Raw genomic sequence first — 447982 nt, 5'->3', positions numbered from 1 at the left:
AGTGACTGCGCTGGAGCAGGGCGGCGTGGCGGTGCAACTGCTGTCGGGCGACCGCGTGGGCGCGGTGCAACGTGTGGCGGCGCAAGCGGGCATTGCCCAGGCGGCGGGCGAGTGCACGCCCCAGGGCAAGCTGGCTGCGTTGCAGGCCTTGCAGGCGGGTGGCCACCAGGTGGCCATGGTGGGCGATGGGCTGAACGATGGCCCGGTGCTGGCAGGGGCCCATGTGTCGTTTGCATTTGGCCGTGCGGTGCCGCTGGCGCAGTCGCAGGCCGATTTTGTGGTGCTGGGCGACAGCTTGGCACTGGTGCCCCAGACCGTGCTGCTGGCGCGCCGTACCTTGCGTGTGGTGCGCCAGAACCTGTGGTGGGCTGCCGGCTACAACGCGTTGTGTGTTCCGCTGGCGGTGGTGGGCTGGATGCCAGCCTGGCTGGCCGGGCTGGGCATGGCGCTCAGCTCGCTGCTGGTGGTGCTCAACGCCGCGCGCCTTGCGCGCGACCTGCCGGCTTTGCCTGCGCAAGGCGAAGACCTGCGGCCACAACAGGGCGCTGTGCCCATTGATATCTCAAAAACAAGCTGGCTGGAGGCTGCCTGATGGACATTCTTTATCTGCTGATTCCATTGTCCGTGGTACTGGTGCTGATGATTCTGGCGGGCCTTTGGTGGGCGGTCTACCACGGCCAGTTCGAGAGTGTCGAGCAAGAGGGAGAGCGGATTCTCCGAGACGGTTGACTTGTGTCAATGCCCAAAAAAGCTGACTGCAACAAACTCTTACTGCATTACAAAGAGGTGCCCGATGGATTCTCCAAAAACAAATGCTGCGCACTACAACGATACAGTGGTGCGGCAGTTTTCTATCCTGGCCGTGGTTGTGGGGGTGGTTGGCATGCTGGTGGGCGTCATCATCGCCGCCCAGCTTGCCTGGCCTGAACTCAACTTTGGCATTCCGTGGCTCAGTTATGGCCGCTTGCGACCCTTGCACACCAATGCGGTGATCTTTGGGTTTGGTGGCAGTGCGCTGTTCGCCACCAGTTACTACGTGGTGCAACGCACCTGCCAGGTTCGCCTGTTTGCCGGGCCCCTGGCGGCCTTCACCTTCTGGGGATGGGTGCTGGTCATTGCCGGGGCCGTCATCAGCCTGCCAATGGGCTACACCCAGGGCAAGGAATACGCTGAACTCGAGTGGCCGATTGACATCCTGATCACGCTGGTCTGGGTGTCCTATGCCATCGTGTTCTTTGGCACCATCGGTGTGCGCAAGGTCAAGCACATCTATGTGGCCAACTGGTTCTTTGGCGCGTTCATCCTGGCTGTGGCATTGCTGCACGTGGTCAACAGCGCTGCGATCCCGGCTGACCTCATGAAGAGCTACTCGGCCTACGCCGGTGTGCAGGATGCCATGGTGCAGTGGTGGTATGGCCACAACGCCGTGGGCTTCTTCCTGACCGCAGGCTTCCTGGGCATGATGTACTACTTCATCCCCAAGCAGGCGGGACGACCCGTGTATTCGTATCGCCTGTCGATCGTGCACTTCTGGGCCTTGATCTTCACCTACATGTGGGCCGGCCCTCACCACCTGCACTACACCGCGCTGCCTGACTGGACGCAATCGGTGGGCATGGTGTTCTCGCTGATCCTGCTGGCACCCAGCTGGGGCGGGATGATCAACGGCATCATGACCCTGTCGGGTGCCTGGCACAAGCTGCGTGACGACCCCATCCTGCGTTTCCTGATCGTGTCACTGTCGTTCTACGGCATGTCCACGTTCGAAGGTCCGATGATGTCCATCAAGACCGTCAACGCCCTGAGCCACTACACCGACTGGACCGTGGGCCACGTGCACTCGGGCGCGTTGGGCTGGGTGGGTCTGATCTCGATGGGCTCGCTGTACTACCTGGTGCCCCGACTGTTTGGCCGCGAAAAGATGCACTCCATCAAGGCCATTGAGCTGCACTTCTGGATGGCCACCATTGGCATCGTGCTGTACATCGCCGCGATGTGGATTGCCGGTGTGATGCAAGGCCTGATGTGGCGCGCCATCAACCCCGACGGCACGCTGACCTACACCTTTGTGGAAAGCGTGAAGGCGACCTATCCGTTCTATGTGATCCGCGTGGCCGGTGGCCTGCTGTATCTGGGTGGCATGTTGGTCATGGCCTGGAACGTGTGGATGACAGCGATCTCGGGCCGTTCGGTCAAGGTGGCGATTCCTGCCGTGAATGCGGCCCACGCCTGAGCCGAAGGAGATAACTCATGTCTAACAACAACCCATCGAATTCGACCGGCTTCTCCCATGAAAAGGTGGAAACCAACAACTTCCTGATGATCGTGCTGATCCTCCTGGTCATCGCCATCGGCGGCCTGGTAGAGATCGTGCCACTGTTCTTCCAGAAGTCCACAACCGAGGCGGTCAAGGGCGTGGAGCCTTACAACGCCATGCAACTGGTGGGCCGCGACGTCTACATCCGTGAAGGTTGCTACAACTGCCACTCGCAGATGATCCGCCCCTTCCGCGCTGAAACCCTGCGCTATGGGCACTATTCGGTGGCGGGTGAGTTTGTGTACGACCACCCCTTCCAGTGGGGCAGCAAGCGCACAGGCCCCGACCTGCACCGCGTGGGAGGCAAGTACAGCGACGAATGGCACCGCATCCACCTGAACAACCCGCGTGATGTGGTGCCCGAATCGAACATGCCTGCCTACCCTTGGCTGGAGAAGAACGCCGTGGACCCCGCCAGCGTGGCGCCGCGCATGAAGGCCCTGCGCACTGTGGGTGTGCCGTACACCGACGAACAGATCGCTGCGTCTGCCGCTGATGTCAAGGGCAAGACGGAGATGGAAGCGCTGATTGCGTACCTGCAAGTCATGGGCCGCGCGCTCAAGTAAAGGAGATATCCCCATGGACATCACCACCATGCGCATTGTGGCCACGCTGGCTTCAATGGCCTGTTTCATTGGCATCTGGGTCTGGGCCTATCGAGGCCGCAACAAGGCCCGGTTCGACGAGGCCGCCCAGCTGCCTTTCGAGCAAGATTGACCTTCACCAGAACGAGAACACCCCATGAGTGACTTCACCAGCAATTTCTGGTCGGTCTTTGTGACCACGCTGACCCTGGTCGGCATCATCGCCTGCGGCATTCTGCTTTGGATGGCAGGCCGCAAGAAGGTGATGGCCACGTCCGACAACACTACCGGCCACGTCTGGGACGAAGACCTGGTCGAGATGAACAACCCCCTGCCACGCTGGTGGGTGTGGCTGTTTGTCATCACCATCATCTTCGGCCTGGGCTACCTGGCCGCCTATCCAGGCCTGGGCAGCTTTTCCGGCAAGCTCAACTGGACACAGAAGGGCGAATACGAGGCTGAGATGGCCAAGGCCAAGGCCGAGCTGGAGCCGCTGTATGCCCGGTTTGCCTCGATGAAGCCGGAAGACATTGCCAAGGATCCTCAGGCCCAGGCCATTGGCGAGCGCCTGTTCATGAACAACTGCGCGCAGTGCCATGGCTCGGACGCCCGGGGTAGCAAGGGTTTCCCCAATCTGGCTGATGGCGATTGGTTGCATGGCGGTGCACCCGAGAAGATCCGTGAAACCATCGAGAAGGGCCGTATCGGCAACATGCCTCCCATGGCTGCCGCAGTGGGCTCCCCCGAAGATGTGCGCAATCTCTCGCACTATGTGCTGAGTCTTTCGGGCAGCCCGCATGACTCGCTGCGTGCTTCGTTGGGCAAGTCCAAGTTCACGGCGTGTGCAGCCTGCCACGGAATGGACGGCAAGGGTAATCAGGCACTGGGTGCCCCCAACCTGACCGACGACATCTGGCTGCATGGCTGGGGCGAGGCGGCCATCACTGCCATGGTCAACAACGGCAAGGTCAACCAGATGCCCGCCCAGGCGGACAAGCTGACAGAAGCGCAGATCGGTGTGCTGTCGGCCTATGTCTGGGGCTTGTCGAACGGCACCCAGGCCGCTGCACGCTGAGCCTTGGCCACTTGGAGCAGTGCCCAGGCACTGCTCCAGGGGGCAGCGCAAACTGAGAACCACGAAGCAAACGGACCGATACCATCATGAACCCACCCAGCGAGCCTGCTCGCAAGGTCATCCCGATAGCGCCGGTTGCGTCCGATGCCTCATCGCAGGGCGAGATTGTTTCCCTGTACGAAGCGCAAAAGAAGATCTACCCGCGTTCCATCAGTGGCCTGTTCGCGCGTTGGCGCTGGGGTATGGTGTTTCTCACGCAGATCGTTTTCTACGGGCTGCCCTGGTTTGAATGGGGGCAGCGCCAGATGGTGCTGTTTGACCTGGGGGCTCGGCGGTTCTACATCTTCGGCCTGGTTCTGTACCCCCAGGATTTCATCTATCTCACGGGCCTGCTCATTATCTCGGCGTTATCCCTGTTCCTCTTTACGGCGGTGGCAGGGCGACTTTGGTGTGGATTTGCGTGCCCGCAAACGGTCTACACCGAAATGTTCATGTGGATCGAGCACAAGATCGAAGGTGATCGCAGTGCACGGCTTCGGCTGGACAATGGGCCCTGGACCTTCGAGAAGGTTCGCAAGAAGTTTTTTAAGCAGGTCATCTGGATTGCCGTGGCGTTGTGGACGGGGTTCACGTTCGTGGGCTATTTCGTGCCCATCCGCGAACTCGGGGCAGAGCTGCTGGCGGTGCAGGGTGGCTGGCAGATTTTCTGGGTACTGTTCTATGGCTTTGCCACCTATGGCAATGCTGGCTATATGCGCGAACAGGTGTGCAAATACATGTGTCCCTATGCGCGCTTTCAGAGCGCCATGTTCGACAAGGACACGCTGATCGTTACCTACGACCCAGAACGCGGTGAGCAGCGTGGGCCGCGTAAGAAGAACATCGACTACAAGGCCCAGGGGTTGGGCGATTGCATTGACTGCTCGCTGTGTGTGCAGGTGTGCCCCGTGGGCATCGATATTCGCAAGGGCTTGCAGTACGAATGCATCGGCTGTGGCCTGTGCGTGGACGCCTGCAATACCGTGATGGACAAGATGCAGTATCCGCGCGGGCTCATCCGGTTTTCTACGCAGAACGGCGTGGCCAAACGGTGGAGTCAGTCGCAGATCCTGCGCCGTGTGCTGCGGCCACGAGTGCTGATATACAGCGCGGTTCTGGTGGCCCTGTGCGTAGGCATGATGGCCAGCCTTGTCACACGCACGCCTTTGAAGGTGGATGTGGTGCGTGATCGGGCGGCGCTGTCGCGCATCGTGGCGGGTGGAAAGCTGGAGAACATCTACCGCCTGCAGATCATGAACGCCACTGAAGGCCCCCAGCGCTATCGCATCAGTGTGCGTGGCCTTGAAGGGCTGGAAGTCGCTTCTGATGCCGAGGTGGACATCGGTGCGGCGGAGTCCCGGTGGGTGGCCGTCCGTCTGCAGATACCGTATGGATCAGCCCCTTCGGGATCACATGCCGTGCAGTTCGATGTGCAAGCCTTGGGCGCGGACGCCCATGTGAGCGAGAAATCCGTGTTTCTGGTGCCGCGATAACGCAGCGAGCGACCCGGTGCAAGACCTTCGCGGGTCTTGCTTTGAGCAAGATAATTTTTGAGGAGTAAGCACCATGCCATCCAGTTCCGCCCTCGGCACTGCCCCTTCTGCCGCTGCACCCTGGTGGAGGTTTGGCCATGTGTGGCTGATCATCGCCGGTCCCGTGATCGTGATCATTGCAGGGTTTGTGACCCTGTGGCTCGCGATATCGCGCCCCGACCCTGTGGTCGCGGAAGATTATTACCGCCAGGGCATCGAGATCAACAAGACACTGGCCACCCCAGAAAAAAGCCTGTTGCCAGCCATGAAGGGCCGCAACCACGCTGCCACCCCGGTCCAGGACCAGCCGCGCTGAACCCACCTGGCCGGGCAGTATGCCTGCACGGCCTTACCAGGAGACAAACCAATGTGGATGCAACGCGTGATGTGGATTGCCTGGCCGGCTTTTTTGATGGCCGGTGTGATGGAAATGCTGGTTTTTGCGATGGTGGATCCGCAAGACCTGCACTGGTTTGGGCAGCCGTTGGCATTGTCACGGCAGGGCGTGTACACGCTGGCCTTTTTTGCGTTCTGGATGATCACGATGGCATCCAGCGCGTTGACCACGCTGCTGGCCATGTCACCGTTTGAACTTAACCGTTGCCCGGTTCCCGAAGGCGAGCGTCCCGATGACTGCCGCAAGACATCATCGTGCCCTTGAGCGGTAGTGCCACCTATTGGCAAAGGTCAATGTGGTAAAGACTGCCAGGATGGCAGACGACAGCAGGTTCAGTGGCAGGCTTGCTGGTTGTTCACGATGCGCTTGAGGGCCTCGGTCTCCAGGATGCGCACATGGCGCTGCTTGACCTCGACAATGCCTTCTTCCACGAACTTGGAGAAGGTGCGGCTCACGGTTTCGAGCTTGAGGCCCAGGTAGCTACCGATCTCTTCGCGGGTCATGCGCAGCACGAGCTCGGACTGCGAGAACCCCCGGGCGTGCAGGCGCTGAACCAGGTTGAGCAGGAACGCGGCCAGGCGCTCCTCAGCGCGCATGCTGCCCAGGAGCAGCATCACGCCATGCTCGCGGACAATCTCGCGGCTCATGATCTTGTGCACATGGTGCTGCAAGGCGGTGACTTCGCGGGACAGCTCTTCGATGCGGTCAAACGGCATGACGCAGACTTCCGCGTCTTCCAGGGCCACTGCATCGCAGGTGTGGTGGTCATTCACGATGCCATCAAGGCCGATGATCTCGCCTGCCATCTGAAAACCCGTGACCTGGTCACGCCCGTCTTCGGTGGCTACACATGTTTTGAAGAAGCCGGTTCGAATGGCATAGAGCGAGGTGAAGGATTCGCCGTTGCGGAAAAGGGTTCCACCGCGTTTGATCTTGCGGCGAACGGCAACGACCTCGTCAATGCGTTGCAGCTGTTCCTCGCTCAGCCCCACCGGCATGCACAGCTCGCGCAGGTTGCAGTTGGAGCAGGCGACTTTGATGGTGAGCGGGTTCATAGGAACAGAGGCTGGGTAAGGTTTGAGCATATCGCCCCATATGCCTAACAGGCTGGGCCTTTGGGTGCGGGTGGGCGACTGATGTGCATCAAATTGTCGCTCTTCGTCCCGGCCCATCACTTGATGCAGGTCAAGGACATGGAGTGCAGCTTACGGCACAGTCGAAGTGTACGCAAGGAATTTGCCCATGACCGCTGTTTCGCCCGAGCTGCTGCGCCGTTTCGACGTGCCAGGGCCCCGTTATACCTCTTACCCAACAGCTGACCGTTTCGTCGAGGCCTTTGGGCAGGACGACTACGCGCTTGCCTTGGAGCAGCGCAGGCTGGGCTCCATGACGAAGGCCTTGCCGCTGTCTTTGTACGTGCACATCCCCTTTTGCGAGTCCCTTTGTTACTACTGCGCATGCAACAAGATCATCACCAAACACCATGATCGGGCAGAGGTGTATTTGCGGTATTTGAGCCGCGAGATTGACTTGCACACAGCACACTGCGGCACGGGGCAGGTGGTGAGTCAGCTTCACCTGGGTGGTGGCACGCCCACTTTTCTATCGGACGAGGGCTTGCGGGAGCTGATGGGCATGCTCAAACGCAGCTTTTCGTTGGCGCCGGGCGGGGAGTATTCGATTGAGGTGGACCCTCGCACCGTCAATGCGGACCGCCTTGCAGTTCTGGCGGAACTGGGGTTCAACCGACTGAGCTTTGGGGTGCAGGATTTCGATCCCGAGGTTCAAAAGGCCGTTCACCGCATACAGCCTGCCGAGCAGGTGTTTTCGCTGGTGGAGTCCGCACGTTCGCTGGGTTTTGAATCCATCAATGTGGATTTGATCTACGGCCTGCCTCGTCAGACGCCAGAGTCGTTTGACCGCACGCTGGCCCAGGTTACGCAGCTGCGGCCTGACCGTATCGCGTTGTACGCGTATGCCCATCTGCCAGAACGTTTCAAGCCTCAGCGCCGTATTGTTTCGGCCGAGTTGCCAGCGGCTGCAGGCAAGGTGTCGATGCTCTCCCGCTCGCTGGACGCCTTCATGGATGCAGGGTACGTGTATGTGGGCATGGACCACTTTGCATTGCCTGAGGATGCATTGGCAGTCGCCAAGCGCCAGGGGCGTCTGCACCGCAATTTCCAGGGCTACAGTACGCAACCTGATTGCGACCTGATCGGCCTGGGGGTGTCTGCGATTGGCCGGGTCGGAGCCACCTACAGCCAAAATGCCAAGACCCTGGATGAGTATTACGATTTTCTGAATCAGGGGCGCCTGCCCGTCGTTCGTGGGTTGGCCCTGACGCGCGACGATCTCGTGCGCCGCGCGGTCATCATGGCCCTGATGTGCCAAGGCGAGCTGTTGTTTGAGCCCATGGAGCAAGCGTGGTTGATCGACTTTCGCCACTACTTCTCTGCCGAGCTGGCGCAACTGGAAACCATGGCCGAGCAGGGGCTTGTGGTGGTGCGGCCCGATGGGGTCGAGGTCACTGCCATGGGCTGGTTCTTTGTGCGCGGCATTGCCATGGTCTTTGACCGTTACCTGCAGGCTGACCGCAACCGCGCCCGTTTTTCGCGCATCATCTGATTCTCATGATTGCTACGGTCGCCTCAACCGCCTTGCTGATGGGACTCGTGGGCGGGTCCCATTGTTTGGCCATGTGTTCTGCGCCTTGTGGGGCATTGATCGGGCAGGGCGGTGGGGGCATGGCGTCCACAGCCGGTGGCGATGTGCAGCCCCAGGCAACTCCCCAGACGGTGCAGGCAGTGCAGGCAGTGCAGTGGGTGCCCCGTGGCGGTGTCATTCGGCGCGCCGTCGCTTTTCATGCTGGCCGCTTGGCCGGGTACGCTGTGGCGGGTGGCTTGGCTGCATGGGCCATGGACAGCCTGGCATGGTTGACCCAGCAAACCGTGGCATTTCGCCCTGCGTGGACCCTGATGCATGTTGCGGTGATGGCGTGGGGTTTGATGATGGTGATCCAGGCGCGCCAGCCCCTGTGGGTAGAGCAGGCGGGCCGTACCGTATGGGCGCGTGTGCGGCCTCTGGTCAGTGCACCAGGCGGGGTTCTGGTTGCTGGTGGGCTTTGGGCCTTGATGCCCTGCGGCCTGCTCTACTCAGCGCTGCTCGTGGCTGCGCTGAGCGGAGGGCCTCTGGAAGGGGCGCTCAGCATGGCGCTTTTTGGCCTGGGCAGTGGTGTGTGGCTGGTGGGCGGGCCCTTGGTGTGGATTCGGCTGAAAGCAGGGGTCAATGCGAAACGTGCGGACTGGGGAACGCGCATCGCAGGAGGTTTGCTGTGCGCCGTGGCCAGCTGGGCACTCTGGATGGACCTGATCTACAAACCGTCGTTGTGGTGCCGCTAGCCAGCAGTTCCCCGATTTGCAAGCTGCGGTGCGACGGGGTTCGGGAGGCCTCGTAAATCCATGTCTATACAAGGGTGATCAACGCTTGCCCTTGGTGAGAAAGGCAAGTGTTGCCATGCCGCTGCGGCGCAGGCGCACTCCTTCGACAAGACCCTCGATCTGGCGATAATCTGTGTAACTATTGGTGGCATTGACGTCGCCATGTTTCACACGCCTTGAAGTGAACTCCTCCATCCTCATCGACATCAGCCAACTGCGTGTCGGCATGTACATCCAGCTCGACGTGGGTTGGTTGCACCATCCGTTCCCGGTGAGCAGCTTTCGTGTGACGGCAGCGGAGCAGATTGCCACCTTGCGTGAGCTGGGGCTCACCGAGGTGCGGTACTTTCCCAAAAAGAGCGATCCAGAACTGAGGGAACTCGTGCCTGCAGCCTGGAGCGTGCCGGAAATGAAGGCATCGTCTTCGAGTGCACCTGAGGCTGCGACAGCTACTGCCACGGTGGACCCAGAGGCGCAGCGCAGGCGTGAATTGCTGGAGGCCCAGAACCGGACGCTGGCGGCCTGCAATCAGCGGTTTGGGGAGGCCACGCGGCAATACCAGGCGCTGGAGCGTGTTGTCTCGGAGCACCCCGACCAGGCCCGTACCAAAGGCGAAACGCTGGTGTCAGGTTGCGTGGCCGAACTCCTGGAAAACGGTGATTCTGTCATCCGGCTGTTGTCGGAAGGGGTGGGCGAGCGCAATGCCCTGCACCCGATCAACGTGATGGTGATCTCTTTGCTGCTGGGCCGTGCGTTGGGCATGAAAAGTGCCGAGCTGCACGACCTTGGCATTGCCGCGCTGATTCATGATCTGGGCAAGCTCAAGCTGCCGCCGAATCTCAGGCAACCTACGCCCTCCATGATTCCGATGGAGCGTACGCGTTACGAGACCCATGTGGCTGAGTCCGTGACACTGGCCACGCGCATGGGGCTGCCCGAACCTGTGATTACCGCCGTTGCTCGGCACCATGAGATGGCCGATGGCAGTGGGTTTCCACTGCGGTTGTCGGGGTCCGATCTGGGGCGCGCGAGCCAGGTGCTCGCCCTCGTCAATCGCTACGATCGCATGTGCAATCCCGCCAATGGAGTGGATGCGCTCACGCCCCACGAGGCTTTGTCGGTCATCTTTGCACAGCTCAAGGCGCGCTTCGATTCCGTGGTGCTCGGGGCGTTCATCCGCATGATGGGTGTGTACCCGCCGGGCTCCATCGTCCAGCTGGTGAACGACCGCTATGCGATTGTTGCCTCGGTCAACTCTTCGCGCCCGCTGCGGCCCAAGGTCATCGTCCATGACTCCCGGGTGCCCAAGGATGAGGCTCCTATTCTGGACCTGGAAACTGTGCCCGAGCTGGGTATCCGGCGCAGCCTCAAGCCTGCGCAACTGCCGCGCGATGCGCTGGACTACCTCTCTCCGCGGCAGCGTATCTGTTACTTTTTCGAGCGTGCGGTCAGCCCCGGTCCCGAAGAGGCAGGGTCGTGACCGTTTCGCAGTCCCACGGCTGGCTCGACGGTTTACAGGAGGCCGTCTGGCTGGTCGATGAGACCAGCCTGCTCATCCTTCACGCGAATGCCGCCGCGCAGCGGCTGGTGGGCTTGCCTGTGGCCGAGATGGTGGGTACGCCCGTGTTGCGTCTGGCCTCCACACCGCAGGACATGGCGTTCTGGGGGGAGTCGGCCCAGGTGGTTGCGGATGGCATTCATTCCCACACCAGCCTTTTGCGCGCTGACGGCACCCTGGTTCCGGTCAATCGTCAGGTGACGCGCGTTCCTGCAGAGGTCGCTTCTGGCACGGTCTTCATGCTGACCATGCTGGATCGCAGTGTCCAGGAATCGACCGAGCGCGAGCTGGAAACTTTGCTGTCTGAGCTGCGCGCCACGCTGGATTCTGCCGCTGACGGCATGCTCGTGTGCAGCCTCGATGGCCGGGTGCGGGCTTTCAATCAGCGGCTTGCGCAACTGTGGAATATTCCGCGCGATTTGCTGGTGCGGCGCGACGATGCGGCTGTCTATGCGCACATGGAGGCCCAGGTTGAGAACGCACGTGCCTATGCGGAGCGTTTGGCTGCCATCGCCCGAGAGCCGATGCAGGAGAGCACCGACATTCTGGTGTTGCGAAATGGCTTGGTGCTGGAGTTGCGCACCGTGCCGCAGTTCAGCCAGGGGCGGCCCGTGGGGCGGGTGTATTCGTACAGGGACATCACCCGCCAGACCGAGATACAGGCCAGCCTGAGACTGGCCGCACGGGTGTTCGAGTCCAGCCTGGACGCCATCTTCATCGCCGACAGCCAGCACCGGGTCTTGCGCATGAACCCAGGCTGCGAGCGGCTGGTGGGGCCGTCTGCCAAATCGTTTGAAGGGTGCCTGGCGGCGTCGTTGTTCGGTGGCGGGTCGGATGCGGCTTTCATGGAGCAGGTGCTGCAGGGGTGGGCCAAGGAGGGTTTCTGGGAAGGCGAGCTGTGGCTGCCCCGTGACAACGGCACCTATTGCGCAGTGCAGTTGTCATGGGTGGCGCTGCGCGACGACGAAGAGCGTCTGGTGCAGAGCATCGGCTTCATGCGGGATCTGACGCTGCAGCACGCCGCCCAGAAGCGCATTGAGGAGCTGGCCTACAGCGACGTACTCACGGGCCTGCCCAACCGTCTGCTGTTGTCGCAGCGTGTGGACACTGCCATCCAGGGGGCGCGCCAGAGCGACACGGGCTTTGCCATCCTGTTTCTGGATCTCGACCGCTTCAAGATCATCAACGACTCCCTCGGCCACCCTTTCGGTGACCGCGTGCTGCAACTGGTGGCCGAGCGCCTGCAGGCCTGCCTGCGCCAGACGGACATGTTGTGTCGACTGGGTGGCGATGAATTTGTCATCTACCTGCATGGCGGTGATGCCCTGGTGGCTGAGAGCGTGGCGCGCCGCATCCTGGACGACATGCTCAAGCCCTTCATGCTTGACAGCATGGGCTTCTCCATCCAGTGCAGCATCGGCATGGCGCTGTACCCACAGGACGGTGCGACGCTGGACGATCTCATCAAGCAGGCTGACACGGCCATGTACCGTGTCAAAGAGCGCGGCCGGGGTAGCTATGGCTTTTACCAGCCGCAGATGAATGCCAATCTGCTGTCGCGCATGCAGATGGAGCATGCGATGCGCCAGGCGCTGGGGCTTGACCGCATGGCAGTGCACTACCAACCACAGGTCAACATGGCCACCGGGCGCATCACGGGGGCCGAAGCGCTGATACGCTGGACCGACCCGGAGTTCGGTGCAGTATCACCTGGGCAGTTCATCCCCCTGGCGGAGGAGTCTGGCTACATCGTGACGCTGGGCGCGTGGGTCATGGAGCAGGCCGTGCGTGAGGCGGCGGTGTGGATGCACAGTGGCATGCCGATCATGATTTCGGTGAACGTGTCGGCGCTGGAGTTCCGGCAGCCTGATTTCGTGGACCGCATCACCCGGCTACTGGCGGTGCACCAGTTGCCGCCCACGCTGCTGGAGCTGGAGCTGACGGAAACCATCCTGCTGCAGGATGCACAGGAAATGGAGCAGCGCCTGCGTGTGCTCGCCGGGCTTGGCATTGGACTCGCCATCGACGATTTCGGCACCGGGTATTCCAGCCTGGCGTACCTGAAGAAGCTGCCGATCCACAAGCTCAAGATCGACCAGTCCTTTGTGCGTGGCCTGCCCGACGATGATGGAGACCGGGCCATCGTGAGTGCCATCATCAGCATGGGGCGTGCCATGCACATTGAGGTGGTGGCAGAGGGGGTGGAAACAGAAACCCAGCAGGCGGTGTTGCTGCAGATGCAGTGCGACCACTACCAGGGATTTCTCTGCGCGCCAGGGCTTCCTGCCCAGGAGTTTCGCGCCATGCTTGCCAGGCCCTTGCCTTTGAAAGCGCGGGGGCGGCGCAGTTCGGTCCAGAACTAAGGCAACCTGGTGCTACGGCCCCCCGGTAGCATAGGGGGCGGTCCAGAGACGCTTAAAACGCCGCGATGCCCTTCCAGAGCATGTACGCCGCCAGTCCGAACAACAGCGATGCGAATACACGCTTGAGCTGCTTGACTGGCAGGCTGTGTGCTGCTTTGGCGCCCAGTGGCGCGGTGAGCACGCTGCAGGTCGCTATCACGGCCAGGGCGGGGAGCCAGATGTAGCCCAGCGAGGCGGTTGGCAATCCCTCCACGTTCTGCCCTCCGATCACATAGCCCACCACGTTGGCCAGTGCGATGGGAAAACCCAGCGCCGCACTGGTGGCTACCGCGTTGTGGATGGGCACGTTGCACCAGGTCATGAATGGCACGCTCACGAACCCGCCACCAGCACCCACCAGGCCCGACAGGAATCCGATCACGCCACCTGCCGCCACCTGGCCTGCACCACCGGGCATCTGGCGCGTGGGGGCGGGTTTTTTGTCCAGAAACATCTGTGTGGCCGAAAAACTCACGAACAACGCGAAGAAGATGGCTAGGAACGAACCCTTGAGCAGCGCAAACACGCCCAGGCTCGCAATGAAACCACCGAGCACGATGCCAGGCGCCAGCCGCTTGACGATGTCCCAGCGCACGGCGCCGCGCTGGTGGTGGGCCCGCACACTGGAGATCGACGTGAACATGATGGTGGCCATCGAGGTGGCAATCGCCATCTTCACCGCCAGATCGGGTGCGACCTTTTGCGCGCCCAGGATGTAGGTCAAGAACGGGACCAGCAGCATCCCGCCGCCAATGCCCAGTAGGCCCGCCAGAAAACCTGTGGCCAGGCCCAGGACACCGAGTTCAACAATCAGCAGGGGATCGAGCATGGCGCGACGTCAGACAAAGGGGTGGAAAGAGGAGAGGGAAGGCGGGGGGATGCCCTGTCGGAGATGCTGCAGCGTGGGGTTGCGTGGACAGAGGCATGGGGAAGAAGGTGTCTGCGAATGCCACCGGACTCTCATCCTGAACCGGGGGTTCAGGTGGGCGAGGGCAGCCAAGCGTTGGGTTCATCTGACGCGAGATGATCACGCTCACCGGGCAATGTACCAAGCCCGAGCTCGTTGAGCATTGGTTCAAGGAAATATAAAGCCCGGCGGCTTCGCAGACACCGCCATTGTAGGCGCTGCCTGCACGGGTTGAGTGTCTGGGGCCATGTAAAGCCCGTAAGCTTTGAGGGGTGCAGATCGGGGGCAATCCGGCGAGCTTGGCGATGTGCTGGGGGGCTGTCAAAGAAGGCGGCCGTCGTCGCCCAATGCCTGATCCAGGCGCTGCACCAGGGCATGAAGGCGCTGCTGGTCTTCGTCGGGTAGGAGGGTTTCCTGCGTACCCGTGCTGGCAGCGGTTGCGATGGTGGTGCTGGCCGTTTTGGCGGCGGCACCTGCTGCCAGGTCGGCAGCCTCGCGGTCGGCGATTTCGAAAGCCAGGTTCAAGGCCGCCAGCACCGCAATGCGTTCGCGGGCGCGGACCTTGCCCGCATCGCGGATGCGGATCATCGCGGTATCGACACGCTCCACAGCATCCAGCAGGCGGCTTTCGTGGCCCTCGGGGCAGGTCAGCAGGTAGCTTTGCTGCAGGATCTGCACCTCGATTTGCTTCATTCGGCTTCCTTGGTGACAGCGGCAGGGGCTGCGGCGGGCAGGCGCTCCAGCAGTGCATCCACGCGGGCGCGGGCGGCACTGAGGCGGGATTTGAGGGAGTCCCGTTCTTGCGTCAGCGCGGCCACCTGATCGGTCAGCAGCGCGTTGGTGCGTTGCAGTTCTGCGTGGCGCAGCAGCAGGCGGTCGACGCGCTCGGCGATCTGGTCAGTGGGGGACGGTGTTGCCATACAGCCCCCGATTGTAGGGTTGCAGGCTGTAAACAGCCGTAAAATCGCGCGGTTGGTGCTCGCGGTGTGGTTCACATGCCGCAGTTCAACGGGAAGCAGGGAGGCGCAGTACCACCGGTACACGCCCAGCCTGCGCTGCCCCCGCAACGGTCAGCGGACGAGTCTTTCGACTCTCTCTCCATCCATACGCCACTGAGCGCCTTGAACAAGCGCATGGGAAGGCATTGGGGGGGTGTTCCGCCAGCCCGGATACCGGCCAACACGGTGGCTGCGTGCGCCCGTTTTGGAGCTGCGCGGCTGTATCACCCACATGCTGGCGGGAGGCCGGCCCGGGTTGTTTGTTGACGATGATCCCCATGAAAATCCGTACCCTTCGTGCGCGCCCTGTGGCGCTGCTGCGCCTGCCTGCCCACCGTGTGGCCCTGTTGACCCTGGCGGTGGGCGGCGCCTGCAGTGCGCTGGCCCAGAGTGCCCCGGCAACCGGCGAACTGCTGGCCCAGAACCTGCGCGCGCCCTCGCTCGCCGAAACCGTGGTGGCCGCCACGCGCACGCCGCAGCCGCTGTCCGACCTGGTGGCCGACATCTCCATCGTGGACCGCGAAACCATCGAAAGCAGCGGCGCCACTGGCCTGGCCGACCTGCTGGCCCGTCTGCCGGGTGTGGAGTTCTCGCGCAATGGCGGCCCGGGTGCCACCACGGGTGTATTCCTGCGCGGTGCTGAATCGCGTTTCACAGCGGTGTACATCGACGGGGTGCGCATCGATTCGCAGTCCACCGGGGGGGCGCCGTGGGAGAGCATTCCGCTCGGCCTCATCGATCGCATCGAAGTACTGCGCGGCCCCGCAGGCGCCGTATACGGATCGGATGCCATGGGCGGCGTGGTGCAGATTTTCACCAAGCGCGGCGAGAACGGCACGGCGCCGTATGTGGGCGTGGGCATTGGCAACCACAACACCACCAAGGTGGAGGCCGGCATCAGCGGGGCCAGCGGCACCGTGGACTACGCGCTGGGCTTTGCGCGCGATGACAGCAAGGGCTTCAACGCCCGCACGGTGGCCACCCAGAACCCTGACCGCGACGGCTATCGCACCACGGCAGGCCATGCCCGAGTGGGCCTGCAGGTCGATGCGGCGCACCGGCTGGAGGGAACGCTCATGGTCAATGACTCCAACAGCGGCTACGACAGCGGGCTGGGCAAGGACGACCGCAACCTGCACACCATGCACGCCCTGGGCCTCAACTGGATTGCCCAGTGGAGCAGCGCCTACAAGACGCGCCTGTCCATCACCGACTCGCGCGATGAATACGAAACCCGCCCCTCGCCCTACCTAAGCGACACGCGCCTGCGTGGCTACTACTTCCAGAACGAATGGCGCCAGGGCGCGCACCTGGTCACGGCCGCGCTGGAGCGCCGTGAAGACCGCCTCGAAAACGCCCCCATCGATGCTAAGCGCTCGCAGGACGCGCTGGCCCTGGGCTACGGCTACAACGCTGCAGGCCACACGGTGCAGCTCAATCTGCGCCACGACTCGGACAGCGAATTCGGTGGCAAGAGCACTGGCAGCGTGGCCTACGGCTACGCCATCACCCCGCAGTGGCGCGCTACGGCGTCGGTGGGCACGGCCTTCCGTGCGCCCACGCTGTACCACCGCTTCAGCGAATATGGCGTGGCCACGCTGCGCCCCGAAAGCAGCCGCAATGCCGAAGTGGCGCTGCGCTACGCCCAGGGCAACAGCACGTTCTCGGCCACGCTGTTTCGCAACCGTGTGAGCAACCTGATTTCGTTCTCTGGCCCCGGCACCTGCCTGTCGGACTTTGGCTGCTACGCCAACACGGCCCGGGCCGAATACAAGGGCATGACGTTTGCTGGCTCGCACCGCCTGGGCGATGTGCAGCTGCACGGCTCCATCGACCTGCAGCGCCCGCGTGACCTGGACACCGGCAAGCAGCTGGCGCGCCGTGCCAAGCAGCACGCCACCTTCGGCGCCGACACCCGCCTGGCGGGCTGGACCGTGGGCGCCGAAGTGCAGGCATCCGGCCGCCGTTTCGACACCGTGGCCAACACCAATGTGCTGGGCGGTTATGCGCTGGTCAACCTGTACGCCAGCACCCGCATTGCCCGCGACTACACGCTGCTGGCGCGCATCGACAACCTGGCCGACAAGGACTACCAGCTGGCCCGCACCTACGCCACCGCAGGCCGCACGGTGTACGTTGGCGTCAAGTGGGCACCTCAATGAAGCCCCCCCTGAGTCGCTGCGCGCCTTCCCCCCGGAGGGGGGACGCCACCCGTGGCCTTGCGGAGCCAGTTCCACGGTGGCACTGGCTTGGGGCGCGCCAATTTCGTCGGCCGCTGGGTGAGTACCGCACTGGGGGTGGGGTGTGACACGCTGTCCCGCGCTGCTGATTGCAGCCCCGGCCTCGGGACAGGGCAAGACCACCGTCACCGCCGCCCTGGCGCGCCTGCACACACGCCAGGGGCGGCGCGTGCGGGTTTTCAAGTGCGGGCCGGATTTTCTGGACCCGCACTGGCACCTGCTGGCCAGCGGGGCGCCGGTGCACCAGCTCGATTTGTGGATGAACGGTGAGGCCGACTGCGCGCAGCGACTGCGCGACGCCGCCGTCGAGTCGGACCTGATCCTTATCGAAGGCGTGATGGGCCTGTTTGACGGCAGCCCCAGCGCGGCCGACCTGGCCCGGCACTTTGGTGTGCCGGTGCTGGCGGTGGTCGATGCCTCGGCCATGGCGGGCACGTTTGGCGCGCTGGCCTATGGCCTGCGCCACTACCGGCCGGGCCTGCCCTGGGCGGGGGTGCTGGCCAACCGCGTAGGCAGCGCGCGCCATGCCGACATGTTGCGTGACGGCTTGCAAGATGCCGACGACTGGATGGGCGCGCTGATGCGGGTGCAGCCAGGCAATGCGCCTTTAGCCGCCAAGGCCGGTGCGGCGCTGCTGCCCGAGCGCCACCTGGGCCTGGTGGCCGCGCACGAGCTGGACGACAGCCTGCAGCGGCTGGACGCAGCGGCCGATGCGCTGGCTGCTACGCCGCTGGGCCAGATGACGCTGGAGGACCTGCAGCGCTGGGCCGTGGACTTTCCGGCGCCTGCATCCACGGTTGCCGTGCCTGCTTTGCTCGCAGGCCGTACGGTGGCCGTGGGGCGTGATGCGGCGTTCTGCTTCATCTACGCTGCCAACGTGCAATGCCTGGAACAGATGGGTGCCCACGTGGCGTTCTTCTCGCCCCTGCAAGACACGGCGTTGCCGGACTGCGATGCCGTGTGGCTGCCCGGCGGTTACCCCGAGCTGCACACCGCGCAGATCGTGGCCAACACCGGGATGCAAGCCAGCCTGCGCGCCCATGTGGCCGCAGGTAAGCCGCTGTGGGCCGAGTGCGGCGGCATGATGGCGCTGTTTGAGTCCATCACCCTGGCCGATGGCAGCACGGCCACTTTGTGGGGCCTGCTGCTCGGTCACGTTACCATGCAAAAGCGCCTGGCAGCGCTGGGGCCGCAGCAACTGACCGTGGCAGGACACACGTTGCGCGGCCACACCTTCCACTATTCGACCAGCGACAGCAGCGCCCCCGTGGTGGCCCGCACGGCGCGCCCGAACGCGGCGGTTGCGCCGGATGCGGGCGAGGCGCTGTACCAGCAGGGCAGCATCCACGCGAGCTATTTCCACGCATGGTTTCCGTCCAGCCCCGAAGCCGTGGCGCAACTGCTGGGGGGCGCATCGGTATGACCATCACCACCGAACTGATTCTGGGCGGCCAGAAAAGCGGCAAGTCCCGCCGCGCCGAGCTGCTGGCGCGCGACTGGCTGGCGCAATCGACCGACCACCGCGCCGTACTGATCGCCACGGGGCAAGCCTGGGACGACGAGATGCGCGAGCGCATCGCCCGCCACCAGCGCGATCGTGCCGAGCGCGTGCCCGGCCTGCAGACGGTGGAAGAGCCGCACGACGTGGCCGCAGCCCTCACGCGGCTCAGCACGCCGCACACCCTGCTGGTGGTGGACTGCCTCACGCTGTGGCTCACCCGCTGGACCATGCCCGTGGGTGTGGAAGCTATGAGTTTTGAAGAAAAACAGGCTCTAGCGCTTGATTGGAAAGCGCAAGCAGCTATGTTTTTGATAGCGGTTCGGGAATCCCCTGGCCCCGTTGTTCTGGTGGGCAACGAAATTGGCCTGGGGGTTATCCCGATGGGGCGGGAGGTGCGCGCTTTTGTGGATGCACTCGGCACGCTCAACCAGCAGGTGGCGCAGGTGTGCCCCCGCGTGACGCTCATGGCGGCTGGCCTGCCGCTTACCTTGAAAGAACCTCGCTCATGAAACCCACCCCCGTGCGCCGCATCCTTTGGGTGATCGCTATCGTGATTGCGCTGGGCCTGCTCATGGCTGGCCTGGCGCGTGCACAGCCCGTGCACATCAAGGACGACAAGGGCCGCGAGGTCTCGCTGCCCCGTCCGCCGCAGCGCATCGTGAGCCTGCTGCCCTCGTTGACCGAAAGTGTGTGCGAGCTGGAGCAATGCCACCGGCTCGTGGGGGTGGACCGCTATTCCAACTGGCCGGAGGCCGTGATTGCCAAGCTGCCCAAGGTGGGCGGCGGGCTGGACCCGAGCATCGAGGCCATCGTAGCGCTCAAGCCGGACCTGGTGCTCATGTCCGTCAGCTCGCGTGCCAGCGACCGGCTGGAGGCACTGGGCCTCACCGTCGTGCAGCTGGAGCCCAAGACGCATGCCGACGTGCGACGCGTGCTGGGCACCGTGAGCGACCTGTTGGGCGTGCCTCGTGCGCAGGGGGCCGACCGCCTCTGGCGCGTGATCGACGCCGGCGTGGAAGCGGCAGCGCAATCTCTGCCGCCCAAGGCGCGGAATGCGCGGGTGTACTTTGAAGTGAGCCGGGGGCCGTACGGGGCGGGCGAAGCGTCTTTCATCGGCGAATCCCTCACCCGGCTGGGGGTGCGCAATGTGGTGCCCGCATCGCTGGGCCCGTTTCCGCGCCTGAACCCCGAGTTCGTCGTGCGCGCCAACCCCGACATCATCATGATCGGCAACCGCAGCATGCAGGCTATGGTGCCGTACCCCGGCTGGGCCACCATGCGCGCCATCCGCGAGAACCGGCTGTGCGTGTTTGGCCCCGGCGATTCCGATGTGGTGGTGCGTCCTGGGCCGCGCATGGCCGAGGCGGCCCGCATCATGGCGCGGTGTCTGGTGGACAAAGCGTCATGACCAGCATTCCGATCGACTTGCCCACGGGTTCCGCCAGCCGCCGCGCCGCATGGTGTGCCGCCTGGCTGTTGCTCGCCAGCGCGTTGCTGGCGGTGTGTGGCGCCAGCGTGGGCAGCACGGGCTTTGACAGCGTGCTGCGCATGCGCGGTGACCCTGTGGCCTGGCAGATCGTGTGGGACATCCGCCTGCCGCGCACGGCGGGTGCGTGGCTGGCGGGGGCGCTGCTGGGCCTGTCGGGCGCTGTGGCGCAGGGGCTGTTTCGCAACCCGCTGGCCGACCCGTACCTGCTGGGCAGCGCCTCGGGCGCAGCGCTGGGCGGGGCTGTCGCCATGGCGCTCTTCGGGGTGTCGCCGGTGGCGGCGCAGTGGATGGCCCGCATCGGCATCACGGGCATGGCATTTTTGGGCGCGGCGGGGGCGGTGGTGCTCACGCTGCTGCTCGCCAAGGGCGTGCAGCACACGCTGCGCTTGTTGCTGGCGGGGGTGATTGTGGGCGTGGTGCTGGGCGCGCTGCGTGACCTGGTGGAACTGGCCTCGCCCGACATCCTGCAGGCCATGCAGGCCTTCACGCTGGGCAGCACGGCTTTTGTGGGCTGGGCGGCCTGCTTGCTCATGGCCGTGGCCTGGGCGCTGTGCTCGGTGGTTGCCTGGATGCTGGCACGTGCGCTGGACGGCCTCACGCTGGGCGAGGCCACGGCCGCCAGCCTGGGCCTGCCACTCATGCCCATGCGCGTGGGGCTTGTGGCTGCCATGGCGCTGGCCACGGGCACGGCGGTGGCGCAGACGGGGCTCATCGCCTTTGTGGGGCTGGCGGCTCCGCACCTGGTGCGCTCCATTGTGCGCGTGACACATGAACGGCACATCGTGCTCTCCAGCCTGATGGGCGCGGTGCTGCTCATGGCGGCCGACATCCTGGCGCGCTGGCTGCTGGCGCCGCAGGAGCTGCCCGTGGGCGTCCTCACGGCGGCCCTGGGCGGCACCTATCTGCTCTGGCTCATGCACCGGCGCACCTCGCAAGGGGGTGCACTATGAAATCAATAGCTATCAGTGCAAATGGAATAAGCGCCAGCATCGGGAATCGCTCGATATTGCAGGGCATTGACCTGCAATTGCCCGCCGGGCGCTGGACCAGCATCGTCGGCCCCAACGGAGCGGGCAAGTCCACCCTGCTCAAGGTGCTGGCCGGCCTGTTGCCGCGCGCTGCGGTGCAGGGCGAAGTGTTGCTGCTGGGCCGCCCGCTGGCGCAAATCCCGGCGCGCGAACGCGCCCGCCAGCTCGCCTGGCTGGGGCAGAACGAAGGCTCGGCCGACGACCTGACCAGTTATGACGTGGCCATGCTGGGCCGCCTGCCGCACCAGGCCTGGCTGGCGCCGCCGGGCGCGGCCGACCACGCAGCGGTGGAGCAGGCGCTGCGCACCACGCAGGCCTGGGACTGGCGTCACCGCCCGCTGTCGCAGCTGTCGGGCGGCGAACGCCAGCGCGTGCTGCTGGCCCGCGCCCTGGCGGTGCAGGCGCAGGTGCTGCTGATGGACGAGCCCCTGGCCAACCTCGACCCGCCGCACCAGACCGACTGGCTGCACACCATGCGTGCACTGGTCGATGCGGGGGGCACGGTGGTCAGCGTGCTGCACGAGGTGTCGCTGGCACTGCAGTCCGACGACATGGTGGTGATGGCACAGGGCCGCGTGCTGCACCAGGGCGCCTGCGATGCACCCGCCACGCACGCGGCGCTGGAGAGCGTGTTTGACCACCGCATCCACGTGCGGCATCTGGATGGCATGTGGATGGCGCTGCCCTCCCTGCAACGCAAGAACAACGATCAAGGAATCAAGGGAGTGCAAGCATGAACATCGAATCGGGTTTTTCGCAGGTTGCGCAGTCGTTGCTGTGGCCGGTACTGGTGCTGGTGGGGCTGGCGTTTGTCTACGCGCTGTGGTCGGGCGGCGCCACGCTCATGGAGGCGTGGCAACGCTGGCGCCAGCCGCAGTACCGCTCGCTGCGCGTGGCCCCAGGCTTGTCGATAGAAGAGCTGGAGCTGCAACTGGTGCGCCAGGTGGAGCCCGTGCGCCTGCTCAGCCGCCTGTCGCCCATGCTGGGGCTGATCGCCACGATGATCCCGCTCGGCCCCGCGCTGCAGAGCGTGGCGGCGGGCAACGGCCAGCAGGCCCTCGCCGTATTCAGCGGTGCCTTTGCGGGCGTGGTGCTGGCGCTGGCTGCCGCGTCGGTGGGCCTGGTGGTGTATTCGGTGCGCCGCCGCTGGCTGCTGGCCGAACTGCTGGTGGTGCGCAAGGAGCGCGGGGTGGCGCAATGAGCTTGCGCCACTTGAACGTCCTGGCAGAGGACGACGACGACCCGATGCTGTCGGCCGTGAACCTGGTGGATGTGTTCCTGGTGCTGGTGGTGGCGCTGCTGACGGCCGTGGCCGTGCAGACCCAGACCAGCGCTCATGAGAGCGTCACCATCATCCGCAACGCGGGCCAGCCCGACATGGAAGTGGTCGTGCGCGAGCAGGGCAAGGAAGTGCGCTTCAAGGGCGCTGGCAGCGCAGCGCAAGGGCAGGGCGTGCGCGCGGGCGTGGCCTACAAGCTGGAAGACGGCAACATCGTCTACATCCCCGAAACGGGCGCTGCTCCAGCTGGCGCTTCGGCCGGTGGCGCGGGTGGCTCCGCCACGCCGGCACCCGCCAAGCCATGAAGGCGCTGATCTTGCGCGCGGCACTGTGGTGCCTGCTGCTGGCTGCGCCGCTGGTGCATGCCGTCCAGGCTGAGAAAGCCTTGGCAGCGGGCGGCGCCGATAAAACAGCGCCGGTGCTGCTCTGGCTCACGTCCGACATCACCACCGCCCCGCGCACGGCCATGGTGCAGCGCCTGGCCTCCGACGCGGGCCTGGGCTTTGTGCACATCGACTACCCGCTGGCCGGCGCGGCGGTACTGGACGCGGCCCAGGCCCAGAAGCTGGAGCGCGCACTGGCAGGCGCCGCCATGGTGTGGGTGGATGCACCGCATGTCAGCGTGGAGGCGCGTTTGCGCCGCATGGCGGGGGCGCAGCTCGATGCCCGTGCCACACGTTTCCCCGGCCGCGTGGTCTGGGTGCCTGCGGGCACCCCCGCCGCCGACTTGACCGCGCTCGATGCGCCCGCCCGCATGGTGGCCTACTTGCAGGCCGGTGGCCCGCGAAACCTGAAGAACGCCATCGCCCTGGCGCGTGCCACGGTGGCAGGTGTTGCGATGCCGACCTTGCCCGCGCCCGACGTCCTGCCCCCCCGGGGCATCTACCACCCCGACGCGCCCCGCCTGCTGCCCAACGCCGCCGCGCTGGAGGCCTGGCGTCAGGGCCAGCCCACGCTGCGCAGCCTGCCTGCCGTGGCCGTGCTGGTGCACCGCCACCATTTTGTCGATGGCAGCACCGAATGGCTCGATGCCTGGCTGCGCACCTTCCGCCAGGAGGGCCTGTTCGCCTATGCGGCCTTTGGCCAGCAGGTCACGGCGCAGACCCTGGCCGAGGTGCTGGAGTTGCCCGCTGAAGGAGGCTCTGGCCCCGGTCGGCTGCATGCCTCCGCCCTGGTGCTGCACCAGCTGGTGCCCCAGGCCGCTGCGCTGCAGCCGCTGTTGGCCCGCTGGGGCGTGCCGCTGCTCGGCACGCAGCCCTACCGCGCGGGTGATGCCGCCGCGTGGGAGGCCAGCGACACGGGCCTGTCGCTGTCCGATGTGCCGTTCTACCTAGCGCAGCCTGAGGCGGCAGGCGCCATCGACCCGGTCCTGGTCGCTGCCCACGGCGCCGAGGGGCAAGACTTCCGCCTCATCGAGCGCCAGGCCCAGGCCGCGGCCGCCAAGGCGCGGCGCCTGATCGCGCTGCAGACCAAACCCGCCGCCGACAAGCGCCTGGTGGCCATGGTCTACAACTACCCCCCGGGCGGCACCAACTTTGGCGCCTCGTTCCTGAACGTGCCGCGCAGCCTGGAGCAGGTCTCTGGCGGCCTGGCCCAGGCGGGCTACCGCACCGAACGTGTGCCCGAGCAGGGCTGGATCGATGGGCTCAAACCGCTGCTGGCCGCCTACTACCCCGGCGCCGATGTGCGCGCGCTGCTGCAAAACGACCAGGCCGCCGCGCTGCCGCTGGCGCGCTACGAGCAGCACCTGGCCACCTTGCCCAAGGCCGTGCGCGAGCGCATGAACGCGCACTGGGGCACGCCCGAAAAGAGCCGCTACGTGGTCGAGTGGCAGGGCGAAAAAGTGTTCGCCATCCCGCGCCTGCAGGTGGGCAAACTCTCGGTATTGCCCCAGCCCCCGCGCGAAGAAACACTGCGCCTGGGCCAGAACCCGTTCATGCACAAGAGCAAGGCGCCGCTGTCGCACCACTACCTGGCCGTGTACCTGTGGGCGCAGCTGGAGGCCGATGCCCTCATCCACTTTGGCACCCACGGCACGCAGGAGTGGGCCGGTGGCAAGGCGCGTGCGCTCGATGTGCACGACGACGCGCTGCTGCCGCTCGGTGACCTGCCTGTGGTCTATCCCTACATCGTGGACAACCTGGGCGAGGCCCTCACGGCCAAGCGCCGGGGCCGCGCCGTGCTGGTGAGCCACCGCACGCCGGTGTTTGCCCCCGCAGGCTTCGAGGCGCGCATGGCCCACATGCACGAGGTGATGCACGAATGGGAAACGGTGGACGAAGGCCCCACGCGCCGCGCGCTCGAAAAGCAGCTGGTCGCGCAGTTTGTGGAGCACCAGTTGCACCGCGACCTGGGATGGAGCGCCGAGCGCATCGCGGCCGACTTCAGCGGCTTTCTTGAAATCCTGCACCCCTACCTGGACCAGCTCGCGCAAAGCTCGCAGCCCAAGGGCCTGGCCGTGTTTGGCCGCGTACCCGCGCCCGAGCAGCGGCGCGAGACCATCCTGCAGGCGCTGCGCAAGCCGCTGATCGAGGCGCTGGGCGAAGACATCGACGAAGCCTTCCTGATCAAGCACGACGCGGTGCTGGCCGCGCGCCCCGCGCGCTGGCTGGAAGTGGCGCTGACCGACGCGCAGGCCGCCAGCGTGCTGGACCTGCGCCCCGTGCTGCCAGCGCAGGCTGCAACGCCGGGTGCAGCGGGTGCATCCGACGTGGTGCGCGCCGAAGACCATGTGCCCAACCGCGCAGCGCGCCAACCCATCGACACGCCCGCGCTGCTGCAGCTGGCCCAGCGCGCGCAAGAGCTGGAGCGCCTGCTGGCCACGGAAGGCGAGCTACCCGGCTTGCTGGCTGCGCTGGAAGGGCGCTACCTGCCCGCTGCGTACGGTGGCGACCCCATCCGAAACCCCGACAGCCTGCCCACAGGCCGCAACCTCACGGGGCTGGACCCGAGCCGCCTGCCCACGCGCCAAGCCTATGCCGTGGCGCAGACGCTGTTCAACGACTGGTTCAAGGACTACCAGGCGCGCCATGGCGGCCAGGCGCCAGAGCGCATGGCGCTGTCGCTGTGGGCGGGTGAAACATTGCGCCACCAGGGCATCATGGAAGCCCAGGCCCTGGTGGCGCTGGGCATACGCCCGGTGTGGGACGACTCGGGCCGTCCGGTGCACGTGAAGACCATTGCCGCCGATGAGCTGAAACGCCCGCGCGTTGATGTGCTCATGAGCATCACCGGCTCGTACCGTGACCAGTTCCCCGCACTGATGGCGCTGCTGGACCGTGCGGTAGCCCAGGCCGCCACGGCCGAGCCCGGCAACGTGATCGCGCGCAACACCGCGCAGATCGGCCAGGAGCTGCGCAAGCAGGGCGTGCCCCGCGCGCAGGCCGAGCAACTGGCGCGCGTGCGCTCGTTCGGCAATGCGGTGGGCGACTATGGCACCGGCCTGTCGGACGCGGTGCAAAGCGACGGCTTGCAAACCAACGATGCGCGCCTGGGCCAGATGTTCCTCGAACGCATGAGCCAGCCATATCTGGAGGGCGAGCCCGTGACCGGCGTGGCGGGCGGTGTGGCGGCCCAGGCATTGGGTGCCCACCTGCGCCGCACTGATGCCGCCATCCTGTCGCGCAGCTCGCACCTGTACGCCATGGTCAGCTCGGACGACCCTTTCCAGTACCTGGGCGGCCTGTCGGCCGCAGCCCGTGTGGCCGGCCGGCCGCAGGGGCTGGAGCTGCATGTGGCCCAGCTGCAGGATGTGAGTGAGCCCACCACCGAAACTGCACAGCGCGCCATTGCGCTGGAGATGCAGTCGCGCTACCTGCACCCGGGTTGGCTCCAGGCGCAGAAGGCCGAGGGCTATTCGGGCACGCTGCAGGTGCTCAAGGCCGTGCAGTTCGCCTGGGGCTGGCAGGCCGTGGCGCCCGACACGGTGCGCAGCGACCATTGGCAAAGCTTCTACGACGTGCTGGTGCGCGACAAGCACCAGCTGGGCCTGCCCGAGTGGCTGAAAGAACATCCACAGGCCTACGCCCAGTCGCTGGAGCGCCTGGTGCAGGCGCAGCGCCAGGGCTATTGGCAGGCCGATGCCGACACGCAAAAACAACTGGCGCAGATGTACCAGGAGCTGACGCGTGCCGCGCCTCTGGCGGCGGAGCTGCCCAGCGTGCGCCGCTGGGTGGAGCGAGCGGCGCGTGGTGAGTCCGTAGAGCTGACCCCGCCTGCTGGCATGGCCATTGCCGCGCCGCAGTCGCCAGCCCTGGCAGCGCCACAGCCTGCGTCCCCCGCCGCTGACCTGCCTGCGCCGCCCGCCCAGGCAGAAGCACCACCCTCCGCGCCCGCCGTGCCTACCATGGGCGTGTTGCTGGAGCGGCAGCCCGAGCCAGCCCCTTCTGACAGCGCCACCGAGCCCAGCCCCGTGGAACGCATGGCGGGCATCGTGGCCCTGCTGGTCATGGCCCTGGTGGCGATGGCGGGCGCCGCGTGGCAGGCGCGCCGTCCGTCCTCGCTGTCTTCCCCTTTGCAACCGGCCGGCGTGTGATGCCCGGCCTCTCTGAAAGAATCGACACCATGCAGATCGAAACCCCGCCGACCGAAAAACGCTACGAAAAGCCCGAGGGCGAACGCCGGGGCCTCATCATCGTCAACACCGGCGACGGCAAGGGCAAAAGCACGGCCGCCTTTGGCCTGGCGCTGCGCGCCCATGGCCGGGGCAAGGCCGTGAAGATTTACCAGTTTATGAAGGTACCCACGGCGCGTTTTGGCGAGCACCGCATGTTCGAGCAGATCGGCCTGCCCATCGAGGGGCTGGGCGACGGCTTCAGCTGGAAGAGCAAGGACCTGGAGCACTCGGCCCAGCTCGCGCGCGACGGCTGGGAAAAGGCGCGCGCCGCCATCCTGTCGGGCGAGCATTTTCTGGTGGTGCTGGACGAGATCACCTACCCGCTGATCTACGGCTGGCTGCCGCTCGACGGCGTGTTGCAGACCCTGCGCGATCGGCCCAAGGACGTGCACGTGTGCCTCACCGGCCGCCGCTGCCCCCCCGAGATCATCGAGCTGGCCGACACCGTGACCGAGATGCAGCTGATCAAGCACGCGTTCAAGGCGGGCATTCCCGCGCAGCGCGGCATCGAAGATTAGTGAGGCCGCCGTGTCCGACCACTGGCTTTTGTTGCTCACACCCGCCGGGGGCTGGCCGATGGTGGCGGTGTGGATCGGCGTGCCGCTGCTGGCGCTGGCGGTGGACTGGTGGCTGGGCGAGCCGCCCGCTGCCTGGCACCCGGTGGTCTGGATGGGGCGGGCGCTGCAGTGGTGGGGTGAGCGCTTGGCGCCCCGGATGCCAGTGGCCCGAGATTTCAAGCTATTTTGGCGCGCAGCGCTTGTCTGGTGTGCGCTGGCTGCTATTGTTTTTATACTCGGTTGGGCGGCGCAGAAGCTGGTGCTGATGCTGCACGGTTTTGTGGCGGCGGCGTTGCTGGCACTGCTGCTCAAGCCCCTGCTGGCCTGGCGCATGCTGCACGATGAAGTGCTGGCGGTGGAGGTGGCGCTAGGCCAATCGCTGCCCGCCGGGCGTGCGCAGCTGGCCCGGCTGGTGAGCCGGGATGTAAGCGCGCTCACCGCCGTACAAGTGCGCGAATCAGCCATCGAGTCGCTGGCCGAGAACCTCAACGACTCCGTGGTGGCGCCGTTGTTCTGGTTTGCGCTGCTGGGCCTGCCGGGCGCTGCGCTGTACCGCTTTGCCAATACGGCCGATGCCATGTGGGGTTACCCGGGCATGCGCGGCGGGCGGTACTGGCAATGGGCGGGCAAGTGGGCGGCGCGGGCGGACGACGTGCTGTCGTGGGTGCCTGCACGCATCACGGCCTTGTTGTTGGCGGTGGTCGCCAAGGGCCTGCCTTTTTCCACTCTGGCCCGCCAGGCGCGCAAGACGCCATCGCCCAACAGCGGCTGGCCCATGGCGGCCATGGCACTGGCGTTGAACGTGCGCCTGGCCAAGCCGGGTGTGTACACGCTGCACAGCAAGGGCCACCGGGCTGGGCCACTCGATACGCGGCGTGCCGCGCGCCTGGGCACTCAGGTGGTGCTGGCGATGGTGCCGGTGGCGGCCGCCCTTCAGCTGCTGGTCCTGGTTGCCTTTGCCTGGGTGCATGCATGACATTCCCAGGTCCTTTTTGCTTGCCTGTGCAATTGCATGGTGGGCCGGACGCTGCGGGCATCCCGGTGTTTGATTTTTCGACCAACAGCAACGCCTGCGGGCCCTGCCCGGAGGCGCTGCACGCCCTCCAGTCGGCCGATGCCACGCGCTACCCCGACCCGGCCTACACGGCCCTGCGCGAGGCCCTCGGCGCCTTCCATGGCGTGGTGCCGGGGCGCATCGTGCTGGCTGCGAGTGCCAGCGAGTTCATCCACCGCATCACCGCGCTGGCCGCACAGCAGGGCGCAGTGCAAGTAGCGGTGCCGCCGCACAGCTATGGGGACTACGCCCAGGCCGCGCAGGTGCGCGGGCTGGAGGTGCTGCGGGGCGGCGGTGCCGCGGCGGGTTTGCAATGGGCGTGCGAGCCGTCGAGCCCTTTGGGGCAAGAAGATCCCGCGCTGGGCGCTTGGCGGCCGGGCGATGCTGCTGCCTGGCGTGTGCTCGACTGCGCGTATGTCCCCCTGAGGTTGGACCCCGAGGGCGCATGGACCGGCGCACCGCAGCCGTACCTGCCATCGGCCTGCTGGCAGCTCTGGACCCCCAACAAGGCCCTGGGGCTGACGGGCGTGCGCGCGGCCTATGCGATTGCGCCGCCAGACTCTGAAGGGCAGGCGCTGGGCCTGACGGCCCTGGCGTCTTCCTGGCCTGTGGGCGCCCACGGCGTGGCACTGCTGCAGGCGTGGACGCAGGCCACCGTGCAGCAATGGCTGGTGCACAGCCTGCGCACCCTGCGCGACTGGAAGGCTCGCCAGCAGGCTCTGTGCACCGACCTGGGCTGGGCCTTGCACGCAGGCAGCCTGGCCAACTATTTCTGCGCGCAGCCCGCCACCAACACGTTGCAAAGCGATCTGGCCGCGCTGCGAGCCAGCGGCATCAAGCTGCGGGATGCGACGTCGTTCGGCCTCCACGGCACCGTGCGCCTGGGGGTGCTGGCGCCCGCGGCACAAGATTCGCTGCAGGCCGCATGGCAGGCGCTGCCGGGCCGTACCATCCCGCATTCCATCGGATCGAGGGAGACCTTGTGAGAACCATCACCGTCAATCGCTACGTCACGCCACTGCGTGAAGGTGGCTCCATGCCCGCCATCGTCGAAGGCGACGACCTGGGCACCTACGTGCTCAAGTTCCGTGGCGCAGGGCAGGGCGTGCGCGCCCTGCTGGCTGAAATGATCGCGGGTGGCATCGCCCGTGCGCTGGGCCTGCCCGTGCCCGACATCGTGCTGGCCCTGCTCGACCCCGCCCTGGCGCAGACCGAGCCCGACCCGGAGATCCAGGACCTGGTGCGCGCCAGCGGTGGCCTGAACGTGGGGCTGGATTACCTGTCGGGCGCGCTCAATTTCGACCCGGCGGTGGATGTCGTGTCGGATGATTTTGCCTCGCGCCTCGTGTGGTTCGATGCCTTGGTGGGCAATGTGGACCGCACCGCGCGCAACACCAATCTGCTGATGTGGCACCGCCAGCCCTGGCTCATCGACCACGGTGCGGCGCTGACCTTTCACCACGCCTGGAACGGCACGGCGGCCCTGCCCGCCAAACCTTTTGCGCCCATTGCCGACCATGTGCTGCTGGCCCGGGCCACGCTGCTCGCGCAGGTGGATGCCGAGCTGGCCGCGCGCCTCACACCCGAGGTGGTGGCCGGCATCTTGGCCGAGGTGCCCGACGAGTTTTTGGTACTGGCCGGTGCCAACCACGAAGAAGGCCTGCTGACCGCTGCCGCTACCCACCGCCAGGCCTATGTGGACTACTTCTGCGCCCGCCTGGCCGGGCGTGCCACCTGGGTGAATGCGCTGAAGGAGGCCGCCGATGCACGCGCCTGAGGTGTACGACTACGCCATCGTGCGCGTGGTACCGCGCGTGGAGCGCGAGGAGTTCATCAATGCAGGCGTGATCCTGTCGTGCCAGCGCAGCGGCTTCCTGCGGGCCTCCATCGCGCTCGACGAGGCACGCCTGCTGGCCATTGACCCGCACGCCGACGTCGACACCGTGCGCCGCCACCTGTCCGCCATCGTCGCCATCTGCGCGGGCGACGAAGGCTGTGGGCCGATTGCGCGCCTGCCGTACCGCCAGCGCTTTCACTGGCTCACCGCCAAACGCAGCGCCATCATCCAGACCTCTCCCGTGCACACGGGCCGCTGCACCGATGCGGCCGCAGCACTTGAACACATCATGGACCGCATGGTCCGCCCATTGCCTTGACTGAAAACTCTGCTCCCCAATTGGCCCGTTGCGTGATGGTGCTGGGCACTACCAGCGGCGCGGGTAAAAGCTGGCTCACCACGGCGCTGTGCCGTTACTACAGCAACCTGGGCCTCAAGGTCGCGCCGTTCAAGGCGCAGAACATGAGCAACAACGCGCGTGTGGTACCCGGCCCTGCGGGTGTGATGGGTGAAATCGGCAGTGCCCAGTATTTCCAGGCCCTCGCAGCCCGCACCGAACCCGAGGTGCGCATGAACCCGTTGCTGCTCAAGCCCGAGGCCGACACGCACAGCCAGGTCGTGCTGATGGGCCAGGTGAGCGCAGAGTTGACCGCCATGCCCTGGCGCGGCCGCAGCGAAAGGGTGTGGCCGCAGATCGCTGCTGCGCTGGATGCACTGCGTGCCGAGAACGACGTGGTGGTGATCGAGGGCGCCGGTTCGCCCGCAGAGATCAACCTGCACGCCAGCGACATCGTCAACATGCGCGTGGCCCGCCATGCCGATGCGCGCTGCCTGCTGGTGACGGACATCGACCGGGGCGGCGCGTTTGCCCATCTGTACGGCACCTGGGCACTGCTGCCCGAGGACGAGCGCGCGCTGATCCATGGCTTTGTGCTCAACAAGTTTCGCGGCGACGCCAGCCTGCTGGCGCCTGCGCCGCAGATGCTGCAAGACCTGACCGGTGTGCCTACGGTGGCCACCATCCCCATGCAGTGGCGCCACGGCCTGCCGGAGGAAGACGGCGTGTTTGACGACCGCACCTTGTCAGCGGGCGCGGTGCACACCACGGTGGCCGTGGTGGCCTACCCGCGCATCAGCAACCTCGACGAGTTCCAGCCGCTCAAGAACGTTCCCGGCGTGCGCCTGCTCTGGGCGCGCAGCCCGGCCGACCTGGGCGGGTTGAAGCCCACCGATTGGGTGGTGTTGCCCGGCTCCAAGGCCACCGCCGCCGACCTAGCCTGGCTGCGCGCGCAAGGGCTGGACCAGGCTGTTGCCCATCACGCGGAGCAGGGCGGCACGGTGCTGGGCGTGTGTGGCGGCCTGCAGATGCTGGGCGAGGCGCTGATTGACACCGCAGGCATCGACGGCAATGCGCCGGGCCTGGGCCTGCTGCCGCTGGTCACCACCTTCGAGGTTGCCAAGACCGTGCAACGCACCCAGGCGCATTTTGGTGCGGTGTTGGGGGCCTGGGCTGCGCTGGCGGGTGTGTCTGTCACGGGCTACGAAATCCACCACGGCCAGACGGCCCAACACCCTGCCATGGCCGCCAAGGGCGATGTGGCGCGCGAGGTTATCCCCGGCATCGCTTGGCAGAACCCCGCGGGCAACGTGCTGGGCGTGTACCTGCATGGCTTGCTAGAAGACCCTGCTGCGCTGCAGGCCCTGTTTGGCCGCGTGGGTGCGGCGCCCGTGCCCACGCTCGATGCGGTGTTTGAAGGGCTGGCCCGCATGGCGGACGCCAGCTTTGCGCCCGGTGCGCTGCGGGCGTTGATCGCCCCAGATCCGGCCACCGCCTGAGTGCTGTTGCCCACGGCCTTCAGCCCTTCCTGTTTCCTTTTTCATTCTGTTGTCTCACACACCATGCACTCCCTGGCCCAGTTCACCGTCCCCGCTATCGCCGATATTTCCGACGCTCCGTTGACCGCCCGTCTGCAGCACCTGCTCGACAACAAAACCAAACCACTCGGTTCACTGGGTCGGCTGGAGTCGCTGGCCCTGCGCATCGGCCAGGTGCTGGGCACCGAGGCACCCGCGCTGCTGCAGCCGCAAATGCTGGTGTGCGCGGGCGACCATGGCCTGGCGGCCAAGGGGGTGTCGGCCTTCCCCAGTGACGTGACTTGGCAGATGGTGGAGAACTTTCTAGCCGGTGGCGCTGCCGTGAGCGTGCTGGCTCGCCAACACGGTCTGGCCCTCACCGTGGTGGACTGCGGCGTGGCCAAGCCCATCGCGCCGCGCGATACCGCCCCGGGAGCGCCCCAGTTGCTGCTGCGCAAGGTGGCGCCCGGCACGGCCGACGCATCGGTCGGCCCAGCCATGACTGCGGAGCAATGCGCTCAAGCGATCACCAACGGTATAGAGGTGGTGCGCGCCTTGCCCGGCAATGCGCTGCTGCTCGGCGAGATGGGCATTGCCAACACCTCGGTCGCATCGCTGCTGCTGGCGCGCCTGGCGGGCCTGCCCCTGGCGGACGTCACGGGCGCTGGCACGGGCCTGGATGCTGCAGGCATCGAGCGCAAACGCGCCGTGTTGCAGCAGGCGCTGGACGCGAATGCCGAGGCCACCACGCCGCTGGCCACATTGGCCGCGCTGGGCGGCTATGAGGTGGCCACGCTGGTGGGCGCTGTGTTGCAGGCAGCGCTTGAGCGGCGCGTGATTGTGGTGGATGGCTTTATCACCAGCGCTGCCGTGCTGGTAGCCAGCCGTCTGCAGCCTGCGGTGCTGCAGCGCTGCGTGTTTGCGCACCGCTCGGGCGAGCGCGGCCACAGCCTCATGCTGGCGCAAATGCAGGCCGAACCGCTGCTGGACCTGGGCCTGCGCCTGGGCGAGGGTTCGGGCGCTGCGTTGGCGTGGCCGCTGTTGCAGTCGTCCTGCGCGGTGCTGGCAGAAATGGCGAGCTTTGAATCGGCCGGTGTGGCCACGCAGACGGCCTGACCCAGTGGACTTCCCTGCGTCGTATCAAGCGACGCAGGTCCGGTTGCGCCCCTCGTTCTTGGCGCGGTACAGCGCCGCATCGGCACGCGACAGCATGGCATCCAGCGTTTCGTGGGGGCCGGTCCAGCTGGTCAGCCCGATGCTGACCTCGCAGTCCAGGGGATGGCCAGCGGACAGCGTGGCGTGGATGCGCTGGGCCACGCCCTGGGCGGCGGCAGTGTCTGCGTCGGGTAGCAGTACCAGAAACTCCTCGCCGCCGTAGCGCCCCAGCCGGTCCGCGCGGCGCAGCACCTGGCGGGTGCATTCTGCAAAATGCACCAGCACCGCATCGCCATGCTGGTGGCCCCGGGTGTCGTTCACGGCCTTGAAGTTGTCCAGGTCCACCATCATGATGGACGGCCCGTTGCCGTAGCGCTGTGCGCGCTCCAGCTCTTCATCGCAGCGCTGCAGCAGCGCTCGGCGGTTCAGTGTGTTGGTAAGGGAGTCGTGGGTGGCCAGGTGTTCCAGCTCGGTACGCAGGCGGTCGGTGGCCATGAGCACCGCGCCGATGGACAGCATGAGCACAGTGATCACATAGGCCCCGATGTACAGCGTCTGGAACAGCGAAGGCTCCATCAGGTCGGCACCGGCATTCCCGGTCACGATCGAGATCAGCCGCACGGCCAGCACCGCCATGTGCAGGGCCAGCACCACCTCCACCAGCCGCACGGGGAAGTTGCGCCCTCCGTGGCGCAGCATGAAGCGCATCTGTGCGATGTAGATCACCTCCATGACCACCGTGAAAAAGCCCACCCGCAGTGCGTAGTGCGGCATCCAGTAAGTGAGCACGATGAACACCAGGGTGGTGCCCACCATCAGCCAGTTCCAGGGCCGCCAGACGGTTGGCTGCCCCATGAAGCTGCGCGTGCCCATGTAGTAGGTGACGGTGCCCAGCACCAGCAGTTGGTTGGCGAGCACCAGGCTGAGCCAGTCTGGGATGAGCCCGCGCGCGCCGAACAGCACGGTGGACACCAGCCACAGCAGCGGCGCTGCGGCCCAGGCGCCCACGCCACGGATGGAGGGCGGGTAGTAGCGCCGCATGAACAGCAGCACGATGGCCATGATGGCGGACATGAAGCCCGCCATGGCAATCATCGAGCGTGGGTCGAGGTTCATGCGGCGAGCGCGGAAGGGCTGTACGTAAGAAATTGTTTCTTGATGCCGAGGCCAGTATAGCCACGCACCTGCGTGCGGACGTAGGGTGATTTACTAAATCCCGCAGTGCACCGTGTGCACCATAACGAGCTGCGTCTGGGCCGACTGTGGTGCACAAGCGCTTTGGTGCAGGTGTGGCCGCGCACAGTGGTGGTGCATTTTGTATGCAAAACAAATAAAACATTGTGTACAAAGTTGGCACAGGCTTTGCGTACGGCAGGTTCATGCAAAGCCTCACCCCCGAGCCGACTCCGGCCGCCATCGAGATCGTCGCCCTCACCAAACGCTACGCCCAGGGCAAGCCGGCGGTGGATGCGATCAACCTGCGCATTGCCAGCGGGAGCTACTGCTGCCTGCTGGGCCCCTCGGGCTGCGGCAAGAGCACCACGCTGCGCATGATCGCAGGGCACGAGTCGGTGACCAGCGGCGACATCCTGCTGGAGAACCGCAACATCACTGACCTGCCCGCCGCCGCGCGCGGCACGGCCATGATGTTCCAGAGCTTTGCGCTGTTCCCGCACCTGTCTGCGCTGGACAACGTGGCTTTCAGCCTCAAGATGAAGGGCGTAGCCAAGGCCGAGCGCCAGGCCAAGGCGCGTGACCTGCTGGAGCGCGTCGCGATGGGCCACCTGGCCGAGCGAAAGCCCGCCGAACTCTCTGGCGGGCAGCAGCAGCGCGTAGCGCTGGCGCGGGCCCTCATCACCCAGCCGCGTGTCTTGCTGCTGGACGAACCTTTGTCGGCACTCGACCCCTTCCTGCGCATCCAGATGCGTGCCGAGCTTCGTCGCTGGCAGAAGGAACTGGGCCTGACGTTTATCCATGTGACCCACAGCCAGGAAGAAGCCATGGCCCTGGCCGACACCATGGTGGTGATGAACCACGGCGTGATCGAGCAAGTGGGCAGCCCGCATGAGGTCTACAACCGGCCCGCCAGCGAATTCGTGGCGCGCTTCATGGGGGGGCACAACGTGATCGACACGCCCGAAGGCAAGGTGGGCGTGCGCACCGACCACCTGCAGATTGCCCCCGCCAGTGCCGAATTGCCCGGGGGTGCCCAGCGCATGCAGGCCGTGGTGACCGACGTGGAGTACCAGGGCACCTATGTGCTGCTGGGCTTGCAAAAGCAGGGCGTGGCCCTGTCGGCCAACGCCACGGCGGCGTATTCGGTGATGGTGTCCGAGGCCGCCTTTGCCGCGCAGCCCTACCAGGTGGGGCAGGGCGTGCAACTGCACTGGACGCTTGACCAGGCGCACCCGCTGTCTGTGCCCGCTCCCGCAGTGGCCGTAGCCGCCTGACCGCGTCGCCACGCTCCTCTTTTTTCACCCGTCCCCTTCCGCAACCCAAGGAGTTTTCCCATGTCCGATGCTTCCCGTGCTGATTCCCCTGTTGTTGTCCCTGAAGCCACTGGTGTGGCGCGCCGCTCGCTGCTCAAGGGCACGGCGGGCATCCTGGCCGCTGGCATGTTCCCGGCCGTGCATGCGCAAGAGAAGATCGTGCTGCGCTACTTGGGCACGGCGGTGAACCAGGACAAGGCGATTGCCGAGAAGTTCAAGGCCGACACCGGCATCGAGATCCAGTACGTGGCCGTGACCACGGACGACGTGACCAAGCGCGCCGTCACCGCGCCCAACAGCTTTGACCTGATCGACACCGAGTACTTCTCGCTCAAGAAGATCGTGCCCACGGGCAACCTCAAGGGCATCGATACCAAGAAGATCAAGAACGCCGACAAGATCACCACGCTGTTCACCACCGGCATGGTGGCGGGCAAGGCCGTGGGCGACCAGGGCACCGCGCCCAAGAAAGTGATCTACCTGGAAGGCGAGAAGTCCAAGAAGTTCGCGACTGCGCCCACGCAGTTCATGAGCCTGATCCCCACCGTGTACAACGCCGACACCCTGGGCATCCGCCCCGACCTGATCAAGCGCCCCATCAACTCCTGGGCCGAGCTGCTCAACCCCGAGTTCAAGGGCAAGACCGCGATCCTGAACATTCCTTCGATCGGCATCATGGACGCCGCCATGGTGGTCGAGGCCATGGGCATCTACAAGTACCCCGACAAGGGCAACATGACCAAGAAGGAGATTGATCTCACGATCAAGACCCTGATCGAAGCCAAGAAGCAGGGCCAGTTCCGTGCGCTGTGGAAGGACTTCAACGAGTCGGTGAACCTGATGGCTTCGGGCGAAGTGGTGATCCAGTCGATGTGGAGCCCGGCCGTCACCGCCGTGCGCACCAAGGGCATCGCCTGCAACTTCCAGCCCCTGAAGGAAGGCTACCGCGCCTGGGCCGCAGGCTTTGGCCTGCCCGCCACGCTGAGTGGCCGCAAGCTCGATGGCGCGTACGAGTTCATCAACTGGTTCCTCGACGGCTGGGCCGGTGCCTACCTGAACCGCCAGGGCTACTACAGCGCCGTGCTGGAGACCGCCAAGTCCAAGATGGAAGCCTACGAGTGGGCCTACTGGATGGAAGGCAAGCCCGCCACGCAGGACATCAAGAGCCCCAATGGCGATGTGCTGGCCAAGGCCGGTGCAGTGCGCGACGGCGGCAGTTATGAGTCGCGCATGGGCGGCATCGCTTGCTGGAACGCGTTGATGGACGAGAACAACTACATGGTGCAGAAGTGGAATGAGTTCGTTGCAGCGTAAGGAGTGCACCCCCTGAGGCGCTGCGCGCCTTCACCCCTCTCCCGACCCGCTGCGCGGGTCGGGAGGGGGACGCCCCCGGTGCGGCGGGGCGGCCCTTGCACGGGGGCACTGGTCTTGGGCGGCGTCAGTCTCAAGAGCAAGCGCCGAACGGTAGACCTTTGAATTCATTGATTGCAAACACCATGAGCACGACCACACAGTCCTTACCTGCTGCAGCTGTCCCCGGCCGCAGCATTGCCGCCTGGTGGCAGGCTGCGCCGTTCACGCTGGTGTTCGCGCTGTTTTTCCTGATTCCGCTGGCGCTGATCGTGATGGTCAGCTTCTGGGACTTCAACGAGTACGAGCTGTTGCCGGGTTTCACGATCAAGAACTACGTGTCGATCTTTGCGGGTTGTGGCGATGCGTCAGAAGGCCTGTGTGTCACGCTCAAGACGTATTACTCCACACTCAAGTTCAGTTTTCTGGTGTGGCTGATCACGCTGGTGATCGGCTTCACCGTGGCCTATTTTTTGGCCTTCCATGTGCGCTCTTCGGGCATGCAGACGCTGCTGTTCGTGCTGTGCACCATTCCGTTCTGGACGTCGAATGTGATCCGCATGATCTCGTGGGTGCCGCTGCTGGGGCGCAACGGTTTGGTGAACCAAACCTTGATGGGCATGAACCTCATCGAGACACCTGTGGAGTGGCTGTTGTTCTCGGACTTCTCGGTGGTGCTGGCGTTCGTGCACCTGTACACCATGTTCATGATCGTGCCCATCTTCAACAGCATGATGCGCATCGACCGCAGCCTCATCGAGGCGGCCAGCGACAGTGGCGCGAGTGGCTGGCAGACGCTGTGGAACGTGATCGTGCCGCTCTCGCGCACCGGCATCATCATCGGCTCGATCTTTGTGATCACCATCGTCATGGGCGATTTCGTGACCATCGGCGTGATGGGCGGGCAGCAGATCGCATCGATTGGCAAGATCATCCAGGTGCAGACGTCCTACCTGCAGTTCCCGCTGGCGGCGGCCAATGCCGTGATCCTGCTGGCCGTGGTGCTGATGATCATCTGGGGCCTCACACGCCTCGTCGACATTCGCAAGGAGCTGTGAGATGAAAGTCCGTGAATCTCGTCCCGCCAGCTTCTGGCCCCTGGCCATCTTCTTTGCGCTGTTCGTGCTGTTCATGTACGGGCCCATGTTCGTCATCTTCATCCTGAGCTTCCAGGGCCCCGAGGGCGGGCTGACCTTCCCCATGCGCGGCGTGTCGCTGCACTGGTTCTCCAAGCTGGCCGAAGGGCTGGGAGTGGTGGACATCGGCGCGGCGCTGTGGCGCTCGCTGGGCCTGGGCGTTGCGGTGATGCTGTGCACGGTGCTGCTGTCGGTGCTGGCGGGCCTGGCCTTTCGCAAGCGGCTGGCGGGGGGCAACACGCTGTTCTTCATCGTGGTGGCCAGCCTCATCATGCCGTCCATCATCGTCTCGCTGGGCATCGGGCTGGAGTTCCGGCTCATCGACAACGGCATCAAGGCCGCGCTGGAGTCGATGGGCTTGGAGAGCGCGCTGGAGGGCTACGGTACCTCGCTGGGCCTGTTCACCTCAGCGCTGGGCGCGCACCTTACCTGGACGCTGCCGTTCGGCCTGCTCATCATGTTCGCGGTGTTCAACCGCTTCAACCCTGCGTACGAAGAAGCGGCACGCGACCTGGGTGCCACGCCCTGGCAGGGCTTCGCGCATGTGGTGTTGCCGCTGATCGCGCCCTCGGTCGTGGGCATTGGCATGTTCGGCTTTACGCTCAGCTGGGACGAGATCGCCCGTACCTCGCAGGCCATTGGCGACGTGAACACGCTGCCGCTGGAGCTGCAGGGCCTGACCAGTACGGTGACCACTCCCTCCATCTACGCACTGGGAACGCTGACCACCGTGGTCTCCTTCGTTGTCATGGGTATCACGCTGGCGCTGGTGTGGGCCTTGGGCCGCAGGCGCAAGGGCCGCACGGGTTAAAAACGGCACCCTTATGACGACCACTATTCCCAGGCCTCGGCGCGCACGCGCTGCAGCCCCTGAACCGACCGTTGCGCTCGAGGCCCCAGGCCAGCTCAGCGACAACGACATGTACGACCGCATGGTCTCGGCCATCCTCGACCACCGCCTGCCACCCGGCACCAAGCTGGTGGAGGACAAGCTGGCGGCGGCCTTTGGCGTGTCGCGCACACGCGTACGGCCTGTGCTGGTGCGGCTGGCCAATGAGCAGGTCGTCACGCTCACACCCAACCGGGGCGCATCGATAGCGCAGCCCACGCCGCAAGAGGCGCTGGAGGTGTTCGAGGCCCGCCGCCTGCTGGAACCGCGCCTGGTGGAGCTGTTCATTGCCAATGCCACCGATGCCGACATCGCCGCGCTGCGCACCTGCATCGACGACGAAGAGGCCGCCCGCGCGAGCGGTGACATGCGCCGCGCCATCCGTCTCTCGGGCGACTTTCACCTGCATATTGCGCAGGCTGCGGGGCACCAGACGTTAGGCCGCATCCTGCGAGAGCTGGTCTCGCGCACCTCGCTCATCCTCATGACCTACAGCCCCAGCCATGCGCGCGAACGCGAAGAGGCCACCGCCTGCGGCTGCCGCGAGCACCGGGCGTTGATTGATGCGATCCGCCTGCGCGATGCGCGCGAGGCCGCGCGCCTCATGCTCAAGCATTTGGCGCGCATTGAAACGCAGCTGGAGTTCACGCCACCGGCTGCCGACACGCCCGACCTGGCGCAACTGCTGGGCGCCTGAATCCTGCCACCTTGTTATGCGCCAACTGCTCGTCATCAACCCCAATACATCGGCCAGCGTCAGCAACTTGCTTCAGCGGCATGTGCAGGCTGCAGCGGGCTTGCATGTAGCGGTGCGCACGGCCACGGCGCGTTTCGGCGCCCCCTACATCGCCTGCGAGGCCAGCTATGCAGTGGCGGCCCACGCCGCGCTAGATGCCTGGGCGAATGAACTGTCACAACACCAGCCGCAGCCTGATGCCGTGCTGATAGGCTGTTTTGGCGACCCGGGCCTGATGGCGCTGCGCGAAAGCAGCCCCGTGCCTGTGACTGGGCTGGCCGAAGCGTCTTTCATCGAAGCCGCTCGCCACGGGCGCTATGCCATCGTTACGGGCGGCGAGCGCTGGGGACCCATGCTGCAGCGCCTGGCGCAGGCGCTGGGCCACGCGCACGCGCTGGCTGGAATCCACACCGTGGCACCCACCGGCGCTCAGCTGGCCGCCGACCCCGAAGCCGCCCGCACGCTGCTCGCCCAGGCCTGCCGCGACGTGGTGCGGCAAATGGGTGTGCAGGCCGTCATCCTGGGCGGGGCGGGGCTGGCCGGCATGGCTGCTCTGGTGCAGCCGCAGGTGACGGTACCGGTGATCGATAGTGTGGTGGCTGGTGCCACCTGGGCGCTGCGTGCGCACCCCGTGCCTCCAGAGCGAAAAGTGCCGGGATTCGATGTGGCGTGGGCGGGGGTGTCGGGGGAGATGACAGCGCTGGGAGTGGCCGGGGTGGTTTGACGCGGGGTGGTAGAAAGTCTAGTATTACGTTTGTAATTACTCGGAGGTTTCCCATGCACACTCTCAAACTCACCCAGGTGGGCAACTCTGTCGGCGCGATTTTCCCAAAGGAACTGCTGGCGCGGTTGCAGCTGGAAAAGGGAGACGAGCTGTATGTGACGGAATCGCCTGACGGTTTGCGGATCACCACCCACAACCCCGAATTTGAAGCGCAGATGCGCGTGGCGCGCGAGATCATGAAAGAGCGCCGGGCCGTACTGCACGAGCTGGCCAAATGAGCGAATGGGTCTGGCTGAACCGCGCCGTCATCATTGCCATCCACGAAGTGCAGCTGGCCGAACATGGGGGCGGGACAGGCGTCCGCGATGCGGGTTTGCTGGATTCGGCCCTGGGCAAGCCGCAGCAGCTGAACAACTATGGCGAGCCGCCGCCTGATGCAGCCGCGCTGGCAGCCTCGTATGGCTATGGAATTTCGCGCAACCATCCGTTTATTGATGGAAACAAGCGAACGGGCTATGTGGCGGCCGAATTGTTTCTGCGGCTCAATGGCTGGAGGCTTAACGCTGACGATGCATCGTGTGTGGTCACCATGCTCGCTGTTGCCGCTGGCGATATCACCGAAGAGGCCTTCGCCGCCTGGCTGCGGGCACATGCCGTCGCTTGCTAACGGAGGTTCCAAGCATTTTCCGTTCTAGCGCTTGACCAATAAGCGCTAGTTGCTATAAAAAAAGAAGCAATTTGCCTGGTTCGTTCAACTCAAGGCGCCAACGTCTTCGGCTGGTAGTCGCAATACCTGCTCACCGCACACTCCCAGCAGCGCGGCTTGCGTGCCTGGCACACGTAGCGGCCGTGCAGGATGAGCCAGTGGTGCGAATCCACCGCATACTCGGCGGGCACGCGCCTCATCAGCTGCAGCTCCACCGCCAGCGGGTTCTTGCCGGGCGCGAGGCCCGTGCGGTTGCTTACGCGAAAGATGTGCGTATCGACCGCCATGGTCGGCTCGCCGAAGGCCACGTTCAGCACCACATTGGCCGTTTTGCGGCCCACACCGGGCAGGGCTTCCAGGGCTTCGCGCGTGCGCGGTACCTGGCCCCCATGCTGCTCCACCAGGATGCGGCAGGTCTCCATCAGGTTCTTGGCCTTGGTGCGGTACAGGCCGATGGTCTTGACATAGCCCTCCAGTCGCTCAAGCCCCAGGTCCAGGATGGCCTGCGGAGTGCCCGCTACCGGGAACAGCTTGCGCGTGGCCTTGTTCACGCCCACGTCCGTGGCCTGGGCCGACAGCAGCACGGCAGCCAGCAGCTCGAACGGCGTCGTGTATTCGAGCTCCGTGTTGGGCATGGGGTTGGCGGCCTTCAAGGTGGCAAAGAAAGGCTCGATGTCAGACGTCTTCATGGGGGCGGGGTGTGTCGTTTATGTACTGCGGCATGCGGGGCTGCGCCCGCGCCTGCATCGGTTTCGCGAGGGTTAGAACGAACTGCCTCAGTGGGTGCGCTGCACCGCCAGGCACAGCCAGCAGGGGAACGCGCCGGTGGCGGGGTTGACGGCAAAGTCTTCGTCGTAGACCTCGATGGCGGGCCGAGGGGCAGCTTCCCAACCTGCGGGGATCTGGCCCGGGGCCATCATGCTGGCCCAGGCCGCGCCAATCTCCGGGCCGGTACCGACGAAACGCAGGCAGGCGTAATCGCCACCGGCAAAGTCCTGGATCATGGCCTCCGTGCCGGTGCGCAGCCCCACGCCCACCTGCACGCAGGCGTCATAGCGGCATTGCGCGGGCGGGGTGCATGCGGGGTTGTCCAGGCTGATGCCGTAGTACTTGGGGCGTGGCTCGCTCAAACGATTTGCTTCGCACCAGCGGCCGAACCGCTCCCAAAGTTGCGTGAGCGAAGGGCCATAAGGGCCTGTCTGGCGCATATAGGCAAGGCGCATGCGGGGCAACTGACGGATTTCGAGGGGCATAGTTGGTCTCGGTAGTTGTGCGGTGGGCCAGGTTTTTGCCCTCGCAGTCTAAGCCGCAGGAAACCTGCACGCCAATTGGCGACAATGCGGAATCCTTTGCCACCAACTCCTGCCCACGCCATGCAATTCGCCGACCGCCTGAACAACGTAGAAACCTCCGCCATCCGCGAACTCTTCAAGCTGCTGGGCAAGCCCGGCATCATCAGCTTTGCGGGCGGCTTCCCTGACAGCGCCATGTTCGACGTGGAGGGCATCCGCGCCGCCAGCAACGCCGCCCTGGCCGAAGAACCCGGCGCCGCGCTGCAATACGGTGCGACCGAAGGCTACAACCCATTGCGCGAGCAACTGGCCGCCTTCATGGCCAGCAAGGGCGCGAAGGACGTGGCAGCCGACAACCTCATCGTCACCACAGGCAGCCAGCAGGCGCTGGACCTGCTGGGCAAGACGCTCATCAGCCCCGGCGACAAGGTCATTGTGGAAGGCCCGACCTTCCTGGCCACCATTCAGTGCTTTCGCCTGTATGGCGCCGAACTCATCAGCGCGCCCATCGATGGCAACGGCGTGAAGACCGACGAGCTGGAAAAGCTCATCGCCGAGCACAAGCCGAAATTCGTTTACCTGATCCCCACCTTTGGCAACCCCAGCGGCGCCATGCTGAGCCTGGAGCGCCGCAAGGCCGTGCTGGAGATGGCCGTCAAGCACAACACCTTGATCGTCGAAGACGACCCCTATGGCGACCTGTACTTTGGCGACGCGCCGCCCCCCAGTCTGCTGAACCTGTCGGCCACCGTACCCGGCAGCCGCGAGCTGCTGGTGCACTGCGGCAGCTTGAGCAAGGTGCTGTCGCCCGGCCTGCGCGTGGGCTGGATGATTGCCCCGGCCGAGCTGCTGGGCAAAGCCACCATGTGCAAGCAGTTCAGCGACGCGCACACCAGCACCTTTGCCCAGGCCACGGCCGCGCAGTACCTCAAGGCCGGCCGCATGCCTGGCACGCTGGCCCATGTGCGCAAGGTGTACGCCGAGCGCGCACAGGCCATGGGCGATGCGCTGCGCAAGGAGCTGGGGGACGCCATCGAGTTTGTGCAGCCCCAGGGCGGCCTGTTTGTGTGGGCGCGCCTGACGGGTGCTGGCGGCAAGGTGGCTGACGGCAATGTGCTGGCCAAGCGCGCGATTGAAAATGGTGTGGCCTTTGTGCCCGGCACGCCGTTCTTCTGCGCCAACCCCGACCACGCCACCTTCCGCCTGTCGTTCGCCACGGCCGATGTGGACAAGATCCGCGAAGGCGTGGCGCGCCTGGGCCAGGCCATCTGAAGCGTCGATGTCTGACGCCAACGATCTCGCCAACGTTCTCCAGCGCCTGGAAAGCCTGGAGATCAAGGCCAGCTTTACCGAAGACCTGCTGGACCAGCTGAACATGACCATCTACCAGCAGCAGCAACTGATCGACCGGTTGACGCACGAGGTCATCCAGTTGCGCCAGCAGGCGCCCGAAGGTGGCTCGAACGGCCCGCGCAACCTGCGCGACGAGCTGCCGCCGCATTACTGATCGGATCGCTCGGTCTACGCCCTGACGGACCGCCACGCTGCGTCCGCCAGCTCTGCTCGGTACGTGGTGGGCGAGGGCAGGCCGCCCTGGCCTGCATTGCCTGACAGCCACGCCCTGCAATAGCTCTGCACCGGCCCCATCACCAGCGACGGCATCAGCTCGCACGGCAGGTTGCGCAGCGCGCCCGATTGGCGGTGGGGCTCGAACCAGGCCACCAGCGCCTGGTTGCGGCGCCGCGCGGCTTCGGCAAGGTCGGGCGTGCGCTGGCCAGCGGCCACGGCGCCCCGGGACTGGAACATGAACCGGGCCCGCTCTGGCTGCGCCACCACCCAGTCCAGATAGCCGGTGACCAGGGCGTGCACGCCCGCCTCTACGCCCTGGGCGGCATCGAGCTGCGCCTGCACGCTGCGAGACTGGTCGTGAAAGATGTCAAAGAACAGCGCCGCCACGATGCCGTCGCGGTTGCCAAAGTGGTGATAAATGCTGCCCACGCTGGCCCCGCAGCGCGCACGCACGCCGTCGATGGTCACCGCGTCCACGCCCCCTTCGGCCGCGCAGGCCAGGGCGGCGTTCAGGATGTCCTGGCGGCGGTCGGTGGTTGCGTCGGCAGGGGATGAGGTGGGGGTCGGGGAATTGCGGCTTGCCATGGAACGGGATTCTAGAATAAAGTTCTAGAAAATACTTCTAGTCCACGATCCTTCCATGCATTCCTCTCCTATTGCCGCCCCTGCAGCCGCTGCCTCCATGCCCGGCACTGCCTTGTACCCGCACCTGCTTGCCCCGCTCGATCTGGGCTTCACCATCCTCAAGAATCGCGTGCTCATGGGCTCCATGCACACCGGGCTGGAGGACGGGCGCGACCTCTCGCGCATGGCGGCGTACTTCCGTGAGCGGGCCGAGGGTGATGTGGGGCTGATCGTGACGGGCGGCTTTGCGCCCAACATCGCGGGCTGGGCCAAGCCGTTTGCGGGCACGCTGGCGACCTCGGGCGCCGCCAAACGCCACCGCGTGGTGACAGACGCCGTGCACGGTGCGGGCGGCAAGATCGCGCTGCAGATCCTGCACACGGGGCGCTACGCCTACCATCCGCTGGCGGTGGCGCCCTCGCGGCTGCAGTCGCCCATCTCTCCGTTCACACCGTTCGCGCTGTCGGCGCGCGGGGTGGAGCGGCAAATTCGTGCGTTTGTGAACTGTGCCGTGAAAGCGCGCGAGGCGGGCTACGACGGCGTGGAGGTGATGGGATCGGAGGGCTATTTCATCAACCAGTTCCTGTCGCAAACCACCAACCTGCGCACCGACGCCTGGGGCGGCGACTACAGCCACCGCATGCGCCTGCCGGTGGAGATCCTGGCCCGCATGCGCGAGGCCGTTGGCAAGGACTTCATCATCATCTACCGCCTGTCGATGATCGACCTGGTGCCCGGCGGCAGTGCGTGGGACGAGATCGTCACCCTGGGCAAGGCCGTCGCTACGGGCGGGGCCAACATCGTCAACACCGGCATCGGCTGGCACGAGGCGCGGGTGCCCACTATTGCCACCAGCGTGCCGCGCGCAGCGTTTGCCTGGGTCACGCAGAAGATGAAGGCCGAGTTTGCGGCGGCGGGCATTGCCACGCCGCTGGTCACCTCCAACCGCATCAACACGCCCGAGGTGGCCGAGCAGGTGCTGGCCGATGGCTGCGCCGACATGGTGTCGATGGCGCGGCCACTGCTGGCTGATGCGGCGTTTGTGAAAAAGGCTGCGCAAGGCCGGGCAGACCGCATCAACACCTGCATCGCCTGCAACCAAGCCTGCCTGGACCACGTGTTCCAGAACAAGACCAGCAGCTGTCTGGTGAACCCGCGTGCCTGTCATGAGACCGAACTGGTGTACCACCCGGTGTCGTCGCGCAAGCGTGTGGCGGTGGTGGGCGCAGGGCCAGCAGGCCTGACCGCCGCCACAGTGGCCGCCGAACGCGGGCACGAGGTGCATCTGTTCGACGCCGCGCCCGCCATCGGTGGTCAGCTCAACATGGCCAAGGTGATTCCTGGCAAGGAAGAGTTCCACGAAATGCTGCGCTACCTGGCCGCGCGGGTGGAGGACACAGGCGTGCAATTGCACCTGAACCAGCGCGTGTTGGCCACCGACCTGGCGGGCTATGACGAAGTGGTGATTGCCACGGGTGTGGAGCCACGCGACCCGCAGATCCCCGGCCAGGACCACCCCAAGGTGCTGAGCTACATCGACGTGCTGCGCCATGGCAAGCCGGTGGGTGAGCGCGTGGCCATCATCGGCGCGGGCGGCATCGGCTTTGACGTGGCGGAATTCTTGACACATGGCGACCACCCTTCCACCACGCTCGATCTGGCCGCGTGGAAGGCCGAGTGGGGCATCACCGACCCGGCCGAGGCGCGCGGTGGTCTGGCGCCCAGCGGCCCGCGCGTCACGCCCCCCGCACGGCAGGTCACGCTGCTGCAGCGCAAGAAGGGCAAGCTGGGCGGCGGCCTGGGCAAGACCACGGGCTGGATCCACCGCACCGCGCTCAAGATGAAAGAGGTGCAGATGGTGAGCGGCGTGAACTACGAGCGCATTGCCGACGAAGGGCTGCTGGTGTCATACGGCGACAAGCGCGAAGACCCCACCTGGATTGCGTGCGACACCGTGGTGCTGTGCGCGGGGCAGGTGCCCCTCTTCAGCCTGGCGCAGGAACTGGAGGCTGCCGGCCGCGAGCCGCACCGAATTGGTGGCGCGCTGGAAGCGGGCGAGCTCGATGCCAAGCGTGCTATCGATCAGGCGGCGAGGCTGGCGGCGCGTTTGTGAGGTGAGTGCGGCCTGAATCTAAGAAAAATTGGCTGCTAGCGCTTGATAGGTAAGCGCTAGAAGCTATTATTTTGATAGTAAATGGCTGCTGCCTGGCTATACGCCTTGATGCGTGGCAGAGCCCTCCAGCGCGTTGAACACCCGCAGCGCTGCCCACGCATCGTTGGCCGCGTAGATTAGCTGGGCTTCGGTCAACCGGGCGTTAGCCCAGTTGGAGGTGGCGGCCTTTTTGGACTTGATGAAGCGCTGGTTGAACAGCACGGCCACGGCGCCTTTCACTCCCATGTCTTTGCGGTAACCACGCTGGCGGAACACGGTGTTGAGCTCCAGCACATCGGCTGGTTGCACGCCTAGTTTGTGCTGGATGCGTTTGGTGTCATCCCCCAGCCCAAAGCCCGCCTTGGTCACGCCGCGCAGGGCCAGGAGCTCGGCCACGCGGGCACGGCAACCGGGGTCGTGCAGCTGGAACACCCAGGCGGTTTCCAGCGTGGCCAGCTGCACGATGTGGGGCCCGTCGGACTGTTCACCCTGCACAAAGGTGGGTTTGGATTCGGTGTCGAACCCCCAGGCGCTGGCCGCTGCCAGAGCATCACAGGCCTTGTCGGCCTGTTCTGGGGTGGCAACGAGGCTGATGCGGTCCGTGCCCAGGCGCTCGAAAGGTTCCAGCAGGGCGATCTGGTCTTTGTCGGGGGTGCTGCGGTGGGCGGTGCGCGAAGGCGGGTGGGGGCGCTGGGAAGGGGGAGATACCGTCATGGACCCATTGTGCCGTGCCAGCTTGGGAACCCCGCTGTGCCCCGCGATGGGGGTACGGCGCGTCTACTGCAGCCACCGCTCTCAGCGCTTGCCCGCCTTGCGCAGGCGGGGCATGTCGGCAAGGTGGGCCAAGGCCTTTTCGCAGTCAGCCACCGTCAACGCCTCCCGTGCAGTCAGCCAGCCCATGCCAAACCAGGCCCGCGGGTCCATGGCAGCGATGTCGCTGTACAGCGCGCGGGCCACCCGTTCATCGCCCAGCCGGCCCAGAGCCGTCAGCGCAGGCTGCAGGCTGGCGAGGAACGATTCCCCCTCGGCGTCCAGTGCAGGCGCGACAAATTCCGTCAGGTAGCGCAAACGCTTCAAGCGCTTGCGCAGGCGGTGTTGTTCCTCCACCGGCAGGGCGGCAAAGTCTTGGGAGCCTTGGCGCACCTTGGCGTGCAGGCGGCGCAATCGCTTCTGCAGCAGGCGGCGGGTGTCCTTCGCGTCCAGGGCTTCTTCTGCGGCCGCCGGCGGGGCGTCCTCGCCCTGGGCCGTGAACGCCATGAGGGCGATCAACGCTGCCTGAAACGCTGGCATGCGCACGATGGCGGCGGCGGCGGATGGGGCGGGGGCGTGCCCCGCCGCCACAATCACATCCAGGGCAGGCGCACCCGCATCGCGCAGATCGGCAACGATGGACTGCAGGGCTTGCCCCTGGTCGCGCAGTTGGCCCAGGCGCTGGAACACCTCCACCAGCGGCGGCTCCCAGGCGGGGTCGAATGCGCCGGGTGCCAACGGCGCCAACTCGCGCAAGGCGGTGCGTAAGCGGCGGATGCCGATGCGCAACTGGTGCACATGCTCTTCATCGCCCCCGCCTTCGACGATCTCGCTGGCGTTGGCCAGGATCTGGTGGAGGCAATGGGCCACTGCCGCGCGCTGCAACGCGCGCCCGTTCAGGAAGTGCTTTGGGAGGCCACTGGCCTTCATCGGGGTGGCCTTGGTGGCGGGCCGTGCCCATTGCGGGGCCAGCAGACGCTCGCCTCGCTCAGCCTTGGACACCGTGCTCAGAAACAGCCCATGCCGTGTGGCCCACCGGGTGGCGATGGCCACCAGGCCCGCCAGCGGGCCGGCCTTGAGTTCCAGCTCCAGCTCGCAGATGCGGGCCTCTTTCTGCTGCGGCGTGCCGCGATGGGCGATGACCCGGCCGATGTCCAGAGCCAACTCCACCACACCGCCCTTGAAGGCGATGTCCCGTGTCACGCGGTCCATCTCGGTGCCGTAGGTTTCGGTCAGAGGGCCGCTGGCGGCCTGCAGAGCACCCAGCAGCCGTGTGCCCGCCACGGTGCCTGCGTGCAACTCAGGCTGGGGCTCTGGGGCGGGGCCTGTGGCGTGGCCCCGGTCCACGTTGTGCTCCTCGCGGTCCAGCGGTCCGTTGCCCAGGGCCTTGACGGTTTGCACCCACTGGTCGCCCTCGCGGCGCAGCCGAAAAGCAATGCCACGCGACGACAGCGCTGCATCGGGCGTATCGAAGTAGCGGGCCTCCATGCGGATGTGCGCGTGTGTGCCCCTGCGCGCGGCGGCCTGCACCGCAGCCAGGCGCTCTGGGGGGATGCAGAACTTGAACTCGATTTCCATGAAGACGGCGCCTGGTGGTGGGGGCGGCAGAGCCTGCCGGTAAAAGATTAATAGAAATCCCAGTGAATGATTTTAAAGGCGAAAACCATGAGTGCCAGATTATTGCTGCAAGGGTGCGGACGATGAAATCAGGCTCATGCCCAGCGGAGTGCCATTTTTATCGCGGATGGAGGTAATTGCCTTGAAAGCCGATGCCTGAACCCGGTCTGGTAATCGAACAAAATTGTTTTCATGGACGAGGGTATCGCCATTGAGAAACGACCAGATAATGAATTTGAGGGCCAGGGTGGTTTGCTCTGGGTTTTGAGTGACTTTGGGGAACACCACAAACGTGCCCATGGTGATGGGCCACACGGCTTTGCCGGGTTTTTGTGTCAGCGTATTGTGGAAGGCCCCGGTGGCTGGCCACTCGCTGTTGGCCAGTGCGGATTTGAAAGCGTCGATGGAGGGTTTCACAAAAACACCCTCGGCATTTTTCATCTGCACCGATGCCAGGCCATATTCGGCCACATACCCAAAATCCACATAGCCGATGGCACCCGCCGTGTCGCGCACACCCTTGGCCACCCCATCGCTCCCCTTGAACGCCAGAAATCCTTCGGGCCATTGGATGCTGGTCTTGGCACCGTGGGAAGCCTTCCATTTCGGGCTGACCTTGCCCAGGTAATCGGCGAAGTTGTAGGTGGTGCCCGAGCCGTCGGCACGCACCACCACCTTGATGGGCAGGTCGGGCAGCGGAGTCTCGGGGTTCAGCGCGGTGATCTCGGGGGCATTCCAGCGGCTGATTTCACCCAGGAAGATGCGGCTGAGCACCTCGCCCGTCAGGCGCAGCTGTGCGTTTTGGACTTTGGGCAGGTTGACGATGGGGCTGATGCCGGTGATGGCCACGGGCAGTGCCAGCAAGCCGTGTTCGATGAGGTCCTTGTCAGGTGGGTAGACATCGGTGGCGCCGAAGCCCACGGCCTGTTGCTGGATCTTTTTCATGCCTGCGCTGGAGCCCACCGGGTCGTAGTCCACCCTGGAACCGGTGGCTCTGGCGTAGGCCTTGGCCCAGCTGCGGTAGATGGGGGCTGCGGCCGACGAGCCCGCGCCCGTTACGGCTTGTGCACTGGCCTGGTCCGCCTGTAGCAGTGCAAGTGCCAGCATGAATACGGCATAGATATATTTCATGGATTTTTGTATGTTGGTTTTAATTAATAAGGATGTGGCTGTGAAATTCTGACCATGAGCCTATGCCCGGGAGGGACATCGGAGTGATTTATGAAGTCTCAGCTTGTCAATGCGGCGCCGATTTTAACCACTGGAATGAATGGGGAATGTTTATCCCATCGTCATTATTTTGTCACTTGAAACAATTAGTATCAGCCGCGGCAGACGTGGGCCCTTGCTGGCAAGGCGTGCGCGCCAGCTGATGCGGTGGCAATGAACCCGGCTGCCCGCCCAGTGAACCTTCATGAGAGATTCAGATGCTTCAAAAAATCAAGATTGGCACCCGGCTGGCGCTGGCGTTTGCAGTGCTTTTGCTGCTGATTTCTGCACTGGCTGCGGGGGGCATCAGCGGTGCCAAGCGCCTGACCGAGCGCAGCGCGGCGCTGTATGGTGACCGCACGGTGCCCCTGGGCGTGCTGGCAGAGATCAGCCACCTGACGCAGCGCAACCGGGTGCTGGTGATGGACATGCTGATGGACCCGGGTACCAGCAACCTGCAGGCCAGCCACGCCGCGTTGACTGCCAACGTGGAGCGCATCCACACGCTGTGGACGGCGTATTCCGGCAAGGCGCTGGTTGCTGAGGAGCAAGGTCTGGCGCAGGCCTTTGCCGATGCCAATGCCACCTACCTGGACAAGGGTCTCATCCCGGCTGCCTCGGCATTGGTGGCAGGCAAGTACGACGATGGTTCCGAGCTTTATATCAACCAGATCCGCCCCAATGCGGCCAAGGTGCAGGACGCCATCGAGAAGCTGGTGGCCCTGCAGATCAACGTGGCGGCGGCAGAGTTTGCCGGCGCACGGGAGATGAGCAACACCATTCACTGGTGGATGCTGGCGGCCACCGGGCTGGCCCTGGTGGCGGGGGCTGCGATGGCGTGGGTCATCACCCGCTCCATCTCGCGCCCTTTGCGCCAGGCGGTGGTGCTGGCCCGCACGGTGGCGGGTGGCGATCTGAGCGCACAGATCGATGTGCGCGGCACGGATGAAACCGCAGAACTGCTGGGCGCCCTGCGGGAGATGAACCACCAGCTGGTGCGCGTGATCACCGAGGTGCGCTCCAGCACCGAAACGGTGGCACAGGAGGCCGTGCTGATTGCGGGCGGCACCGAAGACCTGGCGCGCCGTACCGAGGTGCAGGCGTCCAACCTGCAGGAGACGGCCGCCTCGATGGAGCAGCTCACCATCACCGTGCAACACAACACGGACAACGCCCACCGCGCCACCGAGCTGGCCCAAGAGGCCGCCAAGGTGGCCAACGAGGGCGGCAGTGTGATGCGCGACGTGATCACCACCATGCAGGAGATCAGCGTGCAGTCGCAAAAGGTCACCGACATCATCAAGGTGATTGATGACATCGCGTTCCAGACCAACCTGCTGGCCCTCAATGCGGCGGTGGAGGCGGCCCGCGCGGGTGAGCAGGGACGCGGCTTTGCCGTGGTGGCGGGCGAGGTGCGTGGACTGTCCCAGCGCAGCAGCACGGCCGCCCGCGAGATTCGGGGCCTGATTGCTGCCAGTGTGCGTGGTGTGGAGCGCGGGTCCACCCTGGTGGGCCAGGCGGGCGAGCGGGTGGCCAGCACCGTGCAGCGTGTGGACGAGGTGATGGAACTCATCAGCGAGATCAAGGATGCGGGGCAGGAGCAGGCCCGCGGCATTGCGCAGATCGGCGAAGCCGTGCGGCAGCTGGACGCCGCCACGCAGAAAAATGCCGCGCTGGTGGACGACAGTTCGTCGGCATCCACCGGCATGAAGAACCAGGTTAGGCGCCTGCTGGAGGTCGTTCACCAGTTCAGGCTGGCGCCTGACGGCGCTGGGGATGCCTTCGAAGGAGGCTACCGAGGTACGCAGCCACTGCCTGCCCTGCCAGCAAGGGCTTCATCCCCCAAGCAATTGTCCCTGGCACCCCGCTGACTGGACGCACAGGACCGGTGCGGTGCAGGTCATCAGATTCTTTTGCTATGGGGAAGATGCTCCATGAACCGCACAGACGTACTCATCGCCATTGCCGAGATTGCGCGGACGGGCGGTGCCTCTGCGCCCGAAGACGCCATCTCGCAGCTTGCCGTGATCATTGATGGCCTGGAGCTGTCGAGCAGCGGCTCTGAACAGGTGATGGAGATGCTGCTGCGGATTGCCGCCTGCCTGTGGAACCTGCAGCAGGAACGCATGCGTTGGTAAGGCGCAGCCGCAGATAGGTTATTCGGCTACTTGGCGATTCGGCTGTTCGCCCAAGGGTTCCAGCGAAGCGATCTGGTCGCGCCCCTGGTTTTTGGCCAGGTACAGAGCCTGGTCGGCGCGGTCGAGCATGTCGCGCAGGCTGCGGTCTGCCTGGCGGAAGGTGCTCAGGCCCAGGCTGGCTGTGATGCCGTAGGCGTGGCCTGCCTCGTCGCTCAGCTGCAGGGCGCGAACGCCATGCAGGATGCGTTTCGCCACTTCCAGGCCCTCGGCCATGCTGGTCAGCGGCAGCAGCACGCCAAACTCTTCGCCGCCCAGTCGGCCCACGGTGTCGCTGGCGCGCAGCTGGTTTTTGACGGCCTGCGCAAACGCCACCAGGGCGCGGTCGCCTTCAAGGTGGCCAAAACGGTCGTTGATGGATTTGAAATGGTCCAGGTCCAGCATCAGCAGCGTGAGCGGCTCGCCATTGCTGCGTGAATGGGCATACACCGACTCCGCACATTCCAGAAATGCGCGGCGGTTGGCCATGCCGGTGAGCATGTCGGTGGTGGCCAGGCGCTGCAGCTCGCGCTCCAGGTTCTTGCGCTGCGTCACGTCGCGGTAAATGCCCTCCACCCCTGCGAAATTGCCAGCATGGTCGTACAAGGCGTGGCTGCTGATGGAGATGTCGATCACGGTGCCGTCGCGCCTCACCATCTGGCCCGGAAAATCCGACACCTCGCCATGCTCCATGATGGCGGCCTTGAACGCGTCTCGGTCAGTGCTTTGCGGGTAGTACGACTCGGCCGTGCGGCCCTCGATTTCGTGGGGCTCGTAGCCCAGCACCCGGCGCACGCCAGGGCCCACATGTTGCACGATGCCCTGGGCATCGGTGCGGTAGTAGACGTCCTGCATGTTCTCAAAAAGGCGACGGAAGTTCTGCTCGCTCTCGCGCAGCTGGGCCTCGATCTCGCTCTGGTGGGTCATGTCCAGACCACACATCAGCACGGCGGGGGCTCCGTTCCACTCCACAGCCACGCTGCTGATGAGCACCATGCGCAGGTTGCCCTGCAGTGTGCGGATGCGAAATTCAGACGATTTGTTGGGCCGGCCGCCCTGTTCGGGCACAGCGACCTGCTGGATGCGGTTGGTAGAGCGCACCTGGTCCATGGGATGCACAAAATCGCCCGAGAGGCGGCCTATCAGGCTATCGGTGCTGGGCGCTTCCAGCAGCGCCATGCTGGCAGCGTTGGCAAAGCGGATGGCGCCCTCCTGCGTGACGAGCACGGCCGCTGGCAGTGTGTGCAGCAGACTGAGGTCGTGGAACATCGGGCTTGGCGGTAACCAAAAGTAATGCACCATTGTGGCACTGGGGTGCCCGGCTGGGAATCCATATCTGTCACAGGCGGTACCATCACCCATGAGAAAAACTTTCCAACTCCATGTTGAAGGCAAGAACCGGGACCGCGTTCTGGATGCCGTCAAGCACGAAATCCGCAAGTACATCAAGCGCGAACGGCGCCGCGACCTGCCCGAAGGCGCTGATTTTTGGGACTTTGACTGCCAGTTTGGTCGCACCAAGGAAGACGCCACCGTGGCGCACCTGTCGGCCTTGACCGGGCTGATCAACGGTGTGGCCGCTGAGGGCGGCGCGCAGTTCTATGTCGAGATCCTGGCGAAACCCGCCAAGCGCACGCCACGGGCGCCGGGCGAGCCGCAAGGCGCTGATGAGGATGGTATGGACGAGGGCGACGAAGAGGTCTGAAACTCAGGCTGCTTGGGCGGCCGCCCTTCACGGCGCTTCCAAAGGCTCCTTTCAGGAGCCTTTTTTGTGGGCGGCGGGGGGCGCTTCGGTAACTGCAGCCGCTGCTGCGCGCAGCTTGTCCTTTTTGCTGGGCCGCTTGCCCTTGATGCCGCCGGTGCCCTGGGGATCTGCGGATGACGCGGGCGCAGGGGCCTCGGTGGGTTCAAAACCCGCAATGTGTTCGCGCGGGATGGTGAGGTGCTGACGTTTTTCGATGAGGCGGAAATGTGCTTCGGCATCGGCCGTCACAAAGCTCACGGCCACACCGCTTTCGCCCGCGCGGCCCGTGCGGCCGATGCGGTGCACATAGTCCACGGCCGAGCGTGGCAGGTCGTAATTGACCACCGCAGGCAACTGCGCAATGTCGATGCCGCGTGCGGCCAGGTCGGTGGTCACCACCACCTGCCAGCGTTCATCCTTGAACTCCTGCAGCACCTGTTTGCGCGCGCCCTGGCTCAGGCCGCCGTGGAAGGGCGTGGCAAAGATACCCGCTTTGTAGAGCTTTTCGGCCACATGCTCGGCAGCGTATTGCGTGGCCACAAACACCAGCACGCGCGACCAGTTGTGTTCCTTGACCAGATGGCGCAGCAGTTGGGTGCGGCGCACGGCGTCCACCGCAATGGCCCGTTGCTCGATGGCCGGTTCGTTGCCCGGCGTGTGGGGCACCTCCACGCGCAACGGGTTGTTCAGCAGGCCATCGGCCAGCGCTTGCACGGCGGCAGGGAAGGTGGCCGAGAAGAACAGGTTCTGCCGCTGCGCAGGCAGCAGCGCCAGCACGCGCTGCAGTTCTTCGGCAAAGCCCAGGTCCAGCAGGCGGTCGGCCTCGTCCAGCACCAGGTGCGCCACGGCCGACAGGCGCAGCGCTTTGTGGTCTACCAGGTCCAGCAGGCGGCCCGGCGTGGCCACCACAATGTCTGCGCCGCCACGCAGGCCCAGCATTTGCGGGTTGATCGAGACGCCGCCGAACACAATGGCCACTTTCAGCGGCTGCTGCAGGTGCTGTGCCAGGCTGCGCAGCACCTCGCCCACCTGGGCGGCCAGCTCGCGCGTGGGCACCAGCACCAGGGCGCGCACCCGGCGTGGGCCGCCGGTGGCGCTCAGCTGCAGCTGCTGCAGCAAGGGCAGGGCAAAAGCGGCTGTCTTGCCCGAACCCGTCTGGGCGGCTCCCAGCAGATCAGCCCCCTGCAGGATGGCCGGGATGGCCCCCGCCTGGATGGGCGTGGGCGCTACAAAACCCGCTTTTTCTGCAGCGTGGACAAGGGCAGGGGACAAACCGAGGGAGGCAAAGGGCATGGAGGCAGCGCTGGGGCGGCGTTGAAAGGGGGACGCACAACAGCGCGATTGGGGGGAAAGGGATGGGGCGATTGTCGCCGCAGTTGCTGCCTAAGCCCCTGCACGCGCGTCAGGCAGTCAAGGCCGTGCGCCGCTGAGCCTGGCTGCGCGCGCCATCACCCTGATAATTGGGCCACCGGCGGTTCGCCGGTTTTTCCTTTATTTCCCAAGCACCATGGCCCTCACCCTTGACTCCTCTGCCATCACCCACGGCATCCAGCTGGCGGTGGCCCCCGTGTTTTTGCTCACGGCCGTGTCCGGCATGATTGGCGCTGTGGCGGGCCGGTTGGCCCGCATCATCGACCGGGCCCGCGTGGTGGAAGACCGCGCCCGCGCCAACACTGAGCCCGAGTTTCTGGCCCGCGCCTACAACGAACTGGCCGACCTGCGGCTGCGTGGGCGGCTGGCCAATGGCTGCATCGGGCTGCTCACGTTCTGTGCGTTCCTGATCGGCATCACCATCATCCTGCTGTTCCTCGGCGAGACCACCAACTTCCAGTCCAACCGCTTGGCCGTGGCGGGTTTTCTGGCGGGGGTGGCGTCGTTTTTGCTGGCGCTGGTGTGTTTTCTGACCGAGACCATGCTGGCCACCCGGCTGCTCAACTTTCACATGCTGCAGCAAGAGGTGGAAGGAAAAAAGCCATGAAGTCGTTGGCTGACCTGGGCGGCCTGGTGTATTCCACCGAGTCCGGCCGCATGTGCCCCGACTGCCGCCAGCCCGTGGCGCAGTGCACCTGCAAGCAGAACAAGCCTTTGCCCACCGGCGACGGCATCGTGCGCGTATCCCGTGAAACCAAAGGCCGGGGCGGCAAGGCTGTGACCCTGGTCAAGGGCGTGCTGGTGGACGCGGCCGCACTGGAACAGCTGGGCAAGCAGCTCAAAGCCGCTTGCGGCAGCGGTGGCACGGTGAAGGACGGCGTGATCGAAGTGCAGGGCGACCATGTGGAGCGCGTGATGGCCGCACTGCAAAAGCTGGGCCACAAGGTCAAGCGCTCCGGCGGCTGAGGAGGGCTGTCCGATGGACTCGGAAAAATTGCAGCGCCTGGTCACCACCGAGATGCCCTACGGCAAATACAAAGGCACGTTGCTGGCCGATCTGCCCGGCAACTACCTGAACTGGTTTGCGCGCGAGGGCTTCCCCAAAGGCGAGCTGGGGCAATTGCTGGCGCTGATGCACGAGATTGACCACAATGGGCTGTCGGATCTGCTCAAGCCGTTGCGAGGGGCCGGTGCTGCAGAGGCCTGATCCGCAAGTCACCTGCTATGCCCGGTTGATCCGGGTGCTTGTGCCTTGTCGGGCGTCGGCCACAGGCCACTGGAGCGCCACAGCATGGTGACGATCATCGCCAGCGCAATCAGCAGCGGGCGCACCACGCCGGCGTCCAGCTGCCCGTTGGTCGCGGCCTGCAAAGGGCCGACCACATAGCGCAGCATTTCGGGCAGGGCCGCGAGCAGCACTGCGCCCAACACCACGCCCGGGATATGGCCCATGCCCCCAAACACCACCATGGCCACGATGAGCACGGACTCGTTCAGGCTGAAGGCTTCGGGCGAAACAAAGCCCTGGAAAGCAGCAAACATGGCACCGGTGATTCCGCCAAAGCTGGCCCCCACGCCAAAAGCCAGCAGCTTGAGATTGCGGGTATTGATGCCCATGGACCGCGCGGCAGTCTCGTCGTCGCGGATGGCCATCCAAGCGCGGCCAATGCGTGAATCCTGAAGGCGCTTGCAAATCACGATGGTGATCAGCACCAGAGTCAGGAACAGGTAGTAGTAGAGGGTGACGGAGGCTACTTCGTGGCCTGCCACGACCAGGGGCTGGCCCAGGTCCACTCCCAGGATGCGGACCGGGTCAATCAGCCCCAGGCCCTGGGCGCCGTGGGTGATGTTGACCGGGTGGCCCAGGTTGATGACCAGCAGGCGCACGATCTCGCCAAAGCCCAGCGTGACCACCGCCAGGTAGTCACCGCGCAGCCTCAGCGTGGGCGCCCCCAGCAGTATGCCCAGGATGGCGGCCAGCGCCGCGCCCAGCGGGATGGTCACCCACCAGGGGGTGTGCAGCCCGTTCGGGAACAGCGCCGCGATCCAGGCAAAGTGGTCGGTCAGGTGCGGTGAGGTCAGCAACGCGAACAGGTAGGCGCCCAGGGCGTAGAAGGCGACGTAGCCCAGGTCCAGCAGGCCCGCATAGCCCACCACGACGTTCAGGCCCAGCGCCAGCATCACGTACAGCAGGCTGGTGTCTGCGACACGCACCCAGTGGTGTCCGAGGCTTTGCAGCACCAGGGGCAGCAGGAGCAGTATGGCTGCCAGGCCTGCGCGCCTGGCATGCCGTGCGGAGAGCGTTTTCATGGGCAAGGATGGGTGATGGCGCGGTGCATGAAGCGCCATTGGCCCTGCAGCGCGGCGGGCACCTCGGTGCCTTCGTAGGCCGCACAGTCGGTAAAGCCGTGGGCTTCGTACAGACAGTGCGCAGCCTGCATGAACAAGGCGGTGTCCAGGCAGATGCGGGTGTATCCCCAAAGACGGGCGTCGGCGAGCAGCCTGCGCAGTGCGGACGACCCGAGCTGCATGCCCCGGTAGGCAGGGCGGACATACAGGCGCTTGATCTCGGCGGTGTTGCCGCCCAGGCTACGTAGGCCACACATGCCGGCGGCTTCGCCATCGACCTCCATCAGATAGAAAACGCTGCCCGGTGTGCGCCCGGCGCAGAGCGCCTGAATCACGTCGGCGTTGCCTTCAGTGTGGGGCTGTCCCGCATCGCGGGTGGGAAGGGCGGAAAAGCTCCGCGCCATCTCGCCGTATACCCAGGCCAGGTATTCAGCTTGCAGGCCAAGCAGCGAATCGTGGACAGCACAGGGACTGCCGACTGCGGCGCGAATGAACAACGGAGTGGGCATGGTGCGGGTTTTGTGGACTTGGCAAAGGTTAAACTGGCCTGAATGGTGGAAAAAGTAACTCCCATTCCTTTCATTGCGGACCAAATCGCTTGAATTGACCGTATCAAGCAATCACGTGAGGGCAGATGGACAAGCTCAGCGGCATGTTGGCCTTTGTCAAAACGGCGGAACTTGGCAGCTTTGTGGCGGCAGGACGGGCGCTCGCGATATCCGCGTCTGCCGTGGGCAAGGGCGTGGCGCGGCTGGAGCAGGAGGTGGGTGTGCGACTCTTGCAGCGCAGTACCCGGCGCATCCAGCTCACGGCAGAGGGACATCTGTTTCACGAACGCTGTCGGCGCATCCTGGATGACCTGGACGATGCGCAGGCCATGCTGTCCTTGTCGCGCGAGGCCCCCCGTGGGCGGCTGCGGGTGAGCGCGCCCATCGTGGGGTACCACTTCCTGATCCCCCTGGTGCCGGAGTTTCTGACCCGCCACCCAGAGGTGGAACTGGACATCAATTTCAGCGACCGCGCGGTCGATCTGATCGACGAGGGCATTGACGTGGCCATCCGCAGCGGTGACCTGCGCGACTCCCGCCTTGTCTCGCGCCCGTTGCAGGCCTTCCGGCTGCTGTTATGCGCAGCCCCGGCCTACCTGACGCGCCATGGCACGCCTGCGGCCATGCGCGATCTGGAACAGCACGCCTGCGTGCGGTTTCGCCATCCGGACTCCGGCAAGCTGCTCGATTGGCCTTGGCGCGAGGGCGTGGCCAGCGCCGAGCCGCGCCTGCGCACCGTACTTGCCTGCAACAACATCGAGGCGGTTCTGGGCGCCACGTTGCGCGGGCTCGGGATTGCCTGTCTGCCCGACTTTCTGGTGCGTGATGCCCTGGCCGATGGCCGGTTGGTCAGTGTGCTGGAGCAGGACATGGGCCCCAGCCGCCAGTTCCGCGCGCTGTGGCCATCCAGCAGGCATTTGTCCCCCAAGGTGCGTGTGTTTGTGGACCACCTGGGGGCGCGGCTGTCCGGCCCGCCATAATCGCCCTCAGATACACAACTACTCCGAGGGAATGCACATGAAGGGCCATATCGCTGCCATTGTTCTGGTCGTGCTGGGCGTGTTTTTTCTGCTGACCAATCTGGGGCTGATCAGCATCAGTCTGCGCGAGCTGCTGCGGGTGTGGTGGCCGGTGGCGCTGATCGCGGTGGGCCTGGCGCTGTTCTTCACACCGGGCGACAAGAAGAAGTAGCCCTGGCGCAAAGACCCAGGCAAAGGCCTGGGCTCAGCGCTCGCCGTGCCCGCTGTGCGGCGTCACAAACGCCGGGTCGCTGCCAAAGAAACCCCGGAACAAATTGCGCGCAATGCCGTGTGCCGCTACCTGCAGGTCGTGCGCCACCTCGGGGGCAAACAGGCGGCTGGTGTGCTGCTGCCACAGCCCCACCCAGGCGGCAAAGTGGGCGGGAGTCACGCCCTCCAGCGCCATGTGTTTGCCAAACACGTCGCCCTTGAAGCTGCGCGTGCCCAGTGCCACCGTGCTCCAGAAGTCCACGAGCCGCTGCAGGTGGGCGTCCCACTGGCCGTGCAAGGCCTTTTCAAACACGGGCCCCAGCAGCGGGTCCTGGCGCACATCGCCGTAAAAGCCATGCACCAGCTGCGTGATGCTTTCCACGCTGGGTGGTGCGTGTGCCCCAAGACCCTCGGGTGAAGTGGTTTGCAGGTTCATGCCTGCAGTGTGCCCCCGCCGCTGCACGCGCAGCCTGACGGACCGCAACCTTGCGACGAGGGCGCTGCGCCGGCTTCGAACGCCGGGAACAGCACGTTGTTCTCCAGGTGGATGTGGTTGATGAGGTCATCGCCCAGCTGGGCAATGCCTGCATACAGCGCGCGCCAGGTGTTGCACGCGCCTTGTGGGGGCGTGGCGTCGTTGGTCAGGGCGTTGAGCTTGTCCAGCGCTTCGCCGTGGTCCACGTGTTCGGCGCGCATCATGCCGATGGGCTGGCCCACAAAGGGGTTGCCGCCGCTCTTGAGCATGGGGAACAGCACCTGCTCTTCCTTGAGCATGTGCGAGAGCAGCTCCTCGTGCATGGTTTCCAGGTGGTCGGCCAGTCCGGCGGGCACATGGGGGTTGTCGCGGTGCACGGCCTCCACGCGGCGGGCCATGCGGATCAGCTCGGGCAGCTGCTGGCGGTGCACCTCGTGGTAGCGCGCCAGGATGTGGTCGATCAGTGCGCTGGGCGATGCGGCTTCGGGCACGGCGTCGCTGCGTTGCAAGGCCGCCAGCTCGGCCAGCACGGCGTTGGCATCCAGCCCCTTGTCGGCAGCCGCCTTGGCCAGACTCACCTGGCCGCCGCAGCAAAAGTCGAGCTTGAGCCGCCGAAAAACCGCCGTGGCACCGGGCAGTTGCACCGCGATCTGGCCGATCTGCTGGTCGGCGCTGAGCGGGGCGGGGTGGGCGGAGGCAGCTTCCAGATGGTCAACACGGGCATTCATGGCAGGTCCTTTTAAAGATTCATTTGATGTGAATATTTTATTCAATAAAATTCGTCCTGCATACCTCTTTCAATTGACCTGCGGCAAAAACCATGCGCCTGACCCAATGGACCGACTACACGCTGCGCGTGCTCATGTACTGCGCAGCCACCGAAGGCCGCGAGCAACCTGTAACGATCATCGAGGTGGCCGAGGGCTACGGCATCTCGCGCAGCCACCTGATGAAGATCGTGCAGCAGCTGGCCGCCCAAGGGCTGCTGGAGACCACGCGCGGGCGGGGCGGTGGCATGCGGCTGATGGTGCCGGCGTCGGCCATCAACATCGGCGCCGTGGTGCGTGCCACCGAGACCGACTTCAACCTGGTGGAATGTTTTGATCCCGGCACCAACCAGTGCCGCCTGAGCAACCACTGTCGCCTCAAGGGCGTGCTGTGGCAGGCCATGCAGGCCTACCTGGCGGTGCTGGACAGCGTGACGCTGGCCGACCTGATGGCACCGGCCGCTGCGGGTGGGTCGGCTGCACGCGCCCTGCTGCCCACGGTGGCGCTGCCCCGGGGCGGCGGCGCCATGCGCAAGCGAGCACCCGTGGCCGGGTTGCCCTCCAAAGCCGAAAATATTGAATAAAAATGGCCCATTGCGCTCGATAGATATCGATTTTTTGCTATCAAATTGATAGTTAATCCGACCCTTGCATGCCTCTGACTGCAAATGCCTGCCGGTAGCGCGCCGGGGTCAGGCCCACATGGCGTGCAAATTCGCGTGTGAAGTGGGGCTGATCGGCAAAGCCGCACGCAAACCCGATTTCTGCGAGGCCATGCGGGCTCTCCAGCAGCCATTGCGCGGCCACCCGCGCGCGTGCCTCGGTCACGATGTGGCGGCAGCTCAGGCCGCGTTCGGTCAGCGCCCGCTGCAGGCTGCGGCGGGCCAGGCCGGTGTGCCGAGCCAGTGCATCCACCGTGTGTTGCGCGGCCGGGTCGTGCAGCACATGGCGCGCCAGCTGGTGCGCCAGCGGCGGCCAGGGCAAGGCGTCGCACAGGTGGGTGGCGGGCTGGGGCTGCGAGGTGGGGGTTGTGGGTGCCTTGCCGTCGTGAGGTTCCCAGTGCAAGGTCCAATGGCCTAGCAACCTTCGCGCGGCCAGCGGTGCCAGTTGCGCGTGCAGTTCCGTCGGGTTGGCGACAGGGGCTTCCATCCGCAGGTTCACGCGGTGGCCTGCGGCCTCGGGCGCGCCGATCTCCACCCGCAAGCCGCGCACGCTCAGGGCCTGGCTGGCACCCACCAGCACGCCCAGCACGGCCAGGCTTTCGGTGGGGTGAGGTTCTTCTCGCACACCGGGGCGCGCGTGGTGGCGCAGTGCCAGCGTGCCCGGGGCGCTGGCGGTGACGCTGACCTGGTGGCGCGAATGCACATACCGCTCCAGCCGCTGCCAGCGCGTCAGCAGCTCAGGCACGCTGGCCGCACCCAGCAGGGCGCGGTGTACCGGGTCGCCCGCCAGCAGGTCCACCCGTTGGGCCAGTTGCAGCAGTGTGCCCAGGCCGCCCTGGTGCAGCACGGCTTCGACCACGCTGCGTTTGTAGGCCAGGGGCACATGGCTGGCGGCCAGCCCGTCGGCACCCGGTTGGGGCGGTGGCGGCACCAGCCCGTGCGCAGCCATGGCGCGCACCAGCAGGCGGACCATGGCGGCGCTGGCAAAGTCTTGCATGGGCGGATTGTGCCGTTGGTGCTGCCTGATTCAGCTCCGCGTGCTCAAGGCCCGCAGCACATCCGCGCTGCGCACCGGCAGGCGGGCAAAACGCACGCCGGTGGCGTCGCGCAGCGCGTTGGTGATCGCTCCAGCCCCGGCCACCATGGCGGTTTCTCCGGCACCGGTGGGCGGCGCGCTGCTGTCGATCAGGTGCACATGCAGCGGCGGCACGTCGCCCATGCGTGGCAGCGGGTAGTCGGCAAAGCTGGCAGCGGCCACGCCCGAGCGGGCCACGGGCAGTTGCTCGTGCAGCACCATGCCCAGGCACCACACGAGGTTGCCCTCGGTCTGCGCGCGCACGCCGTCAGGCTGCAGCACCAGGCCGCAGTCGTGCGCGCACCACAGCGCCGTTACGCGCACCTGGCCGGTGGCGCGTTGCACCTCCACGTCGGCCACGGCGGCGGCGTAGCTCACGCCCTTATAGATACCGCCTGCGATGCCGCGCCCGCGCAAGGTGGTGGCGTCGCTGGCGGGGCGCTCTGACCATCTGGATTCTGCAGCGGCACTGCGCAGCACCTGCGCCAGGCGTGCATCGGTGGTGTGCTGCAGGCGCCAGTCCAGCGGGTCGGCCCCAACGTGGCGCGCGCATTCGTCCATGGTGCTCTCCACCACGAGGGTGTTGGGCCCCGCACCCAGGCCGCGCCAGGGGCCTGTGTGCACGGGCAGGCGCTGGGCGGTGAACTCGATGCGCTGCTGGGGCACGTCGTACGGCATTTGTGCGCCGCGCGCCACGCCGCTGTCGCCCGCCAGGTCGGCCAGGGTTTGCATCCACACCGGCATGGCGGCGGGTGTGAACAGGATGTGGCTGCTGGCCAGCGCATGCCACCAGTGGGTGATGCGCCCGCCTTGCACGCGGGCCCGCACACGGTGGCTGGAGGGCGGGCGCTGGAAGCCCTGGGCAAACTCCTGCGCGCGGCTCCATTGCACCTTGACGGGTGCCCCTGCAGCCTGGGCGAGCACGGCGGCCTCCAGCTCCACCGTGCACAGCGTGCGGCCGCCAAAGCCGCCGCCGATGCGGCAGGCCTGCACCTCGATACGTTCGGCATCCAGGCCCAGCTGGCGAGCGAGCACGTCGCGCATGTAGAACAGGTCTTGGGTGCCCGCCCATACCTTCAGGGCGATGCCTTGGTCTGCGGCGGCCAGCCAGTGCGCCGTTGCGCTGCGCGGCTCGATGGGCGCGTGGGCGGCCAGGGGCACGTCCATGCGCAGGTCCAGCGTCCATGCTGTGTCTGTGGGCAGGTCGTCCTTGCGCAGCCGGTGCTGCAGCGCGCCCCGGCGCAGGTGGGTGTCGATGTCGATGCGCGTGTCGATGGCCGCCTGCTCGAATGCGCTGCCATCTTCCACCTGCCATTGCACGGCCAGCGCGGCCTCGATGCGGTCGAGCGCCGAGGGCGTGCGCGCCACGATGCCCAGCCCCAGGCTGCCCATCTGCGCGAGGCGCGGGTGCTGCACCACGGCCACGCAGGCTGGGTCGGCGCGGGCGGCCGTCTCATCCCACGCTTGCGGGCGTGAGGTGATTTCGGCCGACACCGGTGCGCGCAGCACGCGGCCATAGAGCAGGCCGGGCAGGCGCGTGTCGCCCGCAAACAGCGGCTGGCCGGTGACGAGGGCGTGCAGCTGGCCCGGTGCCACCGCAGTTTCTTTGGTGGCCCCGGTGCGCGGCTGCAGGCTGCGCAGCGCGCTGGGCGCAATGTCACGCGCGGCCAGCGTGCCCGTGGTCTGGCCTTGCGCCAGGGCCTCGCGCAGCGTGGCGCAGGCGCGGGCCAGGGGCAGGGCAAAGTCCTGCACGCTGGCGCTGCCCACGGTGGCGCGCACGCGGGCGATGTGGCGGGTGCTGGGCAGTTGCAGGTGTACCTGCGCGGGCGGCACCCCCAGCTCGGCAGCGGCCAGGCCCTGCATGGCGGCGCTGATCTGCTGGCCCATTTCGGCGCTGGGCAGCCACAGGGTGTAGCGGCCGTTTTCGTGCCGTATCCAGCCCAGCGCGTCGTCGGCGGTGGAAGTGGGGCGCTTGGGGATCACCGGCACCAGGCTGCAGCCCGCCAGCGTGACGGTGAGTACCCCGGCGCCTGCCGCTGCCAAAAACTGGCGGCGCTTCATGGCTTCGCACCGTCAGCAGCCTGGTGGATGGCCGCGCGCACCCGGTGCTGGGTGCCGCAGCGGCACAGGTGGGCCGACATGGCGGCGTCGATCTGTGCATCGCTCGGGCGGGGCGTGGCGCGCAGCAAGGCCACGGCGCCCATGATCTGGCCGCTCTGGCAATAGCCGCACTGGGGCACGCGCAGGTCCAGCCAGGCCTGTTGCACGGGGTGCAGCGTGCCGGCGGGTGCCGCCAGGCCTTCGATGGTGGTAATGGAGCGCCCTTGCAGCCCGCGCGCCGTCTGCAGGCAGGCGCGTTGCGCTTGGCCGTCGATGAGGACGGTGCAGGCGCCACATTGGCCCATGCCGCAGCCAAAGCGGGTGCCCGTGAGGCCCAGGGGCTCGCGCAGCAGCCAGAGCAGGGGTTCGTCCTCCCAGCCGGGAGGCACCGGCTGGGCTTGTTGGTTCAGGGTGATGTGCATGGGGCCTCCGTGGGTGTGACGGGGCCAGTGTGCAAAGGCGGAGGCGGTTGGTCTTGAAGATCTGCGCCAAACAGATCAGAGCGGCAACTTTGGCGTCGGGCTGGGGATTTGAATGAAAATGGCCTCCAGCGCTTGTTCATCAAGCGCTAGAAGCTATCATTTTTGAAGCATTGCACTCCACTGCGGCATGGTCTGCGCCCACCACAGCCGCAGGCGCATGGCCCATTCGGGTGTGTAGCCCGAGGTGGCGAACCGCACTTGGCCGTGCGCGTCGATGACCACCAGCGCGGGCACGGCGCGCACGCCCCAGCTGCGTGACAGGGTGCCCTGCGGGTCCACCGCCGTCTGCCAGGGCATGCCGCGCTGGCGCTGCACCTGGGCCACCTTTTCGGCGTTGCCCGACTGCATGGCTACACCCAGCACGGGCCAGTCGGCGGACAGGCTGGCGATGCTGGGCTCTTCCAGCTTGCAGATGGAACACCATTCGGCCCAGAAGTGCACGGCCACGGCCTGGCCGGGGTGCTGCGCGCGCCACTGGGCCAGGGTGGTGGGGGCGGTGGCGCCAGCGCTGGGGGCCATCACCAGCGCCACATCGGGCGCAGGGCCCTGGGGCAGGTCGCGCGTGCGCCAGGTGTCTACCGCCACGATGGCGACCCAGGCGAGCGCGAGGGTGGCCAGGTGCTGCTTCCAGCTTTTGCGCAAGGACTGCGCGGCACGGGTGGCAAGGGCCTTCAGCATGGCGGGGCTGTGGTGTCGCGAATCAGCGCAGCACTTCCAGCAGCCGGTCGAGCCCGCCCTGGTTGATGGCCACCTTGGCCTGCGCGCGCACGGCGGGCTTGGCGTGGTAGGCCACCGACAGGCCCGCCGCGCCCATCATGGGCAGGTCATTGGCGCCATCGCCCACGGCAATCGCCTGCTGGGGCGAGATGCCCATGAGCGAAGCCACTTCCAGCAACGTGCGGCGCTTTTCGGCGCCATCACAGATGTCGCCCCAGGCCTGGTCCACCATGCGGCCGGTGAGTTGGCCATCTTGCACTTCGAGCATGTTGGAGCGGGCGAAATCAATGCCCAGCCCGGCCTTCACGCGGTCGGCAAAAAAGGTGAAACCGCCAGAGACCAGCAGCGTCGTCAGGCCTGCAGCCTTGGCGGCGGTGATCAGCTCCTTGGCGCCTGGGTTGAAGCGCAGGCGCTCGGTGAACACCTGTTCCATGTGCTGCACCGTCACGCCCTTGAGCAGGGCCACGCGCTGGCGCAGGCTTTCCTTGTAGTCGGTGATCACGCCTTGCATGGCCGCTTCGGTGATGGCGGCCACCTCGGCCTTGCGGCCTGCGGCGTCGGCGATTTCGTCCACGCACTCGATGTTGATGAGGGTGGAGTCCATGTCAAACGCGATGAGCTTGTAGCTCGACAGGGACAGGGGGGCTTCAATGCCCTGGACAACAAGGCCGGGCGCGAATTCGGTAGCGTGGGTCATGGCAGAACGTGGGAGTCGTTTTTTTTGGGGGAGCACAACCTGCAATGGTATCGCCCGCGCCTGCGTACTCGATAGCCCCAAACCGTATCGCCCCGCAGGGCATAAATTCCGCGGCTCGCGGCCGAGAGCGGTTGCTTCCAGCTCTTGGGTTTGCCTTGGATGCGGACGATGTGCAGTACGGGCCCATGGGCGCATATGATTTCTGCACAACATGCACTGAGGGTACTGACGATGGCCATGCACAGAGACGGCAACGCGGGAGAGAAAGTCTCCGCGACATGGATCAACCGCAGGCAGGCCACGGCCGTACTGCTGGCCAGCGCGGCGGTGCCTTTTACCCCAGCGGGAGCGCAGGATGCAGCGGCCCCCGCATCACCTGCCGCATCCCCCGCTGCATCGGCTGCCGAAGCCCCTCTCGCCGCTATCTGGCCTGCTGACGACTGGGCAGAAAGCACGCCCGAGGCGCAGGGCATGGACTCCGCAGCGCTGGCCAAGCTCGTCGACTTTGGCGCAGCGCAGGGCATGGACAGCCTGCTCGTCACCCGACACGGCAGCCTGGTGGCCGAGGCCTTCTATGCCCCGTACCGCGAGGGGCTCAAGCATGCCGTCAATTCCACCACCAAGGGTGTCGTCGCCACGCTCACCGGCATGGCCATCCAGGACGGGCTGATCGCCTCGCGCGATGCGCCTGTGCTCGATTTCTTTGCTGACCGCAAGGTCGCCAACGCCGATGCCTCCAAGAAGGCCATGACTGTGGGCCACCTGCTGGACATGACCTCGGGCCTGAACTGGATCGAGCCGCTCAGCGACGCCGTGCCCGAGACCATGCTGCAGCTGACCCGCACGCGCGACTGGCAGGGCTTTGTGCTCGACCGGCCCATGGCCCAGGCGCCCGGCACGGGCTTCAACTACAACAGTGGCAACACCCATCTGCTCTCGGCCATCCTGGTGCACAAGACCGGCGGCAGCACCCTGGCCTATGCGCAAAAACGCCTGTTCGGCCCCTTGGGCATCACCGACGTCCGCTGGCGCAAGGACCCGCAGGGCCTGGAGGTCGGCGGCTGGGGCCTGTACCTGCACCCGCGCGACATGGCGCGCATCGGCTACCTCTACCTGCGCATGGGCCAGTGGAACGGCCGCCAGCTGCTGCCCGCCGCCTGGGTGGAGCAGGTCTTCAATCCCGTGGTGGACATGGGTTTTGGCACCAGCAACGGGGCGCCCTCCTTCAAGTACGCCAACGGCTGGTGGAGCATCCCTTCCAGGCGCGCGTACTTCACGGCCGGCTTCAACCGCCAGCTCATCGTGGTGCTGCCCGACCTCGACGTGGTTGTCGCCGTGACCGGCCGGCGCCACTACCCGCTGCCCCTGTTCATCGACCAGATCACCGCCGCAGTGCGCTCGCGCGAGCCCCTGCCTGCCGACGCTGCCGGGCAGGACCATCTGGCCGCCCGTATCCGCGACGCCGGGGTGGAAAAGCCCAGCGCCATCCCCACCACCACGCCCGAACTGGCCGCCACCGTTTCGCGCAAGGCCTGGCTGCTGGAGCGCAACGGCATGGGCATCCAGCGCCTGGTGCTGGATCTCACGCCTGCCAACCCGCGCTATGAGGTCACCTTCGACAGCAGCCGCCCCGATTTGCCGCGCGAGCCGGTTGCCGGCCCGCTGGGCCTGGATGGGAAGTACCGCACCGCGCAGCAGGGACCCAATGCGGTCATCGCCATCAAGGGCCACTGGCTTGATGCGCAGACCTTTCAGCTCATCTCGCGCTCGGTGGCGGATGGCGAGGTCACCGTGGTCACGCTGAAATTCGAGGACGGCGGGAAGGCGGTGAATGTGGGGCTGGAGAACAACTGGGGGTTCAAGGCGCAGGTGCGGGGGCGCGGGGAGTAGCGCTTCGGCTTTGCATGACCATCGGCAATGAAGCTACCAGGTTCAGCGCCACGGCGACCAGCCCGGCTCTGGCCAGGTTCTTCCATGAGCAGCGCTGGATGGTCGCGTTTCCCGAGCGCCGGCGGCTCGCCGCGCCCCGGTTGATATTGGCGCTCTCAGCCGCATGTTGATGGTTGTCAGGTAGCCTTGGGCTTCCACTCCCCAGCGCCAGCGGGGCATTCGCCAGCTAGGAGGCTGTCGGACTTGGAGCGTCGAAAGCGAAAATCGGCCCCAGCGAGGACAGTTTTTGCCGGATTTGCAGCCCCATAGCCCGGCTATGGGGCAAAAAGACGGTAAAAAAATGGACCGCTGCGGTCGATTTGCAGCCGACGATTTCCAAGTCCGACAGCCTCCTAGACCCGCCACCGATAGACCACCGATGAAGACCATTGACGAAATGCTGCACCTGGACTTGCTCACCGCCGAGCAGCACGTTGACATCAGCGCATGGATTGCGCAGTCAGCCTCTCCCGAAGAAATACTGCAGATGCCTGCGCCCCTGTGGCAGGCCCTGGAGCGCGCCAGCAAAGTGATGGGCATCGACGAGGACCTTTTGCGACCACCGTCGTTCGATGCGGACAGTCTGGCGCTAGGCTAAGACGTTTGTGCCGCTGGCGGCAAGCTTGGCTTGGGTGTCCGGGTCGAAAAGGGCGGCATGCACTGCGCGCTGGAGTTTGTCGGCAACGGGCCGTGGACCATGGCAGAACGTGGGAGCCGTTTTTAGGGGCTACGGCCCGCAATAGCATCGCCTCCTCGGCTTCCCAGTGCCGGGCTACGGCGCTCAGACCGTGCGGGCCGGATCAGCGCGAAGGCGGCAGGCTCTTGCCGTTGCCCGCGCGCCCGGCGGTGGCGGGGTTGGGCGTAGGTGGTTCGTTCATCTTGACCAGGAACATGCGCAGGAAAAACGCGGCCATGCACAGCATGAACCCGATGCCAATGATGCTCATCAGCCCGTAGTCGGTAGAGAAAAGATCGTTCAGCAGCTTCATGGTGGGGCACTCCTTGTTGGTGTGATGTCCACTATCGCGCTGCAAAGGCGGATACCCCTTGCGCTGTGTCAACCATCGCTGCAGCAGCCGAGGCTCAGTCCGGCCGGGGCAAGTACAGCCGGTCCGACCATGTGGCCAGCCACTCGGGCTTGAAGGCTACAAAAATCGCCGCGAGCATGCCGGTGACAAACCCATCGCCCCAGGCCATGAGCCAGCGCGCCACCAGCGACAGCTCATCGCCCACGCCGGGCAGCAGGTGGCCGCTCCACTGCGACAGGACACCCGCCGCAAACACGCAGACCACCGTGCCCAGAAACGCACGGCCCAGCACATAGACAAACGGTTTGGTGCCGGTGTAGCGCCGCAGCAGCGCACCCAGGCCCAGCGCCAGCGTGGCAGGCACCACGCCCAGCCACACCGTGGCACCCAGCGCATCGGCCCAGGCCATCGCTGGGGAGATCAGGCAGGCCACGATGCCCACGCCCATCAGCACCGGGATCGCCAGCGGCCAGCCCAGCATCAGCACCACCAGGCAGGCGCCGGACCACTGCAGTTGCAGCGGCATGGCATGCAGCGTGGGCAGGGCCCACAGCCAGGGCAGGAAGACCAGCGTGGCGAGTAGTGGCGTCCACAGCGCAGACGGCGCGCCCTGCGTCTCGTGTGCCAGAGGCTTGCGGTTGGCCAGCATGCGCCAGGGACGGGCCGCCAGAGCGGCAACCAGAGCGACGAGGACGAGGGCGGCTTCCAGCCACATGGTTCTGTTTGCTATGCTATTAATAGCTGCTAGCGATTGCCAGATAAGCGCTAGAGGCCAATTTCATTAAAAATCAAGCAACCACCAGTGGCTGCCCCAGGCTGCGCAAGATGTCCCGCACCATCTGCGCCCGGTCCTTGGGTTCTTTCAGCTCGCGCTCGATGCGCAGCTTCTCGTTGCCCGCCAGCTTGATGTGCTTGTTTTTCTGGATCAGCTCGATGATGCGCATCGGGTCGATGGGCGGCTGGGGCTTGAAGGTGATGTTGATGACGCCAGGGGCCGCATCCACCTTGACCACTCCGTAGGGCTGGCTCAGCACGCGCAGGCGGTGCACGTCAATCAGGGTCTGGGCCTGCGGCGGCAGCTTGCCGAATCGGTCCACGATCTCTTCGAGCAGGCCGTCGATCTGGTCGGGGTTCTTGGCCGTGGCCAGCTTCTTGTAGAACGACAGGCGCAGGTGCACGTCGCCGCAGTAGTCGTCGGGCAGCAGGGCGGGGGCGTGCAGGTTGATGTCGGTGGTGACGGACAGGGGCGACAGCAGGTCCGGCTCCTTGCCGGCCTTAAGCGCCTTGACGGCTTCGTTGAGCATCTCGTTGTACAGCTGAAAGCCCACCTCCAGCATGTTGCCGCTCTGGTTCTCGCCCAGCACCTCGCCCGCGCCGCGAATCTCCAGGTCGTGCATGGCCAGGTAGAAGCCGCTGCCCAGTTCTTCCATCTGCTGGATGGCTTCGAGCCGCTGCTGCGCTTGCTTGGTCAGTCCTTCCACGTCGGGCACCATGAGATAGGCGTACGCCTGGTGGTGGCTTCGGCCCACGCGCCCGCGCAGCTGGTGCAGCTGCGCCAGGCCGAACTTGTCGGCGCGGCTCATGATGATGGTGTTGGCGGTGGGCACGTCGATCCCGGTCTCGATGATGGTCGAGCACAGGAGGATGTTGTAGCGCTGGGCCACGAAGTCGCGCATCACGCGTTCGAGCTCGCGCTCGGGCATCTGGCCGTGGGCCACGGCGATGCGGGCCTCGGGCAGTATCTCTTCGAGCTTCTGGCGGCGGTTCTCGATGGTCTCCACCTCGTTGTGCAGGAAGTACACCTGCCCGCCGCGCTTCAATTCGCGCAGCACCGCCTCGCGGATCACGCCCGTGCCCTCGTTGCGCACAAAGGTCTTGATCGCCAGGCGCCGCTGCGGCGCGGTGGCGATGACCGACAGGTCGCGCAGGCCTTCGAGTGCCATGCCCAGCGTGCGCGGGATGGGCGTGGCAGTGAGGGTGAGCACGTCCACCTCGGCGCGCAGGGCCTTCATCTGCTCCTTGTGGCGCACGCCAAAGCGGTGCTCCTCGTCGATGATCAAGAGGCCCAGGTTGTGGAACTTGGTGGATTCGCTCAATAGCTTGTGCGTGCCGACCACGATGTCCACCGTGCCGTCGCCGATGCCCTTGATGGCGGCGGTGATCTCCTTGCCCGAGCGAAAGCGCGAGACCTCGGCCACCTTCACCGGCCACTTGGAAAAGCGGTCCACCAGCGTCTGGTAGTGCTGCTCGGCCAGCAGCGTGGTGGGCGCCAGGAAGGCCACCTGCTTGCCGCCCGTGACGGCCACGAAGGCTGCGCGCAGCGCCACCTCGGTCTTGCCGAAGCCCACATCGCCGCAGACCAGGCGGTCCATGGGGCGGGGGCTGATCATGTCCTGGATCACCGCGTGGATGGCGGCGTTCTGGTCGGCCGTTTCTTCAAAGCCGAAGTCGTTGGCAAAGGTCTCGTAGTCTTGCGGGCTGTAGCGGAAGGCATGGCCTTGGCGTAGCGCGCGGCGGGCGTAGATGTTGAGCAGCTCGGCCGCGCTGTCGCGCACCTGTTCGGCGGCCTTGCGCTTGGCCTTTTCCCACTGGCCGCTGCCCAGCTTGTGCAGCGGCGCCTCGTCGGCGCTCACGCCGGTGTAGCGGCTGATGAGCTGCAGCTGACTCACGGGCACATACAGCACCGCCTTGTCGGCGTATTCGAGGTGCAAGAACTCCTGCATGGCGGGCGTGCCGTCGGGGTTCTTGTTGCCCACGTCCATGTTGACCAGGCCGCGGTAGCGCCCGATGCCGTGCTGGCTGTGCACCACCGGGTCGCCCACGTTCAGCTCGGCCAGGTCCTTGATCAGTGCCTCGACATCGCTCACTTGCTCCTGCTTCTTGCGCCGGCGCGTGGTGGGGCCTGCGGCAAACAGCTCGGTCTCGGTGACGAAGTCGATGCCGTCCTCGATCCAGCTGAAGCCCACGGTGAGGCCCGCGGTGGCGATGCCCACCTTTTCGTCGGCTGTGCCCTGGAACTCGGCCAGCGAGTCGAAGGCCGGTGGGTTCACGCCGCTGGCGCGCAGAAAGTCGAGCAGGCTCTCGCGCCGCCCATCGCTCTCGGCCAGCAGCAGCACCCGGTGCTGGGTGTTGCGGAGGTGGGCGTGCAGGCGCGCCAGCGGGTCCTCTGCCCCGCGCACCACCGAGAGGTCGCCGAGCTTCTGGAAGTGGGGGTTGTCGGCAATGTCCTCTACCCCGGGGCGGATGGACAGTTGCGCATGCTCCTTGGCGCGCGTGTAGAACTGGTCGGCCGAGAGGAACAGCGCCTCGGGTGGCAGAGCCGGCCGTTCGGGATCGCCCTGCACCAGGCGAAAGCGGTCCTTGGTGTCCTGCCAGAAGCGCTGGAACGCGGGCTCCAGGTCGCCATGCAGCACCACCGTGGCTTCGCCGCCCAGGTAGTCGAACACCGTGGCAGTTTCGTCGAAGAACAGCGGCAGGTAGTACTCGATGCCGGCCGTGGCCACGCCCGCGCCCATGTCCTTGTAGATGCGGCTCTTGGTCGGGTCGCCTTCGAGCATCTCGCGCCAGCGGCTGCGGAATTTCGCACGCGCGTCGTCGTCCATGGGGAACTCGCGGCCGGGCAGCAGGCGCACTTCGGGCACGGGGTACAGGCTGCGCTGGCTGTCGGGGTCGAAGGTGCGGATGCTGTCGATCTCGTTGTCGAACAGGTCCACGCGGTAGGGCACCAGCGAGCCCATGGGGAACAGGTCGATCAGCCCGCCGCGCACCGCGTATTCGCCAGGGCTGACCACCTGCGACACGTGGCTGTAGCCTGCCAGCGTGAGCTGGGCTTTGAACTTGGCTTCGTCGAGCTTTTGCTTGACCTTGAAGTGGAAGGTGTAGCCCGCCAGGAAGGAGGGCGGCGCGAGGCGGTACAGCGCCGTTGTGGCGGGCACCAGCACCACGTCGGCTTCACCCTGGGAGATGCGCCACAGCGTGGCCAGGCGCTCGCTGATCAGGTCCTGGTGCGGGCTGAAGGTGTCGTAGGGCAGCGTCTCCCAGTCCGGAAACAGCGCGCAGCGCAGGCCCGGCGCAAAAAAGGCCATCTCGTCGATGAGCCGCTGCGCATCGGTGGCGTCGGCCGTGACGATGGCGGTGGTGCGGCCCCCTGCCTTGTCACGTTCGGCCAGACGGGCCAGTAGAAGGGAATCGGCGCTGCCCATGGGGCGGGGCAGGGTGAAACGTTTTCCGGGGGAGAGTTTGGGCAGTTCCATGCGGACGGTGTCGTCTGGGCCCACCGCATCCCCAGGGGCGCGAAACACGCACGGGCTGGATCGGAGGGCAACGGAGGATTTTAGAATGAGCGCTTCATGATTGCTCCCTTGCTCCAACCCCCGCTCGCCCCTTTGTCTGCCCATGGGCGATTCTGGGCGCTGGTGCCCTGTGCCGGAATGGGCTTGCGGGCTGTTGCGGCGGGCGCTGCTGCCCCCGCGTCCGCCTCCGGCAATGCTGCGCCATCGACCTCGACCGTGGCTGCGTTTTCGGCTGTGGACGTTGCGGCGCCCCCGCCCACATCCCCTTTGCCCAAGCAGTACCACCTGGTGGCGGGCCAACCGATGGTGCTGCACACGCTGGCGGCCTTTGCCGGTGTGGGGCGGTTGCTGGGCACCCTGGTCGCGGTGGCCCCCGGGGACCGGTTTTTGGACACGCATGCGCACCCCACCTTTTTTGTGGTGGAGTGTGGCGGCCCTACGCGGGCCGATACGGTGCTGGGCGGCCTCAAGGCGCTGCTGGAACGGGGGGCGCAGGCGGATGACTGGGTGCTGGTGCACGATGCCGCGCGTTGCCTGGTCACGTCCGAGCAGATCGACTCCCTCATCGACCAGTGCGCTGGCGACAGTGTCGGGGGCCTGCTGGCGCACAAGCTGGCCGACACGCTCAAGACCTCCATCGACGGCCCCGGCGGCGTGCGTGTGGCCTCCACGGTGGATCGCAGCGACAAGTGGCTGGCCCAGACGCCGCAGATGTTCCGCATCGGCCCCCTCATGGATGCCATCGACAAGGTGGGTTCCAACGTGACCGACGAGGCCAGCGCCATGGAGGCCATGGGCCTGCACCCGCGCCTGGTGCCAGGTGGGGCGCAGAACTTCAAGGTCACCTACCCGGACGATTTTGCGCTGGCGGCGGCTGTACTGGCTGCGCGTGCGCACGGCACGACGCTGGAGCGTTTTGGGGGCGACCGTGGCCAGGTGACCACCGCACCGGGCAAAAAGAATCTGTTCTAGAACCGTTTCCTTCAGTGCTTTAACCCCGGCCTCACGGCGCCGTGGATGAGTGCGGCGGGGGCGCAAGGCAATACAACGCCGCAAGGCACGCAACAACAAAGGCAAGCGGATGAATTTCAGGATTGGTGAAGGTTGGGACGTGCACGCCCTGGTGCCCGGTCGTCGGCTGGTGATTGGTGGCGTGGACATTGCCCACCCCACGGGGCTGCTGGGCCACTCGGACGCCGATGTGCTGCTGCACGCCATCACCGATGCGCTGCTGGGCGCAGCTGCCCTGGGCGACATTGGCAGCCATTTCCCCGACACCGACGCTGCCTTTCGCGGTGCCGACTCCGGCGTGTTGCTGGCCGAAGCAGCGCGGCGCGTGCGTGCGGCGGGCTATGAGATCGGCAACATCGACAGCACCGTGATCGCGCAAGCTCCGCGACTGGCGGCGCACATTCCCGGCATGCGCGCCGCCATTGCACGGGCCGTGGGCATCGCTGAGGGGCAAGTCAATGTGAAAGCCAAGACGGCCGAGCGCCTGGGGCCCGTGGGGCAGGGACTGGCGATGGAGGCTCGGGCGGCGGCGCTGATCTATGCGTCCTGAATTTTTGCGCTGACCGGGCCGGGCGGCATTGTCTGTTCGCAGCCTGCGCGGCATCCCCCGTCCGGGGGGATGCCTGTCTTGCCCACGCTGCGAGGAGTGCGGGGCCTGAACCACCAGGAGAGGGCCACACACTTCGCAATCCGGTATCCAGAGCAAAAAAGAGCGTTGGGGGCCGCGCTGCGCCCCATGGTTCTGCCACGCTTGCCGCGCGAATTCACTCCATCGTGATCTGGGATGTCGTCACGATATCGCGGTACAGCTTCGCCTGCGGTTTGATGAATGTCTTGAATTCAGGTCCGTTCAAGGGGGCGACCGTAATGCCTGCTTCCTGCAGCTTCTGCCGCAGCTCGGACTGCGCAAGCGCTTCCTGCAGTGCCTTGTCGGCGGCGTTCACAGTCGCGGCGGGCGTGCCCGCCTTCATGAAGAGGCCTTGCCACAATGGCAGTGCCATGCCGGAGAACCCCTCCTCCTCTCCAATGCGCTTGACGTCAGGCAGCTGCTGCACCCGTGCGGTGTCGGAGACCGACAGCGCCCTGATCTTGCCGTCCTTGAGAAATGGCATGGCCGTGGATAGCACCAACATGGCGCTGTCCACCTGTCCGCCGACCAGGTCGTTGGTGATGTGGGTGCCACCTCGGTAGGGTACGTGCAGCATGGACACCTTCGCCTGCTTGTTGATCAGCGCGCCGTACAGGTGCTGCATCGTCCCGATGCCCGGCGTGGCGAAGTTGATGCTGTCCTTGCCACCCTTGCGCAGCGCGGCGACAAGATCTTGCAGGTTGGCGTAGGGAGACGCCTTGCGCACGGCAAAGATCATCGGGACGGTGGTCATGCGCCCCACCGGAATGAAGTCATTCTCCCAGTCGAGCTTGACCTTGGGGTTGACCATGGGCACGACCACTGTGTCGGTGCCTCCCATGTAGATCAGACTGCCATCGGCCGGTCCGTTGAGCACCCGCTGTGCGGCCAGCATACCGCTGGCGCCCGCCACGTTCTCGATGATGACGGTGCGGCCTAGCCGCTTGCCCAGCTCGGTCGCAACAATGCGCGCGACAAGATCTGCGCTTCCGCCAGCGGAATAGCCCACGATCAGTGAGATGGGTTTGGTATTGCCGCTGTCGCTCTGCGCCTGCGCGGTGTGCGTGATTAGAGTGCCCGTGCTCAGAACTGTCATCGCGGCGGCCTGACGGAGGAGTTGTCTGCGTTGCATATGGTGACTCCTGTTCAGAATGTGTGCTTCACGCCAAAGTCGATGGCTGTGGTGCGTGTGAGGCCGTCGCGCTTGGCTGTGCCGAGGTTGGTGTAGAGCAATGTGCGTTTGCTCAGGTCGTACTGAAGACCAGCGCCGATCATCTGCGAATCGAGTTGGGTGGCGGGTTTCAGGTGCCCAACCATGAGGTAGGTACGACCAAAACTCAGCGGCACCATGGCCGACACGCTGTAGGCCGTGGCATCGCCATTGACCCCGCCTTTGGCGCGGCTGTAGCTGGCCTTGGTGTGAACCATGCCGAAGTCGTACCCGCCTGCCACCAGAGCCAGGTGGGTGCTGGAGTCAAGCCGATCGAACGCAGCGCCCACCCATACAGGCCCGTTCTTGTACTGCAGGTTGCCCGAGGTGGCGTTGCTGCGCACTCCTTCGCCAAAAGCGCCTGCAATCTCCATGCTCACGCCAGAGATCACGGGCGATTTGTAGCCTACGGCGTTTGCCCAACGGATGTTGGATGATTCTGCGGGAGCCGCCACTGGCGTGTAGTTGGCATAGGTGTAGGCAGAGCCCAACTGGCTCACGTAGCTCCAATAGGTGGGGTCTGCATTGAGAGCCACTGTGTAGGCAGCCGAGTATTCGCGCCCCGCATACACCTCGCCCCACTGCTTGCTGCCTACTGCCACCACCGAGCGGCCCAGCCAGTAGATGCTGGGATTGCTTGGCGCGCCCGTGTCAGCGGCAAAGCGGTGCTCGATCTGAAAGCGCGAGTAGAGACCGCCGCCCATGTCCTCGCGGCCCATGAACCCCAGGCGCGACGTGTTGCCGGCCTTCATGGTCCAGACCCGTGGCGCCACGCCGCGCCCGGGTAGCAGGGCGCCGGGGGTTGTGCCCCCATTGGCACGGGCCAGGCCCTGGTCGACGATGCCATAGATGGTCAGCGAGGACTGGGCCTGTGCTGTGCCGCAGGCCCCCAGGCTGGCCAAGGCGACGCACACAAGTGCGGTGTAGGGCGCTGAAGAGGTTGGGCAAGCCGTGCTTGCCAGGAAATGCCGTGTCATGGATTTGTCTCCGTGGATTGTGGTTTGGCGGTTGCATGTGAATTGTATGTATTGAATTTTATTAATGCAATACAATGCAATCAATGGGTGTTCGCAAATTCACTGGCAATTGGCTTTTGAATGCGGCTTGCCCTCGATGGACAACGCAATACAACACAATCTACGGATATACCCGTAGTTGTATGGATGGAGCACATATGGCGATCGGTATGTTCGAATCTTTCATCACGGGTCACTGGTTCAGTGCACCTGCCAAGGCCATCTGGAGCGATTCGGCCACTCTGCAGGCCTGGCTGGACGTGGAGGCGGCCTTGGCCCACGCCCAGGCCGGGCTGGGGGTGATACCTGCCGAAGTGGCACCTGTGATCGCTGCCCATGCTCGGGCAGAACTGTTCGACCTGCGGCATTTGGCAAAGGCCATCGCTTTCGCACAACACCCGCTGGTGCCAGTGCTCCACCGGTTCGAGGAGCTGTGCGGTGAGCCTGCGGCTGGCTTCATCCACTGGGGCGCGACCACGCAGAACATCTTCGACACGGCCAGCGCACTGCAGATGGTGCGAACCCACAGGCTGCTGGCAGGGCACCTGGATGCCGCCATAGCAGCATTGGCCGCGCTGGCGTTGGAGCACCAGGCCACGCCCATGGCAGGCCGCACGCATGGCCAGCACGCGTTACCGATGACCCTGGGCTTCAAGCTCGCGGGCTGGGTCGATGAACTGGACCGTGGCCGCCGTCGCCTTGCCGAGCGGCTTGCCTCCTCGTTTCCAGCCAGCATGGGGGGCGCCATCGGCACCTTTGCTGCCACCGGGCCGCTCGGGCCCGCAGTGCAGGCGCTGATGGCGCAGCAACTGGGCCTGCTGCCGGCCGACATGCCGCTGCGGTCGTCCTATGACCGGGCCAGCGACTATCTGGCCGCACTGGGCCTCCTGGCGGGCACGGCACAGAAGATCGCGCAGGACGTGGTCTTCCTGCAGCGCACCGAAGTCGGTGAAGTGGCGGAAGCCTTTCACATCGGGAAGGTGGGCAGTTCCACCATGGCGCAAAAGCGCAACCCTTCCATGGCATTGCTGCTGGTCAGTCTGGCGCGCATGCTGCGTACGCGCACCCAGGCCGCGCTGGAGACCATGGTGCGCATGGACGAGGGTGACTCATCGGCCACCAACGTGGCCGATACGCTGCTGCCCGAGATCGCCATCATCGCCACCTCGGTGGCCGAGACGCTGGCACGGCTGGCGCAAGGCCTGGCGGTCAACCCGCAGGCAATGTCCCGCAACCTCGCAATGACGCGGGGGTTGATCGCCTCTGAGGCTGTGATGATGCGGCTCACCCGCCTTATGGGCCGGCATGAGGCGCATCGCCTGCTCTACGCGGCGGCGCAGCGCTCGCAGTCCGAGGGTGTGCCTTTCATCGACGCGATCCGCGCACAGCCGCCGTTCAATGGCGGTGCCCTGCCGGATGACTTGCTGCCGGCGATGGATGCAGAGGCCTATGTCGGCGAATCGGCGCGGCTCGCGGTGGACACCGTGGCGCGCGTGGCACCCGGCTGCGTGGAGCCATAGCTACTGCGCAGGGGCTGCTACCGATGTGCCCGCACGGTGCGTGACCGGCGTCAGGTGCACGCCGTAGGGTGTCCCTGCGTCAGCCCAACGCGCAGTGATGGCGCGGTGCAGGGCATCGACCTGGTCAGCCACGCTGCAACCGATCACCTCGAAAAAGTCCGCATGTTCGCTGGCCAGGTCCGTGCGGCCGAGCAATACCACGCTCAGCTGCGCGGGCACTGAAATCCCGCTGTGGGCCAGCAGGCGCTGAAAGAGGGCGCCATCCTCGATGCCCCAGGCCACCAGGGCTGTGAAGGGCAAAGCGCTCGCGCTGTCGGCGCCCTTCGCGCGGACTTGGATCTGTTCCACCAGTCGGGCGGCGTAGTCCTCGTGCGGCAGCATGTCCAGCGTGATTTCCTGCAGCACCACATCGGACAGCGTCGCTTGCAAATACTTAAAGCGCCGACGCCCGAGCTGGGTGGCCAGAAAGGGGTGCGAGGTGCATGCGTAGGCAATGCGCCGGTGGCCTTGCTCCATCAGCTGGGCAATGGCGGCTGCCAGCGGCTCGCCCCACTCGGTGCCCACGGCCTCGACGTCGGCACCCACCAGCGCCGCCCCGTCCACGGCCAGCACATCGCACTTGTCGCGCAGAGCCGCCAGAAGGGCGATGGGAATGGCCTTGAAGGTGGATTGCACCACGCAGGCCTCAAAGCGCGGCAGGCCCTTGAGCACCGTGAGCGCATGGTCCGGGTCGTTGTACGACAGCTCCAGCACCCGGTGCCCGTCGGCCGCCAGGCGGTGCTGCAGACTTTCGATCAGCACGCGCCCGCGCGCAATACTGATGGAGCGGCGCAGCAGTAGCACCGATTTCACATTGGAGGGGACTGCCGCAGGGGCTTTGGGATGCGGGCTTTTAATCGGTAAGGGACTCGTTTCAGTCGTCGTCACAGGTTGCGAACCTGCGCCCAGGAAGTAGGTACCCCGACCCACCTGGGCATCAATCAGCCCCTTTTCTTTGAGGCGTTGGAAAGCCCGCTGGACCAGCATTTGCGATGCGCCAAAGCGCTTCATCAATTCGCGGATGGTGGGGAGTCGGTCGCCCGGGCGGGCTTCGTGTGCGAGTTGTTCCAGGAATTGCTCGAGGTCTGGCGAGGGGCTGCTGCGCATGGTGTTCATACAATACACCACAAATTGAACGGTATTGGCCTGTAGAGACATGCCGATGCGTACGGCCTGGATCTCTGGAGGTGCCCGGCTACCCGCTATGCGCTCTCGCGCTCCATGATCGAAAAGCCGATATCCACCACCGGCTCTGCCACGGTCTTTCCCTCCGCGCGGTCGGCAATGAAGCCTGCCGCCGTCTGGCCCATGCGCGTGCCGTCGATGCGCACGGTCGTGAGGCTGGGGATCACGGTCTGGGCGAACTCGATGTCTCCGAAACCGACGACGGCCAACTGGTCGGGGACCGCCATGACGCGCGCCCGCGCCTCGGTGAGGACCCCCAAGGCCAGCATGTCGGAGCTGCAGAACACGGCATCGATGTCTGGCTGGGTGGCCAGCAAGGCCGCCAGACCCGCACGCCCTTCGGTGTGGGAGGTGGGTGATTTCTCCAGCTGCAGGGCGGGCTCGCGCAAGCCCAGTCGGCCCGCTTCGGCATAAAAGCCTTTTCGCCGCCGCGCGGCGCGCTCATCGTCGCCGCTGAGCAGCGCCAGCCGGCGCCGACCCTTGGCATGCAGGTGCTTGCACACGGCGGCGCCCAGTTGTTCGTGCGACAGCCCGACCAGCATGTCGATGGGGTTGGGGGTGAAGTCCCAAGTCTCCACCACAGGGATGCCAGAGGCCTGCAGCAGCCGCCGCCCTTCGGGCGAATGCATGATGCCAGTGAGCACAATGCCGTCGGGCCTGCGGCCCACGATGGCGCGCAGCAGTTCGTCTTCGCGCGAATGTGCATAGCCCACCTGGCCCAACATCACCTGGTAGCCGCGCAATTCCAGCGCGTCGGTCAGCGATTGGACCATCTCGCCGAACAGTTGCCCCGTGGTGGTGGGTACGAGGGCCGTGACCAGGTGGCTGCGTGCCGAGCGCAAGCCCCCCGCGATGAGGTTGGGCACATAGCCCAGGCTGGAGATGGCTGCCTGTACACGAATACGTGTGGGCTCGGACACCTGGCTGGGCGTGTTGATGGCGCGAGAGACGGTGATCATGGACACCCCCGCCTGCTCTGCCACTTCGCGCAAGGTCACCACCGGTCGGTTGCGAATAGGTTCCGGTGTCTCTGGCAGGGTACTTGGGGGAGGGCGCGGCATCCGCCGAGTCTATCCACGAAGCGATGATTCCTCAGGACGGGCGCCTCGCTGTTGGTCAGAAACCGCCCAGCAGTCCGTCGTGTGGGGCGCCCGCCGAACCAGTCCTGCTAGATGGCGTACACGTTGATAACGATAGCCCCGGCAGCATGTCCAATCATTGATTGAAATTTGACCGAAATATCGGGCGTGCCAGCGCCGTTGCTCAACTTGTAGATTTCTTCTGTGCTGAATACCGGGATGCCAGGAACGAGCGTCACGTTGGTGAGGCGGTACTGGCCAGGTTGCAGGGTGTCGTAGTTGTTGGGGCTGTTTGCCAAAATGCCTGTCTGGCCAAAGCCGGTTGAGAGAGTGCTGGGCATGGTGCTTCCTTGAAAGTGAATAAGTAATGCGGAGACAGCAGTCAAATGCAATTGCATTGACTCTTGTGTACTGCAGGGCCTTTGAAAAAGAGACCCTTGAGGATGACCTGCACAACTCCCTGCGGTCTGTGATGGCGCGGTCTCGGGCGGTCAACTGCATTGCTTTTCTTGTCAATAGCGCGGCTATTGGCAAGAAAAGACGCCTTGTGCCCCATCCCGATCCGCACGACCACCGCCTCGCGAGGGTTATGCAGGTCTTCCTTAACAGCACGACTTCAGAATATCGAGCGGGTTGGGTGTAAGCGATTACAGTCCATTACGTAGGCTGGAAATCCACGCGCGCGAGCGCAACCATCAGGACAGCGGCAAGCTGCGATGCCGTGCACACCCACCCGGGTGCGATGGGCCGCGAGCCTCTTTTTTTGCACAGTGGGCGCAGATGGCTTTGGCTGAGGGCCACAGGTTCAAATAAGCGCGGTCCGCTGATACCGCTGCTACCGGTTCCGCTTTTTCGCTGGCAAGCGAAGTAGGGTGTGCAGTTACCCAGCCTCAGGTAGATATGCCTTGAAAAGCTGCTCGTGCAAGGCTGTCGGGGAGGGCGTGACCTGCGGATTGCCGAGGTCATAGGGGTAGGCGGGCAGGGCGGTCAGACCCAGGCGCAGAAACCATTGGCGGGTCTCGTCGAACGTTCCGCCGTAGCAACACTGGGTCAGGATGGCACCCGCGATGTTCGCGGTTCCGCACACCGAGAACTGCGCTTCGTTGCTCAGTTGCACCACCACACTGTCGGCAATGGGTGTTGACGATGGCCCGCGCCAGTAGCCAAAGTAATTGCCTTCATCATCCGCCACCACAAAAGCAACGTGGCGACAGACCTCGGCGATGGCCCGAAGGTTCGCAGCAATCTCAGGGTCGGCCCGCTCGGCTTCGCTCAGGTCGCTGGTGTTCAACCAGGGGGCCCAGTCGGCCGCTGTGCCCATATAGACGCCGGTGCGGCGTTGCAGCTCTTCCTGGTGATGGAGAAGGACTGCAAGGTCCTGTGGCAGGGGCTCGCCCTGCAATCGGAGAAGAGAGAACTGTGTTTGGATGCTCATGGGCTGGTTAGGCGGGTGGATGCCTAGCGTAACGCAGACTGCAGGCCAAACGCTCCGGGGCTTCCAAGCGCTTTTCCCATCAATGGGCTAGTGGTCCTATGACTAAGGGTTTTCCATGGTCTTTGATGTGACTGTTAACGTTAACATTTGCCCGTCCAGGCATTCAGAATGCGCCTGTTAATAGGTGTTTGAGGCTTGAATCCGGGTTGATTGATTGAATGAATACTGCTTGTATGACCTCTTGCTTTTGGTGAGCGGATGTTCACGTTGGTGCCAGCTCGTCGTCAACCTGGGCACACACCGGTTCACTTTCCCCAACCAAGGCCTCGTAGAAGGCCCTTTCACAACTGTTCAGGAGACCTCCCCATGTTCAAGAAACTGCTGCTGATTGCCAGTACCTGCACCATCGCTCTGGCTGCATCGGCCCAGACCGCCGCCACCCCCTGGCCCGAAAAACCAGTCACCGTCGTCGTGCCTTTTCCGGCAGGGGGCTCCACCGACATGGTGGCCCGCGCCATGGCGCAGCACATGGGCGACAAGCTGGGCCAGAACTTCGTGGTGGACAACCGCCCCGGTGCCACGGGCACGCTGGGGGCTGGTGCGGTGAAGCGCGCCGCACCCGACGGCTACACGCTGCTGGTGTCGTCGCTCGGTGCGTTTGTGGTGGCGCCGCACTTGCTCAAAAGCGTGCCGTACGACGCCCTCAAGGACTTTGACTACATCACCGTGCCCGTGCAGGCACCCAACGTGCTGGTGGCTGCCCCCAATCAGAAGGCGCGCACCGTGCAAGAGGTGATTGCCCAGCTCAAGGCCAATCCTGGCAAGGTGAGCTTTGCAAGCTCGGGCAACGGCTCGTCGGACCACCTCTCTGCCGAGGTTTTTTGGCAGCAGAGCGGCACCGAAGGCCTGCACATCCCTTACAAGGGCGGCGCACCGGCCATCAACGACCTGCTGGGCGGGCAGGTGGAGTTCTCGTTCCAGAACGTGAACGCCGTGCTGCAGCACATCCGGGCGGGCAAGCTGCACGCGATTGCCGTCACCGGCGACAAGCGCAGCCCCGTGCTGCCCGACGTGCCCACCTTGGCCGAGGCTGGCGTGGCCGGTGCCGAGGTCTACTCGTGGCAAGGCATGGCCGCGCCCAAGGGCCTGCCCGCCGCCGTGAAGAAGAAGCTTTCGGACGCAGCCATCGCCGCCATGAACGACCCCGCCGTGAAGAAGCGAATGCTCGACCAGGGCCTGGAGATCGTGGCCAGCACGCCCGAAGCCTTCACCGCCTACCAGGCGCGCGAGTTCGCGCGCTGGAAGACCGTCATCGAAACCCGAAAAATCACTGCCGATTGAGCCTTGTCACGGGGCGCTTTTGCCCGCCCCATCTTCGTTTCCAGACCACCATGACCACCTCTTCCATCCCTTCTACCACCAGCACCCCCGTCGTCACCGAACTGCGCGTGGTGCCCGTGGCGGGCCACGACAGCATGCTCATGAACCTGAGCGGCGCGCACGGTCCCTTCTTCACGCGCAACCTGATCATCCTGCGCGACAGCGCGGGCAACACCGGCGTGGGCGAGGTGCCCGGCGGCGAGAAGATTCGCCAGACCATCGAGGATGCGCGATCGCTGATCATGGGCCGCCCCATCGGGCACCACAACGCCGTGCTCAACGCCATGCGCGCGCAGTTTGCCGACCGCGATGCAGGCGGACGCGGCCTGCAAACCTTTGATCTGCGCATCACCATCCACGCCGTCACGGCCGTGGAGTCCGCCTTCCTGGACCTGCTGGGCCAGCACCTGGATGTGCCCGTGGCCGCGCTGCTGGGCGACGGCGTGCAGCGCGAGGCGGTGCAGATGCTGGGCTACCTGTTCTACGTGGGCGACCGCGGAAAGACCGACCTGGCCTACCGCACCGAGCCCGGTGCCGACAACGACTGGTTCCGCCTGCGCAACGAAAAGGCCATGTCGGCCGACGGCATCGTGCGCCTGGCCGAGGCGGCGTACGAGCGCTATGGCTTTGCCGACTTCAAGCTCAAGGGCGGCGTGCTGCGCGGCGAGGAAGAGGTCGAGGCCATCCGCGCGCTGCATGAGCGCTTTCCCGAAGCGCGCGTCACGCTGGACCCCAATGGCGGCTGGTTGCTGAAAGATGCGATTCGCCTCACGCGTGATCTGCACGGCGTGATGGCCTATGCCGAAGACCCCTGCGGTGCCGAAGGCGTGTTTTCGGGCCGCGAGGTGATGGCGGAATTTCGCCGCGCCACGGGCTTGCCCACCGCCACCAACATGGTGGCCACCGACTGGCGCGAAATGGCGCACAGCCTGGCCCTGCAGTCGGTGGACATCCCGCTGGCCGACCCGCACTTCTGGACCATGGCCGGGTCGGTCCGCGTGGCGCAGATGTGCCAGGCCTTCGGCCTGACCTGGGGTTCGCATTCGAACAACCATTTCGACGTCTCGCTGGCCATGTTCACCCACGTGGGCGCCGCCGCCCCTGGCCGCGTGACGGCGATTGACACGCACTGGATCTGGCAGGACGGTGAGCGGCTGACGAAGGAACCGTTCCAGATCAAGGACGGCTTCATCCAGCTGCCCAAGAAGCCCGGCCTGGGCGTCGAGTTGGACATGGACGAGGTCGAGCGTGCCCACCGCCTGTACTTGCAGCATGGCCTGGGCGCACGCGACGACGCAGTTGCCATGCAGTTCCTGATCCCAGGCTGGAAGTTCAACAACAAGGCGCCCTGCATGGTGCGCTGAGGGCTCTTGCGGTCTGGTCGCCGCTACCTTCGGATGCCGAGAGGATGCGCCAAAAGCAAAGCCCTCCAGGTGAGGGCTTTGTACATGGGGCAGGGCGGGGCGATCACGCCATCCGGTCTTCGGCGCGACGCCGCGGCAGCTGGCGTTTGACAGACGGGCGCTGCAGCCGCTGCTTGGGGTCTGCACCCTCGGGCAGATCAGTGGCCCGCTGCAACTGCAGGTGGGCTACCAGGCCGCCGGTGCTGGAGTTGGCCAGTGCAAAGATGCCGCCCATGCGCTGCACGGTTTTGTCCACGATGGAGAGCCCCAGCCCCGCGCCTGCCGCTGCGGTGCGCGCAGAGTCACCGCGAAAGAAGGGCTTGGTCAGATTCGACAACTGCTCGGGTGGCACGCCGGGGCCATGGTCGCGCAGTTTGACCAGCACCCAGTTCTCACGGCCTTTGGCGGCAATGTCCACGTTGGTGATACCGGTGTCCTCGGCCTTGCCGTAGCGCCGCGCGTTTTCGAGCAGGTTGGAGATCACGCGGGCCAGTTCCACTTCGTCGGCCAGCACGTTGAGGTCTTCGGGCACGGACATCGTGATCTGCAGTTCGCGATGGTCTTGCACCGCATAGACGCAGGACGACACCACAGCATGCAGGTTGACCGGTGTCAGCGTGACATGGTCCGGCCGAGCGTAGTCGAGGAACTTGTCGATCGTGGCGTCGAGCTGCACGATGTCTGCCACCATGTGCTCGCGGGCCACTTCATCGGTCACGCTCATCTCTGTTTCCAGCCGCAGGCGCGCCAGCGGCGTGCGCAGGTCGTGCGAAATGCCTGCCAGCATCACGGCGCGGTCCTGCTCCAGCTTGGCCAATTTTTGCGCCATGCGGTTGAAGCCGATGTTCACTTCGCGGATTTCGCTGGTCACCACTTCCTCGTCGAGGTGGCTGGCTGCGAAGTCGCCGTCCTTGACGCGGTTGGCCGCGTAGGAGAGTTGCTTGAGAGGCCGGTTGATCAGCCGCGCAATGGCCGCCGCACCGGCCAAGGACAACGCCCCTGCCGTGATCAGCCAGATCAGCCAGGTACGGCCACCTGCCGGACTGAAGCGCGAGCGGTCCATCAGCAGCCAGTTGGGGTCGCCATTGATGTTGAAGCCGACCCACAGGCCGGTTTCCCCATTCACGTTCTGCGCCACGATGGTGTCGGGCCCCAGGCGCTGGGTGAGTTCGTCGGTCAGGCGGTTGCCCAGGGCCGTGCCCTCCAGAAGCTCGAACTTGTCGCGCGGCTCGCGCGGCAGGATGCGCACGCCTTCCTGGTCGGCCATGGTCTTGATGAGCGACACACGAGCAATGGCGTCGGAATGCACCAGCGCTGCGCGGCTCAGGTTGACCAGGGATGCGATCTGCTGCGCGGTGTGCAGGGTGCGCGGCTCGAACTCCAGCGCCCGCAGGGTCTGCAGCCACGCCAGAATGCTCCCCACCAACAGCAGCGCCAGCAGGAAGAAAGTGCGCCAGAAGAGATTGAGGCCCACACGCGCCCGCTGCTCCCGGGCCTGTCGCAAGGACTCCAGGGGGGCGGGGCTGGTGGCGTCGGGGGAAGCGGTCACGGACTGCCGGACCGATGATGAAGATCTCGACCTCGAATTGCCGTCGGAATTGTGCATACAGGCAAGGAAAGAGGGGTCAGCTGGTTCCGTCCGGCACGAACACGTAGCCTACCCCCCACACGGTCTGGATGTAGCGCGGGGCGGCGGCATCCACCTCCACCAGCTTGCGCAGGCGCGAGACCTGCACGTCCAGGCTGCGGTCAAACGGCTCAAACTCGCGGCCACGGGCCAGCAGGGCCAGCTTTTCGCGCGAAAGGGGCTGGCGTGGGTGGCGCACCAGCGCCTTGAGCATGGCAAATTCGCCGGTGGTCAGGGGCAGTTCTTCGCCATTGCGCTGCAGTGCGCGGGTGCCCAGGTCGAAGGTAAAGGGACCAAAGGTCACGACCTCGTTGTCGCCCGAGGGGGCGCCAGGCGCTTCCTGTGCGGGGCGGCGGCGCAGCACAGCGTGGATGCGGGCCAACAGTTCGCGGGGGTTGAAGGGCTTGCCCAGGTAGTCGTCGGCGCCCACTTCCAGGCCCACGATGCGGTCCACGTCCTCGCCTTTGGCGGTGAGCATGATGATGGGGGTGCGGTCATTGGCGGCACGCAGGCGGCGGCAGATGGAAAGCCCGTCTTCGCCCGGCATCATCAGGTCGAGCACGATGATGTCCACGGTTTCGCGCAGCAGAAGGCGGTTAAGCGCCTTGCCGTCTTCGGCGACCATGACTTCAAAGCCTTCCTGCGTGAGGTAGCGGCGCAGCAGATCACGGATTCGTGCATCGTCGTCCACCACCAGAACTTTGTCGGTGCGATTGGTTGTTGTGGCCATCTTGATCCCAAGTCCAATTTGTAACAGAGCCGATTCTGACCACTTGGAACGCCGAAGTTCGGGTTTTGGGGCTGGGTTTGACCAACTGTTACAAGTTTTGCCCAGCTTCGCACGCGCGGTGGAGGGGCTTCATCGCAACGCATGGGCAGTGCGGTTAAGGTGGTGCCCCGCATGGCCCGGCCCCGGGCCGTGCACCGATATCAAGGACACCTTTGTGATGAAAATTACTACTAAATTGATAGCTGCTGGCGTTTTGATTGCTTGCGCTGGTGCCTCTTTTGCTCAAAATTCTCCACCCCCCGAGCTGCGCAATGTCGTGCAGCTGTCGGCCACGGGCACGGTGGAGGTGCAGCAGGACCTGCTGGTGCTCAACCTTGCCACCAGCAAGGAGGCTGCCGACGCCGCCACGGTACAGACACAGCTCAAGCAGGCGCTGGACGCAGCCCTGGCCGAAGCCAAGCGCAACGCCCAGCCCGGACAGCTCGATGTGCGTACCGGCCCCTTCGGGCTGTACCCGCGTTATGGCAAGGACGGGAAGATCAACGGCTGGCAGGGTCGTGCCGAGCTGGTGCTGGAAGGCCGCGACTTCGCGCGCATCACGGCCACGGCCGGCAAGATCCAGACGCTGGCCATCAGCAATGTGGCTTTCGGCCTGTCGCGCGAGGCCCGGGCCAAGGTGGAGGGCGAAGCCCAGACCCAGGCCATCGAACAGTTCAAGGCACGCGCGGCCGAACTGGCCAAGGGTTTTGGCTTCAGCAACTACAGCCTGCGCGAGGTGGCGGTGAACAGCAATGAGATGGTGCCCGGGCCACGTCCGCGCATGATGGCCATGGAGGCCAAGGCGGGCTCGTTCTCTGATTCCGCCGTGCCGGTCGAAGCGGGCAAGGCCCAGGTCATCGTGAACGTGTCGGGTTCGGTGCAGATGCGCTGATTTTTTAGGAAATATTGGCCGCCAGCGCTTATCTGGTAAGCGCTGGCAGCTATCAATTTTGCAGTTTACCGGGCGCCTGTGCTGGCATGCCACCAGCGATCAGATGCTCGCGCGTGCTTTCTCACTGCGCTGCCCAGCCGCCATCCATGTTCCATGCCACGCCACGCACATTGTTGGCGGCGGGGGAGCAGAAGAACACAGCCAGCTCGCCCAGTTCTTCGGGCGTGGTGAACTGCATGGACGGCTCTTTTTCGCCCAGCAGCAGCTTCTTGGCGTCTTCGTTCGACAGGCCGTGTTCGGCCGCCTTGGCATCCACCTGTTTTTGCACCAGGGGCGTCAGCACCCAGCCAGGGCAGATGGCGTTGCAGGTCACGCCGCTGGTGGCGTTCTCCAGCGCCGTCACCTTAGTCAGACCCACGATGCCGTGTTTGGCCGCCACGTACGCAGCCTTCTGTGCCGAGCCCACCAGGCCGTGCACCGATGCCACGTTGATGATGCGGCCCCAGTTGGCACTCTTCATGGCCGGCAGCGCTAGGCGCGATGTGTGAAAGGCGCTTGTGAGGTTGATGGCGATCACTGCATCCCAGCGCTCCACGGGGAAGTCTTCCACATTGGCCACGTGCTGGATGCCTGCGTTGTTCACCAGGATGTCCACGCGCCCGAACTGCGCGGCGCTGTACTTCATCATGTCCTCGATGTCGGCCACCCGGCTCATGTCTGCACCGTGGTAACCCACTTTGGCGCCAGCGGCTTCGCCAGCTGCCAGCACTTCGGCGCGGGGGCCATCCACATCGCCAAAGCCATTGAGCACGATGTTGGCACCTTGGCGGGCCAGCGCCTTGGCGATGCCAAGACCAATGCCACTGGTGGAGCCGGTGACGAGGGCGGTTTTGCCTTTCAGCATGTGAGTCTCTCCGAATGAATTACGATGCAACGCAAGAAAAAGTCGGCACGCATGAACGAACAATGGGTGCCGACGGCTCCTGCATTATCGAGCGCTGCCCCCGGATTTCGCACCCATGATTGAACCTACGCTGAACTACGTACTGTGCCCTGGCCCGGGGGCGCCTGTGGTGTCTTCCGGTAACTCCTCCGCATCTGCGGCTACACACCATCGCATGGCTTACTGGGAGTGGAATGCCACGGGCAATCCGGCGCATCCCCATGTGGTGGTCTGTGTGCATGGCCTCTCGCGCCAGGGGCGCGACTTCGACACCCTGGCCCGTGCGTTGAGCCAGCATGCCCGCGTGATCTGCCCCGACGTGGTCGGGCGCGGCCAGAGCGACTGGCTGACTGACCCCATGGGCTACCAGATTGCCCAATACGCCGCGGACATGCTGGCCATGCTGGCCCAGGTGCACCAGCAGGCACCCATCACCACCCTCGACTGGGTGGGCACCAGCATGGGGGGGCTCATCGGCATGGGCATTGCGGGCCAGCCGGGGTTGCCTTTGCCGGTGCCTGTGCGCAGGCTGGTACTCAACGACGTGGGCCCCGTCATCCAGTGGGAGGCCCTGCAGCGCATCGGCTTGTACCTGGGGCAACAGGCGCGGTTCGAGTCGCTCCAGCAGGCGGCCGACGCCATGTGGGCGATTTCCACCAGCTTTGGCCCCCATACACCCGAGCAGTGGCTGGACTTGTCGCGTGCCATGGTGCGCGCGTTGCCGGAATCTGCGGGTGGTGGCATCACGCTGCACTATGACCCGGCCATCGCGGTGCCATTCAAAACATTGACGCAGGAGTCTGCTGTGGCCGGCGAGGCCATGCTGTGGCAGCTGTATGACCACATCACGGCCCGCACCTTGCTGTTGCGCGGTGCACAGTCTGACCTGCTCTCTCGCGAAACCGCGCAGGCCATGGCGCAGCGCGGGCCCCGGGCACACGTGGTCGAATTTGAAGGCGTGGGGCATGCTCCCACGCTGGTGGCGGGCGATCAGGTGGCTGCGGTCACCGGCTTTTTGCTTTCGGCGGAAGGTGTTGTGGCCGGATGAAAACCTACCCTCCCGCACAGGCGTCCCACACCCCCCAGGCCGACGCCGTCCCCCAGCTCATTGCCGCTACCGCACACACCCTGCCTGAGCAGGTGAACGCGCTGGCGCGTGCGCGCGCGTTTGCCGAGCCCTTGATGGCTGGCGAAACGCTGGATTCCGGCGAAAACACGCTGGCCCACGCCGATGCCGTGGCTGCCATCCTCAAGGGCATTGGCGGCTCGGAGGCCATGCAGGCCGCCAGTTACCTGGTGCATGCGTGCATTCATCTGAACAAGCCTGAGGAGGTGATCGCCAAGGCCTTTGGTGCCAACTTTGCCGCGCTGGCGGTAGAGACCACCAAGCTCATGCGCGTGCAGCAGCAGGCCCGCACCGCAGAGCACCTGGAAGACCCCGCCGTGCAGACCGAGAACGTGCGCAAGATGCTGCTTGCCTTCTCGCGCGACCTGCGTGTGGTGATGCTGCGCCTGGCCTCGCGCCTGCAGACGCTGCGCTTTCATGCGGCCAGCAAGCGCCCCGTATCGCCCAGCCTGGCGCGCGAGTCGCTGCAGGTGTTTGCACCGCTGGCCAACCGCCTTGGTATCTGGCAGGTCAAGTGGGAGCTGGAGGACCTGTCCTTTCGCTTTCTGGAGCCTGACACCTACAAGGAAGTGGCCCGCCTGCTCGACGAAAAGCGGGGCGAGCGCGAGGTGTACATGGAGCAGCTGCGCGCGCGGCTTGAATCCGACCTGCGCGCACGCAGCATCAGCGCCAGCGTGCAGGGGCGCCCCAAGCACATCTACAGCATCGTCAAGAAGATGCGCGGCAAGTCGCTCAACTTCGATCAGGTGTTTGACATCCGCGCGCTGCGCGTGGTGGTGCCCACGGTGAAGGACTGCTACGCGGCCCTGAGCTGGGTGCACGAGCAGTTCAAGCCCATCGTTGAGGAGTTTGACGACTACATCGCCAAGCCCAAGCCCAATGGCTACCAGTCGCTGCACACCATCGTGCGCGACGACAACGGCAAGCCCATCGAGATCCAGATCCGTACCCAGGCCATGCACGACCATGCGGAGCACGGAGTGGCGGCGCATTGGGCCTACAAAGAGGCAGGCAGCAAGGGCTATGCAGGGGTTTCGGCCACCGGTGAATACGACGCCAAGATTGCGGTGTTGCGCCAGTTGCTGGCCTGGGAGCGCGATCTGTCGGGTGCCTTGCCCAACCGGGGCCTGTTTGAAGACCGCATCTATGTGCTGACCCCAGATGCTGCTGTGGTGGAGCTGCCCCAGGGCGCCACACCGGTGGACTTTGCGTATGCCGTGCACACGAGTGTCGGGCACCGTTGCCGGGGCGCCCGGGTGGACGGCGCGATGGTGCCGCTCAACACACCGCTGCAAAACGGACAGACGGTGGAGATATCCACCGTCAAGGAAGGCCGCCCCTCACGCGACTGGCTCAATGCTGAGCTGGGCTACCTCACCAGCAACCGCGCCAAAGCCAAGGTGCGTGCCTGGTTCAACGCCCAGGCCACACACGAAACCGTGGCCCGTGGGCGCGAGGCGGTCGAAAAGCTGCTTCAGCGCGAGGGCAAGACTGCCATCAAGCTCGACGATCTGGCGGTGCAACTGGGCTTCAAGTCCGCCGATGCCTTGTTCGAAGTGGTGGGCAAGGATGAATTCTCGCTACGCAACATCGAAACGGTGCTGCGACCGCCCGAGCCGGTTTTGCAGTCCGACGACTATTTGTTGCTCAAGAAAACACGCACCAACGATGCCGCACCCAAGGGCGGCGTGCTGGTGGTGGGCATTGACTCGCTGATGACCCAGCTGGCCAAGTGCTGCAAGCCAGCTCCGCCGGACCTGATCCGTGGTTTTGTCACGCGGGGCAAGGGCGTGAGCGTGCACCGGGCCGACTGCAGCAACTTCCGCGAAATGGCCGCACGCAGCATTGAGCGGGTGATTGATGTGGAGTGGGGCTCCACCTCCAAATCGGCTGCACTGGCTGCCGTGTACCCCGTGGACGTCGCCGTGGAAGCCGCCGACCGCCAGGGCCTGCTGCGCGATATCTCCGAAGTCTTTGCGCGCGAGAAGACCAATGTGATCGGCGTGCAGACGCAGTCGGTGAAAGGCACGGCGTGGATGACCTTCACGGTGGAGGTTGCCGATTCGGGCCGCCTGAACAAGGTGCTGGGCATCGTGGCCGGCGTGCCGGGTGTGCGCTCCGCGCGCAGACGCTGAGTGGCGGGACGGTAGGCACGGAACAAGAGCCACGAACATCCCTTTGCCGTTTGCTGTGCTGTTTTGATCGAAGCACCCGATTTTTATGGCTATAATCGTGGTCTAAACAACGACAGGCGCGTAGCTCAGCTGGTTAGAGCACCACCTTGACATGGTGGGGGTCGTTGGTTCGAGTCCAATCGCGCCTACCAAGTTTTTCCCTGAAAGAAACCAGCTTTCAGGCCACTGAAAAACTTGTGGAAACCTTGACCAGGTTTCAAAAAGCACAAAGCCACCTTTTTACAGGTGGCTTTTTCTTTGGTCGCGCTCGAATCAGTCCTCTTTTTATGCGGTGTCGGGCGTCGCGGTCGTTCATCGCCCTGGGGATACCGACGAACTTCTTTGTTGGCTCCTTGCACCCATTGGGTTCACCGAGGGTGACGGCGCCTGCGTGCCTGGCGGCAAATCAATGAATTGGTTTTTGTCTGACACGAAGACGCACGGGGTCGCGATAACTTTGGTGGCTTCAAAGAGAAGGGATGCCACCATGAACACTCCATCCAATTCTTCAAGTGTCCACCAGGGTTTTGTGGACACTGATCCTGAACTGGGTCTGTACGACATCCGGATCTTCTGGCTTGCTGCTCTCGCCGCCATCGTCGCGGTGCTTGCGGTGGCGTACTTCAAGATGGGCTATTGAGGAAGAATGCCCATGCTCCGGCATGGTTGCTATCGTGGCGACATGTGGCGGGGCTTCTTGTGGGTGCATCGATAGCGCTGCCTTGGCTCAGGCCTTCAACAGGGGCTCTTGCTCGAGTGGTCTCGTCGGTGCTTCATCCCCCTGTGCAGGCACACGCACTTGTGGAAGGCAGTCCGGGTATTCGCGTTGAATGAACGTCACCAGCGCTTCGCGCACCCTGCACCGCAGGTCGAACGCCAGGCTGGATGATCGTGCGGAGACCAGCACGCGGATCTGGATGGTGCGCTCGGTCACATCGGTGAGCTGCAGCACGTTCACTCGCCTGTCCCACTCTGGTGCGGTTTCCAGCACCCGCTGCAATTCGGCCCGCAGCGGGTCCAGCGGCAGGCGGTAGTCGGCAAACAGGAAAACGGTTCCCAGGATTTCAGAGCTGGTGCGTGTCCAGTTTTGAAACGGGTTTTCTATAAACCACTGCAGCGGGATGATCAAGCGCCGCTCGTCCCAGATGCGCAGCACCACATAGGTGCTGGTGATTTCTTCTACCCGTCCCCATTCCCCTTCGACAATTAGCACATCGTCGATGCGGATGGGCTGGGCCAGTGCGATCTGCAGTCCGGCGATCATGTTGCTGAAGACCGGGCGCGCTGCAATGCCCGCCACAATCCCCACCACCCCGGCTGACGCGAGCAAACTGGCACCTACTTGCCGGGCCCCTGGAAAAGTCATGAGCATGAGCGCGAGGCCCGCCATCACCACGCCGGTCATCGCCGTGCGCGACAGCACGCGTGCCTGGGTGGCGATGCGTCGGGCGGTGAGGTTGTCTTCCACATCTGCGGGGTGTTGGGCAATGACGCCATTGGCCAGGCCGCCAATTGCGGCAATCAGCAGCCAGCAGGCCCCGCCAATCACCGCCAGGCCATTGAGATGGCGGATACCGCCGATGTAAGGCAGATCATCGCTGGCGGCTTGCCATACCAGTTGCAGCGCGATCAACGGCAGCAGAATCCGCATGACCGGTATGCATGCCAGCACCACGGTCTGCACCACAGGGAGGGGGGTTGTTGCGCGGCGCAGAACGATGGCGACCATCCGATGGGCGATGGCTGCCAAGGTCGTGGCAAACAAGGCCGCTACCGCCGTAGCGAGCCAGGGGGAGAGCTGCAAACTTTCGAGCATCGTGTGGAAAAGAGGGCAAACGCCCACTATCGCACCGGCAAACGTATTCAGCTGTCAGACGGTGCGCCGCACCGGTTGATGGGCTGGTGCAGGCCTGTGACGGCTGCGCCTAGCGGGGTGACGCTACCGGGCCTGGAAATTGTCACCCCGGCGACAGTGGCGCGCAGCTAGTCATCAGGGTATTCCTTTGCTGGTGCCGGGCTGCCCGTTCCCTAGAATGTGCTGCACTGCAATACATGGGCTTCCAGCCCGAGGAGTTCGTCGTGTCCGAACAGAAAAGTGCCGCGCCCAAGTCGGCGCAGCGTGTCATCAAAAAATACCCCAATCGCCGTCTGTACGACACAGACACCTCCACCTACATCACCCTGGCCGAGGTGCGCCAGCTGGTCATGGCCAACCAGCAGGTGGTAGTGCGCGACGCCAAGACGGGCGAAGACCTCACGCGCAGCATTCTGCTGCAGATCATTCTGGAAGAAGAGGCCGGTGGCGCACCCATGTTCACCGAGGCGGTGCTGGCCAACATCATCCGTTTTTATGGCCATGCCATGCAGGGTTTCATGGGCGCGTACCTGGAGAAGAACGTACAGGCGTTTACCGACGTTCAGGCCAAGCTGGCTGAGCAGTCGCAGAGCGTGACGCCAGAGATGTGGGCCCAGTTCATGAGCCTGCAATCGCCCATGCTCAAGGGCATGATGGGCAACTATGTGGAGCAGTCGCAGTCCATGCTCACGCAGATGCAGGAGCAGATGCAAAAGCAGACGGAGCAGATGCTGGGCGCGTTTGGACTCAAGCGGTAGCCTCCCTGAGCCGCTTCGCGGCTTCCCCCCAGGGAGACGCCACCAGCGCGGCGGGGCGGCCCTTGCGCGGTGGCCGCTGGCCTAGGATCGCGCCAGTTTCATAGGTCGCGGCGAGTCGCAGGCATTGCAGGCAATTGCCCGTCCCACCGGTCTGACGCCGGAACTGGGACAATACGGGGATATGAGCGAAGCAATTGCCCCCACCAAAACACCCAAAGTCGGATTCGTCAGCCTGGGCTGCCCCAAGGCACTGACCGATTCCGAGTTGATTCTCACGCAGCTGAGCGCGGAGGGTTACGAAACCTCCAAGACCTTCCAGGGCGCGGACCTGGTCATCGTCAACACCTGCGGCTTCATTGACGACGCCGTCAAGGAAAGCCTGGACACCATTGGCGAAGCCTTGGCCGAGAACGGCAAGGTCATCGTCACCGGCTGCCTGGGCGCCCGCACGGGCGACGACGGCGGCAACATGGTGCGCCAGATGCACCCCAGCGTGCTGGCCGTGACCGGTCCGCATGCCACACAAGAGGTGATGGATGCCGTCCACCTGAACCTGCCCAAGCCGCACGACCCGTTTGTGGACCTGGTGCCGGGCAGCTTTGGTATTGCGGGCATCAAGCTCACGCCCAAGCACTATGCGTACCTCAAGATCAGCGAAGGCTGCAACCACCGTTGCACCTTCTGCATCATCCCGTCCATGCGCGGCGACTTGGTGTCGCGGCCCATTGGCGATGTGCTCAGCGAGGCCAAGGCCCTGTTTGAAGGTGGCGTCAAGGAGTTGCTGGTCATCAGCCAGGACACGTCGGCCTACGGTGTGGATGTGAAGTACCGCACCGGCTTCTGGGACGGCAAGCCGGTCAAGACGCGCATGCTGGAGCTGGTGCAGACGCTGGGCGAGATCGCCGAGCCCTACGGCGCCTGGGTGCGGCTGCACTACGTGTACCCGTACCCCAGCGTGGACGAGGTGATCCCGCTCATGGCAACGGGCCGCGTGCTGCCCTACCTGGATGTGCCTTTCCAGCACAGCCACCCCGACGTGCTCAAGCGCATGAAGCGCCCGGCCAGCGGCGAGCGCAACCTGGAGCGCATCCAGCGCTGGCGCGAGGCCTGCCCCGAGATCGTGATCCGCAGCACCTTTATCGCCGGCTTCCCTGGCGAGACGGAAGAAGAGTTCCAGCACCTGCTCGATTTTGTGCGCGAGGCGCAGATCGACCGTGCGGGCTGCTTTGCCTACAGTGATGTGACGGGCGCCGCTGCCAATGAGCTGCCGGGCATGTTGCCTCTGGAAGTGCGCGAAGAGCGCCGTGCCCGCTTCATGGCTGTGGCCGAAGAGGTGTCGATTGCCAAGCTGCAGCGCCGCGTGGGCGCCACCATGCAGGTGCTGGTGGATTCGGCTCCCGGCCTGGGCCGCAAGGGCGGTGTGGGCCGCACCTATGCAGATGCGCCCGAGATCGACGGCACCGTGCAGCTGCTGCCGCCCGAGAAGATCAGCAAGACCATGAAGGTGGGCGAATTCACCAAGGCGCGCATTGTCGGCGTGCGCGGGCACGATCTGGTGGCGCAGCCCATCTGATAGCTATGTAATTGATAGCTATCTGCGCTTTTTAGATAAGCGCGGGTGGCTAAAAATACCATGAAAAAAGGCTTCCCGAGGGAAGCCTTTTTTTGTGGTCGTTCTCCCGCGAGGGAGAACTGCGCAGGGCAGCTTACACGCGCTTGCGGTATTCGCCGGTGCGGGTGTCGATTTCGATCTTGTCGCCTTGACTGACAAACAGGGGCACGGGCACTTCAAAGCCGGTGGCGATCTTGGCAGGCTTCATGACCTTGCCGGAGGTATCGCCCTTGACGGCGGGTTCCGTCCAGGTGATTTCACGCTCGACGCTGGTGGGCAGTTCGACCGAGATGGCCTTGCCGTCGTAGAACACCACTTCCACGGTCATGCCGTCTTCCAGGTAGTTCAGCGAGTCGCCCATGTTTTCGGCTTCCACTTCGTACTGGTTGTACTCGGTGTCCATGCACACGTACATGGGGTCGGCGAAGTAGGAGTAGGTGCACTCCTTCTTGTCCAGGATCACGTTGTCGATCTTGTCGTCGGCCTTGAACACGACTTCGGTGCCGAAGTTGCCGATCAGGCTCTTGAGCTTCATGCGCACGGTGGCTGCACCGCGGCCGCCGCGGGCGTATTCGGTCTTCAGGACCACCATGGGGTCCTTGCCGTGCATGATGACGTTGCCGGCGCGGATTTCTTGAGCGATTTTCATAGCAAGTTGCTTGGGTTGGGGCCGCTCAACGCGCGGGCTGGCAAACCGCCTGGTTTGCGCGCCGGTGCATGTTCTGCGGCGAAAGTGCGCGGGGTGGTGGCACTGCTGTGCCGTACCTGATTTGCGCAAAGCCTCGGATTTTACCGTTTTTCGGCGACAAAGCCCAAAAGTTGTGCAACGAGGTTGTCCTGTGTCAGCAGGCGCGCACGGGCGGCCCGGGTGCAGGCCGTCCACTCGGCCTGGGTGTCGTCGCCGGGCCATTGCAACGGCTCGGCGTCCAGTCCGTTCCAGGTCGCGTGGAACTGCCGCAGCGAGGCGGGGGCCTGCAGCCAGTCCAGAAACGCCCAGAGCTTGTCGTGGTGCGCGTTGTCATGCTGCGGGTAGATCTGCCACACAAACGCCTGGCCCGCCCACAGCGCCCGCACCAGCGAGTCCTCGCCGCGTACGGCGTTGAAGTCACAGGCCCAGAGCATCTCGTCAAACGCAGGCTGAGGGCGGTGGGGTAGATATGAAATTGATAGCTGCTCGCGCTTGTCAGATAAGCGCTGGAGACCCTTTTGGCCGATTTTTTGATCACAGCCCCCAGCCAATGCAGCCCGCACGGCGGCCGTGGGGCGGCCCGGAGTCACCAGCAACTGCGTGGGCCGTGTCTGGCCGTGCCGCAGCAGCTCCGGCAAGGCGGCGGGTTCATAGCAGAACAGCGAAACCCAGCGCTGCTCGGCGCAACCATCGCCCAGCCCGAAGGCGGCGGCGTGTTCTGCACGCCAGGCGCTGCGGTCAAACGCCTCGCGCCGTGCCATCAGGTCGGGTTCGCGCAGCAAGCCGCCCGTGCCGGGCGTGAAGCCAGGGTAGAAGAACCAGCGCGTCCACCCTGCCGCGGGGCCGGACAGGATGGGTGACGGCAGCCTGTGGTTGCGCTCCACGTAAGCTTCTGCCGACAGGTATTCCAGGTTGATCCAGACTGGTTTGGAGGATTTTTGGCCTCTAGCGCTTGATGGATAAGCGCTGTAAGCTATGAATTCAGGAGCAATGTCGCAGCCGAAGGCCTCCACCATCACATCGGGGGCGGGTTCATCAGGGCTCGGTGGTGGCGAACCCCAGGCGCGCAACTCCACGCCGGGGCAGCCTTGGGGCGCCATCCACTGCAGGGCCGAAGCGTCGTCCACCCACAGGCGCACGCGGTGGCCCAGCGCGGCCAGTTGCGCCACGAGGCGCCAGCACACGCCGATGTCGCCAAAGTTGTCGATCACGCGGCAAAACACATCCCACTGGAGCGGGGGCAGGGGGCGGCTCATGGTGATGGCCCCGTTGGCTGCGCGCGCAGGTGCTCCACCAGCAGCCGGGCAACGCTGGAGAGCGATTCTTCAGACCGCACACACAGTGCCAGCCGCCGCTGCGCCCAGGGCTCGTTCAGCGTGACGGTGCGGATGGCCAGCGTGCCCCGGTACAGCGCGGCGCTGCCACGGGGCATCACGCCCACACCCAGGCCCGCGTTGACCATGAGGCACAGCGCGTCGTAGCTCGTCACCTGCATGCGCAGGCGCAGTGGCAGGCCCGCCTCGGCGGCCGCGCGGGTCAGTTGGTTGTTGATGGCGCTGCCCGGGTGCGCGCCCACAAAGTCAAAAGGCAGGGCGTCTGCCAGGCGCACGGACTTGCGCCGCACCAGCGCGTGGCCGGTGGGTACCACCAGCACCAGTTCGTCGGTGCGGTAGGGCAGCAGCGTCACGCGTTCGCCGTAGCTGCCTTCGTTGAGGATGCCCACGTCGGCGGCGTTCTCGGCCACGGACTGGGCAATCGCGGTGCTGATCTGCTCCTGCAGCCGCACATCCACCTGAGGGTGTTGCTCCAAAAAGCTCTGCAACTCGGCGGGTAAAAACTGCGTGATGGCCGAAATATTGGCCACCACACGCACATGGCCGCGCACGCCCGTGCCGTAGTCGCGCATCTGCGTGGCGATGCCGTCCAGGTCGTTCAGCACACCGCGCGCCAGGTTCAGCAGCGCAAACGCGGCGGCGGTGGGCTCGGTGCCTTTGTTGCTGCGGGTGAACAAGGCCACCTGCAGCGCGTCTTCCAAGTCGGCCAGGCGGCGGCTGACGGCCGATGCGGCCAGGTGCTCGCGCGCGGCGGCAGCGGCGATGGTGTTTTCTTCCATCACGGCAACGAACAGGCGCAGGGAGACGGGGTCGAGTTTCATGGGGCACCGATGGTAGCAAGCAGCGTAGTCCACTGAATCACAGAAATCGGCGGTGCGTGAGGGTCTGGCAAGGCTGCAATCTAGACGCCGGGCGGAGCCGGGTTGCACACCCGGCGAGCACGGCAACGACGAGTGCGGCCTTGCCAGACACTCACCCTGCGGGCCGGGGTTGCAGCGAGCGCGCGCCGGCGTTGCCTGGCTTGCCAAGGCGGCCTGCCTTGGCTGCCCCAGGCGCCTTGCCGCGCATCCCGCTGCAACCCCGGCGCACCGCTGATTTCTGTGATTCAGTGGACTATTGCCATGCCGGATTGCGATGGTGGCTTGTTGCTTGAGCGTTTTGCAGGAGGGCCGCAGGTGCGCATCATTCCCGCCCAGCATCACCGCCCGCAGGAGACACACAGTTCCATGGATTCCATCGCTTCCCCCGCCGCACTGCAAGGCGTGCGCGTCATCGAAATGGGCCAGCTGATTGCCGGGCCGTTCTGCGGCAAGACGCTGGGCGAGTTTGGCGCCGACGTGATCAAGATCGAAGCGCCCGAGACCGGCGACCCGCTGCGCAACTGGCGCCTGATCAAGGAAGGCACCTCCGTCTGGTGGCAGGTGCAGTCGCGCAACAAGCGCTCGGTGGCGCTGGACCTGCGGCAAAAGGAGGGGCAGGACATCGCTCGCCAGCTGATCGCCGAGGCCGATGTGCTGGTCGAGAATTTCCGCCCCGGCACGCTCGAAGGCTGGGGCATGTCGCCCGAGGAACTGCACGCGATCAACCCCGGCCTGGTCATGCTGCGCATCTCTGGCTACGGCCAGACGGGGCCGTACCGCGACCTGCCAGGCTTTGGCGCCATCGGCGAGGCCATGGGCGGCCTGCGCCACCTGACGGGCGAGCCCGGCCGCGTGCCGGTGCGGGTGGGGGTGTCGATTGGCGACACGCTGGCGGCGCTGCACGGCACCATCGGCGTGCTCACGGCGCTGTACCACCGCAAGGTCAACGGCGGCAAAGGCCAGGTGATCGACGTTGCGCTGCACGAGGCGGTGTTCAACGTGATGGAAAGCCTGATCCCCGAATACAGCGCCTTTGGCGCCGTGCGCGAGGCCGCAGGCAGCGCGCTGCCGGGCATTGCGCCGAGCAACGCCTACCCTTGCACGGACGGCTGGGTGCTGGTGGCGGGCAATGGCGACAGCATTTTCAAGCGGCTGATGGATGCCATCGGCCGGCCCGACCTGGGCGCGGCGCCGGACCTGGCCAACAACACCGGCCGCGTGGCCCGCGTGGAAGAGATCGACGCTGCGATTGGCGCCTGGAGCGCGCAGCGCACCGTGCAGCAGGTGCTGGATGCGCTGGGCGCCGCCCGCGTGCCGGCGGGCAAGGTCTACACCGCCAAGGACATCGCCGAAGACCCGCACTACCGCGCCCGCGACATGCTGCTGACGCAGCAGACGCGCGACGGCTACAGCGTGGAAGTGCCGGGCATCGTGCCCAAGCTCTCGGGCACGCCCGGAACCATCCGCAGCAGTGCGCCGCATTTGGGCGATGACACCGATGCGGTGCTGGCCGAGGCAGGTTTGACGGCCGAACAGATCGCCCTGCTGCGCAACAAGGGGGTCATTCAATGAGTGCATCCAACACCGTGTGGCAAGGCGCGAACCGCCGCATCCACATGCAGGAGGTCGGCCTGCGCGACGGCCTGCAGATGGAGAAGGCCTTTGTGCCCACGGCCGACAAGATCGCTCTGTGCAATGCGCTGTCGGCAGCGGGCCTGTCCAAGATCGAGGTGACTTCGTTCACATCGCCCACCGCCATCCCCGCGCTGAAAGACGCCGAGGTCGTCATGCGCGAGATCACGCGCAGCCCTGGCACGGTCTACACCGCGTTGGTGCCCAACCTGCGCGGGGCAGAGCGCGCCATCGAGTCGCGCACGGACGAGGTGAACCTGGTCATGTCGGTCAGCGCCACGCACAACCTGGCCAACCTGCGCATGACGCCGGAACAGTCGTTTGCGGCGCTGGCGCAGGTGGTGGCCCTGGCGCAGGGCGCCAACGTGGCGGTGAATGTGTCGCTGTCCTGCGTGTTCGGCTGCCCCATGGAAGGCGATGTGCCCGAAGCCGACGTGTTCGGCTGGGTGCAGCGTTTTGTGGATATGGGCGTGCGTGGCATCACGCTGTGCGACACCACGGGCATGGCCTACCCCACGCAGGTGCACCAGATCACGGCGGCCGCCCGCGCGCGCTGGCCAGGCGTGGAGTTCACGCTGCACTTTCACAACACGCGCGGCATGGGCCTTGCCAACGTGCTGGCGGCCATCGATGCGGGCGCGGACCGGTTCGATGCCTCGCTGGGCGGCCTTGGCGGCTGCCCCTATGCGCCGGGCGCCAGCGGCAATGTGTGCAGCGAAGAGATCGTGCATGCGCTGGCGCTGATGGGCTACGACACCGGCGTGGACCTGGCCCGGCTGGTGGCAGCGGCGCAGCAGTTGCCTGTGCTCATCGGCCACGACATTCCGAGTCAGATCGCCAAGGCGGGTCCGCGCCTGGCGCTGCATTCGGTACCTGCGGATTTCGACGCCATCCGCGAAAGAGCGCTTTCGCGTTGAATGCGGGCGAGCCTGCATTCATTCACAACCACAGGAGACAAAAGCCATGACATTTCAAACGATGCTGTCCCGCCGACTCTTCACGGCTGCTATGTTGTGCTCTGCTGCCTTGGCAGCAGGCGCGCAGGACAAGTACCCGTCCAAGCCCATCACCGTGGTCGTGCCCCAGGCTGCGGGAGGCGCCAATGACGCCATTGCGCGCGTGGTGGCGCAAAAGCTCGGCGAGCAACTGGGCCAGAGCGTGATCGTGGAGAACCGCCCTGGTGCCGGCGGCACGCTGGCCACGGGCACCACCGCCCGCGCGCGCAACGATGGCTACACCCTGCTGCTGACGGCCGACAGCGCCCATGTGATTGGCCCCGCGCTGTACAAGAACCCCGGCTTTGACCCGGTGAAGGACTTTGCCCCCGTGGCCCCTGTCGCCACGGCCGGTTATGTGCTGGTGGCGCACCCGTCTTTTCCCGCCAACAACGTGGCCGAGCTGGTGAACTTGGCCAAGGCCAGCCCTGGCAAGTATTCGATTGCCTCGGCGGGCAACGGCACGCTGAACCACCTGATCGGCGAGATGCTGCAAAAGGCCGCTGGCATCCAGCTGCAGCACATCCCGTACAAGGGCTCTGCCGCAGCCGCCACCGACGTGGTGGGTGGGCAGGTGCCGCTGTCGGTGCAAAGCCTGCCGTCGGCCATCGCCTTCATCAAGACGGGCAAGCTCAAGGTGCTGGGCGTGGTCAATGAAAAGCGCGTGGCTGCGCTGCCCGATGCGCCCACCATTGGCGAGACGATCAAAGGCTTTGGCCAGGCGCCCTGGTACGCGTTGTTTGCCCCGGCCGGCACGCCTGCGCCCATCGTGGCCCAGCTGCAGGCCGAGGTGGCCCGGGCGCTGGAGCACAAGGACGTGGTGGACAAGCTGGCTACCGTGGGCTGTGAACCCTTCAAGGGCACGGCAGCCCAACTGGCGGCGCTTGTGCAGTCCGACCTGCCCAAGTGGAGCCGCGTGGTGAAGGACACCGGCGCCACCGTGGATTGAGCGCCTGAGATGGCTATGGCGGGTGCTGGCTGCCCAGCCGCCGCCCCGGAACGACATTCAACAACAGAGAAAGCGGAGACATCGCATGAACCTGCATCGCAAGCAATTCACGTCCCTGGCCCTGGCGGCCATCGCCACCGGCTTTTGGGGTTCTGCCCTGGCGCAAGGCGCCTACCCTACCAAGACAGTGACCATGGTGGTGCCCACCGCCGCAGGTGGCACCACCGACCTGTCGGCCCGGATGCTGGCCCAGGCCCTGGCGCCGGTGCTGGGCCAGTCGGTCATCGTGGACAACAAGGGCGGTGGCAACGGCAATATTGCCGCCAGCATCGTCAAACGCGCCGAGCCCGATGGTTACACCGTGTTCATGCAGTACTCGGGCTACCACGTCATCTCGCCCCACATCACCAAACAAAAGCAGTGGGACCAGGCCGACTTTCAGCCCGTGGCCAACGTGATCTCGGCCCCGCAGATCATCGTGGTGCGCAACGACCTGCCCGTGAAGACGCTGCCTGAGCTGATGGCCTATGCCAAGGCCAACCCCGGCAAGCTCAATTACGCCTCATCGGGCAATGGCTCGCTGCAGCATGTCACGGGCGCCATGCTGGAGCAGCAGGGCGGCATCAAGATGGTCCACGTGCCCTACAAAGGCACGGGCCCCGCGCTGCAGGACCTGCTGGGTGGGCAGGTGGACCTGACTTTTGGCACCGCGCCTCCGTTCATGCCCCACATCGCCAGCGGCAAGCTGCGCGTGCTGGCCGTGACGGGCAAGCAGCGGCTGCCCAGCCTGCCCGATGTGCCCACCACGGCCGAGGCGGGTTACCCCAAGGTCGATGCCACGTCGTGGTTCGCGTTGTTTGTACCCGCTGCAGTGCCCAAGCCGGTGGTGGACAAGCTCACTGCCGACATCCGCACCGTGGTGCAAAGCGCAGCCTTCCAGCAAAAGGCGCAAGAGCAAGGCGCCACGGCCGACTACCAGACCCCGGCGCAGCTGGGTGACAAGGTCAAGGCGGACCTTGCCAACTGGGCGCAGGTGGTGAAAAGCTCGAAGATCGAAGCAGAGTAGTGGTCAAATTGGCTGCTAGCGCTTGATGCGTAAGCGCTAGTAGCTATTTTTTTCATAGTACACAGGCCAGGCTGCGCGCGGGGCCACAATACGCGCCATGTCCCATTCCGAAGAACTGCTGGCGCAGGTGGCTGCGCTGCCCGCGCTGCCGGGCGTGTACCGCTATTTCGACGCCCAGGGCGCGCTGCTGTATGTAGGCAAGGCGCGCCACCTCAAGCGGCGCGTGTCGAGCTACTTCACCAAGAACCATGGCGGCACGCGCATCGGCCACATGGTCAGCAGGATCGTGCGCATGGAGACCACGGTGGTGCGCTCCGAGGCCGAGGCGCTGCTGCTGGAAAACAACCTCATCAAGACGCTGAACCCCAAGTTCAACATCCTGTTCAGGGACGACAAGAGCTATCCCTATCTCAAGATCACAGGCACGCCCACGGCCAGCGGCAATGCGCCCGCCCAAGTGTTTCCGCGCATGGCTTATTACCGGGGTGCGGTCGATAAGAAGCACCGCTATTTCGGTCCGTACCCCAGCGCCTGGGCGGTCAAGGAAACCATCCAACTGCTGCAAAAGGTGTTTCGCCTGCGTACCTGCGAAGACACGGTGTTTGCCAACCGCACGCGGCCCTGCCTGCTATTCCAGATCAAGCGCTGCACCGGGCCTTGTGTGGACTTGATCTCGCCTGAGGCCTATGCCGCCGACGTGCAGCATGCCGAGGCACTGCTGCGCGGCGAAACGCAGGAGGTGATTAAGGCCATGGAGGTGCGGATGATGGCGCATTCCGACAGGCTTGAATTTGAGCAGGCCGCCGATGTGCGCAACCAGATCCAGGCGCTGTCGCGGGTGCTGCACCAGCAGTCCATCGAGATTGCGGACGACAAGGATGTGGACATCTTGGCCGTACGCGTGCAAGGCGGCCGCGCCTGTGTGAACCTGGCCATGGTGCGCGGCGGGCGGCATCTGGGAGACCGGCCGTATTTCCCGGTGCATGTGGAAGACGCTGCCGCCGTGTTCGAGGAAGAGGGCGGTGACGGCACCGATGAGAATACTCCGGCCGTGCCCTTTCGCCGTGTCGAGGTGCTGGTGCTCGAAGCGTTCATCGCCCAACATTACATCGGCGTGCCGGTGCCGCCGGTGCTGGTCACCAGCGAACCAGTGGACAAGGCGTTGCTGGAGGCACTGGGCGACCAAAGTGGTGTGCGCGTGACCGCCATCCACCAGCCGCGCGAGCAGCGCCGCGCCTGGCTGGACATGGCGCAAAAGAATGCCGACCTGCAACTGGCCCGCCTGCTGGCCGAAGAGGGCTCGCAACAGGCGCGCACGCGTGCCCTGGCCGAGGCGCTGGATCTGCCGCCCGAAGATCTGGACCAGCTCACCATCGAGTGTTTTGACATCTCGCACACGGCGGGTGAATCCACCCAGGCATCGTGTGTGGTGTTCCATCACCACAAGATGCAGAGCAGCGAATACCGCCGCTACAAAATCGAAGGCATTACGGGCGGCGACGACTATGCCGCCATGCGCCAGGTGCTGACGCGCCGCTACAGCAAGGTGGCCGAGGCCGCGCGGGAAGCTGGGGGCATCGACTTTGCGGCCAACTCCGCGCCCGGGGGTGAAGAGCCCACCAAGCCCAAAGGTGTGGCACGCCTGCCCGATCTGGTGCTCATCGACGGTGGCAAGGGCCAGGTGGGCGTGGCGCGCGAGGTGTTCACCGCGCTGGGGCTGGATCTGACCCGCATCGTGGGCGTGGAAAAGGGCGAGGGCCGCAAGGTGGGTCTGGAAGAGCTGGTGTTTGCAGATGGCCGCGAGAAGGTCTACCTGGGCAAGGACTCGGCGGCGCTGATGCTGGTGGCGCAGATCCGCGACGAGGCCCACAGGTTTGCCATCACCGGCATGCGCGCTGCACGGGCCAAGGTGCGGGTGGGTGGTGGTCAGCTCGAAGAAATTGCGGGGGTGGGCCCCAAGAAGCGTGCACGGCTGCTGCAGCGTTTTGGCGGGGTGCGCGGTGTGGCTGCGGCCAGTGTGGAGGACCTGGTCACCGTGGACGGCATCTCGCGTGAGCTGGCCGAAGAGATCTATCGCGCCTTGCGTTGAGCCCCCGGCCGGACTGCTCGCCTGCCGTGACACAATCGACCCATGTTCTGGACTATCCCCACCTTGATGACCTGGACGCGCATCGTCGCGATACCTTTGATCGTGGGGGTGTTCTACGCGCCGCTGGACCCGGCCACGCGCAACCTCATTGCCACCGTGATGTTTGTGGTGTTCGCAGCCACCGACTGGCTGGACGGCTACCTGGCCCGCAAACTGAACCAGACCTCGTCGTTTGGCGCCTTTCTGGACCCGGTGGCCGACAAGTTTCTGGTGTGTGCATCGCTGCTGGTGCTGGTGCATCTGCAGCGTGCCGATGTGTTCGTTGCGCTCATCATCATCGGCCGCGAGATCGCCATATCAGCCCTGCGCGAATGGATGGCGCAGATCGGCGCGAGCAAGAGCGTTGCTGTGCACATGATCGGCAAGGTCAAGACTACGGTGCAGATGGTGGCCATCCCCTTCCTTCTTTATGACGGGCGCCTGTTCGGCGTCATCGATACCGGCGTGTGGGGCACCTGGCTCATCTGGGCCTCGGCTGTGCTCACGGTCTGGTCGATGGTGTACTACCTGCAAAAGGCATTGCCAGAAATCCGGGCGCGTGTGAAGTAGCAGGAGTGTGGCGCGCGCATCCCGTCGGTGGTTTTGCGGATGAATGCGGGGGACTGTGGCCTGCGCTGCATTGTCGGAACTGGGGTGTCAATACGGAGTGCTGCCCATACGGCGTGTTTGAGACAAAAACGCCCCACAAGCCCTGTCGCAGCGTGAAATACGACTAGAATTCACCCCAACGCTGCGCCAAACCAGCGTGTTGTATTGACACCCGGAAACTCGATGGCTTTAATCTGATGCAGCAGCCACTGCTGTGTATGCCAGTCATTCCCCCGTCTGTTTTCAACCAGCCTCCGGCTGCGCTTTCGGACGTGTGAAGACCAGATATCCGCGAGACATTCCATCAACTCTTTTCCGAGAGGCTTCTTGTGAACAAAACCGAACTGATTGAGCACATCGCTACCAACGCCGACATCTCCAAGGCCGCCGCTGCTCGTGCCCTGGAATCCACGATCGAGGCCGTCAAGAAGACCCTGAAGAAGGGCGGCACCGTTTCGCTCGTCGGTTTCGGTACCTTTGCGGTCGGCAAACGCGCTGCTCGCACGGGCCGCAATCCCCGTACCGGCGCTACGATTAAAATCAAAGCTGCTAAAGTTCCAAAGTTCCGTCCTGGCAAGGCATTGAAAGATGCCTTGAACTGAGGATCAGTTTAGGTGGGGTCCTTAGCTCAGTTGGTAGAGCGGCTCCTTTACACGGAGTAGGTCGGCGGTTCGAGACCGTCAGGACCCACCACCACCGAACAAAGGCGAACGCAAGTTCGCCTTTTGTTTTTTGCCTTCTGAAAGATCGACCATGTTTGAATCCATCCGCAAGCACTCCAAGATCGTGATGATCTTATTGTTCTTGCTGATCATTCCATCGTTTGTGCTGGTAGGCATTGACAGCAACTACTTCTCTGAAAAGAGCCCAGTGGTGGCGCGCGTCGATGGCGACAAGATCAACCAGACTGACTGGGACAATGCCCATCGCATGGAGACCGACCGCATGCGTGCGCAGTCTCCCTCGGTCGATCCCAAGCTTCTTGACTCTCCCCAGGCCCGCTACGCCACGCTCGAGCGCCTGGTGCGCGACCGCGTGCTGGCAGCTGCCGCCAAGGAAATGCACCTGGTGACGAGTGATTCGCGGCTGGCACGCAGCCTGCAGGAGATTCCCGCCATTGCAGGGCTCAAGCGCGCTGACGGTACGCTGGACGCAGAAGCCTATCGGGCCCTGGTGGGTACGCAAGGTTTGACGCCGGAAGGCTTCGAGGCCAATGTCCGCCGCGATCTGTCGATCAACCAGGTCATCGGTGGTGTGATGGGTACCGCCTTCAGTACCAATGCCCAGGTCAAGCTCGCGCTGGACCCGCTCTATGAGCAGCGAGAAATCCAGGTGGTGCGCTTCAAGTCTGCAGATTTCTCTGCCAAGGTTGCGCCCACGGATGCAGATCTGGAGTCCTACTACAAGGCAAATCCCGCAAAGTTCCTTCAGATGGAGCAGGCTTCGGTGGAGTATGTGGTTCTGGACCTCGACAGCGTGCGTTCCGGTATCACCCTCAATGAGGACGACTTGCGCACCTACTACAAGGAAAACGTTGCGCGCATGGCTGGCAAGGAAGAGCGTCGCGCCAGCCACATCCTGATCAATGCCTCCAAGGACGCATCGTCTGCCGACCGTGAGAAGGCCAAGGCACGTGCGACGGAACTGCTGGCCCAGGTGCGCAAGGCGCCAGCCACGTTTGCGGATGTGGCCAAGAAGGCCTCGGACGACAAAGGATCGGCCACCGCAGGTGGCGATCTGAATTTCTTCGGACGGGGCGCCATGGTCAAGCCGTTTGAAGACGCGGCCTTTGCCCTCAAGAAGGGTGAAATCAGCGATTTGGTGGAAACCGACTTCGGTTACCACATCATCCAGCTGACCGACATCAAGGCACCCCGCCAGCCTTCCTTTGAAGAACTGCGCCCCACCATGGAAGCCGAACTCAAGCAGCAGCAGGCGCAGCGCAAGTTTGCCGAGGTGGCGGAGTCATTCACGAACAGCGTGTATGAACAGGCAGACAGCCTCAAGCCGGTGGCAGACAAGCTCAAGCTCAAGGTGCAGACCGCGTCTGGCCTCACCCGCACGCCAGCTCCTGGCGCGGTGGGACCACTGGCCAACCCCAAGTTCCTGGAAGCACTTTTCTCTTCGGATTCGGTGCAGAACAAACGCAACACCGAGGCCGTGGAAATAGGTCCCAGCCAACTGGCTGCTGGCCGTGTGGTGCAGTACACCCCCGCCAAAACCCTGCCGCTGGAAGAAGTGCGAGCCCGCGTGCGCGAACTGTATGTGGGGCAGAAAGCCTCTGAATTGGCGCGCAAGGATGGCGAAGCCAAGCTGGCTGCGTGGAAAGCGGCCCCGGCAACCGCCAGCGGCCTCGGTGCCCCCATCCAGATTTCGCGTGAGCAGGTCCAGAACCTGCCCCGTCCTCTGATTGATGCAGCGTTGCACGCGCCGACAGCCGACGCTCTCCCAGCCTGGGTTGGTGTGGACCTGGGGAGTGAGGGTTATGCCGTGGTCAAGGTGAACCGTGTAGTGCCTCGGCCGGCTCCAGAGGGCCAGCGCGCGCAACAGGAGCGGCAGCAATATATGCAGTGGTGGGCTTCGGCGGAAGGCCAAGCGTACTACGAGATGCTCAAGAAGCGTTTCAAGGCGGAGATCAAAGCGCCGCGACCCTCGGCCACTTTGCAGGCCGCTGCAGAAAATTAAGCAAATTGGTCTTGGGGCTCAAATCCCAGGCTATAATACAAAGCTACGGTGGCTGTAGCTCAGTTGGTAGAGTCCAGGATTGTGATTCCTGTTGTCGTGGGTTCGAGCCCCATCAGCCACCCCAAATCAGAAAAAGCGCCGCAACAAATGTTGCGGCGCTTTTTTGTTTTGGGCCTCCAGCATGTGAGGGGCAGTCCGGAGCCATTACTTCAGCCCACTCTTCGAACAGTCTTTCTTGGCGGGATTTGGGTAGTGCCGGGATGTAGCGCGTCGTATGCAGCGCATACTGCGTCTTTAGCTTTTTCTGGAGTCTTCCATGAGCCTTTTGATCCGCGACGCGTCGCCCAGCGAAAAACGTGGCAACGCCATGTCAGCAGCCCTTGCCAAGGAGCAGCTGGAGTACGCGGTCCAGATCGTTCGGGAGGTTTTGCCTCAGAGTGCGGGCGATGGCGCGCTCATTGGCGCGGTGGTCCAGGCCATCGCCATGAACTACGCTGCCGTCCCGCAGCCAAACCGATAGTGCTCCGAATTTTGATGGAAGGGAGTGTCCTTTCAGGCATCAGTGCATGAAATGTCCGCGCCGAAGTAGAACTGAGCCACCGCGCCGCTTGAATCGTGAGCCAGGGGTGGAAGCCGACGCTGTGATGGTCGGTTGTGAACCGCATTCCACGCTGTGGCTGTGCCGTCTCCTGATCCATTGAACGCTGATGATCCTGACGCTGAGAATCGACAAGATAGAACCCGGCAACTACCGGGCCCAAGTATTTGACGGCCTTGAGGAGCTGGGTGAGTTCGGAGCCCCGGGAGGACATAGACAACTTCACCAGCTTGGCGCCTTGCATCGCCCTTCGGGAGCTGGAGGGGCCGACCTTTTCACCACCCCAAAACCGACCTTACATGGGCCGTGCCCGCAACTTTGGCTTAGGCTGGATCAAAGACATCCTCTACACTTCAAATGATACGTATTCTTATGAAGGGGTGGAGATGAATTTGCGAGACGTTGGCGTGGGCTTGATTTTCTTCCTGGGAGCGAACCTAGCTCAGGCTGTTTACACGATCAACATCAATCAGGTGGGGCCTGATCTTGTGATGAGTGGCTCAGGCTCGATAAACACCAGTTCTTTCTCCTCCGTGGGCCTCATTGGACCGTGTCTTCTTGGTGATGGATTCATCGGTACAAATGCCCTCTGCATTGGCTCAGATACAAACGGAGATTGGTATCCTGGGGCGCTGTCGCCTGGCATTTCGCTGCCTGCTGTAGTGCCGACCGCTGGGTCAAGCTCTTCGGGGCCCAACGTGTTTCTCCTGGGAACTGAGCTGTACCTACCGGAAAACTATGTTTCTGCGTCTCCGATCATCAATCAAACGATTTTTGCAGGCACGACGTTGGCAGCGATTGGCCTTAACGTGGGGACTCAAACGTTGTTCGTGCCATCTGGCGACGAGATCATCATCAATGTGGGGGTAGCGCCACCCGCCGCTCCAGCTAGCATTCCTACGCTCGGTGAGTACACCTTACTTGGACTGTCGTCATTGCTGGCTATGCTGGGCATGGTAGCTATGCGGCGTCAGCGGGGCTAAGTGACGTCCGCAATCGGAAGAAATCTGGTCCTGGGCGACGGGCCCACAGGATCTGCACCTTCATCCTCAATTTCGCCAACGTAGTCCGGCCCTGATTGGGGGAGCTGGGGCTGCGGGGGGATAGTCGGCGTCTCGGTACTGGGCGGCAGGTCGCCCGGGGGAAGGGGATAGGTCTCGGGGACCTTGTGGGCTGGGTGTTCGTTCGGGTCGGTGGCCATGGCGAGCTCCTTGTGGAAAGAGTTCATTGGGACACTCGCCTGTGTCGGCCGTCGTAGGAGGTCATCCATATAGAACGACCGTCCAGAGCTGGCTTCAGGCGTGAGCTAGTTGGTCAAAGTCCGCCAGCGGCATCTCGGTGCCATCGTGGGCCACAAGAACGCCAGCAGTGGCATCCGATACCTCTATCGGGCTGCCATTGAATTTGCCTTGCTCTGGCTTCACGCCATTCATTGGCACGCAGCCATAGAGGCGGCACAGAAGCAGATCGTCGGCCTGGGCCCTGGTCAGGACCAGCTTCTGCGGTTGCGCCGTACCGTGTGCGCGGAATGCGTTTGTCGCGCGGCGGTGGGTGTCTGCCATGCCTGGGCGGCAGGGTGGGAGGTCTACGATGTTCTGGGCGGCCATGCCTGCGATTTTGTCAGGATGGCGTCGCATCAATCGAAAATTCTTCCCCGATTCTTCCCTGGCGCAATGCAGAAAAGGTGTTTTTCAGAGGGGATGGGCCCGGAGGAGTTCACAAAGTTCCTTGAAACCCGCATGAATGCTTGGTTTCATGTTTTCGATTTAGAAAAGTACCGTCAAAAGTACCGTCATTTGTGAAAGTGCCCTTTGTGTTGCGTTCAAAGGACAGCGTGCCGCTGTTGTGCAATTGCATGAGCAGGTCGTAGAGTGCACTCCACACTTGGCCGCCTGCGCTGTACATTGGGTTGAAAAAGCAATAACCCACCACACTGCACTTAGCTCATTGCGCGACATGGCTACTTCGACCCAAAGTAATAGGTTCTCTGACGCCAGCCCCTCGTTCCCATATCAGTCGTCTGAGGCGTCTCACTATCTAGGGATTCCTGATAGTCCCGTAGTCCACTTGGCAATCACGCGGTTGGCAGAGCGTCTACTCTTGACGACTTTCCCTCGGGATGAGCCAAGCGAAATGGCACGAATCGCTGCTTTACGCTGCGCTTCATATGGCGTCCTCATGAGGCATTCGTTTGAAGCAATTGAATACCGATTCGGTGTCTACATCGATCTTCCTAGACACGATGCTGCATTTGATAGGGCTGAGAAGGCGAATTCAGTCGACTGGATGGGCGAAGCGATATCACAGCTAGAGTCCGAAGGCGTGGACATAGCGAGCGGTGTAAGGCAACAAGCGACTCCCTACGGATGGAAAGAGGCAAAGTGACAGGCGGTGGACGCTAACGTGTCCCGCGCAGCGTTGACAGGACTACCCCTATTCGTCTTGCGGAATTGATCTAGGTAGATGCTCGGAGAGCCACTCCTTGTGCTTTCGTAGAGCCTGATTCAATTCTTTGGCGAGTCTCCGCTCCTCTGACCTTCGCCCACCGCTGTAGGCATTACGCGCTGCGGTAGCCTTCCCGGTGCTGCTTGTTGGACCGGTGGATTTCCGCCATGGTTTCCATCTCTGGATGGCCTCGCGCTGGCGTTGTCGTTGCTCCTGCGTCCATGTGCGTGCTGCCATGCCCTGAATCCTCTAATAGTTCGTTCTGCTGTGTTTCTGTTTTTCTCACGCGCGTGCTGGTGTTTCTTGTTGTCGTTTTGTTGTTGATCTGTTGCGGCCCGTGGGCAATGTTGGCTTGCTTGGCAAAGATCACTGGCGGGTTCTTGATGGCGGCCAGGGTCTCCAGCGTGGCGCGGCATTGGCCCTGGGCCTTGAGTGCCAGCCGCATATAGCGCTCTGTGGCGTCCAGATACTCGCCCATGTTCAGCGCGGCCCGCCGGGCCAACTCGTTAAAGATGGCGTCCAGTGTTGCGGCCTGCGCCGTGAGGGTGGTTTCTGCGTGCTTGAGGTCGCCGCCGTGGGTGGTGTCCACGCGCTTCTTGAGCGTCATCACGCACTCGGTCACGTCCAGCGCACCAAACGTGCCCTTTGCGAACGTGCGTGCAGTCATTGCGTTGGCCGCAACGCTGCCCAGCGCCATTGCCGCGATCTGGGCGGCGTCAGTCTGCGCTGGGTCTTTGTGTAGCTGCAGGGTGTTGGGGTCGGGGTTGCCACTCGGCGCTGCCGGGGCCTGGGCCTTTTTCTTCATCGTGCTTGCTCCTTGAATCCTGTGCAGTGCTGCAGCATCACCACCAGCCCATGTGCCAGCCCTGCGTCTGCAGCGCGGGTGCCTATGGCCGCTTGCTTCCAGTTGCCGCAGCTCCAGCGTTCCACGCCTTGCAGATGGGCGCACTCCAGGCACTGTCGGCGGTGGTCGCCGTCCCTGTCACGCAGTACCAGCTTGTCGGCCAGCGCTTCGGCATCGTCCAGGGTCAGCCCCTTGTCGGTGAAGCGCGCCAGCCGCGCCGTGAAGGTGTCAATCTCCGCCGTGTTCATCGCAGAGCCACGGGGCCAGCACCAGCGGTCAGGGTCTGCGTTCGCTTCGTTAGCCGGTGGCTGTTGCGGGGCTGCAAAGTTTTCAGAAGCCCCATGGGGGCACGCTACAAAACCTACAAAACCGGGTTCTGTAGGTTTCGTAGCGTCGGCGTTCGGGTTGGGGGCCGATTTCAGGCGCTGTAGCCACTTCATCGCGCGCCCCCTTTCACCAGCACGGGGTGCAATGCATATCGCTCGCCGGGCCTGCCACCTGTCGCGCCGCTGGGCGTGGCCTCGCGTTCCAGCCAGCCATAGTCGGCCAGCAGGTCGGCGGCCTTGCGTACAGCGTCTGGTGTGCCCAGTCCTGCCCAGTGTTTCACCGCAATCTGTCGGGGCGTGAAGGCATTCAGCAAAGCCCCGTCACTGTCGGCCAGCTTGCCCGCCTTGATCTTGTCCAGCAGTTGCTTGGCGGCGCTGGTTTCGGGCATCACTGCCGCTGCATACAGGCGCTCGGCATGGGTGCGCAGGTAGTCGGCCCACGCTAACGCGCGGATCAGCTCGCGCCCATGGATCAGGTGTCCACTTTCGGGCGTGTCCACCAGGGCAAACATCAGAGCCAGGGCGGGCACCAGCTTGCGGTATTTGGCTAGGTGCGACACCAGCGCCGGGTGTAGTTCTTCACCGCGCAGCTCGGTTTCAAAAGGGATCAGCCATTCTTCAAACAATGCCTGTGCATCGGCGGTAAAGCGCCATTCCTGTGCATCGCTGTCGGTGACTGGCTGCAGTTGATTCAGGCGCTCAAACACCGCCCATGCAGCTTGTTTTGCGGGGGTGTCGGGCCACCGATCCACATAGACAAAATCGCGGTTCACATCGGGCCACACCGTGAGCCCAAAGCGCTGCAGCAGGCCATCATCACCCGCACCACCAGCCACGGCGTCGCGCACATAGCTTTGCACCTTGCCGGGCTGGATCCCGCCCAGCATCGCCAGACATACGCGGGGCACAAACGATTCACCGCGCCCGATGCGGTCCACGGCATGGCCTTGGTTGCCGTCATAGCCCGTCAGGTAGAAGCCGCGTGCGCCTTCTTGGCCTTGCTTGTCCATGCTGCACAGCAGGCCGTGAATCTCATCACGATAGACCAGCGTGCCCCATGGGTTCACAGTCAGCAGCTCGGCCAGTTTCTCCACCGTGGCATCGTTCACCACATAGCGCCGCATGGTGGGCTCTGCGGTCAGATTGTCCACTGGCTGCAGCAGCGCCCGCGCTTTGGCTGGGTCTTTGGCGGCTTGGGCTGCAGCCTGTTTTTCGTTGGCCTTGGCGGCCAGCTCGGCTACCTTGCAATCGAGTTGCCAGGCTTCGTGCGCGGCCTGCCATTGTTCCCGCTCTGTTTTTTCAAGGCGCTGCAGGGGCTTCAGTACCTCGCTCAGTGCGGGCGACTTCATCACACCAGGGCGGCCCACGATGGCGCCCCACAGGTTGGGCGTCACGGCCCAATCGTCGCGGGCCTTGGGTTTGACCACAGCACGCGCACCGATCAGGCTGGATAGAGCCACCATGGCCCCCACCGCCGTAAAGTCGGGCGGGCACTGCATACGGTCTGCAATGTCTGCCACCCAACCCCGCAGCGCCTCGGGTAGCAGCGCTGCATCAAACGGCGCCACGGGTGGCAGGCCACTGGGCAGGGGCACGGGGTCAGGCCAGCCGCAGTCGGTGGGTGCGGTCACGGCACTATCAATGCACGCCTTCACCGCGTCCAGCCCGCGCAGTTGGTGCAGGTCGTTAAAGTCCGTCGCCTTCTCTGGGCGGCTGTCGCCAAAGTCAGGTTTTGACAGGTCGCCGCCCACCGCCTGCGCCGCCTCGGCGGCTTTGGTCAGGCCGGGGTTTCCATCGGTGTGCCAGTCATCGTCGGCGGCCACGATGATGCGCAGCGCAGGGTATTTGCCGTGCAGCGCCTGGGCCACGGGCAGCAGGTTGCCCGCGTTGAAGGCCACCGCCACCGCGTGCCCCGTGGCTTCGTGGATGCTCGCCCCAGTGGCGAAGCCCTCGCACACCACCAGCACGCCCTGGGGCTTGCCCATGGAGTGGTAGCAGCCCGCCACGCGCCCGCCGGGCATGAATCGCTTGTCGCCATCGGGCGCAATGGTCTGCAGGCTGTGCAACGTGCCGTCCACATCACGCAAGGGGATCACCAGCCGGTGCCCATCACACCGGGCGCCGTGGGGCTGTATGCCCTTGCGTGCCAGGTACTCATGCTGCATGGCGGGTGCTGCGGCCTGCCACAGCGCCGCCGCTGTCTGGCGCGCCTGCTGCTGGCGTTGGGCTTGCTCTGCATCGCGCTGTGCCTTCATGGCCTTGATGCGCTGGCGGTGTGCATCGCGCTCTGCCTGGGTCATGGCTGTGTCGGGCTTGCTGCTCCAGGTCTGTGACCAGCCATTGCGCCAGCAGCCAAACACGCCCGCTGCGATGCCGTCCGGGTGCAGTACATACCAGCCCGAATCGTCGCCGCGCTTGCCGCTGGTACTGAAGCGGTGCAGGCTGCCGTCGGCTTCGATGGTGGGTGGGGGTGGCAGGCCCGCCGCCTCCATCGCAGTGCTGAATCCATCAATGGCGCTATGCATGGTTGCCCCCCTTGGGTTCCAGCACGTAGAGCCCCACGCGGTGTTTGCCGCCGCCTTCGGTTTCCACCGTCTGCCAGTGCGTGCGGATCACATCACCGGCATGGCGCAGTTGCATCACCCGTGCGCGCGGGTCGTAGCAGTCCAGATAGCGTGAAGCCTCAAATGTGGTGAGTGCAAAGCGGGCCAGCGCTGCCCGGATGCGTGTGCATTGCGCCGTGGTGTCGGTGCCCGGATGCGCGGCCAGAATCTCGGCCAGTGCCTGCCGCTTGGTTGCGTCGGTGTGCATGGTGTGCCCCCTTACGCATTGGCGGTGTGTTGGTTGATCCACGCGCGCACGTCACCCACCTTCCAGGCCGTCACGCGATCAGACAGCCGGTGCGGCTTGGGGAACGTGCCCGCCTTCACCTTGCGCCATAGCGTGGGGGCGCTGAAGGGCAGGGGGGCCGGGCTGTCGGGGCGCTTGGGGCTCTGCACCAGTTGCGCTTCGCGGATGAAAGCGCTGTCGGGCAAGGCGTCGAATATGGAAGGCGCAGCGCCTTGGATGTTGTGGCGGATCACTGCAGCACCTCCTTTGCGGATTGATTGCTGCGCGTGCGTGTTGCACTTTCCAGATATTGCGCCACGGCCTTGCGCGGGTAGAGGTATCGATTACCTAGCAGTATGTACGCGGGGCCCGTTCCGCGCTTGCGCCATGCCTCCACCGTGCTTTGGGACAGCTTGCCCAATAGCATCACGTCCGTTTCGGTCAGGCAGTCCAGTTTGTCTGTCAATGAGCGCAGGCGGTCTAGCTGACACTCTGCGGCTTGTTGAATGGTGTTTTCCATTTCCCATTTCCTTTCTGGCATACGCCAAAAGTGATTGATGGGTGAATGGTTCTATTTTTTGAATAGAAAACATATAGCACTTTACTTGCAGAGTACGCATTCTACTAGCGCCGTACGTACTCTACTTGCTGAGTTCAGACTCCCATTCTTTGCACCAGCGTTCGATTACACGCTGGCTTTCAAGTCCGACTTCGCCTCCTTCTTCATGCGGGAATTTATCCAACATGTCCCTAGCAAAAGCGGATTTGCTTTTGTACTGGTTTGGCTTGCTCTGCCAAGCATCCCAGCATTCCTTCACTTTCTGCTTCGCGGCTTGCTTCGGATCATTTTTCAAACGCGCGGCGGTAGCCTTGTCCAATCGGTCCCAGTCTCTTTGTTGGGCAGAATATGCCGCGACATGTACGCCCATCCAAAAACTGACCTGCCCATACCATGAGATGCTGCCTTTCAAGCTGTTGCCCGCAACCGCTAGCTTTGCCTCACTTATTGAACTCATTGCTAGCAGTAGACTCAGCCTTATCTCAATTTCGGCGGCATTCAACTTGTAGTCCACAGGTTTGCAGGCAGCAATTTTAAGAATGCGCTCCGGTATATCTTCTGAAAAATCCTCCTTTTCTAAGGATCTCTTCAGAGATAAATGCAGTGCTTGTCGTTTTTTGAAATCGCCCTCAACATAATTGGTTATGGCTTCTTCGGCCTCCTCAAACGACGGGTCGTTATCGGATGCAAGAAAAATATCATCCCAATACTCTTTTAGCTGTTTGTGATGTGAATTTAAAAGACTCTGAATAAAAAATAACGTACCGATTTTCGAAACTGTCATCGCGTTCCCTCACGCTCCCCAAAAAGGTGCCAGCCCAGCCCGCAGGGAAACGGGTTTTCGGGGATCAGCCTAGGGCTGGCAATTTGGTCAGTGTTGCATCACGCAGCCCCATGCAATGCGATCACATCGGCACCTTTGCGTAACTTGTCCAAGTAGTCCGCCCACTCTTTCATCATCCTGCGCCGCTGCTCCATGAATTCCGCCCGGTCGTAGGCTGCCCCCAGCGGCCCCGATTTGCCGTGCGCCAGTTGGGCTTCGATCACATCCGCAGATATGCCGTGGATGCGCTCAATCATCAGCGTCCGCGCCATCGCCCGAAACCCGTGGGCACTCATCTCGTCGGAGGCAAAGCCCATGCGCCGCAGGGCTGCATTGATGGTGTTGTCGCTCATTGCCCGCTCGCCCGTGCGTAGGCTGGGGAACACGTAGCGGCCATGGCCGGTGAGGGGCTGCAGCTCTTTCAGGATGGCGATGGCCTGCGGTGCCAGGGGCACAAAGTGCGGCCTGCCGTTGAGCTTCTGCGCCAGTCGCCGCTTCATGTCCTGGGACGGAATGGTCAGCAGGGCCTTGTCGAAGTCAATCCACGCCCATTCCATCTGCCGGATGTTGCCGGGGCGCTGAAAGAGCAGGGCAGACAGTGCCAGCGCCGCCTTGGTCATAGGCTGGCCGGTGTAGCCATCAATGGCCCGCAGCAGCTCGCCCGCCTTGGCAGGCTCCAGCACGGCAGCCATGTGCTTGACCACGATGGGCTTGAGTGCGCCGTGCAGGTCGTTCACGGGGCTGCGCTCGGTGCGCCCGGTCTGCACACCGTAGCGGAACACCTGCCCGGCGGTCTGGCGCAGGGTGTGGGCGGTTTCGTTGGCGCCGCGCTTCTCTACCTTGCGCAGTGCGTCCAGCAGCACGGGGGCGGCGATGGCGGGCAGGGTTAGCTTGCCGATGTGCGGGAACAGGTCTTTCTCCATGCGCTCGATCCACCGCGCCGCGTAGCGGGGGCTCCAGCCGCTGGCCTGGGTGGCGTGGAATTCACGGGCCACGGCTTCAAAGGTGTTGGCTGCTGCTACGCGGGTTGCCAGCTTTTCGGCCTTCTTGGCTGCGCTGGGGTCGAGTCCTTCGGCCAGGAGTTCGCGGGCTTCTTCACGGCGCTTGCGGGCCTTCGCCAAAGAGACTTCGGGGTACACGCCTAATGCAATTGTCTTGCGTTTATCGGCGTGGGTGTAGTCCATCCGCCAGTACTTGCCGCTGGCCTTGACCAGTAGGTACATGCCCCCGCCATCGGTGTGCTTGTCCCCGCTGGCTTTGCCGCTGTGCTTCACCTGTCTAACGAATGTGTCTGTGAGTGCCATTGCTTCCCCTGCTAACGGTATCTGGGGTGCGGTACTTCAGAGATACCGTCAGAGATACCGTTTTTTTGACGGTATCTCATGGTACGTAGTGAAATGGCCTGAGACAACAAAAAACCCGCAATGCTAGGAAACATGCGGGTTCTGAGAGGTTGTGAGACTGTCTGAAATGCTACTTTGGCCTGCCCGGAGGGACTCGAACCCCCGACCTATAGCTTAGAAGGCTATTGCTCTATCCAGTTGAGCTACGGGCAGTAGACAAGCTTTTGGCAGAGAAGCGCCTACTTGCTTGTATTGCAAAACATTTCGCAACTGCGCTGTAGCGCAGACCGCGAATCATACCCTGCGTACGGAGCTGGCCCGAAGACGGCGGCTCCGATGTCGGTAGTAGCAAAAGCCCGGTGGATGCGGGTATAACGAGGTCACCTACCCGCTAACGCATTCCCCCACTCCGCCCGCACCATGCCGCACAGCGTCACGCTCATACACACCATCGCTGCCGCGCTGGGGCTGGCCCTGGCGTTGGGTTTTGTGGCTACGCGGTTGCGGTTGCCAGCGTTGATCGGGTATCTGCTGGCGGGCGTGGTCATCGGGCCGTACACACCTGGTTTTGTGGCAGATGCGGCAATGGCCAGCCAGTTGGCTGAAATCGGCGTGATGCTGTTGATGTTTGGCGTCGGCCTGCATTTCTCGTGGGGTGATCTGCTGGCCGTGCGCAAGATTGCGGTGCCCGGGGCGGTGGTGCAGATGATGGTGGCCACGGCGCTGGGCATGGCTTTGGCCACCTGGTGGGGCTGGGGCTTGGGTGGGGCTTTGGTGTTTGGCTTGGCGCTCTCGGTGGCTAGCACGGTGGTGCTGTTGCGTGCGCTGGAGACCCTGGGCATTCTGGACAGTCACACCGGGCGGATTGCCGTGGGCTGGCTGGTGGTGGAAGACCTGGCCATGGTGTTGGTGCTGGTGTTGCTGCCGCCGCTGGCAGGCTGGCTGGGTGGCGGCAAAGGGGGGGAAGGTTCCGCCGCCCAGGGCGTGGATGGCGCGGCGCTGTGGCAGACCTTGGGATGGACGTTGCTGCAGGTTGGAGGGTTTGTTGCGCTGATGCTGCTGGTGGGGCGCCGTCTGTTCCCTTGGGTGCTCTGGCAGGTGGCGCGCACGGGTTCGCGGGAGCTGTTCACGCTCTGTGTGGTGGCCGCTGCGGTGGGCATTGCCTTTGGGTCTGCCGCGCTGTTTGGGGTGTCGTTTGCGCTGGGGGCTTTTTTTGCCGGCATGGTGATGCGCGAGTCGGAATTCAGCCACCGGGCTGCGCAAGAGTCCTTGCCGCTGCGCGACGCTTTTGCCGTGCTGTTTTTTGTCTCGGTCGGCATGTTGTTCGACCCCTCCGTGCTGTGGAGCCGGCCAATGCAGGTGCTGGCGGTGGTGGCGATCATCATGCTGGGCAAGACGCTGGCTGCGGCAGCCCTGGTGCTGGCATTTCGCTACCCGCTCAATACGGCGCTCACCGTTTCGGCGAGCCTGGCGCAGATCGGGGAGTTCTCTTTCATTCTCGTGGCGCTGGGTTCGTCACTGGGGCTGCTGCCGCCCGAAGGGGCCAGCCTGGTGCTGGCGGGGGCGCTGATCTCGATGGCGCTCAATCCGATGCTCTTTCATGCCATTGCCCCGCTGCAGGCTTGGCTGCGTGCCCGCTCGGCGTTGGCGCGGCGGCTGGAGCAGCGCGACGATCCCCTGGCCGAACTGCCCATGAGCACCGACGCCCGCTATCTCGCGCGGCAAGTGGTGCTGGTGGGATACGGCAGGGTGGGGCGCCGCGTTGCCAATGTGCTGGTGGCCAGCGACATCCCGTTCGTGGTTGCCGAGCAGAACCGCGAACTGGTGGAGTCATTGCGGGAGTCCGGCATTGCAGCAGTGTTTGGTGATGCGGTGGACCCTGCCGTGCTCATTCAAGCGCACATCGCCCGCGCCGCCATGCTGGTCATTGCTACGCCGGACACCCTGAATGTGCGGCAGATCATCACCACCGCGCGCACACTGAATCCCCATATCGAAACCGTGGTGCGCAGCCACAGCGGCGATGAAGCGCGGCGGCTTGCGCAGGAGTGCGACAGCACGGTGTTCCTGGCCGACGAGGCGCTGGCCCAGGCGATGGCCCGCCATGTGCTGGAGCGTACCGAAGCACGCCTTGCGCGGCATACCCGCCCTGCATCGCTGCACGGCGGGGTCTGAATATCAGTATTTTTGGCTGCTAGCGCTTTATGGATAATCGATGAATGCTATTGTTTTTATAGTATTTTCGCTGTCGAGGCACTGGTTGCAGCCTCGCTGGCCTGCTTCTGCGCACTGCCCCCTGCGCCTTGGACGGCATTTCTGCCACCTGGACCCACGAGACCTTGCATTGTTCGTCGGTGGTGGGTTGCAGGCAGGCGCGTTCAAGGCTAGTTGATGTCTTCAAACACGAGGGCAGGGGGTGACATGATGCGCGCGGTATTTCCCAGCTCTTCAATCAGGTGGTTGGCGAAATAGCTGTTCTGCGTGTCGGGCTCCAGGGCGGCCACTGCCAGGTTGGCGCGGGGCTGGTTCAGTGGCACATAGAAGCTCCCCGCAGGCACGTCAATGGCACTGCGCACTGGCGATACCTGCACGCGAACAATGCCCTTGCCGCCAGCGATGGTGCCGATCACGTCCTGCCGGTCGCCGGACTCACGCGCTGTTTCGCGGTAGATATCGGCCAGTGCCGATCCAGATTCGGCCACGCGCATCACCTGCAGGCCGAGCATTTTCAAGCGCTCAACGGCGGCGTTGGAGCCGGCCGACAGCCAGTAGCCGCACGGGCGGGCGCGGGTTTTGGTGGGGCGCAAGGTGAGGGATGAGTTCCAGTCCACCCGGATGGCGCGGTCTGCACCCGTTTCGGGGTCCAGGAAGTCCAGCTCGCGCTGGGTGGGGGTGGCCGCTGCTTCTACCACCACTTGGTCGCGGCAGGCCTGGGCGCTCACGTCGCGAGCAACGAAGGATCGGACCTGCTCCAGATTGGCCGCCCGCTCGGCGGTGCTGCGCAGTGCACTGGTGATGGCTGTGACCTGCGAATGCACGCGGCGCTGGATGTGCATGCGCCCGATGCCCACACCCCGTGTTTCGATCAGCAGGCTGACAGTGTTCTTCAGGCCGTTCACATTGCGGCCGGTGTCGGGTTGGGTGCCCCCCATGGAGATGCGTTTGTCGTCCGGGTTCGTTGAGGTGGTGTAGTACCAGTCGCTGGTCAGGCCCTGGGCCTTCAGGGCCGCCACCATGGGCTGGTGGTACCACTCCTGCGAGGCCTTGGTCAGAAACTCGGGGTAGTTCGCGGTGGTGGTGTACTGCAGCAGGGCGTCATAACGCTGGATGGCGTTGAATTTCTGCAGGTAGCGGCCCACCACCGTGTATTCATGGGCATCCACCACCAGGATGGGGCGGTAGTCGTTCACCACCTTGGCCAGAGCGCGGGCCTCGGGGGTGTTCAGCAGCAGGTGGTCGCGGTTCATGTCCACGCCATTGGCCGTGACGCGGGTGCCAACGGCGGCGCCATCGGGGTTGGCGCGCGGCACTACCACCACGTTGATCCGGTCCAGCAGGGGTTCCAGCAGGCCATGGGTCAGTTCACGGCTGATCACGAGCAGAGCTTCGCTGCCTGCGGGCTCGTCGCCGTGCTGCTGGCCGACGAGCACTACGGTGGGCCGCCCGCTGGTGTCCAGGTTGACGGGTTCCGTGCCCGCAGCGCGGGTCACCAGCAGGCCCAGGATGGGTTCACCGCGCTGCGACATGCCCAGGTTGAGCAGCTTGGTGCGCGTGGGCCCACGGGGAGCCGGATCGGCCAGGGAGTGCAGCCACTGGCCCAGCTCGGCATTGGTGGTGAAAGCTCTGCGGTCCGGTCCCAGGCCGGGTGTGCTGTAGGCCATGGGTGGATCAGGGAACCGGGCCGCCACGGCCGCACCGTAGGGGGGCGCCATCGGGCCTTCGTTTTGCACGACCAGCGGCGCGGGTGGTGGCAGCGGGCTGGCGATCGCCCCTTGGCGCGGGGCCTGCGCCTGTGGGGCCTGGCCCAAGGGCGCTGGCACCACCGTACCTGGCTGAACGCGGGGCAAGGGGGCCGGCGCGCTGGTTCGCGTGGCTGGCGCTGATGGCCAGGGTGGCAGCGGGGTGCTGGAGCACGCCGTCAGCAGCACGGCTGCCAGCAACGCCGAGACCTTCCAGGGCATGCGCTGTGGGCGAGCCGGTGGCGGCAGGGCCGATGACGCTTCTGGTGGGGTGCGGTGAGGGTTGGAGTACATGTTCATGGTGGTATCTGCCTTCTGAGGCCTGACCGGGCGGCTTTGTTACGGCGATGTTACCTGCCCGTCACTGCCATGCCGTGTCAGCGTACATCCCGTTGCAAACCCGGGGTTGACGCGCCAAAGCCCTGTGCGATGTCACAGTTTTGGGGCCGATGGGACTGGATTCGAGGCCAGCGAGGTGCCGGCGGAGGTGGACGGTGCAGGTGAGGGCTCCGTCTGCTGTGCCATCTTCAGCCGCAGCAGTGCGCGCACAAAACCGTGGTCCGATCGGGTCCTGTCACGTCCTTCGTGCAGGTGGTCGTTGAAGTAGTCCACGCGCCGCACGTCGCCCATGCTGTTCCTGCCGTTGTGCACGAACTCCTCGCTCACCAGAATCTGGTCCAGCACGCTGGGCGAGCCTTGGTGGATGTGTGAGTACGCGACATCCTTCTTCAGCGCCGCATCGCCCTGCAGGTCGTAGGCATTGAACAGCGCGACATCGCGTGCCGAGCGGTCGTAGGCGATCTCATTGGTGGCGCAGATGAGCTGTGTGGTGACGCTGTCCGGGGTGTCATTGAAATCGCCCAAGACCACCAGCGGCACGCTGGTGCGGTGCAGCAGGTCGATGACCAGGCAGCGCAGCGCCATGGCTTCGGCGCCCCGCATGATCAGCGAGCGCAACGATGCCAGCGCCATCACCTTGCGGTCGTCCCGGTCTTCCGTGGGGTTGCCCTGTGCATCCTGCAGGAACTTGGGCCGCTTGGATTTGAGGTGGGCCGTCAGTACGTTCAGGCTCTGTCCGTGTTTCATGCGCAGTGTTGCAACCAGAGGCGGCCGTTCAAAGCGCGTGTGCAGGCCCAGGCCCGGTATTTCTACCTGGAAGCCCGGAGGAAATTCCGCAAACGACTGCAAGGCATCCACCTTGAGCCGTGTCGCAATGCCCACCCGGGGCGTGCCTTGTGCTCCAGTGTGCGTCGCATCGTTCTCCGCCCCGGGTACCGCCACGAAGTCGTAGCGCAGGCCGCTGCGGCCGAGGGCGCCCTTGAATGCTGCGTCGTCCCACACCTCCTGTACTGCCAGCACGTCGGCATTGAGCATGCGAAACCGGTCGCCCAGCCAGGTGAGCTTGCGATCAAACTCCGTCTGACTGTAGGGGTCTTGGTTCTCGTAGAACTGGCGGCCAGGATTGGCCAGGTTGAGCACATTGCAGGTGGCCACCATCAAAGTGGCCAGGGGCTGGGGGAAGTCGTTGGGGCGCATAGGCCACAGCATCGCACAGGCAACTGCAGTGGACTGGGGAGGAGGTCAGAAGACCTGCAGCGCGTTGCCTGACAGGACGTGCAGCCCCGAAGGCCGCGTTTGCACGGCATGGACAAGCGCTCGCGCCACATCGGCACCGGGGCGGGCGCGGTAGCTGGCGGGGATGAGCGGGTCCAGCAACTTGAAGGCCTTGATGGACAGGGACTCGGCGGGGCGCGCGGCCTGGCCCAGAGCCCGGCGTTCACCCAGCAGCAAGGATGGGCGCGCGATCACGAGCGTGTCAAAGCCCAGGCTTTTGAGCGCCTGCTCGACCTCGCCTTTGATACGGTTGTAGAAAATGCGGGAATTTGCGTCTGCGCCCATGGCGGTTACCACCCCGCAGCGGGTGGCACCGGCCGCCATCGCTGTGCGCGCGGTGGCGATCACCGCGTCGTGGTCCACCGCGCGAAAAGCCTGCTGGCTGCCGGCCGCTGCGATGGTCGTCCCCAACGTGATGTAGACATCATCTACATGCGGCAGGGCCGGGACCGCGGGCCGGGCGCCCAAGGCCGCAAAATCCACTGCGTGCAGGTGCAGCCGTGGATGCGTGATGTCAGGCATGCGCCGACCAAGGGCATACAGCGCATGCACCTCGGGTGGCAGCGCTTCGCCCGGCGCTGTGCCGGTATGGGCTGTATTTTTGCCTACCGACGGATCAGCGGCCAAAAGAGCCGCGAGAACCGCCCGGCCCACGAGACCCGTTGCCCCGGCCACCAGAACCACCCGCGCCTCCGCCATAGCCGCCACCTCCACCGTTGTTGCCACGATAGCCACCACCGCCACGGCGACCGCCGCCGCCCAAGCTGTCCACGCTGGTGCGCATGGGATCTGGCTGGCCGCCAGCGCCGCCGCCTGCATGGCTGGAGTTGCGATGGCCTGGGTTGGCATGGCCCATGTGCGTGCCCAGGTGGGCATTCGCGCGTGGGGGTTGCGAGTCGTCGTAGCGATTGCCGCCTTCGTAGCCGCCGCCTCCGCCACCGGCGCTGCCGCCGGAGCGGCCGCGTGCAGGTGCCTGGCCGCCAGCGCGTGCGCCGCCGCCCTGGGCGCCACCGCCACCACCGGCACGGCCACCGCGCGGACCATTGCCGCCACCGCCCGCTGCAGCAGGGGCACCACCGGCGCGGCCACCACGGGCACCACCGCCGCCGCCACTGCGGGGGCCGCGGTCACCGCCACCGCCGCCGCCAGCACCCTGGCCGGCCTTGTTGGTGCGGATGCGGTCCATCATTTCGCTGCGGGCTGCCTTGGCGGCTGCCTGCATCACGTCACGGCTCGGGGGCTTGCCTGCACCGCCCCAGATGGTCTGGCGGCCCATGGCGATGGGCTCTGCCTTCTCGCCCGCGTCGGGGCCGAAGCCTTCGATGATCTGGACCGGGATCTGCTGCTTGGTGAAGCGCTCGATGTCCATCATGAAGCCTTCTTCGTCCATGCAGACCAGGCTCACGGCTTCGCCGGTAGCGCCAGCGCGGCCCGTGCGGCCAATCCGGTGCACGTAGTCTTCAGAGACGTTCGGGATTTCGTAGTTGACGACGTGCGGCAGGTCGTCGATGTCAATGCCGCGCGCTGCAATGTCGGTGGCCACCAGAGCGCGGATTTCGCCGCTTTTGAAGCCTGCCAGTGCCTGGGTGCGCGCACTCTGACTCTTGTTGCCGTGTAGGGCCATGGCCTGCACGCCGTTCTTGGTCAGGAACTCGGCCACATTGTTGGCACCAAACTTGGTGCGGGTGAACACCAGCACCTGGCTCCAGTTGTGCTGCTGGATGATATGCAGCAGCACCTGCTTCTTCTTGCCACGGCCCACGGGGTGAATCACCTGCGAGATGCGCTGCACGGTGGTGTTGCTGGGGGTGACCTGGATGCTCTGAGGGTTCTTGAGCAGGGTGTTGGCCAGGTCGCGGATTTCATCGCTGAAGGTGGCCGAGAACAGCAGGCTTTGCTTGTCCTTGGGCACCAGGGCCAGCACCTTCTTCACGTCGTGGATGAAACCCATGTCCAGCATGCGGTCGGCCTCGTCGAGCACCAGCACCTGCACGGTCGACAGGTCCAGGAAGCCCTGCTGCTGCAGGTCCAGCAGGCGGCCGGGCGTGGCCACCAGAATGTCCACCCCGCGCTTGACGCGGTCGATCTGCGGGTTCATGCCCACACCGCCGAAGACGACGGTGGAGTTGATATCCAGGTATTTGCCGTATTCGCGCACGGATTCTTCCACCTGGGCGGCGAGTTCGCGGGTGGGCGTCAGCACCAGGGCACGGATGCCCTTGCCACCGAACTTGTTCTTGGGGGCAGCGCTTTGCGAAAGGCGGTGCAGCATGGGCAGGGTAAACGCGGCGGTCTTGCCGGTGCCAGTCTGCGCGCCAGCCAGCAGGTCGTGGCCTGCGAGCACGGCGGGAATGGCCTGGGCCTGAATCGGCGTGGGGGTTTCGTAGCCCGTTTCGTGCACGGCCTTCAGGATGGCAGGAGCCAGGTTCAGTTCGTCAAATGTCATGTCTTTGGATGCGCCCGTCCGGGGCGCTGGGTATCGGCCTGTCGTGCAACCGGGAGGTTGTCGAGCCAGTCTCAAGCCGATGAGGTTCAAGAGTGGGAGCCTGGAAGTTGATGCTTCCTTCGTCCCCAGCAGTGTGCTGATGTGGCGGGCAACTGGAGCCCGCTACGGTGGGTATTGTCGCATGGCCCGATAATCTCGGTTTGCACGCAGAATTTCTGCTCATTTTTGCAGGTTTGACACTCAATGGCCCAATACGTTTTTTCCATGAATCGCGTCGGCAAGATCGTGCCGCCCAAGCGGCAGATCTTGAAAGACATCTCCCTGAGCTTCTTCCCCGGCGCCAAGATTGGCGTATTGGGGACTAACGGTTCGGGTAAGTCCACCCTCCTGAAGATCATGGCGGGCCTTGACAAGGAAATCGAAGGCGAGGCCATCCCCATGGCCGGTCTGAACATCGGCTATCTGCCCCAGGAACCCCAGCTGGACCCGACACAAACCGTGCGGGAGAGCGTGGAAGCCGGCATGGGCAAGGTTTTTGCCGCCAAGGCCCGTCTGGAAGAGGTATACACCGCCTATGGCGCTGAAGATGCCGACTTTGACGCGCTGGCCGCCGAACAGGCCGAGCTGGAAGCCATTATTGCAACGGCGGGTACCGACTCCGAGCACCAATTGGAAATCGCCGCCGACGCGCTGCGCCTGCCACCGTGGGACGCCAACATCGGCGTGCTCTCCGGTGGTGAAAAACGCCGCGTGGCGCTGTGCCGCCTGCTGCTGTCCAAGCCCGACATGCTGCTGCTCGACGAGCCTACCAACCACTTGGACGCCGAATCGGTGGACTGGCTGGAGCAGTTCCTGCAGCGCTACTCCGGCACCGTGGTGGCCATCACCCACGATCGCTACTTCCTGGACAACGCCGCCGAATGGATTCTGGAACTGGACCGTGGGTCCGGCATCCCCTACAAGGGCAATTACTCCGACTGGCTGACCCAGAAAGGCGCCCGTCTGGAAGCCGAACAAAAGGGTGAGGAAGCCCGCGCCAAGGCCCTGAAGAAGGAACTTGAATGGTCGCGCCAGAACCCCAAGGCCCGCCAGGCCAAGAGCAAGGCCCGTCTGGCCCGCTTTGAGGAACTGAGCGATTACGAATACCAGAAGCGCAACGAAACGAACGAAATCTTCATCCCCGTGGCGGACCGTCTGGGCAGCCAGGTGATCGAGTTCAAGAACGTCACCAAGTCGTTTGGCGACCGCGTGCTGATCGACAACCTGAGCTTCAACATTCCTGCAGGCGCCATCGTCGGCATCATCGGGCCCAACGGCGCCGGTAAGTCCACGCTGTTCAAGCTGATTGCGGGCAAGGAAAAGCCGGACGCGGGGGAGGTCGTTATCGGCTCCACCGTCAAGATGGCCTTTGTGGACCAGCACCGCGATGACTTGTCGAATGACAAGACCGTCTGGGAAGACGTATCGGGCGGGCTCGACATCCTGAACGTGGGCAAATTCCAGATGGCCAGCCGCGCCTACTGCGGTCGCTTCAACTTCAACGGCGGCGACCAGCAAAAGAAGGTCGGCATGCTCTCAGGGGGGGAGCGCGGTCGTTTGCACCTGGCCAAGACCCTGATTGCGGGCGGCAACGTGCTGATGCTGGACGAGCCGTCCAACGATCTGGACGTGGAAACCTTGCGGGCTCTCGAAGACGCGCTTCTGGAATTTGCCGGCACGATGTTGGTAATCAGCCACGATCGCTGGTTCTTGGACCGGATCGCCACCCACATCCTGGCGGCTGAAGGTGACAGCCAGTGGACGTTCTTTGACGGCAATTACCAGGAGTACGAGGCCGACAAGAAGAAGCGCCTGGGTGAAGAAGGAGCAAAACCCAAACGAATGAGGTTCAAAGCCCTCAAATAAGGCGTCAGGTCAAGTAGCATTGCATCTGGAAACCTGTTGTCCGATCGATTCCTCCCCACCATGTCCCAGACTGCTTCTCGTTCGAGAACTGTTTTCCGCGCCTGTGTCGTCAACGCCGTGCGCGGCGGCGAGGCGTTGATGCAGGAATTGGTCAAGGTCACGCAAGGGGCCCTGACGGGTGAGGAGTCTGTCGTCCGCAATATCCAGCAGCGCAATCTGGTCAGTGACAGCCTGCGCTTGCTGAATCAGCATGAAGCTGCGCTGGTCAAGGGTTATCCCATGGCCCTGCTGGAGATTTTTGCCGAAGGTCCCGCTGCCAAAGGCCGCAGTTCTGCCGAGGACACCGGCATGGACTTCGGTGAACTCTCGCTCATGGATGAGAACGAGATGCAGGCGCAGGTGGAGCTGTCCAAGGCGCAGCAATCGGCGCTGCATGCCACTGATGCGGTGCTGGCCGAACTCAACACCCTCGTCAGTTCCGCACAGGGCTTGCGCAGTGTGCAACCCGAACGCAACCCACTGCGCCCCGAAAGCTATATCCGCGCTCTCCAGCAAGTGGTGGGAGACACTGGCGTATCGCCCGAAGTGCGCCAGCTGTGGATGCAGCACATGCGCGACCTGTTGGGTAAGCTGCTGGTGGATGAATACAAAAAAACGGCTGCCAGCCTGCGCGAGCATGGCGTTCAGCCCGTGGGGTACGCGGTGCTCGGCACGCCCGGCGGCAACGCGGGTCGTGGCGGTGGCTACGGTGGCCCTGGCACCAACACCGGCATGGGTACCGGCTATGGTGGGGGGTACTCCGGCTATGGCAATTCGATGGGCGCGCCCATGGGGGACTATGGCAACACCGGCTATGGCCGTGGCATGGGGCCTTCCACTGGCTGGAGTGGCGATTCCCTGCAATCGCCGATGGCGCCAGCCGCAGAAGAAGCATTGTTGACGGTGGGCATCCTGCGCCAGATGTTGGCTGGCGGAGATCCTTTTGATCCACGCGCATATGGCGCCATGCCTTCGCAGCCGGTGGCTTTGCAGCCTGCGTGGGGTGTGCCTCCTGCGGGTGCCCAACCGATGCCGCAAGGCGGTGGTTACTACCCTGTGGGTGCAGCGGCCGAGGCCATCGAGGACATGGCCCAGCTCGAACGCTTGGTGGGAAGGCTCGCCAGCGGCAGCCAGGCAGCTTCGCTGTCGGCGCCTTTGACGGGGTGGCGGGGCCCGGGTGTGGCTCCTGTGGTGTACGCGGCCATGCCGATGGAGGCGGCCACCCAATCCCCGGCCATGGCCATTGAGGTGGTTGGCCGCATGATGGAGAACATTGCCCAGGATGCTCGCCTTCTGCCGCCCGTGCAGAAGGCTGTGAAGAGTTTGGAGCCCGCACTCAAACAACTGGTGACACACGATGGGCGTTTTTTCACCGATGGCACCCATCCCGCGCGCCGTTTGCTGGATGAGCTGACGCAACGCAGCCTGGCGTTCACCGCAGAAGCAACGCCGGGGTTCAGCAGTTTCATGCGCTTGGTACAAGGGGCGGTGGAGCACCTGACTGCCAACGAAATCAAAGATGCAGGGCCTTTTGATACCGTGCTCAAGGCCCTGCAGTCTGCCTGGGAGACTCAGGAGCAGAAGATCAAGGCCCATCAGGAAGCGCAGCAAAAAGCCTTGCTCCAAGCGGAGCAGCGGGAAATGCTGGCCGAAAAGACTGCGGCCGACATCCGCAGGCTGCCTGATCTGGAGAACGTGCCTGCCGACGTGCTCGATTTTGCCGCCGGCCCATGGGCGGATGTGATTGCCTTGGCGCAGGTGCTCAAGGGCGGGGATCGGCAGGATGAGGACCCCGGTGGCTACCTGGCGCTGGTGCCTGTGCTGTTATGGAGCGCCCAACCCGACCTGACCCGCCAGGAACCTGAGCGCTTGAACGAGGCCATTCCCGGCCTGCTGGCCAAGCTGCGCAAGGGGCTCAAGACCATCAATTACCCCGCAGTGCAGACCAGCGCCTTCTTGCAGCGTTTGGTGGGGCTGCATCAGTCGGCCTTTGAAAAGCCAGCGCCCGCACCTGTGGCGGCGCCTCAGCCAGAACCCGAGCCGGTGGCCCAAGAAGCAACCCCTGCTGAAGCGCAAGCCTCCGCTGTGGCCCCCGAGGACAGTGTTCAGGCGCCCGTGGATGCGCCTGATCCCTATGCTGACTTTGTGATTGGCGCATGGGTCGAGCTGGTCACCAATGGCCGGGTCGTCCGCACGCAACTTACCTGGGCCAGCCCACACGGCACCCTGTTCCTTTTCACAGCACCCGATGCGAGCACGCAATCCATGACCCGGCGGATGCGTGACAAGCTGGCTGCGGACGGCTCCTTGCGGGTGGTTCCGGCGGTTTCCACGACAGCCCGTGTTCTGGACTCTGTTGCAGCAGGATCATCCCGGAAGGCGGCCAGCGGCGCTCCTTCCTCCAAATTGGCCTCGCTGGGCTCCAAGTCTTCCAAGACTCGCTAGTGCGGGCGCCCTTCAGGCGCTCCAAAAACACATTCGGCCGTTTACCTCGCCTGCTGCCTGCAGAAAAGAGGCGTTCAACTCAGCGGTGCACTCAAGTGCGGAGCAATTTTTTGCGCACCAGGTGAATGTGGTTACGCAGCGCGTACAACTCGTCTGCGTAGGACAACGGTACGCTCACTTTTTCAGCCTGTGCCTCCAGCGTATTGAGGGCCTTGAGCAGCTCGGCGGCGTCAATGTTGCCAGCCTCCATGTCGTTTTCAATCTCACGGAGCCGGCCATACCAGCGGAAAACGCGTGATCGCACCCTGAACTGGTACAGCGGCGGCACGACGCGCGACAGCGGGAGCATGATCGCCAGCAAAATGCCCAGTACCAGCCACATGCGCTCAATCAGGTTCGCCATCCAGAACGGCAGGTAGCGTTGCAGCATCGGCACCGGCTCGTTCATGGCCCGGTCGCCTTCCTTGGCAATCGGAAGTTCGCTATTGCGTGAGTTGGGGAACTCGCGGGCCCGGTTGAACCAGCCCGATCCACCGTGCAGTTTCTGCGCGTTCTGCGCAAACAGGGTGAGCAGGGCAGGGTGCGTGGCATCGCGCGCCAGCAGCGAGGTGGTGGATGCCACCAGGCGCACATCCCGCGTGGGCACGTTGGCTGCCAGGTCCACCACGCCGCGCGGCAAGGTGACCGGCGTCAGGAACGGAAACCGCCGCGCATAGGCCTCGTGCTGGGCAAAGTCCAGCAACTGCACGCCGGGTGTCTGCAGCAGCATCTGCACCATCAGCGATTCAGGGGCCGAGGCGAACACCAGCGCATCAAGTCTGCCCGCCAGAAATTCCACAGTGGCTGGCGTCTGCTCCAGCCGGGACATCTGCACCGCACCAGGCGCCACCTTGTTGGCGTCGAGCAGACGCTCCATCAACTTGGGCACGCCACTGCCGTCCGAGCCCACGTTCACCCGCCAGCCACGCAGCTGCCGCAGGCTGTCGATGCGCGGCGTGTTGTACGCACGTTGTGCAGTCTCTGCACGGTAGAACAGCCACACGGGCTCCACAAAGAGGCTGCCCAGAGACACCAGCTCGTCGGCATCATCGGGTTGCAGTTCGGCCGTGCCACCCTGCACAAACGCCACATCGGCCTTGCCTTCTCGCAACAGCTGCAGGTTGTGCGAAGAGCCGTCGCTGGGCAGCAACTGCACTTCGATGCCGTCCTCCGCCAACGCCTTCTGGTAGCGCTTGCCAAACTCCTCGTAAGCGCTTTGCGCCGGGCCTGTGGCCAGCGTCACGGTTTTGGGTGGGTTGGGGTTGAGCCACCAGTACGCCAGCACCAGCAGTCCCACCGCCAAAAACGCGAGAGGACCGGCCGACACGATCAGATCGCGCAGAGAAAGCAGGGTATTGCGGAAAGCCTGGGACATGGAATAAGTGCTGAACATGGGGTGGAGCAACCACGAGGCCTCTGCGACCATCCGAGGCCCCGTGGTTGCTCATGCGGCTGTGGCGTACGCCCTCCAGGCACATGGGGCCAGGAGCGACAGGAGTTCCTGAGATCTATGGCTTGCTGCCGCGCCGCTGGCGCTCGTAAGCCACACATTCCGGAAGGGAGAGCTGGTCGTCCTGATCGGTATCCGCCGCGTCGAAATAGGCCATGCGGCTTTCAACGACTTCCTTGAACGACAGCTTGCCGTCGCTGTCCGTGTCAACGGCTGCAAGTCGCTTCAGGCGGCCTTTGCCCATGCGCGGCACCTGGGCCAGGTCGGAGAGCTGGACATGGCCTGTCGCATCGGGCGAGAGGTTGTGCCAGCCTTGCACGATGTCCCGGTGAAACTCCTCCAGAGACACCTTGTCGTCGTGGTTCAGGTCAGCAGACGAGCAGATCGCCTGGAGCCGGTTGGCGCGCGATGGTGCTGCTGGCTTCTGGGCCGTGGTGGTCACCTTGGGTGGGGATGTGGGGGAAGACACCGGGGCATCCGCTGCCTGCGCGGCGGATGCACATGCCAGAGCGAAGGTGCCTGCCGCCGCTGCACTGCACAGCAAGCGCATGGTGCGCAGAGCGTGTGGGGTGTGGGTTGTGTTCATCATTGGGCCCTCCTTACCACCACCAGCGTTGGCTGGGGCTGCGGTTGCAGGGCCAGACCATGGTGTGTGCGCCCTGGCGGACCCGGCCATCCTCCACGTCCAGGCATTTTCCGGTGAGCTGGCTCACGATCTGGCCGCCCCGGGTGGCCCAGCTTTGGCTGCGCGAGCCTGAGCACGACCACAGCACCACCCGTGCGCCATCGCGCGGGTCGCCACGGTCCACGTCCACGCACAGGTCGCGTACCCGGATCTCACCCCCGCGCCCCACAGCAAACCGCTGGGACGCGGTGCCGTTGCATTCATACACCTGCAATGAGGTGCCTGGCTGGAACTTGCCACCCCGCACGTCCAGGCACAGGCGGCCGTCCACGCGGACTTCTCGCCCCCAGTCGCCACCTTGGCCGGGATAGTCCGGGTACTCGGGTCGCCGGTCGTTGTCGTGCCGGTTGTGGTTGGCCAGCAGCGCAAGGCCCGCGATGGCGGCCACCGCGGCCACAGCTGCGCCAGCGTTGGAGCCACTGTTGTTGCCAGAGGCGTAGCTGCGGGTAATCTGGAAGCGGCCGCCACACCCCCCGTTGGTCCAAAGTTCCCGGTTCGTCAGGTCATAGCCCCAGGTGCGATTGAAACGGCAAGCCCCCTGTGTCTGTGCGCTCAGGTCCACCTGGGTGGTGTCGTCCGGCAGGCGATAGGACGTGTAGCCACCGTTGGATTGCAGGTCCACGAACTGGTCCTGGGCGATCGTGGCTTGGGTGTTCAGGAGCAAAGGCAGGCACAACAACCAGTTGTGCCGCAGACGGGTTAGGTCTTTCATGAATTCTCCTTGTCGCGATAGATAGGGTGGCAAGACTGGCGCGTGGGGGCCGCAGTGCGCTCCGGGCGTGTTCTGGCGCCTGAGCCCTGCGCGCGGTGTGGGCATCATATGGGCTCATGGGCGATGGCCCCATGACCATTGTTTACCCCAACTCACCAGCCCACGGCAAGTACAAACCTTCCGCCGTGGTGATGGACCGCGCCGCGCGTGCCGCGCGTGCCGTGGCAATGGCCGTGGCCTCGGCCGCCATGGTGGCCAGCACCATCATGCCCAGGCTTTTGCCTGCGCGGCCGGTGCCCAGGCTGAAGAGCGTGTCGCCGTCGGACATGGTGTGCACCGGGTTGATGCTGCGCGCCAGGCCATCGTGTGCTGCCACGGCCAGGCGGTGGGCCTGCACCTTGGTGATGACGGCGTCGGTGGCCACCACGCCGATGGTGGTGTTGGTGCCCGCCAGCAGGGGCTGGGGCGGGTCGCCGCGCAGCAGGGCGCGGCGCGTGTCGCGCAGGCGCAGGCCGTCGTCGGTGCGGGCGCCTGCAATCACTTGTGCGGTGTCGGGGTCGATCACGTCACCCAGGGCGTTGCAGGCGATGAGTGCGCCCACCGTCACGCCATCCACCGTGACAGAGGCGGTGCCAATGCCGCCCTTCATGGCACGCTGGATGCCGTAGATCTTGCCCAGTGCCGCACCCGTGCCCGCACCCACATTGCCTTCGGCCGGGTCGGCGGTGGATGCCGCATCGCACGCGGCGTAGCCCGCCGCAGCGTCGGGGCGAATGTGCATGTCGCCCACCAGCAGGTCAAACAGCACGGCGGCAGGCACGATGGGCAAGCGGCCCACGGCCACATCGAAGCCGATGTTGCGCTCTTCCAGCCAGCGCACAGCGCCGGTGGCGGCATCCAGCCCCCAGGCGCTGCCTCCGGCCAGCATGATGGCGTGCACCTTGTCCACCAGGTTGGAGGGGTGGAGCAGATCGGTCTCGCGCGTGCCGGGTGCTGCGCCCCGTACATCCACACCGGCCACGGCGCCGTCGCGGGTGATGATGACAGTGCAACCCGTGGGGCGGCGGGTTTCGGTGAAGTGGCCCACCTCGATGCCCGCCACGCGGGTGATGCTGCCAGCGCTGCCGGCCAGAACGTGTTGAGAACTCATGGCCGTCGATTATGGTGCCCGGGCGCACGAGCTGGCTTGTGCGACGTCAGTCAGCCGGCAGGGGGATCACGGGGCCTTTTCGATCTGCTTGACGTGGTAAGCGCCATTGACCTGCTCTGCCCGAAAGCGCACCTTGTCACCCGGTTTCATGTCACCCACCACGCTGGCGTCCGCCACGCGGAACACCATGGTCATGGGCGGCATTTCCAGATTCTTGATCTCGCCATGCTTCAAGGTGAGGCGCAGTGTGCGCGGGTCCCAGCGGGTGATTTCGCCTTCGCTCAGTTCCGCTTGGGTCGCCGACGGGGCCGGATGGTGGCTGTTGTGGCTATCGGAGGCTGCAGCGGTGGGGGCTTGCGCCAGAGCGGGCCCTGCGCCTAGGAGAAGCAGGCTGGCGACCAGTGGGATGTAAAGGATTTTCATGTCGATGCCTTCTTGTTGTAGCTTTTGAAAACACGGGTGCTGCCGTCGCGCGCCACCAGCAGCACGTCGTACGGGTCACGCCGGTCGCCATACGCAGGGCCGTCCATGCCGGGCGAGCCCACGGGCATGCCAGGCACCGCCAGGCCCAGGGCCTTGGGCTTTTGCTGCAGCAGCGCGCGCACGTCGCTGGCAGGCACATGGCCTTCCACCACATAGCCGCCGACGAGGGCGGTGTGGCACGAGCCCAGCTTTTGCGGCAGGCCCAGCCGTGCGCGCACGGCGTTGTTGCCGGTGGCGTGCACCTTCACGGCAAAACCGTTGGCTTGCATGTGGTCCACCCAGTCCTGGCAGCAGCCGCAGTTCGGGTCTTTCCACACCTCCAGCGGTGTTGGGGTGTTGGTGGCTGCTCGGGACAGGCCGGGCAGCAGGGCGACGGCCACACCCGCACCCAGCAAAGGCAGTGCGGTGGTGAGCCATTGGCGTCGTGCAGGGTGGGCTGCGGTGGATGCGGAGCGTGGATTGCGTGAGTTGGTCATGGCGTGTCTCTCCTGGCGTTATGGGTTGCGCGGCAGCACAGTGATGGTGCCGGTCATGCCTGCCTGATAGTGGCCGGGGATCAGGCAGGCAAAGTCAAAATTCCCGGCGCGGTTGAAGTGCCACACGATGTCACCGGTCTTGGCCGCCGCCACGTGGGCCATGTAGGGCTCGTCGTGTTCCATGCCGGGGTGCTTTTTCATCATCTCAGCGTGCTGGTCCAGCTCGGCCTTGGTGCCGATCACGATCTCGTGCAGCACCTTGCCCTTGTTCTCGGCACGCAGCCGCACGGTGTCGCCCTCGCGCACTTCGATGTGATTCGGCGCAAAGCGCATGTCATCGCTCATGCGGACGGTGATGGTGCGGCGCACAGCCTTGGCGTCGCCTGCGATGCCCCAGTCCTTTTGTTCTTTGACCACCGGGCTATTCTGCGTGGTGTGGGGCGTGTTTTCATGGCCAAAAGAGGTGCTAGCGCTTATCCATAAAGCGGTAGTAGCTATCAATTTAATAGTATTCATGGTATGTGCTGATCTGAGGGTTCAGTGCTGGTGGCCGCTGGCAGCGGGCTTGCGTGCGCTCGCTGCGCCGGGCGCGGTGCCTGGGGTGTCTGCGCGGGCGGGGCGTGGTGTGCTGGCGGGGGCACCCTGCCATTCGTAGGCCACAGTGCCCGCAGGTTGCTTGAAGTCTCCAGGGTCGCGGTAATCGCCCGCAGGCTGGTCGTCGCGCACCTTGAGGGTGGTGAACATACCGCCCATCTCCAACGGGCCGAAGGGGCCGGTGCCGGTCATCATCGGAAAGGTGTTGTCGGGCAGTGGCATCTCCATGGCACCCATGTCGGCCATGCCGCGCTCGCCCATCACCATGTAGTCGGGCACGATCTTCTGGATCTTGCCCACCAGGCCCCGGTGGTCCACGCCGATCATGGTCGGCACGTCGTGCCCCATGGCGCCCATGGTGTGGTGGCTCTTGTGGCAGTGCAGGGCCCAGTCGCCGGGCTCGTCGGCAATGAACTCGACCTGCCGCATCTGGCCCACGGCTACGTCGGTGGTCACCTCGGGCCAGCGCGCACTTTTGGGTACGGGGCCGCCGTCGGTGCCGGTCACTTCGAATTCGTGGCCGTGGATGTGAATCGGGTGGTTCGTCATGGTGAGGTTGCCGATGCGCATGCGCACGCGCTCACCCTGCCGCGCCACCAGCGGGCTGATGGCGGGGAACACGCGGCTGTTCCAGCACCAGATGTTGTGGTCCAGCATGGTGTTGACCTTGGGGGTCATGCTGCCGGGCTCCACGTCAAAAGCGTTGAGCAAGAAGGCGTAGTCGCGCTGCACCTTGGCGATGTGCGGGTGCGCGGCCTTCGGGTGGGTGATCCACAGGCCCATCATGCCCATGGCCATCTGCACCATCTCGTCGGCATGCGGGTGGTACATGAAGGTGCCGGGGCGGCGCGCCACAAACTCGTACACAAAGGTTTTGCCCGGCTGGATGGCGGGCTGGGTGAGGCCGCCGACGCCGTCCATGCCGTTGGGCAGGCGCTGGCCGTGCCAGTGGATGGTGGTGTGCTCGGGCAGGCGGTTGGTGACGAAGATGCGCACGCGGTCGCCTTCAACCACCTCGATGGTGGGGCCGGGGCTCTGGCCGTTGTAGCCCCACATGTTGACCATGAAGCCGGGCGCCACCTCGCGCACCACGGGTTCGGCCACCAGGTGGAACTCCTTGACGCCTGCGTTCATGCGCCAGGGGGCGGTCCAGCCATTCAAAGTGACCACCGGGTTGTAGGGGCGGCCCGTGGGCGGGTGCTGCGGCGGCGCGGTGTCGGCGCTGGACTGCATGGCGGGCTCGGGCAGCGCGGCCAGGGCCACGCGGCTGACGGAGGCTGCGGCCACTGCCGTGGCGGCGCCGGAGAAGAAATTGCGGCGGTTCATGTCAGTGGCCTTGTGGGGTGGTGGAGGCTGCGGCGCCCGATGCGAGGCCCTGCAGGGCGCCTGGCGATGTGCCGGTGAGTGCGAGCTGCAGATCGGTCTCGGCCAGCCAGAAGTCGCGCTGTGCTTCGATGGCGTTGGCCACGGCCTGGGTGCTGTTGCGCGCTTCGGCCAGCATGTCCCACACACTGGCCAGCATGCCGTTGTAGCGCAGGGTGGTCTCGTCGCTGATGAGCTGGCGCAGGGGTACCACCTCAGCCTGCTGCTGGCGTGCCAGGTCGAGCGCGGTGCGGTAGGTGAGCCAGGCGGCGCGCACCTCGCTGCGGGCGCGCACGGCGGTGTCCTGCAGCTGGGCGGCACTTTGCTCCACCTCGGCCTGGGCGCGGGTACGGGCTGCGCCGCCCCAGTCGAACAGGGGCAGGGGCAACTCCAGCTCCCAACCCCGCGTGATCTCGCGGTGACCGCCATCCCGCTCGGTGGTGGTGTTGCGGCTATAGGCCAGGCCGATATCGCCAAACACGGCGCCTGCGCGGCTCCAGCCCTGCCGGGTGGCCTGGGTGTCGAGCTGGCGGCGGGCCGCTTGCACATCGAGCCGTTCGCGCAGCGCGGTGGCTTCGATGCCTTCCGCGGGCAAGGCGCTGGCGGGCAAGGGCGGCAGCTGGTTGGCCAGCTGGTACTGCGTCTGCAGCCCCCACACGCCCATGCGGCGATTGAGCTGCTCGCGCTCGGTGGCTGCGGCAAGGCGGGCGCGGGCGCGCTGGCGGGTGGCCTCTTGCAGCACGGCCTGCTCGCGGGCCTGCTGCAGACGGCTCCAGTTGCCCACCTGCACCATGCGGCGGGCGAGCTCGGCCCCGGCCTCGGCCGCCTCGACCATGCGGTCGTGGGTGGCGGCTATTTGCTCCGCGGCCACGGCACGCAGCCAGGCGCGGCGGGTGTCGGCGGCAAGCGTCACCACGTCCTGCGCGGCTTGCAGCGTCGCGATCTGCAGGCGCTCGGCCTGGCGCGCGGTGCGCCAGGGCAGGGTGATGAGGTCAATCAGGCTGAAGGCCAGGGTGCGCTCGATTTCGCGCTCGTGGCTGTTGGTGAATCGCCCCAGCGCAAGGTGCGGGTTGGGCAGGGTGATGGCCTGCACGCGCTCAGCGTCGGCCACGCCCAGTGCGGCCAGGCGGGCTTGCAGGCCAGGGTTGTGGAGCAGGGCAATGCGCACGGCAGCGTCTTGTGTCAAGGGCTGTGCCAGCCAGCCTTCGACGGATTTTTCCGCAGAGGCGCGGGCGGCAGGGTCCGCTGCAGGCAGGCTCGCTTGCACGCCCCCGGTGCGGCCCGCAGCGAGATTGGCGACGTCACCGCGCAGGCCATCGGGCGAGACACTGGCGCAACCGGCCAGTACGGCTGCAGCGGCCAGCAGGCAAAGGCGCGGGGACAGGCGTGGGGAAAGGTGTGGAGAAATGTGCGGCATTTGGGCGGGGAGGTTCATGGCTTGCCTCCCGGTGCGTGGTGGCGTAGGTGCATCGGCGTGGGTGAAGCGGACTGGCCGTTGCTGCTGCTGCCGTGGTGCCCGTGGTGATGACGGTGGGGGCTTTTTTGCCCTTCGACGGTGGACGGGGGTGTGGCGGGTTGGGCGCTCTGCCGAGCCTCCCAGGCGACGATGTCGGCATGCCCCCTGGGAAAGGCAGCCACCGCCTCGTGCGCCTCGCGCCATGACTGGGGCGATGGGGGCGCGCTGGGCAATGGGGGTTGTGGGACGAGGGCGGGGTGGGCCAGTGGAGCCGTCGAGGCTGCAACATGGGCAGCGTCGGTAGCCGTTGCGAGAGGATGGCTGGGGGTGGGAGCAAGGCCCTGGGCCAGCGAAAGCAGCGGTGCCAGCAGCACAAGGCAAACAGTTCGCGGGGGCGATGAAGCGGGATATGCAAATGAGGCAGGCGCGCGCATGGCGATCTCCAGACAACGGACGAAAAAGGTATTGCGCTACCGCCCGGGCCACCCTGTTTCAGGGGTGCTCAGGCTGGGGCAGACGCACTTCGGGCGTTGGAGATCAGGCGATGGGTGGTTTGATGGTCAGTGCGGGAGGCGCACTGTCAAACCGTGCAGACGCCGTGGGCAGCGCGGTGCCCAGGCGGCGGAGAGCGCAGGACGCTGCCGGGGCGGCGTCGAGCATTGCCGAATGGCAGATTTCGCAGGCGGAACATGCGGCAGAGTGGTGATTATGTGCAGCACATCCCACCAGTTCACCATCACACGCGGATGCCGCAGCAGCATGCACGGCATGGTCATCGTGATGGGCGATGGTGTGACTGCCTTCCTGCATTTCTGCAGCCATGGCCTGTGCGGCCTGGTCAGTCCTGTGCTCTTGTGAGGTAGGGTATGCCGCCTCGGCTGCCACCACGTGGCTGTGCTCCTGCACATGCGGCGCGCTAGCAGGAAGCAGGGGCGGCAAGACCCCTGCGGCCATGGCGGTGCCAGTAAGTCCCCGCAGGACCAGCACCACCATCAACACGAAATAGAGGCCGCGACGCATGTCCCAATGATACGGCGGCACGCCTCAAGGTTCCCAAAAGGTTACATCTCCGGCCCCCGGCCCTTGGGGCGGCCACCAGGCACTGCGGGCAAATGGGGGTGCAGATGTAGGGCGGTTCGGCTTACGATGTAACAATGCGTTCGGTGCATCTCCTGGCCCTGCGGTGCCTGGAATGACTGTGCAAGACGAAAGGTCGGTATGCCTTCCTGGCTGGTGGGAACCTGGAGTACGTTGTCTGCGCGAATCCGCTGGCTGGTTCTGGTGGCGACCCTGCCCGCCGTGCTGCTGGCGGTTTACCAGGCACGGTCGCACCGCATGGACGCCATCGCCGCCGCAGAGAACCAGGCTTTGGGCACGCTGCGGGCCGTGGCAGCCAGCCAGCAGCGCCTGATTCAGAACACCCGCGATTTTCTGCAGAAGCTTGCTGCCATGCCCTCGGTGCACCGGCCGGCGGAACCCGAGTGTGGAAGGTACTTGGCCGAGGTGCTGTCGCTCAACGCCACTTACGTCAACATTGGTGTGCCACAGGCCAGTGGGGACCTGCTGTGCAATGCCCGCCCGTTGAAGGCGCCCGTGAACGTGGCGAACCGGCCCTATTTCCAGCACGCCATCACCACCCGGGAGTTCTCGGTGGGGGCTTTTCAGATCGACCGGGCTGCCCAGGTGGCGAGCGTCAATTTTGCGGTGCCTGTAGTCCCGCCGGGCAGCCAGGAGGTGGTGGGCGCTGCAGTGGCCGTGGTGTCGCTGGAATGGTGGAGCCTGCGGCTTGCCGATTTGGGCCTGCCACCCGGGGCTGTGGCGCGTGTGACCGACGCCGATGGGCGCGTGGTGGCGCGTTTCCCGCCCGACGGGGCCGAACTCGGAACCCAGTTGGCCGACGCAGATTTCAGCGCGGCGCTGCAGCGCTCTGCCGAAGGGGTATTGCAGCGCAGCAATGCGGCCGGATCACACCAGTTGATGGTGTTTCAGCCGCTCATAGAGTCGGGTGGAAAAACGGTTGCCACCATGAGTCTGGCTGTGCCACTGGACCAGCTCTACGCCACTGCCAACCGCAACATGTGGACCGAGGTGGCCTTCTTGCTGGCTGGCCTTGCGCTGTCTTTCCTGCTGGCCCAGCAGGGCGTGCGGCGGGGCGTGATGAAACCATTGCGGCGCCTGTTGGACGCCACCGACGAACTGGCCCAGGGCCGTTATGCCCCCCAACCCCTCGCCACCGGCCTGGCAGAGTTGACCGAGTTGGGTCAGCGTTTTGACCGCATGGCGCTTACGCGCCAGAGCGCCGAGGCCCAGTTGCGCCAGAGTGAGGAAAACCTGTCCATCACGCTGCATTCCATTGGTGATGGGGTGGTGGCCACGGATGCGCAGGGCCATATCACACGCATGAATGCAGTGGCCGAACGCCTGACAGGCTGGCCGTTACCCGAGGCACTGGGCAAGCCGCTGACGGACGTGTTTCGCATCGTCAATGCCAGCACGCGGGAGCCGGTGGTCGATCCGGTTCGGATGGTGGTGGCCAAGGGCGAGGTGGTGGGGCTGAGCAACCACACGACCTTGCTCGCGCGGGACGGTGCCGAATATCAGATTGCGGACAGCGCGGCGCCCATTCGCAATGCGCAGGGGCAGATTGTCGGTGTCGTGCTGGTGTTCAGCGACGTGACCGAGGCCTACCGCGTGCGCAAGCAACTGGAAGACAACGAAGCGCGCTTTCGCACCCTGACCATCTTGTCGTCTGACTGGTACTGGGAGCAGGATGCCCAGTTCCGCCTGACCCATGTGGACGGAAGCGACAAAGACCGTCTGCTGCAGGAGGCGGCTGCGTACATGGGCAAGACGCGCTGGGAGTTGGCAGGCCCTGGGGTGAGCGAAGCCCGCTGGCAGGAGCACCGCGAGCTGCTGGAACGCCATCAGGAGTTCCGCGATTTCGAGTTCCAGCGCAAAGACCGTTCGGGCCAGTTGCACTGGCTTTCGGTGAGCGGCACACCCATTTTTGACGTGAACGGGACATTTTGCGGTTACCGGGGCGTGGGCAAGGACATCACGGCGCGCAAGCGCGATGAAAACGAGCTGCGCATTGCGGCCATTGCGTTTGAGTCGCAGGAGGGCATGATCGTCACCGACCGAGAGACCGTCATCCTGCGCACGAACAGGGCCTTCACCAAAATTACGGGCTACAGCGCGGAAGATGCGGTGGGCAAGCGTTCCAGCCTTCTCGCGTCGGGCCACCATGACAAGGCCTTTTTCGACGCCATGTGGGGCAGCCTCTCGGACACCGGTGAATGGAAAGGCGAAATCTGGAACCGCTGCAAAAGCGGGGCGGTCAACCTCCACTTCATGGGCATCACAGCCGTCACGGACGATGGGGGCGAAGTCACCCACTATGTCGGCACGCTCAGCGATATCACCCAGCGTGCCCAGGCCGCGCGCGAGATCGAGCATCTGGCCTTTTATGACCCGCTGACACACCTGCCCAACCGCCGCCTCATGCTGGACCGTCTGCAGCAGGCGTTTGCCACCAGTGCGCGCACCGGCCTGCATGGCGCGCTGTTGTGCCTCGATCTGGACCACTTCAAGACCCTGAACGACACACTGGGCCATGACATGGGCGATGTCTTGCTGCAGCAGGTTGCGCAGCGCCTGTCGGGATGCGTGCGTGAAGGTGACACCGTGGCCCGCCTGGGCGGTGATGAGTTTCTGGTGCTGCTGGAAGACCTGGATGCGCTTGGCACCGACGCGGCTGAGCAGGCCCAGAATGTGTCCGAGAAAATACTTGCCGCCCTGAACCAGCCTTACCAGCTTGCCTTGCACCATGTGCACAGCACGACCAGTGTGGGAACCGTGCTGTTCAGCGGCCAAAGCCAAACGGTGGAAGACGTCGTCAAACACGCCGACCTGGCCATGTACGCCGCAAAAACAGCGGGGCGCAACGCGATCCGGTTCTTTGATCCGATGATGCAGGCGGCGGTCTCTGCCCGCGCTGCACTGGAAAACGACCTGCGCACTGCGTTGGCTGCCGGGCAGTTTTTGCTGCACTACCAGATCCAGGTGGGCTGCGGCGTACGCCCTGTCGGGGCCGAGGCGCTGATCCGCTGGCAACACCCGGAGCGCGGCATGGTCCCCCCTTATGAGTTCATCCCTTTGGCCGAAGAAACGGGGCTCATACTGCCCATAGGCCTTTGGGTATTGCAGACCGCGTGTGCTCAGTTGCGCCGCTGGCAGGGCAACCCCACCACGGAACAGCTACAGTTGTCTGTGAACGTGAGCGCGCGGCAGTTCCGGCAGCCCGATTTCATGGAGCAGATTCGCACCGTGTTGCTGCAAACCGGTGCGCGGCCCGACCGTTTGAAGCTGGAACTGACGGAAAGCCTGGCGCTGGACAACGTGGACGACACCATCGCGAAGATGAACGCATTGCGCGCCCTGGGTCTGCGGTTTTCTCTGGACGACTTTGGCACGGGGCAGTCATCGCTGTCCTACCTCACGCGCCTGCCGCTGGACCAGCTCAAGATCGACCAGAGCTTTGTGCGCAACATTGGCATTCAGCACACCGATGCGCTGATCGTGCAGACCATCATCGGCATGGCGCAGAGCCTGGGAATCGACGTGATCGCCGAAGGCGTGGAGACGGACGCGCAGAGGGCGTTTCTGGAAAAGCACGGCTGCACGCTCTTTCAGGGTTACCTGTTCAGCCGCCCGGTGCCGATCGGGGTGCTGGAGCAGTACCTGCAGGCACGGGCAGCCTCTGTTTGAGTTCTGGTCCGTGTGTTCTGGCCCGGCTTACACCGCCATGTAACGCCCTGGCCGATGGTTCATCGCCAGGACCAGGTTGAGCGCCACGGCCCCTGCAATGGACCAGGCAACGCGCAGGGGTTCCACCGTCCACAGCGCCAGCAGCACGATGCAGCAGTCCACCGCCATCTGGACCTTGCCGGCGCGCCATCCGTACCGGTCTTGCAGGTACAGCGCGGCAATGCCCACGCCCCCCAGGCTGCAACGGTGGCGAAACAGCACCAGAAACCCCGTGCCCGTGATCAGACCGCCTGCGACGGCCGCGTACAGTGGCTGCAATTGCGCAAACTCCAGAAATTGAGTCTGCAATTCGGTCAGCAGCGACAACAGCAGCACGGCAATAAACGTCTTGACCGTAAATGCGCGTCCCAGCTTGCGCAGGGCCAGCCAGTAAAAGGGCAGGTTCAGCACAAAGAAAATCTTGCCAAAGCCGATACCCGTGGCGTAGTGCAACAGGAACGCAAGGCCTGCGGTTCCCCCGGTCAGCAGGCCTGCGCTGGTGAAAAAAGCAACCCCTACGGAAATGAGCAGCACGCCAGTGAAGATGGCCACAGCATCTTCCGTGAGCGTGTGTGGCACCACCACAGGAGCGACCACTTGCGCAGGGTTCGGCAGGGAAGGGGCGTGGGGTGCAGGCGGGTTGGACATGGTGAGCGCAGGCGGGCAGGGCGGCGGGTGCCGGTCAGGGGAAAGAGTCGCAGATTGAAGCATGCAAGCCCTGTGCCGGACTTGTCCGCCGTCAAGAAGCGGCGTGTCTGTGGGGGCTTCGGTCCTGGAAAACTGGTCGCTCCTTGGCTGTTTTTTGGCCGATTCTTGCAATCTGCTTTAGATGTAACACCTGCAACGCACAGCGATGTGGGGCTGGGGCGGCAGCGTTCCTGCGAAAATAACGGGCTTTGCCCATTGCGGGGACCTGCTCCCTGACGCCCGCCACCCTTCGGGGGGGCCGGTGCCATGGACGCCTCAGATTGATGTACCAGCCCCACCGACTCAACAGCTCCAGACTTGTGCTTTTGCTCCAGCAATGGACGCAGCCACACGGTGGATCGGCGCGCCAGGATGTGGCGGAGCAACTCAGCCAGTGGCTCAGTACCGTGGATGCGGTCAAGCTCAGCCGGGCACTGCATGCTCTGGAGTCCAGCCAAACCCCGGCTGTCACTACGCTGGGGCGGGGGACGGTGGATGTGCGCGCATTGCAGGCCAGCCTTCAGTCCACCCGTGCCGAGTTGACGGACTTGGTCACGGCCAAGGCCGCGCCTGCTAAACCCGTGCGCGAGCGTGCCGACAACACCCCTGTCGACGGCCCGGACCCCGAGGCCGGGGCAGATTTTGCAGTCCACGCGGCGCGTTATCTGGCGCTACAAAAGCAGATGGATGCCAGACTGGCTGCCTTGCGCGCGCTGATTCGGCAGAGCTTGTCGATGGGCCCCGAGGGCCTGCGTCGGCTGGCCCTGCTGGATGCGGTGATGGACCAGATGCTGGGTGCGCGTGAGCAAAGGCTGTGGGCGTCGCTACCCGGCCATCTGGAGCGGCGGATGGCGCATTTGCGCGCAGCCCACCAGCAGCAGCTGGAGGCTGTAGGGCGAGACGATGAGCCGCAGCGCTGGGTGCTGCCGGGCGGCTGGCTGTTTGCCTTTGAGCAGGACTTGCGGGCGCTGCTGCTGGCCGAGCTGCAGGTGCGGCTGGAGCCCCTTGCTGGTTTGCTGGAAGCGGCGCAGAGCCATGACTCCCACCGTCCCCCCACAACCACGAAGACCCCGGAACCGGTAACAGGAATGATCGAATGAACAAGAGTGTGATGGCCGCCATCTTTGCGGTGGGCCTGGCGGTGGTGGGCTGGGTGGGATGGGGATTTGTCGGGTCGAGCCCTCTGGCGCTGGCCATGACGGTGGTGATTGCTGCCGTCTACGTGGTGGGAGCCTATGAGCTGATGCAGTTCCGGGCCGCGACTTCGTCGCTGTCCATTGCGCTGGCCGGGCTGGGGCAGCAGCCCCTGGTGGACCTGGGTGGTTGGCTGGAGCGCCTGCATTCGTCCTTGCGCAACCCGGTTCGCCAGCGGATCGACGGGGAGCGTGTGCCCCTGCCGGGGCCTGCGCTGGCGCCGTACCTGGTGGGACTCCTGGTCATGCTGGGCATGCTGGGCACCTTTCTGGGCATGGTGGTCACCTTCAATGGCGCGGTTTTCGCACTGGAGGCCTCGTCCAGCTTGGAGTCTATCCGGGCGGCGCTGGCCGCGCCCATCAAGGGGCTGGGCCTGTCGTTCGGCACCTCGGTGGCCGGGGTGGCAGCGTCGGCCATGCTGGGGCTGATGTCCGCCCTGTGCCGCCGCGAACGGCTGGCAGCGTTGCGCACGCTCGATGCCCGCATCGCCAGCGAGCTGCGCCCCTTCTCGGCGGCCCACCGGCGCCAGGAAATGTTCGAGGCCCTGCAGGCCCAGGCGCAGGCCATGCCGCTGATTGCTGAGCGCCTGCAAGGCCTGATGGAAGGGCTGGAGCGCCGCCACGAGCAGTTGAACGGCCAACTGCAAGACCAACAGCAGGTGTTTCACCGCGAGGCGGCAGCGGCCTACACCCAGCTGGCCACCACCGTGGGGGCATCCCTGCACGACAGCCTGGGCGCCAGCGCCCGCATGGCGGGTGAGACGATCCGCCCGGTGGTGGAGCAGGCCATGGCAACGCTGGCGCAAGAGGCTGAGCGCTCGCACCAGCGGCTGCGCGAGGCCACTGGCGTGCAGATGCACGCCCTCACGGCCCAATGGGAGGGCACGGCCCGCCAGGTGGCGGACACCTGGACGGAGGCCTTGGACCGCCACACGCAGACGCAGGACCAGCAGGCGGTGCAGTTGGGCAGCGCGCTGCAGTCCATCACGCAGACGCTAGAGCAGCGCACCACGACGCTGCTAGCCACGTTGCAAGAGACTGTGGCCCAATCACAGGCGGCCCAACTGGCGGCCGACCAGCAGCGCCTTGCGGGCTGGAGCCAGTCCATGGAGGGCATGGCCAGCCGACTGGCGGAGCAATGGCAGCTTGCGGGTGAACAAACGGCGCAGCAGCAGCGCGGCGTCTGCCAGGCGCTCGAAGGCGCTGCCACCCAGCTCGACCAGTCACTGCAGACGGCATCGCAGGCCTATGAGCAGCGCACCACGGCGCTGCTGGCCTCGTTGCAAGAGACGGTGGCCCAATCACAGGCGGCCCAGTTGGCGGCCGACCAGCAGCGCCTCGCAGGCTGGAGCCGGTCCATGGAGTGCATGGCCAGCACACTGGCGGAGCGATGGCAACAGGTGGGCGAGCAAACCGCACAGCACCAGCAGGGCGTGTGCCTGGCGCTGGAAGGCGCTGCCACCCAGCTCGACCAGTCACTGCAGACGGCATCGCAGGCCTTCGAGCAGCGCACCACGGCGCTGCTGGCATCGCTGGAACAGACGGTGGAAAAAACGCAGGCCGACCAGGCAGTGGCGGATCAGCAGCGCCTTGCGGGCTGGAGCCAGTCCATGGAGGGCATGGCCAGCCGACTGGCGGAGCAATGGCAGCAGGTGGGCGAACAAACGGCGCAGCAGCAGCGCGGCGTGTGCCAGGCGCTGGAGGGCGCTGCGGCGCAGCTCACCGAGCGCATGACCGAGCAGGTCCACGAGGCCCTGGGCGGTGCCGCCCGATTGATGGACCAGTCGGACGCACTGTTGCACACCCGCATCGAGGCCGAAGCCCAATGGGCCGAAACCCAGGCCCAGCGCATGGATGCGCTGGCGGGCGTGTGGCGCACGGAATTGGTGGCACTGCGGGATGCCGAGGCGGCACGCGGCCAGGCCGCAGTGGAGCGGCTCGATGCGCTGCAGGCCGCTGTGGCCGGGCACCTGGCCACCCTGGGTTCTGCGCTGGAAGCCCCGCTCACGCGATTGCTGCAGACGGCGTCGGATGTGCCGCAGGCCGCGGCTGAGGTGATCACCCAGTTGCGCCAAGAGATGACCCACCTGAGCGAACGCGACAACGCGGCCCTGGCAGAGCGCACGGCGATGATGGAGCAACTGGGTGTGTTGCTCCAATCGGTGAACGAAGCCGCCGGGCAGCAGCGTGCGGCCATTGAATCGCTGGTGGGGTCTGCGGCCTCGGTGCTGGAGCAGGCGGGGCAGGAGTTTGCCCAGGCGCTCGGCGCACAGGCGGGCAAGGTCGATGAAGTGTCGGCGCACGTGGCCGCCAGCGCGGTGGAGTTGTCGAGCCTGGGTGAGTCCTTTGGCCACGGCGTGGAGTTGTTCACGGCCAGCAACGAAAAGCTGATGGACAGCCTGCAGCGCATCGAAGGCGCCATTGGCCAGTCCATGAGCCGCAGCGATGAGCAGCTGGCCTACTACGTGGCGCAGGCCCGCGAGGTGATCGATCTGAGCATTTCTTCGCAGCAGGGCATTGTGGAAGACCTGCGCCGCCTCAACGGGCAGATGGCCGCAGCGGTGCAGGGAGTCGCCGCGTGACCGGCCTGGACGACACGCTGGACGATGCCACCGAACAGACGGCCCCGGTGTGGGCCGTGTTTGGCGACCTCATGGCGGGCTTGCTGGGTGCGTTTGTGCTGATTCTGGTGGGCGTGCTGGTGGTGCAGATCGACCTGGTCGCCAGCCTCAAGCAGGAAGTGGAAAAGCGGCAGATGGAAGAAAAGCGCCGCATGGCGCTGGAAAAAGCACTGGCGATTCCGCTGGCCAGCGGCCGCGTCACGGTCAATGAAGGCCGTATCGGCATCAGCGGCAGCGTGCTGTTTGCGGCAGGCTCTGCCGAGTTGCGCCCTGAAGGCCGGCAACTGCTCCAGAGCCTGGTGCAGCCGCTGCAGGTGTACCTGCGCGAACGTGACGAGATGCTGATGGTGAGTGGCTTTACCGACAACACCACGCTGCTGCAGGGGCGCCACCAGCGCTTTGCCGACAACCTGGAGCTGTCCGCTCAGCGCGCGTTGACCGTGACCCGCGCCCTGATCGAAGAGGATATGCCATCGTCCCAGGTGTTTGCTGCGGCCTTTGGCGCCGAGCAGCCGGTGGCAGACAACGCCGACGAAAAGGGGCGGGCACAGAACCGCCGCGTGGAGATGGCCCCCGTACCCCGCGCTGCCCAAGCCAAGCCCGCCCGCAATGAGTGAGCCGACCCTGGAGTCCCTACGGGCCGAAGGCGCCCAGCACCACGACCCGGTGCGCTTTCGGTACCTGGAGGTGCTGGCCGCGCGCCTGCCTGCGCAGCCCCCCGCCGTACAGCAGGTGCTGGCCCGCAGGCTGCAGGCCGCCTTGGTGGACTACGCCAGGCGCATCCGGACAACTCCCCGTCAGCCACTGGCTGCAGCAGCGCTGGCCGGTGCACCATCTGCACTGGCGCAACTGAACCGCGATCTCAGTACCCGCGCCCAGGCCGACGCAGACAGCGTGCTGGTGGGCGGTGGCGCCAGTGTGTCGGACATGAAGAGCGTGCGCCGTTTCAGCGAAGTCTGGTCCAAGATTGCTGCGGAACAACAGGTGGCCCAGGCCTTCACGCGTGGGCCGGAAAACGCTGGGCCGTTGAATGCGCACCGCCTCATGCTGCGCTCCCTGGCCTTGCTGCGGTCCCTGTCGCCGGACTACCTGCGGCATTTTTTATCGCAGATGGACAGCCTGCTGTGGCTAGAGCAGGCCGCTGCAAAGCCAGCCAGGGCACCCCTCAAACCAGGGCGTGCGGCTCGCTCCTCCAAGCACTGAGCGCGCAGGCTGCGACTGGGGAAGCCGGGTGCGCAGTTTTCAGACGCCGTGGTCGTCGGGCTGCACGGGGCGGATCGCCGTTTCCTCCAGCGCCTGGTCCATCAGCACAGTGACTTCTGCCGCTGGCACCATGGTCCGGAAAGCACTCACGTGGGAGCGCCCGATGTTGCCCAACGGCAGCCGTGCCAGCAGGTGCCCCAGGGGCACCAGGGCCAGCCGCAGCAGCTGGCCGGTGGCCTCGCGCGCATCTCCCAGTGCGAGGGCGTAGCGCAGCATGGCGGTGTGTGACCGCCAGTGCAGGGGCAATGAGGTCTGTCCCAGCACGTGGGCGGCCTCCAGCCAACGCCAGCGCTGGGCGGGGGGCGCGTCAGGCTGGCGGGCAAAGCTGGCCAGCAGGTGGTTGAACGCGGCGCACCTGTGTAGCGCGGTGGGGGCGGCGCCCCCGGCGGCATGCTGCGCGGCCAGTTGGCGCCAGCGCCTTTGGCGGTGCCGGTAGAACACCTGGGCAAACAGGGCGCTCAGCGGTGTCATCAGCCAGGGCAGGTGGCGCGCAACCACCTCGATGTCATCGGTGTACAGCGTGCGGCCATCGGACAGGGGCTGCAGGGTGATGCGGTGGTCCCAGCGGCGCATGAGCACGCCTTCTCCGTTGTCGCGCAGCGTGGGCCAGCCGCCCCTTTGTGCAGCCGGCTCAATGGAGATGCGCACGGTTTGCGGGCCCATGGGCAAAACGCCCAGCAACCGCATGTGCAGCGCCAGCTCGCCGGGAGCCCAGTGCGTGGGCCATTCCGTGCCCCGTGCGGGGTGAAACTGGATGAGCGGCGCGGTGATGTGGCGGAACACAGCGGTGCTTTGCAGCTGCGCAGCCACCCATTCAGGCGGGGCGCTCAACGGAGTCGATAGGTGCACGCGCATGGATCAGTGCCCTTGCGGTTGTGGCTGTGCGGTGGTGCTGGCCAGCTCTTGCCGCGCGTGGCGTATCACGCTCCAGCCGCCGCTGATGGCCAGGCCTGCCATGATGGCCGCCACCGCCAGATCGGGCCAGGCGGTGCCGGTGCCCAACACGCCCAGGGCAGCGCCCATCACCGCCAGGTTGCCCAGCGCATCGTTGCGGGTGCACAGCCACACGCCGCGCATGTTGGCGTCGCCCTCCCGGTAGGCATAGAGCAGGGCGGCCACGCCCAGGTTGGCCGCTAGCGCCAGCAGGCCCACGCTGCCCATGGTGAAGGGCTCGGGCGGTGTGCCTTGCCACGCACCCCAGGCCACGCGCCCAATCACGAACACGCCAAACGCCAGCATGCTGGCCCCCTTGACCAGGGCGGCGCGGGCGCGCCAAGTGAGGGCCATGGTCAGCACCCACAGCGACAGGCCGTAGTTGGCGGCATCCCCCAAAAAATCGATGGCATCGGCCAGCAGCGATGCCGAGCCCGACTGGGTACCCGCCCCCAGCTCCACCACAAACATGGCAGCGTTGACGACAAGTGCTATCCACAAGATGCGGCGGTAGCGCGGGTCGGCGGCGGCAGGGCCAGTGGCGCAATGGTCGTCGTGGCAGTGGGCAGACATGGGGGGGTTCTCCGTGCAGTTTTGAAAGCGATGGCATGATTGGAAACCTTGAAGTCACTCGAAGGTCAAGCCATGGATCAAAACGTTGTGCAGTTCCGCATTGGCGAGGCCGCCCTGCAGTCCGGGGTGTCCGCTGCCAACATCCGCTATTACGAGAAGGAGGGGCTGTTGCCCCCTGGCGTGCGGGGCGACAACAGCTACCGCCTGTACAGCGGTGCCGACGTGCACCAGCTGCGTTTTATCCGCCTGTGCCGCGCCATGGACATGTCGCTGCATGAGGTGCGCACTCTGCTCGCGCTGGACTGGAGCCGCAAAGAAGACTGCGACGCCGCACGCGACACGCTGGATGACCATCTGCAGCATGTGCGTGCCCGCCTGGCAGAGCTGCAGACGCTGGAGGCCGACCTGCTCGCGCTGCGCAACCGCTGCGATGGGACGGATGCCCACTGTCACATCATCGAAGCCCTGCACGCGCGTGCGGATGCGCAGCCCGCTGTGCCGTTCGCCACCGCTGCGGCAAAGCGGCATGTGTAGCCCGGTCTGCCGTGGGCGCTTGCAAGCACCAGCTTCCGCAAGGATGTGAGTAGCTGTTTCTTCTGCGTTTGAAAATGCTATAAAAATAATAGCTGTTTGCGCTTGTCTATCAAGCGCTAGATGCCAAAAACATCGAAAAATTTCTATGGCAGTCCACCGTCAACGCTCTTTGTGAGTGCCCCGCTATGATCCGACCATGATTTCGCGCTTGCCCGGCCTCTCCCTGCCCGAACGTGTGTGGAACACCGCGCGGCGCTGGGCGGTCGCCTGGTGGCGCATCTTGTATCTGGGGGCGGTGGTGCTGGTGCTGGTGTTGTCGCCGTCCAGCTATGGCAAGGGCACGCGCAGGGCGCTGGCACGCCACCTGTATCTCGACACCGCCCCGGTGCTGCTCGGCTTTACGGTGCTGGCTGCCCTGATCAGCCTGGTGCTCACGCGCATCGTGGTGGTCACGGCGCTCAGCTATGGCCTGTCGCGCTATGCGCTGGAGATGGTGATCCGCGTGCTGGTGCTGGAGCTGATCCCGCTCACGGCGGCGCTGTTCGTCGCCATGCGCTGCACCATCCCCAATGGCTCGCAGATCACGCGGCTGCGGCAAACCGGACGGTTTGACGCGCTGCGCGCCCATGGCTCGGACCCGGTGCGCATCGAGCTTCTGCCGCGCGTGATCGCTGGAGTGTTCGCCTGCATCACGCTCGCCGCGCTCAGCTGTGTGGTGGCCCTGGTGCTGGCGTACCTGGGGGTGTATGGTTTCAATTTGGCGGGGTTGCCCAGCTACACCCGCATGTTTGGCCAGGTGTTCACGCCCAGCGTGACGATGGTGTTCGCGCTCAAGACCGTGTTCTTCAGCCTGGCCGTAGCGCTGATCCCCATGGCGGCAGGCCTGTACGACACGGGCGATCGCACCCAGCCCGATTCAGAGCTGGGCGGCCTGGCCCGCATGTTTGCCGTGCTGCTGATGATCGAGGTGGCCTCGCTCATGGGCAACTACTACTGACCGATGTCTGCTGACACCCGACTACCCCATTCCTTTACGGCGACCCACCTTCCGGCACCATGAACGACGAGAACCACAACGCCCGCCAAACGCCGCCCCCGGGGCCCGCTCCGGCTTCTCCCGCCACCGACGTGCCGCCCGTGGAAACCCTGCGCCCGGTGGCCTACCTGGAGATCAAGGCGGCGGCGTTGCTGCTGTTCACGTTGGCCCTCATCGTCGGGTCGGGCCTGTACCTGCTGTATGCGCGTGGTGCGTTCGAACCCACGCAGACCCTGGTGCTGACGGCCGACGACTCTGAAGGCGTGGTGGTGGGCATGGACATGACGTTCTCGGGTTTCCCCATTGGCCGCGTGCGCCGCATCGAACTGGCCGAAACCGGCAACGCCCGCATCATCGTGGACGTGCCCCGCAAGGACGCGCACTGGCTGCGTGAATCCAGCGTGTTCACACTGGTGCGGGGCATTGTGGGTGGCACCAACATCCGCGCCTACACCGGCATGCTGAACGACAAGCTCCTGCCCGATGGTGCCGTGCGCCCCGTGCTGCGTGGCGACGCCACCGCCGAAATCCCGCAGCTCATGGCCTCGGCGCGCGAACTGCTGTCTAACCTCAATGCGCTCACGGCGCAGGACGCTGCCCTGGGCAGCAGCCTGACCAATGTGCAGGCGCTCACCGAACGCCTCAATGGCCCCGGCGGCATGCTGGGAGTGCTGATGGGCAATGAGGCCGATGGGAAGAAAATTGTTGCCACGCTCGACCGCACCAATGCCCTGCTGGCGCGCCTGGATGGCATGGCGGCGCGGGCTGACAAACAGGTATTGGGTGCCGAAGGCAGCAAGGATGCGTTGGTACCTGAGGTGCGGGCCACCGTGGCCCAGCTCAATGGCTTGTTGGCCGACACCCGCACCAGCCTGAAAAAGGTGGATGCGGTGCTGGTGGAAGCCCAGGCCATTGGCGCCAATGCCCGCGAAGCCACCACTGACCTGGGGGCCTTGCGCGCCGAGGTGGAAAGCAATCTGCGCAAGGTAGAAAGCCTGGTCAACGAAATCAACCGCAGATGGCCTTTTGCGCGGGATACGGAACTCAAGCTGCCATGAAGCCCTTTTCAGTTTCTGCATTCCCTTCGAAGCCCATGCACCTGGCCAGGCCACTGCGGGTGTCATTGCTGGGAGCTGTGGTGGTTGCGGCGGCCTTGTTGTCCGCATGCTCCAGCAAACTTCCCGTGCCCGACTGGCAGATGAACGCTCAAGGCTCAGCCCAGAAGGCCCTCGAAGCCTATCTGTCGGGCAACCCCCGCGTCGAGCAGCTCGAATGGGACCGCGCCCGGGCTGAAGTGGCCCGCACGGGGCGCCCAGACCTGCTGGCCCGTCTGGAACTGATGCGCTGCGCTGCGCAGGTCGCCAGCTTGGTACCTGGCCCCTGCGAGCGCTTTGAACCGCTGCGCGCCGACGCCGCTGCGCCCGAGCGCGCTTATGCCGACTATCTGGGGGGGCGAGTACAGCCTCAGGACGTGGGCTTGCTGCCCGAAGCGCAGCGCAAGGTGGCTGCATCGGGCGATGCATCTGCGTTGCCCGCTTTGGAAGACCCGCTGTCGCGCCTCGTGGCAGCTGGGGTGCTGTTTCAGTCGGGGCGCGCCAGCCCGGCGGTGATCGCTATCGCTGCTGACACAGCCTCTGCCCAGGGCTGGCGCAGACCGTTGATGGCCTGGCTCAGTGTGCAGGCGCAACGCACTGAAGCTGCGGGCGACCAGCAAGCCACTGCAGCGCTGCGTCGGCGCATTGCCATCGTGGAGCAGGGTGCACCGCAGCGCTGAGGCGCGAACGGCTAGCGCAGGCGTGCCTGCAATTGCGTTTCGATGTGTTCCCGCTCCAGCGCAAACTGCTGGGCGGTGATCTCATTGGCTTCGTATTTGCGGGCGGTGGATAACAACAGCACCGTGTTTTCCAGACGCGTGTCTTGTTGCAACGAGGGCGGCAGGGCGGTCAGTCGGTCAAAACTCTGCTTGTAGAGTTCGCTCCAGCTCAGCGCCCCGGCCTGGGCCTGGGCGCGCGCACCGTCATGCCAGCGCGCGAATTCTTCAAGGGAGCCATCCCTCGGGCTGGTGCATCCCCCCATCGCCACCAGCAGCGCTGTCGCCGCCACAGGCCACGCGAAGAAGCGAGCAGAAAAAAGGCTTGCAGAGATTCGAAAACGTGTGGTCACGATCGTCCTCCATTCTGGATTGCCACCGAAAATCCCGGTGCGCAGCGCCAGATGGTACTCCGATGCTATGCTTTTTGCTACCCATGGCGAGTAGGCGTGCTAAACCACTCCACCTCATGCACAAGGTCACTCAAACAGACTGGAGGGAAAGATCTGGTCCAGCCCACTGGGCAAAAGCGGCATCGAATCCACCGACTGCACGGTCACATCGGGCATCAACAACGATGCCGCCGCCAGTACCGCAAGCACAACCGTGCCGGCAAACGCAGCGAGGGCGCGGGTTCCGGGTGTCAAGGGGTGGCGCTTCATGGCGGATCCTTTGTCAAAAAGGTGGGAGTCCCAATGAGCTCCCGGGTCAGCCTCAATGGCTGGTGTAGAGGATTTCAGCAAAACGCGCGGTCAGCGTCTGTCAGACAAGTGCGATATCCGCAGATGACCCCGGTTTGTTGCCTTTGGTTGCAAGTCATTCAGAAGCTTGGTTGTGCTCAGATGTTCCGTAGAGCGAGCATGCACATGACACTAGGAGTCCAGCGTGGTCCTTGTCCCACCGCGCTGCACCTGGCAGGAGTCCAAAGACGGAAGCCAATCGGCCGAAGCCGGCGCTGGCGCTGAGCGCATGGGCGCGAATTTGAATGGGTAACGGGGATAGGTTGTTGCCAGCGCTGCCCGCCCCTGCGGCGAAATGGCAAGGACCTCTGCTTTTTGCTCCTTGGCACGCACATCTGGAAGCTGCACCTCTACGAGCTGAGCAGCCGCCAGCACCCGAAGCTTGTCAACGTCGCAGGGCTTCTCGATCATCATGGGCAGCTTGCTCTGTGCAAGGACGAACAGTAGCTCCATGGGCATAGGTGCACTCCTTTTGGGTGGAGTCATTTATTGTGAATAGTGTGCCGCGGCGTGACAACCAATCACACGTTTTGCAACAAATCGGCGGGTTTGGTCCCACCGCTCCCGGCATTTCGCGAGGCGGGAAGGAGGCGCTGAAAGCGCTCCGTGTCACTTGATAGGCCGAAACGAAAAAAGCGCCCCGAAGGACGCTTTTTTGATTTTTGGCGGAGAGGGCGGGATTCGAACCCGCGGTGGGGATTAGCCCACACACGCTTTCCAGGCGTGCGACTTAAACCGCTCATCCACCTCTCCGAAGCCTTCGATTATAGCCATAGGAAAAGGGATATCTGGGCTGACAGTAGCCGTTGCCTCGAAAAAAGCTTTGCTTGCGCTCAGGCCGCTTTCTGTGAAGCTTGCACCATCTTCATCGCCGAACCGATCAGCGCAGACACCTCCGTCATGTTGCTCGGCACGATAAGTGTGGTGTTGGAGTCTGCTGCCACCTGGCTGTAGGCTTCCACGGCCTTCTCTGCCACTTTGAGTTGCACCGCCTGCTCGCCTCCGGGCTGACGAATGGCGGCGGCCACGCGCTCTATGGCTTGCGCGGTCGCTTCTGCCACAGCGGTGATGGCTGCTGCTTCACCTTGGGCGTTGTTGATCTGGGCTTGCTTCTCGCCCTCCGAGCGGGCGATGAACGCTTCTCGCTCGCCGGTGGCGATGTTGATCTGCTCCTGTCGGCGGCCCTCAGACGCTGCAATGAGCGCGCGCTTTTCGCGCTCTGCGGTGATTTGGGCCTGCATGGCGTGCAAAATTTCCTTCGGCGGTGTCAGGTCCTTGATTTCGTAGCGCAGCACTTTCACGCCCCAGTTCAGGGCGGCTTCGTCGATGGCCTGCACGATCTGGGCGTTAATGATGTCGCGTTCTTCAAAGGTCTTGTCCAACTCCAGCTTGCCGATGACGGAACGCAACGATGTCTGCGCCAGCTGTGTCACCGCCATGATGTAGTTGCTGGAGCCGTAGCTGGCGCGCATGGGGTCTGTCACTTGGAAGTAGAGGATGCCGTCCACCTGCAATTGGGTGTTGTCGCGCGTTATGCAGACTTGGCTGGGCACGTCCAGCGGGATTTCTTTCAGGCTGTGCTTGTAGGCCACTTTGTCGATGAACGGAATGATGAGCTTGAGCCCTGGCGCAAGTGTGCTGTGGTACTTGCCCAGACGCTCCACCACCCACGCGTTTTGTTGGGGAACCTGCTTGAAGCTGCGAATGACGAAGACCGCCACGATGGCGGCGATGACAAGTGCGATGTATGTTTTATCCATGAACGACTTTCAGTAGTTGGGTGGCTGCGAGCTCACATGGGATCGACCAGCAGGCGATTGCCCACCAGTTCGGCGACCCGGTGCATGCCGGTGGAAGGGGTGACGCCAGGACGGTGGATGGCGGTCCATGTGGCGCCCCGGTACTTCACAGTGGTGGTGCCGTCGGGGTTCCAACCTTCGATGAGGACGGCTTCGCCCACGTCCAGGTTGACGCTGCGGTCCGCTCGCGGCGATGGGTCTCCAGAGCGTTTGCGTTTGGCAAAGTGCCAAGCCACCACAGCGCCGCCGCCCACCAGGGCTGCGAGGGTGATTTGGGAGGCGGAAGAAAGGCCCATGTGCGCGGCCAGGGCCGCCGCAACAAGCCCTACTGCCAACATGAGCAGATAAAACGTGCCAGTCAGCAGCTCTGCAACGACCACAGCCCCCGCTGCGAGCCACCAGATGGTGGATTCCTCCATAGCCAACTCCTTGTTGTGGTTGTGTTTAGTGCATCACATTCTGGGACAAAAGGGTTGCAGTTCAAAGGCGCGTCAAGGTTATTCCTTACACTTCGCGCCTATTTCGTTTTTTGGCCGGGCAGGGCACGGTTGCACGGAGGCTGCGCATGAAGTTTCGCTTTCCCATCATCATCATCGATGAAGACTATCGTTCCGAGAACACCTCGGGCCTCGGTATCCGCGCGCTGGCGCAGGCTATCGAGTCTGAGGGGTTCGAGGTGGTTGGCGTCACCAGCTATGGTGACCTGTCGCAGTTTGCCCAGCAGCAAAGCCGCGCCAGCGCTTTCATTTTGTCCATCGACGATGAGGAATTTACGGTGGGTGAGGGCCTGGACCCCATCGTGCTGAGCCTGCGCAACTTCATCGGTGAAGTGCGGCGCAAGAACACCGAAGTGCCCATCTATGTGCACGGCGAGACCAAGACCAGCCGCCACCTGCCCAACGACATCCTGCGCGAGCTGCATGGCTTCATCCACATGTTCGAGGACACCCCCGAATTTGTGGCGCGCCACATCATCCGCGAGGCCAAGAGCTATCTCGAAAGCGTACAGCCTCCATTCTTCAAGGCACTGCTCGACTACGCTGAAGACGGCTCGTACAGCTGGCACTGCCCCGGCCACTCGGGCGGCGTGGCGTTTCTGAAGAGCCCTGTGGGCCAGATGTACCACCAGTTCTACGGCGAGAACATGCTGCGTGCCGATGTGTGCAATGCGGTGGAAGAGCTGGGCCAGCTGCTGGACCACAACGGTGCCATTGGTGAATCGGAGCGCAACGCCGCGCGTATTTTCAACGCCGACCACTGCTTCTTCGTGACCAACGGCACGTCCACATCGAACAAGATGGTGTGGCACCACACGGTGGCGCCGGGCGACGTGGTGGTGGTGGACCGCAACTGCCACAAGTCCATCCTGCACAGCATCATCATGACCGGGGCGATCCCCGTGTTCATGAAGCCCACGCGCAACCATTTCGGCATCATCGGCCCTATCCCGCAAAGCGAGTTCGAGCCAGCGGCCATTCAGGCCAAGATCAAGGCCAACCCGCTGCTCAAGGGCGTGGATGCGAAAAAGGTCAAGCCGCGCGTGCTCACGCTTACGCAGTCCACCTATGACGGCGTGCTCTACAACACCGAGACCATCAAGAGCATGCTCGACGGCTACGTGGACAACCTGCACTTTGACGAGGCCTGGCTGCCACACGCGGCCTTCCACCCGTTTTATGGCAGCTACCACGCCATGGGCAAGAAGCGCACGCGCCCCAAGCATTCCGTGACGTACGCGACGCAGTCCATCCACAAGCTGCTGGCCGGCATCAGCCAGGCTAGCCATGTGCTGGTGCAGGATTCGCAGACCACCAAGCTGGATCGCCACCTCTTCAACGAGGCCTACCTGATGCACACCAGCACCAGCCCGCAGTACAGCATCATCGCCAGCTGCGACGTGGCCGCCGCCATGATGGAGCCTCCCGGCGGTACGGCCCTGGTGGAAGAAAGCCTGCTCGAAGCGCTGGACTTTCGCCGTGCCATGCGCCAGGTGGAGCACGACTTTGGCAAGAACGACTGGTGGTTCAAGGTTTGGGGCCCTGAAAAGCTCGTGGACGAAGGCCTGGGCCGCGCCGAGGACTGGATCATCCGCAGCGATGGCAAGGGCAAGAAGAACGCCAGCAAGTGGCACGGCTTCGGCCAGCTGGCCGACGGCTTCAACATGCTGGACCCGATCAAGTCCACCATCGTCACACCGGGCCTGAACCTGGACGGCAAGTTCGACAAGACCGGCATTCCCGCGTCCATCGTTACCAAGTACCTGGCCGAGCACGGTGTGGTGGTCGAGAAGACCGGCCTGTACAGCTTCTTCATCATGTTCACCATCGGCATCACCAAGGGCCGCTGGAACACGCTGCTGACGGCGCTGCAGCAGTTCAAGGACGACTACGAGAAGAACCAGCCCATGTGGCGCATCCTTCCCGAGTTCTGCCAGCAGCACAAACGTTACGAGCGCATGGGCCTGAAGGACCTGTGCCAGCACGTGCATGAGATGTACGCCAAGTACGACATCGCGCGCCTGACGACCGAGATGTACCTGTCAGACCTGACGCCCGCCATGAAGCCCTCGGACGCCTACGCGCACATCGCCCACCGCCAGACCGAGCGCGTGGAGATCGACCACCTGGAAGGCCGCATCACCGTGGGCCTGGTCACGCCCTACCCACCGGGCATTCCGCTCTTGATTCCTGGCGAGGTATTCAACAAGAAGATCGTGGACTACCTCAAGTTCGCCCGCGAGTTTGCCAAGCTGTGCCCGGGCTTTGAGACCGACATCCACGGCCTGGTGGAAGTGGAAGACGAGAACGGCCAGGTGCGCTACTACGCCGACTGCGTGGCAGAGCAAGGCAAGACCGGCAAGAACCCCAAGCCGCTGGCGACCGCCCAGAACCTGGTGCAGGTGGGCGACGACGGCCCGTACGGACGCAACGTGTAAGCACGTCTTCGCGCTGGTGTGTGGGTGCACCAGCGTCTCAAAAATCGCTCCCCCGGCATGGCTGGCGGAGCGATTTTTTTGTGCATTTGAATCCGCTGTTGTGGTGCTGCCGTATTGACTGTCAGCCGCGTGGTTTTCATGCGGTGACGACTGTCTTCACACACCTCTCAGGAGATTCTCATGACCCTTCGATTCAACGCCCGCCTCGCCACCATCGCCTTCACCGCAGCCATGGCCGCTGCCGCAATGCCTGCCATGGCGCAGGTCATGGTGGGCGGTGCGCCCATGCTGGCCAGCAAGGACATCATCGACAACGCTGTGAACTCCAAGGACCACACCACGCTGGTGGCCGCTGTGAAGGCTGCGGGCCTGGTCGAAACGCTCAAGGGCCCCGGTCCCTTCACCGTGTTTGCGCCCACCAATGCGGCATTTGCCGCATTGCCCGCCGGCACTGTGGACACGCTGCTCAAGCCCGAGAGCAAGCCCACCCTGACCAAGGTGCTCACCTACCACGTGGTCGCGGGCAAGTACGACGCTGCTGCGTTGTCCAAGATGATTGCAGACGGCAAAGGCATGGCCAGCCTCAAGACGGTGGCGGGCGGTACGCTCACGGCCAAGGCCAGCGGCAATGCTGTCATGGTGACGGACGAAAAGGGCGGTACGGCGACGGTGACGATTGCCGACGTGTACCAGTCCAACGGCGTGATCCACGTGGTGGACAAGGTCCTGTTGCCCAACTGATTGAGCAACGGATGGGAGGGGCTGCCCGTCCGCTGTGCATGGCCGCCGCATCGCAGGGCCGGGATCGGCCAGGGGTTGCTGTGGCCCCGTCAGCGGACCGGCGGCATATCGTCCCGCACACGCACAAAACTCGCGAAGCGCGGCAGGCCCCCGTCATGGGTACCGCGAAACCGGTACGTCACCCAGCTGCCCACAGGTGGCGGGTCAGCCCGCTGCGCATCGCTGAAACCCGCCCCCAGCCGGAAACGCTGGCCCGAAGGCATTTCCACCAGCAGGGCTCCCATGCGACCGGCGTGGCGGCCCTTGCCAGGCAGGTGGGCGACCACGCGCGCTTCCGTGTCTTCGTGGGTCTTGACCTTGACCAGATCGTCGCTGCGGCCAGACTGGTAGAGCGAACTGCCCCGGTGCAACATCAGGCCTTCGCCGCCCGCCCGCACCGTGCGTTGCAACAGGGCCTGCAGGGCAGCATCGTTTTCGATGCGCTTTTGGGGCACCGCCTGGACCCAAGGCTGGTTGATCTGCATCACCAAGGCATTGAGCGACCGCAGCCGTTCGTCAAACATGCCGCCGTGCCGGGGCAGGTCAAACACCATGAAGCGCATCTGGCGCCAGGCCGCCTCATGAGGCGGCTGTTGGCGCGTGGTGGATTGGGCGTGCGCAAAGCGCCCGCGTCCGGCCCACAGCTCTCCGTCCATGGGAGTGGTGGGCCACCCGGCGGTGAACCAGGCGGGGGCCATCACCGTTTCGCCGCCCCGCGTGCGCAGCGTGTGGCCGTCCCAGTAGCCACGCACACCGTCGTATTTTTCGCTGACCCAATAGTCGGCCAGCGGCATGCCGGGCCGGTACGCATTGGCCAGCAACAGGGCAGGGGCGTCTGCTGCGTGCGTGGGCAGCGCAGTGAAACTCAGCCACGCCAGCCAGTGCCTGCGAAGCATTTGCTATTAAATTTATAGCTTCCGGCGCTTGTTCAATAAGCGCTAGGACCTGTTTTGATCTGAATTTCTAACGACAATCAGACCTGGTCTGCGCTCAGGCCCGCAGTCTGGCTGAAGCCGCCGTCCACGTAGGTGATCTCGGCCGTCATGCCCGATGCCAGGTCCGACAGCAGGAAGGCTGCCACATTGCCCACGTCTTCGATCGTCACGTTGCGGCGCAGGGGCGATGCATCGGCCACGCGGCTCAGCAGTTTGCCAAAGTCCTTGATGCCGCTGGCGGCCAGGGTCTTGATAGGGCCGGCGCTGATGCCGTTGGCGCGGATGCTGCGGCCGTCTTCGGTGCGGCCAACGGCCTCGGCCAGGTAGCGCACGCTGGCTTCCAGGCTGGCCTTGGCCAGGCCCATGGTGTTGTAGTTGGGGATGGAGCGCAGCGCGCCCAGGTAGCTCAGCGTCAGCAGCGACGACTTGTCGTTCAGGTAGGGAAGGGCGGCCTTGGCCATGGCGGGAAAGCTGTAGGCGCTGATGTCGTGGGCGATGCGGAAACCCTCGCGCGAAAGGCCTTCGAGGAAATTGCCGGCAATCGCCTCGCGGGGGGCGAAGCCGATGCTGTGCACAAAGCCGTCGAATTGGGGCCAGGTCTGCGACAGCTCGGCAAACATGCGCTCGATCTGCTCGTCGCTGCCCACGTCACAGTCAAAGATCAGCTTGGAGTCGAACTCGGCCGCAAAGTCGGTGATGCGGTCCTTGAAGCGCTCGCCCACGTAGCTGAACGCCAGTTCGGCGCCCTGTGCGTGGCAGGCCTTGGCAATGCCGTAGGCGATGGAGCGGTTGGACAAAACACCCGTGATGAGCAGCTTCTTGCCGGTCAGAAAACCCATGTTCAATCTCCTTTTGGAATGGCGAAATGTCGGCGGGCGGCCTGGCGCATGTGGGTATGCGCGATCTGCAGCGGGGCCCGGCGAACGTAGTGCAGAATTGTCGCATGCGGTTTTGGCTGACTTTTTTGCTGATGGGGTGTGCGGTTCCTGCATGGGCTGCACATGGGTATGCCCTGTGGGGCGAGCCGCGTTATCCCGCCGGGTTTACGCATTTTGCGTATGTGAACCCAGATGCGCCGAAAGGCGGCGAGCTGCGGCTGGTCAGCAACCTGCGGGTTTCCACCTTCGACAAATACAACCCGTTCACCATCAAGGGCAACGCGCCAGCATATTTGTCGTCGCTGATGTTCGATTCGCTGCTCGCCGGTTCGATGGACGAAACCGCCACCGGTTATGGTCTGCTGGCCGAAGATGTGGAAGTTGCCCCCGATGGTTTGTCCGCCACCTTCCGCCTGCGGCCGGAGGCGCGTTTTCACAACGGCAAGCCCGTGCTGGCGCAGGATGTGAAGCACAGCTACGACACGCTGGTGGGCCCCTTCACATCCCCTGCCTACAAGACGCTGCTGATCGAGGTGGCGGGCGTGGATGTGATCAACGACCGCACCGTGCGTTACCGCTTCAAGCTGCCCAATCGCGAGCTGCCCCTCACCGTGGGTGGCCTGCCGGTGTTCAGCCGCGACTGGGGCGTCGAGAACGGCAAGGCCAAGCCGTTTGACCAGGTGGTGATGGATATTCCCATCGGCAGTGGCCCCTACAAAATCGGCCCGGTGCGTTTTGGCAAGGACATCACCTATGTGCGCGACCCGCAGTACTGGGCGCGCGACCTGAACGTGCGCAAGGGCACGGCCAATTTTGACAACATCCTTGTCAAGATCTACAAGGACAACACCGCGCGGCTGGAGGCCCTCAAGGCGGGCGAGTTTGACCTCATGCGGTTTTTCAGCGCGGGCGACTGGGCCCGACGTGTTACGGGCAAGAAGTTCGATACGGGTGAACTCGTCAAGGGAGAGTTTGTGCACAAGCTCCCCTCGGGTTTTCAGAGCTATGTGCTCAACACCCGCCGGCCTTTGCTGCAGGATGCGCGCGTGCGCGAGGCCCTGGGCCTGGCCATGGACTACGAGTGGATGAACCGCCAGATGTTCTATGGCGCTTACCAGCGGGTGAACGGCCTGTTTGGCAACACGGCGTGCGAAACCAAGGGCAGTCCCTCGCCCGAGGAGCTTGCGCTGATGGAGCCCTACCGCAAGGACATTCCAGCTGCCGCGTTTGGCCCGATGACGGTGCCCCCGCGCACGGATGGCGATTCCTCACTGCGGGCCAACCTGCGGCGGGCGCAGGCTTTGCTCAAGGAAGCCGGCTGGGAGGTGCGCGACGGTGCCCTGCGCAACGCCAAGGGCGAGGCCATGGTGCTCGAATACATGGACAGCAATGAAGGCGGCGTGCGCACCATCACCCCCTGGATGCGCAATCTCGAAAAGATTGGTGTCACCTTGCGGTTTCGGTCAGTGGACTTTGCGCTGTACCAGCAGCGTCTGCAGAAGTTCGACTTCGACATTACCTCGATTGCCTACCAGGGCACCAACAACCCGGGCCAGGAGTTTGCCGACATGTTTGGCAGCCAGGCGGCCGACGTGGAGGATTCCGGCAACTTTGCGGGCGTCAAGAACCCGGCGGTGGACGCGATGATCAAGGCCATGACCTCTGCCAAGACCGAGGCGCAACTGCTTCCCGCCTGCCACGCCCTGGAGCGCATCATTGCGCACAGCCACTACCTCATTCCGCAGTGGACGGCGGGCACACACCGCATGGCCTACAACGCCTGGCGGCTGGCACGGCCGGCCACGGTGCCGCCTTACGCCAGCGGCGAAGGGTGGGTCATCGACACGTGGTGGGCGCGTATTCCTCCCCAGACCGCGCCAGACAAGAAATAGCCATAAGACCGCCCAACCATGTTTGCCTATATTCTCAAACGTGTCTTGCTCATGCTGCCCACGCTGCTGGGCGTGCTCTTGCTGACCTTTGTGGTGATCCAGTTCGTGCCGGGCGGCCCGGTGGAGCAGTACATGGCCGAGGCCAAGGCCGGTGTGGGCGGTGGCGGCGCCGAGGGGGGCGGACTGAGCTACCGGGGCGCGCAGGGCGTTGACCCCAAACGGCTGGAGCAGATCAAGGCGCTGTACGGCTTTGACAAACCTGCCCATGAGCGCTTCCTGCAGATGCTGGGACAGTTTGCGAGGTTTGACCTGGGCAAGAGCTTTTTCCAGAACAAGGATGTGTGGCAACTGGTGAAGGAGAAACTGCCGGTTTCCATCAGCCTGGGCCTGTGGACTTTTTTCATCAGCTACCTCGTCGCCGTGCCATTGGGCGTGGCCAAGGCGGTGCGCGCCGGGTCACGCTTTGATCTGGTGACCACGCTGCTCATTCTGGTGGGCTATGCCATTCCCGGCTTTGTGCTGGGCGTGGCGCTGCTGGTCATTTTTGGTGGGCAGTTGCAGTGGTTTCCATTGCGCGGGCTCACGTCGGCCAACTGGGATGAAATGACCTGGGGCGCGCGCATCGTGGACTATCTGTGGCACATCACGCTGCCCGTCACGGCCATGGTGCTGGGCAGTTTTGCCGTGACGGCCATGCTGACCAAGAACGCGTTCCTCGAAGAAATCCGCAAGCAGTATGTGCTCACCGCCCGCGCCAAGGGCTTGAGCGAGCGGCAGGTGCTGTGGAAGCATGTGTTCCGCAATGCGCTTATTCCCATCGTCACCGGCTTTCCAGCTGCGTTCATCGGTGCTTTTTTTGCGGGCTCGCTGCTCATCGAAACCCTGTTCTCGCTGGATGGCCTGGGCTTGCTCAGCTATGAGAGTGTGATCCGTCGCGACTACCCGGTGGTGCTGGGCACCTTGTATCTGTTCACACTGATCGGGCTGGTGACCAAGCTCGTCAGCGACCTTTGTTATGTGTGGGTGGACCCGCGCGTGAAGTTTGACTAGCCCGAGCGAATCCATGGCCCTGATGAGTTCTGCTTCCGCATCGCCTTCGCTCTCGCCCTCCCGCCGTGCCTGGCTGCGCTTCAAGCGCAACCGCCTGGGGTATTGGAGCCTGCTTATCTTCTGCGCCTTGGTGCTGGTGAGCCTGTGTGCCGAGCTGGTCAGCAACGACAAGCCGCTCATCGTGCGCTATGAGGGGCAGACCTACTTTCCCATGCTCAAGGACTACTCCGAAAAGACCTTCGGGGGAGACTTCGAAACCCCCACCGATTACCTCGATCCCTTCATCAAGGAGCGCATTACCGCAGGCAGCAACTGGGCGCTGTACACCTTGAACCCCTACGGCCCCAACACGCTGAACTACTTTGCCAAGGCGCCCAACCCGTCGGCCCCCACAGCCGACAACTGGCTGGGCACGGATGACCGGGGGCGCGACCTGCTGGCGCAGCTGCTGTACGGATTTCGTGTGAGTGTGCTGTTTGGTCTGGCACTCACCATCACCGGCGTACTGCTGGGCATGCTCACCGGGGCCATCCAGGGGTTCTTTGGCGGCAAGACCGACCTGGCGTTTCAGCGCTTCATCGAGATATGGGGCTCCATGCCCGAGCTGTATCTGCTCATCATCTTCAGCGCCGTGTTCGCGCCCAGCATTGCGCTGCTGCTCATCCTGCTGTCGCTGTTTGGCTGGATGGGTTTGTCCGACTATGTGCGCGCCGAATTCCTGCGCAATCGCCAGCTCGATTATGTGAAGGCCGCGCGGGCCCTGGGGGTGAGCAACAGCCAGATCATCTGGCGCCACATCCTGCCCAACAGCCTGACGCCGGTGGTCACCTTTTTGCCCTTCCGCATGAGTGGTGCCATCCTGGCGCTGACCTCGCTCGACTTCCTGGGCCTGGGGGTGCCGCCGGGCACGCCGTCGCTCGGTGAACTGCTGAACCAGGGCAAGAACAGCATTGACGCGTGGTGGATTTCGCTGTCTACCTTTGCGGTGCTGGTCACCACCCTGTTGCTGCTGACCTTCATGGGCGATGCGCTGCGCGATGCCCTGGACCCCCGAAAGGCCGACCAGTGACCCCTACGGCCATGATCCCTTTGTTGCAGGTTCAGGACCTTCACGTTCGCTTTGGCCCCAAAGAAGTGGTGAGGGGCGTCAACTTCAGCATTGCTGCAGGCGAAAAGCTTGCGTTGGTGGGCGAGTCTGGTTCGGGCAAAACCATCACCGCTTTAAGCCTGCTGCGCCTGGCGGGCAATGCCGCCATCACCGGGCAGGCAACGCTGCAAGGGCGGGGCGACCTGCTGGCGCTGACAGAGCGCGAGATGCGCGGCGTGCGTGGTGGCGACATCGCCATGGTGTTCCAGGAGCCCATGACCGCGCTCAACCCGCTGATGACCATCGGCCTGCAGATTGCCGAAATCCTGCAGCTCAAAAAAGGCCTGACCGGCGCCCAGTGCGCGCAGGCTGCCATCGAGCTGCTGGCCCAGACGGGCATCCCCGAGCCTGCACGCCGGGCCAACAGCTTCCCACACCAACTCTCAGGCGGCCAGCGCCAGCGCGCGATGATTGCCATGGCCCTGGCCAGCAGCCCGAAGCTGCTGCTGGCCGACGAGCCCACTACCGCGCTGGATGTGACCTTGCGTGGCCAGATCCTGGACTTGCTGAGTGATCTGCAGCGCCAGACGGGCATGGCCGTGCTGCTCATCACGCACGACCTCAACCTGGTGCGCCGCTTTGCCGACCGCGTGGCCGTGATGGAGCAGGGCGTGCTGGTAGAGCAGGGCCCCGTTGCCGAGGTGTTTGGTGCACCCCAGCACGCCTACACGCGCCGCCTGATTGCCAGCCAGCCCCGCCGCGATGTGGTCGAGTCCGATCCGCCCGCAGGCACTGCCCCGGTGGTGAAGACGCAGGATCTGCGCGTGGTCTACCCCACGCCGCTGCCCGGCATCAAGGGCTGGTTCAAAAAGGGCGAGTTTGTGGCTGTGCAGGGCGCCACGCTGCAATTGCTGCCCGGCCAGACGCTGGGGGTGGTGGGCGAGTCCGGCTCGGGCAAGTCCACGCTGGCGCAGGCCATCCTGGGGCTTTTGCCTTACGCCGGCCAGTTGCAGGTCGGGGGTCAGGCGTGGCAGCAACCAGCAATGCGCAATACCCCCGCCAACCAGCAGCTGCGCCGCCGCGTGCAGGTGGTATTTCAAGACCCGTTTTCGTCGCTGTCCCCGCGCCTCACGGTCGAAGAGATCGTGGGCGAGGGCCTGAAGGTGCACGAGCCCACACTGACCGTGGCCCAGCGCCGCATGCGCGTCGAGGCCGCGCTGGAAGAGGTGGGACTGGCCGAAGCACAGTACCCCCGCCTGCTGGAGCGTTATCCGCATGAATTTTCAGGCGGCCAGCGCCAGCGCCTGGCCATCGCCCGGGCCCTCATCGTGCAGCCGCAGGTGCTGGTGCTGGACGAGCCCACCAGCGCCCTGGACGTGACCATCCAGCAGCAGGTGTTGGGCTTGCTCCAGCGGCTGCAAAAAGAAAAGGGCCTGAGCTACCTGCTCATCACCCATGACGTGGATGTGATCCGCGCCATGGCGCACGACGTGGTGGTGATGAAGGATGGCGCGGTGTTGGAAGGTGGCAGCGTGAACGACGTGCTGGATGCACCACAACACCCTTACACCCAGCGCCTGGTGGCGGCGGCCACCGTGCCGGGTATCGGCTGATGTTTGAATAGAAATGGCATCAAGGGACCCTCTGCACGAATCACCGCGCCGCGTGCATCTGCGGGCCCGGGCGGTCTGCCGCGTTGCAAATACTCGCAATAGCTGCGGCTATTGCTGCGGTTGCGCCTTGCAGCCCATCCCGATCCGCAGCGCACACTTGCCGCTCGATTCGTGCAGAGGATCCCTGGCGCTTATTAGGTGAGCGTGAATAGCTATCAAAAATATAGCGATTTGCGCTTGCTGGTGTTGAAGCTTTTCAGGTCATCACGGCCCGCTTGGCGTGTTGCTCGCTGGCGGCAGGCATCCACAGAATCTTGCGCACATCCACACCCATCGTCTGTGCCCGCTCCATGAGGTGCTCGCGCACATGCCAGGGCAGGGTGGGCGTGCGTGACAAGATCCACAGGTAATCGGTGCTGGAGCCCACCACCATGGCCCACTGGTAGTTTTCATCGAGCGCCACCACGTTGTAGCCGCCGTAAAACGGTCCAAAAAACGACACCTTGAGCGCAGCGCGCGTGGGCTCATCCACAAAGCGCGCCGTGCCCTCGGCCTGCTTCCACTCCTTGCGCACTGGGTCGTAGCCTCGGTTGACCACCTTGATCGTGTCGTCGGCGTTGCGGCTGTAGGTGGCGCTGGTCTGGGTCAGGCCGCGCTCAAAGGCGTGGTCGATGCGTGCCACCTCGTGCCAGTGGCCTGCGTAGCGGTCTACGTCAAACCCCGTAACGGGCTGAATGCCCTCGGGCGCGCGGGGCGTGGAGCAGGCCGTGAGCGCCAGCAACGCCATCATTGCGGCAGCGCCGATGACCAGCGGCCAGGGCGAATGGGCACGGGGTGGGGTGTGAATGCGCATGGGCTTGCTCCTGCTGGGGTTGCTGCCGGGGCTGCCGTTGCACCTGACGTCACCTTATGGCACCTGACGGAATGTGCACTGCGCAGCGGCTGTTCGTGCGATCCACTGTAGGCACTGCAAGGGGGCCGGTGTGTAGGCGCGCGCTGGCAGCGGCTGTCGGCAAGGATGTGCATCGGTGTGGTGGCGCTGCCGTGGTTCCGTACCTATCCAGGCCACCATTCTGGAGCGCTGTCGGAGATGGAGTTGATGGCATTTGCCGCGGCGCACTTCTCGCAATGCGTCCCCCCTGAGTGGCCGCATTCAGACAAGAGTGTTGATGGCTTCCACCAGGCCAGGGGTACGACGGCCTTCCGGTACCGGCGCTGCTTTCGTGTTTGCATCCCTGCTTGCCAGGGTCTGCTGGTGCAGGGCGGCCTGTTCTTCCTGGCTCTGTCGTGTTATGGCGGCAATCTGTTGCTGCACCATCTGAGCCCGCAAACCAGAGTCCGGCCTGCGGGGGCGGCGATAGACGCTTTTGACACCGGGACTTATTTGGCGGCAGCCTTGGCAGCCTGCGCCTTCTGCGTCTTGGTGTAGACCTCCATCACCGTCGCGAAGTCGCGCTCGAAATTGATGGGCAAAAAGGTGTCATTGCCTGGCAGCAGCTGGCGCAGCTTGGGCGAAAAGCTGTAGCTGTACGAGCACTTCTTCACGCGGGCCTGCAGCTCGGGCGACACGTCCTTGCCCAGCGTCCAGGTCTCGGTCATGAAGGGCGGGCTCTCCCACAGCGTGCGGATGCTGGAGCCCTTCACATCGCCCTTGACCACCATGCGTTGGTACAAATCGCTGGCCACGGCTGCGGCGGGGTAGAAACCGTGCATCACGCCTGTGACCGAGCGCTCGTGGCCGTTGGAGAACACCACCTCGTAGTTCTGGTCCGGCACCAGCCCGATCGCCGGGAACAGCGCGCGCGGCGCCAGGTTGCCTGAGTTGGAGGTGGGTGTGGAGTGGGCAATCTTCTTGCCCACCAGGTCCTGCGGCTTGGTGAAAGGGCTGTCCACGCGCGAGATCAGGATCAGTGTGTAGGAATTGCGTTTGCCGCTGGCCTTGTTGCCGGGCACACCAAACGGGGCAGGCTGGCCAGCGCCCACCAACTGGGGCACCAGGCCGGGGTTGACCTGCGCCAGCTGTGCCTTGCCGCTGAGGAGGCTGTCGATCAGTTCCTTTTCGCCCAGCACATCGATGTTGGTGCTCTTCTCCAGCGATTCGCCTTGCAGATTCTGCAGATCAATGTTGCCGCAGCGCGCCAGGTGGTTGAAGTAGTCCCCCCACAGCAGCATGGTTTCGCTTTTGGCATAGGTCTTGGGCATGGCCACCACCAGTTTCTCGCGTGGGCTGCCTGCGAAGCTCGTGGCGGCCGGGGTGGCTGCGGTGGCGCGGGCAGGCGCGGCCCGGTCGGTCTGCGCAGCTACCGGGCCCAGCATCAGCGCGGTGCCAGACAGCAGTGCAAAAAAGCGGGTATCGAATCGCATCGTTGTTTTCCCTCCAATTGTGGTGAAAGCGCGCTCCGCGCGCGGGTCGGCCAGTATGCATGAACGTTTTGTGACAATCAGCGCCTTGGCGACCCGTGCGGGTGGACGTTTTGTCAACCTCGCGCCGCCCCGGCATGGACAAGCCCGCAGGGGACATGCGCGGGCCTGGCCCACACAATTCCAATCCATCGCAATGCCTACCGCTGTGAACAGCGTTTCCCATGTCGCAAAACACCCTGACCTTGCAACTGTTTTTCGAAGATCCGATCAAGCTGAAGCTCGCACAGCTCACATACCAATACCTGTGCTCAGACAACACGGAACAGGCCCAACGCTGGGCGGACAAGCTGGGGGCCGCCAGTCTGGAGTCCCTGTGGGATGCGCAATGGTTCAATGCGTCGGCATCTGCCGCTTCCACGCACCTTCTGCTCCAGTTCGACACGGGTACGAGCGACCCACCACCGCTGCGCCAGCTCGAAGCCCTGTTTGACCAGGGCCTGCGGGCTGCAGTGCTGGAGATCTTCTACGACCAGGTGGGGGAAACCGAGCGCATGCACTTCGACCGGGGCCAGTGGGTGTCGCGCAAGGCATTCATGGACGCCAACCCGCAGTGGCGCGCAGTGGCAGAGCCTGCGCAGCATGGTGGCGAAGGCCAGGGCAACGGCGGCGAGGAGGGTTGTGAGGCCGATGACCCCTATGCCTGCTCCAAAGACCCGGCCAAGCCCCTTGCCGTGGCCAAGCTGCGCCAGCAGGAGGAAAAGCGCATGCGCGAGGCCCGGGAGGCGGCCGAGGTCTTCGTGGAAATGGCGCAGGCCATGGGCAAGAGCGGCAAATCGCCCATGCAGGGCCTCATTGCCGTGCTGCTGCTGCGCGCCGGGCTCAAGGGGCTGGTGCATGCGGTGGCATTCACGGTCGTCACCGTGTTGCTGTTCAAAGGCTTCTGGCTGTGGATGGGCCTGGGTCTGCTTCTGGCCGTGGCGCTGCCGCTCTACTACATGGCAACCGAACACAAGGAGCTGCGCGGGGACGACGGAGACGATGACGCCGACCCGCCTGGCGACGATGGCCCCGCCACGGTGATGGCACCCCAGTAAAAGAAACTCCGGAGAACAACAACATGCTGACGCAAATCGAATGGTGGGGTGGGGTGATCTTTGTGCTGGGGGCGCTGACCTACCGCATGGTCATGGGGGCGCTGGAAAGGCCGGCGGACGGTTTTCCCTGGTACAGGCTCATGATGCACGTGTTCTTTCTGGCCCCGGCCGCGCTGCTGGCGGGATACTTCTATCCGCTTTCGCAGCCTGCGCTGCAATACGGCTACCTGGCGCTGTTGGCCATCTCGCTGCTGGTGGTGGCCGTGATGCTGGTGCAGGAGATGACCGGCGATTCGGGCGAGGGCCAAGAAGAGGGGCGCAGCAAGGAGCCCTTGAAGGAGGGCGCGACAGCCAAGGCCGACGATACCGACGAGTACGAAGAGCCCGGCTGGCTGATGTCGGTGGTCGGCGCAATGGTGCTGTACAGCCCGGTACTCACGGCCTGTGGCCTCGCCAGCTACAAGGCCTGGCCCATGGTGCAGCGCCTGGCGTAGTGCTCCGCACTGCGCAGTGGGATGGCGGTGGTCTGGCAAGGCTGACAATGCCTGCCTACCATCCCCATGTTTTTCGCTGCCCTTGGTTTTGGCTCGGTGTACCAGCCTTCGTTAGTCCACAACTCCATGTCCCCTGATTCCTTTGCCGATCTTCTGTCGGTCTACATGCGCCGCATCCGCGCCAGCGCCTCCGGCGTGGCCACCGAGATCGGCCTGAGCCGTGAGGCTGTGAACAACTGGCGCAACGGCATCTCGGTGCCCAACCCGCGCTCGCGCGACAAGCTGGTGGCCTGCACCCGGTACCTGCGCCTGACGGAGACTGAGGCCAATCGCCTGCTCAGCGCCGCAGGGTTTGCGCCAGAATTTCCCCTGCAGGCCGAATCCACCGGCGCGCAGCCGTTTGCCGCGTTCCAGGACAAGGTGTTTGCGCAACTGGCCCAGGCGGTGCCATACCCCATCTCGCTGCTGCTGTCGCCCGCGCACTGGGGCCAGCCGCCGTTCCGGCACGAGCTGCTGCAGCGGGCCCGCGCGCAGTACGGCGAAGGCTCGGTGCTGCACATCCAGCCGCCCTACAGCGTGAGCACCGTGCCCGCCGAATACTTCGCCGCCATCGGCCGCCAATGTGGCCTGGGCGATGTGGCGTCGGACTACGAGTTTGAATCTGCGCTAGAGCGCCGCCTGATGGCGGGTGAGCGCATCTTCTGCCTGGTCAGCCGCTTTGAGCAGGGAACGCCCGCACTGCGCGAAACCCTGGCGGGCATCTTGCGCAGCCTGAGCGAGATGCATAGCGGCCGCCTGCACCTGCTGCTGTGCGGCGGGCAGGCGCTGGCCGACCTCAAATACCGCAGTGGCGATCTCTCGCTGCTCAACATTGCGCAGGTCCACCATTGGCCCGACCCGTCGCTGGACGACCTCACGCAACTGGCCCGCCACCGCTGGCCCGAGCACATCTGGACTGAGCCCGTGGTGGCCGACTTGCAGGCGCTCAGCGGCGGCCATCCCGCGTTGTTTGAAGAAGGGTTGCAGTGGCTGGTAGACCAAGGGGTGGGTGATGGTCATGCATCGTCTGCTGCGTTGCGCACCCACCTGACCAGCAGCCCGCGCCTGTGGCAAACCTTTTTGCCGCTGGCCCAGGCGCCCGCCACGCGCACGCGGCTGCTGCAACTGCTGCAGGCCGACGACCTGGGCCGCGCGCGGCCCTATCTGCAGGACGACGAACTGCGCAGCCTGTTCTGGGGCAACCTCATCCACGTGCGCGGCACGGGCGATGCGGCGCGGCTGCACTGGCGCTGCGCCACCATCCGCGATGCAGGCTTGATGGTGCTGGACGCATGCTCGAACGCTTGAGCCCCTTTTTCTCCAGGGCCGTGGTGCGTGCCGTGGTCATTGCGGTGGTCACGCTGTTCGTGGCCAGCGCGCTGTTCACGCCGCAGCTCAACCCGGTCACGCGGGGCTCGTTCCTGGCGTCGTTCAATGTAGGCCCGGTGTGGGGCGAACTGGTGCAGTGGCGCGTCGCCATGATCGAGGCGCGCAACGAGCTGGATGGCTGGCCCAAGGACATCCACCAATACGCACCGCGCATTGCCAACCCGCAGCTGCGCGTAACGTCACCGCGCCCCAACGTGCTGCAGGCCGACATCGCCCACAACCCCGAGCTGGGCAAGCTGGCGGGCACCCAGGTGGTGGTGGAGCTCAAACCCGGCACCCACACCTGGACGTGCCGCCCCGGCAACCCACCCATTCCACTGGGCTATCTGCCCATCAACTGCCTGGAAAGCAGCTCCGACGACTTCGAGCCCGTCAAACCCGCACCCGATGCCGACCCGTTCGGCTGGCTGCGCTCGCTCATCTTGTGGTGCGGCGTGATCTTTGCCGCAGGCGCCGTGGTATGGGTGGTGCGCCACCCCATGATCGGCGCCGGGCAGCTGCGGCCCGCGCGCCTGCGCCGCACCCCGCTGGCGCGGCTGCCTCAGATCGACCGGCTGTTGCGCTGGCTGCGGCGGCTGGAACCCACGCTGCTGGCTGCCGACATTCGTATGGTGGACTGGCGCCGCGCCGTGGCCTGCGCCCAGGCCGCGGGCGGCGAGCGCGCCCCGGCATTGGCCCGCGCGCTGGCCGAGCGCGTGTCGGCCCGCTGCCAGCCCAGCACCGACTGGGCGCTGCCCGGTGCGGTGTTTGAGTGGCTGTTCCCGCCCGACCTGCCCGTGTCGCTGGACCGCTGCCTGGTCTTTGTGCCCACGCCCGGCATCGACGAAGCCACTGTGCTGCGCCAGCTGCGCGCCGTGCAGACCGGCAGCGACGTGCTGCTGATCCTGTGCGAGCACAGCGTGGACACGCCCTGGCCGCTGCTGCAGGCCCACACCCAAGACCGCGCCAACCTGCATGTGATGGTGGACAGCGCCAGCCAGACCGAATGGCTGATCGGTGGCGACGCCCTGCAAGTGCAGCTGCGCCAGCTGGCCGCGCAGCTGCGCATCACCCGCATCTCGCCGTACCAGACGCGCGGCGGCGTCACGCGTGAAGGCGCCTTCTTCGGCCGCGCCCAGCTGCTGGCGCGTGTCATCAACCGCGAGCCCGCCAACTACCTGGTGGTGGGTGGGCGCCAGCTCGGCAAAAGTAGCCTGCTCAAGGCCGTGCAGCGCCGCATGGCGGGCCACCCGCATACCGTGTGCCATTACGTCTCGCTGCGCGATCACCGCCTGGCGCCGCGCATGGCGCTGCAGTTTGGCCTGCCGGCCGACACGCCGCTTGAAGCCATCGTGGACCATCTGCAGGCGCAGTACCAGGGCAAGCGCCTGGTGCTGCTGATCGACGAGGCCGACCTGTTCTTCCGCGATGAATCGGCCAACGGCTACGTGCAGCTGTCCACCCTGCGCGCGCTCAGCGAAGAGGGCCGCTGCTGGTTCATGCTGGCGGGCTTTTGGGATTTGTACGCCACGGCCGTGCTCGACTACCAGAGCCCCCTGCGCAACTTTGGCGAGGTGCTGGCCATTGGCGGCCTGGAGCGCGCCGCTTGCCGCGAACTGGCCACCGAGCCACTGCGCAAGCTGCGCCTGGGCTTTGACAACGAAAAACTGGTGGATCGCCTCATCGATGCCAGCGGCCAGCGTGCCAACCTGGTGGCCATCCTGTGCCAGGAATGCCTGGAGGCGCTGTTGCCCGGCGAACGTGTCATCGAAGCCCGCCACCTCACCCAGGCCCTGGCCTCGCAAGCCGTGCAAGACGCCTTGGCCGGCTGGGGCCGCCTGAGCCACGACGAAGCCGCCTGCCGCCTCGACCGCATCGTGGTCTACCACACAGCCCAGGCCGGGCAGACCAGCCTGGTCACCCTGGCCCAACTGCTGCAAAGCCACGGCATCGCGGGCGACGCGCAGGCCCTGCGCCAGTCACTGGCACGCCTGCAGCTGGCCTATGTGCTGCGCAAACACGAGGGCGGAGAATACCGCTTTGCCATCCCGCTGCTGCAGGACCAGTTTGAACCGGCGGAGGTGGAACTGCTGCTGCACCAGGAGCTGGCCGTGCTGGCGCGCGCTTAGTCCGTGCGGCCCGGCTCATGTCGTGAGCCGGCTGTGTTTACGGTGACTTGCGAGGTGGACTGCCCGCCAATCGCCTCAGCGCTTCAAGCTCCGTGGGCATGTGTAATACGCGGATGCCTGTCATGGCTTCGATGGCCTCTCGCTTTGACCAAATATCTGTTTTGTCACTGGTTATGAAGATGGAGCATCCGGCTTTGATAGCGGAGTCGAGATGTTGCGCATCAACGCGTTTACCGATGAGTTTTCTCAGTGGTTCAAAGTTAGTTGTTGGTGCATCGTCATCCCAACTGCCCGTATCTTCAGCCCAGCTCAAATGGGCTTGTTCCCAAGTGGAAGCCGATCCTGGGACGAAATTTGTCACCTTCCGGCTGCGTTGTTCAAAAGGGAAGTAGTGAGTTGTGATCAGTCCGGAAGCCTCAAGCTCCGCGACCTCTTTCAACATGCCACCTGTATCAACATAAACTTTCATCGTCCCATCCTGGGTGAGATTGAACAAGTGGCGTTTGTTATGGGAGCTTGATGTTGGATGTCTTCCATTTACGCTCCGCCGTGGCTTGGTCCAACAACGAACTGTCTCTCTGAATACTTGCTCTCAGTCTCAGCTAACAGTTGCTATTTTTCAGACTCAGTGCGGAGGTTACTCCCATGAATCCCACCCTGTACACCATTGCTTATCCCACCTGCGCGCCGCAAGACATGCAGGCCATCGAAACCTGGCGCGCCGCCAACGACCCCACCGGCCACGCGCTGGTGCGCCCGCATTTCACGCTGGTGTTTGCTTGCAATGCGGTGGACGAAGCCACCTACCTCGCCCATGTGGCAGCGGTGGCGGTACGCACCTCACCCATCCCGTTTCACTGCCGCTACGCCATGCTGGGCGCCGATGCCCACAGCCCGCGCGCCCATGCCTATCTGGTGCCGGACGAAGGCTACGCGGCGCTGTCGCTGCTCCACGACGCGCTCTACACCGGCGCGCTGGCCGAGGCGCTGCGTCTGGACCTGCCTTACACCCCGCACATCACCGTAGGCACTTTTGAGTCAGCACCCATGGCGCGCGCGTGGTGCGCTGAGCGCAACCAGGCGGGCGTGTCTGTGCCCGGCCAGGTGGCTGCGCTGTGGGTGGGGCAAGTGGTGGATGGGCGGTTTGAACACCGGGGCCAGTTCGATCTGATGGGCTAGTTTTTTGACGCAAAAACGGCCTTCACCGCGCGTCTATTGAGCGCTTTAAGCTATCAAATATGTAGCTTTATCGCTACGCCCCTCAAGGCTGCTGCGCCATCACCAGCGCATACAGCGCCTGCGCCGCCACCGACAGGCTCTCGTCCCGCCGCCGCACCAAGTAGATCTGCCGCGTGAGCCCAGGCAGTGCCAGCGGCCGCGTGACCAGCCCGGGTTGATCGAAGTGGAACAGCGTGAGCGCGGGCACCACGCTGATGCCGAGCCCCGCGCGCACCATGCCCATCACGGTGGCGAGCTGCTCCACTTCCATCAGCGTGTGCATGGCCTGCGGGTGCAGGGCGGCCTCAAGGTACTGGCGCACGCTGCTGGTGCGCGCCAGGTGGATGAAGGGCCAGGCGGCGAGGTCCTGCGCGGTGATGGCCTTGCGGCGGCGCGCCAGCGGGTGGTCGGCTGGGCACACCAGGTAGAAGTTGTCGCTGCAAAACGGCTCGGCCTGCAGCGCGGGCGTGTCGGCGCGGATCGCGGCCAGCGCAAAGTCGGCATGGCCGCTGGCCACGCGGTCGATGCAGGGCTCGGACAGCACATCGGCAATGTCGATCTCGATGCCTGGGTGCGCCGTGCGGTACTGCGCCAGCACGCCTGGCAGCCAGCCTGCGGCCAGTGACGGCAGCAGCGCCACGGCCACACGCCCGCGCTGCAGCGTGGCGGCACTGCGCACGGCGGCCAAGGCGCTGGTGATTTCGGCGCGGATGCGGCGGGCAGACTCCAGAAAGTTCTGCCCCTCGGGCGTGAGGTCCACATGCCGCGTGCTGCGGTCGAACAGCCGCAGGCCCAGGTCGTCCTCCAGCGCGCGGATGAGGGCGCTGAACGCGGGCTGCGACAAATGGCACAACGTGGCGGCGCGCGTGAAGCTGCGCTGCTCGGCCAGCGCGAGGAACGCATCGAGCTGGCGGCTGGAGAGGTGGGGGGTGCTCATGCGGGTTGGGTGTGATTCATCTGGTTTTCAGATGGATTCATCGTAACAATCGATTTCACAGAATACCGCCATGTTCCTACAGTCACGCTCAGGAGACAACGGATTCATGCCGAACGACCATAAAACCAACCTGCTGGTGGGCTGCGCCGCCGGCTTCTCGGGCGACCGCACCGACGCGGCCCTGCCCGTGGTGCAGGCGCTCATCGCCAGCGGCCAGCCTGCGGTGCTCATCTTCGAGACGCTGGCCGAGCGCACGCTGGCGCTGGCCCAGCTCGCGCGCCGCACTGACCCCGATGCAGGTTACGAACCCCTGCTGGTGGACCTGCTGCGCCCCGTGCTGGCGCAGTGCCTGGCGCACGGTGTGCGCATCGTCAGCAACTTTGGCGCGGCCAACCCGCACGGCGCCGCGCACCGCATCCACGCCCTGGCGGCCGAGCTGGGCTTGGCCCGCCCGCGCATTGCCGTGCTGCAGGGCGACGACCTGAGCGGCCCCGACCACCGTGCGCTGCTTCAGGGCGCGCTGGGCAGCGCGATGCCCACCGAGCCCATCGTCAGCGCCAACGCCTACATCGGCGCGCAGGCCATTGCCGATGCGCTGCGCGCTGGCGCCGACATCGTGGTCTGCGGCCGCGTGGCCGATCCGTCGCTGGTGCTGGGCCCTGCGCTGGCGCACTACGGGTGGGCGCTGGACGACTGGGATCGGCTGGCGCGCTCCACCATGGCCGGGCATCTGCTGGAATGCGGCGCCCAGGTTACGGGCGGCTACTTTGCCGACCCTGGCTACAAAGACGTGGCGGGCCTGGCGCAACTGGGCTACCCCATCGCCGAGATCGACGCAGACGGCCACTGCACCATCACCAAGCCCCCGAACACAGGGGGCTGCATCACCGAGCGCACGGTGAAGGAGCAGCTGCTGTACGAGCTGCACGACCCGGCGGCGTACCTCACGCCCGATGTGGTGGCCGACATCACCACGGCCCGCGTGACCACGGTGGGTGCCGACGCGGTGCGGCTGGAGGGCGTGCAGGGCCACGCGCGGCCCGCCACGCTCAAGGTCAACGTGTGTTTTGAATCGGGCTGGTTTGCCGAGGGCGAGATCTCCTACGCCGGCCCGCGTGCCGAAGCCCGTGCCCGACTGGCGGGCGAGGTGCTGCGCGAGCGCTTGCACGGCCTGGGCCCGCTGCGCATCGACCTGATTGGCGTGACCAGCATCTTTGGCGACGACACCAGCCGGTGGCTCGATGCGCCCGCCAGCGACAGCGGCGACGCCCGCAACGACGTGCGTGATGTGCGCCTGCGCGTGGCCCTGCAGCACCGCGACCACGCCAGCGCCCAGCGCCTGGTGCGCGAGGTAACCGCGCTCTACACCTGCGGGCCTGCAGGCGGAGGCGGCGTGCGCACCGCCATGCGCCCGCGCCTGGGCACGGTGTCGTGCCTGGTGCCGCGCGATGCGGTGGCCGTGCGTTTTGAGATGGTGGGCTAAGAAGCTGTGAACGAATCCCTCATGCCCGCTCGTGCCGCAAAAACGCACGCCCTCGGCGTTGCAAATACTCGCCATAGCCCGAGCTATGGCTGTGCTTTGCGCCTTGATGGCGCACGTTTGTGCTGCCCGCTCGGCCACGCCGGATTCATTCTCAGCTTCTGAGGAGTACACACACCATGACGACGACCCTCACCGTTCCGCTTTATCGACTTGCTCACAGCCGCACCGGCGACAAAGGCAACCGCTCCAACATCAGCGTCATCGCCTGGCACCCCGCGCTGTGGGATGTGCTGGTCGAACAAGTCACCGAGGCCGCCGTGGCACAGCAGTTTGCGCAGCGCCGCCCGCGCCAGGTCACGCGCTACCTGCTGCCCCAGCTGCAGGCCATGAACCTCGTGCTGGACGACGTGCTCGACGGCGGCGTGAACGACTCGCTCAACCTCGACAGCCACGGCAAGGCACTGAGCTACCTGCTGCTCGATATGCCCGTCACTGTGCCCGCCCATCTGGCGCCGCACTTTGGCGGTCCCACAGCCTAGACCTCCCGTTTCGCTTTTCATCCATACCAACACCAGGAGACAAAATGACCTATTCATCCCCCCGCCGCGCTCTGCTGGCCACTGCTGCCGTACTGGCGCTGGGCACACTGCACGCCCCAGCAGCCTTGGCCCAGGCGGCAGGTGCCTACCCCGCCAAGGCCATCACCTTTGTCGTGCCTTTCGCCGCAGGCAGCGCCACCGACCAGCTGGCACGCGCGCTGGGCCAGTCCATTACCAACGACACCAAGCAGCCCGTGGTCATCGACAACAAGGCGGGCGCCAGCGGCATGATCGCCGCGTCGGCCGTGGCCAAGTCGGCGGCCGATGGTTACAGCGTGCTCATCACCACCAACACCACACATGCCGCCAACGAGCACCTGTACAAAAAGCTCTCGTACGACCCGGTGAAGGACTTCGCCCCTGTCACCGGCCTGGGCAAGGGAGGCCAGGTGCTGGTGGTCAACGCCAGCGCACCGTACAAGAACGTGGGCGAGCTGCTGGCCTTTGCCAAGAAGAACCCCGGCAAGCTCAGCTTCGGCAGCGGCAGCTCGTCGAGCCGCATGGCGGGCGAAATGCTCAAGCAGCTGGCAGGCGTGGACATCCTGCACGTGCCCTACAAGAGCAACCCACTGGCCATCACCGACCTGCTGGGCGGGCAGATCGATCTGATGATCACCGACACCTCCACCGGCGTGCCGCAGGTCAAGGCGGGCAAGCTGCGTGCGCTGGGTTATTCCACGCAAAAGCGCAGCGCGCAACTGCCCGATGTGCCCACGCTGGACGAAGCCGGGGTAAAGGGCTACGACATGGGCTACTGGTTTGCGGCCTACGTGCCCGCAGGCACGCCCGCACCGGTGGTGGCGCGCCTGAACGAGTTGCTGACCGTCGCCACCAAGAGCGCTGCGGCCAAGAGCTTTTTTGACAATGCGGGCTCCGAAGCCTGGACCACCACGCCCGATGAACTGGCCAAGTTCCAGGCTGCGGAGACGCAGAAGTGGGGCAAGGTGATCAAGGCCGCAGGTATCGAGGCCGAATAAGCCACCGGCCCATCCGCCGGGCCGTCTCAACCCCTTTCGCGCTTCTAGCAGCCTGCCTTCAACGGCAGGTCTGGGCGAAGCCTTGCCCGCGCGCGGCGCAACAGACGCTGCCGTTTTTGTTCCAGAGCCGCCCAAGCGGCCCGCACCACCATCCATCCAAGGAGACAGACACCATGAAACCTCTTCGTGCATTCGGAAAACTCGCGCTCACGGCCGCCGCTGCATCCGCCATCACGGCCTGCGGGGGCTCCAGCAACGATGCGGCCAAGGGCCCCGCGCTCAAGCTGGCCATCACCGCCACCGAGGCCTTTCCGGGCACCTATGGCGACGTGGGCGAATACGAGCGCGTGACCGGCACCATCAGCGGCGAGGTCGACCCCAAGGACCCCAAGAACGCCGTCATCCAGGACCTGGCCCTGGCGCCCACCAACGCCAACGGCATGGTCGAGTACCGTGCCGACTTCGTCATGCTCAAGCCCAAGAACATGGCCAAGGCCAGCGGCGTGCTGCGCTACGACGCACCCAACCGAGGCAACATCCTCACGATGCTCAACCCCACGGCCACGCCCAGCGATGCGGTGTACCTGGAGCGCGGCTATGTGATGCTCTATTCCGCCTGGCAGGGCGATGTACCCAAGAGCACCGCCGCGCGCCTGACGGTGACGGTGCCTGTGGCCAAGAATAAGGACGGCAGCAGCATCACCGGCCCCTACCGCGCCGAGTTGGTGCCTACTGCCGCCACCCCGGCCATGACGCTGCCCGGCGGCGTGTTCAACGGCACCATGATTCCGTACGAACCCGCCAGCCTGGACAACACGCAGCCTGGCTACTCGCTCACCCGCCGTGCCAACGAGACGGATGCGCGCGAGCCCGTGCCCGCCAGCGACTGGAAATTTGCCACCTGCGACACGGGCGCCAATGCTTTCCCCGGCAAGCCCAGCCCCACCAGCGTGTGCCTGAAGGGCGGGTTTGACCCGGCCTATCTGTACGAGCTGGTCTATGTCGCCAAAGACCCCAAGGTGATGGGCGTGGGCCTGGCTGCGCTGCGCGACACCGTGAGCTTCTTCCGCAGCAAGTCGGCCGATTCCAGCGGCACCCCCAACCCCCTCGCAGGCCGCATCACACACACGCTGGGGCAGGGCACCTCGCAGTCGGGCAACGCCATGAAGACCTTTCTGCACCTGGGCTTCAACCAGGCGCTGGATGGCGGCAAGGTGTTCGACGGCATGTACGCCCACGTGGCGGCGCGCCAGACCAACATCAACACCCGCTTTGCCGTGCCCGGTGGCGGCGGCGGCTTGCGCACCGACCACACCGCCTTCGGCCAGACGGCACCGCGCGGGCTGGACAAGGACTACCAGGACGACATCAGCGGCCGCCAGGGCGGCGTGATGAAGCGCTGCGCTGCCACCAACACCTGCCCCAAGTTCTTCCTGGGCCTGTCGGGCACGGAGTTCTGGCAGCTGCAGGGCTCGCCCGTGCTGACCGACGCCAACGGCACCAAGGACCTGGCGCAGCCCGACAACGCCCGCATCTACTACTACTCCAGCACCCAGCACGGCGGGGCAGGGGGCACGGCCAGCATTGCCTATGCGCCCACGCGCGCCACGTACCCCACCGGCACGGTGGTGCAGTTCAACGACACCTTCCGCGCGCTGTTCCTGAACCTCGAAGACTGGGTGGTGCGCGGCACGTTGCCACCCGCCAGCCAGGTGCCCAAGCTGGCCGACGGCACGCTGGTGCGGCCGGAGGCACTGGCCTTCCCGGCCATGAAGGGGCTGACCTGGGCGGTGGGCGGCGTGCAGACGGCGATCCCGGACTTCAGCTACCGCGGCCTGTACAACAACTTCCCGCTGTTCGACTTTGGCCCGCAGTACATCCCGCAGGATGAGGCCGGCATTGCCACCGTGCTGCCTCCGCGCAACCTGGGCCGCGACTACGCCATCCTGGTGCCGCAGGTCGATGCATCCACGGGCCTCACGCGCGCCGGCATTCGCAGCGTGGAGGCGCGTGCGCCGCTGGGCACCAGCATTGAGTTCAACTATGTGGCCACACCCGGCATCACCGACCTGGCCAACCTCACGGGCAGTTTCATCCCCTTCCACAAGACGCGCGCCGCGCGGCTGGCGGCGGGCGATGCACGGCCGTCGCTGGAGGAGCTGTATGGCACGCAGGAGGGCTACGTTGCTGCGGTGACGCAGGCCGCCAATGACCTGGTGGCCCAGCGCCTGCTGCTGCCGCGCGATGCGAACCTGCAGATTGCGCGCGCCAAGGCCGCAGCGGTGTTGCCCTGAGCGGCGGGGGTCTCGTTTCCACTCCCTCTCCCCTCGCGGGAGAGGGCGGGGGAGAGGGGGCACTTCTTCGGGGCGTCGCGCTCCATCCTCCCCCCTCTCCCCAACCCTCTCCCACCGGGAGAGAGGGCGTGCCAGCGCTTTTAGGGCCTGTGAAAAATCAAGCCAAATTGACCTCTACCGCCTGATGGACAAGCGCTAACAGCTATCAAATTGGTAGTGGCTCAGCCTGGGCGACCATCCCTCACCACGGCACCCCCGCAAACCGCTTCACCAAAAAATCCAGCAACGCCCGCACCGCAGGCGACAAGTGCCTGCGCGACGGGTACAGCGCATAGATCGTCATCACCGGCAAGTCCCACTGTGGCAGCACCGCCTGCAACTCGCCGCTGTGCAGGTAGGGGTTGACCAGATACGTCGGCTGCATCGCAATGCCACCGCCCGCCAGCGCGGCGCGCATCAGCGTGGTGGCCTCGTTGGCGCTGAAATGGCCGCTCACGCCCACACGCTCCACCACCTCGCCGCGCGTCAGCTGCCACACGCTTTTGCCAAAGTTGGCGTAGCTCAGGCACCGGTGCTGCGCCAGGTCGGCGGGTTGCTGCGGCGTGCCGTGCGCGGCCAGGTAGGCGGGGGATGCCACCAGCACCGAATCGCACCGCGCCAGCGGCCGGCCGATCAGCAACGGGTCGGGCTCGGCGCTGATGCGGATGGCCAGGTCGATGCGCTTTTCCACCAGGTTCAGTGATCCTTCGCTCGCGTCCAGGTCGATCTTGAGCTGCGGGTGTTGCGCCAGAAAGTCCGCAATCGCCGCACCCATCTGCGCAAACGCAAACGACACGCTGCAGGTCAGCCGCAGCTGGCCGCGCAATGCGCCCTCGGTGGTGGTGGCGGTTTCTTCTTCCAGGTCTTGCGACAGCGCCAGCATCTGCTGGCAGCGGCGCAGCGCGTGCTCGCCCGCGTCGGTCAGCGTCACGCTGCGGGTGGTGCGCTGCAGCAGCCGCGCCTGCAGCCAATGCTCCATCTCGCCCACGTAGCGCGTGACCATGGCACGCGACATCTCCAGTTTGTCGGCCGTGGCGCTGAAGCTGCCGCTGGTGGCCACTTCGGTAAACACATGCATGGCGGTCAGGCGGTCCATAGGGGTTATCTGCTCGATTTGTGAAACAAATATGCGCGAATTATCGGGTTTATTGGATCGATTTGCGCAAATAAACTTCATTCCGTCATCTGCACCAACCGCTCAACACACCGGAGAAACCACCATGTTCCGCACCACCCTCATTGCCGCCACCCTCGCCGTTGCCTTCACCGGCGCCCAGGCCGCCCAGCCCCTGCAGGTCAAGGTCTACAACGCCGACGGCAACAGCTTCAACGTCAACTCCACGCTGGTCTATGGCGAGAAGGAGGCCATGGTCATCGACGCCGGCTTTACCCGTGCCGATGCGCTGCGCATTGCCGCCAACGTGCTCGACACGGGCAAAGAGCTGAAGACCATCTACGTGAGCCAGGCCGACCCCGACTACTACTTTGGCGTCGAGACGCTGAAAGAAATCTTCCCCATGGCCGACGTGGTGACCACGCCCGCCGTGCTGGAGAAGATCAACGCCAAGCTGGCTGGCAAGCTCGCCTTCTGGGGCCCCAAGATGGGCGCCAACGCACCGCGCACGCCCGTGCTGCCCAAGGCGATTGCTGGCAACACGCTGAGCGTGGACGGCCAGACCGTGGAGATCCGTGGCACCACCGGCCTGCTGGCGCACCGCCCGTATGCGTGGATTCCATCCATCAAGGCCGTGGTGGGCACCATCGGCGTGTTTGGCACCAACACCCATGTGTGGACGGCCGACACGCAAACGGTGGCAGAGCGCAGCGCCTGGGTGGCCCAGCTCGACGAAATGGCCTCCCTGCAGCCCACCGTGGTGGTGCCCGGCCACATGCCCGCGGGTGGCACGCTGGACGCTGCCAACATCAGCTACACCAAGGGCTACCTGCAAGCGTTTGAAAAGAACGCCGCCTCCACCAAGACGAGTGCCGAACTCATCGACGCGATGAAAAAGGCCTACCCCGCAGCGCCCATGGGCCTGTCGCTGGACATCGGCGCCAAGGTCAACAAGGGCGAGATGAAGTGGTGAGATGACGTGCTGAAAGCTGTCAAAGCAGGTTGTTGAAAGAAAGGAACCAGATCGTGACCGCTACAAATCCGCTCCAACAAGTCCTGCAGCACTTGCACGCCGGGCGCTGGAACGCGGCGCACGATCTGGTGCAGCACGACGGCTCCATGCTTGCAGCGTGGCTGCACGGCATCCTGCATCTGCAGGAAGGTGATTTGGAGGATGCCGAAAACTGGTACGACCGCGCCGCCCGCCATTTCCGCAGCCGGGGCACGCTGGCCGAAGAGATTGCGGCGTTTGAAGCCGCACTGATTGCGTCCGAAACATCAGACCCTCAAGAAAGAACCTGACCCATGCCCAACGTCACCGTGACCTACTTGTTCGACCCCCTGTGCGGCTGGTGCTATGCCGCCGCGCCCGCGCTCAAGTTCCTGCAAGCGCAGAAGGGTGTCGAGGTGGTGCTGGCCCCCTCCGGCCTGTTTGCGGGCGCAGGCGCGCGGCCCATGGACGCGCAGTTTGCCGCCTATGCCTGGTCCAACGACCAGCGCATCCAGCAGCTCACAGGCCAGCCCTTCACGCAGGCCTACCGCGATCAAATTCTGGGTGCTGTATCCGGTCGCTTTGATTCAGGCCCTGCCACCCTCGCGCTGACTGCCGTGGCGCAGACCGCGCCTGCGCATGAACTGGAAGCCTTGCACGCGCTGCAGCACGCACGCTATGTGGAAGGTCGCGACACCGCAGAACCCGAGGTGCTGGCAGACCTGTTGCGGGCTTTGGGCCTGGCCGATGCCGCCGCATTGACGCTGGCACCCGACGCCGCACTGCACAGCGTGGTGGCCGAGCGCGTAGCCCGCGCCCAGGCCATGCTGCGTGCCGTGGGTGCCCGGGGCGTGCCGCAATTGGTGGTGAAGGGGCAGGGCGGTGCGCTGCGGTTGATCGGAGGCGATGCGCTGCTGGGGCCGCTCGAGAAACTGGTAGAGCACATCCTGGCGGCCTGAGGCCCTGAACCCAAGGAGGAAGCGCTCAGGCCTTGGGCAGGAGTTCGCCCCGTCGGCCCAAGGTCCGCACCATCTGCTCATACATCGCATCCACGGCCGGTGAGCGCAGCGACACCTTGCTGCGCAGCACCGCCACGTTCATCGAAGCCAGCGGCGGCAGGTCAAACTCCGCCGGCAGGTTCTGCAGGATTTGCAAATGGGCCGGGGCGCTGCACCGCGTGAGCACCGCCACCGCCAAACCGCTCTCCACAGCAGCCAGCTGGCCCGCCAGGCTGGAGCTGTGGTACACGATGCGGTAGGCCCGCCGCCGCGTGCCCAGCGCGGCCAGGGTGGCCTGCCGGGCCATGCTGGCCGATTCATACACCGCAATCGGCAGCGGGTCGCGCCGCCAGGCCTCGAACTGGGCGGCCCCCACCCACACCAGCGGCTCGTCGAACAAGAAGCGCCCGCGTTGCGGCTTGTCTTGCGAGACCAGCGCCAGGTCCAGTTCGCCCTTCACCACACGCGGGATCAGCGACGTGGACTGCTCGCACGTCAGCTCAATCTCCACCCCCTGGTAGCGGTGCGAAAAGCTGCGCAGCACTGGCGTGAGGTAGGCCGACGCATAGTCGTCGGGCACCCCCAGCCGCACCCGGCCCGCCAGCTTGGGGCCAAACAATGCGGCATGTGCCTCAGCCTGCAAATCGAGCACGCGGCGCGCATACGACAGCAGTTCGGCGCCCGCTGGCGTCACCTCCAGGTGGCGCGGCCCGCGCAGCAGCACCGGGCGGCCCAGCGCGGCCTCCAGTTTCTTGATCTGCATGCTCACGGCCGACTGTGAGCGGTGCACCAGCGGCGCCGCGCCCGAGAGCGAGCCTGCATCCACCACGGCCACAAAGGCACGCAGCCAGTCGATCTGAAAGTCTGGGTAGTTCATGGGGGCCTTTATCGGTCGGACCAGTGACGACAGTGGTGGGGTTATCGGTGGATTGGTGGATTCGTTTATCGAATGGTAGCTGTTCGATTTATCCGTTTTACAGGATGCCTGTAAAGCGTGAGCATCGGCGGCATGAACCACTCCAAAGCCAGCACCGTCGCATCGCCTTCCCTGGCCACCACCCCGCTGCCCGTCAATGCCAATGCCCTCACCCGCGAGCGCGACGGCCAGTGGCTGCTCATCGCCGGTGGCGTGCTGCTGGGCACCATCGGCGTGTTTGTGGAAGAGGCGGGCCAGCACCCGCTGGTCACGGTGTGGTTCCGCTGCGCATTCGGTGCACTGGCGCTGCTGGCCTGGTGCCTGGCCACGGGGCGGGGACAGCAACTTTTTCTGTACGGCCGTGCCCGCTGGGTGGCCTGCGCTACGGGCGTGCTCATGGTGCTCAACTGGGCGCTGTTTTTTGCAGCCATCCCACGCACATCGATTGCCGTGGCCACCGTGATCTTTCACATCCAGCCCATCTGGGTCATCGTGTTTGGCGCGTTGTTCTTGCGCGAGGCCGTGTCGCCCACGCAGTGGCTGGCCACGCTGGCCGCGCTGGGCGGGCTGGTGCTGACCACCGGCTTGCTCGACGGCACCGCAGGTGTCGCAGCGGCCGGCAGCACCGGCGGCGGCAGCTATGTGGCTGGCGTGCTGATGTGCCTGGGCGGCTCACTCTGCTATGCGGGCGTGACGCTGCTCGCCAACACGCAGAAAACCATCAGCCCCTTTGCCATGGCGCTGTGGCAGTGCCTGGTGGGCGCGGTGGCGCTGGTGTGGGCGCCCTTTGTGCTGGGCTGGCCGCAGCAGGGCGCCGCGTGGGGCTGGCTGCTGGGCCTGGGCGTGCTGCACACCGGCCTGGCGTATGTGGTGCTGTTTGCCGGCATGTCGCGCCTGGGGCTGGGGCGCATTGCGGTGCTGCAGTTTGTGTACCCGCTCACGGCGGTGCTGGTGGACTGGGTGGTGTATGGCCGCACGCTCAGCCCCATCCAACTGGGCGGCGTGGGGCTGATGGCTGTGGCGCTGTGGACGATTCGGCGGCCCCGTTCGAAGGGGGTGGGTACTCCTGGCTCCACCACAGCAAGCCGCTGATCAGGCCCGCCCCCACGCTCAATGCGTGAAATGCGCCAAACGTTGGGAGTAGCTTCGCTGTAATTTCCTGTAATCGCCAAACCGCTTTGGTGGCGCCACCATGGGCTCACTTCATCAACACGTGATGAAGCCGAGGGCGCCGAAAATCGTCACAGAGTAGGCATGAAGGGGAACTTGGCAATGAAAAAATTCATGACTGCGGTCTGCGTGTTGCTGCTGTGCGGCACAGCCTTTGCGAGGCCGACCTATGTATTCCAGCCTCAGTGGAATCAACCCAACAACAACGATGTGAACAACGGCGCCACCGGGCAGCCCTACACCCAGACTCAGATTGAGGCGTTCCTCAACAATGCGAAGGATCGCAGTTCCGGCGCACCCCTGGCCAGCCAGATTCTGGACTCGTGTGGTGTGGTCGAGGTCGAAAAAGGCTGCCATCAGGCCACGGATCCGCACATCACTATTTGGGTGGACAACCGGGTCAAATCCAACCAGGTCAAAGCGTGCCAGAAGCTCAACCCAGGCACTGCCGTGCACGCGAACGGCTGTTGAGGGCGCCACAACTTACCCCCGCCGGGAACATCGTGCTGGATGGGGGTAGATGGCGCAAATCCGTTCGGGCTGCGCCTGTCAATGGCCCACCAGGTGATTGGGCAGGCTCAGCGTGAACGGCCCGTTGTGCTGGCAGGCCGTAGAGGAACGCCTCCGCAGAAACTACGCCAAAAAAGGTATCCAGTGCTTGATGGATAAGCGCTTCAAGCTATCAAATCAGTAGTATTCGGGTGGTGTGCACTACGGCGATGCCGTCAGTTGCACCACCACCGCCCGATGATCCGAACCCAAGTCCGGCCCGAGGTCAGAGCGCACCTCCCGCCAGCCCGTTCAAGCCAGCACAGGGTCCAGCGGCAGCACCGACAACCTTCCCCACGCGCTGGGCCAGTTGGCCACCATGCCCTTGGCGCAGCGCAGGGGGCATCCAAGGCGACCAAGACCAAAATCGACGCGGTATGGGGTGTGCCCACTGCCTCTATGTGCGTGCTGGGTGCGCGCGCCGCCATCACACGCCCCCATCACATGCGGAACTGACGGCACTGGCCTACAGCTGTCCGCAAATCGGGCCGCCCATACTGCGTTGATGAAAACGCACCTCTGCTCCCACCGCTTCACTCAGGGGCCGCTGGCGTTGGTCCTGGCAGGGTCCATGGCTCTGGCCCTGGCCCAGCCGGCCACCCCTGGCCCCGGCCTGGGTCCGAACCCGCAATTGCCCGCACCGGAAAAGAGTGGCCTGGTGCCCACCTTCAACATCGCACCTGCACAGGGTTGGCCGCAGGGCGCCCAGCCGCAGGCCCCTGCGGGGTTCAAGGTCACGGCGCTGGCGCGTGGGCTGGACCATCCGCGCTGGGTCTACACCCTCCCCAATGGCGATGTGCTGGTGGCGGAAAGCAACAAGCCGCCGCCTGCAGAGGGCGCCAAAAACGTGCACTCCGACGGCCTGCGTGGCCTGGCCATGGGCCTGGTGATGAAACGCGCTGGTGCCGGTACGCCCAGCGCCAACCGCATCACGCTGCTGCGCGACACGGACGGTGACGGCGTGGCTGATCTGCGCAGTGCGTTTCTGGAAAACCTGCTCTCGCCCTTTGGCATGGCGTTGGTGGGCACCCAGCTCTTCATTGCCACGGCCGACGGTGTGGTGAAGGTGCCTTACGAAACCGGGCAGACCTCGGTCAACACGGCACCCGTCAGGCTCACCGATCTGCCTGCCGGGGCCAATCACCACTGGACCAAGAACATCATCGCCAGCCCCGATGGCCGCAAGCTGTATGCCACCGTTGGCTCCAACAGCAATGTGGGTGACAACGGCATGGCGGCGGAAGAGGGCCGCGCCGCCATTTGGGAGGTGGATGTAGAGACTGGCAGCAAGCGGCTGTTTGCCACCGGCCTGCGCAACCCCAACGGCCTGGGCTGGGAGCCGCAGAGCAAGGTGCTCTGGACTGTGGTGAACGAACGCGACGAGCTGGGCAACGAGTTGGTGCCCGACTACCTCACCTCGGTGAAGGACGGCGCCTTTTACGGCTGGCCCTGGAGCTACTGGGGCCAGCATGTGGACACCCGCGTCAACCCGCCCAACCCCGACATGGTGGCCAAGGCCATCACGCCGGACTTTGGCCTGGGTTCACACGTTGCGCCGCTGGGCCTGGCGTTCTCCGACGCCCGCATGCCCGGCGCCTACGCCAGCGGCGCGTTCATCGGCCAGCACGGCTCGTGGAACCGCAAGGAGCTGACGGGCTACAACGTGGTGTTCGTGCCCTTTGCCGACGGGCGCCCCTCGGGGCCTCCCCAGCCATTTCTGGCGGGCTTTTTGAGCAAGGACGGCGATGCCTATGGCCGGCCCGTGGGCGTGGCGCTGGACGGCAAGGGAGCGTTGCTGGTGGCCGACGACGTGGGCAACGTGGTCTGGCGCGTGGTGCGGTCCGAATGACGTCTGCGTAGGTGCTCGGCCCTTCGTTGCGGTGGGTTGGCAAGACCGCCACGGGGCCAGAGCAGACTATCCTGCGGTTTGCTGGGCTTGGCCCCTGTGCCCGCCACGCGACGCTTCGTAAAACCCCGTTCAGAAATTCCGCAACCAGGAATCGGCACCCATGTCTTTTGCAGCCACCCATTGGCCCCACGCCGCCCAAGTTAACCGGGTTGCCCGCATCCTGGCCGGTTGCGCGTGTGTGGTGGCGCACGCCCATGCCCATGCGCAAGATAGCCCGGCCGATCCCGCCCAGTCACTGCCCACCACGCCCCCCACACTTGAAACCCTGCAGGTCACCGGCAGCGCGCAGGCGCAGCGCCAGTTTGACAGTGCCGCCAGCCACAGCAGCGTGGCCGTGGATGCCTTCACGGCCCCCACGCCATTGGTGAACCTGTCAGAGCTGCTGGCCGGGCAGGCTGGCGTGGTGGCCACAGACCGGGGCAACTACGCGCAGGATCTGCAGATCGCCGTGCGTGGCTTTGGCTCCCGCGCCACCTTTGGTGTGCGGGGTGTGCGGATTCTGGTGGACGGCATCCCCGCCACCATGCCCGACGGCCAGGGCCAGGCTGCCACCGCGCACCTGCCTTCGGCCAGCCAGATTGAAGTGCTGCGCGGCCCGCTCGCGCAGCTGTATGGCAATGCGGCAGGGGGCGTGGTGCAGGTCACCACCCGCGATCCCCGGCCCGGGGGCGGCGCCCAGGCCGGGGTGGCGGTGGGCTCGTTCGGCCAGCGGCTGGTGGACGCATCCTTGGACTTTGGCGACCAGCGCCTGGGCGGGCTGCTGGGGGTGTCGCACTTCGAAACCGAGGGCTGGCGCGGCCACAGCGCCGCGCGGCGCACGCACCTCAACGCCAAGCTGCAGGCCCAGCCCGACAGCCGCACACGCATCACAGCCCTGGTCAACCTGTACGACCAGCCCATGGCGCAAGACCCGCTGGGCCTCACACGCGCGCAGTTCGATGGCGACCCGCGCCAGGCCGGCGCCCTGGCCACCACCTTCAACACCCGCAAGTCGGTGGACCAGAACCAGCTGGGCCTGGTGCTGGAGCGCCAGCTCAGCGACACCGACAGCGTGCGGCTGCGCGCCTATGGCGGTGGGCGGCGGCTCACGCAGTACCTGTCTTTTAGCGGCGCGGCGGCCAACAGCGCAGGCGGGGTGGTGGACCTGGACCGCAGCTACCAGGGCGCGGCCGCCACCTGGACGCGGGCCGTGCGCCTGCCCTCGGGCCTGCCCCTGACCTGGACGGTGGGGGCAGAGGCGAATCGCCTGTCTGAACACCGCCAGGGGTTTGTGAACAACGCGGGCACCAGCGGTGCGCTGCGGCGCGACGAGCAAGACAGTGCCGCCAACACCGATGTGTATGCCCAGGTCGACGCCTGGCTCTCCCCGCGCTGGCGCGCCATCGCCGGGCTGCGCGCCAGCCAGGTGCGCGTGCAGGTGGATGACCGCTACGTCACCCCCGCCAACCCCGACGACAGTGGCGCGCGCAACTGGCGCCACACCAGCCCCGCGTTGGGTCTGGTGTGGGCTGCCACCGACCAGCTCAACCTGTACGCCAACGCAGGCCAGGGCTTTGAAACCCCCACGCTGGCCGAGATGGCCTACAGCACCGGCAACACCGGCCCCAATTTCGGCCTGGCTGCCGCCCGCAGCCGCCAGTGGGAGGTGGGCGCCAAGTGGCAAGGCACCCACCAGCAGCTGGAGCTGGCATGGTTCGACACCCGCAGCCAGGGCGAGATCGTGCCCGTGGCCACGGTCAACGGCCGCTCGGTGTTCCAGAACGTGGACAACGTGCGGCGCCGGGGGCTTGAAGTGGGTTGGCGTGCACAGTGGGGCGCCTGGGCCCCGCGCGCCAGCTACACCTACCTGGATGCCCACTTTGGCAGCGCCTACGCGGGGGCAGGGGGCGCCAACGTCGCCGCGGGCAACCAGTTGCCGGGCACGGCGCGGCACGCTGCGCAGCTTGCCATCGACTACGCGCCCACCGCACGCTGGCAACTGGGGGGCACGGCGAACGTGTCGGGGCCGGTGTTTGCCAACGATGTCAACAGCGAGCGGGCCGCAGGCTTTGCCGTGCTGGGCCTGCACGCGGCCTATGGCTGGGGCTGCCAACAAGCAGGTTCAGGTGCAGGTGCAGGCACGGCGCGCTGGCAGCTCTGGGCCCGGCTCGACAACGTGTTCAACCGCCACCACGCAGCCACCCTCATCGTGAACGACGCCAACGGCCGCTACTTCGAGCCCGCAGCGGGCAGGCGCCTCATGGTGGGGCTGCGCGCGCAGTTCATGTAGTCGAGGTGGTCTGGCCCCGGGGCACTTCCATCGTCACGGAAGGGCCTGCGTGCAGGCACAGCTGCAACCACGGCCTACCGCTCCGCCAACGGCACAAACACCACGGTGCGTTCCGCGCACTCCACATCGCCGGGCGGTTGCCACAGGTCGCTGGCCAGCTCAAAGATGTGCGGCGGCACCACCATCGAAAACGTCTCGTCCTTCTCGGCATTGCGCCGCAACACACGCTCGCGGCGCACCTCGCGAGGAGAATCGAGCACATACACCACCATGGCGTCGGCCCACGGCCCCATGCGGGCATAAAAGGCGTCGCGCTGGTGGGTCTGGATCAGGCCCACCTCCAGCACCACATCGTGGCCCGCATCCAGCACGGCTTCGGCGGTCTTCCAGATTTGCGCCAGGCAGCGCAGCGTGCGCGGCACATACCAGGCCATCACATCGGCCATGTCAGCCGTATCGGGCCGGTCGGGCGAAAACAGCGTGGCCATCCAGTCGTCCAGGTTCAGCGGCACGGCGCGGTGCTGCTGCACCAGCTGGCGCACAAAGGTGGACTTGCCCGCTCCCACCGGTCCGATGACCAGGTGAATGCGGAGGGCGGTGCCTGCAACGGCTGCGGGGGTGGTGTAGGTTGAAGCGGTGTGCATGAGGAAAAGGCTCCAGAAATGCAAAAAGCCCTCTCTGCAAGCAGGGAGAGCTTTCCATAGGGCGGACGAAAAAAAGCCCTCAACGGTTGTGGAGGGCTTTGCGGTCGCTCCGATCCCAAGGACCAGATGCGAGGTTGGCAGTGTAGGTGGCAGGCGCTGGCTGCGTCAACCCACGGGCAGCGTGGGCGCGACGAATGCCGAACTGCGCTCAGGGCGCTTTGCCTGCCGCGATGTGGCGCTGAAAGAACGCCAGCACCTGCTCATTGAAAACCTGGTGAAAAGCCACGCGGTCAAACCCTGCTGCATCGCGGCAGATGCCGGGCACTGCCTCGGCCAGCGCGGGTGAGCAGGGCGCCAGAAAGGCGAAGTGCCCGGCGTTGGCCGCCAGATGCCAGTCGGGCGCGCTGGGCAGACCCTGGCGCACCGTCTCCACGCTTTGCAGCGTGACGCCATCACCACCCAGGGCCGAGGCCCACAGCTGGATGGGGGTTCTGACGTGCCCCAGGCCCTTGGCATCGAAGACGCTCAAGGGGTCGACGATGACTGCCGCCCGAATGCGCGGGTCCGGCGCAGGAGTGGCGGGGATTTCTTTGCGCCGGATCTCGCCGCACAAGGGCCGGGTGGATAGCGGCGAGCACAGGTCTTGCCGTGACGTCCAGTCCGGCACGGCGCCGATGGCCACCAGGCCCGTGTAGCCGCCGCGTGAAAAGCCAAAGAAACCGACCTTGCCCGCGTCCAGCTGCGCGCGCTGGGGCCAGGCGCCCAGCATGTAATCCGTCAGCCGCTTCATGTCCACCGGCCGCGTGGCAAAGGCCGACAGGTAGCCCTGGCGGCTCAGGTCTTGAAAGTTGTCGCCCGGGTGGCTGATGGCGGCCACCACATAACCTGCGTCGGCCAGCGCGGCCGCCGTGTCGTGGTGCCCCAGGGCCGATCCGCCCGCGCCGTGCGACACCACCACCAGCGGCAGGCCCTGGCCAGCTACGGGGCAGTCACGCGTGCCTTGCAGCACCAGCGGCGCCAGGTCAATGCGGCCCGGCGGCGTGCTGCAGGGCGACCACACGGCGCCCCGCAGCGCGGGCCCGTCCTTGTCTGCAGGCACCTCGACAAAGGCAAAGCCTGCAGCGTGGGCCAGGGTGGCGGCGCAGCACAGCGCTGCGGGCAAAAGGGAACGAAAGAGCCAGCGATAACAGGTCATAGGGAGGTGGTGGGGCGGATGGGAATCAGCAGGTCGGTGCGCAGGTCCGCCTGCGCGGCGTTGCGCGGGGAGTTGAGGTAGTGTTCCAGCGTGGGGCGGTCGTCCGGCTCATAGCCGCTGGCCGGGAGCCAGCGTGTGTGGATGGCCGCCAGTGCCGCATTGATGCGCGTGTAGGGGCCGGTGAGCGTGTGGCGTGCGTACATCCCTGCGGGGATGTCCAGCCGTTCCAGCCCGTTGTCTGCCGCTGAGGGCGCGTCGGGGAGCACCACGGCCGCGTAGTAGCGAAAGCTGCCGCCCTCCACGTCCTGCGGGTCTCCGCACGATGCGCCCAGCCGGTGGACCGCGCGCTGGCCGCACTCCAGGTACAGCCGCCGTTGCGTGTGGGGAATGGTGGATGGCGGCCCCTGGTGGCGCAGCGCATGCAGGCGCTGTGCCGGGCGCTCGACGATCTGCACGGCCAGCGTGTGCTCGGTCCTTCCATCCGCGTGTCCGGCGCCTGGATCAAGGATGAGGCGGTGAATGTCCCGCTGGAACGCTCGTGGCGACTGCCCGGTGAACTGGCTGAACGCGCGGGTGAAGGCCTGCGGGCTGTCGTAGCCCACCTCCAGCGCCACCTGCGTGATGCTCTGCCCACCTTGCTCCAGCAGCCGCGTGGCCAAGGCCAGGCGCACGCGGCGCACCGTGGCGGCCACGGTTTCGCCCGCAATGCTGCTGTAGACGCGGTGGAAGTGAAAAGGGGAAAAGTGGGCAATGGCGGCCAGGTCCTCCAGCCGATGCGCTGCCAGCGGGTGCGCCACGATGTGGGCGACCACGCGGGCCACGCGGTCGCGGTAGTGCTGATCGGCGCTCTGGTCCAGGCTCATGGCCGCAGAGTGTGCCGCAGCTTGCGCGCCGGTACTTAGCCGATCTTGCTACTTTGTGGCCTGGAGCCGCGGCAGCGCTGCGCTACTTGGAGCGGCTGACAAGAATCAGCAAAGCGGTTCTGGCTAGGCGCTGCGTCGCACGCAGTACGAGCAGTACGACAAGACGCGGCAACAACGCCAGAAGAGTTTTGTTAGCTGCTCTTATTGCCCAAACACCAGCGCCTGGTGCGCCCCCACGCCCGCCAGCACGCCTTCTGCAGACGCCAGCGTGGCGTTGTGCCGCATCAGCGTCAGGTCGCCAGCGGCATACACGCCGGGCACGGTGGTCATCTTGTTGGTATCGGTGCGGATACAGGGGCCCATGGGGCCATCGTCGAACGCGCAGCCCAGTTGCTCGGCCAGCGGGCTGGTAGGGCGGGTGGTGGCTGCCACATACAGCGCAGCCAGCGGCACCAAGCGCGCATCACCGCTGCCGGTGGCCTGCAGGCGCACGCCCTGCAGTACCTGGCCTGGGCCTTCCAGCGCGGCGATGGGTGCGGGCTCGATGGTTATGCCCAGCGCCTGTAGACGCTCGCGCTCGGCGCTCTCCAGCGTGGTGTCGCCATTCAGAAAGAGGGTGGTCGGGCCCCAGTCGGCAATCAGCTGCGCGTGCATGGCCGAGCCTGCCGAGTGGTACAGCACGCCCAGCCGCTGGCCTGCAAATTCATAGCCGTGGCAATACGGGCAGTGCAAAACCGAAGCGCCCCAGCGCTCGCGCAGGCCCGCAATCTCGGGCAAGCCATCCTGCACGCCAAACGCCAGCACCAGCTTGTGAGCCTCCATGTGCGTGCCATCGTCCAGCACCACTTCAAATCCGTTCTCTGGTGATCCGGCGCGTTGCTGCGCCGTGGCCGATACCACCGTGCCCTGCACAAAACCCACCGTGGGGTAAGCCGCCAGCTTGCGCCGCGCCTGCTCGATCATCGCCAGCGGCGGCTCGCCGTCTTGCCCGAAGAAGCCGTGCGACGCTGCCGCAAACCGGTTGCGCGGCTGGCCTGCGTCCACCACACACACCCGCCGCCGGGCACGCGCCAGTTGCATCGCGGCCGACAGGCCGGCAAAGCTGCCACCTATCACGATCACCTCATACGCCTGGGTTGTTGTAATTGCCGCTGTCGCCATGCTCAATCTCCTTGTGACCGTGGCACCCGGCCACCATGCGTTCATGAAACTCGGCCGAGAGCTGCGCCAGCGTTACCTCGCCCAGCCGCGCCAGCAGCGCCTCTTCGGCCGCCTGGTAGGCATCGGTCAGCGCGCGGTTCACCGCCTGCTCCACGATGCAGCCGGGGCTCTCCACGCGGTTGCCCACCGCCAGCAGCGTGGGCGCGCCCAGCGCCTCGTAGATGTCGCGCAGCGTGATGTCGGTGAGCGGGCACGACAGCACCCACCCGCCACCATGCCCCTTGGCCGACGAAACAAACCCCGCATACCGCAGCCCCGCCATCAGGCGGCGCACCACCACCGGGTTGGTCTGCATGGCCTGCGCCATCGCCTCAGACGTGGCGGGCCCCTCCATCTCTGCCATGTGCAGCAGCGCGTGGAGAACATTGGAAAGTCGGCTATCTCGTTTCATGCAACATTCAAAGTTGCGTGATGCTAGCATGCAACCAGAAACAGTGCTGGCGCACAAACAGAAAACTACTGAATTGATAGCTGCTGGCGCTTGACTGATAAGCGCTAGAGGCCAATTTGGCTTGATTTTTTCAGACGTTGCCCACCCCTGACCGTTCGGGTTGAGCCTGCCGAAACCCTGCGCTGACCTGGCAATGCCGTTGGACAAGCTCAACGCAAAAGCGCGTATCCACCACACGAAACACACCATGACCCAACCCACCACATCCCCCTTCACCGACCCCGCCGCCGTCGCCCGCTACGCCGAAGGCCCCCGCCGCAACGTGCCCGGCTACGACAGCCTGCTGCGCATGTCCCGCATCCTCTTGGCCGAGCATGTGCCCGCCGATGGTCGCGTGCTGGTGGTGGGCGCAGGTGGCGGGCTGGAACTGGAAGACATGGCGCGGGCGCACCCCGGCTGGCGTTTCGACGGCGTGGACCCCAGCCAGCCCATGCTGGACTTGGCGGCGCAGCGGCTGCAGAGCGCAGGCCTGCCAGGCGACCACTTGGCGCTGCACCACGGCTATGTGCACAGCGCGCCGGCCGGGCCGTTCGACGGCGCCACGTGCCTGCTGACTTTTCACTTTGTGCCGCGCGAGCAGCGGGTGCCCATGCTGGCGGAGATCCGGCGGCGGCTCAAGCCCGGGGCACCGCTGGTGGTGGCGCATCTGAGCGTGGCGGATGGCGCAGGCCCAGGCGGTGAGGGCGGGGCAGGGGAGCTCGACCTATGGCTGTCACGCTACGCCGCGTTTCAGGTGGCGTCCGGTGTGCCGCCGGAGCATGCGGCCAAGGCGCGGGACAAGGTGGCTGCAGAGCTGGCGGTGCTGACGCCGCAGGAAGACGAGGCGATTCTGCGCGAGGCCGGTTTCACCGATGTGCAGATGTTTTACATGGGGTTTGCGTTCAGAGGCTGGGTGGCATCGGCCTGCTAGCAACCAACGAAAGCGGGCCAACTCACTGACCCCGCATGCTTGCACCTTGCTCACCGCTAGGCTGTCTTGCGGCTGGGGTCAGCGGCCCCCGGCCAGCCAGCCGGTGGTGCATAAAAAAACTTCACCGCACAGGCGCCAGCGCCCACCGGTCCTTCGATGCCTTCACCAGAAAATCAATCACCGCCTTCACCCTGGCCGCATTGCGCCGGCCCGGTGACGACACCGCGTACATCGTGTGCACCGTGCGAGAGGCGAAGGGCGCAAGCACCTCCACCAACCGGCCTTGTGCCACATCGGCCGCCGCGAGCGGGCTGGACAACATGCCGATGCCCGCGCCGCTCACCAGTGCGTGGTGCACCAGGGCCGAACTGCTGGCGGCCAGGCGCGAGCGCACGGTCACCTCCAACGGCTTGCCTTGTGCGTTGCGAAACGCCCAGGTCACCGCTGGCCCCTGCGCGGTGTGCGTCACGGTGTGGTGCTGCTGCAGATCGCTAGGCTCGGCAGGCGTGCCGTGCTTTTCCAGATATCCAGGGGCCGCGTACAGGCGCCGCTCAAACCGGCCCAGTTCGCGCGCCACCACCAGGTCGCTGTGGCCCACGGTGGTGCGCAGCGCCACGTCGATGCTTTCCGTCACCAGGTCGGCCACGCGGTCATCGGCCAGCAGCTCCACCCGCAGCGCCGGGTAGCGCGCCTGCAGGTCCGCCAGGTGGGGCAAAACCAGCGCTTCGCAAATCTCCTGGCTGGAGGCCAGGCGCAAGGTGCCCGCTACGCGGCTGCGCTGGTCCGACAGCGAAGCCCCAATGTCCTCCAGCTGCGCCAGCAAGGCACGCGCTTCCTGCGCCAGCTCTGCGCCCTCGGGCGTGGCCGAAAGGCCGTGTGTGGACCGGCGCAGCAAGCGCACGCCGTAGCCGGCCTCCAGTCGATCCACACCGCGCGCCACCACCGACACCGCCACATCCATCTCACGCGCCGCAGCAGAAAACGAGCGCAGGTCGAGCGACCGCACCAGCCACCGCAGGTCGGCCGGATCGGGGAGGAATTGGGGTTGATTTTTCATCGTGCGCGCCTTTGCGTGCGGAGCAAAAGCCATTATCGCCACGGGCGGTTTCCGTGGCGGGGCGCAATTTCTACAGTGAAGGCTCGTTCAACCCAATGCATTCACCAGGAGCCCTCCATGCCCATCCTCAACGTCAAAGTGTCTGCCCAACGCACGCCCGAGCTGTCTGCCCGCATTGCCGAAACCCTGCTGGACCTGACCACCCGCGTGCTCGGCAAGCGGCGCGACCTCACCGCCGTGGTCATCACCTTTGTGGACCCGGCCGACTGGTACGTCGCCGGCCGGTCGCTGGCCGACCTGAAACAGTCGAGCTTCTACTTCGACGTCAAGGTGGTGGACGAGACCAACACCAAGGCCGAGAAGGCGCGCTACATCGCCGAGGCGTTCGCAGCCTTTGAAGGTCTGCTGGGCGCGCTGCACCCCGAGAGCTATGTCTACGTGCAGGACGTGCGCGCCGCTGCGTACGGCTTTGGCGGCCGCACGCAGGAATACCGCCACCAGCACCCCGAGCAATAAGCGGTCAAGCAATCAAGCAAGCCATCAACCAATAGCTACCCAGGAGCACCGACATGACGACGATGACGACAACGAACAACCACCTTGCCGATGTGATCGTGGCCCAGACGCTGGAGCGCGCGGGCCTGGCGGACTGGATTCCCGAAGGCGAAGGCAAGTGGTCCCTGCCCATTCAGTTCCTGCCCGACGATGCCGGTTGGGTGGAGCTGATGCGCCTGTCGCCCGGCACGCGGCTGGGCCTGCACCGCCACACGGGCGAAGTGCACGCCCTCACGCTGGCGGGCGAGCGCCGCCTGAACGACGGCCGCGTGGTGCGGCTGGGCGACTACATCCACGAGCCCGCCGGCAATGTGGACTGGTGGGAGGCGACGGGCACCGAAGAACTGCTGGTGCATGTGGTCGTCAAGGGCAGCGTGGAATACCTGGGGCCGCACCATGCGGTGCTGCAGCGGATCACTACGGCTGATCGGCGGGCGGATTACCACCGCTGGTGCGAAACGGTGGGCGTACTGCCGCTATCTTTGCTAGTGGCGTGCGGGAGCCAAGCCGGCCGGGGCAGTTCATGCAGTATGGGTAAGCACATGGTGCGCAGGAATATGAGTGAAAACAGACTCTAGCGCTTGTTGATAAAGAGCTTATAGCTATCAGTTATGGAGCAATCCTTCCCGCCTATGGCCGTGTGGTGGCGTCCGGCGTGGCACCGGAGCATGCGGCCAGTGCGTGGGACAAGATTGCTGTGGAGCTGACGCCGGAGCAGGTTTAGGCTGTTCTCCGGAGGCCGGGTTCAGCGATGTGTGCGGGTATGTAGGGTTTGCTTTTCGGATCATCGCAGCGAACTCTATCCATTGCGAACCTGTGACCCAGTGCACCCTTTCAAAATCGTTTTATATTCTCAAGGTAAATAAGAAATAATCTATTTATTGAATGGCTTTTTGAAGATGCGTGATGAATTCCATCATACGTCTCGTTTGATCTTTTGCCTCAACAAGCTTTCGCGCATCTGAATACCATGCATCTGATACCAAATAACCTGGCTCTGCGCCTGCTCGACTGTACTCAATGGTTAAAACTCCTTGAGTGGTAAGGAAATTCAAATAAGCGTCCAGTGAAAATTTTCCGATAACTGTGACATTTTTGTAAACGTCCTTGCTCTTCCAGGAAAAATGATTCGATCTGAATCCTACTTTTAGAATTTTATAAATATTGTCGCGAATGATCTCGTGTCCAGATTCATCTGCCATTTCCTTGGCTTGAAATGACATGGCGAGATTTGGGCTGAAAATGCAGTCTGCTGCGAATAGTGAGCGTTCGAGCTTTTCAGGCAAGGATCGATCGTCGAAGTTGACTTGCGTTGAGTAAAAAACTGGGTTTTCTGACTCATAGTCGCAGTTTCTCAGATTTGTATAGTTATCAATGTATCCATCTTTTACGGTGATGTTATTCAGGTCGAGTGGATAAAATCGACCATAGATGGATAGAAAATTCCATGAATTCCCGTTGAAGTATTTGACTAGGCTGCGAGATCGCTCCACCTTGTCGGTATCTCCACTGAGTGCCCAGTAGAAAAAGGCGCTGATTGCTTTTCTCCAAGGGATTTTGGCGTCGATTTCTTTTTCTGAACTTTTATATAGACTAGAGAACCACTTTAAAGTGTTGGGGTGGTTTGCGTATTCTGAAGCTGGCAATATGGTTGTTATTTCATCGTAGAGCGGCCCTTCGCCGTGATAAAACTCTGCCATAAATTCAATTGATGGGGATTCGGAGAATTGACCTTCCTTTATTTTTCGGGCTAATAGTCGAGATTTGAAAAAATAAGTAAGCGAATCGTACCTGAAGAGAATGGTTTCTTTTTCCCAAATTAAAAATGGATTGCGCAAAAAATTGTCGGAATTAAAAGTGTGAGCATCGCTGTCACATGCGCTGATATATTCTAGTAGGGCTGCTTTTGTGACAGTGTGCTGAGGTGCGCGAATGATTTCAATTAAAATGTCAAAAAAGTCGTCGGGACCGATTTTTCCAAGTGATTGTTTTGCTATTTCACGATCAACGATTTTTTTAACTAGAGCATCTAAAGGCTGGCCGCTTGAAAAAAATTTAGCGCTATCGGGTGTTTTGTTGTAGGATGTTCCTGATGTTGATTGGTATTCAATAAGATAATCGCATATCAATGAAACATATAAAGGGATCGTCGTGGCTTTTTCAGGCTCGCCATCTTCATTAAATGCTTTGAGGAGTGCTCTCGCTTCTGCAATTCTTTCTTTTGGAAGACGGGCGCCAATATATCGCTCGGTATCTTGATTGGAGAACCCTCGCAAGCGACAAATAGATGTCTGGCTAAAGTGCTTAAATCGCTCGATGTCATAGTCTCTTACTGTCAATATAACCAATACTTTCCGAAAACACTCCTCTAAATCAGCCAGTGAGCGCATGAATTTCTCGAAATTTAGCGAGGCACCCAGATGGGATTCCAATTCATCGAATCCGTCTATAAGTAGAACAAAATTTCCACACGCGAGATTTATTTCGAAATTGTGGCTCTCGATGGAATTTGCTTCATCCATCAAGCCATTGGCCGCAGCAACCTTGTACAGGTCGCTTACGGATTCGATAGCGATCGAATTTGATGTCTCCCGGAAATCAGTAGCAGATAGCAGAATGACGCGCTTTCTCTCCTGTGCATTGATATATGTTGCGATGTCATCGCAGAATGTAGTTTTCCCAATGCCAGCAGGTCCAATAACGACATGGACGGGGTTGTAGTTGTGTGCGCCTCTAAGAATCTTTGCGATGTACTCGGAAGCGTTTGAATGGACGACGGACGGTCTTCCTAAGTTTTCAATAGATTCCAGTGTTTGTTCGATAAAATGAGAGGTTTTTTTGATGGGAGCACCGCGAGTTCTTGCCTCTTCCGGGAGGCAAGACTCCCAAACGAAATCGTCGAAGTACTTTACTTGGACTTTTCGGCCTCTCGAATCGAACGATAGATCTTTGATGATGTCGAGGATCGACTTTCGTCGATCGATTTCTCCACCGTCGGATCGGTAGGCTCTGGGCGTAATAATCTCAAGAGCGTCGGGAAAGCTAGTACTGACAGAAGCTAAGAAATCAGTTAGCATTTTTTCAATTGCCGTTCGAGATCGCATGAATATCATGCCTTTTGACAAACCTCCTCCGAGATCGGCAACAACATAGTCGTATACGAGGCGATTATCATGGTCTGATTTTCGAAATTTTGTCTCAACCCGATTCTTTGGAAAACATAGCCGAACAACTTCTTCTGCTCTCGGGTTTTCAAATTTGACGCGGCCCAACATTCGTGCAGGGATTCGCTCCTCCATGGATTTCGGCAGAGACGGGGGATCAAGATCACCTTGTCCAAAAAATGCGATCCGTACGACTTTTACTAATGCGTCAAAGGCTTTTGTTTGGTCTTCATTTTCAGTTAGATTACTCTCCGCCCCATCATGCGAATACATATTGCCGATACTCTGTAAGTATCTAATTTCCGCTTTGAACATGCCAGCATCGCGGTTGTTCTCGTCAGCTTCTACCCATTTTAATGCGTCAGCAATCAGTTTTTCGAGGAGCCCCTGTGGTTGTGCTCCGTGTCCCACAATTATGGATTTACATATTGCCTCGGCGGTAAGGCGATACTTATTTGCGGTGTCCGCCAATGGGAGATCGATATTTAATTCGATTTCCGTCAAGTGTTGGCCAAGACGCGAAATGAGGCCCTGATAGGTTTCCATGTACTCCCTCTTTTTGATGCTTTTTCTGCTGATACGTCATCGTAATTTTTTAACCGAATATCGTCGGCCGCTCTTGCAATGACCAGTTTTGGCATTGAGATTTTACCTAGCCGTAGTAGCGTCGACTAGTACTTATGGTGCACTTCAATTAAAAGGCGTCTAGTTAGTATCCCTTACGAGGTATGCAGTCGCTGCGTACATCTCGGCCTTCTTAAGGTTTCTACAGCTTGGTCGTGTGGACAGATTTAGGTCAAAGTTCAGTCTTGCCCGGCCAAAGTAGACCGCATAGCATCCCTGTCAAGCACCCACCCCCATGAGGTGCTGCACAAAAACATGACAGGAGACAAGCCTTGCCATCCACCCGTTGGAGTCACTGCGGCGCCGAAGACCTGAGCGTCTTGCAGACCATCTTTTGGTCCGCTGGCGCGTCGCGCAATGCGCTGGCGCAGCGCCTGGCCTATTCCAAGAGCAAGGCCAACGCCATGGTCGCTGCGCTGCTGGACGAGGGCCTGCTCGACGAGGTGGGCCTGCAGGAATCCTCTGGCGGCCGGCGTGCCGAAACTCTGCGTTTGAGCGACACCCTGGGCGTGGTGATTGGCGCCGACCTGGGCGCCACCAGCATGCAAGTCGCGGTGATGCGGCCCGACATGACTGTGCTGGCGCGGCACCGCGAGCCCATTGATGTGCGCCAGGGGCCGGGCGTGATCCTGGCGCGGGTGCGGGGGCTGATGCGCGAGCTGCTGGCGCGCTGCGGGCTGGCCGCCCACCAGGTGATTGCCATTGGCATGGGCGTGCCGGGGCCGGTGGATTTTGAAAGCGGGCAGCTCGTCAACCCGCCGCTGATGCCCGACTGGGACGGCTTCTCGATCCGCGACTACCTGCGCGAGGCGTTTGCCGCGCCGGTGTTTGTGGACAACGACGTGAACCTGATGGCGCTGGGCGAGATGTACCGGCTGCAGCGTAATCTGCCCAACTTCTTGGTCATCAAGGTGGGCACGGGCATTGGCTGCGGCATTGTGTGCCACGGGCAGGTGTACCGGGGCGCCAATGGCTCGGCGGGCGACGTGGGCCACATCTGTGTGGACCAGCACGGCCCGCGGTGCCATTGCGGCAACCAGGGCTGTGTGGAGGCGATGGCCGCAGCGCCCGCCATGGCGCGCATGGCCGTCGAGGCCGCGCAGCGCGGCGAGAGCGCCCTGCTGGCCGAGCGGCTGCAAAGCACCGGCACGCTGACGATTGAAGACGTGGCCCAGGCCAGCCGCACGGGCGATGTGGCGGCCAACGCCATCATCCAGCGCGCGGGCAGCCTGGTGGGGCAGATGCTGGCGTCCATCGTCAACTTCTTCAACCCGTCGCATGTGTTCATTGCGGGGCGGGTGACGGACATGGGGCCGCTGTTCCTCGCATCGGTGCGGCAAAGCGTGTACCACCGGTCGCTGGCGCTGTCTACGCGGCACCTGGAGATTCAATACGCGCCGCTGGCCGACGATGCGGGTGTGGTGGGTGCTGGTGTGCTGGCGATGCAGGAGAGCCTGTCACGCGCGGGCTCGGTGGCGGGTGCGGGCGTTGGAGCAGTTGTAGGAACAGGGGCAGTGCGATGAGCGTCGCTGTTGAGTTCCGCAACGTCACCAAGGAGTTTGGCCCCGTGCGGGTGTTGCACGGGGTGGACTTTGCGCTGCAGCCGGGCCGCGTGTACGGCCTGCTGGGCGAGAACGGCGCGGGCAAGTCCACGCTGATGAAGATTCTGGCGGGGTACGAGAGCCCGACCACCGGCGAGGTGGTGGTGGACGGCGCGGTGCGTGCCCCGGGCGGCGGCTCGCGCGCGGCCGAGGCGCAGGGCATTGTGCTGATCCACCAGGAGTTCAACCTGGCGGACGACCTGACGATTGCGCAGAACATCTTCTTGGGCCACGAGATCAAGAGGGGCCCCTTCCTGGACGACAAGGCAATGCGCGAGAAGACGCGCGAGGCGCTTGCCAAAGTGGGCCTGCCGCTGGACCCGGACACGCGGGTGCGCAAGCTCATCGTGGCCGAAAAGCAGCTGGTGGAGATTGCCCGCGCGCTGGCCCGCAATGCGCGCCTGCTCATCATGGACGAGCCCACCGCCACGCTGACCCCGGGCGAGACAGAGCGCCTGTTTGCGCTGATGGCCGGGCTGAAGGCTGCGGGCGTGACCATCATCTACATATCGCACAAGCTCGATGAAGTGGAGCGCACCACCGACGAGGTGGTGGTGATGCGCGACGGCCTGCTGGTGGCGCGCGAGGCCACGGCCAGCGTGACGCGGCGGCAGATGGCCAACCTGATGGTGGGCCGCGAGTTGGCGGATTTGTTTCCGCCCAAGCTGCCCGCGCCTGCGGGTGGCGAGCCGGCCATCCAGGTGCGCGGCCTCACGGTGCCGGGCTGGGCCGAGGATGTGAGTTTTGACGTGCGGCGCGGCGAGATTCTGGGCTTTGCCGGGCTGGTGGGCGCTGGCCGCACCGAGCTGTTCGAAGGCCTGCTGGGCCTGCGCCCGCGCTCGGTCGGCACGGTGGAGCTGGCGGGCAAGCCGGTGAATTTGAAAAGCCCGCGCGATGCGGCGCGCCACGGCCTCACGTACCTGAGTGAAGACCGCAAGGGCAAGGGCTTGCATGTGCACTTTGGCCTGCGGCCCAACCTGACGCTGATGGCGCTGGAGCGCTATGCCAAGCCCTGGCTCGACCCGGCGGCCGAGCAGGCTGCGCTGCGCGATGCGGTGCAGGAGTTCGGCATCCGCACCGGCTCGCTCGAAGTGCGCGCGTCGTCGCTGTCGGGCGGCAACCAGCAAAAGCTGGCGCTGGCCAAGGTGCTGCACCCCGGCCCCAGCGTGGTGGTGCTGGACGAGCCCACGCGCGGCGTGGACGTGGGCGCCAAGCGTGAGATCTACCACCTGGTGCAGCGCCTGGCAGAGCAGGGGCTTGCTGTTGTGGTGATCTCGTCAGAACTGATGGAGCTGATCGGCCTGTGCCACCGCGTGGCGGTGATGCGCGCCGGGCGGCTGCAGACCACGCTGCAAGAGCCCCATTTGACCGAAGAGGAGTTGATTGCACATGCCACAGGTACCCGCTGAAAACGCCACTACTGCAGCGGGCCGCCACGGCGGCGCCACGGCCTGGTGGGGCAAGTTGCACGGGCTGGGCCCGGTCATCGGCTTGGTGCTGCTGTGCATTGCGGGCACGCTGCTCAACAGCAACTTCGCCACCTACGACAACGTGATGAACGTGCTCACGCGCACCGCCTTCATCGGCATCATCGCGGTGGGCATGTGCTTCGTCATCATCTCGGGCGGCATCGACCTGTCGGTGGGGTCGATGGCGGCGCTGATCGCAGGCTCGGTCATCCTGTTCATGAACGCGATGGCGCCCGTGCTGGGCTCGCCCATGGCGGCCGTGGTGGTGGGCATGCTGCTGGCCGTGGTGCTGGGCGCGGTGTTCGGGCTGGTGCATGGCCTGCTCATCACCAAGGGCCGCATCGAGCCTTTCATCGTCACGCTGGGCACGCTGGGCATCTTCCGCGCGTACCTCACGTATTTTTCGAACGGCGGGGCCATCACGCTGGAGAACGACCTGTCGGACATCTACAGCCCGGTGTACTACGCCAATCTGCTTGGGGTGCCGATTCCGGTGTGGATCTTCCTGCTGGTGGCTGTCATCGGCGGCGTCATCCTGAACCGCACGGCCTATGGCCGCTATGTGCAGGCCATCGGCTCCAACGAGCAGGTGGCGCAGTACGCGGCGGTGGATGTGCACAAGATCAAGATCCTCACCTACATGCTGCTCGGCGTGTGCGTGGGCATTGCCACGCTGCTGTATGTGCCGCGCCTGGGCTCTGCATCGCCCACCACGGGCCTCTTGTGGGAGCTGGAGGCGATTGCCGCCGTCATCGTGGGCGGCACGGTGTTGAAGGGCGGGGCGGGCAGCATCACCGGCACGGTGGTGGGGGCCATCCTGCTCTCGGTCATCAGCAACATCCTCAACCTCACCAGCATCATCAGCGTGTACCTGAATGCTGCGGTGCAGGGGTTCGTGATCATCGCGGTCGCTTTCATGCAGAGGGGCAAGCGGTGATGGATCTTCGGTTTTCTCGGTAGGTCATTTGACTTTCGTGTTCCCCAGCCGGCCAGCTTCCATGGCCATATTCCAAAGCAACAGGAGACAACGCATGAACAGCCAACTTTCTTCTTTCACCCGCCGCCTGGCCCTCTCGGCCGTGGGCGCCGCCGCCTTCGCATTGGCCGCCCCTGCCATGGCGCAGGCCAACAAGACGGTGGTGGGCGTGGCCATTCCGTCGGCCACGCACGGCTTTACCGGCGGCATCGTCTACTGGGCCAACCAGGCCAAGAAGGACCTGGAGAAGGCCCACCCCGGCCTGCAGGTCATCGTGAAGACCGCAGGTGGCGCGCCCGAGCAGGCCAACCAGCTGCAAGACCTGGTGACGGTGAACAAGATCAACGCATTGGTCATCTTCCCGTTCGAATCCGCCGCGCTGACCAAGCCCGTGGCCCAGGTCAAGGCCAAGGGCGTGTACGTGACGGTGGTGGACCGGGGCCTGACCGACACCAGCGCGCAGGACGCGTATGTGGCCGGTGACAACACGGCCTTTGGCAAGATTCCAGCCGAGTACATCGCCAAGGCGCTGGGCGGCAAGGGCAACGTGGTGGCCATGCGCGGCATTGCGACCACGCTGGACAACGAGCGCATGGACGCGTTCACCAGCGTGCTGAAGAACCACCCCGGCATCAAGCTGCTGGACGCCAAGTACGCCAACTGGAACCGCGACGACGCCTTCAAGGTGATGCAGGACTATCTGACCCGCTTCCCGCAGATCGACGCCGTGTGGGCCGCCGACGACGACATGGCCGTTGGCGTGCTCAAGGCCATCGAGCAGGCCAAGCGCAAGGACATCAAGCTGGTGTTTGGCGGCGCAGGTGCCAAGGGCATGATCAAGACGCTGATGGACGGCAGCAACCCGCTCATCCAGGCCAACGTGTCGTACAGCCCCAAGTTCATCTACGACTCGATCAAGCTCACGGCCGAGGCGCGGATCAAGGGCGAGAAGCTGCCCGCCAACACCATCATTCCGTCGGTGCTGATCACCAAGGAAACGGCGAAGGATTTCTACTTCCCGGACTCACCGTTCTGATGGCGTCAATGTGAGTCAAGTTGCCTGATCAGGAACATCGCTCAGATGAGGACATCAGCCCCCGCACCCTCAGCGGCGCTGGGTGTTACACCCTCTCCCCTCGCGGGAGAGGGTGGGGGAGAGGGGGGGCTGCACCCGCGCCGTGCCCGTTTCACTCCCCCCTCTCCCCGGCCCTCTCCCACCAGGGGAGAGGGAGTGATGGGCGATCTGAGATGTATGAAAAATCAAGCCAAATTGGCCTCTAGCGCTTATCCAGTAAGCGCTAGCAGCTATTGAAAATATAGCTTATAGCCGCTTCGAACCTGCAACCCAACGTCCCTTGGAGCCACCATGCCAAGACCCGTCACCCTCTTCACCGGCCAGTGGGCCGACCTGCCTTTGGCAGAACTTGCGCCCCTGGCCAAAAGCATGGGCTACGACGGCCTGGAGCTGGCGTGCTGGGGCGACCATTTCAACGTGCAGGAGGCGCTGTCTTCGCCCCAGTACGTCAAAGACAAACACGCACTGCTGGCCCAGCACGGCCTGCAGTGTTTTGCCATCGGCAACCACCTGGTGGGCCAGGCAGTGTGCGATCTGATCGACGAGCGCCACCAGTCCATCCTGCCGCCCCATGTGTGGGGCGATGGCGAGCCCGAGGGGGTGCGCCAGCGCGCAGCTAGCGAGCTGGCAGACACGGCGCGCGCTGCCGCGAACTTTGGCGTGAAGACGGTGACGGGCTTTACCGGCTCGTCGGTGTGGCATTCGATCTATGCCTTTCCGCCCACCACGCAGGAATACTGGGACAAGGGCTTTGCTGATTTTGCGAAGCGCTTTGGCCCCATCCTCGATGTGTTCGAGCAGCATGACATCAACTTTGCACTCGAAGTGCACCCCACCGAGATCGCGTTTGACATCGCCTCGGCCGAGCGCGCGATTGCAGCCGTAGGCGGCAATAAGCGCTTCGGCTTCAACTTCGACCCCAGCCACCTGGCCTACCAGGGCGTGGACTACATCAAGTTCATCCGCCAGTTTGGCGATCGCATCTACAACGCCCACATGAAGGACGTGTGGTGGGGCAAGGGTGACGGCACGGTGGGCGTGTTTGGCGGGCACACCAGCTTTGGCGATGCGCGGCGGAACTGGGACTTTCGCAGCGTGGGACGCGGGATGATCGATTTCGAATCCATCATCGTTGCGCTCAACGACATCGGCTACCAGGGCCCGCTCTCGGTGGAGTGGGAAGACAGCCGCATGGACCGCGTGCACGGCGCCACGGAGAGCGCGGCGTTCTGCAAGCGGCTGGATTTCAAGCCCGCAGTCGGCGCGTTCGACGCCGTGTTTGCGCGCGACAAGCAGGCCTAGCCGCTCTCCGTCCATAAAACCGATAACAACAACACACAGCGAGCAAAGGCGTTTCGTATGTCCAGTCCCCAAAAGCTCCGCTACGCCATGGTGGGCGGCGGCCACGGCGCCTTCATCGGCGCGGTGCACCGCAAGGCGATGGCGCTCGACGGCCAGTTTGAACTGGTGGCTGGCGCGCTGTCATCCTCGCCCGAGCGGGCGCTCGCATCCGGCGCCGAACTGGGCCTGGCGGCTGACCGCAACCACGGCAGCTGGCAGGACCTGCTGGCCGACGAACTGCGCCGCCCGGCGCATGAGCGCATCGACCTGGTGAGCATCGTCACCCCCAACCATGTGCACCACCCGGTGGCGTTGGCGTTTGTGCAGGCGGGCTTCCACGTGGTGTGCGACAAGCCGCTGGTGCACACCCGCGCGCAGGCCGACGAGCTGGTGGCCGCCGTGAAGAAGGCCGGCACCGTGTTCGGCGTGACCTACAACTACACCGGCTATCCCATGGTGCGCGAGGCGCGCCACCTGGTGCAAAGCGGTGCGCTGGGTACGCTGCGCAAAGTGACCGTGGAATACAACCAGGGCTGGCTGGCCACGGCGGTGGAGCAGGGCGGCGGCAACAAGCAGGCCGACTGGCGGCTGGACCCGGCGCGCAGCGGCAGCGCAGGCACGCTGGGCGACATCGGATCGCACGCCGAAAACCTGGCCGCCACCGTCACCGGCCAGCATCCCGCCTGGGTGTGTGCGGACCTCACCTCCTTTGGCGCCGGGCGCAGACTGGATGACGACGCCCAACTGCTGCTGCGCTATGACAGCGGCGCACGCGGCTTCATCGTGGCATCGCAAGTGGCAGCGGGGTTGGAGAACGACCTGCGCCTGCAGGTGTCGGGCACGCTGGGCACCATCACTTGGCGGCAAGAAGAACCCAACCAGCTCATCCACTCCCCCGTGGACGGCCCGCGCCGCATCCTCACGCGCGGCTCGCCGTGGCTGTGCGAATCGGCGCGGCGCGCCGGGCGCATCCCAGCGGGGCACCCCGAGGCGTTCATCGAAGCCTTTGCCAACATCTACCTGGGTGTGGCGGCCGACATCCGCGCGCGTGCCGCTGGCCGCGCGGCCGACCCTTTGGCGGCCGACTATCCGCGCGTGGAGGATGGTGCCGAGGGGGTGCGCTTTATCGAAAAGGTGGTGGAGTCCGCTGCGAGCGAGCGCAAGTGGACCGCATTGGCCTACTCGGCTGGCCCGAATGGTTGAATCAGATTGGCCCGCAGCGCTTGTCAGGAAAGCGCAGACAGCTATTTATCTGTGAGCGGTTGACGGGCCGTCTGCAGCCGTTGGTCAGTTGCCTGCCAGCTGAAACCGCTGGTCAAAGTTCATCTTGCCCAGCACACGCAGTGCCGCCGTGCGGGTGGCGTTGTCTACCTTGCTGATGTCCAGGCTGTAGCGCTTGGCGGTGGACACCACGTCCACGCTTTTGGGGCCCCACTGCACCGCGACCAGCAGGGCGGGGCGCTGGCCCGCTTCGGCACCCACCGACACACCGCGCTGCTCGGGCCGCAGCATGAATTCCAGCCGGGGGGTGCGTACCAGGGTGAGGCGGTGGGCACCCTGTGGGCCCAGCGCGAACGAGACGACCCAGTCGTCTTCGTCTTCCACCGTCAGAAATGGGACATGCTGCGGAGCGGCCATGGTGAGGGTGCTGTGGGTTGACGGGCGGGCGGATGGGCCGCCGTGGTGCGCAGCCCGGGTGCGGGCGGCCGCCAGTATGCCGTTGCAAAAGCTGTGCCGAGGTCGGGAGAACCCGAGGTTGGGCGCATCCAACGCGCTAGTTGCGTTGTCAGGCTGGTGCAAGCTGGTGTGGGGCGGGCTGACTTTGCGCTGGCTCAGGCTGTCTTGAACGGGCTGCGTTCGTGCAGCTCGCTCAGGTACTCGGCCACCCCGGCGCCTTCGCGCTGCAGGAACCGCTCCACCGCGTCGGCAAAAGCCGGGTGCGCCAGCCAGTGGGCGCTGGTGGCCTGCACGGGCAGCAGGGCGCGGGCCATCTTGTGCTCGCCCTGGGCGCCGCCCTCAAAGCGGATCACGCCGTGATCGATGCACCACTGCAGCGGCTGGTAGTAGCACGCTTCAAAGTGCAGGCAGTCCACGCGCTCCAGCGCGCCCCAATACCGGCCGTAGGCCACAATGTTTTGGTCTTTTTGGCTGCCAGCGCTAGATGGTAAAGCGCTGATAGCTATCAAACTGCTAGCAATTGGCTGGCCGTCGCGCTCGGCCACAAACAGCAGCCAGGCCCCGGGCATGTGGGCCGCCATGCGGGCGAAGAAGTCCCGCGTGAGGTAGGGCGGGTTGCCGTGTTCGAGGTAGGTGCGCTCGTAGCAGCGGTAGAAAAAATCCCAGTCGGCTGCGCTGATGTCCGCGCCGCGCGACCAGCGGAAGGTGACCCCGGCATCGGCTACGCGGCGGCGCTCCTGGCGGATCTTTTTGCGCTTGTCCTGGGCGAGGCTGGCAAGGAAGTGGTCGAAGTCTTTGAAGGGTTGGCCCGAGCCGCCGCCGGGCAAGGTGCTGTCGGGGGAGGGGGCATCAGACGCAACGGGGAGCGTGGGGGCAACGTTCTCGCCGCCGCCGGGCCGCCCCAAGGCGGTGAGGGCCCCCTCGGGGGGCAGCGAACCACGCGCAGCGGGGAGCGTGGGGGCCACATTCTTCCAATGAAATTGCACGGTGTGCCGCAGCATCAGGTCTTGCTGCGCACTGGTCAGCACGTCGTCGTCGCTGGCAAACAGGATGTGCACGGACGACACGTTTTCGTCCTCGCACCACTGGCACACCACCTGCACCAGCAGAGCGCGTGCAGCATCGTCACGGGCCAAAAGGCGGCTGCCCGGCACGGGGGTGAAGGGCACGGCGATCACGGCCTTGGGGTAGTAGGGCACGCCGTGCTGCTCGTAGGCGCTGGCCCAGGCCCAGTCGAACACGTACTCGCCGTAGGAGTGGTTCTTGAGGTACAGCGGGCAGGCGGCGATCAGGGTGTCGCCCTCCCACAGGGTCATGAAGCGCGGCGCCCAGCCGGTGCGTGGGGTGGCGCTGTCGCTGGTCTCCAGGGCGGCCAGGTACTCGTGGCGCATGAAGGGCGTGGGGTGGCTTTGCTGGGCCAGCAGGGTGTTCCAGGCCGCAGCATCCACGTCCAGCGCAGTGGCAAGTACGCGGGCGATAATGGCAGATTCAGCCATGCACGCCCCGGTTTTGTTTTGCAAGCTGCGGGCCCGTGTGGGCGGTGTTCAACCTGGCCGCAGGGGCCGATTCCAGTTCCATGACGCTCTCCATTTGCACTGCGCAGCTCAACTTTGTTGTGGGCGACATGCCCGGCAACGCCCAAAAGATCATTGCGGCGGCCCGCGAGGCTTATGCCCAGGGCGCCCGTTTGCTGCTGACGCCTGAGCTGGCGATTTGCGGCTATGCGGCCGAAGACCTGTTCCTGCGCCCCGCCTTCATTGCGGCCTGTGATGATGCCGTGAAAACCGTGGCCCGCGAGACTGCGGGGTTGAAAGGCCTGGCCATTGTGCTGGGCCACCCGCAGGCCGTGGCGCCCGATGCTCCGGCGTTCAGCGCTTGCTTCAATGCCGCCAGCGTGCTGCGCGATGGGCAGATCGAGCAGACCTATGCCAAGCGCGAACTGCCCAACTACCAGGTGTTTGACGAGCGCCGCTACTTTGTGGCGGGCGACAAGCCTTGCATCTTCGAGGTGGAAGGCGTGCGCGTGGGGGTGCTGGTGTGCGAAGACGCGTGGTTTGCCACCCCTGCACGCGATGCCGCAGCAGCGGGGGCACAAATGCTGGCGGTGATCAATGCATCGCCTTTCCACCTGGGCAAGAGCGCCGAGCGCGAAGCCACCATGCGCGAGCGTGTGGCCGAGACGGGCCTGCCGCTGGTGTACGCGCACCTGGTCGGCGGGCAGGATGAGGTGGTGTTTGAAGGCCGCTCGTTCGCGCTCAACGCCGATGGCTTGGTGGCCTGCCGGGGGCCGGGTTTTGAAGAAAAACTGGTGTTCGCGCAGGTCCATCAAGCACGATCCGCTATCAAAATTGAAGCAGACGTAGCTCCAGAGAAAAGCCTGGAGGCTGACCTGTGGGATGCCCTGGTGCTGGGCGTGCGCGACTATGTGGGCAAGAACGGCTTCCCTGGCGCGCTGCTCGGGCTGTCGGGGGGCATCGATTCGGCCCTGGTGCTGGCGGTGGCCGTGGATGCGCTGGGGGCCGACAAGGTGCGCACGGTGATGATGCCTTCGCCCTACACGGCCGACATCAGCTGGATCGACGCTCGCGACATGGCCGCGCGCATGGGTGTGCGCTATGACGAGATCTCGATCAAGCCGCAGTTCGAGGCCTTCAAGGCCGCACTGGCCAGCGATTTTGCAGGGCTGCCCGAAGACACGACCGAAGAAAACCTGCAGGCGCGCATCCGGGGCACGCTGCTCATGGCGCTGTCCAACAAGTTCGGCTCCATCGTGCTCACCACGGGTAACAAGAGCGAGATGTCCACGGGCTACTGCACGCTGTACGGTGACATGGCAGGGGGCTTCGCCGTGATCAAGGACGTGGCCAAGACCCGCGTGTTCGACCTGGCCCGCTGGCGCAACGCCAACGACCCGTATGGCACGTGCGCCAGTCCGATTCCAGAGCGCATCATCACGCGCCCGCCCAGCGCCGAGCTGCGGCCCGACCAGAAAGACCAGGACAGCCTGCCGCCCTACGAGGTGCTGGACGCCATCGTGGCGCGCTACATGGAGAACGACGAGCCCATCGAGTCCATCATCGCCAGCGGCTTTGAACGTGCCGATGTGGAGCGTGTCACGCGCCTCATCAAGCTCAACGAGTACAAGCGCCGCCAGGCGCCGGTAGGGATTCGCGTCACGCGCCGCAGCTTTGGCAAGGACTGGCGTTACCCTATCACCAGCAAATTCAGGGCGTGACGCTTCGGCGCTGCGCTTTCAGACCCCTTTTTTTACATCCTCCAGGAGACCCGCCATGAAAATGATCACCGCCGTCATCAAGCCCTTCAAGCTCGAAGAAGTCCGCGAAGCCCTGGCCGAGTGTGGCGTGACCGGTCTCACCGTGACCGAGGTGAAGGGTTTTGGCCGTCAGAAGGGCCACACCGAGCTGTACCGTGGCGCCGAGTACGTGGTGGACTTCCTGCCCAAGGTCAAGGTCGAGGTTGTCGTGAAAACCGAGGACGTGGACCGCTGTGTGGACGCCATCGTGAATGTGGCGCGCACCGGCAAGATTGGCGACGGCAAGATTTTTGTGACGGCCGTGGAGCGAGTGGTGCGTATCCGTACTGGGGATCTGGACGACGCGGCTGTATAAGCCCCCCCTGAGTCGCTGCGCACCTTCCCCCTGAGGGGGACGCCACCAGTGGCCTGGCAAAGCCATTTCCACGGTGGCACTGGCCTTGCGCTGCGCCAGTTTTTGAAGGCCGTTAGATCACCGAGCGCAGCGGGACGGGCGCTTGGTCGGGGCCGGCGTCTTGCACCAGCGTGCGCAGCAGTGCCTCGGCATCGGTAGAGGCGTGCAGCAGGCCCATCTGCCATTCGCCCATGAAGCCGCTGGCCACGCTGGTCTGCAGAAAGCCCAGCAGGCCATCGTAGTAGCCGGCCACATTGAGCAGGCCGAGGGGCTTGTCGTGGTAGCCCAGCTGGCGCCAGGTCCACACTTCAAACAGTTCTTCAAAGGTGCCGATACCGCCGGGCAGGGCCAAAAAGGCATCGCTGCGCTCGGCCATCATGGCCTTGCGTTCGTGCATGGTCTGCACGATGTGCAACTCATCGCATTGGCGGTTGGCCAGCTCTTTGTCGACCAGCGCCTGGGGAATCACGCCCACCACGCGCCCGCCCGCAAGCCGCGTGGCCTCGGCCACCGTACCCATGAGGCCGCTGCGGCCGCCGCCATACACCAGCTGGCCGCCGTGCTGGCCAATCCATTGACCCACGGCTTTGGCAGCGTCGGCAAAGGCCGCGTTCTCGCCAGGTCGCGAGCCGCAATACACACACACGGAAAAAGTCGGTTCAGCCATGGAAAATCCTCTGAAAAACCGCTGCACCCCAGATGCCCGCGCACAGCAGCAAGGCCAGCAGCACGGCAGCGCTGCCCATGTCCTTGGCGCGTTTGGAAAGGTCGTGCCACTCGGGGCCGATGCGGTCGATGGCGGTTTCGATGCCGGTGTTGAGCAACTCCACGATCATCACGATCACCACCGAGCCTGCCAGCAGCGCGGTTTCTACCCAGCTTTGCCCCAGCCAGAGAGACGCGGGCAGCAGCACCAGGGCGGCAATGGCTTCCTGGCGGAATGCCTTTTCGTTCCAGCCTGCGCGAAGGCCTTCGATGGAGTAACCCGCAGCGTGCCAGATGCGGTTCAAGCCCGTGCGGGCCTTCTGGGGGTTGGCGGGCGCGGAGGACTCGGGTGGGGACAGGGGCATAGGGATATTGTGTCGCAGCCGCATGACAGCGGGCGTTGCAGCCCGCGCGCGGGTGCTACTTTTTCGGAAGCTCGAAGTGCACCAGGCGCGTGCCTGCCAGGGCGTCGTGCCAGAACTGCCGCTCGGGATGAAAGCGGCTCAGGATGGCCCAGATGGCAACCCAGCCGAACAGCAGCACCAGCACTTCAATGGCCGAGACCCCCAACAGATAGGCTGCCAAGGGCGGCAGGAACCACACCCAGCTCAGCAGGTAGCGCAGTAGCGCACGCGCCTGGGTGATGGGTTGCCCGGCGGTGTCCACCACACGGATGAGCCAGGTCTTTTGAGCCAGGGTCTGGCCTTTGGCCCAGAACCAGGTGAAGTAAATGCCAAACACCACAAACAGAAAGGCCTGCAGGGCGTGCCGGTTGTCCAAGGCGTGGCGGGTTTGGCTCAGGGTGCCGAACAGGTAGCCTGCAATGAAGACCACCCCGAACATGAGCATGCCCTCATACAGCCAGCAGGCCATGCGGCGCCACAAATTGGGCGTGGGGCCGAGGGCGGCGGAAGAGGTCTTTGCAGAGAGGGATGCCTGCGGTGCTGGGGCGGGAGGGGTGGCGGTCATTCCAGAAGGCGAAAGCAAGGCGGAGAGTGTCGGCCAGCGACGGGACTACTGAGGATACAGGCCAGAGTTGTCGGGAGTGACCATGGGCGCTGTTGTCGCAGGTGTTTCTGCAGAACCTGCGCCCAGAGGGGGGAGTGCTGCTGGTACTGCCACCGGAATCGAGACGGGGGCAGTCTCGACCACGTTGGAGGCCGGATTTTGCGTGGGCACGCCGGTCGCCGGGGGCGCCGTGGGGGTGACCGGTGCCGCCACACGGGGGGCGCTGTGGTCGAGCACGGGCGGAATCTTCGGTGCGTTGGGGCGGCTGGGGTTGGCCTGCGTGGCCGCCGGAACCTGGGCCAGCTTTTTGGGCGACACGGGGCGCAAGGCCGTGGCGGCGCCCTTGGGCTTGGGGGCGGCACGCGCAGCCAGCGCACGTTTTTCCTCGTCGGACAGCGCCTGGTAGGCCTCCCACTGGGCGCGTTTGTCGTCGCGGGCAAGCCGGTTGGTGACTGCATAGTTCAGCCGGGCCTGGTTGCGCTGCTGTGCGCTCAGGCTGGCCCAGTCCGTCATGCGGTCATGAAATTTGGCCTGTTCTTCTTCAGGAAGCGCCGAAAAATTGGCGGCCAGCGCAAGCCAGCGGCGCTTTTGCGTTTCGCTGATGAGTGCCCAGCGCTCTGCCAGTGGGTACAGCGCCAGTTTCTGGGGCGTGGTCAGGGTTTCCCAGCCCGGGCCGGTCTCGACCTGTGGCACTGCCATGGCGCCAGGCCGGGTGGACGTGCGGGCATTGTTGGGGCTGGCAACCGCAGCTTCAGCCCCCGCAGGCAGCAGGGTGCCGGGTGCCATGCGCATCTGTACCAGCACCTGGCCACCCACCGCTGCGAGCACGCCCAAGAGCGCCAAAGCCAGCACGAAGGCTGGCAGGGCAGGGGAAGCGTCGGGTGAACTTGGGTGCATGCAGTACGCGGTCGGGGGCGAGGCTCAGTTCGACGGGGCAGAGGTTTTGAGGAATTGTACGAAGCCAGGGTCAGCGTAGGCTGCTGGTGGCAAATCGTCGGTCAAAAGGGCTGCATCGACTTCGGCCAGGTCATTGGCGCTGCTTTCGTCCTGGGCAATGTTGATGACCACCAGCCCCACCACCAGTGCCATCAGCGGAACGGCAGACACCAGTGCATTCCACCAGCCGCCACCCTCGTTGCCGCCACGGCCCAGCGTGGCACTGCCACCCGCATGCACCACAACGGGTGCCGCCAGACGCACCGGCACGGTGTCTTTCTTGCGCTTGGCAAGGGCTTGCATGCGCGAGGCGCGCAGCCGTTCGGAAATGTCGTAAGGCAATTCGTCGGTGCCGCTGGACAAGCGCGCCGTGACGCGCAGTGCAAAGCGCTCTGCCGCAGCTTCTGCCTGTGTCGATGGGGTCTGTACAGTGTTCATGGCTCGATTCCTTTGGCCTTCAGTGCCTTGCTGAGGGTTTGTATGGCACGAAAACAGTGCGTTTTGACGCTGCCTTCGGAGCAGCCCATGGCGGCTGCCGTTTCTGCTACATCCATTTCTTCCCAGTAACGCATCAGGAACGCTTCCCGTTGACGTGGAGGCAGCTCGGCAATCTCGGCTTCGATCCCGTGAAAGATCTGCGCCCGCCGGGTCAGATCCTCAGCGCTCTCTGCCCGTTCCCCATTTTCTGGTCCTGAATACGCTTCAAGCAGATCAAAATCCATGCCATCTTCGCCGGGACCTTCAAAGTCGCTCATGCTCGAAAACAGTGCATTGCGGGTTTTCTGGCGGCGAAACCAGTCCAGCGTGCAGTTGGAAAGTATGCGCTGGTAGAGCATGGGCAGCTCAGCCGCTGGCTTGTCACCATAGTGCTCTGCCAGCTTGAGCATGCTGTCCTGCACGATGTCGAGCGCCGCTTCCTCATTGCGAACGTGGTAGACCGAGCGCTTGAATGCGCGCTTTTCTACACTTTTGAGGAAGTCGGAGAGTTCTCGTTCGGTTGCCAAGACGGGTCAGCCCGGGAGGGGATCGGTGCCGGTGAGCTCACAAAAATGTGGCTATCCGGCACGTGGAGCCTTTGATTATCGCATCCGCCGGGGTTTTTTTCGGGGGATGGCAGTTTTACATGTGTTGCAGTGCGATAATCGCCACTGCAATTCAAAAGGCAAACGGGTCACGGTCCGGCGCGGCAATCATCCCGCCCATGTCCTTGGCCTCAAGTTCCAAGCTGGCTTCACAAGAGCGCATGTTAGGAGCACCCAAGGTTTTTCGTCAGAGAAATTCACAAAGGTTGATCGATCATGGAAATCTCCAAGGCTGAAATCTCTTCAGCGGCCGCTGCTTCGCAGGGCAACACCTCCCCCGCTTCCGCTGCTCAGGACCTCATGGGTTCCGAGATCCTCATCAAGTCGCTTCAGGCTGAGAACGTTCAGTACATCTGGGGCTATCCCGGCGGTGCCGTTCTCTACATCTACGACGCGCTCTACAAACAAGACACCATCCAGCACGTGCTGGTGCGCCATGAGCAGGCTGCCGTACACGCTGCTGACGGCTACGCCCGCGCCACGGGTGAAGTGGGTGTTGCGCTGGTCACATCCGGTCCAGGTCTCACCAACGCAGTGACCGGTATCGCTACGGCGTACATGGACAGCATCCCGATGGTGATCATTTCCGGACAGGTGCCCACGCCCGCCATTGGGCTGGATGCCTTCCAGGAGTGCGACACGGTCGGTATTACCCGCCCCATCGTCAAACACAATTTCCTCGTCAAAGACCCGCGCGATCTGGCCATGACGATGAAGAAGGCCTTCCACATTGCCCGCACCGGCCGCCCCGGCCCCGTGGTGGTGGATGTGCCCAAGGACGTTTCCTTCAAGAAGGTGCCGTACAGTGGCTATCCACAAAGCGTGGAAATGCGCTCGTACAACCCTGTGCGCAAGGGCCATGGTGGTCAGATTCGCAAGGCGCTGCAACTCCTGCTGGCGGCCAAGCGTCCCTACATCTACACCGGCGGTGGCGTGCTGTTGGGCAATGCCACCAATGAGTTGCGCACGCTGGTGGACATGCTGGGCTACCCGGTCACCAACACGCTGATGGGCCTGGGTGCATACCCCGCGTCGGACCGCAAGTTCCTGGGCATGCTGGGCATGCACGGCACCATCGAGGCCAACAACGCCATGCAGAACTGCGACGTGCTGCTGGCTGTGGGCGCGCGTTTTGATGACCGCGTGATCGGCAACCCCAAGCACTTTGCGCAGAACGACCGCAAGATCATCCACGTTGATATTGACCCGTCGAGCATTTCCAAGCGCGTGAAGGTCGATATCCCGATCGTCGGCGACGTCAAGGACGTGCTCACCGAGCTGATCTCCATGATCCGCGAGAGCAGCACGCGCCCTGACGCAGGTGCTCTGGCCGCCTGGTGGGACACCATCGAAGGCTGGCGCAAGCGCGACTGCCTCAAGTACAGCATGGGCAGCCCAGACGTCATCAAGCCCCAGTACGTGGTCGAGACGCTGTGGAACATGACCAAGGACGCGGACACCTACATCACGTCCGACGTGGGCCAGCACCAGATGTGGGCCGCGCAGTACTACCGCTTTGACGAGCCACGCCGCTGGATCAACTCTGGCGGCCTGGGCACCATGGGCGTGGGCATCCCGTACGCCATGGGCATCAAGCTGGCAAAGCCGCAATCCGAGGTGTTCTGTATCACTGGCGAAGGCTCGGTGCAGATGAACATCCAGGAGCTGTCCACCTGCCTGCAGTACAACACGCCGATCAAGATCTGCTCGCTGAACAACCGCTACCTGGGCATGGTGCGGCAGTGGCAGGAGATCGAATACTCCGGCCGCTACAGCCACAGCTACATGGACGCGCTGCCCAACTTCGTGAAGCTGGCAGAGGCGTACGGCCATGTGGGCATGTTGATCGAGAGCCCCAAGGACGTAGAGCCTGCTCTGCGTGAAGCCCGCAAGCTCAAGGACCGCACCGTGTTCATGGACTTCCGCACCGACCCCACCGAGAACGTGTTCCCGATGGTCCAGGCCGGCAAGGGCATTACCGAGATGCTGCTGGGGTCGGAAGATCTTTAATTTAGCATCAAATTGGCCTTCAGCGCTTGTTCATCAAGCGCTACCAGCTATCGAATAGATAGCATTCACTTTTTTGACGAATCTATTGCCTGCCAAGCCCGTGCATTACCGTGCACGGGGGAGGGCAGCGAAAAGAGGAATCTGCACCTATGAAACACATCATTGCCGTTCTGCTGGAAAACGAACCCGGTGCGCTGTCGCGCGTTGTCGGCCTGTTTTCTGCCCGTGGTTACAACATCGAATCGCTCACCGTGGCGCCCACTGAGGATCCATCGCTCTCGCGCATGACGATCCAGACCACGGGCTCCGACGATGTGATCGAACAGATCACCAAGCATCTGAACCGCCTCATTGAGGTCGTGAAGGTGGTGGATCTCACCGAAGGTGCCTACACCGAGCGCGAGCTCATGATGGTGAAGGTGCGCGCGGTGGGCAAGGAGCGCGAGGAGATGAAGCGCATGGCCGACATCTTCCGTGGCCGCATCATCGACGTGACCGAGAAGAGCTACACGATTGAGCTGACCGGCGACCAGTCGAAGAACGACGCTTTTCTGCAGGCCATTGACCGCACCGCCATCTTGGAAACCGTACGTACGGGTGCCAGCGGCATCGGCCGCGGCGAGCGCATCTTGCGCGTGTAAGACAATTCACCCCGTTTTTCCCATTTCAACCCCCAACAACGCATTTCAACCGGAGCGACCCATGAAAGTTTTCTACGACAAAGACACCGACCTGAGCCTGATCAAAGGCAAGACCGTGGCCATCATCGGCTACGGCTCGCAGGGCCATGCCCACGCACAAAACCTGAACGACAGTGGCGTGAAGGTCGTGGTCGGCCTGCGCAAGGGCGGTGCATCGTGGGACAAGGTCGGCAAGGCTGGCCTGACGGTTCTGGAAGTCAACGACGCCGTCAAATCCGCTGACGTGGTCATGATCCTGCTGCCCGACGAAGACATCGCAGCCGTCTACAAGAACAACGTCGAACCCAACATCAAGCAAGGCGCCTCGCTGGCCTTTGCCCACGGCTTCAACGTGCACTACAACCAAGTCGTGCCCCGTGCTGACCTGGACGTGTGGATGGTGGCGCCCAAGGCCCCTGGCCACACCGTGCGCAACACCTACACCCAAGGCGGCGGCGTGCCCCACCTGGTGGCCGTGCACCAAGACAAGTCCGGCAAGGCCCGTGACTTGGCCCTGAGCTACGCAGCTGCCAACGGCGGCGGCAAAGCCGGCATCATCGAGACCAACTTCAAGGAAGAAACCGAGACCGACCTGTTCGGCGAACAAGCCGTGTTGTGCGGCGGTGCCGTCGAGCTGATCAAGATGGGTTACGAAACCCTGGTTGAAGCCGGCTACGCCCCTGAAATGGCCTACTTCGAATGCCTGCACGAGCTCAAGCTCATCGTAGACCTGATCTACGAAGGCGGCATTGCCAACATGAACTACTCGATCTCGAACAATGCCGAGTACGGTGAGTACGTGACCGGCCCTGAAGTGATCAACGAGCAGTCGCGCGCCGCCATGCGCAATGCCTTGAAGCGCATCCAGAACGGCGACTACGCCAAGATGTTCATCCAGGAAGGCCGTCTGAACTATCCATCGATGACAGCCCGTCGCCGCAACACGGCCGACCACAGCATCGAAAAGGTGGGCGGCCAACTGCGCGCCATGATGCCCTGGATCGCCAAGAACAAGCTGGTCGATCAGACCCGCAACTGATTCTCCATCGCTGGAGCATCACGAGGCCACTTCGGTGGCCTTTTTCGTTGGCGGTCGGTCCTGTTGGCAGGCGCTACACTGCGACCTTCGCCTTGATGGCGCGCGGCGATCTGTCTGTGAAGCGGGAGTTGCCGGATACTATAAATTTAATAGCTGCTCACGCAATATGGGCAAGCGCTGGAGGTCAATTTAATGCATGACGGCAATGAATCCACCGACAACCCCGGTGTGATGGTGCGCAAACGGCGCAAGGGCATCTACATCCTGCCCAACCTGTTCACGCTGGCGGCATTGTTTGGGGGCTTCTATTCGATCGTGATGGCTATGAATGGCCGTTTCGACATGGCGGCCGTGGGCGTTTTTTGTGCGATGGTGCTCGATAGCCTCGATGGTCGGGTAGCGCGCATGACCAATACCCAGAGTGCGTTTGGCGAGCAGATGGATTCGCTTTCCGACATGGTGTCCTTTGGGGCGGCGCCTGCCCTGATCGCCTATGAGTGGTCCCTCCAGGGGCTGGGCCGCTGGGGCTGGATTGCCGCATTTGTGTACTGTGCCTGTGCCGCGCTTCGCTTGGCGCGCTTCAATGTGAATACCGGCGTGGTGGACAAGCGCTATTTTCAGGGGCTGCCTTCGCCAGCCGCTGCAGCTTTGGTGGCGGGGTTCATCTGGCTGATGACCGAGCTGGGCGTGCATCCTGGTGAAGACCACTGGCTGACCTGGAGTCAGACGACCTGGATCATGTTCGCATTCACGCTGTACGCGGGGCTCACCATGGTGACCAATGTGCCGTTCTACAGCTTCAAGGATGTGCAGATGAAAAAGAGCGTGCCTTTTGCAGCCATTGTGTTGATCGCGCTGGGCATTGCCATCATCAACATCCACCCGCCCATCGTGCTGTTTGGTGTGTTCGTGTTCTACGGCCTGAGCGGTTACGGCGTGTACGCCTGGCGCAAGGCCAAAGGACAGCACAGCAGCGTGATCAGCACCTCGACGGACGAACCGGACGAACGTGGACTGCACAAGTGATTGGAATGATGTCTGGCCAGTTGTGCTACATTGCACCGCATGAATTCGTTTGCACTGGCTCTACTGCTACCTCCCTACGGGCGGAGACAGTAGGCGCACGCGCACACTTTTTCCACAAAGGCCCGTATGCACCCGCAACGGGCCTTTTGTTTTGGGCGCCAGATTTTTAGTGTTGCGGGCCAATTCCACCCCACCAGTATCAGGAGAAACAACATGGCTGACAAACTCATCATTTTCGACACGACCTTGCGCGATGGCGAGCAGTCCCCCGGCGCCTCGATGACCAAGGATGAGAAGCTGCGCATTGCCCGCCAGCTGGAGCGCCTGAAGGTGGACGTGATCGAAGCCGGTTTTGCGGCCAGCTCGAACGGAGATTTCGAGGCGGTGCAGGCGATAGCCAATGCCATCAGGGAGTCCACCATCTGCTCGCTGTCGCGCGCCAATGACCGCGACATTTCCCGCGCAGCAGAAGCGCTTGCAGGGGCGAACAGCGCGCGCATCCATACGTTCATTGCCACCAGCCCGCTGCACATGGAAAAGAAGCTGCGCATGACGCCAGAGCAAGTGCTGGAGCAGGCCAAGCAGTCGGTGCGTTTTGCGCGCAACCTGGTGGGAGATATTGAGTTCAGCCCCGAAGATGGCTACCGCAGCGACCCAGACTTCCTGTGCCGCGTGCTCGAAGCTGTGATCGCCGAGGGTGCCACGACCATCAATGTGCCCGACACCGTGGGCTATGCCATCCCCGAGCTGTACGGCAACTTCATCAAGACCCTGCGCGAGCGCATTCCCAACAGCGACAAGGCCATCTGGTCCGTGCACTGCCACAACGACCTCGGCATGGCCGTGGCCAATTCGCTGGCCGGTGTGAAGATTGGCGGCGCGCGCCAGGTGGAATGCACGATCAATGGTCTGGGTGAGCGCGCTGGCAACTGTTCTCTCGAAGAGGTGGTGATGGCGGTCAAGACCCGCCGCGACTATTTCAACCTCGATCTCAACATTGATACCCAGCACATCGTTGCGGCCAGCCGAATGGTCAGTCAGACCACGGGGTTCGTGGTGCAGCCGAACAAGGCCGTGGTGGGGGCCAATGCCTTTGCGCACGCCAGTGGCATCCACCAGGATGGCGTGCTCAAGGCGCGCGATACCTACGAAATCATGCGTGCCGAGGATGTGGGCTGGAGCGCCAACAAGATCGTGTTGGGCAAGCTCAGCGGCCGCAACGCCTTCAAGCAGCGCCTGCAGGAACTGGGTGTGAGCCTGGACAGTGAAACCGAAGTCAACACCGCTTTCACGCGCTTCAAGGAGCTGGCCGATCGCAAGAGCGAGATTTTTGACGAAGACATCCTGGCGCTGGTGAGTGATGAGAGCGTGACCAGCGAAAGGGAACAATATGGCTTTGTCTCTCTGTTCCAGCAGAGCGAAACGGGTGAGCACCCCCGAGCACGCATCGTCTTTACGGTAGATGGCCAGGAGGTGCGGGGCGAGTCCGAAGGAAACGGCCCTGTGGATGCCTCACTCAAGGCCATCGAATCGCATGTGAAGAGTGGTGCGGAGATGGTGCTGTACTCGGTGAACGCCATCAGCGGCTCGACAGAGAGCCAAGGCGAGGTCACAGTGCGCCTGCAGAACAGTGGCCGCGTGGTCAACGGCGTCGGAGCAGACCCCGATATCGTGGTCGCTTCGGCCAAGGCCTATCTGAGTGCGCTGAACAAGTTACAAAGTAAAGCTGACCGGGTGGCTGCACAGGGTTGAATGATCAATTTATAATTTCATTCACTTTCTTGGAAAGTCGCGCAAGGTATTGATCTTGCGCGACTTTTTTTGATTCTGTACACTGCTCAACACTTATTACCGTTTGGAGCACTTTGATGCACCATCGCCACCGCGCCGCAGTGACCCGTTTTTTCCAGCTTTTGGGCTTTGTCGTCGTCAGTACGGCGCTGGTTGTGCCGATTGCGCACTCAGGGGAGCGCTCCAAGGCGCCAGCCAAAAAGCAGCAAGTCAATTCGGCCAATGCCAAGCGCGCTGCTCCGGCCCGCAAGGTCGCTACCAATACCCGGGCCGTGCGTGTCACGGCCAAGACCGCCAAGGCGCCGACCCGTGTGGCCTTTGTGCCTGCCAAGCAGTCGTTCGGGCAAATGGCGGGGCTGCATGAGGTGAGTGATCCGCTGGACCTGAAGTCCAGCGTCGCACTCGTCATCGACCAGGACACGCATGAAGTCCTGCTCAGCAAGAATGATCAGGCCGTGCTTCCCATTGCGTCCCTGACCAAGCTCATGACGGGCTTGCTGATTTCCCAGGCCAAGCTGCCGATGGATGAGCCCATTACGATCACCCAGGATGACGTTGATACTGAAAAAGGCAGCCGCTCGCGCCTGACCGTGGGCTCTACGTTGACCCGGGGCGAGATGCTGCACCTGGCGCTCATGTCCAGCGAGAACCGCGCAGCGCATGCGCTGGGTCGTACGTACCCTGGTGGCCTCGAAGCGTTTGTTGTGCAGATGAATGTCAAGGCCCGCCTGCTCGGCATGACCGATACCCGTTATGTTGAGCCAACCGGCCTTTCCAGCCGCAACCAGTCCAGCGCACGTGACCTGGCTACTTTGGTGAATGTGGCGCATGGTGATCCCCTGCTGCGCGAACTGTCCACGTCACCGGGATATGAGGTGGCAGTGGGTCCCAAAACATTGCAGTACAACAACACCAATGGGCTGGTAAAAAACCCCACCTGGGACATTGGCCTCCAGAAAACCGGCTACATCTCGGAAGCAGGGCGCTGCCTGGTGATGCAAACCCAGATCGCTGGGCGCAAGCTCATCATGGTGTTTCTGGACTCGGCGGGCAAATTCAGCCGCCTGGGTGATGCTGAGCGTGTGCGCCATTGGGTGGAGTCGATGCCGTCATTGACGGCGCCTTTGCAGGCCCGTGCAGGGTCCAATGGGTGAGGCAGCTAGTCCTGTAGCTTGTACATCCTTCCCTGGTGCGCCAAGCATTTGGTGCTGGTAGCGTCGGCGGGATTTCGTGCCGACTGCCTTGTGCGCTGATTTGATGGATCCACCGGCCGACCGGGCATCACTGCCCGCGTCGGTTTTTTTTCAAGGATCAGGCCCGGCTGCGGCTGCGGTAGCTGTTGTGTCCCGAGGCTCAGCGAAGTCCCGGACGCAAACCCGCATCACCGGATGCCGACGCTTCCATGCTGGGTGTGTGACCCAGAGCCAGAGAAATTTCGTTGGCCGTGGCTTGGAGCTTGGGAAGCCATCCTTCGTCCAGTCGATCAGCGGGTGCTGATATGGACAGTCCGGCTACCAGCTTGCCTTGGTCATCGTAGACGCCAGCGGCCATGCAGCGCACGCCCAGTTCCAGCTCTTCGTTGTCGCGGGCAATACCGTACTGGCGTGCTTTGGCGAGTTCGCGCTCCAGGATGGGCAATTGGGTGATGCTGTTGCGGGTGTGTCCGGCCAGACCGGTTCGGGTGGCGTAGGCCCGCACGCGCTGGGGGTCGTCCAGGGCCAGAAAGAGCTTGCCTGTGGAGGTAAGGTGCAGAGGGGCCCGTCCGCCAATGGCGCGCACCACCTGCATGCCGGAGCGTTCACTGTAGGCACGTTCGACATACACAATCTCGTCGCCCTGGCGCATGCTCAGATTGACGGGCTGCTGGATCAGCTTGTGAAGATTGCGCATCGGGGTCAGGGCGGCATCGCGCACGCTCAGGCGCGCTTTTACGAGGTTGCCCAGTTCCAGCAGGCGCATGCCCAGTCGGTAGCTGCCCGATTCTGGCCGATCCACGAAACGGCCAATCGTGAGGTCGTTCAGGATGCGGTGCGTGGTGGACGGGTGCAGCCCTGTTTTCTCGCTGATTTCCTTGAGAGATATCGCCTCTTCGCGTGACGCCAGAACATCGATCAGCGTAAACATGCGCTCAAGCACCTGAACGCTGGGTTTGACGGGGATGCTGGGATCGTTTTTTTTCATGGACGGCGATGCAGTGACGGCCGCAGCATTTTATCTTGTGAAATGCGAGCCTGCATTCACGCGCTCTGATTCGCGCCTGGGCTGGAGCGATGCCACTGGCCATCGGTCCGGATCTCGTGGGGGTGAAAGCGCGCCTTGTAGTTCATCTTGGGGCTGGCCTCGATCCAGTAGCCCAGGTACACATGGGGCAACTCCAGGGAGCGTGCCTGGGCAATCTGCCACATCACGTTGTAGGTGCCGTAGCTGCAATGTGGCTCGGGTTCGTAGAAGGTGTAGACCGCCGAAAGCCCGTCGTCGAGCACGTCGAGGATGGACACCATCTTGAGCGCGCCGGGTTCTCCTGTCATGCCATCTGTTTCGCGGAACTCCACCAGACGTGAATTCACCCGGCTTTGCAGCAGAAACTGCGTGTATTGGTCGATGCTGTCATGGTCCATACCGCCGCCCGCATGGCGGCCGTTCTGGTAGCGCAGATACAGCTGATAGTGCTCGGGTACAAAACACAGGCGCAATACCCGCGCCTGCAGATTGCCGTGCCGCACGGTAGCGCGCCGCTGGCTCCGATCCGGCTGAAACTCGTTCACCAGCACGCGCAAGGGGGTGCAGGCCTGGCAGCCATCGCAATAGGGGCGGTAAGTGAACATGCCACTGCGGCGAAACCCCTTGGCCACGAGATCGGAATACACATCGCTCTGGATCAGGTGGCTGGGCGTGGCGACCTGCGACCGTGCCTGCCTGTCCGGCAGATAACTGCAGGGGTAAGGGGCTGTCGCGTAGAACTGCAGGGTCTGCAGTGGTAGGTCATTGAGTTGCGTCATGCCGTGGGCGCCGTGAAGGGCAGCAGCTCGTTCCAGTATACGGGTTCAAACGACCACGAGAGGGCGGGCTGGTCCAGTGCGTTTTGTATGTGAGACAGGAACTGGGCTCGCGAGATTTCGTGGGCTCCCAATGAGGCCAGGTGCCGGGTGTTCTGTTGGCAATCAATCATTGCCACACCCTGGCGGCGGCACAAGGCCACCAGGGCCGCAAGCGCGATTTTCGATGCATCGGTAGCGTGGGCGAACATCGATTCACCGAACACCGCCTGCCCCAGTGCGACGCAATACAGGCCGCCTGCCAGTTTTCCATCGATCCAGGTTTCAACGCTATGAGCATTGCCCGCTGCATGGAGGCGGGTGTAGGCTTCGACCATCTCGGGCACGATCCAGGTGCCCGCCTGCCCGTCGCGCTCCTTGGTGGCGCAGGCTGTGATCACGTCCAGGAAGTTGTGGTCTATGCGGATCTCGCAGGCTGTATTTGCTCGGAATGCCTGCAGGGTCCTGCGAAGCGAGCGATGGAGTCGGAAGTTCGCCACGGGCAAGACCATGCGTGGATCGGGAGCCCACCACAAGATGGGTTGCCCCGGGCCGTACCAGGGGAACGTGCCCTGGGCATACGCCGCTCGCAGATGCGCTACATCCAGCGTGCCACCGGCAGCCAGGAGTCCGGGGGCGGGGTCGTCGGGTCCCCATGCTTTCGCAGGGTCGGGTAGCGGATCTTCAAGCTCCAGCCAAGGCAGTTGCGGGGGCATGGGGTTGCAATACAAATAGGACTTGCGCAAATCGGCGTGCAACGGCCGCCTCGCCTTGGGATGAGCCGCTTGGCTGGGCCAGTTTTGTGCAAGTCATGACAAAGAACTGTATTGTCAGGCAGGCACAGGGGTGGTGGATCTTCTTGAGGCGTATGAATGAAAAAGCCCACCATGCGTGAACATGGCGGGCTTCTTGGCTGGCTCCTCGACCTGGGCTCGAACCAGGGACCTACGGATTAACAGTCCGGCGCTCTACCGACTGAGCTATCGAGGAATGATCGGTATGTAAAAGGCCCCGCGTACACATGCAGGGCCTGCAAAATTCTTGGCTCCTCGACCTGGGCTCGAACCAGGGACCTACGGATTAACAGTCCGGCGCTCTACCGACTGAGCTATCGAGGAACAAGACTTAGATTATATACATAAAAATTGGGGCTCCGAAGATTTGACGGCGTGTTCTTGCGTGGTGTTGCGGTCGCGTGCCGAGGTGTGCGAATGACGGCCAACTTTCACTAGTCCGGTGAGGGGACGGGTGGGCTTCAGGGCTCGGGGCGGTGCCACAGCCAGGCTGCCACGCAAACCATGGAGGTGATGGCGATACCCACCACCCACGGCCGGGTGCCCGTGGCGAACAGCACGATGCCGCTCAGCGCCATCAGCAGTGTGGCACTCCACTTGGCCCGCCGGCTGACCTTGCCGCCCTGGGCCCAGTTGCGAAGCAGGGGGCCGAACAAGCGATGGTTCCACAGCCAGCGGTAGAGCCGTGGCGAGCTGCGGGCTGCGGCCCAGGCCGCCATGAGGATGAACACCGTGGTCGGCAGTCCGGGAACGATCACACCGATGATGCCCATGACCAGGCACAGCACGGCAAATGCGAGCAGCAGCCAGCGCACGGGCCAGGGCAGGGTGCGCAGTGGCGGCGCGGCGTCTTCGTGGGACTCGGTGGGGGGCTGGGGCATGTCCGTTATTGTGAATGCCCCGGCGGCGGCGCCTGGGCGTGCGCACGCGCTATGCTGCCGCAGCAGCGCATGTGCCGCTTTCTTCTCTTGACCTGAATGCACCTTCGATGACCATCCACACCATCCTGAAGATGGGCGATCCGCGCCTGCTGCGTGTTGCCCAGCCTGTCACTGAATTCGATACCGATGCGCTTCACCTTCTGGTGCGCGACATGTTCGAGACCATGCAGTCTGTCAACGGAGCGGGACTTGCGGCGCCGCAGATCGGCGTGGATCTGCAGCTCGTGATTTTTGGATCTGGCGAGCGCAATCCACGCTACCCGGACCGGCCCGTGGTCCCTCCCACCGTCTTGCTCAACCCGGTCATCATGCCCCTTGGTGATGAGGAGGATGAGGACTGGGAAGGTTGCCTTTCGGTGCCAGGGTTGCGCGGCAAGGTGCCCCGCTGGTCGCGCATTCGCTATACCGGGTTTGATCCGTATGGCGACCCGATCGACCGCACGGTGGAAGGGTTTCATGCCCGGGTGGTGCAGCACGAATGCGACCACCTCATCGGCAAGCTCTACCCCATGCGGGTGCGCGATTTCACGCAGTTCGGCTTTACCGAAGTGCTGTTCCCGGACATCAGTGCCAACGAGGACGACTGATGCCTCCGCCTGACAGGCACACATCCGTCACCGGTGTACCCGCACCGGGATAGATCTTGCTGTGGGTGATGGCTTCGTACGCCTGGTTGCTGAAGCTGCTCAGGGTGAAAGATGTCAAAAAAAGGCCGCTAGCGCTTTCTGGTAAAGCGCTGGTAGCTATTAAAAAGAGAGCATTTTTTCGAGCATGGCTCACGCGGACAGTTCGCGCAGCAGCTCGGTCTCGATCTCGATCTGGCGGGCGTTGTTCTGCAGCTCGGGGCCCTGGATCAGGAAGGTGTCTTCCACCCGCTCCCCCAAGGTGCTGACCTTGGCCAGTTGCACGCTCAGGTGGTGCTGCGCCAGGATACGGGCCACCAGGTAGAGCAGGCCCGCCCGGTCGCTGGCCGAGATGGCAAGCAGCCAGCGCTGGGCCTTTTCGTCGGGGCGCAGCGTGACGCGCGGCGCCACCGGAAAACTCTTGACCCGGCGCGAGACCCGCTTGCGGGCGGGCTCGGGCAGCGGGCCACCGGCCTCGATCACACGCACCAGATCGCTTTCGACCATGTGCGTCAGCTCCCGGTAGTGCCCCGGCTGCGATGAGGCCACCACCTGGAAGGTGTCGAGGGCATAGCCGTTGTTCGCGGTGTGCACGCGGGCATCCAGGATGGAAAACCCCGCGCGGTCGAAATATCCGCAGATGCGCGCAAACAGATCGGCCTGGTCGGCCGCATACACCATCACCTGCAGCCCGTCGCCTGCCAGCGACTGGCGCGCGCGCACCACAGGCTTTGCCGTGCCGACATGGCGCGACAGGTGGCGCGTGTGCCAGGCGATGTCGGCAGCCTCGTGCCGCATGAAATAGCTCACGTCCAGTGTGGCCCACAGGGCCTTGTGTGCCTCGAAGGGCAGGGCGCTCAGGGCCAGCAGCACCAGCGCCTCGCGCTTGCGCGCCTCGATTTCGGCGGCAGCGTCGGGCGCCCGGCCGCCCAGAGTGCGCAGCGTGGCGCGGTACAGGTCTTCCAGCAGTTTGCCCTTCCACGCATTCCACACCTTGGGACTGGTGCCACGGATGTCGGCCACGGTGAGCAGGTACAGCGCGGTGAGATAGCGTTCGTTGCCCACGCGCTGCGCGAACGCGGCGATCACGTCGGGATCGCTCAGGTCCTCCTTTTGGGCGATGCGGCTCATCGACAGGTGTTCGCTGACCAGGAATTCGACGAGTTTTGCGTCCTCGCGGGCGACGCCGTGCTGGCGGCAAAAGCGGCGCACTTCCACGGCACCGATCTGCGAGTGGTCGCCCCCACGGCCTTTGCCAATGTCATGGAAGAGTGCGGCGATGTACAGGATCCACGGCTTGTCCCAGCCGCCAGCCAGCTGCGAGCAAAAGGGGTACTCGTGCGCATGCTCGGCCATGAAGAAGCGGCGCACGTTGCGCAACACCATCAGGATGTGCTGGTCCACCGTGTACACGTGGAACAGGTCATGCTGCATCTGACCGACGATGCCGCGAAACGCCCACAGGTAGCGGCCCAGCACCGAGGTCTGGTTCATCAGCCGCATGGCATGCGTAATGCCCGAAGGCTGCTGCAGGATGCGCATGAAGTTGTCGCGGTTGACCGGGTCGCGGCGGAATGCGCCGTCCATCACGCCGCGTGCGTTGTACAGCGCACGCAAGGTGCGGGCTGACAGATCTTTCAGGCCCACCGTGGTCTGGTAGAGCAAAAAGGTTTCGAGGATGGCGTGTGGGTCGCGCGTGTAAAGGTCATCGCTGGCCACCTCGATGAGTCCGGCCTTTTCGAAGAAGCGCTCGTTGATGGGGCGCGGCTCGTGCGTCGAGGGATTCAGGCGCTCTTCGATGTTCAGCAGCAGGATCTGGCTGAGCTGCGATACCGCCTTGGCCGCCCAGTAGTAGCGCCGCATGAGGCTCTCGCTGGCGCGCATGGGCAGCCGCGATCCGTCGGGCGCCTGTGAGCGGTAGCCAAACGACTCGGCCACGGCGGTCTGCAGGTCAAACACCAGCCGGTCTTCATGCCGCCCAGCGGCGGCATGCAAGCGCGCACGGATGAGGCACAGCACCGCCTCGTTGCGCTCAATCTGGCGCACCTCGAACGCGGTGGCCATGCCGCTGGCGGCCAGCTCTTTCCAGTTGCGGCCCAGCCCCGCGGCCTGGGAGACCCACAAGATCATCTGCAGGTCGCGCAGCCCCCCAGGAGACTCCTTGCAGTTGGGCTCCAGCGAATAGGGCGTGTTCTCGTACTTGTTGTGGCGCTGGCGCATCTCCAGTGTCTTGGCCACCAGAAACGCCTGGGGATTCATCTGCGCGCGGTACTGCCGCTGGAAGTCTTCAAACAGCGCTGCGTTGCCGCACACGAGGCGTGATTCAAGCAGGGAGGTCTGCACGGTGACATCGCCCGCACTTTCGGCCAGGCATTCGGCCACCGTGCGCACGCTGGAGCCAATCTCCAGCCCCGCATCCCAGCAGCTGCCGATGAAACCTTCGAGCTGGGTGCGCAGTGCGCTGCCCGCCTCGGGCGCCGCACCATCGGGCATCAGCAGCAGTACATCCACATCCGAATAAGGAAAGAGCTGGTCGCGCCCGAAACCGCCCACCGCCACCAGGGCCATGTCGGCAGGCAGTTCGGCGCGCTGCCACAGCGTTTGCAGCAGGTTGCCTGCCAGGGTGGACAGCTTGCGCAGCAGCACCCGGATGCCGCGTGTGGAGGCCCCCGTCGCTTTCATGGCGGCCAGCAGCGCCGCTTTGTCGCTGCGGTAGGCGTCCCGCAGGACGTGCACTTCAGGCAGGGCATGGATTTTGGTCATGGTCGTCGAAGGTCGCGCTGAAGAAGGGCCATGCAAAAAGCCATGCAAGAGTTGTGCGAGCCGGCTGGCAGGGGCCGGCGAGCGGGTCAGGTCTTGGTCGCGGTCACAAACGCCGGGAGCGGCGGCGAGCCTGCCGACAGCGTCATGACTTCATAGCCTGTTTCGGTAACCAGCACCGTGTGCTCCCACTGGGCTGACAGGCTGTGGTCCTTGGTCACGATGGTCCAACCGTCGTTACCAAAGTCTTTTACCTCGCGGCGGCCAGCGTTGATCATGGGCTCGATGGTGAACACCATGCCGGGCACCAGTTCTTCGAGCGTGCCGGGGCGGCCGTAGTGCAGCACCTGAGGCTCTTCGTGGAATTTTTTGCCAATGCCATGGCCGCAGAACTCGCGCACGATGGAAAAGCCCTGGCCTTCGGCAAACTTCTGGATGGCGTGGCCGATGTCGCCCAGATGCGCGCCGGGCTTGACCTGCACGATGCCGTGCCACATGGCATCAAACGTGATGGCCGACAGCCGCTTGGCGGCGATCGAGCATTCGCCGATCAGGTACATGCGGCTGTTGTCGCCATACCAGCCGTCCTTGGTGATCACAGTCACGTCCACATTGACGATGTCACCCTTCTTCAAAGGCTTGTCGTTGGGGATGCCGTGGCACACCACATGGTTGACCGAGGTGCACAGCGAGGCCGGGTAGGGTGGATAACCCGGTGGCTGGTAGCCCACGGTGGCCGAGATGGTGCCCTGCTGGGCCATGCACTCGGCGCCCAGGCGGTCGATCTCTTTGGTGGTGATGCCGGGCTTGATGTGGGGGGCGATGTAGTCCAGTACTTCGGAGGCCAGACGGCAGGCCAGGCGCATGCCCTCGATGTCCTCAGCGCTTTTGATGGTGATGCTCATCCTCGGATTATCCCATTGGCCCCCGCGCCACGCAGGCGGTGCGGCCATGCCCGGTAAAATAGCGGGCTCCGGTCCTGGCTGCACGCTGGCGCCCGGAGCCACCCTCTACCCCTGACACCCCCCAACAGGCCGCTACCGTGACCTTGCACATGACCACGCTGGCGGGCGGCAACGCCCTCAGCTCCTTCCGCGCCCAGCAACTTCAACCCGCCCTGGAGGCGATCCACCCCAAGATCAGCGGCATTGCAGCGCGTTTTGTGCACCTGGTCGCTACCGACGCGGCCCCTACACCCACTGAGCAAGAACGTTTGGCCGCGCTGTTGACCTACGGCGACCCTTATGCGGGCCCCGAAGACGGCGCCGTGCTCATCGTCACGCCCCGCCTAGGCACGCTGTCGCCCTGGGCCTCCAAGGCCACCGACATCGCCCGCAACTGCGGCATCGCCATCCGCCGGGTCGAGCGCATCACCGAATACCGCATCAGCCTCAAATCCGGTCTGCTGGGCAAAACCCCTGAGCTGACGGCCGAGCAGCTGGCCCAGGTGGCCTCATTGCTGCACGACCGCATGACCGAATCGGTGGTGGCCGACCGCAGCGCCGCCGCCGCGCTGTTCACCGAACTGCAGCCCGCGCCCATGGAGCATGTGGATGTGCTGGCCGGCGGCCGCGCTGCCCTGGAGGCCGCCAACACCCGCTTTGGCCTGGCGCTGGCTGACGATGAAATCGACTACCTTGTGACTGCCTTTACGGGCCTCGCGCGCAACCCCACCGACGTGGAGCTGATGATGTTCGCGCAGGCCAACAGCGAACACTGCCGCCACAAGATCTTCAACGCGCAGTTCACCATCGACGGCGTGGCGCAGGACAAGAGCCTGTTCGGCATGATCCGCAACACGCACCAGCTGGCGCCCCAGCACACGGTGATCGCGTATTCGGACAACGCTTCGGTGATGGAAGGCCACCAGGTCGAGCGGTTTGTGGCAAAAATGGGATCTGGCGCTGATCCATCAAGCGCCAATAGCTATCAAAAGAGTAGCGTTACCCAGCATGTGCTGATGAAGGTGGAAACCCACAACCACCCCACGGCCATCTCGCCCTTCCCCGGCGCATCGACCGGCGCAGGCGGCGAGATCCGTGACGAAGGCGCCACCGGCCGCGGCTCCAAGCCCAAGGCGGGCCTCACGGGCTTCACGGTGTCCAAGCTCTGGGGCAGCACAGTTGGCAAGCCCGAGCACATTGCCAGCGCGTTGCAGATCATGGTTGAAGGCCCCCTGGGCGGCGCGGCGTTCAACAACGAGTTCGGCCGGCCCAACCTGAACGGCTACTTTCGTGAGTACGAGCAAGAAGTCGGCGGCGTGCAGCGCGGCTACCACAAGCCCATCATGATCGCGGGCGGTGTGGGCGTGATCGATGCCGAGCTGACGAAGAAGATTGAGTTTCCCGCCGGTTCGCTGCTGATCCAGTTGGGCGGTCCCGGCATGCGCATCGGCATGGGCGGCAGCGCCGCCAGCTCCATGGCCACGGGCACCAACGCCGCCGAGCTGGACTTTGACTCGGTGCAGCGCGGCAACCCCGAGATCGAGCGCCGCGCGCAAGAGGTCATCAACCACTGCTGGGCGCAAGGCGCGGCCAACCCGATCCTCGCCATCCACGACGTGGGCGCAGGCGGCCTCTCGAATGCCTTTCCCGAGCTGACCAACGACGCAGGCCGTGGCGCACGCTTTGACCTGCGCGCGGTGCAGCTCGAAGAGTCGGGCATGGCGCCCAAGGAAATCTGGAGCAACGAATCGCAAGAGCGCTACGTGCTGGCCATCGCGCCAGAGTCGCTGGAACAGTTCAAGGCCTTCTGCGAGCGCGAGCGCTGCCCGTTTGCCGTGATCGGCACGGCCACCGAAGAGCGCCAGCTGGTGCTGCACGACCCTGCTGCTACGGCCGACGACCAGAAGCTGCCCGTGGACATGCCCATGAACGTGCTGCTGGGCAAGCCGCCCAAGATGCACCGTGACGTGAAGACCCTGGTGCGTGAATTCGCGCCCATGGACCTGACCGGCGTGCCGCTGCAAAAGGCCGTGATCGACGTGCTGGCCCACCCCACGGTAGCCTCCAAGCGCTTCCTCATCACCATTGGCGACCGCACCGTGGGTGGCCTCAGCCACCGCGACCAGATGGTCGGCCCCTGGCAGGTGCCCGTGGCCGATTGCGCCGTGACCCTGGCCGACTACAAGGGCTTTGCGGGCGAGGCGATGAGCATGGGCGAGCGCACGCCGCTGGCCGCCATCAACGCGCCGGCTTCAGGCCGCATGGCCGTGGCCGAAGCCATCACCAACCTGCTGGCCGCCCCCATCGAGCTGCCGCGCGTGAAGCTGTCGGCCAACTGGATGGCCGCGTGTGGCGAGCCCGGCGAAGACGCCGCGCTGTACGAAACTGTGAAGGCCGTGGGCATGGAGCTGTGCCCTGCGCTGGGCATCAGCATCCCCGTGGGCAAGGACAGCCTGTCCATGCGCACGCAGTGGAGCGAAGGTTCTGAGAAGAAGAAAGTTACCTCGCCCGTCAGCCTGATCGTGAGCGCATTCGCTTCGCTGTCCGACGTGCGCGGCACGCTCACGCCCCAGCTCAACGCCACCGAGACCGACACCACGCTGGTGCTGATCGACCTGGGCAAGGGCCAGAACCGCATGGGCGGCAGCATCCTGGGCCAGACGCTGGAGCAAAGCGGTAACGTGGTGCCCGATGTGGACGACCCGAAAGACCTGGTCAACCTCGTCAACGCAGTGAACGCACTGCGCGCCAAGGGCCAGATCCTGGCGTACCACGACCGCAGCGACGGTGGGCTGCTGGCGGCCGCCGCCGAAATGGCCTTTGCGGGCCATGTGGGCGTGGCGCTGAACGTGGACTTGCTGGTCACTGAAGGCGACGGCATCAGCGACAGCCGCATGGACACGGGCGATGCCAAGAACTGGGCAGGCCAGGTGGGGGCTCGCCGCGAAGAGCTCACGCTGAAAGCCCTGTTCAACGAGGAACTGGGTGTGTTGCTGCAGGTGCGTACTGCCGAGCGCAACGACGTGATGCAGACCTTGCGCGAGCATGGCCTGTCCAAGTTCAGCCACTTCGTCGGCAAAACGCGTCCTGCATCGTCCGAGATCGACGCAGGCAAGGGCGAATTGCAGGTCTGGCGCGATGCCAAGGCCGTATTCAGTGCGCCGCTGGCCGACCTGCACCAGGTGTGGGACGCTGTGAGCTGGAAGATTTGCCAGCAGCGCGACAACCCCGCCAATGCCGATGCCGAACACGCCGCAGCGGGCGAGCCCACCGACCCCGGCATGCACGTGCACCTCACGTTCGACGCCACTGACAACGTGGCGGCGCCATACCTGAACTTCGCCAAACCCAAGGTCGCCATCCTGCGCGAGCAGGGTGTGAACTCGCACATCGAGATGGCCTACACGTTCACGGAAGCAGGCTTTGAGGCCTATGACGTGCACATGACCGACCTGCAGACTGGCCGCGTCAAGCTCGAAGACTTCAAGGGCGTGGTGGCCTGCGGCGGCTTCAGCTACGGCGACACCTTGGGCGCGGGCATCGGCTGGGCGCGGTCCATCACCTTCAACCCCGTGCTGGCCGCGCAGTTCCAGGGCTTCTTTGGTCGCACCGATACGTTTGGCCTGGGTGTTTGCAACGGCTGCCAGATGTTTGCCGAGCTGGCCGACATCATCCCCGGCGCGCAGGACTGGCCACGCTTCACCACCAACCAGAGCGAGCGTTTCGAAGCCCGCCTGTCGCTGGTGGAAGTGCTCGAATCACCCAGCTTGTTCCTGCAGGGCATGGCTGGCAGCCGACTGCCGATAGCTGTGGCGCATGGCGAGGGTTATGCCAACTTCAAGTACCGGGGCAACGCCGACAAGGCCATTGCCGCCATGCGTTACGTGGACAACCACGGGCGCGCGACGGAGCAGTACCCCTTCAACCCCAACGGCAGCGCAGGCGGCCTGACGGCGGTGACCACGGCCGACGGCCGCTTCACGGCCATGATGCCGCACCCCGAGCGCGTGTTCCGCAACGTGCAGATGAGCTGGACGAGTGAAGACAAGGCGCAGTACAGCGGCTGGATGCGCATTTGGCGCAACGCGCGCAAGTGGGTAGGCTGATCCGGCGCTGATCGTCTGCACCGCTGCGGCGGTTGTTGCCAAAAGGCTGGCCCCTCATGGGATCGGCCTTTTTTCGTGGAGCCAACCCTTGAGAAAGGTGGGCGGCGCGGGTGAAAGGGGGCAAGCCAAGGGCTGCTCCGCAACGAGAGCCTGGCCCCCTCGGGTGAGGGTGCTCCCGGCGGCTCAGGGGCTCATCCCATCTTGCGTTGGTAGATCAGCAGGCGGCCCTTGTAGGCCGGGCGGTCTTCCAGGGCCGGGTGGTCCAGGCGCTCTTCCACCACTTCAAACCGGTGCACTGCCATCTGCTTGTGGAAGGTAGAGCGGTTGCCCCGGTTCGGGTCCACGATCCAGATCTGCGCGCCCTGGCCGGCGTGGCGGTCCAGAAAACTGGCCAGCGAGGCGCGGGCGTCGCGTTCATACAGCACATCGCTGCCCATGATGAGGTCGAACTGACCTTGTACCGCGCCTGTTCCCGCGGCGGCGTCCGCGCCCCACTGGCCCGTGCGGTACTTGAGGGGCGGCAGGCCGTTCAGCCGGAGGTTCTCCAGCAGAAACGTTGGTGCCAGCGGGTGGCAGTCGCTGGCGGTCACATCCATGCCGCGCCGGTGGCACACCAGGCTTGCCAGGCCCAGGCCACAGCCAATCTCCAGCACGCGCTCGCCGGTCAGCAAAGGGCGGCTGGCCATGCGTTGTGCCAACTGTGCCCCCGATGGCCAAAGCAGGCCGAACAAGGGCCACGCGGCCGACGATATGCCAAGCGCCTCGGCGGCTCCCAGTGGATCAGAGAACTGTTGCCTGTCGAGCAATGATCGAATGATCAGGTCGGCTGCGCCAGTGATGGCGATGTCTTCGTGTTTGGTGAGGTAGCCGGGCATGGCTTGGGCATGAAGCCCGAATAAGAGCACATGCTCCAGGACCCCAGAGGTGATGGGTGAGGGCGCGAGTATGCGCTTTGTGCGGGGCGGCATTCGCGCCATCCATCGCTGGGCGGAGCAAGGGGCGGCACGCGGGGGGAAACAGGTCGCACATGGGCCGCCCAGACCGAGGGGTCTGTGCAGCGCGGCGCCGTTGGCCTTGGCGTTGCTATAGTCCGGCGCACGCATGGCGGCATGCCCGCCGATTTTGTACAGACTTATTTCAAGGATTCCCCATGGCCACTGGCAGCCTGCTTGCCCTGTTGGACGATATTGCCACCATCCTCGACGACGTGGCCCTCATGACCAAGGTGGCGGCCAAGAAGAGCGCTGCCATGGCCGATGACGTGTCGGTCATGACCAAGGTGGCCGCCCAGAAGACGGCGGGTGTGCTGGGGGATGACCTGGCACTCAATGCCCAGCAGGTCACCGGGGTGCGGGCCGAGCGCGAAATCCCTGTGGTGTGGGCCGTGGCCAAGGGCTCCATGATCAACAAGGTCATCCTGGTGCCTGCCGCGCTGCTGATCAGCGCGTTTGCTCCCTGGGCGGTCACGCCTTTGTTGATGGTGGGGGGCGCTTTTTTGTGTTTTGAGGGCTTTGAAAAAGTGGCGCACAAGCTGCTGCATGCCCAGCACCAGGATGAGGCCGAGCACGAAAGCCATGCCAAGGCCAATGCGAACCCGGCGGTGGACCTGGTAGCCTTTGAAAAGGACAAGATCAAGGGCGCGGTGCGCACCGACTTCATCCTGTCGGCTGAAATCATTGCGATCACGCTGGGCACCGTGGCCTCTGCGCCTTTTGTTCAACAGTTGACCGTGCTGTCGGGCATTGCGGTCATCATGACCATCGGTGTGTATGGCCTGGTAGCGGGCATCGTCAAGCTCGATGACCTGGGCCTGTGGCTCAACAACAAGGCCAGCAGCGCGGCCCGTGCCGTGGGGGCAGGCATCCTGCGCGCTGCTCCCTGGCTCATGAAGGGCCTGTCCATTGCTGGCACGGCGGCGATGTTTCTGGTGGGCGGTGGCATCCTGGTGCATGGCGTTCCGGTGCTGCACCATGCTGTAGAGGGCGTAGCTGCCGCAGCAGGCCAATGGCCGACGGGCGGGTTGTGGAAGGTGGTGGTGGAGAACCTGCTCAACGCGGTGGTGGGCATCGCGGCCGGGGGTCTGGTGCTGGCCGGTGTCACGCTGGTGCAGCGCCTGCGCGGCAAGTCCACAGCGTGAGAATGGGTATGCCTTGATCTAGGTCTAAGGGTTAGTACGGAGGTCTTGAGATAGGGCAAGGTCGGCGGGTGGATGCAGCGGTTCAATACATGCACGGGGGTCGTCCCCGTCCAACCGATGCGAAATCACCATGAAAAAAACTCTGCTGGCTGTAGCCGCTCTGTGTGTTCTGTCTTCTGGCGCTGCGCTGGCGCAACAAGCAGAAGGCCCCTGGATGGTCCGCGCGCGCGTTGTCAACCTTGACAGCGCCAACAAGGACAGCACACCGCTGGGCCTGACGGTCAACGACAAGACCATCCCTGAAGTAGACATCACCTACTTCTTCAACAAGAACATCGCCGCCGAGCTGATCCTCACCGTCCCCCAGAAACACACCCTGCGTGCGGGCGGCGCTGCCATCGGCACGCTCAAGCACCTGCCTCCCACGCTCACTGTGCAATACCACTTTGACGTAGCCGGCTTTAAGCCCTACGTGGGTGCGGGCCTGAACTACACGCGCTTCTCCGGCGTGCACCTGCCCGCTGGTGTGGACATTGACCGCAATAGCTTTGGCCCCGCCTTGCAAGCCGGTGTGGACATTCCGCTGTCCAAGAACCTGTACCTGAATTTCGACGTGAAGAAGGTCTACATCAAGACCGATGTGAGCGCAGGCGGTGCCAAGCTGGGCACCTTCAAGGTGGACCCCGTTCTGGTGGGCGTGGGTCTGGGCTGGCGCTTCTAGTGTGGTGTTGCAGGCTTGACGGCACATTTAAAACCGATGGATTTTTGGTCAGGGCAAGGCGCAAACCACAGCGATACCCGTAGGTATCGCGAGGATTTGCAACGCAGCCCTGGCCGAAAAGACGCGGTTTTAAGTGCCGGATAGCGTGCAACACCACACGAGGGGGGCTGGGTCAAGGTTGGCCCTGTATTTCTGACAGCAAGAGTTCTCCAAGGTTAAAAGGGCTGGCGCCTGCGCCAGCCCTTTTTTTTGTGGGTGCGAAAATGGCTTACACACAGCTGCAGGCGAGGCGACGCACAATGGCGCGAGGGAGCGTGTGGGGCGTGCCGCCGTGTATGCGCCCCAGGTGCCTCTGCTTTTTGACCACCCGGCGGCGCTGCCGCACCCAACGTCTCACTGACCCATGCTCCTGCCTCGCTACTCCGACATTACGCACGGGCTGACCCAGCGGCCCGCACGCATCTCCCCCAAGTATTTTTACGACCAGCACGGCTCGCAGCTGTTTGAGGCCATCACGCGCCTGCCGGAGTACTACCCCACGCGCACCGAGATGGCCCTGATGCAGACGCATGCGGACAGCATTGCAGGCACGGTGGGCCCGGGGCGTACCCTCATCGAACTGGGCGCAGGCAACTGCCAGAAGGCCCGCACCCTGTGCCGCCTGGTGCAGCCAGCGTGTTTTGTGGGTGTGGACATTTCAGCGGATTTTCTGGAACAGGCGGTGCAGGGGCTGCGCGACGACTTCCCCGCGCTGGATGCCCGCGCACTGGCGGGCGACATGACCCTGGGGGTGGCACTGCCGGACGACATTCCCCGCACCGGCCGGCTGGTGTTCTACCCGGGCTCTTCCATCGGCAACTTCGATCCCCCGCATGCCCTGGAACTGCTGGGCCACATGCGCGAGCTTGTGGATGACGATGGCGGCCTGCTCATCGGCATCGATCTGCCCAAGGACGTGGCCGTGCTGGAGGCAGCCTACGACGATGCGGCGGGCGTGACGGCCGAGTTCAATCGCAACGTGCTGCGCCACGTGAACCGCCTGATCGGCAGCGACTTTGATGTGGCGCAGTGGCAGCACCGTGCGTTCTTTAACCCCGAGGCGTCGCGCATTGAAATGCACCTGGAGGCGACGTCCGATACCGAGGTGTGCTGGCCCGGCGGCGGCCGCAGGTTTGAGCAGGGCGAGCGCATTCACACCGAGAACAGCTACAAATACCCCTTGCCCGTGTTCACCGACATGCTGGCCCGCGCTGGCTTTGCACAGGCCCAGGCGTGGACGGACGAGCGCGGCTGGTTTGCGGTGGTGCACGCGCGTCCCTGATCAGTGGCTGCAATGACCATGACATCCAACACACTGCAGTCCCGCTACACCGCCGTGCGCGGCCGCTCGGTGGCACTGGCGGCGCCCCTGTCGCCCGAGGACTGCTGCGCGCAGTCCATGCCGGACGCCAGCCCCACCAAATGGCACCTGGCGCACACCAGCTGGTTTTTTGAAACCTTCGTTCTCGAAGCGCACGAACCCGGGTTTGCGCCGTTTGCGCCCGCGTTCCGGGTGCTTTTCAACTCTTACTACAACGGTGTGGGGGCCAAGCACCCGCGCCCGCAGAGGGGGCTGCTTACGCGCCCTGCGCTCCATGAGGTGCTGGCCTACCGGGCCGATGTGGATGCCCGCATGGCGCGCCTGCTGCCCACCGTGGTGCACGATGCCTCGCTGTGTGCCCTGATCGAGTTGGGCTTGCAGCACGAGCAGCAGCACCAAGAGTTGATGCTCACCGACATACAGCACCTGCTGTCGTGCAACCCGCTGTTCCCTGTCTATGCGGCGGCTTGCGATGTGGTGCCACCGCCCGTGGCTGCAACTTTGACGTGGCATTCTTTCGACGGAGGGCTCATCGAAATCGGCCATAAAGGCGAAGGCTTTGCGTTTGACAACGAAGGCCCACGCCATCGCACGTACCTGCACCCTTACGCACTGGCCTCGCGCCTTGTTACCCAGGCTGAATTTGAGGCCTTTGTGGAGGGCGGGGGCTACCAGAACCCCATGCTCTGGCTGGCGGAAGGTTGGGATTGGCGGGCAGCACAGGGTCTGAATCACCCGCTGTACTGGCACCGCGTGGAGGGGGCGTGGCATCACTTCACGCTCTCGGGGCTCCAGCCATTGCAGGGATCGCAGCCTGTGGTGCACCTCTCGTACTACGAAGCCGATGCCTACGCGCGCTGGGCGGGAGCCCGCCTGCCGACCGAGGCCGAATGGGAGCACGCTGCGGCGCAGGATGCCGACCCCATGGTGCAGCTCTTTGGCGTCGCCTGGCAATGGACACAGTCGAGCTACGCCCCGTACCCCGGCTTTCAGGTGGCGGCAGGTGCCGTGGGCGAATACAACGGCAAGTTCATGGTGAATCAGTACGTGCTGCGGGGCTCGTCCTGCGCTACGCCACCGGGGCATGAGCGGCTGACCTACCGCAACTTCTTCCCGGCCACCGCGCGCTGGCAGTTCACGGGCATCCGGCTGGCGCGCGACCTGGGTTGATACGGGGCTCTGCCGTCCCGAAGGCTGCTGTAGACAGCGGCGAACCACACGTTTTTGGTGGGGTAGGGCTCTCCTACAATCGCGCTCGCTGGCGCTGCCAGCGCAGCCACGGCGTGCCGTGCCTACCAACACCCCTTGATCCGTGAGAACCCCATGACTGCTTTGCGAACCCTGTCCTTGTTGTGCCTGTCTGCTGCGCTGGGTGCTTGCAGCCAGATCGATACCGGCAATGTGGGTGTGGAGCGCACGCTGGGCAAGGTGGGGCAGGAGGCCCTGCCGCCAGGGCTGTACTTCACGCTGTTCAAAACGGTGGACGAATTCACCGCCAAGGAGGTGAGCTTTTCGCTGGAGAACCTCACCCCCAAGAGCCGTGACAACCTGACCATGCAGGACGTGGACATCGACATCTATTTCAAGACCACGCCGGCCTCCATCCCTACGCTGTTCGTCAAATACCAGGGCGATGTGGTGCAGCACAGACAAGTGGTCAAAGACGGCACGGCGGACCTGCTGGTGGCCTACAGCCGCGTGCAGCGCGAAGCCCGTGAAGCCATCTACAAGGCCATTGCCCAGATGGATGCGACCACCATGCACACCAAGCGCGCCGAGCTGGCAGAAAGCGTGCGCACCACCTTGCAGGCCGAGCTGGACGCCACGGACAAAGGCGCCTTCACTGTCACCGCCGTGAATGTTCGCAACATGCTGACGGACAAGGCCATCGAATCCGCCATCCGCCAGCGTGCCGAGACGGACCAGGCGATCGAGAAAAAGCGCAAGGAGATCGACCTGGCCAAGGCCGAGGCAGAGCGCCTGATCGTGCAGGCCGAAGGCGAGGCAAGGGCCAACCAGATCATCAGCGCATCGCTCACGCCGGCGCTCAAGGAAATCCGGCTGGCCGAGATCCAGCGCGACACCGCCCTGGCCATTGCCAGCAAGCAGGGCAACACGGTGCTGATGGGCGGCGGCGCTGCACCACTGGTCAGCGTGGGCCGGTGAATCAGGGCGCCAAGCGGTGCCACTGTGGGTTGATTTGCTATTGACATAATAGCTAATAGCGCTTGCCAGTCAAGCGCTGGAGGCTCAAAACACTTGAAATTTTGAGTGGCCACGCGCCTTCAGCGCATGGCCACTCGCAGTTCACACCTTGTCGAGCGCCTGGGCCAGGTCGGCCTGCAGGTCGTTGATGTGCTCGATGCCCACCGACAAGCGCACCATGCCCTCGCTCACGCCGGCCTTGGCCAGCTCCTCGGGGTTGAGCTGGCGGTGGGTGGTCGATGCGGGGTGAGTGGCGAGGGACTTCGCATCGCCGATGTTGACCAGGCGCGTGAAGAGTTGCAGCGCATCCAGAAAACGTGCCCCCGCCGCACGTGGGTCGGCGTCGCTGTTCTTCACGCCAAAGCTCAAAATGCCCGAGGCCTTGCCGCCTGACTGGCGCTGCACCAGCGCGTGGTCCGGGTGGTCGGGCAGACCGGCGTAGCGCACCCATTCCACCTTGGAATGGCTTTGCAGATACTTGGCAATGGCCAGCGTGTTGTCGCAGATGCGGTCCATGCGCAGCGCCAGGGTTTCGATGCCTTGCAGGATCAGGAAGGCATTGAGCGGCGCCAGCGCCGCACCGGTATTGCGCAGTGGCACCACGCGCGCACGGCCGATGAAGGCAGCCGGGCCCAGGGCCTCGGTGTAGACCACGCCGTGGTAGCTCACATCGGGCTCGTTCAGGCGCGGGAAGCGGGCCTTGTGCTCGGCCCACGGGAACTTGCCGCTGTCCACAATCGCGCCGCCCACGCTGTTGCCGTGGCCGCCCAGGTACTTGGTGAGCGAGTGCACCACGATGTCGGCGCCATGCTCGATGGGGCGCAGCAGGTAGGGGCTGGGCACCGTGTTGTCCACGATCAGCGGCACGCCGTGGTCGTGCGCCACCTTGGCCAGCGCGGCGATATCGGTCACATTGCCCAGCGGGTTGCCGATGGACTCGATGAAGATCGCCTTGGTGCGCGCATCGATGTGCTGCGCAAAGCTGGCCGGGTCACGCGGGTCGGCAAAGCGCGTGGTGATGCCCTGCTGCGGCAGCGTGTGGGCAAACAGGTTGTAGGTGCCGCCGTAGAGCGTGCTGGCCGAGACGATGTTGTCGCCCGCCTCGGCAATGGTCTGGATGGCATAGGTGATGGCTGCCATGCCCGAGGCCACGGCCAGCGCGGCAATGCCGCCTTCGAGCGCTGCGACGCGCTTTTCGAGCACGTCGGTGGTGGGGTTCATGATGCGGGTGTAGATGTTGCCCGGCACCTTCAGGTCGAACAGGTCCGCGCCGTGCTGGGCGCTGTCAAACGCGTAGGCCACCGTCTGGTAGATGGGCACGGCCACGGCCTTGGTGGTGGGGTCGGGGCTGTAGCCGGCGTGGACGGCCAGGGTTTCGATTTTCATGAAGCTTGTCTCTTTCGTTGAAGGGAAGGGAGTGGCACCACCGGTCTCCACCAGTGGCTGGGCGGAGCTCGGTGCGCCGATGGCGCGGGCCATTCTGGCACCGCTGGCCGCTGGCGTCATCGAATCGTTGGCTATGTGCTTATGACGTTCTTGTGCGGGTTGGGCAACCTCACGCAGCAGGCTCGTCCATGGAGCTGTCGATGGGCTCTGGCGCGGTGCGACGCTCCTGCTGGCTGCGCCGCCAGGCCTTCTCGATTTCCACGACCACCAGCACCACCAGTGCGGCGCCAATGCACAGCGCCAGCTCGCCAATACTCAGCGGCTCCGTGCGGAATATGGGGTTGAGCCAGGGCACATAAATCGTGGCCATCTGCAGTGCAAAGGTGAGCAGCACGGCGCCCAGCAGCGGGCGGTTGCTCAGCAGGCCTAGGCGCCAGATGGGTTCGGATTCGGAGCGGATGGCGATCACGTGCGCCATCTGCGCCAGCGTGAGCACGGTGAACACCATGGTCTGCCAATGCGCGTGGCCGGTGTGCAGGGACCAGGCCTGCACCGCCAGGCACAGCCCGCCAATGAGCAGGCCCACGCCCAATATGTGCTGCCACATGCCGTGTGCAAACAGGCTCTCGTGCGGTGCGCGGGGTGGGCGCTGCATGATGCCGCGCTCGGCCGGTTCGGCGGCCAGCGCCAGGCCGGGCAGGCCGTCGGTCACCAGGTTGACCCACAGGATGTGGATGGGCAGCAGCGGAATGGGCAGCAGCAACAGCGGCGCGAGGAAGATGGTCCAGATCTCGCCCGAGTTGCCCGTCATCGCGTAGCGCACAAACTTGCGGATGTTGTCGTAGATGCGGCGGCCTTCGCGCACCGCCGCGACGATGGTGGCGAAGTTGTCGTCTAGCAGCACCAGGCTGGATGCCTCGCGCGCCACGTCGGTGCCGCCCTGGCCCATGGCTATACCGATGTCGGCGCGCTTGAGCGCAGGGGCGTCGTTCACGCCGTCGCCTGTCATGGCCACGAAGTGGCCCTGGGCCTGCAGCGCTTCGACGATGCGGATCTTCTGCGCCGGGTCCACGCGGGCGTAGACCTGCACCTGTTCCACGCGGGCGCGCAGTGCGGCATCGTCCAGCGTGGCCAGGTCGGCACCAGTCAGCACGGGCGCATCGGTGCTGCGCACAATGCCCAGGCGGTGCGCAATCGCACGTGCGGTGGCGGGGTGGTCGCCGGTGATCATCACGGGCGTGATGCCTGCGCTGATGCAGTCGCGCACTGCGGCCTTCGCCTCGGCACGGGGTGGGTCGATGAGGGCGATCAGGCCCAGCAGCTCCAGCTGGTTTTCTACCGCGTCGATGTCGTTGGTGTCGGGCAGGCGGATGTGGCTGCGGCGGGCCAGGGCCAGCACCCGCAGGCCCTGGGCGGCCAGTTGCTGGGCAGTGGCGAGGACCTTGGCGGTGTCCAGTGCGGCAGCGCCTTCGGGCGTCCAGTGGGCGGTGCAGCGGGGCAAGACCGACTCCGGCGCGCCCTTGGTGTAGGCCACAAAGCCATCGGCAGCGCGGTGGAAGGTGGTCATGCGCTTGCGGTCCGAGTCAAAGGGCTGCTCTTGCACGCGGGGGCTGCTCACATCCAGCTGGGCCTTGTCCAGTCCGCCCGCATGGGCGGCCAGCACCAGCGCGGTTTCGGTGGGGTCGCCCTGCCAGCGGGTACCGATCAGGCCCTCTTCGTTCTGCGCCTGGAGCGTGGCGTCGTTGCACAGCGCTGCGGCGCGCAGGGCCTCGGCATGGGCGGGGCCAGGCAGGGGGTCACCGGGCACCCAGCGCACGCCGTGGGCCAGCAGCAGCTCGGCATGCATGCGGTTTTGCGTGAGGGTGCCGGTCTTGTCCGAGCAGATGGTGGTGACCGAGCCCAGGGTTTCGACCGACGGCAGGCGCCGCACCAGCGCATGCACGGCCACCATGCGGCGTGCGCCCAGGGCCAGGAGCACGGTGACCACCGCAGGCAGTGCCTCGGGGATGGCGGCCACGGCCAGACTGATGGCGGTGAGGGCCATGAGCAGCGGCGCCTCGCCGCGCAGCACGCCGACCACAAAGATCACCGCGCAGATGCCCAGCACCGCGATCGCCAAGCGCTTGCCAAAGGCCGCCAGGCGCAGTTGCAGCGGCGTGCTGCGGTCGCCGGTGTCGAGCAGCGTGGCCACCTTGCCCAGCTCGGTGTGCATGCCGGTGGCCACCACCAGGCCGCGTGCCCGGCCATGCGTGGCCGTGGTGCCCTTGAAGGCCATGTTGGTGCGGTCGCCCAGCGCGCCCACATCCTCGGCGGCCAGGGCCTCCGTCTGCTTGGCGACGGTGACGGACTCGCCCGTGAGGGCCGATTCATCCACCTGCAGCTGCGCAATCTCGATGAGCCGCAGGTCGGCCGGAATCTGGTTGCCCGCCTCCAGCAGCACGATGTCGCCCGGCACCAGCGCCGTGGCGGGCACCACCTGCACCGCGCCGCTGCGCAGCACGGTGGCGTGGGCGGCGGCCAGCTGGCGCAGCGCCGCCATGGCCTGGTCGGCGCGCCAGGCCTGAACAAAGCCGATGACGGCATTGAGCACCACGATCACCAGGATGACCAGCGTGTCGGTGACCTCCCCCACCAGGCCCGAGATGACGGCCGCACCCAGCAGCACCAGCACCATGAAGTCCTTGAACTGGTCGGCCAGCAGATGCCACCAGGGGCGGTCTTGCCCCGCCGCCAGCTCATTGGCGCCGTGGGTGGCGCTGCGGCGCAGGGCTTCGTCGGGGTGCAGGCCTGCGTCAGGGTCAACGGCGTGCTCGCGTGCCACGTCTATGGCATCGCGCAGATGTGGATGGGGGTGTTTCACGGCATCAGTTTCCATACAGAAAGACCACGTAGGTGTTGACCAGGTACACCGCCGCCATGCCGATGCTGACCATGCCCACTGCGCGTAGCACACGGCTGCGCGGGCGAAAGAACAGGCCCACCACCGCCAACCCGGTCATCACCACGGCCGATGCGGCGGTGATGGCATGCACGGGCGACACATGGGCCAGCAGATCGCCTGGGCGGTAGAACAGATCATCTATGCCCACGATGGCCACGTTGAACAGGTTGCTGCCCAGCAGGTTGCCAATGGCCATGTCGAGCGCACCCAGCCGCAGGGCGGACAACGTGACCGCCAGCTCGGGCAGGGTGGTGACCAGGGCCACGAACAGGCTGCCTACAAAGCTGCGGTTCCAGCCCATGGTGGTGGCCAGGTTGACCGCCACAAAGGGCAGCCACATGCCGGCCCCCACCACGATGGCAGCCGCCATCGCAAAGCGGGTGGCCGCTTGTCGAAGGCTGGGCAGCGCAGGTGCTGCGTTGTTGGTGGGCGGCACTGTGTCGGCCGGTGGCGCAGCGGGGTGGCTCCGTTCATACGCAAAGACGGTGCGCATCGCCACCAGGTACAGCAGCAAGATGACGGGCGTGAGCAACCCCACGCTGCGCTGGGAGGCAGTGCCAGCGCCGGTGGAAGCACTGGCAGTAGCCCCCAGTTGGCCCATCAGAAGCCCCAGCAGCAAAAAGCCCAGCAGCACCACGCCAAAAGCGCCTGCCAGCACGTGGCCGTGGGCGGCCCGGGTCCATACCGGTGCTGGCCGGTACAGCAGGTCGATCACGACCAGAAACACCAGGTTGAGCACGCAGCTGCCCAGTGCGTTGCCCACAGCCAGGTTGGGGGTGTTTGCGAGGGTGACGCTGGTGATGCCGGTGGCCAGCTCTGGAAGCGACGTCACGCTGGCCACCAGCGTGAGGCCGATCCAGCTGCCCGACAAGCCTGTGCGCTGGGCAATGGCATCACCGTAGCGCGACAGCTGGTAGCCCGCCGCGCCAATCAGCCCCGCGCAGGCTGCGAACTGCAGCCACACCAGCAGCGTGGCCATCATGGTGCTCGCCCGCAAGGCGGGCATGAAAACGGGTCAGTGTGCATGGGGCATTGCTGTTGAGCCGCCACATGCAGGTGCATCAATGTGCTTTGTGCGGCCGGGCTTTGTAGAAGGTCAGTGGGATCTCGTTGGCCTGGTTCAGCACCTGGCGCTTGATCTTGCCCACCACATGCATTTCACAGGGCTTGCAGTCAAAGCGCAAGGTCAGCTTCTCCTTGCCGTTGATCAACATCAAGGGTTCGGCCTTGATGGTGCCCTGCACGCCCGTCACGCCCTTGGCCTGCTTGGGGCACAGGCTCATGCTGAAGCGCACGCAGTGCTTGGTGATCATGAGGCTCACCTCGCCTTCCTCTTCGTGCGCCTCGTAGGCCGCGTCGATCACCTTCACGCCGTGGCGCACGTAGAAGTCGTGGGCCTTGTGGTTGAACACATTGCCCAGAAACGACAGCGTGTCTTCGGGGTAGGGCGCAGGCGGCTCCACCGGTGTGGCGCGCGGCAGGCGGGCAAAGTTGCGCGCGCGGTTCGTTTCCAGATCGGCCAGCGCGTCGCGGCGCAGCGCGTTGAGCACCGACGCGGGCACAAACCACGGCTGCGAGAGCTGCAGCGCAATGTCATGCACCGCAAACACCGTGGCGCCAAAGCGGCCCAGTTGCTCGCGCAGGCTGGCCTCGGCCTTGGCGGCATCGGTGGCCGGTTGGCGCGGCTGCTGCACATCAGCACAGCCCACGTTGCCGTCTTCGTCGGTCAGCATCAGGCTGAAGCCGGTGGGCGTTTCGCTCAGGTGGGCCCACAGGCCGATGCGGCGGTCACTGGACTTTTTCTCCAGCGTGCGCACCCAGTCCATGTCGCGGTTGCGGTTGATCTCGGTGCCCTTGCGCAGGTCCTTGAATCCTTCCATCGGGTCTTTGGGGTACACCCGCCACTGGCCGACGCTGCGGGCCGACACGGGCTCGGCCACGTTGATGGCCATGCCCACCAGCTCCTTGTGCAGGTCGTAGTAGCACAGGCCATCGCCGTTGTGCAGCACCGTGCTGGGGTCGCTTACTTCCAGCTCCACGAAGTCGGGGCCTACCTTCGTCACCCAGCCGATGGCCTGGCCCGGGTTCTTGGGGGTGTCGAATGCGCCGATGTCTTCCTTGCGGCCGGTCACAAAGTAGTCGGTGAACTCGCGGTTGAAGTTCTGCAGCGGGTCGGGCGTGAAGGTGAAGGTGGTGCGCCCGCTGGACGAGCGGGAGAGCGGCCGGCCCTGGGCCTCGCGCTCTTCGATGATTTCGTCGAGCAGCGTGCGGTAGTGGGCGGTGATGTTCTTCACATAGCCCATGTCCTTGTAGCGGCCTTCGATCTTGAAGCTGCGCACGCCGGCGTCGATGAGGGCGCGCAGGTTGTCGCTCTGGTTGTTGTCCTTCATGGAGAGCACGTGCTTGTCGTGCGCGATGAAGCGGCCCTGCGCGTCCGTCACCTGGTAGGGCAGGCGGCAGGCCTGGCTGCAGTCGCCGCGGTTGGCGCTGCGGCCCGTTTGCGCATGGCTGATGTTGCACTGGCCGCTGTAGGCCACGCACAGTGCGCCGTGGATGAAGAACTCGATGTTGGCGCGCCCCGGCGCATCCACGGGCCCCAGCGCCTTGTGCACGGCGGCGATCTGCTGCACCGTGAGCTCACGCGCCAGAACGATCTGCGAGAGGCCTGCGTCCTGCAGAAAGCGTGCTTTCTCGGGCGTGCGGATGTCGGTCTGTGTGCTGGCGTGCAGCTGGATGGGGGGCAGGTCGATTTCGAGCAGGCCCATGTCCTGGATGATGAGGGCGTCGGCACCGGCCTCGTACACCTGCCACGCCATTTTGCGAGCGGCCTCCAGCTCGTCGTCGCGCAGGATGGTGTTGAGCGTGATGAAGATGCGGCTGTTGAAGCGGTGCGCATGCTTCACCAGGCGTTCGATGTCGCGGATGTCGTTGCCCGCACTGGCCCGCGCGCCAAAGGCGGGGCCGCCGATGTAGACGGCATCGGCGCCGTGGTTGATGGCTTCGATGCCGATGTCTGCATCGCGCGCGGGCGAAAGCAGTTCGAGCTGGTGGGGCAGGAGAGACATGGGGCGTGATTATTTCAGTTTCGCGGTGCCGTGGAGCTTCCGTCGGGTATCGGGTACTGCACTTTTGGTAACCATGTGACGATGCATTGTGCGGTGGGGGTCTGGTACAACGGGCGCAGCGTGCAAGCCTCGGCGGCCACCCCATGGTCTCTGTGAGCTGCGTTCTTGCAAGGCCGTCGGCATCGTCGGCCACCCCGAAAACCCAGTGAAAGGACTCTGATGAGCACCTCCCGCGTGAAGAAGCCCACCCAGCTGACACTGGCGATCAATGATCTCGACTTTTGCTACCTGCCGCCTCGGCTCAGCTTGTCTCCCATGCGGCACAACGACCTGGTCTGCACGGTGGACTGTTCGTGGTTCTTTTCCGAAGGTGCCAACCACATGGTGTTTGCACTGGACTGCACGGGCGGGCAGGGCAGCTACAACCCCCACTGCGGGCCGATCTACCGCCACGGTCAGAACCTTTGGTCCGAGGCCCGGGGCTTCATCATCTTTGCGGACGGCATGGTGATGGCCGAGCGATGGAACGGCACGGCCATGCCGGGGCTGGTGACGGTTACCAACACCTCGGGGGCGATCTTCAACCCGGCGGTGCACCCCGTCTTCACGCTTCACGTCCGGGCCGGCTACAGGATGGGTGGGTTTGCCGACCGGATGCGCATCACCATCCACCAGGGTATCGCGGCCGATGGCCCGGTTTTGTTCGAAGGCGAGGTGACCGGGGCCGGGTGGGGCTGGGACTGGACGGGGTCGCACAAAGTGGCCATTGCCGGTATTGGTCCGCACTTCGTGACCCCCAATGACACGGGCTGCGTGGAAGAGCGCGTACCCCGCGACGCACCGAACGCCATCCTGCCGTTTACCAACTTCAAGTTGCGGATGGTGAAAGGTTGAGCGCTTGCCAACGGGCGCGCTGCCGCTCAAAGGGCAGCTTCATAGGGTGACTTCGGCGAATCATCTTGCGCCATTAGCCGTTTTAATGGCCCAGCAAATTACTAAGCTTGCATAGCAATTGGCGACGGCAAGGGAGGATGGTGGCTAGGATGCGGTGCGTTTTGCCCCGAAATGGTGCGCAAAGGCTGCGACTATATTTTTTGGAGATTTCTACCGTGTTCCGAGCTTTCACCCGCCTGCGTCCGTCGTCTTTTCCCTTGTCCGTTGTGCAGCTGGCTGCCGTGGGTGTGTGTGTTGCCGCCGCCACTGCAGCCACCGCACAGGATGTGCAAACCGTCAAGATCGCCCACGCCGGCCCCGTGTCGGGCGGCATTGCCCACATCGGCAAGGACACTGAAAACGGCGTGCGCCTGGCGATTGACGACCTGAACGCCCAAAACCTCGTGATCGGCGGCAAGAAGATCAAGTTTGAAATTGCGGCCGAAGACGACGCGGGCGACCCGCGCCAGGCCACCGCCGTGGCGCAGAAGCTGTGCGACCAGAAGGTGGCGGGCGTGGTGGGCCACCTGCAGTCGGGCACGTCCATCCCCGCATCGGCCATCTATGCCAAGTGCGACCTGCCGCACATCACGGCATCGGCCTCCAACCCAGACCTGACCAAACCCGGCCACAAGACCACTTTCCGCCTGATCGCCAACGACAACGCGCTGGGCGCGGCGCTGGCGCTGTTTGGTGCCGACCATCTCAAGCTCAAGAGTGTGGCCATCATCGACGACCGCACGGCCTACGGCCAGGGCGTGGCCTCGGTCTTCAAGGCCACGGCGCAACAAAAGGGCCTGAAGGTGGTGGCCGAGGAATTCACCAACGACAAGGCCACCGACTTCATGGCCATCCTCACCGCCATCAAGAACAAGAAGCCCGATGCGATCTTCTACGGCGGCCTGGACGCGCAGGCCGGCCCCATGCTGCGCCAGATGGAGCAGCTGGGCCTGGGCAATGTGAAGTTCTTTGGCGGCGACGCGCTGTGCACCGAAAAGCTGCCCGAGCTGTCGGGCAAGACCCCGGCGCTCAAGAACGTGACCTGCGCCACAGGCGGTGCATCGGTGGACAAGATGCAGGGCGGCGCCGACTGGAAGAAGCGCTACGACGCCAAGTTCCCCGGCCAGTTCCAGATCTACAGCCCCTATGCCTATGACGCCGCCATGGTGCTGGCCGACGCCATGAAGCGCGCCAATTCGGTGGACCCGAAGGTGTTTACCCCCTTCCTGGCCAAGACCGAATACAAGGGCGTGACCGCCAACATCGCCTTCACCGCCAAGGGCGAACTGACGACGCCCGCTGTGACGCTCTACACCTTCAAAGACGGCAGCCGCGTGGCGCTGAACTGAGGGGTCGCCCGCGCATGGATCGGTGCCGGTGGACTCGGGCACCCGATGGCCCTGCCTGCAGAGTGGAAGCGGAGCTTCAGTCAGTCCCTCGGACCGCCCGCGCGGGCCGCTCCGGGGCTGGTGCCGTAGTGCCGCCGGAACAGTCGCGCCAGGCTGCTGGCGTTGCCCAGACCCACCTCGTCAGCGATGGCGGAGAGGCTGTGGTGTGAATGGGTTACGCGCCAGTGGGCGTGTTCCATGCGCATCGCTGTCCAGTGGTTGTGAGCGCTGTGGCCGAAGCGCTCGGTGAACAACCGATCCAGCTGTCGGCGGCCAATGCCGATACGCTCGGCGATGCTGGCCACGGTAAGGCCGTCGGCCATTGAGGTGCGCATCAGCGCGACCGCACGCACCAGGTGGCGGCCCAGGTCCGGCCCGCCGCCTTCCATCGATTGCAGGTGGTGCCCCTGGTGGCGTGGTTCGTCCACCAGCATGTCGGCCAAGCCCTTGAAGGCGCGCTCCCGGCCGCAGTGGCGTGACAGCAACTCCACCGCCATGTCGATGGCCGCGGTGCCACCCGCGCAGGTGATGCGGTCGCGGTCAAAGCAATAGATCTGCTCGCTGGCCACCGCTATGCGTGGGAAGGCATGGCGGAACTCGGTCACATGGCGCCAATGCAGCGCCACGCGGCGGCCTTTGAGCAGACCCGCCTCGGCGAGCAAAAAGCTGGCGTTGTCGATCGCCACGAGGGGCAGGCCCCGCGCTGCAGCCTGTCGCAGCACGGGCCCATGGGTGTGCACATGTCCCAGCGACGCTTGCACCGTGCGGCTGCCAAACACCACCAGATAGTCGAATGCCGCCAGGTCCACGGAGTCAGGCGTGGCCTCCATCGTCACCTGCACCCCGCTGCTGGACACCACGGGCGCGCTCTCGACGCCCATCAGCGTCCAGGCGCAGTAGCGCTGGCGGCTGCGGTCCGCTTCGTCGGCCGAAAAGCGCAGCTTGTCCAGAAACGCGCCAAATGGCAGCAGCGCGAAGTCGGGTAGCGGCATCAAGAGCAGGCGTACGTCGGGGCGCTGGAGAGGGCGGTCGTTGGCGGTGCTCATAAGGTATCCATTTTGGTATCAAAAATAGCCAGATTGGATTGCACCCCACGGACAGGAGGTGCCTAGACTCCAGACCATGCTTTTCCAAGAAGGGTGCTGCGATGGAACTGAAAATATGGCTCGTCTACCTGTTGGCGGTCATCGGGCTGTCCTTGACCCCGGGGCCCAACAGCCTGCTGGTGCTGGCCCATGGCGCGCTGCATGGGCGCGTGCGCACGCTGTGGACCATTGCGGGCGGGGCGGTGGGCTTTGTGAGCCTGATCGGGCTGTCCATGCTGGGCATCGGCGCGCTGCTGCAGTCGTCGGCCCACGCGCTCACGGTGATGAAATGGGTGGGCGGGGCGTATCTGGTGTGGCTGGGCATCCAGCTGTGGCGGGCGCCAGCCATGCAGGTGCAGGCCTTGCCCCGTGCTGCGGGACCGGCATCGGTGGCGGGCGGCAGGATGTTTCGCCAAGGGCTGCTGGCAGCCATTTCTAACCCCAAGGTGCTGCTGTTCTATGGGGCCTTCCTGCCGCAGTTCATCGCGCCGGGGCGCGACCTGTGGGTGCAGTTCGTGATCATGGCGGGCACCTTCGCGGCGGTCGAATGCCTGGTCGAATTCGGCCTGGCGAGCCTGGCGCACCGCATCCGGCCCTGGTTGCAGCGCACGGGCCGCAAGTTCAACCGTGCCTGCGGCGGGTTGTTCGGCCTGATGGGGGCGGCGCTGCCCATGACGCACTGACTGAAGGCAGGGAAGGCCTTGCCCGGTTTACAGTGCAGTCCTGCACAGCATAGGGAGCACAGGCATGCGGGGATTGTTTGGTTTGGTGGGGCTGGTTGTGGTGCTGGCCATCGTGGGCCTGTTGGCCAAGAAGCAGTTGTCGGCCACGCGCGCCCCGGTGCCCGCGCTGCAGACGGCGCCCGGGGCTGACCCTGCGTCGGCACCGCCTGTCACCGTGCGCGACCAGAGTCAGCAGATCCAGCAGCAGGTCAAGCAACAGGTGGAAGGCCTGATGCAGCAAGCCCGGCCCATGCCCGACGAAGAAAAATAAGCCAAATTGGCCCCTGGCGCCTGTATATCAAGCGCTAGTAGCTATCATTTAAATAGCAATGACCCTTGACCAAGATTTGCACTGGATGCGCCTGGCCCTGGCCGAGGCGCAGGCAGCCGCGCAAGCGGGTGAGGTGCCTGTGGGCGCCATCGTGGTCAAGGACGGCCAGGTCATCGCCACGGGCCGCAATGCCCCCGTGGAGGGCCACGACCCCACGGCCCACGCCGAGATCGTGGCCCTGCGCGCGGCGGCGCAGCGGCTGGGTAACTACCGGCTCGACGGCTGCAGCCTCTACGTCACGCTGGAGCCTTGTGCCATGTGCAGCGGCGCCATGCTGCATGCGCGGCTGGCGCGGGTGGTGTACGGCGCGGCAGATCCCAAAACGGGCGCGGCAGGCTCGGTGTTCAACCTGTTCGGCCATGCCGAGATCAACCACCAGACCCAGGTGCTGGGCGGGGTGCTGGCCGAAGAATGTGGCGGTCTGCTCAGCGGCTTTTTCCGCCAGCGCCGCCATCAGCAACGCACCGAGGCACTGGCCCGCCATCCGTTGCGGGACGACGCTTTGCGCACGCCCGATGCGGCGTTTGCCAACGTGCCCGGCTACCCCTGGGCGCCTCACTACATCAGCGACCTGCCCAGCCTGGCGGGCCTGCGTTTGCACACCCTCGACGAAGGTCCTCACGACGCGCAGCGTACCTGGCTGTGCCTGCATGGCAACCCGGCCTGGAGCTACCTGTACCGGCGCATGCTGCCCACCTTTTTGGCTGCAGGCGACCGCGTGGTGGCGCCCGACCTGATCGGCTTTGGCAAAAGCGACAAGCCCAAGAAAGAGGGCGTGCACCAGTTCGACTGGCACCGCCAGGTGCTGCTGGAACTGATCGAGCGGTTGGACCTGCGCAAGGTGGTGCTGGTGGTGCAAGACTGGGGAGGCATCCTGGGGCTGACGCTGCCCATGGCCATGCCGGATCGTTTTGACGGCCTGCTGGTGATGAACACCCTGCTGGCCACGGGCGATTCGCCACTGCCTGTCGGATTTGTCGCCTGGCGTGCCATGTGCCGCGACAAGCCGCTGTATGGAGTAGGGCGCCTGCTGGCGCGTGGCAACCCGCATCTGACGGCGGCAGAGTGCGCTGCCTACGATGCGCCGTTCCCGGACAAAGGCTACCGCGCCGCGTTGCGGGCCTTTCCAGAACGCGTGCCCGCTGCTGCGGGTGACCCGGGCGCCGCCGCGTCGCGCGCGGCCCGCGATTTTTGGCAGCACCAGTGGCAGGGCCGCAGCCTGATGGTGGTGGGTGCGCAGGACCCGGTGCTGGGCCTGCCCACCATGCGGGAGCTGCAGCAGTGCATCCAAGGCTGCCCCGAGCCCATCGTGCTGCCCCAGGCCGGCCACTTTGTGCAGGAGCATGGCGAGGCCATTGCCGCACAGGCTGTGGAATACTTCGCGCACTGACTTGTCCGCTGGCGCCGCCTGACTGCATGTGGCGCCCGGCATTCCCCCTGTTTACGGAGCAGGCCCCTCGGCGGGTCTGAGCGCTTTGCACGACCACCATCACGACCCTTCCCATTGCGACCACGACCACGGTCCCAAGCACATCTACATCTACTCGCCCTCCAGCGCCGTGCGCGACAAGGCCGCCTTCAAGCGCGGCATTGCCCGGCTCAAGGCCCTGGGCCATGAGGTGGAGGTGGATGAGGACGCGCTGGCCACCCACACCCGCTTTGCGGGCGACGACGAAACCCGGTTGGCCGCCATCCACCGTGCAGCGGCCAGCGGCGCCGATGTGGCGCTGATCTCGCGCGGGGGCTACGGCCTGTCGCGCATCCTGCCGGGCATCCGCTACAAGGCGGTGGCCAAGGCGATTGAAAAGGGCATGCACTTTGTGGGCGTGAGCGATTTCACCGCCTTCCAGCTGGCCGTGTTGGCCAAGACGGGGGCCACCACCTGGGCGGGGCCATCGCTGGGGGCTGACTTTGGTGTGGCGGGCGAGCCCGACGACATCATGGAAGCCTGCTTTGACGACCTGCTGACCGGCCACGGCGAAGGCACAGGCTGGCGCATGCACAAAGAGCAGCCCAACGCCGCCACGGGCAAGCCCGCTGTACCCAATGTCTATGTGAAAAGCGCCACGCTGTGGGGTGGCAACCTGGCGGTGCTGGCATCGCTGATGGGCACGCCATATTTCCCGCAGGCCAAGGGCGGCGTGCTGTTCATCGAAGACGTGCACGAGCACCCCTACCGCATCGAACGCATGCTGACCCAGCTGCTGCACGCCGGTGTGCTGGCCCAGCAGAAGGCTGTGGTGCTGGGGCAGTTCACCAACTTCAAGCTGGCACCGCATGACAAGGGCTACAAGCTGCAGTCGGTGGTGGACTGGCTGCGCACCCAGATCAAGGCGCCGGTGCTGACCAACCTGCCGTTCGGGCATGTTGAAACGAAGGTGCTGCTGCCCGTGGGCGCGACGGTGTCGCTGTCGGTGGAAGAGCGCGATGCGCTAATCTACTGGGGGCACCAGCACTGACGCGGTGAGGCCTTTACCCGCATGACACCGCCACAACGGCGGTTTGCCGCGCGCGTGTGGTGCGCGTCAGGAGGGGGTGTGAGGGGCGGCCTGTGCTGGGCGCAGGGCGCGTGGGAGCTGCCCCTGGAACAGCTGGGTGACCTGGTCGATCACGCCCCGGGCACCGTGCTCACCCTGCAGCGGCACCAGTGTGCTGAAGAGGTCGGTGCGCAGGTACCACAGCGCCTCGATGTCGCCGGCATAACGCAGCCGCATGTTCATGCGCGCCACGTCGGAGCCGGTCATGCCGACCAGGCTCTGCAGCATGGCCCGGCGCACTTCTTCCAGCCCCTGGTTGCGCACCCATGCCGTGGACGACGGCTTGTCACGGCCCAGCAGGTCGTGAAGGTTGTTGCGGAGAGTCGGCTTGTTCCAGCGCATGGCGGGGTGAGGGCGGGCTTTTTGTAACAGGGACGGCCAAAGTAAGCTGGAGCGAGGTGCAGCGCAAGGGGCGTGCTCCTGTTTTTGCATAAAGACAACAACTTGCCCCGGCTTGTTGCGAATTTTTACGTGTTGGTGGATTTTCAGGCGACCGGGGTTGCGCCTCCCTTTCGCGACGCTGACGATGTGCGGAGTCGTTGTGGTGAACGTTGCAACCGCGCCTTTCGCTGCGGCTGCGGCCTCAGGCAACACTTGTTGGCGCTTTGAAGGGTGCGCAGCCAGGGCGCTTGCACTAAACTGATTCACATGATGTTACCAACGGGCCCGCGTTCATGAGTGTGTTGTCGACGATGGTCTTTGCGGACATCTCAGGCAGCACTGCCTTGTATGAAGCGCTGGGCAACGAACGCGCTACCGAGGCCGTGACGCAGGTCACCCAGTGGATTGGTGACACCATCGAGGCCCACGGCGGCCGGGTGGTCAAGAAGCTCGGGGATGGGGTGCTGGGGGTCTTTGGCGATGCCTCCAGTGCGGTGTCTGCTATGGCCACCATGCTGCGCCAGCACAAGGTCCGCCTGGACCGCTGGCCCCACCCCTTGCGCATGGAGATCCGCGTGGGCGTGGCCAGCGGCGAAGTGGTGGATGTGGATGGCGATTGTTATGGCGATGCCGTCAACGTGGCTTCCCGGCTGTGCGAACGGGCCGGGCCCGCTGAAATCTGGGCTACCGAAACCACCGTGCTGCTTGCGGGCACGGCGCCCGATGTCTGGTACCGCAAGCTGGGCATGATGGACATTCGGGGCAAGGCCGAGTTGCTCATGCTCTACCACGTCGAATGGCGTGAGGACGAAGCGCCCGATTCCCTCACCATGCAGGCGGCACTGGTCAGCAACTTTGCACCGGTCGATTCCATCCTGGGGCAGATCCAGTTCTCCTGGCATGGGGTGGACCGCACCTTCACCTCGTCGGATGCCCCTGTCATGGTGGGGCGGGCCGAGCATGCCCAGCTGCGCATCAACGACCCGCGCGTGTCGCGCCTGCATGCGCGCATCGACTGGCGCAACAGCGGGTTCGTGCTGACCGACATGAGCAGCTTTGGAACCTGGGTGCGGTTCGAGGGCAGCGACTCGCCCGTGCGCCTGCGGCGCGATGCCTGCATCCTGCATGGCGCGGGGCACATTGCGCTGGGCGTTTCGTTCAACGAGCCCAGTGCGCCGGTCATGAGCTTTCATGTGGCGGGCGGCAGTGTGCACTTGAGCTGACACACGCAGAGCTGGCGGCTCCTTCTGCATTGCGGTGTGGCCGCAGCGCGGGCGCGGAGCCACCATGGCTTTGCGTGCACAACATCAACAACAAGACCAACGGCAGGAGACAAGAAACATGGCATGGATGAAGCGGACAGCCCTCGGGCTGGTGGCAGTGGCGCTGCTGGCAGGCGCGGGCGCGGCGGTGTATGTGCAGCGCAGCTTTGCGCAACTCGATGGTTCCCTGGCTGTGGCGGGGCTCAGCGAAGCAGTACAGGTGCGGCGCGATGGCGCCGATGTCACCCACATCCAGGCTCAGACCCCGCAGGATGCCTGGTTTGCAATGGGCTATGTACATGCGCAGGAACGCACCTGGCAGTTGGAATTCAACCGCCGGGTCATGCACGGCCAGCTGTCCGAGGTTTTTGGCCCTGCCACGGTCGAGACCGACAAGCTTATGCGCAGCCTGGACATCATGGGCGTGGCCCGGCGGCAGTACGCAGGGCTGCCGCTGTATGCCCAGGAGGCCTTGCAGGCCTACAGCAAGGGCATCCATGCCTTCCACCAGAAACGTCCCCAGGCCTTGCCACCGGAGTTTCTGGTGCTGGGCGTGCAACCCGGAGGCGCCGCAGGCGCGGTGTGGGAGCCCGAGGACAGCGTGGGCTGGGCGCTGATGATGGCGCTGGACCTGGGTGGCAATTGGGGCACCGAGTTCGCACGCCTGTCGGTGGCGCGCACGCTGGACACCGACCGGCTGTGGCAACTGATGCCACCCTATCCGGGGGAGCCGCCCGCTGCGTCCGCAGACCTGGCGGCGCTGTATCGCCAGCTGGGGGTTTATCGTGCACCTGCCGCCGGTGCTGCAGCGGCTGCTGTGGCGCCAGCCAACCGCGAAGGTCCGTTGTCCCGGCAGATCAGCGCTGGCATGCTGGCCTGGGCCGACGAACTGACCCGCAACGCAGGCACCAACGAGGGCAAGGGCAGCAACAACTGGGTGATTGCGGGCACCCGCACCGTGAGCGGCAAGCCGCTGCTGGCCAACGACCCGCACCTGGGCCTGTCGGCCCCCGCCATCTGGTACTTTGCGAGCCTGCAGGCCCCTGCGGGCAAGGCGTCTGACGGCACACCGATGGGCCCTATCGATGCCGTAGGCGCCACATTGCCGGGCCTGCCCTTTGTGGTGCTGGGCCGTACCGACAAGGTCGCCTGGGGCTTCACCAACACCGGCCCCGATGTGCAGGACTTGTATCTGGAGCAGATCAACCCCACCGATGCCACGCAGTACCGCACGCCCGATGGATGGGCCCAGTTCACCGTGCGCAACGAAAGCATTCGCGTCAAGGGCGAGGCCGACCTGTTGCTGCAGCTGCGCAGCACGCGCCATGGCCCCGTGCTGAGCGACGTTCAGAAGTCGCACGCCGAGGTGCTGGACCTGGGCAAATATGTGATCGCGCTGCGCTGGAGCGCGCTGGACGATGACAACCAGACCGTGCTGGCGGGCTTCAAGACCAACCAGTCCAAGAGCGTGGATGAGCTCTTTGCGGGGCTGGCGCACTACCACTCGCCGATGCAAAGCGTGGTGGCTGCGGACGACCAGGGCAACATCCGCTTCAAGGCCGCAGGCCGTGTGCCGCTGCGCGATACCGCCAACGACATTCGGGGCGTGGCGCCTTCGCCGGGCTGGGACGCGCGCTACGACTGGAAGGGCTGGCTGCCGTATGAGCAAACCCCGCAGGACGACGGTGTCAGCGGAGGGGCGGGCGTCCAGGGCGCCCGGGGCTGGATCGCCACGGCCAACCAGCGCGTGACGGCGCCAGGCTACCCCCACTTTCTGACGCAGGACTGGGCCTTGCCCTACCGCTACGAACGCATTGCGCAGCTCATCGAGGCCACGCCCAAGCACGACGCGGCCAGCATGCAGGCCATCCACCGCGACGTGACCTCGCTCGCCACGCGGCGCCTGCTGCCGCACCTGCAGCAGGCGCAGTCCACGCACCCGCTGGCCGCCGCTGCGCAGAAAGAGCTGCAGGGCTTTGACGGCGTGATGGACGCGGGCCACGCCGCGCCGCTGATCTTTGTGGCCTGGACGGACGAATTGGCACGCGGCCTGATCATTCCGCGCATTGGCGAAGACCGGTTCACAGCCACGTATGGCAAGCGCGACTACCGCGCGGCCATTGAAGGCATTCTGGAGCGCAACGACACCTGGTGGTGCCAGCCCGCATCGTGTGCCGAACAATCTGCCGCTGCCCTCGGCCGCGCCCTCAACCGCCTGCAGGCTGCGTATGGCGCGGACCCGGCCCAGTGGCGCTGGGGCGCGGCGCACCCGGCACTCAGCGCGCACCGGCCCTTCGGCAACGTGCCCGCACTCGCGCGTTTCTTCGATGTGAGCGTGCCCTCGCACGGCGATTCGTACACCGTGAACGTGGGCCAGTACAACGCGGGCGAAGCCTCTGGCCCGTACGTGAACCGCCACGCCGCCTCGCTGCGCGCGGTGTACGACCTGGCCGATCTGGAACAGTCGCGCTTCATTTACCAAACCGGTCAGAGCGGGCTGGTGTTCTCGCCGCGATACCGCGACATGAGCACCACCTGGGCCGAGACCGGCTATCGCGCGCTGCAGCGCCAGCCCGCGCGCTGGATGCACGAGCTCACACTCACGCCTTCCACTGCCGCCAGCAACGCCGCTGCTGCGCAGTGATGCAGGCTGCAAGAAAGCACACCATGGGTTTTGTACCGTTGATCGAAGTCAACCGCGGCGGACTGGTCGAGTGCCAGCACTGGGGCGCAGTGGCCGTGGCCGACCGCGACGGCAGGGTATCGGCCCAGGTGGGTGACCCGTACACCGTCACTTTCACCCGCTCCACCATCAAGGCGTTCCAGTCGCTGCCTTTCATGCAGTCGGGCGGAGCCCGCGCGCTGGGCTGGGGGCAGGGCGAGCTGGCGCTGCTGTGCGCCAGCCACAACGGCGAGCCCATGCATGTGGCGCAGGCCGAGCGCATGCTGGCCAGCGTGGGCAAGGACTACCACGCGCTGCGTTGCGGGTGCCACCGGCCGCTGTTTGCCGAGCTGGGGCTCGCCTCGCTGCCACAAGGTTTTGTGCCAGACGAACGCCACAACAACTGCAGCGGCAAACACGCGGGCTTCGTCGCGCACTGCGTGCAACAAGGCTTGCCGCTGGACGATCACCTCGACCCAGCGCATCCGCTGCAGGTTGCCATTCGCGACCACGTTGCGCATGCGGTGGGGCTGGCACCAGAACAGCTGGCCATGGGCATTGACGGCTGCTCGGCGCCCAACTACGCCATGCCGCTGGCCAGCCTGGCCCGGGGCTACGCTCGCCTGGCCGGTGGCGCACCGGACACGGACCTGGACCAGAGCCTTACCGAACTGGCCGATGCCATGGTCGCCCGGCCCGAGCTGGGCTCGGGCACCGGCCGGCACGATCTGGACTTCATGCGGGCCGGGCAGGGCGACTGGGTATCCAAGACTGGCGCCGACGGCGTGCAGGTGGTGGGCAGCCGTAGCCGGGGCGAGGCCTTCGCGCTCAAGGTCATGGACGGCAACATGGTGGCGCAGGTGGCCGCCGCAGTGGAGGTCATGGACCAGCTCGGCTGGCTCGACGCCCGGCAGCGCGAGGCACTGGCGCCGCGCCGGTCGGGCCGTATCCTCAATGCCCGGGGCCTGGAGGTCGGCGGGCGCAGGGCCGTGTTCCAGCTGCGGCCTGTCTGAACCGGGAAGCCTGACGCCGCGCGGCGGCAGGTCGGATTCGAAAAATCAATTAAAAAATGGCCCTAGCGCTTTATGGGTAAGAGCTGGCAGCTATAAAAAAAGTAGCAAATGGCTCTGTGTCCGGCAGCACATACACCACGCCGCGTGCCTGGCCGAACACAGGCGCGATGAACTGGTTGTAGAACGCCTCGGGTGCGTTCACGCAGCCGTAGCTGATGCGCTTGTCGCTCACGCCCCGGCTTGCCAGGCGTTGCTGGCGGCGCTCAGCGGCATGAACGCTGCGCACGCGGTGCAGCGAGACGGCGGATTCATAGTCGATCCACACAATGTCGTCGCCGCGCAGGTTTCGCCCGGGTTCTGTCACGAACCGGCCAGCGGGCGTGGTGCGCTCCTCCGGGCGGATCTGTGACAGTGGCCGCTGCCCAATGTCCGACGCAGACCGGTCACCCAGCGCCGCGCCCAGCAGCACCGGAGCACTGCTCAGCCACTGCCCCTGGGCCGAGAACACATGGATGCGGGCGGTGGGCTTGTCGATCACGGCAAAAGGCAGACCCTGGTGGTCGCCGGTTTCGGTGGCCCAGCGCACCAGCTGGCGGGCCGTGGCCGAGGTGTCCGTGGGCAATTCCGCTGCGGCCGCAGGCAAGGTCCCCAGTACACCCGCAGCAGCCATGGCGGTCAGGGCAAAACGGCGGTTCATAGTCAAAAGTGGCATGTCGTTCATCCAAGCGCCGTACCAGGCCCCCACCTGCCGAAACTGGCGCGCCCCAGGCCAGTCCACCGGGTGCGTCCCCCTCAGGGGGAAGGCGCCGCAGGCGACTCAGGGGGAATTTCAATTTTCGCCCAATAATGCCTGCACCCGCGACTCTTGCGAAGCCTTGCGCTTCGGCCTCTCATGTTTGACCGCCTCCGCAAAGCATTCGGTACTTCCGGCTCCCCGGGTTCGGACCTGGGCCGGCCTGCCACCAACCGGGACGTGGCCCGCTGGGCTGCGAAGCAGCAGCTGGCCATCGTTGCACATTCCACCGAGGGACATTTCGATCTGGGCGGTGACATCCACGGCCACCCGTGGCGGCTGGAATGCGGCGCACCCACACGCGACTATGTGACGGGCCTGGAGCTGCGCGGGCGCGCCGACGTGGGCGCCGACCCCGATGCCGCCGTGATGGTGATCAACCGTCCCTTGCAGGAAATTCTGGAAGGCACGGCCTACACCGCCATCACCGATACGCTGCAGACCGCGGTGAGCAGCAGCCTGCCCGAAGAAATGCGCTGGTTGTCCATGTACGAGGAAATGGCCTGGCCCGGCCTGCCCGTGTCATTCCGCGAGCATTTCGCGGTGGTGGCAGAGCGCATTGAGCTGGCCCAGCGCTGGATCCATGCGCCCGTGGTCTCGCAGCTGCTCAATGCCGTGGAGGGGGAAGGGGGCTCCGAACGGGCGAAATCGCCCATGGTGCTGATGCTGGCGCGTGGCAAGGTCTACCTGCGCATGGAACACACGCAGCGCAGCCTGGCCGAGATAGCGCATGCCAAGCAACTGCTGCTGGTGGCCGGGCAGGCGGCCCTGCAGAACCTGCCGCCCATGTCGGTGGCGGGGCCGGACGACGTGCCCAACATCCCCCGGTAGCGTTCCAGCCAGCGCCTGCGCCAAAGAAAACGCACAACGGAGCCTGTGGCCCCGTTGTGTGTTCTGCAATATGTTCCCGCAGGTTATGACGCTGGCACGCTGCAAGCCAATGCCCTGCGCAAGGGTCGCCCAGCCGCGTTGGGTGCGGTTCCCTCCCGCGCGTAGTGCGAGAGAGGAGGGGGAAAGGCCCAAGGGGCCTCTGGGGGGATTTCCAGTCAGCTTCCCCGGGTGACGGGCACGGCCGCATCACGGCCGTAGGTACCGTACTTGCCCAGCTCCCACTTGGCAATGGCGTTGCGGTGCACCTCGTCCGGGCCGTCTGCAAAGCGCAGCGTGCGTGCACCGGCGTAGGCATAGGCCAGCGGGAAGTCATCGCTCATGCCGCCGCCGCCGTGCACCTGCATGGCCCAGTCAATCACCTGGCAGGCCATGCTGGGTGCCACGACCTTGATCATGGCGATCTCGGTCTTGGCGACCTTGTTGCCAGCCACATCCATCAGCCAGGCGGCCTTGAGCGTGAGCAGGCGCGCCATGTCGATCTTGCAGCGGGCTTCGGCAATGCGCTCTTGTGTCACGGTCTGCTGGGCCACGGTTTTGCCAAACGCCACGCGCGACGAAGCACGCTTGCACATCAGCTCCAGCGCGCGCTCGGCCAGGCCGATCAGGCGCATGCAGTGGTGGATGCGCCCGGGGCCGAGGCGGCCTTGAGCGATCTCGAAGCCACGGCCTTCCCCCAGCAGGATGTTGGAGACGGGCACGCGCACGTTCTCGAACGTCATCTCGACGTGGCCGTGGGGCGCATCGTCATAGCCCAGCACGTTCAGCGGGCGGACGATGGTGATGCCCTTGGCATCGGCGGGTACCAGCACCATGCTCTGCTGCGAATGGCGGGGTGCGTCGGGGTCTGTCTTGCCCATGGTGATGAACACCGCGCAGCGCGGGTCGGCCGCGCCGGAGATCCACCATTTGCGGCCATTGATCACGTACTCGTCGCCCTGGCGCTCGATGCGCGTCTCGATGTTGGTGGCGTCGCTCGATGCCACGTCGGGCTCGGTCATCGCAAAGGCCGAGCGGATCTTGCCGTCGAGCAGCGGCTTGAGCCAGCGGGCCTTGTTGGCATCGTCGCCGTAGCGGGCAATGGTCTCCATGTTGCCGGTGTCGGGTGCCGAGCAGTTGAACACCTCGCTGGCCCATGGCACGCGGCCCATGATTTCGGCCAGCGGCGCGTATTCCTGGTTGGTCAGGCCCGCGCCTTCGTAGCCCGAGGCGGCGGCGCTATCGACCGGCAGAAACAGGTTCCACAACCCGGCAGCCTGCGCCTTGGGCTTGAGGTTCTCGATGGTGTTCAGCGCGCTCCAGCGCTTGCCTGCGGCTGTGTTGGCGGCCAGTTCGTCTTTGTAGGCAGACTCGTTCGGATAGATGTAGTCATCCATGAACTGGAGCAGCTTGGCCTGCAGTTCCTTGGTTTTGGGCGAGTAGTCAAAGTCCATGGGTTTCTTCTCCGTTGGTAATCGAGGGGCGGCGCTTGTACTTGCGTCGTGTGTTTAGCCGCGCTGGGCAAACGACCAGGCCAGTTGGGCCATGGGCCGCGCGGTGTCGCCCGATGCCTTGGCCTGCGCGCTGGAGGCCGTGCCAGCCTCCACCCGCTTGGCAATGCCTTGCAGGATGGCCGCGATGCGGAACATGTTGTAGGCGAGGTAGAAGTTCCAGTCGGCACGCAGTGCCTCGGGCGTTGTGATGCCGGTGCGCTCGCAGTACAGGCGGATATAGGTGTCTTCGTCGGGGATGCCCAGCGCGGCCAGGTCCAGCCCTGCGATGCCGCGCCCGAGCGAGGCGGGGATGTGCCAGCTCATGCAGTGGTAGCTGAAGTCCGCCAGCGGATGGCCCAGCGTGGACAACTCCCAGTCGAGCACGGCAATCACGCGCGGCTCGGTGGGATGGAACATCAGGTTGTCCAGGCGGTAGTCGCCGTGCACGATGGACACGTGGCCCTCGTCCCGCGCGCTGGCGGGCATGTTGGCGGGCAACCACTCCATGAGGCGGTCCATCTCTTCGATGGGCTGCGTGATGGACGCCACGTATTGCTTGCTCCAACGGCCGATCTGGCGGTCAAAGTAGTTGCCGGGCTTGCCATAGCTGGCCAGCCCCCGGTCTGCAAACTTCACGGTGTGCAGCGCGGCAATCACGCGGTTCATCTCGTTGTAGATGTCGCCGCGCTCGGCTGGCGTCATGTCGGGCAGAGATTGATCCCACAGCACGCGGCCCTGCATGCACTCCATCACGTAGAAGGCGCGGCCGATGACGGATTCGTCCTCGCACAGCACAAACATGCGGGGAACGGGAACGTCGGTGCCATACAGGCCGCTCATCACCGCAAACTCTCGCTCGATGGCGTGGGCAGAAGGCAGCAGTTTGGCCACGGGGCCAGGCTTGGCCCGCATCACGTAGCTGGCACCGGGCGTGATGAGCTTGTAGGTCGGGTTGGACTGCCCCCCTTTGAACATTTCCACGGTCAGGGGGCCCACGAAGCCTTCCATGTTCCGTGCAAGCCACGCGGTCAGCGCTTCGGTATCAAAGGCGTGCTGATCGGAAACAGGACGGGTGCCGACGAAATGGTCAAAGTTGCTCATGGAGGAATGGGGGAGAGGTTCGGTCAGTCAATGAGTTAGTTGTCGGTTTCAGCAATGCGCATCAGGGCTTCGCGGTCACGCACCACCAGGCCGCCCGGCTCGATGCGAATGGCGTCCTCGCGCTCCATGGCCTTGAGTTCCTGGTTCACGCGTTGGCGCGATGCGCCCAAGAGCTGCGCCAGTTCTTCCTGCGCCAGTTGCAGGCTGATGCGCATCTCGCTGCCGTCCGACAGGCTGGGCACGCCGTAGCTGCGCACCAGGTGCACAAGCTGCTTGGCCAGCCGCGAGCGCAAGGGCAGGGTGTTGAGGTCTTCCACCAGCCCGAACAGCTGGCGAATGCGCCGCGCATGCAGTCGCAGCATGGCTTCGTACAGCTCGGTGTGCACCGCCAGAATCTTGCGGAAATCGGCCTTGGCCACACACAGGATCGTGGTGTCGCCATGCGCGTAGGCGTCGTGTGTGCGCCGGTCCCCGTCGAAGATCGCCACGTCGCCAAACCAGATGCCCGGCTCCACATAGGTCAGCGTGATCTGCTTGCCCGAGATGGAGGTCGAGCTCACCCGCACCGCACCGCGCGCGCAGGCAATCCACTCCTCGGGCGGATCTCCGCGAGCGGCAATGAGGCCGCCGTCCTTGAAGCGTTTGACGTATGCACATCTGAGGATGTCGTGGCGTAGAGAAGGTGAGAGAGATGAAAACCAGCGACCTGAGTTGATCGCTTCACGTTCTTCGATAGTAAGAATCGGGTCGTCCATGGCCTGTCTTTTGGGTGACTAGAAACAGACCCATTGTCGCGTCAGGGACCTTCGTGCTGCGTCAGGGTTGTCACCTGCGTGTCTGCACGGTGGCCACCAAAAAAGAAAACCCCCGGGCGCTGGAGTGCAGCGGGCCGGGGGCGGTCGGGTGGGTGTGTGCAGGTGCTATTCGTAGCGGGGCACGCGTTTCTCTAGGAAGGCAGAAATACCGGCCCCGCCGTTCGCATGGTGCAGGTTCTTCACGAAATGGTCGCGCTCATGGGCCAGGTGGTGTGTGAGCTGGGCATGGGGCGCTTCGTTGAGCAACTCCTTGATGCTCGCGAGGGCATTGGGTGCACGCGCGTTGAGCTGCTCGGCCAGTGCCAGGGCGGTCTCCAGCGCGCTGCCGGTTTCTGCAATGCGGTTGACCACCCCGAGAGCGTGCAGGCGTTCTGCGCTGATGCGGTCACCACACATGAGGATCTCGGTTGCCACCTGGCGGGGCAGGGCGTGCGACAGGCTCCAGCTGGCGCCGCCATCGGGCGACAGGGCCACATTGCTGTAGGCCATCACAAACACCGCGTTGCGGGCCGCCACGATGAAGTCGCAGGCCAATGCCAATGAAAAGCCCGCACCGGCCGCCGCGCCTTCCACGGCTGCAATCACAGGCTTGGGGTAGGTGCGGATGGTCTCGATCCAGTTGTGCAGGCCTTCAATGCTCTGTGCCTGTACCTCGGGGGCTTCCTGGCGGTTGGCCAGCAGGCGCTGCAGGTTGCCGCCCGAGCAGAACATGCCATCGGCCCCCGTGATGACCACGCTGCGAATGTCAGGGCTGCTTTCGGCCACACCCAGCGCCTCCACGCCCGCTGCGTACATCACCGGGTCAATGGCGTTGCGCCGCTCAGGGTTGCGAAGGGTCAGGATCAGGGTCTGGCCCTGGCTGGTGCTCTGGAGTTCTGCGGGCATGGTGGCCTTGGTTGGGGAGCGGCTCTTGCTCTGTTCGCGCGATCAGGCTTCTTCGACGTGGGTCAGGCTCAGGCCGATGGCGCCGCGCCTGCGCAGCCAGGGGCTCGGGCGGTAGCGTGTGTCGCCGTACACGGTCTGCATGTTGAACAACACTTCGAGGATGTTGGTCGGCCCCCAGCGGTCGCCCATGGCCAGGGGGCCCAGGGGGTAACCCAGGCCCAGTGTCACAGCGGTTTCCAGATCCTTGGGGGAGCAGATGCCTTGCTGGCAGATGTCGCTGGCGATGTTGACGATGGTGGCCACCACACGCTGCGTGACAAAGCCGCCGCTGTCGCGGATCACGCTCACGGCCTTGCCGTCGCGGGCAAACAGCGCATGCGCTGCGTTGCGGATGTCCACGCGGGTGGCGGGGTTGGTGGCCAACACGCGGCGCTTGGTAGCGGCGTCGTCGATCAGCATGTCGATGCCGATGGTGCGCGCCGGGTCCAGGCGCTCCACGACCGCCACGGTGGTGATGTCAAACCCCAGCGGCGCGACCAGCGTGATGGCTTGGGGCGAGGGCGACTGGCCGGTTTCGATGGTGGCGCCCAGGTCCTTGAGCAGCTGGTACAGCTCCGCGCGGCGCGCGGCACGGGGCGAGACCCACACGGGGGGAATCTCTGCCACCACGGGCGGCGGCGCCTCTGCCGGTATCTGCGCCACGCCGTCCACGTAGCGGTAAAAGCCTTCACCCACCTTCTTGCCCACCACGCCGCCTGCCAGGCGCTGCGCGGTGATCACACTGGGGCGAAAGCGCGGCTCGTCGTAGTACTGGCGGTAGATGGATTCCATCACCGGGTGGGAGACGTCCAGCGCCGTCAGGTCCATCAATTCAAAGGGGCCGAGCTTGAAGCCGACCTGGTCGCGCAGGATGCGGTCGATGGTGGCGAAGTCGGCCACGCCTTCGCCCACGATGCGCAGGGCCTCTGTGCCAAAGCCGCGCCCGGCGTGGTTCACGATGAAGCCGGGGGTGTCTTGTGCCTGAACGGGGGTGTGTCCCATTTCCCTCGCATACGTGGCCAGGGCGGTGCACACGGCTGCATCCGTCTTGAGCCCGGCAATCACTTCCACCACCTTCATGAGCGGCACGGGGTTGAAGAAGTGGAAACCTGCCAGGCGCTCGGGCCGCTGCAGGCCCGCGCCGATGGCGGTGACCGAGAGGGATGAGGTATTGGTGGCCAGCACCGCATCCGGGCGCACCACAGCTTCCAGTTCGGCGAACAGCGTCTTTTTCACATCCAGCCGCTCCACGATGGCTTCTACCACCAGGTCGCAGCCTGCCAGGTCGGCCACGACCTTGACGGGGTGCAGCCGCGCGGTCAGGTCACCGGCCTGCGCGGCATCGATGCGGCCCTTGGCCACCAGTTTGTTCCATTGCTCCTGGAGCGCCGCCTTGGCCGCATCGGCGGCGCCGGGGTTGGCATCAAGCAGAAAAACCTGGCTGCCGGCCTGTGCGGCGATTTGTGCAATGCCCCGACCCATGGCGCCGGTGCCCACGATAGCGATATTGGGAAACTGAATTTTCATAGCGCCATTATGGCTCTGGCGTTGCGCGGGACTTATGTGCAAGAATGGGTTGCACCAAAAACAGAACATATTGTGAAAATCCGTAACGCCATTTTGGGGACCAGTCTGTGGGCGGTCGCTGCAGGCGCCTCGGCACTGTCCTTGGGCGGCAGCAGGGGCGTGGTGGTGTTGGGTGCCCCGGTAGATCTTTCCTTCGATATCCAGCCCGACCCAGGCACCGATCTGGCCTCTTCCTGCGTGACGGCCAAGCTGGTGGCCGGCGATACGGTGATTGGCGATGCCAAGGTGCGGGTAGTGCCTTTGCCCGACATGCGGGGGCGGTCTCCGGCGGTGCGGGTGCAGGCCGCCATCGCGGTGGACGAACCGGTATTGATGGTCACCTTGTCGGCAGGGTGCACAGGCAAGGTCACGCGCACCTACACATTTTTTGCAGAGCTTCCATCCACGGTGGCACGGTCCGCATCGCCGGTCGACGTCTCGCGGCTACCTTCCCTTGCGGCCGGTGGGGTCGAAGCACCCCGTCCGGCCCAGGGTGCAGCAGGGCAGCGCGCTGCAGGGGCTGCCACTGCGCCTGTGGCGCCTTCTCCGTTGGCATCCGTGCCCTTGTCTTCCGAAAATCGGCGCGAGCCCGTACCCAGCACCCCGTCGGTGGCCAAGCCCGCTGCGCGGACGGCACCGGTACGGCCCCCAGAGCGCCCGGTGGCGCGCCCCCAGGCCAGCGCTGAAAAAAACAAGCTGCCTACAGCCCCCAAGCCTGCTGACCGGGCTCGCTTGGTCGTCGAGCCACTCGATCTCTGGGTAGACCGTCCGCTGGCACTGCGCACCTCGCCTGAACTGTTGGTGATGCCATCAGACCAGCCCTCGGCCCAGCGTGCCCAGGCGGCAGCGCTCTGGAAAGCGATGAATGCCCAGCCCGAGGATGTCAACCAGGAGGCTGACCGGCTCAAGGCCCTGGAGTCCGACGTTGCTGCCCTGCGGGCGCAGGCCGCCCGCGACCGGGCCAGCGCAGCGCAATTGCAGCAACAGCTGGAGCAGGCAGAGAGCGAGAGATTTCCTGCCACGGTGGTCTACGCGCTGGGCGGGTTGCTGCTGCTAGCACTGTTGCTCGCTGTGTGGGCCTGGGGGCGGATGCGCAGCGCCTCCGAAAAGGCGGTGCGCGCATGGCGCGATTCGGTGGCTGCGCTGGGGGGGCGAGATGCCGTGGTCGAGCATGGGGCTGCGCTGGGCCTGCCCCCCGACCCCAGCGATCACTGGCTGCCGTCCGATGAGTCCGCCGAAGCCCGGGAACCTTCCCCGGGCTCAGCTGCTGCCCCGCTGGTACCTCCTTTTGTGGCCACGGCCCCTTTGCCCAGTGCCCCGGTCCCCCTGAAGGCGACCGTTCCGCCGCCAGCACCTGCCGCTGTAGTCACGCAGCAACCCGCGCTGCACATCGTTAGCCCGGAAGAGCTTTTCGACATCCAGCAACAGGCCGAGTTTTTTATCTCGGTGGGGGAACACCAGCAGGCCATCGAAGTGCTGAAAACGCACATCGCTGAGCGCGGTGCCACTTCGCCGCTGGCGTATCTGGAGCTTTTGCGGCTGTACCACACGCTGAGCCGGGTGGAGGAGTTCACGCAACTGCGTACGCAGTTCATGCAATCGTTCAACGCGCAGGTGCCGGAATTTGCCAGCTTCCACCGCACGGGCCGCATGCTGTATCACTACACCGACGCGCTCGCTGACATCGAGGCTGAATGGACCTCTCCGTCCGTGCTGCAGCTGCTCGAAAAGCTGCTGTTCCGGCAGAACGGTGTCGGTTCGGTCGAGCCCTTTGACCTTGCGGCTTACGACGACCTGCTGCTGTTGCTCTCCATTGCGCAGACCACGCCCGCAAGTGCCCGAGGGGAGCCTGCGCCCCGCAAGCGCACGACACCGCTCGCCGCACCTCGGGACGAAACCCAGGTGCAGCAAGTGCCAGCCCCGAAGGTGCCTGCGACAACGGCGGCATTACCGCAGGACTCGCGCGCGGCCAGCCTGGAGTTCGACTTTGACGGGATGCCTCCCGCTACAGGGCAGCCATCTCAGGCATCGGGTGTTGCAGCGCCCTCCGCACTGGATGGCGACACGCGCGGTGCGCCGCTGGATCTGGACCTCGACCTTGATCTGTCAGAGCCGCCCCACCTCACCCTGAGCGATCTGCCGGCCGTGCCGGTGACCGCGCCCCCGGCCGCGGGTCAGGCCGTCGGTTTTGGCATGGACAACGACCTAGTCGAACTGCGGCTGGAACTGGAGCAGAAGAAAGGCGACCGCAAATAGGCCGATAGGCCGATAGGCAGATAGGCCAATGGATCGTCCCTTCAGCGGCTCGCGCGCTGGCTGTTTTGTTCCATCAGGCGCATCAAGTGCGTGGCGGTGGCTTCAGGGTCTGGGGTATTGACAAGGGCCCGCACCACCGCAATCGACCCCACGCCCGTGGCCTGCACCGGCGCAAACTGCTCGGCGCCGATGCCGCCAATGGCCACCTGGGGGTAGTGGCGCAGCAGGCGCGCATACACACCCAACCGGCCCACACCCTGCGGGGCCGTGGCCATCTTCTTGAGGGTGGTCGGGAATACGGCGCCCATGGCGATGTAGCTGGGGCCTACTGCATCTGCACGCACCATTTCTGCGTAGCCATGGGTGCTGACACCCAGGCGCAGGCCCGAAGCGCGCAGTGCTTGGAGTTCGTCGGAGGCCAGGGCATCCAGATCTTCCTGGCCGAGGTGAATGCCATAGGCACCCGCCTGGATGGCCGTGCGCCAATGGTCGTTGATGAACAGCAGCGCACCCGTGCCCTGCACGGCCCGTACGGCGGCGTGCACTTCCCGTTCAATGGCGGCAGCGTTGTCCGACTTGAAGCGAAGCTGCACGGTGGGCACGCCCGCACGCGCCATGCGGCCTACCCAGTCGGCGTCGGGCAACACGGCGTACAGGCCCAGGTGCTCAGGGCATGGGGCGAACGCTTGGGCACGTGGCACGGGTTGCAGGCCAAAATCCTCTGGCGCGTCGGGCCATTGCTCAGGCTGGAAGGTGCCGGTGCGCAGGCTCTGTGCCAGCCAGGCCTGGGCCAGGCACTCCGCGTCGTGGGCAATAAAGCCCAGCGTGCTGCAGGCCTGCAGGGCTGCCAGGTATGCGGCTTCCTGCCGCGTGGGTTTCGGGGCGGGCTCGGCGCCAAAGCCCGCGAAGGTGGCGGCGTTGTGCGCAAGAATGGCCTGCACCATGGCGCTGGTGTCGTCACGCATGTTGTTCATGGTGCCAGAAGGGGGTGCCGAGCACGGGCGTACTGGGCTGGGCCGCATCCTGCGCTGCCATGGCACCTGCCTGGCGCGCGGCGCGCCCGGCATTCACTGCGTCGGCGAAGGCGCCGGCCATGGCCACAGGGTCTTGCGCCAGCGCGACCGCAGTATTGAGCAGCACGCCGTCATACCCCCATTCCATCACCTGGCAGGCGTGGGATGGCAGGCCCAGGCCAGCATCCACCAGCATGGGCACGTTAAGGCGCTCGCGCAGCGTCTGCAGCGCGTAGGGGTTGACGGGGCCCCGGCCGGTGCCGATGGGCGCGGCCCAGGGCATCACGGCCTGGCAGCCCACATCCACGAGGCGCTGGCACAGCACCAGGTCCTCCGTGCAGTAGGGCAGCACCTGAAAACCTTCCTTGATGAGGTGTTCGGCCACGCCCACCAGGTTCAGGGTGTCGGGCTGCAGCGTGTAGTCGTCGCCAATCAGCTCCAGCTTGATCCAGGGGGTGTTGAACACCTCGCGCGCCATCTGTGCCGTGGTGATGGCCTCTTGCGCGCTGTGGCAGCCTGCCGTGTTGGGCAGCACAGGCACGTTGAGCTTGCGCAGCAGCTCCCAGAAGCTGCTGCCGCTTTCTGCCGGGTTGCTGCCCTGGCGGCGCAGCGAGGCGGTGACCATGGCAGGCTTGGCGCGCAGCACGGCGGCTTCGAGCACTGCGGGGGATGGGTAGCGCGAGGTGCCCAGCAGCAGGCGGCTGGCGAACTGCTGGCCGTAGAGCACCAGGGGGTCTTGGGGCGTTGAAGTGGTCATGGTGTTTACTATGCTTTTGATAGCTGCTAGCGCTTATTTATCATGCGCTAGGTGCCAATTTGGCTTCAATTTTCAGGAGGCGGATCAGCCCCCCGTCACGGGCGAGATGATTTCCACACGGTCGCCGGGCTGCAGGGCCTGAGCGGCGTAGCGGGTGTTGGGCACAAAGGTGGTGTTCACGGCCACGGCAAAAGGCGGGCGGGCCGCGATGGCGGCCACGGCGTCGGCCACGGTAGCGCCCTCGGGCAGTTCGTGCGGGATCTGGTTGATGGAAATGTTCATGCGAAAGCGGCGGCCGCGCTGGGTGGGGACAGGGGGGCGGGCTCCAAGTCCAGCGCGAGGTCAAATCGTTGCGAAAGCTGCGATTGTCCTGCGTTCAGCACTTCCAGCGTCACATCCAGCATCGCGGGTGCGATCATGAAGCCGTGGCGGTACAGACCGTTGATTTCCAGCACGCCCTTGCGCGGCTGGCGGATGGCGGGCAGGTTGTCGGGCAGCGTGGGGCGGCACTGCGTGGCCAATTCCAGGATGCGGCCCTCTGCAAAGCCGGGGTGCACGGCGTAGGCGGCGGAGAGCAGCTCCAGTGTTGAGCGCACGCTGGCGGGCGACAGGTCGTCCGATTCGATTTCGGTGGCGCCGATGACGAACAGATTGTCTTCCTTGGGCGCAATGTAGATGGGGTAGCGCGGGTGCACCAGCCGCGTTGGGCGCTGCAGCGTGACATCCGGCGCGTGGATGCGAACCACCTCGCCGCGCACGCCGCGCAGTGCACTCCACTGGCCCTTGGCGCCCAGGCCACGGCAGTCCAGCACCCAGTCGGGTTGGCCAGGGGCGCCGGGGGTGAAGGTTTCGGGCGACTGGGGGCTGTGCCAGTGCGTGCGCACCGACAGCCGCTGCATTTCCACCACCAGGGCGGCCAGCAGCTGCCTGTTGTCGAGCTGGCCTTCGCCGGGCAGGTACAGGCCCTGCGCAAAACGCTGCGCGAGGGTGGGTTCCGCCTGGGCCAGCGCGGCGCCGTCCAGCTTTTGCAGGGCGGGCAGCTCTGGCACCTGGTGCTGGTTGGCCTCCAGCTGGCGCGTGAGCCGCTGGGCTTCGGCCGCGTCCTGCCGGTGCCACACGATGAGCGTGCCGGCCTGCTGGAAGAACACGGGCTCGGCCAGCGCCGCCAGCAGCTGCGGCCAGCGGGTGAGGGCGTGGTGGCCCATGCGTACCACGCCGGGCTCGGTGATGGCCGATTCGGCCAGCGGCGCCAGCATGGCGGCGGCCACGGTCGCGGCCGAATGTTCGGCGGCCGGGCTGCCCGCGTCGTAGATGTCCACACGGTGACCCTGGCGGGCCAGCTCCACCGCAAGCAGGCGGCCCATGAGGCCCGCGCCCAGAATCGCAAAAGAAGAGGGTTGAAGTGGCATAGGTCCGTCGGTGTGTCCGTGTTGGCTGGCAACCATGGACAAAACGGGGGCAGCGCCGCTCTTGGAAACTCCCCACGCCAGCATGACCTGGATCGGGTAGCGGGGCCACGTTGCAGGCAGTGCCATGCAGCGCTGCGTGCGAGCCCCAGGGTATTTCTCAGTCGCACACCGAAGAACCTGTTCAGGTTCTGAACGGAGGGACACCCCTGTTTCGTCCGGAAAAAATCAATTACAGCACAACCCTTGGCCGCTCTTTTTGCGCTAACGCATAGGCCATAATTTTTGCCATGACTTCATTGACCCCACCGACCTCCGCAGCGCGCCGCTATGTGCGCGTGCTTTCCATTGCCGGTTCTGACAGCGGCGGCGGGGCGGGCATCCAGGCCGACCTCAAGACCTTCAGCGCCCTGGGCTGCTACGGCATGACAGCGATCACGGCCATCACGGCGCAGAACACCTGCGGCGTGACGGGCATCCACGGCATTCCGCCCGAGATGCTCAAGGCCCAGATCGACGCCGTGGTGCAGGACATTGGTGTGGATGCGGTCAAGATCGGCATGCTGCATTCGCCCGAGGTGGTGCGTGTGGTGGCCGATGCCATCCGCACCTACCAGCTGCCGCACGTGGTGCTCGACCCCGTGATGGTGGCCACCAGTGGCGACCGGCTCATCGCTTCAGAAACCGTGAGCGTGCTGGTACAGGAGCTGTTTCCGCTGGCCGAGGTGATCACCCCCAACCTGGACGAGGCCGGCTGGCTGCTGGGGCGCAGCATCAAGGGCGTGGAAACGCTGGACGAAGCCGCGCAGGCACTGTGCGCGCTGGGTGCACGTGCGGCGCTGCTCAAGGGCGGCCACCTGCCTGGGGACTGGGTGGTGGACGTTCTGGCCACCCGCAGCGGTGTGCGGCAGCGGCTGGAGTCTGCACGCATTGCCACGCCCAACGGGCACGGCACCGGCTGCACCCTGTCGTCGGCTATTGCGGCACACCTGGCGCAGGGCCTGCCCTTGCAGCAGGCGGTGGAGCGCGCGCGTGCCTACATTCTGGGCGCCATCGCCGCAGGGGCTGATGTGACCACCGGCCGCGGCCACGGCCCGCTCAACCACGGCTATGCGCCTGTGGCGCAGTTGGTGCTGTAGAAATTTAAGAGTTTTTGGCCGCTAGCGCTTATCTGGTAAGCGCTAGCAGCTCACAATTCGATAGCTATTCAACGGCCCCGTGGCCGTGTGGCCCAGGCCAGCAAAAAGCTGAACGCCAATGCCGGCAGCGCCGAGCCCGCACCCGGCAGCACCTTGGGAGCCAGGTGGTAGACGGCAATTCCCACCAGCCAGATCGCCACGGGCGCCGCATTCACCTTGCGCGCCGCTGCCAGCAATGCAGGTGCATCGGTGCCAAACGCCAGCCGCCCCAGGATCACGCCAAACAGCGGCACAAACACCGAGCTGAGCAGCAGCAGGAAGGGCTCCAGGCTGTGCATGGGCAAGACCAGCGCAAGGCCAGTGCATACCGCAGCCATGGCGAGGCCCCACTTGCGCACGCCCCAGCGCGGCAGCAGGCTGTGGGCCGACACCGCGCCTGAATACGTGTCGCCATAGGCGTTGTCCACTTCGTCGATCAGGATCAGTGACAGCGCAATCAGCCCGCCCTGGGCCAGCAGCAGCGCCTGCACCAGGTCCTTGCTGGGCAAGGTCAGCGCCACCAGCACACCCAGCGAGTAGCACCACATGTTGGCCAGCGCGTAACCCAGCCAGGTGCCACGCAATGCCGAGCCACCGTTCTTGCCGTGGCGCGCATAGTCGGCCACCAGTGGCAGCCACGAAATGGGCATGGCGATCACCAGATCCAGCGCAGGGAACACGCCCATGCCGCCCGCGCCCTGGCGGTTCCACAGCGCATCAAACCCCTGGGCCTGCGCCAGCGACAAAAACTGCCACGACAGCCATAGCAGCGACAACACCACGAGCGGCAGCGCCACGCGCGCAATCACCTTGCGCACCAGCTGCACCATCGATCCGCTGATGAGCAGCATCACCACGCCGCCCCACAGCAGCGTGGCCAGCACCGGCCAGTGCGCACCGGCCATGCTGCCCGACTGCTGACCGATGGCCACGGTGGCATCGCGCATCACCACCAGCTCGAACGTGCCCCAGCCCACCAGCTGCACGATGTTCAGGATGATGGGCAGGCTGGCAAACGTGCGGCCATACACGGCGTGCATCAGCCCCGCACTGGCCAGACCGCTGTCGCAACCGAGCTTGGCCACCCAGCCCAGCAGGCCGGCGCCCACGATGGAGCCGGCCACGATGGCGATGAGGGCTTCTTTGGTGCCCAACGCTGGCATCAGATACGCACCCACCTGCATGACCAGCAAGCCCACGCCCAGGCTGAACCAGAGCGAGGCGTGGTCATGCCACTGGAAGACGCGGCGGTCGGGGGAGACGGGGGCCAGCGCTTCGTTGTGGGAAGGCGCGGCGGGCGATGAGGACATGGATGGCTCCGTGGCAGTACAGAGCAGGGGCGGCCCGCCAGCGCGCCCCAAAGTCTTTTCATTCAGGGCTGGGCCAAAGCGGACGTGCTTCCCTGCGCGAGGATGATCTCAATCAGGTTCAAAGGGACTCTCTCAGTCGGTTCCGGCAGGCCGGTCTCGACACCCCTAGCGATGGCGCCCCCGAAGGAGCGCGGTTGCCATTGTAGAGGGTGGGTCAGCGCCCGGCCTAGGTGATGGGGATGGCGTAGTGCATCACGGAGTCAGCGGACGTCGGGTGGTATTGCGAGCCGTAGATTTCCAGATCCGGTCCCAGGCTGTGCGACTGGCTGGCCGACAGCAGCCAGCTGGAGTAGATGTAGTTCACCGTCGCATCGACATTCTGCGCAGGGCCCCGGTGGGTAAAGCGTGCATAGGTGGACGCGGGAATTTCCATGGCCACCATGCCCGGTGGCAGCGCACCGGGGTCCCTCACTTCGATGCAGGCCAGGTAGCGCAGCTCTTCCGTGTGCGGCCCCGCCGGTGCCACGACGCCATAGCAGACCCCGGGCACGGTGTTCGCAATCTCGTCCAACCGGGGCAGAAACTTCGCCCACAGAGGCGGCAGTTTCTGGCCCAGGTTGTTCTTTTCGGAATCGATGCCGTAGTAATTGGTGGGCAGCCCGACCAACTGCATGGCGGGCTGCTGCTGGATTTCGGGTTCCAGCGAGATGTTCTGGTGAATGTGCGCGAGGTAGCTTTGGTCAAACCGGATCTTGCGCACGAACAGCGAGCGGTTGCCCATCTTGCGGTACTGCGACGGTGTGAGCCGAAAGCAATCACGGAACGCTCGCGTGAAACTCTCCTGCGTCACGTACCCCGATGCCAGCGCAATGTCGAGCACGCTCAGCCGCGTGTTGGTCAACTGCTCCAGCGCCCGCGAGAACCGGCGCGAGCGGATGTAGGTCTTGAGGGTTTCGTTGGTCAGCGCCTTGAAGATCCGCTGGAAGTGCCACTGGCTCATCCCCGCAGCCCGTGCCACCTCGGAAAGCTGAATGTCGGATTCGAGATGGGCTTCGATGAAATCGATGCCCTCCTGGATTTGCCGGAGATAAAGCACGGTGGCGTCCGTTCAAGGGGTTTCAAAGAAACCGGTCATGGCAACCAGCCGGTTCTGGTCGTTGTACCGGCCGTAGCTCACGCCTTCACCGATCACCTGGCCGCTGCCATCCACCATGTTCCACTTGGCGATGCTTTGCTGGTTGTGGCTGGCGAAGTAGTGGGTCACAAAATGGCCGCCGGGCACCTGGCTGTGAAAGTTGTCCATGTAGGCCGTCAATTGGTCCCAGCCATGGGCGGTGGCCAGCGGGTCGTTGTAGGTGCAGGCGGGGTCGAGGGACTGGGAAAACAGGGCTTCCCTGTCTGCAGCCGAGTCGGTTTTCCACGACGCGGTGTAGGTGTCCCAGATGGATTGAAGGGGTTGTTGGCTCATGGTGTGCTCCTGATGGGCGGTGAATGGAGACGCCATCGTGCCGGGCGCTTGTGCGCCTTTTTGACATTTTGTGCTTATTTGTGGGCGCGTCGTTTGGGCACGAAACGACGGTGCCCCGACTCGCCTGGACTACGTGCTGGCGGAAGGCACAGACGCCGGAGCCACACCCAGCAACTGGTGCAGCCTTGGGCTCGTGGTGGTGTACTGCAGCGCCACCTTGTCGCCCTTGAGCGCCTCGGCGGCGCCAAAGGCGGCTAGCGTGGCTTCGTGGAAGCCGCACAGGATGAGCTTGCGTTTGCCGGGGTAGGTGTTGATGTCGCCCACGGCGTAGATTCCGGGCACGCTGGTGCGGAAGGCCTCGGTGTCCACCACCAGCTGTTTGCGGTCCATGGCCAGGCCCCAGTCGGCGATGGGGCCGAGGCGGGGCGAGATGCCGAGCACGGCCACCAGCAGGTCGATTGCCAGGGAGCGGGTGCTGCCATCGGCGTCCACGACCTGCAAGGCCGTCAGCCGATCACCTGTGGTGTCGATGCCGGTGATCTGCGCGGCCTCGACATGGATGCGGCCTGTGTCGCGCAGTTGCTGCAGACGCTGCAGCAGGGCGTCGGGCGCCTGGAACACGTCGCGGCGGTGCAGCAGGCTGACGCGGGCGGCCTGGCCTTGTTCGGCCAGTTCCACGGCGCGGGCCACAGCGGGCTCGTCGCCGCCGTGCACGACCACATGGCGCCCAGCCACACCCACGCTGGCGGGCAGGTTCTGGTAGTGGACCTGGGCGCCCACAAAGCGCTCGATGCCTTCCACCTTGAGCGTGCGCGGCACAAAGGCGCCCACGCCTGCGGCAATGAACACGCTGCGGGCCAGCAGTTGCGTTCCTTGCGAGGTTTCGACCAGCAGGCGCCCATCGGCCTGCACGGTGAGTGCGGACACTAGCGTGTTCAGGTGCCACTGGGTCTTAAACGGCGCAATCTGCTGAAGCAGCAAAGCGGCCAGCTCACGCCCGGTGCAGACCGGGATGCCCGGGATGTCGTAGATGGGTTTGTCGCCGTACAGCTCGACGCACTGGCCGCCCGCATGGGGCAGGGCGTCGATCAGGTGGGCTGTGATGCCTTGCAGGCCCAGCTGGAAGACCTGGAACAGGCCCACGGGCCCCGCGCCGATGACGACAGCGTCGGTTTCTTGAATCATGCTCAAGCCACGCGCACAGCGCCCGAAACTGGCGCTGCCAAAGACCTGTTCCACCGTGGAACTGGCTTTGCCAGGCCACTGGTGGCGTCCCCCTTGGGGGATGGCGCGAAGCGACTCAGGGGGGTCACTTGACCAGTTCGTTGACCTTGCCCGGCTTGCCGTTCCATTCGTCGGCGTCGGGCAGCGCCGGCTTGCGCTTGGTGATGCTCTTCCAGCCGTCGGCAAAGGCCAGGTCGGCGTTGAGCTTGATGAAAGCAATCTGGTCGGCCGGCAGATCTTCTTCGGCAAAGATGGCGTTGGCCGGGCATTCGGGGATGCAGACGGCGCAGTCGATGCATTCATCGGGGTCGATGACAAGCATGTTCGGGCCTTCGCGGAAGCAGTCCACGGGGCACACGTCCACACAATCGGTGTACTTGCACTTGATGCAGTTTTCGGAGACGACGTGGGTCATGACAGGAGTTGTGTGGGTCGGTGAAAACCCTCAATTTTAGAAGCTTTCACCGACCTTTGGTTACAGGGTCCCTCACCCCGATGGGGTGACTGGGGTTCCGGGCGCTGATCTAGATCAGTTGACCAGCACGGCACCGGCCGTTTTGTGGCTCGCGGTGTCCACCAGGATCAGCGATCCGAGCACCCGGGCTTTGCCAAAGGGGGCGGCCGGAATCGCCTCTTGCAGCAGCAGGTCGACATGGCCGATGGCATTGGGGTCCAGCTGGGTGGCGGCTTCTTCGGCCAGCGTGTTGATGTTGAGCTTGTGCACCACGGCTTTCACCTTGGCCTTGACCCAGCGGTGGCCGTGCAGCGCCCAGTACACGCGGCCTGCGACCAGGGGCTCGTCGTCCATCCAGGCCACCGTGGTGCGCAGCTCGCGGCTGGCGGGCCATGCAGGCACGCTGGCGGGCGTGTCTAAGTCGTCTTCGGCGGGGGTGGCGACGGCAGGCGCCGCCAGAATCCAGTCGCCCCGCGAGACATCCACCTCGCGGTCCAGGATGATGCCGGCGCTGGTGCCTGCGGGCACGTCCTTGGGGCGACGGGCATGGTCCAGCACTTGCGCCACGGTCGCCAGCTGGCCGCTGGGGAAGATCTGTACAGCGGTGCCGGGCGCAAAGCTGCCCGCAGCCACACGGCCCCAGAACACACGGCGGCCTTGCGAGGTGTCGGAGGACGACGAGAACTTCTCGACCCACTGCACCGGGAAGGCCGGTGCCAGCGCTGAGTCTGCGGGGGTGTTGGGCAGTGCTTCCAGCACCTGAAGCAGCGTGGGGCCGTCATAGCCGCACCAGCCCGCATGGGCGTCCACCACGTTCCAGCCCTTGAGGGCCGACACCGGCACCATGGCGCGCACGGTGATGCCTGCCGCTTGGGCAAAGGATTGCAACGCGCCCTGGATGTGCTGCCACGCCAGCGCGGGGTCTTCCACCGCGTCGAGCTTGTTCACGGCAAACACCAGCGAGTGCACGCGCAGCAGGTGGGCCAGCAGGCTGTGGCGGCGGGTTTGGGGCAACAGGGCCAGGCCCGCGTTCTTCCAGTCGAGCTTGGTCGCATCGACCAGCACCACGGCGGCGTCGGCGCTGCTGGCGGCCGTCACCATGTTGCGGGTGTACTGCTCATGGCCGGGCGCGTCGCCAATGATGAACTTGCGCTCTTCGGTGGCGAAGTAGCGGTAGGCCACGTCGATGGTGATGCCTTGCTCGCGCTCGGCGGAGAGGCCGTCGGTCAGCAGGGCCAGGTCGGTCTCGCCCTGGCGCTGCACCCCGGCGAGGTGGTCCTGCAGCACGGCCTTGCTGTCCACCAGCAGACGGCCGATCAGCGTGCTCTTGCCGTCGTCCACGCTGCCGCAGGTGATGAATTTGAGTGCGGAGATGTGGTTATTTTGAGCTCCAGCGCTTGCTGGTTGTGCGCTGGTAGCTATTGAATTGATAGTAGTCATCAGAAATACCCGTCCTTCTTGCGCTTTTCCATCGAGGCATCGCTCGTCTTATCGTCCATGCGCGTGGCTCCGCGTTCGCTCACGTCAGCGGCCAGGGTTTCGATGACGATCTCTGCCGGGGTGGCGGCGGTGCTCTCCACCGGTGCGGTGCAGGTGATGTCGCCCACGGTGCGAAAGCGCACGTCGCGTGTCTCGACCACGTCGCCTTCACGCGGCGGTGTCAGCTCGGTCACGGGCATCAGCAGGCCCTTCTTGTCCACCACCTGGCGCTTGTGCGTGTAGTAGATGCTGGGCAGGCCGATCTGTTCGCGGTCGATGTACTGCCACACATCGAGCTCGGTCCAGTTGCTGATGGGGAACACGCGGAAGTGCTCGCCGGGCTGCAGGCGGGTGTTGAACAGGGTCCACAGCTCGGGGCGCTGGGCCTTGGGTTGCCATTGGCCAAAGCTGTCGCGGTGGCTGAAGATGCGCTCTTTGGCGCGGGCCTTTTCTTCGTCGCGGCGGGCGCCGCCAATCAGCGCGTCAAAGCGGAATTCTTCAATCGCTTCGAGCAGCGTGACGGACTGGTGCACATTGCGCGACTCGCCCGGGTGTGCCAGTCGCACGGTGCCGCGTGCCATCGAGTCCTCGACATTGCGCACGATGAGTTCGGCGCCGAGTTCCTTGGCGCGGAAGTCGCGGAAATCCGTCACTTCGGTGAAGTTGTGGCCGGTGTCGATCATCAAGAGCGGGTACGGAATGCCACCGCCGCTGGCCTTGGTGCCAAAGGCTTTTTCAGCGCACTTGAGCATGACCAGCGAATCCTTGCCGCCCGAAAACAGCAGGGCAGGGCGTTCAAAGGCGGCAGCCACTTCGCGCAGGATGAAGATGGTTTCTTCTTCCAGGGCGTCGAGGTGCGAGTTGTTGAGGTGGTAGCTCATATCGTTGGTTTTCTTCTCAAGCAGCGCGGTATCGGTCCGGGTGTTCATGGTCGGTGCTGCAGTGGAGTCAGTGGGCCAGATGCAAACCGCACTCGCGGTTGTCTTCGCCCTTGGTGGGGTCCACGTAGTCAAAGTTGTTGGGCAGGCCGTGCTTGACGCAGTATTCGTGCAGATCCTTGGACGACCAGTGCAGCAGCGGCGCCACCTTGATCAGGCCGTCAGGGTTGATGCTCACCGGGTCCATCTGTGCGCGCACAGCGGTGTCGGTGGCGCGCAGTGCGGTAAACCACACCTTGGGGGCCGTTTCGCGCAGGGCGCGGGCAAAGGGCTCAAGCTTCACTTCTTCGGTGAAGAAGGCGTGGTGCGGATCGTCCAGCGCAGGCGGGGGACCTTCGACCGCCTCGCGGTGAGCGCGCGAGCGTATCGGCAGATAGGTTAGTAGATGAAGGTTCAGCTTCCGTGTCACTTCGTCGGCAAAACGGTAGGTGGCTTCAGTGTTGTAGCCATTGTCCATCCAGACCACACGCACGTCGGGCTGCACTGACGTGACCATGTGCAGGATCACTGCCTCGAACGGGCGGAAGTTGGTGGTGACGATGGTAGGCAGGTTCAGGCCCAGAGCCCATTTCACCAGGGCTGGGGCGTCACGGCCCAGGTCGGCGTTGACGGCTGCGAGATCAATTTGGTTCATGGCGTGGCGCTCTCGGGGCTATGTATGGATGTATCTCTTTCAGGCTGCGACCCGGCAGGCAAACAGCGGCTGGGGATTGACGGCGTCGCCCTGGTAGAAGCCTGGGAACAGCTCGAATTGGCGCTGGGCATCGGCGGCATCCACCCCCTCGGCCAGCACCGCGCTGCTAAAGCCCGTGCGCTGCATTTGCACGAGTTGGTCGATCAGCACATCACCCGTGGCGCGGATTTCGCCAGCAAAGCCACGGCGGCGGCGCAGCAAAAAGGCCTGGCTGAACGCACGGCCATCGGTGAAGTTGGGGAAGTGCAGGTCCACGCGTTCCACGCCTTCCAGCGGCAGGGCTGTGGCGTCGGCATCGTTGGCCAACGCCACCACGCGGGCGTCGCCTTCCGCCGGGGGCTGGTGTTCGTGGGATGCAAGAAGTTTCAGGTTCATCATCGTTCGGATTTCGGTGGCAGGGCGGCTTCAGAGGCTGGGAGTTTTTTTCGAGTGCCCGAAAGGTGCGTCAAAACGCCGCTGATCGAGGCGCAAAGCACAGCCATAGCTCGGGCTATGGCGCGCATTTGCAACGACGAGCAGCGGTGTTTTGGCGTGCAAGGCGGGCATAGGAAAAAGACTCTCAGCCTCTTAGGCTGTGGCCAGGGTTTCGTCTTTGTGGCGGGCAAGCTTGGCGGCTTCCTTGAACGGGTCCAGGCCGGTGCGGCGCACGGTGTTCTGGAAGGTCTCGCCGCTTTCACGCAGGTCGCGGTAGGTGCTGAGCACCGCCTCGATCACGTCGGGCACTTCGGCCGCAGAGAACGAGGGGCCGATCACCTTGCCCGCCACGGCAGCGCCCGACAGGTCGGAACCATCGGAGCCGCCCAGCGTGACCTGGTACCACTCCTTGCCGTCCTTATCCACGCCCAGGATGCCGATGTGGCCGCTGTGGTGGTGGCCGCAGCTGTTGATGCAGCCGCTGATGTGCAGGTCGATCTCGCCGATGTCATCCAGCTCGTCCAGGTCCTGGTAGCGCTGGGTGATGGCCTCGGCAATCGGCAGCGAGCGAGCATTGGCCAGCGCGCAGAAGTCGCCACCGGGGCAGGCGATCATGTCGGTGAGCAACTGCACGTTGGCACTGGCCAGGCCCAGGGCCTTGGCCTCTTGCCACAGGTCAAACAGGCAGCTGGCGTGCACCCAGGGCAGCAGCACGTTCTGGTCGTGCGTCACGCGGGCTTCTCCGGCGGAGTATTTGTCCACCAGGTCAGCCAGGGCGATCAGTTGTTCGCTGGTGGCATCACCCGGCGACTGGCCGGGGCGCTTGAACGACAGTGTGACGGCGCGCAGTTGCGGGTTTTGGTGCGGGTGCACATTGCGCTGCAGCCAGCGGCCGAACATCACGTGCTCTGCCGCCAGGGCGTCCAGCGATGCCTGCAGTGCTGCGGGGGGCACATCGGCAATGTTGGCCAGCTTCGGCGTCACAAAGCAGGCCGCCACGCGGTCAAACTCAGCCTGCGGAATGGTGTGGGGGCCACCGTCGATCTCGACGATCTGGCGGTACTCTTCTTCCACATCGTCGATGTACTGCTGGCCTTCGGCCTTGACCAAAATCTTGATGCGGGCCTTGTACTTGTTGTCGCGGCGGCCGTGCTCGTTGTACACGCGCACGATGGCCTCGATGTAATTCATGATCTGGTTCCAGGGCAGGAACTCGCGGATCACCGTGCCAATCACCGGCGTGCGGCCCATGCCGCCGCCCACAAACACCTTGAAGCCGACTTCGCCTGTGTCGTTCTTGACCAGGTGCAGGCCCACATCGTGCCAGCCGGTGGCGGCGCGGTCGTCCTTCGCACCGCTGATGGCGATCTTGAACTTGCGCGGCAAAAACGCGAACTCAGGGTGCAGCGTGGTCCACTGGCGGATGATTTCCGCGTAGGGGCGCGGGTCCACGATCTCATCCACCGCCACACCGGCCAGCGCGTCGGTGGTGGTGTTGCGGATGCAGTTGCCGCTGGTCTGGATGCCGTGGAGCTGAACGCTGGCCAGCAGGTCCATCACGTCAGCGCTTTTCGACAGCGGAATCCAGTTGAACTGCACGTTGGTGCGCGTGGTGAAGTGGGCGCAGTTCTTGGGCAGGAAAGTGGTGCCCAGCTTGCCCTGGCCTTCCATGGCGGCCTTGAAGACTGCGGCTTCGGGTTCGTCATATTCGCGGGCGATCTGGGCCAGCACGCGCAGCTGGCGGCTGGCGATTTCGCCGTAAGGCACAGCCACGCGCAGCATGGGCGCATAGCGCTGCACATACCAGCCGTTTTGCAGGCGCAGCGGGCGGAAGTTGTCTTCCGATAGCTTGCCGGTCTGCCAGCGTGTGAGCTGGTCGCGGAATTGGTGTGCACGCTGCTGCACAAATTGTTGGTCGAATTCGGTGTATTGGTACATCGTGGAGCCACTCAGATCAGAATCAGTTTGAAGCCTGCCCAGGCCAGCAGGATGGACAAGGCGGAGCGAATCAGGCGCTCAGGCGTGCGGGTCACCAGGCGGGAGCCTATCCAGATGCCCGGCAGTGAGCCAGCCAGCAATTGTGCAAGCAAAGGCCAGTCCACCGAGCCCAGCGAGGCGTGGCCGAGGCCCGCCACCAAGGTCAGGGGCACGGCATACGCAATGTCGGCACCGATGATGCGCGGCAGGGGCAGCATGGGGTAGACCAGCAGCAGCACCGTGACGCCAATGGCGCCAGCGCCCACAGAGGTGAAGGTGACCAGCGTGCCGATCACCGCGCCCAGCAGCACGGGCAGGCTCCAGTGGCGGGGGCGCGTGGGGTCGCCAGCATGGGTTTTGCGGGCAGCGGCTTCGGCCGCCTGGCGCTGGGCAGAAAACGCCACCACCTTGTAGAGCGTGGCCGCCGCCGTCAGCAGCAGGGCAAAGCCCAGGGTGGTGGTCATGACGCGCTGCGCCGTGCCACTGGCGGGGCCCATCACCTTGAGCGCCCACAGCGCCAGCAACGCGGCCGGAATGCTGCCTGCGCACAGTTGGCCCACCACTTTCCAGGGCACCAGGCGCTGGCGGGCCAGGCTCACGGTGCCGCCCATCTTGGTGAAGGCCGCGAACAGCAGGTCGGTGCCCACGGCCATGTGGGGCTTGATGCCAAAGAAGAAGATCAGGATCGGCGTCATCAGCGAGCCACCGCCCACGCCGGTCAGGCCCACAATCAGCCCGACCGCAAAGCCCGCAAAAACAAACGCCAATTCATGCATGGGTGCGAATGTAGGGGAGAGGCTTATGGAAGCAAACTATTGTTTCGCTCTGCTAATATGTCAATTTGCTTATAAGCAAGTGTGGGCGCGGTTTTTTAACGCGTTTTCAGCGTTTACAGACGCTCCGTTCCCAGCGCCCTGGCCAGCTTGGCGTCCAGCGGCAGGGGTTCACCTTGCAGGCGGGCTGCCAGCAGCTCGCCACAGAGCAGCGCCAGCGTCAGCCCCCGCGCGCCCATGGCGGTGTTGACCCATAGGCCCGGAAGGTCCGTGGCGTCCACAGGGCCCACGATGGGCAGGCGATCCGGCGCGGTGCAGCGCACGGCGGCCCAGGTTTTCAGGGCAGGCGGCGCTGCTGGCCCCCCTTCGGGTTCTGACGCTGCGGTGGGGGGAGCGAGCGACGCTTGGTGGAACGCGGGCGCCAATTGCGGTGCTATTGCGGGCAGCAGTGCCTGCAACTTGCCCCAGTTGGTGGCATGGGCTGCCTGAACGTCGGCGGCGCTGGGCGGCAGGGCCTGCACATCCCGCTCAAACGTGGAGCCCATTACCCAACCCCAGCCCTGGCGGCCACCCGCATCGCCGCCGAGCGGAAAGCGGGGCACCAGGTTGCCGTTGCCGTTGGCCGGAAACGGCAGCAGCGGCGCCGCAGGGTCTGCATGGTCCCCCCACGACACCTGCCCCCGAACCGGCTGCAAAGGCCAGCGGTGGTTGAGCAGCTCCAGGCTGCCAGCGCCCGCCGCAATGACCACCGTGGCTGCCTCGGCCAGCACCTGGCCCTGGGCGTCCAGCGCCTGCCAGACCGTGGTGGCCGGGTGGTCATCGGCGGCGGGGGGCTCGGCACGTCGTAGCTGTGCCACCTGACAGTCGCCTTGCCAGCGTATGCCGGGCTGCGCCAGCAAGGCCGTGGCCAGGCGGGCAGGGCGCACCCAGCCTGCCTGGTGGTGCCAGCAGGCGGTGGCATCGGGCGGTAGCTGGGCGGCAGCCAGGGCGGTGCGGGACGCAGGCTCGCTCCAGGCGGCGCCTGATCCTTGGTCCCAAGCGGGCGACAGGCCGGGCGTGCCGTCGGTGCGGTGCTCCAGCACGCCGCAATGGGCCCAGTCCATGCCCTCGCTCAGCAGCCAGCGGGCCTGCTCAAGCGTGGTGCGGATACCGCTGCGCGACAGGCGCGAGAGCACACTGTCATCCGGCGACACATGGGGCGCAAACACCCCGGCGGGCAGGGCCGATGCGCCTGCGGCGGGCTCGGGGGCCTGGTCCAGCACCACCACCTGCCAGCCGCGCCGGGCCAGGCTGGCGGCTGCGGCCGCGCCCGCAATGCCGCCGCCGATCACGATGCAGGGGCCGGGCAGGGCGGGTTGGGGCGTGGCTACAGGCTGGCGCGCGGTGCGCGGCTCCCAGCGTGGGTTGTAGGTGGCGTGCAGGTTGTCGCGCTTGGGCGGCACGCCGGGCACGCGGTTCACTTCAAAGCCACATTGCGCCAAGCCATCGCGCACAGCGCGTGCGATGGTCCAGGTGGCGAGCTGTGTACCGCGATGGCAACAGCGCGCCACTGCCTTCAGAGTGTGCAGGTCCCAGCTTTCGGGGTTGCGCTGGGGGCTGAAGCCGTCGAGGTAGATGGAATCCACCGTCAGGTTCTGCTGGCGCAGCATGGTCTGGGTGTCGCCCACATACAGGGTGAGCAGCACCCGGCCCTCGTCAAAACGCAGGCGGTGCACGCCCGGCAGCAGGCCCCACCATTGCTGGTGCAGTGCTTCTGCCAGCGGCGCCAGTTCGGGGTGGACCGAGGTGGCGCGCAGCAGGTCGGCCGCGCTCACGGGCCAGGCTTCGGTCGATACGAAATGCAGCAGCGTGGGGCGCTCTGGGTCGGCCCGCCAGGCGGCCCAGGTCACCAGGAAGTTCAGGCCAAAGCCAAACCCTGTTTCCAGAATGCTCCACTGCGATTGCCCCGCCCAGGCCTCGGGCAGGCCGCAGCCGTGCAGAAAAACGCGGCGGGCCTGGGTGAGGCCGCCGTTTTCACTGTGGTAGCGGTCGCCGAAGCGGGGGCTGTAGGGGGTGCCGTCCGGCAGCCACTCGATGGGTTCAGTCATAGGAACGGCAAAAGGCCGGCGTGGCGCCGGCCTGTTGGAAAGGGAAGGCGGTTTTTACCGCGAACCGCTCCGGGGTGTGCTGCGCTGCGTCACGCGCTGGGCGGGACATAGCCCGCCGCAGCGTCTGCGCCACCGCCAAAAAAGTGATTCTCCATCTGCCGTGCCAGGTACTGGCGGGCTCGCGCATCGGCCAGGTTCAGGCGGTTTTCATTGACCAGCATGGTCTGGTGCTTGAGCCAGCCGGCCCAGGCTTCCTTGCTCACGCTTTCCCAGATGCGCTTGCCCAGCTCGCCAGGGTAGGGCGGAAAGTCGAGGCCTTCGGCTTCCTTGCCGAGCTTGATGCATTGAACGGTGCGTGCCATGGGAATTCCTTGTAGTGGGGGCGAGCGAAAAAGGCTTCGCTCAGATGATTTGGATATTAAGAACTGAAATCTCAGTAGTTCCAGTTTTGAAGAGGGCCTTCCAGAATGCGTTCCATCGGTGATTTGCACCGCAACACATTCACAAAAGAGGCCCTCCCATGAACTTTCGCCGCGACTTTATCAAGTTTCCCTTCGCCGCCGCCCTGGTGGGCAGTTTGGCCCTGACGGCATTGCCGTCGTTTGCACAGTCTGTGACGCTGCTCAATGTGTCGTACGACCCGACCCGCGAGCTGTACGTGGAGTTCAACCAGGCGTTTGCCAAGCACTGGAAGGCCAAGACCGGCCAGGACGTGACCATCAAGCAAAGCCACGGCGGCTCGGGCAAGCAGGCACGCTCCATCATCGACGGGCTGGACGCCGACGTGGCCACGCTGGCCCTGGCGGGCGACACCGATGCGCTGCACACCAACGGCGGCTGGATTCCCAAGGACTGGCAAAAGCGCCTGCCACACAACAGCTCGCCCTACACCTCGACCATCGTGCTGGTGGTGCGCCAGGGCAACCCCAAGGGCATCAAGGACTGGGACGACCTGGTGCGCGCCGATGTGAAGGTGATCACGCCCAACCCCAAGACCTCGGGCGGCGCGCGCTGGAACTACCTGGCCGCGTGGGAATTCGCCAAGCGCAAGTACGGTGGCGACGCCAAGGCCAAGGACTTCGTGGCCAAGCTGTATGGCAACGTGCCCGTGCTGGACACCGGCGCGCGTGGCTCCACCATCACCTTCGCTCAGCGCAACCAGGGCGACGTGCTGATCGCCTGGGAGAACGAGGCCTACCTGCTCGAAAAGGAGTTCGGCACCAAGTTCGACGTGATCGCGCCTTCGATCTCCATCCTGGCCGAACCCGCCGTGTCGGTGGTGGACAAGAACGTGGACAAGAAGGGCACCCGTGCCGTGGCCGAGGCCTATCTGCAGTACCTCTACACCGAAGAAGGCCAGGACATTGCGGGCAAGCACTTCTACCGCCCCGCCGTGTCTGACAAAGCCAAGGCCAAGTACGCCAAGCAGTTCCCCAAGCTGAACCTGTTCACCATCAACGACGCGTTCGGTGGCTGGGACAAGGCGGCCAAGGACCACTTTGCGGACAACGCGAGCTTTGACCAGATCTACACGCGCAAGTAAGTAAGCCAGCAAGCCCGCCCGCCTCTGTGCGCGGGTGGGCAGTGCCCCGATCTCCACGCAAGAAACCCAGCCCGGGCGGGCCGGGTAGGGCGCTGTACGTCCTTTTTATAAGAAAAAACAGCCTTCTGCGCGCGTCCATCAAGCGCTGATAGCTATCAAAACAGTAGTAATCAAGGAATCCACACTATGTCCGCCTTGCTCATCGCTGGCAGCCCTTCGGAGCGTTCCCGCTCCGCCGCCTTGCTCGACGCCGTGGCCCAGCGCCTTTCGGTGCGCGGTGCGCTGGTGGACCGCATCCACATCCGCGACCTCTCGCCCCAGGCGCTGCTGCTGGCCGACTTTGGCCACCCCACGGTGGTGCATGCCATCGACCAGGTGGCCGATGCCAGCGTGCTGGTGGTGGCCACCCCGGTCTACAAGGCGGCCTACAGCGGCGTGCTCAAGGTGTTTCTGGACCTGCTGCCGCAAACGGCCCTCAAGGGCAAGGTCGTGCTGCCCCTGGCCACGGGCGGCAGCCCGCACCACATGCTGGCGCTCGACTACGCGCTGCGGCCCGTGCTGCAGTCGCTGGGCGCCAAAAGCATCCTCCCGGGCATTTACGCCACCGATGCCCAGGTCACGCTGACGCCCGAGGGCAGCTACCACCTGCAGCCCGACATCGCCACGCGGCTGGACGACGCGGTAAATGTGCTCGTGACCGAAACCCTGCGCCCATCGCCCGCCCAGGCCACGCGGTTTGCGCCGGTTCCGTTCTCGCAGGTGCGATGTAGCGTCTGACAACGGCCTGGCGCTGCGGCCCTGCCGTGGTGCCAGCGCCTGCCTTCCTCCCCCTTCGTCCCTCTTTTTTGATTTTGTTGCTGCGCCGGGTGCGCGGGCAGGGCGGTGTGCCGCCTGCTGCCAACCCAGTCCGGTCGTCAGTCCCTCACCTGTTTTGAATCTGGAATCCGCACCATGAACGAACTGAACCGCTTCTCCCTGCAACGCCGCCAACTGCTGGCTGCGGTTGCTGCCAGCACCGCAACAGTCGCAACGCCCCAGGCCTGGTCGCAAAACGCTGGCCGCGTGCTGCGCGTGGGCCACCAAAAGGGCTGGCTCTCCATCCTCAAGGGCCGAGGCACGCTCGAAAAGCGCCTGGCCCCGCTGGGTGTGAAGGTGACCTGGACCGAGTTCAACGCGGGCCCCGTTCAGCTCGAAGCCCTCAATGTCGGCTCCATCGACTTCGGCGACGTGGGCGAGGCCCCGCCCATCTTTGCCCAGGCCGCTGGCGCGCCGCTGGTCTATGCCGGTGCCACCGTGCCGCGCCCCGCACTGGAGGCGGTCATTGTTCCCAGCGGTTCGCCCATCCGCAGCGTGGCCGACCTCAAGGGCAAGCGCGTGGCCTACAACAAGGGCTCCAACGTGCAGTACTTCCTGGTCAAGCTGCTCGAGAAGAACGGCCTGAAATACGGCGACGTGCAATCCATCTTCCTGGCCCCGGCCGACGCGCGGGCCGCGTTTGAACGCGGTGCGATCGATGCCTGGATCATCTGGGACCCCTTCCTCGCCGCCGCGCAAAAGCAACTCGATGCGCGCCTGCTGGTCGATGCCACGGGCGTGGTCAACAACCGCGCCTACTACTTCACCTCGCGCGACTTCGCCACCAGGAACGCCGACGTGCTGCGCATTGCCATCGAAGAGGTCAACGCCATCGACACCTGGGCGTCCAAAAACAAGGAGGCCGCGGCGGCCGAGCTGTCGGCCGTGCTGGGTCTGGACAAGTCCATCACCGACCTGTACCTGAGCCGCGCCCGCTTCGGCACCGCGCCCGTCACGCGCGAGATCCTGGCCGAGCAGCAGGCGATTGCCGACACCTTCTTCGACCTCAAGCTCATCCCCAAAAAGCTCAACCTGCTGCATGCCGCGCCGGTGGATCTGCTGTGACCCGGGCCATGAAAGGACACATCGCCATGACCCACCTCACCGTCCACCCAGAGCGCCGCCGCGCACTGCAGCTGCTGGGCGTTACCGCTTTCAGCTGGGCGCTGGCCAGCCGCTATGCCCACTCGCAAAGCGCCGCCGTGCAAGGGCCTGAGCAACTGCGCATTGGTTATCAGAAGTCGGCCGTCAACCTCGTCATCCTGAAGCAGCAGGGCGTGCTGGAAAAGCGCTTTCCGGGCACGCGGATCAGCTGGCTGGAGTTCCCGGCCGGGCCGCAGCTGCTGGAGGCGCTGTCGGTCGGCAGCCTCGAATTCGGCCTGACCGGCGACTCGCCGCCCGTGTTTGCCCAGGCCGCCGGCAAAGACCTGCTCTATGTGGGGGCCGAGCCGCCCAAGCCCGACAGCTCGGCGCTGCTGGTGCTCAGGGATTCGCCCCTGCGCACCCTGGCCGACCTCAAGGGCCGCCGCATTGCCGTGCAAAAGGGCAGCAGCGCGCACTACCTGCTGGTGCGCGCCGTGGAGCGTGCGGGCCTGCAGTGGGCCGACATCCAGCCCGTGTACCTGGCCCCGGCCGATGCACGTGCCGCGTTCGAGCGCAAGAGCGTGGACGCCTGGGCCATCTGGGACCCGTTCTACGCCGCCACCGAGCTGGCCATCCAGCCCCGCGTGCTGGCCACGGGGCGCGACCTGGCCAGCAGCAACAACTCCTTCTACCTGGCGGCCCGCCCCTTCGTGCAGGCCCACCCCCAGGTGCTGCGCGTGCTGTTTGAAGAACTCAGCCGTGCCGACCGCCTGGCGCAAGAGGCGCGCAAGGACGCGATCAAGCTGATTGCCGACTTCAGCGGCCTGGACGCGGGCGTGGTGAGCCTGTTCATCCAGCGCCGTCCCTCGTCGCCCGTGGGGCTGTTGAGCAACGCCACGGTGGCCGACCAGCAGCGTGTGGCCGACGCGTTCTTCAAGCTGGGCCTAATCCCCAAACCCGTGAACGTGGCCGACATCGTGTGGCGGCCAGCGGCTGCGCAACTGGCTGCTGCCACCTCCAAGCCCTGAGTCACATCCGCCACATCCAACCCATATCTATTCCGAGGCATTCATGAAAATTTTCTGGTTCATCCCCACCCATGGCGACAGCCGGTATCTCGGCACCGCCAAAGGCGCACGCCAGCTCAACCACGACTACCTCAAGCAGGTCGCGGTGGCGGCCGACAGCCTGGGCTACGAGGGTGTGCTCATCCCCACCGGCCGCTCGTGCGAAGACCCGTGGGTGGTGGCGGCCAGCCTGCTGCCCGTCACGCGCAACCTCAAGTTTCTGGTGGCCGTGCGCCCTGGCCTGCACCAGCCCGCGCTGGCTGCGCGCATGGCGGCCACGTTCGATCGCCTGTCCGGCGGGCGCCTGCTCATCAACCTGGTCACAGGCGGCGACCAGGCCGAGCTGGAGGGCGACGGCGTGTTCCTGGACCACGCCACGCGCTACGAACAGTCGGCCGAGTTCATCCGCATCTGGCGCGAGATTCTGGCGCGCAGCCACCGGGGCGAGAGCCTGGACTTTGAAGGCCAGCACCTCTCGGTGAAAGGGGCCAAGCTGCTCTTTCCGCCGTTGCAGAAGCCCCACCCGCCCGTGTACTTTGGCGGCTCGTCGCCCGCCGCACACGACCTGGCGGCCGAGCAGGTCGAGACCTACCTGACATGGGGCGAGCCACCGGCCGAAGTGGCGAAGAAGGTGGCCGACGTGCGCGCCCGTGCCGCCAAACACGGCCGCACCGTCAACTTCGGCATCCGCCTGCACGTCATCGTGCGCGAGACCGAGGAACAGGCCTGGGCCGCTGCCGAAGAACTCATCAGCCATGTGACCGACGACACCGTGGTGCGCGCCCAGGCCGTGTTTGCGCGCATGGACTCCGAAGGCCAGCGCCGCATGGCGTCCCTCCATGCGGGCGGCGCCAAGCGCAGTCGCAAGGACCTGGAGATCAGCCCCAACCTGTGGGCGGGCGTGGGCTTGGTGCGTGGCGGTGCAGGCACCGCTCTGGTGGGCGACCCGCAGACCGTGGCTGCGCGCATTGAGGAATACGCAGCGCTGGGGCTGGACACTTTTGTGCTGTCGGGCTATCCGCACCTGGACGAGGCCTACCGCTTTGCCGAGCTGGTGTTCCCGCTGCTGCCCCTGCCGTTGCGCAACCAACTGGCCAGCGGCAACCCCTTGTTTGGCAACCCACTGGGCCCGTTTGGCGAAACCGTGGCCAACGACTTTGTGCCGCGCGCGTCGCAAAGCTGACTTGTCCCCGAACCGGAACTCTCCATGACACACACCGCAAGAGAACTGCAGGTATCCCCGGTGGCCGACGCCGTGGACCTGCCCATCGAAGGGCCGTTTTTGCCCGCACCCGTGGCCCGCTTTCTCGCCAGCGTCGCACAGCGCCTGTTGCCTTGGGCCGTGCCCATCGGCCTCATCGCGCTGTGGCAGATCGCATCGTCACAGGGCTGGTTGTCTACGCGTGTGCTGCCCGCACCGCTGGAGGTCGTCAAGGCCGCGTGGACGCTGGCCGCTTCGGGCGAACTGTGGACCCACGTCCAGGTCAGCGCGGGCCGTGCGCTGGCCGGGCTAGCCGTTGGCGGCGGCCTGGGACTGGCGCTGGGCCTGCTCACCGGCTCGGTCAAGCTGTTCGAAACGCTGCTCGACTCCACCATCCAGATGGTGCGCAACATCCCTGCGTTGGCGCTCATCCCGCTGGTGATCCTGTGGTTCGGCATCGACGAATCGGCCAAGCTGTTCCTCATCAGCGTGTCGGTGTTCTTCCCCATCTACCTCAACACCTTTCACGGCATCCGCAATGTGGACCCGGGGCTGATCGAGATGGGCCGCACCTATGGCCTTGGCCGCTGGCAGCTCTACAAGCAGATCATCCTGCCCGGGGCGCTCTCCAGCATCCTGGTGGGGCTGCGCTTCTCGCTCGGTTTGATGTGGGTGATCCTGATCGTGGCCGAGACCATCTCGGCGCAGGCGGGCATTGGCTACCTCACGATGAATGCACGCGAGTTCCTGCAGACCGACATCGTGCTCGTGGGCATCCTGCTGTATGCGCTGCTGGGCAAGCTGGCCGACGTCTTCGCCAAGGGGTTGGAGCGCTACTGGTTGCGGTGGCATCCCGGATACCAGGCGTGACACCCCCCTGAGGCGCTGCGCGCCTTCCCCCCCGCTCTCGCTTCGCGGGCAGGGGGACGACGCACTCGCTGCGGGGCGGCCCTTGCTCTGCGTCCCTCGCATGGGGCCACGCCCTCAGCAAGGTCCTGTGTCAGATTACTCACATTTTTATAGCTGCTAGCGCTTGATAGATAAGCGCGGGAGGCCATTTTGACCACTAATACATCTCCACAACCCCAAGGCGTGCGCCTGGAAGTGCGCGGCGTGGACAAACGCTACGGCACGCGCGACGTGCTCAAGAAGACCGAGCTGGTCATCGAACCCGCCCAGTTCGTCGCCATTGTGGGCCGCAGCGGCTGCGGCAAGAGCACACTGCTGCGCCTGGTGGCGGGGCTTGAACCTGTCTCCGGCGGCGCGATCCGCCTCGATGGCCAGGACGTTGCAGGCCTGAGCGGCGACACCCGCATCATGTTTCAGGACTCGCGCCTCTTGCCCTGGAAGCGCGTGCAGGACAACGTGGCCTTGGGCCTGCCGCCCGCGCAGCGCGGCGCAGCCGCCGACGTGCTGGCCCGCGTGGGCCTGGGCGATCGGTTGACCGAGTGGCCCGCGCGCCTGTCCGGCGGTCAGCGCCAGCGCGTGGCCCTGGCGCGTGCCCTGGTGCACAACCCGCGCCTTCTGCTGCTCGATGAACCATTGGGCGCGCTGGATGCGCTCACCCGCATAGAGATGCACCGCCTCATCGAAGGCCTGTGGCGCAGCAGCGGCTTCACCGCGCTGCTGGTCACCCACGACGTGCAAGAGGCCGTGGCTCTGGCCGACCGCGTGATCCTGATCGAAGACGGCCAGATCGCGCTGGACCAGCGCATCGACCTGCCACGCCCGCGTGCACATGGCGACGCCGCGTTTGCCGCCATCGAGAAACGCATCCTCGACCGGGTGCTGCAAAAGCCCGAGGGGGAGCCTGCGCACGAGGTTTCCTGGCCCGGCGTGCCTGCGCATGGCTTGCGCTGGGCGGTCTGATTTCTCTCTCTCTCTCTTTTCGTTTGCTTGTTTTTCTTTCACTGACCTCTTTTTCAACGGACTATTCAAGGAGAACCCCATGTCCATTCAAGCCATCAACGTACGCAACCAGTTCAAGGGCAAGGTCCGCGAAATCATTCGCGGCGACGTCGTCTCCGAGGTCGATGTCGAGACGCCATGGGGCGTCGTCACCTCGGTCATCACCACCCGCTCGGTGGACGACCTGGGCCTCATCGTCGGCTCCGACGTGGTCGCGCTGGTCAAGTCCACCGAGGTGTCGATTGCGAAGCTGTGAGGCAACCGTCGTACGGATGGTGGGGGCAGTTCAAGAGGCCCACACTTTGACGTCCAGCGCCCGCAGGATAAGCTCAAGAAGCCGTAAGGTGTGAAGTCTTCGGGCGCGGCTATCTGGCAAGAACCCTGGGGCCATTCAGCCCAAAACCGCCTGCGCGGCTTAGACTCTGCCGCATGACGACCCTCCTAATTTGCACTTTTGCCGCCTTGGCTGCGCTGCTCCACGCTGCGGCTGTCGCGCGAGCGGCAGCAAAGAAGAATGCGCGTCGTCAGCTGACGCCAGCACATTCATAAGCCCGGCGGCACCCTCTCCCCCCATCCTCTTTCAGCGCAACCATCCACCGCCGGGCACCAGCCTCGCGCGGTAGCGGCCGTCTTGTTCACACGGGGCGACAGCCGCATTTGATGGAGTGCTTTCATGCATGAAGCTGTTGTTGTCGTTCACGGCGAGCGCACGCTCACCGACCTGGACTATTCGCGCCTGAGCAAGCTGGTGGGCCACCAGCTCCCCGCTGTTCTTGACGATCTGCTTGCCAACGCAGACATCACCAACTCGCGCGCCGTGTCGGCCAACGTGGTCACCATGTATTCCCGCGTGGAACTGGTGGACGTGCACACCCACCGGCGCCAGGTGCTCACCATTTGCTACCCGCAAGACGCAGAACCGGCTGCGGGTTTCATTTCGGTGCTGTCGCCCGTGGGCATCAGCCTGCTGGGCCTGAAGGTGGGGGATGTTGCCAAGTGGCACACGCCGTATGGCGAAGAGTGCGCGGCCGTTGTCGAAGGCATTCAGTTCCAGCCTGAGGCCACGGGCGACTACGTCACGTAGTCGTCAGCCCCGCAGCAACCCGTCTGCGGCCCGCCAGGGGCCGCGCTCACCAGCATCACCGCCGCCAGCCCGGCGCCACCTTGCATTGGCGCTTCGGGATAGGTGCGCGCTGTGCAAAACAGAAGGACCTTCAACTATGACCCCTCGCTCCATCCTCGCCATCACTGATTTCTCTCTGCAGGGAGGCCATGCCATCGCGCGCGCTGCGCTGCTGTGCGCTGAGCACCGTGCAACTCTGAGGCTCGTCTATTTGGCCCCACCCGCTGAGGCACCCCCGCCGGACGCGGGCGTGCGCCTGTCGCACCATGCGCTGCAACTTCGGCAGCGCCACGGCATCCACGTTCACGCGGCAACGCGCATCGACTTCACCGCTGCGGATGTGGTGCGCGAGGCGGCGGGCGCCGACCTGGTGGTGTGGGGCACGGCGCCGTTGCGTGGCCTGCGCGCCTGGTTCACCGCGCATCCCGCCATCCAGATGCTGCGTGCCTGTCAGCGCCCTGTGATCGTGGTGCGCAATCCTGCCGACCAGCCTTACCAAACTTTGATGGTGGCGGTGGACTTCTCGCGGGTGTCGCACCGTCTGGTCGAGCTGGCTTTTGCGCTGCATCCCATCGCGCGGGTTGAGCTGTTCCATGCGATCAGCACCGCCAACGAGGGCAAGCTGCGGTATGCCGAAGTGTCTGAACGCACCATTCAGATCTACCGGGAGGAATGCCGCCGCCATGCGCAAGACCGGATGTTCACACTGACCGATTCGTACGACGCACGGCGCAACCGGCTGTCGTCTTCCATCGGGCGAGGCGATCCAGCCCGGCAGGTGGTGGTGCAGCAGCAGAACACGGCAGCGGACCTCATCGTAGTGGGCAAGCACCCGGCGTCAAGGCTCTCTGACCTGCTGTTCGAGAGCGTGGCGCAACGCGTCGTGCGCGATGCGCTCGCGGATGTGCTGGTGGTGCCGAACGACTTTCAACCGGCGTCACGTGGCTCGGCGGTACAGCGCCTGGCCACCGATCTGCCGGTGCGCCGCGTCAAGGCGGGTTCGCCGCGTTTGCCGAGTTATCCCAACCCGGCCGCGCTACCGGACTCCTTGCACCTGTTCACGAACAGTCCTGCACCACCACATCCTTGACCACGGCCAGCGCCCGGGCCAGGTCTTCAAGCGCCACCGACCCCAGCGCGATGCGCAGCGCGTGGGGCACATGGGTGGTGGTGGCAAACCCTTCGGCGGTCGACACGGACACCCCGCGTTCTGCCAGGGTGGCGGCGATGCGGTCGGCCCGTTGGTCGTCGCCCAGCGGCAGCCAGATGAAGTAGGAGTTCGGGTGCCGTACCAATTTCAACCCCGCCAGCGCCCCGGTGGCAATGGCCTGGCGCTGCGCGGTGTCTGCGCGTTTGTCGGCCTCCAGCCGGGCCACGGTGCCGTCTTCGATCCAGCTGCAGGCGATGGCGGTGATGACCCCGGCCGTGTTCCAGGCGGTGGCACGCACGGCGCGTTCGATGGGGCCGATCAGTTCGCGCGATGTGGCCACAAAGCCAAACCGCAAGCCCGTGGCCACGTTCTTGGACAGGCTGGAGAGGTACACCGTGCGCTCGGGGGCCAGCGCCGCGATGGGGGGCGGCGCCTCGGGCGCGAGGTAGGCATAGGGTGCGTCCTCGATCACCAGCAGGTCGTGTGCGCGCGCCATGCCCACCAGGCGCTTGCGGGCGCGGGCGCCCATCACGCAGCCCAGCGGGTTGTGCAGGGTGGGCATGGTGTAGATGGCGCGCACGGGCCGGGTCTCGCACAGGCGCTGCAAGGCGTCCAGGTCGGTGCCAGCGGGGCCCATGGGTACCGGGGCCAGGTCCAGCCGCAGGCGTTCTGCCAGCACGCGAAAGCCGGGGTAGGTGAGGGCGTCTACCGCCACCACGTCGCCGGGGTTGAGCAGGCCCATGGCCGCCACGGCCATGCCGTGCTGCGCGCCGTTGACGATGAGCACCTGCTCGCCCGCCACTTGCAGCTGGCGCGTCTTCAGGTGCCCGGCCACGATGGCGCGTTCGTGCGGCCGGCCGCCGTAGGGGTGGTAGTGCAGCAGCGATTCCAGGTCGCCGGAGGCGGCCAGCTTGCGCAGGGCATCCCGCAGCAGGTCTGCCTGGCCCGGCACGCTGGGGTTGTTGAACGAGAGGTCTGCGGCGCTGGGCGCGGGCGTGGTGAGGTCGGCGTCGGCACCGCGCGGGGAGGCGGGGTCGCGCACAAAGGTGCCGCGCCCGGTTTCGCCCACCACCAGGCCGATGGCCTCCAGCTCGGCATACACGCGGCTGGCCGTGGCCAGCGCCAGGCCATGCCGCTGGGCCAGTGCGCGGTGGGTGGGCAGGCGTGTGCCCGGCCGCAGCAGCCCCGTGCGGATGTCCGACGCCAGTGCGTCCACCACTTGCTTGTACCGAACCTGGCCCATGGTGTTGTGCACCTGCGTTGAAACGTATCTATGACAATTTTTTGATTGTATTGAATGCCGTCGATAGGATGCGCTTCGCCATTTCATGCTTCATTCACTCGCCTTTCCTCTACTGAACAGGACTCCACCGCCATGCGCATCGCCATCCTGACCTTCGACGGTTTCAATGAACTCGATTCCCTGATTGCCCTGGGCCTGCTCAACCGGGTGAAGAAACCGGGGTGGGAGGTGTCGCTGTGCTGCCCTACAGACCAGGTGCGTTCCATGAACGGCGTGACGGTGCAGGCCCAGTCGCTGCTGCCCTATGCGCGGTCGGCCGATGCCGTGCTGGTGGGCAGCGGCATGAAGACCCGCGAGGTGGTGCAGGACGCCGCCCTGATGGCGGAGCTCGACTTCGATCCGGCTCGCCAGTTGCTGGGCGCCCAGTGTTCGGGGGCTTTGATCCTGGCCAAGTTGGGGCTGCTTGACGGCGTGCCGGCCTGCACCGACCTGACCACGAAACCCTGGGTGCAAGAGGCTGGTGTCACCGTGCTGAACCAGCCTTTCTTTGCCAAGGGAAACGTGGCCACGGCGGGCGGGTGCCTGTCGGCGCAGTACCTGGCTGCCTGGCTGATTGCGCGGCTGGAAGGGCCCGAGGCTGCCCGCGAAGTCATCCACTACTTTGCCCCGGTGGGCGAGAAGGAAGAGTACGTCGCCCGGGCTATGGGGCATGTCACCCAACATGACAGTTGATGCGAGTGACCTTGCCATCGCTTGCTAGGGGAACGGACCCTGTGCAGCGGTTGGCGGGTTGAGCGGCAGCGCTTGGGTCCCTATGCAGGGTATTCGCCGGTGCCGTGGGATTCAGAGCTTGCCCTCCCGTCGCGGCGGAGCTGTTTGCGCTGCGCTGTGCTGCGGCGCCAGGTACGCAGAAGGTGGCGGGCGGCGCTTGCCAGGGCTTCGTCCAGCGCGCAGCGCCAGTCCTTGGCCACAGAAGACACCACCACAGCGCCTGCACCATCGGTGCGCAGGGCTATCTGGCAGCGCTTGTCAGGGCCGCCCCGGGGGCCGTTGATGTCCTCCAGCTTGATCTCTGCACGCGGCACCAGGGCGTTCAGCCGCCTAAAGGCAAAGCGCACCCGGCGCTCCACAGATTCGCGCATCAACGCGGCTTCGGGGTGGCGTGTTCTGAAAAGAATCTGCATTTGCGATCTCCTGAGTTGAGGGTGACACCGTAGCCCGCAGCTTGGCGGTAAACCAGCAGGAAGTTTCTTCGTTGCATTTCTGAAAATCCTGTGCATTGGCGGCGATTTCGCTGCGGATGAGTCACTTCGACTTTTTGGATGTCTACATCAGAGAAAACCTGCTTCTTGTCAGCGGGCGGGGGGCACACATTCAAGGCTTCTTCCTGTTCGCAACTTTCCGCCTCAAAGGAACCGTCCGTGAAACCCTGGTCTGGTGTCTCTTCACTTATTGCCTCCCTGCGTCATCGCCTTGTGCGCTGGCTCTCCCGTGTCGCCGTGGCTCGGGCACCTGTGCTGCGGCGCGTTCCGGTCAAGGTGCCGCTGCGGGTGCAAGCCCAGTACCGCGACGGCTGGCAGCCGCGTTAACGCTATCGCCGCTAGGGCGCGCTGGGTCAACCATTGCTTGCTTGTCACCTTTGTCATTGCACTTACCCCATTTCAAGGAGATCAGAGATGCGTAGCTATCCCCGCAATAGCCCCGAAGCTGTGGCCCGAATCGTCGCCTTGCTGTTGATATCGGATGGCCATGTGAGCCGGTCCGAGCTGGATGCCTTGCATGGGCTTGATATGGAGCAGGAACTGAGTCTGCCGCAAGGCGGCTTTGGCAAGGTGCTGCATGGCCTGTGCGAAGACCTGTGGATGGGCATGCATGAACAGCGGGTTTTGACCGCCAGCATTGATGGCCCCACGCTGACCTTGCTGTTCGCTGAAGTGACAGACCCTGAGCTGCGGCGCAAGACCCTGGAGTTCGCGTACACCGCAGCCATGGCAGACAGTCACCTAGCGCCGAGTGAGTGGTGGCTGATGAATGCAGCAGGCCGGTATTGGCAAATGGGCTTCATGCCCTCCGGGATCGGCCACTACGAGCTGGCGCAGGCTGCCTGATGCAGCTGTAACTGCAAGTGCAACCATAAACAAGGGGGATGGTGGTTGTGTGGGAAGCCCGCTAGGCTGTACCCAGCACTGCGGAAGCATCCACCAACTGCCGCACCAGCGGGTGGTGCTGCCCCCGGCGCGACCAGATAGCGTGAACCTCCTCAAAAAGCTGGGGGCATTCACCCAGCAGGCGCAGCCCACGCACCAGCCCCACATCTTGCGCACCCAGACGGCTGACCGGAAATACCCCCAGCCCCCGGGCCGCAAACACGGCCAACAAGGCGCTGTCTTCAAACTCACCCACCACACGTGGTTGCACTCCAACGTCCTGAAACCAGGCATCCAGAGTGGCCCGTAGTGGTGCATGGTGCGTAGGCAGCAGCACGGGAAAGTCTCGCAACGACTGGGGAAACCGGTCACGCACCTGCATTTTTACCAGCGACGCCGGGCCATACCACTGCAGGGCCGAGCGGGCAATGCGTTGACTTGTCAGGCGCTGGTGGGGGTTGCGCGGCGCGGCTTGCCCGGCCAAAACCACGTCCAGCTGGTGCAGTGCCAGCTCGGATAGCAACTCGTCGGACTCGCCCTCGTGGCACACCAGCCGTAAATGGGGCGTGGCCAGAACGGGCTCCAGCAGTGCATGTGCCGCCAGTTTGGAGATGCCGTCAGACAGACCCACCGACAACCGCGCCACACGGGCGGTTGCGGCTTCGCGCACCTCTTCTTCGATGTGCTGGCCCAGTTGAAAAATCTCTTCAGCCCGTGTGAATGCGGCTTGCCCGGCTTCGGTCAGCGCCACACCGCGCCCCGAAGGCTTGAGAAGCTGGTGGCCCAGCGCTTTTTCCAGATCGCGCACCTGTGCGCTGATGGTTTGCACAGCCATGTTCAGCCGGTCTGCCGCACGGGCAAAGCCACCTTCCTTGGCAACCATCCAGAAGTAGTACAGGTGGCGGTAGTTCAGCATGGGCGGGCTCAGGTTCGAGAAAACCGAATGCTAGGTGCGGCTGGGGCTGGTGTCTATGCCGCGCAGGTTTGCCCATACTCGCCGCTTGCCAATTTGAAAATAAAGGAAGCTTTCACATGTTCTACGCACTCAACTGGTTTCTTTCATTGGCGCTGCTGGCCCTGTGGTCTCTGGCATGCTGGGGAATGCATGCGGTCACGGTCTGGGCGGTGTCCAGCGCGGGCGCATTGACTGGCGGCAGCGCGGTGGCAAACACCATCCTGGTGCCAGGCTGGCTCAAGGCCTGGATGCCCCCAGAGTTGATGGGCCAGTGGGAGGCCTTCGTATCATCTGTGGGCCCCATGGTGCAAGCTGTGCTGGAGGCCGTGCCTGCTCTTGCAGGGGGCGTCACCTTCCTGGCCTGGGTGCTGTGGGGCCTGGGTGCCGTGCTGCTGGTGGCACTGGCGGTCGGTATCCACATCCTGATTGCGCTGGCAAAGCGCCATAACGGTGGCCCTGGCGCGGCCAAAGCGGCACTGGTGCGCTGAACGAGGCAGCGCAGCCCTTGCACGGGCTGCGTCACATTCCGGGTATTTTGGCGTGGCGCTTCTGCATCAACGGTTTTCCGTCTCATCGGGGCGGCTGGGGTTGAGCCGCTCCATGAACAAATCCACCAGAGCACGCAGCCGTGGCAGCCTGCGCAAATCCCGGTGATAACCCAGCCAAACGTCGCGCCCTGGCGGAGCCTTGGCGCCTTCCAGCCTTTGCAAGCCGGGGTGTGAATCACCCAACGGGCACGGCAACACGGCCAGGCCCGCGCCCGATGCACAGGCCACCACCTGCACGTGCCGGTTGTTGCTGCGAAACGTGATGCGCGCAGAGGGAAAGGCCTCGCGCAGCCAAGCTGCGTCCGGCATTTCGCTGAAGCCCAGGTCCATCGTGATGAGGCGAACGTGGGCCCCGTCTTGGTGTAAATCTGCGCCGCGCTGGGTGTACAGCGCGTAGGGCACATGCATCAGCCGTCGCTGTATGACGTCGGGTTCGTCAAAAGGAACAATCCGCGCCACCAGGTCTGCCTCGCGGCGTGCCAGGCTGAACAGGCGCGCATCGGTCAGGAGTTCGATGGTGACCCGAGGGTGGTGGTTGGTAAACGCTGCGCAAAGGGGCGCCAGCACGTGCAGACCAAACCAGTCGGAAGTCGATAACCGCAGGCTGCCTTCCAGCTGTTGATCAGCGCCATCCAGTTGCCTGGAGAACGACAGTGCCTGCGCCTCCATACCCTCGGCATGGCTCAGCACGGCGGCCCCCTCGTCGGTCAACACGAAGCCCTCGGAGGTTCGCTGGAACAGGGTGTGGCCCAGAGAAAGCTCCAACGCCTTCAACCTCCGGCCCATGGTGGGCTGGCTTTGTTTGAGCGCGCGGCCTGCCGCACCCAGCGTGCCGTGCCGGGCAATGGCCAAGAACACCTGCACGTCATCCCAATTCATCGGCTGCATCATGCAAAAGTGAATGAACGAGTTTCAATCTTGTGGATTTTCATTCAAAAGCGAACGGCAGACACTGGTGGCACTGTTCATTGCAAAGAAGGTAAACACCATGTCAACCTCTCCCACCTCCACCCCCACCATGCAGGCGCTGGTACTCGCATCCCATCATGGTGCACTGACCCCCACCTGGTTGCCCCGGCCGCAGCCCGATGCGGGCCAAGTGCTGGTGCGTATCCATGCCAGCGGCGTGAACCCGCTGGACACCAAGATCCGTGCGGGCGCGGCTGAGCATGCCCAGCAACCGCTCCCTGCCATTCTGGGCATGGACCTTGCCGGAGTGGTCGAGGAGGTCGGGCATGGCGTTTCACGCTTCCAAGTGGGTGACGAGGTGTACGGCTTCACGGGCGGCATTGGCGGTTTGCAAGGTAGCCTGGCGCAGTATGCCGCCGTCGATGCCAGACTGATTGCACGCAAGCCCGCCAATGTGACGATGCGCGAGGCAGCAGCCCTGCCGCTGGTTTTCATCACCGCCTGGGAGGGCTTGGTGGACCGCGCCAAGGTGGGCAGTGGACACAAGGTGCTGGTGCACGGCGGCGCCGGGGGTGTGGGCCATGTGGCGGTGCAGCTGGCCCGCGCGCGTGGTGCCGATGTGTTTGCCACGGGTACGGCGGCGCAGGCCGCTTACATTCGGTCCATCGGCGCCACGCCGATTGACTACGAAACGACCTCGGTAGAGGCGTATGTCAACGCGTTTACGGAGGGCAAGGGCTTCGACATCGTGTACGACACGGTCGGGGGCCCCGTGCTGGACGCGTCCTTCCTGGCCGTTCGCCGTTACTCCGGCCATGTGGTGACCTCTTTAGGCTGGGGCACCCACAAGCTGGCGCCCCTGTCGTTCCGGGGTGCCACCTTCTCGGGGGTGTTCACGCTGCTGCCCATCCTCACGGGGCAGTTCCGCGAGCACCATGGCGAGATCATGGAACAGGCCACCGCGCTTGCGGAAGCCGGACAGTTGAAGCCCTTGCTCGATCCCACCACATTCACGCTCGACACGGCAGACAAGGCACATGCCCTGCTAGCCGATGGCTGCGCCCGTGGCAAGGTGGTGGTGAGCGTGCTGGCATGAGCAAACTTCGTGCTGAAAGCGCCAGTTCGTCAGCCGGTATGGACAGCATGGAAAACAGGGGCCGTGGTGCGATGGGCCCAACCCATGAACACCTTCGCCAGGTGGCCGATGTCTTGATCACGGCCACCAACGCTTTTGATGTGGAGCGCGCGTTAAGCCTGTTCGTGCACGATGCGGTGATCGACGACCCATCCACCGGCCACCGCTTTGATGGCCATCCCGGAATACGCCGTTACATCGAACAGTATTTCGTTGGCTATCACACGGTGACCCGGTTCCTTTCGATGAAGCGGCTTGGACGCCGGCGGGCGGTGGTGAGGGTCGATTTCACGGGGGATTTCGGCCAAGAGATTGGCACGCTCGATATCACCGTGGATGCCAAGGGTTTGATTACCCGCATGGACGCAGATCTTGAATGATCTGACGGCTTTCTGGGCCGCGCGACTACCCACCAGGGCTTGTGTGTGACGCCAGACTGCTGGCGGCGGCTCTGGTGTGTGTCGATACAAAATTTCATCAAAAAAGCCTGCAGCGCTAGGCAATCAAGCGGAAAAAGCTATCAAAATGAGAGCGTTTTAGCGGCTCAACGCGGCAAACACCCCGCAAACCCCTTCGGCCCCGCCGCATTCACATCCGCCAGCGTCAGTGCCTCCAGCCGGTCGTTTTGCCCCGGTATCTTGGTCAGCCGCTGGCCGTTCTGCCAGCGCCATTGTTTGCCGTCAAAGCTGTAGATGAAGGTGTGGGTGCGGTTGGAGAGCAGGTGCGCCGGGGTCAGGGTGATGGACTGGGCGGCGGCTTCGGTGGTGGCGGTGGCCTGGGCCTCGTTGTCTTTGATGACAATCTTGCCCACGTAGGGGGTCACGGCTGATTCGGTGCGGGTGACCTCGGGCTGTACCAGGGCGGGGCTGTATCCGGTCTTGATCCATTCGCCGCTGCCCCCGGGGCGCACATGGGGCTCGCGCGCAGCAAGGGCCTGGGTGCACGCTGCTGCCAGCGCGTCAAAACCTGTCTGCGTGGGTCCGCTGGCTTCGGGCTTTTTGCACCCCAGCAGGGGCAGGGTCAGCGTAGCGGCCATCAGAAGGAGAGCAGAGCGCAGGGGCGAGGGCATGTTCATCAAGGCGATGGGGCGGTTGGGTGGAGGGCACGCGATGTGAAGGGGGAAAGCTCCCAGCCTCCTCTATCGACGGTGGGGCATTGTGTGCCGCTGCGCAGGGTGGGGCTTGATGGAAGTCAATTCGCCAGTCAATTCTGCGCGTCCGTCGGCATCAAGGCGGCTGCATCGCCCTGGTACCAGCGCGCCTGGGCGGCGGGGTCGTTCAGGGCGGCCAGCACGGCGGCGTTCAGCTCGTGGGCGCTGGCGGGCAGGGGCTGGTCGCGGTAGGCCAGGGCGGTGCCTGCCATCAGGGCCTCGGCATCGACCAGCAGGCGCAGGTTTTGCGGGATGGTGGCGGATTGTTCTGCACAGTGCGGGGCCGACAGCGAATGTGCCTTGCGGCAGGCGGCGGGGCGCACGGGGTAGATGCTGCAGCGCTCATCCACGAGAAAGCTGCAGGCCTGGCGTGCTGGGTTGGTGGGGTTGAGCGCGGCGGTGGCCACATGCCGCTGCAGAGCGCTGAGGGCATCGGCCAATGCCTCTGCGGGCTGGGCACGCAGGTGCTTGGCGATGTGGAAGACCTCGGGCTCGGTCGCTTCGACCCGCAGGTGGCAGCAGTGGGCGCAACCGGCCTGGCAGGCGGGCTGGGGGCCGGTGGCGCGGGCTTGCTCGGCCACGGTGTCCAGCCCCCGGTGCAGCTGCGCGATGAAAGCCACGGCGCCATCCGCACCATCTGCGCCCTGCGCCTGCCGCAGCGCCTGCGCTGCCCGCTGCCGCACGCGGGCGATGGAATGCAGGAAAGCGGAGCGCTCGTCGTCGGTCAGCATGGGCGGTTGGGGGGAAGGTGGCTGTGCCTCGCACCTTAGCGTGTTTGCCACCACGCGGGCAGCAAGCTGCGCACCTGGGTTTGTGCAAAGCGCTCGTCCATCAGGTGCACCACGCCTTCGTCACTGGGCGTTCGGATCACGCGGCCAGCGGCCTGTACGACCTTTTGCAGGCCGGGGTAGAGGTAGGTGTAGTCATAGCCCGCGCCAAACAGGGCCTGCATGCGCTCGCGGATTTGCTCGTTGACGGGGTTGATCTGCGGTAGGCCCAGCGTGGCCACAAACGCGCCAATGAGCCGCTGGCCCGGCAGGTCGATGCCCTCGGCAAACGCGCCGCCCAGCACCGCAAACGCAATGCCCTGGCTGGTGTGGGTGAAGCGGGCCAGAAACTCGCGCTGCTCGCCCTCCAGCATGCGGCGCGACTGGCACCAGTGCGGCACATCGGGGTGCTGCTGCGCAAACAGTGCGGCGGCCTGCTGCAGGTAGTCATAGCTGCTGAAGAACGCCAGGTAGTTGCCGGGCCGCGCACGAAACTGCTGCGCCATCAGCGCCGCAATGGGCGCCAGCGACGCAGCCCGGTGCGGGTAGCGCGTGGAAATGTGGCGCGCCACCTGCACTTGCAGTTGGTGCGCAGCAAAGGGCGATTCCACATCCACCCACACATGGTCCTCAGGTAGGCCCAGCAGGTCGGCGTAGTAGCGCGCGGGCTGCAGCGTGGCCGAGAACAAGGTGCTGGTGTGTGCCGCAGCAAGGCGGGGTTGCAGAAAGGGCGCGGGCACCACGTTGCGGATGCAAACCACGGAATCGCCGGGTTTGGAGGACTGCTGGTGGTGGGCGGCAGAAGCCTGGGTGATGTCCACCATCGAATGCGCATCGAGCAGGTCGGCCATGCGCTGCAGGTGCAGGGCGTCGAAGTAGAAGGTCTGCAGCGCGCCGTCTGGCTCCGTGGGGTGGTCGGTGAAGTGTTCGGTGAGCGTGGTGGTGCACTGCTGCAGCGCGGCCAGCAGCTTGTCGGGGAAGGTTTCGAGCACCGTGTATGGGGCCGGGTGCGCCTTGTCCAGCGCCACCCAGGCGCGGCGCACCTTGTCCAGCGCCTTCTTCACCGGCGCATGCTGCGCAGCGGTGTGGCTGCTGCGGGCCTGGGCCAAGGCGGCGGGGTGCAGCTCAGCCGTGAACATCTTGCGGCCGCGCTCCACCAGGTTGTGCGCCTCGTCCACCAGCAGCGCCGTGCGCCACTGGTTGGCCTGGGCCAGGCCGTGCAGCAGGCCGCCCAGGTCAAAGTAGTAGTTGTAGTCGCCCACCACCACGTCGGCCCAGCGGGCCAGCTCCTGGCTCAGGTAGTAGGGGCAGACATCGTGCTGCAGGGCTACCTCACGCACGCGGGCTTGTTGCAAAGCGGTGACGGTTTTTCCTTCGATGGTGGTGGCCACCGCAGCGGCGCGTGCAGCAGGCAGCCGGTCGTAAAAGCCCCGGGCCAGCGGGCAGGATTCGCCGTGGCAGGCCTTGTCCGGGTGTTCACAGGCCTTGTCGCGCGCCACCAGTTCCAGCACGCGCAGGGGCAGCGCCGGTGCGCTGTCGGCCAGGCGCGCCAGCGCATCCAGCGCCATCTGCCGCCCCGAGGTTTTGGCGGCCAGAAAGAACACCTTGTCGATGTGCTGCGCTGGCGCTGCCTTGAGCAGTGGGAACAGCGTGCCCATGGTCTTGCCAATGCCCGTGGGCGCCTGGGCCAGCAGGCAGCGGCCCGCCACTGCCGCCTTGTAAACGGCCTCGGCCAGCGGGCGCTGGCCGGTGCGAAAGCCGCCAAACGGAAAAGCCAACGTGGTCAATGCCGTATCGCGCGCGGCACGGTGGGCCCCCTGCTGTTCGGCCCAGGCAATGAAGCGCTGGCACTGGGCCTCGAAGTGCTGACGCAGGTCGTCGGCGTTGCAGCGTTCGGTGAACACCGTCTCTTGTTGCGTGCCCACGTCCAGGTAGACGAGTGCCACTTCGATGTTCGCCAGCTGCTCCTGCTCGCACAGCAGCCAGCCATACACCTTGGCCTGCGCCCAGTGCAGATGGCGGTGCGATGCGGGTTGGCGGTCCAGCCGCCCTTTGAAGGTCTTGACCTCGTCGATGCGCTGCTGCGCGGGGTCGTAGCCATCGGCCCGGCCGCGCACGCGCAGGCTTTGGTAACTGCCGCTCAGTGCCACCTCGGCGCGGTAGCCTGCACCCCGGCGCGACGCTGCCACCGCATGGCCCGCCATGCCCTCCAGCGCGGTGGGTGCGGGCGTAAAGCGCAGGTCCAGGTCGCCTTGCTTGGCGGTGAACTCGCACAGCTCGCGCACCGCCACGGTATAGGTCATGGCGGGGTGGTCGGGGTGTCAGTGGCGGGAGGAGCAGGCTCGCCCAAATGGGTCTGAGCCATGTCGTCATCGCTGCGCAGCGGCGTGGCCTTGCAAAGCGCCATCCACACCGAAAAGGGCAGGGTGCAGCGGTTGTGCCGCGCGGGGCGCAGCAGCTCAAAGCGCCCGTCCTCCACACTGCCATGTAGCACCCAGATGCCGAAGTGCTCGGGGATCTCTGCGGGCTCGGCAATGCCTGCCGGGAAGACGTAGTAACACTCCTCGCACAGCCACTGATAGGCCTGCCGCTTGGCGTCGTGCCGCAGGTCCGACAGCAGGTCGGCCCGGCTCGCCTTCACCTCGTGCACCATGGGCTGCAGGTAGGCGGGCACCGAGGTATTGCGCACCGAGAACAGATCGGGCCGGGCCATACGCCACACATTGGCAGCGGCGCGGGCAGCCGGGGCGTGGTCATCTTCGGCCCACAGCGGTGCCATGGCGGGCGCGGTGTTGGCGGGCGCATCGGCCGTGGCCGCAGGCAGCAGCACATCCCCCATCGGCACGGTGTCGATCACCGCGCGCAGTGACAGTTCGGTCCATACGATGCGCCCCGAAGCCAGCAACTGCGCTGCAAACTTCTGCCCCAGCCGGTCGTGCAGGCTCAGCGCCCGCACGCCACGCTGGCGGGCCTGCGCCAGCGTGCGGATGCCTTCATCGGTGAGGCGCAGGGTCTCGCAACCATCGGCCGCAATGTGCAGCCTGATGAGGCCCGCAGCCAGCAGGTCAATCTCCAGCCCATCCTTGCACGGCCACCCCGCCGAGCGCCAGACCTGCATCAGGCGCGTGCGGTGAAAGCGGGTGATCGGGGTGGAGGGCGGGGAGTCCGAAGTGGGGGAGGGCAGCGCCGTCATGGCGGGGTGGTTGGGCTGGCGTGGCACTGATTTTAATCACAGTATCTAGCAGGGGCTGCTTTTTGGATGATGGTAGAACAGGGTTGCAAAGGAGTTGGGGGTCTTATCGGCACCTGGCGCAATATGGGTGGGCGCTAGAAGCTATTGAAATGTGAGCATCCCCACGGTGACATTCCGGGGGAGAAGCAATGAGTCACCAGGGGCCTGAATGAGGACGCTCCTGCCCGCCATCGGGCTAACAACCGGAAGTTGTTGTCGCGTGGCCGTCTATGCCGCAGGAAAATTGGAAGCGGTTGCGGCCGGTCAGTGTTCTGACGCTGATAGCAGGCTACCGGGCAACAGCAATCCTTATCCCATACCCAGCCAACGTCCTCTGCTCACCGGCTCCCGGCCTGCGGTCGCGCTGTCAGCAGCGCATTGGCCAGTGCGCCAACACTGGGCAGGTCGCTGCCTGCCGGGGTCATGCAAACGAGCAGCTTTCTCCGAGACCAAGCATCAGATAGCCCTAGGATCCGGGTGCCGGACTTGGCAAAGCGCACAGCCGCGCTTTCGGACATCACCGCCACTCCCACGCCTTCGGCTACCAATTGCGCGACAGCGTCAAATCCGCCCAGACGCACCCGATGGCGCGGGACCCGGCCACTGCGACTGGCCTGGGCTGCCAGAAAGCGGCTGAGTCCACTCTCCCGTGCCAAACCCACAAAGGGATGCTCTAGCAATTCGCCATACGCCACGGAACGGCGGCGGCCCAAAGACCAGCGCTTTGGCAAGAGTGCCACCAGACGGTCATCGACCCATGGCTGCACAAGCAGCCCAGAGGTGTCCACGTAATCGGCGACGATGCCCAGGTCGGCGGTGCCACGGCGCAATGCCTCTACGACCGCCTCGCTCGAAAGCTCTTGCACGTCCACATCAAGATCAGGGGTCTTCACCAAGAATTGGCCAATCGTGCGCGGAAGGCTCTCGGACATGGCGGCTGTGTTGCACAGCAGCCGAATGGTCCCGCGCAATCCATGACCAAAGCTCGCCATCTCTACATGCAGCGATTCGAGCTCAGCCAGCACGCGGTTGGCATGGCGCAGCAGAGCGCGTCCCGCATCGGTGGGTATTGCGCCCGATTTGGACCGCTCCAACAACCGCGAACCGGTCGCGTCTTCAAGACCCTTGAGGCGAGCGCTGGCCGCAGCCAACGACAGATTCACGGACGAAGCAGCGGCAGTGATGGTTCCATGCTCCATCACGGCGGCAAAGAGGTGCAGGTCAAACGGATCAACGCGGTAGTCCGTGGTGCGGCGCTTAGGGGTACTCATGACCGCCATCCTACGGAATACGCGAAGGATCTGTTCACTGCAATCCGATGGACAGCACTTGGGCCATGCACACACCATAGGGCATGGACATATTGCAGCTCTTGATGGTGGTCGTTGTGTTCGTTCTGGCCGGTGGTGTGAAGGGCGTCACCGGCATGGGGCTGCCTACAGTGGCCGTGAGCTTGCTCGGGCTATGGATGCCCCCTGTGCAAGCCGCCGCACTGTTGGTCATACCCTCGCTGGCAACCAATATCGCGCAATGCCGTGGCCCTCAGCTGCGCTCACTGGTATCCCGGCTGTGGCCCGGTTGGCTGGCAATCGCGATCGTGACTCTGAGCGCGCCCGGTCTGGGGGACACCGTTTCCGCACAAACGACCAAGGGCTGGCTGGGCGGGATTCTCATGGCCTATGGCATCTGGGGCTTGTGGCGACCTCAGCTGCCCGATCTTTCACTCACCAGCAAATGGCTCAGCCTGCCGACAGGCGCGGCCACCGGGTTCGTGACGGCACTCACGGCCGTCTTCGTATTGCCCTGGGTTCCCTACTTGCAGACGCTGCGGCTGGGCAAGGACGAGATGGTGCAAGCGCTGGGCCTTTCATTCACCGTGGCCACTCTGTCGCTCGCCGTGAAAGTGCAGATGTCAGCCCCTTTGGGGTTGATCTCGTCGTCTTTTGCTATTGCAGTCGGTGGAGCATTGATCGGCGCATTTTGCGGGCTCAAGCTTGGTGAGCTGCTACGTAGCCGCCTTGTCGGCCCCGTCTTCCAGAAGGCACTTTTTATGGTGTTCCTCGGATTGGGTGCTGCCAATCTGATCCAGGCACACTGACACAGTATGAGCGGACAAAAGGAGTTGCTTGAGGCTGCAGCCTTGTTAGAGCGGGCTTACCGGCTGGCACACGTGTTGCAAGGCGAAGGTTTGCTTGAAATCGGAAGCAGACAGTTTGTTGCAGACGAGCTTGTCGAGGTGCTTGATGAAGCTCGTGTGGCGCTTTTTGCAGCCTGTGATTTGCCCAAACCGCTCTGACTTTCTCTGAGCTGACAGAGTCATCCCCGTACCAGCAAGCGTTCGAAAGATGAAACCGCGCGACTGCTCCTGGCCTATTAATCTGGCGCAATCCATTCATGAGCCCCGTTCGAGCCGAGGCTGCCGAAGCCCTGGGCAAGCTGAGGTACAGCGCCATCGATACTCTGGAGTAAACCGCGCCGCATCAATAACAAGGCGCCCAACCCCCTCACCACTCCGCAAAACTCCCATCCCGATGCCGCCACACCGGGTTCCTCCACCGGTGCCCCTCCTGCGCCCGCTCGCGCACATAGTCTTCGTTCACCTCAATCCCTAGCCCCGGCCCGGTGGGGATTGCCACCATGCCATCCTTGTATGCAAACACCTCGGGGTTGGACACATAGTCCATCAGGTCGTTGGCCTGGTTGTAGTGGATGCCCAAGCTTTGCTCCTGGATGAAGGCGTTGTAGCAAACCGCGTCCAGCTGCAGGTTGGCGGCCAGGGCAATGGGGCCCAGCGGGCAGTGCAGGGCCAGGGCCACGTCGTAGGCCTCGGCCATGCTGGCGATCTTGCGGGTCTCGGTGATGCCGCCTGCGTGCGACGGGTCGGGCTGGATGATGTCCGCATAGCCCCCTTGCAGCACGCGCTTGAAGTCCCAGCGCGAGTACAGGCGCTCGCCCAGGGCGATGGGGGTGGACGAGATGCGGGCGATCTCCTTCAGCGCCTCTTCGTGTTCGCTCAGCACGGGCTCTTCGATGAACATGAGCTTGTAGGGCTCCAGCTCCTTGACCAGCACCTTGGCCATGGGCCGGTGCACACGACCGTGGAAGTCCACGCCAATCCCCACATTCGGCCCCACGGCCTCGCGCACGGCGGCCACGTTCTGCAGGCAGCGCTCCACCTTGTCGTAGCTGTCCACGTACTGCACTTCTTCGGTGCCGTTCATCTTCACGGCCGTGAAGCCGCGCGCCACGGCGGCCTGGGCAGCGGCGGCTGTCTCGCTGGGGCGGTCTCCGCCGATCCAGCTGTAGACCTTGATGTGGCTGCGCACATTGCCCCCCAGCAGCTCGGACACGGGCACGCCCAGCGCCTTGCCCTTGATGTCCCAGAGCGCCTGGTCGATGCCCGCCAGTGCGCTCATGTGCACGCCGCCGCCCCGGTAGAAGCCGCCCCGGTACAGCACGGTCCAATGGTCTTCGATGTGGCGCGGGTCTTTGCCAATGAGGTAGTCGGCCAGTTCATCGACGGCAGCGGCCACGGTGTGCGCGCGGCCTTCCAGCACAGGCTCGCCCCAGCCGGTGATGCCTTCGTCGGTTTCGATTTTGAGGAAGCACCAGCGCGGCGGGACGATGAACGTGGTGAGTCGGGTGATCTTCATGGGAGCTGGGCAGTCGGTTCAGAAATGCTGGGTTGTCTGGAGCGAGTAGGGGGCGGTTCAGGCCGTGGCGGGCGCGGTTCCAAAGGATGCCCGCCACGCCCGCGCAAACGCTGCAGCCTTGTGCGCGACTTCGGGAGCCTGGTCGCCGGGCCGGTACAGGGCCGAGCCCAGGCCAAAGCCGCTGGCGCCTGCTGCCGCATAGGGGGCAATGCTCTCGGGCACGATGCCGCCCACGGGCACCAGCGCCATGGGCGGCGTGATGACGGCGCGCCAGGCCTTGAGCACATGGGGCGGCAGCGCCTCGGCCGGGAACAGCTTGAGCATGTTGGCGCCCGCTGCCAGCGCGGCATAGGCCTCGGTCAGCGTGGCCACGCCGGGCGCGCAGGCCATGCCAGCGGCGCGTGCGGCGCGGATCACGTCGGGGTCGCTGTGGGGCATGACGATGATCTGCCCGCCCGCTGCGGCCACATCGGCCACGGCCTCGATGGAGAGCACGGTGCCTGCACCCACGAGGCAGTCGGCGGGCAGTGCATCGCGCAGCGCGCGGATGCTGGCCAGCGGCTCGGGCGAGTTGAGCGGCACTTCGATGATGCGAAACCCCGCGTCGTACAGAGCGTGGCCGATGGCCACCACCTCGTGCGGCTGCACGCCGCGCAGGATGGCGATGAGTCCGCAGCGCTGCAGGATGTGGAACAGGGCTTTGTCGATGGGGTTCATGCAGCCAGACTCCCGGCGGTGAAGGGGTGTGAGGAGGAGGGGGCTGGCGCAACGACCAGCCCTGCCGCCAGCGCGATCTGCCACAGCCCGATGGCCGTGGCTTGCGTGGCGATGGTGGGGGCGGCAAAGCCGTAGGTCTGCAGCGCGATGGCGTAGCGGCGGCACAGGTCGGGCTCGCCGCAGAGCACCAGCGTTGGTGGTGTTGTTGGGGTTTGACCCTGCACGCGGCTCAGACTGGCCACCTCGTACCCGATCAGCAGGCCCGAGAGGTAGTCCGCTTGCGCGGTAGGCGCCAGCGCGCCGGTCAGCCCCAGCGTGCGGGTGCTGAAGATGTGCGAGAGCAGTCCCAGCGCGGCATCGCTGCCCCGCGCCACTTCCAGACCGCGCGCAAAGGCGTCGTTGTCGGGTGCAGCTGCGGCCTGCATGGTCTTGCCCAGAATCGTGTGGCCGCGCAGTGCGGCAAACACCTCGCCGGTCATGAAGGTGTTGAACTGTTCGATGCGGCCCCGGCGTGCCAGCACCCATTTGCTGTGGGTGCCGGGCAGGCCGATGAGCACGGGCGCATCCGCAGGCAGCGAAAGGCCCGCCAGCACGCCCAGCACCTGTGTTTCTTCGCCGCGCATCACGTTGGGCAGCGCGCCCTGCTGCAACAGGCCCGGCACGATGTGCAGTGGCGGGCCGTCGCGCCGCTCCACCAGCGTCAGGCCCCGCGCCAGTGCATCGAGCGAGGTGGGCGTCGGCAGGTACTTGGCCTCGCGCCAGCCCTGGGCGCTGCCCACCATGCCGCAGGCCAGCAGAGGCAGGCCGGGTGTGGCGGCCAGCCAGTCGCCGCAGGTGTCTTGCAGTGCGCGTTCAAACGCGGCGCCGGACTCGCCGTCTGCCACGCTCGCGGTGGTGGGGGGCAGGTTCATGATGCCCCAGGGGCGGTGCCGCGTCTCCAGCACCTCGCTATGCGCGCCCATGCGGAAGGCGCGCAATGCGCTGGTGCCCCAGTCCAGGGCAATCAGGCCCGCCTCGGCGGGCACGAGAAAACGTGCAGGCACCATGGGTGTCCTGCTTAACGCGCCCAGCGCAGCACCAGCGGGTCCAGCCGCCGCGCGATGTCGATCAGGCCGCGCCGCACCTCGGGGTGCATGGCCGGGAATGGGTGGCGGCCTGCCTCGCAGGCGATCACGCCGCCTTCCTTCATCAGTGCCTTGGCCGTGAGGATGCCGCCCTGGCGGTTTTCGTGGTTGATGAGGGGCAACCAGCGCTGGTAGAGCGCAAACGCCTGGTCCATGTCACCCTGGCGGTGGGCTTCGATGATGGGGCGAATGCCGTCAGGGAACGCGCCGCCCGTCATCGCGCCCGTGGCGCCCGCATCCAGGTCGGCCAGCAGGGTGATGGCTTCTTCGCCGTCCCACGGGCCTTCGATGGCGGCGCCGCCCAGGCGGATCAGCTCGCGCAGCTTGCTGGCGGCGCCGGGCACTTCGATCTTGAAGTAGGCCAGGTGCTCGATCTCCTGCGCCATGCGGGCGAGGAACGGGGCCGACAGCACGGTGCCGCTGGCGGGCGCGTCCTGCACCATGATCGGGATGCGGATGGCATCCGACACGCGGGCATAGAACTCGTAGATCTGCGCCTCGGGCACGCGGAAGGTGGCACCGTGGTAGGGCGGCATGACCATCACCATGGCGGCGCCCATGTCCTGCGCGGCGCGGCTGCGTTCGGCGCACACGCGGGTGCCGTAGTGGGTGGTGGTGACGATGACCGGCACGCGGCCCGCCACGTGCTCCAGCGATGTGCGGGTGAGGACTTCGCGCTCGGCGTCCGATAGCGAGAACTGCTCGGAGAAGTTGGCTAGGATGCAAACGCCATCCACACCCGCATCGATCATGAAGTCGAGGCAGCGCTTCTGGCTGTCGAGGTCGAGCGTGCCGTCTTCGTGGAAGGTGGTGGGCACCACGGGGAAGATGCCTCGGTAGCGAGGGTTCTGGAGGGAATGGGGGGCAGGCATGGCGGGTATGGGCAAGAATTTGAGTTGAATATGCCTCTAGCGCTAGTTGAATAAGCGCTGGTGGCTATGGAATTTGTAGCGTTTGACTGCGGCGAGCGTCTCAGAGTGCGCATCAATGCGAGTGGCGGGGCACAGCGGCCCCCCGGCAGCCGACCAAGAAGTCAAAGTCGCAGCCATCGTCGGCCTGCAGTACGTGGTCCACATACAGCCGCTGGTAGCCGCCGCGTCCGCCGTTGTCCGTGCCAGCCAATGCGGCCAGGCGTGCTGCTAGTTCCTCGTCGCTGATGTCCAGATGCAGGCGGCCGTTCTCGCAGTCCAGCTCAATGAAGTCGCCATCGCGCACGGCAGCCAGCGGGCCACCGGCTGCCGCCTCGGGCGCCACGTGCAGCACCACGGTGCCGTAGGCGGTGCCGCTCATGCGGGCGTCGGAGATGCGCACCATGTCCTTCACGCCCTGGCGCAGCAGCTTCGGGGGCAGGCCCATGTTGCCCACCTCGGCCATGCCGGGGTAGCCCTTGGGGCCGCAGTTCTTGAGCACCATCACGCAGCTGGCGTCGATGTCCAGGTTTTCATCGACGATGCGCTCCTTGTAGTGCTCCAGGTTCTCGAACACCACGGCGCGGCCCCGGTGCTTGAGCAGTTCGGGCGAGGCGGCGGAGGGCTTGAGCACCGCGCCACGCGGCGCCAGGTTGCCGCGCAGGATGCAGATGCCGCCGTCGGCAATCAGCGGGTTGCTGATCGGGCGGATCACCTCGTCGTTGTATTGGGGCGCTTCGCGCACGTTGTCCCACAGGCTCTTGCCGTTGACGGTGAGGGCGTTGGGGTGGGGCAGCAGGCCGTTCTCGCCCAGGCGGCGCAGCACGGCGGGCAGGCCGCCCGCGTAGTAGAACTCTTCCATCAGGAAGCGGCCCGAGGGCTGCAGGTCCACCAGCGTGGGCGTGCCACGGCCGATGCGCGTCCAGTCCTCCAGGTCCAGCTGCACGCCCATGCGGCCCGCGATGGCTTTCAAATGAATGACAGCGTTGGTCGAACCGCCAATCGCTGCGTTGGTGCGGATAGCGTTCTCGAAGGCTTCGCGCGTGAGAATTTTGGAGAGCGTGAGCCCTTCGTGCGCCATCTCCACAATGCGCTTGCCCGACATATGGGCCAGCACATAGCGGCGCGCATCCACCGCCGGGATGGCTGCGTTGTGTGGCAGCGAAGTGCCCAGCGACTCGGCCATGCAGGCCATGGTGCTGGCCGTGCCCATGGTGTTGCAGGTGCCGGCGGAGCGGGACATGCCGGCCTCGGCCGCGAAGAACTGGTGCTCGTTGATCTCGCCGGCTTTCAGTGACTCGTGCAGGCGCCACACGGCCGTGCCCGAGCCGATGTCCTTGCCGTCGAGCTTGCCGTTGAGCATGGGCCCGCCCGTGACCACGATGGCCGGCACGTCGCAACTGGCTGCGCCCATCAGCAGCGCAGGCGTGGTCTTGTCGCAGCCCACCAGCAGCACGACCGCGTCGATGGGGTTGCCGCGAATGGCCTCTTCCACGTCCATGCTGGCCAGGTTGCGCGTGAGCATGGCCGTGGGGCGCAGGTTGGATTCGCCGTTGGAGAACACCGGGAATTCGACGGGGAAGCCACCCGCCTCGTAGATGCCGCGCTTCACATGCTCGGCGATCTTGCGAAAGTGGGCGTTGCACGGGGTCAGCTCGGACCAGGTGTTGCAGATGCCGATCACGGGGCGGCCGTCGAACGCGTGGTCGGGGATGCCCTGGTTCTTCATCCAGCTGCGGTACATAAAGCCGTTCTTGTCGGCCGTGCCGAACCATTCGGCGGAGCGGAGTTTGCGCTTGGGGGTGGTCATGGTGGGGTGCGAGAGAAAGAGGAGAAATGAAGAGTCAACGGGCCTTGCCCGAGCGGCGCGAAAGCAGCCGCTGCAGCAGACAGAAAGCGAACAGCAGCACACCAACGACGATGCGTGTCCACCAGGAGCTGAGCGTGCCGTCGAAGGAAATCAGGGTCTGGATGATTCCGAGCATGAGCACGCCAAACAGCGTGCCCGCCACATAGCCCACGCCGCCCGTGAGCAGCGTGCCGCCAATGACCACGGCGGCAATTGCGTCCAGTTCCATGCCCACGGCATGCAGGCCGTAGCCCGACAGCATGTAGAACGTGAACACCACGCCCGCCAGCGCCGAGCAAAAGCCCGAGAGCGTGTACACACCGATCAGCGTGCGGCGCACCGGCAGGCCCATGAGCACGGCCGAGTGCTCGCTGCCGCCCACCGCATACACGCTGCGGCCAAACGGCGTGCAATGCGCCACAAACAGGGCCACCAGCAGCACGGCGATGGCGATGAGCGCGCCCAGCGAGAGCGATGCGCCTTCCCACAGCGGAAGTCGCCACTGGGCCAGCTCCGAATAGCCCTCGTGCGTGATGCTGATCGAGTCGATGCTGATCAGGTAGCACAGCCCCCGCGCCAGGAACATGCCTGCCAGCGTGACGATGAAGGGCTGCAGCCGAAAGCGCTCGATGAGGAAACCCATGAACGCGCCAAATGCCGTGCCCATCAGCAGCACCAGCGGGATGGCGACCATGGGATTCCAGCCCCGGTGCTCGACCAGCGCGGCCAGCACCATGGTGGTTAGTGCCACCACCGAGCCCACCGAGAGGTCGATGCCGCCCGACAGGATCACGAACGTCATGCCCACCGCCACGATGATGAGGAAGGCGTTGTCGATCAGCAGGTTGAGGAAAACCTGGGCCGAGAAGAAGCCGGTGTACAGCACCGAACCCAGCGTGGCCATGGCCACGAACAGCGAGATGGTGGCTGCCAGCGGCAGGTACTTGGGGTTGAACCGCGCGCGCGCGGCGGTGGCCTGTGGGACAGGGTGGTTCACGGTGCCGAAGCCTGCGGTCTTGGGTACGGCGCTCATGGCAAAGCTCCCGCGCCGGGGCGGCGTGCCAGGGCGCCCACTTGCGCCCGGAACTCGGGCGACTGCAGCAGCATCACGATGAACACCACCACGGCCTTCACCACCAGGTTGATCTCGGGCGGCACGCCCAGCGAATAGATGGCGTAGGTCAGCGTCTGGATGATGAGTGCGCCAATCACGCTGCCCACCAGGCTGAAGCGGCCGCCCGTGAGGGCGGTGCCACCCAGCGTGACGGCCAGGATGGCGTCCAGCTCCAGCAGCTGCCCAGCGTTGTTGCCATCCGCGCTCTTCACGTTGGAGCTGATCAGCAGCCCCGCAATGCCCGCGCACACGCCGCAGAACACATAGGCCGCCACGATAAGCCGCCCCGCCTGCACACCCGCCACCCGCGCCGCCGTGGGGTTGATGCCCACTGCCTGGATGAACAGGCCCAGCGCCGTGCGCGTGATAGCCAGGTACAGCACTGCAAAGACCACAGCCACCACAAACAGCGAGAACGGCAGCCCTGCCAGGTACCCGCCGCCCATGAAGAAGTAGGGCGTGTAGTAGATGGTGATGATCTGCCCGTCGGTGATGAGCTGGGCAATGCCCCGGCCTGCCACCATGAGGATCAGCGTGGCAATGATGGGCTGCATGCCCACCTTGGCGACCAGCACGCCGTTCCACAGCCCACACAGCAGCGCCACGCCAATGGCGCCCAGGATGGCGACTGGGAGCGGAAACCGGCTTTCGGTGCCTGATACCGAGCCGCCGATCAGCCACGCTGCCACGGCCGCTGCAATGGCCACCGTCGCACCCACCGAAATATCGATGCCGCGCGTCGCAATCACCAGCGTCATGCCCAGCGACACCAGCACTAGTGGCGCGGCGCGGTTCAGGATGTCGATGAGGCTGCCGTACAGGTGCCCGTCGCGCCATTCAATGTGTAGGAAGCTGCTGTTGAACACCGTGTTCACGATGAGCAGCAGTGCCAGCGTGATCAGGGGCCAGGCCAGGCGGTGGCGCAGCAGCACCACCAAAAGGGAAGGGGAACGTTCAAGCATGTTCGGCAGCAATCAGGTCGTAAACGGCGTCTTCGCTGCTGCCCGCAGGCAGCTCACCCACCTTGTGGCGGTCGCGGAGCACCACGATGCGGTGCGCCACGCGCACCACCTCGCTCATTTCGGAAGAGATGAACAGCACGGCCATGCCGGCCTGGGCCAGGCGCAGGATCTGGTCCATGATTTCCTGCTTGGCGGCCACGTCGATGCCGCGCGTGGGTTCGTCCAGGATGAGCAGGCGCGGCTCGATGGCCATCCAGCGGGCGAGGATCGCCTTTTGCTGGTTACCGCCCGAGAGCAGGCCGATGGGCTTGTCCACACTCTCGGTCTTGATGCCCAGCAGCTTCACATAGCGCTCGGACAGCGCCGTTTGTTCGGCGCGCGAGAGAAATTTGCCCACGCCCATGCGGGCCTGCAGCGCCAGCGCAATGTTCTCGCGCACCGAGAGTTCGGCCACGATGCCGTCGGTCTTCCGCTCCTCGGGGCACAGGGCCAGGCCATGGCGGATCGCGTCCTTGGGGTTGGCAAACTTCACCACCTGCCCGTCGATGCGCAGCGCGCCCCGGTCGGGCTGCTCCAGGCCGAACAGCAGGCGCGCCAGCTCGGTGCGGCCCGAGCCCAGCAAGCCCGCCAGGCCTACCACCTCGCCAGCGCGGATCTGCAGGTCCAGCGGCTGCAGTTGCGTGTCTTGCCCCAGGCCCTCGGTTTGCAGCAGCGTGGCTTGACGGCTGTCCACGGTGGGCGCTGGTGCGGGTTGCTCCGACGCCGCGGCCAGGTCGCGGCCCAGCATGGCGGCGATCAGCGCTTGTGACCCCAGGTCTTTGGCCAGCCACTCGCCGACCCAGCTGCCGTTGCGCAGCACGGTGATGCGGTCGGACACGGCATACACCTGGTTCAGGAAATGCGTCACAAAGACGATGGACAGCCCCTCGCTGCGCAGGCGCCGCAGCACCTCGAAGAGCTTTTGCACTTCGTCGTCGTCCAGGCTGGAGGTGGGCTCATCCAGGATCAGCACGCGCGATTCGATGCTGAGCGCCCGGGCAATCGCCACCAGCTGCTGCACGGCCACGGGGTAGTCCGACAGCAGGCGCGTCACGTCGATCTGTAGGCCGATGCGCGCCACCAGATCGCGGGCGCGCTGGTGCAGCGTGGCCCAGTCGATGCGAAAGCCCTGCGCGATGCCGCAGCGCGGGTAGCGGCCCGCAAAGATGTTCTCGGCCACCGAGAGGTTGGGGCAGAGGTTGACCTCCTGGTACACCGTGCTGATGCCCAGGCGCTGCGCGGCCAGCGGCGAGTCAGGCCACACGGCTTCATTGCCCAGCCGCATCTGGCCGCCGCTGGCTTCCAGCACGCCCGTCAGCACCTTGATCAGCGTGGACTTGCCCGCACCGTTTTGCCCCATCAGCGCATGGATCTCGCCAGGGTAGAGGTTGAGCTGCACGTCGCGCAGCACGGGGATGCCCGCAAACTGTTTGTGGATGCCCGAAAGCTGCAGCACAGGCGAGGCAGCGGGGGCGTGAACGGTGGATGCGTCCATGGAAACCGTCATGCCTTGTTCTTGTTGTAGACATCCACGAGCACGGCGGCCAGCAGCACGACGCCCTTGATGACCTGCTGGTAGTCGATGCCGATGCCCAGGATGGACATGCCGTTGTTCATCACGCCCATCACAAAGGCGCCGATGACCGCGCCCATCACCTTGCCCACGCCGCCCGATGCCGATGCGCCGCCGATGAAGCAGGCTGCAATCACGTCCAGCTCAAAACCCAGGCCCGCCTTGGGCGTGGCGGTGTTGAGCCGCGCCGCAAACACCAGCCCGGCCAGGGCTGCCAGCACGCCCATGTTGATGAAGGCATACAGCGTGAGCCGCTCGGTCTTGATGCCAGAGAGCTTGGCCGCCTTCTCATTGCCGCCCATGGCGTAGATGCGGCGGCCGATGGTCGTGCGGCTGGTAACAAAGTCGAACAGCACGATCAGCAGCGCCATCACGATGAGTACGTTGGGCAGGCCCTTGTATGAGGCCAGGAGGTAGCTGAAGTACACCAGCAGCCCGCCAAAAACGATGGTGCGGGCGATGAACAGACCCGCAGGCTCTGTCTGCACGCCGTGGCGCAGCCGGTTGGCGCGCTGGCGCAGGCCGCCCACGGCCAGGGCCGCTGCCACGGCCGCGCCCAGCAGCAGCGAGGTCAGGCGCAGCCCCTCCACACTGAACAGGTCGGGGATAAAACCCGAGCTGAGCATCTGGAACGCCGAGGGGAACGGCCCCACCGACTGACCAGCCAGCAGCGCCAGCGCCAGGCCCTTGAACACCAGCATGCCCGCCAACGTGACGATGAACGAGGGGATGCGCGAGAAGGCCACAAACCCGCCTTGAATGGCGCCGATGAGGCCGCCGCACAGCAGGCACACCAGCGTGGCGGGCACAAAGTGCCAGTTGTATTCGACCATCAGCACCGCTGCCAGTGCGCCGATGAAGCCACACACCGACCCCACCGACAGGTCGATGTGCCCGGCCACGATGACCAGCAGCATGCCCAGCGCCATGATGACGATATAGCTGTTCTGCAGCACCAGGTTGGTCAGGTTCAAGGGCTGCATCAGCGTGCCCTCGGTCATGTACTGGAAAAAGGCCATGATGGCCACCAGCGTGATCAACATGCCGTATTCGCGCAGGTTGTGCTGCAGGTGCTGCAGCAGCGACTTGTCGTGACGCGCCGCAGTTGTCGGGTTGCCGTCGGCCAGCGTGCTGGCGGGGGGATGGGTGGTCTGGCTCATTTCGGTCATCAGTTCAATGCGTTGTGCGGTTCATCAGGCGCTGAAGAGGGGCGCTGCAGCTACGCGCGGCCGCCGTGCAAGGGCCGCCCCGTCGCACGGGCGGCGTCCCCCTTGGGGGGGATGGCGCGAAGCGCCTCAGAGGGGGCACTCACGATGGCTCGCATGATTCGTTCTTGGGATGCTTCGGCCGTCGGCATCTCGGCCACAAAGCGGCCTTCGTTCATCACATAGATGCGGTCCGTGATGCCCAGCAGCTCGGGCATTTCGGAGGAGATCACGATCACGCATTTGCCCTCGGCCGCCAGCTGGGCGATGAGGGTGTAGATCTCGTACTTGGCGCCCACGTCGATGCCGCGCGTGGGCTCGTCGAGGATGAGCACTTCGGGGCTGGTGAACAGCCATTTGCTCAGCACCACTTTTTGCTGGTTGCCGCCCGATAGGTTCAGCGTCTTCTGGTCCACGCCCGAGCAGCGGATGCGCAGCTTCTCGCGGTAGTCCTGTGCCACGCGGTGTTCCTGACCGCTGTCGATCACGCTGGCGAACGACACGCCCGGCAGGTTGGCCAGCGAGGTGTTGAACTGGATGTCTTCGTTCAGCACCAGGCCATTGCCCTTTCGGTCTTCGGTCACATAGGCCAGTCCGTGGCGCACGGCCTTTTCCACCGTGCTCACGTCGATGGGCTGGCCGTGCAGCCGCACTTCGCCGCTGATGCGCTGGCCCCACGAGCGGCCGAAGATGCTCATGGCCAGCTCGGTGCGGCCTGCGCCCATCAGGCCCGCAATGCCCACAATCTCGCCGCGCCGCACATTCAGGTCGATGCCCTTGAGGTGCTCGCGGTCGCTGCGCTGCGGGTGGTGGGCGCGCCAGTTGCGCACCTCAAAAACAATGTCGCCCACTTGTGGCTGGCGCTGGGGGTAGCGGTCGCTCATCTCGCGGCCCACCATGGCCTGGATCACGCGGTCTTCGCTCACCGGGCCTTCGCGGCAGTCCAGCATCTGCACGGTGCTGCCATCGCGCAGCACGGTGATGGCATCGGCCACGCGTGAAATTTCGTTGAGCTTGTGCGAGATCAGGATGCAGGTGATGCCCTGGGCTTTCAGCTCCAGCAGCAGGTCCAGCAGGGCCTGGCTGTCGTTTTCGTTCAGGCTGGCGGTGGGCTCGTCCAGGATCAGCAGGCGCACCTTGCGCGACAGCGCCTTGGCAATTTCCACCAGCTGCTGCTTGCCCACACCCAGCTGGCCCACCGGTGTGTCAGGCGACTCGCGCAGGCCCACCTTGTGCAGCAGCGCCTGTGCGCGGCTGTGTGCGGCCATCCAGTCAATGACGCCGTGCCGCGCGGTTTCGTTGCCAAGGAAGATGTTCTCGGCAATCGACAGCAGCGGCACCAGCGCCAGCTCCTGGTGAATGATGATGATGCCCAGGTGCTCGCTGTCGCGGATGCCCGCAAACTCGCGCTCCTGCCCGTCGAACAGGATCTGGCCGCTGTAGCTGCCGTGTGGGTACACACCCGACAGCACCTTCATCAGCGTGGATTTGCCCGCCCCGTTTTCGCCGACGATGGCATGGATCTCCCCGGCCTGCACCTGCAGGTTGACCTGGTTCAGCGCCACCACGCCAGGGAAGGTTTTGCGGATGTTCCGCATTTCAAGAAGCATGGTCTCTCAATCTGTTGGTGGGGCCTCTGGCCCCATCCCGGTTGCAGGCCGCCTGCGCTGCCCCAGAGGCATTCGCAGGCGGCGGCTTTAGATGCAGAAGCCGCTTGCGCTCACTTGATCTGAGACTCTTTGTAGTAGCCACTGCCGACCAGCACCGTGTTCCAGTTGGATACGTCCACCGACACCGGCTTGAGCAGGTACGAGGGCACCACCTTCACGCCGTTGTTGTAGGTCTTGGTGTCGTTGATCTCGGGCTGCTTGCCTGTCAGCACGGCGTCCACCATGTTGGCGGCCACCTTGGCCAGCTCGCGGGTGTCCTTGAACACGGTGGAAGACTGTTCGCCCTTGAGGATGGACTTGATGGAAGGCACCTCAGCGTCCTGGCCGCTGACCACGGGGCAGGGCTGCTGGGCGGTGCAGTAGCCCACGCCCTTGAGGGAGGACAGGATGCCGATGGAGATGCCGTCATAGGGCGAGAGCACCGCATGCACCTTGTCCTTGCCATAGTAGGCCGACAGCAGGTTGTCCATGCGCGCCTGGGCCACCGAGCCATCCCAGCGCAGCGTGCCCACCTTGTTCATACCGGTCTGCTTGCTGCGCACCAGCAGCTTGCCGCTGTCGATGTAGGGTTGCAGCACGCTCATGGCGCCGTCGTAGAAAAAGAAGGCGTTGTTGTCGTCGGGCGAGCCGCCGAACAGTTCAATGTTGAACGGGCCCTTGCCTTGCTTTAGGCCCAGCTTGTCCACGATGGACGTAGCCTGCAGCACGCCCACCTGGAAGTTGTCGAACGTGGCGTAGTAGTCCACGTTCTTCGATCCCTTGATGAGGCGGTCGTACGCAATGACCTTCACGCCCTTGTCGGCCGCACTTTGCAGCACGCGCGACAGCGTGGTGCCGTCAATCGACGCGATTACCAGCACCTTGGCGCCCTTGGTGATCATGTTCTCGATCTGCGCGAGCTGGTTGGGGATGTCGTCTTCGGCGTACTGCAGGTCGGTCTTGTAGCCCCGGTCCTTGAGGACCTTGACCATGTTGTCGCCATCGGCAATCCAGCGCGCCGAGGACTTGGTGGGCATCGAGATGCCGATGGTGCCCTTGTCCTGGGCCGATGCCACGGACGTGGCGCCCATGGCAGCCAAGGCCACGGTGGCCAACACGGCCTTGAAAATTGCACGCTTCATTTGAGTCTGTCTCCTGGTGTTGTTCTAAATTTAGGTAGCTTGGAGGCCGTATGAAACTGGCGCGATCTAGTACCAGTGCCACCGCGCAAGAGCCGCCCCGCCGCGCTGGTGGCGTCCCCCTTGGGGGAAGACGCCGCAGGCGGCTCAGGGGGCAATGGATCAATACTTCCTGTTCGGGAATTCCTTGGCCGCCACTTCCATCGGGAAGATCCCTTCTTCCGTCACGATGCGCTTGGGTACCGCTTTGCCAGCCTTGATGTCTTTGACTGCGGCCATGAGTTGCGGGCCCAGCAGGGGGCTGCATTCCACGCTCACGTTGAGCTTGCCGGCGATCATGGCTTCGAAGGCGCCCTTCACTGCGTCGATGGAGATGATCACGATGTCCTTGGCAGGCTTCATGCCGGCCTCTTCGATGGCCTGGATGGCGCCAATCGCCATGTCGTCGTTGTGCGCGTACAGCACATTGATCTTCTTGCCCTCGGCTTTCAGGAAGGCCTCCATCACTTCCTTGCCCTTGGCGCGGGTGAAGTCGCCGGTCTGGCTGCGGATGATCTTGAACTTGGGGTCGGCCTTGATGACTTCTTCAAAGCCCTTCTTGCGGTCGATGGCAGGGGCCGAGCCCACGGTGCCTTGCAGCTCGACGATGTTGACCTCGCCCTTCTGGTCCTTCATCTTCTCCACCAGCCAGCGGCCGGCCTTGCGGCCTTCTTCCACAAAGTCCGAGCCCATGAAGGTCACGTACAGCGACGTGTCCTTGGTGTTCACCGCGCGGTCGGTCAGCACCACGGGGATCTTGGCGGCCTTGGCCTCGCGCAGCACGGGCTCCCAGCCCGACTCCACCACGGGCGAGAATGCAATCACATCCACCTTCTGCGCGATGAACGAGCGGATGGCCTTGATCTGGTTCTCCTGCTTCTGCTGCGCGTCAGAGAACTTCAACTCGATGCCGGCCTCCTTGGCGGCCGACTTGATGGACTCGGTGTTGGCGGTGCGCCATTCGCTCTCGGCCCCCACCTGGCTGAAGCCCAGCACGAGGGGCTTTTGCGCCCAGGCGGCGCCGGGCAGCAAGGCGGCCACGGGCACGCTGGCCAAGGCGGCTGCAACGGTGCGGCGGTTCATTTTCATCATCTTGTCTCCTGTCTGTAATGGTTGGTTGACGATGGTTGCGGGATGGAAAGAGAAACGAAAAGGGAGCCTGGTGACTTAGGCCAGCATGTAGCCCGTCTTGACCGTGGTGTAGAACTCGGCGGCGTAGCGCCCCTGCTCGCGGGCGCCGTAGCTGGATTCCTTGCGGCCACCAAAAGGCACATGGAAGTCCACCCCCGCCGTGGGCAGGTTCACCATGGTCATGCCCACGGCGGCGTGGCGCTTGAAGTGCATGGCGCGTTTGAGCGACGTGGTGCAGATGCCCGCGCACAGGCCAAAGGGCGTGTCGTTGGCCAAGGTCAGCGCATGTTCATAGTCATCGGCCCGCAGCACGCAGGCCACGGGGCCAAAGATTTCCTCGCGCGCCACGCGGTGCTCCGGGCGGGCCAGGAAGAGGGCGGGGCTCATGTAATGGCCTGGGGTGGGGCGCTCCAGGCGCTCGCCACCCCAGACATGCTCCGCTCCCTCATTGCGCGCAATGTCGATGTAGTCCAGGTTCTGTGCCAGCTGGTTGTCGTCCACCACCGGGCCCATCTCGGTGCCGCGCTCCAGCGCGTGACCCACCTTCAGGCTGGCCAGCCGGTTGCGCAGGCGCGCCACAAAGGCGTCGTGCACCTCGGCCTCGACGATGAGACGGCTCGATGCGGTGCAGCGTTGACCGGTGGAGAAATACGAGCCCTGCAGCGCGCAGTCCACCGCCTGGTCCAGGTCGGCGTCGGCCAGCACGATGAGCGGGTTCTTGCCGCCCATCTCCAGCTGCACCTTGGCGCGCCGTGCTGAGGCCGCGCGCAGGATGCGGTCGCCCGTGGCGACTGACCCGGTAAAGCTCAGCGCGTTGACCAGCGGGTGGTCCACCAGCGTCTGGCCCACCTCGCGGCCACTGCCCATGACGAGGTTGAAGGCACCGGCGGGCAGGCCGCTGCGGCTGATGATTTCGGCCAGCGCCCAGCCACAGGCGGGCACCAGCTCGGCGGGCTTGAACACCACGGTGTTGCCGTAGGCCAGCGCCGGGGCGATCTTCCAGGCCGGGATGGCGAAGGGGAAGTTCCACGGCGCGATGATGCCCACCACGCCCACAGGTTCGCGGGTTACGTCCACCTGCACGCCCTGGCGTACAGAGGCCAGCAGCTCGCCCTGGATGCGCAGCGCCTCGCCCGCAAAAAACTTGAAGATCTGCCCGCTGCGCGCCACTTCGGCGATGCCTTCGGGCAGGGTCTTGCCTTCTTCGCGGGCCAGCAGTGCGCCCAGCTCGTCCTTGCGTGCCAGCAGCTCGCTGCCAATCATGTCCAGCACGTCGGCGCGGCGTTGGGGGGTGCTCTGGCTCCAGGTGGGCAGGGCGTCGGCCGCCGCGCGCACGGCCAGCTCGGTCTGGTTGCGGTCGGCGCGGGCGTATTCGGCCACCACCTCGCGGGTGTCCGACGGGTTGGTGCTGATGCCGGTGGTGGTGCCGATTTCCCACCGGCCGTTGATCAGGTGCCGGGGGCTGAGCTGGAGGTCGCCGAGCTTCATGGAGAGAGGCCTTTGTTGCAGTTGCGGCGAAGTCTATGGAAGGTTTGGATATCAATCCAATCGTTTTTTAGACAAAATACATATCGTTCTTTGCATTCTGGAAAACCCCTCCCTTTTCCCGTCCTCCCATTCATGAGCACCTACAACCACTGGTTCATCCGCGCCCGCCTCAAGACGCGCCAACTGCTGCTGCTGGTGGCCCTGGCCGAAGAGGGCAACATCCACCGCGCCGCCCAAGTGCTCAGCATGACGCAGCCGGCCGCCTCCAAGCTGCTCAAGGACCTGGAGGATGTGCTGGAGGTGTCGCTGTTTGACCGCCTGCCACGCGGCATGCGCCCCACTTGGTACGGCGAAACCATGATCCGCCACGCCCGCATGGCCCTGGCCAACCTGAACCAGGCGCATGACGAGATCGGCGCGCTCAAGCGCGGGCACTATGGCCAGGTGGGCATCGGCGCCATCACCTCACCGGGCCTGAGCCTGTTGCCCGCCGCCGTGGCGCTGGTCAAGCAGGAGCATCCCAGCCTGCGCATCTCGCTCGACATTGAAACTAGCCCGGTGCTGCTGGAGCGGCTGGAGCAGGGCAAGCTCGACATCGTGGTGGGCCGCCTGTACGAGGAGCACGACAAGGAGAATCTGCGTTATGAGTCGCTGACGGAGGAGCTGGTCTGCGCCATGACACGCCCGGGCCACCCGTTGTCGAGCATGACCGGGTTGACGCTGCGCGATGTGGTGTCGGCCAGCTGGATCGTGCCGCCAGCGGGCAGCGTGCTGCGGCACCGGTTTGACCTGATGTTCCAGCAGGACGGGCTTGCGCCGCCGCTGCACACGGTGGAGACATCGGCCCTGCTGTTCATCACGCGCATGCTGCAGCAGAGCGACATGATTGCGGTGGTGGCGGAGGATGTGGCGCGCTATTACGCGGCGCATGGGATCGTGACGGTGTTGCCGCTGGCGATGCCGTGCCATATGGATGCGTTCGGAATCATTACGCGGTCGGACCGGCTGTTGTCGCCGGCGGCGAAGGTGATGATGAAGGCGTTGAAGCAGACGAGTCTGGTGCAGTATGGGAGGCGGTTGGAGGTGGGGGATTGATTTTTTGGATGAAATTGGCTGCTAGCGCTTGTGAGGTAAGCGCTGGCAGCTATTGTTTTTGTAGTTTTAGGCCTCCTGTCCGTTCGGGCTGAGCCTGTCGAAGCCGGGGCGTGCTGTTTTGGGAGGCATGCTTGGGTTGAGGGCGGAGGCCGGGAGTCGCCCGGCGTGCGAGTAACTTTCTTTCGCGTCGCCGAAAGAAAGTCACCAAAGAAAGGGCGACCCTGCTGTCTGCGACCCCTTCGCTGCGCTACGGGGCAACCTGGGGTGCTCGGTCACGGGGTGCACCGCAGAACTCGCTGCGCGCCTGCGGCGCTCCGCTCGGACAACTGCGGTGAGTCAGTTCACGAAGCATGCGCGCTCCGACGCGCATGCCACCCCGCGCCCTGCGCGCCCCAGGCGCATCCAGAAGGGAACCCGCGAGTCGGACATCCACACGGGCCATTGCTGCGCTCGGCCCTATCTCGCGGGCGCAAGCGCCTCGCGCAGCGCAGGCTGGGCCGAGCGCAGCAATGGCCCGTGTGGCTGTTTGGATGTTCGGCTGCCCACCCCCTGCTGGCTGCGCCTGCGGCGGGGCGGTTGTGGGGTGGCACGCGCGTCGGAGCGCGCGTGCTTCGTGAACTGAATCGCCGTGGTTGTCCGAGCGGCGCTGCGCAGCAGCAAAGCGAGTTCCACGGCGCACCCCGCAACCGCCCCGCCGCAGGTTTGCCCCTTCGCACAGCGAAGGGGTCGCAGACTGGGGGTCGCCCTTTCTTTGGTGACTTTCTTTCGGCGACGCGAAAGAAAGTTACTCGCACGCCGGGCGACTCCCGGCCTCCGCCCTCAACCCAAGCATGCCGCTCAAATCAGAGAACGAGCTTGCCCCAGCTTCGACAGACTCAGCCCGAACAGATGGTTCTCATCAGAACTGCAAAAACAATAGCTACCAGCGCTTAATGGATAAGCGCCAGAGCCCAAAAAAACTTCAAAAAATCAAACCCACCCCGCATCCACCTTGAACTCCTGCGCCGTACACATCGCCGCATCATCCGACGCCAAAAACAACACCATCCGCGCAATGTCATGCGGCCGCAGCTTGTCCGGCAGGCACTGGTTGCGCGCCAATTCCTTCTCGCCCTCGGCATCCAGCCACAGCTTGATCTGCCGCTCCGTCATCACCCACCCCGGCGACACCGTGTTGATGCGGATCCGGTCCTGCCCCAGCGTCTTGGCCAGCCCGCGCGTGAGGCCGTTCACCGACGACTTGGCAATGGCATAGCAGGGGTAGCCCGTGCCCTTGCCCTGCCAGCCCGTGGAGCCCAGGTTGATCACCGAGCCCGCGCCCAGCCTGCGCATGCCAGGCACCACGGCCTGGATGGCGAAGAAGGCGGGGCGCTCGTTGATGGCCATGCGCTCGTCGTAGTACGCGGGCGTTACGGATTCGAGCGTGTGCCGGTCATCGCTGGCCACGTTGTTCACCAGCACCGCAAAGTCGCTGCCCAGCTCGGCCGCCGCTTCGGCCACACAGGCCTGCAGGGCGTTCACATCGCGCACATCGCACACACGCCACCAGGGGCGGGGCAGGCCTGCGTCGGCAATGTGTTGGGCCAGGGCTTCGCTCGCGTTGCGGGCCACATCCACAAACGCCACGCGGGCACCTTGCTCGGCAAACGCCGCAACGATGGCAGCACCAATGCCGCTGCCGCCGCCCGTCACAAACACGGCACGGCCTTGCAGGCTGGGGAATTTCGCCAGGCCCTGGGGGGCGCCGGTGGCATCGGTCGAGGAAGAGGAGGGGGTAAAAACCTTTGACATATAAATATTGCAATCAATCAATTGAAAAAAATTTCATTTCAAGCATCAATTGGCGTTGATAAGATGCCGTTCGTCAAGTGCCTGGCGGCAGGCCGATAAAAAAAAGACCGGAGACACGCATGCGCCCCTTGCTGGATACCCCCTTCTCTCCGCCCGAGGGCGCTGCCCGTTCTGCGCCCATCACCGGCGCCGTGCGCTGCGTGATCGCACTGGGCAACGCGCTGGGCGAAGGCGTGCTCTGGTCGGTGCGCGAGCAGGCCGTGTACTGGGTGGACATCCTTGGGTGCGAGCTGCACCGCTGGGACCCGGCCACCGGGGCCCACCAGCGCTGGACGTTTGACGAAGAGATCTCCGCCATTGCCGAACGCGCGCACGCCCCGGGCTTCATCGTCACGCTGCGCCGGGGTTTTGCGCTGTTCGACCCGGCCACCGACATGGCCCCGCGCTACCTGCACCAGCCCGAGCCCGACCGCGCGGGCAACCGCTTCAATGACGGCAAGTGCGATGCACAAGGGCGCTTCTGGGCGGGCTCCATGGACTTTGCGTGCGAGGCGCCCACGGGCGCGCTCTACCGCTATGACCCCGACGGCAGTTGCACCCGCCACGACGACGGCTTTGCCGTGACCAACGGCCCCACCTGGTCTGGCACGGGGCAGGGCGCGGCCATGTTTTTCAACGCCACCATCGAAGGCAACACCTACCGCTACGACAGCGATATGGCCGCAGGCACCGTGTCCAACAAAACACTGTGGAAGCACTGGCTGCCCGAAGACGGCCTGCCCGATGGCATGACCACCGACGCGCAGGGCCGCCTGTGGATTGCACACTGGGGCGGATGGTGCGTGACCTGCCACGACCCGGTCACCGCCGCCGAACTGGGCCGCGTGCGCTTGCCAGTCAGCCAGGTCACCACTTGCGCGTTTGGCGGCGCAGACCTGCGCACACTGTTCATCAGCTCCGCGCGGGTAGGCCTCACGCCCGAGCAACTGGCGGCCGAGCCGCTGGCCGGGGCGCTGTTTGCGGTGGACACCGACAGCCTGGGCCTGCCCGCCCATCCATTTGGCGGCTGAGAGCGGCTCACAAAACCCTTCTGGCGCCGTTGCCGCGTCTTGTCGTACTACGCGTACTGCCTGCGATGCGGCGCCTGGCCAGAACCGCTGCGCGGGGTTTTGATATCCGCTCTAAGCGCTGAACGCAGCCCCGAGCAATCTGCCAACCCGCAATTCCCGTCAACACACCAAAGAAAGCACACCGCCCATGACCGAGGCCACATCCTCCCACCCCATCGTCTGGCTGCACCACGCGGGGCAGCACCTGGGCCTGGTGCCCACACTGGGCGGCAGCGTGGCAGCCTGGCAGATCGACGACCCGCAAGAGGCTGGCGCACGCATCGACCTGTGGCGCCCGTGGGACGGCGCCACGCCCGACCTGTACCAGCTCGCGTCGTTTGCCATGGTGCCCTGGTCCAACCGCATCAGCGGCGGCGGGTTTGAGCACGCGGGCCAGTTCCACCCCATGCGCCCCAACCGCGTGGGCGAGCCGTACCCTATTCACGGCGATGGCTGGCTGCAGCCCTGGCAACTTACCCAGCCCGCGCCCGACACGCTGCAGATGCAGCTGCGCTCACAGCACTTTGACGGCAACCCCTACGAGTACGAATGCGTGCAGACCTTCCGCCTGGTGGACGGCGGCCTGGACCAGTCGGTGCAGGTGCGGCACCTGGGCGCGCAGCCGCTGCCCTACGGCCTGGGCCTGCACCCCTGGTTTCCGCGCACCCCCCGCACGCGCATCACGGCGCCGGTGCAGGGCGTGTGGCTGTGTGGCGATGACCCTCTGCCCACACAGCACACGCAGCACTTCCCGCCCGGCTGGGACTTGAACAGCGGCGCTCCCGCCAATGGCGGCCTGATCGACAACGCCTACACCGGCTGGGGCGGCACGGCCCAGATCGACTGGCCCGAGCGGGGCCTGCGCTTGACCGCCCAGATGCCGGACTTTGCGCAAGACGGCGGTACCGACCAGCACTACTGCCTGATCTACCGACCGCCACAGGGCCCAGCATTCTGCTTTGAGCCCATCACACAACCCATCGACGCCTTCCATCAGCCCGGGCAGCCCGGCCTGCGCACGCTGGCGCAGGGGGAGTCGATGGCGCTGCGTGTGCAGTGGCGCTACAGCAGCTGCGTGACTGAGGTGGATGTGGGGCAGTAGATTTTGATTGAAATTGGCCCTAGCGCTTAATGGTTATCGGTTGTTTGCTATCGAAATAATAGTTTTCAGACACGACTGACTCCGCGGGCTGTCTGCACCTAACTGGCCGTGCGTGCACCCCGTGCCGATTTCGCCTTGGCCTTCGCACCCCCGGCATTCAGGGCCACCGCTGCGCGGATCAGCGCCTTGAAGGCCTCCGCGTCCACGGTGTCCCCTTCGTGGATGTCTATGGCACGCCGGGCGTTGCCGTCCAGACTGGCGTTGAAGAGCTTCGCCGGGTCTGGTAACGAAGCGCCCTTCAGAAAGGTCAGTTTTACCGCTGACTTGTACGACTCGCCCGTGCACAGAATCCCGCCCAGCGACCACACGGGCGTGCCGTTCCACTTCCATTCCTCCAACACCTCGGGCGCCGCCTCATGGATCAGCTGCCGCATGCGGCTCAGTGCTTGCCCGCGCCAATCGTTCAGGTCGGCGATGCGCTGGTCGATCAGCACCGATGCGGGCGGGCCTTCGGGGGGTTTTGCAGTGCTCATGGGGTCTCCTGGTCAGTCAAGGTTGCAAGCCCCGCCTGCAACCGGTGCGGATTCCGCGCAGCGGCCGGGTAGCGCCTGAGGGGTCAGAACGTTGGTGATGAAGCGTGATTTTTCCTCACGGTAGCGCTCCATGCCAAAGGGCGCAAAACGCTGCTTGAGCAGGTTGTACTGCTCCACCAGGCACGGGTCTGCACGCAAGGCATCGCGAAAGTGCAGAAAGAACTCAAACTCCGATCCTTTGGCCACCACCTGCAATGCCACGTCCGTGTCTGTGCGTGGCGACAGCAGCATGCACAGCTCTGGCGTGCGCAAGGTGTCCTTTTTGGCCACGTAGCCTGCGCCCTGCAGCACCTGAACGGCCCGCGCGTGCTCTTGCGTATTCACCAGCACGCAAATGTCCAGATCGCCTTTGGACACCGCACCAGGTATGGCCGACGCACCAATGTGTTCCGCCTGCGCATCAGGCAGGAGCCGGGCGATCTCTTGCACTACGGACAGATATACGGCACCAGCGGCTGCCTGGTACTCGGAGGGTTCCAACAACTTCATGGGGTCATGATGATGCCAGTCTGGCGGGGCAGCGGCCCCTGCAAAAGCCTGGTTCAGGACGGCTCGGGCTGCTGCTTTCGATCACCCCCATGCGCCCCCGTCCGCCCTGCTGAGGTTGTGATAATTTGCAACTATCCGACCGCCACCCCAACCACCCCGCAGGGACGATCAACCGATGAAGAACACCCAACCTGGAAGCGCTGGTCCGTTTGCACCGCTGGCCATGCTGATGCTGCTGTCCACGCTGCCCTTTGCCGCGTCGGCCCAAACGATCTCCAGCGGCGCCCCTGCCGTGGCCAATGTGCCGGTGGACAACCCCCTTGGCGCTGGGCGCCTTGCTGGTGGCTGTTGCGCTGGCCGGGTGGTGGTCGCTGCGCCGCAGTCACGGCGTGCGGCGTGTGGCGTCGCTGCTGCTGGTGGCCGCAGTGGTGGGCCTGGCGGGGCAGGGGGCGGGTTTGATGGCGCAGGTTGTCAGTGCCTTCACCCAACCTGCGGGCGAGACACTGCCCATTACCGTCAGCCCCATCACGGCGGGTGGTTTCACAGGCTTTCAGCCTGCGGACTTCAGCAACAACTCCGGCGCTGCGCTGCGAATTGCCGCCATCGACCCGCCCGACCTGGCCCAGTGTTTTGCCACCAACCCGGCCAACACCTTGCTGCCCCCTGGGTCTCCCACGCCATCGCCCCATCCCGCCTGCGGCGTAGGGGCCATGCTGGCCAATGGTGCCACCTGCCGGGTGGATGTCGAGGCCATCTGCCGCAGCCTCTACGTCTCGGGCGCCACGCTGACCGCCATCAGCCCCACCTCTGGCACTGCATCGGGTGGGGTCGGCGTCACGCTGACCGGCACCGGGCTCACCGGCGCCACCAGCGTCACGTTTGACGGTGTGCCCGCTACCTCGGTCAACGTGGTCAACGCCACCACCATCACGGCGGTCACGCCAGCGCATGCAGCGGGTGCCGTCAATGTGGCGGTTTTCACCCCGGCCGGGGCCGCTCAGCTTGCCAACGGCTATACCTACCTGATCACCGCTGTGGGGCAAACCAGTGGCGGCGGCGTGATTGCTGCGCTGGGCGGCGGGCTGAACAACCTGATTGCTGCCACCGCAGACAACAGCACCGGGATCGGGTGGGGTGGCTTTGGCACGGCCGTGGGGCCGGGTGCGCAAAGCGACACCGACGGTGCCAGCAACACCGCCGCCGTCGGTGCGACGCTGGGTGCGGGTGTTTATGCCGCGCAACTGTGCAGCACCTACCAGGTCGATTCGCAAGGGAATACACCCTGCCAGGCGGGCAACACCTGCTACAACGACTGGTTCCTGCCCGCCCGCAACCAGCTCGCGGCGCTGTATACCAACAGGGTGGCGGTAGGCGGCTTCGCCAACGCCCTCTATTGGAGCTCCACCGAGAGCTCGGCCTCGCCCCTGACCGACGCATGGATCAATGATTTTTCCATCGGCAATCCGGTGACCATCCCCAAGAACCAAAACCTGCAGACGCGGTGCGTGCGTGCCTTCACGCCTTGAAGGCCGGGGCGCATGCCGTAAAACGCCGAAAGTTTGGTTGAAATATGCTCTGGCGCTTGATGGACAAGCGCCAGAAGCTATCAAATAGTGAGCAATCGATCTTGGGCTTATGCAGAACACCGGCCGGGCTGCAACGGCCCGTGGTTTACCCGCTTGCTGCCCATTGCGCCTGCCCACACCCTTAACGTCATCCGCAGCGGGGCGTAGGCTGCAAGTGGTGGTGCATGGCGCCCCTCATGCTCTGTCGCCTTGGCCTGTGCAGCCCATCCCCCAAACTGGAACGATTCCGGCAAACTGGCACCACCATGAACGTGATAGACCCGCGCACCGCCATCGTGTTGATCAGCGCCATGAGTGCGCTGATGGCGCTGGTGCTGTGGGCCCTCAAGCGCAGCTACCCGCCCAGCATTCAGGGTCTGGGCCAATGGGCGCAGGCGCTGTTGATCATTGTGGTGGGCGGCATCCTGGCGGCCTCGCGTGGGCAACTGCCTGAAATCCTCACCACGGCCGTGCCCAATTTCTTGCTGTGCTGGGGCGTGTATGGCCTGTATGCGGGCACCCAGCGTTTTTACGGCGTGCGCCCAGCCACCTGGCGCTGGCTGGCGGTGACTGTCGCCGTCACGCTGGGCACCCTTTGGTTCGCCCTGGGCGACCCCAGTTACACAGCCCGCCTGCGGCTTGTGACGGCACTCTTGGCCGTGATGTTTGCCGTGCACGCCTGGTTCATCGTGCGGCAGGGCATGGGCAGCTTTTCGCGCTGGCTCACGGTGGGGGTGATCGTGTACATCGCCGTGATTCAGCTGGTGCGGCTTGCCACCACGTTCTTCCTGCCCATGGGCGACACCATCTTGAGCGGCACGCCGCAGCACGTGCTGTTCATCGCCAGTTTTTCCGTGTCTGTCCTGCTGTTTTCGGTGGGCGCCGTGCTGATGGCTGGCGATCGCCTGCGGGCCGAGCTGGAGCTGCTGGCCACCCGCGACTCGCTCACCAACACCCTGACCCGGCGCTACATGGACGAAGCCTGCGCCATCGAGCTGGAGCGCAGCCACCGCACCGGCCAGCCCCTGGCCATGCTGATGCTGGACCTGGACCATTTCAAAACCATCAACGACACCCACGGCCACCAGGCCGGCGACCGCGTGCTGGTGGAATTTGCCGCCAAGGTACAGCGCTGCCTGCGCAGCAAAGACCTGCTGGGCCGCTTTGGCGGCGAAGAATTTGCCCTGCTGCTGCCCAACACCCCCCTGGACGCCGCCCTGCAGGTGGCCGAACGCATCCGCGCCGCCTGCGTGCCCCAGGGCAACGAGGTGGGCTGCACCGTCAGCATCGGCGTCACCCTGAGCCTGCCGCAGAACGACTCGATGGACAAGCTGCTGGCGCGGGCGGATGCGGCGCTGTATGAAGCGAAGAACACGGGGCGGAATCGGGTGGTGGCGGGGTGAGAGGGCTCTCAGACGAAGGGTAGAGGTGGGGCGCTTTCGGCCCGAAACGGCCCATGGAGGAGATCCAGCAGATGATCGTCCAGCAGCGGTTGCTGTCATCCGCGCTTCGTCGTTGAACGCGTACTATCGGCCAGTAGCTGTCGTTTGGCGACTCAGCATGGATTGTTAGAGTGCAATGATGGCCACTTCTAACTTCATTGCCTATCGCTCAATCTACGCTGTCTCACAGGACGGCGGATCGAGAATTGTTTGCCTATCCATCGGCGCTCCGTATCAGATTTCGCAAGACGAATGGGCATGCGCTGTTGGCCTCAGTGGGCTGCACGAGAATCTGCACGACATACATGCGGCAGATTCCTGGCAGGCGCTTCAGTTGGCAGCGCAATTCATCCGGAAACTACTTGGATACTTTGTTGAAGAGGGTGGCAGGTTGTATTGGCCCAGTCCTGACGAGGAAATTGCACTGCAAGAGTTGTTTCCGTAGATAGCTGGCCCAAGGAATGGTCCGTAGTTACACAGAGGCCGCTATGGGCCCAAAGCTACCTCTCCGACCGTTGCCCCTAAGCGGTCGTTCAGAACCATGTCAGCAATAAACTATGGTGGTTGCAGCAAGCCTGCTCTGTTTCCGAGTTTGCAAAGACAGAAATACGGTCTGCTGTTTGTGCTATCTAAACTACTTTAGATTCCTGATGGACATTGATACTCGAACAGATTCACTTAGCGAATGGAACCGACTTGCTCAGGAGAACGCTGAGAATGCAATCGTTTCCTCAATGTTTGAGGCGGCGCTCAAGGCGAGTGAGCCTATCGAGGCCTTCTCTACGTGGCTACTCGTTGGCACTACCGCCGTAGCCTCATTCTTCATCACCAACGCTGACAAGCTTCTTCCCTTTATCGGGCAAAAGGGCTTTCTCATCTGTGGCGCGTTCCTTTCTTTTTCAGGCCTCTTTGGTCTTGTCTCTCGGTTGTACGCCGTGCGCTGCAAAATCCAGATCGAGACTGGAGCGGCCGTCCGAAAGACATTTGCGGAGCACCTAGCAAAGCATCAGGAAGAGGAAGCCAAGATCAGCGAAAGCGCCAAATTCTGGGGCATCACACTTGAAACAGGCGTCCGCATCGAACGTCTTCTGACTGAATTTTTCGCACCTTTTCCGCGCTGGGCCGTCTGGCTTGTCAATCGGAGTCTGAAGAAGAATGCTGCCAATCCCCAAATCGGCTATCTGCCCGCGATCAAGGGCATGCAAATGCAGGGAGCATTTGCCGGACTGCAGGCTCTGTCGTTTCTTGGATTCGTGGTTGCGGGGTTCGTTATTGCGTCCGGAGTCTAGTCTCTCATTGCAGCGGACGGCTTCGCCGTCCGCTAAATTTTGGGGTTGAGTGGCCGCTTTGTCCCGCAGCCACCGATAGCTTCTGGCTGGCAGTCTTCATCCGATCAAGACACCACCCCCCGCATCCCCGCCAACCCCGGCATTGCCCCCCGCATCCCCTCCAAAAACAACCGCAACCGCGCCGGATAAAACCGCGCATGTGGATATACCAGATACACCGGCAACGAGGGGGCCTGCCAGGTGGGCACCAAGTGCAGCAAGTCGCCTGCGCGCAGATCCGCATCTACGATCCACGCCGATGCAATGCACGCGCCGAGCCCGGCCAGCGCGGCGCTGCGCAGGGCGTACAGGCTGTCGGTGGCCAGGCGGGGGGTGATGGCGAAGGTGCTGGCCTCGCTGCTGTGCTGGTGGGTCAATGTGACTTCGCGCTGGTAGAAGGTGCTGAGCGCCAGCCAGGGTAGATCCTTCAGATCCTGCGCGTGTTGCGGTGTGGGCCGACTTGCCATGAGGGCGGGCGATGCCAGTACGATGCGCGGCACTTCGGCAAGGCGAATGGCGACCACCGAGGGGTCTTCCACCGCACCCACCTGGATGGCGCAGTCGATACCTTCTGCGATGAAGTCAGGGCGGCGGTCGTGCAGCATCCATTCCACCGAAACATCGGGGTAGCGGCGCAGGTAGTCCATCAGCGGGGGGATGAGCTGGTTTTGCCCGAAGGCGTGGGGCGCCAGCACGCGCAAGGTGCCGCGCGGGGTGTCGGCCGTGCCGCGCAGGTCGTCCTCCATGGCGCGCCAGTCTTCCAGCAGGGCTTTGGCGTGGGCAAAGCAGCGGTCGCCGTCTTCGGTCAGCTTCATCACATGGGTGGATCGCTGCAGCAGCTTGATGCCCAGGCTGCGCTCCAGCGCTTGCAGGCGGCGGCTCACGGTGGGCTGGCTGGTGCCCAACTGCTGGGCGGCGGCAGACAGGCTGCCGGCCTCGACGATGCGGACAAAGGTCTGCATCAGCTCGATGCGGTCGGCGCCGGGCGGCTGGGTCGGGAGGGCCGGGAGGGCCGGGAGGGCGTTGGTCATACGTCAAGCGTATAACGAATCTGCAATTTAGCCTACTACCCAGTGCGGCGACGGGATAGAACAATCGCACCATTCCTTTTAAACCGATGGTGTTGTGATGTCTTCCATTCAAAATGTGCATGCAAGGGGTGTGGCGGGGCGGGCCCCGGTGGCGCTGGCTGAAGAGAGTGCGGCAGGCGCGGTGAGCGCGCCGCTGCTGTTGCTGCTGGCGACCACGGCGGGGCTGAGCGTGGCGTCGCTGTATTACAGCCAGCCCATGCTGGGCGTGCTGGGGCCCGATATGCAGGCCGACAGCCGCGTGGTGGGGCTGGTGCCCACGCTCACGCAGTTGGGGTATGCGCTGGGCATCTTGCTGCTGGCGCCGCTGGGTGACCGGTTTGACCGGCGCCGCATCATCGTCATCAAGTCCATCGCGCTGATGCTGGCGCTGCTGCTGAGCGGCCTGGCGCCCGGCATGGGCGCGCTGCTGGCGGCCAGCCTGGCCGTGGGCCTGGCGGCTACGGTGGCGCAAGACGTGGTGCCCGCTGCCGCCACGCTGGCCCCGGCCGCACAGCGCGGGCGCATGGTGGGCACGGTGATGACGGGGCTGCTGCTGGGCATCTTGCTGTCGCGCGTGGTCAGCGGCTTTGTGGCGCAGCAGTGGGGCTGGCGCACGGTGTATGTGGCGGCGGCGGTGGCCGTTGCGCTGCTGACGGTGGCGGTGTGGCGCGGCCTGCCGCGCTTTGCGCCCACCACGCAGATGGGCTATGGCGCGCTGATCGGCTCCATGGTGGCCTTGTGGCGCCAGCACGCAGCGCTGCGCCGCGCGGCCTGGGCGCAGGGGCTGCTGGCCGTGGGCTTCAGCGCGTTCTGGTCCACGCTGGCGGTGATGTTGCACAGCCAGTTCAACCTGGGCACGGCGGCGGCGGGCGCGTTTGGCCTGGCAGGAGCGGCGGGTGCACTGGCAGCCCCACTGGCCGGGCGCCTGGCCGACAAGCGCGGGCCCGAGGTGGTGACGCGCTTCGGCGCAGGGCTGGCCGCTGCGTCGTTTGCGCTGATGGCGCTGGCACCGCTGCTGCCTGCGCAGGCCCAGCTGGGCTTGATTGTGGCGAGCGCCATCGGCTTTGACTTCGGCGTGCAGGCCACGCTGGTGGCGCACCAGACCATCGTGTACGGCATCGACCCTGCGGCGCGCAGCCGGCTCAATGCGCTGCTGTTCACGGGCATGTTCATCGGCATGTCGGCCGGGGCGGCGCTGGGCGCTTTGGTGCTGGCGCAGTGGGGCTGGCTGGGGGTGGTGGGGCTGGCCACCGTGTCGTCACTGGCGGCCCTGGGGGTGCGGGTGGCGCGGCGGGCAGGATGATTTGAATAAAAAATGGCTCTGCCGCCTGATGGGTAAGCGTTAGTAGCTATCAAAAAAAGAGCGGCCAGGAAGCCGCTCTTTCTTTTTTGCTGGGCTACCTTGCCGGTGGCCTCAGGCCTTCTTCACTTCAATGTGATACAGCCCCCAGGGGCACAGGCCAAAGCGTTCCTTCACCGGCTTGTCCTTGAAGGCGGGCAGCACATCGGCGTCGTACACCGCCCACTGCGGGCCCAGGCCGCCCAGGGCCATGGGCTGGCCGTCGATGTGGGTGGCGACGATCATGCGGTAGGCCTGCACGTCGGCCATGCTGATGGTGACGTTGTAGCCGTCCACTGCGCGCAGCACCAGCTGCACGGGGCTGCCAGCGGCCACACCCGCAGCTGCGAGCACGGTGGTGAGCAGGGGGCCTTTGAGCGTGTGGGGCTTGCTGTCGTATTCGAGCGTGGGCTTGATGGTGACGGCGGGCATGCGCTGCAGGGCGGCGGCGTCGAGCGCGTGGGCTTTGTCGAACTGGATGCCGTGTTTGCCCATCATCTGGTCGATGGTGGCATCGAGCGCGCCCCGGTTGGGCTGGGTGATGGCGCCGCTGATGGTGAGCAGGGCGGGGCTGGTAGATGTTTTGGCGGGTGGGGCGGCGTGGCTGCTGGTGGTGGCGGTCCACAGGCCTGCCAGGCCGACGCTGGCAGCCACAAAGTTTCTTTTGTTCATGTTCGGTTTCTCCTCGTGTGTTGCTTGGTTGGTTGATCGATGGATGGTGGCGCATCAATCCGGGGCGCATGGTAAGCGCAGGACTGGCGCTTGCCACCCAAAAAAGTGTCAGTACCTGTGTGGACGTGCCGCACGTGCTGCATGTGCCATGTGGCATGCGTGCCCTGTGGCCTTCAACCCCCAGGGTGCATGGCGCACCCTGCCAGCGCGCAGGCGCGTGGCGCACCACAATCGGCGCCCATGACTTCTTCTTCGACGATGCTGCGGCTGATCAGCCTGGCGGCCTTTTGCAGCATGGCCTCCATGCGTGTGTGCGACCCGATGCTGGTGGCACTGTCCCTTGAGTACAAGATCACCACGGGCGATGCATCGGCCGTGATTGCGGCGTTTGCCGTTGCTTACGGCGTGCTGCAGCTGGTGTATGGCCCGCTGGGCGACCGGGTGGGCAAGGTGCGCGTGATCATCGGCGCCACGGCGGCGTGTGCGGTGTTCAGTGCCATGACGGCCCTGGCGCCCAGCTTCAGCCTGCTGGTGGTTGCGCGTGCGGCCATGGGGGCGGCGGCGGCCGGGATCATTCCGCTGTCGATGGCGTGGATTGGCGATGAGGTGGCCTACGAGCAGCGGCAGGAAACATTGGCGCGGCTGATGGTGGCCACGGTGACCGGGATGATGGCGGGCCAGTGGTTTGGCGGCTTTGCCACCGAAACGCTGGGCTGGCGTGCGGCGCTGGGTGTGCTGGCCGTGCTGTTCTTCACGGCGGCCACGCTGCTGCTGCGCCATGCGCGCGCCAGCGGGGCGCTGCGCACGGTGGTGGTGCCGGGCGCACCGGCGTTTTCGCTGGCCAACTACCTGGCGGGCACCCTGGCGCTGCTGCGCATTCCGCGTGTGCGCTGGGTGCTGACGGTGGTGGCGATTGAAGGCGCGCTCGCGTTTGGCACGCTGGCCTTTGTGCCCGCGCGCATGGTCGATGGCTTTGGCCTGTCGGCCTCTGCGGCGGGCGGCGTGATGGTGCTGTATGGCGTGGGCGGGCTGATCTACAGCGTGTTTGCGCGGCGCTGGCTGGCGGCGCTGGGCGAGCGGGGGCTGGCCGTGCTGGGGGCCAGCTTCATTGCCATCGGCCTGCTGTCGCTGGCGTGGGCGCCTGCGGTGGGATGGGCCATGCTGGGCTGCTTTTTGGCGGGTATCGGCTTTTACATGTTGCACAACACGCTGCAAGTGCAGGCCACGCAGATGGCGCCCGAGGCGCGGGGCACGGCAGTGACGCTGTTTGCGTGCCTGCTGTTTCTGGGGCAGTCCACGGGTGTGCTGCTGGTGGCCTTCAGTGTGGACCGCGGCTGGTTGCCACCGGTGTTCACGGTGGCGGCGGTGGGGGTGTTTGTGCTGGGGCTGTTGATCTCGCGCCGGGTACAGGCGCGTGGGGCGGTGGCGGGGGCCTGACCGGCCCCGCCGGTGCACCCGTCAGCCCCGCGCCTCGTACCAGCCCTTGCTGCGGTTGACCACGGCCACCACCAGCAGCATCACCGGCACCTCGATCAGCACGCCCACCACCGTGGCCAGTGCCGCGCCCGAGTGAAAGCCGAACAGGCTGATCGCCGTGGCCACGGCCAGCTCGAAGAAGTTGGACGCACCGATCAGGGCCGAGGGGCAGGCAATGCTGTGCTTTTCGCCCACGGCGCGGTTGAGGCCATAGGCCAGGGCGGAGTTGAACAGCACCTGGATCAGGATGGGCACGGCCAGCAGGGCGATGACCAGCGGCTGCTGCAGGATGGCCTCGCCCTGGAAGGCGAACAGCAGTACCAGCGTGGCCAGCAGGGCGGCGATGGACCAGGGCCCGGTGCGCGCCACGGCGGCGTCGAAGGCGGCCTGGCCTTTGCGCAGCAGGCGCTTGCGCAGCCACTGGGCGATCACCACGGGGATCAGGATGTAGAGGACCACCGAGGTGAGCAGCGTGTCCCACGGCACGGTGATGGCCGACAGGCCGAGCAAGAAGGCCACCAGCGGCGCAAACGCCACGATCATGATGCTGTCGTTCAGCGCCACCTGCGAAAGCGTGAACAGCGGGTCGCCGCCGGTGAGGCGGCTCCACACAAACACCATGGCCGTGCAGGGCGCTGCGGCCAGCAGGATGAGCCCTGCTATGTAGCTGTCGATCTGGTCGGCAGGCAGGTACGGCGCAAACCAGTGGCGGATGAACAGCCAGCCCAGCAGCGCCATCGAAAACGGCTTGACCAGCCAGTTGACGAACAGCGTCACGCCAATGCCGCGCACATGCTGGCGCACCTCGGCCAGCGCGCCAAAGTCCACCTTTAGCAGCATGGGGATGATCATCACCCAGATGAGCAGGCCCACCGGCAGGTTGACGCGCGCCACCTCCAGCGCACCCACGGCGCGGGCCGCGCCGGGCAGCCACTGGCCCAGCGCAATGCCCACCACGATGCACAGCAGTACCCAGACGGTGAGGTAGCGCTCGAACACCGCCATGCCAGCGGCGGGGGAGGGCGGCAACGCGCTGGCAGCAGCGCGTTGCGAATGGCTTGGTGGCAGGGTCATTTCAGTGATCCCTTCAGTGATCCATTGCGCTGCGCGCCACCCGCGATGCATGAAACTGGCGCGGCCCAAACCCGTGCACCCGTGGAACTGGCTTTGCCAGGCCACCGGGTGCGTCCCCCTCCCGCGCAGCGAGAGAGGGGTGAAGGCGCGAAGCGACTCAGGGGGTGTTTCATCTTATTGCGCGGGCAGGTTGCGGGCAGTGGCTTGCAGCGCGGTGGCGGCGAGCTTGTCGTCGGGCAGGTTCACCAGAAGCTCCAGGCGCTGCTTGATGGCGTGCAGGGTTTTGCGGAAGGCCTCGGCCTTGTCGGCGTCCGATCCATCGCCCGCCGACGGGTCGGCATAGCCCCAGTGCGCCGTGGCCGGGTGGCCGGGCCAGAAGGGGCAGACCTCGCCCGCTGCGTTGTCGCACACGGTGATGATCAGGTCCATGTGCGGTGCGCCAGGGGCGGCGAATTCGTCCCAGCTTTTGCTGCGCAGCCCTTCGGTGGGGATGCCCGCGTGGGCCAGCGCCTGCAGGCCCAGCGGGTGGGGCTGCTGGTTGTCGCGCGGGCTGCTGCCGGCTGAATAGGCCTTGAAGCGGCCTTGGCCCATGGCGTTGAGCAAGGCCTCGGCCAGAATGCTGCGGGCAGAGTTGTGCGTGCAAAGAAACAGCACGTTCAAAGGATTGCGTGGGGTGCTCATCGTAGACCTGGGCTCAGCAGCATTTGTTGGGGTTGTTGGCGGTGGGGCCGCAGCAGGCGGCCTGGCCGGGCGCGGGGGCGGACGGTGCGCCTGTGGGGCAGCACGCTGCCTTGGCGGTCTGGGCTGGCTGCTGCGCAGCGGCTTCGTTGAACACGGGGATGTTGCCCAGCGTGTGGAAGTGTTCCCACGCCACGCCCTGCGGGTCGGTGATCCAGTGCTTGTCGCTGCGGGCATAGCAGCAGGTGGTGGCGCCTTCGTCCAGCAGGGCCATGTCGGCACCCTGCGCGCGAGCCTTGAGCTCGGCCAGCTCGTCGGCCTCGTCCACCTGGAAGCCCAGGTGGTCCACGCCGGGCTTGTCGCCCCGGGTGGAGATGGCGAAGTTCACGCGCGGGTCTTCGAGCATCCATTTGGCGTAGTCGGTCTCGACCCGCGCAGGTTCGGCCGCGAACAGCCGGGAGTAGAACGCGATGCTCTTGGCAAGGTCATCGACATGCATGTGGACGTGGAATCGCTTCATGGTGGTTTCCTTTCGGCTGTGGGTCGTGGGGTGGGGGTTGTGGGGGAGGCGATCAGCACTGGCAGGCGGCGGTGGCCTCGTCGGTCAGGCAGGCGGCGCCCTGGCAGCAGTTCTCGGTCAGGTAGGCCAGCAGGTCGTTCATGGTGGCAAACGAGGCGCGGTAGATCAGGTTGCGGCCCTGGCGCTCCTGGCTCACCAGGCCCGCGTGGGTCAGCTCTTTAAGGTGAAACGACAGCGTGTTGGGCGCAATGCCCAACTGCTCAGACAGCCCGCCGGGCGTGAGCCCTTCCTGGCCCGCCACCACCAGGGCGCGGAACACCCGCAGGCGCACTTCCTGGGCGAGGGCGGCGAGGGATCGGATGACGTCGGTTTCTTGCATGATTCGATAATACAACAAAAGTTGAAATATAGAACTGTGGCCTGGAGAAGTTTTCGGAGTCGTCAGGAAAGTTCAAGGAAAAATGGCAGCCTGCGCGCTATGGTGTTGACCTGATAGCTATGAATTTCATAGTTACTGAAGTCTGTGTACCACGGTCTTCATAACTTGGCGATCTAATAAACCGATTTTTTAATCGTTTGTGAACTTACGATTCGCCGATACAGTCGCCCATCCTTTTCCAGACCCGCGCGGCAGCGGCCACTCACCGTGAGGCCGCTGCCGCGCACTGCTTTCCATGATCGATTTACGGGGTATCACCCAAACCTACCAGGGCCCACAAGGCCCCGTCGAAGCCCTGCGTGGCATCGACCTCACCATCCAGCCGGGCGAAGTGTTCGGCATCATCGGCAAGAGCGGCGCGGGCAAAAGCTCGCTGGTGCGCGTCATCAACCTGCTCAACCGGCCCACCACGGGCCAGGTCATCGTGGGCGGCCGTGACCTGACCCAGCTGAACGACGCGCAACTGCGCGAGGCCCGGCGCGAGATCGGCATGGTCTTTCAGCACTTCAACCTGTTGTCATCGCGCACCGTGTTCGACAACGCCGCGCTGCCGCTGGAGCTGGCGGGCATGAGCAAAGCCGACATCCGCGAGCGCGTGAACCCGCTGCTCGAACTGGTGGGCCTGGCCCATCTGGCCGACCGCTACCCCGCGCAGATCAGTGGCGGGCAAAAGCAGCGCGTGGGCATTGCGCGCGCGCTGGCCAGCCGACCCAAGGTGCTGCTGAGCGACGAGGCCACCTCCGCGCTGGACCCGGAGACGACCCGCTCCATCCTCGACCTGCTGCGCCAGGTCAATCGCGAGCTGGGCCTCACGGTGGTGCTCATCACCCACCAGATGCAGGTCATCAAGCAGGTGGCCGACCGCGTGGCCGTGATCGAGGCGGGCCGCATCGTGGAGCAGGGCCGCGTGCTCGATGTGTTCACGCGCCCGCAGCAGGCCATCACCAAGAGCCTGATCGACGAAATCCTGCCGCAAGAGTTGCCCGCGAGCGTGCTCGACCATGTGCGCAAGCTCACCCGCCAGCTGGCCACCACGGCGCCCGGCCACGCGGGGCGGCTGCTGCGGCTGTCGTACTCGGGCGACAGCGCCTATCAGCCCATCCTGTCCCAGCTGATCCGCGAGTTTGGTGTGGACATGAGCATCCTGCACGGCCAGGTGGACGAGATCCAGGACGAGACCTTCGGCTCGCTGGCCGTGTACGCCAGCGGCGAGCCCATGCAGGTGCGTGGCGCGGTGGAGCATCTGCGCGCAGGCGGCGTGGCGGTGCAAGAAGTCACGATCGAAATCTGAGGGAGCCATAAGCCATGTTCGACCATTTCACTCCGGCCATGCTGGACCTCTTTGCCTCCTCGTTGTGGGAGACGCTCATCATGGTGGGCATCTCCGGCATCGTGGGTGGCCTCATCGGCGTGCCGCTGGGCGTGTTCCTGCGCCTCACAGACCATGGCGGCGTGCTGCAAAACGGCCCCGTCAACAAGCTCGTGGGTTGGCTGGTGAATGCCGTGCGCTCCACGCCTTTCATCATCCTGCTGGTGGCTATCATCCCGTTCACGCGCTTCATCACGGGCTCGTCCATCGGCACCGCCGCCGCCGTGGTGCCGCTGACGATTGCTGCCGCACCCTTCGTGGCCCGCCTCGTTGAAGCCGCGCTGCGCGAGGTGGACCACGGCCTCGTCGAAGCTGCTCAGGCCATGGGCGCCACCACCAGCCAGATCGTGTGGAAGGTGCTGCTGCCCGAGGCGCTGCCCGGCATCGTGGCGGGCCTGACCATCACCTTCGTGAGCCTGACCGGCTACTCGGCCATGGCCGGTGCGATTGGCGGCGGTGGTTTGGGTGACCTGGGCATCCGCTACGGCTACCAGCGCTTTCTGCCCGAGATCATGCTGGCCGTGGTGCTGGTGCTGATCTTCTTTGTGCAGGCCGTGCAGAGCCTGGGCGACTGGGCGGTGCGCAGGTTGAGCCACCGGTGAGTGGTTGATTGGCTGTTTCTTTTGCTATTTATTTGATAGCTATAGAGGGATGATGGAAGAGCGCAGACGGCCATTTTTCTTTAAACTCTGGCGCCCGTCTCCGCACCCATAGCTGCCCTCACCTTCACTCCCTCTCCCGCAAGGGGAGGGGGAGCCTGAATAACCCCTTCAGCCCGGCACCCGGTAGTGGTAGCCGTACGCCGTCTTGAACCCCATCGACTGGTACAGCCCCAGCGCTGGCGTGTTCTGCGCGCGCACCTGCAGGTAGGCGCTGGCTGCCCCGGCCTCGGCGGCCCAGTGCAGCAGGGCTGTGACCAGCGCGCGCCCGCGCCCGCCGCCCCGGTGCTCAGGCGTCACGGCCAGGTCGTACAGGCCCACGGCGCCGCGCTCTAGCACTGCCAGCCCAAAGCCCACGGGCTGGCCCTGTGCATCGTGCTGCAGGGCGAACGCGGCAGGGTGGGCGATGTGGTCCAGCATGCTGTTGTGCAGCGCGCGGTGGTGCGTTGGCACGCTGTTGGCGGCGGCAAAGCCCTCCAGCCAGGCGGCAGTGGGCGTGGTGCTGATATGGGTGCTGCCATCGGGCTTGCCGACCGAACCCAGGGCCAGCGGCCGGTGCAACACCAGTGAGGGGTCGAAGTGCTGGTAGCCCGCCTCGGCCAGTTCCAGGTCGGCCTCGGGCGGGGCCAAGGGCGAGATGCGGAACACGGCGGGCAGCCCGTGCCGTGCGTACAGCGCTGCAGCCGCTTCGCGCACCCCGTCAAACGGCGCGCCGGGCAGCAGCGCGTTGACCGAATTGGCACGCTTGGTGTAGCCGCCCGACAGCCGGAACACCCAGCCCCGGTGGAACACCGTCTGGCGCGCGGGCCAGGCGTTGAAGGCGCGCTCTTCGAGTGCGTGGATCAGGGCGACGGGAACGGTGGGCTCGATGGTGGTGGGCGTCATGGCTGGCGTTATACCAACCCGCCCCCCGGGCACACAGTCAGTCGTTTCGGTCGGTTCAGTCGGTGGTGATCTTGTGGTCGGCCACCAGCTTGGCAAAGCGTGTGGTGTCGCTGGCTATCTGCTCGGCCATTTGAGCGGGCGTGTTGCCAATGGGTTCGGCGCCGATGTCCTGCATGCGCTTCTTGAAGTCGGGCGACTGGATCACCTTGACCATCTCGGCATTCAACCGGGCCACCACATCGGCGGGTGTGCGTGCCGGGGCCAGCACGCCAAACCAGGTGCCGATGTCGAAGCCCGCAAAACCGGCCTCCTGCAGTGTGGGCACATCCGGCAGCGATGAGGACCGCTTGGCCGTGGTCACCGCCAGCGCGCGCAGCTTGCCCGCCTTGATGTGGGGCAGCACGGGCGTGATGGTGTCGAACGACATCGACACCTGCCCGCCCAGCAGGTCGGTGGTCAGCGGGCCGCTGCCCTTGTAGGGCACATGCAGCAAAGGCTGGCCGATGGTGGTCGAGAACTGCGTGCCGATCAGGTGCTGCGCCGTGCCCGCGCCGTTGGAGCCATACGAAAACTTGTCGGGCGCGGCCTTGATCAGGGCCACGAGTTCCTTCACATCCTTGGCGGGAGTGGTGGCGCTCACGGCCAGCACGTTGGGCACCAGGGCCACGGTGGTGATGGGGGCAAAGCTCTTTTGAAAGTCGTAGCTGAGCTTTTTGTAGACGCTGGTGGCAATGGTGTGGTGCACTGCGCCCATCAGCAGCGTGTAGCCGTCGGGCGCGGCCTTGGCCACGTAGTCGGCACCAATGGTGGCGCCTGCGCCGCCCCGGTTTTCCACGATCACGGGCTGGCCCAGCGCGGTGCTGAGCTTTTCGCCCAGCGCGCGCGCCAGCACGTCGGTGGTGCCGCCCGCTGCAAACGGCACGACGAGGGTGACGGGTTTGCTAGGCCAGGCCTGTGCGTGGACAGCTTTGCCGGGCAGCAGGCAGGCGGCTGCGGCCAGCGCCGCCAGTGCCATCAGGTGTTGACGGCGCAGCGGGGGAGCAATGTGGGTGGGGCCGGGGTTGGGGCGGTGCATGGTTTGTCTCCTGAAGGATGGTGGTGCGGCGGGTGCGTGGCCTGTGCGGCCTTGTGGTTCTGCCCGCCGGGCTCTCACAAGCCCGCCTTGGCGGGCCGTGGGGGGCGATCAGGCGGCTTTGCGCGCGGCTGGTGCGTCGCTGATCAGCGCGCACACCGCATCGGTCACCTGCGCCGTGGTGGCCGTGCCGCCCAGGTCGCGGGTGTGCAGGGCCGGGTTGGCGGTGACCTGTTCGATGGCCTGCATCACGGCGCGCGCAGCGTCCACCTCGCCCAGGTGCTCCAGCAGCATCACCACCGACCAGAAGGTGCCGATGGGGTTGGCCAGGCCCTTGCCCATGATGTCGAACGCCGAGCCGTGGATGGGCTCGAACATGCTGGGGTAGCGGCGCTCGGGGTCGATGTTGCCGGTGGGCGCAATGCCCAGGCTGCCTGCCAGCGCGGCGGCCAGGTCGCTGAGGATGTCGGCATGCAGGTTGGTGGCCACGATGGTGTCGAGCGTGGCGGGGCGGTTGACCATGCGGGCCGTGGCGGCGTCCACCAGCTCCTTGTCCCACTTCACATCGGGGAACTCGGCCGCCACTTGCGCGGCGATCTCGTCCCACATCACCATGGCGTGGCGCTGCGCGTTGCTCTTGGTGATGACGGTGAGCTGCTTGCGGGGGCGCGACTGCGCCAGGCGGAAGGCAAAGCGCAGGATGCGTTCCACGCCCACGCGGGTCATGATGGACACATCAGTGGCCGCCTCGATGGGGTGGCCCTGGTGCACGCGGCCGCCCACGCCCGAGTATTCGCCCTCGGAGTTTTCGCGCACGATGACCCAGTCCAGGTCCTTGGGCGTGCAGCGCTTCAGGGGCGCATCGATGCCCGGCAGGATGCGCGTGGGCCGCACGTTGGCGTACTGGTCAAACCCCTGGCAGATTTTGAGGCGCAGGCCCCAGAGCGTGATGTGGTCGGGGATGTCCGGGTCGCCTGCCGAGCCAAACAGGATGGCGTCTTTGCCGCGCAGGGCATCCAGCCCATCGGCCGGCATCATCACGCCGTGGGCGCGGTACCAGTCGCCGCCCCAGCCAAAATTTTCGAACTCGAACTGCAGGCCGGGGTGGCGGGCGGCCAGGGCTTCGAGCACGCGCTGGCCCGCGGGAATCACTTCCTTGCCGATGCCGTCTCCGGGGATGGTGGCGATTTGATAGGTGGTCATGCGGATGCCTGGGTGAAAAAGGTCTGGAAATGCCCGTGCAGCAAGGCACAGGCGTGAAAGAGAGACACAGAAGAAACCAAACGGTAGAGGGACTGTAGGCCTGGACGCCTTCACAGAACGCCGCTAAAGTGAATCCATCGTTAACCTGAAGTTAAGAGCTATTCGATGAGTGCCACCATCCAGCCCGCAGAACTGGGCTTCTTTTCTGCGCTGGCCGCCAGCCCCAGCCTGAGCGCCGCAGGGCGCGAAATGGGCGTCTCCACGGCGGCGGTCAGCAAGCACCTCACGCAGATGGAAAAGCGCCTGGGCGTGGTGCTGGTCAACCGCACCACCCGCCGCATGAGCCTCACGCCCGAGGGCGAGCTGCTGCTGGAGCACGCGCGCCGCATCCTGCGCGAGATCGATGCGCTCGATGAACTTATCGTGCAGTCCAAGGCCAGCCCCAAAGGCCTGCTGCGCGTGAACGCCACGCTGGGCTTTGGCCGCATGCACATCGCGCCCGTGATTTCGGACTTTGTGCGCCAGTACCCCGAGGTGGATGTGCAACTGCAGCTGTCGGTGCACCCGCCGCCGATCACCGACGACGCCTACGACGTGTGCGTGCGTTTTGGCGAGCCGCCCGACGGCCGTGTGATCGCCCGCCGCATCGCCCCCAACCGGCGCGTGCTGTGCGCCGCACCGGCTTACCTCGACCGCCACGGCAGGCCCCGGGTGCCGCGCGACCTGATGGAGCACCAGTGCATCGGCATCCGCCAGGGCGACGAGGCCTATGGCCTGTGGCGCCTGACCACCGGGCGCGGCAGCAAGGCACACACTGAGTCCATCAAGATCACCGGCAACCTCACCACCAACGACGGCGAGATCGCCGTGCTGTGGGCGCTGCAGGGCCACGGCATCGTGATGCGCGCCGAGTGGGACGTGAACCGCCACCTGGCCCAGGGCCTGCTGGAGCCCGTGCTGCCGCACTACCAGACCCCGGCGGCCGACATCTATGCGGTGTACCCGCAGCGGCACCAATTTTCCACCCGCGTGCAGGCGTTTGTGGGGTTTCTGGCCGAGGCGCTGGCAGCGTCGGGGGCACCGGCCGGTGTGCCCGCCAAGCCGGGCAAGCTGGGTAAGCTGGGGTAAAGGCGCAATGCAGGTTTTCTGATCTGCGGGGTGGCGCTGGTGTCGCTGTGCGGGTAGGGTGTCGCCATCCGAGTCCGTTTTGCCCGCCTTATTCCGCTACCCTGCCAAGACCAGGCTTTTGCCCATGAAACCACTTTCGCAGCTTTTTGCCGCGCTGGCCTGCGCCCTCACAGCCCTGCCGGTGCTGGCTACCGACTCCACCGCAGCCCAAGACTGGTCTCTGTCGGCCGATGGCGCCTATGTACTTGATGTGCGCGCAGGCCTGACCTGGCCGCGTTGTGTGGAAGGCATGCAGTGGACGGGCAAGACCTGCACCGGCAAGCCGTTGCTGCTGGACCGTGCCGAAGCCACCACCCTTGCCACCGACCGCTGGAAGGCCGAGGGCGTGGGTTGGCGCCTTCCCCGCGCGGCGGAACTGCAGCGGCTGGTGGACAAGTCGCTGTCTCCCCCGGGCCTCAACCCCATCCTGTTCCCGGCCGCGCCGGGCCAGTGGCACTGGTCATCCACCAGCAACGTGAGTGCGCCCAGCGTCAACCCATACACCTACGGCAACATCGCGCAAAGCCGCGCGGGCGATGGGGGGCGCCAGGCCGCAATGATCAACGGCTGGGCCGTGAACCTGTCCACCGGCGAGGCGCGGGGCGATGCGGCACGGGCCAGCAAGCTACCCGTGCGGCTGGTGCGGCCGATGCTGGTGGGGGCGGGGAAGTAGCCGCAGACGTCGCGCGGAGCCGGTAGCGGCTCAGGCACCTCATGCTGCCACCGTTTCCGCACCGCCCGCCACAAACACTGCGCGGGCAGCGGCCAGTCCGTTCAGCGCGGCGGGAAAGCCTGCGTAAACAGCCATCTGCATGAGGACTTCCACGATCTCCTCGCGGGTGACGCCCACGTTCAGCGCCGCCTGCAAGTGCACCTTGAGCTGTGGTGTGGCGTTGCCCAGCGCAGTCAAAGCAGCGATCACTGCAATTTCGCGGCTGCGCAGGTCCAGTCCGGGTCGGGAATAGATATCGCCAAACGGAAACTCGATCAGGTAGCGGGCGAAATCGGGGGCAATGTCGGCCAGGCTGGCGACGACGTGCTCACCGGCGTGGCCGTCGATTTCGCGCAGCTTGGCGAGGCCCTGGAGATAACGGGGATTGGTTTCGGGGGACATGGGTGCTTCCTTGGCGGGGTGACGAGGGTGTGTGGCGAAGGGAAGCCTCCAGATCCCGGTAGTGCGCGATCTTGGCTTGCAGCGCCTGTGCGGCTTGCTGCATGGCGGTGATGGTTGCAAGCACCTGAGCAAGGTGATGCTCCAGCAGCTCGCGCCGTTCGGGGGCGGTGGTGTTCCCTTCGCTGCGCAGCCGCGCGAAGGCCTGCATCTGCCCGATGGGCATCTGGGTCTCGCGCAGGCGCAGCAGGAATCCGATCCATTCCATGTCCGAAGCCGCATAGCGGCGCTGGCCACCCGGCGCACGCGCCACGGGCGCAATCAGCCCGGCGCGCTCGTAGTAGCGCAGCGTGTGCGCGGTCAGGCCCGTGCGTTCGGCGACTTCGGCAATGGTGAGGAGGGATGCCATGGGAACGATTCTGAAAGTTGGAGTGCACTCTAAGTCAAGCACTGAATCGTTCCAACGTGACAAGGGGTCGCAACAGGCCGCTGTCTAACCCTTGTTCGTATCTGCTGCCTCGTGATCTCTAGCTGCCCGCGTGCTTGCAAGCAGTCTCTTCACCGCAGCTGCAACGCCTGCAGCACCAGCGAAAACGCAGGCGATGGCTGGCGCCGACTGGGGTAGTACAGGTGGTAGCCCGCGAACGGTGGGCACCAGTCTTCCAGCACTCGGACCAGGCGGCCGTCTTCGATGTGGGTGGCCAGTTCGTCCTCGGGCAGCAGCGCAATGCCCAGCCCGGCCAACGCTGCATCGACCTGGGGCGGGGCGGTGTTGAAGATCAGCGGGCCATCTACCCGCACGTTGACCTGTTTGCCCTTGCGCGCAAAGTCCCACACGTACAGGCCGCCCGAGGTAGGCATGCGCTGGTTGATGCAGCGGTGCGCCGTCAGGTCGTGCGGGGTTTTGGGAATGGGATGGGCGGCAAAGTAGCTGGGCGATGCGACCACGGCCATGCGAAGCGGCGGGCCGATGGGCATGGCAATCATGTCCTTGTCGATGGTGTTGCCCAGGCGCACCCCGGCGTCAAAACGGTCGGCCACGATGTCGCGAAAGCCGTAGTTCATGTCGAACTCCAGCGTGATGTCGGGGTTGTCGTGCAACAGTGGCATGAGCTTGGGCAGCAGCGTAGTGTGCATGACGTGGTCGCCGCAGGTGATGCGCACAGTGCCTGCGGGTTTGTCGCGCAGTGCGGTCAGCGCATCCAGCTCGGCCTCAATCTCGTCAAAGCGGTGACCGATGGCTTGCATCAGGCGTTCGCCCGCTGGTGTGGGCGAGACGCTGCGCGTGGTGCGTGTGAGCAGCCGGATCTGCAGGCGCTCTTCAAGGCCACGGATGGTCTGGCTCAGCGCGGACTGCGTGACGCCCAGAGTGGCTGCGGCCCGGGTGAAGCTGCCCTCGCGCGCCACGGTGACAAAGGCCAGCAGATCGTTCAGGTTGCGTCTCGCCATGTCTGATTCTCTGAATTGATTGGTTAGCCAGCCTTATAAACCCATTCGCCATTCATTATCTAGTCGGCGCAAGCAATGCTGGGCAAACTTCTTGCCATGGCACAACGCATCAGCACCCACCCCTTCCAACGCCGCGCCCTGGCGGGTGTCGTCTTGGCATTCACCCTGGCAGCCGGGGTGATGCCCGCCACCACCTTTGCACAGCAGGGCCCCATGAAAATTCATCTGCATATCGATGGTGCCATTGCCACCGCCACCCTGGACAACAACGCCGCAGCGCGCGATTTTGTGGCCCAGCTGCCGCTGTCGCTGACGTTGCAGAACTACGCGGAGATCGAACGCATCGCCACCCTGCCGCGCAAGCTGTCGGTGGACGGGGCACCGGCGGGCATCACCCCCAAAACAGGTGACATCAACTACTACGCGCCCTGGGGCAATCTGGCGATTTTTGTGGGCGATGAAGCCTATGCACGCGGCCTGGTGCGGCTGGGCAGAGTGGACACGGGCCTGCCCGCGTTGCAGCGCCAAGGGCCTTTGAAAGTGCGTATCGAACGCGCCAGCGATTGACGCGCGGACAAAGCATTGGAGCGTCCAACGAAGGCGCGCCCTCGACCCCCGCCTTCATTTCTTGATTTCTCGTCCTTCCCCAATTTCATACCTCCCCAGGAGCATCGAACATGCACAACACACTCTCCACCATCCACGCACAGCACCCAATACCCGGCACAGCCCCCCTCACCTCGGACCGGCGCGACTTCCTCATCCGGGCGGGCTTCGGTGCGGCGGTATGGGGCGGGCTGTCTGCCGCGGGTGGTAGTGCGATGGCAGCGGGGCCGCAGCCAGCGCACGGCAAGCTCAGCGGCGCCGACAATTTCTACCAAAGCGACAAGGTGGCCGTGCGCAAGGTGACCTTCAAGAACCAGTACCGCATGGCGGTGGCTGGCAACCTGTTTGTGCCCAAGAACCTGGACCGCAGCAAGAAAAATCCGGCCATTCTGGTGGGCCACCCCATGGGCGCAGTCAAGGAACAAAGCGCCAACCTGTATGCCACCAAGATGGCAGAGCAGGGTTTTGTCGCGCTGTCGCTGGACCTGCCTTTCTGGGGTGAGAGTGACGGCCAGCCGCGCAACGCGGTGGCGCCAGACATCTATGCCGAGGCTTTCAGCGCAGCGGTGGATTTTCTGGGCACGCAGGCGATGGTGGACCGCGAGCGCATTGGGGCCATTGGCGTGTGCGGCAGCGGCAGCTTTGTCATCAGCGCCGCCAAGATCGACCCGCGCATGAAGGCCATCGCCACCGTCAGCATGTACGACATGGGTGCTGCCAACCGTGATGCGCTGAACCACTCGCAGACTGTGGAGCAGCGCAAGCAGATCATTGCCGCCGCTGCCGAGCAGCGCTACGTGGAGTTCAGTGGCGGGGCCATCCAGTACACCGGTGGCACGGTGCACGAGCTGACGGCAGACACACACCCCATTCAGCGGGAGTTCTATGACTTCTACCGCACCCCGCGTGGCGAGGTCACGCCCAAGGGCGGCTCAGCCAAAACCACCACCCACCCCACGCTGACCAGCAACGTCAAGTTCATGAACTTCTACCCGTTCAATGACATCGAGACAATTTCTCCGCGCCCCATGCTCTTCATCACGGGTGACCAGGCGCATTCCAAGGAGTTCAGCGAAGACGCCTTCAAGCGCGCTGCCGAGCCGAAGGAGCTGCACATCGTCCCCGGTGCGGGCCATGTGGATCTGTATGACCGTGTGAACCTGATCCCATGGGGCAAGTTGACGGCGTTCTTTGGCAAACACCTGGCTTAAGCAATGACCACCCAGGTTTGCGACGCCCCGCCGCAACACACAGGCGGTGAAGACGGGGCGGCGGCGCAGCCCGCGCGCTGGAGCGGCGTTTTTGCGATGACGCTCTGCGTGTTTGCGCTGATCGCGTCGGAGTTCATGCCAGTCAGCCTGCTCACACCCATGGCCGCAGACCTGGGTGTTAGTGAGGGTTGGGCCGGGCAGGGCATTGCGATATCGGGCGCCTTCGCCGTGCTCACCAGCCTGAGCATTGCAGCGCTGGCAGGCAGGATGGACAGCAAGACCCTGCTTCTGGGCCTTACGGCGCTGATGTTCTTATCTGGCGCGGTCATTGCACTGGCGCCGAACTACGCGGTGTACATGGTGGGGCGCGCGCTCATTGGGGTGGTGGTGGGAGGCTTTTGGTCGATGTCGGCCGCCACGGCCATGCGGCTGGTGCCCGCGCAGCAGGTGCCACGGGCCCTGGCCATCTTCAATGGTGGCAACGCGCTGGCCACGGTGGTGGCGGCGCCGCTCGGCAGCTATCTGGGGGCCGTGATTGGCTGGCGTGGGGCTTTCTTTTGCCTAGTGCCGGTGGCGGTACTGGCCTTCATCTGGCAGTGGGTGAGCCTGCCGCCGATGCCTGCCGGGCCCCGGCGCTCTGGGGCCTCTGGCCTTGTTTTCAGACTGCTCCGGCGCCGGATGATTGCCGTGGGCATGCTGGCGGTGGGCTGCTTTTTCATGGGACAGTTTGTGCTGTTTACCTACCTGCGTCCATTTCTGGAGACCGTCACGCATGCGGGTGGGTTCACCTTGTCGTTCATCCTGCTGTTGATCGGGGTGGCGGGCTTTGTGGGCACCACATTCGTCGGCGCGGCGCTGGCCAGAGGCTTCTACCCAACGCTGTTCACGGCACCCGTCTTGATGGCGCTCATCGCCATCGCGCTGATCTGTCTGGGTGACCAGCTCACTGTAGTCACGGCCTTGCTGGGTGTATGGGGCATGGTGGCCACGGCAGCACCGGTGGGCTGGTGGACATGGGTTGCCCGGTCGATGCCGAGAGACGCTGAAGCCGGAGGCGGCCTCATGGTGGCGGTGGTCCAACTGGCTATCGGCCTGGGCTCCACGGTGGGGGGCCTACTGTTTGACCGCAGCGGATACCAGAGCACCTTTGTCGTCAGCGCTGTTTTGTTGCTGGTGGCCGCTTTGCTGGTCTTGCTGACCTGGCGCTCTGGCAGGGCCGAGGGCCGTGCTTTTGTCGGTAGTCGAAGGTTGAAGGAGATGGGGTGAACGCGTGCATTGCGCGCCAGCAAACTGACGGCGATGTGGGGTGCAAAACCGAGGGGACAGCAAAACCCGGCGTCCTGGTGAAAAATGGCGCGGCAGGTGGAGAGGCTGTGACCTGCTGTCACCCCAGCCTCCCCCCACGTCGCGCCGCTTCATGTGCGCGGCTCCATTTCCATCATCCCACTGCGAGTCCTCCATGAACCCATCCATCCCTACCACCGCGCTGCAGCTGCGCTCGCTTGTACAAGCCAATGGCACCTTGCAGATCAGCCTGGAGCCGACACCCGTGCCCACACCGGGGCCTGACGAAGTGCTGATTCAGGTACAGGCCACGCCTATCAACCCATCGGACATTGGCCTGCTGTTGGGCCCGGCTGATCTGTCCACCGTGCAGGTCACGGGCACGGCCGAGCGGCCGGTGGCCACGGCCCGCATCCCCGAGCGCGCCATGCCCGGCATGGCGGCACGCCTGGGCCAGAGCATGCCCGTGGGCAACGAGGGCGCAGGTCTGGTGGTGGCTGCGGGTGCATCGCCCGCTGCGCAGGCGCTGCTGGGCCGCACGGTGGCAGTGATTGGTGGCGCCATGTATTCGCAGTACCGCGCCATGCCTGCAGCGCAGTGTCTGCCGCTGCCGCCCGGCACCACGGCGGCTAAGGGCGCGTCGTGTTTTGTCAACCCGCTGACTGCGCTGAGCATGGTCGAAACCATGAAGCGCGAAGGCCACACCGCGCTGGTGCACACCGCTGCGGCCAGCAACCTGGGCCAGATGCTGCTCAAGATTTGCCAGAAGGATGGTGTCGGCCTGGTCAACATCGTGCGCAAGCCCGAGCAAGCGGAACTGTTGCGCGAACTGGGTGCCCAGTACGTGTGCGACAGCAGTGCGCCCGATTTCATGGCCGAGCTGACCGACGCGCTGGCCGCCACTGGCGCCACCATTGCGTTTGATGCCACGGGCGGCGGCACGCTGGCGGGGCAGATCCTGCAGTGCATGGAGGCGGCCATCAACCGCAAGGCCAAGGAATACAGCCGCTACGGCTCGGCCGTGCACAAGCAGGTTTATTTGTACGGCCACCTGGACACGCGCCCGACCGAAGTGCACCGCACCTTTGGCATGGCCTGGGGCATGGGGGGATGGCTGCTGTTCCCGTTTCTGCAGAAGATTGGCGAAGAGGCCACCCAGGCGCTGCGCCAGCGCGTGGCGGCCGAGCTGAAGACCACGTTTGCCAGCCACTACGCGCGCACCGTGTCGCTGGCAGGCGCGCTGAGTGCCGAGTCCATTGCGTTCTACGGCCCGCGCAATACTGGGGCCAAGGTATTGATCGACCCGTCGCTGTAAGCGACGTTGCAGGGGCTCTTGCGGCGCCTTGAGGGACGGTCCATTACGGCAGGCGCCAGGCAAGCTCGGCAAGTGCCATGTAGCCAGCCGGCGCCGCGTGCGCCAACAAAAAGGGCTCCCAAAGGGAGCCCGATCTGCCTGCCCGCCCCTGCGGTTCAGTTAACACTCCCCATGGCAGCGCCACCCGCAAATGCAAAGTGCCACCACCATGGGAAGTCCCGCAACTGCTTCAACCAATCTCAAGCAGTTGGTCTGCCAATTACATGGCGCTGAATTCGCCCGAAGGGATCTTGCCGGTGCGCAGGGCTTCGGCAGCCTGGGCACGCACGGCAGCGCGGTCGGCGGTGGAGGTGTAGGTCACCACACGCGAACCAGCAGGTTCCTGACTGCGGGTCTGGGCCACGGTAGCGGCTTCAGCGGCCACTTCAGCGCGGGTGCGGTTCGTGTCGAACTTCAGGGCAAATTGCGAGCTGTCAGCTTCGTCAGCCTGGGCGCCAAAAGAAGCGAAAGCGGCAACAGCAGCGACGGAGAGGAAACGGGCGGTCTTGTTCATGATGAAAATCCTTGAAAGTTAAAAAGCGTCTCAAAAAAGCCGGGTCAAAAACCATTTCTGAACCGGGTTCGGTGAGTCGCCTTGCGGGTTCGGCTCATCGATGGGATGAACTGTACGCCGATGGTGTTCACGGAAAAACTACCTGGTCGCGAACTACCTGTTCCAGTATTGAGAACAATCCTTCCATCATCCCGCGCTCCCGGGTGATCTTTCAGGGCTCGAATTCTGCTGGAAAAAACTGTATATTCATACAGTATCAAACCACAGGAGTAGCAGTGCCATGCAAGTCATCGAATCCACTTTCGTCGTCAACCTCCGCGACTATCCCGAGGAGCTTCCGCCCAAAGAGCGCATTGCCGCAGAAACTCGGTACGCCAGGGCCCTGGAAAAGCAGCTTGGCGGCCCTGAACAGGTAGCAGCTGCGCTGGACACCATGCAGAGCCTGGAGGAGTCGCCCCCCGAGGTGGTGTCCCCTGGCGATCTCACTTTGCTCAAGGCCTGGGGCAAGGCCAGCGTGGCAGCCCGGCAGGCCGGGTTCCGGGATTTGGGGGAAGGAGAGGGCGCGTACTTTGAAGTAAGGCTGGTCTGAGAGGCTGAGAGCCCTTCATCCATGCCCGCCTTGCACGCCAATACGCCCCAGCTCGTCGTTACAAATGCTCGCCATAGCCTGAGCTATGGCTGTGCTTTGCGCCTAGATCCGAGGCGTATTTGCGCGCCTTTCGGGCCCGGCTAAAAAACTCTCAGCCTCTGAGCCTGAAAGCCCGCAGCACGCAGTGGGGCTGACCGAGCCGTCGTGCAGGCGCGTGCTGGGTGTGAGGGCCGGGTCACCCCGGTGCTTGCACACCCGCCGTGTGGGCAGATACTGTGTGTACATTGCATTACCAGCACGATCAACGCCGGAGACACAACACCATGACCCTGCCGCTTCACCCCCTGGACCCAGACCTGTTTGCCCGCGCATTGCCGCTGCTGGACGAAGAGTGGCTGACCCGCGACCCTGAACTGGCGCCCGTGCTCCCCACGGTGCTCGCGCGCAATGTGGGGCAGGACTGGCACAAGGCGGGCACGTTTCGCCACCACCTGGTGGGCGTGACGCGCACGCTGACCGTGTGGCAGCAGCCGCGCGATGTGCGCCTGCTGGGGCTGCTGCACAGCGTGTATGGCAATGCCTTTGTGGACCTGGTGAAGTTCGACCCCGCCAAGGAGCGCGCCCGTGTGCGCGAGATTGCGGGCGAGTCGGCCGAGCACCTGGTCTACCTGTTCTGCACCCAGTCGCGCACGCAGTTTGTGCAAAAGGTGCTGGCCCATGCACTGGAGGCGGACGGCAGCCTGGTGCTGCAAAAAGACGGGCAGGACCATGTGCTCACGCCCTACGAGGTGGCGGCCTTCATCATCGTGAGCATGGCCGACACCATCGAGCAGTGGTTCAGCTGGCAGGACGATATCTTCTCGCGCTTTCCGGACGTGCAGCACCGCAGCCAGAAGGCGCACTGGGCCGCATCGCTGTGGCCCGGGCCCATGCGGCCGTCGGGGCGCATGGTGCACCAGATCAATGGCCTGGCCAAGGCGCTGCAGCACCCGGGCCTGAAGGATGTGCTGCCCATGCCGCCGGTGTTTGCGCACTGCTCGCAGTACCTGTCGGCCGCCAACGAGGCGGCGGCCACGTCGCTGTACTGGTCGGTCATCCAGCAAGACCAGCCCCTGGTGGATCTGGACGTGGCCACCGGCGTGCTGGAAAGCGCCGTGCGCCACAACCCTTGGGTGGGCGAGCCGCAGATGGTGCTGGCCCAGCTGTATCTGTCCGCTGGCCGCAAGGACGACGCCAAGGCCGCCGCCGAAAGCGCGCTGCACCTGTTCAGCGCCTGGGGCAATGCGTGGGACAAACGCGTGCAGTGGGACGCCTGGGTGGCCTGGACGCGCATCCTGCTGCAGGGCGCGACGGTGGAGGGCACCTGGCCCGAGCGGCTGGACAAGCTGAACAACGTGGCACTGCGTGGGTGACTTGGAACATCCCCCAGAGTGACTGCGCCACTTCCCCCTTCTCTCGAATCGCAGCGCGATTCGGGAAGGGGGACGCAGCCCTCGCTGCGGGGCGGCCCTTGCTCGGCTGCCCTCGTTGGGCGCGCGCCAGTTTCGTGAGGTGGGGGTGGGGGCGCGGGCCTTGTCTTCTTATTCGAATTGGTTTTAATGAAATGAAAACTTAGTTGTTCCTGTGTTATCGGGAAAACCCTAGGATGCGAGCCATCTCTCAACGAAAGGTTTTCCCTGTGAACAACAACAAGCGCCTTCTCCTGCAATCCGCCCTGGCTCTGGCCGCTGCTGCCGCTTTCTCGTCCGGCGCCATGGCCCAGGACAAGCCCATCAAGGTGGGCGTGACCGGCGGCCCCCACGCCCAGATCTTCGAGCAGGTGAAGAAGGTTGCCGAGAAGGACGGCCTGAAGATCCAGATCGTCGAGTTCAGCGACTACGTGCAGCCCAACGCCGCGCTGGCTGCAGGCGATCTTGATGCCAACAGCTACCAGCACAAGCCTTACCTCGATGCGCAGGTGGCCGACCGTGGCTACAAGCTGGTGTCGGTGGGCTACACCGTCAACTTCCCCATCGGCCTGTATTCCAAGAAGGTCAAGAAGCTGGAAGACCTGAAGGAAGGCGCCAAGTTCGGCATCCCCAACGATCCCACCAACGGTGGCCGCGTGCTGCTGGTGCTGCAGGACAAGGGCCTGATCAAGCTGCGCGACGGCGCGGGCCTCAAGGCCACGCCGCTGGACGTGGTGAGCAACCCCAAGAAGCTCAAGTTCGTGGAACTCGACGCTGCCCAGCTGCCGCGCTCGCTGGACGACCTGGACGCCTCGGCCATCAACACCAACTTTGCGCTGTCGGCCGGCCTGAACCCTGGCAAGGACGCGATTGCGCAAGAAAACGCCAAGAGCCCCTACGTCAACCTGATCGCCGTGCGCGAAGCCGACAAGGACAAGCCCTGGGTGGCCAAGCTGGTGAAGGCCTACCACTCGGAAGAAGTGAAGAAATTCATCCAGACCGAGTTCAAGGGTTCGGTGCTGCCAGGGTTTTAAGGCTTCACGCTGAGCGCACCCTGTGATGGGTGGGCGCTGCGGTGCCCTGGTTTGACTTGCTCCCGCGAGGGGAGCGGGAGCCCAAAAGCGCTGTCGAAGAACGGCAAATATTCAGATTCCATTGGCATCCAGCGCTTGTCCAGCAGGCGCTGGATGCTATTTTTTTGGTAGCTATTGGCCGGCCCAGTGCCCCGGCTGCTTTGAGGGGAAACAGGCGGGCCACGCTTGCGTCCACAATGGGAGGGTTAACGTTCTGTAGCAATTACGCCCAGCACACCCCTTCCACCACGGCCCCCCACCCATGTCCTTCGCGGAACGAATCCTCTCAGCGGTCTGGTTGAGCGCAGCCACGCTGTTGTTCGCCGCGTCGCTGTGGGTGCCGGACGTCAGCGTGCGGGTGTTTCTGGACAACGCCTCGTGGACGCTGGCGTTTGGGCTGTCGGCCTTCTGGGCCTGGCGCGGCTGGGTGCAGGCGCCGCCTACCGACCGCGCGCTGCACGCCGGTCTGCTGGCCTTTGCCCTGCTGGTGGCTGTGGGGCAGATGGTGTGGAACGTGCAGGTGGCGCTGGACTGGAACCCGTTCCCCGCGCCTGCCGACCTGTTCTTTTTGGCAGGGGGCCCGCTGTGGGCGGCCACCGTCATCCGCGCCACGTTTGCCCGCCTCTCGCGTGACCGCGCCTACCCGGCGGCGCTGGACTTTGGCGGTGCCGTGCTGGCGCTGCTGGCCTTCACCCTGGTGATCTATCTGCCCTCGGGCGGGGTGGGGTCGGCGGCGGTGGGTACGGTTCTGGTGCTGTACCCGGCAGGGTTCCTCACGGCGGCGGGAGTCACGGCGCTGGCCATTCCTACCGTGGGGGTGCGGGTGGCGCGCTCGCACCTGCTGGTCTTGATGGGCCTGTTGGGCTATGGCCTGAGCTGGATGCAGTGGAACCTGATGGTGATCAGCAGCACGGTGGAGCCGGGTGTCTGGTTCAACGCCAGCTTCAGCCTCTCGGCGCTCGCCCTGGGTTGGGGCGCGCGCTGGCTGCGCTTTGAGATGTCGGTGGATGCCGACTACCGCCGCCAGTGTGACCGGGCCATGAACTATGTGCCGCTGGTGTCGATGACGCTGGCGGCCATCACCCTGGTGCTGCTGTTTGTCGCGCCCGACGGGCGTGCCGGGGTGCAGGCGCTCATCTTGGTGTGCTGCCTGCTGGTGCTGCTGCTGGCCGCACTGCGCCAGACCATTGTGGTCAGCCTGCTCAACCGACTGCGCACGGCCGAGGCCGCCGTGCTGCGCAACGAAGAGCAGCTGTACCGGGTGGCGCACTTTGACGCGCTCACCGGCCTGCCCAACCGCCGCTACTTTGAAGATGCGCTGGAGCGCGCCGTGGCCGAGGCCGCGCGCGACACGCAGGGCACCAACCGCCGTGTGGCGCTGCTGCTGATCGACCTGGACCACTTCAAGAGCGTGAACGAAACCTACGGCCACCGCGTGGGCGATGCGCTGCTGAGTGAGGTGGCCCAGCGTATCACCCAGCTGCTGGCGGGGCAGGGCCTAGTGTCGCGGCTGGCCAATGACCAGTTCACCGTGATGCTGCTGCGCCCCGCCTCGCGCACCGAGCTGGCGCAACTGGCCGCATCGCTGGTTGAAGGGCTGGGGAGACCCTGGGAGCTGTCGGAGGTGGGGGCGCAGTACATGGGTGCCAGCCTGGGCATCAGCCTGTACCCGGACGACTCTGCCAACAGTGTGGAGCTGGTGCGCCACGCGCATTCGGCGCTGCACGCCACCAAAAGCGCAGGGCGCGGCTCGTACCGTTTCTACATCGAGGAGTTCACGCAGATCACGCGCAGTCGGCTGGAGCTGCGCCGCCGCCTGCACAGCGCGCTGCAGGGTGGCGAGTTCACGCTGGTGTACCAGCCCCAGCTCAACCAGCAGCGCCATACGGTGGGCGCCGAGGCGCTGCTGCGCTGGTCAGTAGACGGCAAGGCGGTGCAGCCGGACGAGTTCATTCCGCTGGCCGAGGAGAGTGGGCTCATCGTGCCGATGGGCCTGTGGGTGTTCGACACCGCCTGCCGCCAGGTGGCGCAGTGGCGCGCCGAGGGCTGGCAGGTGCCGGTGGTGTCGGTCAATGTCTCCACCATCCAGCTACGCGAACCAGGGTTCACCAAGACCTTGCTGGGCGTCACCGAGCGCGCGGGGGTGGAGCCTGCGGACCTGGTGCTGGAGATCACCGAGTCGCAGTTGCTGGACGAATCGCTCTACGCCATTGCGCTCGACCTGAAAAACGCGGGTTTTGCGCTGTCGATCGACGACTTTGGCACCGGGCACTCGTCGCTCATCAAGCTCAAGCGCCTGCCAGTGGGTGAGCTGAAGATCGACAAGGTGTTTGTGCGCGACATCGTGGTGGATGTGAACGACCGCGAGATCTGCGCCACCATCAATGCGCTGGCCCGCACGCTGGGCCTTTCGGTGGTGGCAGAAGGGGTGGAGACCGAGGAGCAGCTGCAGCTTTTGATCAAGATGGGCTGCGAGCGTTTTCAGGGCTGGCTGTTTGCCCCGGCGCTGCCGCCGGAGCAACTGGCCCGGCAGTGGCTGCAGCGGCAGTCGACAAGCCGCACAACCGTCTGAACGCGGATTTGCTATTTAATTAATAGCTATTAGCGCTTGTCTAATAAGCGATGGAGTCACTTTTCAGTATAAAAAAAAGCCCGGCATGGAGCCGGGTTTTGCAATGTTGGCGGGGCCTGGTGTCCTGAGCTGGAAGTTCGTTGATGAAATGAATTTCCAACTCAGGACACTAGGGATCCTCTGCACGAATCGAGCGGTAAGTGTGCGCTGCGGATCTGGAGGGGCTGCCAGGCGCAAAACGCAGCAATAGCTGTAGCTATTGCGAGGTTTTGCAACACCGCAGACCACCCGAGTCCGCAGATGCACACGGTGCGGTGATTCGTGCAGAGGGTCCCCAGGGCCCTGCAGTTGCCGTTCAGGCCGCTTGCGCTACGCTGGCCTGGTTGGCTGCGGCGCCGGTGTGGTTGGTGATTTCCACTTCGGCGGAAGCCAGGGCTGCGGCCTTGGCATCAGGGCCCATGGCCACGCCTTCAGCGCGCACAAACCGCACGTCGGTGATGCCGAAGAAGCCGAACACCACCTTCAGGTAGCTCTCCTGGTGCTCCATGGCCTGGCCGCCTTCGCTGGTGGAATACACGCCACCCCGGGTGGAGGCCACGATCACAGTCTTGCCTTTGGCCAGGCCTTCGGGCCCGTTGGCGGTGTACTGGAACGTGCGGCCGGGTTGGGCAAGCCGGTCGATCCAGGCCTTGAGCTGGGTGGGAATGCTGAAGTTGTACAGCGGTGCGCCAATCACCACCACGTCGGCTGCCAGAAACTGGCTGACCAGTTGCTCGGACACCGCGTTCTCGCGCTTTTGCGCTTCGCTCAAGCCTTCGGTCTGGCCAGTGCGCGGAGTCATTGCGTCCATTGTGAAGTGTGCGGGGGTGTTGGCTACCAGATCGAGGTAGGTCACCTCGGTGGCTGGATGGCTGGCTTTGTAGGCGGCCACGATCTGTGCCGTGAGCTGTCGCGAAACGGAGTTGGCACCGGTGATGGCGGAATCGACGTGAAGCAGTTGCATGAAAAACTCCTTGGGGTTCTGTGGATGGAGCCACAGCGTGTGGCCATGGGATGAATTGTGGTTGTTCATCCGTTTGTTGATAAGGTGGTTAATTTGAGATAGATTGTTCCATCCATCGAATGAATCGCGCGTGGCTACAACCCGCACTTCCACCATGCAAGACCTCAATGACATGCTGTATTTCGCCGAAGTGGTGGAGCGCGGTGGCTTTGCCGCTGCGGGCCGCGCCCTCGGCATCCCCAAGTCGCGCCTGTCGCGGCGCGTGTCCGACCTGGAGGCGCAGCTGGGTGTGCGTCTGCTGCAACGCACCACCCGCAAGCTGTCGCTGACCGAAGTGGGCGAGGCCTACTTGCGCCATTGCCAGTCCATGCGCGAGTCGGCCCAGGCTGCGGCCGACACTGTGGCCCAGGTGCAGACCACACCGCGCGGCACCATCCGCGTGAGTTGCCCGGTGACGCTGGCGCAGACCGTGGTGGCCGAGCTGATGCCCCGGTTTCTCGCCCAGTACCCCGAGGTGCGTATCGACATGCTGGTGAGCAACCGTGCGGTGAACCTGGTGGAGGAGGGCATCGACGTGGCGCTGCGCGTGCGCCCCTCGGTGGACGACAGCGGCAGCATGGTCGTCAAGCGGCTGGACCACACCACGCAGATCCTGGTGGCCAGCCCCGAGCTGCTGATCCGCCAGGGCACGCCAAAGACGCTGGACGATCTGGCCAAGCTTGACAGCATTGCCATGTCGGCACCCGAGGGCCGGTCCATCTGGAATCTCATCGGCCCTGGCGGCGTGCACCAGATGGTGCAGCACACGCCGCGCTATGTGGCCGATGACCTGCTCACACTCAAATACGCCGCCGTGGCGGGCACCGGCGTGTGCTGGATGCCCGACTACATGTGCCAGGAAGAAATGCGCGAGCGCAAGCTGGTGCGGGTGCTGCCTGACTGGGCGCCCGCGCCCGCCATCGTGCATGCGGTGTTCCCCTCGCGCCGTGGGCTGTCGCCCGCCGTGCGGCGGTTTCTGGACTACCTGGGCGAGGCCATGCCCGGGCGCAGCAGCCTGAGCACGCGGCAGGCCCTGCAGGGGCTCGACGGCGCGAATATCTGAGTTGCTGAGCGCAAAGACTGCGCTTGTACACGGGTTCAATGGGCGGCACGCTTTTTGGCCCCACAATGCAACGAATTGCAACTGTGCGGGCTGCCCCCGTCCCTGTGTTCAGCACACGCGGCGGCCCGGGGATTTTTTGTGACTGCTCCACACCCCATCGACCAAGACATCCGGCAGGCCCGTGTGCACCCCGCCGTGCGGGCCATCGTGGTTCCGCCGTGCCCCGAATCGTTGCTGCGCCTGCAGCAGATCATGGCCGAGCCCGAGCTGGATTCGGCGGCCCTGGAACAATTGGCGTCCTCCGACGTGGCCCTGGCCGCTGCCGTCATGCGGCTGGCCAACAGCCCGCTGTATGGCCTGGCCCAGCCGGTGCAGACCGTGGGCATGGCGCTCACGGTGTTGGGGCTGCAGCCAGCGGTGCAGTTGCTATCGGCCTTCATCACGCGCAACGCGCTGCAGGTGCGGTCCCCGTTGCTGGAGCATTTCTGGGAAAGCTCGCAGCGCCGCGCCATCGCCTGCGAACACATCGGCCACCAGCTCTACAGCTTTGACCCGGGCCTGGGCTACAGCTTCGGTCTGTTCTGCCATGTGGGCATGCCGGTGTTGGTGAAGGCGGTGCGCGGCTATGCTGGCACCGTGACCGAGGCCCTGGCGCGCAAGGACCGCACCTTCACCCAGACCGAAAACGCCAGCCACCGCACCGACCACGCCGTGATGGGCGCCATCGTCGCGCGCACCTGGCACCTGCCAGGCGACGTAGCGCAAGCCATCTGGCTGCACCACGACTTTGCCTGCCTCGATGACGAGCGGTTTGACCCTACCGTACGCCACCTGGTGGCCCTGGGCCTGCTGGCCGAGTTTCTGGTCAACCAGCATGACAACCTGCCACCCACGCGCGAATGGCAGCAGCATGGGCAGGCCTGCATGGACCACCTGCATGTAACGCAGGACGAACTGGACCATTGGATCGACGCGCTGCACCCGGCGTTTGAGGCGGTGCGGTTCTGATGCCGATGCGCGGCTGATCAATCAGAAGACCGTTCGGGCTGAGTTCATCACCGCCGCCCTCAGCGCACCGCCTCCAGCAACTCGGCCAGGCGCGTATGCCCCCGCTGCGCAGCCCACTGCGCCGCATTCAGGCCCTCGCGGTCCACCAGCCGGGGGTTGGCGCCCAGGGCCAGGAGCTTCTGGGCGGTGGCGGTGTGGCCGTTCATCGCTGCCAGCATCAAGGCGGTTCTGCCCTCGTTGTCGCGGGCGTCCACAGACGTTCCCTGGCGGACGAGGCTTTCTATCTGCTGGGGGTTGCCCGCACGGGCAGCGTCCCACACGTGGCCTGGCAACGATGCCCCGAGGCGTTTTTGCATGGAGGCGGTGGTTGCTCCGTTGCTGTCGCGGGCCACAGAGTCGGCCAGGGGGCTGCGGGCGGCCGGGGCTGCAGCAGCGGCCGCTGCCTGGGGCTCGGGCGCGGCTGGTGGGGGGGGCTGTTTTGTGGGAGCTGTTGCCGCGTGCTCGCGGCTCTCGGCGTTGGGGGCGGCGACCGGGGAGGGCGATGCGGGGAACCCAGACATGGCTCCGGCTGCGCGGGGGGCGTGCAGGGTTTCAGTTTCTGCGGCTGCTGTGGAGGCAGACGCGGGGGCGGGGGCCACAGCCGTGGCAGGTGCTGGAGTCGGTGCCGGGGTTGGTGCTGGCGCGGTCTTGGCTAAGGGCTGCGCGGGGGTCGGTGCGTGCGCAGGCGAAGGTGCCGTGGTGGACTTGGGGGCCACGGCCCCGGTGGCCGGGCTGGTGGTGTTGCGGGCGCGCTCCTGCTCCTGTGCGCTGTCGGGGGGGGCTGGCAATGCGGCCGACGGAGGCGGGGGGAGGGCCTCTGGCAGGGGCTTGGGTGCGGGGGCGGCCGAGGGCGCGGGGGCTGGGGCGGTTTGGGCTGCAGGTGCGGGCGCCTCGGCCCGGCGGTGGCTGAATGCGGTGTCCCGCTCCTCGGGCGTGCCGCGTTCGAACTGCAGCATCAGCAAACCGGTCAGGCCCACCACGGCCACGGTGGCCAGGGCCGAGATCTTCCAGCGTGCCTGGTTGGCGGCGGGGGCTTCAGGCGTTGGAGCGGGGCCTGCAGTGTGGGCGGCCGCCACCATCTGTGCATGCGCGCGCACGGCCTCGCGCACATGCGCGCCGGGGCGGGCGCCTTCCTGCGCGCTGGCTTCGTGGTAGCGCCGGACCAGCTCGTCGTCCTGCAGGTTCATACAAACTCCTTGAGGTGCTGGCGCAGGCTGGCCCGCGCGTAGCGCAGGCGGCTCTTGGCGGTTTCGAAATTCACGCCGGTGGCCTCGGCAATCTCCTGCACGCCCAGGTCGCCTTCGGCCTGCAGCAGGAAGGCCTCGCGCTGCTCCAGCGGCAACTGTTCCACCGCCGCAATCAGCGCGGCCGCCTGTTCGCGCGACTGTAGTTGCCGCACGGGCCCAAAGCCCGAGTCGGCCACCAGCGTGTCGGCCAGCCTGCGCGCATCGTCGTCGCTCGCATCCAGGCTGGTGTGGTGCCTGGCGGTGCGCAGGTGGTCCACAAGCCGGTGGTGCGCCAGGGTGAACAGCCAGGTGCGGAACTTGGCTTTCACCTCGTAGCGGGCAGCATTGCGCGCCACGGCAAACCACACGTCCTGCAGCAGGTCATCGGCCACGGCCTGCACCTTGACGCTGCGAAACACAAACCGCCACACCGCCAGTTCGTGCCGCCCATACAGTACATCGAACGCGCCCAGTTCTCCTGCGGCGTAGCGCAACATCAGCGCTTCGTCAGAGTCCTCCATGGTGGCGGGGAATGGGGTGGATGGCACCCGCGCATTATGGGAGGGACTCATGCGCTCGCGGGCAGATCCGCTGGGGTTGCATTCAGGGCCTACCTCGGATCTGGTACGTAAGACACGTTGTCCGATTGCGGCACGGTTTGTGGTACCGGCGGGTGCGCACGCCGCTTTCGGATCACGCCTTTTGCAATCAGGTTTTTGCGGCTGTCGTAACGGATGCTGATGACCTCTTCGAGGAGGTGCGACACAACCGGGGTCCGGCGCTGCCCGTGCGGGGCTTCCTCGCTCAGACGGTCTTCGTTGCTAACTTTGTTGCGGCGTTGGCCGGACGGTTCAGGCCTCACCTGTGCAACGGGGTCGATGATCCGCTGGCGGAACAATGCAATCTGGATCAGGCCCACCTTGGTTGAGCGCGCAGTGAGGTCAGCGTGGAAGTTTGCAACGTTTGCGAACTCGAAGTGAGGCAACGTGCCGCTGGATTTGTACCAGCCGGCAATTCGATCGCGCGCATGGGGCAAGAACACATAGCCGCTCCGTCTCCACCCGTCGTTCTGACCGGTGAACTCATCGGTCTGACCGGTTAGTACGTCGACGCCATCCACCATTAGCACGACATTCACCCTGTCGCCGCTGCGATTGTGCAATGTGACCGCATACTGGGCCCCAGGTCGGCCAGCGACCCAGTATTGGCCCTTGGCGTAGTACATCGGCAGCCTGGCGCCTGTTTTGGGGTTGACGATAGTGACTTGGGCCAGGCGGCCGATGGCCTGGGCGGGCAAGCTGGTCAGCGCGAGCAGTACGGCCAGCGCGGTGACGGTGGTATGGATGAGGGCAGGGAGTGTGGGGGAACCGGTTTTCATAGCGGCCCTTTGACGATGTTATTAGTGCTGAGTGAAACGAGCGGAATGGCTGGGTCGGATCAGGGGCAGTCGGCCGCCGCGCACTGTGCGAGGCGCCCGTTCACCTGCGCGCGGGACGGCTGCGCATGGCCGGTCCGCTATCTCGGGCCCAGTCAATTCGGGTCCGGCACATAGGACAGGTTGTCCGATTGCGGGAATGCCCGGGGCACCGGCATGCGCGCTGGCCGTTCGCGGATGATGCCGCTGGCCACCAGGTTCTCGCGGCTGTCGTAGCGGATGCTGATGATTTCATTGGGCTGCTCCTGCAGGCGCGTGAAGCTGGTGTGGGTGACGACCGAGGTCTCGCGCTGGCCGTGCGCCGTGCCCAGCTTGGCCGAAGGCATGGGGGCGGCCTTGGCCACACTGTCGGCAGATTGCGAGCGGGCAGAGGATTCGGCCGATGGGTCAGGGGCCGCCGGTGCAGCGGCAGCGGGTGACGCGGGTTCCTCCCGCAGGCGCCCGAGGCCGTGGCCGTTGTCACGGCGCTGGCTGTAGGGCTCGGGGGTGATGGCGGGGGCAGGCTGGGGCACCGGCGGCTGTTCGCGGAACAGTGCTACGCCAATCACGCCCACATGCGCCGGGCGGCCCGTGCGGGCGGCATACGAGTTGGCAATGTGGGAAAACTCGAAGGCCGCTACCTGGCTGTCGCTCTTGCGCCAGCCGGTGATCTGGTAGCGCTCGTACGGCGAGAACACATACCCGCGCTGGTCCCATGCAGCGGTTTCGCTGCTGAGCACATTGACTCCGTCCACCGAGGGAACAGCCAGCACCCGCTCTCCCAGCCGGTTGCGCACCGTGATGGCATACCGCGCCCCGGGCCGCCCTGCCACCCAGTATTCGCCCCGGGCGTAGTGCACCGGCAGCGTGGCGCCGGTGTCACGGTCCACGATGGTGACATCAGCCAGGCGGCCAATGGCCTGGGCAGGAAGGTGGGCCAGGCCCAGCAATGCCGTCAGGGCGGCGAGGGCGGGCAGGGTGAGCGAACGGGGTTTCATAGCAGCTCCATCAAAAAAATGTGGTGGTGCTGTATGAAACGAACGGGGTGGGTCAATGGGGTTGAGAGGTGCCGAAAAAAATCAAAAATAGTTTTCAGCACTGCATCGCACCCAAGCTTGCGGGCCTACCGTTCGCACTGCGGTCTCAGTGAGCTAGGCGTCGCACGCTGGTGGTGGGCAGGGCATTGCCCCGGTGACTCGCTGTGGCGCGTGTGCCCATGCCTGCTGCAGCGCTGCCGCTGACCTGGAACACGGCCACCAGCTCTGCCAGGCGCTGGGCCTGCTGGCGCAGGTTCTCTGCGGCAGCGGTGCTTTCACCCACCAGCGCGCCGTTTTGCTGCGTCATCTGGTCCAGCTGGGTCACGGCCACGTTGACCTGCGAGATGCCGTCGCTCTGCTCGGCAGCGGCGGTGCTGATCTCGCCGATGATGCCGTTCACGCGCTGCACGCCTTGCACGATCTCGTTCATGGTGTCACCAGCGTTGGCCACGAGCTGGGTGCCCGAGTCCACTTTTTCGACGCTGGACTGGATCAGCGCCTTGATCTCCTTGGCGGCCTCGGCGCTGCGTTGCGCCAGGCTGCGCACCTCGGTGGCCACCACCGCAAAGCCGCGCCCCTGTTCACCCGCGCGCGCTGCTTCCACGGCAGCGTTCAGCGCCAGGATGTTGGTCTGGAACGCAATGCCGTCGATCACGCCGATGATGTCGGCGATCTTCTGGCTGCTGTGGTGGATGTCCTGCATGGTGCTCACCACCTGCTGCATCACCTCGCCACCCTTGGTGGCGGTGCTGGCGGCGGTGGTGGCCAGTTGGTTGGCCTGGCGGGCCGAGTCGGCGCTCTGGCGCACGGTGGCGGTCAGCTCTTCCATGCTGGCGGCGGTTTGCTCCAGGCTGCTGGCGGCTTGTTCGGTGCGGTGGCCCAGGTTCTGGTTGCCACTGCTGATGTCATCGCTGGTGGTGCGCAGCTGCGCAATGTTGTCGCGCACGGCCGAGACCAGTTCATGAAAGCGCTGTTGCATGTCGCGCACGGCCACCATCACGCTGCCGGTGTCGCCCGCCTTGACCTGCACGTGCGCCGTCAGATTGCCTTGCTGGATGGCCTGCACCACGGCGCGCACTTCGCTGGGCTCTGCCCCCAGCTCGCGGCCAATGCTGCGCGATACCAGCACTGTCACCGCCACGCTGATCAGCACGGCCAGCAGGGTGATGGACAGCATCACGCCGGTGAATTGGCTGGCGTCCTGGTTGGCCGTCTGGCTGTTCTTGATGATGCGGCCTTCCTCGTAGTCGATGAGCTTGTTGGCTGCGGCCAGCCATTGCTCGTACTGCGGTTTGGCCTCGGCCCAGAGCAGGGCTTCGGCGCCCGCGCGGTCGCCAGCCTGCATCAGTGCAACCACCTTGCTGGTGGTGGCCACCGTGCGTGCTTCGATGTCCTTGAGCGCTTGCACCATGGGGCCCACTTCGGGTGGGACCTCTTTTACGGTTTTCAGCACGTTGTCGAGTTGCGTGGCGGACTGGGCATAAAAGTCGGCCAGCCGCGCGATGGATTCAATCTCTTTTTTGCGCGCCTCGTCGTTGGGTGCCAGCACCACGTCCCGCACCGCGATGGAGCGGTCGTGGGCCGAACCCCGGAAGTTGATGGCAGCGCGCTGAATGACAGCGTTTTGCGTGGCATTGGCGGTCAATGCGCCATCGATGCCCCGTGCAATGAGCACGCTGTAGACCGACATTCCGAGCAAAGCCACGATGACCAGGCCGAAGCCCGCCATCAGGCGCTGGCTGATTTTCCATGTGTGCATTGAAGGTGCCTCTTGAAGATGTCTTGGGGCGACGTTGCCCATACATACCGCCAGGCGTCCCAGTTGGAGGGGCAGACCACAGCAAATTGTTTGCATTTAGTTACATTGTACTGACTAGTTGTAAATTAAACCGTTTGGTTTAATTTATCTACTCGATAGTCAATGCTTGTTTGTCTGGGCAGGAGTTGAGGCTTTTTTAGATGTTTTGGCGATTAAATAACAAGAATTAAGTCGTTTGGGTTTTAAGGTGCGGCTCGCAGAATGCAAGTGCTGTGACCCCTACCATCTCCATCATCATCGTCCCCGGCTGGCGCGACTCTGGCCCCGGACACTGGCAAAGCCTGTGGGCCGAGCGCCTGCCCAATGCGCGCCGCGTGGTGCAGGACGACTGGATCACGCCCACCCGGACGGCCTGGGTGGGGCAACTGGAAAAGACCGTTTTGGCCGCGCCGAACCCCGTGGTGATCGTGGCGCACAGCCTGGGCTGCATCGCTACCTCTCATATGGGCCCCGAGGCAGCGGCCCGCGTGTGTGGCGCGCTGCTGGTGGCCCCTGCAGACCCCGAGCGCCGCGCCATCCTGAGCGACTTTGCGCCCGTGCCCTACGCCGCGCTGCCCTACCGCAGCATTGTGGTGGCCAGCAGCAACGACCCTTTTTGCCCCATCCGCCTGGCGGGCGCCTATGCCAGGGCCTGGGGCAGCGAGTTCGTGCGCATGCAAAACGCCGGGCACATCAACATCGACTCGGGCCATGGCGAATGGCCCCTGGGCTGGGCATTGCTGCAATCGCTGGAAGGCGACCACGCCGTGCCGCAGCAGCCTGCCGCCCCAACACACGCATCGTCTGCAGCGGCCTGATTGCTGTAATTTTGATAGCTATTGGCGCTTGATATTAAAGCGCTAGCGGCTTATTTGGCTTGAAGCGCCGCGTACGGGTTGGCTACCCGGGCAGGCATGCAATCGACCTGCGGCGGTCGATGAAAAATCCATATACCAATATACGATTAATTAACAAGAATATATTCTTTTGAGTTTTAAGGGCGCCTCCGCACAATGCGCCATCTCCAGTATTTTTTGGGCGACACCACCATGACTTCTTTGAAACTCAAGACCCTTCTTGCCTCCCTGGCCCTGGCCGCCAGCGGCATGGCTGCCGCACAGAATTCCCTGTTGAACGTGTCGTATGACGTGGCCCGCGAGTTCTACAAGGACTACAACGCCGCCTTTGCCGCGCACTACAAGAAGACCACTGGCCAGGACGTGAAGATCGACCAGTCGCACGCCGGCTCCAGCGCCCAGGCGCGTGCCGTGAACGACGGCCTGGCCGCCGACGTGGTGACCATGAACACCACCACCGACGTGCAGTTCCTGGCCGACAGCGGCGTGGTGGCCAAGGACTGGGCCAAGAAGTTTCCGCACGATGCATCGCCCACCACCTCGACCATGCTGTTCCTGGTGCGCAACGGCAACCCCAAAGGCATCAAGGACTGGGAAGACCTCATCAAGCCCGGCGTGCAGGTGATCGTGGTGAACCCCAAGACCGGCGGCAACGGCCGTTATGCCTATCTGGCTGCCTGGGGCGCCGTGCGTGAAAAGGGTGGCACCGAGGCGCAGGCCGCCGAGTTTGTGGGCAAGCTCTACAAGAACGTGCCCATCCTGGCCAAGGGTGGACGTGACGCCACGGCCACCTTCCTGCAACGCAACCAGGGCGATGTGCTGATCACGTTCGAATCCGAGGTGGTCTCCATCGACCGCGAATTCGGCGCCGGCAAGGTCGATGCGATCTACCCGTCGGTGAGCGTGGTGGCCGAGAACCCTGTGGCCGTGGTGGAGCGCACCGTGGCCAAGAAGGGTACGGCCCAGCTGGCCAAAGCCTACCTGGACTACCTGTATTCGGAGGAGGCGCAGGAGATCGCCGCCAAGCATGCCATCCGCCCCCGCTCGGAAAAGGTGCTCAAGAAGTACGAAGCCACCTTCAAGCCGCTCAAGCAATTCACCGTGGCCAAGTACTTCGGCTCGCTGACCGAAGCGCAGAAGGTGCACTTCAACGACGGCGGACAGTTCGACAAGCTGTACACGAAGTGAACACCCCCCTTAACCGCTTCTCGGCTTCCCCCTCTCTGCGCGCTGCGCGCTCCGGGAGGGGGGACGACGCCAGCGCGGCGGGGCGGCCCTTGCGCGGCGTCCGCTGGCTCAGGTCACGCCAGTTTTTAAGCGCTGCGTAAACAAATAGCTTCCTATGACTAGAAATAAGAGCGCCAAGAAGGTGCTGCCAGGCTTCGGCCTGACGCTGGGCTACACGCTCTTTTACCTGAGCATCATCGTGCTGATCCCGCTGTCGGCACTGATTTTCAAGACCTTCACGCTCACCTGGGAGCAATTCTGGGCGGCCATCAGCGCACCGCGCGTGATGGCCTCGTACCGGCTGACCTTTGGCGCATCGTTTCTCGCGGCGCTGGTCAACCTGGTGTTTGGCCTGCTGATCGCGTGGGTGCTGGTGCGCTACAAGTTTCCGGGCAAGAAGATCGTGGACGCGCTGGTGGACCTGCCGTTTGCGCTGCCCACCGCTGTGGCCGGCATCTCGCTGACCGCACTGTTGGCAGGCAATGGCTGGGTCGGGCAGATTCTGGAGCCCATGGGCATTCAGCTCGCGTTCAAGCCTGCGGGTATCGTGATTGCGCTGATTTTCATCGGCCTGCCGTTTGTGGTGCGCACCGTGCAGCCCGTGCTCGAAGATGCCGAGAAGGAGCTGGAAGAAGCCGCCACCTGCCTGGGTGCCACGCGCCTGCAAACCTTCACCAAGGTCATCCTGCCCTCCATCACCCCTGCACTGCTCACTGGCTTTGCCATGGCATTTGCGCGGGCGGTGGGGGAGTACGGTTCGGTCATCTTCATCGCGGGCAACATGCCCATGGTGTCGGAGATCACGCCGCTGATCATCATCGGCAAGCTGGAGCAGTACGACTACGCAGGCGCCACGGCCGTGGCCGTGGTGATGCTCGTGATCTCGTTCATCCTGCTCTTGGTCATCAACGCACTACAGGCATGGCAGCGTCGCCATGCGGGGGCTCCAGCATGAGCGGCAACAACTCCCGAACCATACGCCGCGCCCAAGCGGGCACGACCGAATCGCCGTGGGTGCGCTACACCCTGATTGCTGTCGCGCTCGCCTTCATGCTGCTGTTCCTGGTGTTGCCGCTGGCCGCCGTGTTCGCCGAGGCGCTGCGCAAAGGCTTTGGCGCGTACCTCGACGGCCTGCGTGAACCCGACGCCTGGTCGGCCATCAAGCTCACACTCATCACCGCGCTGATTGCGGTGCCGCTGAACCTGGTGTTTGGCGTGGCAGCGGCCTGGTGCATTGCCAAGTACGAGTTCAAGGGCAAGGCGTTCTTGACCACGTTGGTGGACCTGCCGTTCTCGGTGTCGCCCGTGGTGGCGGGCCTGATCTATGTGCTGATGTTCGGCGCACAGGGCTGGTTTGGCCCCTGGCTGCAGGCACACGACATCAAGATCATCTTTGCCGTGCCGGGCATCGTGCTGGCCACCGTATTTGTGACCTTCCCGTTCATCGCGCGTGAGCTGATCCCGCTGATGCAGGCGCAGGGCAACGACGAGGAGCAGGCCGCCATCGTGCTGGGCGCCACCGGCTGGCAGACCTTCTGGTACGTGACGCTGCCCAACATCAAGTGGGGCCTGCTGTACGGCGTGATCCTGTGCAATGCGCGGGCCATGGGCGAGTTTGGCGCGGTATCCGTGGTGTCGGGCCACATCCGTGGGCAGACCAACACCATCCCGCTGCACGTCGAGATTCTCTACAACGAATACCAGTCGGTGGCTGCGTTTGCGGCGGCCTCGCTGCTGGCGCTGCTGGCGCTCGTCACCCTGGTGATCAAGACCATTGCAGAGCACCGCAACGAGCAGGCGCTGAAGGCGGCTGCCGAATTGCCCCCCGAGCGGCCCGCGCCTTTGCCAACCGCCCGCTGAAGGAAGAAGACCATGAGCATTGAAATCCGTAACGTCAGCAAGCAATTCGGCGACTTCCAGGCGCTGCGCGATGTGAGCCTCGATATCGCGTCGGGCGAACTCATCGCGCTGCTGGGCCCCTCGGGCTGCGGCAAGACCACGCTGCTGCGCATCATCGCGGGCCTGGAGACGGCCGATGTGGGCACCATCCATTTCAGCGGCGAAGACACCACCGATGTGCACGTGCGCGAGCGCAACGTGGGCTTCGTGTTCCAGCACTACGCGCTGTTTCGCCACATGACGGTGTTCGAGAACGTGGCCTTCGGCCTGCGCGTCAAGCCCCGCAGTGAGCGACCGAGCGAGGCGCAGATCAAGCAAAAGGTGACTGACCTGCTCAAGCTCGTGCAGCTCGACTGGTTGGCCGAGCGCTATCCCTCGCAGCTGTCCGGCGGCCAGCGCCAGCGCATCGCCCTGGCCCGTGCCCTGGCGGTGGAACCCAAGGTGCTGCTGCTGGACGAGCCCTTCGGAGCCCTGGACGCCAAGGTGCGCAAGGAACTGCGCCGCTGGCTGCGCCGCCTGCACGACGAACTGCATGTCACCTCGATCTTCGTGACCCATGACCAGGAAGAAGCGCTGGAAGTGGCCGACCGCGTGGTGGTGATCAACCAAGGCCGCATTGAGCAAAGCGGCTCGCCCCAGCAGGTATGGGACCAGCCAGCCAGCCCGTTTGTGTATGGCTTTTTGGGTGATGTGAACCTGTTCCACGGCCGCGCCCATGAAGGCCTGGTGCACCTCGACGGCATGCAGATCGACTCGCCCGAACACAGCCAGGCGCAAAATGCCAAGGCCTTTGCCTATGTGCGGCCGCACGACCTGGATGTGGAGCGCTATTCGCCCGGCGCCGGGCTCGACGCCCAAGGTCGCCCGCGCGGCATCGTGGCCCAACTGAGCCGCGCCATTGTGGTGGGCCCGATTGCGCGGCTGGAACTTATTCCCTCCGACGACCACAAACCAGCGGACAATGCGTCCCCAGACCACTTGATCGAAGCGCAGATCCCTGCGCAGCAGTTCAAGGAAATGGGTTTCAAGGAGGGTGAAACGCTGGTGGTGACACCGCGCCGCGCCCGCGTGTTCTTGGATCACGCCGCTGGAATCTGACTCCCCCTGAGCCGCTGCGCGTCTTCCCCCTGAGGGGGCGCACCCGGTGGACTGGCGGAGCCAGATCCACGGGTGTACTGGCATGGGCCGCGCCCGTTTCGGAGGCGGCACCGTTTGCAATGGCTATTGGATGAGGGATAAGAATGATGGTGTTGAACTGGATCGATCAGGCCCCGCGCCGCGTGCTGGCACTGATCAGCGTGGCTTGTGTGGCGATGCTGGCTTTTGGCATGTACTTGCAGCATGTGGTGGGCCTGGAGCCTTGTCCCATGTGCATCGTGCAGCGCTATGCTCTCATTGGTGTAGCAATCTTCACAGGTCTGGCAAGCGCTAGGGGCTCAAAAGGCTGGTGGATGGGCTGGGGCGCGCTGGCCCTGATCGCATCCGGCTTCGGCGCCTTCGTGGCGGCCCGCCAGAGCTGGCTGCAGTGGTACCCACCCGAAGTCGCCACCTGCGGCCGCGACTTCTACGGCATGATCGAAAACTATCCCATCAGCCGCGCCATCCCCATGATCTTCCGGGGCTCCGGTGACTGCGCTGCGATTGACTGGACGTTCCTGGGTGGCTCGATAGCCAACTGGTCGTTTGTGTGTTTTGTGGGGTTTGCGGTGGTGCTGCTGGCGCTGTTGGTGCGCGGGTTCACCAGCGGCAATCGTCGGGGTTCCGGTTACTCGATGGCTTGATGCGCCGGGGTCGGCTCGCTTGTCGTAGCCCGTAACTTGCATCAGAAAAAAAGGCGCTCCTTGTGAGCGTCATTTTTTTTGCGTTGGCATGGCAGGTCTTCACGCTGAGAATCCAGGTTTCGGGAGCATTCGATCAGGTAGTCGCAGAGGCGCCAGCGCCTGGCAATGGTGCGATATCAGCGAATGCATGGGCCTTCTCGATCCGGTTGCGCCCAGCTGCCTTGCCCTGGTAAAGCGCGACATCGGCAGCCCGCAGGGCCTTCTCCAAGGCGTGGCCGTTGGCGAACCGGGGTGACACACCAATGGTGACGGTGCAGTGCAGCGGTTTGTCGTGGCCGCTCACGTGAATGGCCTGTTCTTCGACCGCTGCGCGCAGTCGTTCTGCCAACTGCACGACGCCGACATCATCACTGTCGAGGCAGACAGCCACAAACTCTTCTCCTCCTATGCGGCCCGTCAGGTCGCCTCGGCGCACGGTGGTGCGCAGCACATCTGCAACATGGCGCAGCACGGTGTCGCCAGCCTGGTGTCCGTAGGTGTCGTTGATGCGTTTGAAGTGGTCCACGTCCAGCAGCAGCAAGTAAGCGGGCGCGACGTTGTGGAGGTTGAAGTGTTGCTCCAGCGCTTCTGAAAGCCCCCGGCGATTGAGCAGTTGCGTCATGGGATCGCGCGCCGCCATCTGGCTCAGATCATCGGTCAGGCGCCGGAACACCAGCCAAATCATGAAGGGTGGCACCACCGTCGCCAGGGACGACATATAGATGTAGAACACCATCTGAAAGCTGCTGTCCATGTGCAGCACTTCCAGTCCGCCCTGGAGTAGCCTTATGAACTTGATTGCGTTCAGAATGCAGATGCCACTGATCAGGAGCGCGAAAAATGCCATTTCGCGGTACAGGTGCTTGGCGAATGTGCGAACACCATAGAGTGCCGCGAGCGTCATGACCAGGAACAGCAGCGCAGACATCCCGGACAGCATGGCGTAGCGGGCGACCGGCCCCAAGCTCCACTGAATCAGTGCCTGTGCGGCGGAGTAGGCGAGCACAAATGCCGCCAGCGGCCGCCACAGCGGCGCGGGAAATCCAAAGAACCGCATGACCCCGAGGCCATAGGTGATCGGGGCCGCCAGGGTGAGGGTGTGGTTGACCACGCTCATCATGCTCCAGGCCGGGCCGCCTTCCACCAACTGCAGCACATAGGCAAGCCCCAGCAGCAAGTTGCCCATGGCAAAAAAATCCATGCCCATCTTCTTGCCCTGCAAGCGCTTGCTGATGAGCAAAAACATCACCGCGAAGCACAGCAGGTGAGCACACAGCATGCCGACGAGAACAGACCCCACCATGTCAGCGTCCTTCGGAGTCTGGCCGTGCGGTGGCGGCCCCAGGCGCGAGCCTCTTTGCCGGACGCGCAAACAGCACACCCTCTGTCCCATCCACCCATGCGGGTAGCTTGTGCATCACGCTGGCCAAAAGATCGCTGGCCTGCCACTGCGCCAGCCAGGCTTGCAGGCGGGGCCAGGGCTGTGCGGCCCACCAATCGGCATCAATGCCTGCAAACTGCCGTACAAAAGGCGCAATCGCCATATCGGCCAGGGCCGCATGGGTGCCGAACAGATAGGGCTGGTCCGGCCAGAGACGCGCCTCCAGCCCCCCCAGCCAGGCCACGGCGCGGGCGCGTTCTGCGCCGATGTCGGCATCGGGGTAGCGGCTGGGATATTTGCACCGGTCCAGCGCCTGCTTGAACGGGCCATCGCATTCGGCAATTAGCGCCAGCATGTCCTGCAGATTGCCGTGGCTGGGGATGAGCCAGCCCTCGGGGTCGTGCTGCACCAGCGCCCACAGCATGATCTCCAGGCTCTGCTCCAGCACCTGGCCACTCGGCAGCACCAGCACGGGCACAGTGCCCTTGGGTGAGGCGTGCAGCAGGCCCTGTGGCTTGTTGCGCAACACCACCTCGCGCAGTTCGCAGGCCTGGCCACTGACAGCCAGCGCCAGCCGGGCGCGCATGGCGTAGGGGCAGCGACGAAAGGAATAGAGGACGGGCAGGGCAGCGCTCACGCGGAGTCGTCCTCGCGATCATTTTTGTCGTCGCTGGAGCTGAATCGCGCTCGGTTGCCCGGTTGCCGCGCGCCGATATGCGCTTGCCCGCGCTGATCCGCCAGGTCCATCTGGCGTTGCCGCTCTGCCAGCGCGCGTTCCTGCTCGGGTGTGCGCGTGCCGTGGCAATACGGGCAGCTCACGCCGCGCACGTAATGCGGCGACTGCAGCTCGGCCTCGCCCAGTGGCATGCGGCAAGAGCGGCACAGTTGGTGGTGCCCCGGAGCCAGGCCGTGGCCCACCGACACACGTTCGTCAAACACGAAGCAGTCGCCATGCCACAGGCTGTCTTCTTCGGGCACGGTTTCCAGGTATTTGAGGATGCCGCCTTCCAAGTGGTACACCTCGTCAAAGCCCTGCGATTTGAGGTAGGCGGTGGATTTCTCGCACCGTATGCCGCCCGTGCAGAACATGGCCACGCGCGGGTTACCCGCCAGCACGCCGCCGGGCTGCGACTGCTGCCCCACCCAGGCCGGGAACTCGGCAAAGCTCTTGGTGTGGGGGTTGATGGCGCGTTCAAACGTTCCAATGCCCACTTCGTAGTCGTTGCGCGTGTCCACCACCACCACGCCGGGGTCGTCGATGAGGGCGTTCCAGTCCTCGGGCTTCACATAGGTGCCCGCGTTGCGCGCGGGGTTCAGGCCCGGCACTCCCAGGGTGACGATCTCGCGCTTGAGGCGCACGCGCATGCGGTAGAACGGTTGGCGGTCGGTGGGGGCTTCTTTGTGCTGCAGGTTCGCAAAGCGGGCATCGCTGCGCAGCCAGGTGAGCACGGCCAACACATCGGCGGGTGCACCCGCAATGGTGCCGTTGATGCCCTCGGGCGCCAGCAGCAGCATGCCGCGCACGCCGCGCTCGTCGCACAGTGTCTGCAGGGGCGCGCGCAGCGTGGCGCAGTCGGGCAGATCGACAAACTGGTAAAGCGCAACAGTGAGAAAGCGAGGTGTGACCGAGTCCACGAAATGGGGGAGAGAGCGGAAAAGAAGGGGTGATGATAGCGGTCACTTTTCGTTACGATGCAAGCGTCTCCAACATGCGCCCGAGGTGTTTTATGGCCCAAGAACCCTCCCTCAACCTGTTTCGCCGCCTGGAGCAGCTCAACGGTATTGGGGCTGCGCTCTCCCGCGAGCGCAACATCGACCGCCTGCTGGAGAACATTCTGGAGGCTGCCAAGGCCATCACGGGCGCGGACGGCGGAACGCTCTACAGCGTGACCGAGGACGGGCAGTCGCTCAAGTTCGAGATACTGCGCACCGACTCGCTGGACATTCGCCTGGGGGGCACCACGGGCAAACCCATTGATTTTCCGCACCTGCCGCTGCGCAACGCAGATGGCAGCCCCAACGATTCGCTGGTGGCCGCGTATGCCGCCATCCACGACCGCACGGTGAACATTGCCGACGCGTACAGTGCCGAGGGGTTTGATTTTTCAGGCACCCGCAGTTTCGATGCGCGCACGGGGTACCGCTCGCAATCGTTTCTGACCGTGCCGATGAAGAACCACGACCACGAACTGATCGGCGTGCTGCAGCTCATCAACGCGCGGCACTGGGAGACCGGCGAGGTCACCACGTTCTCCGAGGCCGACCAGGGCCTGGCCGAGTCGCTGGCCTCGCAGGCTGCCATTGCCCTCACGAATCGCTTGCTCATCACGCAGCTGGAGCGCCTGTTCGAGTCGTTCGTGAACCTGATCAACCTGGCCATTGACGAAAAGTCGCCCTACACCGGTGGCCATTGCCAGCGTGTGCCCGCCCTCACCATGATGCTGGCCGAGGCGGTGAATGCCACCAACCAGGGGCCGCTGGCGGGCTTTCGCATGAGTGACCGGGACCGCTACGAACTCAAGATGGCCGGCCTGCTGCACGACTGCGGCAAGATCACCACGCCCGTGCACGTGGTGGACAAGGCCACCAAGCTGCAGACCCTGTACGACCGCATTGGGCTGGTGGACACGCGGTTTGAAGTCTTGAAGCGCGATGCCGAGCTGGCCGCACTGCGCCGCCAACTGGCGCTGCGCCCGGTGGTGGATGCGCGTGCCGAGGGGCAGGAGCTGCAAGCCCTGCAGCACGAAATTCACGCACTGGAAGAAGACCGCGAGTTTCTGCGCCGCTGCAATACCGGCACCGAGGCCATGCGCCCCGAGGACCAGCAGCGCGTGCGTGACATCGCCGCCATGCGGCACTGGCGCAACCCACAGGGGGTGCAGACAAGCTTCCTTACGGCCGAGGAGGTGGAGAACCTCACCATCCGATCCGGCACCCTGAACCAGGCCGAGCGCGACACCATCAATTACCACATCGTTGCCACCATCAAGATGCTGGAGACGCTGCCCTGGCCACGGCACCTCAAGAACGTGCCGGAGTATGCGGGCGGCCACCACGAACGCATGGACGGCAAGGGCTACCCGCGCGGCCTTACACGTGACCAGATGTCGCTGCAGGCCCGCATGATGGGCATTGCCGACATCTTCGAGGCGCTGACAGCGGCTGATCGGCCCTACAAGAACGGTATGACCTTGTCAGATGCGATTGCCATCATGTGCAGGATGCGCGACAACGGGCACATCGACCCGGACCTGTTCGAGGTGTTTGTGCGTGAGGGGGTGTACCTGCGCTACGCGCGGGACTTTCTGGAGCCCGGGCAGATGGACGTGGTGGACATCGCGGCGCTCGGCTTCTCCTGACTGAAATGCTACTGAGTGGATCGCTGCCAAGCCCAGTGCACTGGCCACTGACCGGGTTCGCAGGGTCGAGATGCCTCATGGCTTGTGCAGCGGCAGCCACAGCGTGAAGCGCGAACCGCAGTCCTCCCCCAGCGCCCCCCAGGTGTCCCACGAACACTGCGCGCCCAGCGCCAGTGCGCGGCTGCGCACGTTGGCCAGGCCCCTGCGCGCGGGCGGTAGCGCATCGGGTGGGGGCGCGGTGAAGGGGGTGCCGTTGTCCTGCACGCACACCTGCACGCCGGGCACACCTCCGCGCACCGATTCAGCGGTGCCGAGCGTGATCTCCATCGCGCCGCTGTGCTTGAGGATGTTGGTCAGCACCTCCTGCAGGATGCGCAGCACATGCAGCGCGCTCTGCGAATCGAGCCAGGGCAGGGGCGGCACATCGTCCACCTGCCAGCGCAACGCCAGGCCAGCGCCCTCTAGACGGGGGCCCAGCCGGAAGCGCAGGCGCGCAAGCAGGGCCAGCAGGTCGGCGTCCACAGGCTCCAGCGAGTCGATGGACAGCTTCAGGTCGTCGATGCACTCGCGCAGCACCGGCGCCACGTCCAGGCGCGCGGCGGGCTCGTTCTCCACCAGCCGCAGCGCGCTCATCAGTGACGAGCCCACGCCGTCGTGCATCTCGCGCATCAGGCGCTGGCGCTCTTGGAGCAGCGTCTGTTCGCGCTCGGCGGCGCGCAGCCGCTCGTGGGTTTCGCGCAGTTGCTGTTCTTGCGCGGCCAGGCGCTCGGCCTGCACGGCATTGGCCAGCTCGGCCGCGCCCAGCGCGCGCTGGTAGCGCGTGAAGGCCACCCACAGGAACATGGTGAGCACGCCCATGTAGGCATAGGGGGTGAGGTAAATGTGCTCGATGCTGATGAGATACCGCTGCATCGCCAGGTCATGGAACGCCATCGGAAACGACAGCGCCACGGCGCCGCACAGTAGAACGTTGGCCCCCGTGCGGTGAGTCCACGCGCCGCGCGCCGCCACATACAGCACCACCACCCCCGGCGGGAACAGCGCCAGGCGCAGCAGCGGAAGCATCGCCTCGTGCCTGAGCCCCCACAACGGCAGCGCTGCAGCCGCCACCAGCCAGCAGTAGGCCATCAGCGCCCGTGCCAGCCGGGGCCTGTGCCAGCCCTGCATCTGCCGCAGCAGCAAGAAGGAACACACCGAGGAGCCCAGTGACCCCACCAGCGTGAGCCAGGAGAACCAGGCGTCGGGCACGGCCAGGCCTTCCTCGTCCACCAGATAGAACAGCGTCGCCAGCAGGTGCGCCACCGACAACAGGAAGAACAGCAAGTAGCCTGCTTCCTCGCGCCCCTCGCCATGGCCCCGCGCCCGCCGCATCAGCCACACCATCAGCGCCAGCACGCCCAGCACCAGGTAGGCGCCCCGCAGGTAGGTCACCAGGCCGGTCTGCAGCAGCTCGCGCAGCCGCCAGGCTGGCCGCAGCGCCTCAGCCGGTCCGGCCCACACCGAGGACAGCGCCCCGCCCACGCCCGGCAGGCTGGCCATGCGCACGTGCAACTGCGGCGCTGCACCCGCTTGGTCTAGGCCCTTCAGATCCAGCCATACCGGGCGGTTGAAGCCGTTCCACACGCGGCTGCCGCGCGTCTGCCATGCAAGGCGTCCGTTGGCATACACGGCCACCGTGCCCACCGTCTGCCAGCGCGGGATGTACAGGCGCATACCCTGCGGAGTGCCGTGCGGCAGCGCGTTGGCGGGCACGCGCAGGCGGTACCACTGCACTTCGGGCGGCGCGCTGGCCTGCTCGGCGCTGGACGCGGTGCTGCGCGGGCGAGCATGGGGCAGGGCCACGGCGGCCCAGGGCGTCGCGGCGTCCAGCACCGCATCGCCGGATGCGTGCAGCGAAGGCGGTGGCGCCCAGTCGCCGCTGGGCGAAGACCAGGTCTCGGCCTGCAACAGGTGCACGGCCTCTGCGGCGTGCGTGCACGGCACCAGCATCATCACCAGCAGCAGCACCAACGGCATTGCCAGCAGCCGCCAACGCCGCAGCACCCGGCGCGCCGCCTCAGTCGGCCGCATGGATCCAGCCCTGGCGCGCTGCGGCGCTCACGGCCTCGGCCTGCGTGGTGACCTGCAGCTTGGCATATACGCGTCGCACAAAGGTGCGCACGGTGTGGCGCGAGACGCCCATTGCGCGGGCGACCTCGTCCAGCGTATGGCCGCGCGCCACCAGGCGCAGCAGTTCGGCCTCGCGCGCGGACGGGGGTGCGCTTGCGCCCAGGCCTGCGCCCGGCGGCGGGGGCGGCGCCGCCGCCAGCGCGGGCTGCGTCTGGCGCAGCAGCAACAGCTTGCGCGCCACCATGGGGTTGATGGGGCTGCCGCCTGCGTGCAGGCTGCGCACTTCGTCCACCACGGCGGTGGCGGGCAAGTCTTTGAGCAAATAGCCCATGGCACCGGCGGCGATGGCATCCAGCACGTGCACCTCGTCGCCGAAGATGGTGCTGACCATGGCCGCCGCCTGCGGCCAGCGTGCCCGCAGCGCGGCCAGCACGTCCAGCCCGCTGCCGTCGGGCAGGCCCAGGTCGAGCAGCAGCACGTCCAGCGGCGCGGCGTCGTCCTGCGCCAGCGCGGCCATGGCCTCGGTGCGGCTGGCGGCCGTCCACGCCAGGCGCATGTCGCTGGCGCCTTGCAGCGCGTGGGCCAGGGCGGTGCGGCAGGCGGCGTCGTCCTCGACCACGGCGACGCGAACGGGGGTGGAGGCAATGGAAGAAGGCGGTGGCATGCACCGATGCTGCCACAGCCGCTGGGCACGGGCATGTCGCCCAAAAGGGGGACATACGAAACCGCCCCCTGTCCCTAGCATCCGGGTCACGCGCTGGCTTTGCTGGCTTTTTGCTATTGAAGTTATAGCTGTCAGCGCTTGATCAGAAAGCGCTAGAGGCTAAAAATATGCTCAAAAATGTCCTTCACACCCCGCTCATGCACCGGGCCTGGTTGCGCGCGCGCAGCGCGGTGGCGCTGGGCGCGCTGGCCATGGTGCTGCTGCTGCAGGCCTGCAGCGTGGCCCAGCCGTCGTGGATCGAGGCGCCCCTGGTGGCCGACGGAAGCACCACCGGCGCGGGCTATGCGCCCCACGGCACCAGCCTGCCAGTGAGCGAGGGGGCCAGCGCGCAGTTGAAGTTCTCTTATGCCACCTTGCCAGACGGTGCGCTGACCAAGTTGAATGTGGACACCGACAACACGGTTGCCACCGTAGGCCATGACAGCTATACGCTCGACGCCGGCAAGGTGGTGCGCGCACGGCTGGTGCTGTATGTCGACAAGGTGACCACCTCGGGCTACATCGCCATCTTCGGTGCCTACCAGGCCGGGGGCGCAGACTGCTTTGCGCACGAGGGCACGGCTCCCGCCTGCGACCTGCAACTGGCCAGCGCCGTCGGTGGGCGCGCCACCGATGCGGACCGGCCGACGCAGCCCTTGCGCATTACCGAGCGCGGCTTCTACAGCTTCGACGTGACCGAGCTCGTCAAGCACCGGCTGGCGCAGGGTGTGGAATCGATGCTGCGCGTGGAAGCCGCGCAGGACACCGATGGTTCCTACGGCAGCTTCGAGTTCGCCAGCCGCGAGCAGCCGGTGGGCCAGGCGCGCGTGCTGCACCAGGCGCAATTGCTGATCACGCTGGAGGGTCTGGCGGGCATCAGCAGCAGACCCTATGCCTCCACCAGCGTGCGTCAGTCGTCCACCGACCCGACCGTCGCCGCGCAGGACTTCCGGCAGAACGAAAACCTGTGGCTTGGCGGCGCGGCAGGGGACCGCGCCTATGCACTGTTGCAGCCGCAGCCGCTCGAAGTCGGCTTTCCGCTGCGCCAGGTGCTGTTCAGTACGGGTTCGATGGCAGGCAAGCAGTCGCTGGTCATGCATGTGAACGGGCCGGTGCTGGACCAGACCACGCCGCAGCCGCAGGTGCAGGTCTACGGGCGACGCAGGTTCAACGTGAGCGGTCAGGTGGTGCGATCGTGGAACGACGGCTGGGCGGAGCCGCCGGGCGCGGACCTCATCGCCACGGCGGCACTGGACCGCAGCGCGCCTCGCCAGACTGTGGTCGCCGATACCACCGATCGCTATATCGACACGCTGGCCAGCGCGTACAACGGCAACCGCAACCAGGACTTTGCGGCGGCCGTCACCACCAACGTGCAATCGCCGATAACACTGGACAGCAGCCGCAACACCCGCACCGGGCATGCGCCGCGTTTCATCACCGTCATCAAACCTGAGAAGGACGTGTGGCGGTCACCCTTCGACTTCGACAAGGACGACAGCACACATGCATTGAGCCTGTGCCTGCAGTACACGGGCAGCGCGGGCACGTGCCACAGCGCGCTGTCGCTGCGCGCCCGCCTCGGGCAGCCGTTCACCAGCTCGGGCCGTGTCATTGTCATCGGGCCCTGGGCCGACACCGCAGCGGGCGGCCATGTACCCTATGCGGCAGACATCGACCTTGCTCTGCCCCAAAGCGGCGCCAGCGCCCAAGTGCCCGCCGACCTGGGCCCCCAGAGCCTGTCGGGCGACATGGCCAGCTACATTGGCTACGGCATTCACGAAGCCAGGGCCAACCGCGTGGTGGGCACGTACCGCGGCATCGTGAGCATGACGGGGCACAACCTGCGCACCGCCATCGACTTCGAGAACCTGCCGCTGCCCTTGCCGTCGCTGAGCGGTCCGGCCCGTGTGGAGACGGCGCCTGGCACCACCGTGGTGGCGGTCGGTGCCGGTGCGCCGCAGCCCTTCGTGCTGGCCGTGGCCGACCCGGTGGGCCAGAACATCGACGACACCACGCGCTGGATCATCACCAGCAGCAACCCCGCCGACACCTTACCCAGCGAGATTCAGCAAAGCGAAGGCAGTGTGGCGTTCGCCGTCACGTTCTCGGGTTTGGGCGCGCGCACGCTCACCGTCACTAGCAAGGGCGACGCCAGCGTCACTGCGACGTTTGCCGTCAACGTGCTACAGGGCGCGCGACAGGGCCAGTCCATCAGCTTCACCACATCACCTCCGGCCTTCGCCAAGGTGGGCGGAACATATCTTGCGGCGGCCACGGGCGGCGGCTCGGGCCTGCCGGTCATCTACAGCCTCGACACGGCCGGCTCCACGCTGGGCGCCTGCACGGTAGCGGCAAACGGCGCGGTGGTGTTTACCGGCGCCGGCACCTGCTCCATCCAAGCCGATCAAGCAGGCAATGCGGCTTACTCTGCTGCCGCTCAAGTGCGGCAGAGCTTTACTGTCGGCTCCGCGAGCTTCAGCGGGCCCACGGTGCCCTCGGGCGGCGGGGGCAGCTCAGGACCGGCCAGCGCCAGCCTGTCAGGCGGTGGCGCTACCTGCCAGTTCGACGCGTCGGCCACCCGCTACACGGCCGCGAACGCAGCCCCTCCAGGGCAGGGCGCACCCCAAGGCATGTTCGAATTCCGGCTTGTGGGCTGCACCCCCGGTGCTACCGTCACCATCACCACCCACTGGCCCCAAGCCGTCAGTGCGTTCGCGAAGTACGGCAAGGCCTCCGGCCAGGCTGCCAGCGCCAGCTTCTTCGCGCCCTCCAACCTGGTCATCAGCGGCAGCACCGTGCGCTTTGACGTGACCGACGGCCAGCTGGGCGACGACGACTGGACGGCGAACGGCGTGATCCTGGACCCGGTCATGCCGTTGGCGGCCGCGCCCGGTGCCGCGCAGGCCATCCCCACGCTGGGTGAATGGGGCCTGCTGCTGCTCACGCTGCTGGTGGGCGCACTGGCGTGGCGCATGGCCAGATTTTGAGACAGATTGCCTTCCATCGCCTAGTCAGTCAACACAGTGTGCTATCAAATAATGATCAAAAACGTACTGATTCTATCGATGCGGCTGGGCCTGGCTGCGATGGTGCTGTCTGCGGTGCCGCTAGCCTGGGCAGCCACCTGGCAGGTGAACCGCGTGGACGACCCCGCCAGCGGCAGCGCGGCCCGCTGCGCGCCCGGCAATGCGCAAACATGCAGCCTGCGCGATGCGATCGCGGCCGCGCAGCATGGCGACACCGTAGCGTTCGACGGCGCGGTGTTTGCGGCGCCGCAGGTGCTGGCGGTGGGCAGGCCGCTGGTCATTGCCCGCGCCATCACGCTGCGCGGCCCCGGCGCCAGCCTGCTCACCCTCGACGGCCAGAACGCGGTGCACCTGCTGGAGGTGAATGCTGGCACGGCCAGCGCGGGGGTGCCAGTGAGCGGACCGGTGCATATCAGCGGACTGGCGTTCGCCAACGGCACGACGGCGGTGGACGGTGGCGTAAACATGAACGGAAACTCCGGCTCGGTGGGCGGTATCGCCAATTGGGGCACGCTCACGCTGGACGACGTGAAGGTCACGGGCATGTGGGCGGGCAACGTAGGCGCGGGCATCGGCAACGGGCCCGCGGGCAGGCTCACGATCGTGCGCAGCGAGGTCAGCGGCAATTCCACCGGCTGGCGCGGCGGCGGTATCTACAACTCACCCAACGGCGTGATCACCATCGACCGCAGCACCATCGCCAACAACACGGTGCGTGAAGGCGAATTTGGGCACAGCGGGGGTGGTGTGGCGTCGTATGGTGCGCTCACCATCGACCGCAGCACCCTCTCCGGCAACCAGGTGTTCTCGTCCGCATGCCATGGCAACGTGTGCGGCGGCGGCGGCATCGCGGCATCGGCGCTGACGATCAGCAACAGCACCATCTCGGGCAACCGCGCCCACAGCACCGTGGGCGGGGACGGCGGGGGCATCGCTCTGGCCGTCTTCAACGGGACGATCACCGTGCGCAACTGCACGTTCGCGGGCAACCGCAGCGGCGCCAAAGGCGGCGCATTCCGCTCGTCGGACGACTTCAGCATCAGCAACAGCACCTTCACCGGCAACACCAGCGATGGCGATGGCGGCGCCATCAGCGTAGGCTGGATCGGCGGCGCGAGCGTGGCACGCATCGACAACAGCACCATCGTGAACAACGTGGCAGGGGGCTTGGGTGGCGGCATCCACATCCCATCCTCGGGCAGCACGGTGCCGGTCGTGCAGTTGTTCAATTCCATCGTGTCCGGCAACGCCATCCAGAGTTACCTGACGGACGTCTATGGCAGCGACGTGGCGGATGACGACCTGGCCGTCGACCACTGGAACGTGATCCGCGCCCCAGCCTCAGGCGTGGGTGGCCTCTACCTGCAACCGCTGGGCGACTATGGTGGCCCCACGCAGACCATGCCGCCGGGAGGCCCTGCCAGCAGAGCCTGGGCCGCCTCCCGCTATGCCGCAGGCGAGCCCGCCACCGACCAGCGCGGCGTGGCCCGGCCCGCCACAGTGGGCGCGGCCGTCGACGCCGGGGCGGTGCAGGTCAGCACGACGCTGCCATCCATCACCGAGCTGGACCCCGCCAAGGGGCCGCCCGCTGGGGGCTACGCGGTCACCGTCAGGGGCTTCAACCTGTCGGGCGGCACGCTGAACTTTGACGGGACGCCAGTCAGCGCCACGGGCTCGATCACCCATGCGGACGGTTCGATGAGCCTGACCGCAGCCGCGCCGCCCGGCACGGCGGGCAGCACCGTGCGCGTGCGCTACACCGTGGGGGCAAACGCCAGCCCCGACGTGCCGGAAGACGACTTCACCTACACGTCGCAGGCCGTTAGCTTCACCACCATGCCGCCGAGCCCCGCAGTCGCGGGCAGCACCTACACCGTGGCGGCCACGGGCGGCGCGTCCGGCAACCCGGTGGTGTTCAGCACGGTGGGCCCTTGCACGGTGGCGGGCCAGGTGGTCAGCTTCAACGGCGCAGGCACCTGCACCATCCACGCCGACCAGGCGGGCGATGCGGTTTATCCCGCCGCGCCCCGGGTGTCGCAAAGCACAGCGGTGGTGCAGGCCGGCCAGGTGATCGCCTTCACCACCACGCCGCCCAGCCCCGCAGTGGCGGGCAGAACCTACACCGTGGCGGCCACGGGCGGCGCGTCCGGCAACCCCGTGGTGTTCACCACTGCGGGCGCTTGCACGGTGGCGGGCCAGGTGGTCAGCTTCAACGGCGCGGGTACTTGCACCATCTACGCCGACCAGGCAGGCAACGCCCACTACGCTGCCGCCGCGCGGCAGCAGCAAGCGTTTGCCATCGTGGCACTGCTCAAAACGTTCACTGGCACCACCTTGCCCGCCAGCGGCGCGGGCGGCCCGGCCAGCGCCAGCATTGGCAACGATGGCGGGGCGCTGTGCCAGTTCGATCCAGCCGCCACGGCCTTCGAGGCCGCCACGCCGCCCCCTGGCCGGGTGGCGCCGCAGGGCGCGTTCCGCTTCAGGCTGATCGGCTGCGACGCGGGTGCCACGGTGCGCGTGACCACCACCTGGCCGCAGCTGGTGGCGGACTTCGTCAAGCGCACGGGCAGCGGCCAGTTCATCGTGCCTGCGAGCGTGGGCCTGGGCAGCACCACCGTGGGCTTTGACGTGACCGATAACCAGCCTGGCGACGACGATGCTGCGCCCGGCGTGATCGCCGACCCGGTGATGCCGCTGGCCGCCGCCCTGCAAGCGATCCCCGCGCTGTCCCCCTGGGCCCTGCTGCTGCTGGGAGTGATGGCCGGGGCGCTGGGCATGGTGGCGCAGCGGCGCAGGGCTTGATTGCTCCTCAATTAATAGCTGTTAACGCTTATGGGTAAAGCGATGAAGCCTATTTTTGTTTAATTTTCTGAGCTGTGGCGAGCCAGCCGTGAAAGGCGTGCATGGCCGCCGTCACGGGCCGGGATTGCAGCCGTGTGAGCCAGTAGGCGCCCCGGCGCAGTTCCAGCGCGAACGGTCGCACCAGGCGGCCCTGGCGCAGTTCGCGTTCGAACATGCACGCCGGGAGCAGCGCGGCGCCCGCGCCTTGTGCCGCCGCCTCGGCCAGCGTGAGGGACGAGTCGAACACCGCGCCGCGCACCACGGGGCAGGGCGCCCCAGCGGCCTCGAACCAGGCGGCCCATTCGTCCGCCCTGTAGCTGCGCAGCAGCGGTTGCCGCGCCAGGTCGGCGGCGGTGCGCAAGCCGTGGGCCAGGGCCGGGGCGCACATCACTGACATCGGTGCGTCCATGATGCGTTCGGCATGTGTGCCGTGCCAGGCGCCGTCGCCAAAGCGGATCGCATAGTCCAGCCCTTCGCCCGCCATGTCCACCCGGTTGTTGTGCGTGAGCAGACGCAGGTCCACAAACGGGCAGGTCTGCTGAAAGTCGCGCAGCCGGGGCAGCAGCCAGCCCACGGCAAAGGTGCCCACGGCGCCCACGGTCAGCACCTCGCGTGGGCGGGTGTCGCCCAGTTTTTCCAGGGCGCGCGCCAGGTTGGAGAACGATTCCGTCACCACCGGCAGCAGCGCCTGGCCTTCGTCCGTCAACGCCAGGCCACGCGGCAGGCGGCGAAACAGTGGCTTGCCCAGGCGATCTTCGAGCTTGCGGATGTGCTGGCTGACCGCTGTCTGCGTGACGTGCAACTCCTGGGCCGCCCGCGTCAGGTTGAGGTGGCGCGCCGAGGCTTCGAACGCGCGCAGGGCATTGAGCGGGAGATGCATAAGTTTTTCTAGGGGCTAGCGGCAATTATTGTCGATGGTGCTTTGGGCTCAAGCTCTTTATCGTTCAGGCCTTGTCTTCACTCACCTCCAATTTTTATGCAAAGACGACAGTTTTCCTTGGGTTTGACGGCCGCTGCCACCATGCCTCTTTGGGGTTGCGCGGCCACCAGCAACGCAGCGAACCGCGACAAGACCACCCGCGAATGGAACGAGACCCTCGCCAACATCGAACGCACTGCCCAGGGCCGCTTGGGCGTGGCCATGCTGGACACGGGCTCGGGCCTGGCGCTGGGCTGGCGGCAGGACGAGCGCTTTGCCATGGCCAGCACCTTCAAGGCGGTGCTGGCGGGCTGGATGCTGGCGCTGGTGGACCAGGGCAAGGAGCGGCTGGATGCCCGAGTGCACTACGCCGCGGGCGATGTGGTGGCGTATTCACCTGTCAGCGGCCCCCGTGCGGGCGATGGGGGCGGGTTGACGGTCGGCGAGCTGTGCTCCGCCACCGTGAGCCTGAGCGATAACACCGCCGCCAACGTGCTGCTGGCGCGCCACGGCGGCCCGGCGGGGTTCACGGCCTTTGTGCGGTCACTGGGCGACAGCATCACACGGCTGGACCGCACCGAGCCCACGTTGAACGAAGCCAAGGTGGGGGACCCTCGCGACACCACCACGCCGCTCGCAATGTTGCAGACACTGCAAAAGCTGGTGCTGGGTGATGTACTCACGCCCCCGTCACGCGCCTGGCTGCAGCGCTGGCTGGTAGAGACGAGCACGGGCGACAAGCGCCTGCGCGCGGGTGTGCCGGGCTGGAAGGTGGGGGACAAGACGGGCACTGCCAGTGACAGCGGCACGGCCAATGATGTGGCGGTGATGTGGCCTCCGGCTGGCGGCGCCCCGGTGCTGGTGACGTGTTATCTCACGCGGTCTACCGCCAAGCCCGAGCAGCGCGATGCGGCGATCACCCAGGTGGCGCGGGCCGTGGCCACCGCGATCCAGAATGGGTAGCAGAGCGCACAGTAACATCGTCGCACTCAGATAGGGGCGAGAACACCATGACGCACGCAACAAAAGTACCTGGCAAATCTGCGTGGGTACTCATCACAGCCATTGGCGTCGTGTTTGTTGCTACGGGTATGTGGCTGGTGATTGCCCCTTGGGCGCCACCGTACGGTGGAAAGGCTGGCTTCGTGTTTCACTTGGCCTACCTCGCGGTCGGGCAGTACGGACCCGCGATGGTTTTTGCACTGCTTGGCCTGTTTGTGCTTTTTTGGGGGCTCAAGCAACTCCGCAGCTGATTTGCGCGGCCCCTCTATCCAGAGTGACTACAACTTCTTGACCAGCACCTGGCTGCGCCGGTCCCAGTTGTACTTGCGCTTGCGCGCATCGGGCAGCCAGTCCGGGTCCACGGGCTGGAAGCCGCGCTTGATGAACCAGTGCATGGTGCGGGTGGTGAGCACAAAGATACTGTCCAGCCCTTGCAGCCGCGCGCGTTGCTCGATGCGCTTGAGCAGCTTTTCTCCATCGCCCGTGCCCTGGCTTTGCGGTGACACCGTCACGGCGGCCATCTCGGCCGTCTTGGCCTCGGGGTAGGGGTAGAGCGCTGCGCAGCCAAAGATCACTCCATCGTGCTCGATGATGGTGTAGGTGGCAATGTCGCGTTCGATCTCGGTGCGGTCGCGCTTGACCAGCGTGCCGTCTTTCTCAAACGGCTCGATGAGCTGAAGGATGCCGCCCACGTCGTCAATCGTGGCCTCGCGCAGCTCTTCCAGCTTTTCGTCAATGACCATGGTGCCGATGCCATCGTGCACATACACCTCCAGCAACAGTGATCCATCCACCGCAAACGGCAGGATGTGGCTGCGCTCCACGCCAGCCTTGCAGGCCTTCACACAGTGCTGCAGATAAAAGCCCGTGTCCGTGGGCTGCTGTGCGGGCGGTAGCTGCGCCAGCAAGGCTTGCGCGGCGGCCAGCGGCAGCTCGGTGTCGATGGGGTTGTCGTCGCTCTCGGGCTCGGTGGGCGACATGCGGATGCCTTGCACCTCGGTCAAGAAGATCAGCTTGTCGGCCCGCAGCTCAATGGCCACGCTGGTGGCCACTTCTTCCATGCTCAGGTTGAAAGCCTCGCCCGTGGGCGAGAAGCCAAACGGCGACAGCAGCACCAGTGCACCCATGTCCAGCGTGCGCTGGATGCCCGCAACGTCTACCTTGCGCACCAGGCCCGAGTGCTGAAAATCCACCCCATCCACGATGCCCACGGGCCGCGCGGTCAGGAAGTTGCCCGAGATCACCCGCACGGTGGCACCCGCCATGGGCGTGTTGGGCAGCCCCTGGCTGAAGGCGGCCTCGATTTCATAACGCAACTGGCCCGCAGCCTCCTGCGCGCAATCGAGCGCCACCGAGTCGGTGATGCGGATGCCATGCGAATACTTGGCTGCATGCCCCTTGGCGGCCAGCTGTTCGTTCACCTGTGGGCGAAAACCGTGTACCAGAACAATCTTTACGCCCATGGCCTGGATCAGTGCCAGGTCTTGCGCAATGCTGTGCAGCTTGCCGGCCGCAATCGCCTCCCCCGTGAGCCCGATCACAAACGTCTGGTTGCGGAACTTGTGGATGTAAGGCGCCACCGAGCGGAACCAGGGGACGAAGGTGAAGTTGAAAACGGCGGACATGGCAGTGGAGAGCGGTGGGTGGCCTTGGAGCTACGGAAAAACTGGCAATGAAAGGCAGCTGAGCAAGGCCGCCAAGTCGCGCATCATAAGCATGCAGGGCTTTCGCTGTCTGGGGCAGTTGCAGCCTGGCCCCCGGTTTGTTGCCGAAACGCCGCCAGCCGGGCCGCAAAGGGCTCCAGGATCAAAGCTTCGTCAGGCCCCGTCTGGGCTGCCACCGCAATGGCCACGCCACTTTGGGCCATCAGCGCCTGCATCTCGGGCTGGGCGATCATGCCGTGGTCCAGCAGGGCCTCTACCAGGCGGGTGAGGGCACCCCGGTACTGGCCCAGCAGGGCGCTGGCGCGCTGGTATTGGGACTGCAGCAGTTCCTCGATGGCGGCGTTGCTGGGTTCCACGTCGGTGTTGAGGTGGTTGTCCAGCTCCACCGTAACGTCGGTGCGGGACAGTCGCGTGCCAAATCCATGGTGGCGGATGAAGCGCGCAGCCTCGGCCGTGACCTGCTTGTAGTCCTGCTCCGCGCCGGTCGTGCAGGCCATTTCACCAAACACCAGCTCCTCGGCCACGCGGCCCGCCAGACCCACGCACATCATGTCGAGCGCGTTCTGCCGCGTTGTGACCTTCAGGCCCGCAAAGCTGTTGTAGCCGCCCTCGAACGAGGCGATGTTGATCTTCACCTCCTGCGGGGCCTGGCCGAACAGCAGACAGTAGACCAGCCCGTGGCCTGCTTCGTGCACGGCCAGCAGTGCGCGGAAGTCGGCATTGGCGCGCTGCTTGAGGCGGTTGAGCTCCAGCGCCACCGCAAATTGCGCCTGCTGCTCAATGCCTTGGGCGCCAGCGCCACGGACCACCAGATGGCGCTTGTCGGTCGCCAGCGTGATGCCAAAGTCCTGCGCCAGGGGCAGCTGCTGTTCCAGCACCCAGAGCGCGGCGTTGACCAAATTGGCGCTCAGGATGGCATGCACCGACGAGAACAGCGGCCGCGTGCCCTGGGCCGGGAACACCGCGTTGGCATACAGTTCATCGTGCACGTCCTGCCCGATGGCAAAGCGCACGCCGCACTGGGCGGCAATGTCGTCGCAATACCGCGCACACAGGTTGCGGATGAGCTGCTCGTAGGTGGCCTTGTTGAACGATGGGTAGATCACATGCTCGTTGCCCAGCCGGGCGATCTGCTCGGGCTTGAAGCGTTCGCTGAGCGCCTTCTTCACATCGATGAGGGAGAGCTTGCGCGTGAGGCGGTGGAAGATGTCGGCATCGGTGTCGCAGTCTTCCACGCGCTGCGCGGTCTCGTGGTACATCTCGTCGAGGTTGCCGCAGACGAACACCAGCAGCTTGCTGTAGTCGGTCTCCCAGGACGAAAGCGACTGCTGGAACCGTGTGAACAGGGCCTGCACCTGTGCGGGAGGCCACTGCATGATCTCGGCAAGTGGCTCTTGCAGCTTGAGCATGCGCTTGAGTTCCTGCGCGTCCCAGGCGTCGAGCTGAAAGCGGTAGGGCTTCTTGCCGGCGCGCTCCTCCTCGTTGTCGTTGGCGCGCTCGGCTTCGTAGTGCGCGTCGGCCAGCTTGCGCTCGATGTTGGTCAGGGCGCTCAAAGCGGGCGGCAAGCGCCCGTCGGACAGCAGCGTCCATACATCCTGGTAGCGCTCCACCTTGACCTCCTCGCCCTTGGTGCTCACTGTGCGAAAGCGCTGGAACTCGTCCAGCACCAGCATGCCCGGTGCGCCCTCGTGGATGCCGGAGTCGCCCAGCATGCCCGAGATGGAAGAGCTGCGGTAGCTCGCGCCGTGGCTGAAGCCATCCATCTGAACTTCGACAAAACGGTCGTAAAAGCCCAGCAGTTGCGCCAGGCGCCGCGTGAGCTGCGTCTTGCCCGTGCCCGTGAGGCCCCACAGGCAGACGATGACGGGGCGGGTGATGAGCTGGGGCAAAACGTACCAGGCGCGGATGGCATCGATCACGCGGTCGATCACGTCGTCGATGCCAAACAGCTCGGCCTTGAGCTGTGCTGCGGCATTTGCCAGCGCCTGCTGCCGCTCGGCCAGCAGCTCCCGGTGGGCAGCGCCCGGTGTGTACCGCTCGCGCGGCGTGGTTTCTTGAAGGGTAGAAAGGTCCATGGTTTTCAATCGTTTTGTATCAGTCGCTTTCGGTGAAGCGGGATGTCTGGATCGCCTTGCGCAGGGCGACGTTGTCCGCGCGGCGCTGGGCCCCACGGGTTCGTATGTGCTTGCCTGCCGCACTGGACAGGCTGCGTTGGGCCAGCGCGACGGCCACAGGATTTCGGGGCGGGCCCGAGGCTTCGAGCTTCAACACCAGGGGCGCCTTCATGCGGCGCAGCTTCTTAAGCTCGCCCTGGGCGAAGGCCCGAGACAGTTTTTTGGCACTCATGTGCACTCCACAAACAAAAAACCCCGGCAATGGAGCCAGGGCTTGTGGGGCGCCGCAATGAAAGGTGCAGAAACGCGCTTGCCGTGGCTGGAATTGCTGTGAATGCACAGTCCAGCCGGGGCGGTGGACTGTGGTCAGGCGGGAGCGAACAAGGGAACAAACATAGCGGTGACCTCCAGTGTTTTCAGGGGCTGCCGTGGCGGCAGGCGCGTGCCTGAAAGAAGCGCGAATTGTGGCGAGGCCCCCGGCGCTTGGCAAGCCGAAGGCGCCGCAATCGGCTGAATTTGTCGCTTGAAAAGAACAGTGCGGTGGGGGGGGAACAGCGTAGTTTTCAGGCTTGGCGCCGGTAGATCCAACCAGCCGCGTGTATCCATTCTTCCTTGTCGCGCGTCTGCACCACCAGTTCCACCAGATCACGGCCCGCGTTGAGCGGCACCTGCACGGTCATGCCGGCCCGGTCCGCCGACAGGGGCAGCAGGAACTGGCTCTCGTCCCAGAACAGGTAGCCGGGCAGTTCGGGCAGCTCCCGAAGTCTGGAGGCCCCCACGCCAATGGCCAGCGGAATGGATGTGGGTGCTTCGTTGGTCAGCAGCCAGGTGCTGTCGAGCCGCGCAGTCCAGGGGGCGGCAAGGGGGCCGGGTGCGGGCGGCATTTGTTGGCCGATGGGCACTGTGATCCAGTAGTGCCCCGCCGTGGCGGCCTCGCGCGCAAGGAGATAGCGGCGGCCTTCGGACTGCTCCCAGCGGTAGTGGGTGCCAGGCTGGGTGTCTGACCACCACCAGCCATCGCTGCGCAGGCGAAGCCCGGTGCTCAGGTTTTTCCAGTCCTGCAGTTTTGGGTTCCACGACCACAGGTCAACCTGTTGGCGATCGGGCGAGACGGCTTTGATGGGCGCGGAATAGTTGCCATAGATGCCGAGCAAGGCATCCACCGCGCTGGAGGATGCGGTGGCCATGGCGGGGGCGGCGGTCGAGACCCGGGGCGGCAGCACACGCAATTGCCCCGTCTCCTGCAAGGCGCGCAGCGCAATGCCCTCGGCAATCGGGCCCGGCTTGAAGCTGGCGGCGTTGCCGGTGATCATGACCGCCATGCCCGCCTGGGGAAGCACGCAGAAGTCGCTGGAATAAAACATGGTGCCGCCGCTCTTTTGCCACGCGAGCACGCCCGCGGCATCCAGGCCGGGGTGCCGCGCACTGTCCCAGCCCAGGCCCGACCGCCAGTCGGGGGTGAGGCTGGGGTGCATGCCCTGGTTCTGAATCCTGCCCATCTCGGCCACGCTGGTTTTTGACACGATGCGCTGGCCATCGTGCTCGCCGCCCTGGATGAGCATCGCGGCCAGCTTCATCATGTCGCCGGGTGTGGTGCACAGCCCGCCCGTGGCGTAGCCCATCACGAACTCCTGGCCCTGCGGCGCGTCGCTGATGCTGCCGGGGGCAAAGCTGCCCGGTGGCAACGGCTGCAGCGTATAGCCTGATCGGGCCATGCCCAGCGGGTTGAGAAGGGCGGACTGCACAAACGCCGGGTAGGTTTGCCCGGTGACGGCCAGCACGATGCGCTCGATCAGCGTGAAACCGTCGTTGCAGTACACCGCCATGGCGCCGGGGGCGTGCTTGAGGTGCACATTGGCCATGGTTGCCTCCACCTCGGCGGCATAGCCCGGCAGCGGCGCAAAGGCAAACATGTTGTGCAGGTAGGTGCCGGGCAACCCCGAGGCATGGCTAAGCAGGTGCCGGACGGTGATGTCGCGGTAGCCCGGCGACAGCATCGCGAACTGCGGCAGGTAGCCCACCACCGGAGCATCCAACTGCACGAGCCTGCGGTCTACCAGCACCATGATGGCCAGCGCCGCGAGCACCTTGCTGACGGAGCCGACGTTAAAGCGTGTGTCGGGCGTTGCGGGCGTGGTGGCGTTTGTATCCAGCGCCCCGAAGGCCTCTTGCCAGACGATGTGGTCGTTGTGCAGCAGTGCCACGGAGGCCGCCCGCATCTTGCTGCTTTGCATGGCTTCGCGAATTTCCTTGCGCCCCCAGGCAATGGTCGTTGTGAGGGTGGGGGATGCAGTGCTGCTGCCACCACAACCGGGCAGAAGCGAAGCCATCGCGCTGGTGCCCGCCCAGGTCAGCCAACCACGGCGCGATGCAGGAAAAAGGCGGGGCTGATCAACAAGGTTCTGGGCGGATGGCTGTCGGGGCATTCGGTATTCCTGAGGGCATTGGCCACGGAGGCATCGCCAGTCGAGGCGCGATTGTGGAAGCCCCGCACCCGGGCTGGCAACCGCGCGCATGGCCCGTGTTGCACGCGGCCAACGCCCGGCTCGGATAATGCAGCCCTCCATGACCGAATCCGCGCCTCCCCACCCCTTGCCAACCGCCCCGCGCACTGCGCCGCTGCGCATCACCTTTCCTGAGTCCCTGCCCGTATCGGGCAAGCGCGAAGAGATCATGGAGGCCATCAAGAAGCACCAGGTCATCATCGTGTGCGGCGAAACGGGCTCCGGCAAAACAACCCAGTTACCCAAGATTGCACTGGCGCTGGGCCGGGGCAAGTGCAACGCCAAGCCCGGCACCAAGGGCCAGCTCATCGGCCACACCCAGCCGCGCCGCATTGCGGCCAGCAGCGTGGCCAAGCGCATTGCCGAAGAGCTGAACACGCCGCTCGGTGATGTGGTGGGCTTCAAGGTGCGGTTCCAGGACCGCCTCTCCCGCGATGCCTCCGTCAAGCTCATGACCGACGGTATCTTGCTGGCCGAGACGCAGACCGACCCGCTGCTCAAGAACTACGACACCATCATCATTGACGAGGCGCACGAACGCAGCCTCAACATCGACTTCCTGCTGGGCTACATCCGCCAGATCCTGCCGCGCAGGCCTGATCTGAAAGTCATCGTTACCTCGGCCACGATTGATGCGGACCGGTTTGCCAAGCACTTTGAGTCGGCCAAGGGCCCGGCCCCCGTCATCATGGTGTCGGGCCGCACCTTCCCGGTGGAGCAGCGCTATCGCCCGTTTGAAGAAAGCCGCGACTACGGCCTGAACGAAGCCATTGCCGATGGTGTGGACGAGCTGTGGCAAGGCAATGCGGCCGGTGACATCCTGGTGTTTTTGCCCGGCGAGCGAGAGATCCGCGAAGCGGCCGACCACCTTCGCAAGCACCTGTCGCACCAGCCCGTGATGCGCAATGCCGAGGTGCTGCCGCTGTTCGCGCGTTTGTCCCAGGCGGAGCAGGACCGCATCTTTGACGGCCACACGGGCCGCCGCATCGTGCTGGCCACCAACGTGGCCGAGACTTCGCTTACCGTACCAGGCGTGCGGTACGTCATTGACGCAGGAACAGCGCGCGTGAAGCGCTATTCTTTCCGTAGCAAAGTCGAACAACTGCTTGTCGAGCCCGTCAGCCAGGCCGCCGCCAACCAGCGTGCTGGCCGCTGCGGCCGGGTGGCCAACGGCATCTGCATTCGCCTGTATGACGAGGCCGGTTTCAATGGCCGCCCGCGTTTTACCGATCCCGAAATTTTGCGCAGCTCGCTGGCAGGCGTCATCCTGCGAATGAAGTCGCTGCACCTGGGCGACGTGACGCAGTTCCCCTTCATCGAGGCGCCTTCGGGTCGCGCGATTGCCGATGGCTACCAGCTGCTGGCCGAATTGGGCGCGGTGGATGACGCCAACGAGCTGACCCCCATGGGAGTGGAGCTTTCGCGCCTGCCGCTGGACCCGCGCGTGGGCCGCATGATCATCGAGGCGCGCGACCGCAAGGCGCTCGATGAAGTGCTGGTGATTGCCAGCGCCCTGAGCGTGCAGGACGTGCGCGACCGTCCCATGGAGGCGCAGCAGCAGGCCGACCAGGCGCACGCCAAGTTCAACGACGACAAGAGCGAGTTCAGCGGCTACCTCAAGCTGTGGAAGTGGATCAACGAAGCGCGGGGCGGAGCGCCCAGCCTGCCATCGGCCCGTGCGCAAAAGGCCATTGCCGCGCAGAAGGCGCCTTCGCAGGCCTACTTGCCGGTGGCGCAGCGCAGTGGCGGGGGCAGTCCTGCCGCAGCGCCTGCTGTACCCGCCGCCGTCCCCGCTGCGACTCACAAACTCAGCAACCGCCAGTACGAGCAGCTGCTGCGCCAGAACTTCATCAGCATCCGCCGCCTGCGCGAGTGGCGCGACATCCACACCCAGCTGCTCACGGTGGTCACCGAGCACAAGTGGCAGATCAACACCCAGCCCGCCAGCTACGAGCAGCTGCACCTGTCGATGCTGGCCGGGCTGCTGGGCAACGTGGGCGCCAAGAGCGACGAGGAAGACTGGTACCTGGGCGCGCGCGGCATCAAGTTCTACAAACACCCCGGCGCTCACCTGAACAAGAAGCCCGGCCGCTGGATCGTGGCGTCGGAACTGGTGGAAACCACACGCCTGTTCGGCCGGGGCATTGCAGCCATCGAGCCGCAGTGGCTGGAGCAGATTGGCGGGCATGTGCTGCGCAAGCAGCTGCTTGACCCGCACTGGGAGAAAAAGTCTGCCGAAGTGGTGGCTCTGGAGCGCGCCACGCTCTACGGCATCGTGGTCTACAACAACCGCCGCGTGAACTTCGGCAAGGTAGACCCGCACGCTGCGCGCGAGGTGTTCATCCGCGAGGCGCTGGTGGGAGGCAACTGGGAGACCAAGCTGCCTTTCCTGGCCGCCAACCAGAAGCTCATTGCCAAGGTCGAAGAGCTGGAGCACAAGTCGCGCCGCCAGGACGTGCTGGTGGACGACGAACTCATCTACGCCTTCTACGATCAGCAGCTGCCGCCCGAGGTATGCAGCGGCCACAGCTTTGAGGCTTGGTACCGCGAAGAAAGTAAAAAACAGCCCGATCTGCTCAAGCTCACCCGCGAAGAACTGATGCGCCACGAGGCGGCGGGTATCACCACCAACGCCTTCCCACGCACCGTGCGCCTCGGTGGCGTGGATTGCGCCGCCAGCTACCTGCACGAACCCGGCGATGCGCGCGACGGCATCACCGTGACCATTCCGCTGTTTGTGCTCAACCAGGTGAGCGAAGAGCGCTGCGAATGGCTGGTGCCCGGCATGCTCAAGGACAAGATCCAGGCGCTGCTCAAAAGCCTGCCGCAGCGCCCACGCAGCCGCTTTGTGCCGCTGCCCGAGTCCGCCACCCGTCTGGCCGCGCTGCTGGGCACGCCCGAACGTTTTGGCACCGGCAGCCTCACCGATGTGTTGCTCAAGCAGGTGCGCGACGAAACCTCGCTGGATGTGAAGCGGGCGGACTTCAAGCTCGACATGCTCAGCCCCCACCTGTTCATGAACTTCCGCGTGGTGGATGAGCACGGACGCCAGCTGGGCCATGGCCGAAACCTGGGCGCGCTCAAGGCCGAATGGGGCGCCAAGGCGCGCGGCGCATTCCAGGTGCTGGCAGGGCTCAAGCTCGGTGGCGGGGCGGCAGAGAGTGAAAAAAATGAGTCAAAAATGCCTCCAGCGCTTGATGGTAAAGCGCAAGCAGCTACTAAATCAGGAGTAAAGGGGGCAGCGCCCGCCACCGCGAAACCTGCGAGCGTCACCCCATCGACCCCCGCAGGCCAGCGCTACACCACCTGGACGTTTGGCGAGCTGCCCGAGCTGATGGAGATCAAAAAGGCCGGGCAGACGCTGATCGGCTTTCCGGCACTCATCGACGGCGGCGACGCTGTGACCATCGAGGTCTTTGACGAGCCCGAAGTCGCCGCCGCCAAACACCGCGCGGGCCTGCGCCGCCTGTTTGCGCTGCAGATCAAGGACGCCCTCAAGTACCTGGAAAAAAACATCCCCGACCTGCAGAAGATGGCCGTGGCCTACATGCCCCTGGGTACGCAGGAAGAGCTGCGCACCCAGATCATCGACGTGGCGCTGGACCGGGCCTTTTTGCTCGACCCGCTGCCGACCGACGAAGTTGCCTTCAAACGCCGCGTAGAAGAGGGCAGGGGGCGCCTCACGTTGATCGCCAATGAGGTGGCGCGCCTGGCCGCCACCATCCTCACTGAATACGCAGCCGCCGCCCGCAAGATCAAGGACACCAAAAACGCCCCCGAAGCCACAGCGGACGCACTGCAGCAGCTGCAGCGCCTGGTGCCCAAGAACTTCATTGCCGTGGCCCCGTGGACGCAACTGGCCCACTACGCCCGCTACCTCAAGGCCATCACGCTGCGGCTGGATAAATACCGCGCCGACCCCGCCCGTGACGCTGCCAAGCTGGCCGAGCTGCGCCCGCAAGAGCAGCGCTACTGGCGCCTGGTGGCCGAGCGCAAGGGGCAGGTTGATGCGCGCATGCAAGAGCTGCGCTGGCTGCTGGAGGAACTGCGCGTGAGCTTCTTTGCGCAGGAGCTACGCACGCCCCAGCCGGTGAGCGTGAAGCGGCTGGACAAGCTGTGGGCGCAGGTCAATAGCTGATGGCCGGGGTGGAGGCCTGCGCCTTACCCCCTGGTCCAGATCTTGATCGTCACGTACATCGTGTAGCCCAGGGCGAGCACCAACCACACCACAAAAAACAGGTTGGCCCAGTACTGGCCGGAATGCTCTGCCAGGGTGTAGACCTGCCCGGCGCAGCCCTTTCCAACGCAGGGAATTTCGCGCAGCACCACTGCGCGCAGGGCTTCGAACAAAAGGTAGCACCCCAAACCGGCAACGAGCAAGAAGCCGATGGGCCCGACAGGTGGTTTGGTGAACTCATCGTTCTCGTCGCGCAAGCCCTGGTTGAGCAACTTCTGTCCGTACCGGTAAAAGAAGTAACCGACCAGGAGCATCAGGGCGTAATAGACGAGGGTCAGCATGTCGTCGAGTCTTGGTAGGTAGGAGGAACAAGCGGCGTGGCGACGATGGTAGCCGACGCATCTCGATCACAGCTGCCCCAGAAGCGCTGGCGCTGCGCCGCCAGCCTGTGGCCACTGCGCCGCGTGCGACCGGTACCTCGGCGTCACATGCGCGACGCAGCATCAGTGCCATCCCCAATGCCGTGGGGCACCATGCGAACTAGGCTGTGTTCTTCAAAGGAATCCCTGCTCCATGCGCGCTCACTACAAGTTCTGGCCCCGCCGGCTGCCCAAGTCCATCACCCTGCCGTCCACCTCGCTGTGGGACAACCTGGCCACCAATGCACGCCGCTACCCCGACAAGGCGGCGCTGGTGTTTTTTGGGACCGCGGTCAGCTATCGGCAATTGATGGAAGGCGCGGAGCGCCTGGCTGCGCGGCTGGCCCAGCTGGGCGTGCAGCGCGGCGACCGTGTGGTGCTGTGCATGCAGAACTGCCCGCAGCTGGTGATGGCGCATTTCGCCATCCTGCGGGCCAACGCGGTGGTGGTGCCCGTCAACCCCATGAACCGGGCCGAGGAGCTCAAGCACTACATCACCGACCCCGACACCAAGGTGGCGATCACCACCGGTGATCTGGCCCCCGAGATGGCCAAGGCCAGCAATGCGTTGGTTCCTGGTGAGCGCCTGGCGCACCTGGTGGTCACACAGTTTTCGGATGCGTTCGACGTGGCCGTGACCGGCATGGATGCGCCGCCCGAGGCTTGGATGGACTGGCTGGGCACGCGCCACCCGCTGCCTGCACTGGAGGGCGGGCAGGTCTACGCTTGGACGGACGCCCTGGCCTGTGCGGAGGCGCCACCCGCCCTGTCGGTAGGCCCGGCCGACCTGGCGCTGCTGCCCTACACCAGTGGCACCACAGGCCTGCCCAAGGGCTGTATGCACCTGCACAAAAGCATCATGCACAACACGGTGGCCGCCAGCCTGTGGGGCAATGGGTCAGCCGACAATGTGACGCTGGCGGTGGTGCCCATGTTCCACATCACCGGCATGGTGAGCGTGATGCACACGTCGATCTACTGCGGCGCCACGCTGGTCATCATGCCCCGGTGGGACCGCGACCTGGCCGGGCGCCTGATATCGCGCTACCAGGTCACCACCTGGACCAACATTCCCACCATGGTCATCGACCTGCTGGGCAGCCCGAACTTTGCCAGCTATGACCTGTCCAGCCTGGCCTATATCGGTGGTGGTGGGGCCGCCATGCCGCAGGCCGTGGCGCAGCGCCTGCTGGAGCAGTATGGCCTGCGGTATGCCGAGGGCTATGGCCTGACCGAGACAGCCGCTCCGTCGCACGCCAACCCGCCCGACCACCCCAAGCAGCAGTGCCTGGGCATTCCGTTCATGAGCACCGACGCGCGGGTGATCGACCCCGACACGCTGCAGGAGCTGCCCGTGGGCGAGCAGGGCGAGATCATCATCCATGGCCCCGAGGTGTTCGAGGGCTACTGGAAGCGGCCCGATGCCACGGCCTCGGCCTTCATCGAGTTCGAGGGCAAGCGGTTCTTCCGCTCGGGGGACCTGGGGCGCATGGACGAGGACGGCTATTTCTTTTTGACCGACCGGCTCAAGCGCATGATCAACGCGAGCGGTTTCAAGGTCTGGCCCGCCGAGGTCGAGGCGCTGATGTTCCGCCACCCAGCCATCCAGGAGGCCTGCATCATCGCCGCCAAAGACAGCTATCGGGGCGAGACGGTCAAGGCCGTGGTGGTGCTGCGCGCCACGCACCAGGACACGACCGAGCAGCAGATCATCGACTGGTGCCGCGAGAACATGGCGGTCTACAAGGTGCCGCGCATTGTGCAATTTGTGGCGGCGCTGCCCAAGAGTGGCAGTGGCAAGGTGATGTGGCGGGCGCTGCAGGAGCAGGAGGCTCAGTAGGGGTAGTGGCAGCAGCCGCAGTGGCCCATTGGCGGGTGGCCAGGCCGGGAATCGGAGTCAGGGGCTGCCATCGGTAGCCCTTTTTCCATGCGCCGGGTCAGTGGGATGGCGTAGCCAGCGTCAGCTCGCCCAGATCCCGCTCCAGCAAGGCGGGGTCGCCCAATTGCAGTTCGATCAGGCGGCGCAGGTGGGTCACGCTGTCCAGATCGATGCCCCGGCACAGCAGGCCGGTGTGCAGGCCTTCGGTATGCGCGACTTCGGTGGACATGGCGATGTGGTTGCCGGTTTCGGCCAGGGGAATGGTCAGCTGGCAGAGCATGCCCGGCTCCAGGTCGGCCTGCGCGGGCACCATGATCAACGCGCCTTTGAGGGACAGGTCCAGCACATGCACGCTGAATGCGTCGGTGGATGTGGTCAGCAGGGCCGGTGCGTCAAAGCCGACGCGGACAAAGTGGCGGCGTTCGTGGGGCATCGCTGTCTCCTGGGCGAAGCGGGGGTGGGCACATGCTACTCCAAGCCCGGCGGTGGCAGATTGCATTTGGATGTTTTTGCAAGCTTTCGTTACCATGGGTCTTATTTCCCTGATTTCGATAGGGCCAAGCTGTGAGTCCATGCGTGTACCGGTTCGGGAGCCATTGCGTCGGCTGGCTGCGATGGGCAGTGCTGTTGGCGTTGCTGTGGGCATGTGGCGTTGCGATGGCGGCTCCGCGCGAACTGCGCGTGGGGGTGTACTCCAACGAACCCAAGGTGTTTGTGAACGCGGAGGGCAAGCCCTCAGGCATCTTTGTGGACCTGCTTCAGCTGGTGGCCACCCGGGAGCAATGGACACTGCGCTATGTGCCCTGCGATTGGCAGGACTGTCTGGATGCGCTGGCAGCCGGGCAGATTGACCTGATGCCCGACGTCGCCCGCACCAGCGAGCGCGAGCGGCTGTTCGACTTTCATGCCTCGCCTGTGCTGCACAGCTGGTCGCAGGTCTACCGCGCGCGGGGCAGTTCCATCCAGTCGATGTTCGACCTGGCGGGCAAGCGCGTGGCGGTGCTCAAGGGCTCGGTGCAGCGCGCAACCTTCCAGAGCATGATGGACAGTTTTGGCATCGCGGTGCTGCTGATCGACGCGTCCACACTGACCGAGGCTTTCGAATTTGTACAGAACGGCGATGCGGATGCGGTGATTGCCAACCACCTGTTCGGCAATTTCCATGCGGCCCAGTATGGGCTGGCGGATTCGGGCATCGTGTTCCAGCCCGCCACCTTGTACTTTGCCACCGGCCTCGGACGCAACGCCGATGTGCTGGATGCCATTGATCGATCAGTGCAGGACTGGCGCAGCGGTGGCGACACGCAATACACCCAGGTTCTGCGCCGCTGGGGTGGGCAAGAGCAGGGCGCGCGCATTCCCCCCTGGGTGTGGTGGGGTGTGGCGGGGCTGGCGTTGTTCGGGCTGCTGGCCGCGCTCTCGGCCGTGGTGCTGCAGCGCAAGGTGCAGGAGCGCACACGCCACCTTCAGGTCAGCGAGCAGAAGCTGGCTGCCATCCTCGACAGCGTGGGTGCCTTCATCTACATCAAGGGGCGGGACTATCGCTACCAGTATGCGAACCACCATATCCTGGAGCTTTTCGGGCGGCCCGCGAGCGAGGTGGTGGGGCAGGATGACACGGCATTTTTTGACCAGGCCACCGCCGTACAGATTCAGGAGAACGACCGGCGCGTGCTGGAGCACGGCGAGCGGCTGGAGGTGGAAGAGGTCAATACCCACCTGGCCGATGGCGTGACCCGTGCCTACCTGTCGGTCAAGATTCCCCTTCGCCTGCCCGACGGCAGCATCCACGCGCTGTGCGGTATCTCCACCGACATCACAGAGCGCAGCCGGGCCGAGGAGTCGCTGCGGATCGCGGCGTCGGTGTTCGAGTCGTTCGAGGGCATGGTGGTTACGGGGCCGGACCAGCGCATCCTGAAGGCCAATCAGTCGTATGCACGCCTCACGGGGTATACGGTGGAGGAGCTGGTGGGCCAGACCCCCGCATTGCTGCAGTCTGGCCGCCACGATGCGCAGTTTTACGAAGGCCTGCACAGTGCGCTGCGCAGCACCGGTGCCTGGCAGGGCGAAGTGTGGAACCGGCGCAAGAACGGCGAGGTGTACCCCGCGTGGATCACGGTGACGGCTGTGCGTTCTGCACAAGGAGAGGTTACGCACTATGTGGGCACGCTGACCGACATCTCGCACCGCAAGGCGGCCGAGGAGGAGATCCGTCTGCTCGCGTTCTACGACCCGCTCACCGGTCTGCCCAACCGCCGCCTCATGAACGACCGTCTGCAGCACAGCCTGGCCACCTCGGCGCGCTCCGGTGCGGGCGGGGCACTGCTGTTTGTGGACCTGGACAACTTCAAGGATCTGAACGATACGCAGGGCCACGAGTTCGGCGATCAGCTCTTGCGCCAGGTGGCGGCCCGCCTGGGCGGCTGTGTGCGCAGCGGCGACACCGTGGCGCGGCTGGGGGGCGACGAATTTGTGCTGCTGATCGAGGGGCTGAGCCCACAAGCCCACGAAGCCGCCGCCCAGGCAGAAACCGTGGGGCGCGCGGTGCTGCTCGCATTGGCGCAAGGCTATCCGCTCGGGGGGCACACGTACCACAGCTCGTGCAGCATCGGCGTGGCGCTGTATGCCGATGCGCAGGGCTCAGTGGACGAACTGCTCAAGCGGGGCGACATGGCCATGTACCAGGCCAAGGGTGCCGGGCGCAACACGATGCGGTTCTTTGATCCGCGCACACAGGCCGCCGTCACGGCGCGCACGGCCCTGGAGTCCGGGATGCGCGAGGCCTTGCGTGACGGCCAGTTCCTGCTGCACTACCAGGCCCAGATCAGCCAAGCCCACGGCATGGTGGGGGCCGAGGCGCTGGTGCGCTGGCAGCACCCGCAGCGGGGGCTGGTATCGCCGGCCGAGTTCATTCCGGTGGCCGAGGCCTCGGGCCTCATCGTTCCGCTGGGGGCGTGGATATTGCGCACCGCCTGCCTGCAGCTGGTGGAGTGGGCCCAAGACCCCGCAACCGCGCACTGGACTCTGGCCGTCAACGTGAGCGCGCGCCAGTTCCGCCACCCGCACTTTGTGGACGAGGTGTTGGGGGTGCTTGAAGAGACGGGCGCCAATCCGCAGCGCTTGAAGCTGGAGCTGACCGAGACCCTGTTGCTCGACGACGTGGAGGATACGATCGAGCGCATGACTACGCTGCGGGCGCTGGGCCTGGGGTTTTCGCTCGACGACTTCGGCACCGGGTATTCGTCCTTGAGCTACCTCAAACGCCTGCCGCTGGACCAGCTCAAGATCGACCAGAGTTTTGTGCGCGACCTGCTCACCGACGCCAACGATGCCAGCATTGCCCGCACCATCGTCACCCTGGCCCAGAGCCTGGACCTGGGCGTGATTGCCGAAGGCGTGGAGACCTGCGAGCAGCGCGACATGCTGGCCAGCCTGGGTTGCCACATGTGGCAGGGCTACCTGTTTGGGCGGCCCGGACCTGCCAGCGCACTGCGGGAGGCGCCGGCAGGGGCGGTGGTGTAGGGACGTCTGTTGTTGGAGGTTGCTTCTATTTTGATAGCTGCTGGCGCTTTATAGGTAAGCGCTAGGGGCAAATTTTGCTTGTAAAATTGACCCCTGCGAGGCCGGCAAGGGGTTCTGTCGCCATTTCCTTACATCCTGTGAACCCCGCGCGGTGTAGGGTGTGGCAGGCCTTGTTACAAACCAGGGCCAGCCTACCGCAGCCGCCCAACGGGTGGCGGCTCCGGTTGGCAAAAGCAAGGAGTCCCCCATGAAAAACACCACCATGACCACGATGCACTCACTCCGTCTTCTCCTGTCTGGCGCGATGGCCGCGCTGCTGCTGGCAGCCGCTGGCGGCGCCCACGCGCAGGCCTATGTCAACGCCACCGTGGGCGGCGAACTGGCGCCCGGCGTGTACGGCCGCATCAACATCGGCAATGCGCCACCGCCGCCGCTGATCTACGCCGAGCCGGTCATCATCCACCGCCCGGCCGTGGTGGTGCCACGGGCACCCATCTACCTGTATGTGCCGCCCGGCCATGCCAAGAACTGGGGCAAACACTGTGGCCGCTACAACGCCTGCAACCAGCCGGTGTATTTTGTGCAGGAGCCACCACCACGCCGTGGCCCTCCACCCCGTGCCCACGGCCGCGATGACCGCCGCTGGGACGACGACCACCGCCACGGTGGCAAGCACGACCGTGACCATGATCTGGGGCGCGGCCATGGCAACGGCAAGGGCCACGGCAACCGCGATTGATAGGCTAACGGCTAACGACTGAGGGGGAAGGCCGATATCGCAGTGCTGCGGGGTGCCACGCAGGTGGCAGGCCCTGCCACATCTTGCTTGAGCCACCGCAGAAGACCTGCGGCGCCAGCGGTTAAGCTCGGGCTTCTATGGCCCAAGTCACTTTTTCTCCTCCGTTCACGGCTCCCTCCGATGTGGCGAGCCAGCTTCGCAAGGCGGGCTACGCCGTTTTGTCGCCTGCCGATGTGGCCCGCTGGGTGGGCTGCGATCTTTCGTCGCTGATGGCCCTGAATGGCGACTGGGCGGCGTTGCCGCCCGATGATTTTCTGAAAGACGGTGGCCGCTACCGGCGCCGCCGCCATGCGTGTTTTGTGGCGCAGGGCGGGCAACTGCAGCAGGCACCACACCGGGCGCACTGGCAACCTGTGGAATACAACGCGCTGCATGGCGGCATGGAGCGCTGGTTTGCGCCCATGGAGGTTGCCACCGTGGCCCAGCCGGTGTGGCAGCAGCTGCTGGCTGCGCTGGCTGGGGTGTCCGATGCCGTGTTTGCTCCGTCCGAGGCGCCCGTGCCCTGGTTCATCGAGGCGCACCAGTTCCGCATCGACACCACCGACGGCATTGGCCGGCCCACGCCCGAGGGGGCGCACCGCGATGGCGTGGACCTGGTGGCCGTCTTCCTGGTGGGGCGCGAGGGCGTCAAGGGCGGCGAGACGCGCGTGTTCGAGGCCGCAGGCCCGAGCGGCCAGCGCTTTACGCTGACCGAGCCGTGGTCTTTGCTGCTGCTGGACGATGCCCGCATGATCCACGAGTCCACCCCGATTCAACCGTTGGCCGAAGGCGGGTACCGTGACACCCTGGTGGTCACCTGCCGCCGAGGCAACTTTCAGGGGGCGGACGTGGTGGGGCAGACCCCGGCAGCCTGAACACAAGCGCCTGCAGCAGCGCATGTGTGCAGCCGATTTGATGCGAATCAAGATGCGGGGTATGGTGGCGGTTCACACTCTGGTTCAAGAAGTCGGGCCACAAGCTTGACTCACCCATCAACCCAAGGAGAAGCACCATGTTCAAGCACATTCTGGTTCCAGTCGATGGTTCCAACACCTCGATGCTGGCCGTGTCCAAGGCGGCCGGGCTGGCCAAGACCTTTGGCAGCGCCGTGACGGCGGTCTACGTGGTAGACCCCTATCCCTTCACGGGCGTGGGGGCCGATTTTGCGTATGGCCAGGCGCAGTACATCAATGCCGCTACCTCCGAAGCCAACGCGGCCCTGGAAGCCACGCGCAAAGCCATGGCCGAAGCCGGTGTGGCTGTGACCACCGTGGTGGGCGAGGGCCATGCCGTGCACGACGGCATCCTGCGCGCGCTGGAGAGCACAGGCGCCGATCTCATCGTGATGGGTTCCCACGGTCGGCGCGGCCTTGAAAAGCTGGTGCTGGGCAGCGTCACGCAGCGCGTGCTGGGTGTGGTGCATATCCCCGTGCTGGTGGTGCGCGACTGAGGGCGTTGCTCCATAAAAAAACGGCTCCTTACGGGGCCGTTTTTCATGGCAGTTCTCGACAACGCTGCGCATCCGCTTCCCACAGCTCGCGGAACAGGCACGCCCCCCGCCAGTGCACCCGTGGATCTGGCTCCGCCAGGCCACCGGGTGCGTCCCCCTTCAGGGGGAAGGCGCGAAGCGCCTCAGGGGGTCACTCAATCTTTGCGCCGGAGGCTTCCACGATGCCCTTCCACTTGGCGTAGTCGGTCTTGAGCAGGGTGCCAAACTGTGCGGGCGACATGGCTTCGGGCTCGGCGCCCTGGGCCTGGATGGCGGCCTTCATGTCGGGCGTGGCCAGCAGCTTGTTGATTTCGGCGTTCACGGTGGTCACCACGGCTGCGGGCGTACCGGCAGGGGCAAACACGCCGTACCAGGTGCTCACATCAAAGTCCTTGAAGCCCGACTCGGCCACGGTAGGCACTTCGGGCAGCGACGAGCTGCGCTTGGCCGACGTGACGGCCAGCGGACGCAGCTTGCCTGCCTTGATCTGGCCCATGGCCGAGGGCAGGGACGAGACCAGCAGGTCCACGTTGCCCGCCAGCGCATCCATCAACGCGGGGTTCGATCCTTTGTACGGGATGTGGCTCAGCTTGACGCCTGCGGCCTTCTCGAACAGGTCACCCGCCAGGTGGATGGACGTGCCGTTGCCGGGCGAGCCATAGGTGATGGTGCCGGGCGAGGCCTTGGCGGCGGCCACCACGTCGGCCAGCGTTTTGTACTTGGAGTTGACGCTGGTGGCGATGACCACGGGCGTGTAGGCCACGTGGGCGATGGCGGTCAGGTCCTTGGTGGGGTCCCAGGGCAGGTTTTTGTACAGCCAGGGGCCAATCACGAGGTTGTCCTTCTGGCCCATCACCAGGTCATAGCCCGTGGGCGCGGCCTTGACAGCTTCGCCAATGCCGATGGTGCCGCCCGCGCCGGCCTTGTTGTCGGCCACCACGGTCCACTTGGCGCCTTCGGTGAGCTTGGTGGCCACCAGGCGCGAGAGGATGTCGGTGCCGCCGCCGGGCGGGAAGGGCACGATCAGGCGGATGGGCTTGGTGGGGTAGGCCGCAGCCGGTGCGGGTGCCTGGGCGTGCGCGGTGGTGCCCACGGCAAAAGCGATCGCGGTGAAGGAAAGCAGGGTGCGAATCATGGTGTGGTTTGTCTCCGTCGGTTCATGGAATGTGCAGGCGGTGGCTGGGCACACGCCACCTGGCTGATCTGGGTCAGCGGGCGCCAATGATCGCTGATGACCGGAGGCGCCCGCCTTGCCAATGGCGGGTGGCAGCATCGCGGGTGGCGATGGCAGTGTTCCCACCCGCAGGCAGGTCAGATGCGTTCAAAAATCGCTGCAATGCCCTGGCCGCCGCCGATGCACATCGTCACCAGCGCATAGCGGCCCTGGATGCGTTGCAGCTCGTGGATGGCCTTCACGGTGATGAGCGCGCCGGTGGCGCCAATGGGGTGGCCCAGCGAAATACCCGAGCCATTGGGGTTGACCTTGGCAGGGTCCAGGCCCAGGTCCTTGGTCACTGCGCAGGCCTGGGCGGCAAAGGCTTCGTTGGCTTCGATCACGTCCAGGTCATTGACGGTGAGGCCCGCCTTTTTCAGTGCCAGCTGCGTGGCTGGCACGGGGCCGATGCCCATGTACTTGGGGTCTACACCTGCGTGGGCGTAGGCCACCAGGCGTGCCAGGGGCTTGGCGCCACGGGCCTTGGCGGCACCGGCTTCCATCAGCACCACGGCGGCGGCAGCGTCGTTGATGCCCGAGGCGTTGCCGGCCGTCACCGTGCCGTTTTCCTTGATGAACACGGGCTTGAGCTTGGCCAGGTCGTCCATCGTGGCGCCGGGGCGGAAGTGCTCGTCGGTGGCGTACAACACGTCGCCCTTCTTGCTCTTGAGCGTGACGGGGACGATCTGGTCTTTGAACACCCCGTTTTGCGTAGCGCGTTCGGCGCGGTTGTGGCTTTCCACCGCCAGCTTGTCCTGGTCTTCACGCGTGATGCCCCATTTGGCGGCAATGTTCTCGGCCGTCACACCCATGTGGATGTTGTGGAAGGGGTCGTGCAGAGCGCCGATCATCATGTCCACCATCTTGGTGTCGCCCATGCGGGCGCCCCAGCGCATGTTCAGGCTGGCAAAGGGCACGCGGCTCATGTTTTCAGCTCCGGCGCCAATCGCCACGTCGGTGTCGCCCAGCAGGATGGACTGGCTGGCGTTGACGATGGCCTGCAGGCCTGAGCCACACAGGCGGTTCACGTTGAAAGCAGGCGTGCCTTCGCCGCAGCCACCGTTGATGGCGGCCACGCGCGAGAGGTACATGTCCTTGGGCTCGGTGTTGACCACATGGCCAAACACCACGTGGCCCACGTCCTTGCCTTCCACGTTGGCACGTGCAAGCGATTCGCGCACCACGAGTGCGCCCAGTTCGGTGGGAGGCACGTCCTTGAGGCTGCCACCAAAGGTGCCAATGGCGGTGCGCACTGCGCTGACGACGACGACTTCACGGGTCATGGGGAGGTCCTTTCAGATGAATTTGAGGCTAAATTGGCCGCTAGCGCTTATCCAGAAAGCGCGAGCAGCTATAAAAACAGGAGTTTCGGGGCTTTAGGCATCTCTGACATCGGCCACCGGGTTGGTGCCAAAGTCTGCGCGTTCCAGCCAGGCGAGCACGCGGATAGCGGCGTCGGTGGGCGATGTGAGTTGGCCACCCGTCTTGAGGTTGGCGAAATTCTGGCGGTCCGGGAAGGCGGCCGGGTCGGCGCCGCGCAGCTGGACCTGCATGTCGGTGTCGATCACACCAGGCGCCAGCGAGCATACCTTGGCACCATGGGGCTTGAGGGCCTCGTCCAGCGCCACGCAGCGCGTGAAGTGGTCCATGCCGGCCTTGGCCGCGCAGTAGGCGGCCTGCGAGGCCATGGCCCGGCGGCCCAGGCCCGAGGAGATGTTGAGCACCTTGCGGGGCACCGTCCAGCTGTCCGTTGCACCCAGGAAGGCGGCGGTCAGTTGCATGGGCGCCTCCAGCCCCACACGCAGGGCGGTGGCCAGGTCGTCCACATTGCTGTGTGACAGCGGTGCAATCTGCGGAATCATGCCCGCGTTGTTGATCAGCGTGGCGCTGGCAAATGCCTGCGGGCCTTGCGCCTGCAGCCAGGCCTGCAGCTTGTGGGCGGCCTGTTCGCCCTGCGACAGGTCTTGCTGCCACTGTTCGATGGTGACGCCTGCCGCTTTCGCTTCAATGGCCAGGTCGGCGTTGGTACTGCGCGCGATGCAGACCAGGGTGTTGCCGCTCTTCAAAAGCTGCTGGGCCATGGTCAGGCCCATGCCGCGCGATGCGCCGGTGAGGATGGTGAGGTGGTTTTGGGGCATCCCGCCATGTTACTGCGCAGTACCCATGGCCGGGGGTAATTACTGGCCCGTGGGCGACTCCAGCGCCGCCAGCAGCAGTGCCAGCCGGGCGTCAAGTGCCGCGAGGTCGGCGGCCTTCAGTGGCGCCAGGATGCGGTGCTCGTTGGCCACATGGGCTTCCACGGCGCGGTCGATCAGTGCCAACCCCTCGGGTGTGAGCTGCACCAGCGAGCTGCGCGCGTCGTCGGGGTTGGGCAGGCGGGTGATCCAGCCCTGGGCTTCGAGCTTGCCCATGCGGTGCGTCATGGTGCCCGAGGTGACCATGAGCGTGGAAAACAGCGTGGTCGGTGCCAGGCAGTGGGGAGCGCCGCTGCGGCGCAGCGTGGCCAGCACATCGAACTCCCAATAGCTCAGGCCGAATTCGGCAAAGGTCTCGTCGAGCCTGCGCTGCAACAGCGCGGCGCAGCGCTTGATGCGGCCGATGGGGCCCATGGGGCTCACGTCCAGGTCGGGGCGCTCACGGTGCCACTGGGCCAGGATGGCGTCCACGGCGTCGGGTTGGCGTTGAGTGGCCATGGTGTTGGTGATGAAATTATCTTGAATTCAAGATTGTAGGGCACAGGCGTGGTAGGATTATTTATCTTGAATTGAAGATAGATTGCCATGCAAAACCACCGTACCTCTCCCTGGCTGGATGCGCTCACCACGGCCGTGGGCCCGGTCATTTGGGGCTCCACCTACATCGTCACCACCGAGCTGTTGCCGCCCGACCGGCCCTTCACTGCGGCGCTGCTGCGCACGCTGCCTGCAGGCCTGCTGCTGGTGTTGTGGTGCCGCCGTTGGCCGGCGTGGGGCGATTGGGTGGGGTGGCGGCGCCTGCTGGTGCTGTCGGCGCTGAACATCGGGGTCTTCCAGGCGCTGCTGTTTGTTGCGGCCTACCGGTTGCCGGGGGGCGTGGCGGCTGTAGTGGGCGCCATAGGTCCGCTGGTGGTGATGGGGCTGGTCTGGGCGCTGGACCATCGGCGCCCGCCCGGCTTGGCGTTGGCGGCGGGTGCCCTGGGCGTGCTGGGCATGGCGGCGCTGCTGCTGTCGCCGGGGGCGCGGTGGGACATGGTGGGCGTGGCTGCAGCGCTGGTGGGCACAGTGTGCATGGCAGCGGGCACGTTCTGGTCGCGGCGCTGGCGGTCGGACCTGCCGGTGCTGGCATTCACGGGCTGGCAGCTGCTGGCGGGTGGCATCATGCTGGCGCCCGTGGCCTGGGTGGTCGACCCGCCGCTGCCCGCGCTCTCGGCCACGCAGGTAGGCGGTTATGTCTACCTGAGTCTGGCGGGTGCCCTGTTGGCCTACGCGCTGTGGTTTCGTGGCATTGCGCGGTTGCCGTCGGTGGCGGTGTCGTCGCTAGGGCTGCTGAGCCCGGTCACGGCCGTACTGCTGGGCTGGGTGTTGCTGGGGCAGGCCATGACAGGGGTGGCGCTGGGGGGCATGCTGGTGGTGCTGGCCAGCATTATGGCGGTGCAGTGGGCGATGTCGAGGCCGGTGCAAGGGTAGGTTCGTTGGTCGCGCCGGGAGGCGGTCTTGGTTGCTATATTTTGTATAGCTAACAATGAGAACCATCATGCGCCAGGGCCTCATAAGGCCCTGAACCATCGCCTTGCCTTGCGGCGCCTCAGGCTGCGGCGATGGCGCGGGGCGCGCCGACGCGTGCAACCGGTGCCAGGGCTGGGTGGGCCGTGTGGGCCGATGGCGTGGGCGCCCGGCTGGCGGCAGGCAGCGGGGTGCTGCTGCCTGCTGCATCCAACTGGAACACCGAGACCAGCTGGACGAGATCCAGGGCCTGGCTCTTCATGCTGCTGGCGGCGGCGGCCATTTCTTCAACCAGGGCTGCGTTCTGTTGCGTGGCCTGGTCCATCTGCATCACGGCTTCACCCACCTGGCCCACGCCGTCGCTCTGCTCGGCGCTGGCGGCACTGATCTCGCTCATGATGTCCGTCACACGCCGGATCGACTGGACAACATCCGTCATCGTCTGCCCGGCCTTGTCGACCAGAGCAGTGCCCTGGTCCACACGGCTGACGCTGGCCGAGATGAGTTCCTTGATCTCTTTGGCAGCTTCGGCCGACCGGCCCGCCAGCCCCCGCACTTCGGTGGCCACCACGGCAAAGCCCCGGCCCTGCTCGCCCGCACGCGCGGCTTCCACGGCGGCGTTGAGTGCCAGGATGTTGGTCTGAAAGGCGATGCCGTCGATCACGCTGATGATGTCGGCAATTTTCTTGGAGCTGTCGTTGATGCCCTTCATGGTCTCCACCACCTGGGCCACCACTTCGCCACCCTGCACGGCCACGTCGTTGGCATTGCGGGCGAGCTTGTTGGCTTGCTGGGCGCTGTCGGAGTTCTGCTTCACGGTCGAGCCCAGCTCCTCCATGGAAGCAGCGGTTTGCTGCAGCGCGCTGGCCTGGCGTTCGGTGCGGGCCGAGAGGTCGTGGTTGCCCTGCGAGATTTCTGCACTGGCGGTGGAGACGCTTTCGGCGCTTTGCCGCACGTTGGCCACGATGTCGGCCAGCTTGGCACGCATGTGTGCCAGCTCGGTGAGCAACTGGCCCGGCTCGTCCTTGGCCCCCAGGGGGATGGGAGTGGCCAGGTCACCCGCCGCGATGGCCGTGGTGGCCTGGACGGCCTGCCGCACAGGGGCGGTGATGGAGCGGGTGGTCCACCAGGCCAGGAACAACCCCACCAGGATGGCCAGCACGGTGCTGCCGCTCACCCAGGCGGTGCTGGCCTCGGCCTTGCGCGTGGTGTCCTTCAGGGTGCTGGCCACGCCTTCGTCCAGCGTGTGGGTCAGCTCTTGCAGCACGGCCGCGTAACTTTGAAAGACGGGCGCCAGCACGGTATCGGCCTGCGCGGCCACGTCCTGTCCCGCCTCCTTGGCTTTGACGAGTTCGGTGCGCTTGACGCGGTAGGCATCGCGCGCGGCAATGGCCTGGTCGTAAAGCTGCATTTCCTTGCCGGACAACAGGTAGCTGCGCACCTCCTGCATGCGCTTGCTTTGCACCTCGACCACGGCAGACATGTCTTTCTTGAGCTTGCCGGCGTACTGGGCGTCGTTGGCTTTGAGGAAGGCCTCGGTGCGCAACCAGTTCATCTGGATGTCGGTCTGCCACTGGTGCACGATGCCCTGGCGCTTGAGTTCCGAGGTGGCAATGTGCTCATTGCTGTGCTGCAGGGCGGTCACGCTCATGACGCCGAGTACAGCGATGACCATGGTGATCAGTAGCAGCAGCCCGAATGCCACTCCAAGTCGAATGCCCAGTTTCAGGTCTTTGATGCGCATGGCGGTTCCTTGAGGGTGCAGTGGCGAAGGTGTGTGAAGGGGCTGGGGTCGGGTGCCTGTGGACCAGGTTGGTTTGTCGCGCTGGTCAGGACAAGGCCGCTGCCCCGGTTTCCAGGGAGCTGGTGCTTTGCAGGCGCTGGCGCACGCGCTCCAGGTAGTCGGCCCGCACGCGGCGGGCCGCATAGTCGCGCGGCGCACTGCGCAGCAACTGCTCCCAGGCCTCGACGCGCCGTTTTTCTGACTGCTGGTGGCACTGCGCCAGCACCACGGGCGTGGGGGGCAGGGCCTGGGCCTCGGTCATGCATTCGTAGCCGTAGTAGTGCATGGTTTCCCACGCTAGGCTTTCGATGGTCTCGATCTCATGGGGCTGCAGCTGGGTCTTGAACTTGTCCTTGTTCGCTGGCAGGGGGGCAAAGCAGTTGGACTCCCACAGGGCGGACATGCGGGACAGGTCTTGCGCCTCTTGCGATGCTGCGATGTCCAGCATCTGTGGCAGAAACTCGATGCCGATGAACTGGCAGATGCGCCGCAGCGTGTGTTCCTGGTCGCCCAGGAAGTCTTCGTAGCGGATGGTGAGCACGCGGTCCGGGTAGCGCAATGCCAGTGCGCGGCCTGTGGCGTGGGCCTTGACCCAGGCCAGGGCGTTGAGTGTGGTGTCGAAGTCGTGAATGATCGCCCGGTTCATCGAAGCCACCTGCGCCCGGGGGTCGCGGACCACGTTCAGAAAACGCATTTCCGGAAACAGGGCCATCAGGTCGTGCGCGTAGTGGACGCTGTCGAGCGACTTGTCCATGGCCACGCTGGCCCCGTGCTGCTCCGCGCTGCGCAGCAGCAGTTCCCACACAATGCGGTGCACGCTGCGGGGTTCGTTCTCCAGCGCGGTGAAGATCTCCTCGGCGTCGAAATGCACCCCCGGCCACTTCACCATGCTGGATTGCTGCAGTCCCACCACGTCCTTGACCATCTGCCGGTACGCGCTGTCGTCGCGCAGGTCGCCATACAGCGGCACAAGGGGCATGAAGTCCACGATGTGCAGGGGGTAGGGGGAGTGGAACTGTGGGCTGGCGTTCAGGCGCAGGCGCAGTGCATGGCTGCCGCAGCGTCGCAGCGGAATCATCAACAGCGGAAGCGGGCGTGTAGTGCGGGTTGGCTGGTTCATGGTGTGTCTGACTCCAGGTGCGCGAAGAACTCGTTGATGAAGCGATCCATATCCTGGTCGGGCAGCCGGTCGATGCCGCCCGCGCCATGGCGACCGCCACCCGCCGGGTAGCGGCTGCAGAAGATGTCGGCACGGCTGGCGCTGGCGCTGCCGATACGCAGGTTCACCAGAAAGTCGCCGTCCGAACGGGGCGTGAGCACGGCGACCGAACGCCCGTTGTTGCGCGCCACCAGCTGGTTGGCCAGGGTGCCGCACAGACGCCGGGCCCATGCGCGGTCGGGCAGCACGTACACGGTGGCCCGGTCGTTGGCGGTGTAGGGGGCCAGGTCCTGCACGGCCTGCTGGTCGCTGGCATGGCCTTCTTGCAGGCGGCGGAATTCGTAGGCCTTGGCCATGAAGTCGAGCGGGCTTTCAAAGCGATGGAGTGACCGGTACAGCTGCACGGGGCAAAAGTGCAGGTCTTCGCGGCTTTCGCCATAGGCGTTGTAGTTGAGCAGGTAGCCCAGCTGCGCCAGCGCACCGCGTGTGGCCGCCGTGCAGCCATGCTCGCGCGCCATGCGGTCGGCCACGGCGTCCAGGTTGTCACCGTAGGCCGCCACGATGGCCCACTGGCGCAAAACGCCGCCCAGGTGGCGGTCTACCAGGATGCTGGTGCAGACGTCCAGGCCGGTGTCAATGTGGGCGGTGAGCTGCGGGTGGCGAAAAAGGGTTTTTGCGCTGTGGTGGTCGAAATAAGTCACGTTGCCGCCGCCATTGAGGACCCGGCACACGCCCTGCGCGTTGCGGTCCCACGAGATGTCGAGCGCCGTCACCTGCAGTGGCCGCCCCGAGGGCAGCTGGTCGAACAGGGCAATGTCCCGTTTCACTCCGCTGATGAGAAAGCTGTCGCGGGGCTCTACCAGGCGCAGCTGGTGCAGCGCACACAGCCCGTCGGCATCACCGTTGAAGAGGTCATAGGCGTGCACCCCATGGGCCGTGGGGGCTGGCGCCGGGGCGGAGACTGGGGCGGAGACTGGGGCGTGGTCGGTAGACATGGAAAGAAACGTGCAAAAAAGACAGCCCTAGCGGATGTACCCGCGCTGGCGCAGGAGCGCGAGCACCTGCGCGCAGGCATCGGGCAGGCTCAGGTGGGCGGTGTCGATGCTGAAATCAGGCGATTCGGGTGCCTCGTAGGGGGCGGAAACCCCTGTGAACTGTGGGATGTGCCCCGCTCGCGCCAGGGTGTACAGGCCTTTGGGGTCGCGGCCCTCGCACACGTTGAGCGGGGTGCTCACATGCACCTCCAGAAAGCGGTGTTCTCCGATGAGCGCACGGGCCATGGCACGGTCGCTGCGCTGGGGAGAGATGAGTGCGGTGAACACCATCAGCCCGGCGTCGTTCATGAGGGCGGCGACTTCGGCCACGCGCCGAATGTTTTCCGAGCGCTCGGCGGCGCTGAAACCGAGGTCGCGGTTGAGCCGGTGCCGCAGGTTGTCCCCGTCCAGCACAAAACTCGCAAACCCGAGCCCATGCAGTTCTTCCTCCAGCGCATAGGCCAGGGTGGACTTGCCCGCGCCGCTCAGGCCGGTGAGCCAGAGGGTGACGGGGCGCTGCTGCAGCAGGTCCTCGCGCAGGGGACCGGTCACCCGTCCGGCATGCGGGATCACCACCCGCAGGCCGTGGGGCGTCAGGCCTGGAGAGGCAGCCGCAGCCGCAGGGGTCGGGCCCTGGGCCGGGTGCTGGAGCGAAGAAGGCTGCGGCATGGTCATGTCAGACAAAGGCTGTGGGCGGCGAGCGTGTCAGCAGGCGGTTTCGTGTTGTCACTTGCACCGAATGGAGCAGGCAAAAAGCGGATGGCCCTGGACCACGGTGGGCGGGCCCAGGCGATGCGATTCAAAACCCGTGCGGCGCAGCAGGCGCTCCACCCCCAGTGGCGAGACAGTGACCATGCGCTGGGCTCCGCGGGCCATGGCGCACCGGCTGGCCGCCTGCAGCAGGCCGGTGGTGATGGGCGAGGAGAACTGGTCGAGTGCAGAGCCCGTGGGGCCTGAAAAATCCATGGATGCAAAGCGGGACAGCTCCCACACCTCCGGCGCGTCGGGGGCCGGCGCACCGTTGAGCAGTTGCGGAAACACCTCGGCCAGCAGGTAGGGGCGGGTGGTGGGCAGAAGCCGGGCGGTGCCAATGACCTCGCCGTCTTCGTTCTGGGCGATGACGTAGACGGTGTCGTCCCGGTCGAACTGGTCCAGCTCCAGGGCATCGCGGCAGTGCAGCTGCCAGCCCAGTTTTTCCACAAAAACGCGGTGCCGGTACCGGGCCATGCGGGTCATCAGTGGTGGACGCAGTTCCGCAGAGCAGCCAGAGGTGATGCGCATCGGAGATTCCCTCATGAGTTTTCCCCATTAGAAAATCACCCGAAAATATTTGTAACTACCAACTCTGGTAGGTGTTGCCTGACCCCGTCCCTCTCAAAATCAACTCGCCAAAGGGCTTCAATGCCGCCAGAATGTGGAAAAACGTAACGGCGGTTGATGGTGCGTAATTCGCATGCGGATGGTCAGTCTCTGTGGGGTGGTGCTCGGTGTTGGAGTCCTATGACAAGCTGGCAAGAAGATCTTTTGGGGGTGATGGACCGCGCGCAGTCTGAGCAAGAGGTTTTTTGCAAAATCGAGCTTGCTGCGCACGCTTTGGGGTTTGAGTACTGCGCCTATGGCCTGCGGGTACCCATGCCCCTGTCCAACCCAAAGACCATTTTCTTGAACAACTACCCGCCGGCCTGGCAGGAGCGGTATGTGCAGCAGGGCTATGTGCAGGTGGACCCCACGGTGCAGCATGGGTGCCGCAAGCAGACCCCGCTGGTCTGGTCGGACGACGTGTTTGCATCGGCCCAGGATTTCTGGGAGGACGCGCGATCGTTTGGCCTGCGCTTTGGATGGGCGCAATCGTGCATTGACGGGGGCGGGGTGCGCGGCATGCTGACGCTGGCGCGTTCGTCCGATGCCCTGACACCCGACGAGATTGCCCACAGCGAGATGAAGATGCGCTGGCTGGCGCACATTGCGCACCTGATCCTGTCGCGCATCTTTACGACACGCCAGGCCGAAGAGATGCAGCCGCATCTGACGGCCAGAGAAATCGAGGTGCTCAAATGGACCGCCGACGGCAAGACCTCTGCCGACATCTCCTCGCTGCTGGATGTGTCGGAAAACACCGTGAACTTCCACGTCAAGAATGCCGTGACCAAACTGCAAACCACCAACAAGACGGCTGCCACCGTGCGTGCCGCCATGCTGGGGTTGCTGGGCTGATGCAGCGGCCCGGGGGCGCTGTAGGCCCTTGCGCACAGCCAGACCGCACCAAGCTGGGATGGGCCGCAACCTGGGCGGCCTGTGGGGAGCGGGCGTGAACGCCATGCAGGTGTCGCCGGATGGCCTGCTGCGCCTGTCGATTGACGAGTTGCTGTCCCTGCCCATCCACCATCTGATGTCGGCGGTAGACCTGGACCTGGTGGTGCCGCGCACCGCCGTGTGCGGCTGCGAAACCACCATCAGCGGCTATACCGAATGGGTGAGCGCGTCCTGCCCCGTGGTTTCCATTGGCTGGGACTGGCACATCAGTCTCTGGACAGCGCAACGGCCCTTTGCCTGGGCACGGCTGGGCCAGCCCCGCAGCAACGTGATGCTGGTGTATTCCACGGGCAACGACACCGGGTGGCATAAGAACCTGGAACTGCTGTCCACGGTGGTGGACGCTTTGCCCTGGCAGGAGCAATTGAGCCATTCGGTGACGGCCCTGCTGCCCAGTCATTGAGTATGGTTTGCTATTAAAAATATAGCTATAGATGACACCCTTCAAGCGCTGGGTGGCAAATAACTTCAAAAATCAGCTGCGAGCTCCCACCGCATGGCCTGCCCGGTGGTGGGGTGGGCCAAGGCCAGTTCCCCGGCATGCAGCAGCAGGCGTGGCGCCTGGGCCTGGGTGGCGGCATTGGCGTACAGCGCGTCTCCCAGGATCGGGTGGCCCAGGGCGGCCAGATGCACGCGCAGTTGGTGCGTGCGGCCAGTGACGGGTTCGAGCTCGACCCGCGTGGTTCCTGCCGCCGTGTTGTGGTCCAGGGGGCGCCAGCGGGTGTGGCTGGGCTTGCCGTGCTCTGCATCAATCACGCGCAGGGGGCGTCGCTCCCAGTCGGCAGCGATGGGCAGATGGATGTCTGCCCAGGAGCCGGGCGGTTCGGCCACCAGGCCTTGCACGATTGCGACGTAGCGCTTGTGAATCTGCCGCTGTTCGAACGCCAGGCTCAGGCGCCGTTGTGCCTCGGCATGCCGGGCCATGAGCACCAGGCCTGAGGTGGCCTGGTCCAGCCGGTGCACGATGAGTGCGCCGGGCCAGTGCTGCTGAGCGCGGGCACTCAGACAGTCTTGCTTGTCGGGGCCGCGCCCTGGTACGCACAGCAGGCCTGAGGGCTTGCAGAGCACGAGCAGGTCGGCATCTTCATGCAGTGCCACCGGGGCGGGTAGGCCAGCAGTGTCCGCAGCCAGCGCGCTGGTTTCAGCCTGCGGCATGGCTGTCGCCGCCCACCAGGCGCTGCACGGTGGCGCAAAGCTCTTCCACGTCGTTGGGCTTGTGGATCAATGCCTGTGCGCCTTCGGCCAGCGCAGCCTGTTCGATTTCGGCCGTGACGTAGCCCGAGGCAAGGGCCACGGGCAGGTCGGGGCGGATAAGGCGGGCTTCGCGCACGAGGTCCACTCCACAGAAGCCGGGCATGTTGTAGTCGGTGACCAGCAGGTCAAAGGCCTGCGGGGCAGCGCGCAGCGCGGCCGTGGCCTCATGCGGGTCGGTGTAGCCGCTGACCTCATAGCCCCGGCGGCGCAGCAGGCGCTGAACCAGAAACACCAGGGCCTGGTCATCGTCCACGTACATCACGTGGTGCTTCTTGCGCGGTGCGCTGCCGGGGGTATCGGTGGCGGGAGGCGTCGAGGGTGCGGAGGATGCTGGTGCGGCCTGCACCGCTTGAGTGGGCTGCGCATCCAGGGTGCTTTGCGCCGCGCTGTGGGCGACCGGAAAGTACAACGTGAACCGGCTGCCCTGGCCGGGGGCACTGTGCACGTCCACGCCGCCTTCATGTGTGCGCATCACGCCGTGCACCACCGCCAGGCCGAGGCCCGTGCCCTGGCCCACGGGTTTGGTGGTGAAGAAGGGCTCGAAGATGCGTTCCAGCGTGGCAGCGTCCATGCCGGGGCCACTGTCGCGCACGGTCAGGGCGACGTAGTCCACGGGGGCCAGGCCCAGCCGTTCGCTCAGGCGCTGGTCGGGCTGCACGGCAGCGGCTTCCACATGGATGCTGCCGCGCTCGGTGCCTTGGCTCTGGATGGCGTGGACCGCATTGGTGCACAGGTTGAGCAGGGCCTGCTCGACCTGCGTGGCATCGGCCAGCACGGGGGGCAGGCCCGCCTGCAACTGCATGTGCAACTCGATGGCGGGGGGCAGGGTGACGCGCAGCAGGCGTTCGGTGTCGTGCACCACTTCGGCCAACGACACTGCGGAGCGCTGCGGTGGCTCGTTGCGGCTGAAAGTGAGGATCTGGCGCACCAGGTCGCGCGCGCGCCGACCGGCCTTGTCGATCTCCATCAGGCTTTCCAGCACGGGCGAACCTGCTGCACAGTCGGCCTTGGCCAGTTCGACATTGCCCAGGATCGCGCCCAGGATGTTGTTGAAGTCGTGAGCAATGCCGCCCGCCATGGTCCCCACGGCCTGCATCTTGTGTGACTCGCGCAGCTGGGCTTCCAGCTCGCTGCGGTGCGCCTCGGCCTTTTTGCGCCCGGTCAGGTCGCGGGCGAACACGGTGGTGGTTTCGCCCTCGGCATGGCGCTCGAACGACACGCTCACTTCCACGGCCAGTTCCTTGCCGCTGGCGGTCAACGCCGTCATCTCGCCCAGCAGGGCCTGGGTGGTGAGCTGGGCAAACGCCAGCGCCTGCGCCGCATCGGGCAAAAAGCGGTCAAGGGTGCTGCCCAGCGCGTCGCTGGCACTGCACTGGAACAGCGCTGCCGCCGTAGGGTTGAACACGGTGATGCGCTGGTGCTGGTCCACGCAAATGATGGCGTCCAGCGCGGAGTTGATGATGGCCTCCAGCCGCTTCTCACTGGCGCGGATCTGTTCGTTGCGCTGCTGCAGAGTAATGGCGCTGTGCTGCAGCGCCTGGCGCTCGGCCAGCAGTGGGCCTTGGTCGATCACTGCACACAGAAACTGCGACAGGGGGGGACCACTGCTTTGCGGGGCCTCAATGTGCGCGATGTGCAGGTCGCCCGTGATGGGCGTATCTGCATTGATGGAAAAAACGACCTCCTTGACCTCGCTGCGGCCCAGGTCCTGCGCCAGCGCGAAGGCCTCGCGCACGCGCCGGGCGTCCTGCGGGCGCACAAAGGGCATCAGTGCCGTGAGCGGGCGGTCGCGTTCGGTGGGCTGGAATGAGCGGTGCGCCATCGAGTTGGCCTGCACCACCATGTCGTGTTCGTCCACCACCATGAGGGCCAGCGGCACACTGGCAAACAGGGTCTCGAAGCGTTCGTAGGCGCTTTCCGCCACGGTCTGGCTGTAGCGCAGGACCTTGTTCTGGCTCTCCAGCTCTGCCTGGTAGGCGCGCAGCTCAGCCACCAGGCCCTCGGCTCCTGTGCTGGGGGGCGTGGCACGCGGGGTGGGTGTCCCGGGCGCGTGACCTGTGGGAGCGGGCTGCCGCCCCGCAGGGTCCAGAAACGACAGGTCGGGTTCACTCATGGGAGGGGCGCGGCCAGGGGTTTTGGCGCGAGGAAAGTGCGCGCGCTGCGCAATGCTGTGGGCCAGAAAGCATGGCCACGAGTGTACGCCCGCAAGCCTGCGGATCCTGCAGGCCCCGGGGGCTCGTACACGCAGAGACCGGGGTGAACGGCTTCAGCGCGTCTTTCAAGGGGCGATTGTTGATCAATTGCGAACAATCCTTTTCTCTCACGGGGCTTACCGAAGGAGATTCGGATCCCTACAGTTCCACCATCCCGCATTTTTAGATCCAACCCGATCGCTACTGCCTGTCAGGAATTTTTGCCATGAACCCCATCGACGACACCTCCCTTGCCCAACCCCTGCTGAACAAACTGCAATGGCGCTATGCCGCCAAGAAGATGAACCCCACCAAGGCGGTTCCGCAGGAGAAGGTGGAGCGCATTCTCGAAGCCGCGCGCCTGGCGCCCACCTCCAGTGGCCTGCAGCCCTTTGAAATCATCGTGGTGACCGATCCCGCTGTGCGCGCCAAGATCCAGCCCATCGCCTGGAACCAGGCCCAGATCACCGACGGCTCGCACCTGCTGGTGTTTGCTGCATGGGACAACTACACGGCCGACCGCATCAACATGATGTTCGATCTGACCAATGACCAGCGTGGCTTCAAGAACGAAGGCTGGGAAAACTACCGCCAGATGCTGCTGAACAGCTACCCCCAGCGCGATGCCGAGGTGAACTTCCAGCACGCAGCCCGCCAAGCCTACATTGGCATGAGTGCCGCACTGATCGCCGCTGCGTTTGAAGAGGTGGACTCCACCCCCATGGAAGGCTTTGACCCCAACGCGCTCGATGAGATCCTGGGCCTTCGGGCACGTGGCCTGCGCAGCGTGTCGATCCTGCCGCTGGGTTACCGCGCCGATGAAGGCGACTGGCTGGTGAACCTGAAGAAGGTGCGCCGCCCCCGCGAGCAGTTCGTGACTGAAGTCTGAGGATCTCCTCCTAAGGCACAAAAAAGGCTGGACGGTGGTCCAGCCTTTTTTGCGTGGGGAGTCTCAGCGTGTGGCGGGTGCTGCATCCGTCACGCGGCGCATGGGCGTCAGTACAAAAGCCAGCGCGGCCAGCAGCACCAGCGTACCTCCGCTGGCCGCAAACAGCTGGGTCAGCGTGATGCTTTTCATCACCCAGCCCGTGACGGCTGCGGAGATGGGGGCCAGGCCCATGAAGATGAACATGAACAGGCTCATCGCCCGGCCAATCAGGGCCGGTGGCACACGTTGCTGGATCCAGGTGAACACGCTCACCTGCATGAAGCCGCCGAGCAGGCCGATGACCAGCATCAGCGTTGCGCCCTGCCACACGGCCGTGATCAGCCCCAGAGGCATGAACAGTACACCGATGATGGCGTCGAACGCCAGGATGGTCATGCCCAGGCTGCCAAAACGCAGCCTCGGCAACATGCCCGACACCACCATGCCCAGGAGCGTGCCCGCGCCATGGGCGCCCACCATGGTGCCGAACGCGGCCGCGCCCAGCGCTGGCGTGCTGCTGGCCAGCACGGGGATGGCGATGTGGATGGGGCCCATGATGAACAGGGCGATGGCGCTCCAGTAGAGAAAACAGGTGCGCAGTTCTCCATCGCGCCAGAAGTGAACCAGGCCCTGCGCCACCGATGCCAGCACCGCCTGGGGTGCGGCAGCCGGGGCCGAGTTGCCTGCATGGGTCTGCACCTTGGACAGCGTCCAGGCGGACACCGCAAAGCTCAGGGCATCCAGCGTGAAGGCCAAGCCGATGCCGGTGGCGTTGGCATGAGCCGGTGCACTGGCGACTTCTTTGACTGCGTCGCCCGCACCAAACAGCGCAATGAGCAGCCCTGCCAGGAGGGGCCCAAGGAACATGGTCAGCTGGCGCAGGCCCAGGCTGATGCCGTTGGCGGCCTGCAACTGTGAGCGCGCCACCACGTGCGGCATCATGGCCGTGCCAGCAGGAATGCTGAAGGCCGTGGCCAAGCCAATGCCCAGCGACAGCGCATACACCATCCACAGCGTCAGGGTGCCTGCAAGCACCAGCCCCGCCAGCACGGCCAGCAGCACCAGGTTGATGTATTTGGTGATCATCAGCACCTGTTTGGGCGAGTGGCGGTCTACCAGTGCTCCGCCGATCAGGATGAACAGTGCGCGCGGCACGCTGATGAGGGCCAGCACGGTGCCCAGCACCAGGGTGTCGCCCGTCATCTGCAGCACCAGCCAGGGCAGTGCAATCAGCGTGAACTGGTCGCCCAGCATGGACAGGAAGGAGCCGCTCGTCATCCAGCGAAAGTTGGGGTCCTTGAACAGCGCGGCGCGCGGGTCCTGGGGGGCGCTCTTTGGGTGGGGGGGCGTAGGGTGATGGGGCATTTCAGGTCGCATGAACAGGGTCTCCAAAAGATTTGCGGGTGTGCCGGCGCCCGTTGAGCCACTGGCTCACGGCGGTGAATCGCACACACAGGTGGTAGCTGGTCAGGCACAGAGCCGTGGTGGCCAGCACATTGAGAGCCATCTTGGCCAGGACGGGAATCGGCACCCCATACAGCAGCGCGCCAAAACCAATCGTCAGCGGCAGGTGCACGAGGTACACCCAGTACGAGCTGTCGGCCAGATAGGCGAGCCAGGCACGGGGCTGTCCGACGTGGCGCAGAAAGAGCCCGATCAGCGCAAAGCTCCACAACCAGGACGCGGCGTTGTAAGCCAGTGCCATCCAGAACTGCAGGTGCCGGGTGGCAGAGACGGGCTCGGCCAGGATCTCGGTGAAGGCACCGGTGACCAGGACCAGAGCAAAGGCCGAAGCCTCAGGCTGGGCCAGCACTTCCGACAAGAATGCAGTGATCAGGAAGCACACGAGCCCCAGGCCCGCCAGCACGGGCCAGTGCCTTGCGTAGCGCACCATCAAGTCCCTGCGCTGCGTGTACAGGCACAGCCCGAATCCGTAGAAAAGCCCGTTGTGGAGCCATTCCGCCAAGGGAGGCAGAAAGGAACCGCTGGGCGTGACGATTCCGTGGTCGTAGTGGGCGCCGATCCAGGCGAGTGGAAGGGTGAGCGCCACAACGCCCAGGGCCGAACCGCCCAGCCAGGCGGTGAAGCGCCCCAGGGCTTTCTGCACGCCACCGGGCAGCGCACGTGCTGCAGCCCACACCACAGGCGTGAACACGGCCAGCCACAGCAGCATCCACAGAAACCACAGGTGCATGGTCGGCGGGCCTTTGGGTACGTTGGGGCCGTGGGGCAGCAGGCTGCGGTCCACGCCCCAGGTGCCATGGGCCATGCGGTGCAGGAACAACAGGCCCAGCAGGGCGCTAACCACCAACAAGGGCGGCCAGAACACCACAAAAGGCAGGCCCAGGCGGCGCAGCCGGTTGCGCACCATGCCCGCCAGCCCTCGGTGCTGCACCAGTGCCGACACAAAAAAACCGGCCAGGATAAAAAACAGGGGCATGCGGAACGCATGGATCACCGCCACCAGCAAGTCGGCCACCGACGTGGACAAATCGTCGTGCCAGGGCAGGGGAGACGGCCGGCTCATGTAAATGACCGAAACATGCAGCACGATGCCCAGCCACATCATGGCGGCGCGCAGATTGTCCAGGGCATGCAGCTTTCGGCCCGGGGCGGCGGATTCTGGGGTGTGAGTCGGTCCATTCATAGGGACCGACTGTGAAGCCTCACGTTGCGTGAGGGTCAAGCACTTTTCTGACTTTTTGGGGCGGTGCTGTTGTCAGCGGTGTGGGGATACCACAGCGGCCGCAGGTGGTGGCATGGCGTGGGCCAGTGCTGCCTGCAGATAGGTGCGCACGGGAGCACTCAGGGGCGAGCCTGCCTGCAGCAGCGGTTCATTGGCGGAGGCCATGAGCAGCTTTTGGCGCAACTCGGGGCTGCGCCGCGTGAGTGTGTCGAACAGTGCGTTCCAGCGCAAAGCGGCAGCCACCGCATCGGGGTGGTGGGGAGGAAGGGCGCGGGCCAGAAGCTGTTGAACGTCCTGCTCCAGCGCTGCCCAGTCGGTATGGGGCACATGGCCCAGTGTGCGCAGATCGTTGCGGGTCAGGTACTTTTCCAGCAGCGCCATGCGCAGCTTGATGGCCGTTTCGATGTACTCGATCATTTCACCCGGCGGTGCATGGTTGCGCCCCTGGGTGCTGGGTTCGGTGCGGAACATATGGCCCCAGCGCTCCAGCAGGTCCAGATCGCCCTTCATCCAGTGCAGCATGAGCGCCATCCAGCGGTAGGCCAGCGCCTGCACCTCGGGTGTGTCGGGTGCCAGTTGGCGGTCCATGGCGCTGCGCACCAGGTCTTTGACGATCAGCCAGTCAGCCTCAATGAGGTTCCAGTTCTGAAAGATGTGCTTGAGTTCGGCCGAGCTGAAATACTTGCCATAGGTCGTCATCAGCGCCAGGGCCTCCAGCCAGTTGCCCATGTCTGGCTCGGCACCGGCCATCAGGCCGTCCCTCAGCATGGTCAGGCGTCCGCGCAGTTCGGTGGCCTGCGCGATTTGCTGGTCCAGCGAGCGGATCTGCTGCCCGATGATGCGTTCGGGGGCCATGCCGTCTCCCGCCAGCAGCGCCCCGATGTCGCTGAGCGCCAGGCCCATCTGGCGCATGGTCTGGATGCCGTGCAGTCGCTGCACATCGGCCTGGCTGTAGAGGCGGTAGCCCGCCTCGGACCGGCCTGAAGGCTTGAGCAGCCCGATCTCGTCATAGTGGTGCAGCGTGCGCACCGTCAGGCCGGTGCGCCGCGCGAGATCACCGACCTTGAGCAGCATGGGGTCAGCGGCCGATGGAGATGAGTTCGATCTCGAAGTTGAGCGTGGCATTGGGTGGGATCACGCCACCGGCTCCCCGGGCGCCGTAAGCGATGGAGGGCGGGCAGGTCAGCTTGGCCTTGCCACCCGGCTTCATGCGTTGCACGCCTTCGGTCCAGCAGGGGATCACGCCGTTGAGCGGGAACGACGTCGGCTCGCCGCGCTTGTAGGAGCTGTCGAACTCCTTGCCGTCCAGAAACATGCCTTTGTAGTGCACCTTGACGGTGTCGGTGGCCTTGGGCGAATCGCCGGTGCCGTCCTTGAGCGATTCATAAACCAGGCCACTGGCCGTGGTGACGGGGCCTGCGGCCTGGGCAGAGGCAAAGGGGGCAGCCAGAAGGCCAATGAGCACAAGGGCGGAAGAAATGCGCACGGGGAGTCCTTGAAACAAAAAGAAAGGGGGAAAAGTCAGAACGCCATTTTGCTCGTCAGCAACGGTTGGGCTGCAAGCGGCGCGCCAGTGTAAAGGGCGTGGCGCCGTGGCTGGTGCCGATCCACTGTGGGCGCGTTAACCAACGTTAATGCGCAGCGGCATGCGGATGACAACACTGCAGCTGCGGCCAATGGGTGCCGAGTGCTTGTTTTTGCGGAGATGACGGATGCGTTCATTCAACGGCCACAGCGGACTGGCTCGGAGGACTTTTTTGGGGGGGCTTGCGACGGGGGGCGTGGGTATGGCGGCGGCGCAGGCAGCGCAGCCACGGCCACTGGCCGCCCGCTTGCCCGATGCGATGACCCGCCCCGGTGGGGCCGATCTGCCGTACGGCCTGCCCGCAGCACAGGAGGCGCAGGTGGAGCGGACCTTGTCCACTGCGGCAGGCTTTCCGGTGTGGCGCACGCCGTTGCAGCACCAGCGCAGCATCATCACCCCCAGCGGCCTGCACTTTGCCGTGCACCACAACGGCGTGCCCGACATTGCGCCGGAGCGCCACACACTGAAGGTGCATGGGCTGGTGCACAAACCGCTGCGCTTTGACTTGGAACGCCTGCTGCGCTACCCCATGGTCAGCCGCGTGCATTTTCTGGAATGCGCGGGCAACTCAGCCGCCAACGCGCTATCGCCCACGGCTCTGGACCAGACGCTGGGCGAGATTGCGGGCGAGGTGTCGTGTTCGGAGTGGACGGGCGTGCCGCTGGCCTATCTACTGAACGAAGCGGGGGTGAAGGACAGTGCCCAATGGGTGGTGGCCGAAGGCGCCGACGGTGGATCGCACAGCCGCAGCCTGCCGCTGAAGGCCTTGCTGGAGCACGGCATGGTGGCGCTGTACCAGAACGGAGAGCGGCTGCGGCCTTCGCAGGGCTACCCCATGCGCCTGTTCATGCCGGGCTGGGAGGGCAACGTCAACGTGAAATGGCTGCACCGGCTCGAAGTGACCGACGCGCCCGCCTACACCAAGGACGAGTCGGGTCTGTACACGCAAGTGTTGGCCGATGGACGGATCGAGCGCTTCGCGTTCCACATGGAAGTGAAGTCGGTGATCACGCACCCCTCCGGCCAGCAGCGTTTGCCTGAGCCCCATGGGTTTTGCGAAATCGCTGGTCTGGCCTGGTCGGGCCGGGGGCGCATAGCGCGTGTGGATGTGTCCTTGGACGGAGGTCGCACCTGGGCTGCGGCGCAGCTGCACGGCCCGGTACTGGACCGGGCCTTTACGCGCTTCACGCTGCCCTGGCAGTGGAACGGCCGCAGGGCCGACCTGATGAGCCGCGCCACCGACGAGCATGGTCGTACACAGCCACTGCGCAGTGAATGGAAGCGGCGCTATGCCATGCACTCGTTCAACCACTACAACGCGGTGCAGGCCTGGCGCGTGCAGGCCGATGGCCGCGTGGAGAACGTCTATGCGTGAAGACCTGTGCAGCCAATTGCTGCCCGCAGGACGCGCCACCCTGCGGCGGGGCGTGGCCGTGGCGATGGTGGTGGGACTGCTGAGTGCAGGCAGAGCCAGCGAGGTCCAGGCGCCGTCCGCTGCGGCTCCTGCACCAGCTGCGCCGCCACTTGTCATCGGCTTAGGCCAGCCGCTGTCGCCTGCCGACATCGATCGCTATGCCATCACCGTCTTCCCCAACGGCCGCAATCTGCCACCCGGCCGGGGCAGCGTGGAGCAGGGCGCGCGGCTGTATGCCATGCACTGCGCCGCCTGCCACGGCGCAAAGGGAATCGAAGGGCCCGCCGCCCGGCTGGTGGGCACAGATGGTTTTATCGGCTGGAGCGACCCGCTGCGCCCCCTGCGCGTGCGCAAGTACCCGCTGCAGGTGTTGTCGGTGGGCGCGATGTGGCCTTATGCCACGACGGTGTTCGACTATGTGCGTCGGGGCATGCCGATGCACGCGCCCAAGAGCCTGACCGATGACGAGGTGTACGGCATCACCGCGCACCTGCTGCATCTGAACGGGCTGGTGGCAGGTGACGCCCTCATGGACAAGGAAAAATTGCCCCAGGTGGTGATGCCAGGGCGGGATCGCACGGTCAGTGCGTGGCCACAGGAACGCTGAAAATTCTCAAACGCCGCGTGACGCTTCCACCAAGCCCAGCCGTGCCCGGATGCGTGATAGCGATACCGGCGAGATGCCCAGGTAGCTGGCCACATGGTGCTGCGGCAGGTGGGGCGTCAAATCACCGTGTGTAGCGAGAAAAGATTGGTAGCGCACCTCGGGCGGGTGGCTCAACAACTCGGCTTCGCGCTGTGCGTGCTGCTGAAACACATAGCCCAGGGCCTCTTCCAGCAAGGGGCCGATGTGGGCAAAGCTGCGTTGCCACTGCTGCAAGGTGGCATAGGTCAGCTCCACAGCCTCTACGGGTGCCAGGGCCTCGATGGCATAAGGACTGGGCAGCGCCAGAGGCGGCAGGTTGCCAGCCACCCAGCTGCCGGTGCCGTGAAACGACCGGTTGCGTTCGGTTCCTTGTTCGTTCAGGTAGAACAGCCGAACCACACCGCTGCGCACCTGCCAGCAGCGCGTGCTGGTCTCGCCCGCGGGCTGCAGCAGCGTGCCTGCGCCGAACTGACGGCGGGGCAGGGCCTGCCACAGAGCGGCCAGGGCAGGTTCAGACCGGACCAGCGCGTCCAGCGCACGCGGCTGGCAGACAGTGCAGGCGCTGGTGGTCGAGGTCACTGCGTTCAGGCAATTCAGGCGTCTCAGGCGTAGTCAGAGACCGGGATGCAGCTGCAGCTCAGATTGCGGTCACCCCATACGTTGTCCACGCGGCCAACAGGAGACCAGTACTTGGCCTGGCGCAGGGCGGCCACCGGGTAAGCGGCGGCTTCGCGGGCGTAAGGGCGAGCCCATTCGCTGCCCAGCAGACTCTCGGCCGTGTGGGGTGCGTTCTTCAGCGGGTTGTTGTCCTGCGGCCAGACGCCGGATTCGATCTGGCGGATCTCTTCGCGGATGGCAATCATCGCGTCGACGAAGCGGTCGATCTCGAACAGCGTTTCGCTCTCGGTGGGCTCCACCATCAACGTGTTGGGCACGGGGAAGCTCAGCGTGGGCGCGTGGAAGCCGTAGTCGATCAGGCGCTTGGCGACATCCTCAGCCATCACGCCGCTGGTGTCCTTGAGGCCGCGCAGGTCCAGGATGCACTCGTGCGCCACGTGGCCATTGGCACTCGCGTACAGCGTGGGGTAGTGATCCTTGAGGCGTGCACTGATGTAGTTGGCCGAGAGGATGGCGGTTTCGGTCGCGGCCTGCAGGCCTTCGGCGCCCATCATGCGGCAGTACATCCAGCTGATGGGCAGCACGGCGGCATTGCCCAGAGGCGCTGCCGACACGGCACCCACGCCGCCGGCCACACCGGCCGTGGCATGACCAGGCAGGTAGGGCACCAGATCGGCCACCACACACACGGGACCCACGCCGGGGCCGCCACCGCCGTGCGGAATGCAGAAGGTCTTGTGCAGATTCAGGTGGCTCACGTCGCCGCCGAACTCGCCAGGGGCGGCCACGCCGACCAGGGCGTTCATGTTGGCGCCGTCCACATACACCCGGCCGCCGTGGCTGTGCACCAGGGCGCACAGCTCCTTCACCTGCGTTTCGAACACGCCGTGCGTGCTCGGGTAGGTGATCATGATGCAGGCCAGGTTGGCACTGTGCTGTTCGCACTTGGCCTGCAGGTCGGCCATGTCCACGTTGCCGTTGGCATCGCAGGCGGTCACTACCACCTGCATGCCCACCATCTGGGCGCTGGCGGGGTTGGTGCCGTGTGCGCTGCTGGGGATCAGGCAGATGTTGCGGTGGCTATCGCCCTGGGCCTCGTGGTAGGCCTTGATGGCCAGCAGGCCCGCGTATTCGCCTTGCGATCCGGCGTTGGGCTGCAGGCTGATGCCTGCGTAGCCCGTGGCCTGGCACAGCCAGGCGCGCAGTTGTTCGTCCAGCTCCTTGTAGCCTTGCAACTGGTCAGCGGGTGCGAAGGGGTGCACGTTGGCGAATTCGGGCCAGGTGATGGGGATCATCTCGCTCGTGGCATTGAGCTTCATGGTGCAGCTGCCCAGCGGGATCATGCTGCGGTCCAACGCCAGGTCCTTGTCAGACAGCTGACGGATGTAGCGCAGCATGCCGGTTTCGGAGTGGTGGGTGTTGAACACCGGGTGCGTGAGGTAGCTGCTGGTGCGGCGCAGCTCGGCCGGAATCAGCAACTCCACGCCTTTCTCAAAAGCATCGAACGTGGGCAACGCCTGGCCGTCCTGGGCAAAGACTTTCCACAGCAGCTCGATGTCGGCGCGCGTGGTGGTCTCGTCCAACGAGATGCACAGGTAGTTTTCGAAATAAATTCGCAGGTTGGCGCCCATCTGTACTGCGCGAGCAGCTATGGATTTAGTAGCGCCATCGGTTTTGAGCGTCAGCGTGTCAAAACACGCCTGCGGGCGCACCGGCGCGCCCAGTTGTGTGAGCCCCTTGGCCAGAATGGCGGTGTAGCTGGCCACACGCTGTGCAATGCGCTTGAGCCCATCGGGGCCATGGTACACGGCGTACATGCTGGCGATCACGGCGGGCAACACCTGCGCGGTGCAGATGTTGGACGTGGCCTTTTCGCGGCGGATGTGCTGCTCGCGCGTTTGCAGGGCCAGGCGGTAGGCGGGCTTGCCATGTGTATCCACGCTCACGCCCACCAGGCGGCCGGGCAGGCTGCGCTTGAACTCGTCGCGGCAGGCCATGTAGGCAGCGTGCGGGCCACCCGCGCCCATGGGCATGCCGAAGCGCTGCGTGGTGCCCACGACGATGTCGGCACCCCATTCACCGGGCGGGGTGATCAGCGTGAGGGCCAGGAGGTCGGCCGCTGCGATGAAGGCCGCCTGTTTGGCATGCGCCTTTTCCACGTCGGCGCGCAGGTCATCAATGCGGCCGCTGGTGGCAGGGTACTGGGCGAGCACGGCGAAGTAGTCGCCGTTCAGCGCTGCATCCCATTCGGCGGCGGAGTTGGCCAGCACCACTTCGATATTGAGGGGCTTGGCACGGGTCTGGATCACTTCGATGGTTTGCGGGTGGGCATCACCGGCCACCACAAACACATTGCTTTTGCTCTTGACGGAGCGCTTGGCCAGCGTCATCGCCTCAGCGGCGGCCGTGGCTTCGTCCAGCATCGACGCATTGGCAATCGGCATGCCGGTCAGGTCGCAGACCATGGTCTGGAAGTTGACCAGCGCCTCCATGCGGCCTTGCGAGATTTCGGCCTGGTATGGCGTGTAGGCCGTGTACCAGGCGGGGTTCTCCAGGATGTTGCGCAGGATGACGCCCGGTGTGTGGGTGCCGTAGTAGCCCTGGCCGATGAAGCTCTTCAGGACCTGGTTCTTCGATGCCATCGCCTTGAGTTCGGCCAGCGCCGCCGCTTCCGTGATCGGCAGGGGCAGGTCCATCGCGCTGCTGCGTGCAATGGAGCGCGGCACGATGGAGTCGATGAGGGCGCGGCGCGAGGCCTCGCCAATCACCGACAGCATGTGCGCTTCATCGGCCGCATCGATGCCGATGTGGCGTGGCAGGAATTCGGTGGCGTTTTCAAGCGCTGCGAGCGTGGGCAGGGGGGCGAGGGTGGTCATCGGCGGCGGCGTGGGACAACAAGGAGGCACATTGGCCCGGCAGGGCGCCGGGCCTCGGGGAACAAAAGATCCGGAGATCAGGCGTTCTTGGCGAACTCTGCGTACGCAGGTTCGTCCATGAGCGCGTCGAATTGCATCATGTCGGTCACGTGGACCTTGAAGAACCAGCCAGCGCCCAGCGGGTCGCTGTTGGCCAGCGAGGGGTCGGCGCGCAGGGCTTCGTTCACCTCGACGATTTCGCCGGTGACGGGCATGTACACGTCGGCGGCGGCTTTGACGGACTCCACCACGCCGGCGACTTCACCCTGGTTGAAGGTCTTGCCGACTTCGGGCAGGTCCACAAACACCACATCGCCCAGCGCGTCCTGGGCGTGTACTGTGATGCCCACGGTGGCGGCTTCGTGGTCGGAGATGTCGATCCACTCGTGATCCTTGGAAAACTTGACGGTCATGGGGGCTCCAGAAAAAAGGGGAAAAACAAACAAAAGTGCCGATGCCAGCCAAGACTGTAGCCGGGCTGGCGCAGTTTCAGACGGTCAGCCGCGGTAGTAGCGCGCGGGGGTAAAGGGCATGGCACGCACTTCCATGGGCACGGCCTTGCCGCGCACGATGGCGTTCACCCGCGTGCCGATGGCGGCGAAGGCGGGTGTGACATAGCCCATGGCCACGGGTTCGTTCACCGTGGGGCCTAGCAGGCCGCTGGTCACTTCGCCAATCTTCTGGCCGTCTTCGCTCTGCAATTCGGTGTGTTCGCGCACGGGCACACGCTCCATCGCGACGAGGCCAACGCGCTTGCGCTGCAGGCTGGCGGGGTTGTCGATCTGCGCGAGCACCTTGTCTGCTCCGGGGAAACCCCCTGCGCGGGCGCCGCCCGTGCGACGCACCTTCTGGATGGCCCAGTTCAGCGCGGCTTCAGGCGGCGTGGTGGTGGTGTCGATGTCGTTGCCATACAGGCACAGGCCCGCTTCGAGCCGCAGCGAGTTGCGCGCACCCAGGCCGATGGGCTTGACTTCAGGCTGCGCGAGCAGTGCGCGGGCCAGGGTGTCGGCCTGCGCGGCGGGCACCGAGATTTCAAAACCGTCTTCGCCCGTGTAGCCGCTGCGGGTCACAAAACAGTCGCAGCCCGCAATGGAAAAATCGCCGCCCGTCATGAAAACCAGCTTTTCCACGCCGGGCG

Annotated in this window: 410 protein-coding genes, 7 tRNA genes and 2 riboswitches (2 of these 419 running past the window's edge); of the genes, 209 read left to right on the top strand and 208 right to left on the bottom strand. The window is 64.9% G+C overall.

Translation table 11 applies throughout. The features are described from left to right. From ACQ4MJ_RS11730 to ACQ4MJ_RS11690, 9 genes are all read left to right on the top strand, one after another. On the top strand, window positions 1–592 hold the end of the coding sequence (locus ACQ4MJ_RS11730; protein ID WP_242701167.1) for a heavy metal translocating P-type ATPase. The gene continues 1850 nt to the left of window position 1, outside the view; only the last 592 of its 2442 coding nucleotides appear in the window; the start codon falls outside the window, past its left edge; it ends in the stop codon at window positions 590–592. Then, entirely contained in the window at window positions 592–729 is a 138-nt protein-coding gene (gene ccoS, locus ACQ4MJ_RS11725; RefSeq protein ID WP_008906189.1) for a cbb3-type cytochrome oxidase assembly protein CcoS, read from the top strand. The genes ACQ4MJ_RS11730 and ccoS overlap by 1 nt, the downstream gene beginning before the upstream one ends. Before the next feature lie 64 nt (window positions 730–793). Then, window positions 794–2233, top strand: a complete 1440-nt coding sequence (ccoN, locus tag ACQ4MJ_RS11720) for a cytochrome-c oxidase, cbb3-type subunit I (RefSeq protein ID WP_055395190.1) — start codon at window positions 794–796, stop codon at window positions 2231–2233. A 17-nt stretch (window positions 2234–2250) separates the two neighbouring features. After that, window positions 2251–2883 (top strand): cytochrome-c oxidase, cbb3-type subunit II, encoded by a 633-nt coding sequence (gene ccoO / locus ACQ4MJ_RS11715; RefSeq protein ID WP_055395192.1) that lies wholly within the window; start codon window positions 2251–2253, stop codon window positions 2881–2883. 13 nt (window positions 2884–2896) lie between these two features. After that, window positions 2897–3034 carry a cbb3-type cytochrome oxidase subunit 3 gene (locus ACQ4MJ_RS11710; protein WP_055395194.1) on the top strand — a complete coding sequence of 46 codons (138 nt, stop codon included), beginning with the start codon at window positions 2897–2899 and terminating at the stop codon, window positions 3032–3034. A gap of 24 nt (window positions 3035–3058) precedes the next feature. Beyond that, complete coding sequence (gene ccoP / locus ACQ4MJ_RS11705) at window positions 3059–3976, top strand: cytochrome-c oxidase, cbb3-type subunit III (RefSeq protein ID WP_055395196.1); 918 nt, start codon at window positions 3059–3061, stop codon at window positions 3974–3976. 86 nt (window positions 3977–4062) lie between these two features. Continuing rightward, window positions 4063–5508 (top strand): cytochrome c oxidase accessory protein CcoG, encoded by a 1446-nt coding sequence (gene ccoG / locus ACQ4MJ_RS11700; protein ID WP_055395199.1) that lies wholly within the window; start codon window positions 4063–4065, stop codon window positions 5506–5508. 73 nt (window positions 5509–5581) lie between these two features. Then, window positions 5582–5863 (top strand): FixH family protein, encoded by a 282-nt coding sequence (locus ACQ4MJ_RS11695; RefSeq protein ID WP_055395201.1) that lies wholly within the window; start codon window positions 5582–5584, stop codon window positions 5861–5863. 51 nt (window positions 5864–5914) lie between these two features. After that, a complete protein-coding gene (locus tag ACQ4MJ_RS11690; RefSeq protein ID WP_055395203.1) occupies window positions 5915–6208 on the top strand; it encodes a hypothetical protein in 294 nt (97 codons plus the stop codon). Between the two features lie 68 nt (window positions 6209–6276). Here the strand turns inward: ACQ4MJ_RS11690 and fnr are convergent, their stop codons facing one another. Next, window positions 6277–6999, bottom strand: coding sequence for a fumarate/nitrate reduction transcriptional regulator Fnr (gene fnr, locus ACQ4MJ_RS11685; protein ID WP_218299410.1), 723 nt, complete (start codon window positions 6997–6999; stop codon window positions 6277–6279). A gap of 187 nt (window positions 7000–7186) precedes the next feature. Here fnr and hemN point away from each other — a divergent pair, with 187 nt between their 5' ends. Further along, window positions 7187–8569: an oxygen-independent coproporphyrinogen III oxidase gene (gene hemN / locus ACQ4MJ_RS11680; RefSeq protein WP_055395207.1), complete on the top strand. Its 1383-nt coding sequence runs from the start codon at window positions 7187–7189 to the stop codon at window positions 8567–8569. Window positions 8570–8574: 5 nt separating this feature from the next. Continuing rightward, complete coding sequence (locus ACQ4MJ_RS11675; protein WP_431152573.1) at window positions 8575–9342, top strand: sulfite exporter TauE/SafE family protein; 768 nt, start codon at window positions 8575–8577, stop codon at window positions 9340–9342. 78 nt (window positions 9343–9420) lie between these two features. On the opposite strand, the gene ACQ4MJ_RS11670 is transcribed toward ACQ4MJ_RS11675, so the two are convergent. After that, the gene (locus ACQ4MJ_RS11670) at window positions 9421–9552 is read right to left on the bottom strand and encodes a hypothetical protein (RefSeq protein WP_255577649.1); all 132 of its coding nucleotides are present in this window, start codon (window positions 9550–9552) and stop codon (window positions 9421–9423) included. A 10-nt stretch (window positions 9553–9562) separates the two neighbouring features. Here ACQ4MJ_RS11670 and ACQ4MJ_RS11665 point away from each other — a divergent pair, with 10 nt between their 5' ends. Both ACQ4MJ_RS11665 and ACQ4MJ_RS11660 read left to right on the top strand, forming a co-directional pair. Continuing rightward, window positions 9563–10861: an HD-GYP domain-containing protein gene (locus ACQ4MJ_RS11665; protein ID WP_431152574.1), complete on the top strand. Its 1299-nt coding sequence runs from the start codon at window positions 9563–9565 to the stop codon at window positions 10859–10861. Further along, window positions 10858–13302, top strand: coding sequence for an EAL domain-containing protein (locus ACQ4MJ_RS11660; protein ID WP_431152575.1), 2445 nt, complete (start codon window positions 10858–10860; stop codon window positions 13300–13302). The genes ACQ4MJ_RS11665 and ACQ4MJ_RS11660 overlap by 4 nt, the downstream gene beginning before the upstream one ends. A 52-nt stretch (window positions 13303–13354) precedes the next feature. Here the strand turns inward: ACQ4MJ_RS11660 and ACQ4MJ_RS11655 are convergent, their stop codons facing one another. The 3 genes from ACQ4MJ_RS11655 to ACQ4MJ_RS11645 all read right to left on the bottom strand — a co-directional run bounded on the left by ACQ4MJ_RS11655 (window position 13355) and on the right by ACQ4MJ_RS11645 (window position 15168). Then, the gene (locus tag ACQ4MJ_RS11655) at window positions 13355–14170 is read right to left on the bottom strand and encodes a sulfite exporter TauE/SafE family protein (protein ID WP_055395215.1); all 816 of its coding nucleotides are present in this window, start codon (window positions 14168–14170) and stop codon (window positions 13355–13357) included. 399 nt (window positions 14171–14569) lie between these two features. Continuing rightward, window positions 14570–14941 carry a cell division protein ZapA gene (locus tag ACQ4MJ_RS11650; protein ID WP_055395217.1) on the bottom strand — a complete coding sequence of 124 codons (372 nt, stop codon included), beginning with the start codon at window positions 14939–14941 and terminating at the stop codon, window positions 14570–14572. Beyond that, window positions 14938–15168 carry a hypothetical protein gene (locus tag ACQ4MJ_RS11645; RefSeq protein WP_055395219.1) on the bottom strand — a complete coding sequence of 77 codons (231 nt, stop codon included), beginning with the start codon at window positions 15166–15168 and terminating at the stop codon, window positions 14938–14940. Before ACQ4MJ_RS11645 ends, ACQ4MJ_RS11650 begins: the two co-directional genes overlap by 4 nt. Window positions 15169–15204: 36 nt before the next feature. After that, a riboswitch (cobalamin riboswitch) is annotated at window positions 15205–15443 on the top strand. Between the two features lie 81 nt (window positions 15444–15524). Between ACQ4MJ_RS11645 and ACQ4MJ_RS11640 the strand changes: the two genes are divergently transcribed. The 16 genes from ACQ4MJ_RS11640 to cobT all read left to right on the top strand — a co-directional run bounded on the left by ACQ4MJ_RS11640 (window position 15525) and on the right by cobT (window position 33816). Continuing rightward, window positions 15525–17408, top strand: coding sequence for a TonB-dependent receptor domain-containing protein (locus ACQ4MJ_RS11640; protein ID WP_431152576.1), 1884 nt, complete (start codon window positions 15525–15527; stop codon window positions 17406–17408). A 142-nt stretch (window positions 17409–17550) separates the two neighbouring features. Continuing rightward, entirely contained in the window at window positions 17551–18909 is a 1359-nt protein-coding gene (locus ACQ4MJ_RS11635; RefSeq protein WP_431152577.1) for a cobyrinate a,c-diamide synthase, read from the top strand. Beyond that, window positions 18906–19496 carry a bifunctional adenosylcobinamide kinase/adenosylcobinamide-phosphate guanylyltransferase gene (locus tag ACQ4MJ_RS11630; protein WP_431152578.1) on the top strand — a complete coding sequence of 197 codons (591 nt, stop codon included), beginning with the start codon at window positions 18906–18908 and terminating at the stop codon, window positions 19494–19496. The genes ACQ4MJ_RS11635 and ACQ4MJ_RS11630 overlap by 4 nt, the downstream gene beginning before the upstream one ends. Beyond that, window positions 19493–20395 carry an ABC transporter substrate-binding protein gene (locus ACQ4MJ_RS11625; RefSeq protein WP_431152579.1) on the top strand — a complete coding sequence of 301 codons (903 nt, stop codon included), beginning with the start codon at window positions 19493–19495 and terminating at the stop codon, window positions 20393–20395. Before ACQ4MJ_RS11630 ends, ACQ4MJ_RS11625 begins: the two co-directional genes overlap by 4 nt. Beyond that, on the top strand, window positions 20392–21426 hold the full coding sequence (locus ACQ4MJ_RS11620) for a FecCD family ABC transporter permease (protein ID WP_431152580.1): 1035 nt from the start codon (window positions 20392–20394) through the stop codon (window positions 21424–21426). Before ACQ4MJ_RS11625 ends, ACQ4MJ_RS11620 begins: the two co-directional genes overlap by 4 nt. Continuing rightward, a complete protein-coding gene (locus ACQ4MJ_RS11615; RefSeq protein ID WP_431152581.1) occupies window positions 21423–22241 on the top strand; it encodes an ABC transporter ATP-binding protein in 819 nt (272 codons plus the stop codon). The genes ACQ4MJ_RS11620 and ACQ4MJ_RS11615 overlap by 4 nt, the downstream gene beginning before the upstream one ends. Beyond that, complete coding sequence (locus ACQ4MJ_RS11610) at window positions 22238–22705, top strand: hypothetical protein (RefSeq protein ID WP_431152582.1); 468 nt, start codon at window positions 22238–22240, stop codon at window positions 22703–22705. The genes ACQ4MJ_RS11615 and ACQ4MJ_RS11610 overlap by 4 nt, the downstream gene beginning before the upstream one ends. Beyond that, the gene (locus tag ACQ4MJ_RS11605) at window positions 22702–23088 is read left to right on the top strand and encodes a DUF2149 domain-containing protein (RefSeq protein ID WP_431152583.1); all 387 of its coding nucleotides are present in this window, start codon (window positions 22702–22704) and stop codon (window positions 23086–23088) included. Before ACQ4MJ_RS11610 ends, ACQ4MJ_RS11605 begins: the two co-directional genes overlap by 4 nt. Beyond that, the gene (gene cobN / locus ACQ4MJ_RS11600) at window positions 23085–27317 is read left to right on the top strand and encodes a cobaltochelatase subunit CobN (protein ID WP_431152584.1); all 4233 of its coding nucleotides are present in this window, start codon (window positions 23085–23087) and stop codon (window positions 27315–27317) included. The genes ACQ4MJ_RS11605 and cobN overlap by 4 nt, the downstream gene beginning before the upstream one ends. A gap of 29 nt (window positions 27318–27346) precedes the next feature. Then, window positions 27347–27916: a cob(I)yrinic acid a,c-diamide adenosyltransferase gene (gene cobO, locus ACQ4MJ_RS11595; protein WP_431152585.1), complete on the top strand. Its 570-nt coding sequence runs from the start codon at window positions 27347–27349 to the stop codon at window positions 27914–27916. 58 nt (window positions 27917–27974) lie between these two features. After that, window positions 27975–28931, top strand: a complete 957-nt coding sequence (gene cbiB / locus ACQ4MJ_RS11590) for an adenosylcobinamide-phosphate synthase CbiB (RefSeq protein ID WP_431153075.1) — start codon at window positions 27975–27977, stop codon at window positions 28929–28931. Continuing rightward, window positions 28928–29995 (top strand): aminotransferase class I/II-fold pyridoxal phosphate-dependent enzyme, encoded by a 1068-nt coding sequence (locus tag ACQ4MJ_RS11585; RefSeq protein ID WP_431152586.1) that lies wholly within the window; start codon window positions 28928–28930, stop codon window positions 29993–29995. Before cbiB ends, ACQ4MJ_RS11585 begins: the two co-directional genes overlap by 4 nt. Then, on the top strand, window positions 29992–30786 hold the full coding sequence (locus tag ACQ4MJ_RS11580; RefSeq protein ID WP_431152587.1) for a HipA family kinase: 795 nt from the start codon (window positions 29992–29994) through the stop codon (window positions 30784–30786). Before ACQ4MJ_RS11585 ends, ACQ4MJ_RS11580 begins: the two co-directional genes overlap by 4 nt. Next, the gene (locus ACQ4MJ_RS11575) at window positions 30773–31165 is read left to right on the top strand and encodes a DUF3037 domain-containing protein (protein WP_431152588.1); all 393 of its coding nucleotides are present in this window, start codon (window positions 30773–30775) and stop codon (window positions 31163–31165) included. Before ACQ4MJ_RS11580 ends, ACQ4MJ_RS11575 begins: the two co-directional genes overlap by 14 nt. A 35-nt stretch (window positions 31166–31200) precedes the next feature. Continuing rightward, window positions 31201–32682 carry a cobyric acid synthase gene (locus ACQ4MJ_RS11570; RefSeq protein ID WP_431153076.1) on the top strand — a complete coding sequence of 494 codons (1482 nt, stop codon included), beginning with the start codon at window positions 31201–31203 and terminating at the stop codon, window positions 32680–32682. A gap of 63 nt (window positions 32683–32745) precedes the next feature. Further along, window positions 32746–33816 (top strand): nicotinate-nucleotide--dimethylbenzimidazole phosphoribosyltransferase, encoded by a 1071-nt coding sequence (cobT, locus tag ACQ4MJ_RS11565; RefSeq protein WP_431152589.1) that lies wholly within the window; start codon window positions 32746–32748, stop codon window positions 33814–33816. 24 nt (window positions 33817–33840) lie between these two features. On the opposite strand, the gene ACQ4MJ_RS11560 is transcribed toward cobT, so the two are convergent. After that, entirely contained in the window at window positions 33841–34950 is a 1110-nt protein-coding gene (locus ACQ4MJ_RS11560; RefSeq protein WP_431153077.1) for a GGDEF domain-containing protein, read from the bottom strand. A 284-nt stretch (window positions 34951–35234) separates the two neighbouring features. Between ACQ4MJ_RS11560 and ACQ4MJ_RS11555 the strand changes: the two genes are divergently transcribed. The 8 genes from ACQ4MJ_RS11555 to ACQ4MJ_RS11520 all read left to right on the top strand — a co-directional run bounded on the left by ACQ4MJ_RS11555 (window position 35235) and on the right by ACQ4MJ_RS11520 (window position 41846). Then, entirely contained in the window at window positions 35235–36305 is a 1071-nt protein-coding gene (locus ACQ4MJ_RS11555) for an ABC transporter ATP-binding protein (RefSeq protein WP_431152590.1), read from the top strand. Window positions 36306–36365: 60 nt separating this feature from the next. Continuing rightward, window positions 36366–37658, top strand: coding sequence for an ABC transporter substrate-binding protein (locus ACQ4MJ_RS11550; protein ID WP_176885539.1), 1293 nt, complete (start codon window positions 36366–36368; stop codon window positions 37656–37658). Window positions 37659–37840: 182 nt separating this feature from the next. Next, the gene (locus ACQ4MJ_RS11545) at window positions 37841–38752 is read left to right on the top strand and encodes an ABC transporter permease (RefSeq protein WP_431152591.1); all 912 of its coding nucleotides are present in this window, start codon (window positions 37841–37843) and stop codon (window positions 38750–38752) included. A 1-nt stretch (window position 38753) separates the two neighbouring features. Next, a complete protein-coding gene (locus ACQ4MJ_RS11540; protein ID WP_306555319.1) occupies window positions 38754–39641 on the top strand; it encodes an ABC transporter permease in 888 nt (295 codons plus the stop codon). A 13-nt stretch (window positions 39642–39654) separates the two neighbouring features. Then, window positions 39655–40416 carry a GntR family transcriptional regulator gene (locus ACQ4MJ_RS11535; RefSeq protein ID WP_431152592.1) on the top strand — a complete coding sequence of 254 codons (762 nt, stop codon included), beginning with the start codon at window positions 39655–39657 and terminating at the stop codon, window positions 40414–40416. A 16-nt stretch (window positions 40417–40432) separates the two neighbouring features. Further along, window positions 40433–41179 carry an aspartate/glutamate racemase family protein gene (locus ACQ4MJ_RS11530; protein ID WP_121506903.1) on the top strand — a complete coding sequence of 249 codons (747 nt, stop codon included), beginning with the start codon at window positions 40433–40435 and terminating at the stop codon, window positions 41177–41179. A gap of 53 nt (window positions 41180–41232) precedes the next feature. Further along, window positions 41233–41457 (top strand): AbrB/MazE/SpoVT family DNA-binding domain-containing protein, encoded by a 225-nt coding sequence (locus ACQ4MJ_RS11525; protein WP_056169497.1) that lies wholly within the window; start codon window positions 41233–41235, stop codon window positions 41455–41457. After that, window positions 41454–41846: a type II toxin-antitoxin system death-on-curing family toxin gene (locus ACQ4MJ_RS11520; protein WP_121419644.1), complete on the top strand. Its 393-nt coding sequence runs from the start codon at window positions 41454–41456 to the stop codon at window positions 41844–41846. Before ACQ4MJ_RS11525 ends, ACQ4MJ_RS11520 begins: the two co-directional genes overlap by 4 nt. A gap of 89 nt (window positions 41847–41935) precedes the next feature. Here the strand turns inward: ACQ4MJ_RS11520 and nth are convergent, their stop codons facing one another. Beyond that, a complete protein-coding gene (nth, locus tag ACQ4MJ_RS11515; protein WP_121506901.1) occupies window positions 41936–42574 on the bottom strand; it encodes an endonuclease III in 639 nt (212 codons plus the stop codon). An 87-nt stretch (window positions 42575–42661) separates the two neighbouring features. After that, window positions 42662–43138, bottom strand: coding sequence for an AraC family transcriptional regulator (locus ACQ4MJ_RS11510; RefSeq protein WP_055395273.1), 477 nt, complete (start codon window positions 43136–43138; stop codon window positions 42662–42664). A 120-nt stretch (window positions 43139–43258) separates the two neighbouring features. Here ACQ4MJ_RS11510 and ACQ4MJ_RS11505 point away from each other — a divergent pair, with 120 nt between their 5' ends. Together ACQ4MJ_RS11505 and ACQ4MJ_RS11500 are read left to right on the top strand one after the other, a co-directional pair. Continuing rightward, on the top strand, window positions 43259–44449 hold the full coding sequence (locus ACQ4MJ_RS11505; protein ID WP_431152593.1) for a PLP-dependent aminotransferase family protein: 1191 nt from the start codon (window positions 43259–43261) through the stop codon (window positions 44447–44449). Between the two features lie 7 nt (window positions 44450–44456). Beyond that, entirely contained in the window at window positions 44457–44684 is a 228-nt protein-coding gene (locus ACQ4MJ_RS11500) for a SlyX family protein (RefSeq protein ID WP_015014770.1), read from the top strand. A 14-nt stretch (window positions 44685–44698) separates the two neighbouring features. Here ACQ4MJ_RS11500 and ACQ4MJ_RS11495 read toward each other — a convergent pair whose 3' ends face one another. Continuing rightward, a complete protein-coding gene (locus tag ACQ4MJ_RS11495) occupies window positions 44699–45331 on the bottom strand; it encodes a TetR/AcrR family transcriptional regulator (RefSeq protein WP_431152594.1) in 633 nt (210 codons plus the stop codon). Window positions 45332–45428: 97 nt separating this feature from the next. Here ACQ4MJ_RS11495 and ACQ4MJ_RS11490 point away from each other — a divergent pair, with 97 nt between their 5' ends. After that, entirely contained in the window at window positions 45429–47483 is a 2055-nt protein-coding gene (locus ACQ4MJ_RS11490; RefSeq protein ID WP_431153078.1) for an FAD-dependent oxidoreductase, read from the top strand. Between the two features lie 96 nt (window positions 47484–47579). On the opposite strand, the gene ACQ4MJ_RS11485 is transcribed toward ACQ4MJ_RS11490, so the two are convergent. The 3 genes from ACQ4MJ_RS11485 to pstS form a co-directional block, all read right to left on the bottom strand. Beyond that, complete coding sequence (locus ACQ4MJ_RS11485; protein WP_431152595.1) at window positions 47580–48236, bottom strand: 3'-5' exonuclease; 657 nt, start codon at window positions 48234–48236, stop codon at window positions 47580–47582. 81 nt (window positions 48237–48317) lie between these two features. Continuing rightward, entirely contained in the window at window positions 48318–49850 is a 1533-nt protein-coding gene (locus ACQ4MJ_RS11480; protein ID WP_431152596.1) for a CYTH and CHAD domain-containing protein, read from the bottom strand. A gap of 99 nt (window positions 49851–49949) precedes the next feature. Next, the gene (pstS, locus tag ACQ4MJ_RS11475) at window positions 49950–51020 is read right to left on the bottom strand and encodes a phosphate ABC transporter substrate-binding protein PstS (RefSeq protein ID WP_431152597.1); all 1071 of its coding nucleotides are present in this window, start codon (window positions 51018–51020) and stop codon (window positions 49950–49952) included. A 296-nt stretch (window positions 51021–51316) separates the two neighbouring features. On the opposite strand from pstS, the gene ACQ4MJ_RS11470 reads away from it, so the two are divergent. Next, entirely contained in the window at window positions 51317–52969 is a 1653-nt protein-coding gene (locus tag ACQ4MJ_RS11470; RefSeq protein WP_055402286.1) for a methyl-accepting chemotaxis protein, read from the top strand. A 63-nt stretch (window positions 52970–53032) separates the two neighbouring features. Beyond that, window positions 53033–53236 carry a hypothetical protein gene (locus ACQ4MJ_RS11465; protein ID WP_055402288.1) on the top strand — a complete coding sequence of 68 codons (204 nt, stop codon included), beginning with the start codon at window positions 53033–53035 and terminating at the stop codon, window positions 53234–53236. A gap of 18 nt (window positions 53237–53254) precedes the next feature. Here ACQ4MJ_RS11465 and ACQ4MJ_RS11460 read toward each other — a convergent pair whose 3' ends face one another. After that, window positions 53255–54541, bottom strand: coding sequence for a sensor domain-containing diguanylate cyclase (locus tag ACQ4MJ_RS11460; RefSeq protein ID WP_228894632.1), 1287 nt, complete (start codon window positions 54539–54541; stop codon window positions 53255–53257). Between the two features lie 91 nt (window positions 54542–54632). Between ACQ4MJ_RS11460 and ACQ4MJ_RS11455 the strand changes: the two genes are divergently transcribed. After that, a complete protein-coding gene (locus tag ACQ4MJ_RS11455; RefSeq protein ID WP_431152598.1) occupies window positions 54633–54977 on the top strand; it encodes a DUF6172 family protein in 345 nt (114 codons plus the stop codon). 51 nt (window positions 54978–55028) lie between these two features. On the opposite strand, the gene ACQ4MJ_RS11450 is transcribed toward ACQ4MJ_RS11455, so the two are convergent. Further along, window positions 55029–56309, bottom strand: coding sequence for a DEAD/DEAH box helicase (locus ACQ4MJ_RS11450; protein ID WP_121506891.1), 1281 nt, complete (start codon window positions 56307–56309; stop codon window positions 55029–55031). A 214-nt stretch (window positions 56310–56523) separates the two neighbouring features. Here ACQ4MJ_RS11450 and ACQ4MJ_RS11445 point away from each other — a divergent pair, with 214 nt between their 5' ends. Genes ACQ4MJ_RS11445 through ACQ4MJ_RS11435 form a run of 3 tightly spaced genes read left to right on the top strand, consistent with a single transcriptional unit; the run spans window position 56524 to window position 57594 of the window. Further along, window positions 56524–56994: a DUF2721 domain-containing protein gene (locus ACQ4MJ_RS11445; protein WP_121506890.1), complete on the top strand. Its 471-nt coding sequence runs from the start codon at window positions 56524–56526 to the stop codon at window positions 56992–56994. After that, window positions 56991–57353: a translation initiation factor Sui1 gene (locus ACQ4MJ_RS11440; RefSeq protein WP_431152599.1), complete on the top strand. Its 363-nt coding sequence runs from the start codon at window positions 56991–56993 to the stop codon at window positions 57351–57353. The genes ACQ4MJ_RS11445 and ACQ4MJ_RS11440 overlap by 4 nt, the downstream gene beginning before the upstream one ends. A gap of 13 nt (window positions 57354–57366) precedes the next feature. Further along, window positions 57367–57594, top strand: a complete 228-nt coding sequence (locus ACQ4MJ_RS11435; protein ID WP_431152600.1) for a DUF3820 family protein — start codon at window positions 57367–57369, stop codon at window positions 57592–57594. Window positions 57595–57602: 8 nt separating this feature from the next. On the opposite strand, the gene ACQ4MJ_RS11430 is transcribed toward ACQ4MJ_RS11435, so the two are convergent. Beyond that, on the bottom strand, window positions 57603–58697 hold the full coding sequence (locus tag ACQ4MJ_RS11430; RefSeq protein ID WP_431152601.1) for a branched-chain amino acid ABC transporter permease: 1095 nt from the start codon (window positions 58695–58697) through the stop codon (window positions 57603–57605). Next, window positions 58694–59245 (bottom strand): GNAT family N-acetyltransferase, encoded by a 552-nt coding sequence (locus ACQ4MJ_RS11425; RefSeq protein ID WP_199731165.1) that lies wholly within the window; start codon window positions 59243–59245, stop codon window positions 58694–58696. The genes ACQ4MJ_RS11430 and ACQ4MJ_RS11425 overlap by 4 nt, the downstream gene beginning before the upstream one ends. A 125-nt stretch (window positions 59246–59370) precedes the next feature. On the opposite strand from ACQ4MJ_RS11425, the gene ACQ4MJ_RS11420 reads away from it, so the two are divergent. Both ACQ4MJ_RS11420 and ACQ4MJ_RS11415 read left to right on the top strand, forming a co-directional pair. After that, entirely contained in the window at window positions 59371–60264 is an 894-nt protein-coding gene (locus ACQ4MJ_RS11420) for a LysR family transcriptional regulator (protein WP_121419660.1), read from the top strand. Window positions 60265–60301: 37 nt separating this feature from the next. Then, on the top strand, window positions 60302–60475 hold the full coding sequence (locus tag ACQ4MJ_RS11415) for a LiaI-LiaF-like domain-containing protein (protein WP_171012331.1): 174 nt from the start codon (window positions 60302–60304) through the stop codon (window positions 60473–60475). Between the two features lie 33 nt (window positions 60476–60508). On the opposite strand, the gene ACQ4MJ_RS11410 is transcribed toward ACQ4MJ_RS11415, so the two are convergent. Together ACQ4MJ_RS11410 and ytfE are read right to left on the bottom strand one after the other, a co-directional pair. Beyond that, window positions 60509–60949 carry a group III truncated hemoglobin gene (locus ACQ4MJ_RS11410; RefSeq protein WP_431152603.1) on the bottom strand — a complete coding sequence of 147 codons (441 nt, stop codon included), beginning with the start codon at window positions 60947–60949 and terminating at the stop codon, window positions 60509–60511. Next, window positions 60946–61716, bottom strand: coding sequence for an iron-sulfur cluster repair protein YtfE (gene ytfE, locus ACQ4MJ_RS11405; RefSeq protein ID WP_218299449.1), 771 nt, complete (start codon window positions 61714–61716; stop codon window positions 60946–60948). Before ytfE ends, ACQ4MJ_RS11410 begins: the two co-directional genes overlap by 4 nt. Window positions 61717–61808: 92 nt before the next feature. On the opposite strand from ytfE, the gene ACQ4MJ_RS11400 reads away from it, so the two are divergent. Continuing rightward, window positions 61809–62339, top strand: coding sequence for an RrF2 family transcriptional regulator (locus ACQ4MJ_RS11400; RefSeq protein WP_055402311.1), 531 nt, complete (start codon window positions 61809–61811; stop codon window positions 62337–62339). A 52-nt stretch (window positions 62340–62391) separates the two neighbouring features. On the opposite strand, the gene ACQ4MJ_RS11395 is transcribed toward ACQ4MJ_RS11400, so the two are convergent. From ACQ4MJ_RS11395 to serB, 5 genes are all read right to left on the bottom strand, one after another. Then, on the bottom strand, window positions 62392–63414 hold the full coding sequence (locus tag ACQ4MJ_RS11395) for a helix-turn-helix transcriptional regulator (RefSeq protein WP_431152605.1): 1023 nt from the start codon (window positions 63412–63414) through the stop codon (window positions 62392–62394). Window positions 63415–63444: 30 nt separating this feature from the next. Next, window positions 63445–65553: a molybdopterin cofactor-binding domain-containing protein gene (locus ACQ4MJ_RS11390; protein WP_431152606.1), complete on the bottom strand. Its 2109-nt coding sequence runs from the start codon at window positions 65551–65553 to the stop codon at window positions 63445–63447. Then, window positions 65550–66014 (bottom strand): (2Fe-2S)-binding protein, encoded by a 465-nt coding sequence (locus ACQ4MJ_RS11385; RefSeq protein ID WP_431152607.1) that lies wholly within the window; start codon window positions 66012–66014, stop codon window positions 65550–65552. The genes ACQ4MJ_RS11390 and ACQ4MJ_RS11385 overlap by 4 nt, the downstream gene beginning before the upstream one ends. Before the next feature lie 156 nt (window positions 66015–66170). Beyond that, on the bottom strand, window positions 66171–66752 hold the full coding sequence (locus tag ACQ4MJ_RS11380; protein WP_431152608.1) for a redoxin domain-containing protein: 582 nt from the start codon (window positions 66750–66752) through the stop codon (window positions 66171–66173). 22 nt (window positions 66753–66774) lie between these two features. Next, the gene (serB, locus tag ACQ4MJ_RS11375; RefSeq protein WP_121419666.1) at window positions 66775–67488 is read right to left on the bottom strand and encodes a phosphoserine phosphatase SerB; all 714 of its coding nucleotides are present in this window, start codon (window positions 67486–67488) and stop codon (window positions 66775–66777) included. Between the two features lie 231 nt (window positions 67489–67719). Here serB and ACQ4MJ_RS11370 point away from each other — a divergent pair, with 231 nt between their 5' ends. Beyond that, entirely contained in the window at window positions 67720–69378 is a 1659-nt protein-coding gene (locus ACQ4MJ_RS11370; protein WP_431152610.1) for a serine hydrolase domain-containing protein, read from the top strand. Window positions 69379–69796: 418 nt separating this feature from the next. Beyond that, complete coding sequence (locus tag ACQ4MJ_RS11365; protein ID WP_055400951.1) at window positions 69797–70015, top strand: hypothetical protein; 219 nt, start codon at window positions 69797–69799, stop codon at window positions 70013–70015. Window positions 70016–70217: 202 nt separating this feature from the next. Here the strand turns inward: ACQ4MJ_RS11365 and ACQ4MJ_RS11360 are convergent, their stop codons facing one another. The 3 genes from ACQ4MJ_RS11360 to mfd all read right to left on the bottom strand — a co-directional run bounded on the left by ACQ4MJ_RS11360 (window position 70218) and on the right by mfd (window position 74698). Further along, on the bottom strand, window positions 70218–70406 hold the full coding sequence (locus ACQ4MJ_RS11360; RefSeq protein ID WP_055393653.1) for a DUF3149 domain-containing protein: 189 nt from the start codon (window positions 70404–70406) through the stop codon (window positions 70218–70220). A gap of 94 nt (window positions 70407–70500) precedes the next feature. Further along, window positions 70501–71160 carry a hypothetical protein gene (locus ACQ4MJ_RS11355; RefSeq protein WP_121506878.1) on the bottom strand — a complete coding sequence of 220 codons (660 nt, stop codon included), beginning with the start codon at window positions 71158–71160 and terminating at the stop codon, window positions 70501–70503. Between the two features lie 73 nt (window positions 71161–71233). Next, on the bottom strand, window positions 71234–74698 hold the full coding sequence (mfd, locus tag ACQ4MJ_RS11350) for a transcription-repair coupling factor (protein ID WP_431152611.1): 3465 nt from the start codon (window positions 74696–74698) through the stop codon (window positions 71234–71236). A gap of 96 nt (window positions 74699–74794) precedes the next feature. Here mfd and ACQ4MJ_RS11345 point away from each other — a divergent pair, with 96 nt between their 5' ends. Beyond that, a complete protein-coding gene (locus ACQ4MJ_RS11345; protein ID WP_431152612.1) occupies window positions 74795–75709 on the top strand; it encodes an IspD/TarI family cytidylyltransferase in 915 nt (304 codons plus the stop codon). A gap of 109 nt (window positions 75710–75818) precedes the next feature. After that, complete coding sequence (ispF, locus tag ACQ4MJ_RS11340) at window positions 75819–76298, top strand: 2-C-methyl-D-erythritol 2,4-cyclodiphosphate synthase (RefSeq protein WP_055393645.1); 480 nt, start codon at window positions 75819–75821, stop codon at window positions 76296–76298. A gap of 214 nt (window positions 76299–76512) precedes the next feature. Here the strand turns inward: ispF and ACQ4MJ_RS11335 are convergent, their stop codons facing one another. Both ACQ4MJ_RS11335 and ACQ4MJ_RS11330 read right to left on the bottom strand, forming a co-directional pair. Continuing rightward, a complete protein-coding gene (locus ACQ4MJ_RS11335; RefSeq protein WP_431152614.1) occupies window positions 76513–77508 on the bottom strand; it encodes a Bug family tripartite tricarboxylate transporter substrate binding protein in 996 nt (331 codons plus the stop codon). A gap of 14 nt (window positions 77509–77522) precedes the next feature. Continuing rightward, complete coding sequence (locus ACQ4MJ_RS11330; RefSeq protein ID WP_431152615.1) at window positions 77523–78563, bottom strand: porin; 1041 nt, start codon at window positions 78561–78563, stop codon at window positions 77523–77525. Between the two features lie 209 nt (window positions 78564–78772). On the opposite strand from ACQ4MJ_RS11330, the gene ACQ4MJ_RS11325 reads away from it, so the two are divergent. After that, window positions 78773–80122, top strand: coding sequence for a class-II fumarase/aspartase family protein (locus ACQ4MJ_RS11325; protein WP_431152617.1), 1350 nt, complete (start codon window positions 78773–78775; stop codon window positions 80120–80122). On the opposite strand, the gene ACQ4MJ_RS11320 is transcribed toward ACQ4MJ_RS11325, so the two are convergent. The 4 genes from ACQ4MJ_RS11320 to ACQ4MJ_RS11305 form a co-directional block, all read right to left on the bottom strand. Further along, on the bottom strand, window positions 80123–81277 hold the full coding sequence (locus tag ACQ4MJ_RS11320; RefSeq protein ID WP_431152618.1) for a GntR family transcriptional regulator: 1155 nt from the start codon (window positions 81275–81277) through the stop codon (window positions 80123–80125). Between the two features lie 86 nt (window positions 81278–81363). Beyond that, window positions 81364–82407: a LacI family DNA-binding transcriptional regulator gene (locus ACQ4MJ_RS11315; RefSeq protein ID WP_431152619.1), complete on the bottom strand. Its 1044-nt coding sequence runs from the start codon at window positions 82405–82407 to the stop codon at window positions 81364–81366. A 107-nt stretch (window positions 82408–82514) separates the two neighbouring features. After that, window positions 82515–82766, bottom strand: a complete 252-nt coding sequence (locus ACQ4MJ_RS11310) for a hypothetical protein (protein WP_055393637.1) — start codon at window positions 82764–82766, stop codon at window positions 82515–82517. 539 nt (window positions 82767–83305) lie between these two features. Then, a complete protein-coding gene (locus tag ACQ4MJ_RS11305; protein ID WP_431152620.1) occupies window positions 83306–83860 on the bottom strand; it encodes a hypothetical protein in 555 nt (184 codons plus the stop codon). A 366-nt stretch (window positions 83861–84226) separates the two neighbouring features. On the opposite strand from ACQ4MJ_RS11305, the gene ACQ4MJ_RS11300 reads away from it, so the two are divergent. Both ACQ4MJ_RS11300 and gudD read left to right on the top strand, forming a co-directional pair. After that, complete coding sequence (locus ACQ4MJ_RS11300) at window positions 84227–85201, top strand: Bug family tripartite tricarboxylate transporter substrate binding protein (protein WP_121506869.1); 975 nt, start codon at window positions 84227–84229, stop codon at window positions 85199–85201. Between the two features lie 50 nt (window positions 85202–85251). Next, complete coding sequence (gene gudD / locus ACQ4MJ_RS11295; RefSeq protein ID WP_431152621.1) at window positions 85252–86604, top strand: glucarate dehydratase; 1353 nt, start codon at window positions 85252–85254, stop codon at window positions 86602–86604. 103 nt (window positions 86605–86707) lie between these two features. Here the strand turns inward: gudD and ACQ4MJ_RS11290 are convergent, their stop codons facing one another. Both ACQ4MJ_RS11290 and ompR read right to left on the bottom strand, forming a co-directional pair. Next, the gene (locus tag ACQ4MJ_RS11290; RefSeq protein ID WP_228894678.1) at window positions 86708–88249 is read right to left on the bottom strand and encodes an ATP-binding protein; all 1542 of its coding nucleotides are present in this window, start codon (window positions 88247–88249) and stop codon (window positions 86708–86710) included. A gap of 19 nt (window positions 88250–88268) precedes the next feature. After that, window positions 88269–89000: an osmolarity response regulator transcription factor OmpR gene (ompR, locus tag ACQ4MJ_RS11285; protein WP_010460834.1), complete on the bottom strand. Its 732-nt coding sequence runs from the start codon at window positions 88998–89000 to the stop codon at window positions 88269–88271. Window positions 89001–89217: 217 nt separating this feature from the next. Between ompR and ACQ4MJ_RS11280 the strand changes: the two genes are divergently transcribed. Then, window positions 89218–89931, top strand: coding sequence for an SIMPL domain-containing protein (locus tag ACQ4MJ_RS11280; protein ID WP_121419678.1), 714 nt, complete (start codon window positions 89218–89220; stop codon window positions 89929–89931). A 121-nt stretch (window positions 89932–90052) separates the two neighbouring features. Here the strand turns inward: ACQ4MJ_RS11280 and ACQ4MJ_RS11275 are convergent, their stop codons facing one another. Further along, entirely contained in the window at window positions 90053–90835 is a 783-nt protein-coding gene (locus tag ACQ4MJ_RS11275; RefSeq protein ID WP_121506865.1) for a 3-hydroxybutyrate dehydrogenase, read from the bottom strand. 115 nt (window positions 90836–90950) lie between these two features. On the opposite strand from ACQ4MJ_RS11275, the gene ACQ4MJ_RS11270 reads away from it, so the two are divergent. The 4 genes from ACQ4MJ_RS11270 (at window position 90951) to ACQ4MJ_RS11255 (ending at window position 94814) form a co-directional block, all read left to right on the top strand. Then, window positions 90951–91922, top strand: coding sequence for an alpha/beta fold hydrolase (locus tag ACQ4MJ_RS11270; protein ID WP_431152622.1), 972 nt, complete (start codon window positions 90951–90953; stop codon window positions 91920–91922). Further along, window positions 91919–94135 (top strand): RelA/SpoT family protein, encoded by a 2217-nt coding sequence (locus ACQ4MJ_RS11265; protein WP_431173703.1) that lies wholly within the window; start codon window positions 91919–91921, stop codon window positions 94133–94135. Before ACQ4MJ_RS11270 ends, ACQ4MJ_RS11265 begins: the two co-directional genes overlap by 4 nt. A 114-nt stretch (window positions 94136–94249) precedes the next feature. Then, window positions 94250–94326 (top strand) — tRNA-Val (locus tag ACQ4MJ_RS11260). A 335-nt stretch (window positions 94327–94661) separates the two neighbouring features. Continuing rightward, a complete protein-coding gene (locus ACQ4MJ_RS11255; protein ID WP_158603795.1) occupies window positions 94662–94814 on the top strand; it encodes a hypothetical protein in 153 nt (50 codons plus the stop codon). An 87-nt stretch (window positions 94815–94901) separates the two neighbouring features. Here ACQ4MJ_RS11255 and ACQ4MJ_RS11250 read toward each other — a convergent pair whose 3' ends face one another. Beyond that, a complete protein-coding gene (locus ACQ4MJ_RS11250; RefSeq protein ID WP_431152624.1) occupies window positions 94902–95990 on the bottom strand; it encodes a mechanosensitive ion channel family protein in 1089 nt (362 codons plus the stop codon). 236 nt (window positions 95991–96226) lie between these two features. Between ACQ4MJ_RS11250 and phaR the strand changes: the two genes are divergently transcribed. Beyond that, complete coding sequence (gene phaR, locus ACQ4MJ_RS11245; RefSeq protein WP_055402453.1) at window positions 96227–96787, top strand: polyhydroxyalkanoate synthesis repressor PhaR; 561 nt, start codon at window positions 96227–96229, stop codon at window positions 96785–96787. A gap of 181 nt (window positions 96788–96968) precedes the next feature. Next, window positions 96969–98360, top strand: coding sequence for a 30S ribosomal protein S12 methylthiotransferase RimO (rimO, locus tag ACQ4MJ_RS11240; RefSeq protein WP_121506860.1), 1392 nt, complete (start codon window positions 96969–96971; stop codon window positions 98358–98360). A 133-nt stretch (window positions 98361–98493) separates the two neighbouring features. Here the strand turns inward: rimO and efp are convergent, their stop codons facing one another. The 3 genes from efp to ACQ4MJ_RS11225 form a co-directional block, all read right to left on the bottom strand. Next, entirely contained in the window at window positions 98494–99048 is a 555-nt protein-coding gene (efp, locus tag ACQ4MJ_RS11235) for an elongation factor P (protein ID WP_008906801.1), read from the bottom strand. A gap of 140 nt (window positions 99049–99188) precedes the next feature. After that, entirely contained in the window at window positions 99189–100343 is a 1155-nt protein-coding gene (earP, locus tag ACQ4MJ_RS11230; protein WP_431152625.1) for an elongation factor P maturation arginine rhamnosyltransferase EarP, read from the bottom strand. Beyond that, window positions 100340–101242: a LysR family transcriptional regulator gene (locus ACQ4MJ_RS11225; RefSeq protein ID WP_176885585.1), complete on the bottom strand. Its 903-nt coding sequence runs from the start codon at window positions 101240–101242 to the stop codon at window positions 100340–100342. Before ACQ4MJ_RS11225 ends, earP begins: the two co-directional genes overlap by 4 nt. Before the next feature lie 405 nt (window positions 101243–101647). Between ACQ4MJ_RS11225 and ACQ4MJ_RS11220 the strand changes: the two genes are divergently transcribed. The 13 genes from ACQ4MJ_RS11220 (at window position 101648) to ACQ4MJ_RS11160 (ending at window position 113745) form a co-directional block, all read left to right on the top strand. Next, window positions 101648–102853: a CaiB/BaiF CoA transferase family protein gene (locus ACQ4MJ_RS11220; protein WP_431152626.1), complete on the top strand. Its 1206-nt coding sequence runs from the start codon at window positions 101648–101650 to the stop codon at window positions 102851–102853. Then, the gene (locus tag ACQ4MJ_RS11215) at window positions 102850–103830 is read left to right on the top strand and encodes a hydroxymethylglutaryl-CoA lyase (protein WP_431152627.1); all 981 of its coding nucleotides are present in this window, start codon (window positions 102850–102852) and stop codon (window positions 103828–103830) included. Before ACQ4MJ_RS11220 ends, ACQ4MJ_RS11215 begins: the two co-directional genes overlap by 4 nt. Window positions 103831–103876: 46 nt before the next feature. Next, the gene (locus ACQ4MJ_RS11210; RefSeq protein ID WP_431152628.1) at window positions 103877–104857 is read left to right on the top strand and encodes a Bug family tripartite tricarboxylate transporter substrate binding protein; all 981 of its coding nucleotides are present in this window, start codon (window positions 103877–103879) and stop codon (window positions 104855–104857) included. Window positions 104858–104942: 85 nt separating this feature from the next. Continuing rightward, window positions 104943–105923, top strand: coding sequence for a Bug family tripartite tricarboxylate transporter substrate binding protein (locus tag ACQ4MJ_RS11205; protein WP_121419688.1), 981 nt, complete (start codon window positions 104943–104945; stop codon window positions 105921–105923). 97 nt (window positions 105924–106020) lie between these two features. Next, window positions 106021–108012, top strand: a complete 1992-nt coding sequence (gene uvrC, locus ACQ4MJ_RS11200; RefSeq protein ID WP_431152629.1) for an excinuclease ABC subunit UvrC — start codon at window positions 106021–106023, stop codon at window positions 108010–108012. Window positions 108013–108054: 42 nt separating this feature from the next. After that, window positions 108055–108621 (top strand): CDP-diacylglycerol--glycerol-3-phosphate 3-phosphatidyltransferase, encoded by a 567-nt coding sequence (gene pgsA, locus ACQ4MJ_RS11195; RefSeq protein WP_055400785.1) that lies wholly within the window; start codon window positions 108055–108057, stop codon window positions 108619–108621. A 368-nt stretch (window positions 108622–108989) separates the two neighbouring features. After that, on the top strand, window positions 108990–109262 hold the full coding sequence (locus ACQ4MJ_RS11190; protein ID WP_008906675.1) for an HU family DNA-binding protein: 273 nt from the start codon (window positions 108990–108992) through the stop codon (window positions 109260–109262). A 15-nt stretch (window positions 109263–109277) separates the two neighbouring features. Then, window positions 109278–109353 (top strand) — tRNA-Val (locus ACQ4MJ_RS11185). A gap of 60 nt (window positions 109354–109413) precedes the next feature. Further along, on the top strand, window positions 109414–111345 hold the full coding sequence (locus tag ACQ4MJ_RS11180; protein WP_431152630.1) for a SurA N-terminal domain-containing protein: 1932 nt from the start codon (window positions 109414–109416) through the stop codon (window positions 111343–111345). A 48-nt stretch (window positions 111346–111393) separates the two neighbouring features. Next, window positions 111394–111469 (top strand) — tRNA-His (locus tag ACQ4MJ_RS11175). Window positions 111470–111661: 192 nt separating this feature from the next. Then, window positions 111662–111865, top strand: a complete 204-nt coding sequence (locus ACQ4MJ_RS11170) for a hypothetical protein (protein ID WP_369642248.1) — start codon at window positions 111662–111664, stop codon at window positions 111863–111865. A gap of 377 nt (window positions 111866–112242) precedes the next feature. Further along, the gene (locus ACQ4MJ_RS11165; RefSeq protein WP_431152631.1) at window positions 112243–112926 is read left to right on the top strand and encodes an IPTL-CTERM sorting domain-containing protein; all 684 of its coding nucleotides are present in this window, start codon (window positions 112243–112245) and stop codon (window positions 112924–112926) included. 327 nt (window positions 112927–113253) lie between these two features. Continuing rightward, on the top strand, window positions 113254–113745 hold the full coding sequence (locus ACQ4MJ_RS11160) for a hypothetical protein (protein ID WP_431152632.1): 492 nt from the start codon (window positions 113254–113256) through the stop codon (window positions 113743–113745). A gap of 755 nt (window positions 113746–114500) precedes the next feature. Here the strand turns inward: ACQ4MJ_RS11160 and ACQ4MJ_RS11155 are convergent. From ACQ4MJ_RS11155 to ACQ4MJ_RS11115, 9 genes are all read right to left on the bottom strand, one after another. After that, the gene (locus tag ACQ4MJ_RS11155; protein WP_431152634.1) at window positions 114501–115193 is read right to left on the bottom strand and encodes a hypothetical protein; all 693 of its coding nucleotides are present in this window, start codon (window positions 115191–115193) and stop codon (window positions 114501–114503) included. Further along, window positions 115190–115480 carry a hypothetical protein gene (locus ACQ4MJ_RS11150; RefSeq protein WP_431152635.1) on the bottom strand — a complete coding sequence of 97 codons (291 nt, stop codon included), beginning with the start codon at window positions 115478–115480 and terminating at the stop codon, window positions 115190–115192. Before ACQ4MJ_RS11150 ends, ACQ4MJ_RS11155 begins: the two co-directional genes overlap by 4 nt. Before the next feature lie 188 nt (window positions 115481–115668). Continuing rightward, window positions 115669–118083, bottom strand: a complete 2415-nt coding sequence (locus tag ACQ4MJ_RS11145) for a DUF3987 domain-containing protein (protein ID WP_431152636.1) — start codon at window positions 118081–118083, stop codon at window positions 115669–115671. Then, window positions 118076–118369: a helix-turn-helix domain-containing protein gene (locus ACQ4MJ_RS11140; protein WP_431152637.1), complete on the bottom strand. Its 294-nt coding sequence runs from the start codon at window positions 118367–118369 to the stop codon at window positions 118076–118078. Before ACQ4MJ_RS11140 ends, ACQ4MJ_RS11145 begins: the two co-directional genes overlap by 8 nt. A gap of 11 nt (window positions 118370–118380) precedes the next feature. Continuing rightward, window positions 118381–118641: a helix-turn-helix transcriptional regulator gene (locus ACQ4MJ_RS11135; protein WP_431152639.1), complete on the bottom strand. Its 261-nt coding sequence runs from the start codon at window positions 118639–118641 to the stop codon at window positions 118381–118383. Continuing rightward, window positions 118638–118907: a helix-turn-helix transcriptional regulator gene (locus tag ACQ4MJ_RS11130; RefSeq protein WP_431152641.1), complete on the bottom strand. Its 270-nt coding sequence runs from the start codon at window positions 118905–118907 to the stop codon at window positions 118638–118640. The genes ACQ4MJ_RS11135 and ACQ4MJ_RS11130 overlap by 4 nt, the downstream gene beginning before the upstream one ends. Window positions 118908–119028: 121 nt before the next feature. Further along, window positions 119029–119730 (bottom strand): hypothetical protein, encoded by a 702-nt coding sequence (locus tag ACQ4MJ_RS11125; RefSeq protein ID WP_431152642.1) that lies wholly within the window; start codon window positions 119728–119730, stop codon window positions 119029–119031. A gap of 98 nt (window positions 119731–119828) precedes the next feature. Further along, complete coding sequence (locus tag ACQ4MJ_RS11120) at window positions 119829–121073, bottom strand: tyrosine-type recombinase/integrase (RefSeq protein WP_431152643.1); 1245 nt, start codon at window positions 121071–121073, stop codon at window positions 119829–119831. Window positions 121074–121248: 175 nt separating this feature from the next. Then, window positions 121249–121325: transfer RNA gene (locus ACQ4MJ_RS11115), tRNA-Arg, on the bottom strand. A gap of 207 nt (window positions 121326–121532) precedes the next feature. Here ACQ4MJ_RS11115 and ybaL point away from each other — a divergent pair. Continuing rightward, a complete protein-coding gene (gene ybaL / locus ACQ4MJ_RS11110) occupies window positions 121533–123287 on the top strand; it encodes a YbaL family putative K(+) efflux transporter (RefSeq protein ID WP_431152644.1) in 1755 nt (584 codons plus the stop codon). A gap of 209 nt (window positions 123288–123496) precedes the next feature. On the opposite strand, the gene ACQ4MJ_RS11105 is transcribed toward ybaL, so the two are convergent. From ACQ4MJ_RS11105 to ACQ4MJ_RS11090, 4 genes are all read right to left on the bottom strand, one after another. Continuing rightward, window positions 123497–125371 carry a M14 family zinc carboxypeptidase gene (locus tag ACQ4MJ_RS11105; protein ID WP_431152645.1) on the bottom strand — a complete coding sequence of 625 codons (1875 nt, stop codon included), beginning with the start codon at window positions 125369–125371 and terminating at the stop codon, window positions 123497–123499. Window positions 125372–125503: 132 nt separating this feature from the next. Next, window positions 125504–126619: an endonuclease/exonuclease/phosphatase family protein gene (locus ACQ4MJ_RS11100; RefSeq protein WP_431173702.1), complete on the bottom strand. Its 1116-nt coding sequence runs from the start codon at window positions 126617–126619 to the stop codon at window positions 125504–125506. A 33-nt stretch (window positions 126620–126652) separates the two neighbouring features. Then, window positions 126653–127207 (bottom strand): nucleoside-diphosphate sugar epimerase, encoded by a 555-nt coding sequence (locus tag ACQ4MJ_RS11095; RefSeq protein WP_238385692.1) that lies wholly within the window; start codon window positions 127205–127207, stop codon window positions 126653–126655. A gap of 94 nt (window positions 127208–127301) precedes the next feature. After that, window positions 127302–129131, bottom strand: coding sequence for a DEAD/DEAH box helicase (locus ACQ4MJ_RS11090; RefSeq protein ID WP_431152649.1), 1830 nt, complete (start codon window positions 129129–129131; stop codon window positions 127302–127304). 243 nt (window positions 129132–129374) lie between these two features. On the opposite strand from ACQ4MJ_RS11090, the gene ettA reads away from it, so the two are divergent. Then, window positions 129375–131036, top strand: coding sequence for an energy-dependent translational throttle protein EttA (gene ettA, locus ACQ4MJ_RS11085; protein WP_055400762.1), 1662 nt, complete (start codon window positions 129375–129377; stop codon window positions 131034–131036). 60 nt (window positions 131037–131096) lie between these two features. Beyond that, window positions 131097–133520 (top strand): DUF1631 family protein, encoded by a 2424-nt coding sequence (locus ACQ4MJ_RS11080; RefSeq protein WP_431152651.1) that lies wholly within the window; start codon window positions 131097–131099, stop codon window positions 133518–133520. Between the two features lie 91 nt (window positions 133521–133611). Here the strand turns inward: ACQ4MJ_RS11080 and ACQ4MJ_RS11075 are convergent, their stop codons facing one another. The 10 genes from ACQ4MJ_RS11075 to ACQ4MJ_RS11030 all read right to left on the bottom strand — a co-directional run bounded on the left by ACQ4MJ_RS11075 (window position 133612) and on the right by ACQ4MJ_RS11030 (window position 142947). Beyond that, window positions 133612–134934 (bottom strand): TAXI family TRAP transporter solute-binding subunit, encoded by a 1323-nt coding sequence (locus ACQ4MJ_RS11075; protein WP_431152652.1) that lies wholly within the window; start codon window positions 134932–134934, stop codon window positions 133612–133614. 133 nt (window positions 134935–135067) lie between these two features. Then, complete coding sequence (locus tag ACQ4MJ_RS11070; protein WP_431152654.1) at window positions 135068–135595, bottom strand: EF-hand domain-containing protein; 528 nt, start codon at window positions 135593–135595, stop codon at window positions 135068–135070. A gap of 13 nt (window positions 135596–135608) precedes the next feature. Next, on the bottom strand, window positions 135609–136406 hold the full coding sequence (locus tag ACQ4MJ_RS11065; protein ID WP_431152655.1) for a lectin: 798 nt from the start codon (window positions 136404–136406) through the stop codon (window positions 135609–135611). 142 nt (window positions 136407–136548) lie between these two features. Further along, entirely contained in the window at window positions 136549–137556 is a 1008-nt protein-coding gene (locus ACQ4MJ_RS11060) for a P1 family peptidase (RefSeq protein ID WP_431152657.1), read from the bottom strand. Window positions 137557–137622: 66 nt separating this feature from the next. Further along, window positions 137623–137979, bottom strand: a complete 357-nt coding sequence (locus ACQ4MJ_RS11055; RefSeq protein ID WP_055400753.1) for a copper-binding protein — start codon at window positions 137977–137979, stop codon at window positions 137623–137625. After that, complete coding sequence (locus ACQ4MJ_RS11050) at window positions 137976–138515, bottom strand: DUF411 domain-containing protein (RefSeq protein WP_431152658.1); 540 nt, start codon at window positions 138513–138515, stop codon at window positions 137976–137978. The genes ACQ4MJ_RS11055 and ACQ4MJ_RS11050 overlap by 4 nt, the downstream gene beginning before the upstream one ends. An 18-nt stretch (window positions 138516–138533) precedes the next feature. Next, window positions 138534–139031 carry a cupredoxin domain-containing protein gene (locus tag ACQ4MJ_RS11045; RefSeq protein ID WP_431152659.1) on the bottom strand — a complete coding sequence of 166 codons (498 nt, stop codon included), beginning with the start codon at window positions 139029–139031 and terminating at the stop codon, window positions 138534–138536. Window positions 139032–139052: 21 nt separating this feature from the next. Further along, a complete protein-coding gene (locus ACQ4MJ_RS11040; RefSeq protein ID WP_431152660.1) occupies window positions 139053–140435 on the bottom strand; it encodes a multicopper oxidase family protein in 1383 nt (460 codons plus the stop codon). Between the two features lies 1 nt (window position 140436). After that, window positions 140437–141888: a TolC family protein gene (locus ACQ4MJ_RS11035; RefSeq protein WP_431153079.1), complete on the bottom strand. Its 1452-nt coding sequence runs from the start codon at window positions 141886–141888 to the stop codon at window positions 140437–140439. Between the two features lie 576 nt (window positions 141889–142464). Next, window positions 142465–142947 (bottom strand): hypothetical protein, encoded by a 483-nt coding sequence (locus ACQ4MJ_RS11030; RefSeq protein WP_431173701.1) that lies wholly within the window; start codon window positions 142945–142947, stop codon window positions 142465–142467. 198 nt (window positions 142948–143145) lie between these two features. On the opposite strand from ACQ4MJ_RS11030, the gene ACQ4MJ_RS11025 reads away from it, so the two are divergent. Then, window positions 143146–146694: an EAL domain-containing protein gene (locus ACQ4MJ_RS11025; protein ID WP_431152662.1), complete on the top strand. Its 3549-nt coding sequence runs from the start codon at window positions 143146–143148 to the stop codon at window positions 146692–146694. A gap of 27 nt (window positions 146695–146721) precedes the next feature. Here ACQ4MJ_RS11025 and ACQ4MJ_RS11020 read toward each other — a convergent pair whose 3' ends face one another. Further along, the gene (locus ACQ4MJ_RS11020) at window positions 146722–147381 is read right to left on the bottom strand and encodes a YitT family protein (protein ID WP_055402949.1); all 660 of its coding nucleotides are present in this window, start codon (window positions 147379–147381) and stop codon (window positions 146722–146724) included. Between the two features lie 323 nt (window positions 147382–147704). Between ACQ4MJ_RS11020 and ACQ4MJ_RS11015 the strand changes: the two genes are divergently transcribed. Genes ACQ4MJ_RS11015 through ACQ4MJ_RS11000 form a run of 4 tightly spaced genes read left to right on the top strand, consistent with a single transcriptional unit; the run spans window position 147705 to window position 152437 of the window. Further along, window positions 147705–148520: a DUF3348 family protein gene (locus tag ACQ4MJ_RS11015; protein ID WP_431152663.1), complete on the top strand. Its 816-nt coding sequence runs from the start codon at window positions 147705–147707 to the stop codon at window positions 148518–148520. Next, window positions 148517–151195, top strand: a complete 2679-nt coding sequence (locus ACQ4MJ_RS11010) for a DUF802 domain-containing protein (RefSeq protein ID WP_431152664.1) — start codon at window positions 148517–148519, stop codon at window positions 151193–151195. Before ACQ4MJ_RS11015 ends, ACQ4MJ_RS11010 begins: the two co-directional genes overlap by 4 nt. Then, window positions 151192–151851, top strand: a complete 660-nt coding sequence (locus ACQ4MJ_RS11005; protein WP_055393450.1) for an OmpA family protein — start codon at window positions 151192–151194, stop codon at window positions 151849–151851. Before ACQ4MJ_RS11010 ends, ACQ4MJ_RS11005 begins: the two co-directional genes overlap by 4 nt. Further along, window positions 151844–152437 carry a DUF2894 domain-containing protein gene (locus ACQ4MJ_RS11000; RefSeq protein ID WP_431152665.1) on the top strand — a complete coding sequence of 198 codons (594 nt, stop codon included), beginning with the start codon at window positions 151844–151846 and terminating at the stop codon, window positions 152435–152437. Before ACQ4MJ_RS11005 ends, ACQ4MJ_RS11000 begins: the two co-directional genes overlap by 8 nt. A gap of 39 nt (window positions 152438–152476) precedes the next feature. On the opposite strand, the gene ACQ4MJ_RS10995 is transcribed toward ACQ4MJ_RS11000, so the two are convergent. Both ACQ4MJ_RS10995 and ACQ4MJ_RS10990 read right to left on the bottom strand, forming a co-directional pair. Beyond that, window positions 152477–153352, bottom strand: a complete 876-nt coding sequence (locus ACQ4MJ_RS10995) for a DUF3703 domain-containing protein (protein WP_431152666.1) — start codon at window positions 153350–153352, stop codon at window positions 152477–152479. A 3-nt stretch (window positions 153353–153355) separates the two neighbouring features. Then, complete coding sequence (locus ACQ4MJ_RS10990; protein ID WP_431152667.1) at window positions 153356–154003, bottom strand: cation transporter; 648 nt, start codon at window positions 154001–154003, stop codon at window positions 153356–153358. Between the two features lie 72 nt (window positions 154004–154075). Here ACQ4MJ_RS10990 and ACQ4MJ_RS10985 point away from each other — a divergent pair, with 72 nt between their 5' ends. The 4 genes from ACQ4MJ_RS10985 to ACQ4MJ_RS10970 all read left to right on the top strand — a co-directional run bounded on the left by ACQ4MJ_RS10985 (window position 154076) and on the right by ACQ4MJ_RS10970 (window position 157347). After that, window positions 154076–154537: a Cd(II)/Pb(II)-responsive transcriptional regulator gene (locus ACQ4MJ_RS10985; protein WP_176885623.1), complete on the top strand. Its 462-nt coding sequence runs from the start codon at window positions 154076–154078 to the stop codon at window positions 154535–154537. 196 nt (window positions 154538–154733) lie between these two features. Next, window positions 154734–155534 (top strand): MlaE family ABC transporter permease, encoded by an 801-nt coding sequence (locus tag ACQ4MJ_RS10980; protein ID WP_055393443.1) that lies wholly within the window; start codon window positions 154734–154736, stop codon window positions 155532–155534. Between the two features lie 59 nt (window positions 155535–155593). Further along, window positions 155594–156631 (top strand): MlaD family protein, encoded by a 1038-nt coding sequence (locus ACQ4MJ_RS10975; RefSeq protein ID WP_431152669.1) that lies wholly within the window; start codon window positions 155594–155596, stop codon window positions 156629–156631. Between the two features lie 35 nt (window positions 156632–156666). After that, the gene (locus ACQ4MJ_RS10970) at window positions 156667–157347 is read left to right on the top strand and encodes a hypothetical protein (protein ID WP_431153080.1); all 681 of its coding nucleotides are present in this window, start codon (window positions 156667–156669) and stop codon (window positions 157345–157347) included. A gap of 11 nt (window positions 157348–157358) precedes the next feature. Here ACQ4MJ_RS10970 and ACQ4MJ_RS10965 read toward each other — a convergent pair whose 3' ends face one another. From ACQ4MJ_RS10965 to ACQ4MJ_RS10940, 6 genes are all read right to left on the bottom strand, one after another. Continuing rightward, the gene (locus ACQ4MJ_RS10965) at window positions 157359–157736 is read right to left on the bottom strand and encodes a hypothetical protein (protein WP_233573378.1); all 378 of its coding nucleotides are present in this window, start codon (window positions 157734–157736) and stop codon (window positions 157359–157361) included. 126 nt (window positions 157737–157862) lie between these two features. Continuing rightward, window positions 157863–158045, bottom strand: coding sequence for a hypothetical protein (locus ACQ4MJ_RS10960; RefSeq protein ID WP_055393434.1), 183 nt, complete (start codon window positions 158043–158045; stop codon window positions 157863–157865). Between the two features lie 210 nt (window positions 158046–158255). Then, window positions 158256–158576 carry a hypothetical protein gene (locus ACQ4MJ_RS10955; protein WP_431152670.1) on the bottom strand — a complete coding sequence of 107 codons (321 nt, stop codon included), beginning with the start codon at window positions 158574–158576 and terminating at the stop codon, window positions 158256–158258. Window positions 158577–158786: 210 nt separating this feature from the next. Continuing rightward, window positions 158787–158876 (bottom strand) — tRNA-Ser (locus tag ACQ4MJ_RS10950). An 80-nt stretch (window positions 158877–158956) separates the two neighbouring features. Beyond that, on the bottom strand, window positions 158957–159883 hold the full coding sequence (locus tag ACQ4MJ_RS10945) for an SPFH domain-containing protein (protein ID WP_426304395.1): 927 nt from the start codon (window positions 159881–159883) through the stop codon (window positions 158957–158959). A 32-nt stretch (window positions 159884–159915) separates the two neighbouring features. Beyond that, the gene (locus tag ACQ4MJ_RS10940; protein ID WP_431152671.1) at window positions 159916–160341 is read right to left on the bottom strand and encodes an NfeD family protein; all 426 of its coding nucleotides are present in this window, start codon (window positions 160339–160341) and stop codon (window positions 159916–159918) included. 146 nt (window positions 160342–160487) lie between these two features. Here ACQ4MJ_RS10940 and ACQ4MJ_RS10935 point away from each other — a divergent pair, with 146 nt between their 5' ends. Continuing rightward, window positions 160488–162857: an arginine/lysine/ornithine decarboxylase gene (locus ACQ4MJ_RS10935; RefSeq protein WP_121419719.1), complete on the top strand. Its 2370-nt coding sequence runs from the start codon at window positions 160488–160490 to the stop codon at window positions 162855–162857. 180 nt (window positions 162858–163037) lie between these two features. Further along, on the top strand, window positions 163038–163598 hold the full coding sequence (locus tag ACQ4MJ_RS10930; RefSeq protein ID WP_121419720.1) for a fasciclin domain-containing protein: 561 nt from the start codon (window positions 163038–163040) through the stop codon (window positions 163596–163598). Window positions 163599–163687: 89 nt separating this feature from the next. On the opposite strand, the gene ACQ4MJ_RS10925 is transcribed toward ACQ4MJ_RS10930, so the two are convergent. Both ACQ4MJ_RS10925 and fabI read right to left on the bottom strand, forming a co-directional pair. Continuing rightward, the gene (locus ACQ4MJ_RS10925) at window positions 163688–164533 is read right to left on the bottom strand and encodes a DNA ligase (RefSeq protein WP_431152672.1); all 846 of its coding nucleotides are present in this window, start codon (window positions 164531–164533) and stop codon (window positions 163688–163690) included. Window positions 164534–164610: 77 nt separating this feature from the next. Further along, on the bottom strand, window positions 164611–165411 hold the full coding sequence (gene fabI, locus ACQ4MJ_RS10920; RefSeq protein ID WP_055401808.1) for an enoyl-ACP reductase FabI: 801 nt from the start codon (window positions 165409–165411) through the stop codon (window positions 164611–164613). A 104-nt stretch (window positions 165412–165515) separates the two neighbouring features. Here fabI and ACQ4MJ_RS10915 point away from each other — a divergent pair, with 104 nt between their 5' ends. The 4 genes from ACQ4MJ_RS10915 to ACQ4MJ_RS10900 are packed head-to-tail and all read left to right on the top strand — an operon-like array spanning window position 165516 to window position 171092. After that, window positions 165516–167342, top strand: a complete 1827-nt coding sequence (locus tag ACQ4MJ_RS10915) for an extracellular solute-binding protein (RefSeq protein WP_431152673.1) — start codon at window positions 165516–165518, stop codon at window positions 167340–167342. 18 nt (window positions 167343–167360) lie between these two features. Then, window positions 167361–168392 carry a microcin C ABC transporter permease YejB gene (locus tag ACQ4MJ_RS10910; RefSeq protein WP_055401810.1) on the top strand — a complete coding sequence of 344 codons (1032 nt, stop codon included), beginning with the start codon at window positions 167361–167363 and terminating at the stop codon, window positions 168390–168392. Window positions 168393–168414: 22 nt separating this feature from the next. Next, window positions 168415–169461 (top strand): ABC transporter permease, encoded by a 1047-nt coding sequence (locus ACQ4MJ_RS10905; protein ID WP_218299502.1) that lies wholly within the window; start codon window positions 168415–168417, stop codon window positions 169459–169461. An 11-nt stretch (window positions 169462–169472) separates the two neighbouring features. Beyond that, window positions 169473–171092: an ABC transporter ATP-binding protein gene (locus tag ACQ4MJ_RS10900; RefSeq protein WP_431152676.1), complete on the top strand. Its 1620-nt coding sequence runs from the start codon at window positions 169473–169475 to the stop codon at window positions 171090–171092. A 256-nt stretch (window positions 171093–171348) separates the two neighbouring features. Here the strand turns inward: ACQ4MJ_RS10900 and ACQ4MJ_RS10895 are convergent, their stop codons facing one another. Both ACQ4MJ_RS10895 and ACQ4MJ_RS10890 read right to left on the bottom strand, forming a co-directional pair. Continuing rightward, complete coding sequence (locus tag ACQ4MJ_RS10895) at window positions 171349–171945, bottom strand: lipocalin family protein (RefSeq protein WP_431152677.1); 597 nt, start codon at window positions 171943–171945, stop codon at window positions 171349–171351. Between the two features lie 527 nt (window positions 171946–172472). After that, the gene (locus tag ACQ4MJ_RS10890; protein WP_228894797.1) at window positions 172473–173456 is read right to left on the bottom strand and encodes a PhnD/SsuA/transferrin family substrate-binding protein; all 984 of its coding nucleotides are present in this window, start codon (window positions 173454–173456) and stop codon (window positions 172473–172475) included. Window positions 173457–173677: 221 nt separating this feature from the next. On the opposite strand from ACQ4MJ_RS10890, the gene ACQ4MJ_RS10885 reads away from it, so the two are divergent. The 4 genes from ACQ4MJ_RS10885 to ACQ4MJ_RS10870 all read left to right on the top strand — a co-directional run bounded on the left by ACQ4MJ_RS10885 (window position 173678) and on the right by ACQ4MJ_RS10870 (window position 178580). After that, window positions 173678–174550, top strand: a complete 873-nt coding sequence (locus ACQ4MJ_RS10885) for a hypothetical protein (RefSeq protein WP_431152679.1) — start codon at window positions 173678–173680, stop codon at window positions 174548–174550. Between the two features lie 23 nt (window positions 174551–174573). Continuing rightward, window positions 174574–175044, top strand: coding sequence for a hypothetical protein (locus tag ACQ4MJ_RS10880; protein WP_431152680.1), 471 nt, complete (start codon window positions 174574–174576; stop codon window positions 175042–175044). A 126-nt stretch (window positions 175045–175170) separates the two neighbouring features. Continuing rightward, the gene (locus ACQ4MJ_RS10875; protein WP_431152681.1) at window positions 175171–176391 is read left to right on the top strand and encodes a hypothetical protein; all 1221 of its coding nucleotides are present in this window, start codon (window positions 175171–175173) and stop codon (window positions 176389–176391) included. Then, a complete protein-coding gene (locus ACQ4MJ_RS10870; protein ID WP_431152683.1) occupies window positions 176376–178580 on the top strand; it encodes an ATP-binding protein in 2205 nt (734 codons plus the stop codon). The genes ACQ4MJ_RS10875 and ACQ4MJ_RS10870 overlap by 16 nt, the downstream gene beginning before the upstream one ends. Window positions 178581–178617: 37 nt before the next feature. Here ACQ4MJ_RS10870 and ACQ4MJ_RS10865 read toward each other — a convergent pair whose 3' ends face one another. Beyond that, window positions 178618–179049 (bottom strand): hypothetical protein, encoded by a 432-nt coding sequence (locus tag ACQ4MJ_RS10865; RefSeq protein WP_431152684.1) that lies wholly within the window; start codon window positions 179047–179049, stop codon window positions 178618–178620. A 176-nt stretch (window positions 179050–179225) separates the two neighbouring features. Here ACQ4MJ_RS10865 and ACQ4MJ_RS10860 point away from each other — a divergent pair, with 176 nt between their 5' ends. Continuing rightward, a complete protein-coding gene (locus ACQ4MJ_RS10860) occupies window positions 179226–179759 on the top strand; it encodes a 2'-5' RNA ligase family protein (RefSeq protein WP_431152685.1) in 534 nt (177 codons plus the stop codon). Between the two features lie 82 nt (window positions 179760–179841). Here ACQ4MJ_RS10860 and ACQ4MJ_RS10855 read toward each other — a convergent pair whose 3' ends face one another. Beyond that, window positions 179842–180735 (bottom strand): LysR family transcriptional regulator, encoded by an 894-nt coding sequence (locus ACQ4MJ_RS10855; protein WP_431152686.1) that lies wholly within the window; start codon window positions 180733–180735, stop codon window positions 179842–179844. Between the two features lie 106 nt (window positions 180736–180841). Between ACQ4MJ_RS10855 and ACQ4MJ_RS10850 the strand changes: the two genes are divergently transcribed. The 4 genes from ACQ4MJ_RS10850 (at window position 180842) to ACQ4MJ_RS10835 (ending at window position 186088) form a co-directional block, all read left to right on the top strand. After that, window positions 180842–182218 (top strand): acyclic terpene utilization AtuA family protein, encoded by a 1377-nt coding sequence (locus ACQ4MJ_RS10850; RefSeq protein WP_431152687.1) that lies wholly within the window; start codon window positions 180842–180844, stop codon window positions 182216–182218. 176 nt (window positions 182219–182394) lie between these two features. Further along, window positions 182395–182757 (top strand): AtuA-related protein, encoded by a 363-nt coding sequence (locus tag ACQ4MJ_RS10845; RefSeq protein WP_431152688.1) that lies wholly within the window; start codon window positions 182395–182397, stop codon window positions 182755–182757. Window positions 182758–182801: 44 nt separating this feature from the next. Further along, window positions 182802–183794 carry a Bug family tripartite tricarboxylate transporter substrate binding protein gene (locus tag ACQ4MJ_RS10840; protein ID WP_431152689.1) on the top strand — a complete coding sequence of 331 codons (993 nt, stop codon included), beginning with the start codon at window positions 182802–182804 and terminating at the stop codon, window positions 183792–183794. A gap of 173 nt (window positions 183795–183967) precedes the next feature. Further along, window positions 183968–186088, top strand: a complete 2121-nt coding sequence (locus ACQ4MJ_RS10835) for an alpha/beta hydrolase domain-containing protein (protein ID WP_431152691.1) — start codon at window positions 183968–183970, stop codon at window positions 186086–186088. A 241-nt stretch (window positions 186089–186329) separates the two neighbouring features. Here the strand turns inward: ACQ4MJ_RS10835 and ACQ4MJ_RS10830 are convergent, their stop codons facing one another. Then, window positions 186330–187223, bottom strand: a complete 894-nt coding sequence (locus ACQ4MJ_RS10830) for a LysR family transcriptional regulator (protein ID WP_431152692.1) — start codon at window positions 187221–187223, stop codon at window positions 186330–186332. A gap of 124 nt (window positions 187224–187347) precedes the next feature. Here ACQ4MJ_RS10830 and ACQ4MJ_RS10825 point away from each other — a divergent pair, with 124 nt between their 5' ends. From ACQ4MJ_RS10825 to ACQ4MJ_RS10815, 3 genes are read left to right on the top strand one after another with little or no spacing between them, the layout of a single operon-like run. Then, entirely contained in the window at window positions 187348–188214 is an 867-nt protein-coding gene (locus tag ACQ4MJ_RS10825; protein ID WP_431152694.1) for an MBL fold metallo-hydrolase, read from the top strand. Between the two features lie 53 nt (window positions 188215–188267). Further along, window positions 188268–188543 (top strand): hypothetical protein, encoded by a 276-nt coding sequence (locus ACQ4MJ_RS10820; protein ID WP_431152696.1) that lies wholly within the window; start codon window positions 188268–188270, stop codon window positions 188541–188543. 3 nt (window positions 188544–188546) lie between these two features. Next, window positions 188547–189191, top strand: a complete 645-nt coding sequence (locus tag ACQ4MJ_RS10815; RefSeq protein WP_431152698.1) for a DsbA family protein — start codon at window positions 188547–188549, stop codon at window positions 189189–189191. A 25-nt stretch (window positions 189192–189216) separates the two neighbouring features. Here ACQ4MJ_RS10815 and ACQ4MJ_RS10810 read toward each other — a convergent pair whose 3' ends face one another. Next, the gene (locus ACQ4MJ_RS10810; protein WP_082437627.1) at window positions 189217–190107 is read right to left on the bottom strand and encodes a LysR family transcriptional regulator; all 891 of its coding nucleotides are present in this window, start codon (window positions 190105–190107) and stop codon (window positions 189217–189219) included. A 132-nt stretch (window positions 190108–190239) separates the two neighbouring features. Between ACQ4MJ_RS10810 and ACQ4MJ_RS10805 the strand changes: the two genes are divergently transcribed. The 4 genes from ACQ4MJ_RS10805 (at window position 190240) to ACQ4MJ_RS10790 (ending at window position 196043) form a co-directional block, all read left to right on the top strand. After that, window positions 190240–191238 carry a DMT family transporter gene (locus ACQ4MJ_RS10805; RefSeq protein ID WP_431152700.1) on the top strand — a complete coding sequence of 333 codons (999 nt, stop codon included), beginning with the start codon at window positions 190240–190242 and terminating at the stop codon, window positions 191236–191238. Between the two features lie 192 nt (window positions 191239–191430). Continuing rightward, entirely contained in the window at window positions 191431–191787 is a 357-nt protein-coding gene (locus ACQ4MJ_RS10800) for a hypothetical protein (protein WP_431152701.1), read from the top strand. Between the two features lie 583 nt (window positions 191788–192370). Beyond that, a complete protein-coding gene (locus ACQ4MJ_RS10795) occupies window positions 192371–193714 on the top strand; it encodes a PQQ-dependent sugar dehydrogenase (RefSeq protein ID WP_431152703.1) in 1344 nt (447 codons plus the stop codon). 160 nt (window positions 193715–193874) lie between these two features. Further along, window positions 193875–196043, top strand: a complete 2169-nt coding sequence (locus tag ACQ4MJ_RS10790) for a TonB-dependent receptor family protein (RefSeq protein WP_431152704.1) — start codon at window positions 193875–193877, stop codon at window positions 196041–196043. A 74-nt stretch (window positions 196044–196117) separates the two neighbouring features. On the opposite strand, the gene ACQ4MJ_RS10785 is transcribed toward ACQ4MJ_RS10790, so the two are convergent. The 5 genes from ACQ4MJ_RS10785 to ACQ4MJ_RS10765 form a co-directional block, all read right to left on the bottom strand. Next, window positions 196118–196687: an AAA family ATPase gene (locus ACQ4MJ_RS10785; RefSeq protein ID WP_431152706.1), complete on the bottom strand. Its 570-nt coding sequence runs from the start codon at window positions 196685–196687 to the stop codon at window positions 196118–196120. Between the two features lie 208 nt (window positions 196688–196895). Beyond that, window positions 196896–197882, bottom strand: a complete 987-nt coding sequence (locus tag ACQ4MJ_RS10780; protein ID WP_431152707.1) for an alpha/beta hydrolase family protein — start codon at window positions 197880–197882, stop codon at window positions 196896–196898. After that, window positions 197879–198745, bottom strand: coding sequence for an AraC family transcriptional regulator (locus tag ACQ4MJ_RS10775; protein ID WP_431152709.1), 867 nt, complete (start codon window positions 198743–198745; stop codon window positions 197879–197881). Before ACQ4MJ_RS10775 ends, ACQ4MJ_RS10780 begins: the two co-directional genes overlap by 4 nt. A 201-nt stretch (window positions 198746–198946) precedes the next feature. Next, on the bottom strand, window positions 198947–199906 hold the full coding sequence (locus ACQ4MJ_RS10770; protein WP_431152711.1) for an NAD(P)/FAD-dependent oxidoreductase: 960 nt from the start codon (window positions 199904–199906) through the stop codon (window positions 198947–198949). After that, window positions 199869–200357, bottom strand: a complete 489-nt coding sequence (locus tag ACQ4MJ_RS10765) for an Rrf2 family transcriptional regulator (RefSeq protein WP_431152713.1) — start codon at window positions 200355–200357, stop codon at window positions 199869–199871. The genes ACQ4MJ_RS10770 and ACQ4MJ_RS10765 overlap by 38 nt, the downstream gene beginning before the upstream one ends. Window positions 200358–200604: 247 nt before the next feature. Between ACQ4MJ_RS10765 and ACQ4MJ_RS10760 the strand changes: the two genes are divergently transcribed. After that, entirely contained in the window at window positions 200605–201327 is a 723-nt protein-coding gene (locus ACQ4MJ_RS10760) for a class I SAM-dependent methyltransferase (protein WP_431152715.1), read from the top strand. A 121-nt stretch (window positions 201328–201448) separates the two neighbouring features. Here the strand turns inward: ACQ4MJ_RS10760 and ACQ4MJ_RS10755 are convergent, their stop codons facing one another. Next, the gene (locus ACQ4MJ_RS10755; protein ID WP_431152717.1) at window positions 201449–202384 is read right to left on the bottom strand and encodes a LysR family transcriptional regulator; all 936 of its coding nucleotides are present in this window, start codon (window positions 202382–202384) and stop codon (window positions 201449–201451) included. A 117-nt stretch (window positions 202385–202501) separates the two neighbouring features. Between ACQ4MJ_RS10755 and ACQ4MJ_RS10750 the strand changes: the two genes are divergently transcribed. Together ACQ4MJ_RS10750 and ACQ4MJ_RS10745 are read left to right on the top strand one after the other, a co-directional pair. Continuing rightward, the gene (locus ACQ4MJ_RS10750; protein WP_094290820.1) at window positions 202502–202900 is read left to right on the top strand and encodes a tautomerase family protein; all 399 of its coding nucleotides are present in this window, start codon (window positions 202502–202504) and stop codon (window positions 202898–202900) included. 53 nt (window positions 202901–202953) lie between these two features. Next, window positions 202954–203517, top strand: coding sequence for a cupin domain-containing protein (locus ACQ4MJ_RS10745; RefSeq protein ID WP_431152719.1), 564 nt, complete (start codon window positions 202954–202956; stop codon window positions 203515–203517). Between the two features lie 300 nt (window positions 203518–203817). Here ACQ4MJ_RS10745 and ACQ4MJ_RS10740 read toward each other — a convergent pair whose 3' ends face one another. Then, window positions 203818–206649: an NACHT domain-containing protein gene (locus ACQ4MJ_RS10740; protein ID WP_431152721.1), complete on the bottom strand. Its 2832-nt coding sequence runs from the start codon at window positions 206647–206649 to the stop codon at window positions 203818–203820. Window positions 206650–206999: 350 nt separating this feature from the next. Between ACQ4MJ_RS10740 and ACQ4MJ_RS10735 the strand changes: the two genes are divergently transcribed. The 6 genes from ACQ4MJ_RS10735 to ACQ4MJ_RS10710 all read left to right on the top strand — a co-directional run bounded on the left by ACQ4MJ_RS10735 (window position 207000) and on the right by ACQ4MJ_RS10710 (window position 214392). Beyond that, window positions 207000–208250 (top strand): ROK family transcriptional regulator, encoded by a 1251-nt coding sequence (locus ACQ4MJ_RS10735; RefSeq protein WP_431152723.1) that lies wholly within the window; start codon window positions 207000–207002, stop codon window positions 208248–208250. Next, window positions 208247–209737, top strand: a complete 1491-nt coding sequence (locus ACQ4MJ_RS10730; protein ID WP_431152725.1) for a sugar ABC transporter ATP-binding protein — start codon at window positions 208247–208249, stop codon at window positions 209735–209737. The genes ACQ4MJ_RS10735 and ACQ4MJ_RS10730 overlap by 4 nt, the downstream gene beginning before the upstream one ends. Further along, window positions 209718–210734 (top strand): ABC transporter permease, encoded by a 1017-nt coding sequence (locus tag ACQ4MJ_RS10725; RefSeq protein ID WP_010461100.1) that lies wholly within the window; start codon window positions 209718–209720, stop codon window positions 210732–210734. The genes ACQ4MJ_RS10730 and ACQ4MJ_RS10725 overlap by 20 nt, the downstream gene beginning before the upstream one ends. 94 nt (window positions 210735–210828) lie before the next feature. Beyond that, window positions 210829–211809, top strand: coding sequence for a substrate-binding domain-containing protein (locus ACQ4MJ_RS10720; RefSeq protein WP_431152726.1), 981 nt, complete (start codon window positions 210829–210831; stop codon window positions 211807–211809). A gap of 330 nt (window positions 211810–212139) precedes the next feature. Further along, window positions 212140–213150 carry a sugar phosphate isomerase/epimerase family protein gene (locus ACQ4MJ_RS10715; RefSeq protein ID WP_431152727.1) on the top strand — a complete coding sequence of 337 codons (1011 nt, stop codon included), beginning with the start codon at window positions 212140–212142 and terminating at the stop codon, window positions 213148–213150. Window positions 213151–213207: 57 nt separating this feature from the next. Continuing rightward, window positions 213208–214392 carry a Gfo/Idh/MocA family protein gene (locus ACQ4MJ_RS10710; RefSeq protein WP_431152728.1) on the top strand — a complete coding sequence of 395 codons (1185 nt, stop codon included), beginning with the start codon at window positions 213208–213210 and terminating at the stop codon, window positions 214390–214392. Window positions 214393–214476: 84 nt separating this feature from the next. Here the strand turns inward: ACQ4MJ_RS10710 and ACQ4MJ_RS10705 are convergent, their stop codons facing one another. After that, window positions 214477–214827, bottom strand: a complete 351-nt coding sequence (locus tag ACQ4MJ_RS10705; RefSeq protein ID WP_010461104.1) for a hypothetical protein — start codon at window positions 214825–214827, stop codon at window positions 214477–214479. Between the two features lie 194 nt (window positions 214828–215021). Then, window positions 215022–216362 carry a GNAT family N-acetyltransferase gene (locus ACQ4MJ_RS10700; RefSeq protein WP_431152729.1) on the bottom strand — a complete coding sequence of 447 codons (1341 nt, stop codon included), beginning with the start codon at window positions 216360–216362 and terminating at the stop codon, window positions 215022–215024. Between the two features lie 80 nt (window positions 216363–216442). On the opposite strand from ACQ4MJ_RS10700, the gene ACQ4MJ_RS10695 reads away from it, so the two are divergent. Both ACQ4MJ_RS10695 and ACQ4MJ_RS10690 read left to right on the top strand, forming a co-directional pair. Beyond that, complete coding sequence (locus ACQ4MJ_RS10695) at window positions 216443–218101, top strand: NAD+ synthase (RefSeq protein WP_431152730.1); 1659 nt, start codon at window positions 216443–216445, stop codon at window positions 218099–218101. Between the two features lie 55 nt (window positions 218102–218156). Continuing rightward, entirely contained in the window at window positions 218157–218495 is a 339-nt protein-coding gene (locus tag ACQ4MJ_RS10690; RefSeq protein ID WP_007857855.1) for a P-II family nitrogen regulator, read from the top strand. 112 nt (window positions 218496–218607) lie between these two features. Here ACQ4MJ_RS10690 and ACQ4MJ_RS10685 read toward each other — a convergent pair whose 3' ends face one another. Genes ACQ4MJ_RS10685 through ACQ4MJ_RS10660 form a run of 6 tightly spaced genes read right to left on the bottom strand, consistent with a single transcriptional unit; the run spans window position 218608 to window position 222187 of the window. Then, window positions 218608–219201, bottom strand: a complete 594-nt coding sequence (locus ACQ4MJ_RS10685) for a TIGR00730 family Rossman fold protein (RefSeq protein WP_228894852.1) — start codon at window positions 219199–219201, stop codon at window positions 218608–218610. After that, on the bottom strand, window positions 219194–219604 hold the full coding sequence (locus tag ACQ4MJ_RS10680; protein ID WP_431152731.1) for a diacylglycerol kinase: 411 nt from the start codon (window positions 219602–219604) through the stop codon (window positions 219194–219196). The genes ACQ4MJ_RS10685 and ACQ4MJ_RS10680 overlap by 8 nt, the downstream gene beginning before the upstream one ends. Window positions 219605–219659: 55 nt before the next feature. Then, the gene (locus ACQ4MJ_RS10675) at window positions 219660–220208 is read right to left on the bottom strand and encodes an RDD family protein (RefSeq protein ID WP_055393768.1); all 549 of its coding nucleotides are present in this window, start codon (window positions 220206–220208) and stop codon (window positions 219660–219662) included. Window positions 220209–220253: 45 nt separating this feature from the next. After that, entirely contained in the window at window positions 220254–221144 is an 891-nt protein-coding gene (locus ACQ4MJ_RS10670; protein ID WP_121506720.1) for a DUF3106 domain-containing protein, read from the bottom strand. A 24-nt stretch (window positions 221145–221168) separates the two neighbouring features. Beyond that, on the bottom strand, window positions 221169–221621 hold the full coding sequence (locus tag ACQ4MJ_RS10665; RefSeq protein ID WP_121506719.1) for a DUF3619 family protein: 453 nt from the start codon (window positions 221619–221621) through the stop codon (window positions 221169–221171). Then, a complete protein-coding gene (locus tag ACQ4MJ_RS10660; RefSeq protein WP_121419806.1) occupies window positions 221618–222187 on the bottom strand; it encodes an RNA polymerase sigma factor in 570 nt (189 codons plus the stop codon). Before ACQ4MJ_RS10660 ends, ACQ4MJ_RS10665 begins: the two co-directional genes overlap by 4 nt. A 294-nt stretch (window positions 222188–222481) precedes the next feature. Between ACQ4MJ_RS10660 and ACQ4MJ_RS10655 the strand changes: the two genes are divergently transcribed. The 6 genes from ACQ4MJ_RS10655 to pbpG all read left to right on the top strand — a co-directional run bounded on the left by ACQ4MJ_RS10655 (window position 222482) and on the right by pbpG (window position 229965). After that, window positions 222482–224275 carry an acetolactate synthase 3 catalytic subunit gene (locus tag ACQ4MJ_RS10655; protein WP_431152732.1) on the top strand — a complete coding sequence of 598 codons (1794 nt, stop codon included), beginning with the start codon at window positions 222482–222484 and terminating at the stop codon, window positions 224273–224275. Window positions 224276–224424: 149 nt separating this feature from the next. After that, entirely contained in the window at window positions 224425–224916 is a 492-nt protein-coding gene (gene ilvN / locus ACQ4MJ_RS10650) for an acetolactate synthase small subunit (protein WP_007857867.1), read from the top strand. Window positions 224917–224977: 61 nt separating this feature from the next. Further along, window positions 224978–225994, top strand: a complete 1017-nt coding sequence (ilvC, locus tag ACQ4MJ_RS10645) for a ketol-acid reductoisomerase (protein ID WP_055393779.1) — start codon at window positions 224978–224980, stop codon at window positions 225992–225994. 192 nt (window positions 225995–226186) lie between these two features. Beyond that, the gene (pssA, locus tag ACQ4MJ_RS10640) at window positions 226187–227020 is read left to right on the top strand and encodes a CDP-diacylglycerol--serine O-phosphatidyltransferase (protein WP_055393781.1); all 834 of its coding nucleotides are present in this window, start codon (window positions 226187–226189) and stop codon (window positions 227018–227020) included. Between the two features lie 213 nt (window positions 227021–227233). Then, on the top strand, window positions 227234–228772 hold the full coding sequence (locus ACQ4MJ_RS10635; RefSeq protein WP_121419808.1) for a 2-isopropylmalate synthase: 1539 nt from the start codon (window positions 227234–227236) through the stop codon (window positions 228770–228772). Between the two features lie 116 nt (window positions 228773–228888). Continuing rightward, the gene (gene pbpG / locus ACQ4MJ_RS10630) at window positions 228889–229965 is read left to right on the top strand and encodes a D-alanyl-D-alanine endopeptidase (protein ID WP_431152733.1); all 1077 of its coding nucleotides are present in this window, start codon (window positions 228889–228891) and stop codon (window positions 229963–229965) included. Between the two features lie 199 nt (window positions 229966–230164). Here the strand turns inward: pbpG and ACQ4MJ_RS10625 are convergent, their stop codons facing one another. The 6 genes from ACQ4MJ_RS10625 to ACQ4MJ_RS10600 form a co-directional block, all read right to left on the bottom strand. After that, window positions 230165–230992 (bottom strand): IclR family transcriptional regulator, encoded by an 828-nt coding sequence (locus ACQ4MJ_RS10625; protein WP_055393786.1) that lies wholly within the window; start codon window positions 230990–230992, stop codon window positions 230165–230167. Window positions 230993–231048: 56 nt separating this feature from the next. Then, window positions 231049–231810 carry an arginyltransferase gene (locus tag ACQ4MJ_RS10620; RefSeq protein WP_431152734.1) on the bottom strand — a complete coding sequence of 254 codons (762 nt, stop codon included), beginning with the start codon at window positions 231808–231810 and terminating at the stop codon, window positions 231049–231051. Continuing rightward, window positions 231807–232562, bottom strand: coding sequence for a leucyl/phenylalanyl-tRNA--protein transferase (aat, locus tag ACQ4MJ_RS10615; protein WP_431152735.1), 756 nt, complete (start codon window positions 232560–232562; stop codon window positions 231807–231809). Before aat ends, ACQ4MJ_RS10620 begins: the two co-directional genes overlap by 4 nt. A gap of 198 nt (window positions 232563–232760) precedes the next feature. After that, window positions 232761–232836: transfer RNA gene (locus tag ACQ4MJ_RS10610), tRNA-Asn, on the bottom strand. 52 nt (window positions 232837–232888) lie between these two features. Continuing rightward, window positions 232889–232964 (bottom strand) — tRNA-Asn (locus ACQ4MJ_RS10605). Window positions 232965–233101: 137 nt separating this feature from the next. Next, window positions 233102–233521, bottom strand: a complete 420-nt coding sequence (locus ACQ4MJ_RS10600; RefSeq protein WP_055393793.1) for a YbaN family protein — start codon at window positions 233519–233521, stop codon at window positions 233102–233104. Window positions 233522–233628: 107 nt separating this feature from the next. Between ACQ4MJ_RS10600 and def the strand changes: the two genes are divergently transcribed. Continuing rightward, window positions 233629–234168 carry a peptide deformylase gene (gene def, locus ACQ4MJ_RS10595; protein WP_228895933.1) on the top strand — a complete coding sequence of 180 codons (540 nt, stop codon included), beginning with the start codon at window positions 233629–233631 and terminating at the stop codon, window positions 234166–234168. Here def and ACQ4MJ_RS10590 read toward each other — a convergent pair. The 3 genes from ACQ4MJ_RS10590 to map all read right to left on the bottom strand — a co-directional run bounded on the left by ACQ4MJ_RS10590 (window position 234146) and on the right by map (window position 237869). Next, window positions 234146–234286 (bottom strand): hypothetical protein, encoded by a 141-nt coding sequence (locus tag ACQ4MJ_RS10590; RefSeq protein ID WP_431152736.1) that lies wholly within the window; start codon window positions 234284–234286, stop codon window positions 234146–234148. The two genes, def and ACQ4MJ_RS10590, sit on opposite strands and share 23 nt — an antisense overlap. A 71-nt stretch (window positions 234287–234357) precedes the next feature. Further along, entirely contained in the window at window positions 234358–236967 is a 2610-nt protein-coding gene (locus tag ACQ4MJ_RS10585; RefSeq protein ID WP_121506713.1) for a [protein-PII] uridylyltransferase, read from the bottom strand. An 86-nt stretch (window positions 236968–237053) separates the two neighbouring features. Further along, window positions 237054–237869, bottom strand: a complete 816-nt coding sequence (gene map, locus ACQ4MJ_RS10580) for a type I methionyl aminopeptidase (RefSeq protein ID WP_055393799.1) — start codon at window positions 237867–237869, stop codon at window positions 237054–237056. A gap of 137 nt (window positions 237870–238006) precedes the next feature. Here map and purL point away from each other — a divergent pair, with 137 nt between their 5' ends. Beyond that, complete coding sequence (gene purL / locus ACQ4MJ_RS10575; RefSeq protein ID WP_431152737.1) at window positions 238007–242014, top strand: phosphoribosylformylglycinamidine synthase; 4008 nt, start codon at window positions 238007–238009, stop codon at window positions 242012–242014. A 191-nt stretch (window positions 242015–242205) separates the two neighbouring features. Here purL and ACQ4MJ_RS10570 read toward each other — a convergent pair whose 3' ends face one another. Beyond that, on the bottom strand, window positions 242206–242889 hold the full coding sequence (locus ACQ4MJ_RS10570; RefSeq protein WP_121419814.1) for a class I SAM-dependent methyltransferase: 684 nt from the start codon (window positions 242887–242889) through the stop codon (window positions 242206–242208). A 275-nt stretch (window positions 242890–243164) separates the two neighbouring features. Here ACQ4MJ_RS10570 and ACQ4MJ_RS10565 point away from each other — a divergent pair, with 275 nt between their 5' ends. The 5 genes from ACQ4MJ_RS10565 to ACQ4MJ_RS10545 all read left to right on the top strand — a co-directional run bounded on the left by ACQ4MJ_RS10565 (window position 243165) and on the right by ACQ4MJ_RS10545 (window position 248398). After that, window positions 243165–244151: a DUF808 domain-containing protein gene (locus ACQ4MJ_RS10565; RefSeq protein WP_431152738.1), complete on the top strand. Its 987-nt coding sequence runs from the start codon at window positions 243165–243167 to the stop codon at window positions 244149–244151. 130 nt (window positions 244152–244281) lie between these two features. Beyond that, the gene (locus ACQ4MJ_RS10560) at window positions 244282–244872 is read left to right on the top strand and encodes an OmpW/AlkL family protein (RefSeq protein ID WP_055393808.1); all 591 of its coding nucleotides are present in this window, start codon (window positions 244282–244284) and stop codon (window positions 244870–244872) included. Window positions 244873–245275: 403 nt separating this feature from the next. Continuing rightward, the gene (gene egtD, locus ACQ4MJ_RS10555; RefSeq protein ID WP_228894863.1) at window positions 245276–246193 is read left to right on the top strand and encodes an L-histidine N(alpha)-methyltransferase; all 918 of its coding nucleotides are present in this window, start codon (window positions 245276–245278) and stop codon (window positions 246191–246193) included. Between the two features lie 18 nt (window positions 246194–246211). After that, complete coding sequence (gene egtB / locus ACQ4MJ_RS10550; protein ID WP_431152739.1) at window positions 246212–247402, top strand: ergothioneine biosynthesis protein EgtB; 1191 nt, start codon at window positions 246212–246214, stop codon at window positions 247400–247402. 153 nt (window positions 247403–247555) lie between these two features. Continuing rightward, window positions 247556–248398, top strand: a complete 843-nt coding sequence (locus ACQ4MJ_RS10545; protein ID WP_431152740.1) for an SPFH domain-containing protein — start codon at window positions 247556–247558, stop codon at window positions 248396–248398. A 141-nt stretch (window positions 248399–248539) separates the two neighbouring features. Here ACQ4MJ_RS10545 and ACQ4MJ_RS10540 read toward each other — a convergent pair whose 3' ends face one another. From ACQ4MJ_RS10540 to ACQ4MJ_RS10525, 4 genes are all read right to left on the bottom strand, one after another. Next, window positions 248540–249823: an O-acetylhomoserine aminocarboxypropyltransferase/cysteine synthase family protein gene (locus ACQ4MJ_RS10540; RefSeq protein WP_431152741.1), complete on the bottom strand. Its 1284-nt coding sequence runs from the start codon at window positions 249821–249823 to the stop codon at window positions 248540–248542. Between the two features lie 169 nt (window positions 249824–249992). Further along, window positions 249993–252683, bottom strand: coding sequence for a cation-translocating P-type ATPase (locus ACQ4MJ_RS10535; protein WP_431152742.1), 2691 nt, complete (start codon window positions 252681–252683; stop codon window positions 249993–249995). A gap of 4 nt (window positions 252684–252687) precedes the next feature. Then, window positions 252688–253770 (bottom strand): sodium:calcium antiporter, encoded by a 1083-nt coding sequence (locus tag ACQ4MJ_RS10530; RefSeq protein ID WP_431152743.1) that lies wholly within the window; start codon window positions 253768–253770, stop codon window positions 252688–252690. 55 nt (window positions 253771–253825) lie between these two features. Beyond that, on the bottom strand, window positions 253826–255829 hold the full coding sequence (locus tag ACQ4MJ_RS10525; protein ID WP_431152744.1) for a peptidase U32 family protein: 2004 nt from the start codon (window positions 255827–255829) through the stop codon (window positions 253826–253828). Window positions 255830–256048: 219 nt separating this feature from the next. On the opposite strand from ACQ4MJ_RS10525, the gene ACQ4MJ_RS10520 reads away from it, so the two are divergent. Both ACQ4MJ_RS10520 and ACQ4MJ_RS10515 read left to right on the top strand, forming a co-directional pair. Then, window positions 256049–256723, top strand: coding sequence for a hypothetical protein (locus ACQ4MJ_RS10520; RefSeq protein WP_121419822.1), 675 nt, complete (start codon window positions 256049–256051; stop codon window positions 256721–256723). 257 nt (window positions 256724–256980) lie between these two features. Beyond that, window positions 256981–258111: a branched-chain amino acid ABC transporter substrate-binding protein gene (locus ACQ4MJ_RS10515; RefSeq protein ID WP_176888919.1), complete on the top strand. Its 1131-nt coding sequence runs from the start codon at window positions 256981–256983 to the stop codon at window positions 258109–258111. An 80-nt stretch (window positions 258112–258191) separates the two neighbouring features. On the opposite strand, the gene ACQ4MJ_RS10510 is transcribed toward ACQ4MJ_RS10515, so the two are convergent. Next, window positions 258192–259196 (bottom strand): GlxA family transcriptional regulator, encoded by a 1005-nt coding sequence (locus ACQ4MJ_RS10510; RefSeq protein ID WP_431152745.1) that lies wholly within the window; start codon window positions 259194–259196, stop codon window positions 258192–258194. A 101-nt stretch (window positions 259197–259297) separates the two neighbouring features. Here ACQ4MJ_RS10510 and ACQ4MJ_RS10505 point away from each other — a divergent pair, with 101 nt between their 5' ends. From ACQ4MJ_RS10505 to ACQ4MJ_RS10490, 4 genes are all read left to right on the top strand, one after another. Beyond that, window positions 259298–259918 carry a LysE family translocator gene (locus ACQ4MJ_RS10505; protein ID WP_431152746.1) on the top strand — a complete coding sequence of 207 codons (621 nt, stop codon included), beginning with the start codon at window positions 259298–259300 and terminating at the stop codon, window positions 259916–259918. Window positions 259919–259982: 64 nt separating this feature from the next. Continuing rightward, window positions 259983–260228, top strand: a complete 246-nt coding sequence (locus tag ACQ4MJ_RS10500; protein ID WP_121506700.1) for a hypothetical protein — start codon at window positions 259983–259985, stop codon at window positions 260226–260228. 58 nt (window positions 260229–260286) lie between these two features. Then, window positions 260287–261678: a tRNA adenosine(34) deaminase TadA gene (gene tadA / locus ACQ4MJ_RS10495; RefSeq protein ID WP_431152747.1), complete on the top strand. Its 1392-nt coding sequence runs from the start codon at window positions 260287–260289 to the stop codon at window positions 261676–261678. Between the two features lie 85 nt (window positions 261679–261763). Next, entirely contained in the window at window positions 261764–262747 is a 984-nt protein-coding gene (locus tag ACQ4MJ_RS10490) for an LD-carboxypeptidase (RefSeq protein WP_431152748.1), read from the top strand. Between the two features lie 66 nt (window positions 262748–262813). On the opposite strand, the gene ACQ4MJ_RS10485 is transcribed toward ACQ4MJ_RS10490, so the two are convergent. Next, a complete protein-coding gene (locus tag ACQ4MJ_RS10485; RefSeq protein ID WP_121419827.1) occupies window positions 262814–263167 on the bottom strand; it encodes a hypothetical protein in 354 nt (117 codons plus the stop codon). Window positions 263168–263499: 332 nt separating this feature from the next. Here ACQ4MJ_RS10485 and ACQ4MJ_RS10480 point away from each other — a divergent pair, with 332 nt between their 5' ends. The 3 genes from ACQ4MJ_RS10480 to ACQ4MJ_RS10470 all read left to right on the top strand — a co-directional run bounded on the left by ACQ4MJ_RS10480 (window position 263500) and on the right by ACQ4MJ_RS10470 (window position 268143). Next, on the top strand, window positions 263500–264429 hold the full coding sequence (locus ACQ4MJ_RS10480) for an adenylate/guanylate cyclase domain-containing protein (RefSeq protein WP_199727006.1): 930 nt from the start codon (window positions 263500–263502) through the stop codon (window positions 264427–264429). 118 nt (window positions 264430–264547) lie between these two features. After that, the gene (locus ACQ4MJ_RS10475; protein ID WP_431152749.1) at window positions 264548–267112 is read left to right on the top strand and encodes a penicillin acylase family protein; all 2565 of its coding nucleotides are present in this window, start codon (window positions 264548–264550) and stop codon (window positions 267110–267112) included. Between the two features lie 23 nt (window positions 267113–267135). Then, window positions 267136–268143: an asparaginase gene (locus tag ACQ4MJ_RS10470; RefSeq protein WP_431152750.1), complete on the top strand. Its 1008-nt coding sequence runs from the start codon at window positions 267136–267138 to the stop codon at window positions 268141–268143. Between the two features lie 70 nt (window positions 268144–268213). Here ACQ4MJ_RS10470 and ACQ4MJ_RS10465 read toward each other — a convergent pair whose 3' ends face one another. After that, window positions 268214–268840 (bottom strand): hypothetical protein, encoded by a 627-nt coding sequence (locus tag ACQ4MJ_RS10465; protein WP_431152751.1) that lies wholly within the window; start codon window positions 268838–268840, stop codon window positions 268214–268216. A gap of 195 nt (window positions 268841–269035) precedes the next feature. On the opposite strand from ACQ4MJ_RS10465, the gene ACQ4MJ_RS10460 reads away from it, so the two are divergent. Further along, on the top strand, window positions 269036–269767 hold the full coding sequence (locus tag ACQ4MJ_RS10460) for a hypothetical protein (RefSeq protein WP_431152752.1): 732 nt from the start codon (window positions 269036–269038) through the stop codon (window positions 269765–269767). Window positions 269768–269982: 215 nt separating this feature from the next. Here ACQ4MJ_RS10460 and ACQ4MJ_RS10455 read toward each other — a convergent pair whose 3' ends face one another. The 5 genes from ACQ4MJ_RS10455 to ACQ4MJ_RS10435 form a co-directional block, all read right to left on the bottom strand. Next, window positions 269983–271257: an acyl-CoA dehydrogenase family protein gene (locus ACQ4MJ_RS10455; protein ID WP_431152753.1), complete on the bottom strand. Its 1275-nt coding sequence runs from the start codon at window positions 271255–271257 to the stop codon at window positions 269983–269985. Window positions 271258–271311: 54 nt separating this feature from the next. Further along, window positions 271312–272397, bottom strand: coding sequence for a phosphotransferase (locus ACQ4MJ_RS10450; RefSeq protein ID WP_121506693.1), 1086 nt, complete (start codon window positions 272395–272397; stop codon window positions 271312–271314). A gap of 35 nt (window positions 272398–272432) precedes the next feature. After that, entirely contained in the window at window positions 272433–273152 is a 720-nt protein-coding gene (locus ACQ4MJ_RS10445; protein ID WP_055393849.1) for a Crp/Fnr family transcriptional regulator, read from the bottom strand. A gap of 165 nt (window positions 273153–273317) precedes the next feature. After that, window positions 273318–274097 carry an oxepin-CoA hydrolase, alternative type gene (locus ACQ4MJ_RS10440; RefSeq protein ID WP_055393851.1) on the bottom strand — a complete coding sequence of 260 codons (780 nt, stop codon included), beginning with the start codon at window positions 274095–274097 and terminating at the stop codon, window positions 273318–273320. 42 nt (window positions 274098–274139) lie between these two features. Next, entirely contained in the window at window positions 274140–275663 is a 1524-nt protein-coding gene (locus tag ACQ4MJ_RS10435; protein WP_121419833.1) for a 3-hydroxyacyl-CoA dehydrogenase, read from the bottom strand. A gap of 72 nt (window positions 275664–275735) precedes the next feature. Here ACQ4MJ_RS10435 and ACQ4MJ_RS10430 point away from each other — a divergent pair, with 72 nt between their 5' ends. Beyond that, on the top strand, window positions 275736–277958 hold the full coding sequence (locus ACQ4MJ_RS10430; protein ID WP_431152754.1) for a hypothetical protein: 2223 nt from the start codon (window positions 275736–275738) through the stop codon (window positions 277956–277958). A 41-nt stretch (window positions 277959–277999) separates the two neighbouring features. On the opposite strand, the gene ACQ4MJ_RS10425 is transcribed toward ACQ4MJ_RS10430, so the two are convergent. The 4 genes from ACQ4MJ_RS10425 to thiO all read right to left on the bottom strand — a co-directional run bounded on the left by ACQ4MJ_RS10425 (window position 278000) and on the right by thiO (window position 281137). Beyond that, a complete protein-coding gene (locus ACQ4MJ_RS10425) occupies window positions 278000–278923 on the bottom strand; it encodes a thiamine phosphate synthase (protein ID WP_431153081.1) in 924 nt (307 codons plus the stop codon). Beyond that, the gene (locus ACQ4MJ_RS10420) at window positions 278916–279728 is read right to left on the bottom strand and encodes a thiazole synthase (protein ID WP_431152755.1); all 813 of its coding nucleotides are present in this window, start codon (window positions 279726–279728) and stop codon (window positions 278916–278918) included. The genes ACQ4MJ_RS10425 and ACQ4MJ_RS10420 overlap by 8 nt, the downstream gene beginning before the upstream one ends. An 84-nt stretch (window positions 279729–279812) precedes the next feature. Beyond that, window positions 279813–280010: a sulfur carrier protein ThiS gene (thiS, locus tag ACQ4MJ_RS10415; RefSeq protein ID WP_055393858.1), complete on the bottom strand. Its 198-nt coding sequence runs from the start codon at window positions 280008–280010 to the stop codon at window positions 279813–279815. Further along, the gene (gene thiO, locus ACQ4MJ_RS10410; RefSeq protein WP_431152756.1) at window positions 280007–281137 is read right to left on the bottom strand and encodes a glycine oxidase ThiO; all 1131 of its coding nucleotides are present in this window, start codon (window positions 281135–281137) and stop codon (window positions 280007–280009) included. Before thiO ends, thiS begins: the two co-directional genes overlap by 4 nt. Window positions 281138–281424: 287 nt before the next feature. Between thiO and thiD the strand changes: the two genes are divergently transcribed. After that, complete coding sequence (gene thiD / locus ACQ4MJ_RS10405) at window positions 281425–282273, top strand: bifunctional hydroxymethylpyrimidine kinase/phosphomethylpyrimidine kinase (protein WP_055393862.1); 849 nt, start codon at window positions 281425–281427, stop codon at window positions 282271–282273. 68 nt (window positions 282274–282341) lie between these two features. Here the strand turns inward: thiD and ACQ4MJ_RS10400 are convergent, their stop codons facing one another. The 13 genes from ACQ4MJ_RS10400 to ACQ4MJ_RS10340 form a co-directional block, all read right to left on the bottom strand. After that, a complete protein-coding gene (locus tag ACQ4MJ_RS10400) occupies window positions 282342–283622 on the bottom strand; it encodes a purine-cytosine permease family protein (RefSeq protein ID WP_431152757.1) in 1281 nt (426 codons plus the stop codon). A 72-nt stretch (window positions 283623–283694) separates the two neighbouring features. After that, window positions 283695–283799: riboswitch (TPP riboswitch) on the bottom strand. 49 nt (window positions 283800–283848) lie between these two features. Next, window positions 283849–284718 carry a helix-turn-helix domain-containing protein gene (locus ACQ4MJ_RS10395; RefSeq protein ID WP_431152758.1) on the bottom strand — a complete coding sequence of 290 codons (870 nt, stop codon included), beginning with the start codon at window positions 284716–284718 and terminating at the stop codon, window positions 283849–283851. A 12-nt stretch (window positions 284719–284730) separates the two neighbouring features. Next, the gene (locus ACQ4MJ_RS10390) at window positions 284731–285090 is read right to left on the bottom strand and encodes a nuclear transport factor 2 family protein (protein ID WP_431152759.1); all 360 of its coding nucleotides are present in this window, start codon (window positions 285088–285090) and stop codon (window positions 284731–284733) included. Window positions 285091–285219: 129 nt separating this feature from the next. Then, on the bottom strand, window positions 285220–286275 hold the full coding sequence (locus ACQ4MJ_RS10385; RefSeq protein ID WP_431152760.1) for an NAD(P)/FAD-dependent oxidoreductase: 1056 nt from the start codon (window positions 286273–286275) through the stop codon (window positions 285220–285222). Window positions 286276–286399: 124 nt separating this feature from the next. Beyond that, a complete protein-coding gene (fdxA, locus tag ACQ4MJ_RS10380; protein ID WP_055393870.1) occupies window positions 286400–286729 on the bottom strand; it encodes a ferredoxin FdxA in 330 nt (109 codons plus the stop codon). Window positions 286730–286843: 114 nt separating this feature from the next. Continuing rightward, window positions 286844–288208 (bottom strand): sulfate adenylyltransferase subunit 1, encoded by a 1365-nt coding sequence (locus tag ACQ4MJ_RS10375; protein WP_431152761.1) that lies wholly within the window; start codon window positions 288206–288208, stop codon window positions 286844–286846. Then, a complete protein-coding gene (cysD, locus tag ACQ4MJ_RS10370; RefSeq protein WP_431152762.1) occupies window positions 288208–289176 on the bottom strand; it encodes a sulfate adenylyltransferase subunit CysD in 969 nt (322 codons plus the stop codon). Before cysD ends, ACQ4MJ_RS10375 begins: the two co-directional genes overlap by 1 nt. A gap of 19 nt (window positions 289177–289195) precedes the next feature. Beyond that, a complete protein-coding gene (locus ACQ4MJ_RS10365; protein ID WP_431152763.1) occupies window positions 289196–289819 on the bottom strand; it encodes a phosphoadenosine phosphosulfate reductase family protein in 624 nt (207 codons plus the stop codon). A 39-nt stretch (window positions 289820–289858) separates the two neighbouring features. Next, the gene (locus tag ACQ4MJ_RS10360; RefSeq protein ID WP_431153082.1) at window positions 289859–290248 is read right to left on the bottom strand and encodes a DUF934 domain-containing protein; all 390 of its coding nucleotides are present in this window, start codon (window positions 290246–290248) and stop codon (window positions 289859–289861) included. A 198-nt stretch (window positions 290249–290446) separates the two neighbouring features. After that, window positions 290447–292231, bottom strand: a complete 1785-nt coding sequence (locus ACQ4MJ_RS10355; RefSeq protein WP_431152764.1) for a nitrite/sulfite reductase — start codon at window positions 292229–292231, stop codon at window positions 290447–290449. Between the two features lie 11 nt (window positions 292232–292242). After that, window positions 292243–293046, bottom strand: a complete 804-nt coding sequence (locus tag ACQ4MJ_RS10350) for a sulfite exporter TauE/SafE family protein (RefSeq protein ID WP_431152765.1) — start codon at window positions 293044–293046, stop codon at window positions 292243–292245. Between the two features lie 113 nt (window positions 293047–293159). After that, window positions 293160–295130, bottom strand: a complete 1971-nt coding sequence (gene mnmC, locus ACQ4MJ_RS10345; protein WP_431152766.1) for an FAD-dependent 5-carboxymethylaminomethyl-2-thiouridine(34) oxidoreductase MnmC — start codon at window positions 295128–295130, stop codon at window positions 293160–293162. Between the two features lie 89 nt (window positions 295131–295219). After that, the gene (locus ACQ4MJ_RS10340; protein ID WP_010461281.1) at window positions 295220–295492 is read right to left on the bottom strand and encodes an oxidative damage protection protein; all 273 of its coding nucleotides are present in this window, start codon (window positions 295490–295492) and stop codon (window positions 295220–295222) included. Between the two features lie 158 nt (window positions 295493–295650). On the opposite strand from ACQ4MJ_RS10340, the gene ACQ4MJ_RS10335 reads away from it, so the two are divergent. From ACQ4MJ_RS10335 to ACQ4MJ_RS10290, 10 genes are all read left to right on the top strand, one after another. Then, window positions 295651–296673, top strand: a complete 1023-nt coding sequence (locus tag ACQ4MJ_RS10335; RefSeq protein ID WP_121506678.1) for a sulfate ABC transporter substrate-binding protein — start codon at window positions 295651–295653, stop codon at window positions 296671–296673. A gap of 186 nt (window positions 296674–296859) precedes the next feature. Next, window positions 296860–297450, top strand: a complete 591-nt coding sequence (gene ssuE, locus ACQ4MJ_RS10330) for an NADPH-dependent FMN reductase (protein WP_121506677.1) — start codon at window positions 296860–296862, stop codon at window positions 297448–297450. 174 nt (window positions 297451–297624) lie between these two features. Beyond that, a complete protein-coding gene (locus ACQ4MJ_RS10325) occupies window positions 297625–298593 on the top strand; it encodes a sulfonate ABC transporter substrate-binding protein (protein WP_431152767.1) in 969 nt (322 codons plus the stop codon). A gap of 26 nt (window positions 298594–298619) precedes the next feature. After that, a complete protein-coding gene (locus ACQ4MJ_RS10320) occupies window positions 298620–299639 on the top strand; it encodes a sulfonate ABC transporter substrate-binding protein (protein WP_431152768.1) in 1020 nt (339 codons plus the stop codon). Window positions 299640–299682: 43 nt separating this feature from the next. Continuing rightward, entirely contained in the window at window positions 299683–300861 is a 1179-nt protein-coding gene (gene ssuD / locus ACQ4MJ_RS10315; protein ID WP_431152769.1) for an FMNH2-dependent alkanesulfonate monooxygenase, read from the top strand. Between the two features lie 24 nt (window positions 300862–300885). Then, a complete protein-coding gene (ssuC, locus tag ACQ4MJ_RS10310) occupies window positions 300886–301749 on the top strand; it encodes an aliphatic sulfonate ABC transporter permease SsuC (RefSeq protein ID WP_291503926.1) in 864 nt (287 codons plus the stop codon). A 189-nt stretch (window positions 301750–301938) separates the two neighbouring features. Then, the gene (locus ACQ4MJ_RS10305) at window positions 301939–302748 is read left to right on the top strand and encodes an ATP-binding cassette domain-containing protein (protein WP_431152770.1); all 810 of its coding nucleotides are present in this window, start codon (window positions 301939–301941) and stop codon (window positions 302746–302748) included. 79 nt (window positions 302749–302827) lie between these two features. Next, window positions 302828–303043: a TOBE domain-containing protein gene (locus ACQ4MJ_RS10300; protein ID WP_055393898.1), complete on the top strand. Its 216-nt coding sequence runs from the start codon at window positions 302828–302830 to the stop codon at window positions 303041–303043. Between the two features lie 417 nt (window positions 303044–303460). Next, window positions 303461–303871, top strand: coding sequence for a GreA/GreB family elongation factor (locus ACQ4MJ_RS10295; RefSeq protein ID WP_431152771.1), 411 nt, complete (start codon window positions 303461–303463; stop codon window positions 303869–303871). 136 nt (window positions 303872–304007) lie between these two features. Then, entirely contained in the window at window positions 304008–305000 is a 993-nt protein-coding gene (locus tag ACQ4MJ_RS10290; protein WP_431152772.1) for a universal stress protein, read from the top strand. Here the strand turns inward: ACQ4MJ_RS10290 and ACQ4MJ_RS10285 are convergent. Continuing rightward, window positions 304969–306303 (bottom strand): PLP-dependent aminotransferase family protein, encoded by a 1335-nt coding sequence (locus ACQ4MJ_RS10285; protein WP_431152773.1) that lies wholly within the window; start codon window positions 306301–306303, stop codon window positions 304969–304971. The genes ACQ4MJ_RS10290 and ACQ4MJ_RS10285 overlap by 32 nt on opposite strands. Window positions 306304–306435: 132 nt before the next feature. Here ACQ4MJ_RS10285 and ACQ4MJ_RS10280 point away from each other — a divergent pair, with 132 nt between their 5' ends. Then, the gene (locus ACQ4MJ_RS10280; RefSeq protein ID WP_431152774.1) at window positions 306436–307035 is read left to right on the top strand and encodes a DJ-1/PfpI family protein; all 600 of its coding nucleotides are present in this window, start codon (window positions 306436–306438) and stop codon (window positions 307033–307035) included. Window positions 307036–307115: 80 nt separating this feature from the next. Here the strand turns inward: ACQ4MJ_RS10280 and ACQ4MJ_RS10275 are convergent, their stop codons facing one another. After that, complete coding sequence (locus ACQ4MJ_RS10275) at window positions 307116–307487, bottom strand: HPF/RaiA family ribosome-associated protein (RefSeq protein ID WP_431152775.1); 372 nt, start codon at window positions 307485–307487, stop codon at window positions 307116–307118. Window positions 307488–307979: 492 nt separating this feature from the next. On the opposite strand from ACQ4MJ_RS10275, the gene ACQ4MJ_RS10270 reads away from it, so the two are divergent. After that, window positions 307980–308411 carry a TerB family tellurite resistance protein gene (locus ACQ4MJ_RS10270; RefSeq protein ID WP_431152776.1) on the top strand — a complete coding sequence of 144 codons (432 nt, stop codon included), beginning with the start codon at window positions 307980–307982 and terminating at the stop codon, window positions 308409–308411. A gap of 61 nt (window positions 308412–308472) precedes the next feature. On the opposite strand, the gene ACQ4MJ_RS10265 is transcribed toward ACQ4MJ_RS10270, so the two are convergent. Then, window positions 308473–309366, bottom strand: coding sequence for a LysR substrate-binding domain-containing protein (locus tag ACQ4MJ_RS10265; protein WP_431152777.1), 894 nt, complete (start codon window positions 309364–309366; stop codon window positions 308473–308475). Window positions 309367–309482: 116 nt separating this feature from the next. Between ACQ4MJ_RS10265 and ACQ4MJ_RS10260 the strand changes: the two genes are divergently transcribed. Then, window positions 309483–309893, top strand: coding sequence for a hypothetical protein (locus tag ACQ4MJ_RS10260; RefSeq protein WP_431152778.1), 411 nt, complete (start codon window positions 309483–309485; stop codon window positions 309891–309893). Between the two features lie 66 nt (window positions 309894–309959). Here the strand turns inward: ACQ4MJ_RS10260 and ACQ4MJ_RS10255 are convergent, their stop codons facing one another. Further along, on the bottom strand, window positions 309960–310832 hold the full coding sequence (locus tag ACQ4MJ_RS10255; RefSeq protein WP_431152779.1) for a LysR family transcriptional regulator: 873 nt from the start codon (window positions 310830–310832) through the stop codon (window positions 309960–309962). A gap of 109 nt (window positions 310833–310941) precedes the next feature. On the opposite strand from ACQ4MJ_RS10255, the gene ACQ4MJ_RS10250 reads away from it, so the two are divergent. Together ACQ4MJ_RS10250 and ACQ4MJ_RS10245 are read left to right on the top strand one after the other, a co-directional pair. After that, window positions 310942–311958 (top strand): zinc-dependent alcohol dehydrogenase family protein, encoded by a 1017-nt coding sequence (locus ACQ4MJ_RS10250; RefSeq protein WP_431152780.1) that lies wholly within the window; start codon window positions 310942–310944, stop codon window positions 311956–311958. Next, window positions 311955–312377 carry a nuclear transport factor 2 family protein gene (locus tag ACQ4MJ_RS10245; protein ID WP_238385469.1) on the top strand — a complete coding sequence of 141 codons (423 nt, stop codon included), beginning with the start codon at window positions 311955–311957 and terminating at the stop codon, window positions 312375–312377. The genes ACQ4MJ_RS10250 and ACQ4MJ_RS10245 overlap by 4 nt, the downstream gene beginning before the upstream one ends. A 164-nt stretch (window positions 312378–312541) precedes the next feature. On the opposite strand, the gene ACQ4MJ_RS10240 is transcribed toward ACQ4MJ_RS10245, so the two are convergent. From ACQ4MJ_RS10240 to ACQ4MJ_RS10220, 5 genes are all read right to left on the bottom strand, one after another. After that, window positions 312542–313072 (bottom strand): hypothetical protein, encoded by a 531-nt coding sequence (locus ACQ4MJ_RS10240; protein ID WP_431153083.1) that lies wholly within the window; start codon window positions 313070–313072, stop codon window positions 312542–312544. 128 nt (window positions 313073–313200) lie between these two features. Further along, window positions 313201–313878, bottom strand: a complete 678-nt coding sequence (locus ACQ4MJ_RS10235; protein WP_431152781.1) for a YkgJ family cysteine cluster protein — start codon at window positions 313876–313878, stop codon at window positions 313201–313203. Window positions 313879–313913: 35 nt separating this feature from the next. Further along, a complete protein-coding gene (locus ACQ4MJ_RS10230) occupies window positions 313914–316217 on the bottom strand; it encodes an ATP-dependent DNA helicase (RefSeq protein ID WP_431152782.1) in 2304 nt (767 codons plus the stop codon). Next, window positions 316214–317107: a hypothetical protein gene (locus ACQ4MJ_RS10225; RefSeq protein ID WP_431152783.1), complete on the bottom strand. Its 894-nt coding sequence runs from the start codon at window positions 317105–317107 to the stop codon at window positions 316214–316216. The genes ACQ4MJ_RS10230 and ACQ4MJ_RS10225 overlap by 4 nt, the downstream gene beginning before the upstream one ends. A 377-nt stretch (window positions 317108–317484) precedes the next feature. Next, on the bottom strand, window positions 317485–318417 hold the full coding sequence (locus ACQ4MJ_RS10220) for a LysR family transcriptional regulator (RefSeq protein ID WP_431152784.1): 933 nt from the start codon (window positions 318415–318417) through the stop codon (window positions 317485–317487). A gap of 83 nt (window positions 318418–318500) precedes the next feature. On the opposite strand from ACQ4MJ_RS10220, the gene ACQ4MJ_RS10215 reads away from it, so the two are divergent. Next, window positions 318501–319244: a sulfite exporter TauE/SafE family protein gene (locus ACQ4MJ_RS10215; RefSeq protein WP_110958934.1), complete on the top strand. Its 744-nt coding sequence runs from the start codon at window positions 318501–318503 to the stop codon at window positions 319242–319244. 6 nt (window positions 319245–319250) lie between these two features. Beyond that, the gene (locus ACQ4MJ_RS10210; RefSeq protein ID WP_110958933.1) at window positions 319251–319442 is read left to right on the top strand and encodes a hypothetical protein; all 192 of its coding nucleotides are present in this window, start codon (window positions 319251–319253) and stop codon (window positions 319440–319442) included. A gap of 208 nt (window positions 319443–319650) precedes the next feature. Here ACQ4MJ_RS10210 and dgoD read toward each other — a convergent pair whose 3' ends face one another. The 13 genes from dgoD to ACQ4MJ_RS10145 form a co-directional block, all read right to left on the bottom strand. Further along, window positions 319651–320799: a galactonate dehydratase gene (gene dgoD / locus ACQ4MJ_RS10205; protein WP_431152785.1), complete on the bottom strand. Its 1149-nt coding sequence runs from the start codon at window positions 320797–320799 to the stop codon at window positions 319651–319653. A 57-nt stretch (window positions 320800–320856) separates the two neighbouring features. Beyond that, window positions 320857–321516, bottom strand: coding sequence for a 2-dehydro-3-deoxy-6-phosphogalactonate aldolase (locus ACQ4MJ_RS10200; RefSeq protein WP_015013808.1), 660 nt, complete (start codon window positions 321514–321516; stop codon window positions 320857–320859). Further along, entirely contained in the window at window positions 321513–322562 is a 1050-nt protein-coding gene (locus ACQ4MJ_RS10195) for a 2-dehydro-3-deoxygalactonokinase (RefSeq protein ID WP_431152786.1), read from the bottom strand. The genes ACQ4MJ_RS10200 and ACQ4MJ_RS10195 overlap by 4 nt, the downstream gene beginning before the upstream one ends. 11 nt (window positions 322563–322573) lie before the next feature. Further along, entirely contained in the window at window positions 322574–323512 is a 939-nt protein-coding gene (locus tag ACQ4MJ_RS10190) for a dihydrodipicolinate synthase family protein (RefSeq protein ID WP_431152787.1), read from the bottom strand. Between the two features lie 112 nt (window positions 323513–323624). Next, window positions 323625–325358 (bottom strand): IlvD/Edd family dehydratase, encoded by a 1734-nt coding sequence (locus tag ACQ4MJ_RS10185; RefSeq protein ID WP_431152788.1) that lies wholly within the window; start codon window positions 325356–325358, stop codon window positions 323625–323627. A 34-nt stretch (window positions 325359–325392) separates the two neighbouring features. Further along, window positions 325393–326430 carry a galactofuranose ABC transporter, permease protein YjfF gene (gene yjfF, locus ACQ4MJ_RS10180; RefSeq protein ID WP_431152789.1) on the bottom strand — a complete coding sequence of 346 codons (1038 nt, stop codon included), beginning with the start codon at window positions 326428–326430 and terminating at the stop codon, window positions 325393–325395. Continuing rightward, window positions 326427–327473 (bottom strand): ABC transporter permease, encoded by a 1047-nt coding sequence (locus ACQ4MJ_RS10175; RefSeq protein WP_431152790.1) that lies wholly within the window; start codon window positions 327471–327473, stop codon window positions 326427–326429. The genes yjfF and ACQ4MJ_RS10175 overlap by 4 nt, the downstream gene beginning before the upstream one ends. Beyond that, entirely contained in the window at window positions 327466–329019 is a 1554-nt protein-coding gene (locus ACQ4MJ_RS10170; protein WP_431152791.1) for a sugar ABC transporter ATP-binding protein, read from the bottom strand. Before ACQ4MJ_RS10170 ends, ACQ4MJ_RS10175 begins: the two co-directional genes overlap by 8 nt. After that, window positions 329016–330245: a multiple monosaccharide ABC transporter permease gene (gene mmsB / locus ACQ4MJ_RS10165; RefSeq protein WP_431152792.1), complete on the bottom strand. Its 1230-nt coding sequence runs from the start codon at window positions 330243–330245 to the stop codon at window positions 329016–329018. Before mmsB ends, ACQ4MJ_RS10170 begins: the two co-directional genes overlap by 4 nt. A gap of 59 nt (window positions 330246–330304) precedes the next feature. Next, window positions 330305–331900: a multiple monosaccharide ABC transporter ATP-binding protein gene (mmsA, locus tag ACQ4MJ_RS10160; RefSeq protein ID WP_431152793.1), complete on the bottom strand. Its 1596-nt coding sequence runs from the start codon at window positions 331898–331900 to the stop codon at window positions 330305–330307. A 110-nt stretch (window positions 331901–332010) separates the two neighbouring features. After that, window positions 332011–333081 (bottom strand): multiple monosaccharide ABC transporter substrate-binding protein, encoded by a 1071-nt coding sequence (gene chvE / locus ACQ4MJ_RS10155; RefSeq protein ID WP_431152794.1) that lies wholly within the window; start codon window positions 333079–333081, stop codon window positions 332011–332013. Between the two features lie 159 nt (window positions 333082–333240). Further along, complete coding sequence (locus tag ACQ4MJ_RS10150; protein ID WP_431152795.1) at window positions 333241–334206, bottom strand: ABC transporter substrate-binding protein; 966 nt, start codon at window positions 334204–334206, stop codon at window positions 333241–333243. A 78-nt stretch (window positions 334207–334284) separates the two neighbouring features. Next, on the bottom strand, window positions 334285–335736 hold the full coding sequence (locus tag ACQ4MJ_RS10145) for an aldehyde dehydrogenase family protein (protein ID WP_431152796.1): 1452 nt from the start codon (window positions 335734–335736) through the stop codon (window positions 334285–334287). A 132-nt stretch (window positions 335737–335868) separates the two neighbouring features. On the opposite strand from ACQ4MJ_RS10145, the gene ACQ4MJ_RS10140 reads away from it, so the two are divergent. Beyond that, window positions 335869–336831 (top strand): LysR substrate-binding domain-containing protein, encoded by a 963-nt coding sequence (locus ACQ4MJ_RS10140; RefSeq protein WP_108497702.1) that lies wholly within the window; start codon window positions 335869–335871, stop codon window positions 336829–336831. Window positions 336832–337800: 969 nt separating this feature from the next. On the opposite strand, the gene ACQ4MJ_RS10135 is transcribed toward ACQ4MJ_RS10140, so the two are convergent. Next, window positions 337801–338622: an SDR family NAD(P)-dependent oxidoreductase gene (locus ACQ4MJ_RS10135; RefSeq protein ID WP_121419873.1), complete on the bottom strand. Its 822-nt coding sequence runs from the start codon at window positions 338620–338622 to the stop codon at window positions 337801–337803. Window positions 338623–338741: 119 nt separating this feature from the next. On the opposite strand from ACQ4MJ_RS10135, the gene ACQ4MJ_RS10130 reads away from it, so the two are divergent. Beyond that, entirely contained in the window at window positions 338742–339692 is a 951-nt protein-coding gene (locus tag ACQ4MJ_RS10130; RefSeq protein ID WP_431152797.1) for an SMP-30/gluconolactonase/LRE family protein, read from the top strand. 187 nt (window positions 339693–339879) lie between these two features. Beyond that, on the top strand, window positions 339880–340833 hold the full coding sequence (locus ACQ4MJ_RS10125) for an aldose 1-epimerase (protein ID WP_431152798.1): 954 nt from the start codon (window positions 339880–339882) through the stop codon (window positions 340831–340833). Between the two features lie 98 nt (window positions 340834–340931). Here ACQ4MJ_RS10125 and ACQ4MJ_RS10120 read toward each other — a convergent pair whose 3' ends face one another. Together ACQ4MJ_RS10120 and ACQ4MJ_RS10115 are read right to left on the bottom strand one after the other, a co-directional pair. Continuing rightward, entirely contained in the window at window positions 340932–341366 is a 435-nt protein-coding gene (locus tag ACQ4MJ_RS10120; protein WP_431152799.1) for a DUF1801 domain-containing protein, read from the bottom strand. A 12-nt stretch (window positions 341367–341378) separates the two neighbouring features. Then, window positions 341379–341915, bottom strand: coding sequence for a GrpB family protein (locus ACQ4MJ_RS10115; protein WP_431152800.1), 537 nt, complete (start codon window positions 341913–341915; stop codon window positions 341379–341381). A 320-nt stretch (window positions 341916–342235) separates the two neighbouring features. On the opposite strand from ACQ4MJ_RS10115, the gene ACQ4MJ_RS10110 reads away from it, so the two are divergent. From ACQ4MJ_RS10110 to ACQ4MJ_RS10095, 4 genes are all read left to right on the top strand, one after another. Then, window positions 342236–343441 (top strand): midcut-by-XrtH protein, encoded by a 1206-nt coding sequence (locus ACQ4MJ_RS10110; RefSeq protein ID WP_431152801.1) that lies wholly within the window; start codon window positions 342236–342238, stop codon window positions 343439–343441. A 305-nt stretch (window positions 343442–343746) separates the two neighbouring features. After that, window positions 343747–344883, top strand: a complete 1137-nt coding sequence (locus tag ACQ4MJ_RS10105) for a GGDEF domain-containing protein (RefSeq protein WP_055401779.1) — start codon at window positions 343747–343749, stop codon at window positions 344881–344883. A gap of 178 nt (window positions 344884–345061) precedes the next feature. Next, complete coding sequence (locus ACQ4MJ_RS10100; protein ID WP_431152802.1) at window positions 345062–345367, top strand: DUF6968 family protein; 306 nt, start codon at window positions 345062–345064, stop codon at window positions 345365–345367. Between the two features lie 205 nt (window positions 345368–345572). Further along, window positions 345573–346211 carry a hypothetical protein gene (locus tag ACQ4MJ_RS10095; RefSeq protein ID WP_431152803.1) on the top strand — a complete coding sequence of 213 codons (639 nt, stop codon included), beginning with the start codon at window positions 345573–345575 and terminating at the stop codon, window positions 346209–346211. 104 nt (window positions 346212–346315) lie between these two features. On the opposite strand, the gene ACQ4MJ_RS10090 is transcribed toward ACQ4MJ_RS10095, so the two are convergent. Continuing rightward, the gene (locus ACQ4MJ_RS10090) at window positions 346316–347281 is read right to left on the bottom strand and encodes a LysR family transcriptional regulator (protein WP_431152804.1); all 966 of its coding nucleotides are present in this window, start codon (window positions 347279–347281) and stop codon (window positions 346316–346318) included. Window positions 347282–347378: 97 nt separating this feature from the next. On the opposite strand from ACQ4MJ_RS10090, the gene ACQ4MJ_RS10085 reads away from it, so the two are divergent. Then, window positions 347379–348623 carry an MFS transporter gene (locus tag ACQ4MJ_RS10085; protein ID WP_431152805.1) on the top strand — a complete coding sequence of 415 codons (1245 nt, stop codon included), beginning with the start codon at window positions 347379–347381 and terminating at the stop codon, window positions 348621–348623. Between the two features lie 111 nt (window positions 348624–348734). Here ACQ4MJ_RS10085 and ACQ4MJ_RS10080 read toward each other — a convergent pair whose 3' ends face one another. Next, the gene (locus ACQ4MJ_RS10080) at window positions 348735–349331 is read right to left on the bottom strand and encodes a molybdopterin-dependent oxidoreductase (RefSeq protein WP_431152806.1); all 597 of its coding nucleotides are present in this window, start codon (window positions 349329–349331) and stop codon (window positions 348735–348737) included. Window positions 349332–349571: 240 nt separating this feature from the next. Here ACQ4MJ_RS10080 and ACQ4MJ_RS10075 point away from each other — a divergent pair, with 240 nt between their 5' ends. Beyond that, window positions 349572–350768 carry an MFS transporter gene (locus ACQ4MJ_RS10075; protein ID WP_431152807.1) on the top strand — a complete coding sequence of 399 codons (1197 nt, stop codon included), beginning with the start codon at window positions 349572–349574 and terminating at the stop codon, window positions 350766–350768. Between the two features lie 21 nt (window positions 350769–350789). Here ACQ4MJ_RS10075 and arsB read toward each other — a convergent pair whose 3' ends face one another. The 4 genes from arsB to ACQ4MJ_RS10055 form a co-directional block, all read right to left on the bottom strand. Beyond that, a complete protein-coding gene (arsB, locus tag ACQ4MJ_RS10070) occupies window positions 350790–351812 on the bottom strand; it encodes an ACR3 family arsenite efflux transporter (RefSeq protein WP_431153084.1) in 1023 nt (340 codons plus the stop codon). 243 nt (window positions 351813–352055) lie between these two features. Continuing rightward, window positions 352056–352562: an arsenate reductase ArsC gene (locus tag ACQ4MJ_RS10065; protein ID WP_176885758.1), complete on the bottom strand. Its 507-nt coding sequence runs from the start codon at window positions 352560–352562 to the stop codon at window positions 352056–352058. A 13-nt stretch (window positions 352563–352575) separates the two neighbouring features. After that, complete coding sequence (locus tag ACQ4MJ_RS10060; RefSeq protein ID WP_431152808.1) at window positions 352576–353079, bottom strand: ArsI/CadI family heavy metal resistance metalloenzyme; 504 nt, start codon at window positions 353077–353079, stop codon at window positions 352576–352578. 52 nt (window positions 353080–353131) lie between these two features. After that, window positions 353132–353458 carry an ArsR/SmtB family transcription factor gene (locus ACQ4MJ_RS10055; protein ID WP_055397556.1) on the bottom strand — a complete coding sequence of 109 codons (327 nt, stop codon included), beginning with the start codon at window positions 353456–353458 and terminating at the stop codon, window positions 353132–353134. 295 nt (window positions 353459–353753) lie between these two features. On the opposite strand from ACQ4MJ_RS10055, the gene ACQ4MJ_RS10050 reads away from it, so the two are divergent. Both ACQ4MJ_RS10050 and ACQ4MJ_RS10045 read left to right on the top strand, forming a co-directional pair. Next, window positions 353754–354809: a methionine ABC transporter ATP-binding protein gene (locus ACQ4MJ_RS10050; RefSeq protein WP_431152809.1), complete on the top strand. Its 1056-nt coding sequence runs from the start codon at window positions 353754–353756 to the stop codon at window positions 354807–354809. Between the two features lie 14 nt (window positions 354810–354823). Further along, window positions 354824–355489 (top strand): methionine ABC transporter permease, encoded by a 666-nt coding sequence (locus ACQ4MJ_RS10045; RefSeq protein WP_055397552.1) that lies wholly within the window; start codon window positions 354824–354826, stop codon window positions 355487–355489. 168 nt (window positions 355490–355657) lie between these two features. Here the strand turns inward: ACQ4MJ_RS10045 and ACQ4MJ_RS10040 are convergent, their stop codons facing one another. The 3 genes from ACQ4MJ_RS10040 to ACQ4MJ_RS10030 form a co-directional block, all read right to left on the bottom strand. After that, entirely contained in the window at window positions 355658–356431 is a 774-nt protein-coding gene (locus tag ACQ4MJ_RS10040) for a GNAT family N-acetyltransferase (protein WP_431152810.1), read from the bottom strand. Window positions 356432–356486: 55 nt separating this feature from the next. After that, a complete protein-coding gene (locus ACQ4MJ_RS10035) occupies window positions 356487–357446 on the bottom strand; it encodes a Bug family tripartite tricarboxylate transporter substrate binding protein (protein ID WP_431153085.1) in 960 nt (319 codons plus the stop codon). Between the two features lie 168 nt (window positions 357447–357614). After that, a complete protein-coding gene (locus tag ACQ4MJ_RS10030) occupies window positions 357615–358706 on the bottom strand; it encodes a tartrate dehydrogenase (protein WP_431152811.1) in 1092 nt (363 codons plus the stop codon). Between the two features lie 165 nt (window positions 358707–358871). On the opposite strand from ACQ4MJ_RS10030, the gene ACQ4MJ_RS10025 reads away from it, so the two are divergent. Beyond that, window positions 358872–359834, top strand: a complete 963-nt coding sequence (locus ACQ4MJ_RS10025) for a LysR substrate-binding domain-containing protein (protein WP_431152813.1) — start codon at window positions 358872–358874, stop codon at window positions 359832–359834. Between the two features lie 124 nt (window positions 359835–359958). Then, window positions 359959–360546, top strand: coding sequence for a DUF1566 domain-containing protein (locus ACQ4MJ_RS10020; RefSeq protein ID WP_431152814.1), 588 nt, complete (start codon window positions 359959–359961; stop codon window positions 360544–360546). Window positions 360547–360585: 39 nt separating this feature from the next. Here ACQ4MJ_RS10020 and ACQ4MJ_RS10015 read toward each other — a convergent pair whose 3' ends face one another. The 3 genes from ACQ4MJ_RS10015 to ACQ4MJ_RS10005 all read right to left on the bottom strand — a co-directional run bounded on the left by ACQ4MJ_RS10015 (window position 360586) and on the right by ACQ4MJ_RS10005 (window position 362433). Then, complete coding sequence (locus tag ACQ4MJ_RS10015) at window positions 360586–360987, bottom strand: carboxymuconolactone decarboxylase family protein (RefSeq protein WP_431152815.1); 402 nt, start codon at window positions 360985–360987, stop codon at window positions 360586–360588. Beyond that, complete coding sequence (locus ACQ4MJ_RS10010) at window positions 360914–361393, bottom strand: MerR family transcriptional regulator (RefSeq protein WP_055397539.1); 480 nt, start codon at window positions 361391–361393, stop codon at window positions 360914–360916. The genes ACQ4MJ_RS10015 and ACQ4MJ_RS10010 overlap by 74 nt, the downstream gene beginning before the upstream one ends. A gap of 149 nt (window positions 361394–361542) precedes the next feature. Continuing rightward, a complete protein-coding gene (locus ACQ4MJ_RS10005) occupies window positions 361543–362433 on the bottom strand; it encodes a LysR family transcriptional regulator (protein WP_121419893.1) in 891 nt (296 codons plus the stop codon). Window positions 362434–362529: 96 nt separating this feature from the next. On the opposite strand from ACQ4MJ_RS10005, the gene ACQ4MJ_RS10000 reads away from it, so the two are divergent. From ACQ4MJ_RS10000 to ACQ4MJ_RS09985, 4 genes are all read left to right on the top strand, one after another. Beyond that, a complete protein-coding gene (locus tag ACQ4MJ_RS10000) occupies window positions 362530–363000 on the top strand; it encodes a cyclophilin-like fold protein (RefSeq protein WP_431152816.1) in 471 nt (156 codons plus the stop codon). Between the two features lie 254 nt (window positions 363001–363254). Then, window positions 363255–364250, top strand: a complete 996-nt coding sequence (locus ACQ4MJ_RS09995) for an alpha/beta hydrolase (protein ID WP_431153086.1) — start codon at window positions 363255–363257, stop codon at window positions 364248–364250. 3 nt (window positions 364251–364253) lie between these two features. Next, a complete protein-coding gene (locus ACQ4MJ_RS09990) occupies window positions 364254–365516 on the top strand; it encodes an MFS transporter (protein WP_431152817.1) in 1263 nt (420 codons plus the stop codon). Window positions 365517–365709: 193 nt separating this feature from the next. After that, on the top strand, window positions 365710–366849 hold the full coding sequence (locus ACQ4MJ_RS09985) for a zinc-binding dehydrogenase (RefSeq protein WP_431152818.1): 1140 nt from the start codon (window positions 365710–365712) through the stop codon (window positions 366847–366849). A 259-nt stretch (window positions 366850–367108) separates the two neighbouring features. Here the strand turns inward: ACQ4MJ_RS09985 and ACQ4MJ_RS09980 are convergent, their stop codons facing one another. Continuing rightward, complete coding sequence (locus ACQ4MJ_RS09980) at window positions 367109–367402, bottom strand: DUF4148 domain-containing protein (protein WP_431152275.1); 294 nt, start codon at window positions 367400–367402, stop codon at window positions 367109–367111. Between the two features lie 280 nt (window positions 367403–367682). Here ACQ4MJ_RS09980 and ACQ4MJ_RS09975 point away from each other — a divergent pair, with 280 nt between their 5' ends. The 4 genes from ACQ4MJ_RS09975 to ACQ4MJ_RS09960 all read left to right on the top strand — a co-directional run bounded on the left by ACQ4MJ_RS09975 (window position 367683) and on the right by ACQ4MJ_RS09960 (window position 373084). Continuing rightward, complete coding sequence (locus ACQ4MJ_RS09975; protein WP_055397526.1) at window positions 367683–367991, top strand: hypothetical protein; 309 nt, start codon at window positions 367683–367685, stop codon at window positions 367989–367991. 323 nt (window positions 367992–368314) lie between these two features. Further along, window positions 368315–369403: a DUF6817 domain-containing protein gene (locus ACQ4MJ_RS09970; protein ID WP_121419898.1), complete on the top strand. Its 1089-nt coding sequence runs from the start codon at window positions 368315–368317 to the stop codon at window positions 369401–369403. A 266-nt stretch (window positions 369404–369669) separates the two neighbouring features. Continuing rightward, window positions 369670–370473, top strand: a complete 804-nt coding sequence (locus ACQ4MJ_RS09965) for a MetQ/NlpA family ABC transporter substrate-binding protein (RefSeq protein WP_233194296.1) — start codon at window positions 369670–369672, stop codon at window positions 370471–370473. A 301-nt stretch (window positions 370474–370774) separates the two neighbouring features. Continuing rightward, on the top strand, window positions 370775–373084 hold the full coding sequence (locus ACQ4MJ_RS09960) for a putative bifunctional diguanylate cyclase/phosphodiesterase (protein WP_431152819.1): 2310 nt from the start codon (window positions 370775–370777) through the stop codon (window positions 373082–373084). A 355-nt stretch (window positions 373085–373439) separates the two neighbouring features. Here ACQ4MJ_RS09960 and ACQ4MJ_RS09955 read toward each other — a convergent pair whose 3' ends face one another. Beyond that, window positions 373440–374087 carry an FMN-dependent NADH-azoreductase gene (locus ACQ4MJ_RS09955; protein WP_121419901.1) on the bottom strand — a complete coding sequence of 216 codons (648 nt, stop codon included), beginning with the start codon at window positions 374085–374087 and terminating at the stop codon, window positions 373440–373442. Window positions 374088–374241: 154 nt separating this feature from the next. Here ACQ4MJ_RS09955 and ACQ4MJ_RS09950 point away from each other — a divergent pair, with 154 nt between their 5' ends. Further along, the gene (locus ACQ4MJ_RS09950; RefSeq protein WP_431152820.1) at window positions 374242–375189 is read left to right on the top strand and encodes a LysR family transcriptional regulator; all 948 of its coding nucleotides are present in this window, start codon (window positions 374242–374244) and stop codon (window positions 375187–375189) included. Between the two features lie 138 nt (window positions 375190–375327). After that, window positions 375328–376197: an HDOD domain-containing protein gene (locus ACQ4MJ_RS09945; RefSeq protein WP_055397514.1), complete on the top strand. Its 870-nt coding sequence runs from the start codon at window positions 375328–375330 to the stop codon at window positions 376195–376197. 59 nt (window positions 376198–376256) lie between these two features. Here ACQ4MJ_RS09945 and ACQ4MJ_RS09940 read toward each other — a convergent pair whose 3' ends face one another. The 5 genes from ACQ4MJ_RS09940 to ACQ4MJ_RS09920 form a co-directional block, all read right to left on the bottom strand. Beyond that, window positions 376257–377423: an ankyrin repeat domain-containing protein gene (locus tag ACQ4MJ_RS09940; protein ID WP_431152821.1), complete on the bottom strand. Its 1167-nt coding sequence runs from the start codon at window positions 377421–377423 to the stop codon at window positions 376257–376259. After that, window positions 377420–377983 (bottom strand): sigma-70 family RNA polymerase sigma factor, encoded by a 564-nt coding sequence (locus ACQ4MJ_RS09935; protein WP_218299675.1) that lies wholly within the window; start codon window positions 377981–377983, stop codon window positions 377420–377422. Before ACQ4MJ_RS09935 ends, ACQ4MJ_RS09940 begins: the two co-directional genes overlap by 4 nt. A gap of 89 nt (window positions 377984–378072) precedes the next feature. After that, window positions 378073–378840 carry a hypothetical protein gene (locus ACQ4MJ_RS09930; RefSeq protein WP_431152822.1) on the bottom strand — a complete coding sequence of 256 codons (768 nt, stop codon included), beginning with the start codon at window positions 378838–378840 and terminating at the stop codon, window positions 378073–378075. 152 nt (window positions 378841–378992) lie between these two features. Continuing rightward, on the bottom strand, window positions 378993–379874 hold the full coding sequence (locus ACQ4MJ_RS09925) for a hypothetical protein (protein WP_431152823.1): 882 nt from the start codon (window positions 379872–379874) through the stop codon (window positions 378993–378995). A 145-nt stretch (window positions 379875–380019) separates the two neighbouring features. Continuing rightward, a complete protein-coding gene (locus ACQ4MJ_RS09920) occupies window positions 380020–381672 on the bottom strand; it encodes a methyl-accepting chemotaxis protein (RefSeq protein ID WP_431152824.1) in 1653 nt (550 codons plus the stop codon). A gap of 272 nt (window positions 381673–381944) precedes the next feature. On the opposite strand from ACQ4MJ_RS09920, the gene ACQ4MJ_RS09915 reads away from it, so the two are divergent. The 6 genes from ACQ4MJ_RS09915 to ACQ4MJ_RS09890 all read left to right on the top strand — a co-directional run bounded on the left by ACQ4MJ_RS09915 (window position 381945) and on the right by ACQ4MJ_RS09890 (window position 387475). After that, window positions 381945–382529 carry an RBBP9/YdeN family alpha/beta hydrolase gene (locus ACQ4MJ_RS09915; protein WP_431152825.1) on the top strand — a complete coding sequence of 195 codons (585 nt, stop codon included), beginning with the start codon at window positions 381945–381947 and terminating at the stop codon, window positions 382527–382529. Window positions 382530–382760: 231 nt separating this feature from the next. Next, entirely contained in the window at window positions 382761–383756 is a 996-nt protein-coding gene (locus ACQ4MJ_RS09910; protein ID WP_431152826.1) for a sulfate ABC transporter substrate-binding protein, read from the top strand. Between the two features lie 154 nt (window positions 383757–383910). Next, window positions 383911–384750: a sulfate ABC transporter permease subunit CysT gene (gene cysT / locus ACQ4MJ_RS09905; RefSeq protein ID WP_431152827.1), complete on the top strand. Its 840-nt coding sequence runs from the start codon at window positions 383911–383913 to the stop codon at window positions 384748–384750. Then, window positions 384747–385655 carry a sulfate ABC transporter permease subunit CysW gene (cysW, locus tag ACQ4MJ_RS09900; protein WP_431153087.1) on the top strand — a complete coding sequence of 303 codons (909 nt, stop codon included), beginning with the start codon at window positions 384747–384749 and terminating at the stop codon, window positions 385653–385655. The genes cysT and cysW overlap by 4 nt, the downstream gene beginning before the upstream one ends. A 12-nt stretch (window positions 385656–385667) precedes the next feature. Further along, window positions 385668–386792 (top strand): sulfate/molybdate ABC transporter ATP-binding protein, encoded by a 1125-nt coding sequence (locus tag ACQ4MJ_RS09895; RefSeq protein WP_228895010.1) that lies wholly within the window; start codon window positions 385668–385670, stop codon window positions 386790–386792. A 146-nt stretch (window positions 386793–386938) separates the two neighbouring features. Next, window positions 386939–387475, top strand: a complete 537-nt coding sequence (locus tag ACQ4MJ_RS09890) for a disulfide bond formation protein B (RefSeq protein ID WP_199731376.1) — start codon at window positions 386939–386941, stop codon at window positions 387473–387475. A gap of 133 nt (window positions 387476–387608) precedes the next feature. On the opposite strand, the gene ACQ4MJ_RS09885 is transcribed toward ACQ4MJ_RS09890, so the two are convergent. The 3 genes from ACQ4MJ_RS09885 to ACQ4MJ_RS09875 are packed head-to-tail and all read right to left on the bottom strand — an operon-like array spanning window position 387609 to window position 390530. Further along, window positions 387609–388817, bottom strand: coding sequence for a GGDEF domain-containing protein (locus ACQ4MJ_RS09885; protein ID WP_228895948.1), 1209 nt, complete (start codon window positions 388815–388817; stop codon window positions 387609–387611). 1 nt (window position 388818) lies between these two features. Then, complete coding sequence (locus ACQ4MJ_RS09880) at window positions 388819–389481, bottom strand: glutathione S-transferase (RefSeq protein WP_431153088.1); 663 nt, start codon at window positions 389479–389481, stop codon at window positions 388819–388821. Between the two features lie 47 nt (window positions 389482–389528). Continuing rightward, window positions 389529–390530 carry a rhodanese-related sulfurtransferase gene (locus ACQ4MJ_RS09875; RefSeq protein WP_431152828.1) on the bottom strand — a complete coding sequence of 334 codons (1002 nt, stop codon included), beginning with the start codon at window positions 390528–390530 and terminating at the stop codon, window positions 389529–389531. A gap of 92 nt (window positions 390531–390622) precedes the next feature. Between ACQ4MJ_RS09875 and ACQ4MJ_RS09870 the strand changes: the two genes are divergently transcribed. Next, window positions 390623–392254 carry an HD domain-containing phosphohydrolase gene (locus ACQ4MJ_RS09870; RefSeq protein WP_431152829.1) on the top strand — a complete coding sequence of 544 codons (1632 nt, stop codon included), beginning with the start codon at window positions 390623–390625 and terminating at the stop codon, window positions 392252–392254. A 75-nt stretch (window positions 392255–392329) separates the two neighbouring features. Here the strand turns inward: ACQ4MJ_RS09870 and ACQ4MJ_RS09865 are convergent, their stop codons facing one another. Together ACQ4MJ_RS09865 and ACQ4MJ_RS09860 are read right to left on the bottom strand one after the other, a co-directional pair. After that, window positions 392330–394324, bottom strand: coding sequence for a histidine kinase (locus ACQ4MJ_RS09865; protein ID WP_431152830.1), 1995 nt, complete (start codon window positions 394322–394324; stop codon window positions 392330–392332). Further along, window positions 394311–395027: a response regulator transcription factor gene (locus tag ACQ4MJ_RS09860; protein WP_055397486.1), complete on the bottom strand. Its 717-nt coding sequence runs from the start codon at window positions 395025–395027 to the stop codon at window positions 394311–394313. The genes ACQ4MJ_RS09865 and ACQ4MJ_RS09860 overlap by 14 nt, the downstream gene beginning before the upstream one ends. A gap of 167 nt (window positions 395028–395194) precedes the next feature. Between ACQ4MJ_RS09860 and ACQ4MJ_RS09855 the strand changes: the two genes are divergently transcribed. Further along, complete coding sequence (locus ACQ4MJ_RS09855) at window positions 395195–398056, top strand: IPTL-CTERM sorting domain-containing protein (RefSeq protein WP_431152831.1); 2862 nt, start codon at window positions 395195–395197, stop codon at window positions 398054–398056. 51 nt (window positions 398057–398107) lie between these two features. Continuing rightward, window positions 398108–400897 (top strand): IPTL-CTERM sorting domain-containing protein, encoded by a 2790-nt coding sequence (locus tag ACQ4MJ_RS09850; RefSeq protein WP_431152832.1) that lies wholly within the window; start codon window positions 398108–398110, stop codon window positions 400895–400897. Between the two features lie 49 nt (window positions 400898–400946). Here ACQ4MJ_RS09850 and ACQ4MJ_RS09845 read toward each other — a convergent pair whose 3' ends face one another. Continuing rightward, the gene (locus ACQ4MJ_RS09845) at window positions 400947–401816 is read right to left on the bottom strand and encodes a LysR family transcriptional regulator (RefSeq protein WP_431152833.1); all 870 of its coding nucleotides are present in this window, start codon (window positions 401814–401816) and stop codon (window positions 400947–400949) included. Between the two features lie 96 nt (window positions 401817–401912). Here ACQ4MJ_RS09845 and blaACA point away from each other — a divergent pair, with 96 nt between their 5' ends. Continuing rightward, complete coding sequence (gene blaACA, locus ACQ4MJ_RS09840; protein ID WP_431152834.1) at window positions 401913–402818, top strand: ACA family class A beta-lactamase; 906 nt, start codon at window positions 401913–401915, stop codon at window positions 402816–402818. Between the two features lie 47 nt (window positions 402819–402865). Continuing rightward, window positions 402866–403108: a hypothetical protein gene (locus ACQ4MJ_RS09835; RefSeq protein WP_147433229.1), complete on the top strand. Its 243-nt coding sequence runs from the start codon at window positions 402866–402868 to the stop codon at window positions 403106–403108. Window positions 403109–403135: 27 nt separating this feature from the next. On the opposite strand, the gene argA is transcribed toward ACQ4MJ_RS09835, so the two are convergent. From argA to ACQ4MJ_RS09815, 4 genes are all read right to left on the bottom strand, one after another. After that, window positions 403136–404482 (bottom strand): amino-acid N-acetyltransferase, encoded by a 1347-nt coding sequence (argA, locus tag ACQ4MJ_RS09830; RefSeq protein WP_055397476.1) that lies wholly within the window; start codon window positions 404480–404482, stop codon window positions 403136–403138. Between the two features lie 83 nt (window positions 404483–404565). After that, window positions 404566–406596 carry an AAA family ATPase gene (locus ACQ4MJ_RS09825; protein ID WP_431152836.1) on the bottom strand — a complete coding sequence of 677 codons (2031 nt, stop codon included), beginning with the start codon at window positions 406594–406596 and terminating at the stop codon, window positions 404566–404568. A 19-nt stretch (window positions 406597–406615) separates the two neighbouring features. Next, entirely contained in the window at window positions 406616–406867 is a 252-nt protein-coding gene (locus ACQ4MJ_RS09820) for a hypothetical protein (protein ID WP_055397472.1), read from the bottom strand. A gap of 331 nt (window positions 406868–407198) precedes the next feature. Further along, window positions 407199–409061: a serine hydrolase domain-containing protein gene (locus ACQ4MJ_RS09815; protein WP_431152837.1), complete on the bottom strand. Its 1863-nt coding sequence runs from the start codon at window positions 409059–409061 to the stop codon at window positions 407199–407201. Between the two features lie 139 nt (window positions 409062–409200). On the opposite strand from ACQ4MJ_RS09815, the gene hrpA reads away from it, so the two are divergent. Beyond that, window positions 409201–413277 carry an ATP-dependent RNA helicase HrpA gene (hrpA, locus tag ACQ4MJ_RS09810; protein WP_431152838.1) on the top strand — a complete coding sequence of 1359 codons (4077 nt, stop codon included), beginning with the start codon at window positions 409201–409203 and terminating at the stop codon, window positions 413275–413277. A 23-nt stretch (window positions 413278–413300) separates the two neighbouring features. On the opposite strand, the gene ACQ4MJ_RS09805 is transcribed toward hrpA, so the two are convergent. Further along, on the bottom strand, window positions 413301–413657 hold the full coding sequence (locus ACQ4MJ_RS09805; protein ID WP_121506595.1) for a hypothetical protein: 357 nt from the start codon (window positions 413655–413657) through the stop codon (window positions 413301–413303). A 232-nt stretch (window positions 413658–413889) separates the two neighbouring features. On the opposite strand from ACQ4MJ_RS09805, the gene ACQ4MJ_RS09800 reads away from it, so the two are divergent. After that, window positions 413890–415575, top strand: a complete 1686-nt coding sequence (locus tag ACQ4MJ_RS09800; protein ID WP_431152839.1) for a long-chain fatty acid--CoA ligase — start codon at window positions 413890–413892, stop codon at window positions 415573–415575. Window positions 415576–415672: 97 nt separating this feature from the next. Here the strand turns inward: ACQ4MJ_RS09800 and ACQ4MJ_RS09795 are convergent, their stop codons facing one another. Further along, a complete protein-coding gene (locus ACQ4MJ_RS09795; protein ID WP_055397452.1) occupies window positions 415673–416047 on the bottom strand; it encodes a PilZ domain-containing protein in 375 nt (124 codons plus the stop codon). 224 nt (window positions 416048–416271) lie between these two features. Between ACQ4MJ_RS09795 and ACQ4MJ_RS09790 the strand changes: the two genes are divergently transcribed. The 4 genes from ACQ4MJ_RS09790 to ACQ4MJ_RS09775 all read left to right on the top strand — a co-directional run bounded on the left by ACQ4MJ_RS09790 (window position 416272) and on the right by ACQ4MJ_RS09775 (window position 421364). Beyond that, complete coding sequence (locus ACQ4MJ_RS09790; protein ID WP_431152840.1) at window positions 416272–419136, top strand: EAL domain-containing protein; 2865 nt, start codon at window positions 416272–416274, stop codon at window positions 419134–419136. 247 nt (window positions 419137–419383) lie between these two features. Beyond that, entirely contained in the window at window positions 419384–419875 is a 492-nt protein-coding gene (locus tag ACQ4MJ_RS09785; RefSeq protein ID WP_431152841.1) for a hypothetical protein, read from the top strand. A 137-nt stretch (window positions 419876–420012) separates the two neighbouring features. After that, a complete protein-coding gene (locus tag ACQ4MJ_RS09780; protein ID WP_431152842.1) occupies window positions 420013–420789 on the top strand; it encodes a 2OG-Fe dioxygenase family protein in 777 nt (258 codons plus the stop codon). Between the two features lie 137 nt (window positions 420790–420926). Then, on the top strand, window positions 420927–421364 hold the full coding sequence (locus tag ACQ4MJ_RS09775) for a universal stress protein (protein WP_055397444.1): 438 nt from the start codon (window positions 420927–420929) through the stop codon (window positions 421362–421364). A gap of 190 nt (window positions 421365–421554) precedes the next feature. Here the strand turns inward: ACQ4MJ_RS09775 and ACQ4MJ_RS09770 are convergent, their stop codons facing one another. The 4 genes from ACQ4MJ_RS09770 to ACQ4MJ_RS09755 form a co-directional block, all read right to left on the bottom strand. Continuing rightward, window positions 421555–422538, bottom strand: coding sequence for a tripartite tricarboxylate transporter substrate binding protein (locus ACQ4MJ_RS09770; protein WP_431152843.1), 984 nt, complete (start codon window positions 422536–422538; stop codon window positions 421555–421557). Between the two features lie 176 nt (window positions 422539–422714). Beyond that, window positions 422715–423899, bottom strand: coding sequence for a beta-ketothiolase BktB (gene bktB, locus ACQ4MJ_RS09765; protein WP_055397440.1), 1185 nt, complete (start codon window positions 423897–423899; stop codon window positions 422715–422717). Window positions 423900–423992: 93 nt separating this feature from the next. After that, window positions 423993–424754, bottom strand: coding sequence for an SDR family NAD(P)-dependent oxidoreductase (locus tag ACQ4MJ_RS09760; RefSeq protein WP_431152844.1), 762 nt, complete (start codon window positions 424752–424754; stop codon window positions 423993–423995). A 39-nt stretch (window positions 424755–424793) separates the two neighbouring features. Next, on the bottom strand, window positions 424794–425309 hold the full coding sequence (locus ACQ4MJ_RS09755) for a MarR family winged helix-turn-helix transcriptional regulator (protein ID WP_431152845.1): 516 nt from the start codon (window positions 425307–425309) through the stop codon (window positions 424794–424796). Between the two features lie 87 nt (window positions 425310–425396). Between ACQ4MJ_RS09755 and ACQ4MJ_RS09750 the strand changes: the two genes are divergently transcribed. Further along, entirely contained in the window at window positions 425397–426281 is an 885-nt protein-coding gene (locus tag ACQ4MJ_RS09750; protein ID WP_431152846.1) for an EamA family transporter, read from the top strand. A 118-nt stretch (window positions 426282–426399) separates the two neighbouring features. On the opposite strand, the gene ACQ4MJ_RS09745 is transcribed toward ACQ4MJ_RS09750, so the two are convergent. The 5 genes from ACQ4MJ_RS09745 to ACQ4MJ_RS09725 all read right to left on the bottom strand — a co-directional run bounded on the left by ACQ4MJ_RS09745 (window position 426400) and on the right by ACQ4MJ_RS09725 (window position 431574). Continuing rightward, window positions 426400–428061 carry a methyl-accepting chemotaxis protein gene (locus ACQ4MJ_RS09745; RefSeq protein ID WP_431152847.1) on the bottom strand — a complete coding sequence of 554 codons (1662 nt, stop codon included), beginning with the start codon at window positions 428059–428061 and terminating at the stop codon, window positions 426400–426402. An 85-nt stretch (window positions 428062–428146) separates the two neighbouring features. Further along, complete coding sequence (locus tag ACQ4MJ_RS09740; RefSeq protein WP_431152848.1) at window positions 428147–429220, bottom strand: sulfotransferase family protein; 1074 nt, start codon at window positions 429218–429220, stop codon at window positions 428147–428149. After that, entirely contained in the window at window positions 429217–430254 is a 1038-nt protein-coding gene (locus tag ACQ4MJ_RS09735) for a hypothetical protein (RefSeq protein ID WP_431152849.1), read from the bottom strand. The genes ACQ4MJ_RS09740 and ACQ4MJ_RS09735 overlap by 4 nt, the downstream gene beginning before the upstream one ends. A 27-nt stretch (window positions 430255–430281) precedes the next feature. Further along, on the bottom strand, window positions 430282–430962 hold the full coding sequence (gene cysC / locus ACQ4MJ_RS09730; RefSeq protein WP_055397584.1) for an adenylyl-sulfate kinase: 681 nt from the start codon (window positions 430960–430962) through the stop codon (window positions 430282–430284). A gap of 57 nt (window positions 430963–431019) precedes the next feature. Next, window positions 431020–431574: an acyl-homoserine-lactone synthase gene (locus ACQ4MJ_RS09725; protein ID WP_426308055.1), complete on the bottom strand. Its 555-nt coding sequence runs from the start codon at window positions 431572–431574 to the stop codon at window positions 431020–431022. Window positions 431575–431793: 219 nt separating this feature from the next. Here ACQ4MJ_RS09725 and ACQ4MJ_RS09720 point away from each other — a divergent pair, with 219 nt between their 5' ends. Both ACQ4MJ_RS09720 and ACQ4MJ_RS09715 read left to right on the top strand, forming a co-directional pair. Then, the gene (locus ACQ4MJ_RS09720; RefSeq protein ID WP_055397427.1) at window positions 431794–432507 is read left to right on the top strand and encodes an autoinducer binding domain-containing protein; all 714 of its coding nucleotides are present in this window, start codon (window positions 431794–431796) and stop codon (window positions 432505–432507) included. 58 nt (window positions 432508–432565) lie between these two features. After that, window positions 432566–433009, top strand: a complete 444-nt coding sequence (locus ACQ4MJ_RS09715; RefSeq protein ID WP_055397425.1) for a DUF4902 domain-containing protein — start codon at window positions 432566–432568, stop codon at window positions 433007–433009. 65 nt (window positions 433010–433074) lie between these two features. Here ACQ4MJ_RS09715 and ACQ4MJ_RS09710 read toward each other — a convergent pair whose 3' ends face one another. After that, a complete protein-coding gene (locus tag ACQ4MJ_RS09710; RefSeq protein WP_431152850.1) occupies window positions 433075–433761 on the bottom strand; it encodes an RluA family pseudouridine synthase in 687 nt (228 codons plus the stop codon). After that, a complete protein-coding gene (locus ACQ4MJ_RS09705; RefSeq protein ID WP_121506583.1) occupies window positions 433748–435973 on the bottom strand; it encodes a PAS domain-containing hybrid sensor histidine kinase/response regulator in 2226 nt (741 codons plus the stop codon). The genes ACQ4MJ_RS09710 and ACQ4MJ_RS09705 overlap by 14 nt, the downstream gene beginning before the upstream one ends. Window positions 435974–436278: 305 nt before the next feature. On the opposite strand from ACQ4MJ_RS09705, the gene ACQ4MJ_RS09700 reads away from it, so the two are divergent. After that, on the top strand, window positions 436279–436941 hold the full coding sequence (locus ACQ4MJ_RS09700) for an NAD(P)H-dependent oxidoreductase (protein ID WP_055397419.1): 663 nt from the start codon (window positions 436279–436281) through the stop codon (window positions 436939–436941). Window positions 436942–437004: 63 nt separating this feature from the next. Here the strand turns inward: ACQ4MJ_RS09700 and ACQ4MJ_RS09695 are convergent, their stop codons facing one another. The 4 genes from ACQ4MJ_RS09695 to ACQ4MJ_RS09680 all read right to left on the bottom strand — a co-directional run bounded on the left by ACQ4MJ_RS09695 (window position 437005) and on the right by ACQ4MJ_RS09680 (window position 441146). Continuing rightward, window positions 437005–438345 carry an MFS transporter gene (locus ACQ4MJ_RS09695; RefSeq protein ID WP_431152851.1) on the bottom strand — a complete coding sequence of 447 codons (1341 nt, stop codon included), beginning with the start codon at window positions 438343–438345 and terminating at the stop codon, window positions 437005–437007. 1 nt (window position 438346) lies between these two features. Beyond that, the gene (locus ACQ4MJ_RS09690; RefSeq protein ID WP_431152852.1) at window positions 438347–439627 is read right to left on the bottom strand and encodes an acyltransferase family protein; all 1281 of its coding nucleotides are present in this window, start codon (window positions 439625–439627) and stop codon (window positions 438347–438349) included. Window positions 439628–439699: 72 nt separating this feature from the next. After that, entirely contained in the window at window positions 439700–440740 is a 1041-nt protein-coding gene (locus ACQ4MJ_RS09685) for a MerR family transcriptional regulator (RefSeq protein ID WP_228895058.1), read from the bottom strand. Between the two features lie 4 nt (window positions 440741–440744). Next, the gene (locus tag ACQ4MJ_RS09680; RefSeq protein ID WP_369801340.1) at window positions 440745–441146 is read right to left on the bottom strand and encodes an FKBP-type peptidyl-prolyl cis-trans isomerase; all 402 of its coding nucleotides are present in this window, start codon (window positions 441144–441146) and stop codon (window positions 440745–440747) included. A 232-nt stretch (window positions 441147–441378) separates the two neighbouring features. Between ACQ4MJ_RS09680 and soxC the strand changes: the two genes are divergently transcribed. Then, window positions 441379–442626 carry a sulfite dehydrogenase gene (gene soxC / locus ACQ4MJ_RS09675; protein ID WP_431152853.1) on the top strand — a complete coding sequence of 416 codons (1248 nt, stop codon included), beginning with the start codon at window positions 441379–441381 and terminating at the stop codon, window positions 442624–442626. Beyond that, entirely contained in the window at window positions 442619–443272 is a 654-nt protein-coding gene (locus ACQ4MJ_RS09670) for a c-type cytochrome (RefSeq protein WP_431152854.1), read from the top strand. The genes soxC and ACQ4MJ_RS09670 overlap by 8 nt, the downstream gene beginning before the upstream one ends. Before the next feature lie 6 nt (window positions 443273–443278). Here ACQ4MJ_RS09670 and ACQ4MJ_RS09665 read toward each other — a convergent pair whose 3' ends face one another. The 4 genes from ACQ4MJ_RS09665 to gcvT form a co-directional block, all read right to left on the bottom strand. Further along, window positions 443279–443890 (bottom strand): Crp/Fnr family transcriptional regulator, encoded by a 612-nt coding sequence (locus ACQ4MJ_RS09665; protein WP_431152855.1) that lies wholly within the window; start codon window positions 443888–443890, stop codon window positions 443279–443281. 23 nt (window positions 443891–443913) lie between these two features. Beyond that, window positions 443914–446805: an aminomethyl-transferring glycine dehydrogenase gene (gene gcvP, locus ACQ4MJ_RS09660; RefSeq protein WP_431152856.1), complete on the bottom strand. Its 2892-nt coding sequence runs from the start codon at window positions 446803–446805 to the stop codon at window positions 443914–443916. A 77-nt stretch (window positions 446806–446882) separates the two neighbouring features. Beyond that, on the bottom strand, window positions 446883–447257 hold the full coding sequence (gcvH, locus tag ACQ4MJ_RS09655; protein ID WP_431152857.1) for a glycine cleavage system protein GcvH: 375 nt from the start codon (window positions 447255–447257) through the stop codon (window positions 446883–446885). Window positions 447258–447341: 84 nt separating this feature from the next. Continuing rightward, window positions 447342–447982, bottom strand: the 3' portion of a protein-coding gene (gene gcvT / locus ACQ4MJ_RS09650; RefSeq protein WP_431152858.1) for a glycine cleavage system aminomethyltransferase GcvT. It continues 502 nt past the right edge of the window; 641 of the gene's 1143 nt are visible here — the last part of the coding sequence; the start codon falls outside the window, past its right edge — the gene reads right to left on this strand; its stop codon occupies window positions 447342–447344.

Origin of the sequence: Acidovorax facilis (assembly GCF_050626955.1) — a bacterium.
In the GTDB taxonomy this organism is placed as follows: Bacteria; Pseudomonadota; Gammaproteobacteria; order Burkholderiales; family Burkholderiaceae_C; genus Acidovorax; species Acidovorax facilis.
Note: the sequence above shows the minus strand (reverse complement) of the source record. Positions and strands in the feature narration are given on the sequence as shown.

Bases quoted from the DNA above. Each gene is read 5' to 3' on its own strand.
- ACQ4MJ_RS10725 (WP_010461100.1), top strand. From the start codon at position 209,718: ATGCCACAGGTACCCGCTGAAAACGCCACTACTGCAGCGGGCCGCCAC.
- ACQ4MJ_RS10400 (WP_431152757.1), bottom strand. From the start codon at position 283,622: ATGTCCTCATCGCCCGCCGCGCCTTCCCACAACGAAGCGCTGGCCCCC.
- ACQ4MJ_RS10635 (WP_121419808.1), top strand. From the start codon at position 227,234: ATGGCTGACAAACTCATCATTTTCGACACGACCTTGCGCGATGGCGAG.
- def (WP_228895933.1), top strand. From the start codon at position 233,629: ATGACCATCCACACCATCCTGAAGATGGGCGATCCGCGCCTGCTGCGT.
- ACQ4MJ_RS11345 (WP_431152612.1), top strand. From the start codon at position 74,795: ATGATTGCTCCCTTGCTCCAACCCCCGCTCGCCCCTTTGTCTGCCCAT.
- ACQ4MJ_RS09960 (WP_431152819.1), top strand. From the start codon at position 370,775: ATGTCCTTCGCGGAACGAATCCTCTCAGCGGTCTGGTTGAGCGCAGCC.
- ACQ4MJ_RS10670 (WP_121506720.1), bottom strand. From the start codon at position 221,144: ATGCACCCAAGTTCACCCGACGCTTCCCCTGCCCTGCCAGCCTTCGTG.
- ACQ4MJ_RS10375 (WP_431152761.1), bottom strand. From the start codon at position 288,208: ATGACTACTATCAATTCAATAGCTACCAGCGCACAACCAGCAAGCGCT.
- ACQ4MJ_RS11255 (WP_158603795.1), top strand. From the start codon at position 94,662: ATGAACACTCCATCCAATTCTTCAAGTGTCCACCAGGGTTTTGTGGAC.
- ACQ4MJ_RS10195 (WP_431152786.1), bottom strand. From the start codon at position 322,562: ATGGTGCCTGCACGTTTTCTCGTGCCCGCCGAGGCGGGCCTGATTGCC.
- ACQ4MJ_RS10435 (WP_121419833.1), bottom strand. From the start codon at position 275,663: ATGAAAATTCAGTTTCCCAATATCGCTATCGTGGGCACCGGCGCCATG.
- ACQ4MJ_RS10085 (WP_431152805.1), top strand. From the start codon at position 347,379: ATGTCTTCCATTCAAAATGTGCATGCAAGGGGTGTGGCGGGGCGGGCC.
- ACQ4MJ_RS10755 (WP_431152717.1), bottom strand. From the start codon at position 202,384: ATGAAAAATCAACCCCAATTCCTCCCCGATCCGGCCGACCTGCGGTGG.
- ACQ4MJ_RS11120 (WP_431152643.1), bottom strand. From the start codon at position 121,073: ATGGCACTCACAGACACATTCGTTAGACAGGTGAAGCACAGCGGCAAA.
- ACQ4MJ_RS11555 (WP_431152590.1), top strand. From the start codon at position 35,235: ATGCAAAGCCTCACCCCCGAGCCGACTCCGGCCGCCATCGAGATCGTC.
- pssA (WP_055393781.1), top strand. From the start codon at position 226,187: ATGCATGACGGCAATGAATCCACCGACAACCCCGGTGTGATGGTGCGC.
- gcvP (WP_431152856.1), bottom strand. From the start codon at position 446,805: ATGACCACCCTCGCCCCCCTGCCCACGCTCGCAGCGCTTGAAAACGCC.
- ACQ4MJ_RS11315 (WP_431152619.1), bottom strand. From the start codon at position 82,407: ATGCCGCGCCCTCCCCCAAGTACCCTGCCAGAGACACCGGAACCTATT.
- ACQ4MJ_RS10340 (WP_010461281.1), bottom strand. From the start codon at position 295,492: ATGGCACGCACCGTTCAATGCATCAAGCTCGGCAAGGAAGCCGAAGGC.
- ACQ4MJ_RS11485 (WP_431152595.1), bottom strand. From the start codon at position 48,236: ATGACGGTATCTCCCCCTTCCCAGCGCCCCCACCCGCCTTCGCGCACC.
- ACQ4MJ_RS10665 (WP_121506719.1), bottom strand. From the start codon at position 221,621: ATGAACACTGTACAGACCCCATCGACACAGGCAGAAGCTGCGGCAGAG.
- ACQ4MJ_RS10895 (WP_431152677.1), bottom strand. From the start codon at position 171,945: ATGCGCATTCACACCCCACCCCGTGCCCATTCGCCCTGGCCGCTGGTC.
- ACQ4MJ_RS10045 (WP_055397552.1), top strand. From the start codon at position 354,824: ATGTTCGACCATTTCACTCCGGCCATGCTGGACCTCTTTGCCTCCTCG.
- ACQ4MJ_RS11630 (WP_431152578.1), top strand. From the start codon at position 18,906: ATGACCATCACCACCGAACTGATTCTGGGCGGCCAGAAAAGCGGCAAG.
- ACQ4MJ_RS11305 (WP_431152620.1), bottom strand. From the start codon at position 83,860: ATGAGCATCCAAACACAGTTCTCTCTTCTCCGATTGCAGGGCGAGCCC.
- ACQ4MJ_RS10695 (WP_431152730.1), top strand. From the start codon at position 216,443: ATGACGCTCTCCATTTGCACTGCGCAGCTCAACTTTGTTGTGGGCGAC.
- ACQ4MJ_RS10280 (WP_431152774.1), top strand. From the start codon at position 306,436: ATGCGCATCGCCATCCTGACCTTCGACGGTTTCAATGAACTCGATTCC.
- ACQ4MJ_RS09805 (WP_121506595.1), bottom strand. From the start codon at position 413,657: ATGCTGACCCTCGTCTATTACGCCCTGATGCTCCTGGTCGGTTACTTC.
- ACQ4MJ_RS11265 (WP_431173703.1), top strand. From the start codon at position 91,919: ATGAAAACCTACCCTCCCGCACAGGCGTCCCACACCCCCCAGGCCGAC.
- gcvH (WP_431152857.1), bottom strand. From the start codon at position 447,257: ATGACCGTCAAGTTTTCCAAGGATCACGAGTGGATCGACATCTCCGAC.
- ACQ4MJ_RS10800 (WP_431152701.1), top strand. From the start codon at position 191,431: ATGACTGCGGTCTGCGTGTTGCTGCTGTGCGGCACAGCCTTTGCGAGG.
- ACQ4MJ_RS11080 (WP_431152651.1), top strand. From the start codon at position 131,097: ATGTCCCAGACTGCTTCTCGTTCGAGAACTGTTTTCCGCGCCTGTGTC.
- ACQ4MJ_RS09970 (WP_121419898.1), top strand. From the start codon at position 368,315: ATGACCCTGCCGCTTCACCCCCTGGACCCAGACCTGTTTGCCCGCGCA.
- chvE (WP_431152794.1), bottom strand. From the start codon at position 333,081: ATGAAGCGTGCAATTTTCAAGGCCGTGTTGGCCACCGTGGCCTTGGCT.
- ACQ4MJ_RS11055 (WP_055400753.1), bottom strand. From the start codon at position 137,979: ATGAAAATCCTTTACATCCCACTGGTCGCCAGCCTGCTTCTCCTAGGC.
- ACQ4MJ_RS10715 (WP_431152727.1), top strand. From the start codon at position 212,140: ATGCCAAGACCCGTCACCCTCTTCACCGGCCAGTGGGCCGACCTGCCT.
- ACQ4MJ_RS09670 (WP_431152854.1), top strand. From the start codon at position 442,619: ATGCGTGAAGACCTGTGCAGCCAATTGCTGCCCGCAGGACGCGCCACC.
- ACQ4MJ_RS09770 (WP_431152843.1), bottom strand. From the start codon at position 422,538: ATGATTCGCACCCTGCTTTCCTTCACCGCGATCGCTTTTGCCGTGGGC.
- ACQ4MJ_RS09740 (WP_431152848.1), bottom strand. From the start codon at position 429,220: ATGAACCAGCCAACCCGCACTACACGCCCGCTTCCGCTGTTGATGATT.
- ACQ4MJ_RS10145 (WP_431152796.1), bottom strand. From the start codon at position 335,736: ATGAAGCTCGGCGACCTCCAGCTCAGCCCCCGGCACCTGATCAACGGC.
- ACQ4MJ_RS10620 (WP_431152734.1), bottom strand. From the start codon at position 231,810: ATGACGCAACTCAATGACCTACCACTGCAGACCCTGCAGTTCTACGCG.
- ACQ4MJ_RS10945 (WP_426304395.1), bottom strand. From the start codon at position 159,883: ATGGATAAAACATACATCGCACTTGTCATCGCCGCCATCGTGGCGGTC.
- ACQ4MJ_RS09980 (WP_431152275.1), bottom strand. From the start codon at position 367,402: ATGAACAAGACCGCCCGTTTCCTCTCCGTCGCTGCTGTTGCCGCTTTC.
- ACQ4MJ_RS11645 (WP_055395219.1), bottom strand. From the start codon at position 15,168: ATGGCAACACCGTCCCCCACTGACCAGATCGCCGAGCGCGTCGACCGC.
- ACQ4MJ_RS10275 (WP_431152775.1), bottom strand. From the start codon at position 307,487: ATGCAGATTCTTTTCAGAACACGCCACCCCGAAGCCGCGTTGATGCGC.
- ACQ4MJ_RS09910 (WP_431152826.1), top strand. From the start codon at position 382,761: ATGACTTCTTTGAAACTCAAGACCCTTCTTGCCTCCCTGGCCCTGGCC.
- ACQ4MJ_RS10995 (WP_431152666.1), bottom strand. From the start codon at position 153,352: ATGCGCGTGCACCTATCGACTCCGTTGAGCGCCCCGCCTGAATGGGTG.
- ACQ4MJ_RS11170 (WP_369642248.1), top strand. From the start codon at position 111,662: ATGAGCCTTTTGATCCGCGACGCGTCGCCCAGCGAAAAACGTGGCAAC.
- ACQ4MJ_RS11450 (WP_121506891.1), bottom strand. From the start codon at position 56,309: ATGCCCTTTGCCTCCCTCGGTTTGTCCCCTGCCCTTGTCCACGCTGCA.
- ACQ4MJ_RS09710 (WP_431152850.1), bottom strand. From the start codon at position 433,761: ATGCCGCAGGCTGAAACCAGCGCGCTGGCTGCGGACACTGCTGGCCTA.
- ssuE (WP_121506677.1), top strand. From the start codon at position 296,860: ATGTCCGCCTTGCTCATCGCTGGCAGCCCTTCGGAGCGTTCCCGCTCC.
- ACQ4MJ_RS10740 (WP_431152721.1), bottom strand. From the start codon at position 206,649: ATGGAAACCTATCAGGGCCTCATTTCGCGTCTTGGCCAACACTTGACG.
- fnr (WP_218299410.1), bottom strand. From the start codon at position 6,999: ATGAACCCGCTCACCATCAAAGTCGCCTGCTCCAACTGCAACCTGCGC.
- ACQ4MJ_RS11095 (WP_238385692.1), bottom strand. From the start codon at position 127,207: ATGCCTGACATCACGCATCCACGGCTGCACCTGCACGCAGTGGATTTT.
- ACQ4MJ_RS10285 (WP_431152773.1), bottom strand. From the start codon at position 306,303: ATGGGCCAGGTTCGGTACAAGCAAGTGGTGGACGCACTGGCGTCGGAC.
- ACQ4MJ_RS10015 (WP_431152815.1), bottom strand. From the start codon at position 360,987: ATGTCCCCCGAAACCAATCCCCGTTATCTCCAGGGCCTCGCCAAGCTG.
- ACQ4MJ_RS10530 (WP_431152743.1), bottom strand. From the start codon at position 253,770: ATGCCCGCCTTGCGGGCGAGCACCATGATGGCCACGCTGCTGGTGTGG.
- ACQ4MJ_RS10255 (WP_431152779.1), bottom strand. From the start codon at position 310,832: ATGAATTGGGATGACGTGCAGGTGTTCTTGGCCATTGCCCGGCACGGC.
- ACQ4MJ_RS11215 (WP_431152627.1), top strand. From the start codon at position 102,850: ATGAGTGCATCCAACACCGTGTGGCAAGGCGCGAACCGCCGCATCCAC.
- mmsB (WP_431152792.1), bottom strand. From the start codon at position 330,245: ATGAGCCAGACCACCCATCCCCCCGCCAGCACGCTGGCCGACGGCAAC.
- ACQ4MJ_RS10935 (WP_121419719.1), top strand. From the start codon at position 160,488: ATGAAGTTTCGCTTTCCCATCATCATCATCGATGAAGACTATCGTTCC.
- ccoS (WP_008906189.1), top strand. From the start codon at position 592: ATGGACATTCTTTATCTGCTGATTCCATTGTCCGTGGTACTGGTGCTG.
- ACQ4MJ_RS09865 (WP_431152830.1), bottom strand. From the start codon at position 394,324: ATGCGGCCGACTGAGGCGGCGCGCCGGGTGCTGCGGCGTTGGCGGCTG.
- ACQ4MJ_RS10925 (WP_431152672.1), bottom strand. From the start codon at position 164,533: ATGCTTCGCAGGCACTGGCTGGCGTGGCTGAGTTTCACTGCGCTGCCC.
- ACQ4MJ_RS10475 (WP_431152749.1), top strand. From the start codon at position 264,548: ATGGCATGGATGAAGCGGACAGCCCTCGGGCTGGTGGCAGTGGCGCTG.
- ACQ4MJ_RS10845 (WP_431152688.1), top strand. From the start codon at position 182,395: ATGACGACGACCCTCACCGTTCCGCTTTATCGACTTGCTCACAGCCGC.
- ACQ4MJ_RS10090 (WP_431152804.1), bottom strand. From the start codon at position 347,281: ATGACCAACGCCCTCCCGGCCCTCCCGGCCCTCCCGACCCAGCCGCCC.
- ACQ4MJ_RS11695 (WP_055395201.1), top strand. From the start codon at position 5,582: ATGCCATCCAGTTCCGCCCTCGGCACTGCCCCTTCTGCCGCTGCACCC.
- ACQ4MJ_RS09825 (WP_431152836.1), bottom strand. From the start codon at position 406,596: ATGGACCTTTCTACCCTTCAAGAAACCACGCCGCGCGAGCGGTACACA.
- ACQ4MJ_RS11440 (WP_431152599.1), top strand. From the start codon at position 56,991: ATGAAGTCGTTGGCTGACCTGGGCGGCCTGGTGTATTCCACCGAGTCC.
- ACQ4MJ_RS10385 (WP_431152760.1), bottom strand. From the start codon at position 286,275: ATGATTCAAGAAACCGACGCTGTCGTCATCGGCGCGGGGCCCGTGGGC.
- ACQ4MJ_RS11040 (WP_431152660.1), bottom strand. From the start codon at position 140,435: ATGAACCGCCGCAATTTCTTCTCCGGCGCCGCCACGGCAGTGGCCGCA.
- ACQ4MJ_RS10075 (WP_431152807.1), top strand. From the start codon at position 349,572: ATGACTTCTTCTTCGACGATGCTGCGGCTGATCAGCCTGGCGGCCTTT.
- ACQ4MJ_RS10265 (WP_431152777.1), bottom strand. From the start codon at position 309,366: ATGCTGAACTACCGCCACCTGTACTACTTCTGGATGGTTGCCAAGGAA.
- ACQ4MJ_RS11675 (WP_431152573.1), top strand. From the start codon at position 8,575: ATGATTGCTACGGTCGCCTCAACCGCCTTGCTGATGGGACTCGTGGGC.
- pgsA (WP_055400785.1), top strand. From the start codon at position 108,055: ATGTTCTGGACTATCCCCACCTTGATGACCTGGACGCGCATCGTCGCG.
- ACQ4MJ_RS11570 (WP_431153076.1), top strand. From the start codon at position 31,201: ATGGTGCTGGGCACTACCAGCGGCGCGGGTAAAAGCTGGCTCACCACG.
- ACQ4MJ_RS10730 (WP_431152725.1), top strand. From the start codon at position 208,247: ATGAGCGTCGCTGTTGAGTTCCGCAACGTCACCAAGGAGTTTGGCCCC.
- ACQ4MJ_RS11560 (WP_431153077.1), bottom strand. From the start codon at position 34,950: ATGATTGCCATGGCGGGCTTCATGTCCGCCATCATGGCCATCGTGCTG.
- cobT (WP_431152589.1), top strand. From the start codon at position 32,746: ATGCACTCCCTGGCCCAGTTCACCGTCCCCGCTATCGCCGATATTTCC.
- ACQ4MJ_RS11125 (WP_431152642.1), bottom strand. From the start codon at position 119,730: ATGACAGTTTCGAAAATCGGTACGTTATTTTTTATTCAGAGTCTTTTA.
- ompR (WP_010460834.1), bottom strand. From the start codon at position 89,000: ATGGCCACAACAACCAATCGCACCGACAAAGTTCTGGTGGTGGACGAC.
- ACQ4MJ_RS10520 (WP_121419822.1), top strand. From the start codon at position 256,049: ATGAGCACCTCCCGCGTGAAGAAGCCCACCCAGCTGACACTGGCGATC.
- ACQ4MJ_RS11015 (WP_431152663.1), top strand. From the start codon at position 147,705: ATGTACCAGCCCCACCGACTCAACAGCTCCAGACTTGTGCTTTTGCTC.
- ACQ4MJ_RS11490 (WP_431153078.1), top strand. From the start codon at position 45,429: ATGCCCGGCACTGCCTTGTACCCGCACCTGCTTGCCCCGCTCGATCTG.
- ACQ4MJ_RS10760 (WP_431152715.1), top strand. From the start codon at position 200,605: ATGACCCAACCCACCACATCCCCCTTCACCGACCCCGCCGCCGTCGCC.
- ACQ4MJ_RS10240 (WP_431153083.1), bottom strand. From the start codon at position 313,072: ATGAACATGCCCTCGCCCCTGCGCTCTGCTCTCCTTCTGATGGCCGCT.
- ACQ4MJ_RS10810 (WP_082437627.1), bottom strand. From the start codon at position 190,107: ATGAACTACCCAGACTTTCAGATCGACTGGCTGCGTGCCTTTGTGGCC.
- ACQ4MJ_RS10905 (WP_218299502.1), top strand. From the start codon at position 168,415: ATGAGTTCTGCTTCCGCATCGCCTTCGCTCTCGCCCTCCCGCCGTGCC.
- ACQ4MJ_RS11330 (WP_431152615.1), bottom strand. From the start codon at position 78,563: ATGACACGGCATTTCCTGGCAAGCACGGCTTGCCCAACCTCTTCAGCG.
- ACQ4MJ_RS09775 (WP_055397444.1), top strand. From the start codon at position 420,927: ATGTTCAAGCACATTCTGGTTCCAGTCGATGGTTCCAACACCTCGATG.
- ACQ4MJ_RS10100 (WP_431152802.1), top strand. From the start codon at position 345,062: ATGGCCACTTCTAACTTCATTGCCTATCGCTCAATCTACGCTGTCTCA.
- ACQ4MJ_RS10865 (WP_431152684.1), bottom strand. From the start codon at position 179,049: ATGAAAGTTTATGTTGATACAGGTGGCATGTTGAAAGAGGTCGCGGAG.
- ACQ4MJ_RS11690 (WP_055395203.1), top strand. From the start codon at position 5,915: ATGTGGATGCAACGCGTGATGTGGATTGCCTGGCCGGCTTTTTTGATG.
- ACQ4MJ_RS10215 (WP_110958934.1), top strand. From the start codon at position 318,501: ATGGACATATTGCAGCTCTTGATGGTGGTCGTTGTGTTCGTTCTGGCC.
- soxC (WP_431152853.1), top strand. From the start codon at position 441,379: ATGCGTTCATTCAACGGCCACAGCGGACTGGCTCGGAGGACTTTTTTG.
- ACQ4MJ_RS09880 (WP_431153088.1), bottom strand. From the start codon at position 389,481: ATGCGCGCCCGGCTGGCGCTGGCTGTCAGTGGCCAGGCCTGCGAACTG.
- ACQ4MJ_RS10505 (WP_431152746.1), top strand. From the start codon at position 259,298: ATGGAACTGAAAATATGGCTCGTCTACCTGTTGGCGGTCATCGGGCTG.
- ACQ4MJ_RS11325 (WP_431152617.1), top strand. From the start codon at position 78,773: ATGTTCGAATCTTTCATCACGGGTCACTGGTTCAGTGCACCTGCCAAG.
- ACQ4MJ_RS10600 (WP_055393793.1), bottom strand. From the start codon at position 233,521: ATGCCCCAGCCCCCCACCGAGTCCCACGAAGACGCCGCGCCGCCACTG.
- ACQ4MJ_RS09785 (WP_431152841.1), top strand. From the start codon at position 419,384: ATGAAAAACACCACCATGACCACGATGCACTCACTCCGTCTTCTCCTG.
- ACQ4MJ_RS10335 (WP_121506678.1), top strand. From the start codon at position 295,651: ATGAACTTTCGCCGCGACTTTATCAAGTTTCCCTTCGCCGCCGCCCTG.
- ACQ4MJ_RS11030 (WP_431173701.1), bottom strand. From the start codon at position 142,947: ATGCGTCGCGGCCTCTATTTCGTGTTGATGGTGGTGCTGGTCCTGCGG.
- ACQ4MJ_RS10870 (WP_431152683.1), top strand. From the start codon at position 176,376: ATGCTCGAACGCTTGAGCCCCTTTTTCTCCAGGGCCGTGGTGCGTGCC.
- ACQ4MJ_RS11090 (WP_431152649.1), bottom strand. From the start codon at position 129,131: ATGACATTTGACGAACTGAACCTGGCTCCTGCCATCCTGAAGGCCGTG.
- ACQ4MJ_RS10175 (WP_431152790.1), bottom strand. From the start codon at position 327,473: ATGCTTGAACGTTCCCCTTCCCTTTTGGTGGTGCTGCTGCGCCACCGC.
- cysC (WP_055397584.1), bottom strand. From the start codon at position 430,962: ATGCCGCAGCCTTCTTCGCTCCAGCACCCGGCCCAGGGCCCGACCCCT.
- ACQ4MJ_RS10975 (WP_431152669.1), top strand. From the start codon at position 155,594: ATGAACGACGAGAACCACAACGCCCGCCAAACGCCGCCCCCGGGGCCC.
- ACQ4MJ_RS11435 (WP_431152600.1), top strand. From the start codon at position 57,367: ATGGACTCGGAAAAATTGCAGCGCCTGGTCACCACCGAGATGCCCTAC.
- ACQ4MJ_RS10785 (WP_431152706.1), bottom strand. From the start codon at position 196,687: ATGCACACCGCTTCAACCTACACCACCCCCGCAGCCGTTGCAGGCACC.
- ACQ4MJ_RS10365 (WP_431152763.1), bottom strand. From the start codon at position 289,819: ATGAACCAAATTGATCTCGCAGCCGTCAACGCCGACCTGGGCCGTGAC.
- ACQ4MJ_RS10450 (WP_121506693.1), bottom strand. From the start codon at position 272,397: ATGAGCAACTTTGACCATTTCGTCGGCACCCGTCCTGTTTCCGATCAG.
- ACQ4MJ_RS10005 (WP_121419893.1), bottom strand. From the start codon at position 362,433: ATGGCGAGACGCAACCTGAACGATCTGCTGGCCTTTGTCACCGTGGCG.
- ACQ4MJ_RS11640 (WP_431152576.1), top strand. From the start codon at position 15,525: ATGAAAATCCGTACCCTTCGTGCGCGCCCTGTGGCGCTGCTGCGCCTG.
- ACQ4MJ_RS10840 (WP_431152689.1), top strand. From the start codon at position 182,802: ATGACCTATTCATCCCCCCGCCGCGCTCTGCTGGCCACTGCTGCCGTA.
- ACQ4MJ_RS10565 (WP_431152738.1), top strand. From the start codon at position 243,165: ATGGCCACTGGCAGCCTGCTTGCCCTGTTGGACGATATTGCCACCATC.
- ACQ4MJ_RS11585 (WP_431152586.1), top strand. From the start codon at position 28,928: ATGACATTCCCAGGTCCTTTTTGCTTGCCTGTGCAATTGCATGGTGGG.
- ACQ4MJ_RS10065 (WP_176885758.1), bottom strand. From the start codon at position 352,562: ATGAGCACCCCACGCAATCCTTTGAACGTGCTGTTTCTTTGCACGCAC.
- ACQ4MJ_RS11525 (WP_056169497.1), top strand. From the start codon at position 41,233: ATGCACACTCTCAAACTCACCCAGGTGGGCAACTCTGTCGGCGCGATT.
- yjfF (WP_431152789.1), bottom strand. From the start codon at position 326,430: ATGAGCGCCGTACCCAAGACCGCAGGCTTCGGCACCGTGAACCACCCT.
- ACQ4MJ_RS11610 (WP_431152582.1), top strand. From the start codon at position 22,238: ATGAACATCGAATCGGGTTTTTCGCAGGTTGCGCAGTCGTTGCTGTGG.
- ACQ4MJ_RS11140 (WP_431152637.1), bottom strand. From the start codon at position 118,369: ATGCACACCGACGCAACCAAGCGGCAGGCACTGGCCGAGATTCTGGCC.
- dgoD (WP_431152785.1), bottom strand. From the start codon at position 320,799: ATGAAGATCACCCGACTCACCACGTTCATCGTCCCGCCGCGCTGGTGC.
- ACQ4MJ_RS10890 (WP_228894797.1), bottom strand. From the start codon at position 173,456: ATGCGATTCGATACCCGCTTTTTTGCACTGCTGTCTGGCACCGCGCTG.
- ACQ4MJ_RS11010 (WP_431152664.1), top strand. From the start codon at position 148,517: ATGAACAAGAGTGTGATGGCCGCCATCTTTGCGGTGGGCCTGGCGGTG.
- ACQ4MJ_RS11300 (WP_121506869.1), top strand. From the start codon at position 84,227: ATGTTCAAGAAACTGCTGCTGATTGCCAGTACCTGCACCATCGCTCTG.
- ACQ4MJ_RS10250 (WP_431152780.1), top strand. From the start codon at position 310,942: ATGTCAACCTCTCCCACCTCCACCCCCACCATGCAGGCGCTGGTACTC.
- rimO (WP_121506860.1), top strand. From the start codon at position 96,969: ATGAGCGAAGCAATTGCCCCCACCAAAACACCCAAAGTCGGATTCGTC.
- ACQ4MJ_RS11530 (WP_121506903.1), top strand. From the start codon at position 40,433: ATGCGCCAACTGCTCGTCATCAACCCCAATACATCGGCCAGCGTCAGC.
- ACQ4MJ_RS09990 (WP_431152817.1), top strand. From the start codon at position 364,254: ATGACCACCCAGGTTTGCGACGCCCCGCCGCAACACACAGGCGGTGAA.
- ACQ4MJ_RS11455 (WP_431152598.1), top strand. From the start codon at position 54,633: ATGAGAAAAACTTTCCAACTCCATGTTGAAGGCAAGAACCGGGACCGC.
- ACQ4MJ_RS10850 (WP_431152687.1), top strand. From the start codon at position 180,842: ATGCCGAACGACCATAAAACCAACCTGCTGGTGGGCTGCGCCGCCGGC.
- ACQ4MJ_RS10465 (WP_431152751.1), bottom strand. From the start codon at position 268,840: ATGAACCGCCGTTTTGCCCTGACCGCCATGGCTGCTGCGGGTGTACTG.
- argA (WP_055397476.1), bottom strand. From the start codon at position 404,482: ATGTCCGCCGTTTTCAACTTCACCTTCGTCCCCTGGTTCCGCTCGGTG.
- ACQ4MJ_RS11415 (WP_171012331.1), top strand. From the start codon at position 60,302: ATGAAGGGCCATATCGCTGCCATTGTTCTGGTCGTGCTGGGCGTGTTT.
- ACQ4MJ_RS11360 (WP_055393653.1), bottom strand. From the start codon at position 70,406: ATGAAGCTGCTGAACGATCTTTTCTCTACCGACTACGGGCTGATGAGC.
- ACQ4MJ_RS10680 (WP_431152731.1), bottom strand. From the start codon at position 219,604: ATGCCCCTGTCCCCACCCGAGTCCTCCGCGCCCGCCAACCCCCAGAAG.
- map (WP_055393799.1), bottom strand. From the start codon at position 237,869: ATGAGCATCACCATCAAAAGCGCTGAGGACATCGAGGGCATGCGCCTG.
- ACQ4MJ_RS11480 (WP_431152596.1), bottom strand. From the start codon at position 49,850: ATGGAAATCGAGTTCAAGTTCTGCATCCCCCCAGAGCGCCTGGCTGCG.
- ACQ4MJ_RS11425 (WP_199731165.1), bottom strand. From the start codon at position 59,245: ATGCCCACTCCGTTGTTCATTCGCGCCGCAGTCGGCAGTCCCTGTGCT.
- ACQ4MJ_RS10930 (WP_121419720.1), top strand. From the start codon at position 163,038: ATGACCCTTCGATTCAACGCCCGCCTCGCCACCATCGCCTTCACCGCA.
- ACQ4MJ_RS10775 (WP_431152709.1), bottom strand. From the start codon at position 198,745: ATGAGCCTGGACCAGAGCGCCGATCAGCACTACCGCGACCGCGTGGCC.
- ACQ4MJ_RS09925 (WP_431152823.1), bottom strand. From the start codon at position 379,874: ATGAAACCCCGTTCGCTCACCCTGCCCGCCCTCGCCGCCCTGACGGCA.
- ACQ4MJ_RS10485 (WP_121419827.1), bottom strand. From the start codon at position 263,167: ATGCGCTGGAACAAGCCGACTCTCCGCAACAACCTTCACGACCTGCTG.
- ACQ4MJ_RS11535 (WP_431152592.1), top strand. From the start codon at position 39,655: ATGACGACCACTATTCCCAGGCCTCGGCGCGCACGCGCTGCAGCCCCT.
- ACQ4MJ_RS11290 (WP_228894678.1), bottom strand. From the start codon at position 88,249: ATGCACAATTCCGACGGCAATTCGAGGTCGAGATCTTCATCATCGGTC.
- ACQ4MJ_RS11065 (WP_431152655.1), bottom strand. From the start codon at position 136,406: ATGAAAGACCTAACCCGTCTGCGGCACAACTGGTTGTTGTGCCTGCCT.
- ACQ4MJ_RS10260 (WP_431152778.1), top strand. From the start codon at position 309,483: ATGTTCTACGCACTCAACTGGTTTCTTTCATTGGCGCTGCTGGCCCTG.
- ACQ4MJ_RS11180 (WP_431152630.1), top strand. From the start codon at position 109,414: ATGTTTGAATCCATCCGCAAGCACTCCAAGATCGTGATGATCTTATTG.
- fabI (WP_055401808.1), bottom strand. From the start codon at position 165,411: ATGGGTTTTCTGACCGGCAAGAAGCTGCTCATCACGGGTGTTTTGTCC.
- ACQ4MJ_RS10300 (WP_055393898.1), top strand. From the start codon at position 302,828: ATGTCCATTCAAGCCATCAACGTACGCAACCAGTTCAAGGGCAAGGTC.
- ACQ4MJ_RS10835 (WP_431152691.1), top strand. From the start codon at position 183,968: ATGAAACCTCTTCGTGCATTCGGAAAACTCGCGCTCACGGCCGCCGCT.
- ACQ4MJ_RS09995 (WP_431153086.1), top strand. From the start codon at position 363,255: ATGGCAGCGGGGCCGCAGCCAGCGCACGGCAAGCTCAGCGGCGCCGAC.
- ACQ4MJ_RS11355 (WP_121506878.1), bottom strand. From the start codon at position 71,160: ATGTGGCTGGAAGCCGCCCTCGTCCTCGTCGCTCTGGTTGCCGCTCTG.
- ccoG (WP_055395199.1), top strand. From the start codon at position 4,063: ATGAACCCACCCAGCGAGCCTGCTCGCAAGGTCATCCCGATAGCGCCG.
- ACQ4MJ_RS09940 (WP_431152821.1), bottom strand. From the start codon at position 377,423: ATGAACCTGCAGGACGACGAGCTGGTCCGGCGCTACCACGAAGCCAGC.
- ACQ4MJ_RS10115 (WP_431152800.1), bottom strand. From the start codon at position 341,915: ATGAAGTTGTTGGAACCCTCCGAGTACCAGGCAGCCGCTGGTGCCGTA.
- ACQ4MJ_RS10720 (WP_431152726.1), top strand. From the start codon at position 210,829: ATGAACAGCCAACTTTCTTCTTTCACCCGCCGCCTGGCCCTCTCGGCC.
- ACQ4MJ_RS09820 (WP_055397472.1), bottom strand. From the start codon at position 406,867: ATGAGTGCCAAAAAACTGTCTCGGGCCTTCGCCCAGGGCGAGCTTAAG.
- ACQ4MJ_RS10080 (WP_431152806.1), bottom strand. From the start codon at position 349,331: ATGAACAAAAGAAACTTTGTGGCTGCCAGCGTCGGCCTGGCAGGCCTG.
- ACQ4MJ_RS10705 (WP_010461104.1), bottom strand. From the start codon at position 214,827: ATGGCCGCTCCGCAGCATGTCCCATTTCTGACGGTGGAAGACGAAGAC.
- blaACA (WP_431152834.1), top strand. From the start codon at position 401,913: ATGCAAAGACGACAGTTTTCCTTGGGTTTGACGGCCGCTGCCACCATG.
- ACQ4MJ_RS10960 (WP_055393434.1), bottom strand. From the start codon at position 158,045: ATGAAGCGCCACCCCTTGACACCCGGAACCCGCGCCCTCGCTGCGTTT.
- mnmC (WP_431152766.1), bottom strand. From the start codon at position 295,130: ATGACTGAACCCATCGAGTGGCTGCCGGACGGCACCCCCTACAGCCCC.
- ACQ4MJ_RS10710 (WP_431152728.1), top strand. From the start codon at position 213,208: ATGTCCAGTCCCCAAAAGCTCCGCTACGCCATGGTGGGCGGCGGCCAC.
- ACQ4MJ_RS09850 (WP_431152832.1), top strand. From the start codon at position 398,108: ATGATCAAAAACGTACTGATTCTATCGATGCGGCTGGGCCTGGCTGCG.
- ACQ4MJ_RS10955 (WP_431152670.1), bottom strand. From the start codon at position 158,576: ATGGAGCTACTGTTCGTCCTTGCACAGAGCAAGCTGCCCATGATGATC.
- ACQ4MJ_RS09695 (WP_431152851.1), bottom strand. From the start codon at position 438,345: ATGCCCCATCACCCTACGCCCCCCCACCCAAAGAGCGCCCCCCAGGAC.
- ACQ4MJ_RS10675 (WP_055393768.1), bottom strand. From the start codon at position 220,208: ATGACCGCCACCCCTCCCGCCCCAGCACCGCAGGCATCCCTCTCTGCA.
- ACQ4MJ_RS09750 (WP_431152846.1), top strand. From the start codon at position 425,397: ATGCAAAACCACCGTACCTCTCCCTGGCTGGATGCGCTCACCACGGCC.
- ybaL (WP_431152644.1), top strand. From the start codon at position 121,533: ATGCCGCACAGCGTCACGCTCATACACACCATCGCTGCCGCGCTGGGG.
- ACQ4MJ_RS11370 (WP_431152610.1), top strand. From the start codon at position 67,720: ATGGCCATGCACAGAGACGGCAACGCGGGAGAGAAAGTCTCCGCGACA.
- ACQ4MJ_RS09835 (WP_147433229.1), top strand. From the start codon at position 402,866: ATGACGCACGCAACAAAAGTACCTGGCAAATCTGCGTGGGTACTCATC.
- ACQ4MJ_RS10050 (WP_431152809.1), top strand. From the start codon at position 353,754: ATGATCGATTTACGGGGTATCACCCAAACCTACCAGGGCCCACAAGGC.
- ACQ4MJ_RS11100 (WP_431173702.1), bottom strand. From the start codon at position 126,619: ATGCTGTGGCCTATGCGCCCCAACGACTTCCCCCAGCCCCTGGCCACT.
- ACQ4MJ_RS10880 (WP_431152680.1), top strand. From the start codon at position 174,574: ATGCTGACGCAAATCGAATGGTGGGGTGGGGTGATCTTTGTGCTGGGG.
- ACQ4MJ_RS10570 (WP_121419814.1), bottom strand. From the start codon at position 242,889: ATGCCCGGCTACCTCACCAAACACGAAGACATCGCCATCACTGGCGCA.
- ACQ4MJ_RS11250 (WP_431152624.1), bottom strand. From the start codon at position 95,990: ATGCTCGAAAGTTTGCAGCTCTCCCCCTGGCTCGCTACGGCGGTAGCG.
- ACQ4MJ_RS10060 (WP_431152808.1), bottom strand. From the start codon at position 353,079: ATGAAGCGATTCCACGTCCACATGCATGTCGATGACCTTGCCAAGAGC.
- ACQ4MJ_RS09755 (WP_431152845.1), bottom strand. From the start codon at position 425,309: ATGGCCACTCAACGCCAACCCGACGCCGTGGACGCCATCCTGGCCCAG.
- ACQ4MJ_RS11070 (WP_431152654.1), bottom strand. From the start codon at position 135,595: ATGAACACAACCCACACCCCACACGCTCTGCGCACCATGCGCTTGCTG.
- ACQ4MJ_RS11540 (WP_306555319.1), top strand. From the start codon at position 38,754: ATGAAAGTCCGTGAATCTCGTCCCGCCAGCTTCTGGCCCCTGGCCATC.
- ACQ4MJ_RS09895 (WP_228895010.1), top strand. From the start codon at position 385,668: ATGAGCATTGAAATCCGTAACGTCAGCAAGCAATTCGGCGACTTCCAG.
- ACQ4MJ_RS09700 (WP_055397419.1), top strand. From the start codon at position 436,279: ATGAACCCCATCGACGACACCTCCCTTGCCCAACCCCTGCTGAACAAA.
- fdxA (WP_055393870.1), bottom strand. From the start codon at position 286,729: ATGACCCACGTCGTCTCCGAAAACTGCATCAAGTGCAAGTACACCGAT.
- ACQ4MJ_RS11060 (WP_431152657.1), bottom strand. From the start codon at position 137,556: ATGAGTTCTCAACACGTTCTGGCCGGCAGCGCTGGCAGCATCACCCGC.
- ACQ4MJ_RS11620 (WP_431152580.1), top strand. From the start codon at position 20,392: ATGACCAGCATTCCGATCGACTTGCCCACGGGTTCCGCCAGCCGCCGC.
- ACQ4MJ_RS10355 (WP_431152764.1), bottom strand. From the start codon at position 292,231: ATGTACCAATACACCGAATTCGACCAACAATTTGTGCAGCAGCGTGCA.
- ACQ4MJ_RS10860 (WP_431152685.1), top strand. From the start codon at position 179,226: ATGAATCCCACCCTGTACACCATTGCTTATCCCACCTGCGCGCCGCAA.
- ACQ4MJ_RS10980 (WP_055393443.1), top strand. From the start codon at position 154,734: ATGATTTCGCGCTTGCCCGGCCTCTCCCTGCCCGAACGTGTGTGGAAC.
- ACQ4MJ_RS10000 (WP_431152816.1), top strand. From the start codon at position 362,530: ATGGCACAACGCATCAGCACCCACCCCTTCCAACGCCGCGCCCTGGCG.
- ACQ4MJ_RS11220 (WP_431152626.1), top strand. From the start codon at position 101,648: ATGGATTCCATCGCTTCCCCCGCCGCACTGCAAGGCGTGCGCGTCATC.
- ACQ4MJ_RS09720 (WP_055397427.1), top strand. From the start codon at position 431,794: ATGACAAGCTGGCAAGAAGATCTTTTGGGGGTGATGGACCGCGCGCAG.
- ACQ4MJ_RS11380 (WP_431152608.1), bottom strand. From the start codon at position 66,752: ATGCTGAAGGCCCTTGCCACCCGTGCCGCGCAGTCCTTGCGCAAAAGC.
- ACQ4MJ_RS10480 (WP_199727006.1), top strand. From the start codon at position 263,500: ATGAGTGTGTTGTCGACGATGGTCTTTGCGGACATCTCAGGCAGCACT.
- efp (WP_008906801.1), bottom strand. From the start codon at position 99,048: ATGAAAATCGCTCAAGAAATCCGCGCCGGCAACGTCATCATGCACGGC.
- ACQ4MJ_RS11075 (WP_431152652.1), bottom strand. From the start codon at position 134,934: ATGTCCCAGGCTTTCCGCAATACCCTGCTTTCTCTGCGCGATCTGATC.
- ACQ4MJ_RS10790 (WP_431152704.1), top strand. From the start codon at position 193,875: ATGTCTTTTGCAGCCACCCATTGGCCCCACGCCGCCCAAGTTAACCGG.
- ACQ4MJ_RS10185 (WP_431152788.1), bottom strand. From the start codon at position 325,358: ATGACCACCCCCAAGCGCAAACTCCGCTCCGCCGAATGGTTCGGCACG.
- ACQ4MJ_RS10875 (WP_431152681.1), top strand. From the start codon at position 175,171: ATGTCCCCTGATTCCTTTGCCGATCTTCTGTCGGTCTACATGCGCCGC.
- ACQ4MJ_RS10990 (WP_431152667.1), bottom strand. From the start codon at position 154,003: ATGTCTGCCCACTGCCACGACGACCATTGCGCCACTGGCCCTGCCGCC.
- ACQ4MJ_RS10140 (WP_108497702.1), top strand. From the start codon at position 335,869: ATGAGCACCTACAACCACTGGTTCATCCGCGCCCGCCTCAAGACGCGC.
- cysT (WP_431152827.1), top strand. From the start codon at position 383,911: ATGACTAGAAATAAGAGCGCCAAGAAGGTGCTGCCAGGCTTCGGCCTG.
- ACQ4MJ_RS10010 (WP_055397539.1), bottom strand. From the start codon at position 361,393: ATGGCATCCCTCCTCACCATTGCCGAAGTCGCCGAACGCACGGGCCTG.
- ACQ4MJ_RS10210 (WP_110958933.1), top strand. From the start codon at position 319,251: ATGAGCGGACAAAAGGAGTTGCTTGAGGCTGCAGCCTTGTTAGAGCGG.
- ACQ4MJ_RS10350 (WP_431152765.1), bottom strand. From the start codon at position 293,046: ATGCATGAATTGGCGTTTGTTTTTGCGGGCTTTGCGGTCGGGCTGATT.
- ispF (WP_055393645.1), top strand. From the start codon at position 75,819: ATGAATTTCAGGATTGGTGAAGGTTGGGACGTGCACGCCCTGGTGCCC.
- ACQ4MJ_RS11210 (WP_431152628.1), top strand. From the start codon at position 103,877: ATGACATTTCAAACGATGCTGTCCCGCCGACTCTTCACGGCTGCTATG.
- ACQ4MJ_RS11270 (WP_431152622.1), top strand. From the start codon at position 90,951: ATGATTGAACCTACGCTGAACTACGTACTGTGCCCTGGCCCGGGGGCG.
- ACQ4MJ_RS10780 (WP_431152707.1), bottom strand. From the start codon at position 197,882: ATGACCTGTTATCGCTGGCTCTTTCGTTCCCTTTTGCCCGCAGCGCTG.
- ACQ4MJ_RS10830 (WP_431152692.1), bottom strand. From the start codon at position 187,223: ATGGACCGCCTGACCGCCATGCATGTGTTTACCGAAGTGGCCACCAGC.
- ACQ4MJ_RS09795 (WP_055397452.1), bottom strand. From the start codon at position 416,047: ATGCCCCACGAACGCCGCCACTTTGTCCGCGTCGGCTTTGACGCACCG.
- ACQ4MJ_RS10855 (WP_431152686.1), bottom strand. From the start codon at position 180,735: ATGAGCACCCCCCACCTCTCCAGCCGCCAGCTCGATGCGTTCCTCGCG.
- ACQ4MJ_RS10190 (WP_431152787.1), bottom strand. From the start codon at position 323,512: ATGCCTGCCCCCCATTCCCTCCAGAACCCTCGCTACCGAGGCATCTTC.
- ACQ4MJ_RS09685 (WP_228895058.1), bottom strand. From the start codon at position 440,740: ATGCTGCTCAAGGTCGGTGATCTCGCGCGGCGCACCGGCCTGACGGTG.
- ACQ4MJ_RS09705 (WP_121506583.1), bottom strand. From the start codon at position 435,973: ATGAGTGAACCCGACCTGTCGTTTCTGGACCCTGCGGGGCGGCAGCCC.
- thiS (WP_055393858.1), bottom strand. From the start codon at position 280,010: ATGAACATTTCCATCAACCAGATCCCGCACGAACTGCCCGAGGGCGCT.
- ACQ4MJ_RS09780 (WP_431152842.1), top strand. From the start codon at position 420,013: ATGGCCCAAGTCACTTTTTCTCCTCCGTTCACGGCTCCCTCCGATGTG.
- ACQ4MJ_RS10585 (WP_121506713.1), bottom strand. From the start codon at position 236,967: ATGACCAAAATCCATGCCCTGCCTGAAGTGCACGTCCTGCGGGACGCC.
- ACQ4MJ_RS09930 (WP_431152822.1), bottom strand. From the start codon at position 378,840: ATGAAAACCGGTTCCCCCACACTCCCTGCCCTCATCCATACCACCGTC.
- ACQ4MJ_RS09725 (WP_426308055.1), bottom strand. From the start codon at position 431,574: ATGCGCATCACCTCTGGCTGCTCTGCGGAACTGCGTCCACCACTGATG.
- ytfE (WP_218299449.1), bottom strand. From the start codon at position 61,716: ATGAATGCCCGTGTTGACCATCTGGAAGCTGCCTCCGCCCACCCCGCC.
- ACQ4MJ_RS09985 (WP_431152818.1), top strand. From the start codon at position 365,710: ATGAACCCATCCATCCCTACCACCGCGCTGCAGCTGCGCTCGCTTGTA.
- ACQ4MJ_RS11545 (WP_431152591.1), top strand. From the start codon at position 37,841: ATGAGCACGACCACACAGTCCTTACCTGCTGCAGCTGTCCCCGGCCGC.
- ACQ4MJ_RS11430 (WP_431152601.1), bottom strand. From the start codon at position 58,697: ATGAAAACGCTCTCCGCACGGCATGCCAGGCGCGCAGGCCTGGCAGCC.
- ACQ4MJ_RS09745 (WP_431152847.1), bottom strand. From the start codon at position 428,061: ATGCGCATCAAAGACCTGAAACTGGGCATTCGACTTGGAGTGGCATTC.
- ACQ4MJ_RS10910 (WP_055401810.1), top strand. From the start codon at position 167,361: ATGTTTGCCTATATTCTCAAACGTGTCTTGCTCATGCTGCCCACGCTG.
- ACQ4MJ_RS10425 (WP_431153081.1), bottom strand. From the start codon at position 278,923: ATGCGTGACGACACCAGCGCCATGGTGCAGGCCATTCTTGCGCACAAC.
- ilvC (WP_055393779.1), top strand. From the start codon at position 224,978: ATGAAAGTTTTCTACGACAAAGACACCGACCTGAGCCTGATCAAAGGC.
- ACQ4MJ_RS09790 (WP_431152840.1), top strand. From the start codon at position 416,272: ATGGCGGCTCCGCGCGAACTGCGCGTGGGGGTGTACTCCAACGAACCC.
- ACQ4MJ_RS10625 (WP_055393786.1), bottom strand. From the start codon at position 230,992: ATGAAAAAAAACGATCCCAGCATCCCCGTCAAACCCAGCGTTCAGGTG.
- ACQ4MJ_RS10095 (WP_431152803.1), top strand. From the start codon at position 345,573: ATGGACATTGATACTCGAACAGATTCACTTAGCGAATGGAACCGACTT.
- ACQ4MJ_RS10230 (WP_431152782.1), bottom strand. From the start codon at position 316,217: ATGACCTATACCGTGGCGGTGCGCGAGCTGTGCGAGTTCACCGCCAAG.
- ACQ4MJ_RS11575 (WP_431152588.1), top strand. From the start codon at position 30,773: ATGCACGCGCCTGAGGTGTACGACTACGCCATCGTGCGCGTGGTACCG.
- ACQ4MJ_RS10025 (WP_431152813.1), top strand. From the start codon at position 358,872: ATGAGTGCCACCATCCAGCCCGCAGAACTGGGCTTCTTTTCTGCGCTG.
- ACQ4MJ_RS11275 (WP_121506865.1), bottom strand. From the start codon at position 90,835: ATGCTGAAAGGCAAAACCGCCCTCGTCACCGGCTCCACCAGTGGCATT.
- ACQ4MJ_RS11150 (WP_431152635.1), bottom strand. From the start codon at position 115,480: ATGAACACGGCGGAGATTGACACCTTCACGGCGCGGCTGGCGCGCTTC.
- ACQ4MJ_RS10885 (WP_431152679.1), top strand. From the start codon at position 173,678: ATGTCGCAAAACACCCTGACCTTGCAACTGTTTTTCGAAGATCCGATC.
- ACQ4MJ_RS10420 (WP_431152755.1), bottom strand. From the start codon at position 279,728: ATGACCACTTCAACGCCCCAAGACCCCCTGGTGCTCTACGGCCAGCAG.
- earP (WP_431152625.1), bottom strand. From the start codon at position 100,343: ATGAGCCGCCCCCTGCCCCCGCTCCAGTGGGATGTGTTTTGCCGCGTG.
- ACQ4MJ_RS10235 (WP_431152781.1), bottom strand. From the start codon at position 313,878: ATGCTGACCGACGACGAGCGCTCCGCTTTCCTGCATTCCATCGCCCGC.
- ACQ4MJ_RS11365 (WP_055400951.1), top strand. From the start codon at position 69,797: ATGAAGACCATTGACGAAATGCTGCACCTGGACTTGCTCACCGCCGAG.
- ACQ4MJ_RS11510 (WP_055395273.1), bottom strand. From the start codon at position 43,138: ATGCCCCTCGAAATCCGTCAGTTGCCCCGCATGCGCCTTGCCTATATG.
- hrpA (WP_431152838.1), top strand. From the start codon at position 409,201: ATGACCGAATCCGCGCCTCCCCACCCCTTGCCAACCGCCCCGCGCACT.
- mmsA (WP_431152793.1), bottom strand. From the start codon at position 331,900: ATGCTTCTTGAAATGCGGAACATCCGCAAAACCTTCCCTGGCGTGGTG.
- ACQ4MJ_RS10225 (WP_431152783.1), bottom strand. From the start codon at position 317,107: ATGACGGCGCTGCCCTCCCCCACTTCGGACTCCCCGCCCTCCACCCCG.
- ACQ4MJ_RS11130 (WP_431152641.1), bottom strand. From the start codon at position 118,907: ATGGAAAACACCATTCAACAAGCCGCAGAGTGTCAGCTAGACCGCCTG.
- ACQ4MJ_RS10540 (WP_431152741.1), bottom strand. From the start codon at position 249,823: ATGAAAATCGAAACCCTGGCCGTCCACGCCGGCTACAGCCCCGACCCC.
- ACQ4MJ_RS10130 (WP_431152797.1), top strand. From the start codon at position 338,742: ATGCGCCCCTTGCTGGATACCCCCTTCTCTCCGCCCGAGGGCGCTGCC.
- pbpG (WP_431152733.1), top strand. From the start codon at position 228,889: ATGCACCATCGCCACCGCGCCGCAGTGACCCGTTTTTTCCAGCTTTTG.
- ACQ4MJ_RS11395 (WP_431152605.1), bottom strand. From the start codon at position 63,414: ATGCAAGACTTTGCCAGCGCCGCCATGGTCCGCCTGCTGGTGCGCGCC.
- ACQ4MJ_RS10815 (WP_431152698.1), top strand. From the start codon at position 188,547: ATGCCCAACGTCACCGTGACCTACTTGTTCGACCCCCTGTGCGGCTGG.
- ACQ4MJ_RS11410 (WP_431152603.1), bottom strand. From the start codon at position 60,949: ATGAACCTGCAAACCACTTCACCCGAGGGTCTTGGGGCACACGCACCA.
- ACQ4MJ_RS11105 (WP_431152645.1), bottom strand. From the start codon at position 125,371: ATGAACATGTACTCCAACCCTCACCGCACCCCACCAGAAGCGTCATCG.
- ACQ4MJ_RS11445 (WP_121506890.1), top strand. From the start codon at position 56,524: ATGGCCCTCACCCTTGACTCCTCTGCCATCACCCACGGCATCCAGCTG.
- thiO (WP_431152756.1), bottom strand. From the start codon at position 281,137: ATGCCACTTCAACCCTCTTCTTTTGCGATTCTGGGCGCGGGCCTCATG.
- ACQ4MJ_RS09870 (WP_431152829.1), top strand. From the start codon at position 390,623: ATGGCCCAAGAACCCTCCCTCAACCTGTTTCGCCGCCTGGAGCAGCTC.
- thiD (WP_055393862.1), top strand. From the start codon at position 281,425: ATGACTTCATTGACCCCACCGACCTCCGCAGCGCGCCGCTATGTGCGC.
- ACQ4MJ_RS10970 (WP_431153080.1), top strand. From the start codon at position 156,667: ATGCACCTGGCCAGGCCACTGCGGGTGTCATTGCTGGGAGCTGTGGTG.
- ilvN (WP_007857867.1), top strand. From the start codon at position 224,425: ATGAAACACATCATTGCCGTTCTGCTGGAAAACGAACCCGGTGCGCTG.
- ACQ4MJ_RS11205 (WP_121419688.1), top strand. From the start codon at position 104,943: ATGAACCTGCATCGCAAGCAATTCACGTCCCTGGCCCTGGCGGCCATC.
- ACQ4MJ_RS10200 (WP_015013808.1), bottom strand. From the start codon at position 321,516: ATGAACCCCATCGACAAAGCCCTGTTCCACATCCTGCAGCGCTGCGGA.
- ACQ4MJ_RS10135 (WP_121419873.1), bottom strand. From the start codon at position 338,622: ATGTCAAAGGTTTTTACCCCCTCCTCTTCCTCGACCGATGCCACCGGC.
- ACQ4MJ_RS10035 (WP_431153085.1), bottom strand. From the start codon at position 357,446: ATGGCACTGGCGGCGCTGGCCGCAGCCGCCTGCCTGCTGCCCGGCAAA.
- ACQ4MJ_RS10795 (WP_431152703.1), top strand. From the start codon at position 192,371: ATGAAAACGCACCTCTGCTCCCACCGCTTCACTCAGGGGCCGCTGGCG.
- ACQ4MJ_RS11650 (WP_055395217.1), bottom strand. From the start codon at position 14,941: ATGAAGCAAATCGAGGTGCAGATCCTGCAGCAAAGCTACCTGCTGACC.
- ACQ4MJ_RS09950 (WP_431152820.1), top strand. From the start codon at position 374,242: ATGCAAGACCTCAATGACATGCTGTATTTCGCCGAAGTGGTGGAGCGC.
- ACQ4MJ_RS11020 (WP_055402949.1), bottom strand. From the start codon at position 147,381: ATGTCCAACCCGCCTGCACCCCACGCCCCTTCCCTGCCGAACCCTGCG.
- ACQ4MJ_RS11655 (WP_055395215.1), bottom strand. From the start codon at position 14,170: ATGCTCGATCCCCTGCTGATTGTTGAACTCGGTGTCCTGGGCCTGGCC.
- ACQ4MJ_RS11335 (WP_431152614.1), bottom strand. From the start codon at position 77,508: ATGCAACGCAGACAACTCCTCCGTCAGGCCGCCGCGATGACAGTTCTG.
- egtB (WP_431152739.1), top strand. From the start codon at position 246,212: ATGACATCCAACACACTGCAGTCCCGCTACACCGCCGTGCGCGGCCGC.
- ACQ4MJ_RS11615 (WP_431152581.1), top strand. From the start codon at position 21,423: ATGAAATCAATAGCTATCAGTGCAAATGGAATAAGCGCCAGCATCGGG.
- ACQ4MJ_RS10690 (WP_007857855.1), top strand. From the start codon at position 218,157: ATGAAAATGATCACCGCCGTCATCAAGCCCTTCAAGCTCGAAGAAGTC.
- ACQ4MJ_RS09855 (WP_431152831.1), top strand. From the start codon at position 395,195: ATGCTCAAAAATGTCCTTCACACCCCGCTCATGCACCGGGCCTGGTTG.
- ACQ4MJ_RS10040 (WP_431152810.1), bottom strand. From the start codon at position 356,431: ATGACGCCCACCACCATCGAGCCCACCGTTCCCGTCGCCCTGATCCAC.
- ACQ4MJ_RS11460 (WP_228894632.1), bottom strand. From the start codon at position 54,541: ATGTTCCACGACCTCAGTCTGCTGCACACACTGCCAGCGGCCGTGCTC.
- cysW (WP_431153087.1), top strand. From the start codon at position 384,747: ATGAGCGGCAACAACTCCCGAACCATACGCCGCGCCCAAGCGGGCACG.
- ACQ4MJ_RS10545 (WP_431152740.1), top strand. From the start codon at position 247,556: ATGACTGCTTTGCGAACCCTGTCCTTGTTGTGCCTGTCTGCTGCGCTG.
- ACQ4MJ_RS09955 (WP_121419901.1), bottom strand. From the start codon at position 374,087: ATGCAACTGCTTCACGTCGATTCCGCCATCACCGGTGCCAACTCCGTT.
- cbiB (WP_431153075.1), top strand. From the start codon at position 27,975: ATGGTGGCGGTGTGGATCGGCGTGCCGCTGCTGGCGCTGGCGGTGGAC.
- ACQ4MJ_RS10270 (WP_431152776.1), top strand. From the start codon at position 307,980: ATGCGTAGCTATCCCCGCAATAGCCCCGAAGCTGTGGCCCGAATCGTC.
- ACQ4MJ_RS11470 (WP_055402286.1), top strand. From the start codon at position 51,317: ATGCTTCAAAAAATCAAGATTGGCACCCGGCTGGCGCTGGCGTTTGCA.
- ACQ4MJ_RS09690 (WP_431152852.1), bottom strand. From the start codon at position 439,627: ATGAATGGACCGACTCACACCCCAGAATCCGCCGCCCCGGGCCGAAAG.
- ccoO (WP_055395192.1), top strand. From the start codon at position 2,251: ATGTCTAACAACAACCCATCGAATTCGACCGGCTTCTCCCATGAAAAG.
- uvrC (WP_431152629.1), top strand. From the start codon at position 106,021: ATGTCCCATTCCGAAGAACTGCTGGCGCAGGTGGCTGCGCTGCCCGCG.
- ACQ4MJ_RS11280 (WP_121419678.1), top strand. From the start codon at position 89,218: ATGAAAATTACTACTAAATTGATAGCTGCTGGCGTTTTGATTGCTTGC.
- ACQ4MJ_RS10770 (WP_431152711.1), bottom strand. From the start codon at position 199,906: ATGGCGACAGCGGCAATTACAACAACCCAGGCGTATGAGGTGATCGTG.
- ACQ4MJ_RS10120 (WP_431152799.1), bottom strand. From the start codon at position 341,366: ATGAGCACTGCAAAACCCCCCGAAGGCCCGCCCGCATCGGTGCTGATC.
- ccoN (WP_055395190.1), top strand. From the start codon at position 794: ATGGATTCTCCAAAAACAAATGCTGCGCACTACAACGATACAGTGGTG.
- tadA (WP_431152747.1), top strand. From the start codon at position 260,287: ATGACCCTTGACCAAGATTTGCACTGGATGCGCCTGGCCCTGGCCGAG.
- pstS (WP_431152597.1), bottom strand. From the start codon at position 51,020: ATGAAATATATCTATGCCGTATTCATGCTGGCACTTGCACTGCTACAG.
- ACQ4MJ_RS11625 (WP_431152579.1), top strand. From the start codon at position 19,493: ATGAAACCCACCCCCGTGCGCCGCATCCTTTGGGTGATCGCTATCGTG.
- ACQ4MJ_RS09890 (WP_199731376.1), top strand. From the start codon at position 386,939: ATGGTGTTGAACTGGATCGATCAGGCCCCGCGCCGCGTGCTGGCACTG.
- ACQ4MJ_RS11050 (WP_431152658.1), bottom strand. From the start codon at position 138,515: ATGACCAACTCACGCAATCCACGCTCCGCATCCACCGCAGCCCACCCT.
- cobN (WP_431152584.1), top strand. From the start codon at position 23,085: ATGAAGGCGCTGATCTTGCGCGCGGCACTGTGGTGCCTGCTGCTGGCT.
- gudD (WP_431152621.1), top strand. From the start codon at position 85,252: ATGACCACCTCTTCCATCCCTTCTACCACCAGCACCCCCGTCGTCACC.
- ACQ4MJ_RS10440 (WP_055393851.1), bottom strand. From the start codon at position 274,097: ATGCCCGCAGAACTCCAGAGCACCAGCCAGGGCCAGACCCTGATCCTG.
- ACQ4MJ_RS11465 (WP_055402288.1), top strand. From the start codon at position 53,033: ATGAACCGCACAGACGTACTCATCGCCATTGCCGAGATTGCGCGGACG.
- ACQ4MJ_RS11505 (WP_431152593.1), top strand. From the start codon at position 43,259: ATGCAATTCGCCGACCGCCTGAACAACGTAGAAACCTCCGCCATCCGC.
- ACQ4MJ_RS10805 (WP_431152700.1), top strand. From the start codon at position 190,240: ATGAACCACTCCAAAGCCAGCACCGTCGCATCGCCTTCCCTGGCCACC.
- ACQ4MJ_RS09845 (WP_431152833.1), bottom strand. From the start codon at position 401,816: ATGCATCTCCCGCTCAATGCCCTGCGCGCGTTCGAAGCCTCGGCGCGC.
- ACQ4MJ_RS09815 (WP_431152837.1), bottom strand. From the start codon at position 409,061: ATGCCCCGACAGCCATCCGCCCAGAACCTTGTTGATCAGCCCCGCCTT.
- ACQ4MJ_RS10020 (WP_431152814.1), top strand. From the start codon at position 359,959: ATGAAACCACTTTCGCAGCTTTTTGCCGCGCTGGCCTGCGCCCTCACA.
- ACQ4MJ_RS11495 (WP_431152594.1), bottom strand. From the start codon at position 45,331: ATGGCAAGCCGCAATTCCCCGACCCCCACCTCATCCCCTGCCGACGCA.
- ACQ4MJ_RS11025 (WP_431152662.1), top strand. From the start codon at position 143,146: ATGCCTTCCTGGCTGGTGGGAACCTGGAGTACGTTGTCTGCGCGAATC.
- ACQ4MJ_RS11310 (WP_055393637.1), bottom strand. From the start codon at position 82,766: ATGCCCAGCACTCTCTCAACCGGCTTTGGCCAGACAGGCATTTTGGCA.
- ACQ4MJ_RS10940 (WP_431152671.1), bottom strand. From the start codon at position 160,341: ATGGAGGAATCCACCATCTGGTGGCTCGCAGCGGGGGCTGTGGTCGTT.
- ACQ4MJ_RS10700 (WP_431152729.1), bottom strand. From the start codon at position 216,362: ATGGCTGAATCTGCCATTATCGCCCGCGTACTTGCCACTGCGCTGGAC.
- ACQ4MJ_RS10750 (WP_094290820.1), top strand. From the start codon at position 202,502: ATGCCCATCCTCAACGTCAAAGTGTCTGCCCAACGCACGCCCGAGCTG.
- ACQ4MJ_RS10685 (WP_228894852.1), bottom strand. From the start codon at position 219,201: ATGGCTGAACCGACTTTTTCCGTGTGTGTGTATTGCGGCTCGCGACCT.
- ACQ4MJ_RS10170 (WP_431152791.1), bottom strand. From the start codon at position 329,019: ATGACGGTTTCCATGGACGCATCCACCGTTCACGCCCCCGCTGCCTCG.
- ettA (WP_055400762.1), top strand. From the start codon at position 129,375: ATGGCCCAATACGTTTTTTCCATGAATCGCGTCGGCAAGATCGTGCCG.
- ACQ4MJ_RS10825 (WP_431152694.1), top strand. From the start codon at position 187,348: ATGTTCCGCACCACCCTCATTGCCGCCACCCTCGCCGTTGCCTTCACC.
- ACQ4MJ_RS10320 (WP_431152768.1), top strand. From the start codon at position 298,620: ATGACCCACCTCACCGTCCACCCAGAGCGCCGCCGCGCACTGCAGCTG.
- ACQ4MJ_RS11045 (WP_431152659.1), bottom strand. From the start codon at position 139,031: ATGAATACTATTAAATTGATAGCTACTACCGCTTTATGGATAAGCGCT.
- ACQ4MJ_RS10460 (WP_431152752.1), top strand. From the start codon at position 269,036: ATGTTTGACCGCCTCCGCAAAGCATTCGGTACTTCCGGCTCCCCGGGT.
- ACQ4MJ_RS10915 (WP_431152673.1), top strand. From the start codon at position 165,516: ATGCGGTTTTGGCTGACTTTTTTGCTGATGGGGTGTGCGGTTCCTGCA.
- ssuD (WP_431152769.1), top strand. From the start codon at position 299,683: ATGAAAATTTTCTGGTTCATCCCCACCCATGGCGACAGCCGGTATCTC.
- ACQ4MJ_RS10055 (WP_055397556.1), bottom strand. From the start codon at position 353,458: ATGCAAGAAACCGACGTCATCCGATCCCTCGCCGCCCTCGCCCAGGAA.
- ACQ4MJ_RS10470 (WP_431152750.1), top strand. From the start codon at position 267,136: ATGGGTTTTGTACCGTTGATCGAAGTCAACCGCGGCGGACTGGTCGAG.
- ACQ4MJ_RS11165 (WP_431152631.1), top strand. From the start codon at position 112,243: ATGGGCCGTGCCCGCAACTTTGGCTTAGGCTGGATCAAAGACATCCTC.
- cysD (WP_431152762.1), bottom strand. From the start codon at position 289,176: ATGAACACCCGGACCGATACCGCGCTGCTTGAGAAGAAAACCAACGAT.
- ACQ4MJ_RS10500 (WP_121506700.1), top strand. From the start codon at position 259,983: ATGCGGGGATTGTTTGGTTTGGTGGGGCTGGTTGTGGTGCTGGCCATC.
- ACQ4MJ_RS10560 (WP_055393808.1), top strand. From the start codon at position 244,282: ATGAAAAAAACTCTGCTGGCTGTAGCCGCTCTGTGTGTTCTGTCTTCT.
- ACQ4MJ_RS09920 (WP_431152824.1), bottom strand. From the start codon at position 381,672: ATGCACACATGGAAAATCAGCCAGCGCCTGATGGCGGGCTTCGGCCTG.
- aat (WP_431152735.1), bottom strand. From the start codon at position 232,562: ATGCCCCCGCAACTGCCTTGGCTGGAGCTTGAAGATCCGCTACCCGAC.
- ACQ4MJ_RS11520 (WP_121419644.1), top strand. From the start codon at position 41,454: ATGAGCGAATGGGTCTGGCTGAACCGCGCCGTCATCATTGCCATCCAC.
- ACQ4MJ_RS11385 (WP_431152607.1), bottom strand. From the start codon at position 66,014: ATGCACATCACCCTGAACCAACAAGCCCAGCCGGTGCCTCCCGGCTGG.
- cobO (WP_431152585.1), top strand. From the start codon at position 27,347: ATGCAGATCGAAACCCCGCCGACCGAAAAACGCTACGAAAAGCCCGAG.
- phaR (WP_055402453.1), top strand. From the start codon at position 96,227: ATGGGCTTCCAGCCCGAGGAGTTCGTCGTGTCCGAACAGAAAAGTGCC.
- ACQ4MJ_RS09975 (WP_055397526.1), top strand. From the start codon at position 367,683: ATGCAAGTCATCGAATCCACTTTCGTCGTCAACCTCCGCGACTATCCC.
- ACQ4MJ_RS10325 (WP_431152767.1), top strand. From the start codon at position 297,625: ATGAACGAACTGAACCGCTTCTCCCTGCAACGCCGCCAACTGCTGGCT.
- ACQ4MJ_RS11710 (WP_055395194.1), top strand. From the start codon at position 2,897: ATGGACATCACCACCATGCGCATTGTGGCCACGCTGGCTTCAATGGCC.
- ACQ4MJ_RS10245 (WP_238385469.1), top strand. From the start codon at position 311,955: ATGAGCAAACTTCGTGCTGAAAGCGCCAGTTCGTCAGCCGGTATGGAC.
- ACQ4MJ_RS11500 (WP_015014770.1), top strand. From the start codon at position 44,457: ATGTCTGACGCCAACGATCTCGCCAACGTTCTCCAGCGCCTGGAAAGC.
- ACQ4MJ_RS10105 (WP_055401779.1), top strand. From the start codon at position 343,747: ATGAACGTGATAGACCCGCGCACCGCCATCGTGTTGATCAGCGCCATG.
- ACQ4MJ_RS11225 (WP_176885585.1), bottom strand. From the start codon at position 101,242: ATGAAACTCGACCCCGTCTCCCTGCGCCTGTTCGTTGCCGTGATGGAA.
- ACQ4MJ_RS11400 (WP_055402311.1), top strand. From the start codon at position 61,809: ATGCGCCTGACCCAATGGACCGACTACACGCTGCGCGTGCTCATGTAC.
- ACQ4MJ_RS10390 (WP_431152759.1), bottom strand. From the start codon at position 285,090: ATGAGCCAACAACCCCTTCAATCCATCTGGGACACCTACACCGCGTCG.
- ACQ4MJ_RS10030 (WP_431152811.1), bottom strand. From the start codon at position 358,706: ATGACCACCTATCAAATCGCCACCATCCCCGGAGACGGCATCGGCAAG.
- ACQ4MJ_RS10295 (WP_431152771.1), top strand. From the start codon at position 303,461: ATGCATGAAGCTGTTGTTGTCGTTCACGGCGAGCGCACGCTCACCGAC.
- ACQ4MJ_RS09715 (WP_055397425.1), top strand. From the start codon at position 432,566: ATGGGCCGCAACCTGGGCGGCCTGTGGGGAGCGGGCGTGAACGCCATG.
- ccoP (WP_055395196.1), top strand. From the start codon at position 3,059: ATGAGTGACTTCACCAGCAATTTCTGGTCGGTCTTTGTGACCACGCTG.
- ACQ4MJ_RS09800 (WP_431152839.1), top strand. From the start codon at position 413,890: ATGCGCGCTCACTACAAGTTCTGGCCCCGCCGGCTGCCCAAGTCCATC.
- ACQ4MJ_RS10150 (WP_431152795.1), bottom strand. From the start codon at position 334,206: ATGAAAATGAACCGCCGCACCGTTGCAGCCGCCTTGGCCAGCGTGCCC.
- ACQ4MJ_RS09935 (WP_218299675.1), bottom strand. From the start codon at position 377,983: ATGGAGGACTCTGACGAAGCGCTGATGTTGCGCTACGCCGCAGGAGAA.
- nth (WP_121506901.1), bottom strand. From the start codon at position 42,574: ATGAAGACGTCTGACATCGAGCCTTTCTTTGCCACCTTGAAGGCCGCC.
- ACQ4MJ_RS11320 (WP_431152618.1), bottom strand. From the start codon at position 81,277: ATGAACACCATGCGCAGCAGCCCCTCGCCAGACCTCGAGCAATTCCTG.
- arsB (WP_431153084.1), bottom strand. From the start codon at position 351,812: ATGGCGGTGTTCGAGCGCTACCTCACCGTCTGGGTACTGCTGTGCATC.
- egtD (WP_228894863.1), top strand. From the start codon at position 245,276: ATGCTCCTGCCTCGCTACTCCGACATTACGCACGGGCTGACCCAGCGG.
- ACQ4MJ_RS11155 (WP_431152634.1), bottom strand. From the start codon at position 115,193: ATGAAGAAAAAGGCCCAGGCCCCGGCAGCGCCGAGTGGCAACCCCGAC.
- ACQ4MJ_RS10655 (WP_431152732.1), top strand. From the start codon at position 222,482: ATGGAAATCTCCAAGGCTGAAATCTCTTCAGCGGCCGCTGCTTCGCAG.
- ACQ4MJ_RS10290 (WP_431152772.1), top strand. From the start codon at position 304,008: ATGACCCCTCGCTCCATCCTCGCCATCACTGATTTCTCTCTGCAGGGA.
- ACQ4MJ_RS11550 (WP_176885539.1), top strand. From the start codon at position 36,366: ATGTCCGATGCTTCCCGTGCTGATTCCCCTGTTGTTGTCCCTGAAGCC.
- ACQ4MJ_RS11390 (WP_431152606.1), bottom strand. From the start codon at position 65,553: ATGAAGCGCCGCCAGTTTTTGGCAGCGGCAGGCGCCGGGGTACTCACC.
- serB (WP_121419666.1), bottom strand. From the start codon at position 67,488: ATGACCCACGCTACCGAATTCGCGCCCGGCCTTGTTGTCCAGGGCATT.
- ACQ4MJ_RS10510 (WP_431152745.1), bottom strand. From the start codon at position 259,196: ATGAGCACCGCCAACGACCGCCCTCTCCAGCGCCCCGACGTACGCCTG.
- bktB (WP_055397440.1), bottom strand. From the start codon at position 423,899: ATGACCCGTGAAGTCGTCGTCGTCAGCGCAGTGCGCACCGCCATTGGC.
- ACQ4MJ_RS10745 (WP_431152719.1), top strand. From the start codon at position 202,954: ATGACGACGATGACGACAACGAACAACCACCTTGCCGATGTGATCGTG.
- ssuC (WP_291503926.1), top strand. From the start codon at position 300,886: ATGACACACACCGCAAGAGAACTGCAGGTATCCCCGGTGGCCGACGCC.
- ACQ4MJ_RS09760 (WP_431152844.1), bottom strand. From the start codon at position 424,754: ATGCCCCAAAACCACCTCACCATCCTCACCGGCGCATCGCGCGGCATG.
- ACQ4MJ_RS11000 (WP_431152665.1), top strand. From the start codon at position 151,844: ATGAGTGAGCCGACCCTGGAGTCCCTACGGGCCGAAGGCGCCCAGCAC.
- ACQ4MJ_RS10900 (WP_431152676.1), top strand. From the start codon at position 169,473: ATGATCCCTTTGTTGCAGGTTCAGGACCTTCACGTTCGCTTTGGCCCC.
- ACQ4MJ_RS10765 (WP_431152713.1), bottom strand. From the start codon at position 200,357: ATGAAACGAGATAGCCGACTTTCCAATGTTCTCCACGCGCTGCTGCAC.
- mfd (WP_431152611.1), bottom strand. From the start codon at position 74,698: ATGGAACTGCCCAAACTCTCCCCCGGAAAACGTTTCACCCTGCCCCGC.
- ACQ4MJ_RS09735 (WP_431152849.1), bottom strand. From the start codon at position 430,254: ATGTCTACCGACCACGCCCCAGTCTCCGCCCCAGTCTCCGCCCCGGCG.
- ACQ4MJ_RS09885 (WP_228895948.1), bottom strand. From the start codon at position 388,817: ATGGTGGGGTCTGTTCTCGTCGGCATGCTGTGTGCTCACCTGCTGTGC.
- hemN (WP_055395207.1), top strand. From the start codon at position 7,187: ATGACCGCTGTTTCGCCCGAGCTGCTGCGCCGTTTCGACGTGCCAGGG.
- ACQ4MJ_RS11145 (WP_431152636.1), bottom strand. From the start codon at position 118,083: ATGCATAGCGCCATTGATGGATTCAGCACTGCGATGGAGGCGGCGGGC.
- ACQ4MJ_RS11420 (WP_121419660.1), top strand. From the start codon at position 59,371: ATGGACAAGCTCAGCGGCATGTTGGCCTTTGTCAAAACGGCGGAACTT.
- ACQ4MJ_RS11605 (WP_431152583.1), top strand. From the start codon at position 22,702: ATGAGCTTGCGCCACTTGAACGTCCTGGCAGAGGACGACGACGACCCG.
- ACQ4MJ_RS10985 (WP_176885623.1), top strand. From the start codon at position 154,076: ATGGATCAAAACGTTGTGCAGTTCCGCATTGGCGAGGCCGCCCTGCAG.
- ACQ4MJ_RS09860 (WP_055397486.1), bottom strand. From the start codon at position 395,027: ATGCCACCGCCTTCTTCCATTGCCTCCACCCCCGTTCGCGTCGCCGTG.
- ACQ4MJ_RS10125 (WP_431152798.1), top strand. From the start codon at position 339,880: ATGACCGAGGCCACATCCTCCCACCCCATCGTCTGGCTGCACCACGCG.
- ACQ4MJ_RS10525 (WP_431152744.1), bottom strand. From the start codon at position 255,829: ATGTCTCTCCTGCCCCACCAGCTCGAACTGCTTTCGCCCGCGCGCGAT.
- ACQ4MJ_RS11035 (WP_431153079.1), bottom strand. From the start codon at position 141,888: ATGCCGCACATTTCTCCACACCTTTCCCCACGCCTGTCCCCGCGCCTT.
- ACQ4MJ_RS10445 (WP_055393849.1), bottom strand. From the start codon at position 273,152: ATGGACGACCCGATTCTTACTATCGAAGAACGTGAAGCGATCAACTCA.
- ACQ4MJ_RS10220 (WP_431152784.1), bottom strand. From the start codon at position 318,417: ATGAGTACCCCTAAGCGCCGCACCACGGACTACCGCGTTGATCCGTTT.
- ACQ4MJ_RS10455 (WP_431152753.1), bottom strand. From the start codon at position 271,257: ATGGACTTTGACTACTCGCCCAAAACCAAGGAACTGCAGGCCAAGCTG.